The organism is Mucilaginibacter aquaedulcis, assembly GCF_030409325.1.
In the GTDB taxonomy this organism is placed as follows: Bacteria; Bacteroidota; Bacteroidia; order Sphingobacteriales; family Sphingobacteriaceae; genus Mucilaginibacter; species Mucilaginibacter aquaedulcis.
The window spans coordinates 115344-576716 of the sequence record NZ_JAUFPR010000002.1 but is presented as its reverse complement, the minus strand read 5'-3'; the positions used below and the strand labels follow the sequence as shown (position 1 = coordinate 576716).

Below are 461373 nucleotides of genomic sequence, written 5' to 3'. Positions count from 1 at the left end.
ATTTTCAGTTAATGAAACTCGGTGGTGCACAAAACTTCAGGGGCTTTCACACTAACAGGTTCACGGGTAAAACTATTGCTTACAATAATCTCGAGTTGCGCCTAAAGGTGCTTGATTTTAGTTCATACCTTTTGCCTGGATCTCTCGGGATTATTGGTTTCAATGATATTGGAAGAGTATGGGTACCCGGTGAATCATCCAACCAATGGCACGATGGCTATGGCGGAGGTATTTACCTGATACCCGCACAATTAGTGCTTATTGAAGGAGTGGTGGGGTTCTCAAAAGAAGGTGCTTTGCCTTATATATCAGTAGGTTTCAGATTTTAATTAGAGCAATAAAATATCTATCTGATGTGCATGAACCATATTTACTACCGGCGACCATGCAAAAACTGTAAAACGGCCATCCTGTGAAGCTACCAATGCAATGGCATCCTTTTGATCAAATACAAATTGAGCGGCCGATAAATGTCGCGTGCCACCGTTTTGAGCTGGATGGATTATTTTAGTTGAGCAGCCAACCACAGGTTCGGTAACAATGATCTCTTCAACCCTTACGCTTTTTGATGAACGGCCAATTTTTGCTCCAAAGGCCAATAATTCGTGTTTATCATTAATAACTGTTGCACCATCAATAGAGGTTAATCCTCCAATGGTATCCACGGCCCGGCGTAATTTTTCCTGCCACGAGGTATGATATTTTTCAATACCCTCATGTATCATCAGATCTGTAAGGCCAGAAAAAGCTGGAGATACAGGGTATGATATTGGTGTGATGATAGACTCCATCCAATCGTCGTTACCAGATGGTACAACCAGCAAAATACCACCACGCCTGTGAGCCTGCATAGATGCAGCAAGCTGAACAAGTACATTTACCGGGTCATTCCACGATGAAGGTAGCGTAAAGTCAAGCATGGATGTCAATATAGTAGGGCAATCTGATAGTGTTGATCCTTGCTCATCCACTACTTTTATATCATCACCTTTTAAAATGGCGATATTTACAAACTTGCCAAAGCCATCCACCCGGCGGTGTTTAATCACCAATAATCCAGGCTCAATAACTTCCAAAACAAAACAATAGGCGGGGATGGCCAGTGTGGTTCCCCAAACATAAAGTTCCCCATCTTCAACCCAAACACCAAGGTGAATACCCGGCTGTTGAACAGCCGATGCAAATTTTGTAAGTATGTTAGGTGCTAACGCTATCTTATGTCCAAATAACAGAGGCTGTCCGGCACTTTCAGGGGGTAAAAAAGCCAAAGTAAATTTGGGCGAATATCCTTCCTCACGGCGAAGGCTGGCCCAAAAAGCAATATCAATTATATTTTCAATGGTTGCAATATCAGGAGTAGGGGCAGCAAGATCGTCTTTGGAGGCTACAACTACCTTTGAATGGAAGTGTTTAAAATGCCTTTCAATTGACGGTGCCACAACCCGGGCAGCTTTATAAGTAGGTTCAGAAATAGTGCTGCTGGTTTTCATTTTATAATCAGATATTGATATGTAACCAAAAATAATGCTAATTACCTGTTAGCACAAGCAAATAGCTCAAAATTGCAATTGACGGATAATTAGGCTTAGATTAGACTACAGGACAAGCATACAATTGAATTATCCATACTTTTGCACTTTTTAAATATTATTATGGATATGCTTACAGCCCCGGGTAAATTAAGATTACGAATTGCCTGCGGGGTATTCTTTTTTATTTCAGGATTCGGTTATTCATCTTGGGCTTCGCGCATTCCATCTATACAGCAACAACTACATTTAAATGAAGGTCAATTAGGAGCAGTATTGTTTGCTTTACCCATTGGTTTGATATTGACAATACCTATCACATCTAAAATGTTAAAACATTTCAGCAGCAGGAGTATTATGCTGGTTGGCGCAATTGCCTTTAATGTTTTACTATGCGTGCCCGGTTTTACTGCTTATGTTTGGCAATTGGTGGTATTGCTATTCTTTTTTGGTTCGGCACGTAACATATTTAATTTATCCGTTAATGCGCAGGCGGTGAGTATTCAGTCGTTTTATGATAAATCAATTATGGTTACTTTTCACGGTATCTGGAGTTTAGCTGGTTTTGCAGGGGCAGCCGTAGGTAATCTGATGGTATCGTTTAATGTGGCCCCATCATATCACTTATTATTTGTTGGCGTTTGTATGATCATCATGACTTTGATCTTTTATCCGCACGCTTACTATGAAAAGCCGGTCGCAAAATCAGGAAAATCGGTCTTTTCATTGCCGGATAAACATCTTGTTAAATTTTCACTTATCTGCTTTGCATCAATGGCTTGTGAAAACACCATGTATGATTGGAGTGGTATCTATTTTCAAAAAGTATTACATGCCTCAAAACCGGCAGCTACGGCAGCATTTGTAATTTACATGGTGGCCATGACCATAGGGCGCTTCACCGGCGACAGGCTTGTTGCTTCGGCCGGAATAAAAAAAGTACTAAACTTTAGTGGCATACTGATCCTGGTCGGGCTATTGTTTTCTGTATTGTTACCTAATAACTATGTGGTTTATTTGGGGTATGCTTTGGTGGGTATGGGAGTATCATGCGTTGTGCCATTGGTTTTCAGTATGGCGGGTAAATCACAAAACATGAATACAGGTCAGGCGTTAGCGGCCATATCTACTGTGGGGTATCTCGGTTTTTTAATAATTCCGCCAGCGGTAGGGTTTATTGCGCAAGCAGCAGGTTTGCGTTGGGCTTTTGGTATTGTAGCTGCATTTGGCGCTCTAATTATTACCATGGTTTCAAAGATAAAAGATTCGGAAACCAAGGCATCTTTGCAAAATGCATAATTATTTATTGGTCGCTTTCTAAGTGAACAATAACCAATCATGAATTTGTAAAATTGATAACCTGTGTTTCTGGCAAGCAACAAAAGCTATCGATTTAATTTATAATTGCATCTGATTAATGGCTTTACTTTATACAAGCCTCAATTTTAATTCAAATATAAAAAGATGAACACCACCATAAACGAAACCGATGCACTATCCTTTTTAGACACTGCTATCAAAGTAGCTACCTCTAACTGGGAATTACAAAATACCAGATTAAACGCATTACTGGATAAATTAATAGATGAGCAGTTATCAGCAGCTACGGCTCCTGGCCGTAATAGCGGTGTTTATCTGTTAGGTCACCTTACAGCGGTGAGTGATGGTATGTTTACCTATCTTGAACTTGGCGATCGCCTTTACCCGGAACTGGATAATATATTTCTTCGTAACCCAGAAACTGCCAATCTGGATAAACCTTCTATTGTTGAACTGAAAACTGCCTGGAACAAAGTAAACACGACGCTTAAACAACAGATGGACAAATTAGTGCCTGCCGATTGGTTTACTAAACACAGTGCAATTTCTGTTGAGGATTTTGAAAAAGAACCTTATAGAAATAAGCTTAACATTCTAATAAGCAGAACTATACATCAAGGTTATCATTTAGGTCAATTAGTTTATTTACTCGAGAAAGCATCAGTTTAAACACATTTTACCTGACATTCAGATGAAATGAATTTGACAAACCGATGGTAAATAAAATCTGTAACGTTTATACTTTTGCTTAACGCTGTTAAATAATTTAATCACGTAAAAAAAGTGGCAAGTAAAGAGAGAATTCAACGCTTAAAGGATGAAACCAGAATGAATATTCTGGATGCATCGCTCCACATTGTAAAAGAGGAGGGATGGCAATCTTTAAGCATGCGGAAAATTGCCGATGTAATTGAATATACTGCTCCTATCATATACGAATACTTTTCAAATAAGGAAGCTATACTGCTTGAACTTACCAGAAGAGGTTACCTGATCCTATCAAGAGATCTGCAAATAGCAAAAAGTCAGCATGACCTACCCGCTGCACAGTTAGAGGCTATGTGGCTGGCTTATTGGAATTTCGCCTTTGATAATAAAGAGCTGTATCAATTAATGTTCGGTGTGGAGATGAACTGTTGCTGCGATCTGGTAGAAACATTGCCTGAATCTCAGAGTCCATTTGCACAGTTTAGCGAGGTTATAGTTGACTTAATGAATATAGAGAACCCATCAAAAGATATGATATGCTTAAAGTATTATACTTTTTGGTCTGTGGTTCATGGTTTGATCTCTATTAACATTCTTAGAAGAGGGTATTCTGATGAGATGAATCGCCAGGTATTAAGAGAAGCTATTGGTAACATTATCAAATCGATTGAAAAAGCCTGATTTTTTAGAGGCTTGTAATAACAGTGTTAAATTATTTAACACTGTTAAATAAAAAAGTTTAAACATCTACTTATATAATTCAACAAACAATGGACATTAACTTTTACCTATTACTTATTGGCAGTGTGAAGCAAATTAACACTGCTCAATCAAAACGATCGCAGCGATGTACTTAGCTGCGTTGAATTAAAATTATGAACTATAAGAACATAACTCAATCAACATATATCTACCCGGCTCAGGCCTATTAAAATCCCTATCATTTATCATCATCAAAAAAGTAATCATCATGAAAAGTATCATTTTAGCGCTCGTCGCACTTACATTATACAGTTGTTCTTCAGCGCCACAGGCGCCTCAGGCACCACCGCCTCCATCGTTGCCGGTAGCTGCTATTACCTCTGCTACACAAACTACTTACCAGGAATATCCTGCATCAATTGAGGGTACTGTTAACGTAGAAATACGCCCACAGGTAAGCGGAACTTTAGATAAAGTATTTGTTGACGAAGGCGCTTTTGTAAACGCCGGTCAGCCAATATTCAAAATTAACGAACAACCTTTCCGCGCATCATTAAATAACGCACTGGCTGCTTTGCACGCTGCCGAAGCTTCACAAGTTAATGCACAGCTTGAGGTTGAAAAACTGACACCGCTTGTACAAAATAAAGTAGTATCTGAGTATCAGTTAAAAACAGCTAAAGCAGCTTTCCAGGTAGCAACAGCAAATATCGAATCAGCTAAAGCTAACGTATCTACCGCGCAGATTAATTTAGGCTATACCCTGATTAAGGCGCCTGTAAGCGGCTACATTGGTCGTTTAGAAAGAAAACAAGGTAGCTTAGTTGGCCCGCAGGATGCTGCTGCACTTACCCAATTATCAGATGTACATGACGTACACGTTTATTTCTCTTTGGGTGAAAAGGACTTTGTAAATTTTAAAGAACAATATCCTGGTCAAACCTTAACTGAAAAATTAAAACAACTGCCATCGGTATCATTATTACTGGCTGATGGAACTGAATATACTAAACAAGGCAAAATAGATGTAATAGACGGCCAGTTTGATAAAAACACAGGTGCCATAACCGTAAGAGCAACTTTTGTTAACCCACAAGGTTTGTTACGTTCTGGTAACACAGGTAAGGTTCGTTTGAGCCTTGAGCATAAAGATGCTTTGATCGTACCTGAATCTGCTACTGTTGAAATGCAGGATAAGGTATTCGTATTCACTGTAGGCGACAGCAGCAAGGTTAAAAAACAAGCCATCAGCATTGTTGGTAAAAACGGCGACAATTACCTGGTTAAAGACGGCGTGAAAGTTGGCGACCAGATTGTATTAAGCGGCATTGATAAGTTACAGGAAGGTATGGTTATCCATCCTGAAAAGGCAGCAGATAAAGTAGCCGCCGTAGCAAAAAACTAATACATCAACTTAAACTTTAAAGTCATGTTTCAAAAATTTATAGAAAGACCGGTATTATCAACTGTTATCTCCATATTATTGGTGATAGTTGGTATACTTGGTTTAACAAAACTGCCCTTAGAGCGGTTCCCAAATATCGCCCCTCCGTCGGTATTGGTTTCTGCTGTATATCCGGGCGCTAATGCCGAGACTATTTTACGTTCAGTGACTCCGTCATTGGAAGAGGCTATCAATGGTGTGGAGAATATGACCTACATGACCTCCACAGCCAGTAATGATGGTACTTTGGGTATCACTGTTTACTTTAAACAAGGTACAAACCCCGATCAGGCAGCGGTGAATGTTCAAAATCGTGTTTCACAGGCTTCAAGCCAGTTACCCGCCGAAGTTTTACAATATGGTATCACAACTACCAAACAGCAAAACAGTTTTATTGGCGCTATGGGTATCTATTCTGAAGATCCTAAAAAATACGATGCCATCTTTGTAAATAACTATGCCCAGATCAATATTATTCCAGAAATCAAACGTATTTCGGGTGTAGGTTCTGCCAGTGTATTTGGTGGTATTAAGGATTACTCGATGCGTGTTTGGTTAAATCCAAGTCAATTAGCAGCTTATAAAATTACCCCAGCCGAAGTAACAGCAGCCATACAGGATAAAAACCTTGAAGCAGCACCAGGCAGATTTGGTGAAAGAAGCAATGAGGCATTTGAATATGTAATTAAATACAAAGGTAAACTTACAACACCTGAAGAGTACCAGAATATTGCTATCCGTGCAAATGCAGATGGCTCTGTACTTCGTTTAAAAGATGTAGCACGTGTTGAATTAGGTGCTTATAGCTATAGTAGCGTAAACCGTTTAAATGGTCATGAGGGTATTACCATAGGTATTATACAATTGGCTGGTTCAAACGCTAACGAAATCCAGATCAACATTGATAAACTGATGGAAAAACTATCAAAAGATTTTCCTGCAGGTATCAAATACAATCAGTTTTATCGTACCAAAACCGACTTAGACGAGTCAATTGAACAAGTTGAGCACACCCTGGTAGAAGCATTTATCCTGGTATTTATTGTAGTATTTATATTCCTGCAAGATTTCAGGTCAACTCTTATTCCGGCCATAGCGGTTCCGGTAGCTATTATAGGTACTTTCTTCTTCATGAGCCTGTTTGGGTTCTCGGTTAACCTTTTGACATTGTTTGCCCTCGTATTAGCCATCGGTATTGTGGTGGATGATGCGATTGTGGTTGTGGAGGCTGTGCATGCTAAAATGGAGCATAATCCAGGCCTTACCCCAAAAGCTGCAACTACAGAAGCTATGCATGAAATTACCGGTGCAATTATATCTATTACACTGGTTATGGCGGCGGTATTTTTACCTGTTAGTTTCATGACGGGTTCAACAGGTATATTCTACAGGCAGTTTGCATTAACTATGTCTATAGCAATCATTATATCAGCTGTTAACGCGTTAACCTTAAGTCCCGCCCTTGCTGCATTATTCCTTAAGAATAAACACGCCGATGGTGATCATGATAAACCAAAGCAAGGTTTCGTAGAAAAATTCTATGCAGGTTTTAACGGTGGTTTTAACTACATGACCAACAGGTATGTTGGTGGCTTAAAATTCCTGATCCGTAATAAATGGGTTAGTATGGGTGGCCTTGCATTAATAATTGCTGCCACTATATTCATGGTTAATAGAACAAAGACTGGTTTCATCCCTACAGAGGATCAGGGCTTTGTGGCAATCGCGGTTTCAACACCATCCGGAACTTCATTAGCCAATACCAATAAAATATTAAAACAAGCTGAGAAAGAGCTGAATGCCATGCCATCAGCAAGGTTTGTTATGTCGTTGGCTGGCTTTAACTTCTTAACACTATCTAACAGTCCATCAGCAGGTCAAATTTTTCTGTTGTTAAAACCTAATAAAGATAGAGGAGCAGTTAAGAATATTGATGAAATTCAAAATATCATAAGAGGTAAATTAGGCGCAATATCAAGCGGTACTTTCTTCGTATTTAGTTTTCCAACAGTTCCGGGCTTTAGTAACGTGGAAGCATTGGATGTACAGTTACAAGATAAAACCAACGGCAGGTTGGATAAATTCAGCGGTATTGCCAACAACTTCATCGGTAAGCTAATGCAGAAACCGGCTATTGCTTTTGCATTCACATCCTATAAAGCAGATTATCCTCAATTACAATTAGAAGTTGATGATGAAAAAGCCAACCAATTAGGTGTAAGTGTGAAGGACATTCTGTCAACCATGCAGGCTTACTTTGGTACTGCACAGGCATCTGACTTTAACCGTTTTGGTAAATACTATCGTGTGGTAGTTCAGGCTGATATTGCTGACAGAACGGATGTGTCAACAATTGACCGTGTGTTTGTAAAAAACAAAGCCGGTGAAACTGTACCTATCAATACGCTGGTTAAACTAACTCGTGTTTATGGTTCAGAAACAGCTTCACGTTATAACCTGTTTAATTCTATTGAAGTAAACGCTATCCCTAAACCAGGTTACAGTTCAGGTGATGCTATTAAGGCTATTGAAGAAACAGCAAAAGAGCAATTGCCTACTGGTTTTGGTTATGAGTTTTCTGGCCAAACTCGCGAGGAAATTTCCTCAGGCGGACAATCGGCAGTTATATTTATGCTTTGTTTGATCTTTGTATACTTCTTATTATCAGCTCAGTATGAAAGTTATATTCTGCCATTGGCTGTAATACTTTCAATACCTACAGGTATATTTGGTGTGTTTATAGTACTGGGCTTAACTGGTATAGAAAACAACATCTATGTACAGGTTGCGTTGATCATGCTTATTGGTCTGTTGGCTAAAAATGCCATTCTGATCGTGGAATTTGCGGTACAAAAACGCAAAGCTGGCTTAAGCTTATTCGATTCAGCTATAGAAGCTGCCCGATTAAGGATAAGGCCGATTGTGATGACCTCACTGGCGTTCGTATTCGGTTTATTCCCGATGAGTATTGCTACAGGGCCGTCTGCACAAGGTAACCACTCTATAAGTGTTGGTGCAGCAGGTGGTATGGTGTCAGGTGTAATACTTGGTTTGTTCATCATTCCGGTTCTGTTTGTGATATTTCAATATCTACAGGAAAAAGTTACAGGTGCACCTAAAGTTCCTGCCTCAACTGGTGATCATAACTCAGATGTACACAACGCTGACTTAGAACTGGCAAAAAATTAATCAGGCATAGCATTAATAATCATAAGAAATAAAATGAAACGATATATAAATCCATATTCTGTTTTGATACTGCTGGCAGTTTTTATAAGTGCCTGTAAAGTATCAAAGGATGTGGCTACACCTAAACCCGAGTTACCTGTAGCATTCAGGAACTCGGCTACTACTGCCGATAGCAGCAGCATTGCTGATGTACAGTGGAAAAACTTTTTTACCGATGCTACTTTGCAAAAGCTAATAGATAGTGCCATTGCACGTAACTATGATATGCAAATAGCTATTAAAAACATTGAAGCGTCACAGCTACTGTTTAAACAGGTAAAATGGAACTATGTACCGGAACTGAATCTGAACGTAACGGCTAATACCAATCGTCCGTCAGATAATAGCGTTACCGGATTAAGCTTAACCCAATATAATATTGGTACTAAGCATATTGAAGATTACAACGCAAACCTTGGTTTAACCTGGGAGGCTGATATCTGGGGCAAGATCCGTAACCAGAGCCGTTCGGCATTGGCACAGTATCTGCAAACTAATGAAGCTAAAAAGGCTATTCAAACCAACTTAGTTGCAGGCGTATCTCAAGGTTATTATAACCTGCTGATGCTTGACGCTCAGTTAGAAATTGCTCAGAAAAATGTAAAACTGAATGATAGCACGTTGCGTATTATTCGTTTACAGTTTGATGCTGGTCAGGTTACTCAGCTGGCTGTACAACAAGCCGAAGCTCAGCAACTATCTGCTGCCCAATTGGTGCCAGGCTTTGAACGTGATATTGCCATTCAGGAAAACGCTATCAAGATTTTAACCGGTGCATTACCTGATAAAGTTGAGCGTACTGCCCGTTTAGATGAAGTTACCATTCCTGAAAATCTTTCAGCAGGTGTACCATCAGCAATTGTAAGCCGCAGACCGGATGTAAAAACCGCTGAGCTTGCTTTAAATGTGGCAAATGCCAATGTTGGTATAGCACAGGCTAATATGTATCCCTCATTAACCATTACAGCTAATGGTGGTTTAAATACATTCAGAGCAAGTAATTGGTTTACCGTTCCTGCATCATTATTTGGTACAGTAGCAGGGGCTATAACACAGCCATTATTGCAACACAGGCAATTAAAAACACAGTACAAGGTAGCTTTGGTTGACCGTGAAAAAACAGTATTGCAATTCAGGCAATCAGTTTTAAATGCTGTGGGCGAAGTATCTGATGCTCTTGTACGTATAGAAAAGCTAAAAACACAACAGACTATTATTGCTAACCGTGTAAGCACCCTGGAAAAAGCAACCAATAATGCTAACTTATTATTTAGCAATGGTCAGGCTACTTACCTGGAAGTAATTACTGCGCAAAGCAACGTACTGCAAAGCGAACTTGATTTGGCAACCGTTAAAAATGCTCGTTTAAACGCCATGTCAGATCTGTACCGTTCATTGGGCGGTGGCTGGAAATAAGCAACAACTCCATCATATATAATCAAAGCGGTCTCGTGAAAATTGGGCCGCTTTTTTCTTTTATAGTAATTTTATTAATCTATTGATTGTCTGTTTTTACTTATTGCAAATTTGCTACATTTTTATTGTCAAAATTTATTATTATAGCATGCCCCTTAATATTGAATTTGTGTATTGATGAAATTTAAACTATTAACAGCATTTCTTTTGATTTCTGGCTTTGTAATGGCACAGAGTTTTAACATAATTCCGCAACCTAAGTTAGTTAATGGAAAGGAGGGCCAGTTCAGCTTTAATAATCATGCTACTATTGGGGTAAATGATACTTCTTTAACTGAACTTGCCCTATACTTTCAAAAAGAAATAGGTAAAGCAAAAGGGCTTTCACTCGCTGTAACAGATAATAAATCTAAAGCGGCTATTGATCTGGTGCTCACCAATACAGCACAATCAACAGGTTCATATAATTTAATAATCAGTCCTGAGCATATTACGGTATCATCATCAAATAAAGAAGGTGTTTTTTATGGACTAATATCCCTTTTACAGCTAATTAAACTTGATTCAATTGGCGATAATGGTAATATTTATTTGCAGGCTTGTGAGGTAACGGATTCCCCACGCTATCAATGGCGCGGTTTGATGCTTGATGAATCAAGGCACTTTTTTGGAAAAGAGAAAGTAAAGCAACTGCTTGACTGGATGGCTTATTACAAGCTTAATAAATTTCACTGGCACCTAACAGATGTACAGGGATGGCGTATCGAGATCAAGAAATACCCCAAATTAGCTACAATAGGTGGCATGGGTAATTACAGTGATACATCAGCCAAAGCAAAGTATTATACCCAGGATGATATTCGTGAGATAGTGGCGTATGCTGCCAATCGGTTTATAACCGTGATACCTGAAATTGATATGCCGGGCCATGCCACAGCAGCTAACAGAGCATACCCTGAATTTACCGGTGGCAGCGTTGCAAACTATCAGAACTTTACCTTTAACCCGGCCAATGAAAATACGTATCAATATCTGGCGGATATTATTAAGGAAACAAATGCATTGTTTCCTGCGCACATGATCCATTTGGGTGGTGATGAGGTAGCATTTGGTATTAAAGCCTGGTCGCTTGATACTGCCATAGCTCATGTTATGGTGAAAAGGAATTTTGAAGGCGTGAACGAATTGGAACGTTATTTCTTTAAACGGATGGCGGATACTGTAAGCAGCCTGGGAAGTAAGGTTTTGGCCTGGGACGAAGCCACCGGTACTGATTTGCCAGCCGACAAGACTATCATTTTTTGGTGGCGGCAAAATTTACCGGGTCAGTTACACCTGGCTTTACAAAAAAAATATCAGGTAGTGTTGTGTCCGCGCTTACCGTTATATTTTGATTTTGTACAGGACACCGGACATGTATCTGGGCCTAAATGGAATGGAGTATTTAATGGAATAAGCAGTGTTTACAATTTCCCGGATACACAAACGCCACCTGAGGAATTGAACAACAAACTTATTATTGGTTTACAAGCCAATGTCTGGACAGAATCAATAGAATCTGAGAAGCGATTGGACTTTATGCTTTTTCCACGAATAGCAGGGTTAGCCGAAGCCGGGTGGACGGCACCAGAACTAAAAAATGAACAAGCATTTAATGAAAGATTAAAAGCCAGTTTTAAGAATTACGATAACGCAGGTATTTATTATTATAATCCTTTCGATCCATCTTTTCATCCTGAAGTAGTAGATTTTGCACCACGGATCAAAATACCTAAGGTTCAACGGTATGCCAGTAACCGTATTTCCAAAAGATCACATGCAAAAGGCAGAGGCAGAAGCAAAAAACAACAAAAAGTTAGTTATGCTTCGGTAGAAAGAATACATAAAAAAAGGAAATAGCCTTTCGGTTATTTCCTTTCAAAAGTGTAAGATTGTAGCTTATTTGTAGGCTGAGATATGTGTTGTTTTTATGCTGAGCACAAATGATTTCCCAACACTTATTTTAACATTTTTATCCTGCAAAAGCGCTATCACAGCCTCGTCTGCCCTAATAGCTTCGTAAAGATCACGTGCTACCGCAGATCCGCTAATATTATTTGTTACCTTGCCATTTTCCATGGTTATATTAAAGGTATAACCTGATTTTCCACGGTCGCCCGCAGACTCAAAATCGGTTATATTTAGCTTAAACTGTTGATCTTCGTTCAAACTCTTTTTTAAATGTAAGCGAATAACGGGCATGTACCTTTTCCAGGTAGTTAAATACTTTCTTTCTTCCATAACTGTATTTTATAAAACAGAGTCTTTGTGAAAATTATTTCTTATGACTCTAAACTGCCTTAAGTAAACCCAGAGATTTAATCCGGATGTTACTATTAAATATTTTGTTTATTTGATAATGTAGGTGAAGGGACCTGCATATCCATAATGGATATTTTTACCACAGGATTCTTCAAAGCTACTTAAAATAAAAGTGTAAAGAGCCATAAATGGTATCATAAAGTTCAGAGCCATGCGTAATTCAACTAAGTTTTATAAAAAATGATCCGTTTATATTCAAAATATAGAAGATCAAGCCTATGTGGTGAATATGTAAAAGCTATTATTCAAATATTAGTAATTTGCATAATCCGAGAATGAGTTAGTAATCTTTAGTTCTATCTCTTTTACTCTTTAAATGTTTTATCATGATAAGAAAGCTAAAACCGAATTATTTTCAAACAGTTAAAATATCCCTATCCTGTTTTTTTGTTTTATTTGTAATTGTTGGCAAAGCAGCACCTTCAATTTATGTTAACCAGGTTGCGTTTGATGCAAAGGGAACAAAAATGGCAGTAATAGGTAATAATGAAAAATTAACTCAAGGCTCTGTCTTTAGTTTAATTAATTCATCTGGTAAAACGGTGTATTCAGGAAGACTTAAAGGGCCACAGCAAATAAATGAATGGGCCAAGGGTACTTACTTCTATCAGGCCGATTTTTCATCATTCACAAAGGCTGGAAAGTATAAAGTGGGCGTTAAAATAAATAGTAAACCATATCTGTCAGATGAATTTGAGATAGGTGAAGATGCTTTGGCTCTCAATACGATTCCATCCATCATCAGTTATTACAACAAGCAAAGAGCCAATACTCCTACAGAATTAGAGGTTGATAAAGCTGTTAAACTATATGGCAGCGATAAAACAGCCGATGTAAGAGGAGGCTGGTGCGATGCATCAGGCGATGTAAGCAAGTACTTTTCACATCTGGCCTATGCCAATTATATGTCGCCCCAGCAAATACCATTGGTTACCTGGTCAATGGTTAATGCGGTACAAACTGTGCCTAAGCTTCTTAATAAGCTTGGCGCTTATGACAATATGGTTAATGAGGCTCTTTGGGGTGGGGATTATATTATGCGTTCCTTATCAAAGGAAGGATACTTTTACATGACTGTTTTTAGTTATTTCAGTAAAGATCCTAATGCACGCCGAATTGTAGGCTTGCGCGCTAACAGCGTTACTACAGATGAATATCAGTGCGCATTTCGCGAAGGCGGGGGCATGGGTATCGCGGCTTTGGCTCGTATTTCACAACTTAAAAAAGATGGAGAGTTTAAATCAGCCGAGTATTTAAGGGCAGCTAAACGAGCTTATAACCATTTGAAGGTAAATAACATCAAATATGATGATGATGGCAAAGAAAACATTATAGACGATTATTGTGCTTTGATGGCTGCTACAGAATTATGGATAGCAACCGATAGTTCATTTTATCACGAAGAAGCCCGCATGCGTGCCCAAAACATTGAAAAACGGATGAGTCCTGCAGGTTATTTTACAGCCAATGATGCTGGCAGACCATTCTGGCATGCATCTGATGCGGGTTTACCTATAATTGCGCTTTGCAGATACCTAAGTAAAGAAAATAATGCAGATGATAGAAATTTAGCATTATTGGTTGTTAAAAAGGCACTTGACTATAACCTGCGTGTAACTGCCGAGGTAACTAATCCATTTGGATATGCAAGGCAAACGTTTAAACTTGGCGATAAAATTCGCGATGGATTTTTTATACCTCATGAAAACGAAACTGGCTGGTGGTGGCAGGGAGAAAATGCACGCCTTGGTTCGTTAGCTACTGCTGCATTGGTTGGCGGTCGTTTGGTTTACCCCGAAAAAGGAAGGTGGGGAGTGAAAAAAGATCTGGCTGTTTATGCATCGGATCAAATATCATGGATACTGGGATGTAACCCGTACAATATGTGTTTTATGTACCAGTTTGGTGAAAACAACGTGCCCTACATGAGCTCAAGTTTTGGGCATGGATCTGGCAAGGGCGGTATATCAAACGGTATTACCGGCAAGGAAGGAAATCCTGATGGTAGCGGCATTGATTTCAAAACGGAAGATAAAGGAAACGAATGGCGCTGGACCGAACAATGGCTGCCACATGCAGCTTGGTTTCTGCAGGCCATTACAGCCATGGTTCAGTCAGAATAAATTTAACAGCCGGCTTTTAAGTTTTAGAACATTTTATTACCTTGAGCATATTAGCACGGTCTAATCAACCGGATGCTAAGATGTTTACAAAGCCCAACCAATCAAGTGCTTTACAGTTATGTAATGCAGCTTACCTATGGCTGCTTAAATTGTATACTATGCTGTTAGCTTTAATGAAAGTTTTTATTTTTCTATGTGTATTAATTATTCCGCTGCGTGGCCCGATTAGGAGGAGAGAATCGAAATATGATGAGCCACCGCGTAGCAATGCTTTTTCAAATTATGGAGTCAATAAACAAGGCTACCTGGAAAAGATGGAGAAAAATGAAAACGACTGATATTAGTAACAACCTGCGTTTTTAGAGCGGGTTGTTACTTTTTATTTTTCTTTGATTGGGCCAAAAGCTCGTTTTGACTTACTCTTGCCAATATGATCTTTTGGATTAGATCAACGGGTAGAGTTTCATTTGGTTTAAAATGAAGTGTGGATCCGGATAGCTTAACCTCTTTTAGCTCATCTTTCATCGTTTTTATCAAACCAGGGCTCATCACATAAAAGCTGCAATACTTTTTGTTAACGCCGATACCTACCAGCATGTAAAGGTATTTATAACATGGAATCTGGTAGCTGATTGATTCTGTTACCTGAGGTGCGGTGTTCAATATAATTGATCGCAGTTCTTCCAACGTGGCCCTAAATTCAAAAGGCTGTTGCGCTATATATTCGTCAGAGTTTTGTGGTGTTGGATAATCAGAACCCCTCATGATATAAATGTAATAAAACTACATGGGAAATTATTGATTGTAAGCCTGCTCTAACTTAGCAATATCGAGCTTTTGCATTTGCATTAATGCTGCCATAACATTGTTTGCCTTTTTACGATCTGTTGCTTGTAATAATTTACTTAATGCAGTTGGAACAATTTGCCACGAAAGGCCGAATTTATCTTTTAGCCATCCGCACTGACTTTCTTGCCCTCCATTGGAGGATAGTTTTTCCCAGTAAAAATCAATTTCTTCCTGTGTTTCGCAGCTTACTGATAAGGATATAGCTTCAGTTAACTTAAACATTGGACCACCATTTAAAATCATAAACTCTTGTCCTCCGAGCTCAAATGTAGCAACAAGTATTGTTCCTGCAGGTTGAGGCGCACCTTCGCCATAGCGGCTAACATTTTTAATTTTTGAGTTTTTAAATAAAGAAGTATAAAAATTGATAGCCTCTTCAACTTTACCGTCGAACCATAGGCAAGGGATAATCTTTTGCATGATAAATTCTCCTTTTAAATTTTTTGCTGTGGTTTATTTATTGATTTTGATATATCAAAGTTACCCGAAGTTGTATGATTAAAAGGGTGTGAATATGACAATATAGAGGGGGGATTGCGTAATCTGTGACTTACATCAAAAACATAAAACTATAAAGCCCGATCTGTTGAACAGGTCGGGCTTTACATCCTTTAATGGATAAGTATTAAAACTTAATCGTCACGATGATTATTTAAGTTAGGCATTTTTTGATTTTGCTCCAGCGTATGGTAAAGTTGATATAAAAATAACCATGCCTATACCAAAAGTAATAAATCCGCCGTAAACAATTCCTGCAGACGCATCAATTCCGCTAATAGAGTCAGCAGGGTTAAACGCGTGATTTGGAGTGAAAATGAAGTAACCGGCTATAATTAATATGCCTACTGCTGTGATCAAAAGCCCTAATGTTTTTTTCATGTTATTTATGTGTAGCTACAATACAGCAAATGTATAAACTTTAATTTAATCAACAAACATGAATCTGCTTAAAGATAGGCAAGATCAAGTTTTTTCAAGATCGATCCCCACGTTTAGGGATTGATGAAGCAAACAATTATTTACACTTTTGCCTAAAAATTAACTTTATTTTTAAGTTGCGTTAGCCACGCATAACTTAAACAGATTTATCATGCACATAAAACAAATTAAAATCATTGCGCTATTACTTGTTGCTTGTTTAGGTGCCTGCAAAACTCCGGGCGGGCAATCAAGAAATGAACCTGATCTGAAGGCATTCTTAAAAGATAGTTCTACAAAAGTACAAGATGGTGGTGTTCAGGTTGTATCCATCAATACACCCCAGGGTAAGTTTAATGTCTGGACAAAAAAAATAGGTAACAATCCTAAAGTTAAAGTATTACTGCTCAATGGTGGCCCAGGAGCTACACATGAATATTTTGAATGCATGGAAAGCTTTTTACCGGCTGAAGGTATTGAGTTTATTTATTACGATCAATTGGGTACTGGCAATTCTGATAATCCGAAAGATACTGCCATGTGGAGTTTGCCGCGCTACGTAGAAGAAGTAGAACAGGTAAGGCAGGCATTAAAGCTTGATAAAAATAACTTTTACTTGTTAGGGCACTCTTGGGGCGGCATTCTGGCGTTGGAATATGCATTAAAATATCAGCAAAATTTAAAAGCACTGATTATATCAGATATGATGGCGAGCTGTCCAGATTATGGTAAATACGCCAATGAAGTGTTAGCTAAGCAATTTGATCCGAAAGTTTTGGCGCGTATAAGGGAAATTGAAGCTAAAGGTGATTTTCAAAATCCTGAGTATATGAAATTACTTATTCCAAACTTTTATGAAAAGCATATATGCCGCATTCCGGCAGCTGAATGGCCTGAACCTTTAAATCGTTCTTTAGGTAAAATCAATGAGTCATTATATGTAACCATGCAAGGCCCCAGCGAGTTCGGTATTTCTGGTAAATTGCTTAAATGGGATCGCAAAGCCGACTTGCCGAAAATTACGGTTCCAGCGTTAAGTATTGGCGCCAAATATGATACTATGGACCCTGAACATATGAAATGGATGGCCACTCAGTTTCAAAACGGCAGCTATTTGTATTGCCCAAATGGCAGCCACATGAGTATGTATGATGATCAGCAAACTTATATGACCGGTTTGATCAAATTCATAAAAGGTGTGGATGCAGGTGAAAAGAAAATAGCACTGTAATCAGTTGTTAAATAAAAAATCAAAAGCTCCGAATGTGTTCACATTCGGAGCTTTTGATTTTTTACAGAATTTTAAATTATTTTGGCAGCTCTTTCATAAATTCCAATATATCTTCCCCAATTTCCTGGGCGTGAGTTTCCAGGGCAAAATGGCCGGTGTCATAAAATTTCACCTTTGCATTGGGATTATCTTTTTTATACCCTTCAGCTCCGGCAGGTAAAAAGAACGGATCTTTATTACCCCATACAGCTAACAACTTTGGCTTTTTATCTCTAAAGTAAGCCTGAAATTTCGGATATAAGGCAACATTTGTCCGGTAGTCAAGCATCAGGTCAAGCTGAATATCCAAATGGCCGGGCTGATCAAGAAAATGCTGATCCAGTGTGTAAGTTTCAGGTTCAATTAATGAAGTATCTGCCACACCGGTTAGGTACTGAAATTTAGTCATCTTAAGAGATACAAAATCCTTTAATGTATCACGGTTAGCCTGTGATGGATCATTCCAGTATTTTTGAATGCTACTCCATGCGGTGCTCAATCCTTCTTCATAAGCATTGCCGTTTTGCGATATGATACCGGTTATTTTTTCGGGGTTTGCCAGGGCCAAACGCAGGCCGGTAGGGGCACCGTAATCAAAGATATAAATGGCAAATCGTTTAAGTTTTAAATTATCGATAAAACCTTGCATGGAATTGGCGAGGTTGTCAAATGTATATTTAAACTTAGTATGATCAGGCGAATCTGTGAAACCAAAGCCAGGCAGGTCAGGTGCTATTACGTGGTATTTCGTGGCAAGTATAGGTATCAGGTTACGGAACATAAATGACGATGTAGGGTAGCCATGAAGTAATAATATAACAGGAGCATCTTTAGGGCCTGCTTCGCGGTAAAAAATATTCAAATCGTTTACCTGAACATTGTTGTAATAAATGGTTGGCGTTTTCATATGATTGTTTTTGAGGTTGTTTAATTGCTGCCCATATATAGGTAAGATACCTATCAGTATAAGTAGCAGTGTTAAAGGATGTTTCATTTGTTTCTGATTATTTTATACAACAAATTTAATCTGTACATTTGATTATTAAAAACGATTAATAATAATTTAATAAATCATAAAAAGAGATAAATGAACACTCATGATCTTAAAATATTTGAGGCAGTAACTACTCATGGAAGTTTCACTAAAGCTGCCGAAGCCATGTTTACGGTACAATCAAATGTTACAGCCCGGATAAAAAGCCTTGAGGAAGAATTTAATGTCAATTTATTCAAGAGAACATCCCGGTCGGTTGAATTAACACAGGCCGGTGAAATATTTATCCAATTTTGTAAAAAGCACAACCATTTAACTGAAATACTCAAACAGGAACTTTCAAATAGCAATAAGCTATCCGGCTCACTTAAAATTGGATGTATCGAAACAACTATGGCACTCAAAGTACCCGGGGTAATTAATGAATTTACCGATAAATACCCTGAGGTTGAATTAAGCTTTAAAGCTGATAATTCTATTAACCTTATTAATGACATAATTAATTACAAGCTTGATGCTGCTTTTGTGGCCGCACCTGTTACCTCGCCAGAGTTAAATGTTCATTTGGTAAAAGAGGAGCAACTGGTCATAGCAATGGCCGAGGGGCATCCTAATTTACCTGAATATCTGGCTAATGGTAAGGTTAAAATTGTGGTTTTTGATATAGGGTGCAGTTACCGGCCTAAACTTGAATCATGGCTTAATATCAAGGGAGTATTTAATTATCAGTGTACAGTGCTTAATACTTTAGAAGGTATTATCAATTTTGTTGAGGCAGGCATTGGAATAACCATATTACCACAGGATTTGGTTAACCAGATATACTATAATCGAAAATTAAAGACTCAGTCTATTGATGGCGAACAGGGGAGGTTAACTACAGTTATTGCATACAGAAATGATGTTCCGCAATCAAATGCTATGAAAGTGTTTATGGATTTATTTTAATCATAAAGCATGCCCACGTTTTTATAAGTTTGGGAACCCGGTTGATGGGATAAACATGACCTTATTGAAAAAGTACCTGTAAGGCTTACATGGCTTTTATTATTTTGTGGTATAACAACCTTGGCTCAGAATGCTAAGCCTTCGGTTGAGCCGGGTGTATCGCTGGAGCTTGCCAGTTACCGGCGTAGCCTGATCTGTGATTTACGGTGCAAGCTCAGGCGGTACTGGCTTTTTTAATAGTGCTGTTACGAATGAACAGGAACGACATTAACGCGCCTAAAAAAGCAAGTATTGCAGACAGTCGCATTACTTTTGCATAAACATCTATAAAGCTATTATGATAAAGTTTCTTAATTGCTTTTTGGTAATAGTTGTTAAACCCTGGCGGTACTTTGGCATCGCCTAAATTAGCAGCCTGAGCCATTACTATTTGTTTTTGCTGGGTATTTAAGGGTATTTGCTGTACTTGATTTTCCAAAGCAGTTGTAAAAAACAAAACCGCTAAGGCTCCTAATATGGCATTGGCAAACACGTTAGATATACGTGTAAGTGCATTATTTACCCCTGAGGCCGTTCCTGAAAAGTTATCGCTCACTGAACCCATAACTGCCGTAGTAAGCGGGGCCACGGTGAACGACATTCCTAAACCGAAAACAATAATACCCGGAAAAAAGGTTGTCCAGTAATCAGCAGCGCCGTTGGTTTGTGTTACAAATGATAATATCAATAAACCAAGGCCGGTTGTAGCAGGGCCTACTATAAGTAATAAGCGGGGGCCATGCCTGTCGGCAAGGACACCTGAAAAACGGGCCATGATAATCATGAGAATAGTAAAAGGTAAAAAAGTAAGGCCCGATTGTAGCTGACTATAACCCTGTACCTGCACCATATTCAATGACAAAAATAACATACCCGCACCTAATCCAGCATAAAGAAAAAATGTAAGCAGGTTTACACCGCTAAACGTCATATTGGTAAATAAGTGCAGCGGCATCATCGGATGCAAACTTTTGTTTTCGATATATATAAATGCAAGTAACAAAATTATGCCGCCTGTTAGTGTGGTATAAACTTGCCAATTGCCCAAACCTACAGCCGGTGCACGCAAAAAGCCAAAAGTAAGTGCTGCCAAACCCAGCGCTATGGTTATGGCACCTGGTAAATCAAGATTGGGACCTCGCTCGTCAGATCGGCTTTCTTTTACCTTTTGCCAAAGAATTAAAAGGGCCGCGATACCTATAGGGATATTAATAAAAAATATATACCGCCATAAACCGGCATCACCAAAAGCTCCGCCAAGTACAGGGCCACCCAAGGTTACTACTGTAGTAAACGCCGACCATGTACCAATAGCCTTACCCTTTTCGCTGTCATGAATAGAGGAGGAGATGAGCGATAAACTCCCGGGTATCATCAGGGCGCCACCAATTCCCTGTAACATACGGCATACGATAAGCAGTGTTACACTTGGGGCAAAGCCGCAGGTAGCAGAACCCAAAATGAAAATAAAAATGCCGATCATGAATATTTTTTTTCGGCCTAATTTATCTCCTAATGTTCCGCCAATCAAAATAAGGGAAGCCAGCATCAAAAGGTAAGCGTTCAATATCCAAAAAAGATCTGTACCGGTTGCGTTTAAACTTTGCTGTAATGAGGGTAATACCACATTAAGCGCAGTTCCATCTATAAAAGCCATGGCCGAAGCCATGATGGAAGATACCATGATCCACTTACCCTCTGGGCTATTAAGAGCAACTGTTGCCATAAAATAGGTTATATGTAAATATAGTAAACAAGAAGGATGAAAGCGCTTATCTCGTCTGTAATTTACCGTGGCTGAATATGCGGATAAATAGGCTTAAACCTTACGTATGTTCGTATAGAGGGAGTAAAAGAAAATGTCCGGATTTTAATGACCCGGACATTTTCTTTTTATTCAATTACCAAGAGCTTATTGCTGGTTATGCTCAAAATTGATCATCCACAGTATGCCGTACTTATCTTTAAAACTACCAAAATAAGCTCCCCAAAACATATCAGCCATGGCCATCTCAACTACACCACCTGCAGATAAGCTATTGAATAAATGGTCGGCCTCTTCGCGGCTTTGCGGGTGCAGTGAAATATATACATTATTACCCACATCCAATTTATGACCTGCCGAAGGCATAATGTCAGATGCCATTAAAACGGTGTGCTCATCAATAGGCAGAGCAATGTGCATAATCCTGTTTTTTTCATTTTCAGGAAGTTGTTCAGCATGCGGCATATCAGCCATTTTGTGAACAGCCCGAAACTCTCCGCCAAAAACAGATTTGTAAAAATTGAATGCTTCTTCGGCTGTGCCATCGAAGTTCAAATAAGGGTTCATTTTTGCCATAATAAAGGTTATTTAGTATCGTAATTAAAAGAATTAATGTGAAATATTTGTTGCTTTTAAAATAAATTTAAATCAATAGTTTGGTGTAGATAGAGGTAGTTATGTTAAATAATGCCCCCCTTAATATATCAAACACTAATTAATATATTCATTTTCAATAGCATTATTTTCAGGAATGCGTTTGATATTAGGATTTGAAAAAACTTGACTAATTTTAACTATTATATAATAAGCCTTATCGACAAGAAATGTATAGTTAAAACCGGTAAGTCAAATTATTTTAGGTGTTTAATATCGGTTGATATAATACTTATAAATTTAACTAAATCCATTAGATTTAGTCTGCATTAAACCATGGAAAACTTAAACGATTTGAATGAAAAACCTAACCTGCAAAAACAGCATGTAACGGAGCTGGAAATAAGCGAGGCAAGGTTACATATGGCGATGGCCTCAACAAATCTGGGTACATGGGATTACTATCCGCAAACGGGCAAACTGGATTTGAATACCGAAAGCAAAAAAATACATGGATTATACACCGATGAATCTGTTGATCTTAATAAATTTTTAAGTCATGTTCACCCTGCCGATAAGGCAACCATACAACAAAATATAGACCATGCGTTAAACAACATAACTAACAATACTTTTGATATTACACATCGTATTGTACGTTTTAATGATAAGAGTACAGGATGGGTCAGAACACAGGGAACCGTTTATTTTGATGAGTATCAAAAAGCCAAACGACTTGTGGGTATTATCCTTGACCTTACAGAAGCTAAATTGGCCGAAGAAAAGAGCGCGAAACTCGCCGCTATAGTAGAGTCATCAGATGATGCAATTATCAGTAAAACACTTGATGGTATTATAACAAGCTGGAATTATGCTGCTGAACAATTATTTGGTTACACTGAAAATGAGGTTATTGGAAAACCAATTACCATATTAATACCTGAAGACAGACTTGAAGAAGAAAAGCTGATACTGGATAGGATTCGTCAAAGTAAAAAGGTTGACAATTATGTTACTTTTCGTGTAACCAAGTCGGGTTTGGAAATACCTGTTTCGTTAACCATTTCACCCATTAAAAACAGTAGCGGCAAAGTTATCGGTGCTTCCAAAATAGCCCGTAATAATGCCCGGCAAAAGATGGCAGAAGCACAGTTGTTACGTTACGCCGAAAATTTGGAATTATTGAATGCAGTTGGTAAGGTTATTTCTGAAAGGCTTGATGTTGAGGATATTTTGCAGAAGGTAACAGACGCTACTACACAATTAACGGGTGCTGCTTTTGGAGCTTTCTTTTATAATAAATTAGATGATAGAGGCGAATCATATATGCTATTCGCTCTTTCCGGAGCTCCGAGAGAAGCTTTTGAAAAATTTGGTATGCCGCGCAACACCGCTGTTTTTCATCCTACTTTTATGGGCGAAAGTATTGTACGCTCAGACGATATTACTAAAGATCCAAGATATGGCAAGAGTGCTCCTCATTTTGGTATGCCCAAAGGGCATTTACCGGTTGTAAGCTATTTAGCTGTACCGGTAATATCAAAATCGGGTAGTGTAATAGGCGGGTTGTTTTATGGACATCCGGATGCCGGCAAATTTACGCGCGAACATGAACAATTGGTTTCAGGGGTGGCTACCCAGGCAACGGTTGCACTGGATAATGCCAAACTTTATGAAGAAATACAAAAACTCAACGACAAAAAGGATGAGTTTATAGGCTTGGCCAGTCATGAACTCAAAACACCGGTAACCAGCCTTAGCGGATATTTACAGATATTGAACCGTACACTTTCAGAAACAGATCGTAACAAACCCTTTGTTCAGAAAGCATTACGGCAGGTTAATAAACTTTCAGAATTAATTTCCGATCTTCTTGATGTTTCAAAAATAGAAACCGGTCATTTGCCTTTATCTTTCACAAAATTTGATTTAGTACAATTAGTACTGGAAGTAATTGAGTTAACACAATATACCACCAAAACTCACCGAATTGTGATGTGTCCGGAGGTAGAAAGTATAATGGTTTTTGCTGACAAGCAACGCATTGAACAGGTTATCATTAACTTGCTTTCCAATGCCATTAAATATTCACCCAATAAAATGCTGGTTAATGTAATTGTTGGGATTAATAATGATAGAGCTCGTGTGGCTGTTCAGGATTTTGGAATGGGAATTCATCAGGATCAGCAAGAGCGTGTGTTTTCCAGGTTTTACCGGGTTGAAGAATTAGCGGCACATATATCAGGCCTTGGCATTGGGCTTTATATTAGTAAGGAGATCATCAATCGTCATAACGGGAAACTATGGCTTGAGAGTGAAGTTGATAAAGGTTCAATTTTCTCATTTGAGATCCCTGTAAAACAATAAGGTATTTAGCTTATTACCGCAGCTCCTTTTTTCTTGAAATCTGTTGGATTAACACCTTTATACTTTTTAAATATCTTATTCAGATGACTTTTGTCTGCAAATCCAAACTCATCGGCAATTTCGCTTACGCGCATGTTACTATGTAGTAATCGGTTTTCAATCAGTTTAAGCTTATAATTTAAAATGTATTGCTGCAGAGTTTCATTGGCGTGCTTTTTAAAATAGCTGCCCAGGTAGCTTTCCGCTATGCCAAAGTGTTTGCTTATATGATCTAATCTTAACTTTTCGGGATAGTAAATATTAGTTTGGATATAGTTTAAGATACTGATCGCTTTTTCTTCGCTTGCCTCGCTAATTTTCTCGGGAAATACCTGACTGATGTTTCTGGCAATAATTACCAATACGGTATTAACCAGCTGTGAAATCAATTCTTTGTGGTATAAAGAATGATTTAAATGCTCGTTAATGATCATTTCCATCAAATGGATGATCGATCTCTTGTCGGTTTCGGTTTTTAAAATGCAGCCAGGTTCGTGTTTTGCATTCTGCAATATCATTTCCAGCCTATCGGTAAGCTCCTTCTCCTTTTTTGATGATTGAACGAAAATGTTATTGAACCTGATAAAGAAAAACTGGGTGGGTTCTTCAATTTTAAAGATATGTGAATCGTTAGGAGCTACCAGGAATAGGTTGCCAGCTTTATAATCAAACTCAATGCCGTTAATGCTTTGCCTGCCTGTGCCCGAAACTATATAAATAAGTTCAAAAAACGTATGGGTATGTAAGCCGCGTGGGCATTCGCCCAGCAGTTCTTTTAATACCAATTCAAAGGGTTCGCACAAATGATCCTTAACCATGAAAAGTACACCTAATACATGTAAAAATACAATTTTATTGATTCACTTATGTTGAACTTTGATCATCAAAAAGAAACGATAAAAAATATAACAAAATGAAAGCACTTGTTTTAGAAAGCTTTAATACTCCATATCAGTTAAAACAAATTGATAAACCTGCAGCTGGTAAAGGGCAGGTATTGGTTAAAATATTGGCCAGCAGTGTAAATCCGCTTGATATTAAGATCAAGGCTGGGCAGGCCGGGCATGCAAAAGCAGTTTTGCCCGCTGTACTTGGAATAGATATGGCGGGGGTAGTAGAGGCAGTAGGCGAAGGGGTAACCTCTTTTGCACCTGGCGATGAGGTATACGGATTAACAGGAGGTATCGCGGGTATACCTGGAACTTTGGCTGAATACGCTGCGGTTGATGCGGAGTTACTTGCTTTAAAACCCAAAAACCTCAGCATGCGCGAAGCCGCAGCTTTGCCATTGGTATTCATAACAGCCTGGGAAGGCTTGGTTGACCGGGCCAATGTAAATGAAGGAAAAACTGTACTGGTTCATGGTGGTGCTGGTGGTGTTGGCCATATCGCGGTTCAAATAGCAAAAGCATTGGGAGCACAGGTTTTTTCAACTGTTGACGCGGCTAAAAACGAGGTTATTAATGCTTACGGCGCTACTCCAATCAACTATAAAAGTTTAACGGTTGATGAATATATACAACAATATACAGGCGGAGAAGGCTTTGATATTATTTTTGATACCATTGGCGGCGAAACGCTGGATGCTTCTTTTAAGGCTGCTAAACAATATGTGGGACACGTATTAAGTATATTAGGATGGGGTACTCATAGTTTGGCGCCCTTATCTTTTCATGGTGCTACTTATTCAGGTGTGTTTACACTTTATCCTTTAATAACAGGCAAAGGCCGTAAACACCATGGCGATATTTTAAGGGAAGCCACTAAATTAATAGAGGGTGGTAAATTAAAACCACTGGTTGACCCTGAAAATTATACACTTGAAACAATTGCCGAGGCTTATGACGCTCTGGAGCAAAGTAAAGCGAAAGGCAAAGTTGTTGTCAATATAAATAATTGATCCCGTTTACAACTTCACAAATTCGGTCGGTAATTGTTTAACTGGCTGAATTTGTATATGTCTGAAATAAACCTCGGCACCTTCAGATTGTATCTGAATTTTTCCTTTGGTCAATGGAATTACTTTACCATTTTCAAGTTGCCTGTTATGGTACAATATCATGACCACCTTTCCATTAACAACATGTACGCTGGTATCGCCATGTGTGTACAAGTCTAAGGTATTCCATTCACCTGATGGGTTTTCTCCTTCACCCAGTTTAATACAATGACGTCCTTGCTTGCTTTGCTGACTAAATTCGGTAAGCGTTCCTTTTGGACTATATACATAAGCTGTATCTGACTTTTTAACAGCCGGTATATCGGCCATACCCCCGGCACACCCCCAATAATCGCCGCAATTGCCCTCTTCAATCTGAAATTCTTGTCCACGCATCCAGGCGGCATAATCAGCACCATATTTACCTACCGAGTTGTACAAAAGTCCGCTATCTTTATGTTTACCTTTTTTTTGACCCCATGAAAGCGCTCCCCATTTAAACTGTAGCTGAAGGTGATAGTTTTCATACTCGTTCTTAGTAATCATGGCCCCCCAGTTTTGACCTGAGATACGGATTATATTTTCTTCATCTTCTTTAACCACCGTAAAAACATGTCTGGGATCATTATTCAGACCAACAGGATTATCGGTGATCGGCTTTCCACTGTCATCAAGATCCGGACCTATGTAAGTATCCCAGCCGATTAAGTCACTTCCATTAAATAATTGTTTCCACGAGTCGCTTCCATTGTTAATGGTAAAGCCAAAAATTAACGTACCAAGGATCAATGATAAAATTAATTTAACTGATTTCATGTGAATAAAAGATTTAACTATTGGGTTGAATAAAACCGGTTATTACAGCGAAAGTTTTTTTTAATTATAAAACCATATCTAATATAGATAATTATTATTTGTCTTCTAATATTATCGTTCAACCAGGGTTGTTAATAAATATCTAATTTAAAACCTTAACAAAAATGATTAGTCGTAACCACTGTAAGTAAGATAGGTTAAGTAGTTTGTTTATTGCCGGGCTTGATTATCTTTGAGCCTATACCTATCAAAATCCTATGAAAATCCTATGAAAAAGATCAGTTTATCTTTAGTGATGCTTCTCTTAGCGTCGCTGTTTATCTTCTTTAAAAAGCCTGATACAAAGCCAAAGGATAACAGGCCTAATATTGTGCTGATCATGGCCGATGATCTTGGATTTTCAGATGTAGGATGTTACGGATCAGAGATACACACACCAAATATCGATTACCTCGCCGCTCATGGTATTAAGTTTACCCGCTTTTATAATACATCCCGCTGTTGCCCAACACGGGCATCGCTTTTAACAGGTTTATATAATCAAAGGGCAGGCATTGGCAACATGACCGATAAGGAAGATGAACTTGGCTATCTTGGTCATTTATCGGAGAACTCTATTACTCTTGCCGAGGTATTAAAAAGTGCAGGTTATCATACAGCCATGTCAGGTAAATGGCATGTTTCCAATACTATTGGCCAAAAAGATGCCAAAGAACAAATGAAATGGCTAAATCATCAAAGTGAGCATCCCGAATTTTCACCTCTGGCACAATACCCTACTAATAGAGGATTTGAAAAGTTCTTTGGAACAATCTGGGGCGTAATTGATTATTTTGATCCATTTAGTTTGGTTAGCGGTACCACGCCAATAAAAGATGTACCCAAAAACTATTATCATACAGACGCCATTAATGATACTGCCGCCGCTTATATAAAGCAATTTAGTAAGGATGGTAAGCCTTTCTTTTTATATGTTGCCGAAAATGCACCTCACTGGCCTTTAATGGCATTGCCCGAAGATATTGCCAAGTATAAAGATACTTATAAGATAGGGTGGGATAGTATTCGCGTTCGTCGTTACAGGCGGTTAGTAAAAGCAGGTATTATTGATCCTTCAAAAGCTCCGCTTTCTACCCGTTTTCAAAACGATTTGAAATGGGAAAATAACCCTGATAAAGAATGGGATGCCGCGGCTATGGCGGTACATGCTGCCATGATTGATAGGATGGATCAAGGTATCGGCCGTATTATTAAAGCATTAAAAGAAAGTGGTAAATTGGATAACACGCTGATTATATTTTTAAGCGACAATGGCGCCAGTAATGAGAACTGCACTGCTTATGGCCCTGGTTTTGATCGACCCGACCAAACCCGATCCGGAGAAAAAATTGTTTATGACCTTAAAAAGCAGATTATTCCCGGTTTAGAAACGTCTTACGCATCCATTGGACAAAGGTGGGCCAATGTGGCCAACACACCATACCGGTATTGGAAAGCAGAATCATACGAAGGAGGAGTACATACACCCATGATCGCTTATTGGCCAAAAGGTATCACCGCAAAACCTGGAAGTGTATCCGAACAATTAGGCCATGTAAAGGATTTTATGGCCACTTTTATAGAAATTGCTAAAGCAAAATACCCTGCGCAATACAAAGGGCATTCCATATTACCTACTCAAAGCATGAGTTTAGCTGCTTCATTTAAAGGGAAAACAACAGCTGATGAACCTTTGTTTAATGAACATTACGGGGCGCGCTACGTACGCTATCAAGGCTGGAAGATGGTATCCTTAGCTAAAGATAGCACCTGGAGCCTATATCGTATTAAAGATGATGAAACCGAAAACAATGATGTGTCTGTAGCGAACCCTGATAAAGTGAAACAACTGGCTGCTATGTGGCATAAATGGGCCGCTGAAAACAATGTATACCCTAAGCCGCATCATTAGCAAGCATTATTACTAATAATTTATTTTTATTTAATTAATATTTTATTATTTAATACAATGTGTAATTTAAAGGTTTTATAGTTAAATATATTCTTTAATATGATTCTAATTTTTAATATTGCTCTTTGTTAATTTATTAGATGAACCAGACCTTTTAAATGAAAGCTATATATACCGGAATCATTGCCAGGAAAATACTTCTGGTCTTTCTATCGTTCACCATATTGCTTTCTATAGCCGCCTTCTTTGTAAGGAATAACATTACTCATAAATTAGAAAACATTTCTGCACTGGCTAATCAGGCTGGGGAGGATCAATCAAAACCAGGTGAGGTATTACTCATACTACGCCAGGCCGAGGATGATTTTCAGGAGGCTTTATTAAATAATAACAGCAGTAAAAGCAGTGATTATAAAAAAAGACTTTCACTAGCATTTGCTAAGATTGATTCGCTGCTGAAGGCTAAGGATAATACTACATCATTAACGTCAGATCAGCGCAAAAAGATAAAGGTATGGTATAATAATAAGCTTCAATTATCAAACAGGTTATATCCGCTTAAACATAATTTTGATTCACTTTTAAATGCCTATGCAGATTTTAATGAAGAAACAGGCAGAAATCTTCCGCAGGTTAATGCTAATTTTCATGTTATCAGCAAAAGCATCAACAGCACAGCCGATACAGTACGCAAGAGGACAACAGTGCCCAAAAAGGGCTTTTTTGGTCGGATAAAGGATGCCATTGCCAACAAAACCAGTAAAAATACAGCCAGCGAAATAATTGAGATCAGACATAATAACGATGCTCGTATTCTTGACTCCACATTGCGAAAAAATGCTGCGCTGGAAAAGAAAACATATACCAACAGAATCAAGCAGTTGCAAAACCGAAATTTAAAGTTGCTGCAAATGCAAAGACAGCTGATCTCCTTGAATAATCATATTAATAATGAGCTAGAACTTATTGTTAATGAGGTAAAAGAGATCAATTATAATCTTGCCAATGAGTTTAAAGCGATATCCTTTAAAAACTATGAGGATACAACAGCGTTGCTGAATAAACTATACCTCACGGCTTTGTTCCTGTTGTTTATATTTGCTGTGCTATTGATCGTATTCATTCTTCAGCTTAACCAATCAGAGCTATTCCTGAGGGCGGAGAATGATCGTTCGGTGATGATAGCGCAGCAAAAAATGGATCTTTTACTGCATATGAGTCATGAGGTGCGTAACCCGCTCACCTCCATTAATGGTCTGCTTTACATATTTGGCAAATCTAATTTATCGCAAAAGCAGGTTGATATGCTGGCCTCTATAAAAATATCATCCGAAATGTTATTGCGCACCCTGAATGATACACTGGATGCCGCAAAAATGGAAAACAGCGACTTTAAAATCAATAGTGAACCTTTTAACCCTGACGTAACATTAAAGTCGGTTATGGAAAGCATGGAATTTAGCGCCATAAAAAAAGGCCTCACCATGAAATACAATTTTAAAGGAGATAATGAGGTTGTTTTAAGGGGTGATAGCTTCAGGCTTGAACAGATCATGGTTAACCTTTTAAGTAATGCCATAAAATATACAGATAAAGGCGAGGTTATCGTAAATGCCGAGCTAATAGGTGACGGAAATAAATTGCTTATAGATATTATTGACTCTGGGGCGGGTATAACTGTTGACCAGCAATCCAGGCTTTTTTCTAAATATTACCAAACTAATTCATCTAAAGGTAAGGTAGGTACCGGGCTTGGCTTATACATTTGTAAGCAGTTGATTGATAAACAAGGTGGTAGTATACAGGTTAAAAGTAATTCAGGCCAGGGTACCACATTTAGTTTTTCTATTCCATATCAGCCCGGAAACCATGTTGGCTCCACCCAGCAAACCTTAAACGCACCTCAAACCTCACTCCACGGTATAAGTGTTCTGGCAGTTGATGATAATGAAGTAAACTTAATGTTTTTAAGAAAGATGACCCAAAAGTGGGGGATGATCTTTTTTCAGGCCGAAAATGGCAAGGAGGCCTTTGATATTATAACCAAAAACGAGATTCGGATCGTTTTAACCGACATTGCCATGCCCGAAGTTGATGGGCATGAATTGCTGAATTTAATTAAAAAATTACCTGTTCCTTTAAATCAAATACCTGTGATTATGATGAGCGGAAACCCAGATGGAATGAATAGCGAAAAAATTTCAACAAACGGATTTGCCGGTATCATACATAAACCTTTTACTGAACTGGAAGTGATCAATCAGTTAAATGAGATTTTTCAGTAATTTCAGGCGTTTATCCTAGTCTGCTATAAATTGTTTAATTAATTTGCTTTACCGCCCCTGAACCCCTGTTTACCGACAAGCCAGGGCTGTTCGCCTGTTTTGCTTTGCCATAGTTTAGTCATCCGTTTACATTTGTTAAAATGTTTTTAATGGCTAATCGTCTTTACAACTATGGAAAACAATTACTTTTTACAGAATCAAACGCTTCCTGCACCAGATAAGGAACAGGAACTCGCTATATTATTCTTGGATATTCGGAATTTTACCGGTTTAATGGAATCACAATCAGGCCAAACCGTGATACAGGTTGTTCGCCGTTTATTTACTGCTTTTGGGCAGATAGTTAAAAAATTCGAGGGTAGGGTAGTAGAAATCGCAGGTGATAGCTTATATATAGTTTTTGGCCTGCAAACCGAAATAAAGGCATCTGTTAACAATGCCTATCAGGCCACTAAGGTAATGTTTCAAACAGTTAACCTCTTTAACGAGGCTTATGCCGAACCCTTTTATGGCGGCCCATTGGAAATAGGCGTGGGCCTGCATGCCGGGAAGGTTTTTGTTGGAGAGTTTGGTTTAGATAGTACACCTCAATTATCAGTCATGGGGCTTCCGGTTAATATTGCATCAAGGCTACAGGCAAAAACAAGGGAATTGGACAACGACCTGATCATTTCTGAAGATGCTTACCAGTTATTGGCCGATACCCCTGCTACTGCCGGGTACCAAACTGTACAATTACAAGGTATAAAACAAGAACAGCAGATTCGTTTAGCCGGAAAATCTTATGGCGCAACTCAAAATCTGGATTATTTACTGGCTATTTCAGGATAATATCAGCCACCTTATTTTCTGGGATAGCCTTTTTTGCCGACCCCGTCAAAAACTTAGCAAACAGTAAAGCTATTATCACCGCTAAAATACCCTGTATCAGTACAGTTGTGGGAGCGCCTATGTGTTCCGTCGCGGCACCAATAATCACACTACCAAGCGGCATCATTCCAAATATAGCCATTAGTAATACCCCAATAGTCCGACCTCGCATTTCAGGCGCAGCATCTGATTGCACTATAATATTACTGATAGTAAACTGTGCTACCGAACCGTAACCAGCCACCGCCGCAAAAAACATGGCAGCAGGAAAGTTCTTGAACTGAGAAAAACAGATCAACCCAATACCCATAAGTACAGTACTGAAAAACAATATCTGTTTTAAATGCGATCCTGGCTTACGCGAAGCAAGGAAAATAGTACCGATCACTGCGCCAACACCTACAAAACTATTGATATATCCAAAGGTAGATGCGTCGCCCTTAAAAACAACTTTGGCAAATACAGGTAATACCGTGTTAAAAGGCAACACAAGTAAACTGACTATAGCAAGCATAATTACTATGAGCCCAATACGCGGGGTGTTTTTAATATAAGCGAAACCTTCGGCAAAATCTGTTATTACTTTTTTATTGGTTTTTTTGGGCAGATAAGCGGGCAGCTTCATGAGCAGCAACGATATAATTACTGCGCCAAAACTTGCAGCGTTCAGCAAAAAACATACGCCTGCACCAAATGCACTTAGTACAATACCAGACAATGCCGGACCTAATAACTGGGCAAGACTGGCTGTTGCAGTTGAAAGGGAGAGTGCATTGGGTAAATCAGCAGGGCTGGCAACTACGTCATTGATCAAGGCCTGACGTGCAGGTACATCAAACGCATTAATGATGCCCAGGATAACGCTAAGTAAGAGAATTGCCCATACTGCCATATGCCCGGTTATAACCAGTATAGCCAGCAACACAGCCTGAATCATGGAAGTTATCTGGGTGATTTTAATCACAGTATATCGGTTGTACCGGTCGGCAGCGACACCTCCCGGAATGGAGAATATAAACGACGGAAATTGCTCGGCAAAAATAGTTATGCCAAGTAATAATGCCGAGTGCGTCATAGAATAAACCACCCATACCACTGCGGTTCGCTGCATCCAGGTACCAAATTGCGATACAGCCCTGCCAATAAAGTACAATGTGTAGTTGCGGCTTGCCAATGCCCTGAATAAATTTAGTTGACTTATATTTTTCATTTAAAAACTGACAAAATTTTAATTACTGTCGAAAATTGTGCAAAAAAATTAACCTTGGAGCCATTTAGTAACTATATCGCTTAACAAAGTTGCGGCAGCTTTAGCATCATGAGGATCGTTATGATCAAAAACCTCACGCCTGATACCGCGTACAGTGCTTGAAATGATAAAGGCCAGCATATCCAGTTCAGCAGGAGTATGGCTTCGGCCATCAGCCGAAAGCGCTTCTGTTAATATACCTCTTTCCAGGTACATAAGTTTCTGATGAAGCGCATCCAGGAATTTAATATGTTTTGATTTTTCGTCGGCATTCATAAGTTGATCAATTGCACTAAATACCGGTTTCCATTCTTGGGAAGTCTTGATTTTGGATACACAAAAGGCATATATCTTGTTGTTCAGGTCTACAGCCATACTTACAGCGGTGCGAATCTCGTTGGCTACGTCTTCGGCTATACGGTCAAGTACGGCCTGAAAAATTTCGTCTCGGTTTTTAAAATAATAATAGAGCGAACTCCTGCTTCGGCCAGTAGCCTTCGCCACATTATCCATAGTAACCTTTGTAGGCCCCCATTTACGGTAGAGGCGTAAAGCAGATTGTAAAATCTCCTGATGAATAATATCGTCCTGAATTGCCATAATGTATTTACCTTAAACAAAAGTAAAGTTAATTTTTCGACAAAATATTATTTTTTGTCGAATTTTATAAAATAGCTCAAGAGATAGCCCAGATAACAGGATAAATAAATCTCCTATATTTCAAGATTATAATGACAGTTTTTAGCCAACTATTCGGGTTAACAGTTGTTAAGTATTTCATGCTGAAATAAATAAGTAGTTTCATTAATTTTATGTCACTGTACGTTCAGGTGCAAGCCACTATTCAATTTTTAAACTTAGAAACACAACTATGGAAAAAGAATCAAATGACATCAGTAAATGTCCGTTTCATAACGGCAGTATGAAGCATAATGTTGGCGGTGGCGGCACCCGTAACCATGATTGGTGGCCCAATCACCTAAAATTGAATATTTTGCGCCAGCACTCTTCTTTATCAAACCCGATGGCTGAAGATTTTAACTATGCCGAAGCCTTTAACAGCCTTGACCTTGCTGCTGTGAAGAAAGATCTCAACGCGCTAATGACTGATTCGCAGGATTGGTGGCCGGCAGATTTTGGGCACTACGGTGGTTTGTTTATCCGTATGGCCTGGCACAGTGCAGGTACCTATCGCGTTGGTGATGGGCGGGGAGGCGCAGGCGCAGGTTTGCAGCGCTTTGCACCACTCAACAGCTGGCCCGATAATGTTAGCCTTGATAAAGCCCGCAGGCTGCTTTGGCCCATTAAACAAAAATATGGCAACAAAATCTCCTGGGCAGATCTGATCATACTTACCGGCAATGTTGCGCTGGAGTCCATGGGGTTTAAAACCTTCGGGTTTGCCGGCGGCCGTGAAGATGCCTGGGAAGCTGATGAATCTGTTTATTGGGGAGCAGAAACTACCTGGCTTGGCGGTGATTTGCGTTATGCCCATGGTTCACATGGGGTAGTAGAGAATCATGGTGTATTGGTTTCAGACGATGACGCCGATGGTGATATTCACTCCCGCAATCTCGAAAAACCACTTGCCGCGGTGCAAATGGGGCTTATTTACGTAAACCCCGAAGGACCGGATGGGAACCCTGATCCTTTAGCTTCTGCAAAGGACATCCGCGATACCTTTGGGCGTATGGCTATGAACGACGAAGAAACCGTTGCATTAATAGCCGGTGGACATACCTTTGGCAAAACTCATGGCGCTGCACCCGCTGATAATGTAGGTAAAGAGCCAGAAGCTGCGGGTATTGAATTACAGGGCTTTGGCTGGAACAACCAATATGGCTCAGGCAAAGGCGCAGATACCATCACCAGCGGCCTGGAGGTAACATGGACTACTACACCAACACAATGGAGCAATAACTTTTTTGAAAACCTTTTCGCCTATGAATGGGAACTTACCAAAAGTCCTGCGGGCGCGCACCAATGGGTGGCTAAAAATGCGGAAGCTATTATTCCGGATGCATATGATAGCTCAAAAAAGCACCTGCCGACTATGCTTACCACCGATTTGGCTTTGAGAGTTGATCCGGCCTATGAAAAAATATCAAGACGTTTTTTAGAAAATCCAGATGTGTTTGCAGATGTATTTGCGCGTGCATGGTTTAAATTAACGCACCGCGATATGGGGCCTCGCGAACGTTATCTGGGCCCCGAGATACCACAGGAAGAACTGCTTTGGCAAGACCCTATACCTCCGGTTTTCCATCCTTTAATAACTGATACCGATGCTGCAGATTTAAAATCAAAAATTTTAGCATCCGGGTTAGGTGTATCTGAGTTGGTTTCAACCGCCTGGGCTTCGGCTTCCACTTTCCGCGGCTCTGATAAAAGAGGAGGGGCCAATGGTGCACGTATCCGTCTTGCTCCGCAAAAAGACTGGGAGGTGAACAACCCGGCGCAATTGCAAAAAGTGCTTGACGTACTTAGTGGTATTCAAAAAGGTTTCGACTCATCACGTGGTGATGGTACCAAGGTTTCACTGGCCGATCTGATCGTCCTTGCTGGAAACGCTGCGGTTGAACAAGCAGCTAAAGATGGGGGCCAAAGCATTGCAATTCCTTTTACGCCAGGCCGCATGGATGCTTCGCAAAACCAAACCGATGTAGAATCATTTGGCTATCTGAAGCCGCTTGCCGATGGTTTCCGTAATTATCGTAATTCAAAAACTCCGGTGTCAACCGAGGCTTTACTGGTAGATAAAGCGCATTTGCTTACACTTGCAGCACCTGAATTAACAGTATTATTGGGCGGACTGCGTGTGTTAAATACCAATTATGATGGGTCTAAATATGGTGTTTTCACCACACGCCCAGGAGTACTTACCAATGATTTCTTTGTAAATCTGCTGGATATGGGTACCGCCTGGAAGGCTGTATCCGGTGACCAGGAACTTTATGAAGGGAGCAACCGCGCTACCGGCGAAGTAAAATGGACAGCCACCCGTGCAGACCTGGTATTAGGCTCAAACGCCGAACTAAGGGCAATAGCAGAAGTGTACGGAAGTGTTGACGGACAACAAAAGTTTGTTACAGACTTTGCAAAAGCCTGGAATAAAGTAATGAATCTGGATAGGTTTTAGTAACCAGGCAGGTAAAACAAAAAAAGGATACCCAATACGGTATCCTTTTTTTATATCGCATCAATTAATTTTCAAACAAGTAGCCACTGTAGGCTAAACCATTGGCCACACTTTTAAAGTTATCGCCCGAATTAAGCTTAACATGCGGAAACCTGTTTTTAAATAGTTTTTGAATACTGCCAACCATTGAGGTACCGCCTGTTAAAAACAGGCTGTCTATACCTGCGGGATCGATATTGTTTTGCGACATAAACTGATCAAGGTAGTTAGCGATACGATCAACATCTTTTGCAATAACCTGTTCGTAATTTGACAGGGATATTTCCTCATCAATTTTTATATCCATTTGATCATAGCTAAACTTTGCTATGTTGGCACTTGTAAGCGTAATTTTTGTTTTCTCGATAGATTGAAATACCGAATAACCCAAATTGTTCTCAATAAGTGTGATCAGGTTTTTAAACTGCGGATCATTTCCCGAAAAATAATAGTAATCTTCAATGTCCTTTTTAATGCGCAAGCCATTAAAGAAATTCATTTGCTCCCATGAACAAATGTTTGCAAATAGTGATTTAGGCACAGTTAGTACTTTACCGGGGGTAGCCTCATACTGGGTATTCTTACCAAAGTAGGGAGTTCCTTTATCCCACATAAAAGCCGAATCAAAACTATCTCCACCTATATAGATGCCCCCATTGGCTATCATATCGTTCTTCCGGTCTTTGCTTCCAACTTTTGATGGATCAAGTACCAAATAAGTAAAATCTGTGGTACCTCCGCCGAGGTCGGCTACTAACACATTTTCTTTTTTCAAAAGGTTTTTTTCATAGGCAAACGCTGCACCAATAGGTTCAAATTGGAAACGGATATTTGTAAAGCCGGCTATTTCTGCTGCTTTATGCAACCGGGTTTGTGCCAGGGTGTCTTTTTTGGTATCGTCATCATCAAAAAAAACGGGCCTTCCAAGTATTGCTTTTTTACAATCCTGCCCAATTAATTCATCTGCACGAGTTTTTAACTCTTTTAAGATAAGAGCCACAAGATCAGAAGCGGTGTATCTTCTATTTTGGATACGAGTTTCCGAGAAACTGCTTCTGGATAATATTTGTTTAACAGATTTGATAAAGCGACCTTTCATATCATCACCAAGGTAAGCGGTGATCGCTTCTTCGCCCACCACGTAATTAGGGGTGCTGCCCGGCCCCAGCTGGCTATAGAAATAAATTAGTGAAGGGAGAATAATAGTGCTATGTATCTCTTTGGTATCCTCATTATAAATAGCGAGGGCCGAGTTGGTTGTTCCAAAATCAATTCCGTATAAAAAATTACTCATAAGGGAAGTAAAACAGTGAAAATTTGAAGAGCGGCGAAATTATTAAAAAAATGGCTTTTATAAGAAGCTATTTTCGCAGATGTGAATGATTGTTTTGGTACATAAAAAAACCTTACTAAAACTCAACATTAACTGAGTTTTAGTAAGGTGAATGGACGATATCATCCGTCTTATTTATTATTTTGTATCATTTATTTGCTTAACAGCATCATCGGCAACCCTGGCTGATTCATCATCGTTCATGCTTTTACGTTGTTTGCTGATTTGCTCAAGTGAGGCAATCAGTTTTGGAGCAACACCATATTTTTTATAGCTGACAGCCAGATCACGAATGCTATTGATCCCTTCCGATACGTTAGCGCGGTTATTCATCCGGCCAATAATTTTAGGCATTGATTTAATAGCGTTATCTATTTTGGCCTGCACGGATGCTTTTTTAAATGCTGCTATAACATAAGGCCATTCGGCATCGGCACCATTGGTTGCGTATACACTAACAATGGCTAAGGAAACCGGCCCTTCAGCCTGTGGCTGTAGTTCTTTAGCGGTTTTAAAAGCTTGTTCTGGCGCTATGCTATTGAGAGCTGTTAAGGCCGCGGCACGCACGCCGAATGACGGGCTTTGTAGAGAAGAGCTATAAAGATCTTTATACGCAGGTAAACTTGTTTTAGCAAGCAGGCTTATTGCAGCCGCCCGAACCGGATAGTTAGGGTCATTTTTAGCAAGATCGGCTACAACAGACAGTATCGATGCCATGAAAGCTTGATCATCTGTTTTGATTGCCTTTAAAGCTTTAACACGTAATCCGTAGTATTTGTCTTTTAATACTGCGGTTAATATTTGTTTACCTTCTGTTGTGTTTTGTTGCTCGGCAGCTGCTAAGAAAGCTTCAAACCTATCCATATAGAGCGATGCATGTTGGTATTGAAATGCCAGTTCGGTCAGGGTTTTATGATCTGTTTTTTGGGTTAACAGGATTTTTTCTGCATCTACATTTACCAGATCCGGCTTGGTGGCTACATTAAAGCTCAGGGTGTCTTTAACGTGGCTTAACCAAACCTGGTGTCTTTCTTTCTTTTCGCCAGTATATACATCAACAGCAATCGGTAATAAAAACACCTGGCCTTGTTGATTTTGACTGATAAATACTTTTTCGGTTTTTGTGGCTTCATCCCAGTTGTAGGTGATATCCAGAATTGGGTGACCAGCCCCATAATACCATTGATTAAAGAACCAGTTAAGGTCTTTGCCTGATACTTCTTCCATAGCTAAACGCAGGTCCTGGACCTCTGCACTTTTGAATGAACGGGCTTTAAGATAAACACCTAATCCCTTAAAAAATGCTTCATCGCCAAGATAATTACGCAACATAGTTAGCACCAGGCCTCCTTTGTCATAGATATTTGAGCCATTGATACCTTCGCTATCGGAATAATAGAAAGGAACCAGGTTTTGGTTAGCGGCTGTTTTATTGTTGAGATAAGCTTGTAACTCATCATAACGCTTGGCATCGCCATCATCCTTGCCATATTTCTTCTCGTTCCAGTATTTTTCACCAAATACCGCGAATGATTCGTTCAGGGTTTCGTTACTCCAGCTTTCGCAGGTTGCAAGATCACCAAACCACTGATGGAAAAGTTCATGTGCAATGGTAGTGCCACCTGTACCGTTTGGATCATCAACCAGTTCCCAAGGGCTTTTTTGAACGTAATCGCCCAGTAAAGTAGCTGAAGAGTTTTCCATTGCGCCAAGCGGATAATCGCGTACAACTACTTGCGAGTATTTTTCCCATGGAAAATCTACACCTAATGCTTTAGAGAAAAACTCCATCATCTCGGGAGTTTGACCGAACACCGCTTTGGCGTAAGGGAAGTATTTGGGTTCCAGATAGTAGTTAACCTCTTTATCACGCCATTTATCTTTGAATATTTTAAAATCGCCGATAGCCATCATGAACAGATAAGGGGAGTGAGGTAACTTTTGCTTCCAGGTATCGGTGCGGGTACCATCGGCATTGGTTTTCTGGCTTATCAACAGACCGTTTGATAAGGTGGTGTATTTTGCCGGCACTGTCATACTCAATTGCTGAGTAGTCTTTTGCCCGGGATTGTCAATGGTAGGGAACCAGCAAGATGAGCTTTCAGCCTCACCCTGGGTCCAGATCTGGGTTGGCTTATCAGCCTCGGCGCCTTTAGGGTTTACAAAATATAAGCCTTTACCATCTAACTTAAAGCCTGGTTTATCATGCAGCAGGTTGGGTTTGGAGGTGTAATCAATAAAAACTATGTACTGCTCACCGCCTGCATATTTTTTATCAAGCTTAATGTTAATTGATAGGCTATCCTGATAGGTATATTTAAGTGGCTGAAGCTTGCCTGCTTTTACAATAGCTATCTGATGAATATCCATCCCTTTGGCATCCAGCCTGAGCGAGTCTGTGGTATAGAAATGTGGTTTTAGGGTAACCCATTCTTTGCCATACATATAAGATTTTTGATAATCAAATCTTACATCGAGTTTGGTATCAATAAGGTCATTTATTTTTACCTGTGTTTCGCGGTAACCTTTGCCATCTTTAGGGCTTGTAGGTAACTGAGCGTAAGCTGTAGATAAAGTAGCGGGGATAATTAGAGGAATAAGAAAGCGTAAGTAGTGTTGTTTCATTATTAAGTTGGTAATTATTAATAGCGAATATGTAAATGTTTATTGGTATTTTAATTATAAATTGATTTTTATCGTAAAAAAGTTACTATATCGATTTATCAAATAGAGTTAGAGGGAAGAAGGGTTTGAGGAACCTTAACTGATTAAGCGATTTTGATGAATTGATTTTGCGGAAGAAGGGACCGGAGATTTAAAACAACAAAGCCCTCCTAATTTCTCAGGAAGGCTTTGTACCCAGCGCCGGAGTCGAACCGGCACGGTTTCCCACAGGTGTTTGAGACCAGCGCGTCTACCAATTCCGCCAGCTGGGCTTGCTATGCTGTGATTGATGATTAATCTCTCACAAGCGGGCTGCAAATGTATCTAAACTCTCTTTAATTCGCAACAGATATTTTTGTCTAAAGTAAATTTCTGCAATTTTATTTAACCTGCTTTCCTGCGCGGTATGGTCTAATCGGTCATAATCTTTGGTTAGCTCTGCAAACTTATCAACAATATCCCCCTCAATAGCAAGTACTTCTGCAGTTACCCCCGCCAATTGCTCTGCATCTTCTACTTCCATCAGCCTTTCATTAATATCCATCATTTCCATTAAAAAATCTGACGGAAGTTGTGGTTTTGCCCCCTCAGATACCAGATTATGGAGTCTTAAAATGTACTCCATACGGCGTGTTGGGTCAGAAAGTATCTGGTAAGCCTTATTATTAAGCGTTGATAGTTCCAGTATCTCCTGTTGTTTTGCCTCATCTTCGCCGGCATAAAAATCGGGGTGATATAGTTTGCTCAGTTCATAAAACTTCTTTTTCAGTGCAACCTGGTCTGCATTAAAAGATTCATGAATGCCATAAAATTCAAAATAGTTCATAATACAAAGGTAAGCAGATGGAGTACCAATTTAAGTGCGACCGTGAAATTTGATGGTACAATAACATTAATTGGTACCATCAAATTTCCAATTCGTGTAATTCGTGGTTATCATTATCTTTGCCAATATACCACAATACACTATGTTGTTTGAACAAATACGGCAAAAGCCATTCTTTATACTGGGCCCCTGTGTTATGGAGAACCAGGAGCTTTTATACCAGGTAGCCGAAAAGGTTGCCGAAGCCGGGCAGAAATACAATGTGCCGGTTATCTTTAAATCGTCATTTGATAAAGCCAACCGCACTTCCATTCACTCTTACCGCGGCCCGGGCATTGAAAAAGGCATGGAAATGCTGCAAAACGTTAAGGAACGTTTTGGCTTGCCTGTATTAACTGATATTCACGAGCCTGCACAAGCGGCCATTGCAGCCGAAGTAGTTGACGTGTTGCAGATTCCGGCATTTTTATGCCGCCAAACAGACTTGTTGGTCGCTGCGGCCCAAACCGGCAAAATAGTAAATATAAAAAAGGCTCAGTTTCTTTCGGGGCATGATATGTTTTACCCTGCTCAAAAAGTAATTGAAGCGGGCAATACGCAAATCATACTAACAGAGCGAGGCAATATGTATGGTTACAATAACCTGGTTGTTGATTTCAGGAATATTTACGATATGAAAGCTTTTGGCCATCCCGTTTGTATGGATTGTACACATTCGGTACAACGGCCAGGCGGTGCTGGAGGTAAAACCGGGGGTGATCGTACCTTTGTACCAATGATGGCGCTGGCGGCAAAAGGCTTTGGTGCCGATGGTTATTTTATGGAAACACATCCTGATCCGGATAATGCTTTAAGTGATGGCCCTAACATGATCAAGTTACAGGACTTGGATAAAATATTATCCTCACTCATTATGCAGTAAATGCATTGCTGTATAATAACTTATGAAAGATATAGCTAAAAAGGTTTTTGATATTGAAATTGAGTCGCTGCAGCACGTGGCGGCTTTAATTGACGACGAATTTACCAGGGTAGTTAACGCGATATTGAGCTCCAGTGGCAAACTGGTGGTAACGGGGATAGGTAAATCGGGTCTTATCGGAAAAAAAATAGCTGCTACGTTGGCCAGTACAGGTACTCCAAGCTTTTTTTTGCATCCGGGTGAAGCATTTCATGGCGACCTGGGGATGCTGAGTGCTAATGATATTGTAATGCTGATATCTTATTCAGGCGAAACTGATGAGTTGCTCCGCATTATACCTTTCCTAACATGGAATAAGAACCTGGTTATTGGTGTTACCGGTAATCCGAATTCTACGGTTGCTAAAAACAGCCACCATCACCTTAATATCAAAATTTCGAGGGAGGCTTGTCCACTTGAACTTGCGCCTACATCATCAACAACCGCGGCTTTAGTTATGGGCGATGCACTGGCGATCGCACTAATGGAGTCGCGTGGGTTTCAGCAGCATGATTTCGCACGGTTTCATCCGGGTGGAAGTTTGGGCCGTAAATTATTAGTGAAGGTAAAGGACGTTATGCGTATGGATAAACTCCCCTTTATTAATGAAAATGCGTCATTCATGGAGTTGCTGCTCAATATGTCGGCAGGCCGGCTGGGCATGGTAATGGTAGGGGATAGTACTTACATTAAGGGAATAGTTACCGATGGTGATTTGCGCCGGGCTTTATTACAACATCCGGATACATCAACCCTTACAGTTGCCGAAATAATGACTACCAACCCTATTATTATTGATGAGGAAGAGTTTGTAAGCCGTGCCGAGCAATTAATGATCGAAAAAAAGATTACTACATTGCTTGTTGGTTCAGCCAGTGACAAAACCATTACGGGCGTTTACCAGATTTATAATCAGTAAACCAGGTTAAACCGTATTACTAAATATTTACATCTATCCACCATTACCATAAAATGTTTGATCAATCAGATAAGCCTGTTACAAAATTTACACCTCCTGCCAGCAATCATATTGCCATAATTGGTTTAGGTTATGTGGGCTTGCCATTAGCGGTTGAGTTTGCTAAAAAGTTTCTGGTAAAAGGCTTTGATATTAAACAATCACGTGTTGATGAGCTGAACAAGGCTAATGATCGTACGCTTGAAACAGAATCAGAAGCGCTTTTATCAGTGCTTACAACCGATCAATCGGCTAACAAAGGCTTAATATTTACATCCGAAATTAAGGATATTGCTTCTTGTAACGTATATATCGTGGCCGTTCCTACCCCTACAGATCAATATAACCGTCCCGACCTCAGCTTACTTATTAAAGCCAGTAAAAGTGTAGGGTCTGTGCTTAAGGCTGGTGATGTGGTGATCTATGAATCAACCGTATACCCCGGTGCAACAGAAGATGTTTGTATACCCATATTGGAGCAGACATCCGGCCTAAATTACAACATTGAATTTTTTGCAGGGTATTCGCCCGAACGCATCAACCCGGGTGATAAGGTACATACACTTACTAATATATTGAAAGTAACATCCGGCTCAACACCCGAAGCCGCTGATTTTATTGACGGTCTTTATCAATCTATCGTTACTGCTGGTACCCACAAAGCACCAAGTATAAAAGTAGCCGAAGCTTGTAAAGTGATCGAAAACTCGCAGCGCGACATTAATATTGCCTTTGTGAATGAGCTTGCCAAAATATTTAACATCATGGATATTGATACCCATGCTGTTTTGGAGGCCGCCGGTACTAAATGGAATTTCCTGAATTTTAAACCCGGATTGGTAGGAGGACATTGCACAGGGGTTGATCCTTATTATCTGGCACAAAAAGCCCAGGAGGTTGGCTATCACCCGGAAATTATACTGGCCGGCCGCAGGCTTAATGATGGAATGGGCACCTATGTAGCCCTTGAGGTTATAAAGCTCATGATCAAAAATGATATCGCCATCAAAAACTCCAATATATTGGTACTGGGGTTTACTTTTAAAGAAAACTGTCCGGATGTTCGTAACACCCGGGTTGTTGATATTGTTAATGTTTTAAAAGGCTATGAAACTCATTGTGAAATATTTGATCCTTGGGCAGACCCGAACGAGGTTAAACAGGAATATAACGTAGATACTATAAAAGATATAAACAACCTGCGCGGAAGTTATGATGCAATAATTGTAGCTGTGGCACACCGTGAATTTTTTGAATTGAATTACCAAAAACTCAAAAAAGAGCCTGCTTCGGTTATCTATGATATTAAGGGAATATTAAGTAAAGATTTAGTAAACGGACGCTTGTAGCGATATATCAGATAAGTGTCGATAAAATGGTTTATCTGACCTTGAAAAGTTGCTTAATTGGAAAATTATTTGGCTATTTTATAGTTGATTTAATATGATTTTTTTAATTTAGCCGACAATAACGTGATATATTTGCAATTGAATGTACATTCAATTAACAGATTGTTATATTAAATAATATTGCTATTTTTAGCCTGGAGATACGACATCAATAACCTTATAATACATGATTCACAGATACGCTACTTTTATTAAAGCAGTGAACCTTACCATCGATTATATTATACTTAATATAAGTATGGTAATTTCTTACTTCATCGAAGACAGATCGTATATTTTCTGGATTAACAACAGGCGGTATTTGCCAATTGTGTTAGTTTTCAATTTAATTTGGCTGCTGTCTGCTAACATTACCGGATTGTATGAACATGTACTCAATAAAGACTCCATAAAAACCTACAGGGGGGTAATTAAAACCTACCTTTTATTTGTAAGCTTTATTTGCTTCACCATCATTATATTAATAGGTACTAAAGCTTATTTTATTACCCGTGAATACCTTTTTTACTCACTGGCACTCTTTGGTTTTTTATTAGGTTTATGGAAACTGATATTCCTGACCATACGCAAAAGCGACCGTGCATCGTTAATTGACACCAGGGCCGTTATTATCATAGGCGGAGGCCGTATTGGATCTGACCTGTATAGCTTTTTTAAACAAAACCCTGAGCGTGGTTACAATCTTGTTGGCTTTTTTGATGATAACCCCGATAAGGTGAAAGACAAGCGCATGTACTTAGGCGGCACCGACGATTGTATAAGCTACGTGCTCAACAACAAGGTTGATGAGATATTTTGTACCCTGCCAAACACAGAGGCACAAACTATTGAACGACTGATGCTTGACGCAGATAAAAACCTGATCAGGTTTAAGTTTATCCCCGAGTATTATGATTATGCTAAGAAGCCAACTTTTATTCAAAGTTTCGGACACATCCCAGTTATATCAGTAAGGCCTGAACCATTAGAAAACATGCTGAACCGTTCAATAAAACGTTTGTTCGATGTGGTTTTCTCTATATTCATTATCCTGTTTGTATTTAGCTGGTTATTTCCTATACTGGCTATCATTATAAAATTAGAATCAAAGGGGCCTATATTTTTCGTACAGGAACGTTCTGGTCGGGATAATAAGCCTTTCAAATGCTACAAATTTCGTAGTATGAGGGTGAATAAAGACTCAGATAAAAAACAAGCGAGCCGCGGCGATAAGCGTATAACCAAAACAGGTGCCTTTATCCGCAAAACCAGCCTTGATGAATTACCTCAGTTTTTCAACGTAATACTCGGAAACATGTCTATAGTAGGCCCAAGACCGCATATGATCAGCCATACACAACAGTACTCGCAGCTGATAGATACTTTTATGGTAAGGCATTTTCTGAAACCTGGTATTACTGGCTGGGCCCAGGTACAAGGCCTCAGGGGCGAAACACAAACAACGCAAGCCATGCTTGAGCGTGTTGAAGCTGATGTTTGGTACCTGGAAAACTGGTCGTTCCTGCTGGATATGAAGATCATATTCTTAACTGTATGGAACGCTGCCAGGGGCGAAAAGAACGCGTTTTAACATGCCTGTATTTCACGATCAGTTAAATCGTGAGGTACATTTACCGGCAGTACCTAAAAGGATCGTTTCTATTGTACCCTCGCAAACAGAGTTGCTATTTTATTTAGGGCTTGACTCTGAAATTGTAGGCATTACCAAATTTTGCATCCATCCTGCTGATAAATTTAAATCGGTAACTAAAGTAGGGGGAACCAAGCAATTAAATATTGACCAGATCAGGGCACTACAACCTGATCTGGTTATTGCTAATAAAGAGGAGAACGATCAATGTCAGGTGGAAGAGTTAATGGATATCTGTCCCGTTTGGATAAGTGACATTCATAACCTTGGTGATGCCCTTGAAATGATCCGATCCGTAGGGAGTATTACGGGCCTCGATACTATGGCTCATACTTTGATTAGTGATATTACCGCTGCGTTCAATAACCTTGTATCGTCACATTTAAATCTTCGGGTAGCTTACTTTATATGGCGCAAACCATACATGGTTGCGGGTGCAGATACATTTATTTGCAATATGCTTCAAAAAATCGGACTTGTAAATGTGTTTAAAGCTAACCGTTACCTGCAGATAACACCAACTGAACTGGTTGAAGCCAATCCGGATGTGATCTTTTTATCATCCGAGCCATATCCCTTCAAACAAATACATGCTGAGGAATTAAAAGCTTTATTACCTCAAGCAAGGATAGTATTGGTAGATGGCGAACTGTTTTCATGGTATGGCAGCAGGTTGTTACAAGCACCCGCGTACTTTAGCGAGCTGATAAATAACCTAACAATAAATTAATAGCAAAGAAATGAGGTAGATAGCTAAAAAACTAAAAATTTGTTTTAATATTTAGCTTTAAACACTATCTTTGCGACCTGTTAAAAACAGAACGCGGAAGTGGCGTAATTGGTAGCCGCACCAGACTTAGGATCTGGCGCTTCACGGCGTGGGGGTTCGAGTCCCTTCTTCCGCACATAACGGGAATGGTTTAATTACCATTCCCGTTTTTGTTTTACGTAAACTTAATTTATTTAGAGTAGCCATCGGCTTCTACTACTGCATCTGCAAATGCCTGCGGAGCCTCCTGTGGCAGGTTATGTCCAATACCTCCATCAATTATCCTGTTAGTATATTTTCCTGAGAATTTACCTGCATAAGCGGCTGGCAATGGGTGAGGGGCTCCATTGGCATCTCCTTCAAGCGTAATAGCAGGAACCGCTATGATAGGGCCCTTGGCAAGCCGTTCCTCTATATCATCATATTTTGATTCACCCACGGCAAGTCCCTGCCGCCAACGGTAGTTATGAATAACAATGGCAACATGATCAGGGTTGTTAAATGAGGCAGCCGAACGATCAAAAGTGGCATCATCAAAGTTCCATTTTGGTGATGCAAGTTTCCATATCAGTTTGTTGAAGTCGTAACGATATTTTTCATACCCGGCCCGGCCACGTTCGGTAGCGAAGTAATATTGATACCACCATTGTAATTCAGCTGCAGGCGGAAGCGGGATTTTGCCTGCTGCCTGGCTGCCTATGAGATAACCACTAACGGAAACCAAAGCCTTACATCTTTCGGGCCAAAGTGCGGCAATAATATCTGCAGTGCGTGCACCCCAATCAAACCCGGCTATAACAGCCTTTTGGATCTTGAGCGCGTCCATCAGCGCAATAATGTCAAGCGCTATTGCGGCGGGCTGCCCATTACGTAACGTTTGATCTGAAAGAAAACGGGTGGTGCCGAAACCGCGCAGATAAGGGATAATTACCCGGTAACCTCTTTTTGCCAACAGAGGTGCAACATCACCAAAACTGTAAATATCGTACGGCCAGCCATGTAAAAGAATTACCGCGGTACCGTTTGGCGGGCCAACTTCGGCGTAGCTCACATTCAGTACACCGGCATCAATCTGTTTAATTTGGTCAAATGATGAACTTATATTTTTTTTTAAAGGGCTTTGCTTGGCTGTTTTCGCAGTTGCCGATCCGAACATAAAAACAGGGCCGGCAGCAATGGTTACGGCCGCTGCACTTATAAAATGGCGGCGGCCATAGTTAAGTTTTGCTAACATAAAAATGATGCTTTAAAATCCAATTAAATTATTTACGTCTTGCTTATCAAGAACGCACTGCCTGGTAAGTGAGGTGTTCAGCATAATTAAATAGGAGCAGTTTAAACTAAAATAGTCTCGACTTTAATATTACCATGTGTTGCCTTTGAATACGGACATAAAAGATGGCCACCATCGGCAATGGCACGGGCAGCTTCCGGATCAACTCCTGGCAAACTAACGTATAAACGCGCCTTCAATGAGTATCCGTCTTTATCTGATAAATAGAGGTCTACTTCGGCATTAACGGATGCATCTGCCGGAAACCTTACCTTCCTGGTGGCTGCCTCCAACTGTAATGCACTGAAGTAACAGGATGACCATCCAACAGCAAACAGTTGTTCAGGATTTGTACCATTGCCCGGCGTTCCCGGAACTGTAAGTTTAACGTCCAGTCGCCCGTCTGATGTGCGTGATGAACCGCCGTCGCGACCGCCAACTGTATGTGCCTGTGCTGTGTACAATAGTTTTCCTTGCGGATCGTCATTTAGTTCAGATGTTTTGCTGTTAGTTTCCATTATTTTAGTTTTAAATTGTTTATGATCAATGCCTTAACTTATTAAATCAGATTTAATTAGCCGAAAGTAAAGTCATATATCTCCACTTTCGGATCAAAAAATTCTATTTCAAATTCCCGGTCAATAATTGTGTCTTGTTGGCGGATGAGCTGGTACATTCGGGGCTCTGTTATGGTACCATTACCATCGGCATCAATGTCTAATCCATGAGCGCTGCCGGGAGCTTTGCCATCTATGAGTATATGAAATTTTAATGCAGTGCCCTTTCCTGCCAGCCCCATGATCAAATTAACATCCCGGGCATGAAACCGATATACCAGTTTACCCTCCTTACCGCTCAAAACAACCTTTTCTTTTTCAATTATCCACTCGCCTGAAAGTGCCCATTGGTTAAGTTCAAGTTTAGCAGGCACAGCATATAGCATTCGTTTATCTGCAATTATTCCACTGGCTGAGGCAAAGCCCTGAGTATTGCCATAACCCAGATAATTTTCGGGCGATTTTACTGTTCGCCAATCAGCAGCAGCCTCAAATCCTTCTGGTTTAACATTAACCGTTGTAGTAGGTACATTTTGCGCTGAGTTTTCTTTTAGTAGCTTTTGGATCATCAATTCAGATTCATAATAATCTCCCTCACCAAATTTTTGGTAGCGTATTACTCCATTTGCATTTATCAGGTATAAAGCCGGCCAATACCGGTTTTGAAATGATTCCCATATATCATAATCGGTATCAATAGCCACCGGATAATCAATACCCATTTGTTTCATTGCTTTTTTTATATTTTCTGTTCTTTCCTCAAACGAGAATTCCGGCGTATGAACACCAATTACAACCAAACCCTGATCTTTGTATTTTGATGCCCACTCACGGATATAAGGAAGTGTACGTCGCCAGTTAATGCACGTGTATGTCCAAAAATCAATCAGTACCACTTTACCACGCAGTGCTGTAAGATCCAACGGTCGTGCGTTAAGCCAGTCTGTAGCTCCTTTAAGTGATGGGCCTTCATCTTTAGGTGATAAACCTACCGGGCCAATAGCTGCGAAACTTGCCGCTAATGATATGGCAAATACAGTAATGATCATGGTTCGTATGTAACGGAGTGAACGGAACATTTTTTAAGAATTACGGAGCAAATAATGCCTGCTTTCATGTACTATTTTTCAATCATTTGCTACAACTAATTCATTTTTTGTGCCATTTTTATAACTAATTAGTTGTCAGTTAATTATAAAATAAATATCAATACCTAACGCTTGTAACGATGATAAATCACGAAAACCCATCTTGAGATATCGTGATTGGAACACATTCAACAAATTACTAATGGTGGAAAGATTTCGGTTTCTGAAAAAAAAATGTGATATTTATTAGAATATATAGTACTGTAAATCAGTTACTTATATACTAAGTAAATCTATTTAAATACTGGTTTGATAATATCATGTAATACGCTGATTTACAATACCAACGGCTTAATATATTTTATTAGAACCGAATAATATCTTATGAAGAGGTATGGTTTTAACACACATATAAAGCACATGATTGATATAGCCTGCTTAAATCTCTTATCACTAAAGAAGGCAAGGGCAAAAACTGCGTTAAATGATGGCCTTATATCAACAAGCATCTTACTCGTTTTTACCCTTTCAATGCTTGCTGCTCATGCGTCTGTGGCTCAGGGTTCTCAACAACAGGCTTCAGCTGAGGAAGTTGTGCGAAAATACTCTACTGCTCAAAAAAGATTATTGGCCATTAACACGGCCATATTCATTAATGAAATTACACAATCCCATCTTGATGCGGATAGCGTGCAAATGGTGGCCTCACGAATTACTGGTCAACCATTTCTGCTACCATATACCGATCGTATTGAAGGGGATGATTTTTTGGCAACTGCGCTCCTGATCAATAATAATAAGATAGATGATGCCAAAAAACTTACCAAACAATTAAAGGGGGAGGCCCAGATCAGGTCAATAGTAGATCTGGCTATCTGGTACCTGCACCAACCTAAAACATTTCAGAGTGATTTGGACAGCGCCGAGAATTACATTCAACAAGCTACAAATTTAAGCTCATCCTTGAATTTAAAAAGCTGGCAGGAAGAAACCAGATTGATCATGGGCGAGATCGAATTTCAAAGAGGTAATATCGATAAAAGCAGATATCTTTTTTCAGGCATTATTACCCCGGCCACAAAGGGCTCTGAAACTGCTGTAGTTGCGGCCGCTTTACGGGATTACAGTGAAACGTTCAATTTACGGGATACTGCACGGTTGCAGTATCTCAACCGGTCTGTTGATATTTACCATCGCTTGCACCAGGTAGACAATGAAATTGTTTTGCGATGGCTCATTGCAGATTATTACATGACCAATAACCGTAACTTTGCTAAAAATCAATTTCAGCAGATACTTGACTTACAACGTTCCTCCGGTTTTAGGCATGAACTCTTTACCCTTTATCTACTATCTATAGTCTATAATAACAATTCAAATTTTTCCGACGCTCTAAAATCTGCCTATGCGGGCCTTGAAAATATGAAATGGTCAGGCTTTAATCAATTTATCGGTAGCTTTTATATGCGTATCGGAGTTGTTTATGCTTTTGTTGATAGACTTGAGTTGGCTATTCCGTGGTACAGAAAGGGGATGGAAACAAAGAGTGAAGAAACCCATTTCTTCTGGTACAAGAGCTTTTTATACCTGGCTGAAGCCTACACAGATATCGGAAAGCCGAAGGAATGCCTGCAGCTTATTGACTCGACGGTGAGCAAATATCCGCCAAAAACTACGTGGGAAAACGTTCAGGTTGTCAGTACTCTCGGTTATTGTTACGAACGAATGAATAAAATTAAGCTTGCCGATCTTTCTTACAGGAAAATCCTTCGGATTACTAAGAATTATAATGATACTTATGGCGAACTTTCAGACACCTATGTGGATTGCGCAATGTTTTTCATCAAACTAAAAAACAATATTTTAGCCAGATATTTTTTGATTAAAGTGAATCCCAAATCAAAAAGGACAATTAATTACCGCCAAACAAAGTATCATTTATTATATAAAATAGATTCATTGGAAGGTAATTTTAAAGCGGCACTTCAGGATCATATCTTATATAAACAGGCATATGATTCTGTAGGTAACTTTAACGAACAGCAAAAATTAAACGAGTTGACTGTAAAATATGCTGCCGCTAAAAAAGATCAGGACATCAAGTTGCTTCAGGAGCAGCAACGTGTTAGCAAGCTAATGATGATAGCCGGCGTTGGCCTATGTGTGCTTCTGCTGGCTGTGGTTATTTACCGTTATCATTTAAAACAACGAGCCAATGATCAGATTGCCCGTAAAAACGAAATTCTGCAACATCTACTTACCGAAAAAGAATGGCTGCTGAAAGAAGTACATCACCGGGTAAAAAACAATCTGCATACGGTGATCTGCCTACTGGAATCCCAGGCCCGTTATCTGGAAAATGATGCGCTGGCAGCGGTTGAAAGTAGCCAGCACCGCATTTTTGCCATGTCATTGATCCACCAGAAACTATACTTGTCTGAAGATATCAAAACAATTGATATGGCCACTTATATTCCGGAGCTTGTACAGTCATTGGAGGATAGTTTTGATGCCTCAGGACAAATCAGGTTCAAATTAAATATTGAGCCCATTAACCTTAGCCTTTCGCACGCTATTCCTTTAGGCCTCATCATTAATGAAGCGGTCACCAATTCTATCAAATATGCGTTCCCGGATAACCGGAAAGGGCTGATAACCATTTCCATGATACACAACGCTAAGAAAATTAAACTTGAACTTAGCGATGATGGCATAGGCATGCCGCAAATAGCAGCTGATGTTGAGCCCGAATCACTGGGGTTAAGGTTGATCAAAGGACTTAGCGAAGATATTGACGCCGATATAACCTTTACAACCGACAATGGAACAAAGATTATCATTATATTTAAAACAGACCTATTGAATAACCCGGATAGTCTTTTAAAACCAACTGAAATAACGGAGGTATACACATGAACACTAAAATACTTGTAGTAGAAGACCAATTTATTGAAGCCGATAACCTGCGTTCCATCCTCAGAAAAGGGGGGTATTTAGTTTGTAAAATAGCCCGCTCGGTACCCGAAGCATTACAAATTATTGAAAGTGAAAAGCCCAATCTGGTATTACTTGATATATATTTAAAAGGCGAGTTAACAGGTATCGATCTTGCCAAAATATTAAGAGATCAACAGATCGCTTTTGTATACCTTTCGGCAAATTCAAATAAACAGATCCTTGACGCGGCCAAGGCCACTAAACCTTACGGTTTTTTAGTAAAGCCATTTCGCGAAAAAGACGTTTTGGTAATGCTTGATGTGGCCTGGTATTTACACCGGCAAAACCTGGGCCTAAGTGGAAGCGGTAAGTCTGGGCCCGGAAGTCAGCCTGCACATGATATAAAGGAAATAATCGGCTCAAGTAAATCTATGAACGAGGTTTTAAATGAGGTTAAAATAGTAGGCACTTCAGACATATCAGTATTGATTCTTGGAGAAAGCGGAACCGGAAAGGAGCTGATAGCTCAAAACATCCATTATATTTCTGCCCGTAAAAACAAGCCATTTGTGGCAGTAAATTGCGCGGCCCTACCGGCAAATTTGATCGAATCTGAATTGTTCGGGCATGAGAAAGGCGCTTTTACAGGAGCTATTGATAAAAGGATTGGAAAATTTGAACAAGCCAATGAAGGCACAGTTTTTTTAGACGAGATAGGAGAGCTGCCCCTTGAACTTCAGGTTAAATTGTTACGTGTATTACAGGAAAAGGAAATTGAACCTATTGGCGGACGCAAAAAAAAGGTTGATGTAAGGATCATAGCCGCCACCAATCGCGATCTGGAAGAAGAAATAGCCGCCGGCCGATTCAGGTTAGATCTTTATTATCGCATCAATATTTTCCCGATTACTTTACCTCCGCTGCGAGAGCGTAAGGAAGATATCGCCTTACTTGCAGATCATTTTGTAAGGATCTACGCGCGTAAAGAAAATAAAATAATCACTGAAATTGCTGATCATGTGATACAAACCCTGCAAAATTATGATTGGCCGGGTAATATAAGACAGTTAGAAAATATAATAGCCCGAAGTGTTTTACTCAATAATGGGCCTATACTTGAATTTTTGAAACTGCCGGGCCAAAATAAAAGTAATGTAACTTTGCCCGAAACCCGCATCAAAAGTATGACGGAAAATGAACGTGATCATATTCTGCTGGTGCTTGGCCAATGCAACTGGCGAATTTACGGACAAGGCGGTGCTGCCGAATTGCTTGAACTTAATCCATCTACACTAAACTCCCGTATGAAAAAACTGGGCATCGAAAAAAAATATTTCAAACACGATAGCAATTGACAATTAAGAATACAACAGGATATAATAAATATAGCATAAGCCCATTCCTGTTTAAATTATTTATTTTTGCTTATAACCAAAACATATTTACCATGAAAAAATTGCTAACAGTTTTAATTTTAACCATTACAAGCAGCGTGGCTTTTTCGCAAGGCATTTTAAAAAAGATACAAAGTGCGGCCTCATCCAACGTAAGCACTTCATCACTGCCATCATTAAGCAACATAGGCAGCGTTAAGGATGCTATTATGGCTAAACTTACACCATCATTAGGTTTAACAGCTGCACAAAAACCTACGGTATCTACCGATATTACTGATTATTTAAAGAGTAAAGCAGGTATTATGCCTTTGGCCAATACCAATAAAACGGAATACGCCAGCAAATCAACCAGCTTAATAAGCGGTTTATCAGGAAAATTAAAAACAGCACTTACAGTGGCTCAATACACCAAATTTTTAGGACTCAAGCCGTCGGCACCAAGTGCTGGTAATGTGCTTTCAAGCTTGTTCTTTTAAGTTTGTAGTTCGCTAAATAATAGTAAAAAAAAGCTTATACAAAAGCCGGTCGCTCCAGACCGGCTTTTGTGTTTAGGGCTTGAGTAAAATCTATATATTTACGGTTAACGTTTTATTGTTTGAAATGAGAAAAATAGCCTTTCTTATCATTATCCTTTTTCCTTTAGCAGCCACTGCTCAAAATGTTGATTCCGTTTGGTTTGTAAATAACTACATTAAAAAAGAAATAAGCATACCCATGCGCGATGGCGCTAAGTTGTTTACATCGGTTTACATGCCTAAAGACCAGTCAGAAAAACATCCCATACTCATCACACGTACTCCTTATTCGTGTTCGCCTTATGGAAAAGACTATCATGCGTATTGGCGGAACTACATGATCAACTATTGTCGTGAGGGGTATATCATGGTTACCCAGGATATACGCGGCCGCTGGATGAGCGAAGGCAAATTTGAGGTGGTGCGGCCCTTTAACTCCAACAAAAAAACAAACAAAGATATAGACGAGGCCAGCGATACTTACGACACCATTGATTGGCTGGTGAAAAACCTCGATAATAATAATGGTAAGGTGGGAGCCATCGGAATTTCTTTCCCGGGCTTTTATGCTACCATGGCGGCTTTAAGCGATCACCCGGCATTAAAGGCCGTAAGTCCACAGGCGCCGGTAACCGACCGGTTTTTTGGCGATGACGACCATCATAACGGTGTATTGTTCCTGATGGATGCATTTGATTTTCACGTGGGCTTTGGTTTTAGCCAGCCACGGCCACATCCAACAAAATCACCTGCTAAAACCTACGATTTTCCTGACCACGACAATTATTCGTACTATTTAAATATGGGCGCATTGCCCAACTTTACCAAAATTACAGGAGATAGCCTGGCATTTTGGAGCGATATGATGAATCACCCTAACCTTGATAACTGGTGGCGTGCTCGTGATGCCCGCTCGGGTATTAAAAATGTAAAACCAGCTATGCTCATAGTTGGCGGCTTATTTGATGCCGAAGATGGCTACGGCACCTGGAATACTTATCAGGCCCTTATTAAACAAAGCCCGGCAACGAATAGTAAATTAGTAATTGGGCCCTGGTACCATGGCCAATGGGCCAGTAAAGACGGCACCCATTTAGGCAATGTGCTGTTTTATAGTAAAACCAACGAATGGTATACCCAAAATATTGAGATACCGTTTTTTAACTATTACCTGAAAGGTAAGGGTGTTGTTGATACCATCGGCAAAGCAACCGTGTTTTTTTCGGGCGAAAATAAATGGAAAAAGTTAAAGCAATGGCCGCCGGCTGATGTTACGCCAACACCTATTTATCTGCAGAAAAATGGTAAGTTATCCTTCACCGAAGCCAAAACATCAGACCAAACGTTTGATAGCTATGTCAGCGACCCCGCTAAACCCGTGCCATATGCCGAAAAAGTGCACTACAACCGTACACGGGAGTACATGACCGATGATCAGCGTTTTGCGGCGCGGCGTACGGATGTGCTGGTATTTAACACGGATACCTTAAGCAAAGATATTACGCTGGCTGGGCCTGTAATCGCCGACTTAATGGTTAGCCTGTCGGGTACCGACGCGGATTTTGTGGTAAAACTGATTGATGTATTCCCGGATACTCCGGTAAGCAATCCCATTACAAAATATCCCATGGGTGGCTATCAGATGCTGGTTCGTGCCGAAATCATGCGGGGTAGGTATCGCAACAGTTTCTCAGCTCCTGAAGCTTTTGTGCCAGGCAAAATGACACAGGTTAAATTTACACTGCCCGATGTTGCCCATACGTTTAAAAAAGGTCACAAGATCATGATCCAGGTACAAAGCAGCTGGTTTCCATTGGCCGACAGGAACCCACAGCAATTCATAGATATTTATCATGCAAAGGATAGCGATTTTGTAAAAGAAACCATCAATATTTATCACAACACCTCTAAGATACTTTTACCTGTAACAGAATAATAACGAAAAAAGGTATAAGATTTTTTTTCGAAATCCGTGTACCAATAGTTGTGCAATACTGTGCAACAGCGAACAATATGCTATATGTAGTTCGCTGTTGCTGTTTTTTTGGGTATATTGATCGTGGTATTTTTTTAATTATCAGTTATTTAATACCCCTTAAATGATGAAACCTTATACCTGCTATTTGCGGCGATTGTTTGCCCTTTTATGTCTTTGTTTTTTCATGGCAAATGCCGTCCACGCCCAGTGGACACGAAAGGCAGACGAGATCCATAAACGTGCCGAATGCAATAACGTTGTATACAACAATAAAATGTATGTATTTACCGGTTTTGGCGACAATCCGATCATTGAAAAAACCAACGAAGTCTATGACATAGCAGCCAATAAATGGAGTACGATAGCTCCGTTACCTGCCGGCCGGGAGGTTACCCATCAGGGAATAATACTGGTTGATGATAATGTATGGATAATAGGGGGCAGGGCTGTTGATGCTCATGGCCCGGCCAGCAGTAAGGTGAGCATATATAATATTACCACCAACACATGGTCAATTGGGCCTGAAATTATTGATCCGGCAACAGGTTCGCCATTCCCTTTAGGTGCAGGCGGGTATGCCTTGCTCGGACGAACCATTCATGTTTTTGGTGGTTTTGGCCCAACCTTGTGCGAAGATCAATCAAAACTGCACTTAACTATTGATGTAGATAAATATATGGCTGATAGGAACCACGTAACCTGGGAAAATAAGCTGGCACCGATGCCTACCCCCAGGAACCATATCAGCTACGTGGTGCTGGGTGGTAAAATTTACGCATTTGGAGGGCAGTTTCAGCACGATTGCGGTGCGGTAGATCAAGTGTATTGTCATATGTACAACCCGGTAAACAACACCTGGACACGATTGGCCGATCTGCCCAAACCACGTTCACATGCCGAGGCAGCAACCTTTGCTATTGACGGTAAGATCTTTTTGACTGCAGGGCAGGGATTTAATAACTTAACTCAAAACACAACTTATCAGTACACGCCACAAGCTAACGGGCCCGGCACATGGACAAATAATACAGCCTACCAGTTACCGGGAAGTTTTTTAGGTCTTTCTGCAAAATTGGCTGGCAAATATTTCATTATAACCAACGGAGCTTTAAATAGTTATAGTAACGAGCGTAAGGAAACCTACATTGCCAATGTAAACCGGAGTACGGCTCGAACGCTTGGTTTTTCAAACTCCTGTTTTTCGCCCGTTCTGGATAGTGACCGGGAGGCTACCGTGCATAATTTGCTCTACGTTATTGAAGATGTAGCCAATTACAGCATTCATACTGATGCATCATGGCTTACTGTTACAAAAAATGCAAGCGGTACAGTAAATTTAAACGGCAACGATATTGAAGTAGCCATTGATGCCAGCGGCTTATCTGCCGGAACGCATACCGGAACCGTTACGGCAACCAGTAGCACAACCGGTTCAAAAGCATCTTTTTGCGTTAATATAAATGTAAGCGGTAAGCCATCAGGTTACACTTTAACTTTGCAATCAAGCGGCTCTGGTACCATCAGTAAAACGCCCAATCAATCCAATTATGATGATAGTACCCAGGTAAAACTCAACGCCGACGCAGCTACGGGATGGCATTTTACCACGTGGAGCGGTGATACGGTTTCAACTACCAATCCCATTAATATTATCCTTGAAAAAAACACCTCGTTGACGGCAACCTTTGAAAAAGACAGCTCAACAACTCAGCCGCCATCGCCCTTAATTTCAAACATTAAATCAACCGCGGCAGGTAGTTACCAGCTGAGTGCTTTGCATACAGGGGCTATTTACTACACCGACAGGGATTACGTGATCACAACAGTACCATCAGCGTTGTCAGATGCTCCTTTCATCAAAACAGCTTGCGATGATAAAGTAAGCAAGGCTTCAACCCAGATCAGCTTTAACCTTGCCTATGATGCCACCGTTTACGTAGCTTATGATCCGCGTGCTACAGCCTTGCCCGCCTGGCTATCGGGCTGGAAAAAACCCAGTGATAAATTAGGTATCAATGATGCCAAGATTAGCAACTTTAACCTCTACAGTAAAGACTACAGTGCAGGTGCGGTAAACCTTGGTGGTAATATGGCCAGCCCTGCAGCAGGTGCTCTAAGTCAGTACTTAGTGATATGCGTAGCCAAAACAGATAACAATAATGTAGCTAAAGCAAGCAGCCTCAATACCCCCGCAATTATAACGAACGCTGCCTTAAAAACCCAGGATAATAGTGCTCCATCTCTTGCTGTTGGTAAACCCATTTTATACCCAAACCCGGCGCATGGCAATTTGCAGGTTGTTTTCCCGGAAGCTTATAAATATAAAAAGGTTGCCATTTTGCGAGTGGTGAGTTTAAATGGCGATGTACGTAATGTATCAACCAGCCTTTTTAATTCGGCAGGCAGTATTGTTGATGTAAACCTGGCGCCGCTTTCTTTAAAAAGAGGAACATATTTATTACACGTGACATCAGTAGAAGGTAAGGTTGATATCCTGAAATTTATGGTACAATAAGCAAATAATCCTGAACAATTTTAGCGCTGACTTGTACTTAGTTTATTGAGTTAACTATAAATTGATTACAGATATGATACGCATAGTAAGCCATAGCATAAAAAAGGAAAACGGGGCCAACATCAATGTTATTATTGAACCTGTATTATCTCAGGCTGTGAATAATGAGTTGAACTTTACAGGAGTATATACGCTGTATAAAGACTCCGAAAAGAAAGGAACCGACCTGTTGGATATTCAGGAAATAGCTCCTGAAATAGGCGAGAGCAAGCCCCTGATTGATGATAAATACAATCCCGGCTTTTTGGGCAGGATAACCTTTGAAAACGACGATTCAGAATGGCATTACTCGGGCGGTAAACTGCCGCCATTTGAGCAGGAGCAAATCGTGGCTTTTATTAAAAACTCCAAATGAAAATTATTTTCAAGTTTCTTTTTCACTGCTGACATAGGGTTGTCATGGGCCATAGGTTACTTTGTTTTATAAAAAAACAAACAACACCATGGAAACAAATTCAGCAAATCAGCAAGTGAATGCCCAAGCAGAAGTGACCCTATCACCAAAAGATTTATTAGCTCATTGGCAAGGACATCGCCGTTTAACCCGGAAAGTAATAGAAGCCTTTCCTGAAGATAAATTATTTGGTTATTCAGTAGCCGGTATGCGCTCATTTGGTGATATGACCATCGAAATAATGGATATGAGCAGCGACGGTATGAACGGAATAATTACCGGCCAATGGAAACCTATCTATGAACTTGATCACGCTACAGGAAAATCGCCGGCAAAAACAAAGGAAACCGTTTTACAGCAATGGGATCAGATAACAGAGCAGCTTAATAAAAGCTGGCAACAGCTTTCACCAGAGCGTTTTCAGGAAGTTGAACTGGCTTTTGGGGCTTACGAAGGTAAAATAATCGATACTCTATTTTACTTTATTGATAACGAGATCCATCACCGTGCGCAAAGCTATGTTTACCTGCGCTCGTTAGGTATTGAGCCACCAGCATTCTGGGACAGATCTTAATAACAGTCATTTTACCTATGAAAAACAAGTAAGCGGCTCCTTTTTGAGGGCCGCTTTTCTGTTTATGGGGTTCCCGATGCCAATATTTTCTATAATTTTGAAACTTTTTAAAGGAACTACTTATAAGTAAAGGATAAACAATTGTATTCAAAAGACGAGGCATCACAAATAAGGCAGGCTTTCTGGACGGCATTTGGGCAGTATATCGCCCCACAATTATCGGCCGATGGTTTAAGAACAAACTGGATAAATTATAAAACGGGTATCAAACACTTAAACTTTAAAATGCAGGTTGATAACCGTTCGGCGTATATTGCAATTGAAATGGCCCACCCGGATGCTGGTATGCAGGAACTGCAGTTTGAACAGTTTATAGAGCTTAAAACCATGCTGCACACCTATTTGAATGAGGAGTGGGAGTGGCAGCTGCACACTCTTGACGAAAATCATAAAATCATTAGCCGCATTATCCGTGTCCTGCCATCTACCAGTATCTTTAACCGGAATGATTGGCCAGTCCTTATCTCATTTTTTAAACCCCGCATTATAGCACTTGACGAATTTTGGAGCGTTGCTCTATACAGCTTTGAAATGTTTAAATAAAGTGAAGATTTGTAGATATGCAAATGTGTAGATGTGAAAATAGTGGAGATCATTTCACTTTTACATCCAAATAATTAATCTGCACATCCGCACATTTACAAGTCTGAAAATCTAAAATTTCTACATATCGTATCAATTAATCGTCATATTGACGCTTTTTGTAAAAGTGTATAGGTTTTAAGCAGGAAAATACAATATTTACAGCTCTATATTGTATTAACCACTTATAACACATGAAAAGGTTTCCATTAATTGTTTGCATGGCGTTTAGCGGCCTTATGGCCCGTGCGCAAGCAACTAAAGCGCCTGCCTACCCGCTTATTACACACAACCCTTATTTCAGCATCTGGTCGTTTTCTGATGACCTGAATCAATCAACCACCCATCACTGGACAGGTAAAGATCAATCTCTGTTAGGTTTAATAAAGGTTGATGGTACCGTTTATCGTTTTATGGGGAAAGAAGCAGTTGAGTACAAAACCGTACTTGCGGCAGCAAACGAAACCCCATACAATGTTAAATTCACAGAAATCGACCCTGGCAAAAACTGGTCCGATGAAAAGTTTGATGATAGCAGCTGGAAAACCGGCGCCGCTCCATTCAGCGATGATAAAGCCGCCGGTAAAACGGTGTGGACAAGCAGGGATATCTGGGTGCGCAGAACCTTCACCATTAATGATCTTAACATTAATAAGCTTGCCTTAAGGCTGCATCATGATGATGAGGCAGAAGTTTACCTAAACGGCGAAAAAATAAGTGAACAAGGTGGCGCCAATGGCGATCTGCAATATTTCAGTCTTCCTGAAGCAGCTATGGGCAAACTCAAAAAAGGGGAAAACGTACTGGCCCTGCATTGTACCAATACGGGCGGTGGCGCATGGCTTGATGCTGGCCTTGCCGATGAACTGAAACCTACCGACCATGCAGCCGTAGAGTTGGCTAAACAAACCAGCGTTACGCTTAATGCCACCCAAACCGTTTACAACTTTAAATGTGGCAAGGCAGACCTGCAGCTTACCTTTACCTCGCCATTATTGATGAGCGACCTGAGCATTTTATCAAGGCCGGTATCATATATTAGCTATAAAGTAAAATCAAATGATGGTAAATCACATGATGTAAAGGTTTTCTTCAGTGCCTCAACCGATGTGGCACGTAACACGCCCGATCAGGCTATCACCACCAAACAATATAATACCTCAACCTTATCTATATTAAAAGCCGGTACTGTAGCGCAACCTATTCTTCAAAAAAAGGGCGATGATGTGCGCATAGACTGGGGGTACATGTACGTAGCTGTGCCTAAAACCACCAAAGCTTCTCAATTTGTAAGTACCGCTAAGGAATCTGTAGAGTTATTTTTCAACGGCAGTAGTAAGTCAACCGGTACAGAAGGCAATAATTTGGTTTTGAATACCGTAATTCCATTTGGCAATGTAGGCCAAACCGCGGTTGAAAAATTTGTTGAGTTGGGTTACGATGATATTAACCCGGTACAATATTTTCACACCAACTTAAAACCATGGTGGCAAACCGCGCAGCTGCAAACAATGGATCAACTGCTGGCAAAAGCTGTTGTTGATTATCCATCGATATTGAAAAAATGCACGGTATTCAATACATCCATGTACAAAGATGCCTTAAATGCAGGCGGAACGGATTATGCTAAGTTATGTGTATTGGCTTATCGCCAAAGCATCGCGGCTCATGCACTGGTAAAAAGCCCTAAAGGCGAAACTTTATTCCTGTCGAAAGAGAATTTCAGTAACGGTTCTATCAATACTGTAGACGTTACTTATCCTTCGGCTCCTTTGTTCCTGCTTTACAATCCTGAACTGATGGAAGGTATGCTGAACGGTATCTTCTACTTTAGCGAAAGCGGAAAATTCGCTCACGACTTCGCCGCGCATGATTTGGGCACTTATCCTTTAGCAAACGGCCAAACTTACGGCGAAGGTATGCCTGTTGAAGAATCGGGCAATATGCTGGCACTTACCGCTGCAATTGTCAGGGCAAACGGTAACAATCCGGCCTATGCTAAAAAACACTGGGAAATTTTAACTAAGTGGACGAACTATCTGGCCAAAGAAGGTTTAGACCCTGCTAACCAGCTTTGTACCGACGACTTTGCCGGTCACCTGGCACGTAATGCCAACTTATCTGCAAAAGCTATTGTAGGTGTAGGTTGCTACGCGCATTTAGCCGAACTGATGGGCCAAAAAGATGTTGCTGCTAAATACAAAGCAATGGCCAAAGAAATGGTAACCAAGTGGATGCAGATGGCAGATGCCGGTGATCATTATTCATTGGTGTTTGATAAAAAAGATACTTGGAGCCAGAAGTATAACATTATTTGGGATAAGATTTTAGGCCTTAACCTGTTCCCTCAGTCGGTTTACGACAGGGAGGTGAAGTTTTACCTGACCAAACAAAAAGAATACGGATTACCTTTGGATAGCCGTAAAACCTATACCAAAAGCGATTGGATCATGTGGACAGCTACATTAGCAAATAATAAAGCTGATTTTGAGGCGCTGGCCAACCCGGTTTATAAATACGCCATGGAAACTCCGACACGTGTACCATTAAGCGACTGGCACGAAACAACCAACGGTAAGCAGGTGGGTTTTCAGGCCCGCAGTGTGGTAGGTGGTTATTTCATTAAACTTCTGCAACAGAAATGGAGCGCTAAATAAAATTAATATACCGTTAAACAAAAAGCCCGGCAATTGAAATGGTTGCCGGGCTTTTTGTTTCCTAAATAGCATTAGGCACAAGCCACGCATCTGCGCCAATCATGGGGTTTATCTCAAAATTATCATACTGGATCACCATTTTCTGTGCGCCGGAGCTTAACACTTCATGAAAGGGGATCATGACACCTTGCACGGGTCGCAGATCGGTTAGTGCCGAAACAGAAGCTTGTGAACTTGTACCTGCCTTTGAGCCTTCCAGAACAAGCTGCCCCTGGTTGTTGAATGCAAAAATGTATTCGTTGCCGTTACACTTGCACATTACCGATGTAATGCTGTTATTCATTTTTTTAACATTAACTATCTGCATACCATCAATGACAGATTTGCGTAAACCCATAACGCCCGAATAAAATGAATTTTTCATTTCGGCCACACGGTTGGCCGGTAAAGCGTTTTTATGGCCATTTTGCCATTGCCATCCGCCATCACCTTCCAATTGCTCAATAGACGCTAATTTGCCGTTCTTCCAAAGCTCTATACGTACTTTTCCGGCATCGGCATCAATAAACGAAACAGCTTTAAGCCCCATAATGGTAGCCGAAAATTTCACTGTTTTAACCCCATCAAGCTTGGTACCGCCGTGCAGTTCATTGGCTTTTAACAACAAGCTTTTGCCGTCTGCGGCAGCATTGTTGCTGCTATTGTCAGTTGTTGTGGTGGCATTATTACCCGTATTGCTTTTAGTTTTTGCAGTACTTTTAACAGGTTTATCATCTTCACCATCATCCTGAAAGTATAAGTCGCCATCTATGGCTGCCATTGGCTTTTTATCCTGTATTCGGCAAAAAAAGGTATGTTCTTCCACATGGCCATCGCTAAAGGTTAGGGTAAGCTGACCGTTATTTATTTTATAAGTACCATAGCCGCCGCCTTTTTTACTGCCACCACCGCCAACATTATCACCTATAATAGCTGTAGCAGATGATTTACTGCTGCTGAAGTGACCCTTGCCATCAAAGTTTAATCCGGCGTCATGCGCTACGCCTACATATACCATTCCGGTACCCATACCACCCGCGCTGCTGGCGCTGGAAAACTTGTAATAACCGGTTGGCACAGTGCTTCCGTCCAGTTTACTGAGCGTATAGCCGCCACCGTCAAGCAAGCCATCGCTGGTGATGGTATATTTGTCTTTGTTTCCTTTTGGATAAGTGATGGTAAGCTGCTGACCCACTAACTGGTAGTGTGCGGTTACAGCTGTTCGCCAGTCGGGTTTATCCATTTTATCGTTCAGTGTACCATCTGGCCTAAAAAGAATCACATAATCCTGGCGATTCATGCCGCCGCCCATCATAGCGCTTAGCGTAAGTTGTATACCGGCATAAACGCCATTAAGGTTCTTTGTTTGAGCAGCTGAAGGATGATGGATACCAATTGAACAGATAATTAAAGCGATGATAAGCCATTTCATAGGTCAATATTTTTTTCTTAAACCTATATTCAGCCTATGTTGTTTGATTAAATGTTCTAATTAACGCACACTTAATATTATGCGCCTGCAGGAATAGCCCATTGATTGTTATCAATTTTGGGGTTTATCTCAAAATCAGTATACTCGATAAGCAATTTTTTAAACCCGGTGGTTACTGTTTCCTTAAACGGGATCATGATGCCCTGTATCAAACGCAAATCAGCCAGGGCCGATACCGATGTTCGGCCCGATGTTTTGTTGGCTTCGGCCACAAGCAGATTTTGGCTGTTAATGGCAAAAATATAATCGTTATTGTTTAGCCTGCCCAATACTGAATAAGTGTTATTTTTCAGCTTTTGCATGTTGAGTACCTGCATTTGGTTTAAGGCTGCCTTACGTAAGCCCAACAAGCCCGAGTAAAATGTACTCCTCATTTCTGCTATACGAGTAGCCGGTAAAGGAGCCTTTTTGCCTTGCATCCATCGCCAGCTATTATTTCCGTCCATTTGCTCAACAGAAACCATATTGTCATTATCCCAAAGCTCTATCCGGAGTTTTTGGTTATTCACATCAATATATGATTCCGCTTTTATGCCCATGATGATGGCCGAATAATGCATCGTTTTAATAACATCAAGTGCATGGCCGCCATGGGCAAGATTGGCTTTTAAAAGCAGTGTTTTCGCTTCTTTATGATCTGTCAGCTTTCTTTTTATTGTTTTGCCGGTTTCATTCATAGTATATCCATTGGGCAGGTTACCAGACAGGCCCTGTTTTCGACCCTTTTAGTGAAAAACGTTTTTAAACGCACTATCTGTATATTTAAAAAGGTTATTTGCCTCAAAAATTAAACCAATGTTAAAACTTCGGCAAATCCTTTCTTCAACGGAAAGGACTCAATCACTTAGAAGTTTTTTTATGAGTCTTGCTATTTCAATAACGTTATTTATAAAATACACACAGGTCTTGATTCCTGATTCTTATCTCCTTATTCCAATTCCTTTGTTTCCAAAGCTCCAAAATTTGTATACATTTATTGCTTCATGGAATCTAAAAACAATAAGAAAACCATCAGGGCCTGGGCAATGTTTGACTGGGCCAATTCGGCATATAATCTTGTTATAACCTCAACCATTTTTCCGGCCTATTATGTGGCCATTACCACCACCAGCACCAATGGAGGCAGGGTAATGTTCTTCGGCAAAAGCTTTGTTAATACCGCGCTTTCTGATTATGCATTATCAGCTGCCTACCTGATCATTGTTTTACTGCTCCCGATACTATCGTCCATTGCCGATTACAGGGGTAACAAAAAGATATTCATGCAGTTTTTTACCGCCATTGGTGCCATATCATGCTGTGCTCTTTACTTTTTCAAAGCCGATAGTATAGAACTGGGTATCATTGCATTTGCATTGGCAGCTATTGGCTATAGCGGTGGTTTTGTATTTTACAATTCATACCTGCCCGAAATTGCAACTACCGATATGCAGGATAGCGTGAGCGCCAAAGGTTTTACCTATGGTTATATAGGCAGCGTACTGCTGCAACTCATCTGTTTTGTATTTGTACTGAAACCAGAACTTTTCGGTATAGTTGACAAAACCTTCCCGGCCCGTTTGTCATTTTTGCTGGTAGGCTTGTGGTGGATGGGTTTTGCGCTAATCCCTTTCATTGTGTTACCTAAAGGGAGCCCTAATGCTCAAAAACACGATCATAATATTATTAAAGGCGGATTTATTGAACTAGGAAAAGTTTGGCAGCAGGTTAAAAATATGCCACTGTTAAAAAGATTTTTACCGGCGTTTTTCTTTTACTCCATGGGGGTACAAACCATAATGCTGGTGGCTACCGGTTTTGCAGCAAAGGAATTGCATATGCCCACAGCAGCGCTTATTACCACTATTTTAATCATCCAATTGGTTGCCATTGCGGGTGCCAATATCATGTCGCGCTTATCTGGCAAGTATGGAAATGTGAAGGTGTTGATCATGGTGGTGATTATATGGATACTGGTTTGCGCTGCGGCCTACCTAACTACTACCAGCGCACAGTTTTATGTTGTTGCAGCTGTGGTAGGTTTAGTGATGGGCGGGATACAATCCATGTCGAGGTCAACGTACTCGAAATATTTACCCGAAAACATTCCGGATACAGCATCGTTCTTTAGTTTTTATGATGTAACCGAAAAACTGGCCATAGTGGGCGGGGTATTTAGTTTTGGTTTTTTTGAAGAGTTAACCGGCAGTCCGCGCAATTCGGTACTGGTATTAGCCACTTTTTTCATCGTAGGATTAATATTATTGTTTTCTTTGCTATCAGCCGAAAAAAAGTTTAAGAAAAATATGGATTTTAGCACCGTATAATTTTGTGTAAGAGATGAAGATCGAGTTGTTTGTACCCTGTTTTATCGACCAGTTGTTTCCCGATACTGCTTTTAACACCATAAAGGTACTTGAAAAAGCGGGCTGTAACGTTAGTTTTAACCCTAACCAAACCTGCTGCGGCCAGCCTGCGTTTAACGCCGGTTTTTGGGACGAAGCCAAGGCCGTGGGCAATAAATTTCTGAGTGATTTTTCGGACGATAGCGTGATCGTAACACCATCGGCCTCCTGCACCGGGATGGTTAAAAACTATTATAACGATCTGTTTACCAATACCGCTGTACATAACAAATGCCGCAGCATACAGGGCAATATCTATGAACTGTCTGACTTTCTGATCAATATACTGCAATTTGATTACTTTGGCGCTGAACTGGATGGCAAGGCGGTTTATCACGATAGCTGCGCCGGCCTGCGTGAGTGCAAAATAAAAGATGAGCCGCGCCAGCTGCTTTCCAAAGTATTAGGTTTAGAGTTGCTTGAATTAAAGGATAACGAAACCTGCTGCGGTTTCGGCGGTACGTTTGCTGTTAAGTTTGATGGCATATCGAGCGCCATGGCACAGCAAAAGGTAGATAACGCGCTGGCAGCAGGAGCAGAGTACATCATCTCTACAGATGCCTCCTGTTTGCTGCACCTGCAAGGCTATATCGATAAAAACAGCCTTCCCATCCAAACTATGCACCTGGCCGATGTACTGGCCCTGGGCTGGGGAAATGTGTGATTATGATTTCGGGAATTGGGAGGTGAGATCATTGATTAATTCCTGTCAATATCAAGAATTTCTATTTTATCATTATTGATAAGCTGGGATACCGGAAATTCCTGAATGGTTGAGGTATCGTATCCCTTACTTTTCAATTCATCCATATTGGTTTCCGAGTTACTTTGGTATTTATTCATCGCCACATAAACCAGATTGCCCGAAACGTGGTCGACCTTTAATAGGGTATATATATCACCCTTTAACTTTACTTCAAGGATATCGTCTTTTTTTAATGAATAGATCATTTTATTTACCCTGGTTTTCTTTTGTTTATCGGCAAAAGTAAACCCTGCTATAGCCAAACCAATGATCAGCAAACCTGAGTAAGTCCACAAAGGTATTTTAGTATAGGTTTTAAGATTTTCATAGCCAAGTTTTATAGGATCTGGCATTTGCTTCAGTTTTAGAATTTGCTTGCAGTTCGCACACTGAGAAACGCCTATTTTTCCTGTTGGAACTGTTGGTATCCAAAATATGTGCCCATACTGTTGAAATACATTCATTTGAATACTTCCCGATGTATTACAATTCGGACAATTATCGGTCAAATATTCTGTTTTCTGCAGAGAGGCACGTGTTCCAAAAATAATCATATGCTGTGATTTAAGGTTAGGTTTTTTTTATATAAATATGGGCTTGAAATTAATAAAAACAGGATATAATTATATGCTATAGTGATAAATATTTTCTGTTAACAAGCTTTATTAGGGCTCTCACTGAAAATCCGTATATTTATATTAATTAACAGCCCAGCTCTCCGCATAAGGAAAGCCGGGCTGTTTGGCTAAATGGGGGTCGATCAGAAGAAGTTAAAGTTTAAATATGTATTTGATATACAATTAATTACGACTTTTTAAAGTAATAAAAACTACCTCAAAATGTATTAAAACTGAATATTTCGAGCATATTCTTAAGTATTTTAATGTTTTTCGATGCTTTTTTGCTCTGTTTTTGATTCAAAATTGGATTTTAAAAAGTTCCTGCTTATTGCCGAATGTTAAGTCAGAAACATAAAATCAAAATAAAATTGTAATTTCGCACGAAAGATAAAAGATCACTTTGTAGGTGATTGAAAAAAGTAATTTTATAAAAATTTAAATCATAGTTGTAGATGATTAGTATTACACTCCCTGATGGTTCCGTTCGTCAGTATGACAAAGGGATCACTTCCATGCAGATCGCACAATCGATCTCCGAAGGATTAGCACGAAACGTATTAGCAGCCGAAGTTGATGGTGAGGTTTGGGATGCCAACCGCCCCATTGAAAAGGATTCGCACGTTAAATTATTAACCTGGAACGATGCTTCAGGCAAATCAACATTCTGGCATTCATCGGCTCACTTAATGGCCGAAGCACTGGAAGCGTTGTACCCGGGCACAAAATTCGGCATAGGTCCGGCTATTGAAACCGGCTTTTATTATGATGTTGATTTTGGCGACAAAGTTTTGTCATCTGACGAGTTTAAACAGATAGAAGACAAGATCATTGAACTGGCTAAAACCAAAGAAGAGTTTATCCGCAAACCGGTAACCAAAGCCGACGCGATTGAATATTTTACTGAAAAAGGCGACGAGTACAAACTTGATCTGATCAAGGATTTGCCCGATGGCTCTATCACTTTTTATACACAAGGTAACTTTACCGATCTGTGCCGCGGGCCTCATATCCCCAACACTGGCTTTATAAAGGCCGTTAAGCTGATGAGCCTGGCCGGTGCCTACTGGCGCGGTGATGAAACCCGTAAACAACTCACCCGTATTTACGGTGTTACCTTCCCTAAAGCAAGTGAACTTACTGATTACCTGCACATAATCGAAGAAGCTAAAAAGCGCGATCACCGCAAGTTAGGTAAGGAACTGGAGTTGTTTGCTTTTTCTGAAAAAGTGGGTATGGGTTTGCCGCTGTGGTTACCAAAAGGTACCGCGCTACGTGAGCGATTGACCAGCTTTTTACAAAAAGCGCAGGTTAGGGCAGGTTATGAGCAGGTGATTACTCCGCACATCGGGCATAAAAACCTGTATGTAACATCTGGTCACTATGAAAAATATGGCGCTGATTCGTTTCAACCTATAAAAACCCCGCAGGAGGGAGAGGAGTTTTTCTTAAAACCGATGAACTGCCCGCACCACTGCGAGATATATAAAACTAAACCACGCTCATACAAAGACCTTCCGGTTCGTTTAGCTGAGTTTGGTACCGTTTACCGTTATGAGCAAAGCGGCGAGCTGCATGGCTTAACCCGTGTACGTGGCTTTACTCAGGATGATGCTCACTTATTTTGCCGCCCTGATCAGGTGAAAGAAGAATTCATGAAGGTGATTGACCTGGTATTGTATGTGTTTAAAGCCCTTGGTTTTGAAGATTATACTGCACAAATATCCCTGCGTGACCCTGAGAATAAGGCTAAATACATTGGTACCGACGAAAATTGGGCTTTGGCAGAATCGGCGATCATTGAAGCTGCAGAGGAAAAAGGTTTACGCACTGTAACAGAATTAGGTGAGGCAGCGTTTTATGGCCCTAAGCTTGATTTTATGGTGAAGGATGCTCTTGGTCGTAAATGGCAATTGGGTACCATCCAGGTAGATTATAACTTACCTGAACGTTTTGAACTGGAATACACCGGCAGCGACAATCAAAAGCATCGTCCGGTAATGATTCACAGAGCTCCTTTTGGCTCTATGGAACGGTTTATTGCGGTATTGATAGAGCATTGCGCAGGTAATTTCCCGCTGTGGTTATCGCCAGAACAGTTTGTTATTTTGCCCATATCAGAAAAATATGAGGAATATGCAAAAAAACTTTCTGATATGTTAAAAGATTCCGATATTTGCGGGCTGATTGATTTTAGAGACGAGAAGATAGGGCGGAAGATACGCGATGCTGAAGTCAAAAAAATCCCTTATATGTTGATCGTAGGTGAAAAAGAAGCTGCCGAAGGTATGGTATCGGTAAGGAAACACGGTCAGGGCGATTTAGGGAGCATGAGTATAGAAGATTTTAAAGAACAAATAACTAAAGAAATAAAAGTATAACTTGGCATTAAACAAACCTTTCAATAGAGGACCAAGGCTTCCTTTTAAGAAAAAAGAAGCTGAACACAACATTAACCAATTCATTAGAGCTCAGGAAGTTCGTTTAGTAGGCGATAACGTTGAACAAGGAGTTTACTCTTTAAGAGATGCACTGGCTATTGCCCAGGAGCAGGAATTGGATCTGGTTGAAATATCTCCGAACGCGGTGCCGCCGGTTTGTAAAGTAACGGACTATAACAAGTTTATTTACGAACAGAAGAAAAAGCTAAAAGAGATCAAGAGCAATGCCAAGCAAACGGTTATTAAAGAGATCCGTTTTGGACCCAATACTGATGATCATGACTTTGAGTTTAAATTAAAGCATGCTATTAAGTTTTTGGAAGCCGGCGAAAAGGTGAGGGCCTACGTGCACTTTAAAGGCCGTGCCATTGTGTACAAAGAGCAAGGTGAAATATTACTGCTACGCTTTGCACAAGCACTTGAAGAAGTTGGTAAGGTAGAACAATTACCAAAGCTTGAAGGAAAAAGGATGTTTTTAACCCTGGCTCCAAAAGCAGTTAAAAAGTAATGGGTTTTACGTATAACGTTTTATGTTGTACGTAGTTAAACTGAATAAAGAAAAAACGTTCACGTAAAAGGTATTACGTACAACGTCTAACACAAATAAATATAGTTATGCCAAAAATGAAAACCAATTCCAGTGCTAAAAAGCGCTTTAAGCTTACTGGAACCGGTAAAATCGCAAGAAAAAACGCATACAAAAGCCACATCTTAACCAAGATGTCGACTAAACGTAAACGTGCACTTGGTCACACCAGCTTAGTATCTGATGCCGACATGGGTAACGTTAAACGTATGCTTTGTATCGGAAAGTAATTCACAATTTTTTTAACCAGGTATTAGAGTTTTAAGTTCTGTTGTAAAGGCAGGCACTCACTACCAAAATCAAACAAGATGCCACGTTCAGTTAACGCAGTAGCGTCGAGAAGACGCAGAAAAAGGATCATGAACCTCGCCAAAGGTTATTGGGGTTCAAGAAGCAAGGTTTATACCGTTGCAAAAAACACAGTTGAAAAAGGTTTACAGTACGCATACCGTGACCGTAAAACCAAAAAAAGAGAGTTCAGAGCTTTATGGATACAGCGTATTAACGCAGGTGCCCGTCAGCACGGAATTTCTTACTCACAGTTAATAGGTAAATTAGCTGCAAAAAATATCGGTTTAAACCGTAAAGTATTAGCTGATTTAGCAATGAATCATCCGGATGCTTTCAAAGCCGTGATCGACGCAGTAAAATAATATAAAAGCGCTTTAGCGCTTATTAACGGAAAAGGCCGCAAATTGCGGCCTTTTTTGTTTTATAGATTTTTGTTTATTCGATAATGATAATTCTTTGTTCGTCATACTCTTCGGCATCATTGTCAATATCCATGTATTGTTTAAAGTTTTGTACATCTTTATCTACCATGTTTTTAAATACAGGATTTAATACTTTAGCAATACCCGCGCCAACACCTCCGGCAGGCGGCTGATAACTGATCACCACATCAACAATGGTACCCTTGCCATCTAAAGTATCTTGAAAACGCACTTTTCCTGCATTATTAATCGCAGAATCGGGTAACGAGCTCCACCCAATCATTTCATCGGGTTCGTCCTTAACTATTTCGGCATGCCAACTAACAGTAGCAACATTTGTAGGCAGTTTTAATACCCAGTGCGAATATTTATCGTCAATCACCTCAACGCTTTCCAGGTGCTTCATAAATAGCGGCAAATTGTCAAGCTTTCGCCAAAAGCTATAAACCCTATGCCTGGGCTTATTAACTGTAAATGATGACCGGATATTTACGTTAATAGGATTGGTTGACATTTTTCCGATCTGTTTGTACAGTTCGCAATGGCCGGTAATGCCCCGGTTTAACAGATAACCACCCGCCCCAATTTTAATTACACTGGTTAAGGGGTTTGAAAAAATGTTCTTAAATCCCGAGAAGCTTAATTTTACGCCGCCGATGATAGATGTATAACGCTCAGGCCACTTTAAATTGATACGATCGTCACCGTAAAGCACGGGGTAGTTGTCAGAATATTTTACTATTGTTGTAGTTGCCATAGTATTGTTTAAATAGGTTTAAAATTTAAACAGTACAGATCATGCTAAGTTTTGATTTTATTTATTTTGCTGATAATCAAATTTATATTTAGCTAAATCGGGTAGGTGAGCTTTAGGTCTTTGTACTTCATAATGATATAGAATACGGCCCAAATTTTTCAAAAAGGGCAGGCAAACTGTGGCATATTCATATTTATTATCGTTGTAAATACCATCCTCATTTGATTGCACAACGGCTGTGATCATAAACTCCACCTTGTTCTTGAAATCAACAATATAGGCGTTGTCAATATTGTATCCATAGCTGTCGCCAACTTTATTGAAAATCCTGATATTAGGATCAATAGTTGCCGTGCTATCCCCTCCGTAAAACAAAAACTTGCAATAAGCCGGATAATATTCGGGCTTGCTGTATGTAGGTTTTATATTTTCAGTAGGGAACGTACTCATATAACGATAAATAAAACGATAATTGGCAGGGGTGAGGTTATAACGCTGTTCTTTAGGAAATACCTCTGGAAAAAGCAATCGCTTTAATACTGCTTGCTGATCGACAATGGTATAAACATTCTTCTGAGTAAAATCAAAAGGCTGCATGATCAATTTATCGTTCTTATCCAGGTAACCTTTTCCCTGAGTCATATTATCGAGATGCATTGGGTATTCCATGCTATCGTATTGGGAAGTTTTGTGATAAATTAGTTTATCACCGTTAAAAAAATCAATTGGGTTGGTGTGTTGGGTGCTTTCACCGGCATCATTAACAGCCAGCCGGCCTATAATACGGGTATTATTCAGCTGGTACTTTTTTAATTTCAAATTGATCTCGGCGCGACCAACAAATTCATATAAGCGGTTAAATGCATCATTATCGCTTACCAGCAATATCTTTTTGATGTAATTTTCAATACTCGGTAATCCATTAGCAGATGATGTATCCGTTTTTACTTTAGTTTGGCCGGCAAATGCACTATCTGTTATCATTATGGATCTTGCATTAAGTCCTTTAATGCCTAACTCATTCAGTTTTTCGAGCGCAAATATGGCGGTTGGCAATTTAACTGTGCTCGCCGGATAAAAATAATGGTTAGTATTAAGATGATAACTGTAAGATTTAAAGTGTGGTATATTGTTTTTATCCCTGTTTATCTGCGTATATAATATTTGTATTTCATTTTGGGTAGGATGCTTTAATATGCCTGAAAACAACTCAGGATTACTTTGTAAAAGATCTTTTAGAAATAGGGTATCAGGTTGCTGGGCAGAACAAAACATGCAGGTAAACAGTAGCAATAGTGTAAAGTATAGTTTCATTCCGATAAATATAATGATTTGTTACTTTGTGGATGCGAATACTTATTCTACTTTTGCTATGCTTTAGGTTTCTCAGATAGTTATTATCGGGAATTAAAAGGGAATACGGTGTGAATCCGTAACTGTCCCGCAGCTGTAAGCTCTTTAACCATTATCCATTCTTATTGTCACTGTTTGCCATCGGTTTACGGGAAGACAGGATAACATGGGGAGCGAGTCAGAATACCTGCCAGAGCATTATACATTATTCATAGCTTTCGGGGATTGAAGCTTGAGTATGGAACCTTTCTGGGGCGGTTTCTATTCAAACTTTGTATTCTGTATTTCGGAGGGGATACTTACTACAAATGCAAAAAGGTACTCATTATTTAAAATGCAGTTATCAGCTTTTATTGGCTGTATGGTTTTGCCTTGCAATATACTTTCCGCTTACCATATCGGCTCAAACAGATACCACTAAAAAAATAAGGGAAGTTACAGTGACCGGGGCCAGTATGCCTCAGATACAAACTATTATTCCCTCGCAACAAATATCAGCCAGTGATTTTAGCCGTTACAATGCATTTAACGTGGCCGATGCTATTCGTGATTTTGCAGGCGTGATCTTGAAAGATTACGGTGGAATAGGAGGATTAAAAACTGTTTCGGTACGCGGCCTCAGCGCTAATCATACCGCTGTTTTATATGACGGTTTGCAAATTAACGATGCCGAAAACGGTCAGGTTGACCTGAGTAAACTTAACCTGAACAACGTGCAACAGATCACATTATACAACGGCCAGCCGCCTGTTATATGTATGCCTGCAAGGTCATTTGCATCTGCAAGTATACTTTCTGTAAAAACCGTACAACCCTCTTTATCCACAAGTAAGCCATTTCAGATAACTGCGGGTATTAAAACAGGTTCTTTTGGCTTGGTTAACCCATATTTGCAGTGGCAGCAGCGTATCAACAATAACTGGGCATTTGTTATAAACAGTTATTTGGAAAATGCCGATGGTAGGTACAAGTTTAAAACTGGTGGAGGAGATTCTTCAAGCACCCGAAACAACAGCGACATTAATGCGAAACAGGCAGATGGTGCTTTGTACTGGACAAAAATTGACAGTAATAAATTTAACCTGCATGTTAATTATTATAATTCAGACAGAGGGCTTCCTGGTGCAGTGATTCTTTACAATCCTTCTGTTTCAAGGAGCAGACTTTGGAATCGTGATTTTTTTTCACAGGCTGGTTATGAGCATATCTGGGCTAATAGCTTGCATTTATTATTGAATACTAAAGTATCTGAAACTAATCTGCGTTATCTTGATCCTGATTATTTAAACCAGGAAGGAAAGCTCGATCAGCGCTTTACCCAGCACGAATTTTACGAGTCTGCCGCCTTGGCTTATCATATAATATTAAACTGGGATGTTTCCTATGCTATTGATTTCGCCATCAATAACCTCGATGCCAATTTATCTAACTTTTCGCATCCCAAAAGGTTAACCTTTTTAAATGTGCTGGCTTCAAACTTAAGCATAGGAAAGCTTCGCTTGCAGGGTAGTTTATTGAATACTCACATCACCGAAACTGTTAAAGCAGGCACACCTGCACCTCAAAGAAATATTTATTCACCTACCTTAATGGCTACTGTTCAGCCGTTTGAAAACCCCAATTTTCAGTTGAGGGCTTTTTATAAATCCATATTCCGTAACCCAACGTTTGATGATCTGTATTACGGTGGCATTGGTAACCCCAATTTAACACCGGAATTTACCAAACAGTTTGATTTGGGTACAACCTACAGTAAAGCGTTAAATGGCTTTATAAATTATATAGCATTTACTGCCGATGCCTACTATAACCATGTAGATAATAAAATAGTATTTATTCCGAAAGATGCCTACAACGGCTCTATACAAAACTTTGGCAAGGCAGATATAAAAGGTGTTGACGCCAGTTTAAAAACTCGGGCAAAGCTTACTACAGATTGGAAAGCATCCGTATCGGTTAATTATTCATATCAACAAGCACTCAATGTTACCGACCCGGCATCCTCTATTTATCTTAATCAGTTACCTTATACTCCTAAAAACACGGTTTCACTAAATGCGGGCATTGATCATGATCATTTGGGGGTATATTATAACCAGGTAATTTCATCATCAAGATATTACACTAATGACAATCTTCCATATGATTATATCTCAGGCTATTCAACCAGCGACGCTTCTGTTGTTTATCGTTTTTTGGTAAAAGGAAAGCCGCTTATTGCATCTTTTGAGGCTAATAACCTTTTTGACAAAAGCTATTTTGTAGTACAAAGCTACCCAATGCCGGGTCGTTCATTCCGGTTCTCATTTCAAATAACTATTTAATTATTGATAATTATGAAACAAATCAAACTCAAATCTCTATTAAGCGCCATGGCAGTAATGCTTATACTGGCCTCTTGCCATAAGGACAAGATCAATCCACATACAGATACACCAACTGCCGAGCGGGCTGGTTTATATGTTTTAAATCAAGGTGGGTTTATGTCAAACAACAGCACACTTACCTATTATGATTACGCCACCAAGCAACTTACGCCCGATATTTACAGCAAAGTAAATGGTAGCCCTTTAGGCGATACAGGCAACGATATCCAGATTTACGGTTCAAAAATGTATATCGTGGTTAACTACTCGAGTGTAGTTGATATTGTTAATGCCAAAACGGGAAAACTGATTAAGCAAGACAGCCTGGTGAACCCTTCATTAAAAGGATTTGCCCATGCTCGTCAGCCAAGAAGCGTGGCTTTTTACAAAAACAACGTGTTTATTACTAATTACGATGGTACAGTGGCGGTAATGGATACTACAACATTAGCTATCAGCAAATACATAACCGTAGGTCGGAACCCTGAACAACTTGTTGTGAGTAATGATAAACTTTATGTGGCAAACAGCGGAGGGTTAGATGTAGGTACCGGAAACCCCGACAACACGGTATCTGTAATAGATTTAAACTCTTTAACCGAGATCAAAAAGATAAAAGTATTATCAAATCCGGTGAGCATTGCTGCTGATTCTTACGGCCATGTTTATGTACTTTCATTGGGTATCACTACCTATAGCGGAAATACAGCTACAGTTGTTGTGCCTCCCGGTATGTCAATCATTGATAACAAAACCGATGTTTCTATATCTCAAACAAACCTGAACTTGGGCTATAATATCCCTATTGTTGTACAGGGCGATTTTGTTTATTATGTTACCGGTGATAATAAAATTGCTGTATACAATGCCAAAACACAAACACCAGCCCAGGCTAATTTCATTACAGATGGTACGCAGATCACAAGTCCGTACACTATTGCAGCCGATCCTGCAACCGGCGAAATATTTGTTACCGATGCTAAAGATTATGCTTCAAACGGTATGTTGTATGCCTTTGATAAAACAGGTAAAAAAGAATATTCAATAACTACTGGTATAAGTCCGGGTAAAATAGCTTTTGTTAACAAGTAATCGTTGTATATTTATATAGAATATAGGTATTTTTACCCTACAAAAATTTGGTCATGACAGCAAAGGATAACCCAACAAGAAACATAGTGCTTATTTTAATGATCGTACTTGCTGCCGCGTTCAGGTTGCTGGCTTTCAAGTATAAAGATTTAAGTAATTTTAACCCGGTAGGAGCTATCGCGTTATTTGGTGGAGCATACTTCATTAATAAATGGAAAGGCTACCTAACCGTATTGCTAACCTTATTCACAACAGATATCATTATCAATTATCTGTATACTTCAAAACTGAGCCTATGGTACAGCGGTGCCGAAATTACTTACTTAAGCTTTGCTTTAATGGTACTTACAGGTAGTTTAATCCTGAAGAAAGTAAATGTACTTAACGTGATTTTAGCCTCATTGGCGGCAGTATTGATTCATTGGTTATTAACAGACCTGCCTTGGCTATACGGCACGCTTTACCCGCATACATTGGCCGGATATGGAACTTCATTAGTTAAGGCCATTCCGTTTGAGTACAATATGATATACGGTAACCTGGTGTTTGGTTTATTACTATTTGGATGTTTTGAATTAGCCAAAACCCGGTACAATTTTTTACGAACCAAAAAACAACTGGCACTTTAAGTTCACTTAATTAAATTGAAAAGCGATTTGCCAGTGGGCAGGTCGCTTTTTTTATGGATATACTTTTATTCAATAACATGGAAAAATTGGTAATACTAACCGGAGCAGGAATTAGTGCTGAAAGTGGTTTAAAGACCTTTAGAGACAGCGACGGGCTATGGGAGGGGTACAATATAGAAGATGTAGCCACACCTGAAGCATGGCAGCGTAATCCATCCCTGGTTCAGGACTTTTATAACCAACGCCGTAAATCAGTGTTGGAAGCAAAACCCAATGCTGCTCATTATGCGCTGGCTCAGTTAGAGGAAAAATACGAAGTAACTATTATTACCCAGAATATCGATGACCTGCATGAAAGGGCGGGATCAAGCAACGTTATTCATTTGCATGGTATAATTACGCGCTCGCAATCAAGTATTAATCCAGAGTTTACTTATCCAATTAACGGCTGGTATTTGGGCATGGACGAAGTTTGTGAATTGGGCTCCCCTTTGAGAGCTCATGTGGTTTGGTTTGGCGAAGCCGTACCCATGATTGAAACAGCAGCCCGAATTTGCTCGCACGCCGAAATGTTTATGCTGGTAGGTAGCTCATTGGCCGTATACCCTGCCGCCGGGTTGATAAATTATGTTGGCCCCCAGGTACCTAAATATATTATAGACCCTAAAATACCGGAGGTTCACGTGAGAGGTCCGGTAGTTAAAATACAGGAAAAGGCCACTACCGGGGTAGTTGCGTTGGTAAATGAGTTATTGAAAAAATAAGCAGATTAATTAGTTTTTTGAGTAAATATCTCATTTATTTGGCGATTTATTTGGCAGAATATAATTCTGTTAAATAAATTAAGTTTTTAATTTGCAGCTATTTAATATTTTAATTTAAAGTTTTACTTCTCATTGAAATAGTTATTAATGAATATCGAAGGAGAAGTTAATGTATTTTGCCAAATAAAATTTTGTTTAACAAGGTTTAATTCCATAACTATCTGTAAGTTAATTATTTAAAAGCGTAATTCATTAGTAATTGTACCTGAAATATGCATCTTTATAATCAGCACGCATTTCCGTAAATCTGGCACCAACCTTTTTCAAAAATTCATCGTCAAGTAATTCAAAAACACTGTTTACTCCATCGGTTAAATCCATTTCGGGTATCTTATAACTCTGCTCCAAAGAACCCTGTTCTATTTTTACAATGAACTTTTGGTTCATATTCAGTATGGATATTTTAAAATCAGGGTGTGGTAGTTCGGCAATAATTCTCATATTTTATTTTTTTAACAGATCATTTAAAGGGTCTTTTCCATGAAGTGATCCAAAGCTTTCCAATGGAATAAATCGGGCAAAAAGTTCTTCACTATACCAGCCTTCGCTGCGGGTTAGTTTTATAACTTCGGCATGCTGGCGGCTCTTGTATGCAAATGCTTTTACATCGTCTAAGCTTTGCCAGATTGAAAACGTGGCCTGGCGGTAAACAGGAGCCTCGCCTATACCAAATGAAGTAATATATCCAGTAGCAGTGGTCATTAAATTGGCAACCTCATCAACATGCGACCAGAAGCTTTTCAATTTACTCATCTTGATCGTAGCGCGTGTAAGTACAGCTATCGGTCCGGTATAATCCTGGGGTGTTGGGTTTTCAAACGGTTCTTTGCCATCCCATTTGCCATGGCTTTGTAGTGGCTTGCATAATACCGTCCAGCCTTCCTGGCCCAATATTTTCCACCAGCCAGAAATGAAAGAATGGTGATAAAACCGGTCAAAATCCTCTCTGCTATCCCAACAGGCCAACAGTCCCCATTGTCGCCAATCGGGTTGCAGATCAAATGTGCCGTTATGCCCGGAGCCCAGTAACTTATAAAAGCTGCAGCCCTTTTGCATTAACATAGGCAACCGATGTATGGCCATAGCCAATAAGGCAAAGGGTACAAATAACTTGCGGTAACGTATTATGGTTAGACTAACGATCATCTGCCTGCTAAGTAAAAGATTAATTATAAAACACTGGCCAAAAAACTTCTTAAACTTTTATTTTAACAAACAACAGACAGAAAAAGGCAAATAATAATGTCAAAATCACTCGAAAAAACTCGTAAATCTTCGCTTTTTATCAGTTTTAATACGTTTCAGAGCGGTATTTCAAGCTTTAAAAAGTTTTAATTAATTGATTTTCAGTTAACTGATAAAGAACTTAGTGTATTTAGCTTTCCCGGCTCTTTAGCAAAACAGCCCGGCTTTCTCTATATTAAGAAATCCGGGCTGCTATACTTGCAAATATACGAAATATGATACTAACCTTATTAATCTTCGGCTGCACATGATTATTTTTGTGCTATGGCAGAGGATTTAAACATAACCACATCAACCGATAAAACAGAGAAGTATACTGTATTGATCCCACAAATAGAGGCTTTGCTGTACGGCGAACCAGATTTAATTGCTAACATGGCTAATGTTGCTGCTGCGCTCAAAGAGCAGTTTAAATGGTTTTGGGTTGGCTTTTATTTAGTGAAGAACAATGAATTGGTTTTGGGGCCTTTCCAAGGGCCTGTGGCCTGTACGCGCATAGCTTTGGGTAAAGGTGTTTGCGGTACTGCCTGGCAGCAGGCTAAAACGTTAGTAGTGCCCGATGTTGACGCATTCCCCGGTCACATTGCGTGTAGTTCGCTTTCCCGTTCGGAGATCGTGGTTCCTGTATTTCATAATAATGAGGTAGTGGCCGTTCTGGACGTAGATAGTGAATTGCTTGATCAGTTTGATGAAACAGATGCTCAATACCTGGAGCAGATTGTTAAGCTGTTGAATTTTTAATGGGTAACGTATATCTGATAGCTGGCCTTGGTGCCGATACTCGTGTATACAACAATATCGAACTATATGATCATGACGTAACACCCGTTGATTGGATTGAACCAGATAAATCTGATACTTTAGTTACATATGCTCAAAAGCTTATAAATCAATATAATATACGACCTAATTCTATTATTATAGGCAACTCATTAGGCGGTATCCTGACGGTAGAAATAGCAAAGCTTATCCCTGTAAAAAAAGCCATTATTATATCAAGTATCAAGGTAAATGCTGAAACTCCGGGGTATTTTAACCTGTTCAGGACACTGCCTGTTTATAAGATCATCCCAGGAAAATTATTTACCTCACTTGGTTTTATGATTAAGCCCCTGTTTGGTCATATGAGCGCCGAAGATGCATGGCTGTTTAACGATATGCTTAAAAATAGTTCACCCAATTTTGTTAAGTGGGCGATGGGAGCCATACTTCAATGGCGAAATAATATTATACCTCCAAGCCTTTATCACATAACGGGCGATAAGGATTTGATATTCCCTGTCAGCAAGATCAGCAATGCCACTATTGTTGAAGGAGGTACTCATATCATGATATTTGATCAGGCCAAAAAAATCAATAAACTATTAAAACCGCTCCTGAAAAAATGAAATTATCAGAACAATATTACCTCGGTAATGATGTATTAGCCATCAGTAAAAACCTGCTTGGTAAATATCTTTTTACTTATATAGATGGTGTAATAACGGGAGGATATATTGTTGAAACAGAAGCATATAATGGCATTGTAGACCGAGCCTCACATGCCTATGGTAACCGGCAAACCCCACGCACAAAAACCATGTTTATGCAGGGAGGTATTGCTTATGTTTACCTATGTTATGGCATACATGAAATGTTCAACATTGTAACTTCTGTAGAAGGGAACCCGCAAGCTATCCTAATCAGGGCTGTTCACCCTACTGATGGGATAGAAGCCATGCAGGTTAGGCGCAATATGCCTTTGATTAAACCTACAATCACTGCAGGCCCTGGGTCTGTTGCCAAAGCATTGGGTATTTCCAGAAATATCAATGCCACCAGCTTACAAAGTGATACTATTTGGATAGAAGAACGCGGACTAAATTTTAGCGATGAACAAATAACCGCAGGCCCCCGAATAGGAGTAGCTTATGCAAAAGAGGATGCGCTTTTGCCATATCGTTTTTACGTGAAAGGCGATATTTATGTGAGCAAACCCAATAAGTAAGCCTCGCCTAAATTTATTAATATTGTGGCAATGAATTATCAAAGCAGTTTATCATTTGCCATTGAACAGGATAGGAATGACCCTTTAAAGGATTTCCGGAAACGTTTTTTAATACCTCAACACAAAGGCGAGGAAGTTATATATTTATGCGGAAACTCTTTAGGCCTGCAGCCCGTATCGGCACAACAGCATATTGCCGACCAACTCAATAACTGGGAAAGCCTGGCGGTTGAGGGCTGGTTTCAGGGCAACGATCCATGGTTAAACTATCATAAACAGCTTTCGGCATCTGTTTCAAAAATAGTTGGTGCCCTTGAAAATGAAGTTACCGTAATGAACTCACTTACGGTAAATCTTCATTTATTAATGGTAAGTTTCTATAAACCAAACAGTAAACGATTTAAGATAATCATGGAAGGTGGAGCCTTTCCATCAGATCAGTACGCCATGGAAAGCCAGGTACGCTTTCATGGCTTTGATCCCAAAGAGGCTATTGTAGAGATATTTCCGAGAGAAGGAGAACTTACTTTACGCACGGAAGATATTATCCTAAAAATAAATGAACATGCTAATGAGCTGGCTTTAGTGATGTTTGCCGGCATCAATTACTATACAGGCCAGTTCTTTGATCTGGAACCCATTACCCTGGCAGGCCACGAAGCAGGTGCTTACGTAGGTTTTGATCTGGCGCATACCGCAGGGAACGTTCCTCTGAAATTACATGACTGGGGTGCTGATTTTGCTTGCTGGTGTTCCTACAAGTATATGAACTCGGGGCCAGGCGGTATTAGCGGCATTTTTGTACATGAAAAACATTTTGAAAATAAAGAGTTAGATCGTTTTGCCGGCTGGTGGGGCTATCGTGAGGATAAGCGCTTTTTAATGGCTCCTGGCTTTGATGCCGCTCAAGGCGCAGATGGCTGGCAGGTGAGCACCAGCCCTATATTGCTTATGGCTTTATTTAAAGCCTCTATGGCTATTTTTGATAAAGCGGGTGGTATTGATGCCCTGAGAGCAAAAAGCATTGCATTAACGGGATATATGGAGTTTTTAATTAATGACATCAACCAGCAGCAAGGGGAAGAGTTATTTAAAATTATAACACCGGCCAATCCGCAGGAGCGGGGCTGCCAGTTATCTGTAGTTTGTAAAAAGAACGCGAAGGCTATTTTTAAATACCTCGCTGATAATGGAGTTATCGGCGACTGGCGCGAACCTGACGTGATCAGGCTGAGCCCGGTTCCGCTGTACAATACTTTTACTGATGTTTACAAGGCAGTGCAATATTTGGCAACAGCGGTATAGCTTTGAGATGCCTGTCATTGCGAGCGATAGCGTGACAATCGCATACTATACAGAGTGGGCTTGCATGTTCACGATTGCTTCGTCGTTCCTCTCCTCGCAATAACAAAAATGAGATTTTTTGACTTTTGAATTTTAACTTTTGACTTTATCATATGGTTTATTACAATCCCAAGGAGTGGTTTTCGTTTATTTTCAGGCTTAATAAGGCCGATACCCTGCGCGAACTTTTCCCGCTGATCATAGCGGTCGGCGCGTATGCGGGCATTGTTACTTATCTGCTGATCGATTATTGGCAACTGCCCGACACCAGTATCCTGAAAAAAGTAAGCTATATCCACCAAACTATTGGCTTCGTGTTTTCCTTGTTACTGGCGTTTCGCATCAATTCAGCATATGACCGCTGGTGGGAAGGGCGCAAGATCTGGGGCAGCCTTACCAACAACAGCCGTAACCTGGCCATGAAACTCAAACACCTGGTTAATGAAACTGACGCCGCGTTTTTTAACTATACTATACCACTTTACGCCCGTTCGCTCAAAAATCATTTACGTGATGTTTATGTACCAGAACAGTCGGCTTTTATTACTATTGACCCGGATAAACATGTTCCTAATCAGGTAGCATCAGCTATTATAAAAAACGTTTATAAGCTTAATAAAGATGGCGTGATAAACCCGGAGCAGCTATTTAGTATAACTGCTGAAATAACTTCATTTACAGATATTTGTGGTGGCTGTGAACGTATTAAGAAAACTCCGATTCCTTTCTCCTATAATGTATTTATCAAGAAGTTTATCTTCACTTATATCATGACCTTGCCGTTCACCTGGTCGTTTGATCTGAAGTATTTTATCATTCCAATTATAGGTTTTGTGCTGTTTGTATTTGCCAGTATAGAGTTATTGGCCGAGGAAATTGAAGACCCATTTGGTTACGATGCCAATGACCTTCCGCTTGATAACATTTGCGAAAATATTCAGAAACATGTAGGGGAGATATTTGCTTAATTGGTATGCTCAAAATAGCTTTCGATCCCATATATGCGCACCCGCTGCCCGAAGGTCACCGTTTTCCGATGCTGAAATATGAGCTGATTGCCGCGCAATTGCTGCACGAAGGTGTGATCACTCCGGACAATTTATTTTCACCTGATGTACTTGATGAAAACATTATACTTCAAACACATGACGAAGGGTATTGGCACCAGCTGCGTGATCTGACATTGCCTCCCAAGGATCAGCGGCGTATAGGTTTCCCCTTATCGGCTCGATTGGTAGAGCGCGAGATCAGGATAGCCAAAGGGACTATAGATGGCTGTAAGTTTGCTTTTGATAATGGTGTGGCTTTTAACGTGGCCGGCGGAACACACCATGCAGGCAGTAATTGGGGTGAAGGTTTTTGTTTGCTGAATGATCAGGCAATTGCGGCTAACTACCTATTAAATAATAATTTAGCTAAATCTATCTTAATTATTGATTTAGACGTACACCAGGGTAATGGTACAGCCCAAATATTTGAAAATGAACCCCGTGTGTTTACTTTCTCCATGCACGGAGCCAACAATTTCCCATCACGCAAGGAAAGATCCGATCTGGATATTCCGCTGGCTGATGGCGTTACGGATGATGAATACCTGAATATTCTGTATGATACTTTACCCCGGTTGATCAAACAGCAGCAACCTGATTTTATATTTTACCTGGCTGGTGTGGATATACTGGCTACCGATAAGTTGGGTAAATTAGCTATGACCAAAGAAGCCTGTAAACTGCGCGACAAGTTTGTATTTGAACAATGCATCAATAATAACATCCCGGTACAGGTAAGTATGGGAGGTGGCTATTCCCCGCAAATAAAAGATATTGCCGAGGCGCATTGCAATACTTTTAAGATTGCTACTGATCTGTATTTTTAGTTAAGCATGCTATAGGAAGAGAAACAATAAATTTCCAAACTTACGAAGTTTTTAAAACTTCGTAAGTTTTCTTGACTCACAAGGCACAAGCAGCCACTACTATTCAAAAAAATTAATCCTTAGCCAGAATAGGGATTGTTTTATCACGATGGGTTTTACTGATGAAATTGAATCGGATAAATAACAGCACAGAAGCGGTAGCAAGGCCTAATACCAGTCCGTACCAAACCCCGTAAACACCAATATTGAGCTTAACGCCAAGCAAATAACCTACGGGTAATCCAACTATCCAATAAGCCAAAAAGGTAATGAATGTGGGTACATTTACATCGCCCATTCCACGCAATATACCTAAGCCAACAACCTGTGTACCATCAAATAGTTGAAAGAAGGCTGCAATGATAAGTAGCTGTGCTGCAATAGCAATTACTTTTTCATCAGAAGTAATTATCCATGGTAACAGATGCCTGCCAAAAGTAAATATCAAAGCCGTGATGGCCATAAATGCAAGCACGATATGATAATTGGAAATGGCCGACAAGCGGAGATTCCGGTGATCGCCTGCACCAAAATAATTACCCGATTTGATGGCCGCACCTGAAGATAGGCCGCTGGCCATCATATAGGTCATGGCGGCTAAACTCATGGCTACCTGGTGAGCAGCCTGTTGCACCAAACCAATAGTGCCTATCAGAATAGCTGCCCCGCCAAACGCGCTGATCTCAAAGGTATATTGCATAGCCACCGGAGCGCCTATTTTCATGATCTGTAATCCACGAACTCGGTCGATATTTTTAATGGCGAAACTCTTTAAGTATTCCTTAAAAATTGGCGATCGTAAAACGTAAACCGCCATCACTATAGCCATGATACACCTATCAATAAGTGTACTGTAACCCACACCACGAATACCCATTGGATGTATACCAAACAGGCCCTTTACAAAGGTAATACCCAGGCAAATATTGATCACGTTACCCCAGATGGATATCATCATAGCCTGCTTGGTAAAGCCCAGGCCTTCGGCAAATTGCTTGAATGTATTAAATATAAGTAGGGGAATAAGCGACAAACTCAACAGTAGTAAAAACGGCTTAGCTTCCTGCACAACCGCCGGCGACTGATCAAGATGACTGATCAGCATCATGGTGCCAAAATAAATTCCCGCGAATAAAATGATACCGGTGAGCATATTTAAAAACAAGCTGTTTGATAACAGCATGCCACATTCTTTAAAGTTACGCCTGCCGTTGTTTTGAGCTACGAGCGGGGTTAAGCCATAGGAAATACCCATACCGATAACCAGCGGCACCATGAAAAGACTGTTGACCAATGAAACCGCTGCTAAGGATACCGTACCTGCAAAATGCCCTACAATAATAGAATCAGACATCTGAACCAGCGTATGCCCCAACTGTGATATTACCACCGGAATGGCCAGTTTAAGGCTGTCGGTATAATAGGGTTTATATTTCAGGAAAAAGTTTTTCATTACTCAGGCTCCAAACGGGGTTGCAAAAGTAATGATAATGATGCTAATAACGGGTATTAACAGGCTGTATAATACTCTTCTTTTTCCGTGGTATTGATGCGGATAAGACCTGAAAGTATCAGATCAACCAGCACACGCTGAGCCCTGCGGCGACCGACGTTTAACAGCTCGCTGCACTCTTTGATGGTTATACGGGTATTTTTCTCCAGGTACTCTAAAAGCGATTTTTCGTTTTCAGAATATTCAATTAAAACACCTTGATCATTGGCCGAGCGTTTGAGTACCTCAAGTACAATTTTACTGGCTAACACGCTTTTATCCTTTACACGTACATACGCCCACCATTTACCATCTTCGGCAAGGGCGTAATGAGGTTTTAGATCGCTGGGAGGGGTGTCAACCACCAGTACCAGTTTGTCATCTATATAAATTTCTTCAAAAACAGGATCCAAAGCGGGCCGGGCAAAAAAGTGAGCAGCTTTGGTGATCATATAACGCTCTTCGTCTTCAGATTTTACACCTTTGATGGTGCCATCATCGGCAACACCTATCAATAACTTGCCACCTTTGTTATTGGCAAAGGACACCATGGTGCGGGCTATTTTTTCGCAGCTGGTAATAGTTTTCTTAAAGTCGAGCGTTACGCCTTCACCCTCAAAAATGAGTTTTTTGATATTCATGATAACTCCATTATCCCTTAAACCATTATTGAGGCTCAATATAGGGGTTAAATATTTCCATCCATCTATCTGGCCTGGTTATTTGTGAAAAACCGAACTGGCTGTAAAGTCCATGAGCATCGGCTGTAGCTAATGACCATCTTCTTAATCCCTGTAGGTCCGGGTGATTAACAATAGTTTGCACCAGCCATTTTGATAGCCCCTTTTTCCTGAAAGTGGGTAAAACAAATACATCGCAAAGGTAGGCGAAGGTAGCGTTGTCAGTCACCACCCTGGCAAAACCGACCAGTTCCCCTTCATGATAAACTCCAAAACACATGGAATTAGCTATAGCATTTTCAAGTTTTTGGCGGGGGATACCCCTTGCCCAATAGGAGTCATTATTTAAATAATCATATATAACGTTGATATTTAACAGTTTTTTATCGGTTGATATTTGGTAGCCCCGCTTTATAAAAGCTTCATCGTTCATTAGTACGGTACTCATTATATTAATTACAAGCTTGTATCAGTAAAGTTTAAGTTGCGCAGGTATACTTCGTTCATTACAGATACGCATATTTCTCCGCTCTTATTATAAATATCAATAGGGTGATGAGCCATGTACTTACCCTGTGTATTCAGGATCTGCTCGGCCAGCGCAATTTCGGTATCGGTTAAATTGATCTTAAAAAACAGGTCTGACGAGCCGGGCTTCAAGTATTCAATGGTTGATGATTTTGACCAAACCTTTAATTTATATCCTTTTTGCAATAACAGCTGGTGAAACAAAACCGGGTAAAACGGATCGGCGGCAGAAAATATGGTTCCGCCAAAAATAGCGTCATTATAGTTTTTATTTAAAATACTTTTCTTGATTTTAACATGTACACCTTTAAATCCTTTATCAAATTTAATCACCCAAATGCGCTGAAAAAAAAGGGGAGGATATAAGCGCATGGCCCACTTTAGCATTCTTTCAGATACCACCATAGTTCTTAAATATCTGAAATTTATAATAAAATATTTGCATGTATTATGTAAAATTAAAACCATACCCATGCAAATGGCTGTTTTAAAATACGATATGCTAAAAGCAAAATTTACTGTAATACTCGCTTAAGCTTAAACAATATACGCGGTGTGTGGTTAATAGTATGTTCAAACAGTAAATTGATAACTCTAAAACAAATAAAATTTATGAAAAAGCAAATTTTAAGTCTTGCACTTGTCGCGGCAATCGTAGGTGCAATAGCAAGTGGTTGTGGTTCTGCTGAAAAAGCAGCCGGCGGATCTGACAGCACCAAAGTAGATTCAGCTACAACTACTACTACACCTGCGGCTACCGATACAGCTAAAAAAGATACAACCAAAACTGATACTACTAAAAAGCCATAAGCTTAAAATCAGTATGATATAAAAAATCCCGGAGCAGGTAATCTGCTCCGGGATTTTTTTATTAGGTATAGTCGTTTTAAAAAGCTGTTTTAATAACACCGCCGTCGGCACGTAAACTTGCGCCGTTGGTTGCAGATGAAAGTGGACTGGCCACAAAGGTTACCAAATTGGCAATTTCATCGGGGGTAATAAATCTTTTAATGATGGAAGTAGGGCGTACAGAAGCGAAAAATTCTTTTTCCATTTCGGCATCACTTAGTCCTTTGCTTTCAGCTAAAGCCGTCATAAAATCACCAACTCCTTCTGATAATGTAGGCCCGGGCAATATTGAATTTACCGTTACTCCGGTGCCAACAGTAAGTTCTGCAAGTCCTCTTGAAACCGCAATTTGCGCTGTTTTGGTCATGCCGTAGTGTATCATTTCGGTAGGGATCTGTAAGCCTGATTCGCTGGAGATGAAGATTATGCGGCCCCAGTTTTTGGCGATCATTTTATCAAGGTAGGCTTGCGATAGCTTTACACCGCTCATCACATTCACCTCATAAAACCGGCTCCAATCTTCATTACTTATATCCCTGAATTCTTTAGGTTCAAAAATACCGATGTTGTTTACCAGTATATCAACCTCCGGAAGCTGTTGTATCAGGCTTTCAACCTGCTGCGCGTTTGAAAAATCCGCAGCTATGCCTTTAACATTAGAGTTACCGGTTTCAGCTTTGAGTTTCTCGATCACTGCATCAACTTTGCTTTTAGTACGGCCGTTAATGTATACTTGTACACCTTCATTTGCCAATGATTTGGCAATGGCATAACCAATACCGGCAGTTGAGCCGGTTACTAATGCGGTTTTACCGTTAAGTTTAAGATCCATATTATTTTAATTAAAATATGTTGAGTTTATGGACAAATGCACAACTGTAGTGCCGGATCATACTTTTAGCAGTGATGTAATTAAAAGATGGAATTACAATGACTGTAATCTATAATTATAACTGACGGATCTTGATGTTTCTCCATTGACTTGAACCCGGATGTTGCTGTAAAGCAATTTTACCCTTTGCAACTTTAGCAAAGTTTGTAAATGCCGGGTTAGCGAATTTACTGCCAGCTACCATTTTATTCCACTCGTCGCTGCCCATTTGGCCTTCAAAGGTTTTAATACCATTAAGGTAAAAAGTAAGGTGGCCTTTATTTTGGATAAGCCTTACCTGGTTCCATTCGCCAACAGGTACAGGTTTTGACACTGTCGAATCGCCTGACATGTCATATAAGCAACCTGCCAGGTGATTTTGCTTTTTATTATCATCAGCATCTATATTATCCAATACCTGCATTTCCGGGCCGGTAAGATAGGTGGCATTAAATTTAGGATCTTCCTGAATATCAAAAATTATCCCGCTGTTGCCACCTTTTGAAATTTTCCATTGAAGGTTAAGCTCATAGTTTTCGTACACATCGTTGGTAACAATATCGCCTCCGCCTTCTTTTGGTTTGCTCGGGTCAAATACAATGGCACCGTCTTTAACCTGCCATTTTGAGCCTACGGTATCCCTTAGGTAGGTATGCCAGCCTTTAGTTGTTTTGCCATCAAATAATAATTTCCAGCCTTCTTTCTTTTCTTTTTTGGTAAGTGTGTTTGGAGCCTGAGCCATACTAACACTGCCCATCATTGCAAGTGCTGTAAAAATAATTAGCGTTTTTTTCATTGGTTCTTAGAATTTGGATGTTCTAAGGTAATAAAATAGAACAAAGTTAGGTTAGGGCCCGATAAAAAACGTTAAAAGTGTTACAAAGTGTGCCAGGTTAAATAAACACAACATCAATGCTCCCTGAAACTCAAAGGCTTATTTTTTAAATAAATAGCTCATATTATTCGATATGCATTTTATAAATAGTTATCTTTTGAGTACCAAATCTTATTATCATGTTTGTTATAAAATATCTTTTATTTCTGTGTTTTATTATTGCCTTTTTACCTGCTTGTAAGCACCGTGATATTGTTAAGCATAACGGCGAAAAAGATCTTATATCCTTTAAAGCTGTAAAAGGTATTGGCTATACAGAAATAGCCCGACGTAAAGCCGATGGTCTTTCTTTTAACGCTCAAGGCTATTATTTGGAGCCTCAATGGCGCATCAATTTTATTTCAGATGATTCTACCAGTATTTATAGCCCAAGCCGGGAGAAGTTCATTAATTTCCCTTTAACACGTGGATATGATTCTATCTTTAATACTGCCCGTACCTGGTTAAAGGTAAAGCAGATGAATAAGGATAGTATTAAGTTGGAAGTATTAGAATCTTATGGCGATTCAGTTGATACGAGGGGATCAAAAATTTACATGATACTTTATGCCGACAATTACATTAAAAATGTACTCCACAGCGACACTGGTATATTAAAAAGGGCAAGCAGGAATGATACTTTATATATCAAACAGTTAACCAATATAGCTAATGAAGATTATAGAAAGGCCTTTGCCGGTCTTCAACCAGCGGAGCTGAAAAGCAAAAGCCATTTTGTAAGAATAAAAAAATGGAAAACTGAGGGCGACCTGCTGAATCATTTTAATACTTCTGATGATTATATGAGCCCTACCTTTGATATTGCCATAAACAAGGCCGACTCAAATTTTTATTATTCGTTTAGTATTTTTGTAGATATTAATGGCGGAATACATTATGGTAAGCCATTAATAGCTTTTTTCGATGAATCTTTCAGGGAAAATTATATACAGTTTTCAAAAGCCATCATGGAAAACTACCTTAAATATTATCTTGATGTAAAACCCGGTTCAACTTTGGGAATTGTACATGCAAGCGAGATTAATGTGCATGTGGATGGTAAAACCGGAAGATAGTTACGGTGAAAAAAATGGATACTTATTAAGAATTAACCTCAGATGCTTCCAGGACCTTTGAAACTACAGAGGCACCCATTTTATTTTTCAAATACCTGCGTATGGGTTCGTCAATAAAAATCATCACTAAATAAGCCACCACCAATAATAAAGTAACGCCTAAAATCATAACAATTGACATTTCGTTTATAGATGGTTTTTTCAATTCAACCCAACTCATAAACAACCATATAAACGGATAATGAATCATATAAAGAGGGTAGGAGACATCCCCAGAAAACCTGCAGATTGATGTATATGAAGATTTTAATTTTGCTCCGGCACCTAATGCAACTAAAGGCGGGAAAAAGAATATCACGATCAACGGATCAACAAATGGATTGGTTTTTCCTGCAAAAGGGATAAGAAAAACAAAAACTAACAATGCGCTGGATGAAATGAAGCCAAGCCGTGAATTGATGATCCAACCTGAACGGTAAATTAAAATACCTGCCAAAAACGAGTAAAATACCCTTATGCCTCCGCCGGAAATATTATCACCACCCCAGCCTACACCTAAATTACCCGATATATGGGCCTCATAACAAAGGGCTACAGCACCTATTAATGTGAGTAGCCACAACGCTTTGTTACGTACTTTAACTAAGACAAGCACGTACACTATATTGGCTATGTATTCCCAAAATAAAGACCAGGTAGGAGGGTTAAGGTGAAATAGATTAAAATATCGCTCATGCACAAGGGGGTAAGGAACCATAAAACATGATGCCAGAAACATCAATAAAGTTTTATTGGAATAAGCCTCATGCAAATTACTGAAAGGATCAAAAACAAATGCTATTAACCCGATTATGGAACCAATAATTACCAGCGGATGTAAACGAATAAGTCTTAGTTTAAAGAATTTTAAAAGACCAATTTTGTTTAATCTTTGATCATACGCATAAGCTATCACAAATCCCGACAGGCAGAAAAAGAAATCAACCGCCAGATATGCGTGCGCGATGAAACTTTTGGTATAATCAGGAACAGCAATTTCCATAAAGTGAAAAATCACAACGGCAACAGCTGCGACACCTCTAAGGCCATCTAATATCTCAAAATGCTGTTTTGATTTCAGAGAGCTTGATGAAACAGGTACTTGATACATATAATTATGTTAATGAGGCTTTAAAGATGAAAGTTTTAAGCTACATTAACTGGTAGTAAAGTATCAATCTTTCGAGGTTTTATCTCAAATTCTTACTCCGGCAAATAAAATAGTTTTTTATTCCAACGCATCAGGACATTTGCTGAACCCATTGACTTCGCCAGGCCGGTGCTTCAAATGCATCTGCAAAATACTGTGTTTCATGAACCACTTTGCCATCATGAAATTCCATAATACTCACCGTGTATGCTGATTGACCCTGGTAAAGTATCGTGTACTCGGTAATCCAAAGATTACCCTTTCCAATTATACGCTTAACCTGGAAACCTGAAGGTTTGCCGGGATGATGGCTTCGTAATGCCTGCAAATTGTTTCGGCCGAGTATCCGTTCGCCCGATTGCGGATAATCACAAATAGCATCGTCGGCATAAATATCATGTTCTGTATTCACATCGCCGGATGCCGAAGCGCTCCAATGAATGTTCAGCGCCTCGCGTATTAATTCTTCTTCAGTTTTCATGAGTTTATTGGATTGATTTAAAATTTACAAATAGCATCATTAATTTAAATTTAACTCTTTGGTTATTAATTCAGATATAGTCAATTGAAATGTATCCGTTTTTGTGTAGTTGACAATTTTCAATGCATTTGATATATCCAAGCAGAACAGTTTGATAAATACTAAAATGCATTACGAATACTTCTCATAATTAACATTATGTTAAGTAAATAATTTAAAAAGATAGGCTTTTCTAAGAAAGCCTATCCTATGTTGTTATTGTGCGCCGTTTAACGCATCTAATTTTTTCTTGGTTGCTTCAGCGTTTGCTGTATCTTTTTTACCTAAGTAATATGTTCTTAAATTTGTTAATGCATCAATTGATTTAGGATTTAATTCAACTGCTTTTAACAAATATGGTTTTGCCAAGTCAAACTGGGCATTTGCTTTAGCTATAGCCGCATCGTACTCTTTCTGTTTGTTTGCCGGTAATTTATTTGCAGCATTGTACGCGTCAATTGCTGGGTTAAGTGTTACATACCCTAAATTCAAATTAGCTTCAAAATAGTTAGGATCTATCTCTAATGCTTTTTTGTACATTTCTGCAGCTTTATTGTAGCTGTCTACTTTTTGTTGTTGTAGTGTATTCTTAGTTGCCGCATCTTTTGCTTTTGCCTGCTCCCTGATAATTGACTCAGCAGTTTGTGAGTAAGTTAATCCAGCGTAATAATATAGTGTTTTGTTTTTAGGATCAGCAGCTATAGCGGCTTGAATTTTTTGGGCAACTTCTTTTTCTTTACCTGTTTGCAAGCTAATTTCTATTTCCCTTTTACGCAGATCTGAATTTGCAGGGTATTTTGCAATACCATCGGTAACTGATTTAAGTGCATTGGTTGTATCCTTACCTGCTAAGTATAATGAAGAAAGGTCCATGTAAATAGTTGCACCTTTGGAGTACTTAGTAGTAACCAACTTGTTATAGTTAGTAATAGCTGCCGGATAGTTCTTGGCATTTGCCGCTGCTAACCCTGTATAATAAATAGCATTGGTATCTTCAGGTAATACTGTGCGGTAATAATCAAATGATTGATAAGCCACGTCATATTTACCCGCCGAATATTCGGCAACACCTTTGGTTAACTGGTATTGTGCCAGGTTTAAATAGGCGTTATCAATGATCTGTTTGTTTTCGCCTTTTGTATCAAGCTCTTTAGCTTTTTTTAACGATTCATCAGCAGTGGTAAATAAAGGCATTGAAGTTGCCGATACTGTATCCTGAACTGCAAGTGCTGCATAAATTGCTCCTTTTAATGCAAAAGTTTGAGGCAAAGCAGCTGTTTTTTCGTTGGTTGAAGCTTTATCAATGGAGGTTTTTGCTGTACCAAGGCTTTTAACAGCAACCGAGATGGTAGCTTTTGAGCCTCTTAATCCCTCATAGTTGTCATACTCACTTTTAGCGGTACTCAATTCGCCTTTTTGTGCAAACGTAGTTGCTGAAACTAAGCCTAAAAGGCCAGTCATCAAAAATTTGATTTTCATAGTTTAATTTGTTATCTGTTTTAGTTTGTTATTTACTTTATCCAATTGGTCTTTGTTGCCAGTTTTATCATAAACCAACTGCAGCGCCTTTAGCCCCAATACATTATTGGGCGATATTTCATAAGCCTTTTCAAGCCATTGGGCGGCGCGGTCAATATTTTCATTAACAGCACTCCCCTGCGCAGCCGCGCTTTGTTTTAAATAAAGCAAACCTAAATTAAAAACCGGATCATAAGCAGATCCATTTAATTCAATAGTACGCAAATAAAGAGATTCTGCCTTATCGTATTTGTTTAAATGATCATAGCAATTTGCGGCTACAAATGCAATATCGGCGTTATTTGCATTAATATCAAGTAAAGGTCCAATTAATGGCTCTAAAGCTTTATAGTTTTTTTGATTATTATAGATGCTGGCCTCATCAAGAAGCAAAAACCTGTCGGTTGGTAAAAGTTTTCTTCCCTTTTGAAGAATCTGTAAAGCTTTTGAGGTATCTCCCAATGATTTGTAAATACTTGAAGCTGTTTCAATATACTCCGCCTTGGTGCTATCTACCGCTAATAAATTACTATAGTATTTAGCAGCATCAACCAAATTGCCTGATTTGTTGTTTGAATAAGCTATATAGTCATCTATTTGCTTAAAGTTCGGAGCATATTTGCGTGCATTCTTAAACGACTGGGTAGCATTGGTAAAGTCAGAATTATTAACAAATTCAAAACCTTTACGGATATAAACATTTGCCAAACAGCGCTTTGAATAATCAATCTCGGACTGAAAATTATATGCCTTTTTATTAACCGATACCTTATCAACCAAAGTTGATGTTTCGGCCAGTAGAGTTGCCGGCTGAGCCAGTTTATTTAACGAATCGATATATAAAATACTGGAATTAACCAGGGCACGATATGCATTTTTCTCTATATCAGCCGTGTCAGACTTGGTGATGATCAAGCTATCAGCCGATTTTTTAGCGGCGGCTAAGTACTTCAGGTCATTTTTCTGCTTATAATAAGCCAGATTATTAACTACAACCTTTAAAGCCTCGCTTTGCGCAAAGGCAAAGGTTGTAGTCATAAATGTTACTAAAACCGATAAGAAAATTTTACGGCATTGCATATTATTTATTCAGTTGGTTCGTCGGTGGTTGATTCTTCGCTGTTGGTAGTTGCTGCATTTTCGTCTGCTTCACCGCCTTCAGCATTTTCTTCAGATTCCTTTTCCTCATCTTCGTCATGCTCAATTTTAGCAACTGAGGCAATCTCGTCATTATTTTTAAGTGTTATTAACCTTACACCTTGTGTAGCACGGCCCATAGTTCTGAGCTCGCTAATGGCTATACGTATAATAATGCCCGATTTGTTGATGATCATCAAATCTTCCTTATCAGTAACACCTTTTATGGCCACAAGGTTTCCGGTTTTTTCAGTAATATTTAAAGTTTTTACACCTTTACCGCCACGATTGGTAACCCTGTAGTCATCAATATCGGTACGTTTACCGTATCCTTTTTCTGATACCACCAAAACAGTTGTTTCCGCGTCGTCGATACTGATCATACCTACCACTTCATCGTTCTCACCATCAAGGGTTATACCACGAACACCAGTTGCTGTGCGTCCCATCGGCCTAACGTTTGATTCGTTGAAGCGGATAGCCCGGCCTGATTTAAGTGCCATTACAATTTCGCTGCTGCCTGTAGTTAAGGTTGCTTCCAATAATGAATCGCCTTCGTTAATGTTGATAGCGTTGATACCATTAGCACGCGGACGTGAGTAAGCCTCAAGCGATGTTTTTTTGATGGTACCCTTTTTGGTACACATGATTATGAAGTTGTTCTCCAGGTAGTTCTGATCCTTAAGGCTGATCAGTTTGATGTAAGCCTTAATGTTTTCCTCTTTCGGGATATTGATGATATTCTGGATGGCCCGGCCTTTTGAGGTACGTGTGCCTTCCGGAATTTCAAATACCCTGAGCCAGTAACACTGACCGGATTCGGTAAAGAACAACATGTAGTTGTGGTTTGAAGCTACAAGCAGATGCTCAATAAAGTCGGCATCGCGACTATTGCTGCCGATAGCACCTTTACCACCCCTGCCCTGACGACGATACTCTGTTAACGGTGTACGTTTGATGTAACCCTCACGTGATATGGTGATCACTACATCTTCGTCTTCAATAAAATCTTCAGTTTGCATTTCGGCAGATGAGTGAACCATTTCGGTACGGCGCTCATCACCATATTTTTCTTTGATCTCTAATAGTTCATCTTTAATGATCTGCATCCTCAGGCCTTCGTCATTCAAAATTGATTTTAAATGCTCTATCAGTTTCATTAATTCAGCATACTCATCTTTGATCTTATCACGCTCAAGTCCTGTTAACCGGCGCAGTGTCATGTCCAATATGGCACGGGCCTGAATATCGGTTAAGCCAAACGAGGTCATTAATCCCTCTCTCGCCTCATCAGGTGTTTGTGAAGCACGTATCAGGCGAATCACTTCATCCAGATGATCTAATGCTATCAGTAAACCTTCTAAAATGTGGGCGCGTTTCTCGGCCTCGTTCAGTTCATATTTGGTACGGCGTATAACAACCTCATGCCTGTGCTCAACAAAATGATGTATCAGATCTTTCAGGTTAAGCATCATTGGGCGGCCATTCACCAGCGCAATGTTGTTTACACTGAACGACGTTTGTAAGGCAGTGTATTTAAACAAATTGTTCAATACAATGGCTGCATTAGCTTCCCGTTTAATTTCATAAACAATACGGATACCTTCGCGGCTTGATTCATCTCTGATAGAAGATATGCCTTCCAGTTTTTTATCATTAACCAGTTCGGCAGTACGCTCAATCATGAGCGCTTTGTTTACCTGGTAAGGCACTTCAGTTACAACAATGCGTTCCCTGTCGCTGCCATGGGTTTCAATCTCTGCACGTGCACGGATCACTACCCTGCCACGCCCTGTTTCCAGTGCTTCACGTGGGCCCTCAAAGCCGTAGATGATACCCCCGGTAGGGAAATCAGGGCCTTTTACATATTTCATTAATTCGGCAACCTCTATCTGACGGTTATCGATCAATGCTATGGTAGCATCAATAACTTCCGACAGGTTATGGGGCGCCATATTGGTAGCCATACCCACCGCAATACCCGATGCTCCGTTAACCAGCAGGTTAGGGAATTTAGAAGGTAAAACGGTTGGCTCCTGTAATGAGTCGTCAAAATTTAATTGGAAATCAATGGTATCTTTATTGATATCAGCAAGCATCTCCTCGGCCAGTTTCTGCAAACGGGCTTCTGTATAACGCATTGCAGCAGGTTCATCACCATCAATTGAACCGTAGTTACCCTGTCCCTCAACCAACAGGTAGCGTAAGCTCCATTCCTGGGCCATACGTACCATGGTATCGTAAACAGATTTATCACCGTGCGGGTGATACTTACCCATAACCTCACCCACTATACGGGCAGATTTTTTGTAAGGTTTGTTATTATTTAAACCCAGGTCGAGCATGCCGTATAAAACACGCCTGTGTACGGGTTTTAAACCGTCGCGGACATCGGGTAATGCCCTGGAAACAATCACCGACATTGAATAATCAATGTAGGCTGATCTCATTTCCTCATCAATATTTATTGGAATTATTCTGTCCTCGCTTAATGAATTATCGTTTTCTGTTCCTTCGGCCATTTTTATTAATTTGTGGAATCTTCTCTATAATTGCGCGTTAAAAAAGTGTTTTTTAAACGACCTGCGAAGTTAAGAAAATAGTTGATTATTGCGCCATTTTTTTGGTTCATTAACAGATAATAGGATGAGGCTAATGAACTATTGTACCAACCAACTATTGAACTTTTACCCAATGATCTTCTATCTTATTGCCATTGGGTAATGTGGCCAGTAATTTAAGTGTATCGTTACTAACCGTGTACGCATATTTTACTGTTTTGCCTAATAATTTTGAAGGTTGGCTGCAATAAGTTTGCTTTTCAAAACAGGTATTGGCATTGAGTGTATAATCACCTTTTTCATAAATAAAAGGCTTGGCACCTTTTTCAATTACCAGGGCTTGGTAATGTGCTTTATCATATGTCCGTTGCAGCTTGTACGCGGTTGACATACTGTCCGTTTTACCATTAATCAGCCCTCCCCTATATTCCCAAACGCCCTGAAGCGTTGAGCTTTGATTTTTTATGAATGAACATAAAATAACAACTGATAATACAGGGAAGATTACTTTCTTCATAACAGTTATTCGGCCCAGTTAACACCCTTTTTTAATAACTGCAATGTTTTTTCTTCTTCACTGCCTGCTGTCGCCTGGAAATTGTAGAACCATTTGGCAGTTGGCGGTAAGCTCATTAATATCGATTCAATACGACCATTGGTTTCGAGCCCGAATTTGGTACCGGCATCATATACCAGGTTAAATTCAGCATAACGGCTACGGCGTTGGTATTGCCATTCCTGTTGTTGTTGGGTGAATGTTTTATTGCGGTTGCGCTCAACCAGTTCGGTATATGTAGGGATGAATGAGCGCCCCAGGGCTTTAGAAAACTCAAAAATAGCATCCCATGAAAGCTCATCATTGGCAGTTAAACGATCATAAAATATACCACCTATACCACGTGTTTCGTTACGGTGTTTAATAAAGAAATAGTCATCGGCCCATAACTTAAACCGATGGTAAAAATCATGGTAGTAAGCGTCGCACACCACTTTCAGGCTGCTGTGAAAATATTGGGCATCGCTGTCAATAATATAATGCGGTGTAAGATCAATGCCGCCACCAAACCATCTTACCGGTTTATTTTCATTACCGAATGATGATGGCATTTCAAAATACCTGATATTCATATGAATGATAGGCACCATGGGATGATTGGGGTGGATCACGATGGATACGCCGGTTGCAAAAAAATCATCTGACTCTACCTGCAAGGCCTTTTTCATATTTTCAGAAAGCTGACCATGAACCGCTGAGAAGTTTACACCACCTTTTTCAAATATATTGCCATTTTGAATAATGCGTGTACGCCCGCCGCCGCCGCCTTCCCGTTCCCACTGTTCCTCTTCAAATTTCGCTTTACCATCAACCCGTTCAAGAGCGGCACATATCTCATCTTGTATTTGCTGATAATCGGCGGCTATTTGTTCTTTGCTTATCATTAATTACTTAATTATCAATTTACTGGATTATAACGGTAAAATTAGTAATCTATTGATCTGCTTCATCAAAATTCGGCAAATCAATAATTCATTTTAAAATTAGCTGACCTCAGCGTAATCCAGATCTTTACCAAATGTTTCTTTTAACTGGCTTAATGAAAGCAACGCGATGAGGGTAAGTATGCCCATCATGATATAACCGCTGGTAATCATTCCATAATGACCTTTAAAGGCATTAAACGCCAATGTAATGGGAATAAGTGAACCTCTTACAAAGTTTGGAACTGTTGTAGTTACTGTAGCGCGTATGTTGGTGCCAAATTGTTCGGCGGCAATAGTAACAAAGGTTGCCCAGTAGCCTACCGTGCAGCCCATGAAAAAGCATAACCAAACAAAATGCTGACTTGTAAGGCCTTCGGCACGTAAATAGCAAATCACGCTTATTACAGAGATCAATAAAAACACCACCATGGTAAGTTTTCTTGACCTGGTGATCTGGGAAAGTAAACCCGCGAATATATCACCTACAGCTATACCGATGTAGCAGTATAATACGCCATCACCCGCGCTCAAGGCGTCTTTAGCCTTTAAGGCTACCCCAAATTCAGGACTGAATGTAACCAGAACTCCAACTACATACCATAAGGGCGCGCCAATTAAAATGCAGTATATGTACTTTTTAAATCTGCCCCAGTTACTGAACAGCATAAAAAAGTTTCCTTTTGACACATCAGACTTCTCTACATTTTTAAACATGCCTGATTCAAAGGTTCCTATCCTCAGTAAAAGCAGCAGGATGCCAAGTCCACCTCCTACTTTGTAAGCATTTTGCCAACCGTGTTTGGCCACCATTACTGCCGCAGCGGCACCAAATAAGCCTATTACAGCCACGATCATGGTTCCGTAACCACGTTTCTCTTTGCTCAACGTTTCAGTTACCAGGGTAATACCGGCACCTAATTCACCCGCCAAGCCAATGCCTGCAATAAAGCGGATGGTAGCATACATGTTTACATCAGTAACATAAGCATTTGCAAAATTGGCTATAGAATATAACAATATGGAACCAAAGAGTACTTTTATACGGCCCAGCTTATCGCCAATAACACCCCATAAAATGCCTCCTAAAAGCAAACCGAACATTTGTACGTTGATGATAAACTGTCCCTTGGCCAGCATGTCGGCATCAGAAATACCTATATCATGCAAACTGCTTTTACGTACTATTGAAAATACCAATAAGTCATATATATCAACAAAGTAGCCAAGTGAGGCAACCAAAACAAGGAAAATTGCATTTCTTGTAAGTTTTGCAGAAACGGCGGTATCCATATTAATCATAGGTGTTTAAACGGCGAAAGTAGCAGATTTATACATACTGAAAAAATTTTCAAACAAAAAAAACCTCTGTGTATGCAGAGGTTTTTTGCTAATAACTTAGGTTAACTATACTTTTTTTACGTTTACTGCCTGCAATCCTTTTCTTCCTTCTTCCACTTCATAAGTAACTTCATCATTATCTTTAATGGCATTTACGCCGCCTTGTACGTCTTTGAAGTGTACAAAAAGATCTTTACCATCATCGGTAACAATAAAACCATAACCTTTTTGTGTGTTAAACCATTTTACTTTTCCAGTTTTCATAATTATATTATCATATTAAAAATTCATGTTAGATTAAACTAAAGCCAAACTGAAAATAAAATGGTTTTAATAATCAGAAGGAATAGATAAGCCTGCCTTTTTCAAATATATAAAATAATTAATAAACCAAATAAAATTATTTATTTGGTTGTGGAGTAATCCTTAAATAAGGCTTTATAGCTGTATAACCCTTTGGAAATTTGGCAGAAATGTCTTCAGTTTTAATAGCCGGTACTACAACAACGTCTTCACCGTCCTTCCAATCGGCAGGTGTTCCTACGCTGTAATTGGCGGTTAATTGTAACGAGTCGATAACCCTTAAGATCTCCTGAAAATTGCGGCCTGTTGAAGCCGGATAAGTGATGATTAGTTTAACAGCTTTATCCGGACCGATGATAAATAACGACCTTACTGTTGCGTTTACCGATGCATTAGGATGGATCATATCATATGCCTCAGATATTTTACGATCTTCATCGGCTATTATCGGGAAATTTACCTCTACGCCCTGTGTTTCGTTAATATCATTTATCCAACCGTGGTGTGATTCTACCGAGTCAACGCTTAAAGCCAAAACTTTAACATTGCGTTTGGCAAACTCATCTTTCAGGGCTGCGGTTTTTCCAAGTTCTGTTGTACAAATGGGAGTATAATCACCTGGATGCGAAAAAAGTACGCCCCAGCTATCGCCAAGATATTCATAAAAATCAATTTCGCCTGCTGATGTTTTTGCCTTGAAATTTGGGGCTTTATCGCCTAATCTTAAACTCATGATGGTATGGTTTTATATGTAATATAATGTCGACTAAGTTAGTATGCAATATTCAAAAAGTCAATATCTGAAAAAAAATATAGTGTATATGACGCCAACATTACACAGCATTTATTGTTGAACTGTTTGATTGAATACAAACGTAACAGAATTAATGGACAGACATACCTACGACACCGGAATAATTGGCAATTGCGCTTTTTTAGCGCACATCAATAAAAACACAAATGTTGATTGGCTTTGCTGGCCACGTTTTGACAGCACCTTTATTTTTGGCGGCCTGCTGGATAAAAAGAAGGGTGGCGAATTTTCTATCTTGCCTGAAGGTGAATATACTTCCGTGCAACATTACCTGGAAAATACCAATGTTTTGATAACAGAGGTGAGCCCTAAAAGCGGTGGTAAATACCGCATCACCGATTTTGCTCCCCGTTTTTATCAGCATCAGCGTTATTATAAACCCCTGATGCTGTTCAGGAAAATTGAAGCAATTGAAGGCTCACCAAGGGTTATTGTTAAGTGTGAACCTGTATCCGAATACGGAGCTGTAAAACTTAATGTAAACCGTGGCAGTAACCACATCCAATACCTGGGTGGTGAAGAAAGCATGAGGCTGACCACCAACATACCAATCAGTTATGTATTTGATGAGCAGGCTTTTGTATTAAATGAAGTTAAATATCTGGCCCTAACGTATGGAGAGCCTTTAGAGGCTGCATTGATATCAACTGCCGAAAGATTTTTGGCCGAGACTGTTCAATACTGGCGCACCTGGATCAAACACTCCTCGATAGCTACATACTATCAACCTTTTGTGATTAGGTCAGGATTGGCTTTAAAAATACACCAGTTTGAAGATACCGGAGCTATTATAGCGGCAAGTACCACAAGTTTGCCCGAATCGCCGGGAAGCGGGCGCAATTGGGATTACCGTTATTGCTGGCTGCGCGATACTTATTACGTAATAACTGCCTTAAATCACATAGGTCATTTTGAGGAAATGGAAAAGTATTTTAGTTACGTTACTGATATATCCTTTTCTGAAGATGACCGTTACCAGCCGCTTTATGGCATAACCGGTAAAAAGAATCTGGTTGAGCAGATACTTACCGACCTTGACGGATACATGAACAACCAACCTGTACGTATTGGTAACCAGGCTTATGAACATATTCAGAATGACATTTACGGCCAGGTAATGATATCTCTGCTCCCATTATATACAGATCATCGATTTGTTTTTTCGGAACGAAAAGATTCAGTAAAATGGATTGAGTTTCTACTGAAAAAGATGGAGCATACTATTGATGAAAAAGATGCCGGGATATGGGAGTTCAGAAACATGGCTAACATACACTGTTACAGTAATTTATTCCAATGGGCAGGTGCTTCTGCAGCTGAAAAAATGGCACGTACCATTGAAAACCAGGAACTTATTGATCGGGCCATTGCCCTTAAGGAACGTGCAGCAGCACATATAGAAAGTTGTTATGATCCTGTAAGAAAGGTTTACACCAATTCGGCAGGTAGCCCTAACCTTGATGCCAGTACCCTGCAGCTGATCATGATGAATTATCTCGACCCTACATCACAAAGGGCCAAAGATCATTTGCTTGCACTGGAAAAAGAGCTAAGAACTCCTAATGGGTTATTTTACAGATATTTATACACTGATGATTTCGGAAAACCAAAAACAACTTTCCTCATTTGCGCCTTTTGGTATGTAGAGGCCCTTGCCAGTGTAGGCCGCCTGGATGATGCCCAGCGCGAGTTTGCCAATTTATTACAATACTCAAATCACTTGTTACTATTTAGTGAAGATGTTGATGAGGAAACTGGAAGTCAATGGGGTAATTTTCCTCAGGCTTACAGCCATGTTGGTTTGATGAATGCTGCCTACCGTATAGCGATGAAGTTAGACAGACCTGTGTTTTTATAGAAAACATGGTAAACTTTTAGATATGATCTACTTAAACAAAAGGCCGGTATTAATAATTAATACCGGCCTTTTTTGATACTTGCATTTATTGTTATGCAACGGGCTCCCCTTTAGAGTTTTTAGCAAAGCTGGTTAATAGCTTACGCACCTCAACAGGGTTGCGCAGGTAAAACTTAGCCGCCGATAAATTGCTGCCCACTTTAATGGTTATAGCACTTTCGGGTAAAGCTTTAAAAATATCCTCATCAGTATAATCGTCGCCAAAGGCTATAATAAAATCGTAGTCTTTTCCTTCTGTTAAAGTTAAGGCTGCCTTACCTTTATTAATATCCATATTCTTAACTTCCAGTACTTTATCTCCTGCCAACAATTGTAAACCTTTATCGCTGGCTAAGTACTTCAAGTTATTCATGAGTTCGCTGGCCCTAAGCTCACCTAAACCACTTGGAGCCTTGCGGTAATGCCAGGCCAGTGAATAAGTTTTCTCTTCAATGAACGAACCGGGAGTACGGTCTACATAGGTTTCCAATATTGGGTAAATATCATTCTTCCATTGATCAGAGAGTCCTGGTATTTTATGCCATGATGTATTTTGTTTTTTAAACCATGAGCCATGCTCCGCAATAAGGTACATGTCGGTATCACTAAACCACTCATCCAGGTTTTCATGTTTTCGACCACTGATCATCACTACTTCGTTGGCAGGATCTTCTACCAGTTTATTGATGATCTCATAGAGTTCTTTATCGGGACTGGCTTGTTCTATATTTGATTTAAAATTTACAAGTGTGCCATCATAATCTAAAAAGATGATGCGTTTTTTGGTCTTAATATACCGGTTCACAATGGATTGCTCCGTGGCCATACTAACGTGACGGGCTTGCATAGAACGCTGCATCAATTTTACTTCTTTTAAGCGATCCATAAAAATTTTGACCCAGTGCGATATGTTGAATTTTGCAACCAGCTGACGCATGGGCGTCATTCTCCTTTTCTGTTCCTCAAGAGGCATTTTAATGGCTTGTAAAATAGCCCTGCAAACCTCACCTGTATTATTAGGGTTAACAATTATGGCATCAATTAATTCTTTAGATGAACCAGCCATTTCACTCATAATCAATACACCGTCATTATTAATTCTGCTGGCTACATACTCCTTGCTTACCAGGTTCATACCATCACGCATTGGTGTTACCAAACAAACATCAGCAGTGTAGTACAAGGCCGAAAGCATCTCGATCGGGAAGGAACGATAATAATAATGTATCGGAGTCCAATCCATGGTACGGTATATCGAATTGATATTTCCAACCTTTTTATCGATCTCATCGCGCAGGTGAGCATACTGCGGAACTGTATCACGTGAGGGCACTACGATCATGTAAAGCGCTATTTTTTCAATGCATTCCGGGCAGAGTTGCAGCATCAGTTCAAAAGCCTGTAATCGTTGCAATATTCCTTTGCTATAATCAAGCCTGTCAATAGAAAGTATCAGTTTGTTACCTTTAAAGTTATTCCTGATTAGTTCAACCTGCTCCTGAACATCTGCTTGCAAAGGCAGGCTGGCATACTTCTTTTCATCAATACCCATTGGGAACGATTCGATCACGATAGATCGCTCATCCATAGTGATGATATTTGATGAACTGGTTATGGGTAAAATACGGGTTGCGGCACCCAAAAAATGACGAACATCATCAAAGGTGTGCAGACCGATCAGATCCGCCCCTAACATACCCTCCAATAATTCTGAACGCCACGGAATAAGTCGAAACATTTCGTGCGATGGAAACGGTATATGCAAAAAGAAACCAATAGACACATCGGGAAGTTCCTGACGTACCAAACCCGGCAACAGTAACAGCTGATAGTCATGTATCCAGATAATATCACCCGGCTCGGCTACGCTTAAAATAATATCTTTAAACTTTTGATTTACGGCCTTATAATAATCCCAGTTTGATTGCTTGTAATTGGCATATGTAGATGCATAGTAATGAAATACCGGCCATAGTACTTCATTTGAAAAACCTTCGTAATATTGATTGATCTCTTCCTGATCAAGAAATACGGGAATAAGGCTAAGCTCCTTTAATTGACCTTTAACGTGGTCTTTATCATCCTGATCGTCAACCTCAATTCCAGGCCAACCGATCCACACATTATCACCTTGTTTATATATTGAACCTAAACCGGTAGCTAAACCTCCTTCGCTTGGTGATAAAATATATTCGTTATCTGCTTTTGAAATTTTAACTGGTAACCGGTTAGAAACAATGATTGTTTTAGACATGCTATTCCTTTATATTAATAATAATTTACTTATTTATAAAGGTAAAATCAGCTATTTTGTTTGTCAGTTAATTATAATAAGTAGAAAAAAGTCACAATTTTCGAGCATAAAAAAAGCCTTTCTGGATATCAGAAAGGCTTTTTTATAAATTTTTTGAGAATTATCTTACTTGTTGGAAATACTCAAGGTTACCTTGTTGAGTGATTCTTACCAATACTTCATGAGCATCGTTTTTAAGATCAACAAAGTATGAAGTTGCATCAATGCTATCGTTAAGATCAGTGTTTGCTTGGTAAACAATAACTTCACCTACATTGTAACCTTTGTAATCTTTTTCAATTTGTTTCAAGGTTTTAGCAGGTATAGCTTTTTCATCAACTCTTTGAGTTACGCCCAAGTATTCGCCGTTAAGGTTATAGAAAGCAGTTTTTTTAACGCCATCAACAGTGAAGGTAGCTTTTTGAGTGCTTTTAGTTACAGTCCAGTTAACGTCTTTTGCATCAGCAAAATCAACAGTAAAGCCGTGTAAAGCTACATAAGAAACATTAGTACCACCATCTACTTTTTTTGCGCCATCGGCAGCAAATACATTAACACTTAATAAAGCGGCAATTGCAGTTGTTAAAAATATCTTTTTCATGTTTGTTTTAAATTTTAAATCCATAACAAAAATACAGCACAATTAACAATCTGACAAATAAAAATAAACTTTTATGAATATTTAATAATTATATGAGTTTTATAATAGAAAATTTAAATTTTGTTAAACCACTTAGTGTATAATTTACAATATCTGAAATTTTTAAGCCATAAAAAAATCGGTTTATGTCTTGCTAAACCGATTTTTCACATGATTTTAACCCTAATTTAACCATTATCTGCGAAGCCGGGATACAAAGTCATGCCACCATCCATAAAAACGGTAATACCGGTAATATAATCAGCCTCATCAGATGCCAGCCAGGCCGCCAGTTTTCCAATATCACCGGGTACCCCTATCCTGTTATAAGGTATAAGTGTAAGTAATTTATCCAGGGCTTCCGGAGTTTCCCAGGCAGCCTTATTAATAGGAGTTTGTATAGCACCCGGCCCAATACCCATTACTCTTATTTTATGTGGGGCCAATTCCTGTGCTATACTTTTCATAAACATATTAATACCGCCTTTACTGGCCGCGTAATTAACGTGACCGGCCCAAGGAATAACCTCATGCACACTACTCATACATATGATTTTACCTGCGGCACGACTTAACCCATCAACCACTCCCCTGCGTATAAACTCCCGGGCAGCCTCACGAGCGCACAAGAACTGGCCGGTAAGGTTAATACTAATCACTGTATTCCAGTCTTCAAGCGTCATATCCACAAATTTGGAATCCTTTTGTAAGCCGGCGTTATTGATTAAAATATCAACGGTGCCGTATTTCGCATACATTTGAGCAAACATGGCTTTTACCTCGCTTTCTTTGCTTACGTCTGCCTGAACTGCAAAAGCTTCGCCACCTGCGGTTTTAATTTCATTTACTGTTGCTTCTGCAGCATCATGATTATGAGCAAAATTGACTACAACTTTTGCACCTGCAGCAGCCAATGCAAGTGCTACACCTTTGCCTATGCCGCTATCTCCGCCGGTTACCAGGGCGGCCTGTCCTTTTAATGATGATGAGTTCATTTATTGCGAGATTTAAATGTTTTAATATAACCAATGTATTTTATACAATAAGGTTTTAAAAATTAAATCTGTATAAACAAAAAGAGACGCTTTATAGCGTCTCTTTTATAATTTGAGTATTAATACGATTATAACTCCTTGATAAAATCTAAAAACATATAAAGCGCTTTCTTTTTATCTGCTGTTAAATCAAAGTCTATTTTATGCATCAGGTAATCCTGAAGATCAAAATCATCCCGCATAGGTAGTTCTTCAAATAACTCGGCACGGTGATCAAGTCCATATTTAAGGGCGGCGTTAAACTCATCCATAAATTCCTGAGGAATGGGTTTATTAGCTATCCAACCGGCAAACATAAAAGGCAAGCCGGTGAACTTTTGCCATTCTTCTGCCAGATCATATACGTATTTGTATTGTTCTTTTTTACCGAAGGTACGATCGCCAATTTGCACAAATGCAGTGTTAGCTTCGGTAGAGTGTGAATAGTCGGCAGCATTCCTGATCAGTTCAGGACTTACCTTCCAATAGTTTTTCAGCAAAACGAGGCCTAAATTATTTGATGAACGCGATTCAGGATCAAGCTGCAGGTATTTTACATCTTTAATATCGCAATTGCTGAAAATAAAAACGGAGTTAACAGCACCAACAGCGCCAATGCAATATTCCGATACAATTTCCCAATGAGGGAGATTCAGGGTTGCAGCTACGGGAATCAGTCCGATATCAACCACATCATCAATCAGTTTTTGAGCACAGTCTGACGGCATATCAAGGCTCAATTCAATTTTATTTAATATTCCACTATGCTGGATGCCGTATATAAAGGGTTTGGTATTAGTGTAGCTTACAGCTGATATTCGTATTTTATTCACAGAAACGCTCTCTTTCAGGATTGTTGTTTTAAATGTTCGGCATTATTAAATTCAGTGATCTGGAATTTATCACCATCATATTCAACTTTGTATAAAACCAGGTTTTGGTGCGGAAAAGTGTCCATGGCGGTGAGGGGTAAGCCGCTAAGTATACAAAGTAATAAACGCATGGCGCGGCCATGCATACATATTAATACATTTTTTTCTTCGGGATGGCTCATGATCACTCCTAATGCTTCCCGCTCACGTATCTCTACTTCATTAGGACTTTCACCGCCTTCAAATTTGCTATCTAAACGGCCATCAAGCCAATCGCGCATGATCTGTAAAAAAGCAGCTTTATTTTGCGTAGTGCTTGGCTGTCCTTCATGTATTCCCCAGGCCAGCTCATCTAAACCTGATAGCTTTTGATACGGAATACCCATATCAATAAAGGGCTGAACACTTTGCTGAGTACGCTTTAAGGCCGATACATAAATCTTATCAAAAGGCACGTTCTTATAAGCTTCGTAAAACAGGGAAGCTTGTCTGCGACCTTCATCATTTAAATCGGTATCCATTCCACGGCCCTGAACAATACCCTGGCGGTTAAGTTCTGTTTGGCCGTGCCGTACTATATATAAGGTTTTTTCTATCATTATTTTTTAAGCCTAAAGCTAAAAGCCAAAGGCATAAAGCATTGTCTGCTTTATTGATTATATTCTTAAGCTTTTAGCCTTCTGCTTTAAACTTAATTTATTACCGGCAATTTATAATATTGCGGTTTGCTTTCCTCCGGAAACTCAAAATTTGTAAAGTCGGTTACTACATTATATAATGTATCGCGTTCAATGGGTTGCCGGCCTACATTTTTTATCAGTTCAACCAACTGTTTGGTGCTCATGCCTGGATGTTGTTCCTCAGCGCCTGCCATTGAATATATTTTGGTAGTATCATCAAGTGTACCATCAATATCATCAACACCAAAATTTAATGAAAGCTGAGCCGTGGTTCTGCTGATCATGGCCCAGTAAGCCTTGATATGATCAAAGTTATCCAGGTAAATACGGGCAATGGCATAGTTACGCAGATCTTCAACTACAGTTGATTCCGGTACATGCGACATCTGGTTATCCTGATTACGGAATTTAAGCGGAATGAACGTTTGGAAGCCTCCTGTTTTATCTTGTAACTGACGCAGGCGTTCCATATGATCAACCCGGTGCCAGAATTTTTCAATATGACCATATAACATGGTAGCGTTTGATCGGCCACCCAGCTTATGCCATTCTTCGTGAATAGCTAACCACTGGTCGCCAGTACATTTGTCTTTGGAAATAAGATCACGTACTTCAGGATGAAATATTTCAGCGCCGCCACCAGGTATAGATCCTAAACCAGCTTCCTGCATCAGGCGCATACCTGTTGTATAGTCAATTTTGGCTTTTTTGAAAATGTAATGATATTCAACAGGGGTTAAAGCTTTAATATGCAATTCCGGGCGATGGGCGCGGATACGGCTAAAAAGCTCCTGATAAAATGGCACATCATATTGCGGTAAAACACCGCCTACTATATGTACCTCAGTAACCGGTTCGCCATCATATTTGGTAACCATACCAAACATCTCATCCATGGTGTATTCCCAGCCTTCTGATTTTTGTTTCAGCAAACGCGAATAAGAGCAAAATTTGCAATCATAAACGCAAAGGTTGGTTGGCTCGATATGGAAGTTACGATTGAAGTAGGTTTTATCACCATGCCTTTTTTCGCGAATGTAGTTGGCTAAAACGCCAAGGTAACCGAGATCGCCCTGCTCATACAACACAACACCTTCATCAAAACTAATACGTTCATTGTTGAGTACTTTTTCGGCAATGTGCTTTAAATCAGCAGATAGGTCCTGATTTTGCAATAATAACTGTAAATTACCTTCAGCTTCCATGGAAAAAAACTTTGCGCAAATGTAATAAAAAGCATAAAACTACACCTTATAACATGTTGTTTACAATAAGCGGGCATAAGTAATGACATTCAATTTACAGAGGAGAAATGGAGGTGATTTTAAAACCGTTAAAGCAATCGTCCTGGCAGCCATTAGGGATATAGCCGCAACTTGACAATATTCCGTTATTATTAGCTTCAAAAATAACCATGTTCTTTTTGACATCGACCTTTAAATAAACCTTGCGGGATTGCTCATAAATATCATCAATAGTCACCAGATCACCCGCTGCTATGCCATGCGTATTGAAATTGGAAACATCTTCATGCCATTGCTTTAAAGTGTCCTTTTTACCGCTGCCATCCTGGTAATATCTTGTTAAAATCAGATCCCTTGAAATAAACTCCCCATTTTTTATCCCTGTTTTTATTTCTGTGTTATAGCCAAAAACAGAACCGTATGATTGCGTATAACTGTACGAATTATGGATGCTGCTTTTATAACTCAGCCAAATTTTATAGCTATTATTCAGATCATCCTGTTTCCCGGATATTTCATCTTTTTTGCAGCTGCATGTGAGCATCAAAATAACAATAAGCGGGATATGTAAAGTTTTCATGGTCAAGGTTTTTAAAATATTACGTAAAAAATATCTGCCCCGCTACACCTCATCTAAGATAATCTTGTTTAATTTGCCCGAATATGAAAACAGAAACTATAGCTATCCACGCCGGTAACCATACAGATGAATCATCAAGAGCGGTAATACAACCCATTATACTATCAACCACGTTTGAGCGTGGCCTTGATGGCGATTTTCCTGGTGGACATATCTATAGCCGGTCATCAAACCCCAACCGTGCATCGTTAGAGAGTGTGCTGGCCCGCCTGGAGGGTGGTGTTGATGCTGCTTCTTTTTCATCAGGTAATGCTGCCGGTATGGCAGTGTTTCAATCATTGCCGCCGGGTACGCACATTATTGCTCCCGACGATATGTACCATGGGCTGCGTAACCAGCTTAAAAATCTGTTTGCCGGCATTTTAACTTTTGATTTTATTGACGTTAATGATGTTGATACATTACAACAGCATATTAAACCCGAAACCGGTTTAATTTGGATTGAAACCCCATCAAACCCATTACTTAAAATAACCGATATTAAAACTGTTGTAACTATAGCTAAGACTAATGGTATTAAAGTGGTTTGCGATAATACTTTTGCTACACCAATATGCCAGCAGCCACTTAGCCTGGGGGCCGATGTGGTAATGCACTCTGCTACCAAATATTTTGGCGGCCACAGCGATTTGATGGGTGGTGCATTAATTACTGCTGAAAAAACGGACTGGTGGCTAAAAATACGGCAGGTGCAGGAAATGGGTGGTGCCATCCCCTCGCCTATGGATTGTTATATGCTGGTACGCAGTATTAAAACATTGCCGTATCGGGTTAAAGGGCATGTTCATAATGCGCAGCTTTTGGCCGAGTATTTGGATCAGCACCCTGCTGTTGAACGTGTGATGTACCCGGGTTTAACATCGCATCCGCAACATGGTATAGCCAAACAACAAATGCTGGCCTTTGGTGGCATGCTATCATTTATTGTTAAAGGAAATGAAGAAGACACCCACAACGTGATCAATAAGTTACAGCTGTTTACCCGTGCAACCAGTTTGGGTGGACTTGAAAGTCTGATTGAACACCGGGCAACAGTTGAGGGCCCGGATACCAGAACACCACGAAACCTTCTCCGGGTATCAGTTGGGTTGGAGCATATCGAAGATCTAATAGCCGACCTTAAACAAGCGCTGAGTTAAAATTTGCTGTTTCCTTTATATAAATTTGATGGAACATCAGAGTTAATGATTACACCATATGTTTTATCGGTGATTCCAAATTTATTCGATAATTCTTGTTTGTTGATAATAGTCAATCCTTTAAATATTTTGTCATTGATTGCTGCAAGATCACCTTCATAATTGCTGTTAAGAACTCTTTTGTTTAAAATATATTGAATTTGAGAACTTTTTATTGTGGTTATCAGTTTTGCATATTCAGGTGATTTTGAACTAAAGTACTTTTGATAGCGATTTATATCAAATATTTTAGTTTCAATATATATTAATCCGAATTTAGCATCAATTCCTAATTTTTTAATTTCACTTGTGTCTTTATATACCGTAACTGTTGCAATATCATTCGGATCATAACGAAGCAGGTCTGCCCTACTAACTTTTACACTGTCAATAAAAAATACCGGGTCACTACTTACTTCCGTTACTTCTGCAATGTGAGAATCTGCTTTCTGTGTATCATAGCAAGATAGTGTTATATCCACAGCCTCTACAGGCTTATTCATATAATAAGCTTCATCAATTGGAAATTGCTGCTTCTTTGTAGAGTCTATCTTTACATAAAACGATATAGCGTTACTCGAAAAGTTCCAGTAATTGGAACATCCTCTTGAACCCCATGCATCTTTTAAATTAGGGTATAATTTAAATACATCTTTTAATATCATGTTACTTAAATTTATAAATGTGCCATCAGGTAGTTTTCCGACAAATTGCTTTGTTAGCCTTATCTTACTAATAAAATCAGATGTTTGATCTTTTTGAAATCATTCCGGGTTGCTTTGATAAAGCATAACCTCTTCCGGCTATAAACCGCGAGTCTTTTCCATAACAGTTTAAAGGTAAATCCATTTCTTCAACGGAAATCTCTTTCAAATTTTTATCAATTTCTTTCAAGTCGGATAAAGTGGATTTACATAAGCAAAACCCATTTATTACTAACTTTTTAGAAATTGAATCAGGAGTCTGTGCATAAACCTGTGACTTAAAAAATAGTAAGCACAGTATAAATAAGAATGTTTTAGACATAAGGTTACAAGCGATTTACTTTAATGCAAGCAAATATATTAAAGTATTTTGCTCTTCTCAGAAAATGAAAAACATATACTGAAGTCCCGAATTTATACTCTTTTAAAATAAAATTTGGTATTTTAAGTAATATCACCTTATATTTGAAACAATATTTGGTAGCAATACCATGATCAAATCTCCGCAATAGTTCGGGTTTTGATTTATAAAGAAGCGGCGAGAGATCAGGCTCAAAGACCCGCTGGCAACCCTCCTAATTTGGAGAAGGTGCCAATTCCTGTCCCGGAAAATAACCCCGGGGAATATAAATTTATAACCATGAAAAGTTTAGTTAAAATTTCTACAAGCAGCATTTCTCAACCTTTAAACGGTACAGCATCATATATTAGCCTGAATATTAGCTATATGTGCATGTGTTGCTGCAGTTGATTGACCTAACACGTTTATATTTTTCTTTCCCGAAAAAATGCGTGTTGTAATTACCGGTAATATCCTTACCAGTTTGCTAAAATCCATCAAATCAATAAAAATTAATTAAACACATTTCAAACTTCACAACTATGTCTACCAGCAATTTAAAATTCGAAACCCTTCAATTACATGCAGGTCAGGAGGTTGACCAAACCACAGGTGCTCGCGCGGTTCCACTTTATCAAACTACCTCATACGTTTTCAAAAACTCAGAACACGGCGCTAATCTATTTGCCCTGAAGGAGTTTGGTAATATTTATACCCGCATCATGAACCCCACTACTGATGTTTTTGAGAAACGAATAGCAGCTTTGGAGGGAGGTGTTGCTGCTTTGGCAACAGGTTCGGGCCAGGCAGCACAGTTTCTGGCTTTAAATAATATACTTCAGGTTGGTGATAATTTTGTTACCTCCCCATTTTTATACGGAGGTACTTATAATCAGTTTAAGGTAGCCTTCAAACGCATTGGTATAGAGGCTCGCTTTGCTAAAGACGATACAGCTGAAAGCCTTGAGGTGCAGATTGATGATAAAACAAAGGCTATTTTCCTGGAAACTGTAGGCAACCCAGGCTTTACCATTGCCGATTTTGATAAGGTTGGTGCTTTAGCTAAAAAATACGACTTGCCGCTAATTGTTGATAATACTTTTGGTGCAGCAGGGTACCTTTTCCGTCCGCTTGATCATGGCGCGAATGTGGTAGTACAATCAACTACTAAATGGATCGGTGGGCACGGTACTACTATAGGCGGTGTAATTGTTGATGGTGGTAATTACAACTGGGCTAATGGGAAGTTCCCACAATTTACAGAACCATCTGAAGGTTATCATGGTTTAGTATTCGGTGATGTATTTGGCATCGGCGGCCCATTTGGTAACATCCAATATATAATCAGGGCTCGTGTGGAGGGCTTGCGCGACTTTGGGCCGGCACAGGCGCCTTTTAATTCATGGCTTAATATTCAGGGATTAGAAACACTTTCATTGCGTGTACAGCGCCATGTAGATAACGCGCTTGAACTTGCGAAATGGCTTGAACAGCACCCCCAGGTAGCATCTGTTAATTATCCGGGATTGCAATCATCCCCATACCATGCATTGGCTAAAAAGTATTTAAAAAATGGTTTTGGCGGTGTTTTATCCTTTGAAATTAAAGGTGATAAGCAACAGGCAAGTGATTTTGTAGATAGTTTACAACTGGTAAGCCACCTGGCTAATTTGGGTGACGCCAAAACGCTGATCATTCAGCCATCGGCAACCACGCACCAGCAGCTTTCTGACGAAGAACAATTATCTGCCGGAGTTACACCGGCATCATTACGCGTGTCTGTAGGTATAGAGCATATAGATGATATTAAAGCTGATTTTGAACAGGCATTTGCCAAAATAAAACAGCTAAATAAAGAATTAGTATAGTTTTTTTAAGTGATATAGTAAAGTTATAACGGGATGCAATTGGTAGAAAGTAATAAGTGGTAAGTTTTGAGGTAAAAAATAAACTCAAAACTCGTCACTCAAAATCAAAACTACTCCAATTGCTCCCGGAATAACAAAACAAAGGAATGAACACAGAAATATTTAAGTACACACAAACATTTGAACTGGAATTAGGCCAGCAGATAAATGAGCTGGAAATTGGTTTTCATACATACGGCAGGCTGAATAAACAAAAAGATAATGTAGTATGGATATGCCATGCCCTTACTGCCAACGCCGATGTGTTTGACTGGTGGAAGGGTTTTGTGGGCACTGGAAGTATTTTTAACCCGGAAGAGCATTTTATAGTATGCGCTAACATATTAGGATCGCCATATGGCACTACCAACCCACTCAGCATTAATCCGGTAACTGGTCAACCTTATTATCAGGCATTCCCTCAATTTACTATCAGAGATATGGTAAAGGCACATCAGTTATTGGCAGATCATCTGCAAATAGATGATATCCATATTCTTATAGGAGGATCTCTTGGAGGGCAGCAGGCTATTGAGTGGAGTATTTTTGAGCCGGAGCGCATAAAAAATCTTATCTTGATAGCTACAAACGCTCGTCACTCACCATGGGGTATCGCCTTTAATGAATCACAGCGACTGGCTATTAGTACCGACCGTACATTTTACTCCAATGCGCCAAACGGCGGTGACAAGGGGCTTAAAGCAGCCAGGAGCATTGCCCTGCTCTCCTACCGTGGTTATAAGCCATATTCTATAACCCAGCAGGAAGATGGTGACGATACAACTGATAACTATCGGGCAACATCATACCAAAACTATCAGGGCGAAAAATTGGTGAACAGGTTTAATGCCTACAGCTATTGGTACCTTACTAAAGCCATGGACTCACACAACGTGGGCCGCAATCGCAACGGTGTTGAAAAGGCATTAAGTCTCATCAAGGCACGTACCTTGGTTATTGGTATTAAAAGCGATATTTTGTTTCCTATTGAGGAGCAGGACTACCTGTTTAGGCACATACCAAAATCGGCCTTTGCAGAGTTGGATTCGTTTTATGGACATGACGGATTTTTGATTGACACAGAAGCTTTAACAAATATTATCACATCGTTTTTTAAAACAGATGTAAAAGGAAAAATTATAGAATTGCAACGTACAGCGTAATGAGTAAAAAGTTAAATATTGGATTATTTGGGTTCGGAGTAGTTGGGCAGGGATTGTATGACATCGTCAAAACAAAAAATTTAAACATCGAAATAGTAAAATTCGCCATAAAAGATCCGCATAAAAAGCGCTCCTTACCGGCTCACTTATTTACTACAGACAAGGATGAACTGCTTAACAACCCGGAGATCAATACCATTGTTGAGCTGATCAATGATACTGAAGCAGCCTTTGAAATTGTATCACGTGCACTAAGCTCTGGTAAAAATGTAGTTTCGGCCAGTAAAAAGATGATAGCTCTTCACTTAGAGGAGTTAATTGAACTACAGCATAAATATGGTACCTCATTATTATACGAGGGCGCGGTTTGCGGTAGTATCCCCATTATCCGTAACTTGGAAGAATATTATGACAATGAGTTACTACACTCGATAAGCGGCATTTTTAACGGATCATCAAATTATATACTTTCTAAAGGATTTATTGAAGGTCTTGATTATGACAGCGCCTTAAAACAAGCTCAGGATTTGGGTTTTGCAGAAACAGATCCAACAAGTGATGTTGGTGGCTTTGATGCTAAATACAAATTGGTAATTGCTGCTGCTCACGCTTATGGCGTAATCGTACAGCCGGAAGATGTTTTTAACCTCGGGATACAAAATCTGGGTGCACAAGATCTGCAATATGCCCGTGAAAAAAATCTTAAGATAAAACTGGTTCCGGTAGCCAAAGAGCTTGACGAACGTAACGTGGCCTTGTTCGTGTTACCAAAGTTTGTAAACGAAACAGAATTTTTATACAATGTAGAATATGAATATAATGGCGTAACTGTGCAAGCTGCTTTTGCCGATCAGCAATTCTTTTTTGGCAAGGGAGCGGGTGGCCATCCAACAGGTTCAGCTGTGCTGTCTGATATAGCTGCATTGCGTTATAATTATCAGTACGAGTATAAAAAGGCCAAGGAAAAAACAGATCTTAACTTTACCAATGATATTGAGTTAAACATTTACCTGCGTTATGATGACGAAAACCTGGTTGATGCATTAGGCTTTGAATATATTCATGAGCGCTATTATTCAGGCAATTATAAATTTGTTATCGGAAAAGTAAATCTGCAAAATCTGATCAATAACCAACGCCGTATATCTGAAAGTGGGGCATTTATAGCCTTTGCCGATCAGTTAACGGGGGTAAGCTTAGCATCGGCATCAAAGCAAGCAGCCGAAGTTTTATAGTTGACTCTTTTGTTGTTTGTAATAAATGAGGCTCCCGAAAGGAGCCTTATTTATTGCAGCTAATCTAAATAATAATGCCTGATACGGTTAAGCCCTTGATCAAGCTCATACACCCAGGGCGTTGCCGTCGGGATTTCCAATTCTGTTACTTCCTCATCACTCAAGTGATCGATATATTTTATCAGGGAACGCAGGCTGTTACCGTGTGCTACCACAATTACTTTTTGGTTACGGCGCATAGCATTTACTATTCTTTCATTCCAGAAAGGCAGTACTCTATCCATTGTTTCGCTCAGATTTTCGGTAAGCGGTAGTTCACGTTCTGTCAGATGCTGATACCGTAGGTCGTGCCCGGGGTATCTTGGGTCTTCCTTGGTTATTGCGGGCGGATGCTCATTTGGGTCACGGCGCCATTTCTGCACCTGGCTTAAGCCATATTTTGCTATAGCATCATCTTTGTTCATCCCTTGCAAATCGCCGTAGAAGCGTTCGTTCAAACGCCATGATTTTTCAACAGGTATCCATAAATGATCAAGTTCTTCCAATACAAAATGCATGGTTTTTATCGATCTTTTTAAATAGGATGTAAATCCGGCATCAAAATTATAACCGTTTTTATTTAATATCTGGCCAGCTTTTTTAGCCTGTAGGTATCCGTTCTCTGACAAATCCACATCTTCCCAACCAGTAAAGCGATTTTCAAGATTCCAGATACTTTCGCCGTGGCGTATCAATACTATTTTTTGCATAGGTATTTACTTAACGCAAAAGTAGTTGTTGGGTTCTAAAATTTGTTTAATATTCATAAATCAATTAGATTGCCCTCATAAACCAATTACAAACTTATATCTATCATGATCCCAACTACACCTGTAACCGTAAAGGATGGTACCGCCAACCCTGCTCCTCTTGGTCTTTGCGCCTTTGGCATGACCACCATTTTATTAAATATTCATAATGCTGGCTTTTTTGAGTTAAACACCATGATATTAGCCATGGGCATATTTTATGGAGGCCTTGCCCAGGTTATTGCCGGTATTATTGAAGCCAAAAAGAACAATACCTTTGGCCTAACTGCCTTTACTTCCTATGGCTTTTTCTGGCTTTCATTGGTAGGCCTGCTCGTGATGCCTAAGTTAGGCTGGGGCACTGCACCTTCTGAAGGAGCCATGTGTGCTTATTTGAGTGTTTGGGGCGTTTTTACTTTTCTGTTGTTTTTTGGAACTTTAAAACTAAACCGGGCGCTGCAATTTGTTTTCGCTTCCTTAACTATCCTATTCTTTTTATTGGTAGCAGGCGACGCTACAGGCAATAGCAGCATAAAACATTTGGCCGGTTATGAGGGCATAATTTGCGGTGCATCAGCTATATATGCAGGCATTGCCAATGTGTTAAACGAGGTTTATGGCAGGGTTGTGCTGCCATTAGGTCCGGTGAATGTTTAATTTAAAAGCTAAAATTAATTCTGCTAAATTGCGAGGGTGAAAGATTTAAAAAAATATTACTATATACCGGCCACGCCAGAAGAAATTTACATGGCGATCACGAACCCTATTACGATAGAGTTATGGACAGGCGAAGTTGCAGAAATGTCAACCGAACCCGGGTCTGAATTTTCTATGTGGGAAGGCAGCATTACCGGTAAAAACCTTGAATTTGAGCCCAATAAAAAAATAGTACAGCAATGGTACTTTGATGGCCAGTCGGATAATTCTATCGTAACTATTAAAATTCATCCTGATAAAAAAGGATCGTCGGTTGAATTGAGGCATACCAACATTCCCGATGGCGATTTTGATGATATGGTTGATGGATGGAATAGCACCTACATGGGTGGCCTGATAGACTTTTTTGAAGGCGAATAAAAAATTATTAATAAGAAATGGACAAATAACAAAAGCCGCTCAATTAGAGCGGCTTTTGACTTATAGAGATTTTCTGTAAAGAAACGTTTCTATTAATATAAGGTGAACTCAACCCTACGGTTAGCCTGACGGCCAGCAGCAGTTTTGTTTGAAGCAATAGGTTGGTTTTGACCATAACCGGTAGCTTCAATACGTGATGCGTTGGCTCCTTTACTTACCAGGTATGATTTGATTGATTCTGCACGATCTTTTGATAATCTCATGTTCAAATCTTTAGAACCGGTATTATCGGTATGTCCTGCTAATTTCAGACTAAAGTTTTTGTCGATAAGCAATTGTGCTACTCTATCTAAACTTGGTAAAGAGTGAGCTCGGATTGTTGATTTACCCAGATCAAACTCCAGATTCTTGATGGCGTCTTTCACAACTTTCTTGTCTTCTTCAGTTACATAAATAACCGGTTTTGCAAGTGGGCAACCAGAACCATCTACTTTGGTACCTGATGGCGTATTAGGGCATTTGTCGTTCACGTCAACAACACCGTCTCCGTCGCTATCAGTAGTTAATTTGGCAAGGCTTGCATTAGTAGTGTTCAGATCATTTCGTAATTGTTCGTTTCTGGCTTTTTCTGCGTCAATTTGTTGCTGTAATAAAGTTTTAGTTTGTTGATTTTCCCACATGTACTCCTTACGCATAGATGATACCGGGTTGTGTGTTGCCATTTGTGGCTTTTTGCGGCTACCTAAAGCAAACTCTAAACCGATGTGAGCATAAGAAAATCTGTCGTTGGTGGTTCCGTAGTTATATCCGTCAAAATTGTCAGACTGAACAAAGTTAACTGAATAACCCAAGTCAAGATTTACACCGGGTGCAATATCAAACTTCAAACCTACACCAACTGGAATAAAGATCTCATTGATAGAAGCTTTATCGCCTGTTTTGAAATTAACCTCTTGTCCGTCAGCATAAGTAACCTTAGGCGTATAATTCATTGTACCCGCACCCACTGTTAAATAAGGCTGAATAAATGGTTTATCGTGGCGCCAGTTAATATTAGCTAATGTAATATTAGCGCTTAACGCTGCCGACCAATTAATGTTTGTAGTATACTGCGTAAAAACCGGGTTGCCATTTACATCGGGCTGGCTGTTATTTGATTTTACTTTACCTCTAAGGAAATCAGCCTGGATACCTAATGATGGTAATATTTGATCCTTAATGTAGGCACCATAACCAAGTTGCTCGGTTGGGTTTTTAAAATCCTGCTTCCCATTTGTTCCAAAAATAGTATAAGGAGTTAACATGCCGCCATGAACACCTACAGACCATGTACGCAACTGGTTGCCTCCTGAAAAAGGTTTTACATAATCAGTACCGGTAGCTGTAGAGTCGGGGGTTTGAGCGAATAGTTTACCACCTACCATAAGTCCTGATAGTAGTAGTGTGGCTCTTTTAAAATTTGATTTCATATTGTTCTGTTTAATTAAAGGTTTACTGTTCGGTAAACCGTACCACCTAACAGACAACATCAATGCCATCAAAATTATTCAAATGCTAACTTGACTGTAAATCATCATTAATTGAAATGCGGCTTAAGCTAAAAATTTACCATAACCAACTGATAACCCACCATTTAAAGCCCTATGTTTAGTAAATCGATAACGCATTGTAAAGCCTACGATAATTTAACAATACTAACTTTTTGTACCAAATGGTTAATGAGTTAAAAATAGTACAGTTTGTATTAAAATATATATTTTTATGATTATTAAGTTTTTGTTTTCTATTAACTATAAGTAAACTGAATGAATTTTATTTAGATAATAAAGATGAAATTTAGATGAAATTTCGATAAAAATGACATTATGAGGATTTTTGAATCCGAGGCGATTATATATAATATATATTATAATAAATAATATTATATATTAAATACAATTAAACCATAACAGAAACCATATTAAATATTGGAGTTGCAAGTTTAACATCTCCGCCTGTTATGGAATTTTTGAAAGCAAAATCAGATGTGATACCTTTAGTGAAGAGTTTCCAGGCGATATCGGGGCTCATTTTTACCTGTGCATCTGCTGGTTTATTTTTATCGGTTTTTAATACCCAACCATCGTTTTCTCTTTGAAGATACCAATTGCCGCCGGCATTCCCTGAAATGGTTATCGCGATTACAGTATTATTTTCAGCCTCAACATTGCGGTATGTATAAGGTAAGGCATACATAAAAGTTTCAATACATGGATAAAACAATTCTCTATGCATTATCCCTTGTTTGCCTACTGCCTCACGTATTTGCTGTTGATGGTGCCACTTTTCGGTATACTCACGGGCTATATGGAACCAGTTTAAGGAATGCTCCTCTCCTGCCCAGGCTACAGAAAACCTGGCAGTTTCAAACATATTTAATGAGGCAATGTATTCGCAGTATTGTTTACCTGTTACCTGTAATAATTGGGTGAGCATTGGAGGGCTCACCCTTTTCATAGCTTTTACCCATGTTGCATTTAGCTGGTTGAGGTAATCAACTAAATCATGGTAAGAATTGATTATGGGTTGCTCCTCATTAACAAACTGATGCCTGGAAGATAACGCACGTACATTACCATCTAAAAGATGAGCAGCAATATCTTTTACGTTCCACAATTTGGCTAATGTGGACTTACTCCAGTCATCCGAAGATAATGAATTGAGCAGATCAATAAGTAACTGATCCAGTACAGGAAAAAGGTGTACTGTTTTTACGGGTATTTCTCTGCTCACTAAAAATTGTATTCAATTAGCGTAATTATTCGGCGGGGTGTACAAACACTTTCGATTTGATGTCGGCACCAGCCTTACCTAAAGTAGCTGCTACAGAACAGTACTTGTTTAATGAAAGTTCAACCGCACGAGCTGCTTTATCCTCGTCAATATCACCGTATAAATGAAATTCAATTTCAACGTTCTGCCATAAGGATGGTTCTTTACCTGCTTCACGTTCGCCATTAACAACCATTTTGTAATCAACAACTTCCTGGCGTTGTTTTTTCAATATACTGATCACATCAATGGCCGAACATCCTGCTAAGCCCATCAAAAGCATTTGCATTGGGCGCACGCCAAAATTATCACCACCGCTTTCAGGGCTGCTATCCATTTTTACAGTATGGCCATAAGCGTCTTCTGCTTCAAATCCGAAATCACCGTGTACACGTTTTAATTCTATTTTATTTGGCATATTAAATATATTATAATGCTAAGTTATGGATTTGGATGCGCTTACTAAAATACGCACATAAAAATGATCCTAAATTGATGGTTACCTGTTCTTTAAAGGTATAACCAGTTTCAATCCTGACCATATTTCATCAACAGCGCATACCTTAATATCAACCAATCCTATTTTTAGAGCTAAATCCCTTATAACATCTTCAGTTACATCAGTACTAATTTTAGAGGCTTTTTTGGGCCATGAAACCCATATCATACCTGCGGGTTTAATCTGCCCCTTGAGTAATGGCAATAGGGTTGTTAACTCTTCACTTTTTAAAGTAAAGAAGTGTATAAAATCATTTAAAGATTCATTATCGTTCTCAAAGTATAATTCTGTTGGTAAATCGGTAAATAACTGAAAATAATAATCAGGTTCATTAATAAGCCTGATCTTAAAACCAGGTTTAATACTCAGCTTTTTAGCAAGCGGAGTACCTGAATATCCGGCCATCATTATTTGATTTGATTTAAATGGTGCCTTAAATGCTCTACGTAATCATTTGCCAGCCACGCTACCGATTGCTGATTGGGTTCATGTTTGCTATTATCACAACGAGCACTTAACCGATTTGACGGATAGTTCTCCAAAACTCTGATGATCTGTTTATTAATTAGCGTCCAAAGATCAATAATGTCATTGATATGAGTATCCTGGTAATGTTGTACAACTACCCAATTATCCTGCTCGTAGGTTAGTCTGAAATCTTCTTCATAGGTGCATCTGATAAAACGCTGTAGATTAATCATGGCACTATCTATCAAATGGCCCAAAATCTCCTTGTTTGACCACTTTCCGGATGATGGTTTGGTAACCCAATCGATAGGTTGCTGCTTTTTGATTTGAAGCTCATTGATAATTTCAGTAAGTTGTAGTGCAACATTGTTCATAATAATCAGCTTAATTGGAATTTAAAGATTGTTATTTCATATTAAATTCCAAAACCATTAACTTCAACGCCTTAAACATAACTGATGGCCCTAAATTATATATGGATAGCGTTTTTTGTGATTGCTTTTATAGTATCTCTTATAAAACTTGTTTTTTTTGGAGATGTAGAAGCATTTAAGCTATTGGTTGAGGGAATTTTCAGTTCGTCGAAATCATCTGTAATGGATATCGCTCTGCCGTTGGTGGGTTCTATGGCATTTTGGCTCGGAATCTTAAACATCGGCGAAAAAGCCGGTGCTATCAGCTTTTTATCGCGTATTGTTGGCCCGTTTTTTAGCCGCTTATTTCCTGAAGTGCCCAAAGATCATCCGGCAACCGGACAAATGATGATGAATTTTTCGGCCAATTTACTTGGTCTTGATAACGCCGCCACCCCTCTTGGTTTAAAAGCCATGGGCAGCCTGCAGGAATTAAACAAGGATAAAGACAGTGCATCAAACGCGCAGATCATGTTCTTGGTGCTACACACTTCAGGCTTACAGTTATTACCTGTTACCATTATAGCGCAAAGAGCCATACTTGGCGCTGCCGATCCTGCCGATGTTTTTATACCTTGTATCATAGCCACCTATGTAGCTACGGTTGTAGGCCTTATAGCGGTAGCAATCAAACAAAAAATAAACCTGTTTGATAAAGTAGTTATTACCTGGCTTGGCGGAGTTACATCTTTTATTGCATTGGTAGTGTGGTATTTTACCACCCACCTAACCAAACAGCAAATTGGTACGGTTTCGTCGGTGGTAAGCAACCTTATGCTCTTTAGTATTCCGGTGATCTTTATTTTGGGCGGATTAATAAAAAAGGTTAACGTGTTTGAAGTATTTGTTGAGGGTGCTAAAAGCGGTTTTGAAACTTCTGTAAAAATAATCCCCTACCTTGTGGCTATGCTTGTAGGCATCAGTGTATTCAGAAGCTGCGGCGCGCTTGATTACATGAACGATGGCTTACGCTGGGTTTGTACCCGCCTTAGTTTAGATACCCGCTTTGTTGATGCCATGCCAGTTGCATATTTAAAACCCCTGAGCGGTTCCGGATCAAAAGCAATGATGATAACCACCATGCAAACTTTTGGAGTTGATAAATTTGCGGGTCGCCTGGCTTGTGTATTTAATGGTTCAGCTGACACTACCTTTTACATAGTGGCGTTATATTTTGGTTCTGTAGGTATTAAAAGATCACGCTATGCTATACCCGCAGGCCTAATAGCCGATCTGGCTGGCGTAGTAGCTGCCATATTAGTTGCTTATTTATTCTTCGGATAAATTCCTATCATTCTTTTTATTAAGTTATTCTCAAAAGACTAACAGGCTCCTCAGAAGGAAGTATTGGTTATGAAACCACCTTGCCCTCACGATCTAACGCTTACCGTGAGTTTGAAGGATCAGGGTGTTGTTATAATTTTTATTGATGATCTTTCTTATAACCTTTCAATATCTATTATCTTTAGATTTACTTGCTTCCTTTATAGTATTTTAGCTATAATTATATTGGTCAATTATTACATTTGCCTTGATGATCTGAGGCTTTTAAAATATTTTAAAAAAGCCAGAAACGCAGGCAACCTTTTATTATTGTGTAACGTGATAGCTATAAATAAAAGTAACATTTAACCCATTATTACCCCTTACATGGGAGAAGCGGAACTACAAAAACTTATTGCAGGCTGTTTGCAACAAAACAGAAAAGACCAAAAGATGCTGTACAAGGCATTCTATGGCTTTGCTATGAGTATATGTTTACGCTATGCTGGTAATCGTTACGAGGCTGCTGAGATCATGAACCAGGGTTTTTTAAAGGTGTTCACCAATTTACATAAATACGATACAGATCGCCCGTTTATAGCATGGGTTGGGCGTATTATGATGAATACATCGGTAGACTATTACAGAAGTAATCTGAAGTTATCTTTAAATGATGATCTGGATGCGGCAGAAGACATTGGTCATGACGAATTGCCTGATCAGAAATTAAATTATGATGATCTGTTGGTCATGGTACAGCAATTGCCAAACGCCTATCGCACTGTGTTTAATTTATTTGCTATTGAAGGCTTCTCGCATGAAGAGATCGCTACCCAATTGGGTATCAGTACGGGTACATCAAAATCAAACCTTTTTAAAGCGAGGGAGAAATTAAAAATAATGATACTCAATTCCGGAAGATTACCGGATAATTCATCTGAAGATGCGCGGCATAAAATTGTAACTATTAGCGCTATCAGTATTGGAATGTCATATTTGATTGAATTAATAATGAGATGAAGGAAAAAAACGAAAATAAATTAGATCAGTTATTCAAAGACGGTTTGGCCGGCTCTGAAGATCATATTGCTTTTCGTGAGGAGGATTGGACTGCTATGGAACGCTTGCTGGATAACAAACGCAGCAAAAAAGCGGTCATCATGAGGAGAATTTATTATGCGTCAGGTATAGCTGCTATTTTACTGCTTGCAATAGGGATATTTTTCCTAATGAAAAACAAAACTGAAAACAAAGTACAAGATAATCAATACAGTAAAAATAAAACTGAAACCAAGATACCTACTCAGGGAGATAATGACCATTCCGGTCGGCCGTTTAAAGATTCTGTTGCAGCGCTTAAAGCTGGCACTGAAAGTTTAGGGGGAAGTAGCGTGCAGGATCAGCAAGGCAAAAAGGTAACTCCATCTTTACCTGCCGACCGGAATGGTCATTATTTACAAGGTAACGCAAAGCCTGATAATACACCGCCCTTAATAACTAAAACAACAAAGGATAGTGCAGTTAACAATAATGCTGTAGCTACAGGCAGAGATAATAAAGTATCTCAACCAACAAACGTATCACCGTCTACAGACCAAACACAGAACAATCTGGCTGTAACCCAACAACCTGATACCAATTCTACAAGCAACCCGGCAGAACCATTGCAGCAAGTTAAGAAAGATAAACCGGCTATAAAGCCGATATTGAAACGAGGTGGACCTCGTTTTACATTAAGTATACTGGCAGCTCCTGATATTAATGCTGTAAGCTCATTCAGTAATAATCAGGTGGGTACCAATCTTGGTTTCCAATTGGGCATACACTTGTCTAAAAAGTTCAGTATATCAACCGGAGCTTCTTATGCTATCAAGCCTTACCAGGCTAATGCAAGTCAATATAACTCCGTAAGCTGGCAAAACAGACCTGCTTCAAGTTTACCAAGTTATGTATCTGCCAATTGTAAGGTGTTGGATATACCGCTTAACATTAATTACCAGTTTTATTCAAAAGGCAGGGATGCCTTTGCGCTGGGTACCGGTCTATCCTCGTATATTATGCTGCGCGAAAACTATCATTTTGATTTTGCTGATGGCAGCGGTACACCATCTTATGATATACAGATCAATAATCGCAACCAACATATACTTGGTGTGCTTAATGTAAATGCTACCTATGAGCGAAGAATTAATTCTAAATTTAGCACTGTGGTACAACCATATATGAAATTACCGCTTACAGGTATCGGAAATGGACGTGTAGACCTTAAATCAACCGGTGTGGCTCTTGGTATAACCTGGAATATCAGTCCCGGACAAAAGCCGAGATAATCTTAAAAAGAAAAAGCCCTGTATTTAATAAATACAGGGCTTTTTCTTTAATGCGAAAATTATGATACTCAATCAATAAATTCAGCAATCAGTCTTTTATTAATACAAACTCCTTCCAAAATATCTCTCCTGATTATCAATGCTATCCTTTAAAACAGCAAAATAAAATTTAAAACTTTTCATCCGCTGGCAACCCTTTCCAATTCGGTAACGATATAATATAATAGATACGCATATATAAAAGGCTCTCCAAACTTTGGCTTTAGCCTAAAAATTACAAAATTAACGCATATGGTACCCGTTTCTGTTGTTATCATCACTAAAAACGAAGCTGAAATGATTAGCCGCAGTATCACAATGCTAAAGCAGATCACAGATGATATTATTGTAGTGGATAACGACAGTACCGATCGAACTCTTGATATTACCATAGAGAATGGCTGCCGTGTGTATCAAAAAAATTGGGATGGTTATGGTGCTAATAAAAACAAAGGCATAGCACTTGCCCGCTACAATTGGATACTCAGTATTGATGCCGATGAGATACCCGACTCAACACTACTCACGTCTATTACAAATCTGAAACTTGATGACAATAACACGGTTTATGATATCCCGTTTAAAGCATACTACGGTGATAAACCTATAAATTTTGGCAATTGGGGGCGCGATCATCACATCAGATTATTTAACCGCACCCATGTTAGGTGGTCAGAACCTCCGGTGCATGAAACATTGATACTTCCGCAAAATATCAGCGTAAAAAAGCTAAAAGGGCACTTGCATCACTACTCCGTTAAAAATATTCAGGAGCATGAAGCTAAAATAACGCACTACGCACAGCTTAGCGCGTTAAAGTATTTGCAAAGCGGCAAAAAAGCCAATTTTATAAAACTGTACATAGCCCCTGTGTTTCATTTTGTAAAAACCTATGTGTTTTTGCTGGGCTTTTTAGATGGAAAAGAAGGTTTAAATATTGCGAAAATGGCGTTAAAAAATACATGGTTAAAGTATTACTACCTTAGCAAAGCACAGCAAGTTTCTCAAATAAAAAGCTATCCGCATGAAATACCGGTTATGCAATATGAACTTAAAGCAAATACGCACGCCAAATAAAGTCGGCCTCAGTTCATAATAGCATACATCATGTTTCGTCTAATACCCCTTCCAATAATGACAAAAGATTATAAAAATCTGCCCAGGATTTTCAGTTCATGAAATAATACTCATTGCTGGTTTACTCAGGCAACCTATCCCATTTTCAGGTCGTAATGATAGTAAAGAAAACCGGATAATGTTAGCTAGGATCAACGCTTTTTATACGAGTCACATGAAGGATAAGATAGATTGGAGACTGCTTACCTTTCTGTTGCTATTCTTAAATGTAAAACTTGCCATAAAAATTCCGGTTCTTATTTTTTTTACCATTTGGCAAGCCAATTTCAGATTCGGGTTTCATTTCAAAAACTCACGATTACCATTATTTTACCCCCTGGCAATAGCTATAGCTGTAGTGAATTGGGTTATCAGTAAACATTATACAGATACCAACTATAACATACTGGTAGTTACAGGTATTATATTTTGGCTGCTGTGTATATTGGCCATTCATTATATTAAGCAGACAATTGATAATAATCCATCGGAGGTTGTACATCAAACTATCGTTGTTTTTTTTGTTGTCAACACCCTATTATCGTTAGGTGTGCTCGCCATGATTGTTTTAAGAACACATGCATTTAATCCATACACTTACCAGGGGCAGTATCAAAAATATTTTATCAGTACAGGTGATTATGTTAAAGGTATCACGTTTGATACCTCTATCACCAATGCGGTACTTAATGCATTGGGGGTTATTTATTTTCTGACCAGGAAAAACGCGGTGATGTTATTGGTGTGCATGGCCACTCTTCTGTTTACCGGCAGCAATTTTATTAACCTAATATTACTGCCTATCCTTTTGTTGTTGTTTCTTTTTAAAACAAACCGGTATCAGAAAAGCCTTGTTGTAATGTGTATGATGTTCCTGGTTGTTTTTATGGCCAAAATATCACCTCAGAATAACAATTACGCCAAAGAGATACTTACAGAGATCATACATCATAACAGGGACACTTACAAAGATTCAGGAGCTGATTCTATCTCTTTTCCATTGGTTGTTGCACCACAAAATCTGCCAATTACGATAAGGCCAGATAGCGTTCTGAATCCTGAAGAACGTAAACAAAAAATAGCAACACTTTATCTCGACAGTATTGGCCGCATATTAGATTTAATTCGCCATAAAAAAGCCCTTAAGCTGAGTAAAGATGTTCATTTTGCCGATGGTGGTCGAGTAGCTATACAGGAACCTGATATTAATGGGTACTACTATCAGAGCAAGAAAGAAACTCCACCGGAACAAATACAGCTTGTTAAATTTATTAATACGCACAAGAGCGAATTGCCAATATCTGGTAATGACAATTACATATCAGCAGTGCCGGGTAAAGCCACGGGTATATTACAAACGTTGAATGTTTTTAAAGAAAATCCAGCTAAGATCATTATTGGGGAAGGAATAGGCAACTTTTCTTCAAAATTAGCTTTCAGAGCCGCGGGGCTTGGTTTTGCCGGAACTTATCCTGAAAAATATATCTACATCAATCATAACTTCCTTGTTAACCATCTTGATCTGTATCTCAATTACTTTAGCAAAGCATCTGGTTCTCATTCTTTAACCAACAGCCCGTTTTCCGTTTATGATCAGGTATTGGCCGAATATGGACTTATTGGGTTAATTACGTTTCTTATATACTACTTGGGCTTTTTTGCAAAACACTATAAAAAACTAACCTACGGCATACCCATTTTATTTTTAATGCTGGCTGTGTTATTTACCGATTACTGGTTTGAGCAGCTATCAGTAATTGTATTTTTTGAACTGCTTTTATTACTCAATATAAAAGACCCCCAAACCCTTAACCACCTTACTAATGAACTTTGATGTACCTAAAATAACGGTTTTAATGCCGGCATATAATGCCGGTAAGTATATAAGGGAAGCCATTGATTCTGTCCTGCAGCAAACTTTTACTGACTTTGAATTACTGATTGTAAATGACGGCTCAACCGATAATACCGTCGAAGTTATACAATCATTTAACGACCCAAGGATTGTGATGATATACCAGGATAACAAAGGTGTATCATTAGCATTAAACAAAGGTTTGCAGTATGCAAGAGCGCCCTATGTAGCCCGCTTTGATGCCGATGATGTATGCGTTGCGGAAAGGCTTGATTTACAGTATAAATTCATGACAGATAATCCGGAGTACACCATTATTGGTTCGGCGGCAAATTATATGGATATGGATGGCAATTTTCTTTTTACCTCTATCCCACCCGCTATCCAAAATGATGATATTCAGCAGCTGGATCCCTCGGTTTGTCCTTTTATTCATTCAACCGTATTTTATAAAAAAGAAGTGATCTTAAATGCCGGTGGTTACAACGAGCACGCTTACACTTTTGAAGATCATTTTTTATGGGCAAATATCCTTAAAAGCCAAAAGGCATGTAATTTCTCGCAGCCGCTTATCAAACTGCGGCTCAATCCTGAATCAATTACCATTGACGAAAAATGGCGCCCCAGTAAATTTTTAGAGATCAAATACGCATCGCTTAAAAACCGAAGTATTACTCCACAGGAAGGCATCTTACTTGCGGAAATGGGCGAAAAACAGTATTCACCTAAAATAAAAGAAGGCTCCTATTACGCATTATGCGCCAAAAAATTATTAGTTAATAGCTTTCAGCCACAAAAAGCGCGTGTGCATGCTACTAAGGCAATTAGCGTATCGCCACTTAGGTTAAATAATTACCTATTGTATACAGTAAGTTACCTACCCGAAAAATTGATCATTTGGTTATATAATAAAATGAGTTCAGGGAGGGTTTCACAATGATCAAAGTAGCATTTATAACCCGGTCGACCATATACACCGTGCCAGGCGGAGACACTGTTCAGGCTGTACAAACAGCGCGTCATCTTACAGAAATGGGTATCAGCGCCGAAATAAAACTGGCAAATGAACATATCCATTACAACAATTACGATCTGCTGCATTTTTTTAATCTGACACGCCCGGCCGATATACTTTATCATAGTCAGAAAGCAGGTATACCTTATGTAATATCAACCATACTCTGTAACTATGGCGAATATGACAAGTATCATCGTAAGGGCTTGGGCAGACTCTTACGCTACCTGTCAAGCGATACTATTGAATACCTTAAATCAATAGCCCGGTATGCGCTTGGCCGAGATAGTTTGTCAAGTGCATCTTATACCTGGCTTGGCCAGCGCAAAAGCATCAAAAATATCCTGAGCAGGGCCGCTATGATATTACCCAACTCTGAATCGGAATACAACCGGGTGATACAGTCGTACCAGCCTCATGTAAACCATCTAATTGTACCCAACGGTGCCGACCCAAACATGTTTCACTATGATTCTTCAATTAAAAAAGATGAAAAATTGGTGGTGTGCGCGGCAAGGATAGAAGGTATAAAAAATCAACTAAATCTAATTCGGGCGCTTAACGATACACAATATCGCCTGTTATTGATAGGCACCCATGCGCCAAACCAGCTGGCCTATTACCAGGAATGTAAGAGTATAGCGGCCAGTAATGTGACTTTTATTGATCATATCCCTCAGCACGAACTGGTGAAATATTACCGGCAAGCCAAAGTACATATATTACCCAGCTGGTTTGAAACCACCGGCTTAAGCTCAATTGAAGCTGCATTAATGGGCTGCAACATTGTAACAAGCGATAAAGGAGACGTACGGGAATATTTTGCAACCGATGCTTATTACTGCGACCCCTCATCTCCGGAAAGCATTTTGGAGGCTGTGGATCGGGCAAGTTCAGCCCCATACGATGAGCATTTACGGCATCGGATACTTAAAAAGTATACCTGGAAACAGGCCGCATCGCAAACCTTGAAAGCATACCAATCAGTATTATAACCATGAAATTACGGATAGCTATATTAGGAACACGGGGAGTACCAAACTATTACGGTGGCTTTGAGCATATATCTGAATATGTATCTGAAGGCCTGGTAAATCGCGGGCATGAAGTAACAGTATATAATTCGCATAATCATCCTTATACATATGATAGCTGGAATGGTGTACAAATTAAGCATTGCTATGATCCTGAATACATGATAGGTACGCCGGGTCAATTTATTTATGATATGAATTGCCTGCTTGATGCACGCAAAAGCAAGTTTGATGTGGTTTTGATCATGGGTTATACCAGCAGTTCTGTTTGGGGCAGGCTTTATCCTAAAAACAGTATTATTATTACCAATATGGATGGCCTGGAATGGAAAAGGTCTAAATACTCGAAACCTGTACAAAAGTTTTTAAAATATGCCGAAAAGCTGGCCGTAAAATACAGCCAATACTATGTTTCAGATTCAAAGGTTATCAAGGCATACCTGGCTGATAAATATCAAATAGAAAGTGAATATATCCCGTATGGAGCCGAGGTTTACTCAGATCTTGAACGTGAGCAATATGAACATAATGAGGCTTTAAAAGAAGACTATTTCTTGTTGATGGCACGCATGGAGCCTGAAAACAATATTGAAACCATTTTAGATGGATTTAATAAAAGCAATTCAGACAAAAAGTTTAAAGTTTTAGGTGATACCGATAACAGGTTTGGGAAATACATCACTAACAAATTCAACAATGACGAGCGCATTGAATTTAAGGGTGCTATTTTTGATACTCCTAAAGTACGCTCATTACAAAATAACTCATACCTGTATTTTCATGGCCATAGTGTCGGCGGAACCAACCCATCATTACTTGAAGCTATGGCCAGCGAGGCCCTTATCGCAGCACATAACAACCCATTTAACAGATCGGTATTGAATACCGATGCCTTTTATTTTTCAAACGCTACAGAAGTAAAAGATCTTGTTGAAAATGTACAGTGGAAAGATACTGAGAAGAACATGGTAATGAATAATCTTCAAAAAATACAATCACAGTTTAACTGGGAAAGCGTGATTGATCAATACGAAGAACTTATGGTCAAAAGCTACAAGCATAAACATCATTTACATTATGAAACAGTTGCTGTTCATTAACGATAACAAGGTTAATAAGATAAGTTATTACCACATGGTATTGCTAATGGCCAGTTTGCCATTTGATTTTTTTTATAGCCATGTTATTTTGATCAGCTTCGCCCTGCATACATTCATCCATGTAAAAAAGACTGATTTAAAGGCATTGCGCTCTTTGAAAATATTGGTGTTATCTTCTGTTTTACTGGTTACCATTATAGCAACAACCTACACCATTAATTTACCCGGAGCATTTAACGAATGGACTCTGAGAATACCTATATTACTATTTCCGATAATGTTTACCCTCAATCCGCTTGACGTAAAGAAATACAGATCCAACCTGCTATTGGTGTTATCATTAACTTGCAGCTTAACTGTTTTTTACCTGTTTGCCGTAGCTTTGGTTACCATAAAGCATTATCATTTACCTGTGAGCGCATTATTTGCAGAGGGGTTTACAAACCATAATTTTGCCGGCCCTATTAATATACATGCTACTTTTTTTTCGTTTCAACTATTAATAGCTGTAGTTAACTTTTTATACCTTTTAATGGCGGGTAAAGTAACGTCTAAAGGCTTAAAAATATTTTATTCAATCTGCTGTCTCATCCTAATCGGCGGTATTATTCAGCTTAGTTCAAAATCAATAGTCATTATACTATTCATTGTTGTAAACATCGTACTTCCCTACTATGTACTTCAAGGGGTAACACGAACAAGGTTTATAATTACCGGACTTTTTATTTCTATAACAGGAATTGTAGGTATTTTAAGCATATCCACCTTTCGGGAACGTTATGTTACGCTATTAAAAGAAGATATTTCCACAAATAAAAAAGTACTCCGCAACTCCGATTCAAGGATAGAAAGATGGCAGGTAGCTGCCAGGCGTATAAAAGATAAACCATTGGCAGGCTATGGTTCAGGATCAGAAATGGGATTGTTAAAAGATGATTTCTATGATGCCAAGCTTTACAGCTCGTACCTGCACGGATTAAACGCTCATAATGAATACATCAGTTTTTTATTGAAATCAGGAGTGTGGGGATTACTGATCTATTTGTCTACCATCATTTATGGTATTAAAGTCAGCCTTAAAAAACGGGATGCCTTGTTTATAAGCTTTATGCTGATCATCACCATTGTTTCCTTTACTGAAAACATACTTGATGTAGATAAGGGTGTGATGTTTTATAGCCTGTTTTTTTCCTTCTTTATTTTCTCTAATAATGAAGATACAGCAGTTTTTAAAAGCAAGTTAAAATCAGATGATTATTTGACCACATTGGCAACCAATACCTTACCCGTTACGTCATATTGATAAATACTATTAAATATCCGACACCTTGGCAGAAGAAATAAAAAAGAACATATTAGCAACACTCGCTTACTTCGATGTGTTCAACTATCCGCTTACAAAGGATGAAATATGCTTGTTTTTACCTATTAAGTGCGACCCAATAGTTTTTGATGTGGCCATATCCTGCCTTGCAAGTGGTCGGTTAATTTATCGTTTCGATAAGTTTTATACTTTAAAGAACGATCCATATTTGATAGAACGACGAAATAATGGCAATCAGAAAGCCTTTGAAATGGGTAAAACGGCCAGAAAAATAGGCAACCTTCTGATCAAATTTCCTTATGTACGGGGCATTGCCATTTCAGGCTCACTTTCAAAAAATTTTGCTGATGAGGATTCGGATATTGACTTTTTCCTGATCACTGCTCCTAACAGGCTCTGGATAGCCCGTACATTAATGCACCTGTTAAAAAAGCTTACCTATTTAGTAAACCGGGAGCATTTTTTTTGCATGAATTACTATATAGATGAGCAGCAACTCGAGATTCCGGAAAAGAACATTTATACAGCTACAGAGGTTGTTACACTGATCCCCATACAAGGTGACACCACATTCGCTGATTTTTTTACTGCAAATTCCTGGACACGTAACTACCTGCCTAACCATATCATGAGGGTTTCAACTGCAAAACCCCTACACAAGATCGCATTAAAAAGCTTTACGGAGTGGCTATTGAATAACCGTTTTGGCGATAGGCTGGATAATCGTTTAATGAAAATAACTGCCGACCGCTGGAGGCAAAAAACCGAAGAAAAGCAATTGAACGATCATGGAATGTTACTGGCCATGGCAACCGGTAAGCACTTTTCCAAACCAGATCCCGGGAATTTTCAAGTTAAATTGATAAATCGCTATGAATCAAAAGTAGCTCAGTTACTTGTAAATAACCATCACAGCGTTGCTAATTAATAGTTTATGATCTGTTATATTACTTTAACATAGATAGACCAATTACTTCTTTTCCAGTGAGATAATAAAATAATCCCCTATATATACCCAAGGCCATTTATCTTTCAACTTATCTTCTTTGGCTTTCAGAAACTTATAGGTTCGCGGATATTTCTCGGCAAAACCCTCAAGGTATGATGGAGGAACTATTGTACAAAGTCCCTCAACTCCCAGCACCTTGTAAGATTGCTGCATTGTTTTAATAACGAATGATGGATGGTAATACCAGCATTTAAAATAAGTTCCCTCAATGTGAGCTGTTCTGCCTTTGTTGCTAAAAAACCTTCTGAATGCGGTTTTGAATTTACCTTTAAATACCAATAAGGTTTCCCACAAACAAAACTTAGGAATAATGACCATAGTAACCTTACCTTCTGGCTTAAGTAACAAGTCAAATGATTGAAGTACTTTTTCTAATTCGCCGGTGCAATTAAGGCCACCAAAATTTGAAAATATGTGATCAAATGGCCCTTTATTCTTTAATCGGTCAAGCTGTGTAAATGAGCAAATTTCCTGGCTTATCCTATTGCGATATGAAGCTGTTTTTTGCTTTAATACCTGTTGCATTCCGGTTGATATATCCGTTGCATGAACCTGATGGCCTTCCTGCGCAAAAAATATAGCATCCTCGCCAGTACCACTATTTAATTCCAATATGTGGCTGCCTGGTGCTAAATGACCTAAAACATGCTGCCTTACCCTGGCCCTTTTATAATTAATAATTGTATTGGCCGAGTAAATCTGATCGAATATTTTCGACTGCCTGCTAAAAGCAGTTGAGGCATCGTTTTCATTAGTTAATATGCTTGTTTCGGTCATGACACTTTCTCCAGTTGATTTAACTTATATCCCTCTATAACCATGGCCGGTGCGTGATACAAAACAGAGGCTGCTTTTTTGATGCGCTTCAAATTGAGTTTAAAGGGATTAGTGAGTAGTTTGACAAGATTATACTGAGCCAAATGGGCATGATAATTCTGGTGAACGTATTTATGCAATTGTTTATAATATGCAGGACTAAACGTATTGCTGAACATCAAGGCCATCTCGTCAGAGTCTGTCCAGTTGGTTTTCTGCTGCAGATCTGCCTTTACCTTTTCATAAAATAATGTTCCTGGTAATGGATAAGAAACGGATATACCTATTTCAAACGGTAAAAGGGTATTGATCATCCGGATAGTTTTGGCGATGTCGTCCTTGGTTTCGCCGGGATAGCCAAATTGTATAAAGAAGGATGGTTTAATACCATGCTTTTTCATAAGGATTGTAGCCGTACTGATCTGTTCAATACTGGTGCCTTTGTCCATGGCATCCAATATTTTTTGTGAACCACTCTCGGCTCCTATCCATACATTATCACAGCCCGAAGCTGCGAGAGCCTGTACAGTTTCATCATCCAAAAGCAAATCGGCCCTTGATTGCAGTTTATATTTAAACCGGATGTTTTCCTTTTCAATAAGCTTTGCAAATTCAACTATCCAACCTGGTTTTAAGCCAAAAATGTCATCACAAAACCAAACGTGATCCATATTAAACAGCTGTTTAATCATTTTCAGCTCACTGATCACATTTTCGGGGCTACGCGAATTGTACCGGTTACCATAAATGGGTTTGGCACACCAGTTACATTTAAAAGGGCAACCACGGGTAGTACCTACGTTTATTGAAAAATATCCTTTATGTTGTAACCAGCATGCCCGATAAGGGGTAATATCAACCAAATCCCATGCTGGTAAAGGTAAGCTGTCAAGGTCTTTTAGAACAGGGCGGGCCAATGTTTTAAATGGAACGTTTTCTTTTATATAAGCTAACCCTTGAATACCTGCATGATCAGTCTCACCATTTTTGATGGAATTAACTAATTGTAACAAAGTTTGTTCGGCTTCGCCAATGATCACAAAATCTGCACCTTCCTGCAAATATTCTTTATAACGATCGGTTGAATCGGAACTGGATACTATTACTTTACATCCGCGTTGCTTTGCCAGTTTACACATTTTAAATGCGGCCTCGCGCATATTGGTAAGGCACATTTTGGTGAGGTAGTTAAACCCATCATCATATATAACAAAAAAATCAGGCTGAATTTCATCAAGAGCATCAATAACCTCAAAGGGAGAATGTCTGAACATGGTATCAAATAAGGATACCTGGTAATTATTCTGCCGCATTAAAGCCGCAGCGTATATTGTACCCAGTGGCGCGTATGGTTGCCCCTGAGCCCATTGCTTAGGATCAAAACGCAAAAAATAGGAATGCGTAAAAAGTATATTGTTTAACTGTTCCATAAGTTAACTAAGACTGGTTAATGGCGACAGGTTAAGCGAACAAACACACTTAACACAGGTTAAATTGGCTGATGTATCCAATGATCTTCGGAATGCGATAGCCTCGTCGCTATTCAAAATATCGTTAAGCGGTTTATCCCTGATATTACCAATAGTATCCATAAAAAAGCATGGCCTCACCGCACCGTCAGCCTCAACTACGGTTGATACCCATGGCGCGTTGCATTTTTTAAAAGGAAAAGCATTCAGACCATAAAATGCCGCATAATAGTGATATATATCAGTGATCTTTGCACGACTTTCGGCAATAAAACCATTATCAAAGTCTGTATGGTATTCTTTTAATATATAGTCAATTACCTCATTTAATTCTGGAAGTTCGCGTTCTGCAATCAGTATTTCATCCTGCTTGGGCTCTGTCCAGGCTTGTTGGCGGTTAAAGGCATGGCTGCTAACATCGGCAGGTAGAAAACTTACCTGGTTAAGCCCCATTTTTTTTGATTCAGCAATAATTGCATGCCAGTTTCTGTAGTTAAGGCGGTGTATCACTGTACGGCCTGTAATACGGTAATCCGGATTTAATTTCTTAATATATTCAACACCTTCCTTAAGCTTCCGAAACGCGTTGGGTATGTTTCTGATAGCATCATGTAAAGGCTCATCACCATCTAACGAAACAATAAGATCGTCAACCAAGGTCAGTATTTGCTCGGCATTATTTTTTATAGAAAGGCCTGTAGTAAGCAGGGTAACCTTTACATCAATACCTTTGAGAATGCGGCATAGCGTAAAGAAGTTAGCATTCAATAAAGCTTCCCCCCCAGACATTAACACTTGCCTTGTACCCATTTTTTTGAGGGAAGAAAGCAAACCGGTGATATCCTTTTCTGTCAGTTGTTTCAGGTTTTTATTATCCTTCCATATATCACACATAACGCAACGGCAGTTACAGGCGCTATGTGGCATAAGTATCACAATAGGCAATGCCGATATACGGTGCGTTTGCAATGTGCGGTAACGCTTAAAAGTATGATATAAAGATTGACCTGGCATAATTAAGGTTTTAACATAATCCAATAAAAAACATCTTTCTTAACTATGCGATTCCACAAACCGCGTGGATTAAATAATACTCTGGGGTTAAATTTGGTAATTTCATTAAGCGTATGATGATAGTAATGATCGGCCATGCTTGGGAAGCCCATATCTTGATAATATTGCCTGCATCGTTGAGCCGCAATACCAGCCCGTTGCTCATCATAAAAAGGCGTATCTATTATATGAACTTCGCCAACCTTTGTTAATAAGGCAAAGGCATTGTCTATAACCGTATCTAACGATTGAAAGTATTGCACTGAAGCAGCAAATATGATAACATCAAATTTTACCTTTCTATCAAAAGTTTCCTGATCAAACCCACGCTGTATAAACCACAGATTGGGTTTTTTAAATACCCGACGGGCTTGTTCTATTTCCACCAGATTGGGGTCGAGTCCTGTTACCTTTGCATTAAGTATATCGGCAAGTTGTGCAGATAACCAACCATTGCCACAACCAATTTCAAGAATGTTAAGCGGTTTCTCTAAAGCCATGAGATAAGTTATCAAGCGTTTGCTTGAACGCTGCCTTATGATCCATTCCTTATAAAACCGATGCCCCTCATCAATAACCGGAAGTTGAGCTACCTGTTTGTCGGTATATGTTCTGCCCTCTTTTTCACGTATAGCAATATACATCTCCTCCAATACTTCATCAGAAGTATCGGTAACAGCGGGGATCATATCTAATTTACTTTCTTTCAAAGTTTTATACTGATTAAAAACCTTGTATTTCAGGTTGTCGATATTGCCAAAACCTTTGCAGTAGCTTTATTTCGTAAGGATACTTGTATATATTGGTTTTGTAGCGCAGGGTGGATAAAAGCTTGATCGATCTTCTTTTCAAGTCGTTCAGTTTTATATCTGTAACTGTTGGATAAACACCGTTCAATACGGTTTCGAAATTCCTGATCTTATCTATCATTTCCGGTTTTATCCATGGTGTTAGCGGATTTTTACGCAGGTCAAAACTCTCCCACGCCGGGCTTATCCAGTCTTCCAGAGTTTGCGGGTATTTAAATCCCTGCTCTAAAACTTGTTTGTAAAGCTCTGATCCTTCGGTCGGTACAGGCGTATAAGTGTATATAACTATTTCGGTTTTAGGGTTAACTTCTTTTACTCTTTTTATAAAGTTGATCTCAAAATCTATTTGCTGTTGTACCTTTTCCTGGGTGGCTGCTGGTGTACCTAATACAAAGGAATATTCCGGAATAATATCAAACTTTTTCAAACGCTCAGCAAACCGGATAATCTGTTCGCCGGTTTGTGTACCACCTTTGTCCATCTGTTCAAGTATGCTGTCGTTGCCACTTTCAGCACCAAAAAAAATGCATTTACAGCCTGACGCGCGTATTATCTCTAAAGATGAATCCTTAAACTTGTCCATAGTATCTATACGAGCCATGCCCCACCATGTCATGTTTTCAGGTTGAATAAGTTTAGCAAACTCTACCGCTCGTTTTTCTGATACAAAAAAGTTATTATCGTGAAACTCAACAGCATCGGCGCCCCAGTTATCTTTAATGTATTTAACATCTTTATAAACCTTTTGAGCCGACTTTGCCTTCCAACGCGCTTCGTAAATAGGCACTACCGCACAAAATGAACAAGTAAAAGGGCAACCAATACTTGAATGATAAGCCATGGTATGCTCTCCTAAATAAGTCTTTCCTAAAAATTTACCGAGGGGATAAAAGTTATTTAACTTATCATAAGGCAGCGGTGGCAGTGAGTCCTGATCAAGAAGATCCTCTTTAATTGTTTTGGTTATTTTACCATCGGCTTTGTATATCAGGTTTTTTATAAATTCGTAGGGTTTATGATTTTCAAGTGCATCTATCAGTAATGGAAAAGCATTATCGCCAGGCCCATTAATAATAAAATCAACGTAACGTGAATCAAGAACTACTTTAGGTTGATTTGATGGAAAATAACCGCCCCATATCATTGTGGTATAAGGATATCTTTCCTTTATGGCTTTTGATATCTCGATAGCCTGCTTTAATTGAGGGCCGGGCATAACAGTAAAACCGAGGTAACCATATTCTCCTGTTCTTAAATAGCTTTCTATTTTCTCCATCGGATCGGCTTCACAATTGCCGTCAACAATGGTCCAGTCATATTTTCCCTCAATAGAGGCAGCAATATTTAATATGGAATTAGGTATCCGGTATTTGGCAATAGCACTTTTAGGATTAAATAGTATTACTTTATTGATCTTAGTTGCCATATTAATAATTCATAACGAGCAGATATCCGACACTGAAGCAGTCATCAATTTTACCAATGATACAATGACCGTTTACTGTATACTACGCTGCGTTTTTACATGTGGTTGCCTGTATTAATAATAAAATGCAGGGGCAACCTTAAGCTTTATAAAACCGTTATTGTTATATAAGAAGCAGTATATGTTAGGCACCATAAAAAATTATATACAAAATAGAGTATCGGGCAAGGCAGTAACAGAAAAAAGCGCAGTAGAAGCCTACGATCTATGGTCTGACGATTATGATAAACAACCCGATAACCTCATGCTTCATCTTGATGGTAAATTATTCTACTATCTTATTAGCCAGATCAATATTCAGGGTAAACAGGTAGCAGATATTGGTTGTGGTACCGGCAGGCACTGGTCAGTTATATTTGATAAACAACCCGGAGCTTTAACTGGTTTTGATGTATCTGGCGGTATGCTGCAAAAGCTAAAAGAAAAATACCCACAGGCTCAAATCCGACAAATCACCGACAACCTCTTTTCAGATGTTCCGGATGAAACTTATGATGTGATCATATCCACACTTACGGTTGCTCATATTGAAAATATTGAAGAAGCCCTGCAATCATGGACGCGTTTATTAAAAAGTGGCGGAGATATGATTATAACAGATTTTCATCCGCATACGCTGGCATTCGGGGGTAAACGTACCTTTAAACATAATAACGCTGTAATGACCGTACGAAACTATGTTCATCCCATTTATACCATTAAAGATGTTTTACTTCGTAATAACTTTCAGTTAATGAGCCAGGAAGAAATAAAAATTGATGAAAGCATGAAACCATTTTATACAAAACAAAACGCTATGCATGTGTTTGAAAAATACAATGGCTTCCCAGTAATATACGGTATACATTTAAAAAAGGGATAATGATACTCCATGGATTGAAACAGGCAACCGGCGGGGCTTCAGTTAGTATTGATATTTTTCAGAATAAGATCAATAATGTATCTCCAACTAATACTATTGATGATACTGACACGCTGCAGCTTTATTTCAATGACGCTCTGGTTTTTCCAGGCCTTATCAATTCCCATGATCATCTTGATTTTAATTTATTTCCAAAGTTAGGTAAACGCATTTATACAAATTATACTCAATGGGGTGCTTACATACATCAACAATTTAAGTATGAAATAAATAATGTATTACAGGTACCATCTGAACTCCGCATTAAATGGGGGATTTACAAGAACCTGCTTTGCGGCGTTACAACAGTAGTTAACCACGGTGAGCGTTTATCCCTTGATGATGCTCTTATTACAGTTTATGAGGATACTCACGATCTGCACTCTCCAGCCTTTGAAAAAGCATGGAAACTAAAAATAAACAATCCGCTCAAAAGAAAACTTTCTGTAGTAATCCATACAGGTGAAGGTACTGATGAAGAAGCGGGAGATGAAATTCACCGTTTAATATCCTGGAATATCCTTCACAGAAATTTGATTGGTATTCACGGCGTGGCCATGAACACGCAGCAAGCAAACCATTTTAAAGCTATTGTGTGGTGCCCGCAATCAAACTATTTTTTGTTAAATAAAACGGCACCAATACACCAACTCAAACATAATACGTCTGTTATATTCGGCACAGACTCTACCCTGACAAGTGACTGGAATATTTGGGAGCATATTGCCCTTGCACGCAAAACGAGTTTGCTAACCGATGAGGAATTATATAATTCACTTACTATTGAGCCTTCAAAAACGTGGGGATTGAATACCGGACAGCTTACCCCTGGTAAAGATGCCGATATAGTTATTACCAGAAGAAAAGATAAAAAAAAAGATCTTGATGCTTTTTATGAAGTATCTCCGGCAGATATTTTGTTGATTATGCATCAGGGAAAAATTCGTCTGTTTGAACAGGAACTCTTGCCCCAGTTGGCTCCTGATTTACGGGGAATGCATTTTAGTCTTGTTAAAATAAATGGAAGCTTTAAATATGTGGAGGGTAATTTAGAAGCGCTAATTTCTGAGATCAGAGAATACCTGCCAGAATTTGTTTTCCCGATAGAGATTATAGGTCGCCAAATTATATGATCAGTAGTTATATAAAGCCATTACTTTTGCAACTACCATTTGTATTGGATGAACCAACACGGGTTCGTATATAGGGTTAGGATTATCAAGTAATTCTTCAATTATACTCGGCAAATGCTCTGCATTATCCGGAACATGATGATTTGAGTGGCGTTCATTCATCGGGTTCACCAGACTTACCACTTGTGCACCGGCATACAGCGCTTCGTTCAGTACCATGCCATAACCCTCATAAGCAGAGGTATGTAAAAACACCTTAGAACGTTGCATCAAAGCCAATACTTCAGCGTGCTGTAACTCGCCTTTTAGCTCTACGTTATCAGTCAGGTTTAGTTTAACGATCTGTTTTTTCAGGGATTCGATTTCTGGCCCTTTCCCACATATAACCGCTTTTATATGAGGAAATTTTTGTGTCAGATTTTTGATCACATTAATAAACAGATCATACTGTTTAAGCGGAATAAGTGATCCTGCACCTATGACATCAATATCTCTAACATCGTTATTTAAAGGCTTAAATAGCGAGGTATCAACACCGGGCGGAATAACATAAGCCGGTTTTATACCATAATTAATACTAAATTCCCTAACCAAAAAATCAGACAGCGCTATCAGCATATCTCCATCCGGATTAATCTGCTTCACGTAATTATTGCCGGCTTTTGCATCCTGGCCGAGCATCCAGCAATAATGTTTCAGATTGTTTTTGCGTGCAAAGCGCTTGCCTATAAGCGCACACTCGCCAAGCCAGAAACTTAGCAAACCAGATATCTCGTATTTTTTATTCAGATCTTTTAGTACACGTAAGGCGCTTTTCCAGGTAAAAAGCCGGTAAGGTCCTCCCCTGGCCTTTCCCCCTAACGCTATTACTTCTACTCCATGCCACTTATATGTTATGGCTTCAAAAGGATACTGAAAGCTAACCACTATGATATTAAGCTGCGGATAACATTGCTTTAATGCCTTTACAAATACTTGCTGTGGTGGTATACAGGTTGTATCATTCTCATTAACCGGGAAACCCGGACTTATTATCACCAACGCTTTTTGCTTGTTCATGCCAATGTTATCAGTTTGTTGCAATAAGTGAGGCTTGTGGTATTATGTGTTACAAACAGAATAATTTTGCCACTTTGAGCCAGCTCCCTTAACTGAAGCAGGATAATATTTTCTGCCTGCTGATCCATTTCGCCAAAAGGCTCATCAAGTATCAATAAATCAAAATCATGATATAGCGCCCTTGCCAGCATAATCCTTTGCCGCTGGCCTCCACTCAGGTTTTTCCCACTTTCTCTGATCATTTGGTATAATCCCTCGGTATCTTTGTTTAATAATGAATCAAGACCGCAAAAATTAACTGCAAAGTTTAACCTATCCCGATCATATTCATCATCGCTGAGGGTAATGTTTTTCAGAATGGTATCATGTATAAGATAATTTTGCTGCTTTACATAGGCTATCTTTTTCCAATACTGCTTTCTTGTATTTACATTGGCAATTTGATCATTGATTAAAACATGGCCTTCATCAGGTTGCAAAAAGCCTAAAAGTAAATTGATCATGGTGGTTTTTCCTCGTCCGGAGATAGCTGATATGCCCGCAAAATCAGCCTGCCTAATATTAAAACTGAAGTTTTTCAATATCGGATGATCTTTATATCTGAAGCTGACGTTATTAAATCCAATTTCGCACAAGGGCAGAATAAAGTCAGGAGATGTATTGTTTTTTGGGAATCGTTCCTCCTTTACCATTAGCAAATCATTCAGCGTAAACTCATAAGTTTTAATTTGCCCGGTGCTGTTTAATATTTTAATGATACCCGGAATAATTTTATAAGCTGCAGCCATAAAAATACCAATGGTCAATAAATCTATAACCGGCCTATGAGCCGACCATTTGTTGATCAGTAGGAGGATAAAGAAACCTAATACAGCAAAAACCTCTACTAATCTTGAAGGGAGTCCTTGTAGTGTTTGCTGTGAAGCTATATTGTTATTTAATTGCTGCTGATAGTTGTAATAACGATTGGTTAAAAAATCACTTTTATGATAAATATTGCTTTCTATATAGCCTGATAATGACTCCTGTAAATGCTGAAGGGTTTTCTCGCTTGTAAGTTTGGTATTTACCCTGATCTGTTTTGATCGTTTTCTGATAAAGTAACCCAACACCAGTATGGGTGGTAACAATAACAGCAGCAACATTAAAAACAATATTGGTTGATAAATAAGGATCGCACTTATAGTAAACAGGATCAGAATAGCCTGTGATATGATCTGCTGAACATTAGTTAAAATATAATGACTAAATTCAATGGGCTGCTGACTTATTTGCCGGATATGAATAGATGAATCAACATTCACAAATCGTAGATAGTCTCCTTTAAGATAATAAATGATATTCCTTTTTGATAAGCGTGAGGCTACATTATAAAAAAAATGATGTTGAAATTGAAGTATCCCATACCCTAACCAATTTTTGAGACAAAACAGGACTAAAAAAACACTGATCAACAGCAATGAATCTTTATTAAACCAGCTAATCGGAAATAAAAAATTAGAGAAGTTTATAGTTTTGGAAGAAGTATAAAATCCAATAACCAGCAACAGTGTCCCTAAAAAAGCAATATCAAGCACACTGATAACCAGATCAAACAGGATCAGCCTGTAAAATCGTGCCTTTTCCTTAGTATTTAAAAGGATTGATATTCCTTTAATGATGTGCTTCAAAATGCCGGATAAAGTATTGTTGTTACTTTATCATTACGAAGGGTAAGCTGCATTGGTTGCCACCGGATTTAAAGTAAAAGGGCCTGATAATGCAATTATCAGGCCCTTTTACTTTATAAAGGAATAGTTATTATTTGTTAACCTTGATCTCTACTCTGCGGTTTAATACTCTACCCTCTTCGGTATTGTTATCACCAATAGGGTTGGTTTCGCCTAAGCCTTTTACAGAAAGGTTATCTCCATTAATGCCGCTGTTTACCAGGTATAATTTTACAGAGTTTGCTCTTTCTACAGATAGTTCCATATTATGTTCTGGAGTACCTTCGGCTGATGCATTACCGTTTAATACAAATTTAACGGTATTATCTTTTTTCATTTCAGCAGCAGCTTTATCTAATGTTTGATAAGAAGATGTTCTTAAAACAGCTGAGTTAAATTCAAACTGAATATTGCTGAAATTATAATTTGGTTTTGGTGCCGGCGGCGGTGGGGTTTCCTTTTTTTCAGGTGCCGGAGCAGGTGCCGGTTGTGGCTTAGGTGCGTAAGTTTGTTCTGTTTCAACAGGTACTGGTTTTTGAGCCAGCTTTTTTGATTTGCAGGATAATACCGTAACGGCTAATAATGCGAAAATTAAAGTAAATAAGGGTGTTTTAAAAGCGTTCATAGCTAAAGTTTGTTTTTTTGTAAACATAAAAAATATTAGTGATTTCAAGCAAAATTGAATTTATCACTTCGGTAAATAAATGGTTTAACGCGGCTTTTGTTTTATAACGGGCACTTATCCATTTGGTAATTAAACGGTAATTGAGTACTGTAAGTATGCAAAATGAATAACCTGAATACCCGCATCGATACAACTTCAACACAAAAGCAGTTGTCATTATCAAATCCACTTTACAAACAAATTGTTATATTGGTAATCAATTGTAAATTAAATCTATCTGTATGAAACTGTCTTCGTTTATAACCTTTCTTCTCGTAATTGTAGCAATTCCTTGTGTTGCGCAAAGTATATCAGGCACTTACGCAATAAAAAATGTACAGACCGGAATGCTTTTAAGAGTAAAGGATGCAGAATCAAAAAATGGCACACCGCTGGTAGCCTACCACCCGGAAAACTGGAAGTGTATGACATGGAACTTTAAAAACACAGGATCAAACACTTACCAGTTACAAAACCTGTTCACCAATAAAACATTTCAGCCAGTAACTAAAGCAGCTGCCAACGTAGCTTTTGAAGAACAGCCCCTGGTAGCCAATGCCCCTAATCAGCAATATGAGTTTATAGCTGTAAAAAAAGACACTTATCTTATTAAGCTTAAAGATACCGATCTGTATGTTACCCCTGCCGATCCTAAAGGAGGTGTCAACTCCGCTATCATATTAGCGCAAAAACGGAATACACCAGATCAGTACTGGAGCATTTATGAACAAAATCCTACTATGTAAACCAATAAAGTTATTAGTTATTTTTTCATTCTGATGTGGCTTGATTTAAATTAGAATGATATTTATTAAATTATAATTTGAATGCGTTTTGTAACAGATGATTGACCAATGTGTCTGATTACAGAACTATAAATACCATTATAACCTATTTACGTATTATGAAGCATATATCGATACTTGTGCCTAAAAGGGCCATATTGGGAAGTTTAGAGGGTTCGCGCCAGCTTTTAACACAGGTAAACCAGTTTTTCATGGCTGCCGGTAAAGATCCTATCTTTAAAGTTGAACTGGTTGGCCTTAGCAAAGAAACCCCTGTTAGCGGTGGCCTATTTACTGTTAATGCCAATAAAACAATTGCCGAGGTGTCAAAAACAGACCTCATCATTATCCCTGCAATTGATGGTGATATTAGTGTTGAAGTTGAAAACAATAAAGATTTTTTACCTTGGATAACCGAACAATATAATAATGGCGCCGAGGTGGCTAGTTTATGCATGGGTGCGTTTTTATTGGCCTCAACAGGTTTATTAAATGGCAAAAAGTGCGCTACTCACTGGATGGCGGCAAATGATTTCAGAAGAATGTTCCCTGAGGTAACGCTGGTTACTGAAAAGATCATTACCGACGAACAAGGTCTCTATTCAAGCGGTGGGGCCTTCTCTTATCTTAACCTTATTCTGTACTTGATTGAAAAATTTGCCGGCCGCGATATTGCTATTTTAAGCGCAAAAGTATTTGCTATTGAAATGGAACGTAATAACCAGTCATCGTTCATTATTTTCCAAGGGCAAAAAGATCATGCCGATGATCCAATAAAAAAAGCGCAGGAATTTATTGAGAAAAACTACCAGGAAAGGATTACGGTTGAACAGCTGGCCTCCATGTTTGCCTTAGGTCGCCGCAATCTGGAACGCAGATTTAAAAAAGCAACAGCCAATACAGTGGCCGAATATATACAACGTGTAAAAATAGAAGCGGCTAAAGTAAGTCTTGAAACTTCACGCGAAAATGTAAATGAGGTGATGTACAATGTTGGATACACTGATACCAAGGCTTTTCGTACCACATTTAAACGTATCACTGGCTTATCTCCAATTGATTATCGTAACAAATATCAGCGCGAATACGCAACATAATATTATTCGCAAAAGATCAGAGACACAATTATTCATAACAAAAAAGGAGGGCAGTTATGCCCTCCTTTTTTGTTGGATATGTACCAGATGATTAATAACCTGGATTTTGGTACATTTTAACAGGGTTTAACTTGGTTTCGTTAAACGGAATTGGGAAAAACCTGTCTTTAGTGGTAAAGTTTGACAATAGAGCCGTGCCGAAGTCGGCCTGGTTTTTACTGTGGAAATATGCTACCAATTCATCAGTAGTAAATGTTCTCAACAGATCGAATAAACGGTGATGTTCAAATGCAAGCTCTACACGTCTTTCGTGTAATATAGCCAGCTTAAGCGTTGGATACTTTGAAGCATAAGTAGGATCTTGTGAAGATACTTCATAAGTAGGCATACCAGCTCTTGCGCGTACCATATCAAGGTTTTGGATAGCTGCCGCAGTGTTACCTAAATACATGTTTACTTCAGCAAGCATCAGGATCACATCTGCGTAACGCATCAATATCCAATCATTACCGCCATAACCATTTTTACTCGCACCGGCGCTTGCATCTCTGAACTTGGTTACAAACCAATCTTTAACAGTAGCATCATTGGCAAATTTAATTGAGAATGCACCGCGTGGATCATTAGCCTCATAATCATTCACCAGATCATGTGTTACATTATTACCGACACTACTTGATGATTTTAATGAGTTAATGGTTTCACCTTTAGCCTGGTTATTTGCAGCAATGCTTGAACTGTAAACAGGGTCGCCCTGTATGTTCACTATCTGCCAAATCAACTCTGGGCAACTGCCTTTTTTTGTTACGTCAAATACATCGGTATAAGGAATATCCTTCAGGTTACCAAAAGTTTTAGCGTTATAAGCTGCTGTAAGGCTTGTTAACGCGTTATTCAGATTTTCCGTTTTATTAGCATCCAAAGTAGTAGCCATAGTTAAATAAACCTGACCCAGCAAAGTGTTTACAGCAGCCAATGATATACGGCCAATTGTACCTGCGGCCTGGGTAGCAGGCAAAGGGCTTCCTTGAGCATCTTTCAAATCGGCAACTATTTGTGCATATACAGTAGCTTGTGGCGTACGTGCGGTACTTGCTGCAATCTCATCCAGATCTGTAAACTGCTTGGTAACCAATGGCACATCACCCCATTCCCTAACCATATGAAAATATATCAAAGCACGTATAAATTCAGCTTCAGCTTTATATTGCTGTTTGGTTTCGGGCTTTGCGAAATTTACCTTATCAATGTTTGATAATACAATATTACAGTTAGATATAACCGAATACATAGCACTCCAATGCGAAAATAAATAGCTATTGGTAGGTATTAATGAGAAGTTGTTAAATCCGAAAGGCTCGCCAGCGTTTGATTGATTATCATTTGTCCCGGTGTCATCAGAACGTTGGTCGGTCCACAGATCGCTTCCTTCACCTATGGTGTTACCACTTCTTAATTGAGCATAACAACCATTCACTGCTAATAACACGTCATTTTCAGTTTTAAAAGCTTTGCTTATTAAAGAAGCATCGGGGTTACTCTGCTCCAAAAAGTCTTTTTTGCATGAACCCAGTGTCAATAATACAACCAGGCTAAACAACTTTATATTTATATTCTTCATTTGCTTCAGAATTATTTTTTAATTAAAAGGTGGCTTTTACACCCAAATTATACGAACGTACCAACGGATAAACACCATAATCAATACCAGGGGTAAGATTTGTATTTGATGAACCGCTGTACGAATAGTTGTAATTAACCTCAGGGTTATATCCTTTATATTTGGTAATGGTAAATCCATTGTTAACCGCACCATATATTCTTAATGAACCTAAACCCAGGTTACGGCTTATGTAATCAGATTTAAGCGTGTAACCCAATGTCATATTGGTATTTCTTAAGAAAGATCCGCTCTGTAAATAAAAGGTTGATAACCTGGTGCTGTTACTTTGTGTACTACCACGTGATGCCCGGTAAACGCTTCCCGCACCCGGGGAGGCTGCATTACGGTAACGATCAGCCACATCAGCGTATTGGTTACCTGAACCCTCCATATTGTACAAGTAGTAATCTTGTCCGTCAACTATTTGATTGCCGTAAGAACCGGCAAATGATGAGCTGAAATAGAAGTTTTTGAAGGTTGCATTGATAGCAAAACCATAGGTAAATTTAGCATACGGAGTACCAATAATACCTGCATCTTTGGCATTAACTACACCATCGCCGTTAACATCCTTGAAATAAAGATCACCTGCTTGTATCGGAGTAGTTGAAAATGTTGAAATAGGCGGACCTTTGATTTTATAACCAGCCGGATAAGACTGCGTAGCTGGATTATAGTTAGCACGGTCTGTAGCTATGTTAGCAAGATCTGCCTGAGTTACCATACCGGCCACTTTATAACCGTAAAACATCCCCACCGGTTGCCCTGCCTGAGTAATGTTGGTTAAATATGAACGCTCGGCACCTGCGCTGATAATGGTATTGCTACCGCCAAGGTTCAATACCTTGTTACGGTTTATAGATATGTTACCACTTAGATTTAAGCTAAAATCTTTTTGTGCAATTACCTTACCGTCAACTTGAAAATCTAATCCTTTATTGCTTATTCTTGATTCAGGGCCTAAATTGGTTGTAACAGTTGTACTTCCTGAAATAGCAGATATAGGTTCTTTAAATAATAAATTGTATGAATGGCTTAGGTAATAATTTACAATAATAAAAAGGCGTCCTTTAAGTAAGCCTAAGTCAGCACCAAAGTTATATTGTGATGTTGTTTCCCAAGTTAAATCCGGATCAGCAATATTGCCTGCGGTAAGCGAAGGTGCTGTAGCACCAGGGTTACCAAATACCACGTTTGCCGGCGAGTTAAAATACTGCTGTGCAGTATAATTACCAATATTATTATTGCCGCTTAATCCCCAGCTGGCACGTAACTTAACGGTTGACTGATCGCCAAGCCAGCCATGATAAAATGACTCATCAGACAAGTTCCATCCTGCTGATACCGATGGGAAATTTGCATATCTTGTTTTAGAACCAAAACGAGAAGCTCCATCTGTACGGAACGAAGCAGATAGGAAATATTTACTGTCGTAGTTATAATTGATCCTTCCCAGGTATGACAATAATGTATAAGTATCATCTCCGGTTGGCTGGATGCCTTCAAAATAAGAACTTTGAGGTGTTATAAGTGTTATTTGTGCCGGGTTAGCACCGCTAATATTAGGTATATTATCATTTTGGAAACCAGTACCTTGTAAAGAAAGGACATTATTAGTGGTTTTTTGAGCAGTATAACCCGCTAATGCATCAAAATGGTTTTTACCTAACTGTTTGGTATAGTTTAAAGTGAACTCACCTAATTGATCACGATAATCAATGGTTTGGCGTATAGCCTTTGCTGCCTGTATTGATTGAGATGAACCTGGAGGGTTTGCGCCATTACTAATATTAGTAGGTAAATAATAGTTATAGTTTTCGGCATAAGTTTGCATACCCAGGTTGGCATTGAAAGAAAGACCATCCCAGATATTGTAGTTAGCATGAACGTTATAAGTACCCCTGTCGCCTATACGGTTTATCTTAATTAACGTTGCTGTAGCTAACGGGTTTTCAATTGATTGATATGCATAAGCTGTTGACTGTGCTGCCGCAACATTTGTAGCAATGCTGCCATCAGGGTTGTAAGCTGGGAAAAATGGCATATATATTAATGCGCCAAATGCCGGGCTATGATCCCAACGACCATCTTGCGACTCCTGATTGGTAGTTTGTGTAAATGCGATGTTGGCACCTACTTTTAATCTCTTACCGATTTGGCCATCAATGTTGGCACGCAGGTTAATTTTTTTCTGTCCTGTACCCAGCATAATACCAGGCTGATCCTGGTAACCAGTACTGAAATAGTACCTTGTACCATTCGAATTACCTGAGAATGAGAGGTTGTGACTTTGTGTTACCGGGTGACGGTATAGCTCATCTTGCCAATCGGTATTAACCGTTTGATGAATAAGTGATTGTGTTGCGAAGTTATATAAATAAGGCGGAACGCTTACTGAACCCGCGTTTCCAACATTGGCAATACGTGTTGCATTCGGATCAGAATACATGGCATCGTTCCAGGTATGACCGGTAGTTACCCAAAGATCATGGTATGAGTTATTACGGCCATCTATTACCAGCTGAGCAAACTGATCTGAATTTAAAAGATCAACTTTTTTTGCCAGGCCGTTAACGCCAACCTGTGCATCATATTCAAATTTACCTTTGCTGTTTTCTTTAGTACCGTGTTTGGTTGTGATCAGAACTACACCACCTGCAGCCCTTGAACCGTAAATAGCCGCTGATGCAGCATCCTTCAATACATCAATTGATTCTATATCATCAGGATTGATAAATAAATCGTTACCGGCCGCATAACCATCAATTACATACAGTGGGTCTGAACTCGCAAGGAATGATCCTACACCACGTACGTTGATTTTAGTGGTTGAGTAAGGCGATCCGCTAACTTGTGCCACCTGAACACCTGCTACCTTACCAACAAGTGCCTGACCTGCAGTTGGTGCAGTTAAGTTCAACTCCTCTGATTTAACGCTGGCAATAGCACCTGTAAAGTCACTTTTACGTACAGTTTGATAACCTATAGCAACTACTTCGTTAAGAATATTAGTTGAAGGCATCAGTTTGATGTTTAATTGTGTTTGATTACCAGTTACAATTTCCTGATTGGCATAACCCACAAAGGCAAAAACAAGGGTTGAGCCCTGCTCAACGGTAATGGTATATTTACCGTTAATGTCTGATGCCGTTCCTTTATGTGACTTTTTTTCATAAATACTTACACCGGGCAAGGGTAAGCCTTTTTCGTCGGTTATAGTACCTGATATTTTTACAGGTGCTTCTTCTGCAGCCTTGTTAATGATACTCGTTTTGATATAGTTTGCATGTACAGGTTGTAATGATGCAAACAGTAAAATCAAAAGAAGAGCTTTAATCTTTATAAGATCTCTTTTTAAAAGATTGGGTGTAATCTTTTTATACATATATTTAAATGTTGATTGTTAATGGTAACTACTGAAAGCATTGCAACCGCTTTTCCAGTTATTTGACAATTGATTCCGGACCTGGAGAATATGGGCGTATTCTCCGGTTCATTTTTTTCGCCGGTTTCGATCTTAGAATAGAGAGGTATCTACATAGGCAAAAATTTAATGATTAAATAAATATCGTTTTATCAATATAATATATATATTTATAATATTTACGAACTTATATTATAAATATCTTAATGAAAAGACAAAATTAATTCAATAGTCTTAAGAGAATAAAGCCTCAATGTTAAGTTTATATTAACCACATAAAAGTTACTCACATATCGTTTCGGCATTGTTCACTACAAAACACACTAATTTTACCAGGCAGTATTAGTAAATGTTACGTTATTTTTTCGTGAAGACGATACTGCTATACCTTTGTCTGGGCTACCTAGAAATGAAAACCCTTCAAGCTCATCCTGCTTTCCTTCGATGTTTACTTCTTTGATTACTTGTTGGGTACCCGTTTCAATTGACTTCTTCAGATCCACATAGGTGAAACGCCACATTCTTCCCTCCTTTTGGTTTTGAATAAGTACCAATGCATTTTTCGATGGTATCCAATGAAGATTTTGCACCCAGGCTGTACAGGTGAACTTTTTAAACAGGACTCCTTTATCACTCGTTTTGCCTGCTTTTTTCAAAGCAGCAGGATCGTACAACCTAACTTCGTTGCCGTTATTTCCATAATCGGCAGTAGCTACGTACCACTTATTATTATATTTAATATATTCAGGTCTCGTACCTTGAATACAAGCATCATCATCAATGGTATTTATAAGGTTACCATCAAGGGTTCCTGTTTTTAAAAGACCTTTCCAGTCAATACAATAAATTACGGCTTTCCATTTAGTGCCTTCCTTGTTAAGACGAATAGAATTACCCATAAAAGTTGGCTCTGTACCGTTGTAAGCTATGCCTGTTGGATGATTAATTACATCCTGTCCGTTTCGGGTAAGCTTATATTCCTTATTTATATAGGTTAAACTATCGCCTACCATTTTAAACTCACGGATCATACCTACTTCCCGGTCGCCATATAAAAATATTCTTCCGTTTTGATAGGATATTCCCTGGCACGCTCCTAATGAATCAATAGTAAAGGAACGCACTGTATTCATTTCAACCGTGTAAGTTAAAAATGACATTAACCCTAAGGATAAAACCGCTATTAATGCAAAGTATATTTTCTTCATAATATGATGTTTTTTAATAATATATAGTACTTAAAATAAAGATTACGACCTATGGATCAAGGGGTTCATCGGCATCAATCTGTAATGATGTGATAACCGGATAAAACTCCTGTTCAGTATCTGATAAGCGTTTACCTAATATATATGGCACATAACCAAGTTCTTTTTGGCACCGGCCAGCCATATTCTCTATAAAATAACTCTGGTATTTATCTGTAGAGGTAATGCATGGTTTGCTGAATGGCATCCCATAACGGAATATGATGCGCACACAATTGCGCATATTTGTGGTGGTATGGCGCGCGTGAGGATCAACAAATATGGCATTTTCTGGAACGTGCAATTTTTCGACCATATATTTTTTCATTTCATCAGCCTCGCAAAACTTTGTTTTATAGGGATGTACCTTCCCTCCTGACGTCATGATAAATGGTGCTAATCCTTCAAAATATCTCAGGGCGGCTACTCTGCAACGTAACATACCTTCAGCGCTTAAAGCTACTCCATCAACATCGGGTCCTGCACCCGGAATCAAGATCATTGTGTATTTATAATCACCCCATTTTATGGTTTTTATCCTGTTAAAAGCATTTTTATTTACTTTCAGCACCATTGGCTCATCATTGGCTGCATCTTCCCGCTCGTTTATTTCAAGGCATTGCAAGGCATAGTTCATTGATGGGGTAAAAAACAATTTTTCCTTTTTGTCTTCATCATATATAGTTGCGGAGGCATCATAAACAAGGTTAAGGTAAGAACGGCTCTTTACATTAAAAGCGATAGAATCAATCAGCGGATAATTTGGTTTTCTTCCTTCTGCGTACACTTCAATAGTATAATTAACTGCCTTTGCATCCTGCTCCCATGCTTTAACTAATAATTGAACCGGCGACAGATCCTTATATAATATATAAGTACCTGATGGTATCAAATCCAGTTTTACCAGGTTACCTAAAGCGTTATCTGGCTTGTATAAATTGGTCAATCGTTCACTAACAGCTTTTATTTCATCGTCGGTAAATTTGATGGTTTGCGTAAAGCATGATACATCTTTACACGTAGTAAGCGAAGCTTTGATATTTTCAAGCCGTGTTCGGGTTAATTTTACCAGTTCCGGATCATTACTAAGCATTTGCTTTGCAGCGACGTTACTTTGAAACAAAGTGAGCAGATAATAATTTTTAGTTTGAATAAAATTACTACCTACCAGCTTGTATTGAGGATCGGGGGCTTGGCCGTAACTATACAAAGTTGTTAAACAGAATAATACAATCAGATACTTTTTAAAATTCATGAGGTAAAGAATTTTTACTAATAAAAAACTTTTACTGATCAAATAATTAATAAAATCAACGAACACTTGATCATTTGCCGCTGTTCTTCTTTTTTATATTCAGATAAAACAAAGTATCCCTATTGGGTACTTTTATTACAAAATATTCTTATGGGTTTAGGATAGTGCTCAAAGCGTTTTTATCATAACAACACCAATGATTTAAACTTCTATAAAGTTTACCATCAGTTATTATAGGAGCAGAAAATAAGAAGAGCTTAGAGAAGTTGGTCACAAACTTATGTTGCAGGTTTGTTTGTGAGCCATATTTAGCTTTGTTTATGCAGCTAAACAATGATAAAGGTGATATAACACAAAGCCCTTTTTTCATGCGCTGCGAAATAACTCCCTTTATATTAACATATCATTAAGTGAAGGTAAACATAGCTACCATGAGCTATTACTACAACTTTGTTACAAAAGCTTGTAACAAGAATAATCATTTATTCGTTGGCTTTTCTGGCTGTGATCATAGCACCTATCACTACTCCTATAATTACACCTGCTTTTAAACTGTGCAAAATAAGGCCAATAACCAAGCCCACTATAAATCCACCTGCAAAATATCCTGGTTTTATTCTATTTATCATGAGGTGTAAAATTAGTTATCTCCTAAATAAAGCAAATAACTTTTTAAGCTGATGACAACCTGCTGTCATATAGGCTGATTAATTTTAACTTTATAATATAGCAACTTACATATGCAACATAATTATTTTGCCGCAACACGCATGCTTAATCAGCAAATTACAACGCCCGGCTTTAATAAGCCAGAGGAAGTTGTTAATTATATGGTAGCAATGCAGGCACAAGATTACGCAGGTGCCAAATGGGCTATTGGTTTGCGAATGCCGAACGCCAAAGACGATAAAATTGAGCAAGCCATAATTGACGGTAAAATATTACGTACCCATTTACTGCGACCAACCTGGCACTTTGTTTCGCCTACGAACATAAGGTGGCTGCTTACACTCACAGCTCCGAGGATTCATTCCGCTAATGCCGCCATGAACAAAAAATTTGAATTAAATGATAAACTATTCGCAAAAAGTAATGATATACTTGCCAAAGCCTTACAAGGCAACAAACAACTTGCACGGCCAGCTGTAGAAAGCCTTCTTACACAATCGGGCATTGCAACCAATGACTTACGCCTTACTTTATTATTGATGCGGGCCGAATTGGATCAGGTAATTTGTAATGGAGCCCGTGAAGGAAAACAGTTTACCTATGCCCTGCTTGATGATCATGCACCGCTTGTACCGCAGTTGAGTCACGAAGAAGCACTTACAAAACTTGCAACCGGCTACTTTAACAGCCGCGGGCCGGCCACTCTTCATGACTTTGCTTACTGGAGCGGTTTAACTATCTCTGACGCCCGAGTTGGACTTGAAAATTTAAAATCTCAACTGATTAATGAGATAGTTGATGATAAAACTTACTGGATGCCACATAGTAAAGATTTTCTATTACCACAAAAACCAACAGCTTATTTACTGCCAATGTATGATGAGTTTGCTATCGCCTATAAAGACAGGACTGCTATGGTTAACCCATTATATTTAAAGCAGGCTATGTATGTTATTTTTGACGCAGCAATTGTGGTTGATAGCCAGGTTGTGGGTACCTGGCAAAGAACCCTAAAAAAGACAAAAGCTGATATAACGCTTAACCTGTTTGGTAAGTTGAATAAATCGCAAACTATGGCTGTTGAATCTGCTTCAAAAAGATATCAAAAGTTTATGTTTTGAATGCTTGGTAAAATTGTCCATGTACTAACGAAATTCATCCATGTTACAGGAAGCCTGCAGTGTGCAACTTTGTATTGTCAATAACGACAATCAAAAAAATAAGACAATGGCACGTTTAAAAGCAATAAGCCCAGATGAGGCTACAGGTAAAACAAAAGAATTATTCAATGCAATACAAGGTAAATTAGGTGTTGTTCCAAATATGATGCGTACAATGGGAAACTCTCCCGCTTTGTTAGAAGGTTACTTAAATCTGAGCGGAGCTTTATCTCATGGATCACTTGGCTCAAAAACCGGTGAATTATTGGCGCTATATGTTTCAGAAAAAAACAATTGTGATTACTGTCTGTCTGCGCACTCCTATATTAGCGAAAAGCTGGTTCATATTGATAATGAGAGCATAGTAAATGCCCGTCATGGTAATGCAGCTGATGCTAAAACAGATGCCGCACTTAAATTTGCTAATATATTAGTAGCTAAAAATGGTTTAGTGAACAGCGATGATGTGGCAGCAGTAAAAGCTGCAGGCTTTACCGATGGTGAAATTGGCGAAATTGTTGGCCATGTAGCATTAAATGTATTAACCAATTATTTTAACAATACAGCCGATACAGAAATTGACTTCCCAGTGGCTAAACCATTAGCTGCTATTGAAGCCTAATTATTTTTGAGGTACAAACATATTAACAAAAAAAGTCAATAGTGCAAGCTGTTGGCTTTTTCTGATTTTTATCAATTAATTTAATCAAACCACATCATGAACTATCCAAAAATGGCTTTTACCGATGCCGTAAAAGATTTTCAGGAACGTTACGGAAGCCGGGCAACTTATGGCCGAATGGAACAACACCGGTATGTAGAAGGTTTTACTGAAAGTGAAGTTGAGTTTATAGAAAATCAGGATAATTTTTACATGTCGACCATAAGTGAAAACGGCTATCCATATATACAGTTTCGCGGTGGCCCCAAAGGTTTTTTAAAGGTAATTGACCAAGAAACACTTGGTTTTCTTGATTTTAGTGGCAATAAACAATACATTTCTACCGGCAACTTAGCCACTAACAATAAAACTGCATTGTTTTTACTTGATCAGGCAGCAAAAGCACGATTAAAAATATTTGCTGAGGCAAGCGTGCTCCCTATTGAGAGCAACACAGAATTATTTAATAAACTCAATCTGGATGACTATAAATTTAAGCCTGAAAGAATAATTTTGTTTAAAGTTAAAGCATACGATTGGAATTGTCCTCAACACATCACTCCAAGGTATACCCTTGAAGAGATCAGGGATGAGTTTGAGGCACAGCATGAGTACATTAACAAACTACGGGCCGAGAATGCGGCTTTAAAGGCTCAATTAGGTAAATAAATGTCAGAAGAAAAAAATACGTATACGATGGTTGATCCTATAACGGGTAACCTTGCCTTCAAACTCTTTTGGTTTGAAGACAACAGCTATTTTGATCATTTACAGCGTAATAATTTTTTTTCGATAATATGGATAAAAGAAGGAGAAGGTAAATTAAAGTCTGATTTTTCAACATATGATTATGAAGTTGATACTATGCTGGCATTTACTCCTTATCAGCCGTTCATGCTAACATCGGATATAAACATAAGCGGAGTAGCCATACAGTTTCACCCTGATTTCTTTTGTATCCATAAACATCACAAAGAAGTGTCATGCAGCGGCATTTTATTTGATAATATATACCATCCTCCATACATTAAAATTGATGAGGCAAGCGCTTCTACTTTTAATATTATGCTTAGCCAAATTAAAACCGAAATGCAAAATAATGCATTGGCTCAGTATGAAATACTGGTATCTTATCTTAAGATATTCCTGATAACAGCATCACGATTGAAATCGCAGCAACAAGCGCTTGAACAAGGCACAGACAAAAAGGATAAAGAACCATATATATTGAATAACCTGAAAGAAGCTATTGACGCTCATTATAAAACAAAACATACCGCAAGCGATTATGCTGATATGCTTAATATATCGGCTAAGGCATTAGCCCGTATTACTAAAACACATTTTAACAAAACAATCAGTAATCTCATTGCCGAACGGATTATTATTGAAGCCAAACGCGAACTGTATTTAACAAACAAGCCTATAAAAGAAATAGCTTACGAGTTAGGTTACGATGATGAATACTACTTTAGCCGCTTTTTTAAAACCAATGCCGATGTATCACCTCAATTATATCGTGATACCGTTGGTTTTGGCAGGGCGAGTGCCTAAATCAGCATAAAATAAACTTATACAAGTATATTTGGTTTTGTAATAAAATATTAAACCATGCCCGAATTACCAGATCTGCAAGCATTCAGTTATAACCTTGATAAAAAGCTGGCCGGAAAAACGCTTAAGGAGGTTAATATTGTAAATGCCAAAAAGCTAAATGTAACTCATAAAGAGTTAAAGGACACGCTTGAAGGTCAAAAGCTTGATAAAGTTTACCGGGAAGGTAAGGAGCTATATATTAAGTTTTCAAAGGGCGATGTATTGGCACTACACTTAATGCTGAATGGTAAACTGTTTTTATTTAATGGCCAAAATGACAACAGATACTCTATTATAGAATTACTTTTCACAGATGGTACAGGTTTAGCCCTCGCCGATTTTCAGGGCATAGCTAATCCTACTTTAAATCCTGAAGATAAAGAATCGCCCGATGCGTTATCAAAAAATGCCGGAGTTGATTATCTGTCGGCCCGGCTGCAAAAAACCAAGACCAATATCAAAACTGTATTGCTCGATCAAAAAATTATTCGTGGTATTGGTAACGCTTATGCTGATGAAATTTTGTGGCATGCGGGTATATCTCCGTTTTCAGCAAGCAACAAGATACCTGCTGGTAAAGTAAAAGAATTGGTTCAATCCATACACACTGTTTTAATGGACGCAGAGAAACAAATACTTAGATCTAATCCTGAAATTATTAGCGGTGAGATCAGGGATTTTATGCATATCCACAATTCAAAGAAAACACATAGCCCAAAGGGTGCAGAGATCAAAATAAAAGATGGAACGCGCAAAACTTATTATACCGATGAACAGGAATTGTATTCCTGAACCGTTAGGTATAGTAAGTTGTTATTTTCTGATCATTTTATAATGCCTTATGCCAGCCTCTTCAAACTCAGGACCTGTTTTCTCAAAGTTAAATTTTTCGTAAAGTGATACAGCCTGAACCTGGGCATGTAAATAAACGTAACCCGCATCGGCAGGCAAATCATTCAAAACGGCTTGTACCAGTGCTTGGCCAACTCCGTGACCACGAAATTTCTGCAACACAGCAAATCGTTCTAGCTTATATCCTTTATCGGTTTTGCGCCAACGGCATGCACCGGCAGGCTCTTCATTAATTGTAGCTAAAAAATGGTTCGATTCATCTTCAAATTCCCATTCGAGTTCCGGAGGACAATTTTGCTCAACAACAAACACCTCTCTCCTAACGGCAAATACTTGATCAAGATCTGTTTGTTCAGTTACTTTTTCTACTTTTAAGTTTGTGGGCATTGGTATAATGTGGTTTAGTCTTAAGTAAATTTAATTTTTCGGTGTGGTTTTCTTCGGCCGCATCAATAGAATGCGTACAGGTTAAATCATCCTCTTTCTCGGCCAATTCAGCTAATTGCACATAAAATTTATGCAACTGATCAAGCTCTTTTTCGGTAATATCTTCAATATCAACCATCCGGTTACTGGCCCCCTGATGGGAGGCCAACAATTCGTTCAATTTTAGATGTATAGCCTTTGAATCCTTGTTTTGTGATTTCTGGATCAAAAAAACCATCAGGAATGTAACAATGGTTGTTCCTGTATTGATAATAAGCTGCCAGGTATCAGAATAATGGAATATGGGGCCTGTTATTCCCCATATAATAATGACACTTATTGCAATTAAAAAGGCTGCAGAGCTACCGGTTGCTATGGTTGCCCAATTGGCAAACCTTTCAAATAAATTCTTTTTTTGAGGTGTCATTATTTTAATTTTTTGTTACAATATATAAACAACAAAGCGCCATTACAACAAATGTAATGGCGCTTTGTTAAATTTTGATGAATATTATAACTTGCTGTTTACATCAACACAGTTCAGGTCTTCAAAAGCTACGGCTAACCTTTTAACAAAGGTTTCTTCGGCTTTGCGCAACCATACACGTGGATCATAATATTTTTTATTGGGAGAATCCTCACCTTCAGGGTTACCGATCTGGTGCTGTAAATAACCTTCTTTTGATTTATAATAATCTTTTATACCTTCCCAGAAAGCCCATTGCATATCGGTATCAATGTTCATTTTGATAGCGCCATATGAAATAGCCTCGCGGATTTCTTCCTGAGTTGAACCTGAACCACCGTGGAATACAAAGTTGATCGGTTTTTCGGCAGTTAAACCAAAGTGTTGTTTCACATACTCTTGTGAGTTATGTAAAATTACTGGCTGTAATTTAACGTTACCTGGTTTATATACACCGTGCACGTTACCAAAAGCAGCAGCAACTGTAAAGCGAGCGCTTACTTTTGATAGATGCTCATATGAGTAAGCAACATCTTCTGGTTGAGTATATAAACGCGAGCTGTCAACATCAGAGTTGTCGACACCATCTTCTTCACCGCCAGTTACACCTAACTCAATTTCAAGCGTCATACCTAATTTAGCCATGCGTGCCAGGTATTTAGCAGAAATTTCAATATTTTCTTCAATTGGCTCCTCAGATAAGTCGAGCATGTGTGATGAGAAAAGAGGCTTACCGGTTTCGGCAAAGAATTTTTCTCCATGATCAAGCAAACCATCTATCCATGGTAAAAATTTCATGGCGGCATGGTCTGTGTGCAAAATCACAGCAACGCCATAATGCTCTGCCAATAAATGAACGTGTTTAGCTGCAGATACTGCACCTAAAATGCAAGCCTGTAGTTTTGAATTATCCAGTGATTTACCGGCATAAAATTGTGCACCACCATTTGACAGCTGAATAATAACCGGAGAGTTTACCTGCTTTGCAGTTTCCATAACCGCGTTAATGGTATTGGTACCAGTAACATTTACCGCTGGTAAAGCAAACTGGTGCTTTTTAGCTACTTCAAATAGTTCCTGCACCTGATCGCCGTGCAGAACACCTTTATAATTTTTTAAATCCATGAGCTTTTATTTGGGCCTCGAAGTTATAATTTTGATATGAATTATAACACAATAGATACAAGATTTTTAAATATTTTCAGCAGCTTATGTCTTTTTCTTTTTGTTGAATAGCAGAAATCTTATTTCTTATGACAAAACTCCCACTTCAAATCTAATTTTTTTCGTTTCTTTGTGGTCAATTGAAAGAGCTCGACATAGATATGGCATGGTTTAAACGAGAGTTGAAAGGGATTATTACGACTACTGAGGAAAAGAAGGAAGCCCCCGATGGGATCTGGAATAAATGCCCAAATTGTAAGAAACCCCTGCATTATTCAGAGCAGGTTGAAAATCAATATGTTTGTCACTATTGTGGCTATCACCTGCGCATAGGTTCAAAAGAATACTTTGCGGTACTTTTTGATAATAACGAATTTACAGAGTTGTATCCTGATCTTACTTCGGGCGATCCGCTACACTTTGAAGACACTAAAAAATATACAGACAGACTAACCGAAACACAGTTTAAAACTGGGTTGAAGGATGCTATACGCGCCGGAGTCGGTAAAATTGATGGGCAGGACATCGTAATTGCCTGCATGGATTTTAACTTTATTGGTGGTTCAATGGGATCTGTAGTAGGCGAAAAAATTGCCCGTTCTATTGATTATTCCATAGCTAATAAAGTTCCGTTCCTGATGATATCAAAATCCGGTGGTGCAAGAATGATGGAAGCGGCTTTCTCTTTAATGCAGATGGCTAAAACATCGGCTAAGCTGGCTTTATTATCACAGGCTAAAATCCCATATATTTCTTTACTTACTGATCCTACTACAGGTGGTGTTACTGCATCATACGCCATGCTGGGCGATATCAATATTGCCGAACCCGGCGCATTGATTGGTTTTGCCGGCCCAAGAGTAATTAAGGAAACTATAAAGAAAGATTTGCCAAAAGGTTTCCAAACTGCAGAGTTTGTTCAGGAACACGGTTTCCTTGATTTTATAGTAGATAGAAGAGAAATGAAAGAGAAATTAGCTTCTTTTATCAAAATGATGGCTAATTAAAATAACAAGAACCATAATAAGAAAGGCTATCCACTTGGATAGCCTTTCTTATTATGGTAAATATCCCAATCTAATTTTTATTATATACCTTCAGTACCTGGCTCATGTCCTATCATCCTGCCAGTAGTACGGCCATGTGGACGACTTACAAAATCTGTTTGAGCAGGACCTTCCGAAGGGAATTCTCTTTTATTGGGTGGTGTTACATCATTTTTTTCACTGTATGAAGTATCGGCTCCAGTTTGGGGCTGATCAACTTCCGGCTGGTTGTGATAACCTGTATCCTCATTGTCTGATTCTCCTTCTTCTGGTATTTCATTATCATTACCCTCATCCGGAATTTCCAAAGGCTGATCATACTCCTCATCTCCATCGTTTAAATTATCCTGGTTAAAGGTTGGTTTCAGATCATCGCTATCATCATCACCTTCATCTTCCTTTAATTCATCATCGTCAAGTTCATTGCTATTGAAAGCATCTTCATTTTGCCCGGCAAATGAATTGGTGGTATTATCGAAATCATTGCGATTATTATCCTGGTCGTCCCAGGCTTCTTCACTATTAGTTATCATAGGTTTCTCATTTAGTTGTTAATGAGTAAACCTGTTATCTTAGTATATTGTTTTAATGATTATCGAAATAAGAAAATAAATTTCTTAAATAAATCATCAAAATAAAAATCCACTATTTAACTTAACCTAAATAGTGGATTCAAAATATTATTATCAGATGATTTAAACGTTCACAGGGCAGAGATCACGTATTTTAGAAACCACGTAGTCAACTTCGTCCTTAGTATTGTATTTTGAGAATGAAAACCTGACAGATGGCCTTGTTGAACTTGCATTAATAGCTGTAAGTACATGCGACCCAATATCGGTTCCTGAGCTACAAGCACTACCGCCAGATGCAGATATGCCTGCGATATCAAGATTAAACAACAACATATCGCCCATTTCCATTTCCGGGAAAGCTATGTTTAACACAGTATACAGACTTTTATCGGCATCTGTTTCCCCATTGAAGGTAATACCAGGTATCTGATCGGTTAATTTACCCATCATATATGATTTTAAGCCTTGTATATGTTTTTGGTGCTGATCCATTTCAGTGTAAGCCAGCTCAAGTGCCTTAGCAAGACCAACTATACCATAAATATTTTCGGTACCGCCACGCATATTGCGTTCCTGTGCCCCTCCATAAATAAAAGGTTTTATTTTTATACGATGATTAACGTGTAAAAAACCTACTCCTTTAGGGCCATGTAATTTATGTCCGGCGCATACTAAAAAATGAGCTTTTAGTTTACTCAAGTCATGCTGATAATGCCCCATGGTTTGTACAGTATCACAATGATAAATGGCGTTATAAGCTTCGCACAGATCACCGATACGCTCCATGTCAGACAAGGTACCGATCTCATTGTTGGCATGCATGATTGACACGAAACTGCGTTCGTTGTTTTTAAGTAACGTTTCCAGGTGATTGTAATCAATATTACCCTTGTTATCTGTGTCAACAAAACTCAGTTTTATGATACCTGTTTTTTCCATAGCCTCAAACGTATGGATCACTGCATGGTGCTCAATACGGCTGGTAATGGCATGAGTTATCTGGTTATCAATAATTCCGCAGCGAATTGCCGTATTATCAGCTTCGGTACCACTTGAAGTAAAAAATATCTCAGCAGGTGAAGTATGTAATAAATTAGCTATGGTTTTACGTGATTTTTCAATCAGCGTTCTTGCCTCCCTGCCGTGCGAATGAATAGATGAAGGGTTACCATAGTGGTTCTCCATCACTTTATACATTTCTTTTAAAACTTCAGGGTCAAGTGGTGTAGTAGCTGCATTATCAAAATAAACACGCATTTTTAATATCGAATTTTTGGGGTATATCTATTTATTAAATTAATTGTTTCAATAAGTGATCATCGATCACTTATTGAAACATATGTTATTGTACTTTTAAAATCTCTTTTATATCGGCAATAATTTTATTTGCCAGTCCGTTTGCTACAGTTTCTGAGTTTCCTTCAGAATATATCCTGATAATGGGTTCTGTATTTGACTTACGCAAATGTACCCATTCTTTATCAAATTCAATTTTAAGTCCGTCGATAGTACTATGAGGCTGTTTGCTATATTTCTCCTCTACTTTGCTTAAAAGGCCATCTATATCCATTTCAGGTGTCAATGTTATTTTATTTTTTGATATAAAATAACCAGGATATGACATACGCAAGCTCGAAACTGACTTACCATACTTAGCCAGATGAGTTAAAAATAATGCAATGCCAACTAATGCATCGCGACCATAATGCAATTCGGGATATATAACTCCACCATTACCTTCGCCACCTATAACTGCATTAACCTCCTTCATTTTGTTAACCACATTAACCTCTCCTACTGCCGCAGCATGATATTCGCCACCTTCTTTTTCAGTAACATCACGTAAGGCGCGGGTTGATGAAAGATTTGAAACTGTATTACCTTTAACATTTTGCAAAACATAATCAGCTACAGCTACAAGGGTATACTCTTCGCCAAACATATTTCCATCCTCACACACGAAGCACAAACGATCTACATCCGGATCAACGGCTACTCCTAAATGAGCTCTTTTTGCAAGAACTTCTTTTGATAACGCTATCAAGTTTTCAGGCAATGGTTCCGGGTTATGCGGAAAGTTTCCGTCTGGTTCACAATAAAGTTCATGAACGGTTTCAACCCCCAATGCGCTTAGTAAAGCAGGTACATAAATTCCACCGGTGGAGTTAACACAATCAATTACAACATTGAATTTAGCTTTCCTAATAGCAGCCACATCAACAAGTGGCAATGCCAGTATCAGATCAATATGCTTTTGCAGCCAACTATTATCTAAAGTAACTTTACCTAAATCATTTACATCTGCGTACTTAAAATCGCTGTTCTCTGCCATTTCAAGTACCTCTTTGCCATCGGCATCGCTTATGAACTCACCCGCAGCATTTAATAATTTCAGCGCATTCCATTGCTTTGGATTATGACTTGCGGTAAGAATAATACCTCCGGCAGCATTTTCACCAGTAACAGCAACTTCCACAGTGGGCGTTGTAGATAAACCAAGGTCAATAACATCAATGCCTAAGCCTTGTAAAGTACCTGTAACCAGGTTATTCACCATGGCACCTGATATGCGGGCATCTCGACCAACAACAATTTTCCTGATACCTGATTTTTGTACTGCCCAGGCGCCGTAAGCCGACGTGAACTTTACAATATCCAATGGCGTTAAGCCATCACCAGCCGCACCACCTATAGTGCCGCGTATCCCTGAAATAGATTTTATGAGTGTCAAAGTTATTTTGTTTTGTGAGGCAAAAGTAAAAATATTTAATCGATAGCTATATACAAATTATATTGTTTAAGTGCTCAATTCATTAGCTAAATGCACAATAATTATATAATCAATCACTTAATCGTTACATTTTCAATGATTAAGCAATACAATCACTCCATGTGCAATTTTAACGTAAAAAAGTACATTTTGCGTACTTTTTTAGTAATATCTCTCTGATTTAAATTCCATTCATGTAATTGCATCAATGTTGTATTAAAGTATTTGATAACTTTGGCAATTATTGCTTAACAAAGCTGTTATACGTATTGAATATTTATATAAAACACTCCAATGCCTGATTATCTTTTACAACTTGACCGGCATTTATTTTACTTTATAAACCATGATCTTTCAAATGCTTTTTTTGATTGGATCATGCCGCTATTACGGAATCCTAAATTCTGGATACCACTTTATATATTCATCATAGGCTTTTGCATTTACCGTTATAAAAAGCAGGGAGCAGTAATCATTATTCTATTGGCCATAACAGCAGGCTTTGCCGATTTTACAAGCGCAAGTATCATCAAATACAATGTTAAAAGGCTAAGGCCCTGCCGCGACCCAATTGTTTCGCAAACAGATATTAGCAGGGTTCCATGTGGTACGGGTTATAGTTTCCCTTCAACCCATGCTACCGATCATTTCGCTGTGGCTATATTCCTCAGTTTTGTTTTTTTTAGAAAATGGCGATGGATATGGTTTTGGGCTATTTTGTGGGCTGGCCTCATAAGCTTTGCGCAGGTATATGTAGGAGTTCATTTTCCTGTAGATATTATTTGTGGTGCCTTATATGGTACACTTACTGGCGCACTGTTTGCTTTATTCTTCAAAAAACTACAACCTGAATTTTAATGACTGCCTGGAAAGTTATTTTGTTATTCTTTAGTGCATTTTGTGGCGGCATATCTGTATTTTTATTCAAGGGCGATAATCATAAAACCCTCAAGCTAATATTATCTTTCAGTGGTGCTTTTTTATTTGGGATAACCGTACTGCATTTAATTCCGGATGCTTATCATGGCAACGATAATTGGGTTGGTGTATTCATACTCGCCGGCTTTTTATTCCAGATAGTGCTTGAGCAGTTTTCTGACGGCATTGAACACGGACATATGCATAAACCCAAGCATGATCAGGTGGTATTCCCGCTGGTTATTATGGTAAGTTTATGTTTACATGCCTTTTTAGAGGCCATGCCGCTTGCACAAGGCAACCAGGATCAGTTGGTTTATGGTATAGCTTTGCATCATATACCGGCTGCTTTTGCTCTGGCTACTGTATTGTTAACCAATAAACAAAGCAAACGCAATACCGTAATTTTTGTAATATTATTCGCCATCATGGCGCCTGCGGGGTATTTTTTCAGCACGGCACTGAGTAATGGCAATATTGGCAATTTACAGCATTATTTCAACCGTATTATGGGGGTTGTTATCGGTATATTTCTGCATATATCAACCACCATCTTATTTGAATCAAATGCAGATCATCGTTTTAACAGGCGCAAAATGATAGCCGTACTATTGGGAGTTGCAATAGCACTGGCTGGTTTCGTAAGCGAGCTATAATGTTCCTGATCTTAATTTATACTTTCCAGCATTTTAATATATAAGTCTATTCCTTCCCTGATCTCATCAACATATATAAATTCATCAGCGGTATGTGAACGTGCCGAATCACCCGGGCCAACTTTTACTGAAGGGATATCCAGTAACGACTGGTCAGACGTAGTTGGTGAACCATAGGTAGTTCTGTCCAAAGTAATACCGGCCTGAACTATAGGGTGTTCCTTAGGTATTGACGAAGGCTTAAGTCGAATAGAACGAGGATTTACATCACAACTTACTTGCTGGCGGATGATCTCCAGTACTTCTTCGTTACGATAAGCATCTGTAACCCGCACATCAACTGTAAAAGTACAACTTGCCGGTACAACATTATGCTGTGAGCCTGCATTGATGATAGTAACCGACATCTTGATAGGCCCAAACACTTCAGACTCCTTAGGGAATTTAAAATTGCGGAACCATTCTATGTCCTTTAAAGCCTTATATATGGCGTTCTCCCCTTCTTCACGGGCCGCATGGCCTGCCCTGCCGTGTGCAACACAATCAAGAACCATTAAGCCGCGTTCGGCTATGGCCAGATGCATCAGGGTTGGCTCGCCTACTATGCCAAATTCCAGGTTACCTAATTCTGGTATTATAAGTTCTAATCCATTAACGCCGGATATTTCTTCTTCAGCCGTAGTGGCCAAGCAAAAATTATATTTTAAGTTTTCACGGTCATGAAAATAAAGAAATACAGCTATAAGCGATACCAGGCAACCTCCGGCATCATTACTTCCTAAACCATATAATTTACCATCTTCAATTTTGGCATCATAAGGATCACGTGTATACCCAGAGTTTGGTTTCACGGTATCATGATGAGAGTTAAGCAAAATGGTAGGTTTAGAGGCATCAAAATGCTTGTTCCAGGCCCATATGTTATTCATTTTGCGATGGGTTTGAACGCCATGCTGCTGCAAAAGTTCATTGATCAGATCGGCAGTACGATCCTCTTCTTTACTAAAGGATGGTATAGATATAAGTTGTTGCAGTAAAGTTACTGCCAGTTGAAATAAATTATTGTTATCGGCCATATATGTAGGCATATCCCATGATGGTAAGTGGGCAAAATTAATATTTTTTTCTTCAAAGCCGGTTAATTTGCGCTTAATGACAAATGAAATACGCAATTGGACTCTATCTTTCAGCAACAAATAATCTTTAGGTTACGATCAGTCATCTTCCATTTTGGAGTGTTTACGGGTATCATTCATCGTAATGTACAACACGAGCGACAATGCAATACAGATAGTTACATACCAATAAAACCATTGCTGGTGATGTTCATTTTTAAACAATAAAGCGATATATTCTGCCGTGCCGCCAAATAAAGAAACCGCTATAGCGTAAGGGAAACCAACTCCTAAAGCCCGTACGTTAGCCGGAAAAAGCTCCGCCTTTACTACGGCATTTATAGATGTGTATCCGCTTACAATTATCAGTGCACATAATATCAGGATAAAGGCCATCCAAAAATCTTTAGTCTCACTCAAAAGGGTCATGATGGGGATAGTTGTGAGTGTACCTAATATACCAAAGCCAATAAGCAAAGGTTTACGGCCTATTTTATCTGACAGTAAACCAAACGCCGGTTGCAATAACATAAACACCGCCAGCGTAAGTGTTGACACTGAAGTTGCATCGTTCTTGCTAAAACCCGAGGTATTCACCAAAAATTTTTGCATGTAAGTGGTAAACGTATAAAAAGCCAGCGTACCTCCTGCAGTTAAACCTATAACCGTAAATACAGCTTTAGGGTGTTTAGCCAACGCGCTGAGCGTTCCTTGCATGGAGCGCGATTTGGTATTTTCTTTTTGAAAAGATACTGATTCCTGAAGACTGCGCCTTAAGTACATAGTTATGACAGCTAAAAAAGCGCCAATACCAAACGGAATGCGCCAGCCCCAGTCATGCAGTTGCTGTTCGGTTAAAAAAATGCGTTGCAATAAAACTAAAACCCCTAATGCCATCAACTGCCCCATGATGAGGGTTACATACTGAAAGCTGGAGTAAAATCCACGATGCTTACGGCCTGCCATCTCGCTTAAATAGGTGGCACTTGTACCATACTCGCCTCCTACACTAATCCCTTGAATAATACGGGCAAGTACCAGTAGCAAAGGAGCCGCCACTCCTATTGACCGGTAGCCCGGTGTTACGGTAATGATCAGCGAACCAACGCTCATTAAAAGCACAGATGAGGTTAGGGCTGATTTACGCCCATATCTATCGGCAAATGTTCCCATTAACCAGCCACCTATCGGGCGCATCAAAAAACCAATGGCAAAAATCCCTGCTGTATTTAAAAGTTGCATGGTTTGATTATCTGATGGAAAAAAAGCATCGGAAAAGTAAAGAGCAAATGCAGTGTATACGTACCAATCATACCATTCAACCAAATTCCCTAATGAGCCACCAATTATTGATTTAATTCTTGCACCTGTGGTTTTGGGGATTGCTGTGGTTTGTTCGGTCGTCATATATTGGTATAGGCTATTTAGTGCTAAAAGTAAGAGATAATTTCAGTTTAATGTTATCTGATGAAACATAACCCTTAATTGAAAAAAGTTGAGAGTTATAAAATTTATTCAATCAAAAAATCATATTAAACCAACGGGCAAAATGCTTACTTTGTTTTCATGTTTTTTACCGAAGACTTTTTACACTACGTTTGGAAATTTAGGCTATTTGATCGAAAAGATTTACTGACCGATGATGGTGAAACGCTGGAGATACTATCTGTTGGTATGCACAACACAGACTCCGGCCCGGATTTTCATAACGCAAGAATAAGGATTGGTGGAACCGAATGGGCTGGCAATGTAGAGGTTCATCTCTCGGCTTCCGACTGGCAAAAGCATGGCCATACTACAGACAATGCTTATGAAAACGTAATACTGCACGTGGTATACCGTAATGATGAACCTTTGATTTTATCCAGCGGTCGTAAAGTACCTACCCTACAGCTAAAAGATCGCGTGCCTGATGAACTTTTTGATCGTTACAGACAAATGGTTTTCGGCAATCAGAGAATCATACCCTGTGAAGGTAGCATAGCCGGTATTGATGGCCTGATCATGCACAACTGGCTTACCCGGGTTTTGGTGGAGCGTTTGGAAAAGCGGTCAATAGCAGTAACTGATGCCTTGGCTCTTAACCGTGGCGATTGGGAAGAAACTTTTTATCAATTTCTGGCTGCCAACTTTGGTTTTAAAATTAACGCGTTACCCTTTGAGCTTTTAGCAAAATCATTACCGCAAATTATACTTGCTAAACATAAAAATAATGCCATGCAAGTTGAGGCCCTGATATTTGGCCAGGCAGGTTTTTTGAATGGCGAGCTCAAAGATGATTATCCTGTTAAATTGCAAAAGGAATATGATTTTTTGAGCAAAAAGTATAACCTGAAACCAATTGAAACACATTTGTGGAAATTTATGCGCCTGCGGCCACCTAACTTTCCTACCATAAGGTTGGCCCAATTTGCCGCGTTGATAGTCCAATCAAACCATTTATTATCAAAAATATTGGAGATTAAAGAGGTCAGTTCCTTAAGAGCTTTGTTTGCCGATATTAAAGTAAATGAATACTGGAATAATCATTATAAGTTTGATATAGAATCGAAACCATTAGCTAAAAACCTCGGATCTTCATCTATTGATATCTTACTTATTAATACACTGGCCTTATTTTTGTTCAGTTATGGAAAACAACATCAACAGCAGTATTTTATAAGCCGTAGTTTGAAGTTATTGGAAAATTTACCAGCAGAACAAAACAATATTACCGAAGATTTTATTATCTTAGGGCTGAAAATTAACAATGCTTTTGAGTCGCAGGCCCTGCTGGAGTTGAAAAATAATTATTGTAATTATAAGAAATGCCTGCAATGTGGCGTTGGTAATAAGATATTAAAACTTGCCTGAAATGATACAGAGAATATTAACTTTTTTTGAACGGTACTCCTTTGGTGTATGCACTTATCTTGGGGAAAGGTTTAATGTTTCTATATCAAAAATCCGCTTATTTTTTATTTATTCCTCTTTTCTGGCTGTAGGTTTCCCCCTGATATTTTACTTTTTTGCGGGTATAGTGTTAGATATCCGTAACTATATAAAGCGTCGCCATACGGGGGTTACAGATCTTTAATTGTTCAGATCTTTTATTTATTCAAACAAGCTTTCCGGTTTTAACTGCATTCTGTAAATGCCGTACCTTAAACTTTGGCTTATAACAGTATTTAGCCAATTGTTTTACCCATGTACTATTGTAGCCGAACATTATCTTGATCATCCTTACCCTTGTTGAGCCTTTAGGATAACCATATTTGTACCAGGTAAATTTTGATTGGTCTATTTTAAATTCGTCAGCAAAATCGGCTAAAAAAAGATCTATCTCGATGTCAAATATATCCAGATCAAGATCGATGCTGGTATCCAGGCTTAAGCTCCCCGGGTCAACATGATTTATCTTGTAGCGATTGCAATAATCAACAATAAATTCTTTTAATGGCGGCAATATCTCTTCCATCTTAAACGAATAAAGTTTTGATCATTTTTATGTATAAGACGCACTTTTTAAAATTAGGTTGCATCTTTGAGTGCTTTATTTCAGAAAAGGTTCAGCAAATCGTTTTGAAATAAAACCCGATGTTTATAATTGTATTCTCTTAATAAAAGCACATGGAACTAAAAGTTATAGCTTTTGATGCGGATGATACCCTATGGGTTAATGAACCTTATTTTCAAAATACGGAAAAGAAATTTTGCAGCCTTCTTGAAGATTTTTTGCCTCAACATTCCATATCCAGCGAACTTTTTAAGATAGAGGTAGATAACTTAGCACTTTACGGTTATGGCATCAAAGGATATATTCTAAGCATGATTGAGGCTGCGCTTAAAATATCGGATAAAAAGATAGGACTTGCAGCGGTTGACCTGATACTTGAATATGGTAAAGAAATGCTTAACCAGCCTATTGAACTACTGGATAACGTAGAAGATGTGCTGGCAACATTAAAGCCACATTACAGGCTGGTGGTGGCCACCAAGGGTGATTTACTTGACCAGGAGCGAAAATTAAAAAAATCAGGGCTGGCACATTATTTCCATCATATTGAGATCATGTCTGACAAGCGTGAGGATGATTACATCAAATTGATAAAGCATTTGGATATTGACCCGGATGAATTTTTGATGGTAGGCAATTCTTTAAAATCAGATGTGATGCCGGTTATCAATATTGGCGGACACGCTATTCATGTTCCATTCCACACTACCTGGGCCCATGAACATGTAGAAACCAATCTAATACACCAAAATTTTAAACAGGCAAATTCTTTAAGCGAAATTCTGCCTTATATACCTATATGAAACAAAAACTAAACATCGATACCTGGGCACGCAAAGAACATTTTAATTTCTTTAAAAATTTTGAAGAGCCTTTTTATGGTGTTGTTGTAAATATTGATTGTACTGAAGCATACAGATCAGCCAAAGCAAACGGCCTATCTTTTTTTTGGTACTACATGCACAAATCACTAACAGCGGTTAATACTCTTGAACCATTTAAATACCGTATTTATGGTGAAGAAGTTTTTCTATATGACCAGATTAACGCTGGCCCCACTATCGGTCGGGCCAATGGCACATTCGGTTTTTCATATGTATACTACCATCCTTCTTTTGATGAATTTATAATTGGAGCCAATAAAGAAGTTGAACGCGTGCAAAGTACAACTACCCTGTTTGCAGAAAACCTTAATGATGACATTGTTCATTATTCGGCACTACCATGGATAGATTTTACCAGCCTGTCGCACGCGCGAAGTTTTTCTTTTCAGGATAGCTGTCCCAAAATATCGTTTGGTAAAATGACAGAAAATGGAGGCAAGTTAACCATGCCGGTATCTATTCATGTTCATCATGCACTAATTGATGGCTTTCATGTAGGCCAATATGTTGATCTTTTTCAGCAGTTGATGAATGAGAGGCTTTAGATAGTCTTTTCCATAACTATCAACTCGATTGGCTGCTTAGGGCTACCGAACCGGCCGTGATCATGAAAAGGCTGTATTTCACCAGTAAAGCTATAACCTCGACGCTCGTACCAGTTTATGAGTTCGGCACGTGTACTTATAACCGTCATCGTTATAGTATGGCAATTGAGTTGAATTGCCAAGTTTTCTGCTGCTTCAAGCAAAGCACGCCCTACTCCTTTGCCCTGAAGCAATGGCGATACACTAAACATGCCCAAATACAATTTACTACCTTTAACCTCCAAATAAACACAGCCGGTAATAACATTTTCTTCATTAGTGTACTTTAAAATACTGATGGCTTCATTACTCAAATATTCAATAAGCATAGCCTCGTCTATTCTTATTCCATCTATGAGGTCAGTTTCAGTAGTCCAGCCTTTTTTTGATTCTTCACCCCGGTAGGCACTGTTAACAAGTAAATTTAACTCCGGGACATCAATAATTGATGCTTTAGTAATTAGCATATATTCAGAAACGTAATTTATAAAAGTTTAAAATCCTCACGAACAGGATTAAATATATCTATCAATTTACAATCAGTAATTGCCCGGCCTCCATGTATCACATTGGGTGGTATAATAGCAAATGTGCCGGTATCCAGTATCCTGGATACGCCATCAACAGTAAGTTCAAACTGCCCTTCAATAACAAAAGCGCACTGATGATTAATGTGCTGATGTAACGGAGATACACAACCGGCTTTCACTTCTATGAAATTGATGGTATTGGTGGGCGTATGTATTATTTTAGAGAAAAATCCCGGGGCTATTTCTTTAATTGAGATATCGGCGAATTGATTAAAAACTTGACTATCTGCCATAACTTTTAGGCACTGTGTAAAGCAGGCTTGATGTAAAAGTATAAAATTTATATATAGTCAAATAATTCTTATGGATGAACAATCATTAAAAATCTTTACAGCCAAAAACTAAGCCGTATATTTAGGGTTAACAATAAGTACTGAGATATTTTACACTTGATATGGCTTTCATTGATTATTACAAAACATTGGGCGTAAGTAAAACAGCTTCAGATAAAGACATCAAAAATGCTTACCGAAAGCTGGCGCGCAAATACCATCCCGATCTTAACCCTGATAATGCAGATGCTCATAAAAAATTCCAGGAACTAAATGAAGCCAACGAAGTATTGAGTGACCCGGAAAAACGTGCCAAATATGATAAGTACGGCGAAAATTGGCAGCATGGTGAAGCTTATGAACAACAGGCAAGGCAACAACAAAGCAGGCAAGGTAGTTACGGCGGTGCTGGTGGTTTTGGAAACTTTACTGACAGCGAAAGTTTTGGCGGCGGCGATTTTTCTGATTTCTTTAAATCTATGTTCGGTGGTGGAGGAAGCCGGCAAACTAAATATCGCGGACAAGATTTTAATTCTGAATTGCATTTAACTCTACAAGATATTGCGGAAACCCACAAACGTACATTAACTGTAAATGGGAAAAGTATCAGAATAAATATACCTGCTGGAATAGAAAACGGACAAACTATTAAAATAACGGGACATGGCGGCGCAGGAGTAAATAATGGCCCGGCCGGTGACCTCTATATTAAATTTGCTATTAGCGATGATGCACGCTTTAAACGTGATGGCATCAATTTATATGCTACCATCAAACTTGACCTTTATATTGCTATACTTGGCGGCGAAATAATGGCCGACACTTTAACAGGCAAAGTAAAGGTTAAAGTAAAACCTGAAACACAAAACGGCACCAAAGTAAAACTCAAAGGAAAAGGTATGCCTGTTTACAAAAAAGCTAATGAATTTGGCGACCTGTACCTTACTTATGACATTCAAATTCCTGTAAACCTTACCGACAAACAAAAACAACTCTTTGAAGAACTTTCAAAATCGTGAAGCAAATTAGCAAGAAGATGAAAACAACAGGTTTAATTTCAACAAGTGAGTTTTGTATGTTTCACAACGTGGAGATCCATTTTGTAGAAATGTTACAGGAGGCCGATCTGATAAAAGTTACTATTGTTAATAAAGATACATTTATACCTAAAGCAGAACTTCAGAAACTTGAAAAACTCATTAGTCTTTATCAATTAGGTATTAATATAGAAGGCCTCGAAGCCATTATTCATCTATTAGACCGCTTTGAAAAAACACAGGAAGATTTACGTCACTTAAAAAACAAATTGAGACTATATGAAAATGAGTAAGCTATTATCTATACTTCAAAATCATAGTTTCACTTACAATAATGGCACCCACAATTAACGATTTAGGTTATTCCGTACATTTCAATATAGCAATATCATAACGACTTGGGGGTTCTCAAAGAAACCCACTAAACCTAAAGGGAGATTTATAGTCTATAAATTAAAATAACTAAGGTATTAACTTTAATTTTTTGATTTATGAAACTGCTTAAATTTTCAATTGTAACTTTAGCAATACTTTTTTCAGTACAATTTGCTAAAGCACAAACCATATCTATTGGAGCCACATTTGGAGGCCATTATCCGCATACCAGAGTATTAATTGCAAGCGGGTATCCTGCATATGCATATTATAACAGTCCGGTATATTATGGTTATAGCGGTTATTATCGTCGTCCGTATTATCCGTTTCGTTATTACCATCGACCGGTTTACTATCGCTCACCACGCCATTATAGGCACTGGTAATAACGCTAAAAAGCGCTTAAAGATAATAGGCGCTTTTTTATGTTATTACATATTGTATTTCCAATATTACTTTTTTCCGTCTAAAAAGTGTTGTAATGCTTCCTGCGTAAATGCTGATAAAACCAGCTCTCCACTTATGGCAGCCCGTTCATTCAATAATTCATCCCAGTTTTCTGTCCCCTCCCATAATATTTCTTTTAAAGCCTTGAGCGCATCTGGATTATATGATACAAGTTTTTCCGTAAGCTCATCAACACCGACATCAAGCGAAATAATATCCGGATAAATATTGTTATATAAGCCTTTATCGCAAGCCCATTGAGCTGTTTGAAATTCAGAAGCCTGGATACTAAGCTGACTAAAAGCAGGTAAACCAACTTTTCGGGTTACAGCCGGTGAAATTACAAAAGGCCCAATGCCGATGGTTAACTCACTTAGCTTTATGGACGCAAATTGACTGGCCAGGCAATAATCGGCTACAGCAGCCAGCCCTACTCCACCACCAACAGCTTTGCCCTGCACACGGACTATAATAATTTTTGATGATTTGCGGCAGGCATTTATCACATTTGCAAAGCCTGAGAAAAATAACGCTCCTGTTGCCTTGTCCTTTATTTGTATCAATTCATCAAAACTTGCACCTGCGCAAAAAGTTCTATCTCCCTCGCTTTTTAATATAATAACCTTTACGGTGGCATCACGATCAGCCTTTGTTATAGCTGATGTAAGTTCAGTTAAAAGATTAGATGGTAATGAGTTTTGTGAAGGGTGGTAAAAACTGATTGTAGCTACACCATTTGTGCTTGTTAAAAGTGATATTTTTCCGTTATCAAAAGACGACATAATTTACAGGTTTATTTAACGATATGATCCGAAAATTTCGGTTACCATCAATATCTGAAGTATTTATCTTACCTGCAATTTTTGCTTAAAATAGTTTATAAATATTGATTGCTTAATCAATCAACTGCAATTCAAAGTAAAAAGTAGCCCCTTTACCTAATTCACTTTCTACACCTATTTTACCATGATGATTATTAATGATTTCGGTACTGATATAAAGACCCATACCCAAGCCACTCGTCATAAATTTTTTATCTTCTACACGGTAAAAACGCTCAAATATTTTATCCAATTGCTCTTCTGATAAACCTATGCCAAAATCAGTTACTGAAACACGCACTGTATTATCATTCACTGATGTTTTTAGAATAATCTCTTTATTTGATTGTGAGTATTTTACAGCATTATTTATAAAATTCATTAAAACCTGCTCTAACCTTTCTGCATTACCCTCTGTATATAATTCGGATGTCGATTGGTTTTCAAACTCGTATGAAGGATAAATATGCCTTGCGTTTTCAATCACTGAGGCCATGAGTTCAGAGAGGTTAACCTTGCTTAAGGCGTATTCAAGTTTTCCGGCTTGTATTTTACTAACATCAAGCAGATCATTCACCAGGCGCTGCAGTTTATTAATCGCCACGCTCGCTTTTTCAATATACTGCTTCACAACAGGAGGCACCTCTTCCTTTTTATAGGAAGTGATAAGCTGCAAATACCCTTTTAAACTGGTTAGTGGCGTTTTGAGTTCATGGCTTGCTATACCAATAAACTCATCTTTACGATCCATCTCCTTTTTCTGATCCTCAATATCGGTAGCGGTTCCAACCCAAAAAATTATCTCCCCTTTATCGTCATGCAGTGGTATAGCCCGGTTTAAATGCCATCGATAAGTATCGTCCCATTTTTTATAACGATTTTCAACTTCAAATACCTCACCAGTTTTTAAAGCATTGATGTACTTATCCATGGTGTTTGACAAATCATCCGGGTGCACAATTTGCTGCCAACCCCAACCTGCCGTTTCACCATACCGCCTACCGGTATAGTTATACCATTGCTGGTTATAAAAGTCAACCTCACCACCGGGCAAATTTGTCCAGGTCATTTGGGGGATATTATTGGCCAATAATTTAAAATGCTCCCGGCTTATCAATAAATCATTTGTACGTTCCCTTACGGTATCCTCCAATTCGTTATTCAATTTTTCGGCGGCATTTTGAGCTATTAATAGTTGCTCATTTTTTACTTTAAGCTCCCATTCAGCCTCTTTCTGGCTGGTAAGATCTGTTAAAATAAGACTCAGCGCGGTACCTTCGTCCAAATCAAGAGTTGTACATGATACCAGACAAGGTGTTAATTGAAATTCCTTATTAGCCAGCAGTATTTCGCCTTTACAATCCTCATACCATCCCTTCTTGATCAATTCATTAAATTTATCTTCAGATATTTCCGGAATGAATGTTTCAAAACTGAGTCCTATCACTTTTTCAAGCGACAAATTCATCATAGTTGCAAAACGAGAATTACAATATAAGATAACTCCGAACCGGTTAAGTGTTACCGCACCCTCATTCATTTTTTCTATGAAAACGCGGTAGGTTTGGTCGGCAGTTTTAAGGGTATATAATTGATGCCCATCATCACCTTTAACTATAAGTGCATCAACCTGCCCACTTCGAATAGCTTCAATAGTATCAGTAGCCTCTTCTAATTGAATCTGAAGCTCCTTATTACGATTCACCAGCTCATCATATGTATGTTTAGCCTGCTCCATTAATTTTCTGTGTGTAAACCAAGCCCTCTTAATACCTTACTGGTATCAGACATATCTCCTATCAATCTTCGTTCCACACCTGGCGCCTTTTTAATCAGTAAAGGCAAAGCAATGATCTGCTCTTTCTCCGCAATCAAAGGTTGCTGATAAACATCAATAATTTCCAGATCATAATTATCCCTTAAATGGGTTTCACAAATATCTTTGAGATTTGATATTGCGCGTGAAGAGTTGGGTGATGCTCCTGTTATGAATAAACGTAACTTGAAAACATGCTGCTCACTCTCATTAATTAAGTGATTGTTATATAAAGGAGATTGATCTTGTTCAGACATTAGTTTTAATTTAACGTGGGCGAATATTTAATCCCACTAATACTTTCTCTTCGTTTGAAAGATCTCCGATTATTTTACGGATAGGCTCAGGTACTTTCCTTACCAATGTAGGTATGGCAAATATCTGGTCTCCCTCGGCCAATTGAGGCTTAACTAAAAGGTCAATGACTTCAATGGTATATTGTCCTTTTAAATGTTCTTCACAATATTTTTTAAGATTAGCCAAAGCAGTTACAGATTTTGCTGTTTTGCCTGCAATATATAACCTTAATTCATAATTTATTACTTCCTCTTCCATTACTTTTTCCTCCTGATTTTGGTTTCGGGTTCAAATCCTCTTCTCATTTTGGTTATCTCATCCCGATTTTTTTCAATAATCTGCTGCTTCAGATCTTCTTCAATATAAATTTTATTCAATTCTTCCTCTGTCGATTCAAACTCTGCTTGTAAATTAGATATTTTGGCTTCCAGCATTTTGCGCTTGCGCATGATCTCTTTATCCTTACGTGATAAAGCAAAATCGCGCAGAGCTACGCCGGTTTTTTCTTTTAGTTTTTGAGCTTCCCTTGCAGATCCGGTTAATACGCCTTCAGGACCCAGATAAACATCCACGAGGTCAAGTCCCTTATCTGTTATAATAAATTCGCGTACCTGGTTAGAATGTTTCATACCGCGCGATTTCATGATATACATTCCCCTGTTACGCTCTCCATTTGCTTCAATATCCCTAACCAATAACCAGGCATCTACTAAGGATGATACGCCCTCGTCTGTTTGTTCGCTTACAATAGTATTTAAGGATAATGCTGTAAACATCACGGTGATTTGCTCTTCCTGTAAAAAATCAATCAAGCGTACCAACATTGATTTTACTTCACTTACAGATCCAACAGTAATTAAATTGGTAATCGGATCAAGTATCACCGCATCTGGCCTAAACTGTTTGATGAGTTTATAAATAGATACCAAATGCATTTCTAAACCATAAAGCGTTGGTCTGGAGGCGTGAAACTTCAATAATCCATTATCAACATACTGTTTAAGGTTAACATTAATGGATTGCATGTTACGAATGATCTGATTGGGCGATTCTTCAAATGCAAAATACATGCACTTTTTTTTCTGACTACACGTTTCATTAGCAAAATAAGCTGCTATACTGGTTTTACCTGTGCCAGCTGTGCCTGATACCAACACACTGCTTCCCTTGAAAAACCCGTGCCCGCCGAGCATTTCATCCAAAGCCGGAATACCTGATGGTATTCTTTCTGATGATACATCTTTTTCCAGCCTTAACGAAGTCACCGGCAATACCGAAATACCATCTTCATCGATTAAAAACGGATACTCATTGGTACCATGTTGAGAACCACGGTATTTTACAACGCGAAGTCTTCTGGTTGATATCTGATTAATAACACGATGGTCAAGTAATATTACACAATCGGAAACGTATTCCTCCAGTCCCTGGCGTGTTAATGACGTTCCTTCACCTCTTTCGCCGGTTATAATAGCGGTAACACCTTTGTCTTTTAAAAACCCAAAAAGACGGCGCAATTCGGCCCTTAATATTGTTTGATTACTCAGGCCCGAAAATAAATTTTCAAGCGTATCCAACACTACCCTTTTGGCTCCTATGCTATCTATAGCGTAACCTAATCTAATGAACAAGCCTTCCAGATCATACTCACCGGTTTCTTCAATTTCGCTTCGGTCAATATGCACATGGTCAAGCCTCACTTTATTTTGTTCCTGCAGTTTTTGAAGGTCGAAACCAAGCGAAGCTACATTCATGGCCAGTTCTTCTGCTTTTTCTTCAAAAGCCATAAAGACACCTGGCTCATTGTAGGTTGTTGCACCACGTACAATAAATTCAAGTGACATGAGCGTTTTACCACAACCTGCTTCGCCGCAAATAAGCGTAGGCCGACCCATAGGTAAGCCACCATCAGTTATCTCATCTAACCCCGAAATCCCGGTTGGTGTTTTGGGTAACATTTTAATATTGAGTTGTTGTTTCTTTTGAGATTTAGTCATTGTAAACAAATATTTGATTGATTTAGATAACTTGACTTTAATTGGTCAGTTATTTTTTGCACCAAATGGTTTATAAATAACAAAGAGGCACAAATTGTTTTTAATATGTAAATTATATCTTTTAATTATCGCGAACGGATATTATTGACATTGCTCATAATTATTAATTCTTATAAGTCGCGATTATGAATACCTGCATTGCATTTTACAGCTACAAGTAATGAAAAAATATTTTAATTACTTATTTAATTTCATAAAATTTAATAAATAGAACCCGTTATTATCTATAGATTAATTTACTTAATCTATAGGTTTTTGAAGCAGTTTTAAATAATACGAAATACCTTTTGAAATGGATTTGCAGGAAATAAGATTCTATAAAATGTCACTTTATTTTCAGTTTACTTATTACTGTAAATAGAAAACATTAACTCATTTGATATGTTTATTATTTAAAACAATAGTCATGGGAGTTTTACAGCATATACAGCATCAAATATCAGCACTTAATGATTTGATCAGGATCAATAACGACCGCGTTGCCGGTTATGAAAAAGCGATTGAAAACACAGAAGAAACCGGCTTGAATTTGCTTTTCAATGAATATATTGATCAAAGTAAAAACAACGTTTCTGAGTTAAGGGAATACATTCATGTTTTGGGTGGTGACCCAACAGATGGCACTACATTATCTGGCAAGTTTTATCACGCCTGGATGGATGTAAAAGCAGCATTTATAAATAAGGACAGGCACAGTATTTTATCTGATTGCGAACGCGGCGAGGATATTGCAAAAAAAGCTTATCGTACTGCTTTAGATGATAAAGAACTTATCTGGCAAGATGAAAAGGTGGTATCTATACTAAATAACCATCTGGAGAGTTTAAGAATTGCACACGATACTATTAAATCATTGCGTGATACCGCGAATGTATAACTGTTTTAAATAAAATTAATTATCATGAAAACCCCTGATCAGGATTTCCTGAGTGAATACAAGCCGCTGCATGTACCTCATGAGTATGATACCAATACTTGTACTCAAAACAATGTAGTATATGCGCTGGCCCAATTAAAAGAAGCCACAGCAGATGAAGTTGGTATTAAATTAAGCTTACTTGCTCCCGAGATATCATTAGTAACACATCAAAAAAATGCGGAGGACGTGCTTAACTATTTATTCAATAAAGGTTTAATAAAAGCCATTAATAAAAATGGGCAGTTAAATTATAATCTGAGTAAAATTGAAACAGCTAATTCAGGCAAAGCCGATGAGCTTTTGTAATTATTGATTTACTGGTTTTGCTGAGATAATGCTATCCACAACAAATACACTTACGCCGCGCCATGGCAGTGTGTGTAAATATTCTTTATAATGTAATTCAAGATAAGATCCTGCATTGTCGCTTAGCTTTTGAGCAACCTTTTCGTCGGTAACCGAAAACATAAATTCATTTGAACCTATATTACCACCCTGGGCAGGCGTTTTTATTCCACTTTGTATTAAACGGCCTTCATAGGTTTTAAACATGTAACCCTTTTTTACAAAATAGTTCATGGTACCAGCTTTCGCGCCTTCGCCAAAAACAAAATAATAACGCTGGTAAACAAAACCTGTTATCAATAAAAGTATTACGAGAATGATAATTGTTTTGGTTCGGGTTTTCATTAGTTGATATTTTTTATCTAAACTACAAAAACTTAATAAGTAAACAATACATAACCAAAACTTATGGATAAGCTAACCGTATTACCGCAGGTTTACTTCTTAACCGGAGTAAGGTTTACTTTTTTATAAGATGTAACCATGAAATTAACCAGATCAATAATGTTAAGCGGTGACTCATTAGTAGTAATACTCAGTTTTTTTTTCGTATTACTAAAATCAATAGCGAAGTAATAATTTGGCGCATCAACCACTTGGTTGCCCTGTTCCCAATTTATCATTTTTTTTAGCTCACTATGTTTTAACCAATAATTCAGGGTGTCCATTTGAGCCGTTGATAATTTACCGGTATAATCGCCTTTATATGGATTGGCATGTTCACCGGCTTTTAAATGATAATCGCCATTAGGCCAAATTTCAATGCCGAGTTGAGGGCAATCTCCAAAGCAGGTTGAGGATAAAAAATAGATCTTTGAAAATTTAATATCCTTATCGTAACTATTCTTAAAATTCAGAAATTCATAGGTTGTGTTACCAGCTAATTTAATAGCATTGGGTTCAATGGCTTTTAAATAAAGTCGGTTATAATCTATATGTCTAATTAAGAATTTAAAATTTTCACGACGCTCTTTTTTAAAGTTATCATTACTGCTATGATAAATATCCGACATGATGAGGGTATCGTTTACAACACTATAATTAGCCTTACTCCCGGCAAAGCCAACAAAATTATAGTATACCTTTTTGTCCGAAAAATATAAACTACCTAATGATTTTGTTATCCAACGCTCCGCATCAATTTGAACTTTTTGAGCAAATAATATATTGCTCATTAGCATCAATAAAAATAAAAAAAAAGCGCGTTTTAACATTAGTACCATATTTTAGAAGAGGCTGATAGAGCCAGGCAACAAGTTATAAACTCATAAGCCGATATAATATTCTGTAAGCTCATCAAAACTATCAAACCTTAATTCATAGTTATCGGTTTTACCAAAGCCATAGGTAACAAATATAAATGGAATGCCGGCCATGTGTGTCTGTTCAGCGTCACCATTGGTATCACCAATGTAAACTGGGTTTTTAAGATTATGTTTATCTATTAAAACACCCATGTTGTGATGTTTGGGCATGCCGTTTTCACCATAGGCAATAAAGTCTGTAATATAATCTGCTACCCCTGCCCATTTTATAAATAGAGGAATAATACCAACAGCACAATTACTTAGTATAAACAATTTGTATTTGGATGCCAGCTGTTTCATACCTGCGGTAACTCCCGGATACATTAACCCCCCGCTGGTAGGTAATATCTGCCTGCGGGTTTCATTAACATCCATATATATACCCTGAGCCTTATCCTCATCAAAATCCGGCATCAAAACTTTGGTTAGCTTTTTACCTTCCATACCCATTAGCCCCATTAAATCGTTACGGCCAATAACACGCTTTATGTCCATTTTTTCAAAAACAAGATTCCATGAGTTGGCGTAAGTATCAACAGCATCCCAAAGAGTGCCATCCATGTCAAATATTAAGCTATCGGGCTTTTGCATATAGTCAGTTAAGCGTTTTTGTTAAAGATGTAAAATTTACTTTATCCCCAAAACAGAAGTTCATATTTTCTTCATTATTAATCCTCACCTTAGCAGTGTGATAAGGTTAATGTGGGCCAGCTTAGCAGGAGGTTGGTTCCATAGGGCCTCCACCGTAAAAGGTGGGGGCTTTTTTTTTATTTTACTCATTTACAACTAAATAGCTTTTCGGTAACAAAAAAATGCATTGTTGCTCTCCTGTTTCACAAATCCTGTAGCTTCATATAAATTTTGTGCTGCATAATTATCCGTAGCGGTTTCTAATTGTAAAAATGTAGCACCATGAGTTTTTGCAAATATTGCTGCTGCCTTTAATAAAGCCTCGCCTATACCACGTTTACGATAGTTGGAATCAACAAATAAATCATTCAGTAACCAATTTTTTACAGCCTTAACAGATGATATAAGCGGGTAAAGCTGGGTAAATCCAAGCACCTTATTATCTTCAAATGCAGCAAATATCACTGACTCGTTATTTTCGAGTCTATTTTTTATAAATGATTCCGCTAATTCTATATCAGATTCCTGTTTATAAAACATACGGTATTCATTAAACAGCCGGGTCACCAGCAGATAATCTGCAGCGTAGATTTGTTTTATTTCCATAATTATTGAAATAAGTTTATATGGTAATACTATCCCCTACCTTGTATATCTCATGAAATTTTATTCCCTGCTTTTCAAAGTGTTTAACATAGGCGGCATAACGCTGTTTTATAAAAAACTCTTTTGCATAGCCATCATGAACAGGGAAAATCTGTTTGGGCTGAAGCTTATCTGCAAACGCCGATATTCGCGGCTCATTAGCAAATGGCGCCATGGTAACCATGAGCAGCAGTTCAATATCTTTGTAATCCAGTAGTTTATCTTCCATCGAATCAACCGGATGCAGTACTTTATCATTGATCAGAAAGCCTGTCATTTGCGGCAGGGGATTATCCATGATAAGTTCATGAGCTACCGGGAAAGCCTGTAATTTGAAAGGGCCCAGCCGTAAAATTTCATTTTCTAAGAGTGTATAAGATATACAGGCCTTATCCAATTGCTGCCCTATCTGGGTATTTGTAAGTATCTGAGCATTGTTTAAAGCAAGGATGCTTTTTAATATTTCAATATCATAATGATCTGGATGAATGTGTGTTAACACAATAGCTTGCACATCTGCAAACATTTGAGGAGTTACCAATCCTTCGGCAAAGGAAAAAGTGCCGGGATCAAATAATAATTTGTAACCATTAAGCTCAAATACAAGGCACGAATGGAGATACTTAGATATTTTCATTGGGGTAGTTTTCAAAATAAACTTATAAAGTATAGATTGGTTTGTTCAAACCATAAGTCCTCTCTAAGTTATTAAGTATTGCTATAACAACTCATTAGCCAGATTTGCCAATTCGCTGCGTTCACCTTTTTGTAGTGTAATGTGCGCATACAATGGGTGTCCTTTAGCCTTATCTATCAAATAAGATAGCCCGTTGCTTTCAGCGTCAAGGTATGGTGTATCTATCTGGTAAATGTCGCCGGTAAAAACAAACTTGCTGTTTTCTCCTGCACGCGATATAATGGTTTTCACCTCATGCGGGGTAAGATTTTGAGCTTCATCAACAATAAAAAATATTTTACTCAGTGTACGGCCACGGATAAAGGCCAATGGAGCAATTGATATTTTATCGTTAGATACCAATTCATCAATCTTAGCCTGCATTTTTTCATCATCCATAAACTGATCTTTTATGAATTTCAAATTATCCCATATGGGCGCCATGTAAGGATCTATCTTTGATTTAATATCTCCGGGTAAAAAGCCGATATCTTTATTACTTAATGGTACAATGGGCCGGGTAACAAATATCTGACGATAATACTTCCGCTGCTCGAGGGCACTGGCCAGTGCCAGCAGGGTTTTACCGGTTCCGGCGTTACCCTGAATGGTTACCAGCTTAATATCCGGGTGTAATAACGCGTGAATCGCGAAAGCTTGTTCTATATTACGTGGAGAGATATTGAATACCGGCTGCTCGGTAACTTTTTCAAGCTGGCGGGTTTGTGTATTATAAAATCCTGGAACATCATTCTTTTTACCTTTCAAAATATAAAAATGATTGTTTGTATACGATGTGATATGCAAACTTTCGGCAGGTAGGTTTTCCTGTTTATTTAACTGGGTTATAAGTTTTTCGGTAACTTTATCAATATCTGTTTTACCGGTATAAAGTTCTTCCAGGTTTTTGATTTTACCGGTTTCATAATCCTCAGCGTGCAGATTTAATGCTTTGGCTTTTAAACGCAGGCAAATATCTTTTGATACCAATACTACCTTTTTACCAGGATTTTCTTCCTGCAAACCCAGGGCTGCATTTAATATGCGGTGGTCTGTTTTATCTGACCCAAAAACCTCCTCGGCGTTAATAGCTGAGGTTTTGCTATCCATGGCAACCTTAAAACTACCTTTACCTTTGCCATTAAGTGGTATCCACTCATTTACAAGGTTATTGCGCGACAGATCATCCATGAGGCGAATAAAGCTGCGGGCTTCAAAGTTACGGGTATCGTTTCCGTTCTTTTTATTGTCAAGCTCTTCTAATACCTGTATCGGAATGGCTACATCATGTTCCTGAAAATTCTGGAATGCATCATGGTCGTAAAGGATCACCGAGGTATCTAAAACAAATATCTTGTTACTTTTAATGCTCCCGTTCTTACCATCTTTATTCATATCCGACTAATTTAAGCAATCTGTTCTTAGTTTCAAGCACAAAAGATGATGTTACCGTTAGTGGTAATTAGCTGTTTGTCGGTTTTATTCTATTTTTCTATTCAGAGTCATCGCAATTTTGATAAAAATAAAATACGATGAAATCATTAGTTAAAAGAAGTCATATAAAGCGGAGGGAAATTTATTTATTAATTGTCCTTATTGTGCTTTGTACCATCAGCATTACTAAAGCTCAAAACAATACTTTAACAGGTAAAGCTTTATTTGAAAATAAGTGCGTCAAATGTCATGGCAACGATGGTACAAAAGGCCGTTGGGGCGCTAAAAACTTACAGATAAGCAAACTAAGTGATGATGAACTAACAAAAACAATCATCGCTGGTAAAGGATTTATGCCTAACTGGGGTAAAAAACTTGCACCTGCACAAATAGCTTCGGTAGTCAATTATATAAAAACATTAAGAAAACAATCATGAGTAAATTAACCATGGCAAATACGATTTTAATTATCACCGCAACTTTAACTGCTTTAATTGCAGGCCTGCTTTATGCTTATTCTTGTTCGGTAAATTTAGGATTGGGACGCCTGGCCGACAAGGAATATCTCTCCGCTATGCAATCTATTAACAGAGCAATCTTAAACCTATTGTTTTTTACCAGTTTCATGGGAACATTAGTACTGTTACCGTTATGTACATATATACATTATCGTCAGGCTCATGATTCCCGTTTCATGCTTTTACTTTTTGCTACTATAATTTATACCGCAGGAACTTTTGGAGTTACCCTCTTCGGAAATGTGCCGCTAAATAATACGCTGGATAAATTTAATATAACAACTGCATCGGTCAGTGAGTTAGCAGCCCAAAGAAAAGTTTTTGAAAAACCCTGGTTATTGCTGCATAATATCAGAACTGTTGCGGCAGTGATAAGCCTGGTACTAGTAATAATAGGATGTTGTTACAGACAAGAATAATTGCTAAGGCTGAAGAAAAACTTGTAAAAGCGAAAACGGGAGTCGTTTTCTTTCGAAATGAGCTCCCGTTTCCAAACTATTGTTCCACCGTAGTTTTCCAATAGCATCAAGTTTTGTGTATCATTGCCGATATAATCTCGTCAGTTACTCTCGCGAGCGGTCGATTCCTTTAATATCATTGGTTCTGTTGAGGTTCTCCGTGAAGTTCCTGCATTTTCCCAATACCTCTTTTAATCACAATCTTTTTTCAAAAGACTTTCGTAATTTTCATTTTTCATGTGACTCAAGTACTTCTTTTGTTCTTTGGTATCACCCGAAGGTTCACCCGATTCAATTTCTGTAATCCTGAAAGGCTGTCAATGTACGTCGTTCCTGATGATTTCAATATCGTAACACCTGCGCTATTACACAAGCTTTTTTTTTATTTTTTATTAACATTTTACTAACATTAAAAAGCACTTTATTAACAACTAAATTTGTGTGTAATTTAGCTTATTTCAGGCGATCAGAGCAGGTTTATTAACATTTAAGTTTATTCACAAAAAACTTAAATGCAATTAAATCAGTACTTGCTAAAAATGCGCAAAACAAGAAAAATTTTAAATTTTTTCGGTTAAATGCCTCCAATAACGTTTGGGAATATGCCTTAAATGAAGCCTTGTATTTTTACGCGATGTGATATTTACGCTGTTAAAATAATTCTTCCACAGATGCTGATAAATACCCTCATCTTCACTAAAAGCAGCTATTACGTTGCCAGGTTTATTTGTTTCTGAAAAATCAAGTGAGATATACTGCGTATCGTGAAGATCATAATAAATGCCATAACTGCGCTTTATATCATATATGATCCATTTTTGATCGGCGTAACGATTTTTAAAATGTTTAATAAGCAAAGGAAGCACATTAAAATCCGGCTCTATTGCCGAGTAAAATATTTCATCCTTTAGTTTTTGAAAGCGAACAAAGGCTTCCATTCTGTGTCTTTCCCGTCTTATCATCTTAATGATTTCAGAGAGGCGCATTACATATTTATTACCGTAGTCCTCCTCAATATTCTGATCCGAATCAAATACATAACGGATAAAACCAATTAAAGTACTTTCTTCGTGCTCCATTTCGGCCATGTGTGCAATATATAAACGCTGAATACCAGCCGCCGATAATTTTTTTCGTAAACCCTCCAATACCCTGGCTGCCCTATTTTCATCAGTAACTATCTGCAACACTTCCTCGAAAAGTGCGCCGCTACGCCACTCCCCTTTTATTAACTTTACGTGGAAAAGTTTAAGCTCGTATATCTCAAATATAGCCGTAAGCAAACCTTCGAAGGTTCCATCGTAAATCAATGTATACATGATCAAAACAGGTTAAGTTGGGTATGATTATTTTTCAAGTATTTACTCTTCGATTCGGCAAGGATAAATTGCTTGATGTTATTGCCAGTTAAATCACGACGTTCAAATTCACTGCTTTTACATGTAATAAAATATCGGGCCCGGTTAACGGCCACTCCTATTTTTTTGAGTTGCTCCCAACCTAATCTGGCAAACTTGCGGGCACTCACAATTTTTTGTGCTGATAATAAACCTATGCCTGGTACACGCAGTATGGTTTGCAAATCGGCCTTATTAATATCTATTGGAAAAACATGCATATTACGAATAGCCCAACCCAATTTAGGATCAATATCCAAATCAAGTAAAGGTTGTTCGTCATTTACAATCTCATTTACACGGAAACCGTAAAAACGCATCAACCAATCAGCCTGGTAAAGCCTGTTCTCACGTACCATTGGAACTGAAGTATTCAATGCAGGCAATCTTTTATCGGCCAAAACGGGTACATAACCAGAATAATAAACCCGTTTTAAATTGAAATTCTGATAAAAATAATTAGCTGATTGCAATACCTGTTGATCATTCTCTGGCGTTGCTCCGATAATCATTTGTGTGCTTTGGCCAGCCGGGGCAAACATAGGCGCCTTTTTAAAAAGCTTTTTCTCTTCTGTTCGCAGAATGATCTCCTTTTTCAGGAAATCCATTGGATTGATCATGTCCTGCCGGTTTTTATCCGGTGCCAATAATTTTAATCCCGCTTCGGTGGGCATCTCCAGGTTTACACTCAATCTATCAGCATATAAGCCGGCTTCACGCATTAACTCATCGCTGGCACCCGGAATTGATTTTAAATGAATATAACCATTAAAATTATGCTCGGTGCGCAGTTTCTTGGCCACCCTAACCAACCGCTCCATCGTATAATCGGCATCTTTAAAAATACCGGAGCTTAAAAACAATCCCTCAATATAATTACGGCGATAAAAGTTAATAGTCAGATCAACTACTTCCTGTACCGTAAAAGCCGCTCGTTTAATATCATTATTCTTGCGAGATACACAATATGCACAATCAAAAATGCAATGATTGGTTAGCAAAATTTTCAATAATGAAACACAGCGCCCATCTTCTGTATAGCTATGACAAATGCCATTACTGGCATTTCCCAAACCCTTGTTTTCGTTTTTGCGTTTACTGCCGCTTGATGCGCATGATACATCATATTTAGCTGCATCAGCTAATATATTCAACTTTTCTGTTATCCTTTCTGCATTCATATCAAATCAAAAATACTAATATTTTTAGCAATTAAATAATTAAATAAAATTTAGTTTAGCACTTTTAGTTGTATTCAGTTAGATTATTTACCCTCAAAAGATTTGACTAAACCAGATTACTTAAAACATATCCTGCATTTTCCAGTTCATTTTAAAAAATTTATCATGGAAAAAATATATACCGCCGTAGTAACGGCAAAAGGAGGCCGCAATGGCCATATAAAATCAGAGGATGGTGTTATTGATATGGAACTGAAAGCACCTAAAGCAATGGGTGGCGAAGATGGTTATGCCAATCCCGAATTGTTATTTGCAGGTGCCTGGGGCGCATGTTATTTAGGCGCTCTTGGTTCAGTGGGTATAAGAGATGGGGTAAATGTAACCCAGGCAACCGTAGATGTTCATGTGAATTTTAATAAAGAAGGAGAGTCATCTTATGCATTATCAGCCGAATTACATGTGCATATTCCGGGAGTAGATTGGGATGTGGCTCAAAAGCTTGCTGATGCTGCACATAAGGGCTGTCCCTATTCAAAAGCAACGAGAGGTAATATTGAAGTAAAGGTTATAGCAGATTAAATTATGTTGACATGATATCCAAAGTATCATAAAAAGAAAGCCGCCCTTTTTACGGAGCGGCTTCTTCTTAAAACCAAACTAACTACTCTATGAAAACAGTCTTTAATTATTTTACAGCTATTTCTCTTGATTGAAATTTAGCTTCTTCTTTTTTAGCCACAATAAGATTTAACACACCATCAGTATAATCAGCCTCAATTTTTGACTGATCGGTACTTTCAGGTAAAGTAAATGACCTGCTGAAAGAGTTATAGCTATATTCACGTTTGCTGATCTTTTTACCTTCTTCTACGTTTTCGCTTTTCCTATCGGCAGAAATTGTCAAAATATTTTTATCCAGGTTAATCTTAAAATCTTCTTTCTTTAAACCAGGTGCAGCTAATTCAATCTGAAATTCGTTTTCAGTTTCAGCAATATTAACCGCAGGCACACGAGCAACCAATTTATTACCAAAGTATGAATCATTTAAAATTGAGTCAAATACATCATTAAAGAATGGACCTACCGCGTTGTTTTTTAATCCGTTATTAAATTTTACAAGTGTCATTTTTTATATCTCCTTTAAGTTTTTGTTTTTATTAACTTCGTAACCTATTTATCAACTGTTATACCAAGCCTTAAAATCAATTATTTGGAGACATATTGTCACTGCAATTTGATTTTATACAGACAAACTGACATATATGGCTGAAAAACTCTCAGATTACAAGTACAAAACGGGCATCCCAATCCGCTTTTCAGATATCGATGCATTCGGACACGTTAACAATGCCGTTTATTTAACCTATTTCGAAATAGCAAGAACCAACTATTGGAAAGAAATAATTAACTGGGATTGGAGCAATGCAGGCATTATTTTAGGAAGGTCAGAAATCAACTACCTTAAGCCTATTACAATAAACGATCAGATAGCCTGTTATGTACGCACGGTGCGTATAGGTAACAGTAGTTTTGATGTTATGCACGTGTTGGTGAAAATAACAGAACAGGGAGAAGAAATTGTAACTACGGGAAAAACAGTTTGTATCAGTTATGATTACTCTGCAAATAAATCAGTATCAATTCCTGCCGGCGAACGCCATAATATGATTGAATATGATCAACCAAGGTTGATATTGAATACCAACTAATTTTAAATATTCAGATTTCAGGCATGAGATATATCTGAAATCTGAACATGTATTCTTTTAAAATATCTTTCCGGGATTTAAAATTCCTTTGGGATCAAATACGTTTTTAATACCACGCCAAAGGGCGAAATGCACTTCAGAGTATTTTATAGGCATAAAATCTTTTTGAACCAGGCCTATACCATGTTCACCAGAAAGCGTACCGCCTAAAGACACGGTAAGCTCAAATATTTCGCGAATACCAAATTTTAGCTTGTTATTCCAATCCTCATCACTCATATTGGCTTTTATAATATTCACATGCAGATTTCCATCACCGGCATGACCATAACATACAGATTCAAAACCATATTTAGCCCCTATATCTTTTATACCTTTGATTAGTTGCGGTAAGGCAGCACGCGGTACAACCGTATCTTCTTCTTTATATACCGAATTTGATTTTACCGACACAGCCATCGTCCGCCTTAATCGCCACAATTCCTCTTTTTGCGCTGATGAATCGGCAAATAATACGTCGCTGCAATCATAAGCTTCCAAAACTTCATTTATTTTCTCGCAATCGGCAAATATTACATCCTGGTTGTTGCCATACACTTCAATCAGCAAAAAAGCTTCAATACCGTCCTGAAGATCAAAGGCGATATCATCATGTTCTTTTACCCACTCCACTCCCTTGCGCTCCATAAATTCAAGCGCAGATGGTACTATTCCGGCTCTGAAAATAGCGGATACCGCTGCACAAGCGGCTTCATTACTCGGGAATGATGCCAGCATTAAGGCATCAATTGTTGGCAACGGAATTAATTTTACAACTATTTTGGTAACAATACCTAACGTACCTTCCGACCCGATCATCAACTGGGTTAAGTTATAGCCTGAAGCGTATTTGAGCGTATTTGCACCTGTCCATATAATTTCACCTGAGGCTAAAACCACTTGCAGATTAAGCACATATTCACGTATAGTGCCATACTTTACCACTCTTGGGCCACCTGAACCATGCGAAACATTTCCCCCAATAAAACAACTCCCCTTACTGGCCGGATCAACCGGATAAAGCAAACCTTTGGCTGCGGCCTGATTCATAAACTCTTCGGTGATAACACCTGGTTCAACTGTAGCCTGTAAATTTTGTTCATCAATTTCAAGCACTTTATTAAAGCGCTCCATAGCAATTAGCAAACCGCCCTTAACAGGTAAAGCACCACCGCTTAAACCTGTTCCTGCACCACGGGGTGTAACAGGTATCAGATACTTATTGCAAAGCTTTAATAAAGCCGATATCTCTTCCGGAGACTGCGGCTTTACAACAACATCGGGATAATAAACCAAGTCTTCGGTTTCGTCATGGCTGTATTTTTCAAGTTCATCATGCTGTACAATTACAGCATCGGCACCAACAATAGCGGTTATAGCCTCAAGTAAAGGAGTTGTTATAATATTGTAGTTCATTTTATTAATGGATAGTTGATAGTTACGCCCGAATAAGCCACTTTTCCTAATAATGGTGGGTTCAACTTTTTAATAGTCACCTGAATAGTTTTCACGAAAGGGAATTGGGCTTTAATTCTGTCGACAACAGCATGCCCTACTGTTTCAATCAGTTTGCGGGGTTGTTTCATCTCTTCACATGCAATGGTATAAACTTTCTCATAATCAACAGTATGAGAAAGTTTATCATCATATAGATCAGTTTGCGGAATAAAACCTACCTCAATATCAATCAAAAAACGGCAGCCTAATTTTTGTTCTTCAGGATAAAATCCATGATATGCAAAAAACTCCGCACCATGCAAAGCAATATTAATCATTCACCAAAAGTAATTGATTTAGTTGATTGGATGATAGGTAATCATTAAAGAAAATTTAACTTAATAAGTATTTTAAAAAAAAATCAAATAAATAAAAACTCAAAAAGTGGGTTTAAATAAACTAAACATAGTTTTTGCAATAAAGTGGTTTTGAGTATTCAGAAACACTATTTATGCCTTATTAACTCCTCATTAAATCATCTATATTTGCCAACCAACTATACCATTATGGCCAAAACAGATCTATATGAATCACCTGATTATTATCAGTTAGATGAACTGCTTTCTGAAGAATATAAGTTAATACGCTCGTCTGTACGCAACTGGGTAAAAAAAGAATTAAGTCCCATAATTGAAACATACGCACAAAAGGCCGAGTTCCCCAAACAATTAATAAAAGGCCTTGCCGATATTGGTGCCTTTGGCCCTACTATACCTGTTGAGTATGGCGGTGCCGGACTTGACTATATGGCTTATGGAATTATCATGCAGGAAATTGAACGAGGAGATTCAGGCATTCGATCCACTTCATCTGTTCAGGGTTCATTGGTTATGTATCCTATATATACCTATGGATCTGAAGAACAACGTAAAAAGTATCTGCCCAAATTAGCTTCGGGCGAAATTATTGGTTGCTTTGGCCTTACCGAACCTGACCATGGCTCAAATCCCGGAGGAATGACCACCAATATAAAAGATTCCGGCGACCACTATATATTAAATGGTGCAAAGATGTGGATCTCCAATGCCCCATTTGCCGACATCGCCGTTGTTTGGGCAAAAGACGAAAGCGGAAAGATTCGAGGATTAATAGTAGAACGTGGCATGGAGGGTTTTACAACACCCGAAACTCATAACAAATGGTCGCTAAGGGCATCATCCACAGGCGAGTTAGTATTTGATCAGGTTAAAATACCTAAAGAAAACCTGTTACCCAATGTTGCTGGTCTAAAGGGCCCATTAGGTTGCTTGAACCAGGCAAGATATGGTATAGCCTGGGGTGCGCTTGGTGCAGCTATGGATTGTTATGACACTGCCTTACGTTATTCAAAAGAGCGTGTACAGTTTGGTAAACCTATAGCCGGTTTCCAGCTTCAACAAAAAAAACTGGCCGAAATGATAACCGAGATAACCAAAGCTCAGTTATTGGTTTGGCGTTTGGGAGTACTTAAAAATGAGAACAGGGCAACAGCCGCGCAGATATCTATGGCTAAACGAAACAGTGTAGAAACAGCTATAAATATTGCCCGCGAGGCAAGGCAAATACTTGGTGGTATGGGTATAACCGGCGAATATTCAATAATGCGTCACATGATGAACCTTGAATCAGTAATAACTTATGAAGGCACCCACGATATACATTTGCTGATAACCGGCATGGATATAACCGGCGAAGACGCATTTAAATAACCAGTTTGCATTATGGTATAGTGAATTTTACTTTAAAAATTCACTATACCATAGTCCTGAATCCTTAACAATACGTTTTTGTGTGCTATGATCAACGTGTATTAAACCAAACCGGGGATGATAACCTTCGGCCCATTCAAAGTTATCAGTGAGCGTCCAAACAAAGTAACCATTTATTTTACAACCTTCGTTTTTGGCTTTTAAAACCTGGGCTATATAGTTTTTTAAATACTGGAGACGCTTGCTATCATGAACCTCATCATCGGTAACGGTATCTGGGAAAGCCGCGCCATTTTCAGTAATAATGATGCTTTTGATTTGAGGATATGCATCAAATTTTTTGATCATATTGTAAATAGATGGCGGATAAACCTCCCAGCGCATAGCCGTAAGTTCTACATTTCGGTTCTCGGCCTTCACCATCCGAGCACCTATATATGGAGTAAAAAACGAATATTTTACAATTTCGCGGGTGTAGTTTTGTATTCCTATAAAATCAAAATCAAACCGCATGTTATCCTCATCTCCTGGTTTGATGTATTTCTGTAAGCTTTTCAGCACCGGTAACTCTTTTACAGGATACCCTAAACCCAAAAGCGGCTCAATAAACAATCGGTTTATTAACGCGTCTGCTCTTACAGCAGCGGCTACATCCCGTGGCTTATCCGTAAGGGGTTCAATTTGGGAGCATGAAAATGTGGTACCTATTTGTGCTTCAGGCAAAAGCTCTCGTAATATTTTACCGCCTGCGTTTATGCTTAAAACAACGTGGTGTATGGCAGGAATAAAATTCTTTATACCATTGCGCCCAGGTGCATGGATACCGAAAAAGTAGCCAGCACCGGTAAATACCACAGGTTCATTCATAACCATCCAATGTTTTACACGGTCGCCAAAGCTTTTTGCGCAAAGTGTCACAAATTCGCTAAACCAATCAATAACTTCACGATTTGTCCATCCACCTTTCTGTTCAAGAGTCTGAGGCAGGTCCCAATGATAAATAGTGACCCAAGGCTCAACCTTCTTTGAAATGCAATAATCAATAACCCGATTATAATAATCTATACCAGCTTGATTTATCTGTCCGGTTCCTGAAGGTAGTAAACGTGCCCATGAAATAGAAAATCTGAAGTTAGGAATATTGAGTTGACTGATCAGGTCTATATCTTCCTGGTAACGATTATAAAAATCACAGGAAACCCGGGCATGGTCGGCATTAAGAATTTTACCTTTTTTGGCTGTAAAGGCATCCCATACAGATTCGCCCTTTCCATCAGCGTCATGAGCCCCCTCTATTTGAAAAGCAGCAGTAGATACGCCCCAAATAAAATCTGAGCCAAAAAGTTGTTTGTGAAGTTGTGTATCCTGATCAGTTAGTTCCATTAAATTGAGCTACGCAAAGCCCAAAAATGCGATTATATTTATGAAAGAAAAATTTAACGGATAACTTAATGTATGAAAGATGATTTCATACTCTTCAGGATCATCCACTCCCGGATGCCATTGATAAGCCTTGAAAAAACAGATATTAATTTCATAACTATGCTTTTTGTTGTATAAAGGTAACATAGTGATATATCCTTATTGTAACAGTTATATTATCATAATATTAAACTCAAGATTTTGAAAACAAGTATCTTAGCTTAGCGATTTTCTGATCATTAAAAACAAATTATTATGGCGCTCATATCGTTGGCTGGAATTAAAAATTGCAGATAAATAAACTTTACCAATCATTGACTATAGTTATTCATTTAAGCGTATTAAAAGCTGTGATTTAACCCACATTATTTACAATATTTGCCATTGTTAATACATCAAAAGAAGGACATGAAAAAATACATTTTAACCCTGATAGCCGCCAGTGTGTTATTTAGCTGTGCTGATACAAAAAAGCAGGAAAAATTACTTTTAGACAGCGTAATAGCCATTCATGATAAGGTAATGAGTAGTGATGAGCAATTAATGAAAAATAAGATGGTTCTTGATAGTTTAATTAAGAGCAATCCGAGTGATTCCACTAAGATGTATTTAAAACAAGTTGATGATGCGGATAACGCGATGAGTGATTGGATGCATAAGTTTGATGCCGAAAACAAAGGTAAATCACATCAACAAATTATTGATTACTTAACAGATCAAAAGAAAAGAATCACCGCTATCGACTCGCTGATAAATATAGCTGTTAACAGCTCAAACAAATACTTGAACACAACTATTGCAAAAAAATGAAAAATTTAATAGGCGCTCTTATTATAATCGTACTTTATAGTTCCTGTAAATCAAAAGATCAGGCTAAACTTCCAATTTTAGGAGAGCGCGAACCTGTTACTAAAACTATTGATGGTAAAACTGTTACAGATACTGTGTACTCTACCATACCCGATTTTAAATTCGTAAATCAATATGCCGATACCATTACCGGCAAAAGCCTGAACGGTAAAATATATGTAGCCGATTTTTTCTTTACTACATGCCCATCAATTTGCCCCATAATGCACCGCAATATGCTTAACGTGTATAAGGAATTTAAAAACGATGATAATTTCAGGATCATATCACATTCAATTGATCCGAAGTATGACACCGTTCCTGTATTAAAAAAATATGCTGATAAATTAGGCATCAGTGGAAATACCTGGTGGCTTTTAAATGGCACAAAAGATCAAACTTATCAGATAGCTAAAAATTATTTAGTTTCGGTTCAGGAAAAAAATCCGCAGGGCGAATACATCCATGATGGTTACTTTATCCTGGTAGATAAACAAAAACACCTTCGGGGAACTTATGACGGTACCGACCCTGAACAGGTAACTAAATTGATTGCTGATATAAAAATATTAAAAGCCGAACCTGTTATGACCGTCGCAAAATGAGGTCGTTAATTACCATAATTATTGGTTTAATACTCATCGCTTTGACATTTTCTTGCCAAAGCGATGAGCAAATTGAGTTTAATCGCTACTACTCGGCGGGGACTGCCATATACCAGGCTCATTGTGAAAACTGTCATGGTGAAAAAGGTGAAGGCTTGCAGTCGCTGATACCTCCGTTAACTGATTCAACTTATCTTAAAAACAACAGAACATTATTAACCTGTTATCTTAAAAACGGAATTAAAGGCTCGTTAACCGTGCATGGCCGTGGCTTTGAAGGCGAAATGCCTGCCAGTGATCTCTCCCCTATCGAAATCGCTAAGGTGCTTACCTATGTAACCAATTCATTCGGCAATAAAATGGGGTTAATAAACTTGCAGGAAGTTCAAAACAGCATTGAAAAATGCAAATAGCGTTTTTGAATAGGCAATTCCGGAACCTGTTAATAGCTAATAAAACAAATTCCATATCTTTACACCTGCAAAGCGTTCTATCGCTGCTATCATGAATAGCGGAGGAAAGTCCGGGCAACACAGAGCATCCTGCTTCCTAACGGGAAGGCGCCGGCAGCCGGCGACAGCAAGTGCAACAGAAAATAAACCGCCGCTTCCCGATTTCGATCGCGATGCGGTAAGGGTGAAACCGTGAGGTAAGAGCTCACGACGTTTCCGGGCGACCGGAAATGATGGTAAACCTCAGGAGTTGAAAAACCAAATAGGTCCCGGAAGTGAAGCTGCTCGCTTCCGCATATGTCTTTTAAGACATCACTCCGGGATGGGTAGGTTGTTTAAACCTGTCAGCAATGGCAGGGCCAGATTAATGATAGAAGTTGCCTCAAGGCAATACAGAACCCGGCTTACAGATTTGCTGCTGATTAAATAACCTCTTTCTGCAAACAGGAAGGGGTTATTTTTGTTACAACCCCAAGTGTTTATTTTTCTATACAAAATCTTATATATTAGCGGTTCAACAGACCACCTATTTACTTAATAAAAATATGGCTAAAATTTTAATAATTGATGATGAGCGGTCAATACGTAATACCTTGCGTGAAATACTTGAGTATGAGGACTATGAAGTTGAGGATGTAGACAATGGCGTTGATGGCTTACAACTGATAGAGAAAAAGGATTACGATCTGGTACTGTGCGATATAAAAATGAATCGCATGGATGGCATGGAAGTACTTACTGAAGGACTTGCAATAAAACCCGATCTGCCATTTATTATGATATCTGGCCATGGTACAGTTGAAACAGCCATTGAAGCAAGTAAAAAAGGTGCGTTTGACTTTATATCGAAACCACCTGATTTAAACCGCCTGCTCATTACTGTACGCAACGCGCTTGACCGTGGCAGCCTTGTTGTTGAAGCCAAGGTATTGAAACGTAAAGTTTCAAAGGTTAGGCCTATTTTAGGAAATTCGCAAGCCATTGTAAAAATAAAGGAAACCATTGATCGTGTGGCACCTACTGATGCCCGCGTATTGGTTACCGGTGCAAACGGTAGCGGTAAGGAGTTGGTTGCGCGCTGGTTGCACGAAAAATCAAACCGTTCAAATGCACCTATTATTGAAGTTAACTGCGCCGCTATTCCTTCTGAATTAATTGAGAGTGAATTGTTCGGGCACGAAAAGGGCTCCTTTACATCGGCAATAAAACAACGTATAGGTAAATTTGAATCAGCTAATGGAGGCACCCTTTTTCTTGACGAAATTGGTGACATGAGCCAATCGGCCCAGGCTAAAGTTCTACGGGCTTTGCAGGAAAACAAAATTACCCGTGTAGGTGGCGAAAAAGAGATAGATGTTGATGTTCGGGTTGTAGCGGCAACAAACAAGGATCTGCTTAAAGAAATAGAAGCAGGTAATTTCCGTATGGACCTTTACCATCGCCTCAGCGTTATCCTGATACACGTGCCGCCATTGATTGAACGCAAGGATGATATACCGCTGCTTACCCAAAGTTTTTTGGATGAAATTTGCAATGAATATGGCATGCCGGTTAAAAAAATATCTGATTCTGCTCTTGAAGCGCTTAAATCATTACCGTGGACTGGTAACATCCGTGAGTTGAGAAACATGGTTGAGCGCTTGATCATACTGAGTGATAAAACCATAACAGACAATGATGTAAGGGCATTTGCTAACCCTTCGGCTCCAGTAGCTGCCGGCGGTGAAGGCAATGGTGCAGCACAAACAGATTTTGATCAATTTAATAACTTCCAGGAGTACAAAGACTTTGCAGAGCGTGAATATATTAAATTTAAGCTTGAGAAAAACAACTGGAACGTTTCAAAAACAGCTGATGATATAGATATTCAACGGAGCCATTTGTATAGCAAGATTGAGAAATTTGGTCTGAAGCGAGGAGAGTAACGTTAACTTATTTATTAAAAGCGGATTACTGCAATGTGATCCGCTTTTTTTATTAGCTTAATTTGTTTAAAATTGTTCAAATCAATCACTCATGAAATTAAACCTTTTCTGCATTATTTGCGTTCTTGTCGCAATTACATCCTGTAAACAAAAAGAAACTTCAACCGAACAAAAAGCCGTTCAACCGCTTACAGGTACCTGGCATTTAATATCAAGTAAAAGTATTGCCAAAGGCGATACTACAGTAACTACACCTCCTAAAGACCAGGAAATGGTTAAGATATTCAACGGAAGCGACTTCGCGTTTTTTACACACGACTTAAAAAAGGGCAAAGTAGCTAAACCTGTCTTTGATTCTGGAAGTGGTACTTATAAATTAGAAGGGAATAATTATTCTGAGCATCTCGCTTATTGTAACTACCGCGATTGGGAAAACCGTGATTTTAAATTCACCGTTCAGTTTAAAAATGACACTTTAATTCAAAGTGGTATTGAGAAAATAGATAGCTTAAACATTGATCATGAGATCATTGAAACATATGTAAAGTTACGTTAAGAGCAATCAATAAATTACCAAAATTCGTTAACAAAAAGCGATCGGCCAAAATCTGATCGCTTTTTTGTCTTATAAAGCCAAATAAAACTCTCATTACCAAATCTCATCTTAAAAAGCTATTTTTGCGGTTCAATGGAGCACATTCGTAATTTTTGTATCATAGCACATATTGACCACGGCAAGAGTACTCTTGCTGATAGGTTACTGGAATATACTAACACCATAACACAACGCGAATCGCAAGCGCAACTGCTTGACGATATGGATTTGGAGCGCGAACGCGGTATCACCATAAAAAGTCACGCCATTCAGATGGATTATGAGCTTGATGGCCAAAAATATGTCCTGAACCTTATTGACACACCCGGGCACGTAGATTTTTCGTACGAAGTTTCGCGCTCTATTGCAGCCTGCGAAGGCGCATTACTTATTGTTGATGCTGCACAAGGTATACAGGCCCAGACTATATCAAATCTTTACCTTGCTTTAGAAAACGATCTGGAGATTATTCCGGTATTAAATAAAATGGATCTCCCGGGCGCTATGCCAGAGGAGGTAAAAGACCAAATAGTAGAACTAATTGGTTGTAAACGTGAAGATATTCTTGCAGCATCCGGTAAAACCGGCATGGGCGTACATGATATATTACGTGCCATTGTTGAGCGTGTACCTGCCCCCGTTGGCGATCCTGAAGCTCCGCTTCAAGCATTAATATTTGACTCTGTTTATAATTCTTTCCGCGGTATTGTTGCCTACTTTAAAGTTGTTAACGGAGAGATCCGTAAAGGCGATAAAGTAAAATTCTTTGCTACAGAAAAGCAATATATTGCTGAAGAAGTTGGTACACTAAAGTTAAAACAACAACCTAAAGATGTAATTAAAACCGGAGATGTAGGTTATATCATATCGGGTATAAAAGAATCTCGCGAGGTAAAAGTAGGCGATACTATCACCACTATCACACGCCCGTGCGAAACTGGTATTCAAGGCTTTGAAGAAGTTAAACCAATGGTGTTTGCCGGTATTTATCCGGTTGATACTGAAGATTACGAAGAGTTACGTGAATCTATGGCAAAGCTGCAATTAAATGATGCATCATTGGTATTTGAACCTGAATCATCAGCAGCTTTAGGATTTGGTTTCCGATGCGGCTTCCTCGGAATGTTGCACATGGAGATCATCCAGGAACGCCTGGAACGTGAGTTTGATATGACGGTTATAACTACCGTACCTAACGTATCTTACATGGCCTATTCTACCAGGGGAGAAGAAATTGTGGTAAATAATCCATCAGATCTTCCTGATCCAAGTAAAATTGACCACGTTGAAGAACCATATATCAAAGCAACCATCATTACCAAATCTGAATTTGTGGGTCCGGTAATGTCGCTTTGTATTCAGAAAAGGGGATTTATAAAAAATCAATCTTACCTAACGTCAGACAGGGTTGAGCTTGTATTTGAAATGCCAATGGGTGAAATTGTATTTGATTTCTATGATAAATTAAAAACAATTTCAAAAGGTTACGCTTCATTTGATTATCATCAGATTGGTTACCGTACCAGCGATTTAGTTCGTTTGGACATAAAATTAAACTCAGAACCTGTTGATGCTCTGTCTTCACTGATATTCAGAGGTAACTCTTATGATTTTGGTAAAAAGATCTGTGAGAAATTAAAAGAGCTTTTACCACGTCAGCAATTCGAAATTATTATACAGGCATCCATAGGTGCAAAGATCATTGCCCGCGAAACGGTTAAAGCCTTACGTAAAGATGTTACTGCTAAATGTTACGGTGGTGATATTTCCCGTAAGCGTAAACTATTGGAAAAACAGAAAAAAGGTAAAAAACGCATGCGCCAGGTTGGTAACGTAGAAATACCACAATCGGCATTCATGGCAGTTCTGAAATTAGACTAAGCCCTCAACCCCTGAGGGGGTACGTGATAAGCAGGCTGGGCAAATTATTATAAATTATACACTATCGTTCTCCCTTTAGGGGATTGGGGGTCAATATGCAACTACTCGACGGAAAATACGTATCGGAAAAACTTAAAGTTGAAATAGCTGAAGAAGCGGCTAAGATATTAGAAAGAACAGGCAGGCAGCCGCATTTGGTAGCAGTATTGGTTGGTCATGATGGTGGCAGCGAAACTTACGTAGCCAGCAAAATGAAGAACTGCGAAAAGGTGGGCTTCAAATCAACGCTTGTTCGCTACGAAGATGATGTAACTGAAGAAGAATTGCTAAAAAAAGTAGAGGAATTGAACGCTGACGCTGATATTGATGGGATCATTGTTCAATTGCCGCTTCCGAAGCATATCGATCCTGAAAAAGTAACCGAGCGCATTGATCACCGTAAAGATGTTGATGGTTTTCACCCGGTAAACCTTGGCCGTATGCAGCGCAATTTACCATCTTTTATACCTGCTACTCCATACGGCATTACGCTCATGCTTAAAGAATATGGCATTGATACAGTAGGAAAACATTGTGTAGTGGTAGGCCGCAGTAACATTGTAGGTTCACCAATGAGTATATTAATGGCGCGTAATACCACTCCGGGTAACTGTACAGTTACCATTTGCCATAGCCGTACACCAGATATTAAAAGCATAACGCTACAGGCAGATATTCTGATTGTTGCAATAGGTAAAAAGAATTTCATTACTGCCGATATGGTGAAAGATGGTGTGGTGGTAGTTGATGTGGGTATGAACCGCGAAACCTCTGCCCTAACCAAATCGGGCTATAAGCTGTATGGCGATGTTGATTTTGAAAACGTAGCTCCAAAATCATCATGGATAACCCCAGTACCGGGGGGCGTTGGTTTAATGACCATTATCGGTCTGCTGAAAAATACTCTGGCTTCGGCCAATAAAGAAGTTTATCAATAAATGAACTGATTATTTCTCCGGGTTGAATATATTGAACAAAGTTACCAAGTCATATATTCAACCCAGTAAATTGCTTTTTGTCTACCCTCCTCTGAGTTTCTCCCAAAGAGATTTTACACCTATATAAATATCATCACCTTCTACGTTGACGGAATAGGTTGTTATAAAATCATTTTGGCCTTTTCCCCGTTTCCAAATCATAAGTATAGCGATGAAACGGACAAACAATTTTACCTTGTACACATATCCCCTCGCTTAAATCTGCACCGGCATGTGGGCAAATAGATGAAAGTGCGTAAATATTTCCCTTAAAACCTACCAAACAAATACTTTTACCACCAGCCTTTACTTTGGTAATAAAGGGCTGATCTGTAAATTGTATATCCAGAATTTTATACCACTTCATTATAACTTGGAAATATAGATCTGGAAGACTAATCTCAAAAATCGATTTTCAAATTCATTACCGATGGGTTTTTGATCACCTCGTCCATACTGGTAACCAATGTTACACTCTTTCTGTCGGCAGATAAGATTGCCTTTGAATTATTTAATTTCTTCACAGGCTTCGCGAATTTCAGGATCACTTTGTATGGCATATCAATGAGCATTGCTTTGGCCATCATAAAGGTTGATTGAGTTTTCTTTAAAAAGGCATTGAATTTCGCCTTGTCAATTATTCGGTAAAACTTATGTGGGGTAATATCGTACGAGTAATAATCCTGCCCTGCTACCATCTGCCTGGCATCAAATGTTTTGGATGCTTTGTCAGGGCTTGTAAAGGCATTGATGCGGCTGTTAAGCGCTATTTTAGAAAGATTTTGAAGATAGTATTGAAGGTCGGCAGCATTTTTTGCTACATGAGTGATATTAACCTTCATGATACTCTTTTTAAGATTCATATTAACAGAAAGATCGCTGCTTTTAGCCATATTGATCTCTTCAATACTCATTTTCTGTTGAGTGCTATCGGGCATAGCACTATAAAAATTGAGTGTTGTATCTTTTACGAGGCTAAATTGAGGGGTTTCTTTCAGGGAGTCTGACATCAGGTTTACCAAAACCGAAACCGCTTTACTCATATCAAAACCATAAACAACATTACAACTGCCATCGGTTTTAAAATCATATTGTTCTTCTATATCTACACAAGAACTCAAGCAAAGCATCACTAAAAACGTAAGAAGAACATAGAGTTTTTTCATGGCTTAAGGTTTTCTTACTACTCAGACTTTCATGATATGGTTTACAACGACAAATTTAATTGCCGCAATATAAGGTTTGATAATTAAAGTAATAATAAAAATTATTAACGACAATAAAAAACACAAAAGCAAAAACGTTTACCTTACGCTTACCATTCGTGTTCATGCTTTCGGCTTAAATAGGTACCTTTGCGAAATATTATGGCACACCAGATTCCAGACGACGGCACGCTGCTTCCACTAATGGAAGAATTTTATACTATACAAGGCGAGGGTTACAATACGGGTAAAGCAGCTTATTTTATACGACTTGGCGGCTGCGATGTTGGCTGCCATTGGTGTGATGTTAAGGAAAGCTGGGATGCAGAGTTACATCCGCTAACTTCTGCTGATCAGATTGTTACTAATGCTTCAGTACACCCCTCAAAAGCGGTTGTGGTAACCGGTGGTGAACCCCTGATTTATAATCTAAATTATCTTACTGATCAATTGCATGATAAAGGAATCAAGACCTTTATTGAAACATCTGGTGCCTACCCACTTTCGGGCGATTGGGACTGGATCTGTTTATCACCTAAAAAATTTAAAGCTCCTATACCTCACGTGGCAGAACATGCTCATGAATTAAAGGTCATAGTTTTCAATAAATCTGATTTTGAGTGGGCAGAATATCATGCTAAAATGGTTTCTCCCGATTGTAAACTATATTTACAACCCGAGTGGTCGAAGTCAAAAGAAATGACCCCATTAATAGTTGATTACGTGATGAATAACCCGCAATGGGAAATATCTTTGCAAACACATAAATATTTGAATATCCCCTAATATTTGTAACTTACGATATAAATTATCCTAAGTTATTGATGAAAATTGTAATCTTCCTGATTGTATCAATTTTTTTCTCTGTTACCGCATGGTCACAGCAAAGCTCATATACTACTTCAAACAAGGATGCAATAAAGTATTTTGCCGAAGCTAATCAAAACATTGACGATCACTTATACGACGATGCCATTAATAATCTTCAGAAAGCCATTCATGAAGATCAAAAATTTGTAGAGGCACGCGTACAACTGGCAGACGTATATCGCTTAAAGCATCAGTATAAGCCGGCCATTGAACAGTATCTTAAAGTAATAGCTCTTAGCCCCGATTTTAATAGATCTGTATATCTTAAAATTGGTGAAATTGAAATATATGAAGCACAGTATGTGCAGGCTCAGCAACACCTTGAAAAATACCTGACCTATCCTGGCATCACTCCTCAAAATACTTCATTTGCTCAAAAACTTATTACTGATGCAAAATTCAGTATTCAGGCTGTGCAACATCCTGTGGCTTTCAAACCGGTAAACATGGGCCCCGAAATCAATACTGCTAATGATGAATATTTGCCTGTAGCTACTGCTGATGAAAGCATGTTGATATTTACCCGTAAGATCAATAACAACGAGGATTTTTATAAAAGCAGTTATAACAATGGTAAATGGCAAACCGCCAGTTATCTTAGCGACCAGATAAATACAGATAAATACAACGAAGGAGCTCAATCTGTATCACAGGATGGTAAATACCTTTTTTTTACAGGTTGTAATCGTCCTGATGGAATGGGTAGGTGTGATATTTATATTGCTCAGAAAAATGATGATGATTGGGGTAAACCGGTAGATTTGAATGCACCAGTAAATACACCCGGATGGGAATCACAGCCATCTATTAGTGCCGACGGACGTACACTTTATTTTGTGAGCAACCGCGCAGGTGGTTATGGCGGTTATGACATTTGGAAATCAACACTTACAGACAAAGGATGGGGTAAGCCCGAGAATCTTGGCCCTAATATAAATACCCCTTACAACGAACAATCGCCTTTTATTCATCCCGATGATAGCACACTTTATTTTAGTTCAAATGGCTGGCCGGGACTTGGAAATAAAGATATTTTCGTAAGCAGACTTAGCAAGGATGGCACGTGGCAGAAACCGGAAAATTTGGGGTATCCTATTAACTCCAATGGCGATGAGAACGGCCTTTCATTAACAGCAAATGGAAATTATGCTTTTTTCGCGTCAGATAACCTGAATGGCTTTGGTGGATATGACATCTACACTTTTGAACTTCCGGTGAATGTACGGCCTCACCTGGTAACTTACATTAAAGGTACTGTGCGTGATGCTACGAGCAACACACCCATTGAAGCGATCATTGAGATCATTGACCTCCAAACTAACCAGCCAGTTTACCAGGATTATAGCAATGAAAATGATGGTGGTTTTTTGGCTACGCTTACTTCAGGCAAAAATTACGGGATTAACATTTCAAAAAGTGGTTACATGTTTTATTCTGAAAACTTTTCATTAGTAGGTTATAAAACCAAAAATCCATTTAATATATCAGTTTCCTTATCACCTATTGACGTTGGGGGCAAGGTAATACTTAAAAACATCTTTTTTGATACCAATAAATCTGATCTCGAATCAGAATCAAAAGCCGAACTCCAGAAACTAATTGAATTTTTGACCGTGAATCCTGCAGTACATATTGAAATCTCTGGCCATACAGATAATGTGGGTACTGTACAAATCAATCAAACGTTATCAGAAAATCGTGCCAAATCTGTTTACCAGTATCTGGTGAATAAAGGTATAGCCAATTCCCGCCTGGTTTATAAAGGTTACGGAGAAACACAACCAATTGCTCCTAATGATTCCGATGATAATCGTGCTAAGAATCGTCGTACGGAATTTAAGATTATATCTAAATGATAATAATAGAGGTCATAAAAAAAGCTTTTAGATTAAACCTAAAAGCTTTTAGTCCTATTTTAAAAATAAAGATTTAGTTCCCCATTTCTGACATAAACTTGATACGCATCAGTTGTACTTCTTCACGGGTATAATCATCATTACCTAACTCGGCCAAAGCATCATCGATAGAATCAGCTTCAGCAGTGCGGAAATAATCAAATACCTCTTCCTGTTTATCTTCATCAATCACCTCGTCTATATAATAATTCAGGTTAAGCTTTGTACCTGAGTTAACTATTGTTTCCACCTCTTTTAATATCTCTTCGTAGGTAAGCCCTTTTGATGCTGCTATATCATCCAAGTTTAAATGACGATCAATATTTTGGATAATGAAAACTTTAAGTGCCGATTTATTAGCCGCGCTTTTGATCACCATATCAACCGGACGATCAATATCGTTATCCTCTACATATTTTTGTATCAGATCGGTAAATGGTTTACCAAATTTTGAAGCTTTACCAGCACCGACTCCCGAAATCTGTTTCAGCTCCTCAGTAGTAACAGGATAATGCGTACACATTTCCTCCAACGATGGATCCTGGAAAATCACAAAAGGTGGTAAGCCTTTTTGTTTAGCCAGTTTCTTACGCAGATCTTTAAGCATTTGCAACAGCTGGGTATCAAGCGCTCCTCCACCCTGTTTAGGGCCATCTGCGTCATCATCGTCGTCTATAATTTCTATTACCTTGTTCAGTATAAAACGGATGCTGTGTGGATTATCAATAAAGGAATTACCGGTTTTAGTTAATCTTAATAAGCCATACTGATCAATATCTTTTGAAAGATAGTTATTCAGTAACGCCTGCCTCAAAAGAGAATTCCAAAGGTTTTTACCTTGCTCCTTACCCGATCCATAATAATCAAGCAGATCATGCTGATAGTTCTTGATTTGGGCTGTCTCCTCACCCATTAGTATGCTGATGATATGGTGATCGTCAAATTTTTCACCAATATGTCTGATAAGGCTTAAAGCTTTGTGCAGATGCTCTTCGCCGTCAAAATGATCCTTATGGCCACAGCAATTATCACACATATTGTTACAGCCAGCCTCGTTAAAGTTTTCGCCGAAATAATGTAATAACTGTTTACGGCGGCACACTGAAGATTCGCAATAATCAATAACCTCTTTTAATATCTGAGTACCTATTTCGCGTTCAGCAACAGGCTTATCTTTCATAAACTTCTGCAGCTTATCAATATCCTTTTCAGAATAAAACGCCACACATACGCCTTCACCACCATCACGGCCGGCTCTGCCTGTTTCCTGGTAATAACCTTCCATGCTCTTAGGTACATCGTGGTGTATCACGTAGCGCACATCGGGTTTATCTATACCCATACCAAAGGCAATCGTTGCCACAATTACCTCTACATCTTCCATCAGGAATTTGTCCTGGGTTTCAGCACGTACCTTAGGGTCTAATCCGGCATGATATGGAAGAGCCCTAACACCATTAAGATTAAGTGCCTCAGCTACTTCTTCAACTTTTTTACGGCTTAAGCAATATATAATTCCCGACTTTCCCTGGTTTTGTTTTACAAATTTCACGATCTCCTTAATTACGTTACGTTTTGCGCGTACTTCGTAAAAAAGGTTGGAGCGGTTAAATGATGATTTATAAACAGTAGCATTGTTCATTTGCAGGTTTTTCTGTATATCCTGCTGAACTTTTGGAGTGGCCGTAGCTGTTAATGCAATGATTGGAATATTTTCGCCGATATTACTGATCACCTGACGTATTTTGCGATACTCGGGCCTGAAGTCGTGTCCCCATTCTGAAATACAATGCGCTTCATCAACCGCCACAAAGGATACTTGGTTAAGGCGTAAAAAATCAATATTTTCCTGTTTGGTTAATGACTCTGGAGCTACGTATAATAATTTTGTTTTTCCGCCCAGCACGTCTTCCTTAACGCGGGCTATATCTGATTTTGTAAGTGATGAATTTAAAAAATGGGCTATACTATCTGACCCTCCAAAGGCCCTTAACTGATCAACCTGATTTTTCATCAAAGCTATCAGTGGTGAAATTACTATTGCAGTACCCTCGCTCATTAACGCGGGTAGTTGGTAACACATTGATTTTCCGCCGCCGGTTGGCATAATTACAAACGTATCATTACCGGCCAGGATGTTAGTTATAATCGCTTCTTGCTCCCCTTTAAAGTTGTCGAATCCGAAAAAATTCTGGAGATTATCAAATAACGACTTCTTAGTTTCTATCATTATATTAACTTGATCTTGAATTGTATTAAAAGTTTAAAGTAACAAAAATTTATGATTAAACGATGGATTTACTTTTAAATTTTATACAAATATGATTATTAAATGAAAAACAATTTCGCGCATTTGGGTATTTAAATTGCGAACAAATCATGTATTAAATTATTTAGTTTTATTTAATGTATTATTAACAGATTATTGTACAATTTTAACATGGCTAAAACCAAATAAAAACTCTTTTTTACCTCCATGAATAAAAACAATTATGCGATCATCATGGCCGGTGGTATCGGCAGCAGATTTTGGCCCATCAGCCGTTCATCGCATCCTAAACAATTTATAGACATCTTAGGAACAGGAAAAACTTTGATTCAAAACACCTATGAACGTTTCCTGAAAGTATGCCCTCCTGAAAACATATACATTGTAACCAATGAGAATTACACCAAACTGGTAAAAAGCCAGCTCCCTGATATAGGCGAACAGCAGATCCTCACCGAACCGGTGATGCGCAATACGGCCCCCTGCGTGGCCTACGGCTGTTTTAAAATAGAAACACTGAACCCTGATGCCGTGATCGTGGTGGCCCCGTCTGATCAGCAGATCCTGGATGAGGAAGCCTTTGTACACGCCATTGAAAAATCACTGGAAACGGCGGCAAGTTCCGAAAGCCTGATCACCCTGGGCATCAAACCATCGCGTCCGGATACGGGCTATGGTTATATACAGTACACCGATCATGTGATCAATGATGATTTTCATAAGGTAAAAACCTTTACCGAGAAACCCACGCTGGAGATAGCCCGCACGTTTATACAAAGCGGCGACTTTTTATGGAACGCGGGGATCTTTGTATGGTCGGCCAAAGCCATTGTCAAAGCTTTTGGCCAGCACCTGCCCGAGATGCATGAAATATTTGCCGAAGCCCGTCCGGTATACAATACCGAGAACGAGAAGGCTCATATCCACAAAGCTTACCAGCACTGCATCAACATATCGATAGATTATGGCATCATGGAAAAGGCGGACAATGTGTACGTACTGCCATCGGCCTTTGGCTGGAGCGACCTGGGTACCTGGGCCTCTATCTATGACCTGGCCGAGAAGGATTATGTAGGCAACGCGGTGATCCCTTCAGAAAAAGTGATCATGTATGATTCATCGAACTGCATGGTGAATGTACCCGGCGAAAAGCTGGTGATATTGCAGGGTCTGCATGATTTTATCGTGGTAGAATCAAACAATACCCTGCTCATCTGCCCGCGCGATCAGGAACAGAATGTGAAACAGGTGGTAGCCGATGTGAAGAACAAGTTCGGGGCCAAGTATATTTAGCCAAGCCCCCCAGCCCCCTGAAGGGGGAGTTTTGAAAACCTTATTCATTAAAAAGGCCAGCTTCTAAAAGCTGGCCTTTTTATATTTTTGTGCCCTGCAAATCAAAAAGCTCCCCCTTCAGGGGGCTGGGGCTAACTCAAGCCTCTTTGTCTTATAGCTTCATACAATATCACACCGGTTGATACAGATACGTTAAGTGATTCAATTTCACCAAACATTGGAATCTTGGCCAAATGGTCAGATATACGGATAATTTCGTTTCGGATACCATCCTCCTCCGAGCCCATAATGATGGCGGTTGGAGCAGTATAATCAGGTACATAAATATCATCCTGGGTTTTTTCGGTACAGGAAACTAATTGCAACCCTGACTCCTGCAAAAACTTAACTGTTTGCATAAAATTATCGTGACGGCAAACAGGGATTTTATATAGCGCACCTGCTGACGTTTTAATAGCATCAGGGTTTATCTGAGCCGAACCTTTAGCCGGAATAACAATAGCATGCACACCAGCACATTCAGCGGTACGGGCAATAGCGCCCATGTTGCGTACATCTGTAATTGAATCTAAAACAAGTACAAGCGGCACTTCTCCTTTTTCAAATACCTCTGGAATAATGTTCTCTATCTTTTGATAAATGATCGGCGAAATAAATGCCACAGCACCCTGATGATTTTTAGGTGTTAAGCGATTGAGTTTTTCAACCGGTACCTGCTGAGCGGTAATATTGTATTCTGTCAACAGCGCTTTTAGCTCATGAGATAAGCCGCCGCCAATGCCCCTTTGAATATATAAAGCCTCAATTTCTTTTCCCGAGGTTATGGCCTCCATAATAGCCCTGATACCAAAAACCATTTGGTTGCTTTCGCGCTGAGGTCTGGAATTAAATGTCATTTGTTACGATCTGATATTTTGCAAAAGTAGCTATATTAATTGATTAAGCACTTATTGAACTGAAGCAGCGTTTGGGTTCTATCTAAATAATTAACATTTGCTGAGTTTATTAACATTGTTATAAATTATTGATTTACAATAGTTAAATTAGGATATTAACACTTTATCAACACAGTGTGTTAATTACGGAGTTATAGTTAACACAAACTGTTAATTATAAATACTCAAAATTATATGGTTGTTAATGTTTGAGTTAAACCACAAAAACAGGTGTTAGCGCTTTACTAAACAATTCAAAAGTTATTTTGTATATTTTTGTTGCCTTATGAATTTCGAGAACGACAGCCTACAAAACAAACCCAATACCAACGACCGCCGAAGCCGATTCACAGCACCAAATCCCTATTCCGGACTTGGGAAACTTCCGCCCCAAGCAACGGATTTGGAAGAAGCTGTTTTAGGTGCTCTCATGCTCGAAAAAGACGCGCTATCATCTGTTATAGATGTTTTAAAGCCCGAAGTTTTTTATCGCGACAACCATCAGAAAATATTTGCCGCAATAAAGCAACTATTTGAAAAATCTTCTCCGGTTGATATCCTGACAGTTACTGCCGAATTACGCAAACAAGGTGAACTGGAAATGATTGGCGGTGCATATTATATTACTGAGCTTACCAGCCGCGTGGCATCTGCTGCCAATATTGAGTTTCACGCACGTATCATTATTCAAAAATTCATTCAACGTGAATTGATCCGCATATCAACTGAGGTTATTCAAAGTGCTTATGAAGATACTTCTGATGTGCTTGACCTGCTTGACAAGGCCGAAAAAAATCTTTTTGAGATTGCTCAGAGTAACCTGCGTCGCGATGCGCGTAAAATGGACGATCTGGTACATGAGGCATTAAAAGATATTGAAGCGCTTAAAGATAAAAAGGACGGTCTTACCGGGGTACCTTCAGGTTTCACCAACCTTGACCGTATGACATCCGGTTGGCAAAAATCAGACTTAGTGATCATTGCCGCACGTCCGGCGATGGGTAAAACGGCCTTCGTATTAAGCTGTGCGCGTAACGCGGCGGTTGATTTTGATAAGCCGGTTGTGGTGTTCTCGCTCGAGATGTCGTCTGTTCAGTTAGTAAATCGTCTGATATCTGGTGAAACCGAAATTGAACAGGAAAAGATTCGTAAAGGAACTCTGGAAGAGTGGGAATGGCAGCAAATACACTCCAAGATAGGCAGACTTGAACAAGCTACACTAATTATCGACGATACTCCTGCCCTGAATATTTTTGAGTTCAGAGCCAAATGCCGTCGTTTAAAATCTCAGCATGATATTCAACTCATCATCATTGACTACTTACAATTGATGCATGGGAAGGGTGAAGGAAAAGCAGGCGGTGGTAACCGTGAGCAGGAAATTGGTAGTATATCAAGGGCATTAAAATCAGTAGCAAAAGAGCTTAACGTACCTGTGATTGCCCTGTCGCAATTGAGCCGTGCTGTAGAAACCAGGCCAGGTAACTCTAAAAGGCCAATGCTTTCAGATTTACGTGAGTCTGGTTCTATTGAGCAGGATGCAGATATGGTACTATTCCTTTACCGTCCTGAATATTATGGCTTAACAGAAGATGAAGATGGTAATCCAACAAATAACGTTGGTGAAGTAATTATAGCTAAACACCGTAACGGTGAAACAGGTACCGTACGATTGAAATTCGTAGGTAAATATGTAAAGTTTGCCAATCTCGAAGAGGATATGCAGGGCTTCCCTCCTGCTGCAGGCAACGCTTTTTCGGGCCTTGCGCCATCCCAAGATTTTGAAAAACAAAGCAATTTCATTATTCGCCCATCAAGAATGGATGATATTGATGACGAACCACCTTTTTAGCCCCCCGACCCCCTAAAGAGGGAGCTTTAAAAATCTTATTCATTAAAAGAGTCGGCTTTTTGAAGCTGACTTTTTTAATTTTAGAACCATGCAAATCAAAAATACTCCCCCTTTAGGGGGTCGGGGGGCTAAAAAAATATCCCCAACAAAACCCCGATGATGATGATGATCGGGGTTTTTATTTTGGTAAAATGCAGTAGCCCGAAAGTACCTACCATTAAAGCGTAGGCTATCCAGTTACCACCAAATGGTTTTACAAGCAAAATAAAAGCCGTGGCCATAAAACCTACTGCCACAGCGTTAATGCCGCTCAATGAGTTTTTGATACGGGTGATTTTTTTAAGATCTTCCCAAAATGGCACAATAAATAAGATCAATATCAAGCCGGGGGTGTTAACACCTATCACCGCTACAAGACTGCCAATTATCTGGCCACCAATACCAAAACCTTTATTACCTAAAGTGATCCCACCTAAAAAGGAGGTAAAAGAGAACGTAGGCCCAGGCAAAGCCTGCTGCAAAGCATATCCCGACAAAAACTCTGAATTACTGAGATAATGCTTAACCTCAACAAATTCTGTGTACATTAAGGGTACCATTACCTGTCCGCCACCAAATATCAATATGCCGTTACGGTAAAAATTCTCAAACAAACGTATGGGCAAACTAAAGGGTGATGTTTGATTTATGATAGCACCTAAGGCGGCAAAAAACAGTAAGATTCCAATAAAGTAAGCAACTTTATTAGGATTTACGTTGGAGTATAATTTAACACGCAGCTCATTTTCCTGTGGCTGGGTTTCCATCGCCGATGAAATAATGCCACCTAATAAAACCAACAATGGAAAAGCATATGCATTCTGTAAAATAAGCGTGGAAATAAGCGATCCGATAGCCAACATCATACTAACCCTGGTTTTTAAAAAACGACTGGCGAAAGTATAAGTAGCGTAAGCCACAATGCCCACAGCCATGGGTTGTATATAAGTGATCACATGGGCAAACTTGGCCTGATTTGCAAACATTTTATAACTTATGGCAGCCAGCCCCATGATGGCAGCCGAAGGCAGTATCCAAATTAAAAAGGTGATCAATGCTAATCGTAAGCCTCCAACTTTCCAGGCTATGCCAACCAAAGTTTGAGTTGATGAGGGACCTGGCAATACCTGTGAAAGCGCGTTAAGCTCCATCAGCTCTTCTTCGCTTATATAATTTCTTTTTTCAACAAACTCGCGCAGTAATACAGCTATATGTGCCTGCGGGCCGCCAAATGCTGTGAACGTATAAATAAAAACATCACGAAGAAATAGAAGATGGCGTTTTTTCATTAATTAGTTCATAGTTAATAATTCATTGTTCATAGTGATAAATAAATAGTTTAATGATGAATAAACTATGAACGGTTGACCATGAACTATATCAATAGTCATCATCGTCTTCTTCAATACCAACAGCTTGCCTGTAAACTGCTTGTAATTCTGAAAAAGCATGATTATCCCGCTTCTCCTTAGTCACTTTCATGCCGTTTTCATAGGTGGTAATGGCGTCCTGTTTGCGGTTCAGGGCTTCATATAACTTACCTAAATGATAATAAGTGCCTACATAACCGGGGTGGTTCGCAATTAAATCTTCATAATAATACAATGCCTTATCTACCTGATTTAGACGCAGATATTCGGTGGCGAGAGCGTATTTTAAAAACTCGTCATTCGGTTCATTCTTTATAAATTCTAATAGCTTATCCAATCTGCTCAACTCCATTTTAAACTCTACCTTTTTTAATTAAATTTGCAAAAACCTATTGATATGAAGATCCTGGTATGTGTAAGTAATGTTCCTGATACCACCACAAAAATAACCTTTACTGACAATAACACCCAATTTAATACAAACGGTGTTCAATTTATCCTAAACCCTTATGACGAAATCGCGCTTTCACGCGCTATCGAGCTTACTGACAATGGGAAAGGATCTGTAACTGTTATAAACGTTGGTGAAGTAACTACAGAGGCCACTATTCGTAAGGCCCTGGCTATTGGCGCAACTGATGCAGTGCGAATAAATGCTAAACCACATGATGCCTGGTATGTAGCTTACCAGATAGCCCAATATGCAAAAGCTAATCCGTTTGATTTGATTTTAACAGGTCGTGAATCGATAGATTACAATGGTTCGAAAGTAGCAGGTATGCTTGGCGAATTGTTGGATATACCTTCTGTATCTATTATTAAAAAATTGGATGCGGCAGACAGCGATGCAACAGTTGAACGCGAAATTGAAGGCGGTAAAGAGATCCTGACTATTCCCTACCCTTTTGTAGCAGGCACTGCCGAAGGTGTTGCCGAACCCAAAATACCAAATATGCGCGGCATCATGTCAGCTCGTACTAAACCGTTGGCAGTAGTTGAGCCTGTTGAGGTAAAAACATTTTCAGAAATAATAAGTTATGAAACACCTGCCCCGCGAGGACAAGTAAAACTGGTTGCAGCTGATGACACAGCGAAATTGGTTGAGCTGTTACACACCGAAGCTCGTGTTATATAATTAAACATAAATCCGATTCACGAAACAAACAAATATGTCAGTTTTAATATATACGGAAAATGCTGGCGGTAAATTCAAAAAGTCAATTTTTGAAGCTGTTACCTATGCCCGGGCCATTGCCGATCAAAACAACACTAACCTTGTAGCCATTTCCATTGGCGACGTTGACGCTGCCGAATTAGCCGCTTTAGGTAAATATGGGGCCGAAAAAGTACTTAACGTTTCGGGCGAAAAGCTTAAAAACTTTATTAATCAGGCCTATGCTTCCATCATTGCCGAAGCAGCTAAAAAGCAAGATGCCAACATAGTAGTGTTATCTAACACATTTTCCGGCCGCGGACTTGCCCCAAGATTAGGGGTAAAACTTGATGCTGGTGTTGCAGATGGCGCTGTGGCGTTGCCCGAACAAAACAATGGTAAGTTTACTGTTAAAAAAACTGCATTCTCTGGTAAAGCCTTTGCCATGGTTGAATTAACATCAACAAATAAAGTTATTGCCCTGGTACCTAACTCATATAAGGTTACCGAAACTGGTGGCACTGCACAAGTTGAAGATTTTACAGCCGAAACAAAAGAGTCAGACTTTAAGGCTATGATCAAAGAGATAGTGAGATCAACTGATAAAGTATCATTACCCGATGCCGAGATCGTTGTTTCGGGAGGAAGGGGGCTGAAAGGTCCGGAGAATTGGGGCATGATACAAGAACTGGCCGAATTGCTCGGGGCAGCTACAGCATGCTCCAAACCCGTTTCTGATGCCGGTTGGCGCCCGCATAGTGAACATGTTGGACAAACAGGTATTGCTGTTAGTCCAAATTTGTATATTGCAATAGGTATATCAGGCGCAATACAGCACCTGGCAGGTATAAGTTCATCAAAAGTTATTGTGGTGATCAATAAAGACCCAGAAGCTCCATTTTTTAAAGTTGCCGACTATGGTATTGTTGGTGATGCATTTGAAGTTGTGCCTAAATTAATAGCAGCCGTTAAAGAATATAAAGCTTCAGCATAAAATAATTAGGTGAGATGGGTAACAACATGAAAAAAATTAAGCTTGATATTGTAGGGCTATCTTACAGTCAGACACAATCAGGTGCTTATGCTTTAGTTTTGGGCGAGGTAAGCGGACGCCGCAGGCTCCCCATTATTATAGGTAGCTTTGAGGCGCAGGCAATTGCTATCGAAATAGAAAAAATGACTCCAAGTCGCCCGTTAACGCATGACTTATTCAAGAGTTTTGCTCAGGCATACCAGATAGAAGTACAGGAGATCATTATCTATAACCTGGTCGACGGCATATTTTACTCCAAGCTAATATGCAGTGATGGCAAAAGATCGGTAGAGATAGATGCCCGTACATCTGATGCCATTGCAGTGGCTGTAAGGTTTGACTGCCCTATTTTCACTTACGAGTTTATACTTTCAACTGCGGGTATTGTTATTGAAGGAAACGATTTTGTTTATCTTGAAAACATAAATGAAACAACCGAAGAAAAAACAGTTGGTACAGCTGTAGGAAGCGGTTTTTCATCATTAAGTATTGATGAACTTAAAACAAAACTTCAGGAAGCATTAGCCGAAGAATCATATGAAAAAGCGGCTAAGATTAGGGATGAATTGAATAAACGAAAAGCATCCTGACTATTATAATTTGAGGATTAAAAACTTCTCTCCACCTTATCCGAAGAGAAATCTGATATTATTTGTAAAGACGGCATTCTTAACAAGGCAAGATTTCTCTTTAATATTTTGAGGATATTGATTTTTAACAGATTTCATAACGTATTCAATTTTACCAAATTCTGTTTTTTAGAGCTTTAGGGTTTACATTTATTTCACTACTTTCCACCTTTAATTTAATACTGATCAAATTTATTTAAACAAGCCACTCATATGAATATTAAGTTCCGCTTAATACTGATGAATTTCATGCAATTTTTTATATGGGGAAGCTGGTTGCTCACTATCGCCGTATACTGGTTTCAGAATAAACATTGGTCGGGGGAGCACTTTGGAGCTATTTTTTCAACCATGGGCATCTCAGCAATCTTTATGCCTGCCCTTACAGGAATTATTGCCGACCGCTTTGTTAATGCCGAAAAGCTGTACGGTGTGATGCATATTTTAGGAGCAATGACCTTATTTTCGCTCCCAATGGTAACCAATCCATTTACCTTTTTCTGGGTGATGCTATTGAATATGGTTTTTTATATGCCAACTCTTTCATTATCCATAACCGTAGCTTATTCAGCTTTAAAAAACAGCAATAAGGACATTGTAAAAGACTATCCACCTATTCGTATATGGGGAACGATTGGTTTTATTGCGGCATTGTGGACCGTAAGTCTTACCCATAACGAAACCTCAGCCAATCAATTTTATATTGCATCTGCTATGGCCCTTGCATTGGGAGTTTATTCGTTCACATTACCCAAGGCGCCTCCCCTTTTGGGCAAAGTGGCTCATAAATCATTTGTTGAGCAGTTGGGTTTAAAGGCCTTTACTTTATTTAAAGTACCTAAGTTTGCTATATTTTTTGCCTTTTCACTATTGTTGGGAGCAGCCCTTCAGCTTACTAATGCTTATGGCGATACTTATATACATGATTTTGCCAATGTGCCGGCTTATAAAGATACAATAGCTGTAAAATATCCTGCTATCATCATGTCTATATCCCAAGTGTCTGAAACCTTGTTTATCCTGGCTATCCCATTCTTCCTGCGCAGGTTTGGTATCAAATATGTAATGCTATTTAGTATGCTGGCCTGGGTGTTACGATTTGGCTTATTTGCCTTTGGCGATCCTGCCAGTGGCCTTTGGATGATCATTTGCTCCTGCATTGTATATGGTATGGCCTTTGATTTCTTTAATATTTCGGGCTCCTTATTTGTGGAGACTCAGACTACTCCGGAGATAAGAGCCAGTGCACAGGGGCTTTTCATGATGATGGTAAACGGATTTGGCGCCTTTTTTGGAAGTATTGGTAGCGGATATATTATTGATAAGTTTTTCACCATGCCCGATCAAAGTAAAAACTGGCATGGCATCTGGCTTACGTTTGCAGCTTATGCATTGGTAATTGCGGTAATTTTCCCTTTTGTATTTAGATACAAACATAACGCCGCCCTTAAACATGCGATACAACACGCATAATTAATTAAAGATCTTAAAACAGAAAAGCCGGTTTTTACTGGCTTTTCTGTTTTAAGATTATAGAAGTCTTTTATTTCTTTTTACCAATAGCATATTGTATACCACCCAGCAGATGCTTTAAATACAGGGGATCGGTATATGATTCATCTGTGTGGCCAAGTTCGGTATAAAATGAACGACCGCCATCAAACTCGTGGTACCAGCTCATTGGATGATTATCTCCATTTTCTCCTCCAGTATAGCTTTTTTCATCTATCTTGATCAGTACATGCAGATCATCGGCTATCCATTTATAATTATACCATTCATCCCACCTTTTCCATGTTTCGGGTAAATGCTTTGTGGCAATAAAGCTACGATCAACCACATTGAGGGTAGCTTCCTGTTGCTTAGGATGGCTTTTGAAATAAGCGCCAACCAATTTACCGTACCATGGCCAGTCGTATTCTGTATCGGTAGCAGCGTGCACACCTACAAAACCACCGCCCGCTTTTACATATTGTTCAAATGCTGTTTGCTGAGCGTCGTTTAATACATCGCCGGTTGTACTTAAAAATACGACTGCAGCGTATTGTTTTAAATTATCGGCTGTAAACTTTTCGGAGTTGGTTGTAGTATCAACATCAAAACTATTTTCCTGTCCTAATTTTATGATAGCAGGCACTCCCACTGCTATGGATTTGTGATGAAATGCTGCCGTTTTACTAAAAACAAGTACTTTGGGCTTGGCCTTGGCCCAGGCTTGAACACCATATATGGCTGTCAAAAAACAAATTATTAATACAAGGCTTATTTTTTTCATAGTTAGATAGTTTTTATATGTTTCCTTTTTTCAATTCCTCTACAGCAAAATTCGCGGCACGAGCCGTTAGGGCCATATAAGTTAAAGATGGGTTTTGGCATGCCGATGAGGTCATGGCTGCGCCATCTGTACAAAATACATTCTTGGCATCCCATACCTGGTTATGGGCATTTAAAACAGACGTTTTAGGATCGCGGCCCATTCTTGCTGTACCCATTTCATGTATGCCATCACCTACGTTATGCCCTCTATCGTGTGTTTTTACATTTTTAACGCCTGCGCTTTCCAGCATTTCTTTAGCTTCTTTAATAATGTCTATCCGCATTTTCTTTTCGTTCTCCTTTATCTCGGCATCCATTGCTAAAATAGGTAATCCCCACTTATCCTTACGGTCTTTATCAAGGGTTATTTTATTTTCATGATAAGGTAATAGCTCACCAAAGCCACCTATACCCATCTGCCATCCACCAGGTTCAGTTATGGCGTCTTTATATTGTGCGCCTATATTTAACTCCGCGATCTCACGGCTCCAGCCAGTACGGCTTGCCGATCCCTGATAACCAAAACCACGCAGGTAATCGCGTTTATCACCAAACAAATTCGCAAACCTTACCACATAAATACCATTTGCCCTGCGACCATAGTAGTATTTATCCTCAAAGCCCTCAACGGTGCCTGATGCACCCAGGTTATAATGATGATCCATAATATTATGCCCCAGCTCGCCACTACTGCTGCCCAAGCCTCCGGGCCATATGTCGGTAGCTGAGTTCATGAGCACCCAGGCGCTATTTAACGCGGATGCATTTACAAAAACAATCTTAGCGTAATATTCATAGGTTTGATTAGTTTCGGCATCAAGTATTTCAACACCCTTTGCTTTTTGGGTATCCTTGTCGTAAAGTATTTTGGTTACTATAGAGTAAGGTCTGACTGTTAAATTACCCGTGGCCAAAGCAGCTGGTAAGGTTGATGATTGTGTACTAAAATAACCGCCAAAGGGGCATCCCTCCCAACACCTGTTCCTGAACTGACACTTTGTTCGACCTGGAATAGCAGCAGTTAAATTAGCCGAACGGCCAATGATCATATGCCTTGTATTGTTGTAATTCTTCTTTAGCCTTTCAGCAACGTCCTTTTCAACACAATTCATATCCATTGGGGGCAAATAATGGCCATCGGGCAATTGCTCTAAGCCTTCAAGAGATCCGCTTATGCCAGCAAATTTCTCTACATGATCATACCATGGTGCCAGATCTTTATAACGTATAGGCCAGTCAATAGCCCAGCCATCTTTTGCATTTGCTTCAAAATCATGATCGCTCCAACGGTAACTTTGCCTTCCCCATAAAATAGAGCGACCGCCTAATTGATATGATCGCCACCAATTAAATGGTTTAATTTCTGTATAAGGTGCATCCTGTTCATTTGTCCAGTAATCCATTATGGGCTCATAAGCTCCCCAACCACGAGATATTACTGGCCTAACTTTACGTTGTGCCTGCGAGGCGCTGCCGCGGTGCTCCATATCCCAGGGATTATTATTGGCTGTTTTGTAGTCTTTAATATGCTCAAAATTTCGACCCCGTTCAAGCATGATAGTTTTCAGACCTTTTTCGGTAAGTTCTTTGGCAGCCCATCCGCCGCTTATACCCGAACCAATAACTATCGCATCATAAGTATTATTAGCCTTAGCTTTGCCGTTTACATTGTTTAATGGCATAATTTAATAATATTAAAGGTTAATTTAAGGTTGGTTTCTTAATTGGATAAACAATAATATCAATTAAAATTAACTAAAGCAATGAAGACAGAGATAAAATTCAATCGATTGTGGAAACTTGTTATAAATTGATTTTTTATCCAGTTTCAGATATATAACATCATTTTTCTATTTTTATCCCTACGCATATATCATACCCATGCTTACAGTTAGTTCCCTGTATATTTATCCCATTAAGTCATTAGGTGGCATAGCGCTTAATAACGCCGTTGTTACAGACCGTGGTTTGAAACACGACCGACGTTGGATGCTGGTTGATGAACAAAATAACTTCTTAACGCAGAGAGAACATCCACAAATGGCTTTATTTAAAGTACAGGTTGAAATTGACGGTTTATTGGTTAGCCATCCTACAAATGGTTCTGTTATTGTACCTTTTAAACACAACAATCAAATTAAGCAGGAAATAGCTATTTGGGAAGATACTTGCACCGGAGTATTTGTAAGCTCAGAACTCGATACATGGTTTAGCAAAGCAATGAGTTTAAAGTGCCGACTTATTCATATGCCCGAGGAAACCCACCGGGAGGTTGATCAGCGATATGCGCAGCCAGGGATGATTACCTCTTTTTCGGATGCCTATCCGTTCCTGCTTATTGGGCAGGGTTCTCTTAATGATCTTAATAGCAGGCTTCCGGAATCATTACCCATGGACAGGTTCAGACCCAACATTGTTTTTACAGGAGGGCATCCTTTTGAAGAAGACCTGATGAACCATATTAAAATTGCCGGTATTGACTTTTATGGAGCTAAGCTATGTGCCCGCTGTGTGCTTACAACCATCAATCAACAAACTGCCGTAAAAGCAAAAGAGCCATTAAAAACTTTGGCTTCTTATCGGTTAAAGGATAAAAAAATCATGTTTGGGCAAAATCTGGTACATAAAGGTTCAGGTGTTATCTCTATTGGCGATACCTTAAATGTATTAAGTACTCATCAAGAAGAAAGATTTTTAGTATAAAATAAATGAAACCGACCATAACCATTGAATATTGCCCCAAATGTAATTGGATGCTGCGGGCAGCCTACATGGCACAAGAACTCCTCAACACTTTTACTGATGATATTCATGGTGTAATGTTACACCCCAGCGAAACAAGCGGCAAATATGCCATTAGCGTTGATGGTATGGTACTATTTGACCGTAAAGAGCAGAGCCGCTTCCCCGAAATAAAAGAATTAAAGCAATTAATACGTGACCAAGTGAACCCAGATAAAAGCCTTGGACACTCCGATAAGCGATAAATATGATAGTGTATTTGTAATCTATAGTATTACTCGATATTTTTAGTTATAATTAACAAAAATTCTTGTTTACCTTTGTTAGTTTTATTTTAGAAAATGCTATCCAAAAAAACTAAGTACGCTATTAAAGCATTGGTGATCCTGGGCAAGAACATTGATCAACCACCTATGCAAATTTCAAAAATTGCCGAGGCTGAACGCATTCCCAAAAAATTCCTTGAACAGATATTACTGGATTTACGTAATGCCGGTTTCCTATATAGCAAAAAGGGAGCAGGTGGCGGCTACAGTCTTAACCGCGATCCGAAAGAGATCTTCCTGGTAAGTATCATGCGTATAACTGATGGCCCTATTGCTATGGTACCTTGTGCCAGTCTTAACTTTTACCACAAGTGTGATGAATGCCACCAGGAAACAACCTGCGGCATAAGAGATGTGTTTGTTGATGTACGTGATGCTACTTTAAAAATACTAAGCGAAACCAGTATAGCTGATATCATTTCCAGGGAACAGTCGCTCATCCATCCCTAATTTTGCTGAAAAAAATCTCATCAAACTGTAAAAACCAGTTTTTTTTCACTTAAATTCTACCATTTCCCTATACTATATATATATTTGGTAAATGAATGTTTTTTACAGCGAAAATATTGAATACAAGATTGCCTTGTGTTACCGCGTGAAAGAGAATAAAACAAGGCTATAATTTTTGTATTAACCACATACGCCTCTTTAGCCTAAGCCGAAGAGGCTTTTTTATAACAAATAAAACTACACCATATGCAAAGCTTCAGAACGGAACTGGAGAACCCGATAATTGAAAAAGACATCATTGATCTTGAAAAAAAGATCAGAGCTTTTCGTGAAGGTAAAATACACGATGAAAAATTCAGAAGCTTACGCCTTGCCCGTGGAATTTACGGACAACGTCAGCCAGGTGTACAAATGGTGCGTATTAAATTACCATTTGGTAAAGTAACCTTCAAACAGCTTTTGCGCATTGCCGATATATCTGACGAGTATGGAAGTGGTAATTTACACTTAACTACCCGGCAAGATATTCAGATACACTATGTTAGCCTTGATCGTACTCCTGAACTTTGGGCCAAACTTGAGCAGGATGATATCACCCTACGCGAAGCTTGTGGTAACACAGTGAGGAATGTAACAGCCTCTCCTACCTCTGGCATAGATCCTCTGGAACCATTTGATGTATCTCCTTATGCTCATGCTACATTTGAGTATTTTTTACGTAATCCTATTTGCCAGGAAATGGGTCGTAAATTCAAGATCTCATTTTCATCAAGTGATGCAGATACTGCATTTTCTTACGTGCATGATATTGGTGTAATTCCTAAAATAAATAATAACAACGAACGTGGTTTTAAAGTGCTGTTAGGTGGAGGTCTTGGTGCCCAACCCATATTGGCCAGTATTGTAGAAGAGTTTTTACCAGAAGATAAACTAATACCATATATAGAAGCTATTATCAGGGTATTTGACCGTTATGGCGAGCGCACTAACCGTAATAAAGCCCGTTTAAAATATCTGATCCAAAAAATTGGACTTGAAGAGGTTTTACGTCTTGCTAAAATTGAACAAAAAGCAATTAAGGTTAAAAGCTACCCTATTAACCGCGATACCGTTCCCCTTCCGGCTATTCCTGAACAAACCACTTACGCTGAAGTTAATATAAGCAATCCTTTCAGGTACGAGCAATGGTTAGCCACCAATGTGTTTGAGCAAAAGCAAAAAGGGTATTTCGGTGTATATATTAAAGTGCCTGTAGGTGATATTTCAACAGGCACAGCCCGTGAGCTGGTTAAAGTTTTACAACCTTTGGTTGCTGACGAAATTCGTATTACGCAAAACCAAGGGCTATTATTAAAATTTGTCCGTAAAGAAGCATTGCCGGCTTTATATGAGGGTTTAGCTAAATTGGAACTTGCAGCTCCGGGTTTTGACAGTGTTGCCGATGTAACAACCTGCCCTGGAACTGATACCTGTAATTTGGGCATTTCTAACAGTATGACAATGGCCCGTGTATTGGAAGATTTGATATACAACGAGTATGAAGATTTTATTTATAACCGTGATATCAAGATAAAAATAAGCGGTTGTATGAACTCATGCGGTCAGCATGGTTTAGCTCATATCGGTTTTCATGGCAGTTCACTGAAAGCCGGTACAAAAGTGCTTCCGTCAGTACAGGTGATGTTGGGCGGCGGTACTGTTGGCCACGGTATTGGCCGCGCTGCCGACAGAGTCATTAAAGTGCCTTCAAAAAGAGCTACCGATGTTTTAAGAGCCTTGTTAGATGATTATAAAGAGTTTTCGATAGAAGAAGAAACATACCATGCCTATTATGACAGACAAGGAAAAGACTATTTTTATCGGTTACTAAAACCTCTTGCCGATTTGACCACCCTAACCGACGATGAATTTGTTGACTGGGGCCATCAGGAAACTTATGTAAGCGCTATTGGCGTTGGTGAGTGTGCTGGCGTAATAATTGACCTTGTTGCTACATTATTATATGAAGCGGAAGAAAAGTTAGGCTGGGCAAATCAATCGTTCGAGGCAGGTGCCTGGGCCGATGCAATTTATCATTCTTATAATACCCTGTTAAGCTCAGCAAAAGCATTACTGTTAGATAAGAGTATTAACACCAGCACACAAGCTGCGGTTATTCGTGAGTTTGATGCCAATTATGTAGAAAAGGGCGAATTTGATATTCAGGGCAGCTTTAATGACCTGGTTTTACAAATCAATCAGCATGAACCATCTGAAGAATTTGCTACTGCTTACTTGGCAGAGGCTACAGAGTTTTTAAACAAGAGTAAAACAAAGAGAGAGGCGCTGGTACAATAACTTGCCAATCAAATAATAAATTGTTCAGAGAAATAATATTGCTGCACAATTTGAGCTTATCAAGATTTTTTTATGACATTATTGCCCAAGGATAGCAGTTTAACTAACATTCAGCATAAAGAAAACGGAGGCAATCAGTTGTTTCCTGTATTTTTGAAACTGAACAACTTGCATACTGTGCTTATTGGCGGTGGTAATGTAGGTTTAGAAAAACTTTCAGCAATTTTAAATAACAGTAACGAAGCAAAGGTAACTGCTATATCCCGCGATTTTTTGCCGGAGATACATGAATTGGCAGCTCTTCATGATGGCTTAACCATTGTTCAGAAATCATTTACAGACGACGATCTGAACAATGCCGAAGTAGTTATAGCTGCAACTAACGATAGTGACCTGAATATTTATATACGCCAGGCAGCGCATGATCGCAAACTGCTCATTAACGTTGCTGACAAACCCGAGCTATGCGATTTTTACCTCGCATCTATAGTTCAAAAGGGTGATCTAAAACTGGCTATATCTACCAACGGAAAATCACCAACCATAGCTAAGCGTTTAAAAGAAGTTTTGAGCGATGGGCTTCCTGATGAACTTGATATTACGTTGCAACAAATGAGTGAATTAAGAAACACATTAAACGGCGACTTTACCGATAAAGTAAAAAAGCTTAACAGTGTAACTTCGGTATTGGTTGAACCCAAATTAACGATAAACAAAAACTTTATCTGGCTAATATGGTCAACAATTATTATTTCAATTGTCGTAGTTGTTACTGCTCTTTATTTAAAAGAGCCGGGATTTAAAAGTTTTGTAACCGGTATAGATCCTATCTTTTATTACTTTTTAGGTGCCGGCTTTGTATTTGCCATGATTGATGGTGCCATCGGCATGTCATACGGGGTTACTTCTACAACTTTTTCGCTGTCAATGGGTATCCCGCCTGCATCAGCCAGTATGGGTGTGCACCTTTCAGAAATAATGAGTTGTGGTATAGCTGGTTGGATGCATTACCGGATGGGTAACATCAACTGGAAGTTATTTAAGCTATTGGTAGTCCCAGGAATTGTTGGCGCTGTAACCGGCGCTTACCTGTTATCTTCATTAGAACATTACAGTCAATATACCAAACCAGTAGTATCGTTATATACGTTAATATTAGGTATAGTTATATTAAGAAAAGCATTTAAGATCAAGCGTAAAAAATCGGCCGATAAGGTAAAACGAATTTCACTGCTTGGCTTAGGCGGTGGTTTTATTGACGCTGTAGGCGGAGGCGGTTGGGGTTCAATCGTACTATCAACATTAATAGCCGGTGGGCGTAGTCCACGATTTTCATTAGGTACTGTAAAGTTGTCGCGTTTTTTTGTTGCCATTATGGGTTCTATAACCTTTATCACTATGGTAAGCAGTGACCATTGGCAGGCAGTAGCGGGTTTAATATTGGGTAGCGCGTTGGCCGCACCTATAGCGGCCCGCATTTCCAATAAAATATCAACAAAAACAATTATGGTTTCAGTTGCGATAATCGTTATACTGGTAAGCCTAAAATCTATAATTGCCTTTATTACAAAGGTTTTTTAAAATGAGCGAAGTAGTTAAACATATAAAAGACATAACAGCGGGTGTTGGGCCTGTAGAAGCATTAACAGAACTGGCAGAGTTGTTTCCTGGCGAGATTGTATTTTCAACAAGTTTTGGCTGGGAAGATCAAGTTATCAGCCATATGATATTTGCAAATAAACTGCCTATAAAAGTTTTCACGCTGGAAACAGGCAGGCTTTTCCGCGAGACCTACTCTGTATGGAGCAGCACCATGGACAGGTATAAGCAGCCTATACATGCCTACTTCCCGAATCAGGATCTGGTGGCTGATATGGTGAATAAAAAAGGTCCTAATAGCTTTTATGAATCAGTTGAGAATCGTAAGGAGTGTTGTGGAATCCGCAAGATAGAGCCTTTAAAAAGAGCTTTAAAAGGCAATAAGGTATGGATAACCGGTATCCGTGCAGATCAGTCTATTAACAGGCATGATATGGAAAACGTGGAATGGGACGAACAAAACCAACTGGTAAAGTTCCATCCTATTTTTAACTGGACATTAGATGAGGTTAAGGCTTACGTTAAGCAGTATAACATCCCCTACAATTCACTGCATGACCAAGGCTTTCCAAGTATTGGCTGTGCTCCCTGCACCCGTGCTGTTGCGGAAGGCGAAGATTTCAGGGCCGGTCGTTGGTGGTGGGAAGACCAATCTAAAAAAGAGTGTGGATTACATGAAATAAAACAGCACTAAAAAACTTAAATCATACAAACAAAGCCGGTTAATTAACTTTAACCGGCTTTGTCATTTTAATAAACATTACTCCAACAAAAAAGCGAATGAGCATCGTGCTCATTCGCTTAAAAAACTATATAAAACGTATTAAAAAGTGCTATTGAGGTTTTTGGTTACTCAATAAACCATCCAGAGTAACTGAAACATAATATAAGCCGCCAAGAGTTGGGCCACCTGCATATTGAATGTAGCGTTTATTGAATATGTTACTTGCACCTAATTTGAAGGTAGCATAGTATTGTGGCACCCGGTAAGTTACCTGTGCATCAACAGTGCCTATAGCCGGTACAGTACCTGTAACTAAAGGACTTTCCCATAAAAATGACTCCTGCCATTTATACACAACGTTAAAGCCAAGGTTTTTAGCTACTTCGCGGTTACCGAATGATACGTTACCTGACCACTCCGGAGTATTAAAGCCTGTTACAAATATATCAGAAGCCGATTGAGCTTTTAACTTGTTAAAGCTTACGTTGCCCGATACGGTATATCTTTTATAAAAATTGTAACTGATACCTGCTGAGGAACCATAGTTATTATAAATGTTTTTGGCATTGGTGTAAACACGGTATCTGCTTTGTCCCTGGCTTGCGGCATTGGTAGCGGTACCTGTTGTTGGGTCGCGGTTAATATCAAGCATTGATAATACAGCAGCATCGGTACCAACTGTTGCACCATTTGGCACAAACACCTGCACTTGACCTAAAAAGCCATTATAGCGGTTGGCATAAGCATCTATATCAATAAATACTTTGTTATCGGCAACTATGCCTTTATAACCAACTTCGTATGAGGTTATTTGTTCAGGCCTTGCTGGTGGCAAATCGGCTACTTTAAGTAGGTTTCTGTTAGCAAGGGCGGTAGCATCGGTACCACTTGCCGCGCCAGGAGCAGCGTTTACGGCAGCATTAAAATTAGCTACAGATGTTTGGGTATAGCTGTTTCCAAGGTATCCCAACCCATCGTTGATGAAGGGCAGACTTCCTACGCGTTTAACACGGCCGTTATTTACATATGATAAAGCTTCAAACAATGAAGGGAAGCGGTAACCATTCTGGAAAGTAAATCTGAAATTATGATTTTCATTAATAGAATACACCGCAGCTAAACGTGGTGTAAATTTAGGATCAAAATAAGGATTGTAATCCCATCTAACAGAACCAAACAACTTTAACTTGTTATCAAAAAAGGTTTTGGTAACCTGGGTGAATGCTCCGTACTTTTTATAGATCACATTATTACCGAAACTGCCGTTCTCTAATGGTGTATTCCTGTCGGCAATTGGGCGGCTAAAATCAACAAAGTTATTACCATCAGGAATTATAGAGTAAACCCTTACATCACCACCAACTAACAGATCAACAACTTTAACCCTGTCAGACAGGTCCCATTGAGCTTCAGCGTTATACATATGGCTCTTTTGTACCAAAGCGGCACCACCTGTAACAGGCGCATTAGGTATAAGGCTTGATTTAATATCCCAGTTGTTAATACCTATTATAGTTTTACGCAGATCGTTAAAAGCAGGGGTTCCGGGCTCTACCCTTCCTTTATCAGCGGCAGCCCGAGCATATTGCTCTGCTGCTGCCAGGTTGGCTGATGTTAACGCCCCGCCTGGGTATGATTTAAGAGCATTTCCAAACAAAGTACCCCATGCTGAGTTACTTGCATGGTTCAGATCAAGGTTATCGGCTAATGGTTTAACATTAAATGAATTACCTGTATTTTCGATAGATTCATAGGCTCTGACTAAAAACTCCTTACCTTTTAATTCTACTTTATGGTTTTGAACTGTAGCACCATCTAAAGAAATTTTGTTACCACGTTGAAAAACACCATCCATCCTACCGTAACGATAGGTATAAGATAATATAGTGTTTGGTGTTATTTTATATGATAAAGTACCATCCAGTTTCAGGTTAGTTACGTGCGGATCAACCAGGTCAACCTCATTATAACCTGTACGGGCCACGGTAAGGTTTGGCCTGGCCACACCATCTACAACTATTCCCTTCACAACCACTGTATTGCTACCGGCAAGAGCATCGTCACCATATTTGTTCCAGCCGTCATAAGCCGCGTTGCTTATTCCTGTTAATTCAGGGTAAGCCGGATTAGCAGTTTTTAAATTACCGGGGTTTTGATCTTTTTGAGTATTTGATTGCCAGTCGGTTCCCTGCAGATAACTGAAGTTAACTTTAAAGGCAAATTTATCATTGAAAGCTTTGGCATATCTTAGGGCATCTTCTGTAAGAGAGCTTGCACCCAGGGCATCATTACCAACATGGTTAACCGCTTGCCGGTGGTAAAAACTCAAGCCTTGGTATTTAAAAGGATCTTTTGTAAAAAGATTTGATAAACCATTAATAGCATTTGTACCATATAATGCTGCTGCAGCACCCGGGGTAATTTCAATGCTGGCAATATCAAGCTCTGTTGGGCCAATGGCATTACCAAGCGGCACCCCCAAAGTGGCCGATTGCATATCCACACCATCAACCAACTGCATAAACCTAAAGTTGTTTGGGCTGTTGAAACCACGGGTATTAGGTACTTTAAGCGTTATACTGGTTGTAGTCATTTGTACGCCTTTAACATTTTCAAGCGCATCATAGAAACTTGGGCCAGGCGATTGTTTTAACGCGTTGATGCTTAGTTTTTCAATAGCTACGGGCGAACGTAAAAGCTTTTCTTCCTTACGGGATGCGGTAACTACTACTTCATTTATGAGTAATGATTGAGATGTAAGCTGGATGTTTAAAGCGCTATTGGCATTTTTAATAAAAAACTCTTGCGGCTGAAATCCGACTGCCGTAAAAACCAGTGTATAAGGCAATTTAGCACTTGTAGTTAACGAGAATTTACCGGTGCTATCAGTGGCTGCCTTGTTTGTAGTTCCTTTTATGGTAACTGTGGTGCCAACTAAAGGCTGGCCATGATCGTCATTTACTTTTCCGCTTAAAATGTATGAGCCATTAAGTTGGGCATAGCTGATTGCCGGAATAAGCGTAAGAAAAAGTACAATGAATTTTAATGAATTTGTAAAAATCTTCATGAAGTAAGGTTGGTGGTGGTAATATTAAATGAGTTGATTAAATGTTTTTGATAGATGTAGGATCAAAACATCAACAACAGGCAGTGGACAGCCGCATAACAAAGGTGTAAAGTATAGCCATTTTAAAATAATGATATAAATTCTATAGAATTAGTAGACAAAAATATAAAAAAAAATATTCCCTGCAATCATTTTTCATTTTTTTAAACTTAAATGTAACTAAGTGAGAAATTAATAATGAAAGCTTTACATTGATAAGACTTTTGTAGAAACAAAAGAACAAAAGCCAAACAACTGAATACCAAATAGATAAGTTATATGATCTATAAAAAAATCAACTTTTGAACAAAAAACACTACGAAAATTATATTTAAAGACAAAAAAAGTTAAAAACACTGCTCTTTTAGTAAAAAAAATCTTATATCGGTAGTTATAAAATATATTTTGATCTGTTTTTATCCAAAATGATTTAAAAATAACAAAAAATGAAATTTTTACTTTAAAATCAATTTAAATCTATGCTTAATAGACGGTTTTTTTTGTAATATTGAGTTTTTAATTTCATACTTAAATGTCCTTCAATTATCAACGCGTTATTATAAAAATTGGATCGAACGTTTTCACTCAAGAAAATGGCCTGCCCAATCTTCAACGTATTGAGCATTTGGTTGGGCAAATCGCAGCTATAAAAAAACAAGGTAAAGAAGTCATCTTAGTTTCTTCAGGAGCGGTGGCATCTGGCCGAAGCCTCATCACCATCTCCGAAAAATATGATGCCATTGCTGCCCGTCAGCTTCTGGCCTCTATTGGTCAGGTTAAATTGATCAATACCTACTCAAACCTTTTTGAGCGTTTTGACATGTTGTGCTCGCAGGTATTAGTTACCAAAGAAGATTTCAGGGATAGAATGCACTACCTGAATATGAAGAACTGCCTTGAGCTTTTGCTGCAACACCAGGTAATACCCGTTGTTAATGAAAATGATGTGGTATCGGTAACTGAACTAATGTTTACAGATAACGATGAGCTGGCCGGGCTTATAGCTTCCATGCTGAATGCTCAGGCGCTTATAGTTTTAACCAATGTAGATGGTATTTATAACGGAGATCCGAAAGCTCCGGGTTCAACTGTAATTGAAGAAGTAAGCGGATCAGTTGTTGATTTTGCTGAGTTTGTTTCATCAGGCCGTTCACAGTTTGGCCGTGGTGGCATGATCACCAAATCTACCATGTCGCAAAAAACCGCTCAACTTGGCATTGCTGTACATATAGCCAACGGAACACGTGATAATATCCTGACCGATGTATTGGAAAATAAGGTTGTCCACACCCGTTTTGTACCTAATAAAATAGCATCCGGTAAAAAGAAGTGGATAGCACACTCAGAAAAATCAGCTACAGGTGTTGTGCAGGTTAACAATGGTGCTAAAGCAGCTCTTATATCAAACAAAGCCACGAGTTTGCTTCCGGTAGGCATTATGCAAATAATAGCCGACTTTAAAAAAGGTGATATTATAAAGCTAATTGACGAAAATAATAAACCGGTTGGTTTAGGTATTGCAGAATACGGGGCTGATAAAGCCAAAGAAAGAGTTGGGCAAAAAAAGCAGAAGCCCCTGGTACATTATGATTATCTTTATTTACAGGGTTAACATCATATGAATTACGATATTTATTTCCAAAATGCAATTGATGCAGGCAGAAAACCAACCCTCGCCCCTGCTTTAATAAATCAGGTGTTACTGGATGTAACTGAAGCAGCAATTGACCAGATAGATTATTTGCTGACCGAAAACCAGAAAGATCTTGATCGCATGGATCCTGCTGATCCTAAATATGACAGGTTGAAGCTTACCCCAACCAGAATTGAATCAATCGCGGCCGATATGGTCAATGTTGCAGGCCTTGATAGTCCGTTGGGAAAACAGCTATCAGAAACTAATATGCCTAACGGCTTATCCATAACTAAGATTAGTGTGCCATTGGGTGTTGTAGGTGTTATTTACGAGGCCCGGCCCAATGTAACTTTTGATGTATTTGCTCTGTGTTTTAAAACAGGGAATATCAGCATTTTAAAAGGTGGCAGTGATGCCGATTTTTCAAATCAGGCCATTATTTCGGTTATACATAAAGTATTGCTCAAACATAACCTGGATACCCGAATTGTAACACTTTTGCCAGCTGAAAGAGAAGCTACATCTGCCTTGCTAAATGCTGTAGGCTATGTGGATGTATTAATTCCACGTGGAAGCCAGTCATTAATAAACTTTGTGCGCGAAAACAGTAAAGTACCTGTGATAGAAACGGGTGCAGGTATTGTCCATACTTATTTTGATGAATCAGGTGATTTAGAAAAAGGTGCTCAGATCATCGAGAATGCCAAAACACGACGGGTTAGTGTTTGTAATGCGCTCGATTGCTTAATTATACACTCCGCCCGTATCAATGATTTGCCACAACTTACACATATCTTAAAAGAAAAGCAGGTAGAATTATTTGCCGACGAAACCTCTTATGCGGCTTTAAAAAGTACCTACCCGAATCAGTTATTGCATAAAGCAGAACCTCAACATTTTGGTACCGAGTTTTTATCCATGAAAATGGCTATTAAAACCGTTGATAATTTTAAACAGGCTCTTGAACACATAGCCATAAACAGTTCTAAACACAGTGAGGCTATTATATCAGAAAATGCTGACCATATAGCTACATTTTTAAATGATGTAGATGCTGCAGCGGTTTATGCAAATGTTTCAACAGCTTTTACTGATGGTGCACAATTTGGCTTAGGTGCTGAGATTGGTATAAGCACTCAAAAACTTCATGCCCGCGGCCCAATGGGCCTTAACGAACTTACCAGCTATAAATGGATAGTGAAAGGTAACGGACAAACACGCACTCCATAACAACAAACCTATATTATGCCACAAAAAAAGGTGCTTGAAAAAGCACCTTAAATTTCCTCTCATTGGCTTGGGTTAGACTTCTTATTTGATCACGTAATTTGCTATTGCAACAAAACAAATAATCACTAAAATCACTCCTTGAAGTTTTTGCTCTAATGTTAACTGGTTGATCATTTTAAATTAATTAGGGTATAGCAAATTTAAATTGTAATCTCAATGTTACAATAGCGTCACACACTTTTGCATTTATTTTAACAAAAAACACACGTAGTTTTTACAATGGCAATTGCACAATTATTATTTAAAAGATTGGCAAAAAAAACCTTTTTATATTGAAATTAGTGTTGTTTCTACACGTCTTGAAAAATGGAATTTATTAACCTTTATTAAAGATTTGGATGCATTTTTCTTCAAAAATCATATTTCGGTTATAAAACATTAACAAACATTTTAATCAAATAATAAATAGGAATCGTTCCAATTTTGATTGTTTAATTGATCTTATCGAAACTAATTGATAAGCACTCAAACTTTATATAAATTATGTAAGTAACTGAAAATAAAATCAAATTAACCATTGGTTAATACCTAAATCACCACAGTATAACTTCATTTTACCCTCTGCTGACCCAATAACGTGTTAACATAAAAATCAAAAAAGTATCTTTGCAGCATTATGAGTAAGCATGGCAGGATTTTAGTAGCAATGAGTGGTGGCGTTGATAGTTCGGTAGCAGCAGTTATGCTGCATGAGCAGGGCTATGAAGTTATTGGCCTTACTATGAAAACCTGGGACTATGCCTCATCTGGCGGCAGTTCAAAAGAAACTGGTTGTTGCAGCTTGGATAGTATTAATGATGCCCGTGCTTTAGCTGTAGGTTATGGCTTCCCTCATTATATATTAGATATCCGGAATGAGTTTGGCGATTTTGTGATCGATAACTTTGTTGACGAATATCTGGCAGGCCGCACCCCTAACCCATGCGTTTTGTGTAACACCCATATTAAATGGGATGCGCTTTTAAAACGTGCCGATAAGCTTGATTGTGAATTTATAGCTACAGGGCATTATGCCAACATCCGTTTGCAGGATAATGGTCGCTATGTAATATCAAAAGGTAAAGACGAAAATAAGGATCAGTCATATGTACTTTGGGGTGTATCGCAGCAAAACCTGGCACGCACTAAGTTTCCTTTAGGTAGTTTCTCAAAACCCGAAATCAGGCAGATGGCTTTAGATATGGGCCAGGTTGAACTTGCGGGTAAAAGCGAAAGCTATGAAATATGCTTCGTACCAGATAACGATTACAGAGCCTTTTTAAGACACAAAGTTGGCGATCTGGAAGAACGTGTTGCCGGTGGCAATTTTGTACTCGCTGATGGCACTGTAGTGGGCAAACATCAAGGATACCCCTTCTATACAATAGGCCAGCGTAAAGGTTTAGGTATAGCATTAGGGCAGCCAATGTTTGTTACCAATATTAATCCCGATACCAATACCGTTGTTTTAGGCACAGCTGATGAATTAGAACGTAAGCAGGCCTGGGTTAAAAACCTCAACCTGGTTAAATACGCTAATATAAATGAACCCATCGAAGCTATAACCAAAATACGCTACAAAGATGCGGGTACACAAAGCACCATTCTACAAATGGGTGAACACATGAAAGTTGACTTTCATCATTCTGTATCCGGTATCGCACCAGGCCAATCGGCCGTTTTTTATGAAGGCAATGATCTGCTGGGTGGTGGTTTCTTGATGTAATTAGAATCAATGCGTAGATAGTTTTGTCTTTAATACTTGTATTAAGGACAATTAAGCTTTGCGATCCTATTTTTGCGGCAAAGACTTGTCGGGCTTTTTAGCCTGTATACTTGAGAACATTGCAAGCTTTTCCGAAAACAAATTTGTGTTTCCCTTTCTTTATGTTTTATTTGCAAAAAATAACTGCTTAAATGGCCAAAAATTTACTGATTGTTGAATCTCCGGCGAAAGCCAAGACCATAGAAGGATACCTTGGTAAAGAATTTACTGTTAAGTCGAGCTACGGCCATATCCGTGATCTGGTAAAATCAGAAGATGCAATTGACACTGCAAATAACTTCTCTCAAAAATATGAAGTTCCGGCAGATAAAAAGCAGGTAGTAAGCGAATTAAAGAAGTTAGCTAAAGAAGCAGAAATGGTTTGGCTGGCATCGGACGAGGACCGTGAGGGTGAGGCCATATCCTGGCATTTGTATGAAACGCTTGGATTAAAAGATGCCACAACAAAACGTATTGTTTTTCACGAAATCACCAAGCCTGCTATATTGCGGGCCATTGATACTCCACGTAAAATAGATTATAACCTTGTTAATGCACAACAGGCTCGCCGCGTGCTTGACAGATTGGTGGGTTTTGAACTTTCCCCTGTTTTATGGAAAAAAGTAAAGCCATCCCTTTCTGCTGGGCGTGTACAATCTGTAGCCGTAAGGTTAATTGTTGACCGCGAACGTGAAGTAAATAAATTTAAGTCGGAAGCTGCGTTTAAAATAGTAGCCATATTCGGTAAAGGTAAAGACGCGTTTAAGGCGGAGCTGGCCGAGCGTTTCAGCCAGCAGGAAGATGCTGAAAAGTTTTTAAATGATTGCCTTGGTGCCGATTTTGATATAAGATCCTTAGAAACAAAACCTGCCAAGCGTTCACCTGCCGCTCCATTTACCACATCTACTTTACAGCAGGAAGCCAGCAGAAAATTAGGATATTCAGTAGCACGTACCATGCAGGTAGCGCAAAGACTGTATGAATCCGGTTATATAACCTACATGCGTACCGATTCGGTAAACTTATCGGAAACAGCATTGGATGCAGCTCAAAAGGAGATTGTATCTGCGTATGGCGACAAATATCATCAACTCAGAAAATACAAAACCAAAAATGCAAGTGCACAAGAAGCGCACGAAGCTATAAGGCCAACCTATTTTAACAACCATACTATTGATGGAGAATCGGCAGAAAAACGTTTGTATGAACTGATATGGAAACGTGCCATAGCTTCACAAATGAGCGAAGCTCAGTTTGAGAAAACCACTGCAAAGATCAGTATATCAACCCGTAAAGAGGAATTGACTGCTAACGGCGAGGTGATGAAGTTCGACGGTTTCCTGAAAGTATACCTTGAATCTGAAGATGAAGAAGATGATACGCCACAGGATGGTGAAAATGCTATGCTGCCGCCTTTAACGAGAGGTCAGCGTTTGGCGTTACAAGAAATGTCGGCAACTGAACGCTTCTCTCGCCCACCTGCAAGATATACGGAGGCAAGCCTGGTTAAAAAACTTGAAGAATTGGGTATAGGTCGTCCGTCAACTTACGCTCCTACCATATCAACCATTCAAAACCGTGGTTACGTGGTTAAAGAAGAGCGTGAAGGAAAGGTTCGTGCTTTTAGAGTATTAACCTTAAAAGGCGACTCTATCGTAAAAGAAAATAAAACGGAAAATACTGGTGCCGAACGTGGTAAATTATTCCCTACAGATATTGGTGCCGTTGTAAACGATTTCCTGGTTCAGTATTTTAAAGATATTGTTGATTTTAATTTTACTGCCAGCGTTGAAAAACAATTTGACGAAATAGCCCAGGGCTTAAAAGAATGGACAGACATGCTCCATGATTTTTATAACCCCTTTCATAAAGAGGTACAAGACACCATTGAAACTGCCGATAAGGCTACCGGTGAGCGTGAATTGGGCACTCATCCGGAAAGTGGTAAAAAAATATCGGTACGTATAGGTCGTTATGGCCCGTTTGTGCAGGTTGGTGAGAGTACAACTGAAGAAAACAAAGACGAAAAACCACTTTATGCGAGTTTGCGTAATGGTCAAAGTATTGAAACCATCAGTCTGGAAGAAGCTCTTGAATTATTCAAACTTCCTAAAGTTGTTGGCGAATATGAGGGTAAGGTTATGAAGGTGGCTATTGGTCGTTTTGGCCCTTATATTAGCCATAATAGTGCATTTGTTTCCTTGCCAAAAGAAATTGACCCTTTGGATGTTACTGAAGAACAGGCCATCGAATTAATTGAAGCTAAACGTAAAAAGGATGCCGAAAAACTGATCAAAGCTTTTGACGAAGACCCCGATGTAAAAGTATTGAACGGCCGCTGGGGGCCTTATATTGAATTTGGCAAACTAAACGTAAAAATACCAAAAGACAAAGATCCTCTAACCTTAACATATGAGGAATGTAAAGCCTTGGCCGATGCTATGCCTAAAGATGCTAAAAAAGGCAGATTTGGTAAGGCTGCAGCTGCAAAGCCTGCTGCTAAAAAAGCTCCTGCCAAAAAGGCTACGGCAAAGAAAAAATAATTTTGTGGTGAGTTTTGAGTAACAAGTTTTTGAACTCAAAGCTTACCGCTCAAAACCATTTTAAAAATGATAAAGGATCTGCCAGAAAATAACGTAAAGGATATTGCAATTGCAGTAGCGTTGGAGAGCGAAAGTATTGAAAGTAAAATCTGGTATGTATATCTCATAAATCTTAAGAATGAGCCTATTGAAAACGTGCTTGTAACTTCAAAAGGATATGGCGAAAAAGATGGTGTACAAGTAAAAACATCTACCCTGAGGCATATGTTCCCGGAAGTTGCTGGGCAGTCATATAAACTTATTGAACCTATTGATGAACAAACATTTGGGCTCAATAACGAATATTGGCTCAGTTATTATATAGGTAAAAATATCTACGATAAAAAATTCATTTTCCTACCTGAAAGTATTGTTGAAATGAATTTCATTAAACTTCCTGTTTTAAACAAACCGGGAGTTATGATTCTGTGATATAATAAAATAAGTTTTCCGTTTAATTATTTATTATCATAAATTTTTTAATTTAACATGATCTTAAATAAACCTATTTCATGGAGAACGGATATACCAGATTCCGCAGACGCAAGAGTATAATCACTATTTGTGCATCCCTATTATTGATCTTACTGATCATTTATATTATTGCTAACGGCAATAAAAAAACTACAGTCGACCCTGCCTTTAGTAAATATATTGAATCATACACTACCGGGGTTATATCAAAAGAAAGCGTAATCCGTATTCGTTTAGCCAGCCAGGTACAGATTACCCATCAGCAAAACGAGCAATTAAGCGATGATCTTTTTGATCTCTCGCCCAATGTTAAGGGGAAAGCTTATTGGGTTGACACCCGTACTATCGAATTTCGGCCTTCTGCAAAACTCGATCCCGGGAAAAACTACACTGCCGATTTCAATTTGGGGCAGCTGATCAATGTTCCTGATAAATTTGAACATTTTAAATTTGATTTTCAGGTTGTAAAGCCTAACCTTAACGTAAATTTCAGTGGTTTAACTGCAGCAACCAACACCTCCCTCACCGAAATGAAACTGGAAGGTGATATTCAAACTGCCGACACCGAAGACCCTGCTTTTATTGAAAAACTACTCATGGTAACCTATGAGTATCCTGTCAAAATAAATTGGGAGCATAATAGCAGTGCCAAAACGCACCGATTTAAAATAACCGGCTTAAAAAGGCAACAGGGTAAATCTACACCCCTTTCAGTTAGCTGGGATGGCAGCGGATTAAATGTAGATAGAAAAGGTAACCAGCATTATGATATACCAGCAATTGGTGATTTTAAAGTATTGGATATTCGTGCAATACAGGAAAATGACCAATATGTGTTGGTACAGTTTTCAGATCCTATCATGATAGGTCAGGAACTTAATGGTTTGATAGGCATAAACAATATAGCCGATGCAGCATATACCATTGACGGAAGTACCGTAAAGGTTTACGCTCCTGAACGATTACAAGGAGATTACAGCGTGTCTGTAAACGAAGGTGTAGAAAATATATCGCATAAAAAAATCACAAAAACATACACGGCCAACGTGTTTTTTGAGAATCGGCTTCCTAATGTTACCATACCGGGCAAAGGTGTGATCCTTCCCGACTCGGGTAAGTTGATGATGCCGTTTGAGGCTGTGAACTTAAATGCCGTTGACGTAAGCATTATTAAAATATATGAGAACAATGTACCTCAATATTTTCAGAATAACGGTTTTGACGGCGGGCAGGAACTGCGTCAGGTTGGTAAACCTGTAGTTCAAAAAACAATCAGGCTTGATAATGATAAAGGATTAAACCTGAAAAAGAAAAACCGTTTCATGCTTGATCTTGACCAAATGATACGCACAGAACCCGGCGCTATATACAGGGTAGTAATCGGTTTCCGAAAAGAATATTCGCTATATAATTGCAGCGTACCCGGATCAGGAACAAAAAGTGGTAGTGATGATGAAGAAGAATACGGAAGTGGGGATTATAGCGATAATAGTAAGGTAAGTGACGAGGATGATGATTTTTGGTCGAGATATGATAATTTCTACCCAGAGGGTTATAGCTGGCAGGATAGGAATAACGCTTGCACTCCATCATACTATACAAAACAACGCTGGGCCACACGTAACATTATAGCCTCTAACATTGGGCTGATTGCTAAACGAGGTAATGATAACAGCATGTTTGTAGCTGTAACTGATATTTTAACCGCGCAACCAATGCAGGGTGTGGAGCTTGAGCTTTTAGATTATCAGAAACAGGTGATCTATAAAACAACGTCCGGCAGTGATGGAATAGTGAAGTTTGACCTTAAACGAAAGCCTTACTTGCTGGTAGCTAAAAAAGATGCGCAAAGAGGTTATTTAAAGCTTGATGACGGAAGCTCGCTCCCACTCACTCGTTTTAATGTTGGCGGCGAGCAGATACAGAGCGGCCTTAAAGGTTTTATATATGGTGAACGTGGCGTTTGGCGCCCCGGCGACTCCATCTTTGTTTCATTTATATTGGAAGATAAATTAAAAACGCTTCCGCAAGATCATCCAGTTGAGTTTGAACTAACTGATCCTAATGGTAAGCTCTATAGGCGAATAACCAAAACAAAGGCGCTTGATGGTTTTTATAGTTTTCATACAGCTACAGAAATCTCGTCGCCTACAGGTAACTGGGGAGCTAAAGTAAAAGTTGGTGGCGCTGTGTTTGAAAAGAAAATCAAAGTTGAAACCATTATGCCTAACCGGATGAAATTAAACCTTTCATTCGGCGGCGCGGCTGAACTTACCAAAGGCAATAACGCGGATGGCAAGTTAAGTGCACAATGGCTTTTCGGCGGAGCGGCTCAAAACCTGAAAGCTAAGGTTGATGCGTTTCTATCCCCGCAAACCACCAGCTTTAAACAATATCCGGATTATGTTTTTGACAATCCTACACTCGCCTTTAATACTCAAACACAAACCGTTTTTGATGGTAAACTAAGTGCCGAAGGTACAGCAGCTATTAATGCAGATATCAACGTAGAGAAACAAGCCCCCGGACAGCTGCGCGCTAATTTTCTTGTTAAGGTTTTTGAACCAGGAGGTAACTTCAGTATTCAGCAAACTACCTTGCCTTACAACGTTTATACCGGGTATGTAGGCATTAAAACACCGGCCGGAAGTGATCTTTCTGGGATGTTGGTAACGGATAAAGACCATCAGATAGATATTGCTGATGTTGATGTTAATGGTAACGCCTTAGCTGGAACACGAAATGTACAGCTGGAACTTTACAAAGTACAATGGCGTTGGTGGTGGGATCAAACCGGTGATGAAACCAGCAATTTCACACAAGACAAGTATAACAAACTCATCAAAACCGAAAACATTCAGCTCAATAACGGTAAGAGTAAATGGACTCTGCGCATCCCCAAGGTTGACTGGGGCCGTTACCTGATCAAAGTTAAGGACGAACAAACTGGTCATTCAACCGGAAAGTTCATTTATGTTGACTGGCCTAATTGGTCGGAAAGATTACAGCAAAGCAACCCGACCGAAGCTGCTATGCTATCTTTTACATCAGACAAAACCAACTATAAAGTTGGGGAACAGGCTACACTTACAATCCCTACCGCAGCGGATGGCCGGGCGTTAATTAGTTTTGAAAACGGCAGTAAGGTTTTAAAAAACACCTGGATTGATACTAAAAAAGGGCAGACTCAATACCGTTTTACTGTTGATGAAACCATGGCACCAAATGTGTTTGTAAATGTAACCCTGCTGCAAAGGCACTCACAAACGGTTAATGACCTACCAATTCGCATGTATGGAGCTATACCATTACAGATAGATAATCCTGAAACAATCCTAAAACCGGTGATCAGCATGCCCGATAAGATCAGGCCAGAATCACAATCGGCCATTACTGTATCGGAAGCAACGGGCAAGGAAATGACCTATACTATAGCTATTGTTGACGAAGGCTTATTGGATATTACCAATTACAAAACACCAGATCCGCATGATGCGTTTTATGCACGTGAGGCCCTTGGCGTTAAAACCTGGGATCTGTTTGATTACGTAATAGGTGCCTTTGGCGGCGGACTGGAACGCATATTAAGCATTGGTGGTGACGGTAACCTTGGCACCAACAAAAATGTGTCTGTAAACCGTTTCAAGCCTGTTGTAAAATTCATGGGGCCATTCCATCTTAACAAAGGAGAAAAGCAAACCACAGCCTTTAAATTACCCCAGTACGTAGGATCGGTTAAGGCAATGGTAATTGCAGGGCACGATGGTAGCTATGGCTTTGCCGAAAAGGCTGTGGCCGTTAAAAAGCCATTGATGATACTGGCTACCCTGCCGCGTGTTCTTGGCCCATCTGAAAAAGTACAGTTACCTGTTACCGTATTTGCAATGGAGAACAACGTTAAAACAGTTACTGTATCTGTTCAATCAAACGCGTTTGACAATTTGAATGGTAATAATTCAAAGACACTCACTTTTGCGCAAACCGGCGATCAGTTAGTAACCTTTGATCTTAATGTAAAGGATTTTGTAGGCGTAGGAAAAGTAAAGATCATAGCAAAAAGTGGGTCGGAAACAGCAGCCTATGATGTAGAATTGAATGTCCGCAATCCTAATCCGCCGGTTACCCATGTTATGGAAAAGGAACTTAAACCTGGTGAGGTCTGGAGCACAGCATATCAACCTGTCGGCATTACTGGCACCAACAAAAACACTCTTGAAATAGCCAGTATTCCTCCCTTAAATTTGAGTAAGCGTCTTGATTATCTTATTGCTTACCCTCATGGTTGTGTTGAACAAACAACGTCTTCGGCATTCCCGCAATTATATTTAAATCAATTGCTTGATCTTTCACCATTGCAGAAGGCCGAAGCAGAACGAAATATTAAAGCCACTATCAGCAGATTAAATGGTTTTCAGGTGCAAGGCGGTGGCCTGAGTTACTGGCCAGATGGTGGCAATGCCGATGAATGGGGAACTAATTATGCCGGCCATTTTATGCTGGCAGCACAAGCCAAAGGTTACAGCATGCCTTTAGGTTTTATTGAACAATGGAAAAAGTTCCAAAAACAAAAGGCCCTGGTATGGGCACCAAATCCGCATACTTTTTATGGCGACGATTTGAACCAGGCATATCGCCTATACCTGTTGGCACTGGCACGTTCGCCCGAATTAGGTGCGATGAACCGGTTAAGGGAATTTAAATATTTAAGTATTGAAGCAAAATGGCGACTGGCAGCAGCATACAAGCTTGCCGGGCAGCCAGAAATGGGCTTGCAAATGATAGCTGGCCTCCCAACAACTATTAAACCTTATTATACCATGTACGGTACTTATGGTTCTGATCTGCGTGATGAGGCCATGATCTTAGAAACCCTTACATTGCTTGGTCAGCAGCAAAAAGCCGCAGGCCTATTGCGTACCGTAGCTGCAAGGTTATCGCAGGATAATTGGTATAGTACTCAAACCACGGCTTATTCGCTTATTGCTATAGCTCAATATTGCGGACAGAATAAAACCACGGATAAACTTACTTTTAACTACCAATCAGGAGCCACAAAAACAGATGTCAATTCAACATCATATATGTGGCAATCATCATTACCCGTTAATGGTGGTAAAGTGTTGATTAAAAATAATGGCAACAACAAACTGTATTTAAGATTAATACAACAAGGCCAGCCATCATCTGGCTTGGATGTTAAAACCTTTATTGATCCTCAGGTTATGGAAATGAGGGTTGGTTACTTTACCATGAATGGCAAGCCAATAGATCCAAGTTCATTAAAACAAGGAACTGATTTTGTAGCCCAGGTCAATATTAAAAATCCCGGAAGGCGCGGCAGATACGATAATTTGGCCCTTACTCAAATATTCCCGTCGGGCTGGGAAATATTAAACAGCAGGATGCTGAATAACGATGAAGTATTTAAATCATCTCCTTCAGATTATCGCGATATCCGTGACGATAGAGTAAATACTTATTTCAGTTTATACGAAGGTCATGAAGTTACTTATTATGTAATGCTGAATGCGGCTTATGCCGGACACTACTATTTACCTGCTGTTTACTGTGAGGCCATGTATAACAATTCAATCACCAGTACAATCAAAGGTCAATGGGTTGATGTGGTGAAGTAAGAATCCAGACAACGAACACAAAAAAAGACCTGCCATTTTTGACAGGTCTTTTTTATGGATAGGCTTTTAAAGCTTACAGAGAAAACAATTTGTAAGCCAAAGCAAGACTAAATACGCTTACACGGGTGTGTGAATTTCCGTCGCCATAAGGAATCTTGTTCAGGCCACCTTCATAACGCAGATCAATTGATAAGCTGCTGATGTCAATACCAGCACCTACCTGTACACCATAGTTGGCATCTTTATAGTTTAGCTGTGTCGCTTGGGCACCAGCCTGCGCTAAACTTTGATCTTTATTAACGGTAAATGAAAGTACCGGGCCACCATAAAAACGACCACCTAAACCTAAAGCGCCAATTTTACCGCCTAATAATAAAGGTACATCAATACTGGTAAACTTAGCTGTGTTTTCTGGTTCGCTTGGTGCGTTTATCTTCACGTTTTTACCGGTAACATAAAGCTCAGGCTGAAAATTAAAGCCCAAACCACCTACCCTTGCCCAAACACCTGCCAGATAACCTGCGCGATTGCTGTTGTTAAATACTCCGTTTGAAGGGAAAGATGTGTAGTTTAAGCCTCCCTTTACACCAAATGCAAAGCTTGGTATAACTTGTGCCGAAGCGATTCCGATAGTAAAGAGGAAAATACTTAGTGTTAAAATAATTGTTTTTTTCATATTCAGATTGTTGTTTTTAAGGTAAAAGCTGTGTTGATGTAGTCCATGAAAATACAAAGACCTACTAATTAGCAATATCCGGCTAATAATGTTTTATATATTTTTAATAAAACCTTATCAGCCGGATATCAAAGCCTAAATTGGGAATAAATGTATAAATTTTTTACACAACCTGTGTAATTATGAGTTCTAAAACGACAATCTGCCCATATAATAATCTAATACTTTATTGTAGATGTAGCAATCGTAACGAGCATTAATAAGATTAATGTTGGCCTTATCCAGGTTATTTTTTGCAACCACAAAATCAACAGAGGTTAATACACCTGCATTAAAACGTATTTCGGCAGTTCTGAATGATTCTGCATAAGCTTTAACCTGGTCAATTAAAACATTGTATCTGTTATATGCCGAGGTCATGTTTAAATAAGCTTGTTCCACACTTTGGCGTAAAACTATTTTGGTATTTTCTTCTATATATTTTGATTCCTGGTAATCGATTTTAGCCAGCTTTACCTTGTTATGATTTTGGAAATAGTTTAAAATTGGCACCCTTAAACTAACCCCAAATTGGGTACTATAGTTATTTTTAAACTGGTCATAATAACCAATGTTTTTGTTCACATAATTTGCCTGGGTGGCATAAACCGGTTGTTTACCAGCCGGAGTGTTTACATAATTGCCGGTGTTTACCGTAGATGAATCTGTAAACACAGAACTTTGAGCAGCACTTGAATAATTGGTAAATACTCCACCAAATAATGAAATTGATGGTGATAAAGCGCCTTTAGCAACCTTCACCCCTTTTTCGGCACTTTGGCGCCTTAACTCAGCTGCTTTAACATAAGCCAATTGTTCAAGGGCGGTGCTATATATCTGGTCGGCATTTTCGTTAGTTTGTTTGGCAACATCACGTACACTAACTGGTTCAAGTTTAAGATTGGGATTGTATGGGATGTTTAGAATCTGCATCAAACTTAATTTTGATGCTTCCAATGTATTCCTTGTATTTACCAAGTTAAGCTGATTATCACCATAGGTACCTTTTAAATCGTAAAGATCTGAAGGCAACTTGTTGGCACCGTCTTTTTCGAGTATCTCCAGACGTTCTACCTGTTTTTTAGATACATCAAGCTGGTTGTTAGCTTGAGTCAATAGCTCCGCATTATCTAAAACTAACAGATAGGCTGTGATCACATTAATTGTCACCTGATCTTTTGCCTGTTGAAAATCCATTTTACCGGCCTGGTAGGCTAATGAGGTTTGTTTTATGGCGTTCAGATTCTGTAAACCGCTAAACAAAGTTAAGTTGGCATTCAGGCTGTAATTACCAGAGGTGTAAGATTGAGTAACATAACTATTGGTGAAGGGGTTAACGCTACGCCCGCTATTGATACTATGATCAACCTGACCGTTTAATGACGGCAACATGTTTTCTTTGGCCTGAATATAACTAACACGAAGGCGTTGCATATCCAGATCACTTTGCCTTACTACCAGATTGTTTTTTATGGCAACATCAATGCATTGCCTTATAGTGGTTAAAGTATCTGTTTGCGTTGTGGTTTGAGCCTGCGTTTTTATTGCGGATAGCCCGATCAAACTAAAAAATATAAAATTAAAGTATCGCATTATGATATGATCAGAGTTGTTTTGAAGATTCGATTTTACCATCTAACAGATTTATGATGCGCGAACCATATTCCGCATTTTTTTCAGAATGGGTTACCTGTATAATAGTTACTCCATCTTCCTTATTAAGCTTCCGAAACAGTTCCATGATCTCCTCCCCCTGTTTTGAATTCAAGTTACCAGTTGGCTCATCGGCCAGTAAAAGTTTAGGTTTAGCTATCAGTGCACGTGCTATACCCACCAGCTGCTGTTGCCCACCCGATAATTGGGCCGGGAAAAGATCCTTCTTCCCAACAATACTGAAGCGATCAAGCATATCAGCTACCATGGCTTTGCGTTCGGTGCCTTTAAAATCCTGATAAATTAACGGGGTTTCAATATTTTCATAAACAGTAAGCTCATCTATGAGATGATAAGCCTGAAAAACGAAACCGATATACTGTTTATATAAGGCCGAGCGCTGCTTTTCTTTTAATTGATGTACAGCTTGACCGGCAAAATAATGATAACCTTCTGATGGCTCATCAAGCATTCCGATGATATTAAGTAACGATGATTTACCTGAACCAGAGGGCCCCATGATAGAAACAAATTCGCCTTCGTCTATTTCAAGGCTCAGATCATTCAATACAAAGTTTTTAAGTCCGCTTACCTGATAAAATTTAGAAATATGCTGGAGTGATAACATCTTTTAAATATTAGTTTATAAATAGTTTGATTAGTTGTTTAAAAATATTAATTCATTTCGGCCAATCAAGTATCAATAACATACCAAACTTTTAATTAACTAAAAATCAACACATTACATCATTAATATAATATAAATACTGTTCGCTTATGTAACAGAAAGCGTACGGTTATGATACAATCAAAAAACAGCGTGTTGGATATTAAATACCCTCAAAAAAAAGATCGGAACATTGTTGTTCCGATCTTTAACTGTACCATTAAGTTTTCTTTTGAATTCTCTCTTCCATCTCTTGTTTTTACTCGCTTCTCAGGCTCTTGACCGGATTAGCGGTTGCGGCCTTAACCGATTGAAAACTTACAGTTACAAAAGCAATGATTATAGAAATTATACCCGCAGTTGCAAACACCCACCAATCAATATTAATACGGTATGCAAAACCTTGCAGCCACTTATTCATAGCATAAAACGCGACCGGCCATGCTATAACATTAGCAATAACTACCAGCTTAATAAAATGACTGGATAATAATACCACTATGTTTTGTACCGACGCCCCAAGCACCTTACGTACCCCTATTTCTTTTATCCTCTTTTCGGCAGAGTATGAGGCCAGGCCAAACAAGCCCAAACATGAAATAATGATAATGAGTACTGCCAAAATACTGACCACTGCACTTACCTGACTATCCACACGATAAACCTCGGCAAAATGATCATCAAGAAACTGGTATTCAAAAGGTATTTCCGGCAGTTGTTTAGCCCATACAGATTGGATAAATGAGATTGCTTCTTTTGCCCTCGCACCGTTTATCTTAACTGATATATTATTGAATCCCCATGCTTCCTGATTAAATAAAAACAGTGTTTCTATCTTATAATGAAGAGAGTTAAAATTAAAATCTTTAGCTATCCCTATAATAACGCCGGTAGAATCAAAACCAAAACGTTGACCCAGCAATGACGACATCGGTTTCCCTTTGTGATCTTTAAGCAACTCTTTAGCCAAGGCTTCATTAATAATAAATTCTCTGCTAAGTGCTGATTTTTCTGAGGAGAAATTTCTCCCCATAGCCAGTTTTATTTTATAAAGATTCAGGTAATCATGATCCACTACCAGTAACGTAGATGTTAACTGACGCAAAGGAGAATCGCCCAATTTAAATTCAATACCAGTTTGATCAAGATGGCTTCCCAACACATCCTGCGAAGCGGTAACCCCCTGTACTAAGGAGCTATTGAGCAACTCCTGCTTCAGCACTTTATACTGCGCCGTAGTAACCATATTTAATGGCACTGTAACTACCTGTTCACGGGTAAAACCAGGATCTCTCATTTGCATAAACCGCAACTGTTTAATTACAAAAATGGTTGCTATCATTAATATAATGGCGCTTGCAAACTGTCCAACAACCAAAACGTTACGTAATGACCCTTTATTCCGGCCAGTTTCAACAGATCCTTTAAGTACTTTAACCGGTTGAAAAGATGAGAGAAATACAGCGGGATAAATACCTGAGAGTATTCCAATAAATACAGCTGCTAAAAATACAAGTCCAAGTAAACCAACATTATTCATGATGGGCAAACTCAAATCACGCTGACTTAGATTATTGATGTATGGCAACGCGATTGAAACCAATACTATTGCAAAAATTAAGGCTATTAATGAAAGCAATACAGTTTCGCCCAGAAATTGTATGGCCAGCTGAAAGCGCTGGGCTCCTATGGACTTTCGAACCCCTACTTCCTTCGCCCGCTCGGCAGACCGGGCTGTCGATAGATTGATAAAGTTAATGCAGGCAATAACTAACACTATTAGTGCAATTAAAGCAAACAAGTTTGTTAGCTTTTGATCAAACTTTTGAAAGTTGATATAATCAAGACCAATATCGGCGGAGTTTGCATGTACATCTTTGAGGGATAAAAGGAATAACTCATAAGCTTTAACGCCACCGGGTCCCATGTATTTCTTTTGATAGGCAGGAAATTTCTTTTCAAGTGCCTTTATATCGGTACCAGGAGCTAACTCCAAATAGGTGTTTAGCCAGTTACCACCCCAGTTAGTGAACATACGAGGATTGAAAACTGTATTGAAAGAAAACAGACCATCAAACTGTAACTGCGAGTTTTTAGGTACATCAGCCAAAATACCGGTAACCGCATAACTCGTGGTATCATTACCATAATGAGTGATAGTTTTACCCATAGGGTCTTCATTACCGAATATTCTTTTGGCAGTTTCCTGGGTAAGTAAAACGCTATGAGGTTTTAATAATGCAGTTGCCCTATCGCCACGGATTAATTTAAAATCAAACATTCTTAAAAAGGTAGAGTCCACAAAAAACACTTGTGGCGAGAATATCTTTTTCAGCTGGTAGGTGATCTGAAACTTTTGTTGCCAGCGTATCCGGGTAAAATTTTTGATCTCCGGAAATTCAGCCTGCAATGTTGGCCCCATCGGAAACATGGACAAAGCCACTTTTTGCGAGGCATTCATCCCCTCAAACTTTTGCACTTCATTTAGCCTGTAAATATTTTTGGAGTGCATGCTGTCAAAGCTTTTTTCATAAAAAACAAACAGCATGATAACGATACAGGCAGCCATACCAACAGACAGGCCAACTATATTGATAGCCGAAAAAATTTTATTTTTCCAGATATTCCTCCAGGCAATTTTGATGTAATTCTTTATCATGTTTTTGAAATTCTAAAAACTAAACCTTAAACTCTAATTCAACAGGAATTTTACTTACTACTCACTTCTTAAACTCTTAACCGGATTTGCTATAGCTGCTTTAATAGCCTGAAAACTGATGGTAAGCAAGGTTATTATTATGGCTGCCATAGCCGAAAGTAGAAACACGCCTGGGCCAATACTTACACGGTATTCATATTTTTGAAGCCAATTTTTCAAAAAATACAGCGCTATCGGAGAGGCTATTATACAGCTGACAATCACCAACATTACAAAATCTCTGGATAATAAGAACCATAACTGGCTCACAGTGGCACCCAACACTTTGCGCACCCCTATTTCTTTTGTCCGTTGCTCCGCTATATAGGCCGCGAGTCCAAAAAGACCCAAACAGGATATAAAAATGGCCAGTGTAGCAAAAATTCCCGACAGTTTGCCTATTAAAACTTCCTGTCCGAATTTGCGATTATAGTCATCGTCAACAAAGCGAAAGGTAAACGGATAAGATGGATTGTACTTAGCGAATGCCTGACTAATTTTTTCGATTGCATTATGTGGATTTATCCCGGGCGCCAGTCTATAAATTATATTGTCATGCGGATCGGCACCATACATGAACATAGTTGGATCAGCCTGAGCAAATGGTGACAACATCAGCGCATCTTTCACCACCCCTACTATTCTCATTTGTTTACCATTCCAGGTAATGATCTGATTTATTGGGTTCTTTAATCGTAATCTTTTAATAGCAGCCTCATTAAATATAATGTTTGAGGTGTCAGCGGGTACATTATAAAAGTCCCGGCCTGCAAGAATCTTCATTCTTAAGGTTTTAAAATAAGCATCCGATACAATTATAGAACCCATTTCAACCGTTTCCCCAGCCAATTTACCCGGAAACTTGTCAACATCGCTATGCCACCCCACATCAGTGGCCGAGCTTGTTGAATTGGTCATATTTTCAACTACTCCACTTTGCAGGAGATCATTTTTTAGCGCGGCATAACTTTTAATAAGATCGTTGTTCATATTGGATGCCAGCAAACTATTAATATTATAACCAGTTGGCCTGTTTTTGGCATATTGTATCTGACGATATATAACAACTGTACTTATAATGAGGGCTATAGAGCAGCTAAACTGCATAACAACCAAAATTTTTCTTGATAGAGATGCCGACCGGCCTACCTGTATAGTTCCTTTTAAAACTTTGACAGGATTAAATGATGACAGATAAAATGCCGGCCTGCTACCGGCCAATAGTGCAGTAATTAATACACAGCTTATTATTATAAGCCAAAAAATGAAACTGCTAAACGGGATATGAATGGTAGTGCCCGTAAGTGCATTAAAAGGTGACAAAGCCAACAGCACAAAAAGTATTGAACAGAAAAAGGCCATAAAGGTGATCAATACTGATTCAGTTAAAAACTGAAAGATCAAATGCTTGCGCTGTGAACCTATGGCTTTACGAATACCGACCTCGCGGGCTCGTTTTTCAGATCTTGCGGTAGTTAGGTTTATAAAGTTAACGCAGGCTATAAGTAATACTAAAATGCCAATTACACTAAACATTCGCACATAATCTATAAATCCACCGCTGGCTACTCCATTTTTGTACTCAGAATACAGATGCCAGTCTTTTAATGGCTGCATGATCACATCCGAGTTTTTGGCGTTAGTATTATCCTCTCCTTTTTCTACGTTTTTAATTTTAGGAGCTACCTGTGCATAGGAAATACCTTGTTTCAGTTTCACATAAATTGAAAACGCGTTATAACCGAAACTGCCATGGGCATTCTTGACCCAATTTTGGGTCTGTTCCATAAAGCTGAAGGGTATAATATATTTAATAAATTGCATGCTTGAGTTTGAAGGGATATCCTTTAAAACTCCTGTAACCTTTAAATTATGGTTATTATCTAACTTTACTGCTTTATTAATAACATCATCAGTGCCAAATAAGGCAATAGCCGTTGCCTGCGTCAGCACTATGGAGTACGGATCAACCAGTGCTCTGGCTGCACTCCCCCGAAGCATCGGAAATTTAAATATGTTCAGAAATTCGCTTCCTGATATGATACCACCAAGGTAGAGCTTTTTATCACCCACCATTAACCCGTGGGAACTGCCACCATCAGATTCGGCAACCGATTCAATTTCAGGAATGGTAGTACGGAGCGTATTGGCAAGCTTTAATGATGTAGTGCTAAACGTAAGAGTTTCGCCATTACTATTAAAGTTACGCCTCACCTGATACGCGCGTTCATAATCAGGCAGGAACTTATCGTATGAATACTCATTATTAACCCATAAGCCAATCAAAAGGGCTACGGCCATACCGGTTGCAAGACCTAATATGTTAATAGCACTGTATACCTTGTTATTAATAATATTCCGCCAGCCTATTTTTAAGTAATTCCTGATCATCGCTGTTCAAACTTTAAATCTTAAAAGCTAAATTCTAAACCCATAATTCTTGGGCCATTACTATTCACTTCTCAAACTCTTAACCGGATTAGCCAATGAAGCTGTAATAGACCGGTAGCCCACGGTTATGGCTGCAATTATAAAGGTTGAAAGTATGGAAACAAGGAAAATACCTGGGCCAATAGTAATTCGATATTTAAAGTCCTGCAGGTAATTATGCATAGCCCACCACGCTAACGGAGCGGCAATTAAAAATGCGATAAGTAATAACTTGGTAAACTCTTTACCAAACAACCATAAAACGTGCTGGATATTGGCACCTAATACCTTGCGTACCCCTATTTCTTTTGTTTTACGTACAGCCATGAATGATACCAATCCGTATAATCCTAAGCAACCGATCACGATGGCGATGGCCGCGAATGATTCGGCAAGCTTTAGCTGAATGTTATCCATCTCATAAAACTTTTTAATACTATCATCCAAAAACTCATATGAGTAAAGCTCCTCAGGGAAGCTTTCATTCCAGATCTTTTCAAACGATGCCAAAGAGCTTTGAGCATTACGCATATTCATTTTAATAGCCAGGGTTGAATAACTCCTATAATCAGGCATGATACAAATCGGAGATATCTCGGTATGGAACGAATAGTTATAAAAATCTTTTACAACACCTACAATCGGAGCTGTAGTTGATTTTCCATTTATACTGAGAGTTTTGCCTATTACATCCTGAGGTTTCAGGTTAAGTTTTTTTACAAAAGTTTCGTTCACTAAAAACTCCCGTGTAGTATCGGCTGGGAAAAAGTTTCTGCCAGCTATCAACTTCATACCAAAAGTTGCCAAAAAGTTTTCATCCCCAGGCTTGGTATTTATTCCCCAATGTTCATCTTCAGCACGATGATTAAAGTTTACCCCAGTGCTGTTATTTGATTGCGATGCAGGCGGCCTGTAACAATAAGAAACTTTTTCTACACCCTGTATCTGATTTATTCGGTTACGCAGTGTAGTTAACTTAGCAAGATCATTTTGTGGTATTGGTAATAATACGACCGCGTCTTTATTGAAGCCCAAGTCAGCGGTTTGCGAATAGTGTAACTGTGATACAATAATAATAGTACCAATAATTAGTACCTGTGAAATAGAAAACTGCGTTACTACCAATATACGGCGTAATGAAAAACCACCGATATGTTTTTGCGACAGCTTGCTCTTAAGCGCCAGTATAGGCTGAAAACGTGCCAACACCAAGCCAGGATATGAGCCCGACAGAAACACGACAACAATACTAACCATAAATATAAATACAGCCAGTTGTCCTTTATTAAACTGCATCTCCGATTGAAACAAGTGGTTTATTGCAGGTAGTGCCAGGTAAGATAATCCGATAGCTAAAATAACAGCAACAACCGTAATTAAAGCTGTTTCTGCAATAAACTGCCAAAATAATTGATGCGGCAGGCTGCCCAATACCTTACGTATACCTACCTCTTTTGAACGGTTAAGCGCTTGAGCTGTAGCCAGGTTAACAAAATTCACACATGCGGTTATAATCAGGAAAACACCAATAAAAAACAGCGCCCATAAATATTTTTTGTCGGCATATCCATCCAGATCGGCGTTGAAGTGAATATCATTAAGAGGCTGTAATTTAAACTTCCATACTTTCAGATCTCGACCGGTGTAATGTTTCTTTACAATTTCGGCCATAGCATTATTTGCCTGTACTGTAGTGGTTGTTGGTTTCAATAAAGTAAAGGCCTCGCTGCCACTATAAACCCCGCCCCAGTTGTCTTCACGGCGTTTGTCAGTATATTCATCCATATTGCCGTATGAAACATATATCTCTTGCCTGCGGTCGGTATTGGGAGGTAAATCTTTAAGTATACCGGTTACCGTAAAGTTAACTTTGTTATCCAGGCGTATAACCTTACCTATGGCATCGTCGCCGCCAAAATATTTGTGTGCTATTTTTTCGGTAAGCAAAGCCTCACCCGGGCGCACCAGGATGTTCTTTTTATCCCCCTTTATTAGAGGAAAATTTAAAATGTCGAAATAATCAGGTTCGGTAAAAGCCACACCATTTTCTTCTCTGAACTTTTTAACCTCATTACCCTTTGTTATGGTAATTAAATTATTCCTAAAGTTGATAACCCTTCCTGTTTTCTCGGCCAGCGTAAAATCATTTCGAAAAGTTTTTCCCAAAGGTTGTGGAACGCCGTTAGATCTCCCTATGCCGTCATCGTGCCACTCAGTGTAAAGGCGATATACCCTATCGGAGTTTTTATGAAAAGTATCAAAACTAAGGTGATACGTTACCAGCGTAAAGATCAGTATGCCACAGGCAATACCTAAGGCCAAACCAGCAACGCTGATTGCCGCGTATGCCTTATTGCGTTTTAGGTTACGCCAGGCTATTTTAAAATAGTTTTTCAGCATTTTTTTAAGGGCTTAATTAACTTCATGGTTTAAAACCCATACCAAAAACACAAATAGCTATAAATCAACTAATTAAACTAAATTTAAAAATCAAACCTGTTCGCAAGCGTAACAGCACCTGTACGGTAATGATACAGTGCATATTAAAAGCTAATCATCGAAAACGAGGTGCCTGATACTGAACAGCACCATTTGGAATAAAGAATTGAATGTAGCTACTAAAGCAGGCTGTTAAAATCACAACAGCTTTTCCATCACCAAATATTTATCTTTTTTTGTTATCAGAGCAAAGCCGCTTTTTTTACAAATGTTGATGGCCATAATATTATTTTCCTTTACCTCGGTACGGCATATTTTATATCCTTTGTGCAGCAGATCGGTAAGGCAAAACTCAACCATCCTCCTGCCGTAACCCATTCTTTGTTCTGATGGTAAAACTACAAGCATTGATAAAAAGCCTACCCTTTTTTCAGGATCATTAGCATAGTAGGCCAAAAAACCTTGTAAAATATCCTGGTCAGTTACCGAAATTATACATGCTTTTTTTAGCAATTTATCAATGTAGCCCTCCAAATCATCAAGTTCATATATACCGCTGCCATTATTAATTAACGGGTACATCAAATCATAAATTTGTGATCTCATGGTAATGCATTTTGAGTTTAGGCATACAACAAAGCCATATTTTGATAACTATCAAACAGACTGACAGTTCAACAAATTATACTTATGTTTTTGCATTAGCAACAAGGCTCAAAATATTGTACCCTCTTGTAAAATTATACGTAGACCTTTTACATGTTTTTTCACAGCTTACTCATCCCTCAAGCTCCTGACCGGATTAGCCATAGCCGCTTTTATAGATTGAAAACTTACTGTTATAAAAGCTAATAATACCGCCATAACCGCCGCCAACACAAATACCCATAGTGGCATATCAATACGATAGGCAAAACCCTGAAGATATTTGTTCATCAAAATCCAGGCTATTGGCGATGCTGCAAATACAGCAATGAGCACTAATTTTAAAAAATCAGCGGATAGCAGGGTGGTAATTTGAGTTACCGACGCGCCCAGTACTTTGCGGATACCAATCTCTTTTGTGCGCTGAAGAGTTAATAAAGATATCAGTCCCAATAAACCCAGGCAGCTTATTAATATAGCGATGGCAGCGCTTGATTTAATGAGTTTATTCAATAGATCTTCTTTTTGATAGAAATCACCTATTTGTTCATCCAGAAAACGATATTCAAAAACATTATCGGGAAATACAGACTGCCATATCTTTTGAATTTGTGCTATTGCTGCTGATCGATTTTTCATATCGATCCTCACACCCGCATATTGATAAGAACTACGAAAAGTGCTGATGTACGTTGGTTCTATTGCCTTATATAACGATTTGGCATGAAAATCCTTTATTACACCGACAATTGTACCAGGCTTGTCTGTGAGATCTCCGGCGGTAAAACTATGTCCAATTATTTCCTGCGGATTTTTAACCCCTAACTTATGTACCAATTGCTCATTCACCAAATATTCTTTGGCCGAGTCTGCCTCGGTAATGTTTCTACCAGCGATGATCTTTAATCCAAATGTTTTTACATATTCAGCATCACCCATAACAGTACGGCCAACAAACTTTTCCCATTCATGACCATCATATTTTATCGACCCGCCTTTATCGGCCGTTGATGATGGTGCCCGGTAACAATAGGAAACAGCGCTTATTCCTGGTTGAGCTATTAGCTGATTACGTAAAAAATCAGTTTTGCCTTTATCAAAATCAGGCAAAGGCAGCATGATCACCCCTGTTTTATTAAAACCCAGATCTGTAGTTTTTAAATATCGAACCTGTATGCTAATAATTATTGTTCCTACAATAAGTACCTGGGCAATTATATTTTGAATAACAATGAGGCTTTTACGGCCAAGGCGAGCTGATTGTGATTGTCCATTTACTTGATTTTTGAGGGCATTTACCGGTTTAAATCTGCTTAAAACCATAGCGGGGTAAAACCCAGCGGCAAGGGTAATGATCATCATTAACAAAGCCAAGAATATAAACAAACTGGTATTATCGACAGTGAGCGATGTTTGCAGCCACGAATTTAATACTGGCAGAAACAGCCAAACGCCCAATCCCGCTACTAAACCAGCGGCTAACACGATAAGGGAAGTTTCGGCGATGAATTGAATAAATATGGCCTTTGGCGTACTTCCTAAAACTTTACGGGTACCTATTTCCTTTGCTCGTTTAAAGCTTTGAGCTGTTGCCATATTGATAAAGTTAACACAGGCGATAACTATGAGTAATAATCCGATAATACCCAATGTTGTTAACAATGACTTTTGAATTACCCCACTATATCTGCCATCAAAATGAACTTCGTTTAGAGGTTGCAAGATATAATGAAAGGTTTTGGAAAGCTCCTTCCCTGCAATTCTTGTGATAGCGGACTCAACAGTTTTTGCTGGCAGGTTTTCCGGCAATGACAGCAATACTACATTACGTGAATCCTCCCAATACCAATCACTTTGAAATTGTTGCTGAACATCAGGATACAGGGTTTTAAGGGCCGTGAGCGATAGGAACATATCGCACTTAAAATCAGTATTTTCTACATTATCGGCCAGTACACCGGTTACTTTAAAATTATGCTTGTTGTCCATACGGATCACCCTTCCTACAGCATCATCAGTACCAAAATATTTTTGAGCCAGTTTATGGGTGATCACCACATTGTCGGGATCATTGAATGCGTGTACAGCACTGCCTGAAAGCCAGGAATAATCAAGCAAATTAAACCAGTGATTATCTGCAAGGCCTACGTTTTCCTGTTCGTAAAAGAGCTTTCTTCCTGATAAATCATTTATAGAAATGGTGAATGATCTTTTCTGAACTAATACCGCGGCGTCTTTTATCTGTGGTAATTCGTTTTTTATAGCTTTAGCTAAAACCATTGGCGCACCGCGTTCATACAAGGTAGAGCCATCTTCCAGATGTAATTGGGAAACCACTTTGTAAAGCGATTTTGCATCACGGTGATAAGTGTCAAAACTGAGATGATAACTTATAAATTGAAATAATGTGATACCGCAAGCTATACTTAATGAAAGGCCAAAAACATTAATGAACGTGTAGAACTTATGTTTCCACAGGTTGCGCCAGGCTATTTTAAAGTAATTACGTATCATATCGGTTTGTTTATACGATAATAGGTAAAGTACTTTAAATGAGTAGTTAAAATTTGTTAAACATCAATAATTAATGCAACAATTATTCATTTCTCAAGCTGTTAACCGGGTTTGCCGTTGCAGCCTTGATTGATTGAAAACTTTGAGTAAAAAATGCGGTCAGTAACATACCGGCGCCGCTTAACACAAATATCCACCAGCTAATGCTGGTGCGATCTGCAAAGCTTTGCATCCATTTATTCATGGCATACCATGCTATAGGGGTAACTAATACAAATGCCAGTAAAATAAGTAATACCAACTCAGTTGATAACATTTGTACAATTTGAGCTACAGATGCCCCTAAAACTTTACGAACCCCGATTTCTTTTGTGCGTAAATTAGTAGTGTACATAGCTAAACCCAACAAACCTAAACAACTTATAAATACCGATAAGCCTGTGGCCCATGCCAGTAAGGTTGATGTATTTTGCTCTGTTTTATAAAGCTTTGCTATATTGTCATCAAAAAAATGATACTCAAAATCATCGTCAGGGTAAATTTCTTTCCATGATTTTTCCATGCTTGCAATGGCTTTCTTCCAGTCATTGCCACCGGCAGATTGTGGCTTTAATGCGATATGAAATGTCCCGTTGTTATAATATCCATTACTTGTTAAAATAGCCAAAGGCCTAACAGAGGAATGCAACGACTCATGATGAAAATCGGCTATTACACCTACGATCTCCATTTTTGTTTCCCCATTAAAATTGTCTACTTGTTTACCAACGGCTTCCTGCGGAGTTTTAAAGCCAAATATCTTTGCACAGGTATTATTGATCAAAAATCTTTTTGTGCTATCGCCAGGCTGCAAATTGCGACCAGCAAGTAACTTAATATGATATACATTTATATAATTATTATCCCCGTACTTTTCTTCCAAATTTATTTTAATTTCTTTCTTCCCATCTTTATAAGTTGCCTCTGTGGAATTGCTTGAGGTTGAGGATGGTGCGTCTTTTCCCGCGCTTACCATTGATACCTGTGGAATAGCTCTCAACTTATTTATAAATACCTGATTACGACTTATTGTGCGGTTTTTCCATGGAGAGTTTATAATTATAATGGCATCCTTTTTAAAACCCAGATCCTTATGCAGCACATAATAAATTTGCTTGCTGACCAATACTGTTGCCATTATAAAGAACTGGGCTATAATAAATTGTGTAACTGTTAATGATTTACGCAGCCAAGCATTACGACTTTTGCCCATACTTGAAGCCGATTGATTTTTAAGTACCGCTACCGGCTTATATCCTGACAATAGAATTGCCGGATAAAACCCGGATAAAAGACTCACCAAAATAACTAACAACACAAGAAACAAAACGAGATCAGGTTGATTTAAAATATCGACTTTAACACCTTCAGGAATAAAATCGGCAAAGAGTTTTAATATCACCGGAGTCAAGGCAACCGAAACTAAAACAGCAAATAATGTTATTAAAGATGTTTCGCTTAAAAACTGAATGATGAGCTGGATGCGGCTACTACCCATGGTTTTCCGAATACCGATCTCTTTTGCCCGTTGCGAAGCTTGTGCTGTTGTTAAGTTAACAAAGTTAATACATCCTAATAGTAACAGAAATGACCCAATGCCCAATAAACCATATAAAGTTGATTTATTGGCAGTATTACCAGAGTTAAATGTGCCATATACATTATTAAAGTGCACATCATTTAAGGGTTGTAAACTAAAGTTTCGGGTGTTGCCTTTATTTGAGGGCTTTGGCGGATCGTTCTTTTTTAACAATTCATTTAATTGTTTTTCGATATGGGCAGCTTCAGTATTTGGAGTCAACTTAATAAAAAGCTGGAAGGCTGAAGTGGTGCCGCCCCAGTTATCAAGGCGTAATTCGTTCGAAAGAGCCTTATTGTTTTTTGCCGTTGTGTATGAAATAAAATCATGAAAGGCAAAGTCTGTATTGCCCTTTAAGGATGCTACAATCCCGGTAACAACAGTGTTTATAGTATCATAAGTTACTATGCGGCCCAGCATTTGCTTATAAGGCATTTTCGGAAAATATTTATTAGCCTGATCTGTCGTAAGCACTACCTGGTTTGGTTCATTTAATGCGGTTTTTACATTACCAGCAAGCCATGTGTAGTTCAATAAGTTAAAATAACGACTATCTGTTAATATTACATTATCCTGTATTTTAAATTTAACCGGTGCGCCTGATTTTGTTGCAATCAGCACATTAGGCTGTGACAACTCAAAAAATGGTGCTGTTATCTCAACACCGCTAACCTCTGTCTTTACCGTTTCAGGTACCGGGCCAGAAACACCACGATTATGGGCCTCTTCGCCAGAAAAAGTAAAGTTAGAAACTACCCTGTAAATACGATCCCCGTCTGGGAAGGACTGATTAAAGGTTAAATCAAAATGTACAATTAGGTATATAACAAGTGCAGCACTTATACCAATAGATAAACCTACTACATTAATGAATGTAAATACCTTATGACGCCCAAAATTGCGGAAAGCTATTTTGAAATAATTTTTTATCATATGTTTTGATATTTTAAATACTAAACTCTAAAACTAAGTTCTAAACCCTAACTTGTTAAGAATCTACACTCATCACTCTATTCACTTCTTAAACTCTTAACAGGATTAGCTGTTGCTGCTTTGATAGATTGAAAGCTTATGGTTACGAACGCTATAACTAATGCAATAAAACCAGCCATTACAAATACCCACCATTGAATACTTATCCTGAAAGCAAAATCAAGCAACCACTTGCTCATTGAATACCATGCTATTGGCAAAGCTATTACTGATGCAATAATTACAAGTTTCAGGAAGTCTTTAGATAGTTCGGTCACAATTTGAGGGATACTTGCACCCAACACTTTGCGCACACCTATCTCTTTAACCCTTTGTGTTATTGTAAATGCCGACAAACCAAATAATCCAAGGCATGCTATAAATATGGCAATAAATGAAAACATGGTAAATAAACTTCCCTGTTGCTGTTCGCTATTGTATAATCTTTGAAAACGTTCATCCAAAAAGGTGTATTCAAATGGTACTTCGGGTTGAGCTTTGCGCCAGGCTTCCTGTATTGTATTAATAGCTGAGTTTATATTGTGGCCACCAATTTTAATTGACAATCTTCTGTAATTGTTGTTTGCAAATGACGGCATACGCATTAACATCGGAATAATGTTTTGATGCAACGACTCAAAATGAAAGTCGTTAACCACACCAATAATTTTCCCCTTTACCCCTCCGTAAACAATTTCTTTATCTATAGCATTTTGAGGTGTGCCGAAGCCCAACACTTTAGTAGCCGTGGTATTGATCACATAATTGTTGCTATCGGTACTAAATGCTCTGGAAAAATTACGACCTGCAGCCATTTTCATACCATAAGCAGGTATAAATCCATAGTCGGTATTAATGCATTTGAGGTCGGCATTTACTTGTTTTGATGTACCGTTTTCAAAAAGAGATACGCCATTATTGTCGAGCAAGCGTCCGGATGGAATGCGTGATGAACGCCCTAACTCCTTAATATCAGCGTTGTTTTTAATAACCTCATTTCTAAATGCCTCAAACTGACTTTCCGAGAATGGATTACCCGTAGTAAGGATATGCTCCTTATCAAAACCCAATGATTTTTGCTGGATATATCGCAATTGCTGAAAGACTATCGTAGTAGCCACTATCAGAATAATAGATATGGAAAATTGAACAACCACCAATATCTTTCTGAATGAAACATTGCCTGCTCCTACCTTTATGATGCCTTTTAAAACTTTAACTGGTTTAAATGATGACATAAAAATGGCCGGATAAATACCGCTGATCAATCCCACAACAAAGGGAAGCAATAATATAGGAATAAGTACTTTTGGCTCAAGCAAGGTGTTGAATGATAAATTCAGATCTGAGAATTTATTTACCAATGGTATCAGCAGCCAGGTAATGATCAGTGCTAACAACAGCGAAAAACAAGCAATTAATACTGATTCGCTTAAAAACTGAGTGATGATCTCTTTTTGTTGCGCACCAATTACTTTTCTGATACCTATTTCCTTTGCCCTTAGGGTTGATCGTGCAGTAGATAGGTTCATATAATTAATACAGGCTATCAGCAAAATGAATAAGGCTATTGCCGAAAATATATACACCCGTTTAATATCTCCGTTTTGGTTAAGCTCATCATCAAGGTGCGAATGGAGATGGATATCCAAGAATTTTTGAATATGTAATTTGCTGTTTTTGGACTCCCGAAAATTCCCCGGCTGCCCAGGAAAATGCACATATTTATCTAAAAACGCGGGAAATAAAGAGGCTATACGCTCAATATTATAGCCTTTAGGCATCAGCAAATAGGTAAAGAAGGAGTTATTACCCCAATTGGTTTGCAGCTGTTTCGCGCCGTAAATGCTACTATCTTTTAACGTATTAAAGGATAGTAGCATTTGCGGATGCATTTGTGCATTGGTTGGGAAAGGTTCATATATTCCGGTTATTTTAAAGTTAACCTCGTTATTTAATCTGATCTCTTTGTTTATAGGATCTTCATTACCAAAGTATTTGTGTGCCATTTCCTCGGTCATCATTACACAAAACGGATCAACTAATGCTTTAGCGGCATCACCCTTTATTGTTTTGATGCTAAAAAATCAAAGAAATTTTCATCAGCAAAATAAGTATTCTGCTCTGTTAGCAGTTTTTCTTTATAGCGCATCACTATATTGCCGGTTGGGTAAATGCGCGTTACCTTTTTTATATCCGGAAACTCATTTTTTAGGAGAGGGCCAAATGGTGGTGCAACCGCTCCCAAATGCAGGGTTTGAACACCATCGGCGGTATTAAAACTTCGGGTTACCCTGTAAATATCTTTGGCATTGGTATTAAACCTATCATAACTTAGTTCATTTACAATATAAAGCAGGATAAGCATACAACAGGTTAAACCTATTGTTAAACCAAATATGTTGATGAACGAAATAAATTTATGCCTGGTAATATTTCGTATGGCGCTGCGTAAATAATTCTTTATCATGATCAATAATCTAAATTATACGTATTAAACTTTCAATCGTATTAACCGATTTCAATTCTGGTAAACATTCGGTTTAAAACAGTACCAATTACATAAATTACTAATAATCAATAATATAAATCAAAATCAACAACAAGTACTGTTCGCAGACGTAACACTGGGTGTTCGGTAACGATACAATTTTGAAACATAAATGGCCCGTCAAAATTAATTGACGGGCCATCTTATTATAATTATTAATCTTTGGTTTAGTTCAAATTCAAGGAAATCCTGCCATTAACCCTTACCTCAACCAACGGGCCTCCACCGTTTAGTTTTCCTTGTACTTTCTCTTTCTCTTTGGTTCCGTTAAAGTTTTCTGCAATATTGGTATTTACCCTATCTCCCCTAATATCAAGGTCAATACCTTGTTTTGCCGGCAGATCCAGATCAGCTCCACCTCCATTAGCATTGATTTTAACATATTTACCTACGTTATCAAATTGAACATGAAAACTACCGCCACTGGTTGAAGCCTCAAGCGCGCAAGATAGTTTAGATAAGTTAATACTTCCGCCCGAGGTACCGGTTATTAATTCGCCTCCAATGCCATTACCATGAATACTACCACCACTTGTTGTTGCATTGATATTACCCTTTAATCCTTCTAACCGCAATGATCCGCCACTTGTACCAAGCTTTATAGTACCCTGGCAATTAGTTGCCGAAATACTACCACCACTTGTTTGCATATCAATGTCCTGCCCGGAATTACTTACATTTATACTTCCGCCAGAGGTTCTACCACGTATTACGCCGGTTACCTGATCAACATGTAAACTTCCGCCGCTGGTGTTAAATTCCTGTTTGCCGTTTAGGTTATCTAAATGTATACTTCCACCGCTGGTATTAAGGCTGGTGGCAACTTGTTTAGAAACAAAAACTTTGAACGAGATACTCAGTGAATTCTTCCAATTAAAAAAACCGCTGGTTTTGTTTTTGGCTGTGGCATGCAGTTCGCCGCCAGTAACTGATACATCCAGATCATAATTTTCCAAACGCTTTTTTATCTCCTCTTTCGATAACTGCCCATTGCCGTTATTGCCACTTATATAAACCTCAACTCTTGAGGTTTGTCCGCTGGCTCCACTAACGGAGATACTACCGCCCGAAGTTTTTACAAAAACCTCCTTTATGCCAGATATTGGCTTTGTCATATAAGGCTCTTGCCCGTTATCTTGCGCTAATGCCGTATAACTTTGGCAGGCTACAAATAATAGTAATAAGTAATTTTTCATGATATGTACGTTTAGTGTATTTACAAGACCGATGCTGATGCCGTTAAGTTGCACGGAGATAAAAATAAATTGATGATATTCCCTCATCTGGGTTCTTTTAAAGTTTATACAAGTCAGCCTCCATTAACCCCTATTCGGTTTTCAAACTTTTAACCGGGTTAGCAAGCGCCGACTTTATGGATTGAAAGCTAATTGTTACAAAGGCAATTAAAATTGCCCCAACTGCGGCCAATGCTATTATCCACCATTGAAAGTTTACGCGGTATGCGAAGCCCTGTAGCCATTTATGCATAAAGAACCACGCAAGCGGCGATGAAATTAGTATGGCTATTAAAACAAGCTTAATAAAATCCTTTGATAGCATGGTAACAATCCCGGCAACATTAGCTCCTAACACTTTACGTATGCCTATTTCTTTAGTGCGTTGTTCGGCCGCATAAGCTGCCAGGCCAAACAATCCTAAGCAGGCAATAGCTATGGCCAGTGAAGTGAATATCATGAATATTTTACCGATGCGTTGCTCAGAACGATACGTAGCCTCAAAATCCTGATCCATAAACGAATATGCAAAATGCTGATTAGGCACCAGAGCATTCCATTTATTCTTTATCTGCTGCAATAAAACAGGTATATTTTTGGTGTTGATCTTTATACTCAGCGCATCATAATTATCCTCTAAGTATAGAGTAACCGGCGATATATTATCACGTAAAGAACTGAAATGAAAATCTTTAATTACACCTACAATATTATATCGTTTAATAACTTTACCTGCATTATCCATAATACGGTAAAGCGGTTTATTTAATGGAGATTTTTGCCCTAATAACCTTGCAGCTGTTTCATTAATAATGACGGCTGATGAATCTGTTTGAAATTGGGTTGAGAAATTTCGTCCATTTACAACCTTGATATCCAGGGTGTTTAAATAGTCTTCATCTATAGCCCATACCTGGGGTAAAATTGCCCGTTTTTGATCAAGTGTTGGGTCTTGAAATGTGGCGCTTGAGCTTCTGTAATCGGCTGTTGGCAGAAAACCGGTCAAGGTAGCATCCTGCACACCTAAAATTTGCTTAACTTCTTGTTTAAATATCTTGGCCTGGTTACCAAGTGCATTGGTATTTTTTACAATAAGTACCTGATTACGGTTATAACCCAAATTTTTGCTTTGAATATAATTTAGCTGGTTGTAAATAACCAATGTACCAATAATAAGGACTATGGATATGGAAAACTGAAAAACTACCAGGAAGCTGCGAAGCCGGCCTCCTTTAAATCCGGTTGAAAGCTTACCTTTTAATACATCAACAGGTTGAAAGGCCGACAAGAAAAACGCCGGATAAAACCCTGCTAAACAACCTATAACAACCGCAACTGAAATCATTGCAGGTAATAACCACATGAAAGACTGTGCTGTTATAGCCAGCTCTTTACTGGCTATCTGATTAAATAATGGCAGCATAAGCCATGCTAAGGCAACAGCAATAAGCGTAGAAGCAAATGTTATCAGTACAGATTCTGTTAAGAATTGCGCTATTAATGATTTACGGGGCGAACCCAAAACCTTACGTACACCAACCTCACGTGCCCGGTTTGATGAACGGGCTGTTGATAGATTCATGAAATTGACACAGGCTATCAACAGAATAAATATGGCTATGGCCAAAAATATATAAACATAAAGGATGCTGCCATTGCGTCCTAATTCGCCAACATTATTCGAGTATAGGTGAATTTCTTTTAGCAGTGTTAAACTCATTTTGAAATAGTTCCCTGCCTTTTCAAATTCATCCATACTTAGGTGAATCACGCTCTGCATTTCCGCATCAATGTGTTTGCGCATCATTGCGGGAAACTGGGCATTCAACTTTCGGTAATCGGCTCCCGGCCTGAGTAAAATATAGGTATTAAAATTATTGCTTAGCCAGGTAGTTTCTTTGCTTTCCTGCAGGCTTGACATGGAGAGAAAAAAATCATACTTAAAGTGCGATTGTTTAGGAATATCCTTTATTACACCCGTTACTTTATAGTTTTCATGATCATTCAATATCAGGGTTTGCCCTACTACATTAACCTTGTTAAAATATTTTTTAGCGGTAGTTTCTGTGATCACCACGCTATTGGGTTCTGTCAGCGCGCTTGCGGAGTTGCCATCAATCATGGGTAATGTGAAAACATCAAACAAAGCAGGGTCGCTATAAACTACCATATCCTCCTGAATGTTCTCATTATCCTTTTTTACATGCACCCCTCCACGTCCTTTTAGCCTGATGGCTTTTTCAACATCAGGAAATTCGGTATTTAAAACCTGGGCCAATGGAGCCATTGTTTGGGCATAAACAGTATTATTACCACCAAACTTTATGGCCAGGTTCACCCTCATTATTCTATCAGCCTTTTCATTGAAGCGGTCATAGCTCAACTCGTCTGCCACATAAAAGACGATCAACAAGCAGGTGGCCAAACCAACAGATAAGCCTAAAATATTAATGGCGGTAAAACCGGTATTTTTCCGGAGACCGCGAATAGCGATTTTCAGGTAGTTTTTAAACATGATTTTTAGGTTTTAAATAATGAAACCTAACCACTTATTACTTTAGCAACTTATCCGCTTATTCACTCTTTAAGCTCTTAGCGGGATTTGCCGTCGCCGCTTTTACCGATTGTGTGCTTACTGTAATAAAGGCTATCAATATGGCCACTACACCTGCAACAGCAAATACCCACCATTGTATATCTATACGATAAGCGAAGCTTTGCAGCCACTTACTCATACCGTACCAGGCCAGTGGCGATGCAATGATAGTGGCTATCAATACCAGTTTCATTAAATCCTTTGACAACAGCGTAACAATATTGGTTACACTTGCACCTAAAACTTTTCTGATCCCTATTTCTTTGATCCGCTGCTCGGCAGTAAATGTTACCAAACCAAATAAACCCAGGCAGGCAATGCAAATAGCCATTAGGGTAAATATGAACAGTATGCTCCCCTGTTTTTGTTCTGATTGATATTGGTTGGCAAAATTTTGATCAAGGAAATGAAATTCGGCTTTGTTTTCAATATCAAAACGGTTATATATATTGCTGATATAGTTAAGCGTTGCCTGAATCTTATTTTTACCTATCCTAACATATAAATTATCCTCATCATTTGCAGATGCAGGCATTTCCAGTACCATGGGCGCAACTTTATGTTGTAATGAATAGGTATTAAAATCCTTCACCACACCAATTATTTTCTTGGTAATGACGTTCCCCTGTGCATCGACACCCGTACGTACCATTTTGCCAACAGGATCTTTCCATCCTAACTCATTCACCAGAGTTTCGTTCACGATGATCGATTCTTTCTTATCGGTGGGCATTGTTTGCGAAAAATTACGCCCACGTGCCATCCGAATCTGCATTGTAGGAATAAAATCCTCGTCAATCACCAGGTTCTCCACTATTTTTGATTCCGGATTGATCTTTCCATCCGGGCCAAGGTTAAAATCTCCCGACCCTATATTGTTATTACCTATTGGGTTACCCGCTATACCTACGCTTTCAACCTTTGGATTTTGCAATAACTGGCTTTTTATTGCTGCTATCTTGGTTCTTGTCGTTTTGTCACTTATGTGAAAGGTAAGTACTTGCGCTTTATTGAAACCCAGGTCTTTGTTCATTACATAATGTAATTGCTGATATATGATACACGAACCAGCTATCATTACAATGGTAATGATAAATTGAAAAACAACAAGCGATTTCCGGAACATTACAGTAGAAGTCAGACTCCCGGTTTGTCCTTTCATGGCAGCAATGGTTCTGAAGCCTGATAGTAACATTGCTGGGTATAAACCGCTTAAAATACCGGTAGCAATAGAAAAAATAAAGAATGCTAAAACTGTTTTTGTAAACCCAAACTGAAGCAGTATTAAGCTTTTGCCCGACAACTGGTTGAAATATGGTAAAGCAAATTCAATTAATACGCTTGCCAGCAATGTAGCTATCATAGTAAGCAAAACAGATTCGGCAAAAAACATCAGCATCAGTTGTTTTTTACTGGAACCGATAACCTTACGCACACCAACCTCCTTAATCCGCACAGATGAGCGTGCGGTAGTTAAATTCACGTAATTGATAACCGCAATAGCAAGTATCAACAAGGCAACCGCGGTAAATACATACACGTATGTAATATTACCGTTTGAGCCTATCTCATAATCTAAATTTGATTTAAGATGGATAGAGGTAAGCGGCTGCAGCTCCATCTTGTAACGCATCGGGCCCTGATCGCCTTTTAAATATTTATTAAAAAACACGTCAGAACTTGCCTCTATCTTTTTATAATCATCATGGTTTTTCAGGAGAACATAGGTGTATATGCCCGAATTGCCCCACTTGTCTGTATAGTTGGCAGGCAATGAGCGCAGAGCTGTAAAGTTAAAATGCGAATTTGCAGGCATATCATCAATTACACCTGTAATAGTTGTTGGACTGGTTTCTATCTGTATAGTTTTACCTAAAGCATTAGCAGCATCTCCGAACAATCTTTCGGCGAGCGTTTTGGTTAATACTACAGATTGCGGTTTTAATAAAGCGATATGTGGATCACCGTATAAAAAGTGATAACTAAATACATTAAATATGGCATTATCTGTAAAAGCCATACCCCCCTCATTAATTTGTTTATCACCGTATGTTATTTTACCCCCACCTTCGGCATCGATACGAATAGCTTCCTCAACTTCAGAGTAATCATTTTTCAGGGCCGGAGCAAACGGTGCCGATGTTACAGCTATGTTGAATTTACCTCCATTCCAGTTACCATGCTGTACTACACGAAATATGCAATCGGCTTTTTCATTATAGCGGTCATAGCTCCATTCACTTGCAACATACAGGATAATTAACCAGAAAGTAGCTACACCAATGGCAAGCCCGCAAATATTTATAAATGAAAAAACTTTGTGTTTGATCAGGTTTCTCCAGGCTATTTTTAAATAATTCTTTAGCATAATTATAAAAATTCTATTCCCTAAAAACTAAACTCTAAAAAGAAATACTAAAAACTAAATTCTAAAGTGCAAGGTGTTTTTTCACTCACCACTCACCACTCACCACTCACCACTCACCACTTATTCACTTCTTAAACTTTTAACCGGATTTGCTAAAGCTGCCTTGAGCGATTGTACGCTGATTGTGGCAAGTGCCAAGAATGTTGCACTACCACCGGCAAGCAGGAAGATCCAAATGGAAATACTGGTCTTGTACGCATAATCCTGCAGCCATTTATCCATGGCATACCAGGCAACAGGTGTTGCTATAAAAATAGCTATCACAATAAGGAGCACAAATTCTGTAGCCAACAGTCTGATAATGCCTGTAACGCTTGAACCAAGTACCTTTCTGATACCTATTTCCCTGGTTTTTACTTGTGCCGAATAGGTGGCTAAACCAAACAGTCCCAAGCATGAAATAACAATAGCTATAACAGAAAACACATTAAATAATGCTCCGGTTCTTTGTTCTGTTTTGTAAAGTTGATTAAAACTGTCATCCAAAAACGTGTAGGAAAATGGAGTATCATTATTATATTGTTTCCAGCTCTTTTGTACAGCTGCAATGGCTTTTGGAGCATCGGTACCGGTTGTTTTAATGTATACTTTATAACAATCCTCAGGGCGATAATATATAACAGCGGGCTCTATCTTTTTCCGCATAGATGCGTAATGAAAGTTTTTTACAACACCGGTTATCGTACCCCTCATTTTTTGTATCCTGATGTTTTTACCTATTGGATTTTTTAATCCCATGGCATCAACGGCCGCTTCATTTAAAATAAAGTGAGTAGTATCGGCTACTGCTCCAGTAAAAACGGAGCCTTCTTTCATTTTTAGCTTGAAGAAAGCCATGAAATCCTTATCAGCGGCAATAGGGTGAAACAACAGGTTTGATTTAGCTGGTTTTCCATCCCAGTCATTATCGCCTGTCCAGCCATTATTGTTTACAATATCACCGCCTGCCCTGGTTATGGATATTATACCGGGTTGTTTTAGCAGATCATTTTTGAATGCGTCATAATGTTGTTTAATATCCCTCATATTAAGGGAAAACACGTTTTCTTTATCATACCCTAAATCCTTTTTCTGGATATAGTTAAGCTGCCTGCCTATGATTATGGTACCAATAATTAAAACGATGGATACCGTGAATTGCACAACAACTAATACTTTTCTGAATGCAACGTTGCCAATACCAGCGGCCACTTTTCCTTTTAACGCTTTTAATGGTTCAAACGATGATAATAACACCGCCGGGTATATACTTGAAGCAGCCAATGTACCCACCAATGTTATCACAATATAAGTCCATACCTGGTAATTGCCTGCCGAAACCTGTAATTGCTTACCCGAAAAATTATTATAGATCGGCATCAAAGCATACATTAAAGCAATTGCCAATACAGTGGCAATAGTAAACAGCAGCGTGGTTTCGATCATAAACTGCATAAAGAGCTGTAATTTACCCGCGCCTATAATTTTACGCATGCTTACCTCTTTTGCCCTAAGCATAGACCTCGCGGTAGATAGGTTTACATAGTTTATACATGCTATTACCAATATAAGTATGGCAACAATAGCAAAAGTGCGAACGGTTTCTATACCACCATTGCTACCGTCTGCCTTATACAAATGCATTTGATACAGCGGTTGTGCCAGGTATGGTACCGGTGCATCTTCGGGCCGATTACGCTCATGTATGCTGCGTAATTTTTTGGTAAGCTGTTCTACATCGGTGTTAGGCTTAACCCTTAAATAGGTTTCAAAGCTAAAGTTAACCCAATCGGCATCCATTGATAAAACACGGGTTTTACCATCATAGTTTACATTTCTATTTAAATAAGCCAGCTGGTTATACCTGCTGATGGGCAGCAGAAAATCAAATTTTATACTGGAGTTAGCAGGATAATCTTTCATTACACCGGTAACTTTCAAGCTTTCGTTTAAACCCAGTATCACCATTTTACCTATGGGGTCTTCATTCCCAAAATATTTTTTGGACATAGTTTGGGTAATTACCACCGAGTTATTATCCTGAAAAGGCTTCATTTTATCGCCATTCACCAATGGAAAATCAAAAACCGTAAAATATGACGGATCAGCAAATGCGGCGTGCTCTTCAATAAAATTTTTCTCTTTGTATTTAAAAGGCGCACTGCCAACATTCAAAATGCGTACCCCATCTATAACCTCAGGCAGTTCATTTTTGGCAGCAGGTACCACCGGCGCAATAATGCTGGTGAAAATTTGCTTACTTACATCGGTACCGCCAATAATACCAATGCGATATATTTCCGGACCTTTTTTATTGAAGGTATCAAAACTCAACTCGTCCTGTACCCACAGCAGCATAAACAAACCTATAACCAGGCCAAAAGTTAAGCCCGCAACATTTATGGCAGCGTAAAACTTGTTACCAACTATATTACGCCATGCGGTTTTTAAATAATTCCTGATCATATTTTTTTAAATTTTAAATTCTAAAAGCTAAATCCTAAAACTTAACTTATTGGGCATTTTTTAACTACTCCCTACTCCCTACTCCATACTCAAACTCACTACTCATTCTTCAAGCTTTTAACTGGATTGTTTAACGCCGCTCTTATAGCTTGCCAGCTTACGGTTATTAAACATACTACAATGCTTATACCCATAGTTGCCACAAATACCCATATACTTACATCCGTTCTATAAGTATATTGTGCCAGCCAGCGATTCATGTAATACCAGCTGATGGCCGCTCCTATCACGAACGATATGATCACCAATTGTAAAAACTCTTTTGATAAATTAAACCATAGGCTGCTGATGCTTGCACCCAATACCTTCCTGATGCTTATTTCTTTTTTACGCTGCTCGGCCGAGAAAGACGCCAGCCCGAATAAACCCAAGCATGATATAACAATGGCCAATAAGGTGAATGCACTTGACAAGGTTCCGAGCAATCGTTCTGTTTGAAATTTACCATTGAAGTTTTCATCAACAAACTTGTACTGGAAGGGATATTCAGGATTGTATTTTTTATAGATGGCCTCTATGCTGGCCAAGCTTTTTGAAACCGCAGCCTTTGGATTGAGCCGCAAACCTATCTGCCCTGCCCAACCTTTGTCAAACCCTATAATTACAGGCTTTACAGGTTCGTAAGGCGACGCCCAAACAAAATTTTTAACAACACCTATTACTGTACAACTCTTTCCCTGCCATTTTACTATTTGGCCCAGGGGCGCTTTCAATCGCATCATTTTAACGGCGGCCTCGTTCAGCATCAGGGAAAGCGTATCAGATGGCCTTTCTTGCGAAAAATCGCGCCCTTGCAAAAGAGTTAAACCATAAGTTGGTATAAAGTGATAAGATACAACTATCTGATCAATTGGAATTTTATCTTCGCCGGGTAATTGCCCGGGCCATTTTATACCCCAGCTGCTGCTACCCGCATTAGCAATACTTAATGAGGTAGCGGCAGCATCAACAACAGCACCTGAGTTAATAACATCCCGCCTGAAGTTTTCGAATTCCTTATACATACTCCCTTCTATATTAAACTCCAGCAAACCGTTTTGGGCATAACCAACAGGCCGGTTTTTAATGTAGCTGATCTGTTTATAAATAAGTATGCTCGACAGTATTAAACAGGTTGCAAATACAAACTGTACAATCACAAGTATCTGTCTGGAATGCAATGTTTTTTTGCCTCCGCTGTTATTTCCTTTCAAAACCTTTACCGGTTTAAATGATGATAAAAACAGCGCAGGGTAGCTGCCTGCCAGCAATCCTGTGATCAGTGTTACACCAATGGCTGCCATCCAGGCCCAATAAGTATGAAAAGGTATAACTAATTGCTTTTTAATAACCTCATTAAAATAAGGTAGCAAAAGCGTCATTGTAACTACAGCAACCAGAAAGGCCAGAATCGCCGTAAGTACTGACTCCCCTAAAAACTGCTGGATGATGGCTATACGTCTTGCTCCTACAACCTTACGGATACCTACCTCACGAGAACGGCGCTCTGATCGGGCGGTAGATAGGTTCATAAAATTGATACAGGCAATAAATAAAATACCAATAGCGAGAAAAAGAAACAGCCTTACATATTCAATACTACCACCGGTATTAACACCATTTTTAAATTCGCTATGCAGATGATAATCTTTAAATAGATATAAAAACAACTCATTTTCTTTATTAAAAGGATCATTATGAGCAATAAGGCCCTTTATTTTATGGTTAAATGTCGTAACATTTACTCCTGGTTTTAGCATGGCATAGGTCAGAAAACTGTAGTTTCCCCAGCTTGATTCTTTTACCCAGGGCTGCATTGTTTCGTACAAGCTCCATGGGATTAGCGCCTTGAATTTAAAGGTTGAGTTTTGAGGCAGATCTTTAATAACAGCAGTTACCTTCACTAACTGCGACCCATTTAATTTTACGGTTTGACCTATTGGATTTTTATCGCCGAATAGTGCCTTGACAGTCGACTCGGTCATGATAACAGACGAGGGATCTTTAAAGGCTTCCGCTTTATCGCCCTTTACAAAATCAAGCGTAAAAATATTCAGGAAAGATGGATCAGCCGACATCAAATTAAACTTGAGCGGCTTGTTATTATAGTTTAGCAATTGATCATACCCCTCGTTGGTACGCGCGGCAGCTTCAACCTCAGGATAATCTTTAAGCAAAGCCCCTGCTGCCTGTACAGGCGTGGCATCACCTGTGTTTATATCGCCATTTGCAGGCTGGTTACGCATAACCTTGTATATCCTATCCTTATTTTGATGAAAGGCATCAAAAGTAAACTCATTATAAACATATATCAGTAGCATAAAACTCACCGCCATACCTATGCCCAATCCGCCTATATTAATAGCCGAGTATAGCTTATTATTAATCAGGCTTCGCCATGCTATTTTGAAATAATTCCTTATCATATGTTTTGGAAACTCTAAACCCTAAACTCTAAACCCTAAACCCACCGCACAATCCGTGAATAATCAGCTATTCATTTTTCAAGCTATCAACCGGATTGGCTATTGCCGCCTTAATTGATTGAAAACTTACAGTAATAACCGCTATAAATAATGCAGCAACTCCAGCTAATACCAAAATCCACCACTGAATACTGATACGGTAGGCAAAGCCCTGCAGCCATTTATTCATTAAATACCAGGCTGCTGGTGCAGATATTAAAATGGCTATGAATACCAGTTTGATAAAATCTTTAGATAGCATGCCTGCAATAGCAGATACACTTGCGCCCAACACTTTACGTATACCTATCTCTTTGGTGCGCTGCTCGGCAGCATAGGCGGCTAAACCAAACAAACCTAAGCAAGCAATTAAGATAGCGAGTGAGGTAAGTACTACTGCAACTTTACCAGTGAGTTGTTCGCTACGATAGGAGGCATCAAACTCCTGATCCATGAACGAGTAGTTGATCTGCACATTGGGTGCTATGTTTCTCCATTTATCTTTTATTTGTGATAACAGGGCCGGCAGGTTTGTAGTATTAACCCTGATGCTTAATGCTCCATTGTTTTCAGCCAGGGTCATCACCACAGGTTCTACTGCTTGTCTTAACGAATTGAAATTAAAGTCTTTTACTACACCTACAATATGGTATTTTCTTACATTATCAATTGTATTTTTACCGCCGAGGCTTCTGTATATTGTTTTATTCAACGGTTCTTTAAAACCCAGGAATTTCGCGGCAGCTTCATTGATTACAATACCTGTAGAATCCGTTTGCATATCTCTGGAAAAACTGCGACCTGCAGTCATTTGCATACTCAGTGTATTTACATAGTCTTCATCAATTTCCCAGCTTTGCGGAAACATCGACCTTTTCTGGTCAAGCGAGGCATCCCTGTAGTAAATAGCGGTATTGCTCCAGTGCGATGTAGGCAGGAAACCCGTCATGGTAGCATTGATAACTCCCGGAATTTCCTTCATTTCCTGCTTAAATATTTTAGCTTGTTTATTAAGCTCAAATACGTTTTGCACAATAAGCACCTGGTTACGGTTATAACCTAAATTTTTTGTTTGGATATAGTTAAGCTGGTTATAAACAACCAGTGTACCTACAATAAGGATAATTGAGATTGAGAATTGAAAGACTACTAAGAAACTCCTAAGTCTTCCGCCTTTAAAACCGGCGACTAATTTCCCTTTTAATACATCAACCGGCTGAAACGATGATAAGTAAAAAGCTGGATATGAGCCTGAAAGTGCGCCAATAAATAATACAATAAATAATAACACCGGTAATATCCAAGCTAAAGACCGAGCGGTAATCAATATTTCTTTACCCGATAGTTGATTAAATAAAGGCAATAAAAGTATGGCTGCTACAAACGCTATAAGGGTGGCAAAAAAAGTTAACAAAGTTGATTCTGTTAAAAATTGTGCTATAAGGTATTTACGAGGTGAACCCAAAACCTTGCGCACACCAACCTCACGTGCCCGGTTTGATGAACGCGCGGTAGAAAGGTTCATGAAATTTACACAGGCAATTAAAAGTATAAAAATACCTATGGCCGAAAATATATAAATGTATTGTGTTGTAGTATTTGGCCCCAATTCGCCGCTTAGGCTTCCATGCAGGTGAATGTCTGTTAACGGAATTAAATTCATTCTGAAGTAGCTGCCGCTTTTTTCAAAAGCCTCGATACTCATATTAAGCTCAGCTTGCATTTGCGCGCCGCTATATTTTTTCAGAAGATCAGGAAAACCAGCTTCCAGCTTTTTGGCATCCGAAGCATCTTTTAATAAAACATAAGTATTATAATCGCTCCGCAGCCATTCATTTGAGCGACTGTCAGCGAATGAAGACATCGAAATAAAAAAATCAAAATTAAAATGGGACTGCTTAGGTATATCTTTTATTACACCGGTTACTTTACACAGTGTATTATCATTAAATAATAAGGTTTTGCCAACAGCATTAGTACTGTTAAAATATTTTTGAGCTGTAGTTTCGGTTATTACAACGCTATTGGGCTCAGCCAAAGCAGAGGATGGGTTGCCATTGATCATTGGCAGTGTAAATACATCAAATAAAGCAGGATCGGCAAAGGCTATCCTGTTTTCGGATATATTAAAGTTTCCTTTTTTAATGTGAGATGTGCCTGCATTTTTTAGTCTTACGGCATTTTCCACAAAGGGATATTCGGTCTTAAGTGTTTTTGCTAAAGGGGGCATACACACTGCGTATTTCACGCTATTGTCGCCAAGTTTAAGATCTTCGTTAACGCGGTATATCCTGGCGGCTTTGGTATTATATCTATCGTAACTTAATTCATCAACAACATATAACACAATTAATAAACAGGTAGCAAGCCCCAAAGCAAGGCCAAGTATATTTATAACTGTGAACCCCTTGTTTTTAAGCAGGCTCCTGAAGGCTGTCTTTATATAATTCTTTATCATTTTATTAAAGCTTAATATGTAACTGCCAGTTATAATATCGTTTACGTGTTTTCAAAACATGTTGGCATAAGCATATTTTTTAGTGAAGGGTTTAGGTAAAAAAGGTTGTTCAGGTTACCAAAAAGAAAAAACTCAAGCCTTCCCTTCCTTTTGAAGGGAGGGGAAAGCGAGGCACTCACTAACTTATATAAACTATCTTTTTTGAGGAGATGATTCCTCTTTTAAACCATAATATTCTCCATCACACTCTGGCCGTCAAGCAAGCGTATAATGCGGTGGCTGTAACGGGCATCATGTTCAGAGTGAGTAACCATGATAATGGTGGTACCTTGTTCGTTCAAATCGGTAAGTAGTTCCATTACATCGTTACCGTTGCTGCTGTCAAGGTTACCAGTTGGCTCATCCGCCAGTATCAGTTTGGGTTTGTTAACAACGGCCCTGGCAATAGCCACACGCTGTTGCTGACCACCTGATAACTGCTGTGGGTAGTGATTACGGCGGTGCATGATCTGCATTTTGTCAAGCACCTCTTCTACTCTTTTTACTCTTTCTGATGCTGCTACACCAGTGTATATTAATGGCAGTTCCACATTTTCAAACACGGTTAGCTCATCAATAAGGTTAAAGCTTTGAAACACGAAACCAATGTTGTGTTTACGAAGATCGGCACGCTTACGCTCTGTGAAATGCGCCACTTCAATATCGTTAAATACATAGCTCCCGGCATCAGGGTCATCAAGCATACCCAAAATATTAAGCAGGGTTGATTTACCGCAGCCAGATGGGCCCATGATGGCCACAAACTCGCCTGTCGCGATTTCAATTGATAGCTTATTTAAAGCTATGGTCTCTACCTCTTCCGTACGGTAGAATTTTTCGAGATTAGTAATTTTTATCATTGGTGCCTCCTGAATCGTCATTGCCGTGTGGCTTAGTGACTTGATTTATACAGTTTGTTAATTAGTTTTATATAAGATGTTTTAGGGCCGCTTTCCGTTGCAGAGCATAGCCATTTTATTTTTTCAATACCAGTTCCTGAATATCGCCATAAGTTTCATAGCTCGATGTAATAACTTTATCACCCGGTTTAAGGCCATCATTTACTACATAATAATCAGGGCTTTGCATTCCGAGTTGAATGTTAACTTTATAAGCCTTAGAACCATCCTCACTTACTTTAAATATCCAGTTACCGCCTGTTTGCTGGTAAAAACCACCTTTAGGTACCAATACTGCGGTCCTTTCTTCGCTCAGTGCCAACCTAACCTGCAGAGTTTGTCCTTTTCTGATACCCTTTGGTACTGCACCTACAAATTGCATATCAACCTGGAACCTGCCTGCAGTTACCTGTGTAAATACCTTTTTTATCACCAGATTATAAGTTTTATCAGCAAACTGAAAATCACCTTTTAAACCAGTATATATGCGCGACAGGTAATGTTCGTCAATATCAACCCTTGCCTTAAAGCCCGATTGAACATCTATCTGTCCCAAATGTTCGCCTTGTTTTTTATTCTGACCCACCTCAGCATCCATTGATGTTAATTGTCCGTCAATTGGTGCTCTTAAAGTTAAGCTTGCTACCTTTTTACGCATCAACTCCAATGTGGTTTTCATATGCGCATATTGCTCTTGCGACTGTGAGGCCTGTTGCTTAACCAGCGCAGTATCTTGTGTTAATATTTGTTTGGCCAGCCTGTAACGGTTAACCTGGTAATCATACATGTTTTTGGCCGACTGATATTCCTGTAAGCCAATAGCTTTCTGATCAAAAAGATGTTTATCTAATTTATATACCCGTTCTGCTTCTTTATAGGTATTTTCAACATCGGCCATAGTGTTTAGCTTGGTAATGGTATTTTGCTGAGCGTTGTTATGCGAAATCTGCATTTGAGTTTGCTCGGCATATACAGCAGTTTCCTGGTTGGCCAGGCTCAGTTCCAGATCAGTATTGGAAAGCTTTAAAATTGGATCACCCTTTTTCAAATTAGCGCCATCTTCAACATACTTTTCCTCAACAACACCACCTTCGGTAGCATCCAGATAAATTGTAGTAAGCGGCATAACTACGCCATTTACCGGAATAAACTCCTGAAAAGGGCCTTTGGTAATAGTACTTATGGTTATGCGTTCGGTATCTACATCAAGCTTGCTTTTACCTGATGTTAAATAAATACTGCCGCCAACTAATAAAATAATGCCTGTTATGCCCGCAATTGTTAATATCCGCTTACTGTTCCAGGTCTTTTTTTCAATTTTTCTGTCCACTGTAGTTTATTATAATTTGAATAGTAGTTACAAAAAGATATGCCACAAATTAAATAACTGTATTTCAGTATATTAAACATAAAATAAGCGATTAAAGCGTTCGCTTCTGTTACAGCAAGTGTTCGGTAATGATACAGTGAATTAAATCAGGTCTATCCGTTCATAATTGATTTACAGTTTAATACTTCTATTATATATAACTGGTATGAAATTTAAGCATTCAATTATTAATTTGCACAAACAAATAATTCATAGTTCGTAGTATATTGCGGATGTCCAAAACAGCAAGCCATGGCTCATGTACCGGCGAAAACCAACTACGAATCTGTTAAAAACCATAAAACTAATTGCATCAAATGATACTTAAAAAAGCTACCATTTTAATTGTTGACGATGATCCGGATGTGCTAACCGCGGTTAAGCTGTTATTAAAAACAGAAGCGCAGGAAGTGATAACCGAAAAGAATCCGGAGAATTTAAACTGGCTGCTACAGCGTAATGAGGTTGATCTTGTTTTGCTTGATATGAACTTTAACAGCGCCATCAATACAGGCAACGAAGGGTTATACTGGCTAAGCAAGGTAAAGGCCTGGAAACCCAATGTATGCGTGATCATGATAACCGCTTACGGTGATATTGACCTTGCTGTACGCTCATTAAAAGAAGGCGCTAATGACTTTATAGTAAAACCATGGCATAATGAAAAGCTAATTGCTACCATAAAAGAGCTTTTAGATAAAAAGGAAGGTATAAAAATCACCAAAACCGCAGTAAAAAGCACAGCCGGTGATACCTCTATATTGGGCGAATCGGAAGTGATGCAGGACATTTTTTATAAGGTGAATAAAATTGCCCCTACCGATGCCAATATTTTGCTTATGGGTGAAAACGGAACCGGTAAAGATCTTATGGCCAAGGCCATTCACGAGCGTTCATTACGGGCCGATAAACCATTTATTAAGGTAGATGTTGGTGCCCTTACCGATACTTTATTTGAAAGTGAATTGTTTGGTCATAAAAAAGGAGCATTTACCGATGCCCGTGAAGACCGTACGGGCCGCTTTGAAGATGCCCATGGCGGCACCCTCTTTTTAGATGAGATAGGTAACATTACCTTACAGCAACAAGCCAAACTGCTCACTGTGCTCCAAAACCGGCAAGTAACCCGTTTGGGCACCAACAAAGCTGTTGACATAGATATCAGGCTTATTTGTGCAACAAATGTACCTATGCACGAGCTGGCGAATGAAAATCGCTTTCGTAAGGATTTGATATACCGTATCAACACTGTAGAGATCAATATGCCTCCATTGCGAAGGCGTAATGAAGATATTACCATATTGGCTAGGCATTTTGCCCGTTTATATGCTACCAAATACCTTAAACCTTCAATGGATTTTGATGCAGCAGCTTTGCAAAAGTTAAAATCATATAATTATCCGGGTAATGTTCGCGAGCTACAGTATACTATTGAGCGGGCGGTTATCATGGCCGATGATAATACTCTAAGACCGGATGATCTTATATTTTCCATTTTAGAAACTGCTACAGAAACTACTGTAAACGAAGATAATATACAACTAAGTACGCTTGAAAAAAATGCAATCTTGAGAGTTATTGAAAAACATAATGGTAATATAACCCGGGCTGCCAAAGAGTTAGGATTAACCCGTACTGCCCTATACCGCAGATTAAGCAAATATGATATTTAACCGATATGAATGGCGGCTTTTGCTGCGCGTATTTTTAATGTTTCTGGCCCTGTCTGCAGCATCGTATGTTGTTGTAAAAGGCCAGCCGCTTTATTTGGTAATATTTGTACCATTGGTAATTTACGCGGTTATTGAAATGATCCGTTTTCAGAAAAAGGCGCAGGATGAGGTTAACCAGTTTGTTGAGTCTATTCATTACCGTGATTTTTCGAGGCATTTTGATGTGCGCCGCGCTCCAAATGAGCTTAAACCGCTGCGCAAAGGATTTAATGATATCAACACTACGTTTAAACTTATCAGCCGTGAACGTGAAACCCAATATCACTACCTGCAAAAGATATTGGAACTGGTTGATACCGGCATCCTCTCTTTTGAAGAAGAAAGCGGCAACATCAGCTGGATCAATGAGGCGTTCAAAAATCTCATTGGCATCCCTTACCTTAAAACCGTACACTCACTCGAAAAACGTGAACCCAGTTTATACCTCGAGCTGATAAAGGTAAAACCAGGCGACAGCAAGATCATCACGGTAACCCGCAATCAACAGTTGGTAAAAATTTTAATAACTGCCAGCGTGATGCGCAGTGATGATATACTCTACAAATTAATTGCTTTTCAGAATGTGAGCGAAGCGCTGGATGAAACCGAATCAAAGGCATGGCAAAAGCTGCTTAATGTAATGACGCATGAGATCATGAATTCGGTAGCCCCAATCTCTTCCCTTGCTGATACGCTCAAGAACCGCCTTCAAAGCCCGGAAATAGCGAATAGCATACAAAATAGCGAACTGGAAGACCTTGAACTGGGTATCGATACCATTAAAAGACGCAGTGAGGGTTTACTAAAATTCACCGAGAGCTACCGCAGCCTTAATAAGATAACTAAGCTTGATTTGAACAAGATTCTGGTGCGTGATCTGTTCGAGAACCTGAATAGCCTGATGCGCCCAACACTTGAGAAAAAGAATATTGAACTCGAGATCATTCTGCGCGACCCAACACTGGCTATACAGGCCGATATAAACCTGATTGAACAGGTAATGATAAACCTGTTGGTAAATGCCATTGAGGCAGTAAAAGACCGTGAAGAGCCAAGGCTTATCTTATCAGCTGAAATACAAAACAATAGTAAAACACTGGTAAAAGTAACCGATAATGGTTTGGGTATGCCGCCCGAACTGCTCGATAAAATATTTATCCCATTTTTTAGTACCCGTAAAACGGGCAGTGGAATTGGATTAAGCTTGTGTAAACAGATCATGTTACTGCATAAAGGAAATATCCAGGTACAATCAACCGAGGGTAAAGGGTCTTCATTTATTTTACAGTTCATATAATTAACTTAATATTGAACTGATGATAGATCGAAAGTCAAAAAATATTCTCGCTATTTCAGGCAGCCTGCGTTCTGGTTCTTCAAACCATCATATTTTAAAATATCTGGCGGGTTTAATTCCTGAAAATATTGATTATAGTATTTATAATGATCTTGCCCTTATTCCGCCTTTTGACCCGGGATCGGATACGGACACCCCACCCAACTCTGTAAGTAAATTAAGGCAACTTTTAGCCAATGTTGATGCCATAGTCATCTGTACACCTGAATACGCCTTTGGTGTACCGGGACAATTGAAAAACATGCTCGACTGGTTGGTTTCAAGTAGCTCATTGGCTGATAAACCTGTGGCGCTTATTACTGCTTCCTCAAGTGGTCAATACGCTCATCCTTCACTCTTGCTTACGCTTGGGGCTTTATCTGCTAAGATCCTTGATGATGCAAACCTGTTGATTCCATTTATCCGTTCAAAAATGGCAGCGGATGGTAGCATTACAGATGCAGAAACAAAGGATAGTTTAACACGGGCATTTAATACCCTACTATCTTCAATCGCCATCATCTGAATTGTTTTAAATATTTACTACTGCCAATTTGACAACATCACACCTTTTGGAACAGGCATTGATGATTACAGCTTGAAAATCATATTAAATCAATCATACAAATAATATTATGCAAGAAAAAGGCAGCATTTCGATCCACACCGAAAACATTTTTCCGATAATTAAGAAGTTTCTTTACTCAGATAATGAGATATTTTTGCGTGAGCTGGTATCAAACGCGGTAGATGCTACCCAAAAAATTAAACGTCTGGCTTCTTTGGGTCAGTACAACGGCGAACTTGGTGATCTGCGTGTTGAAGTAGCATTTGACGAGGCTAAGAAAACCATCACCATATCTGACAATGGCTTGGGTATGACCGCCGAAGAGATCAAAAAATACATCAACCAGATAGCATTTTCGGGTGCTACCGAGTTCATGGAAAAGTTCAAAGAAGCTAAAGATGCTAATGAGATTATCGGTCGCTTTGGTTTAGGTTTTTACTCAGCCTTTATGGTTGCCGATAAGGTAGAGATCCAAACCTTATCATACCAGGAAGGTGCCGAACCTGCATACTGGGTTTGCGATGGCAGCACCGAGTTTGAAATTGGCGAAGGTGTATTGGCTGAACGCGGTACAGAGATCACCCTATATATCAACAGCGAATCTGAAGAGTTTTTGAGCCAGTACAAACTTCAGGAAATATTAGACAAATACTGTAAATTTTTACCGGTTCCAATTAAATTCGGCACAAAAACCGAGCAGGAAGAAGATGGTGTTGATGAAGAAGGCAAACCAAAATACATTGAGGTTCAGCATGATAATATCATCAACGAAACCAACCCAATCTGGACAAAATCTCCGTCTGAATTAAAAGACGAGGATTACCTGAACTTCTATAAAACACTTTACCCTTTCAGCGAAGACCCATTGTTCTGGATACACCTGAATGTTGACTATCCTTTCAACTTAACCGGTGTTTTATATTTCCCTAAGCTGAAAAACGATTTTGAGATCCAAAAGAACAAGATCAAATTATTCAGCCGCCAGGTATTTATTACCGACGAGGTAAAAGACATTGTTCCTGAATTTTTAATGTTGTTACACGGCGTTATCGATTCACCGGATATTCCGCTTAACGTATCGCGCAGCTTTTTGCAGGCAGATAGCAATGTTAAAAAAATCAACAGCTACATCACAAAAAAAGTGGCTGATAAATTGGCAGAATTATTTAAAGCCGACCGTAAAGCATACGAAGAAAAATGGACAGACATTGGCCTGTTTGTTAAATACGGCATGGTGAGCGAAGATAAGTTTTATGATAAAGCGAAAGATTTTGTTTTGGTATCAAATACTAAAAATGAAAACTTCACTTTACCAGAATACAAAGAGAAGGTTGAAGCTGTACAAACCGATAAAGATGGTCAACTGGTTTATATCTATACCAACGATCCATCAAAACAGGATGCCTTCATCCAATCAGCCAACAAAAAAGGTTATGATGTATTGGTGATGAACTCACCTATCGATAATCACTTCATCAGCCAGTTAGAGCAAAAGCTTGACAAAACATCATTAAAGCGTGTTGATGCTGATGTTGCTGATAAGCTGATCAAAAAAGATGATGCTCCTGAAACTGTTTTAACAGAAGAGCAATCAACCAAGGTAAAAGATATCTTTAACAAAGCCATTAACAAATCTGCCTATAACGTTCAATTGGAGAGCCTTAATCCTGATGAATTACCGGTAACTGTTACCATGGATGAGTTTATGCGCCGTATGAAAGATATGGCTGCCATGGGCGGCGGTATGGGTTTCTACGGTAATATGCCTGATAACTACAAGGTAATTGTAAATGGCAATCATAAGCTGATCACCCGAATATTGCAGGAAGAAGATGAGCAGGTACAAGCCCAGTTATCAAAACAAGCATTTGACTTGGCCTTGCTTTCACAAGGATTATTAACCGGTGCTGAACTTACCGAGTTTGTAAACCGCAGTGTTAATCTGATATAATTTTAAAGCAATTTAATGTAAAGCCATCCGCAAAAACGGATGGCTTTTTTGTTTAATTATAATTAAATTTGATATAACTAAACCTGAATAAGATTCCCGAGTCAAGCCGATATAATTACTTAATTATGAAACCATTAAAAACAATATTGGCATTAATCCTGCTTACCTGTATGAGCATAGGTATAGTTAATGCCCAAAACACCCGCAAAGATAAAAAAGCGGCGCATGCTGCTGAAATAAAGAGTATGGTGGAGGCTCAAAATTACTTGTTTAACGCCTCGTACGTAACCCCAATGAGAGGAATAAGTAGGTCATTAAACTCACAGTATGACATGACAGTAACTAAAGATACAGTTTCTGCCTATCTGCCTTATTTCGGCCAGGCATATCAGGCACCTTACAACCCCACAGATGGTGGTATAAAGTTTACGACTACCAAGTTTACCTATAGTTCTAAAGTGGGTAAAAAAGGCGGCTGGACTGTTACTATCAAACCAACCGACAGAAGCATTAGTGACGGGCGCGATGTACAGACCATGACCCTTAATATTTCTCAGGATGGTTTTGCATCCTTACAGGTGATCAGCACCAATCGCGATCCCATTTCGTTTAACGGCACCATTGAAAAAAGGGACATCAAAAAGTAATCAAACAGCTAAGGCAAAGGCATTTGCCTTAGCTGTCCAGTAAACCTGTATTATCTTTAAGAGCCACTCCTGATAGTTTTCTTTTAAAAGCCTCGCTCACAAGATAAAATATCTTTTTTGCAGCGTTATTATAGCTAAGACCACCAGGCCGTATATTAGATATACAGTTACGCGTTTCATCGGTGAGCCCGGGTTTAGGGTTGTATGTCAGGTATGCACCCAAACTATCCGCCGAACTTAACCCCGGCCGCTCACCTATAAGAACAAGGCATAATTTCGATTTTAAGCCATAACCAATATCATCCCCAATAGCTACCCGCCCCTGTTCAACCAGGCTCAGAGGGGTTAAACTGAAATTAGCAGCTGTAAATAATGGAATTAAGACCTGCAATAACCTGTAGGCGTTTTCATTCACTGCGGTAGCCGAAAGGCCATCGGCTATCACAATAGCAATATCTGTATCGACTCCATAATCGTTGATCAAATCAATTGAAGCCTTATTGAGTTTGCGTCCAAGATCTGGTCTTTGAAGATATTGCCTTCGATGGCTAACCATACTCTGCAGATGCAGAACAGCTAAGTTAAATTGCTTAAGTAAATCCGATAAATTATTGATATCCAATTCGGAGTACACTGCATCCCGGGCGTGAGCGTGAGCCAGTTTAAATTCCAGTGATTGCTTCAAAGGAATACTGTTACCCACCCTCCCTATAGCAATGCGTGCCGAAGTAAACTCCTGCAAGGCCTTTAATGGTTCTATTTCCTGTGGGATATTCCTTTTCATATCATTTAACCATGGCATCCAGTAATCCATGAGATGGGCTTATCGGCAGCATGTTTCCTTTATCGTCTGTTATTCCCTGTTTAATTAGCCACTGTTCAAATTCAGGAGCCGGCTTTAAACCCAATACCTTACGCAGGTATAAAGCGTCATGAAACGAGGTTGATTGATAATTAAGCATAATATCATCGGCCCCTGGTATACCCATTATAAAATTACAACCGGCAACCCCAAGCAGTGTCAGCAAATTGTCCATATCATCCTGATCAGCTTCAGCATGGTTGGTATAACAAACATCAACGCCCATGGGTAAACCGAGCAGCTTTCCGCAAAAATGATCTTCAAGCGCGGCCCTGATAATTTGCTTGCCGTCATACAAATATTCAGGTCCGATAAAACCAACCACGGTATTAACCAGCAAGGGTTTATATTTTCTTGCGATGGCATACGCTCTAACCTCGCAGGTTTGCTGATCTACACCAAAATTGGCATTGGCAGATAACGCGCTGCCCTGCCCTGTTTCAAAGTACATTACGTTATTGCCAATAGTTCCCCGGTTTAATGATAAGGTGGCCTGGTAAGCTTCATCAATTAAATTGAGGTTGATACCAAAACTGGCATTAGCCTGTTGTGTACCTGCTATAGATTGAAAACAAAGGTCAACCGGAGCTCCTTCGTTAATAAGTTGCAAAGTAGTAGTGATATGGCTCAAAACGCAGGTTTGAGTAGGTATTTCAAACTGATAACGCAACGTATCCATCAGTCGGAGCAAATTGCTTACTACCGCTGGGTTGTCTGTAGCGGGATTTATACCGATAACGGCGTCTCCGCTGCAATGAAGTAAACCATCTATAATACTTGCGGCTACCCCCTTTGGATCATCTGTAGGGTGGTTTGGCTGTAAACGCGTACTGAAGTGTCCCCATAACCCGATAGTATTCCTGAAACGGGTAATCACCTTACATTTTTGGGCAACTGCTATAAGATCCTGATTGCGCATCAGTTTAGATACTGCAGCAATCATTTCCGGTGTTAGCCCCCAGGCAATTCGATTTAAAGTTTCGGTATCTGTTTCATCGCTTAGTAACCAATCACGCAGTTCTCCCACAGTTAAATGATTTATTAAACTAAAGTCATCAACCTCATGACCATCAATTATTAACCGGGTTACTTCATCCTGCTCATAGGGAATCACAGCTTCATTTAAAAATACCTTTAAAGGAACATCTGCCAGTGTGATCTGTGCTGCAACACGTTCTTCATAACTCGCGGCACATACGCCAGCCAGTTCATCACCCGACCGGTATGGCGAAGCTTTGCCCATTAAAGTTTTCAGATCAGGAAACTTATAAACTTTGCTGCGTATGGTATGCTTGTAGGCCATATCAATTGGGTGTTGCCATCATTTCATCTGTCAATAATATCTTATGTTTTCCCATTAACATAAATATCAATGCTACGCCAACCAATCCTCCAAAAAATATCAGGCTTACCCAAACATTAAACCATATAATGGCAAACAAGCATATAGCTGATATAATTAATGCCGTTGCCGGAAACACCGGGTAAAATGGCGACGAAAAAGGTCGCTCCAGCAAAGGTTCTTTTTTACGAAGTATAAAGAGGCTCACCATACTCATCAAATACATAACAATAGCCCCAAGTACCGAAAGAATAATTATCTGTGCTGTAGTGCCACTATAAATAGCTAAAAAGCTAACTATCCCACCCGCAATAAGCGCCCAATGAGGAGTTTTAAAACGATGATTGATAACTGCCAGTCCACGGGGTAAATAACCGCTGCGGGCCATGGCAAACACTTGTCTTGACGACGCCAGAATTGTGCCATGCAATGAAGCGATCAGGCCAAACAGGCCGATGCTGGCAAATATTTTGGTAAGCCCGTTTGCCTTGCCTAAAACTATGCCTATAGCCTCGGGCAGAGGGTAATCAAGGTTACTCAGTTTACGCCAGTCGGTTATACCTCCGGTTAATATCATTACCCCTAAAGCCAAGGCTACAAGCGTAACCAATGCAGATATATACCCTCTCGGAATGTTCTTTTTAGGCTCCTTTACCTCTTCGGCTACCATGGCTACCCCTTCAATAGCCAGATAAAACCAAACGGCAAATGGTAATGCGGCAAATACCCCGGCCCAGCCAAAAGGCATCGGGTTGCTCAGGTAGTTATCCATTTTAAAGTGAGGCGATACTATCCCCATGTACAACATTAGCTCGGCAACTGCCAGTATGGTAATAAACACGGAAAATGAAGCCGACTCCTTTACCCCGGATATATTGAGTATGATAAAAGCCACATTAAATAACATAGCCGATTGCATAACCGGAATTGCCGGATACAAAAAATGAAGATAACTCCCCAATGAAATAGCTATGGCCGGTGATGCCAGAAGAAAATCAATCAAAGTTGCATAGCCGGCTATTAAACCGCCTAACGGCCCCATAGCTCTATAAGCATAAGCAAAAGCACCACCTGCATGCGGAATAGAAGTAGTGAGCTCCGTATAGCTGAAAATGAACGTAATATACATTACTGTAATTACAAGTGTAGCTATCAAAAAGCCGATGGTGCCTGATACGGCCCAGCCCAAGTTCCAGCCAAAATACTCACCTGATATTACCAGCCCTACGGCTATTGCCCACAAGTGAACAGGTTTTAATACTCTTTTTAACTGTTCTGCCGGGGGTGCTGCCATGTGTTTAATTTAATGCGCCTTTAAGATAGCTAAAGCGGCTGTTAAATCAAAATTGAGCGATGTTATGGAATTATTAAGAGGTTCACTTGTTCATTGATTCCTTTAAAAACCAATAAACAAGTGAAATCATGAACCCTTACACGTTCAGTGTATTTTTCAAATATCCTATACTGCTGGTAATACTTGCCAGGGCATCTTTAGGCATATCATGCTCCACAAAAAAGTGTTGCATACCGGCAGAAGCTGCAGCAGCGAAAATGGGTTTAAAGTCAAGAGTGCCGCTACCTACAGGCAATATATTCTCCCGGCTGGCGTCCAGATCTTTCACGTGCCATAATGGGAAACGGCCAGGGTGTTTTTTAAACATTTCAACCGGATTTTGGCCTCCCTTGATAGCCCAGGCCAGGTCAAGCTCCATTTTTACATTTTTAGGATCAGTTTCGCTCAATAACAGATCGTAGGGTACTTTGCCATCCACCGGGTGAAACTCCATATCATGATTATGGTAAGCGAACTGGATACCCACTTTTTTAGCGGCCTCCCCTGTTTTATTCAGTACTTCTATGGTTGATTTTATTTCATCAAGCGTAGCAGTGGGCGAATTGGCACATACCAGATATTTTACACCGCCTTCTGCCACAGAATCAACCAATTCCTGCATATTATCCCGCAAGTTTTTTAGAGGTGGTATTACCATAGGTTTGCCATCGGCATCAAGTGGCATTTTTGATCCCGGAGGAAGTTTGAATGGAGCCCCCAGCACGTGATGTGAGGTCCAGGACATGCCCAGATCATTTACAGTGGCTTTAAAATCCTTAGGGCTCATTCCGTAAAAGCCTCCTTTTTTACTAAATGCCGATTCAAGCTCTTTATAGCCAAGGCCTGCAATTTTGGTTAGGGTGCCTTTTACATCTTCATCGATAACGCCAAAGAAGGTGAATAGTTGCAGCCCTACCGCGTGACCGGGCTTTAGATTATTAAGTAAGGTACCTGCTTTTCCAGATAAGGCTAATCCTCCAAGTGCCAGCGCACCAGCGCTTTGAATAAACTTTCTCCTGTTGTAATTCATGCTGATATTTTTTGTTTAATAAGTGGTACAGTAAATCTAAATAATTTTTTTTCAGGAAATCAATTTAATTGTGTCTTTTTTACACATTAATTTTTTTGGAAGATTTTAACCAATTAGAATCTGTAAAAATCTGAAGTTGAAAAATTATTAGAAATGCAGATCGAATTTGTTTAGAGAATAGATCAGGAAAACTTTTTAAAATTTTATTTTAACACAAATCAGCATCAAAATCGGTTGAAAATTCAGCGAAAATCACGAAAACATGCCGTTTTAATTCAAAAAACTCTCTTTTTAGCCATTTTTGATAGGTAATTTAAACTTTAATAAGTTATAACAAATTAACAATCAATATATTATTTCAAAACAACATACTCTGGGTTGTTTGTCCTTTTACCAAAACAGCAGGACTTCCCTATTTGAGAAGCCCGGCTGTTGCGTATTATAAATATACAAAAAATTTACGGCTAAGCCGCTAAGACTATGAAATGTACAGGCAGTTGGCAATTAAGCCCGTCCACCCGGTTTGGTGCGAGGCGCCTGCCCCCCGACCGTTATCGCCATCGAAAAACTCGTAAAAGAGTATGTAATCTTTAAAGTTCGGATCTGTTTGCAGTTTTTCGTAGTCGCCAAATACCGGGCGCTTACCATTTTCATCCCTTAAAAACAGCTTGGACACACGGCGGTAAAGCTCATTGGATACATCCTTCAAATTCATATAATTACCTGATCCTGTTGGGCACTCTACCTTAAAGCCATCGCCATAGTACTCGTAAAATTTGTGCAGGCTATCAATAATGAGGTAATTAATAGGCATCCAGATTGGCCCCCGCCAGTTACTGTTACCCCCAAATAAACCGCTATCACTTTCGGCAGGTGTGTATTTAATGCCAAAGCTCATGCCATTAACATCTACATGATAAGGATTTTCGAGGTGATATTTTGATAGCGAACGGATACCATAATCGCTCAAAAATTCCTTTTCATCAAGCATGTATTTCAGTATCGATTTCATCCTGAATCCACGTAATAAGCTGATCAGGTGCTTTCCATCAGCACTGCGTTCGTTCCAGCGCGAAACCAGGCTGGCGAGATCGGGCCGGTTATCAGAGAACCATTTCATCCGGTCCCGGAATATCGGGCTATCGGTTATATCACTTTCATTTAATACCTCGGTAGCAAACAACGGGATAAGCCCCACTATGCTGCGCACCTTCATTTTTACCGAGCCATTGTCCGGAAAACGAAGCTGATCGTAAAAAAAGCCATCTTCATCATCCCAAAGCCCCTCATTATTTTCACCCAGGTTTGATATAGCTCCAACAATGTAAATAAAGTGCTCAAAAAACTTTGATGCTATATCGGCATATGCCTTATCCTTTTCGGCCAGTTCGGTAGCAATACGCAGCAGGTTTAACGAATACATGGCCATCCAGCTGGTGCCGTCGGCTTGTTCCAGGTGCTGGCCCATAGGCAATTGCGTATTCCTGTCAAACACTCCTATATTATCCAAACCAAGAAATCCCCCTTCAAAAACATTATTACCCTGTGCATCCTTGCGGTTTACCCACCAGGTAAAGTTGAGCATGAGTTTATGGAATATGCGCTCTAAAAAGTAAAGGTCACCCTTACCATCGTTGGCTTCTTTGTCTGTTTTGTAAACGCTCCATACTACCATGGCATGTACAGGCGGGTTGCCATCGCTAAAATCCCATTCATAGGCCGGCAGTTGCCCGTTCGGGTGCATATACCAGTCGCGGGTAAGTAATATAAGCTGATTTTTGGCAAAGGCCATATCAACACGTGCCAGCGGTAAACAATGGAAAGCAAGGTCCCAGGCCGCAAACCATGGATATTCCCATTTATCGGGCATGGATATAATATCGCGGGTATTCAGATGCATCCATTTACTGTTGCGGGCATTCTTTCGCTGTTCGGGTGGTTTGGGCTGCCCCGGATCACCGCTGAGCCAGTGGCGGATGTCTGAATAATAAAATTGTTTGTTCCATAGCATCCCCGCAAAAGCCTGCCGCTGAATTAAACTACGATCAGGGTTTTGAGTTGGGCTCACCACATCGGCATAAAACTCATCGGCTTCTATAATGCGGGTTTTAAATATCGAATCAAAATCCTCAAAGCTGTAATTGGCATCGGGCGATAAACGCAAACGAAGTGTGACGCTTTGTTTGGCCCCTATTGTTATATCATAGTTAACGGCTGCCTTGGTACCTGTTTTTCGTGGATTAACAGATTCGGCTCCATGAACTACATGATCATTTATGCCATCCTTATAAAACTTGTTACCTGAATCGTAATGATAAAAACGATTGGTATTGGTTTCATTTTCGCAAAACAGCAGGCTGCAGTCTCCCTCCGTATGCAGCCACATTGGCTCAAGATCTTTATGGGATATTTGTATACGGTTTTGGGCATTTGCGGCCATTGAGGGTTTATCATCCTTATAACCCCAACTCCAGGTATTACGAAACCAAAGCGTTGGCATTACATTTAAGGCAGCATCCGTATCGGCTCGGTTATGTATAGTTATTTTGATCAGGATATCGTCCTGATCATTTTTAGCGTATTCGGTAAAAACATCAAAATATTCATCTTTATTGAATATGCCGGTATCAATCAGCTCAAATTCCGGGTCCTGACGGGTACGGTGTTTATTTTCATTAACCAGCCACTCATACGGAAATGCATGTTGCGGATATTTGTACAGCATTTTCATGTACGAATGTGTAGGTGTGCTATCCAGGTAATAATAAAGCTCTTTTACATCTTCCCCATGATTACCTTCGGGGTTACTAAGTCCAAAATACCGCTCCTTGATAATCGGGTCCTTTTTATTCCACAGCGCCAGGCCAAAACAAAGCAATTGCTGTCTGTCACAAATACCGGCTATAGCTTCCTCGCCCCAGCGGTAGGTTCTGCTGCGGGCCATATCATGGGTGGTAAAACTCCAGGCATCGCCATTGGCGCTATAATCTTCGCGCACCGTACCCCATTGGCGGTCGCTCACGTAGGGCCCCCACTTTTTCCAACTCGAATCTTTTAACCTTGATTGTTCTGCATTCATTGTATAAATCCTTGCATCAACATGCCGCTTTTAGTAAGTACACGCAAAGTATGTTTTATTAAGGAAAGTTAAACAAATGCATGGTTTGTTTTACATGAGTATGAAGAATAGTTTGTGGAGTTGGGGTATTGATGCGGGTTTGAGGTGCGGGAGCGTTAAATTTGTCATTGCGAGGAGGAACGACGAAGCAATCACGAGCGGGCGAAGCAAAAGCTCCCTTAAAATCTCCCCCAAGGGGGGAGATTTTAAGAAATGCACTTTAAAGCCCTCTACTTTGGAGAGGCTTGGGTAACGCTTTTATGCCCAGGCTTTTCTTAAAAACCTTAGCCAGTTACCGTGCATCATGTTTTCAATATCCTGATCGGTGTAACCTCGTTTTTTGAGCAGATCGGGTACTTTTTGCAGATTGGCAATGGTTTCCAGATCATACGGGCATTGCTCACGGCCGAAAGCACCATCAAGGTCGGAGCCCATGCCTATGTGGAGCGCATTACCTGCTATCTGGCAGATGTGGTCGATATGATCAACCATCACTTCCAGATTACAGTTCATTCCCCTTGGTGTTGATTGCCCCCTAACCCAGTTAGGTACCATCATCCAGGCATCAAGCGCGGCACCAATTACAGCACCATGATCAATCAAGGCTTTAATCATTTCATCACTGTATTGACGGTTGTGGTTCACCAGCGCGCGACAGTTGTTGTGGCTTGCCCATACATGGCCGTTAAAATGATCTAAAGCCTCCCAAAAACTATCATCGCATAAATGGGTGGCATCTAAAATAATATTCAGGCGCTCCATTTCCTTCAGCAACTCATGACCTTTTGGACCCATATATCCTGTGGCATCCGTTCCCTGGGCATATCTGCCGGGGCCGTAATGGGCAGGGCCAACAGCGCGCAGCCCATAATTATAGGCACGCTCCAAATGTTGAACCGTTACAATAGAATCCGCCCCTTCCAAACTCAGTATATAACCTATGGGCTTTTTATCTGCAGGCTGCCCATCGTTCCAAAGTTGCAGATGTTTCTCCAGCGATGACAGGTCATTTACCTGTACCATTTCGCCGGTATCCTCCATAGCTTTGTACCATGCTACCTGGCCCTGGGTTTGTGCCCAGGCCTGCTCAGGCGAATGCCAGCCCGGCAACGGATTATCAGGCGCTACGTAACGCCCAATCTGTGTGGCAACTACCAAACCAATATTACCTTTGCGCAGCTCTGGTAAACTAACTACGGCCATGGCACGGTCAGGCTTATCGGTAAGTCCTTCTTCGCGTTGGTTAATTTCAGAAAGTGGACGGGTAAGATCACGGTTCCACTCCAAAGCGTTCATGCTCAGGTCAAGATGGGCATCTATTATCAACATATCAGATAGTTATTTTACGATCGCGTGCGGCATTCAACCACTCGCCATTAAGTTCTTTATTTTCAATTATATAAGCACGCTCATATAAAGCAACAGTTGGGCATACATGATGAGGTATACCATATAGCACATCACCTATCTGGTAGCCATGATCTTTACCTGCCTCTACCACCAAATGTTCTTCGCTTTGCCCTACGGGTACAAGCTCTGGTGCATTTAGAAAGTAAATGCGTTTGCTTAGCTCATTCTCGGCCGATACGGATTTATGCCCTACATCCAAACAAAGTTTAGTATCGCCGGGCAGCGATATTACACGGCTTATAACCAACGCGGCGGGTAAAAACTCCTGCTCGGGTATACCCAGCTCATAGCCTTTATCCCAATAAACAAAAGTCCCGGGGCTACATTCAACCACTTTTCTTTTCGCGTGAATTGGAAAGGTTGGCGATCCGCCTGCAACAATAATTGGTTCAGGGTATCCTTTTTGAGTTATATCCTGCTGTAACTTTAGCACGGGCTCAAAGCTGGCATCACAACGCTCTTCGCGTGTTTTCAGGTCAACATCATGAATGTGGCCATCATACGCGTGCAAGCCAACAGGATTTACTCCGGCCAGTACAGCGCAATCCATGTACAACTGCAAAGCCTCAAAGCCCGGTTTGATGCCTGTTCGGTTCATACCTACATTGAGATCTATATAAACGTTGATCCTGATCTTATAAGTTATAGCGGCATCCGATATTTCCTTGGCAGCAATAGCATTATCAACCAGGCACGAAAACTTTGTGCCGGGAAAGGCATGGATCAATTTAATAAACCTGTACAGCTTAGGGCCAACCGGCTGGTAGGCCAACAACACATCAGGCGCTTTACAGGTGGCCAGCAATTCGGCTTCGGCAATAGTGGCACATTTAAACTTGTTGATGCCAGCAGCCATCAATAACAGGGTAACTTCCCTATTCTTATAGGTTTTTACATGGGGACGCAAGCGAGCAACATCATCAATCATAGTTTTAAGCAGATCGATATTTGCCTTTACCCTATCCGGATAAACAACCAAAGCCGGGGTATCCAGCTTATCCATGTTATCAATTGTAAACCAGTTCATTTGGGGACAAGTAATGAGTAATAAGTTTTGGGTTATGAGTTTATCAAATAGTTTATCTAAATTACAAATAGCTCAAAACTCATAACTCAAAACTTCTGCAACTATAATTAGGCTAATTCAAATAAAGCCTCAATCTCAACCGGGATATTATCAGGTAACGAACCCATACCAACCGCGCTGCGTACGCCGATACCGTTCTCTTCACCCCATATTTTGGCAAAAAGTTCGCTGGCTCCGTTAATGATAAAAGGATGTTTTTCAAAATCAGGTGTACAGTTAACCATACCTAAAACTTTTATTACCCTTTTAATTTTATCAAAGCTGCCGATATTGGCTTTTATAGTAGCCAGCATGGTTAAAGCAACCTGTTGCGCGGCCAGCTTGCCGTCTTCCTGCGAAACGGTATCGCCGATACGGCCAATAATTAATGAGGCATCATCCTGTACCGGTCCGTGACCCGAGAGGTATAGATATTTGCCATCAACTAAACATGGTTTATAAACGCCAAGCGGTTTTGGTGCAGGTGGCAGGTTTAAACCCAGCGCTGCAAAGTTTTCTTCTGGAGTGTTCATGAAGGTAAAATTATAAAGATTAAACCATAAATAATAAACAAAACGCCGGGACTTTATGCTCCCGGCGTTTACTTATTGATAATGAATATTTAAACTGATAAAACTCACGCTGATTAATTTACAGCGAATGTTGTTACAGCCGATGGCGACCGTTTTAACGCGAACCATAAAGCCAGCAGCACGCCATAACTACCACCCCGCTCTATCCACTCAAACACTTCATAATGAGGATAAAACAACTCACTGGCAACTTTCCAGATTACTAATACCAATAACAGGTTTTTATATGGCCTGATAAGTATAGATATAGCAGCCATGATTTCCAATACCCCAATCATTTGCGCGGTTTTGGCTGGGTTGGCAAAACCTAAGGCATGATATTGATTTACCAAACCTGCCTTTTCAATAAAATTGAGCCAGCCATGTCCGGCCAATAGCAAAAACGCGAATATTTTCAGGCAGCTGATTATAGTTCTTAATGAAGCCGGCGAGATAGTAACCTGATCATCCATGCGTTTAAACCATTGCTTAAAGGGTATTTTTGCTCCTCCCTGAACCAGCAAAAGCACCAGTGGAGCACCAAAATTGCCAGCGCGTTCAATAAACTCGGCAAAAGGTTCGCCTGATAATGGCCGCATGGAGGCTGTAGCTATACCCCAAACAACCAACCATGCAGCAATAGCGCGGGTTGGATAAACCAGCATTGAGATACCCATCATTATATCAATGGTTCCTACAATGGGCATCAGGGTGTAGGCATCATTTTTACCAATACCAAACACTGCAAAGTAATTGCACCAAATGGGTTTGGTGATAATACCAAACGCGCCATGCCCTATAAAACACATGGCTACCGCGAGCCTTAGCGTAAAATATATTTTTTGATCAGTAGTTAAACGCGACATTCTATTAAAACAATACTTCTGTTATTTATTATCTGCCCCATCTGTTTTAGCCCTTTGAATGGCATACTGGCCAACTTTGTTGCCTGTAACCAAACCTACCTCGCAATCGCTCCGGTAATGTATTGCACCGTATAGCCTTGACATGGCAGCCGCATTTGCCAGATCGGTAAATTTTGTACCCCTGCCTGGCAATAAATACGTTAACACTGTTGCCGCAGCCCCGCTGAAATTAGAGTGCCCCGATGTATAAGCCGGAAAATTAGGTACTCCTGTTAACGTTTTTATTGTAGGGTTGGCTTGCGACGGACGCTGATTAAAATAAAAGTATTTGGTATCCCAGCATACGATTGCAGCATCCATTTCGGCCATATTTAATAACGCAAAGTTGCGGGCCCATCGTACTTCGCTGTATTTTTCCTTTACAAATTCATCGGCTGCAATGGCGTTCCAATGTCCTGTCGGGGTGTAAGTGCCGATGCCATCTGCCCAAAAGGCAACTTGTTCCTCATGTTCACGAGTGCGGTTCTTGCTAAATGAAAGTACTTCTTCGGTCTCTTTTTTAAACTCAGGCGAATTGGTTAAATACGGTGCCGGCGGCCTGATGGCTACAACGGTAAGTGTATCAAACAAAAACGGTAAAACCTTTGAAAACAATGGCAGCATGGGCGGGCGTTTAGGCGTTTCCAAACTGATCCAGAATTGCTCGCCTTTACTAAGCGCCGTGGTTTCAAAACCTTTCCATATATCAGGTGTACCAATGGCTTTACCAGCGCGGTCATTACGGGCACGATTGGCAAATACCGCCGCTACCTGCTTGCCTAAAGCCTCACCTGCGTTCATTTCGCCGCGGGTATTTGCTCCCGCCATGATCCGGTATAGTTTTACCTCGTCGGCTTTTTGCTGAATAAAGGCAATTTCAGTTGGGAATAAGAGCTTCATAATCTCAACCGTAGCACCTTCCACTACCGCATCTTCACTTGGGTATGATGGTAGTTCAGAAGCCGGAACCAGCTCCTGTACGCCTGAGTCATTCTTATAGGGGGCGGTACGTTTGTATTGATTTTTAAAATACCATGCCGCAACCAGCGCATCATACTGCGTAGCACTTACATAAGCATACGCCCTTGCCGCATAAGGCGGATTGGAAAACGGAAATTCCGGATAATTAAACGGATTGGCCGAGTTAGGCGCGGGATATGTACCATCCGGGTTTTGATAAGGCGCTACGTTGTGTTTGGCTACCAATTGGCGCAGTATCTCGTTCCATCTCAATACCGAACCTGCGCTCCAGTATTTTATGGATGCCTTCTGGTCATCGGTCAGATTTTTTTGCAAAGCCTTGATCTCGTTAATATCAGCAATGTAAGCCGGCGAGGTTACGGCATCAGGCACAGCCACTGTTAACGTGTTAAGATTGGTTAACAATATAGGCTTCCAGGTATCGGCATTCAAATCGATATTGGTTGGTGCAAGAGATGGGTATAAGGTGGTACGGTCAACAATATCTTTTTTGCAGGACGTACCCAAGATGGCAACCCCAAAAAATAAGGTGACAGGAATTATATGTAGTAAGTTTCTTTTCATATTGAAGGTCATTAAATAATTCAATCGGCATTTATTTTTCTTTTTTGGTACTGAAAACATAATAAACACCAGCAAAAAAGCTGCGGGTTTGCCCAACATTACGGCCATCAAGCACATAATTCCTGCCGCCGGTTAACTCCAGACCGCTGATTGATTGAAAGCTGTATTTTAAAATTACACCGGCTGTAGTAGCGTTCATTTTGTTGCTCGGAAACGGCATATCATTTTTACGGATATCAAAACCGCCAATAGTAGTTGTTTTTGTCAATACAGCCTCGGCATTAAATTTTAAACTGCGGTAGCCCGAGCTTACCAGGAAGTTGGTTACATTAGGCATTTGCACCTCGTTAGTGTAATGCATTTCTGTGGTGTAATAAGAGTTTCTGTCGATAGTAATATTGCTCCGGCGAAGGTATTGCCCGGCTCCTGCTACAAAAAATCTGCCCGTTTGGTAGTTAAGCAGGCCGCGTAAGGCCACGTTCTTGCTATGCAAACCGATCGACAAAGGCAAAAAATCGGCCTGGTAATTACTTAACGGGATTGATCCGGATAAGATGGCATGAAAGCTGAATAAGCCCGTGCCTATCTCCTCTTTTATAGCCATCCATTTAATAGCGGCACTAAGATCCTGAAAATTTTGTTGCCCCCTTAATGTTCCGGCAGAAGCATTGGTTGTTACATATGGCACCATAAATAACAGATTAATACGGTTTGATAAACCATAGTTGCCTCCAAGGCTGTAAACATTTGAGCTCACGGTACCCAGGTTAAGATTATCCCGTTTAAATGTGCCTTCCCAATAATGATCCCAGCTGTTGTGCGTATACAGAGCAGCAGCACAAAAGTAATTTTTGGGGATCATGAGCGCATCGGTTTCTGTTTGGGCATGTGCGCGTAGCGAAAAAGCTAAAAAGCCGGTTAAAAAGAATAAATATCTGTACAAATTCAGTAGTAAAGGTTTATGCATATAAGGCATTAGGGTTATTGTAAATAAAGGTCTGCATTTAATAAAATTATCATTGTATATAATTGACTTACTATCATTTAACTTCAAAAGCCTCAGCACCAATAATTCGGCAGCCTATTGAAAGTATAACATGAATTAAAAATATCGCATTTACTAAATCAGCAAGAATTAAATAATTGAAGATTTAATGATAATACGCCATTTTAGTTTAGCAAAACATATTAATAAACAGGATTATAATCTACGTAAATATATGCGCCAGATTCAAAAAAACAAACAGCATATCCATTTATATAACATTTCTCTTGCTTTTATTAAAGTGATAATTTAGCATTCTTGATTTTTACTAATCTGCTGTAAACAGGTTGTTAATCGTATATAAATGATCAATAAGAAATTTACCACCGGAAATATTTTATACGGATTATTCATGGTTGTTATTCTAATTATGTTAATTAACCCAACAGCCAAGGGTTTATTGATCAGGGGGCTCATGAATATCGGCTTATTCCAACCTGATATACCTGTAGCGGAATCTAAACCAAAAGCTAATCCTGTTAACATTACCTTTCGGGATTCAAAAGGACAAACAATTAATACAGCCGATTTAAGAAACAAGGTAATATTTGTGAACTTTTGGGCCACCTGGTGCCCTCCATGCATTGCCGAAATGCCTTCGGTTAATCAGCTTTATGACCGGTTTAAGAATAATCCGGAAGTAGTTTTTATAATTGTGGATGTGGATAACGACCATAATAAAGCCCTAACCTTCATGCAAAAACACAACCTTAACCTGCCCATGTATACACTTGCCGGCAATGTTTCCACTGAAATAATGGATGGCACCATCCCTACCACACTGGTTTTCAATAAACGCGGACAGATTGTATATCGACATACGGGTGCGGCCGATTATGGCAATGAAAAATTTGCTTCTTTCATATCTTCCCTCTGTAAATAAAGCTTTTTTACTAATTAATATTTGTTGTTTGTACACTTATTAATTTTTTTTCCTTTATTTACATAACTAATTACTAACCAAAATTTTCATGAAAAGGAACCTGCTTTTTTATCCGGGTGTTTTGGCGCTTTGCCTTATTCAGGCAATTTGCCTGGGCCAAACAGCAACCCTCACCGTTAGCAACGATTCAAAAACTACCATCAGCAAACACATTTACGGTCAGTTTGCCGAGCATTTGGGCCATGGTATTTATGATGGCTTTTGGGTAGATAAAAATTTACCGGTAAAAAAACAGGATCGCATCAGGCTTGATATTGTTGACGCACTTAAAAAAATAAAGATCCCTAATCTGCGCTGGCCCGGCGGCTGTTTTGCCGACGAATATCACTGGCGCGACGGCATTGGCCCAACAGCACAGCGCCCCCGCATGGTTAATACCAACTGGGGTGGCGTTACCGAAGATAACAGCTTTGGCACACATGAATTTCTGGAGCTTTGCAGCCTGCTTAATTGCGAACCTTATATAGCGGGCAATGTGGGCAGCGGCACAGTTGATGAAATGTCAAAATGGATAGAATACCTTAACTCAAACAGTACCAGCACCGTGGTACAAACACGCATAAAAAACGGACATAAAGAACCTTATAAAGTTACTTTTTGGGGTGTGGGGAATGAGAGTTGGGGCTGCGGCGGTAATATGACACCTCAGTTTTATGCCGATCAGTTTAGGCGTTATGCTTCCTTTGCTAAGGACTATCCCGGAGCAAAACTCAAAAAAATAGCCAGCGGACCCAACTCTGATGATTATAACTGGACTGAGGTTTGTATGAAAAACATTCCGCTGCACATGATGTACGGCCTATCGCTGCATTACTATACCATACCAACCGGCCATTGGGGCAAAAAGGGTTCGGCTACGGAATTTACCGAACAGGAATATTTCAATACCATGGTTAATTGCCTTAAAATGGAAGAGTTGGTTACCAAGCATTCGGCCATAATGGATAAGTATGATCCTGAGAAACATGTGGCATTGGTGGTTGATGAATGGGGCGTGTGGACAGACCCGGAACCGGGAACTAATCCGGGCTTTTTGTATCAGCAAAACAGTTTGCGCGATGCCCTGATAGCTGCCACAACCCTCAATATTTTTAATAATCATAGTGATCGAGTTAAAATGGCTGCCCTTGCGCAAACTATTAACGTGCTACAGGCATTAATATTAACTGATAAGGAAAAAATGATCCTTACCCCTACCTATCACATATTTGATATGTACAAAGTGCACCAGGATGCTAAATATTTGCCTGTAAAGCTGGATGCACCTGATTATGAAGTTGATGGAAAAAAGATACCAGCGGTAAACGCTTCTGCCTCACAGGATGCTGCGGGTAAAGTGCACATTTCATTAGTTAATTTAGATATCCACAAGCCGGTAACTATAACAACAAGCTTTAAAGATATTAAGTGGACAACTGCCAGCGGCCAGGTTTTAACGTCGGCCAATGTTACTAACGTAAATACGTTCAATGATCCTAACAAAATACACCTCAGCAATTTCACCGGGGCCAAAAAGGATGGTGAAAAGCTCGTAGTTACCTTACCTGCAAAATCTGTAGTGACGTTAGAGTTGAACTAAAGTATATCTGCATTTAAAAAAAGCCCAAAGCCTGTAAAAAGCTTTGGGCTTTTTCGCTTTAAGCATTAGGCATATAATTATCTTTGTAATGCATGTTAACCTCCTTTTTCCAATTATATAAAAAAGCCTATAGCGGACTCTCAAAAGGCAGCTGGTATCTAAGCCTGGTTATGTTTATTAACCGGAGCGGTACTATGGTTGTGCCTTTTATGAGTATTTACACCATTCAGCAGTTGCACTTTACAATTGTACAATCGGGCTGGGTGATGGCATTTTTTGGTATTGGTGCAATAACAGGTGCATTCATCGGCGGGAAATTAACTGACAGAATCGGTTTTTATGATATTCAGGTCGGCGCACTGTTAACCGGTGGTATATTATTCCTCATATTAGGTTATCAGCATACCTTTTTAAGCGTAAGTATAGGGACATTCATTTTAAGCATCTGTAATGAATCATTTCGTCCGGCCAATTCAACGGCTATAGCTCATTATAGTAATGATGAAAACAAAACACGTTCCTATTCATTAAACAGACTGGCAACAAACCTGGGCTGGGCCTTTGGCGGCGGTTTGGGAGGCTTTCTGGCCTCATTCAATTACCACTTACTTTTTTGGGTTGACGGCTGCACCAATATTTTTGCCGCCCTTTTATTGCTGAAGTTAATGCCTCGTTCAAAAATCATTAAAGCAGTTAAAAGCACCGGAGATATTATCAAATCCGCATCGGCATATAAAGATGGTGCATATTTGATATTCATTGTATTGAGCACTCTTTTTGGAACCTGTTTCTTTCAGTTTTTTATTATGCAACCTGTTTTTTATAAGGTACAGTGGCATTTTAACGAGCGCTTTATTGGCTTTTTATTAGCGCTCAACGGCATTTTAATCGTTCTTATAGAAATGATCCTGATCCATAATTTAGAAGGGAGAAGAAATCCGCTCACCTATATAAGCGCTGGCATTATTGTGGCAGCAAGCAGTTTCGCGTTGTTAAACGTGTTACCTCATAGTGCCTGGGCAGCCATAGTTATAGTGAGCCTTATTACATTAGGTGAAATATTGAGTATGCCGTTCATGAACTCTTATTGGATAAGCCGTACAACCAATTACAATCGGGGCGAATATGCCGCGTTATACAGCATGTCGTGGTCGGCCGCTCAAATAATCGCGCCTGCCGTGGGTAGCCAGATCATAGCGCACGGAGGTTTCAATTTGCTTTGGTGGGTACTTACCGGGGTGTGTATATTTTCATCAGCAGGTTACCTGATTCTTAAAGCCGTTACACGTACAAGCAAGCCAGCTGCTATAATTTCTGAAAAAATTATTTAACCTAAGTAAGCTCCTTTAAAACTTTTACAGTAACTAAAAGCTGCCCTAAATGGCGCATAGTATGTTCGGCCGAATGAACATATAAACCTAAAGCCGTTGATGGCAACTTTGATCTGCCAACTTCACGGGCTTGCGTTAAAATATTTTCATCAGCCTCTGATAACTGCTGCATAGCGCTCTCAACCTGCAGATTAAAATGATGTACAAGATCGGCACTCTTTATGTTTTCCTGGGGCTGCCCTTCTTGTTTCAAATAACCTAATTGATAATCCGTAAGTCCTTCCCCATTTGCATAGGTAAAAAGCCTGTTAAGCACCCCTGCCATATGCTGCAAATGAAACGCCGGCGATGCCATATCTGCAACTTTTTGCCACAATAAAGCATCTGGAAAATCATTCATTAGTTCATTTAATTCTTCCCGTGCCTGTAAAAGCGCGTGAGCCACAGGCTGTAACAAAGCAGGTATATTTTTTAAAGGTCCGCGCAGCCAAACCTCAGGCTTATTATTCATTGTCATTTCTACCGTTATCCGTAATAGTTATCAATTCTTTGTAAATACCCAATTTAAGCAGATATATTTGCCCGTTCTAAAAAATGAGGGCAATCAACGTTTATAATCAAGCTAAGGTTTATATCAAACTTAACATCTTCAATTGCTTGCAGTGCGATAAATTGTCTGTTTTCAAAATTAAATAAAATCAATTTGCTTTATGGTATGGCGATTGCTAAGCAAAAGCTATATTTAACTATACAAATAACATGATCTTTACCTCTACAAAAAAAGCCTCAATTTTTCCTCTATTATGTGGCTTTTTTGTTATCCTGTTTGTTTTTCAAAGCTGTAAAAAAAAGCACTCTGAAATAGCTGATCAGCTTTTCAAAAGCACTCAAAACAAAATTTTCCAGGATATTGATCCGGATACTCTTGCCCTTGCACTAAAAAATGAAATATTAGCTCAAAAGACAAAAATTGCAAATGAACCAGTGATTGAAGCTTATTTTCAATCAAATGATTATCAGCCGACGTTAGTGCTTAACCATTTATTTAATGGTGACCTTGATGTTTTACCTGAATATTATGATAAAATTGGTGAGCATGGGCTTGATAAAAAGCCTTACCATGCAGAAGCTATAAGGGCTCTGGTTGCTAAGCTTCGCGACAAAAACGGAATAAAGACAGTTGAAGAAGCCTATCATGATCTTGCCGAATTAGAGTTATTGACCGCAAGCTCAATAATAAAATATTCAAACGCCTTGCAATACGGGGTTGTGAATCCGCGTAAGATATATTCCCGTTATTTTTCAGCTACAAAAAGGCCTGATAGTATAAGCATGAGAGATGCCTTAAAGGCAACAAGTTTCAAAGGCTTTCTGGACAGTATTCAACCCACCGACCCTCAATATAAAGCCCTGCAAAAGGCTTTTTTTAATAATACCGTTTTAGAAGGTTTATCGAAAGAAGAAAGCAGACGTTATTTTTTAGTTAACCTCGAACGCCTGCGCTGGAAGAATAAACCCAAAGAAACCAAATACGTTGTAGTAAACATTCCTGATTTTAAATTAGATGTAATTGATAGTGGTAAATCTGTTTTAAACATGAAGGTTTGCGTTGGCGAAGGTCGTAACAAAGATTACCATAGTAGTTTGATATCCTATGCCGATAGTGACCGGTATGATAAACCATTCCCACGGGAAACTCCACAGCTCAGCAGCGTTATACATAGTGTCGAAGTAAATCCAATGTGGAACATTCCCCGAAGTATTGCCACTAAAGAGATCATTATTGAGGCTGCAGATGACCCATACTATTTATCGAATAAGAATATTGATGTTTATAAGGATGGCTTAAAAATTGAAGATCCGGAATCAATTGATTGGTCGAAGGTAACAAAGGACAACCTGGATTATGATTTTAAGCAGCGTCCGGGAGAAGATAATTCTTTAGGGAAGATAAAGTTCCTGTTTAAAAACAAAAGCAGTGTTTATTTACATGATACTCCTGCAAAAGAAGCTTTTAGGCATACTATGCGCGCCGTAAGTCATGGTTGTGTGCGTCTGGGAGATCCTGAAGGACTTGCAAAAAATCTTTTTGGTGAAGGTGAAGACTTTGATACCATATCTAAAGATATGCACGAAGATAACCCTGAACCTACCAATATAGCACTACCTAAAAAAACACCGATATATATAACCTATGTAACCTGCTGGGCTGATGATGCCGGGACACTTCAGTACCGGAAGGACGTATATGGTTTAGATATTGTGCTATATGCTCATTTAAAAATGCTGAATAGTAATCTATAAAACAAAAAAGCCCGATTTTCATCGGGCTTTTTTGTTTTAACGCTATATCTTAAAGTCTGGCCAGATCAAAAGCAGTTGTATCGGCAGCAATAAAGTTTAAAGGACCTGTTTCATCAAGGTAACTTGAACTATAGCTTTGGTCATTACCATTTATAAAGAAAACTGTTTTTCCCTTTATAGTATTGATCACCTGGTTTACAACCTTTGGCGATACGGCGGGACAACCAAAACTACGCCCAACATAGCCTTTATGATCAATGGCTGCCTGGCTAACATAACTTGCAGCATGAATCACAATATCGCGCATGCGTGCGTTGCCGTTAAAGCCTGGATCCATGCCATCTAAACGTAACGAGCGACCATGTTTACCCATATAAATATTATCAGTTAAATAAAAGCCTAAACTGCTTTGATGCGAATCATTCCTGTCCGAAAAGTGATCGGCCATTTCTTCACCACTGCCTTGTCCGTGGGCTACCCATGTATTTAACAATAGCTGTTTGGTTATCAGATCAACTATCCACATGCGTTTTTCCCTGCTTGATTTGGTAAAATCAACAACAGTTAATACTTCGCTATTTACCGGTAATTTATGTGCAAGTCTTAAATTGGTATAGCCTGTAACGGCTTTTTCAAATACATCAAAAGCTAAACCCGACTGTTGTAGACCAGCCGTTTGGTATAAATTATTCACATACTGGTTAAATAATTCTTTTGCATTTAGGGTTGAATTAACGTTCCCATCTGATTTGTTTGCACCTGCGGATCTCCAACTAACAACCGTTCCCGATAACAATACTACCGCCAATGTAACGCACCAAAAATGTTTCCTCATACTTGTGTTTGAGTTAAGTTTAATCAATAAGTTAAATTAGTAACAGGCTTAAAAGCAACTGACCGGATTAGGAACCGATCAATTACTAATATATAATATTTTATTTAATCAAAAATATCTTCAATATATAATTCAATTAAAATGAAAATATTTTTAAATAAAAACAATTAAAGTGCTGTTTTACGATAAAAAACGGAAAAAAGTTACGTTTATTATTTAACCCACACAATCTTCTCTTCAAGCGGAGTGTTTCTTTTGCCTTCCGGATGCTGATCTGCATATCCTAAATAGAGTACGCCAAGCACATTGTCTTCCTCTCTTAGTTGTAAAAAATCCTTCATACCCGGTTTTAAAATAGCACCGCCGGTACTCCAGAACGAAGCCATATTTAAAGCGGTAGCGCCAAGTAAAATATTTTGAATAGCGCTTGAAACAGCAGCAATTTCCTCAAACGGTGGTATTTTAGGCAAATCACCACGCTTCATGGTTGCTACAATTACGTGAGATACCTTATCGCCCTGGTGTTGCAGATTGTTGTAAGTAGTTTCATTAAAGCTTTCAGCATCAACTCCCTGCTTATATATCTCGGCATGCTGCCTGCAAAATTCAGAAGGGGTTTCATAAACTGTGAAACGCCATGGCTCGGTATACCCATGAGTTGGTGCCCAATCGGCCAACTCAAGCAATGCCGCTATGTGTCCGTTTGGTATTTTGTGGCCATTCATCACAGCCGGTTTAACCGAACGACGGGTTTTGATAATGTTTGATATGGTGGTAAATGCAATAGAATCCATGTTGTTATATATTCAGAAAAGTGAAACCTTATCAGGCAAAAAAACAAGTATCGGGATATATTATGCTTATAGAAAAGCAGATAAGTTAAATATCCCGCAATTAAAAAATTGCAGGATATTTTGAAGGATTAGCTTCGTTCATAATAGCATACACAGCTTCGATAATATCATCTACTGATGGTTTGCTAAAATAATCGCCATCAGAGCCATAAGGCGGGCGGTGTTCTTTGGCGGTTAATGTCCGTGGTTGCGCGTCAAGTGAATAGTAACCATTTTCGGCCTCAATGATTTTTTGAGTGATATAAGCTGAGGCTGCTCCGGGTACATCCTCATCAATAACGAGCAATTTGTTTGTTTTCTTTAATGAGCTACCGCAAACATTCTCTAAGTCAAATGGATATAATGTTTGCGGATCAACTACTTCGATATGGATCCCCATTGTTTCCAACTCTTCGGCAGCCTCCAATACCAGGCGCAAGGTTGAACCATATGAAACAACGGTAACGTCTGCACCTTCTTTCAATACTTCGGCCTTACCAAGTGGAACGGTAAATTCGCCAACATTGGCAGGCAATTTTTCTTTCAGGCGATATCCATTCAGGCTTTCGATAACTATGGCCGGCTCATCTCCTCTTAATAAAGTATTATACATACCGGCAGCCTGTGTCATATTACGTGGTACGCATATATGGAAACCACGCATAGAATTTACAATGAGCCCCATTGGTGACCCTGAATGCCATATACCCTCAAGCCTGTGCCCCCTGGTACGAATGATCAATGGAGCCTTTTGACCGCCACGGGTACGATAGCTTAAACTTGCTATATCATCGCACAAAACGGTCATGGCATATATCAAATAGTCAAGATATTGGATCTCGGCAATTGGCCTTAAGCCACGCATGGCCAAGCCCATGCCTTGTCCTATTATAGTAGTTTCACGTATACCGGTATCGGTGATACGCAAATCACCATATTTACTTTGAAGCCCGGCAAAGCCTTGATTAACATCACCAATAGCACCAACGTCTTCACCAAAAGCTACAATGCTTTTATCGCGGTCAAAGTTCGCATCGAAGCAGGCGTTCAGCACCTCGCGGCCATCTAAAATACGTGCATCCTCATCGTATATAACAGGCACAACAGGCACATTTAATGGCGATTGAGGAGTTTCTGAAAATAATTTTGAGTTAAACCTTTCGTTATTTTTAACCAATTCGGCATTCAGCCAATTTAGTAAAGTTTGCCTTTCAGGCACGTTATCTCGAACAGTGAGCCTTAAGGTTTTACGAATAGCAGAAATTACATCTTTCCTGCCGGCATCATAGCTTGAACGGAGTGCAGATGATATACTCAGGATCTCGTCTTTCACCGTAACCTGGTGGGCCACGTTATCAATTAATTGAGCAGCTTCTAATAGTTCGGCTTTAACTATATCCAACAATTCGGCCGCGGCCTCACGCTGACACTCACGAACATATTTTTTAGCGTCATTCTCCAGTTCATGAAGTTCCTCTTCTGTTGAAATTGCCGATGCTATCATCCACTCACGCATTTTAAGCAAACAATCATGCTCATCTTCCCAGGCCAGGCGCTCTTTGGTTTTATAACGCTCATGTGAGCCTGAGGTAGAGTGCCCCTGAGGCTGTGTCATCTCCACAACGTGAATCAATACCGGCACATGCTGTTCACGGCAAATAGCAATAGCACGTTCATAGGTTTCGCAAAGTGCTATATAATCCCAGCCCTTTACCTTAAATATTTCATACCCATTTGTATCCTTTTCACGCTGAAAACCTTTTAATATCTCTGAAATATCTTCCTTGGTAGTTTGTAACTTGGCAGGTACCGAAATAGCATAGGCATCATCCCAAACAGAGATGGCCATAGGTACCTGCAGTACACCTGCAGCATTGAATGTTTCGAAAAACAACCCTTCAGAAGTTGACCCATTACCGATAGAACCAAAGGCAACTTCATTACCGCTTACAGAAAACTGGTTAAGGTACTCCAATTCTTTATTTTGACGGTATAATTTTGATGCATAGGCCAGGCCAAGTAAACGAGGCATATGGCCGCCCGTGGTTGAAATATCAGAAGAACAGTTCATGGTTTCGGCCTGGTTAACCCAGCTGCCGTCTGCATTAATAAATCTGGTAGCATAATGGCAATTCATTTGCCTTCCTGCTGATGCAGGATCTTTCTCAATATCCGGATTAGCATATAACTGAGCAAAAAACTCTTTCAAATTACTCATGCCCGTAGCAAACATAAAAGTTTGATCACGGTAATATCCCGCGCGCCAATCCCCGGCACGAAATGCCTTAGCCATAGCTAACTGAGCAACTTCCTTACCATCGCCAAATATGCCAAACTTAGCCTTGCCTGTTAAAACCTCTCTCCTGCCTATAATACTGGCCTGTCGGCTTTCATAACCAATACGATAATCATTAATTACAATTTTTTTGAAATCATCAAAACTTAGCTCAGCGGTATTAAATTTACTGGTTGCACGTATTGTAGTTTCGGGCATATATAATTTCGTTTAGACGGTAAAATTATAAAATTCTATTCTGTAAATAGCAAACTAACAATAAAACATAGAGTTTTCCGAATAGTTTTTAAATTACATTAAACCTTATATATTTGTATTAATCAAATAAACATATGAAAAAAATATTAATGATTTGCGCAGTAATATTGGGTTTTGCCTTTACTGCATCAGCACAGGATAGCCAAAAGGCAGAGTTTAAATTTAACGAAGAAAAACACGACTTCGGTAAAATACCTCAGGGCACACCTGTAACCACTGTTTTTGAATTTACTAACGTTGGCAAAGAGCCTCTTATTTTAACCGAGGTAAGACCAACCTGTGGCTGTACCATTGCTGATTATACTAAAACCCCTGTAAAAGGCGGTGAAAAAGGCACTATCAAAATCACTTACAATGCAGCTGCTGCAGCGCCATTTAACAAAACAATTGTTGTTAAATCAAACGCCGTAACCCCGGAAAAGTATTTAAACATTATTGGCGAAGTTGTAGCTAAACCTGCATCAAGCAAATAATTTAGGTGAATTTGATTTAAACCCGATGCCTTGCCAGGCAAGGAAACTGAAAGTATTTAAAAGACCCATTTAATGGGTCTTTTTTAGTTTACAGCATTATTTAAAATGGCAATACTTTCTTTTTTTACTAATTTTGCACATGCCAAAAATATCTCAAAAAGGGCAGCGTATGCCCGCATCCCCTATCCGTAAATTAACTCCATATGCTGATAAAGCAAAACTGGAAGGCAAAAAGGTTTACCATTTAAATATAGGTCAGCCCGATATTGAAACACCGGAGGGCATGTTAAATGCCATAAAAAATATTGATTTTAAGGTTTGGGCCTATACGCCATCAGAGGGTACACTTGTATATCGTAAAAAACTTACTGAATATTATAATAAATTAGGTTATAATATAACTCCGGATAATATTATCGTGACTACAGGTGGCTCTGAAGCTATAACAATTGCCATGATGGCCTGCCTTGACCAGGGCGATGAGGTGATCATCCCTGAACCCTTTTATGCAAACTACAACGGCTTTGCCAGCCAAAGCGATATTGTGGTTAAACCGATACTATCCTATATTGATAATGGTTTTGCACTGCCCCCAATCAGTGAATTTGAAAAATTAATAACTGATAAAACAAAGGCAATTATTATTTGCAACCCTAATAACCCAACAGGATATTTATACTCAAAAGAGGAGCTTGATGAATTAAAAACATTAGCCTTAAAGTATGACCTGTATTTATTTTCAGATGAGGCATATCGCGAATTTTGTTATGATGGACGAGAGTTTATATCGCCAATGCACCTGGAAGGCTTAGATGAAAATGTAATTGTAATGGATACCGTAAGCAAGCGTTATAGTGCCTGCGGAGCAAGATTAGGCTGCCTCATTACCAAGAATAAAGAAGTTTTATCTGCCGGATTAAAATTTGCCCAGGCCCGCCTTAGTGCCGGTATGGTTGAACAAATTGCCGGCGCCGCAGCTGTTGATACCCCAGATAGCTATTTTGAAGCAGTTAATAAAGAGTATACCAGCCGTCGTGATACATTGGTGAGCGCTTTAAATCGAATTGATGGTGTGTATTGCCCTAACCCTGGCGGTGCTTTTTATGTGGTTGCAAAACTACCTATTGATAATGCAGATAATTTTTGCCAGTGGATGTTAGAAACCTTTAGTTATCAAAATCAAACAGTTATGATGGCTCCTGCAACGGGCTTTTACAGTACACCAGGCGCTGGTTATAATGAAGTACGTATGGCCTATGTATTGAATAAAGAGGATCTGCAAAATGCCATGATCTGTTTGGAAGAGGCATTAAAAGTATACCCGGGAAGAACAGTTAACGAGGGAGAACTTTCAGCGACCAAATAATTATTAAATATTACAAACAGTTAATCTGTGAGTTTAAGTTTTACTTATCCAGATCAGGTTAACTGTAGTTTTTTACCTATATTTGTAAGCTTATCAAACATCAATGTTTGTTGGGATACCACAAATTAAATGGGGTCGACCGGAATTGACAGGATGGAGATAAGTAAGTAAGCATGCAGCGCGTTGGGTGAATTAGCGCTTAAATCTGAACGCTCAAACTTACAAATGGCGAAAATAACTACGCCTTAGCTGCTTAATTTAGAATTAACTAGCTTTTGTCCCGCCGGTTTTCCGTTCTGTTGAATCGGCAATCGGGGCATCGAAAAACGGAACTGGTTTGCTTAAGGTGTGCATAGCGAACGAGATAAAGCACCTAAGGAAGACGGTACAGGTAAGCGACTGACCTTCCCCTTCCCTACAATTAAACAGAAGCTAAGCATGTAGAAAGCTTACCTTATACCATGTTTGGACGAGGGTTCGAATCCCTCCGGCTCCACTGAATTCAATGTCAAAACAGACTAAAAGCCTGCAAATCAAATGATTGCAGGCTTTTGCTTTTTAGTCAAATGGCTACACTATTCACCAATTCGCAATAAAAAGGAGCGTAATTCGGTGAGTAAGTTTTAAATGCTCCTTACTCACCAAAACGACATATCGCTTTGATAATCAAGGTATTCAAATTTTGAACATCTTGTACAGATGTGATTGCAAGCTTAATTTTGTTTCACTTTTTAATGCTTAAAACATTATGAAAACTAATTTCAGCTTGCTTTTTTATTTAAAAAAGCCAAAAAACTATCAAAACGGCTTGGTGCCTATTTATCTACGTATTACCGTAAATGGCAAACGTTCGGAAACTACCACCGGGCGCGAGTGTGATCCCTGCCTATGGAATAGTATTGCTGGCCGGTTAAAAGGAACTAAAGAAGACACTAAATCATTTAACGCCTATTTAGACACTTTGCAAAAACAAGTGTTTGAAGCGCACAGTCAATTGACCGAAGCAAAAAGCAGTATTACCGCTGAAACACTTAGGGATAAATTATTGGGTAAAAGCGAAAAAACAAGAATGCTTATAGACATATTTAAAGACCACAATAAGAAAGTTGCCACATTAGTTGGTAAAGAATATGCCGCAGGTACTTCAATTCGCTATCAAACCTCACTAAAGCACACCCAAGAATATTTACAGTGGCAATACAAAGTGTCGGATATAGATATTAAAAAAATCGATCATGATTTCATTACCAACTATGAGTTTTATCTCCGATCAGAACGCAATTGTGCTAATAACTCTGCTTTTAAATACATAAAGAATTTTAAAAAAATCGTTGGCATTTGCTTATCAAGCGGGTGGTTAGACAAAGACCCATTTATCAACTACAAAATAAGGATTAAGCAGGTTGACAGGGTTTTCCTTAATGGAGATGATTTGCAAGCTATGGCGAACAAAGTATTTTCAACAGAGCGCTTAAGCCAGGTAAGGGATATTTTTTTATTTTGCTGTTTTACGGGTTTAGCTTATGCTGATGTAAACAAGCTTAAACGCAACGAGATTGTTAAAGGTCTGGACGGAGAAATGTGGATATTCACAAAACGTAAAAAAACAGACATCCCAAGCCGTATTCCATTACTACCATCTGCCTTAACTCTACTTGACAAATACACAGATCATCCTGTTTGCAGTAATTTGGGTAAAGCTCTTCCGGTAAGTACCAATCAAAAAATGAATGCTTATTTAAAAGAAATAGCGGGTATTTGCGGTATAGATAAACCTTTGACTTTTCACATTGCCCGACATACTTTTGCCACTACCGTGACACTATCCAACGGTGTACCTATAGAGAGCGTAAGCAAAATGTTAGGTCATACCAATATTAAAACTACACAGCACTACGCTAAAATATTGGATTTAAAAGTTAGCCAGGACATGGCCGCCATTAGACAGAAATACGCCGCAATTTAATTTTATGATCTCTAAGGTCACATTTTGTGACCTTAGAGAATTTCATAATTATCTAACACATTAAAAAATGGAAAATCAAATTATACCTGATGAAGTCATCATGGCTAAGATATTTTACATCAGAGGACAAAAAGTAATGCTTGATAAGGATTTGGCGGAATTGTACGGTACAGAAACCAAAAAGCTTAAACAACAGGTTAACAGAAACCTTAATAGATTTCCGAACCATTATATGTTTGAGTTGACAAAAGAAGAAAATGAACTTTTAAGGTCGCAAAATGCGACTTTAAAGAAAGGTGAACATTCCAAATACCTGCCATTTGTTTTTACAGAACATGGCATTTTAATGTTGTCCAATGTGCTTAAAAGTGAAAGCGCGGTACAGGTAAGTATTCGGATTATAGATGTTTTTGTTAGGCTAAGAGAGGTTTACGCTGAACAAACGGAAGTTTGGTTAGCTATTGAAAAGATAAAATCCAAGCTTGATAATCAGGATAAGAATATGGAAATAGTATTTCGCTATCTTGATGAACTAATTGATAAAAAAGACAACCCGCCTCCCCGTAAAACAATTGGCTTTAAACCGGATGGATTTTAGAATCATTTTAAAACAAAGCTTTATAATAAATTTGTTATCTACCTTAGAAACAACTTTATGAGAGCACAGTATTTCAAACACCGTCATTGGACTGATTTTTCCACAGATAGCAATGATATAGGCCGCCCCTTGTTTTGGCCAAAAGATAACGAAGACAATCATTTCTTATACAGGTTATATGATAAGCAGGAAGTAGAGTTTCCTGCTTTTTATCAATATCATCTCGATTATTTTCTAAAGCTTTATTCTGATGCGAACGAAAAAGAGTTCTTTACACACGTTTGGGAAATAATTGATGATGCCACTGCCGAACTGAAAGTAAAAAACCGCTACACTTCCAGGCATGCTATGGAGTTTAAAAATAAACAGCATTTAAAAAGTTTCTTAGCCTATCTTAAAACTATCGACCAATGGGACACAGGTAGAACTAAAGATGAAATCATTGCGGATAAAGAGGGCGAAATCAGAAGCTTGAAAGAACAAAATGCAGAGTTGAAAGAAGAACTTAAAGCCGCGAGGAAATTAGAAACCGAAGACTTTATAAATATTCAGGAGGGTTATCTTCTGACCGTTGTTGATCTCGCAAAGAAAATCCAGGGCTTAGAATTGAATGGTAAGGAACTTGTATTTTCACAAACGCAAACCGTTTGGACTAAGATGATCTGTAAAAATTTCAGACATGGCAATAAGGAAATTAAGTTTGAAACTATTAGGCGGTATTTCCCCGGCAATCCTGATGAACCCAGCGGCAGGTCAGCCGCCGTTCCCGCTAAATCACAGCTTTTTCAAATAGTTGAAGCTAAAAAGCGAAGTTGATATAACACGTTTTTTGCTTTACCCCTCCGTTTAATACTATCTATCATTTTATTGGTAATGAGTTAATTGTACACTATTTCAACTTAACTCAAACCACTCCAATTTAACCACGCGAATCTGCGTGGTAACGAAAAAGCGCGTTTTCACTATTCCTTTGATTCAAAATCAAAGGCTATGGAAATATTCAGCACAAATGCCCTAAGCCAATGCATACGCGAGGCAGTGAGGGCAGAACTACAACAACACTTTAAAACAGGCGGCAGCCAGCCGCAAGATTCAGAAAAACTTTTATCCAAGCAGGAGCTTGCCGCCGAACTCGGCGTGTCACTGGTAACGCTTACCGACTGGATGAAAAAAGGCTTACCCTATATGCGCCTGCATAAACGGGTGTACTTCAAAAAAAGTGAGGTACTCAATGCCATGCAACAAACTATTAAAGATTAAAAGGAGGATGACAGATGAATGTGGAATTGGTCACAAGAGAGGATTTAAGGCGGTTGGAAGATTTATTAAAAGAGATCAAACAGATTGTTCAGCCGGGACAAAGCCAACCTAAAAAATGGCTAAAGAGTAGCGAGGTTAGGAAGATGCTAAATATATCACCAGGCACATTACAAAATCTGCGCATTAACGGGACGTTGCGCTTCACCAAAATGGGCAGCATCATGTACTACAAGTTAGAAGATATTAACAAGATTTTGGAGGAGAACGGACAATGATTATCTCAAAAGAATTAAATGGTTACAGCGACCTCGTTAGGCGCATGGGAACGGACAAGCGGGTGCTGGCCACCCATGTAAGCTTGTTCACGGCTTTATTTATTTTTTGGCAGCGAAATGGCTTTGTTAGCCCCTTTTCCGTCACCCGAAAAACAGTAATGACATTTTCAAAGATCGCTTCAATTGCGACTTATCACAAGTGCATCAGGGAACTGGACGAGTATGGTTACATCCGTTACCAGCCGTCTTTTCACCCTGCAAAAGGCAGCTTGATTTATTGGCCGGATGGCTTAAAAGCCAGCGGCTTTAAAGCAGTTTGAGATATGCAGATATACCGCCTATTCCCACTTGCGGGGATAGCGGTTTTTTATCCGCTTGTAAGGAGCAAGTTTGTGTTTTTGTTGCCACAAAAACATCCCGGATGCCTGACGGCACCGGGCAAACTTGCCTTTTGCGCCCGATGGTTGCAAAAGGGAAAATGGAAGAAAGAGTAATGAGTTAACCGATGGAAGCAACAGCAAAGACAACCAATAAACAGCAGGTAACCCAGCCAAAAAACAAAGGGGGTGCACCAAAGAAAAGGGTTAAACGGGAGTTGATTATCCGCATTAGGATGACTGCGACCGAGCGCTTTTATATCGACAGTAAAGCCAAAGCCGCCGGGATGCGATCAAGCAGTTGGATAAGGGCGGCAGCTAAAAGCGCAAAGGTAGTCCCAAGATTGACAGACGATGAGCGGCGCATCCTTTGGATGCTTGCCGAGTTAGCCAATAACCTGAATCAATTAACAAAGCTTGCGCATCAACTTGGACTTTTAACGGTGGCAAGGGATTGCAGTAAAATTTTAAACGAAATAGATATTACTTTAAAACGCCTCAATAACAATGATAGGGAAAGTGATAACGGGTAGAAGCTTTGGCGGATGCATTCGCTACGTGATTCAAAAAAATGACGCGGTGATACTGGATGCAGCTGGCGTAAGAATGCAGCAAGTTAACCAGATCATCAATGATTTTAATTTGCAACGGAAGTACAATCCCAATTTGGGAAAGGCAGTTGGCCATATCGCTTTAAGCTGGAGCGTAAATGATGCCGCTAAGTTAACCGATGACCTAATGGTAAATCTGGCCAAAGAATACCTGCAAAAAATGAAGATACAGGACACGCAGTACCTAATTGTTAAGCACCGGGATAAAGATCATCCGCATATCCACATCGTTTACAACCGGGTTAGCAACAATGGCAAAACCATATCCGATAATTTTCAAAAACAAAGGAATGTACAGGTAGCTAAAGAATTGACACTTAAACACGCTCTTTACCTGTCACCGGGTAAAGAGCGCGTTAATCGCCAACAGCTAAAAGGCGAGGATAAGATCAAGTACGAATTATTTGATGCGATAAAAGCAGCCAGCAAAAAAGTAAAAAATATCAATGAGCTGAAGCAGGTGTTGGCCAAGCAGGGTATTGCTACCCATTTGAAATTCAAAAGCGGCACTACGGAAGTACAGGGCATCAGTTTCAGTAAAGGCCAATACAAATTCAAAGGATCAGAGATTGACCGCAGTTTAAGTTATGCAAAGCTTAGCCAGGCCATAGAACAACAGCAAATAAAACCGGAAAAGAGCTTGGCAGATCAGCTAAGGGAAGTAATGGAAAATGCAAAGCAGGAAATAGAAAGTCAGGAAAAGACCGAACAAACTATCTATATAAAGCCGGAGTCGGAAACCAATTATTTGAGGCAATCGCTATCAGCAGGAGCAGATTTATTAAGTGGCTTGCTTGGCAATATTGCCGACGATGATGATAGCCCGGAAAGAAAGCGTCGAAAGAAAAATGAACAACAACAAAGCAGAGGAATATCAAGATGAAAGAAATAGATGAACTAAACCAAAGAATGGATAGCAACGACGAGATTGTTGATAGCCTCGTAAAAAAGAATACAGAGATTGAAAAGCAGGTAGCAAAAATCACCGACAATCCGGTCCCTGACTATTCAATTGCGATAAATACTATACTTACTGAAGTAAGGGAAATCAAGCAGAACATCAAACAGAATGACGAATTGACCTTGCTTAAACAGATATATGAAAAATTGAGTAAGGTGCCAACATCTGCCACTAAACAATTACGCATTTTATTGTTCCCCGAAATCAATCAAGCCCAGTACTATAAAATCGTATTTGGCAGGCTTATTCCTTGGGTGATATTTTTGGTGGTTATAACTTATTTATATTCTTTAGGCGGCAAGGCCATTGATGCCTACGGCCAGCATAAGCAAAGCGAACAATCAGCCCATTATAAACGGGCATGGGTTTATTTAAAGCAGATCGCGAAAAAGAGAACTTTATCCGCTATGGATACCGCTTATACTAAAACAGAAAACAAATAGCATATCTTTCGAACCATGCAGCTACGGCAGGCGGCTTCATTACACCTCGCGCTATCGCGCCGGGTTTCATTGCGCCGTCAGCCTCGCTGCCGCTGGCAGGAGTGAATTCGTTCCTCATAACACACCTGCCTTTCCTCCCACTCAAAATTATAATCCCATTTCACCGCATACGGCAAAGTTACCGACCGGCGTGTGAAAAGTAAAGGCTACACAAGCGAAGCATTTTGATTTGTTTTTCAGCGGTGCTTCGGCCTTGACATTTCACCCGCCTTGCGCTTTTGGTGCCTAAGCGTTGAAAATGGGATGGTGTGTGCATTAGAAAAAATCAATAGAGCGGCAGGGTAAAGTAAAATGTTGAGCCTCCGCCTTCTTCACTGGTGAACCCTGTCGTTCCCCCCGAGAGCCTGATGATCTCGGCCGATAAATGCAGTCCCAGGCCAGTTCCCGGAATCTTCGATTTTTTGATCGAATCGGTTCTGCCGAAACGCTGGAAGATCTTATGCTGTTCGTCAGCGGGGATACCCAGCCCAAAATCGCGGACACTTACTTTGACCTGGTGTTCCGGTTCATTGCCAATATAAATATCAACTTCACTGGCTTGGGGGGAATACTTGACCGCGTTGGACAGCAGGTTATTGATCACTGAAGCGACACGGATCTTGTCGGCAAACACGATACAATCCGTTTCGTGGTTAACGGTGATCCGGTGCGAGACTTGGGTGACCGCAAAGCTTTCGACCTGCTCTTTCACCAGCCCGCAAAGTTCGAACACTTCCGGGTCGAGCAGGAGTTTGCCGGTCTTGATCTTAGAAGTATCCAGCAGCGAAGTGATGAGCGCGCTTAAATAGGTGACCTGCTCGTTGATCTTCTGGATCGCCTTCCTTACAATGGGCTTGGCATCCTTCAGTTCCCTTTCCAGGATCTGCGCATAAGCTTTGATCACCGATATCGGGGTACGTATCTCGTGGCTGGCGACCGAGATGAAAACATCTTTTTCTTCCATCAGCGCATTATCATCTGTTCGATCCTCGAACTCCAGACTGAAAAGTTCATTGGGACGCTGGTAGACCCTGCGCGGTTTGACCAGCACGCTGCGTATGCCTTTTTGCGGATGCTCATAGGTAAGCTCGAAGCTGCTATGAAAATTATTGCTCTTGATGACATTCTCCAGCAAAGCGCGCAGCATGGTCATATTCAGACCGCCGTCGGCGATATCATAAAAGTTTTTGCCAATGATGTTTTGCTTATCCATGCTGAAATATTGGATAAACGAAGCAGTAGTGTTAACCACGGTCATTGCGGCATTAAGCACTACGATGGGTTCGGGATAGGCAGCCACCAGCGCCTCAGCCATGGCACTTTCCTCACGCAGGTTGGCTTCCGCCTGGTCGGCGTCTGAACTGTTTTGCATTACCTTAGTAAAGCCGATGTGCTCGGCGGACTTGTTGTATAAAGGGAAGACTAACCCGCTGCCCCAAAAGCGGCTGCGGTCTTTCTTAACGTGAAATCGTTCGTTAACCGCTTTGCCGTCTGCCAGTGCATTTTGGAATTCATGAGCAGGCACTTCGGCTGCAATGTCTTCCGCCGTGTACAGGATCTCACCACCCCGGCCGATAATGTCCTGCGGTTCATACAGAAGAATGCGCACCGCGCCTGCACTCCAGGTGGTGATCAGGCCGTTTTTATCCGTGGTAAATACCGCGTAATCTTTCAAGCTCTGGATGATCGCCTCATAATCTTCAGGCGTTCCCTGCATTATTCCTTCATTCATATTGTTTTTGTTAGTGGTGAAACGCAAACGCTGGATGAATAGAGGATTCAGACTGGCGGTAACGGTATGCTTTATTTATCCGGCCTGTTCTTCCAGGAAGCCGGTCAGGTGTTCTTCCAATAGTGCGGTGTTATAATCAGCGCCTGTCGCAAGTAACGTTACTGACAACTCATTTTCGCTTACGGTAATGTTCAGTGCCGGACCTTCGATCACCTCCGGGAAAAGAATATTGATCTCATCATATACATGCGCATATTCGATGGACAGGTTGGAACCCAGCTTACCGTTGATATAGTCCCCGAACTCCGTTTTTAATAGGTTAAACAGCTGCTCTGCACTGAGTGGTTTTACGTTATTGATAGTTGCCATAGGCTTGTATAAGCGATAGAACTGCTTTAAGTTTCATCCCGGAGCAACTATATAATTGAAACGCTGTTGTTAGTGCGTGAAGATCGCGACATACAACATTAACGGCATCAATGGCCGGCTGACCAATTTGCTGCGCTGGCTGGAAGAAGCTGGACCGGATGTGGTGTGTCTGCAGGAATTGAAATGTACCGATAACCAGTTTCCTGAAAAAATCTTGATGGATTTCGGCTACCATGCGATCTGGCAGGGGCAGCAAAGCTGGAATGGGGTGGCGATCTTATCCCGCTATGGCGAGATACAGGAAACCAAGCGGGGCCTCGATGGTGACCCGGATGATACGCACAGCCGCTACATTGAGGCTTTTATCAACGGTGTGGTCATTGGTTGTCTCTATCTGCCAAACGGCAACCCTTATCCGGGGCCGAAATTTGATTACAAGATTAAATGGCTCATGCGGCTGATCGCGCATAGCCAGAAACTATTAACCTTCGGTTTGCCCGTCGCCCTCATCGGCGACTACAACATCATGCCCACAGCCCTCGATACCTATAAGCCGGAAAAATACATCAACAATGCGCTATTCCGTCCCGAGGCCAGGCAATTGTGGGAAGAATTATTAAAGGATGGCTGGACAGATGCCATACGCCAGCTTTATCCTGACCAGCGCATTTATACCTTTTGGGATTATTTGCGGGAGGCTTATGGCCGCAATGCCGGTCTGCGGCTGGATCATTTCCTGTTGAATCAGCCATTGCATGAACGTTTAGTGAGGGCAGTCGTCGATGCTGATGTCCGCGGCTGGCCGCATAGCAGTGACCATGCGCCGGTTTGGATAGAGCTGGCGGAAAGCCGTTAAACATTCCGGACTTTTTATATTGCCTAATGTTGATTTGATACTCAAAATGACCGTCCCGCGATTGCTTTAAATCAAATCCGCCCGGTGCCGTCTTTCGTTTATATATTAGCGGTATGAATATTGCTCCCACACTCCATTAATATATCTCCATGAGTTTAGATCTTTTAATTCAACAGGCTGCTGTCATTTCCAGAGAGGTAGCCGCTAAAGAAGCTTTGTCTGCCGACCGTGATGGTGTATGGGTAACTGACACCATGAAGGCTTTGCAGGACACTCAGCTCATGGGTTTGGTTGTACCCAAAGCAAACGGCGGTTTGGGTCATGGTTTATTAGCGCTGGCCCGTATTAGTGAAGAATTGGGCAAGGGCTATTCGTCGGCCGGTTTATGTTTCGGCATGCATTGCGTCGGTACAGCCGTGATCGCGGCAAAAGCCACAGGTTGGCAACAGGAACAATACCTGGTGCCGATTGCCGAGGGTAAACATATCACCACGCTTGCATTAAGTGAGACAGGTACCGGCGCACACTTCTATTTCCCGCAAACACCGCTGATCGCCGTGACCGAAGATGAATTTTTGGTCAACGGTACCAAGTCCTTCGTGACCAACGGCACACATGCGGACTCTTATGTTGTGTCTACTTTAGGTGCCAGTTCGGAAGCAGAAGCCGATCAGTTCTCTTGCATCCTGGTGGACGCGGAGATGGAAGGCCTGGAATGGGGTCAGCTATGGGACGGTATCGGGATGCGCGGCAATTCTTCCCGCACTTTAAATTTAAATGATATTCATATTCCCGGACGTAATATTTTAGGAGAAAAAGGCGACCAGCTCTGGTATATCTTCAATGTAGTAGCACCCTATTTCCTGATGTCGATGGCGGGTACCTATCTGGGTATCGCGGAAGCGGCTTTAATAGAGGCAAAGGCTACTTTAGCCAAACGCAGTTATGCGCATAACGGCAGCGGGCTGGCCAGCGTTGGTTTCCTACAGCATAAATTAGGCACGTTATGGGCAAAGGTGGAACGCACCCGCCGCCTGGTTTACCATGCTGCAGAAGCCGGTGACCATAATGAAGCCGATGCGATGTTACATTTATTAAGCGCTAAAGCGGAAGTAGCACATTGTGTGACCGATGTGGTCAATGAAGTAATGACCATAGCCGGCGGTCAGGGTTATCAGCATAATTCACATTTGGGTATGTTATTGCGCGACGCCAGGGCGGCGCATGTAATGTCACCTACTACAGACCTTTTATACACCTGGATGGGCAGGATACTGCTCGACCAACCCATCTTTTCTGATTAATTATGCCGGGAGCCAAAATTTTATATATCGGGTTCGGCGAACTGATGAACAGCATAAAGGACAAGTTATCTGTCCGCGAGGGTGTGGAGTTCCGGGAAATTTTACAGCTGAGTTCGGACGTACACGAAAACCTGTTAGCTGATGGCGACATCTTTTTGATCGGGCCCTATACCTTAGAACCGGTGCGCCAGGTACAGCGTGCTACCCTTCAAAATTCGATGATCTCGGTGATTCTGCTGATCTTTCCTGACCACTTTCAGAAAGTAAAGCAGTCGGTACAGTTTGCTTATAATATCAGCAAGCATGTAACCTTTGTTTCATATGAATTAGGGAAAGATATAACAGTTGTTTTGGATAATGCCATTTTGCGGAGCCGGCAGCGTAAAAGCTTTTCCCGCATTGCGGAAACCGAAATTTACCCAAAACCTGCCAGCCCGAACGTTACTTATAAAAATCTGACTGCTTTTTTAGAAAATACACCCATCGGCGCCATTATATTCGATCAGCAACGTAACATTGTCACCGCCAACCTGAAAGCTAAAGAATTTTTCGCTCCAAAATTAGCCTTGGCAATCGGTATGAACTGGTCGGATCTTTTTCCTGACGAACAGCCAGCGGTTGTTACGTTGCCGCCTGAAGCCGGGCGTGAGCCGGTGCATGAGGTCATAAAGGTCAACAACCAATTTCTGGAGATCAATATCTCGCCTCTGGGTGTACAAGATAGTAAAACCTATTACCTGCTGCTGTTAAACGATATTACCCAAAAAATCAACGCGGAAAATAAGCTGCAAAGCAAGGTTGATGAGTTGGAGTTTTTGAACCAGGAGCTCGATCAGTTCGTCAATGTCATCTCCCATGATTTTAAGACACCTTTAACTTCTATCGGCTTACTGGCGGAAATGGGCATCAAGGAACGCAACCCTGATAAACAGGTAAACTTTTTAAAGCAGATCAAAGCGTCATCTAATAAGTTGCGGGATCTTTTAAAAGGGTTGAACGTGCTGGTGGATGCGACAAAAACAAAAGCGGAGAAGATTGAGCCGGTGAATTTTAACGCGCGCTTTACTTTGGTCATGGCCGATTATAACCAATTGCTGGAAAAAGACGGCGGTATCGTTAATGCCGATTTCAGCCAGGCACCGGGCATGGATTACTTTACCGCGCATATTGACAGTTTGCTGAGTAACCTGATCACCAATGCCATTAAATACCGTAACCCGGATATTCCGCTGGTCATTGAAATCAAAAGCCGCAAAGAAAAGGAATACACGATACTTAGTGTAAAAGATAACGGCAGCGGGATCGACCTGGCTAAAAACATGAATAAGTTGTTTCAGCCTTTTAAACGGCTGACCGATCAGGGTACAGGTTCAGGACTGGGGCTCAGTATTGTCAAACGCGTGATAGAAAAATCACAGGGCTACCTGGAAGTTTTCTCTCAGCCAGGTTCGGGAACGGAATTTAAAGCTTATTTGAAATCACAATCCTAAATGGAAACGGACAATAAACGAATTATCATTTTTGATGATGATGAAGATATCTTATCTATTTGTACCTATATCCTGCAAGAGCAAGGCTGGGAGGTATTGACCTACACCGATGCCAATGAGGTAGTAGAACGGGTAAGCGCGTTTTTACCGGCCCTAATATTTATGGATAACTAGGATACCCGATGAAGGCGGCATTTTAGCCACGCGTGCGTTAAAACACGCGGAGGCCTTAAAACATATCCCTGTTATTTATTTTTCAGCCAACAGCGAGATCGAAAGCCTGATGGAGGAAGCCGGGGCAGACAGTTATTTGGCTAAGCCATTCGATCTGGCGGATCTTGACCATATTATCAAAGTTGTATTGAGTAAGATTTAATACTAATTTTGAACACTGCCGTTTGCAGCGCATCGTAAATGTCTTCGCGGGGTAAAGAAGCGGTGACACGATCTCCCGGCGGAAAAATTTAATTATCTTGTATTAGTAACCATTTGAATGCCAGAAAAATTAGAAATTCATTTCCAATCCGATGTCGACGCGGTTCAGCGCATTCCTATCATTGATGAATTGCTGGATATCATCTGTGCGACTACCGGTATGGGTTATGCGGCTGTTGCACGCGTAACCGAAGACCGTTGGATCGCTTGCGCAGTTGCCGACAAGATCAATTTTGGATTAGGTGCGGGTGGTGAATTAAAAGTGGAAACCACGCTTTGCCATGAAGTAAGGCAAATGCAGGAAGCAGTAGTGTTTGACGATGCTCTGAATGATGAAACTTATGTCAACCACCATACTCCTGAGATTTATGGTTTAAGAAGTTATATCTCCGTACCGATCATGCTGAGGAACGGGCAGTTTTTCGGAACCTTATGTGCCATTGACCCTAATCCGCACGCATTGAAGAATCGGGAAACGATGGGTATGTTTAAGTTCTACGCCGAGTTGCTTGCTTTTCACCTGAGTGCTGCCGAACAATTGGCCCAGGCGGAAGCGCGGCTGGAGGAAGAAAAAAAAATTGCGGAACTCCGGGAACAATTTATCGCTATCCTGGGCCATGACCTGCGAAACCCGGTCGGCGCGGTAAAAAATGTCGGACAATTGCTCAAGCGCGGCAATCTGGAAGAAGACAAACTGCATCATTTTGCCGGCATACTGCAAAACTCTTCACACCGGATGATCGGCCTGATCGAAAACATCATGGATTTTGCGCGCGGAAGACTGGGCAGCGGCATTCATTTGAATAAGGAACTTTTAATGCCTGAACCCGTATTGCAGCACGTCATTAACGAATTACAACTGATCTGGCCGGACAAAACAGTAAAATCACAATTTGAACTAAACGAGCCTGTCGAACTGGACAGTAAAAGATTAGCGCAGTTATTCAGCAATTTATTGGGCAATGCCTTATCTCATGGCGGAGCCGATGAGCCTGTTTTGGTGGAAGCAACTATAACAGAGGGAAAGTTCGTATTGAAGATCAGCAATAGTGGTGAGCCGATTCCGGCTGTGGCCTTGAAAAACTTGTTCCATCCCTTTTCCCGCGGTGACGCAAAAGCCGGTCAGGAAGGTCTGGGCCTTGGTCTGTATATTTCTTCTGAAATCGTGAAAGCTCATGGCGGCACTATAACAGTTCTTTCCGATGAAGAAAGAACTTTGTTTACCGTGACTATCTGACAACCCGCCCACCTTATTTGGAGGACTGGAAGCCGGCGGTCGCTAAACGACTGATCATACCCCAACTGGAAGATTACATTGGCCTGTTAACCTTTCATTTTTAAACAGTTACCTTTATCAAAATTTAGATGGCTTGAAGAAGAAAGTGTTGATTATCGAGAACGACCAGGATATCCGTCATATTGTGGAGTTTATATTACAGGATCAAGGTTTCGAAACGCTGAGTATTCCCGAACCACAGGACCTGTCCGAGATCATTCCATTTGAACCCGATGTGATCTTACTGGATGAATTTATCAATAACCGGCCGGGCCACCGTTTATGCCGCAAGATCAAGCAGGTTCCTGCTTTAGCGGTGGTTCCGGTAATTATTTTGTCAACCGCCAATGACATCGAACTGATCGCAAAGGAATGCGATGCGAATGATTATATCACCAAACCATTTAATGTGGAAGACATGGTGAATAAGGTTGTTCGCATGGTCAGTCACCAGCCGCTGGCTTATTAGTTTTAATTTAGCGGCAGGCTGAAATAAAAAGTGGAGCCTACGCCGCTTTCACTTTCCACCCATATTTTGCCGTTATGCCGGTGGATGATCTCCGCGCTTAAATATAAGCCGATCCCGAAACTGGAGATATGCTGGGTATGATGCGTTTCCACGCGGTAATACCGCTCAAATACTTTCTCTATATCCTGCGGTTTTAAACCCATTCCTTCATCCCTTACACTCACTTGGGCACAGTTACCAATAATCTCGCATTTGATATCGATCATTTTTCCTTTTGGCGAATATTTTACGGCATTACTGATCAGGTTGGTAATGACTGAACCGATCTTATCGTAGTCCGCGCGAACCATCACCGGATTGCATGGCTCAAATTTGAAGATGTGACTGGCGATGGTCAGTTCGGTTTCTTTGATGGTTTCTTCGATCAGGTTCTCCAGGTTAAATTCGTGCTTATCAATGATCAGCTTGGAGAATTCCAGGCGGGAGACATTAAGAAAACCATTGATCATATTACTCATCCGCTTCACCTGCACGCCGGCTTTCTCCATAGCCCCGGCTAAAAACGAATCTTCACTTTTTTCCAGTTTTTTATTGGCGACCTGCACAATGGCGGTAAGGAAAGTCAGCGGTGTTTTCAATTCATGGCTGACCATGCCGATAAAGTCGCTTTTACGCTGGTCCTCTTCTTTGATACGCTGGATATCGGTCGTTGAACCTACCCACATGATGATCTCGCCGTCATCATTCAGGATCGGTGAAGCAATGTTCAGGTGCCAACGGTATTTCCCGTTAATGTCTTTGAAGCGCATTTCGCTTTCCAGAGCGACACCCTTAGCTGCGGCTTCCGCTAATTTTTCCTGAAAAACCGGGATTTCGTCCGGGTGCATCATCTGGTGATAACCGAAATCGCGCAGGTCTTCAAAGTTCATTCCGGCATAGTCCAGCCAGCGCTGATTGAAAAAGGTGACCTCACCACTGGGCAGTGCGTTACTGATCTTAGCCGGTACGATGTCGGCCAGATGCCGGAAATACTTTTCGCTAACCTCCAGTTTCTGGTGGGCAATGATCTGTTTGGCGAAGGCTTCCTCGGCCAGCACGCGCTCCGTTACATTAGTTGCCAGCTGGATAATGTAGTGAATATCGCCATCGGGTGTCAACACCGGGTGATGCATCGGGTCCCAGTAGCGCTGGATAAACTTGCCGGGATGCTCCATATCTGGTACATCATAACGCTGAATGCGCATATAATGTGGCTTTTTAGTCCGCAGCACCTCCTGCAAAGATGCGTTGATATTTTGTACACCATCTGCATCCGGCAGTTCGGGATTGTCCGGAAAGGCCTCGAAAATATGTTTGCCCGCTATCACTTCCCGGCGGCTTTGCGTAGCTTCAAGGTACAGGTCGCTGGCGGTTAGGATATAAAGCCCGGGGGATAGCACCAAATACATATTGGGCGCCGTTTCCAGCGTCTTAAGGATGTCTGCATTTGGCGGCTGATAAGGCATTTTCTTTTTAACTTACTTTCTATCGTATGGGTAAAGATAGAAAAGTTAAACAATCAAAAATAAAATCGCGGGAACTGTTTGAATTATTATCAGAGCAGGGCTGGACAGATGCGATCAGGATTTTGTATCCGGGTCAACGCATTTATACTTTTTTGGGATTATTTGCGGGACGCTTATAGCCGGAACGCCGGATTACATCTGGATCATTTTTTTTTATTAAATAATTAATTGGCTGAAAAGCTGGTTGGTGGAGCTGTTGATGCAGATGTCCATGGCTGGCCGCACGGCAACGACCATGCGCCGGTCTGGATTGAAGCGGCCAATTAATTAAAACATTAGCCGCTTTTAATGCTTGTTTAGGTATGAAAAAGACCGAACGTGTCAAAAGAACCCGGCTGGCGGTAAAGCCTGCCGCTAAGGTTTCGAATGACGGCACCAATACACCTGTACCGGACACCGCCGCTCCTGCTCCGTTATTAAAAGGCGAAGCAGAGCTTTATCAACAAGCGCGCAATCCTTTGGGTGACCCACATAAAATCTGATCAGGCAGCCAGCTGAAAAGCAACCTTTTTTAACAACTCGTCCAGGTCGAATGGCTTGGCCAGGAAATCATCCGGCGCACCGGTTTGCGTCAGGGTCAGGGAAAGATCATGCGTGCCTGATATCAGGATCACTGGCATTAAGGTCTGCGGATTCGCCTTTATGCCTTTGCAAATCTCCCGGCCATCCATTCCGGCCAGCATCACATCCATCAGAATAAGGTCAGGCTGGAAGGCAGCAATATGTTCGAATATGGCATCTCCTTTTGACAGGGTCTGAACTTCGTACCCGCTTGAAGTCAGTAAATAAGATAAGATCTCCAGCAAATCCGGATCATCGTCAACAATTAATATTCGGCTCATAAGTAAACCGAACACCGCAATTACAACACTAATAAGCTATTAATTTTCAATTAATTATATATTTTGAAAGTATAGTACTTTGTTGGATTATTAAGTACACCTTTACCCGTCCCTCCTTTACTCTTCGAAAAATGAAAAACATTCCGGTTGACCTTACAAATTGTGACCGTGAACCTATTCATATACCGGGGCAGATACAAGCACATGGATTTTTAGTGGTGATCGATGAAGCCCATATCATCCGGTACGCCAGCACAAACACCTCCCAATTAGCAAGGGCACCAGACAGCAATCTTTTAGGACTTTCTGTGGCCGATTTAGAACAAAGGCTGAATGTAGAAGAAAATACCATCAGCAACTTTATCAACGCCGGGAAATCTTCCGGCGCGTTCGATCCGGCCAATCCTTTGGAGCTTAAAATCAACGAAACCGATTATTACCTGATCGTTGCGGCCAGCTCGGAATTCTATTTACTGGAATTCGAGCCGGCTTTTTCCAGCTTTAATATCCAGGTTCAAAACAGGATGGGACGGTCTATCGCCGAACTGTTAAAACATAAGGACCTTAACGACCTGCTGAACGCTGCGGCCCGGCAGGTCAAAAAGATCATCGGCTACGACCGGGTGATGATCTACCGCTTCGGCGATGACGGCCATGGCGAGGTAGCGGCAGAGGAACGCGAAGCCGGTCTGCCGTCCTGGCTGGGGCTGCATTACCCTGCTTCAGATATCCCCAAACAGGCGAGAGAACTGTATAAACTAAACCTCACGCGGCTGATCGCTAACGTTCATACCGAAACCACTCAAATACTGACCGGCCCTCAAAATTCAATCCCGCTCGATCTCACCCGTTCCCAGTTGCGGGCCGTTTCGCCCATCCATATCCAGTACCTCAAAAATATGGGTGTGGCCTCCAGCTTCAGTATTTCAATTATTTGTAACGACGAGCTCTGGGGCCTGATCGCCTGCCATCACTATACCCCGAAATTCATTGATTACCGGTCGCGGGAATATGCCAAACTGGTCGGCCAGATCCTGTCCTCAGCCTTGCAATACCGGGGCGAGATCGCTGACCAGCATCGGTTGGAAGCTTCAAAAAACAGCTTGTCAAAAATTGCCAAGTCCCTGCAGGAAAGAACGAATATCAGGCAGGCCCTTTTGCATGATCCCGCCGAACTCCTGGCGCTCGTACGCGCTACCGGCGCTTTGGTCGTCATCGGCGGTGCGATACATGCGCTTGGCAACACACCGCCGGTTCAGGAAATGGAGCACCTTGTGGACTGGTTAAAAGAAAACATCGAGGTGTCTGTTTGTAATACGAAAATGTTAAGTGCGATGTACCCGGAAAGTCGCGCTTATCAGGGGCTTGCCAGCGGGATGATGGTTCTCACCATTTCCCGCGAACTGGGCGAATATATCGTTTGGTTTAAACCCGAGGTATCGCAAACGATCAACTGGGCTGGTCAACCGGCTGATAAACAAGAACTACAGGCAAACGGTATGCTAAATATTTCACCCCGGCAATCTTTCGAGGTCTGGTCAGAACAGGTTTCGGGCTCGTCTGAGACCTGGAGCAAGCAGGATACGCTTGCGGTCAACTTACTGCGGCAGGAGATCGAACATGCCGTGACTTTGAAAGCCGATGCCGTTAAATTGCTGAATGAGAGCCTTCGCCTGGCTTATGAAGAATTAGAAACGTTCAGTTATACGATCTCCCATGATCTCAAAAGCCCGATCGCGTCGATCAAGGGTTACGCGCAGCTATTGGCCCGGGATCAGTCTATTATTGAGCGGGGCAAGGAGATGGCGCAGCGGATCGCCGACCGGGCGGACCAGATGAATTTAATGATCGGGGCTATCCTCGACTATTCGCGCATCGGCAAATCAGCCATGCAGCTCCTGCTGGTACCCACCCGGCCCATTATCGACGAAACGATCAATGACCTGCTGCTGCAATACGCCGATTCTGCACTGGAAGTAACGGTGGGTGAAACCCCCGACCTGAAAGGTGACCGCACGATGTTGTCACAGGTGTTTGCTAATCTGCTGGGTAATGCTGTTAAATATTCCCAGTACGCCACCCCGGCCAAAGTGCATGTCGCCGGCTGGCGGGATGACGGGCATATTTGTTACGCGGTTAAGGACAATGGTTTAGGGATAGCAGAAAAGGATTTGCCTAAAGTGTTTGAATTGTTTCACCGGATGGATAACGTCAAGGATATGGAGGGTTCAGGCGTAGGCCTTGCGATTGTGAAGCGGATCGTCGAAAAACACGATGGGCGCATTTGGGCAGAAAGCGAGATCGGCCAGGGTTCCACCTTTTATTTCCGGATCAAACACTGATGCTCAGCACTTTACTGTCGCTCTTTTACAGCTATTTCGGCGGGCTGGAGCAGCTGATTAATAATCACTTATCTATGGATAGCGTACCCGATTATACGCGGCGCCGGAAAACCCGGGCTATTGCCGATGATATCTCCGCCTTGGGCGGGAAGTTACCGGCCCTGGCGCCTGCCGACTATTTACCGCAGATCATAAGCCATGGGCAGGCCTTGGGCGCACTGTATGTGATCGAAGGCTCAACGCTGGGTGGCAAGATCATTAGCCGAATGGTCGGTCAACAACTCGGATTATCCGAAGGTTTAACCTTTTTTCAAGGTTACGGGGAAGATACGATGGCCATGTGGCAGCGTTTCCAGGCGGTTTTAGATCAGCGGGAAAACCTGCCCGGCACGGAGCTGATAGATGCGGCTAACCAAACCTTCCTCAAGTTCAGCGAATGGTTCGATCTGCTACAGTAGGCTAAATTATGTCCTTTAAATTCTTATTCCCTGTAAAATGAAATCATAACCGAAAGCGGCCGGCTTATTGCAGACGAATAGGAAAATCAATTATGGAAAGCATCAAAGCATCATCATTAAAAACAAAGGAAGAGGTCATCAATGACTTGAAGGAATTATTGGCTTTAGTTAACGACGGCAGGGAAGGCTATCTGTCTGCTTCAGAAGCGACGGGTAACCCGGAACTGAAAGCGCTGTTTGCTAAGTTTTCAGGCGAACGCATCGTTTATGCCGCGGAACTGAAAGAACATATAGCCGTTCATGGCGGTGAAGCGGATAACGAGGACGGTGGCATATTAGGTGGCTTACACCGTACCTGGCTTACTATCAAGCAGGCATTGAGCAGCAAGGAGGACAAAGCCATTCTAACGGCTATCACCGATGGTGAGCGGGCTGCTATTGCGAAGTATGATGAATATATCGCCGATTATGCCGACCATGCAGATCATCTGAAATTATTACAAGAGCAGCGAGAAGGCATCAGCGCGGCACTGAGCGAGGTCGAAAGACAAATTGTTCAAGCGGCAAATTAATATTTAACCGGGTCGCTCACAGCGATCCGGTTTTTTAAATACCGATTACGAAACATATCGGGTTGAACGCGGTTATCCCTGCACTAACCATCACAGGGGGCATCGGCTTTGGGCAGCCATAAATCCATAGCTGTTTATGATACCTTTATTTTTTCAGCCGCATAGCGCGCTTTCTTTGATGATCTTTCCGGACACACTGGCGCATTTAGATGGTCATACCATCATTACGCATACCTACAGCATTTTCAGCGACTTGGGAACCACTAACCGCCAGCTCATCCGCAGCCGGGAAAGTATGCTTCACTTGGAGAAGATAGACGATCCGAACTATTACGGGTTTATCACTTTTGAGATGCCGGATAAGCTATTCACTTATACTGCTGACGGACATTTGCTGCTGGAAACCGGTGAGGTAGAGCAGGTGATCGAGTTCCTCAGCGATATCCGCACCAATCCGGGGTTGTGGACTAACCTGGATCGATAAGCGCTTAATTCAGCGGTACTGATATAACCAAATTATTCCAGCCTTTTAAGCGTTTGACCGACCAGGGTACTGGTTCTGGATTGGGCTTAGTATTGTTAAAAGGGTAATTGAAAAATCGCAAGGAAAATCTTATATTTGTTTATAAGATTTGCAATTAATCTGTTGTCAAAAGTGGTGCGTAATTCGGTGAGTAAGAATTTACATCCACGTAAAACATTGAATACAAGAGCAGTAAATGGGCAATACAAATCCCTCCGGCTCCACCTAAAGGGATTTCCTATCGGAAATCCCTTTTTTTATAACAACTAAGTTTTTATTGTTCATTTTCAGGTAGTTACGAGACAAAAAAACTCAGCATTGTGAAACTCCTAATGTCCGTTGCTAATGACAAATTGCTTTCCATTTCAGAATATCAAACTTTAAAGTGGTTATATTTCTATTGTAATTGCGTGACCACCGATTGTATGTATCTTTTAAAATTTGATCACTAATCCATTTTTCCTCAACAGCAAGCAACTTTTCGTGAATACTATCTAACTGGTTTTTCTTTTCAATTATTAATTTTTGGTTTTCTGCAAAAGCCTTATTAACAAACTCAAATTTAAACGGAATGTTGGTTGCAATGTTATCAAATAAATTTCATTTGATCGATTGCAAAAGAGGGAGTATGTTTGTAACATAAAACTTAAGCCGATGAAACAAATAATTTTACTCCTCTGTATTTGTGCCACCCTGTTGTTTTCGTGTAAGAAGGATAAAAAAGTTGCTCCGGATGAAAAATTATATCCGGTTAATTTTAACCTTTCTGGTTTTACTGAAACACAAGATTCATTAAATAAAATAAAAACAGCTGCGTTAGCTACCCAAGCTACAAATGATCCCGTCCCAGTGCAATCATTAGTTTACCTTTTATTTAAAAATACAGGAGTACTGGTCTCTCAAAAACGGGCCGAAGTAGGTTCGGCGGGTTTTGGTACCTTTTCAGACAATCTGCCGGCGGGTGATTATACTGTTGCTTTTATAGGGGGTAGTTCTGATTTAAATGTATACCCAGGCCCGTATTTTGGTTATGGAACACCCACCGGCATTTGGGCTGATTTGTTTTATAAAAAAGTACCGATAAAAGTAACTACTGGTGGAGTAAACCTTGCCGCAGAATTAAATCGTCTTAACGCCAAATTAAATATTGTATTGAAAGATCCTATACCGACAGGAGTAACAAAAATAACGGTAGGGTTTAATGACACCACTTTTATTAGTGCCCACACTATAAAGGGAGATGGTACATCAAGAGCCCGGTTAATTACTACAAACATCGGCGCGACAGATATCGGCAAAACTAACTATACTATTACTATATATACGCTTAATAACATAAAACCTTTTGATGTAACTATTAACTATTATGGCAGCAATAATACAGCTCCTTTAGGTACAAGACTTGTAAAAGATGTGATCTGTAAACGAAACACACTGACAACACTATCCGGAAATTTGTTTATGCCGGGGAATAGTGCGTTTAATATAACGGTTAACCAAGACTGGAATACAGTAAACTTAGGTTTTTAAAACTCAAAACTATTCACATGAAAAAAGGATACATTTTTTGCTTCATAGTTATAAGCGCGTTATGGTTATCATGTAAAAAAGATAAACATTCCGAAACTTCTCCAGACGGAAGTTTACATACCGTTTCATTTAACATAATAAACCTTACCCAGGAAAATACTGCTGTTAATCAAGATAATAAAGTTAAGTTAAACGCCGCAGTTTCGCTGCCGTCAAGCAATATTACTAAATTGGTTTATAAATTATATACCACAGATGGTACTCTTTTAAAAACGTTGGTTATCAATAAGGGAGATCCTACTTTTGCCACATTTAGCGACAATTTGATTGCAGGCAATTATGTGGCCGTTTTTGTAGGAATTGTAAATTCAAAGTTTTTTTCCAATTATCAAAGCGAGAAACTTATTTACTACTCAGACGAGGAATTTTCAGAGTATTTTGACGAAACCTTCTATAAAAAGGTAAGTTTTTCTGTTGGAACAACAGATCAACAAGTTGGTGTTGATCTGCAACGCTTGAATTCAGGATTGCAAATAGTTATAAATAGTGCTTTGCCTGCTTCGGTTACAAAATTTAGAATAGATATAACTTCAATAGGTAATGCTGATAGCTATTGGGATGACAAGCCTGCTGCCATTGCTTTTGGAATTAGGGGACCTGGTGATTTTAGTTACTATAAAAGTGTAACGGTTCCAGCCAACAAAATAGGAAGCACTAATTTCACGGTAGGTCCGTTTAACGATATAATGACATTAGATTTAACCAGTAATATAACTATAACAGCCTATACCAATGCGTACGACGGGAGTACTGGCAGTTATGCAATTTATTCAACCAGGCAAATACAGGGAATAAAATTTCAACGCAATACATTAACTACTTTAACAGGAAACCCATTTACAAATCCTGCAACTGCCGGTAGTAACGTTGTGATCACTTATCAGCCGTATAACCAAACTGGTTTAACGCAAGGATTTTAATATTTTTAACGAAGCCCATGAAATCTGTGGTTTTTGGGTTTATTGAATAACCACTGAGTTTTTAGAATCTTAGTTTCTATATCATGACGAAATTTTTCGCCATTGCTAAGTAGGTTAAAAAGATAAAAGACTTGCCATTTTTGTTGGGCTTATTGAGATTAAAATTAACTGTTGCCATGTTTTTTTAGTTTTTTTAAGTGTCAAAATGTGATTTACTCAACTTGTTCAAAGTTGAACAAGGTTGGCCATAAAACAAATAAATAATTTAAAATCAGTGCTTTACAAGTATATTTCAGGCGATTTGGATACTGTTTAGTACAATATTCCCCGCTTCCTCCGGCTCCACTGAATGAGATACCCCACCACGAGTATCTCATTTTTTTGCTTCTCTATTAAACAGGTGAATTATTTATCATTAAAATCATTACAGCTATCAACCATGTAATATTAAAACACCCTTTAGGGTACTTACCTTTGGCTACGTTGCAGCGTTGGGTAAACTATAATAGATTTTTTTAATATCTTATTTATTCAATATGAGTATTACTCTTACACAGGCTCAAAAAATTGCTGAAGCCGCAAGGATTAAAGCCGAAGAAATTGGCGTTCCCGTGAACATAGCAGTTGTTGATGATGGCGCCAATATTAAACTGTTTATGCGAATGGACAATGCCTTATTAGCCTCTGTTGATATTTCAATAAAGAAAGCCCGAACTTCATGCCTTTGCGGTATGGACTCTGGCGAGGTTGGCAAATTGTCGCAACCGGGGGGGCCACTTTTCAATATTGAATTAACTAATGGTGGCCTGGTTTCTTTCCCTGGTGGTATTCTTTTAAAAAACAGTACCGGAAAAATCTCCGGAGCCATTGGTGTATCAGGTGGCGAGGTTGATCAGGATTATGCTGTAGCCCTTGCCGGAGCGTCGGCCTTTAAAAATTTATTGGAGTAGATGTTTTGATTCGCACATCTGTAAATAATTAAACCCGAAATTATCAGATGATAATCTCGGGTTTAGAACCCTAACCAAAAAACCAACCATTAAAAAAGCAGAAAACAAAAAATTGTCTTTAGATTTTTCATTGCGGCAGAATAACTCTTTAACATTAAATGGTATTTTCCCACGCTTTTGCCTGGCCATCCTTAAGCATATCCTCAACAAATTGCGGAAATACATTTCGGAATTTTCCTGTGTCGGCTGGCACCACTTTAACCATAACATCAATCATATCCTGAGGGACTAATTTCCAATCAGGTGAATCAAGCTGTGCATCAATTTCAGCTTTTAGATCAGCTTTTTTAGTGAAATTTTTATCATCATCCAACCATCTGAATGAAGTTTCTAACATGGTTTCGTTAAAACCTGTAGTAAATGCTCCAGGATTTATTGTTTGTACCTGAATGTTATACTTTTTCAATTCCTGCTGTAATGATTCGGCTATGGCTTCTAACGCATGCTTCGTAGAACAATACACACCAAAATGAGCAGGCAAGAATAGCCCTCCCATAGAAGAGACGAATATGACCTTACCTTTCTTTTTTTCTCTGATAAATTTTGCAATAAATTTTTGTGATAAGGCTATCGGAGCAAAAAAATTGGTCTCAAAGTTTTTATGTATCAGTTCTATCGGGGTTTCAAATACCGGACCTGTTTCGCCTATACCAGCGTTATTAAGTAAGATATCAATGTCCCACCTTAGTGCATTACTCACATCATAAGGATCTAAAATATCCAGCCTCTCAACGTGTAGGTTATTTTCGAGGCCTAGCTCCTTTGCTTTTTGACGTAGTACTGTTACTTGCGGATATATATGTACCCCTGCAATAACTTTGTAGCCTGCCTGAGCAAGCCCTATGGCTGTACCTTCTCCTAATCCGGTACCTGCACCAGTGATCAAAATTGTTTTACTGTTTGGCATGATATAAAATTTATTTGTTTAGAAATTAATGAATACATGACACACATATCTACTTGCATGAAAACCACGAGTGCTTTTTTATATAAATATTTGATTTTTAAAGCATTAAATAGAACCATATCAAAGTTCAGCTTTATTGAACCGGGGTCAAAATAACCCTGCTAATTGTAGTTATGATTATTCTGATAGGTTGTTTTGAACAACAACAGGCATCCGTATGGAATAATCAATTCAGCTAATAGAAATTTGAATGATGATTTGAGCCTGAGCAATGCGGGCTAATTGGCTAATACAGACCATGTAAGCCAACACTCTTTGCAGGATATAAAAAAGGTAGCGTAACTATTTTGTGATCAATCCCAGATGGCTATTCCACCTTCTCCCCATTTAATCTGACTTTTCTTGCGTCCGATTGATGAGTTCACATTAATCAACTCACTATTAATGAAATTAATCTCATCAGTATTTAAGCTAATTGCCATAGCATTGGCGTTGCTTATAGCTTGTTCTGCATTTCTGGCACCGGCCAATACTATACATATACCTGGCTGTAAAGTAGTCCAGCGTAATACCAACTGCGCTAAGGTTGCATTTTTTTCATTAGCCATTGGTTCTATTCTGTCAAGAAAAGTCTTTATTTTTTCGAGGTGAAAATGATTAAAATAATCATTTCGATGATCATTAGGTTTTAAACGGGCCCCCATGAAGTATTTTCCGGTCAGTAAGCCTCTTTCTAAAGGGGTATAAACAATAATTCCTATTTTTTCTTTAACCGCACAAGGAATTATTTCATGTTCAACGCCTCTGGTTAGCATGCTATAGGGCACCTGATTTGAGGCAATCATGATGTTTTCTTGAGCTGTTTTCATTTGAGCCGCATTATAATTGCAAACACCTGCCGCAAGAATTTTCCCCTGGTCAATAAGTTTTTGCATGGCTTCCATCGTTTCATCTATCGGTGTGGTAGGGTCGTTCCAATGAATTTGCAGCAGGTCAATATAATCCGTATCCAGGCGTTTTAAACTTTCTTCGGTTTCTTTTACTACGCTTTCTTTTGATGCATAATTATATAAACTATAGTTTTGTCCATAATTATCTATGTTGAACATAAAATCACCTTTTCCATTATTACTTCCGTCCCATACCATACCAAATTTGGTCAGAAGCTGAAGCTTGGTGCGATCCTTTCCTTTAATCGCTTCGCCAATTAATTCTTCACTCAAACCCAAGCCATAAAATGGTGCTGAATCAATTGTTGTTACTCCCTGATCTATAGCGGCGTGAATAGCACTTATGGCTTTATCAGTATCTGTACCGCCCCACATAGTTCCACCAATTGCAAAAGTGCCTAAGCCAATTGCCGACAAGCGAAGGTCAGTTTTTCCTAATTTTTTGTATTCCATACCTGTATATCATGAACAGTTTTTCAACCAATAATACAAGTTCAATTTCCGTGAAGTTTATTGTTAAATGAAATAAGTTAAGTTATAAGTTGTATTAGTTATATAATAACTTTTCTGATTCCAAATAGATTTCGATATATAAAAATACAGATCATTTATTGAAAACAATCTTAAACGAATTACAAAGGGAAGGCTATTTTAATATAAAAATTTAGGTCTTTGGGTTAGCATTGGCCCTTACCTGTTCAAAAGAAATAGTATTAATCAAATCGCCATTTTCAAATACAGTGTGTAGTTCATCAGCTAATTCAGCGTGCTCATGCTGACTTACAGTTTTGAAGATGCCATTTATTTTTACCAGTTTTAAACGGCCAGCTTTGCTCTTTTTAAAACTCGAAGTAATATTGCCGTGCGCATCCATTTCTGTAGGACTTTTTTCTACATCTATCTCCCGGCCATTAATAACTGCGCTGCTACATTTTAAGGCAAACCTTTCCGTATCACGATCAATTTTTTGCAACAGTGCTCCCCCCATGCCAAACGCCAAATTTTCGGCACTTATATTATTATTTTTTAAGGCATTGTAAATATTAATGATTTCAGCATAGTTTACGCCATCGCCCTGTATTACTCTTACCTGTGGTGGTAATACTTTATAACCTTTATCATTGACGGTAAAACCAAAACAATCAAACAATATTTCGAACATTTTTAAAAGCGTCATTACCGGGTCTCCGCTATCCGGGCGAATGACCAGGGTACCTTTCCGATTCAGAATTTCATCGCGTAACTCGCCACCCCAATATTCTTTACAGGCTTTAAAAATGTTAAAGCTATCAGATACACAAGCAATAGTACCTGTAGGAAAGCTTCGCAGCACATGTTTAAAAATTTCCAATTCGCCTTCCCTACCCAGTAAAGTACAAATGCTATGTTCAGTAGCCGGGATGCTTAGTCCGTAAACTTTGGCTGCATTGTAGTATTTGATAGCCATGCCGCTACCGGCCAGGTTATCACTGCCGCTAAAGCTAATTAAATGTGCAGCACCTCCAATTTTGGCGCTCTCCGCACTGCTTACTCCCCTGAAGCCAAAATCATTCAGCACAAAATCAATTCCTGCCTCTGTACCCTGGCTTGCTGTTTCGCTGTAAAATTGAGTCACTACCTTTCTGATCTCATTACTTAATGTTGCCACAGTACTTGGATACCAAACCTGCATCAGCAGTGTTTCTAAAAAATTGGTAAGCCAGTAACATTCAGGGTCGGTATTTTCAATGGTCATCAATACATTGCCTACAGGAACCGCGGTTCCTTCGGCAACAGCTTTTATTTTCACCGGTAAATAACCGTTGTACTTATCCAGAATATATTGAAATTTGGTTTTATCAAAAACGTCGTCACGGCCAAATACTTGTTTCAGGAAACCTTCGGCTTCATCTAAATCATGTTGTTTAAATGCCGCACCTTCAAGGTATTCCTTTAAAAAATATTGTAGTCCGAAGAAAATAGTTTCATTAAAGGCACCTCCCCGGCTTTCCAGATAACTATAAATTTGAGTAGTACCGGGATAGTAAAATTTATGATGAGCGTATTTGTATGCATCCGCCAATAAGATCAGGTTTTCGCGTTTCATGTATTAACCTTAAAGGTTTTGAGTAATTATTAGTTTGAATATATCGTTGTTCGTTTTTGGTGGATTGATCTGCCGTATTAGCAACTTTAATAATGCTGCTTTTAAATTATATACCTGACACACTGCAAAGTTATTAATCTATATAAAGCAGTCAACATAGGATGCAAACATTGCACAAACAAACCAACATCATGGTTTATAGATACTTAGCAAGGTATTTTACTATTTATCGAAACACAATTATATAAATCCCTTGTTACATAATTCGTACAGTTCTTTTTATCCAAATAAAGAACAAAAACTCAGCCTTTTTGGTTAACTTGAAATACAAGCAAAATTCCAATTAAATAAGTCAGTTATGAAAAAACATAAAACTTTTCCGGGAGAGCAGCCCGAAATGCCTGCACGTGAAAAAAATCCTGAAATAAACCAGCCCCACGATCCAAAGGAACCTAATACCCCACAAGAGAACCCGGACTTTATACCAGATGAGCTGCCATCTCACGCTAACCCGCCGGAAGAACCACCGCTTAATCCCGGTAGTATAAGTTGATTATTATTCTGCTTCATTCACGATACTAAAATCAGCGAATTGAGCGCTCAAATGCTCATCTCCTTTAAAATGTAATCCTGCTCTTGGGCTTCTGTCCCATTGCGGCAAAGCGCTTGCTGTGATAGCATGATCTGAGGTTAATGGCTTCCAGTTGTCGTTATTCTGCCTGTAGTAAAATTCGCATATGCCGCCGTCTTTCATGGTCAGTTTAAGTTGAACAGGCTTTTCTGTGACGGATGTCTGAGCTAAAATGGAATATTGTTTATCCTTCACCTGCCATAATACCACATGATCATTTTCTGAGCCTATTCCAATAGCCACATTAGCATCCCCATAAAATGCTAATCCTTTAAGGGCTGCATTACTATTTAAAACCGTAGTTTCCATTATAAAGCTACCCGAAACTGGTCTGGAAGTAAGCACAATACCGGCTTGATTGTCTGCTTTAACCTCTCCTGATAAATAGAGAACGCCCTTCTTTTGTATTGCAATGGGGGTTGAATTTCGGAAATCCCATTGCCAATATTTACCAATAGTTTGAGCAGTAAAATCGTCATGAATATCCAGAACAGTACCACCTGTGATCTGCTGTGCCTTAAACCTGGGCCATTTATTAGTTTTAGGCCAAACTAACTCTGAGATCAATGCCTGCCTTCCGGTGATTACTGTGCTTTGTTTATTGTAAGCATGATGCAGGTACAGATCGCTGCCATTGGGCCCTTTTACAAAAGTACCGTGCCCCATACACTTCCATTTGTCATTTTCAGACAATATTGGATTACCTTCAAAAACCTGGTAAGGCCCTGAGAAGTTTTTTGCCCGGGCTACCCTCACATTATAGCCACATCGCACTCCGCAGCAATTGCCTGCTGAATAAAACAGATAATAATAGCCATCTCTTTTTAGTATGCTTTGCCCTTCCATACCAATACGTTGCTCATCTTTTAATAAAGAAAATGGTTCACCTTCCAATTTAAGGCCATTTGCCGAAAGCTTGCTTGCCAGTATTTCTATCGGTCGTTTATCAAGGCCATAAGCCTTAAATGTGATATACAATTGCCCATGATCATTAAATATAAATGCATCAATGGCCTCTTTGCCAAAGGTAACCAGCGGCCCATGATCAGTAAACCCTTTATCTGGATATTTAGAAGTGGCTACTCCAATGAAGGATGTATTATCTACCTTGCGGCGTGCGGTGTAATAAATATAATAGGTATCCTTAATTTTGTAATATTCCGGTGCCCAGAATGATCCTGAAGTCCACTCGGGAGCTTTGTCAAAAACATAGCCTACCTGGCTCCAGTTTTTCAGGTTAGTAGATTTGTATATAGGAAAATGCGGAGCCCATTCAGAGGATGTACCAACGGCGAAATACGTATTACTCACCTTAATGATCGATGGGTCGGCAAAATCACCTGCAATCACGGCTCCATCGTTGCGTTGAGCCAGCAGTATTAATGGGTATATTAAAAATACGAGGAGAGGAAGAATTTTTCTTTTCATAGGTTAATACTGGTTAACAGCTAATCTAATAATTTTCCCTGCAATGCAAACTTCCTGATTCGGATTTATCTTCCTTTATGATTACCTGATGTAGCTGCATTAAACACCCGGCAGAAGTTACCTCCACCTATTTTGGAGATTTCATCTTCCTGAAAACCCGTTTTTAGAAGCGCATCAACAACGGCATAATAAAATCCGGCGTTCTGGTTTTCCCATGCTTCATTTGTACGTTCACCTACCCTATGGTTATTTTGCGGTCTGTCACCGGGCGCACCATCAGGTTTTTTTCCGGATTCTCCGAAATTGCCAGGCGACCTGTAAGCAGGTGTCAATTTGGTATCGGTACCGATACAGGCATGATCCACACCAATCACATCTACCAAAGCCCGAATATTTTGGGCATAAGCTAAGGGGGTATCTGCCAAATGCGTCCATACACCGATCACGCCACCAGCGTCGGCCACAATTTTAGCTTGCTCTTTGCTGATCAACCGTGGTCGCATCATTCTCGCCATGTTAGCATTTTGCCCCAGTTGCGTATCAAGCCCTGTATGAGAGATGATGACAGGATGTGTAGCAAGCTTAAGCGCAGCCGCAATAGCATCTGCATTACAATGAGCCAGATCAATGAGTATTCCTTGTTTATTGCATTCCTTAACTACATCTATTCCAAACGTAGTTAATCCACCAAAACGAGCGGGATTAGTATAAACATCGCCCAATGGAACGGAGGCGTCACTGTCATGAAGCAATGTAAAGTGCCTTAAGCCCCGTTCATATGCAATGCTTAACCTGTCCAGTTTTCCTTCCAGAAAATGGCCTCCTTCAACAGACTGAATAACTATAGGTTGATGTTTATCATGAGCGGCTTTGAGATCTGCAAAATTCATGGCTCGCTTCATTCTATTGTTTTTTAGTTGATGATCCATCGCGTTAAGTCCATTCTGAAAGCGATCCCAAGCCTCCCCCATAGTTTGCAAAGGCTGGTAATCGAGTGCGAAGGTCATGCATACTGCTGATAACCCAGATCTTTTCATTTCACCCGCCAGGTCAATATCCGGACCAGGCAATTCTCCTTTTATAAGCGGAACGTCGATATGGTTATGCGTATCTACCCCGATTGTATCTGCTACAATTTTTGCTACTCTTGGATCAATATTGTCAATCGCCCAGGTTGCTAAAGGGCTTAACATTGCTGCGGCACCAGTACCGGCCATGGTAGTCAAAAACGCCCGCCTTGACCATATCAGTTCATTTTGTGATTTCATAAGAAAGTATTAACTAATGACAATGGCGGAAGATACACGAATTAGCTTAGTTATACTTAAGCAATCGGTATTCAGGTACTTTGTATCGACGAAAAGGAGGTTATAAACTATGATTCAACCATTTTTTTTTGAATTGGAATTTTCCGCGAATGAATACCCATTAGCCAAATAGCTTAAACAGCAGGCATAGATACGTAAAAAACAGTTCCCTGTCCCGGCTCACTCTGCAGCCAGATGCGCCCGTGATTGACCTTGATAAAATCTTTGGTGAGTAATAATCCCAGACCACTACCCTGTTCTTTTTTGGTACCGAAACTAACCTTCAGGTTGCTTGTCAGGAAAACGGCCTGCTGTTCCGGACTTATACCAATACCCTGATCTTTTACAGATAATATAATCTCTTTCTGTGTTGGCAGGCGAACCTCAACATTGATCACCCCGCCTTCATAACTAAATTTGATAGCATTAGATAAGAGATTACGGATAATAAATTCAAAATGATTTACATCTGCGTGAATCTTAAGATCGTTGGGCAAATCGGCTGATAACATGATGTTTTTTTGCGCGGCCTGCTGACTAAGCAGATGTATGCAACGTTCCACTACGGGCTGAATATAAAAATCTGAAGGATTAACCCGGATGCCCTGTAATTGCGCCTTTCCCCATTCAAATAAAGCCTGAAGCAGCTCGAGCGAAGCACTGGTTTGCTTGCGCAACTCGGTGATCATTGATTTCATCTCGTCCTGGGTAAAATCTTCCGTTTCCATCAGTTCAAACAGTTGAGCAGCACTGCCGGCTGGCCCTTTCAGATCATGACCGATAACGGAGAACAAGGTATCTTTTACGCGGTTAGAGTTTGATAATTCAACGTTCAAATGTTGAAGCTCGGCATTAAGGCGTTTTACTTTACGCAGGTACAACCAAAGCAGTACAAAAACAAGAATTACAGCTCCGCCAGCCACAAGTGCCAGGCGTAATTTGGTTTGCTCCGCCCTGTTAAGCTGCTCCAATGTCGTAGTTTTTTCCCGGGAGCGCTCCAACACATAGCTACTATCTAAAGCGGCTATTTCTTTAACCGTATCTGCATTAAGTAAGCTATCAACCAAATGATGTTCTTCCGCAAGGGCAATCATTGCTTCTTTATAATTCTTTTGCTGGCGATAAACTCCGGCCATTGCCTCATAGATCCGGGCTTCCAGTTTAGGAGCATTAAGCCCCTCTGCAATATTCAGCGCCTGCTGCAGATCTTGGATACTGGTACCTGCATCTTGCTTTTGAAGCACGCCTGCAATACCGATTAAAGCCTCTGCCTGTTCGTCAGGCTGATGATATTTTTTGGCTTCTGTAAGTGCTTGTTTAAAGCGCATTAAAGCCTTTACAGATTCATGATCTTGAATTAATAACTGACCTTCTGTATTCAACAGATGTATCTCGCTTGTGTCGTTTCCCTGCTGATTACTTTTACGTACGCCTTCTTCCAGGTAACGCAAACCCTTGGCACCGTCGCCTTTTTGTTGATAAAGCTTACCAATGTTTTGCAGCAGCACAAAATAAGTTTCGGGCTGTTGTTTGCGGTGTTCATATTGGGTAACGGCACGCAGATACCAGCTTAACGCTTTTTCATGTTCACCCTTTTCTTCTGCGGCCTTGCCCAGATCCTCGTAAGTGCCGATAAGGCCGCTACTGTCACGGCTATCCTGATAATATTTTAGTGCCTGACTAAAATTATGGGTATTACCATCTAATAATCCGAGCTGATCATAGGTATGGGCAACACCGGCCGCGTCTTGCAGACGACGGTATAAGCCAAGCGCTTCGTTATAAAAACTACGGGCCAGTTCTGTATGATGATGTAACGCATTCACATTACCTAAAGCCAGAAGCAGCGAAGCCTGACCTTGCCTTTCACCAAGTTTTTCGGCCAGCTTCATACCCTCATTGGCATAGTGAACAGCCGAATCTGGCTGATTTTCAGCATAAGACTGACTCAAAGCAATATAAATCCTTATTTTTTCGGTTTCCGGAGCTGCTTTCAATCGGGCTACCTGTGCAGCTGGTTGTTGAGCAAAAAGCGTTGTAGCGATGATAAGGTAAGAAATGGTTAGTAAGTAACGCATAGGCTTAATACGGATTTTCCGCCATTCATGTTATAAATTCAACTACACTACCCCTACTAACTAATTGCTCTTATTTACATCAATTTCTCATTCCGGCTACAAATGTCCCCGGTTAGGCTACATGAGGCAGCCGATAACAACTGACATTTGCCTTATCATTAATTAAAAAAGGAAATCATGGAACATCAAAAAAATAGTAAAGTTTGGTTCATCACAGGCGCCTCCCGTGGGTTTGGAAGTATTTGGGCTGATGCTGCCTTAAAACGTGGTGACAAGGTTGCAGCCACTGCACGCTCAGTGGCAAGTTTAAATAGTTTACAGGAAAAATACGGAGCAAATGTGTTGACCTTAGAACTTGACGTTACCAAACCTGACCAGGTAAAAACTGCCGTAACGCAAGCCTATGAACATTTCGGAAAGCTTGATGTTGTAATTAATAATGCCGGTTATTCATTGGTTGGCACCATCGAAGAAGCCAGCGCAAACGAGGTGCACGCGCTTTATGAAACCAATATTTTCGGAACGCTGGCTGTTATTAAAGCGGCGTTGCCTTTATTAAGACAACAAGGTGGCGGCCACATTCTGGGGGTATCAAGTGGTCTTGGTCATGTAACTATGCCGGTGATTGGCTATTACTGTTCGTCTAAATGGGCTTTTGAAGCTATACATGAAAGTCTGGCCGCTGAAGTTAAAGCTTTTGGCATACACGTAACCATTATTGAGCCGGGAGCTTATGCTACCGAGTTTGGAAGTCAGGATTCTTTGAAGTTTGCCAGCGGACTTGATATTTACGCCGACTTTAAAAAACAATTTACTGACAGCTTAAAAGACATGGAAAGAGGCGATCCGAATGCTACACCTCAGGCACTTTTTCAGATTGTTGATACGGAAAACCCTCCCCTGCGTTTTAACCTTGGCAGTCATAATTTGGCCTGGCTGCGCGCAGCCTATGCTGAACGGATAAGTACCTGGGAAAGCTGGCAGGTCGTTTCTGAATCGGCTCAGGGAAACTTAAAATAAGCTGTGAATAAAGACCTTATAATGACCGGTAAGTAAAACATTATCGGTTATCATTGCATTAATTTCATTATGAAAAAAGAAGATAATATCCCTCATCAATTTGATTCTTTGTCAGAAGCACACCGGGCTTTAGGTTTACCTCAGCCGAAACACCCGCTGATAAGTTTACTCAATAACACAACCCCACCCTCCCATTTAAATGGATCTCCGCAAGCTCACGTGCTGAAATTTTATAAAATATCTTACCGGCCAAAGCTCAGCGGAAGAATAAAATATGGACAAGGACATTATGACTTTGACGAAGGCGGTTTATTATTTGCCGCACCCAACCAGGTGATCGGCGCGAATGATGAGCAGGAGATCAGGGAATGCTCCCTCTATACATTGCTGATCCATCCCGATTTTTTATGGAATTATCCTTTAGCCAAAACAATCAAGAATTATGGCTTTTTTTCATACGCCGCCAACGAAGGTTTGCACCTTTCTGATCAGGAAAAAGAAACCATAATTGCAGTATTCAAGATGATTGAACACGAATTAAATAGCCGGATTGATGACCATAGCCAACAGGTGATCATTTCACAAATTGAATTGTTGCTTAGTTATGCTGATCGGTTTTACAAACGCCAGTTTATTACGCGCAAAGCTGTTAGCAGTAACCTGCTGCAACAGTTAGAGGGAATTCTGGATACATACTTCGCTGACGAAAAGTCTTTACGAGAGGGTATTCCGACCGTTCAATACCTTGCCGATCAAGTACATTTGTCGTCAAGTTATTTGAGTGATATGCTTCGTTCATTAACCGGCCAAAACGCCCAGCAGCATATACATAATAAACTCATAGAAAAGGCTAAGGAGAAACTATCAACTACCAATTTATCTGTAAGCGAGGTTGCTTACGCATTGGGTTTTGAACATTCGCAATCGTTCAGTAAATTATTTAAAACAAAAACCAACCTTTCTCCTCTGGAGTTCAGACGATCTTTTAATTAACAAGCCTGGTTTGCGAATGAGAACCAGGCTTGTTAAACTATTTTACCGGTGTTATTACAATATTCCGGTAATCAATTGGGCCATGATCACCCTGAATAAGAATCGGACCTGGTTCACCCTCTTTGCTGTCGATAGCACCCCCTGTAAGCCCAGGAATTTCTTGTTTGCATATTACCATGGTTCCATTAGCAACAATAGTAACCAACCGGCCAACCAAAGTAATATCATAAGATTGCCATTGTCCGGCATCTTTAGCCATCATTTTATTTGGTGGTAAAAAGCCGTAAATGGCGCTAAACTGATTGTTGATAGGCTCCGGATCGCCTGTTTTAGTATCAATTATCTGTGTTTCATACCTTCCCCTAAGGTAAACACCACTATTGCTGCCCTTTTGATACCTAAATTCGATATGAAGCTTAAAGTCTGTAAACTTTTGGTCACTGATCAGATTGGCTCCTGAATGCAGGCTTCTAAGAATGCCATTTTCTACTGTCCATTGATTTTTACCATCGGTATGCCACCCCTTGGTATCTTTTCCGTTAAACAACTTAATCGGACTACCCCAAGCCGGTGCTGCATTCCGGGTAAGTAATGGAGCCCGTACACCCGTAAAATGATAAGTAACGCCATCTGTATAAACCATGGTGCCTTTTAACTGGTCGCCATCAACCTCAAATTCAAAATCCATATTCCTGTTTCCTTCTTCCCATTGCGGTGGGATAGAAAAACTATACTTACCACCCTCAGGTTTAACCTCCGTAATAGGCCGTGCACTGCCAAAAGCATAAGTGAATCTACCTATCAGCGTATGTGTACCTGATTTTTGCACCTCCAGCCATGATGGCAAACTTTTGCCACCTTTATCAATTGTTATATCCCAACGGCCAATAACCGGAATATCCTTTCCTTGATCAGCGGGTATAGCAATGCTTTGTGAGGATGAAAAAATGATTAAAAATAAAATGGCGGTAATACTCATGAGGCGCGGTACGCGCAATTGGTTTAAAACAGGTAATTTTGTCATAATGATAAATGTACAAACTAACATTTATTAATAATAATGGTTTTGGTTTTAAAAGCAAAAAAATATGATCAGTTAAGCTTCAGTGGTTATACAATTTTATAACCTATCGTAATATAAAATCCCACCAAACACAATCTTTCTGATTTATATTTTTAATTATTAAATAAAATTTAGCAAACTAATCAGATAAGACTATATTAGCCAATCCTCTTATCTGATTATGATGTCATTTACTGTAGACCTTACTAATTGCGACCGTGAACCGATACATATTCCTGGTCAAATTCAATCCCATGGCTTTATTGTTGTTATTGATCAAACTGAACACATAACTTTTTTCAGCGAAAATATAGGTTCATTTATACCAATAGAAACACATGAACTGCTTGGCAAGCCGGTTACGGCCATTGAACCATTTCTGCAAAATGTTCATCAAAACATATTAAAACAATTATTGCAATTGGGCAGACTTAGTGGCTATGAGCAGATCAATCCGTACCAGGTCACTATTTCTGGCCAAAAATTTAATTTGATCCTATCTAAAAGCAATGATTATGAAATTTTGGAGTTTGAACCGGATCGCTCCACAGTAGATACAGATGTTCAAAAAATGATCGGCAGATCGGTTTCAGAAATGCTTGCCGATAAAAACCTTCAAAACCTGCTTAATAACACCGCCAACCAGGTAAAGAATATCATCCATTACGATCGGGTTATGATATATCGGTTTGCAGAAGATGGCCATGGCGAAGTAATTGCAGAGGCAAAAAACGAATCGCTGGAGAGCTGGCTGGGTTTACACTATCCTGCATCTGATATCCCTAAACAGGCACGTGAGCTTTATAAATTAAATCTGACCAGACTCATCGCAGATGTTCATAGTTTGCCCTCAAGGATTCTTACGTCTGCAAATAACACTTCTCCCTTGGATCTTACATGGTCGCAATTGAGGGCGGTGTCGCCAATTCATATTCAGTATCTTAAGAATATGGGTGTTGCGTCCAGTTTCAGTATCTCCTTAATGTATAAAGGTGAACTATGGGGACTGGTGGCTTGTCATAGCTATACACCTCGTTTCATTGATTTTAAATCGCGGGAATCGGCAAAACTGATCGGACAAATCCTTTCATCAGCACTTGAATTTCGACAGGACGAAGAAAATCAACTACTTGCAGAGGCTTTCAAAGCCAACCTGGACCATATTGCTAAGTACTTGCAGCATAATGAATATATTGATCATGCACTTACAAATGAAAAAAACACCCTGCTTGATCTGACCAACGCTACAGGGACAGCACTCATCTACGAAAAGAAGATCACCCTATTGGGTATAACTCCCAATAAAGATCAGGTTAAAGAGTTAGTCGATGTAATTAAAAAACATATCAAAGAGCAATTTTATATAACTACTTGTTTATCGGATATTTTACCGGAAGGTGCTGCTTATGCAGAAATAGCCAGTGGAGTACTTGTAGTTGAGCTTTCTAAAGAACTGGAAGAGTATATTATATGGTTTAAGCCCGAACATATACAAACGATTAACTGGGCCGGGAACCCGAATAAACCAATTGAATTTGACGAAAGAGGCATGACACATATCTCACCCCGGCATTCTTTTGAGGTTTGGTCGCAAAATGTAAAAGGTGTTTCAGATAGCTGGCGCCAGGAAGAAATAGCTTCTGCAACGAGGTTAAAAGAAGAGATCAATTACGCCATCAATTTAAAAGCCGGAGCTTTGAGATTACTTAATGAAAGGCTCCGTATTGCGTACGAGGAATTGGACTCATTTAGTTACACAATTTCCCATGATCTGAAAAATCCGATCTCATCTATTAAAAGTTATGGCCAAATAATTCAGCGAGCCAAAGCCTTTGGCGAACGGGAAAGGGAAATGGTTGGTAAAATTGTTGATCGGGCAGATAAAATGAACTTCATGATCAATGAAGTGTTGGAGTATTCACGTATCGGACGCTTAGAAATCAACTTTCGTCCTATAAAGGCGAATAGCATGATTCGTGATATTGTTAAAGACCTTGAGCCTCTTTATCCCGAAAATATGCATGTAACATTTGGAGAAATGCCTGATTTATCGGGCGATCCGCTGATGCTCATGCAGGCTTTTGCAAACGTGATAGGTAATGCGGTTAAATATTCGCAAAAGGCTTCCAAATCTGAGGTTAGCATAGCTGGTAAAGTAGAAGAAAAGACCATTACGTATCAAATTTCAGATAACGGATTGGGAATACCGGAGGCTGAGATGCCAAATATCTTCAATTTATTTAACCGCTTATCAAATGTTGGCGATATTGAAGGTACAGGTGTTGGGCTGGCTATAGTTAAACGTATAGTTGAAAAACACCATGGAAAAGTTTGGGCAGAAAGTGAGCCAGGAAAAGGTGCTATCTTTTATCTTTCGTTTAAGCATTAAGATCAAACCATTCACTGAATTTACCAAATGTATCATTAGCCGAAGAGATGATTGCTAAGCCGGGAAAGTTTTCTGATTGATTAAGAACCAGCTGAAAACGTTCCCACATCATGATTGTATTTTCACCGTAGCTTTTAAAAAAAGATAAAGCTTCATCAAGACCCAATTGTTTGCTGATCATTTGACTAATGATCTTGCCGCCTAATGTTGAGCCTTCCATCACATACAGGGCCCCAAGTGCTTCTTCATGGTTGGTGATTTTGGGCAAGAATTGCGTGGCTGCCACGGCTGGCAATTGACCTCCAAGTGACGCGATATCATCCGTTAGCTGATCAGCTTTTCGACGGGTGGCATAATCAGGAACCTTACTGATGATCAAATGATTATTGATCAATTTTTCCAGGCCGCCAAAATAGCTGTAAAATATCGTCAAAAGATCTAAGTAATTTTGTTTGTTGCGCATAGCACGCATTTTTTGTATCAGCTTCTTTTCCAGAATTTGATGATTTTCTTTAGTTTGTTCTTTTAACTGTATACTAAGCATTTTTCAAAAATAATAAAATAAGAATATTATTGATTGGCATGGCTATCAATGATGATTAACTCGTCTTGCAAATTGCAGCTTGTGTATGTGCTATTTTATTCGGCAACTTTTTGGTTCATATTAAAAAGGCCTGAAATTCGGGCGGCTGATCAATGGCGAAAAAGACCAGGGTATCGAACTTAAAATGATCAGCAAAGCAAGGGTAAACCAGATTGCCATTGTTTTAAATTTTTCACTGTCAGTTGTTTTTCTCCTGGCTTTGGCCGAGCCAATAGTTATAATGGTTATCCCAATGAGCATCATGGTGATATGTTCCATTCCAAAAAACCTGATGGCCCGTTCATGAACCGCCTTATTGAAGTTATGTAAGAAATAAGACACTATTGGACTGATGAAGTAGAGCCAAATACCGAATATCAATTGAATATGTGCCACTGTAGCCGTGGTATGCCTTACCACATTATCAAACCTTGAATAGGGTTTGTTTAATAACCAACCACGATAACTGCGAAATATGGCAAAAAACAGGCTGATTAATACCAACCACCGGGTGAGAGAGTGTAGAGCTAATAAGATTCCGTACATATAATTGCTGACGATTATCCCGCAAATATATTTTAGATAATGATCTATTAGTTTACATTAAACATTTTTTGGAGGATAATATAAGCAGGAGGATAAAATTCAAATGCTAATTAGCCTTCAGGTTAAGCAGTTGTTCATAATCGGCAAGGGTATCAATATCGATAGCTCCGTTGTTAAATTGAATCTTAACAATATCATTCGGGTGATCTTTCAAGATTCTTTTTGCCCCATCACGTCCCTGGAGTTGCAACAATTTGGTAAAAAGCTTGCGATGAAATAATGCGGGGACACCTATGGTGTTATTGTATGTACAGGCTGCAATAAATTTACCAGTTTCAACTTGTTTATATATCATTGTATTTAACAATTCTGGGCTTACAAATGGTTGATCACATAGCATAATAATTGCTTTATCAACTAATGAACTCTTATTAATCTCAGTTATAGCCATTCTTATTGATGATGCCATGCCTTCTTTCCAGTCAGCATTGTGCAGAATGGTTGCTCCCGTTACCGGAGTTATTTTGTGTGAGTTTGCGCCAAGCACTACAATTACCTCTTCACATTCGGATTTCTGTCCTGCTTCAATTGCATTCTGCAGTAATGTTTTTCCATTATATAGGAGGTTTTGTTTTGGTTGTCCCAACCTGCTGGATTCACCTGCCGCAAGAATAATCAGGCCCGTCATTTATGTACTGTGGATGTAAGTTGTTTTATATTTCAAAGACCTGCCGTTCCTTTCAGAGAATACTGCTTTTATCTCAGCAATGATAGAAAGAGCTATCTCCTCAGCTGTTTCAGAACCAATATCCAAACCTATAGGGCCATGAATGGTTTCCAAATTCTTTTCGGTTATTGTGGTGCCGTTCATCTCTAATTCAGTCAACATGCGCTCCAATTTCTTTTTGGGGCCTAAAATGCCTATGTACTTTGGGTTTACGGGCAAAAGCTCTTTCAGAAAGGCCATCTCATAATTATAATTATGGGTCATTAGTACAAAAGCTGTCCACTCATTTATTTCCAGTTTATCTAAAATATCTTCGGGTTTAGCTATATGTACATTTTTGACTAACGGAAAACGTTCAATTGAAGCATAATTTGGCCGTCCATCTACAATGGTCGTATACCAACCTAATACAGCAGCCATGCTGGTTAATGGAACAGCGTCATTACCGGCACCAACTATAACCAGCGAGACCAGTGGTTTTACACACTCAACAAATGCGGTATAACCCTGGTAAGTTGTAATAGCTGAATGCTGATTGTATAATACATTCTTTGCGTCTTCCAGTAATTCATTTTTATAAGGTAACGTTTCGAGGCCATTCCAGAGAGTTCTGCCATCAGCAAGACACAAACATGATCCTGGCTGAGGTGCTTTACGATCTGTAAGAGAAAATACAGTAACTAAAACAGAATATCCCCTTGAAGCTATTACTGCCTTCAGTAATGTTATCGGGTTAATCTGATCGTCTTTTATAGGCTCAATTAATATGTGTATGATGCCGTTACAGCCCAAACCAACGCCAAGTTTGGCGTCGTCATCGTCCATCGTATCGTAAGTAATTAATAAAGGCTCCTGTTGTAAAATGGCCATTCTTGCCTTGCGCAAGGCATCACCTTCTAAGCATCCACCGCTAATGGCACCGGTCAATTGCCCATCCTCAGTGATCAGCATCCGTGCACCGGCTTTACGATAGGCAGATCCCTCTACCAATACAACGGTGGCTAACGCGGTTTTTTTTTGTTCACTTACAGCCTTTGTATAAGCCGATACGATGTCAATAATTTCCTTCATACTTTTTATAGAGCAGCTATTGAAACACACTTTTCAAACAGCCGCCAAGCCAATGAATTATACAGCGTTTAAATTAAATGGTAATTTCCTGATCCTTTTACCGGTTAAATCAAATATGGCGTCTGTAAGTGCAGGTGCAAAAGGCGGAAGGCCAGGTTCACCTACACCACCGGCATCTGCCGTGTTTTCCATAATATGCACTTCAACATCAGGAACATCGCTCATTCGCGGCATCAGGTAGTCATAAAAATTACTTTGTTCTACCAAACCATTTTTAAAAGTGATCTCATGAATGGTAGCTGCCCCTAAAGCCATAACAACCGATCCTTCAACCTGTGCCTTGATAATATCAGGATTAACATACCATCCACAATCCATAACGGCCCAAACTTTATCAATTTTCACTTTGCCATCGGCATGCCTTGATACTTTGACTATCTGCCCAACGGTGGTTTCAAAACATTCAGTTATTGCTACACCAAACCCTTCGTTTTTTTTCTTTGATTTCCAGCCTGATACCTCTTCCATCCTATCAATCAGGCGCTGGCAGCGTTCATCTTTTAAATATTTTCTTCTGAACTCAAGCTGATCCTGTCCTGCTAAAACGGCCATTTCATTAATAAAGCTTTCATAGGCAAAACCATTGGTTGAAGCATAAACAGAACGCCACCACATATTGGGTAACGGCATTTCATAAGGCACGTCTGCAAAACTTATATTTTTAACACTGTCAAAATATGGTTTTAAAAAGCCTTCGGTAGTACTATCGTTGGCTTTTCCTCTTTTGGTATTACTCCAATGATCAATATTTTGTCCTGCCATTTTAAACTTCAATGCACTTATCTCCCCGTTGTCAAGAGCACCTTGCCCTCTATAGGAGATCCCAGCACGATAAGGGCCTTGCTTTACGTCGTCTTCCCTTGTCCAAACCACCTGAACCGGGCCGCCTATTTCCCTTGAAATGGCAACCGCTTCATGCGTATAATCCAAAAAAGCTTTTCGGCCAAAACCACCACCTAAAAATGTCATATTAACTATCACATTTTCTTTAGGTATCTTGAATTTATCACTAATATCACCTTGAACCCAATCCGGTGCTTGTATAGGCCCCCATACCTCTATTTTATCTTTTTGATAATGTGCTACGCAGTTCAATGGCTCCATAGCGGTATGTGCTTGATAAGGAGTTTGGTATATCACATCAATTTTTTTGGCCGATTTGGTTAAAATTCCGTCGGGGTCGCCTTGTTTTTTAAAAGAAAGGCCTTCCTCATGCTTAAGTAATTGTTCGTGGGCTTTAAAGATCTCGCCGGTATTCACATGTTCAAAACCGCTGTCATCCCATTCAACACGTAAGGCTTTTCTGCCCTGCATGGCAGCCCATGTTGAATCTGCTACAACTACGATACCATCTCGTGTGGTATTGAAAACAAACATCTGCACCTTAAATACCTTTTTAACACCTGGAACTTTCAGAGCAGCGGTATCATCAAAACTTTTGAGTTTTCCCCGTAATCTCGGATTTCTTTCTACCGCCGCGTATAGCATCCCGGGTACCTTTTTATCCAAACCAAAAATAGCCTCGCCGTTGGTTTTCATTGGCGTATCAAGCCTTTGAAGTGGTTTGCGGATTAGTTTATACTGAGAAGTTTCTTTGAGTTTAACTTCCGTTGGAGGCGAGAGCTTTGATGCTGCCGATACCAGGTCTCCATAGTTCAGTTTTTTCCCGGATGACTTATGAATAACATGGCCTGATTCTGCATAACATTCACCTGCCGGAACGTTCCATTGATTTGCCGCAGCGGTGATCAGCATCTCCCTGGCGGTAGCGCTCAATTTTAACAAATTTTTATATGAACCTCTTATAGTAGAACTTCCACCGGTAATCTGGCTTCCGAATTTTGTAGGATTACCTTGTGCAAAGACTACAGTGATATCTTTCAGGTCTACTTCTAATTCTTCGGCAATGATTTGCGGTACCGACTGAAAAGAGCCCTGGCCCATTTCGGCCCGGTGGTCGGTTAAGGTTACCTTTCCATCTGTATCAATGCGCATCCAGGCGTTAAAGTCAAAGCCTGCTTGATCTGTAGTTGATATTAATTGCTCCTTTTGGGCATTTGCAGGAAAATAAAAGCCTAAGCAAAGTGCTGTTCCGGCAAGGCCAGATACGCGGAGAAAATTTCTTCTTGATATTGCGTTAGTTTCCATAGTGGCTACTGTATTTCAATTAAATGCATTTATTTTGCTTTTGCCGAAGGTGCAAATGCACCTTTTGCTATCCATAAACGTACTTGCGCTGCAAAAGCAGGCCTGCTCATAGGTGGCAACGTACGGCCATCGCCGGGATGCCATGCCCAGCCCACCAGATCATCCTTAGCCATATGATCAATCAGCTGTGCTTTCGTTCTTCCACCATTTTGTTTTGGGTCAAGCAGTTGTAATGCTAACTGTCGTGGTGTGCGACCTTGAAATACCATTCGCATATTTGATGGTGGCAAGCCCCATTTGGGGTTTCCGGGAGGCATATGAAGCCCCGTGGTATTTTCGGCCTGGTGACAGTTACTGCAACGTGCAGCGTAAAGCCCCTTCCCGTCTACTCCACGCTTTACATTCATAGTATGAATATGGTTATCGTCGCCTTGTAATGGAGATTCGCCAGCGGGGTGACAATTCATACATCGCGAGCTCATTAATACTTTATAAACAGACATAAACGCCTTAACAGAACCAATGCTATCTTTAGCCAGAATGGGATAACTTGCCGGCTTTGCTGGTTCAGTTCTAAATGCTACCGTGATAAGCCCACCAATGAAAAGGATGCCAGTGATCACAATCAGTTTTCTCATATTTTGGCTCCCTCCCGTTGCATATCCGCAGCTTTATGAATTGCAGCACGAATGCGTTGATAAGTGCCGCACCGACAAATATTTCCCGACATGGCATCATCAATATCCTGATCTGTAGGATTAGGGTTTTCACGAAGCAATACCGCGGCCGACATTAACTGACCTGACTGGCAATAACCGCATTGCGGAACATTTACCTCGTTCCAGGCCTGTTGTAAAGGGTGGTCATTATTAGCCGATAAGCCTTCTATGGTAACAACATGTTGTCCGTCGGCACGGCTAATTTTGGTTATACATGAACGTACCGCTTCACCATTCAAATGAACAGTACAAGCGCCGCATTGTGCAGCTCCGCATCCGTACTTTGTGCCGGTGAGACCAATAATGTCTCTTATTGCCCATAGAAGTGGCATATTCGGGTCGCCATTGATATCATGACGCTGCCCGTTAACGGTGATTGTGATCATATTCAATTGATTAGCTAAGTAAATTTAACTTAAAAAGTCGATAAACAATTTGGTGAATTTCACTTTTAAATAAAAGTATTTCATTAAAGTTGATGTCTTGCACACTTTAACACAAATTATAACCAATTAAATCTTTAATTGGTTTTTCATTTATTTTATACAATAATTTTACCCCTAACTGGTCGCAGAATACTGTAACAAATCCACTCCCCCCTTCCGAACTCTTTAGTGTATTAAAAAACTATCGCTCGGAGATTACTTTTAAAATTTATAACATATGAATCCAAATAAATTATTATGGGAAAAGGGCGACTTCACCAAGATAGCCTCTGCAATGCGCGAAAGCGGTGAAAAACTGATAAGTACATTAGGAATAAAAAATGATTATCACGTACTTGATTTAGGTTGTGGAGATGGCACAACGGCAATACCTGCTGCCCGGCTTGGGGCACAGGTTTTAGGTGTTGATATTGCGACCAACTTGGTTGAGGCTGGAAACATCAGAGCAAAAGCAGAAGGCTTGACCAACTGCGTTTTTCAAGAGGGCGATGCAAGTGACCTTTCAGGCATTAAGGACGAATCATTTGATCTTGTTGTTACCATATTTGGTGCAATGTTTGCACCAAGGCCATTTGATGTGGCTAAGGAAATGGTAAGGGTAACGCGGCATGGCGGAAGAATAGTGATGGGCAACTGGATTCCTGGCGACCCTACTTTAGTTGCTCAAATATTAAAAATCAGTTCGGCCTATACACCACCTCCGCCTGAGGGCTTTGTTAGCCCGATGCTTTGGGGTGTGCAGGAAAATGTTATTGAGCGTTTTGAAGGTGCCGGTATTGCAAAAGAAAATATCCAGTTTGAAAAGGCATCGTTTACTTTCGATGTAGCCCACTCGCCCAAAGAATTTGTGAATGAATTCAGACAATATTATGGGCCCACTATGAATGCATTTGAGGCCGCTGAAAAAAATGGCAAAGCTGATGAATTACAACAGGAATTAGAAGTTCTATTTAGCAATCAAAACCAAAGCACCGTTCCTGATTCAACAACTATATCTGCAACATTTTTGAAAGTTACCGTAACACGGTAAACGCTTAATTGAAAGTTAATAAACAATTACCTTTCAATTAAGCGTTGAAAGGTAATTGTTGTTTGTATTAGCCATAATTAAATTCAAAATTTAAAATTTAAACCAACAAACACCACAGCTTAAATTCTTGATTTTAGAAGTTACTGTCTTTTAATAAGTTTATTTTTTAAAACCTTACCCATCACACCTTCTGTATAACTTAAACCCATGGTGATCTTGGTGTTACCGAGATGTAACATATTTCCCTCTATGGTATTTATCTTTTCAATATTTACAATGTGACTTTTGTGCACCTGCACAAACTGGTCAGACGGAAGCTTTTCAAGTATACCCTTAATGGTTAGGTAAACCACCATTTTATCATTAACGGTATGAAGGATCACATAATTTGCCATCGCTTCTATGTAGATCAATTCGTCGTAAATTACCTTTTCAATTTTCCCCTCGCACTTAACAAAACAATGCCCATCGTCTGATTTTTGAATCACTGACTTGCTTTCCTTCAATGACTTAAGCTCATAAGCCTTTAAGCAAGCTTTTAAAAACCTATCCAATGAGAATGGTTTTACAAGATAATCGATCACGGCCAGCTCAAACCCGTCAAGAGCGTATTGGCCATAGGCCGTAGTCATAATTACCATGGGTAAATTAGGTGCCGATCTTAAAAATTCCAAACCACTCATTTTGGGCATGTTGATATCCAGAAAAATTAAATCAACATCTATACTGCTAATTAACCCCGCTGCCTTTAATGGATTTACGGCGATTCCCACTAATTCCAGGAAATCAGTTTCCTCAATATATTCCTGCAATAATTTGCGGGCAATAGGTTCATCATCTATGATCAGGCATTTTAATTTCATACATCATCTAATGTTAAAGTAACCTCATAAATATCTTCCTGATCATTCATCTGTAACAGATGCTTATTCGGATATAAAAGTTCCAATAGTCTTTTGGCATTGGCTATACCCAGACCTGAGGATTTTTCACCCATACTGATGCAGCCATCTTTAGTGTTTATCACTTTAAAAATAAGCTGGCTTTCCTGGTGAGTTAAGCAAATTTTAATATAGTTGTCCTTACCTTCATTAAAGCCCACATATTTAAAAGCATTTTCAATAAAGGTGATAAGAAGCAATGGCGCAATTTTTAAATTTCCTCCTATTTGAGCATCACAAAATGAAACCTGGATACGTTCATCTATCCGGCTTTTTTGAAGGTCTATATAATTCTTTATGTAATTAAGCTCCCTGTCTAATTCAATTTGTTCTACATTGCATTCGTACAACTGATAGCGAAGCAATTCAGAAAAACTAAGCAGCATTTCACGGGCTGGCTTATTTGATTTATCAATATGTCCGTAAATAGAATTTATGGAATTAAATAAGAAATGCGGGTTAAACTGCGCCCTTAAAAAATTAAGTTCGTTGGCTGCCTTTTCTTTTTCAATTTTTTCAATGTAAATTTCTGAACGGATCTTTTCGCCAACCATTTTACCCGCCAATATTAAACCCACCCAAAACAGAATATTGACGAATGAATTATAAAATATGTTCAGATAATCAAAGTGTGCACCTGCAACTTTAAAAACATAAAGGGTAACCAGCATTGAAACAGGTACCCTTATCAAAGCTGTTATTGCTATGGCCACAATAAACAGGCCTCCGAATTTTAAATATTGCTTTTGGTTAAGTACCTGAGGAATGTTGTATAATGTATTAAAGTAGTAGTTGGCTGCTATAAAAAGCAAATAGCAAAACTGAATAGTAATGGCATGGGTAAGTACCAGCGTGCCATTTCTGAAAATAAATACCCAGAATATATACGCAAACAGCCAAAACAAAAAATGATATATGATTGAACCTTTTTTCAAATTGATTGGAGTTTTTTTATATAAAAATACAATTATTTCTGTCCCTCTGCTCCATCAGGAAAAGCTTCTCCTTTATGGCAGGTGTTACAGGTAACCGTAAGAGCTTCACTGCCTATTAATGGATGTTTCAACTTAAAATACTTTTTATTGATGCCCATGGTCATACGCATCATGGCTCTTGAAATTTCCTTTTCGGGTTTAGCATCACTGGCAAAATCAAGACCATGGCCATCTTTAGCGTTGGCATGACAAAAACTACAGGTAACCCCCAATCCATCCTGAAAATCATCAACCATAATTTGTTGAAGATTCTTAGAAGAAATATCCTTGGGTAGTACTTTTAAATTTGTGTAATGCGTAACAGCTGACTTTGGAGATGTGGCCGCAACACCAAGGGTTACTGTAGTTAAAATACATACAACAACACCTAATTTTTTGTTGATCTTCAAAACAGTTAATATTAAATTAATCAAATAGTGTAATACAAAATCGCGTTTAGCTAACAGTCAGGCTTTAACCGCGTAAACATTTAATGATATCTCCAACTCGTTTGAAATGGTGCTTGTACCACCTATTCCAAAATCCTTCCTGTTTATTTTAAAAGAGCCTTTAAAAAGAAACTCATCATTATTTTGTACCGCGGTAAAAGGGATAGAAACATCTTTTGATTTGCCTTTGATAGTAAGTTTTCCGGTAACCACGTAAGTACCATTCTTACCTCCCTCGGCAGTAACCTTGTCCGACTGAAAATGAATGTTTGGATAGTTTTTAACATCAAAATACCCCTCGTCCTTTAAATGTTTATCTCTCAAAGCATTGTCGGTATTTACAGTGTTGGCATCAATGGTTATATCCATATTGCCATTTTCCGGAGTTTTTGAATCAAAGTTGATGAGTCCCTGTATGCCTGTAAAAGATCCTTTTACATCAAAACCAAAATTCCCTACCTTAAACTCTACTGTTGATTTTTTATCGGCGGGCTTATATTGTGCCATGGCCGCAACGCTTGTTAGCACAAGCAGTGTTATTATTGCTATTGTTTTCATATTAAATTTTTCAATCGGGTAAAATAAGGAGCCGCCGGTTAAGGCGGCCCCACCCCTCTTACTAAGGCGTTGAACTAACCAGGTTCAACAGCATCTTTATCTGTTTATTTATTCAGCTTTTATTAATGGTATATCGGTAACAGCAAGCGTGTGATCATGCTCCTGGTAGTTTACACTTGTTAGGCCAAGCATTGTACGAAGCTTCTCGGCAGGTACTTTCATTGGCCCCGGAGATGGTGCAGCGCCAGGTGCAGGTTGCGGAAAAGCTGTTGAATTTGCTGTATGGAAGGTGATATTTCCTTCTACCTTTTGGATAGTTTGGTGAATATGTCCGTTTAGTACCGATACAGATCCAAAACGTTTCAGCAGCATTAAAGCCTGTGCACTATCTTCGGTACCCCAACCCCATTGTGGATAAATGGCCCACATAGGGATGTGCGCGAACACAACGATAGGTGTACTTGATGAGAGTGGTTTTAAGTCATTTTCAAGCCATTTGATCTGTTCTGGACCTAAATACCCCAAGCCACCATCAACATGGTTCGTAACATTTACCAAGCCAATAAAATGCACGCCGTTTGAGTCAAAACTGTACCATCCGTCGCCTATGGTACCTTTACCAAAGCGTTCAAGGTAAAGCTTGCCGTTATCTGTTACATCATGTTCACCCGGAACATAAAATATCTTTTCGGTTTTTACGCTTTTTAATGATTGCTCAAGTGCGTCAAATTCATCTGCCTGTGCGAGGTGTGAGAGATCCCCGGTATGCAGTACAAATGAAGGCGCCGACGGCATATTATTGATCTTGTCTATAGTAGCTTGCAGTGTGCCTAACACATCCGGATTAGCAGCTTTATTAAAACCGATATGGCTATCACTGATCTGTACAAAGCTGAAATCAGATTTTGGAATAACAAGGCCTTGTTTGAGGCCGCCGGTAGCTCTGTCAATCATATGGCTTAAACCGTATGATTTTAAGACACCTCCGGTCATCATCCAAAACACGCCTGTGCCTGCCCAGGCCATACATTCTAAAAAACCTCTCCGGTCAATACCGTCATTATTAGCATCGTGTGCATGCTCATGTCCGTGGTGAAAGTGTTTATTCATAACTTTTTTTATCAACTAATTATTGGAATACACCACGAAGAAAAAGAAAGCAGCTGCCCTTATATACTATTTTACATAAAACGAGACAAATACTTGATGAACACTGATTTTAGCAGCTATCCTGCCATCCATCTCATTTAGAAAATATTACTGTTCAATAAAATGCATCCTGTTATTCGGCAGGCATTAAAAATAAATGCAAGTAGCTCATATAGAACCGATACGAATCAGCATCAATATTTGAGCAATAAATTTTCACGATTAGAAAAAATGATACTTTTTGACTAATAATCGAGACGATTTGATTAATAAACGACAAGAAAAATCCTTTTTCTTTACCGTGTGATTTAAATCTGTCAATCTTACATTTTTAAATCACGCTTAACCAATTAATAAATCATTTATGAGAAAAATTTTACTGCTAAGGCAGGGGGAGTGTTCCCCCCTGCAGTGGCCCCCCTGCATTTGGGGCCAAAAAGTAACAATCATTATCCTTTTCATTATGGCTTACCAGCTTACTTCGTTTTCGGCATTTGCCCAAAACAAGTTTCAGGTAAGCGGTACGGTAACGGATACTACTGGTGAGGCGCTTACGGGCGTGGCCATCAGGTTACAAGGCACACAAGCTGGTACCACTACCGATGTTAAAGGTAAATTTAACCTAAATGTTCCCGATGCCAACGGCACTTTATTAGTGAGCTATATTGGCTTTGCATCGCAGGAAGTACCCATTAATGGACGGTCGGTAATTGCGATAAGGCTAAAATCAAACAACTCTTCTCTACAGGAAATTGTGGTAACAGGTTACGGAACGCAAAGGCGTGAATCTATAACCGGCGCCATTTCCAGTGTTACAAGTAAAGACCTGGAGCGTGTACATGCCGGATCAACCGTGAGTACTGGTTTAGCGGGTAAGATTCCGGGTGTAACCTTCAGACAAGCAGAAGGTCGCCCTGGTGCAAGTGCCAGTATCCAGATCCGTAACATGGGTTCGCCACTGTATGTTATTGATGGTATACAACAGGATGAAGGCCAGTTCAATAACCTTTCGCCAAATGATGTGGAAAGCATTACCGTATTAAAGGATGGTTCAGCTGCTATTTATGGTGTACGTGCGGCCAATGGCGTAGTTGTGGTAACTACTAAGAAAGGTTCGGGCGAAAGTCGTATCAACATCGATGCTTATTCGGGTTATCAAAACTGGACTCGTTTCCCTAATGTACTTACTAACTCTTATGATTATATGCGCTACCGTGCAGAGGCTGAGGTAAACTCTAACGGATCAACCAGCATTACTCCTGCCGAACTTGATAAATACAAAGCAGGTACCGACCCTGGCTACAAAAGCTTTAACTGGCGTGACTATGTTTTGAAAAGCAATAACAATGCGCCTCAAAACTCTGTTAATGCCAACTTTACAGGTGGTACAGATAGGGTTAACTATTACGTTTCGGCAACTAACCTATTTCAGAGCTCTCAATTGGGTAAAGAGTATAAATTTAACCGCTCAAACATCCAGTCGAACGTTTCATTAAAGGTTGCAAATGGTTTGAAAGTTAGTTTGGACATTAATGGCCGTATCGAAACACGCGAAAATCCTGGCGTACCGGGCGGCGACGATTATTTCTTAGCGAAATTTGCGGTATTGAGGAATACCCCGCTTGAGCGCCCTTATGCTAATGATAATCCTGCCTATTTGAATGATATTGGCCACACCGAGTCAAACTATGCATTTTTAAATAAAGACCTGTCTGGTTTATACCATAGCGATTGGCGCGTTCTGCAAACTAATTTTAATGCCGAATACCAAATTCCAGGTGTAAAAGGCTTAGCCATAAAAGGTTTATATTCTTACTACATAGCCGATTATTTGCTGAACAACCAGGAGTATACCTATGAGGCTTACACTTACCGCCCAGCAACTAACACTTATGATGTAACCGGAGGCAGTACCAACCCATGGCGCGAACGTGAGCAAAAAAAGGAGTTTGCAAAAACCATGCAGGCTCAGATAAATTACAATAACTCATTTGGTAAAAGCGCCATCGGCGCAACATTCGTTGCTGAACGTATAGAGCTTAACCATTTACGTAACTGGATCCATGCTTCGCCGATTTCAAATAACCTGCCGCTTATTTATTTCCCTACTACTGATCAGTATCAGGATAGTGATGATAAAGAGGCTCGTATCGGTTACATTGGGCGTGTAAACTACAATTATGATAACAAATATTACTTAGAAGCTTCGGCGAGGCGCGATGCATCTTACCTGTTTGCGCCTGATAAACGCGTTGGTTATTTCCCTGGTATATCTGCCGGTTGGAGAATTACCCAGGAAGGTTTCATGAAAAGCATATTAGGTGAAAACAGCCCGCTTAATGATTTAAAGATCAGGGCATCATACGGTGTTCTGGGTGATGACCGTGATCCTTCTAATACAGCAAATCCTATCGTTCCGGCTTATGCTTATTTACCAGGTTACAACTACAACCAGGGTACTGCTATATTGGATGGTAACGCCATTACTGTATCAAGAGACAAAGGTATCCCTATCAACCGTATATCATGGTTAAAAAGCAAGATCACCGATGTTGGTATGGATTTCAGCCTCCTGAATAATAAACTGACCGGTACCGTTGATTATTTTTATCGTAAACGTACAGGACTATTAGGTACCAAAAACGATGTGATAGTACCTATAGAAATAGGATATTCTTTGCCACAGGAAAATGCCAACAGCGATGCCCAGTACGGTGAAGAAATTTCCCTGAGCTACAATAATAAAATAGGCAACGTGAGCTTTAATGTGGGCGGTAACTTTTCATATACCCGCTCAAAAGACTTAATGCAGTACAATCCTCTTTTTTATAACTCTTGGGATCAGTACCGCAACTCTACCCAAAACAGGTATTCTCATATAGATTGGGGTTACGAGGTAATTGGTCAGTTCACATCTCAGGATCAGATCAACAATTATAAAATTAATAATGACGGTAAAGGTAACCGCAGCCTTATTCCCGGCGACCTGATGTATAAAGATCAAAACGGAGATGGTAAAATTGATCAATACGATGAGCGTCCGGTTGGATTTGGTGGTGGTAAACAACCCAATATCAACTTTGGCTTTACCTTAGGCGCAGCTTACAAAGGTTTTGACTTCCATGCTGATTTCTCGGGTGGAGCAGGTTATACCTGGGTTCAAAACTTTGAATCAAGATGGGCCTTCCAGAATAACGGTAACTTGAACAGCATATTTGAGGACAGGTGGCACCGTGCAGATCCATTTGATGTGAACAGCGCCTGGATCCCGGGTAAATATCCTGCAAACAGGGTAAACCCTGGCTTTGGCCATAGCGATTACGAACTTAACGGTCAGCGTAACTCAACCTTTTGGTTGCATAGCGTAAAGTATTTAAGAGCCAGAACCATAGAATTTGGGTATTCGTTGCCATCTCAATGGCTTACGAGGGTAAAGATCAAAAGAGCAAGATTTTATGTTAACGCTTATAACTTGTTTTCATTTGATAATCTTAAATCATATTCAGTTGATCCGGAGGTTTCTGACGATAACGGGCTTCAATTCCCTCAGAGTAAAGTACTCAACTTCGGCGTTAACTTAACCTTTTAATTGATTCCAAAAGTTTAAAAATTCAAATGAAAAAAATATCATTCATAACCATATTTGCCATCCTGTTAGGTACGGGATCATGCAAAAAAGATAGCGCGTTTTTAGATGTACCACCCAAGCAGGTATTGCCTACCGAACTGGCATTTTCAGACCCTGCCCTGGTTTTATCTATACTGGGCGATTTATATAACAGACAACGTGACTTTTCAAGCCTTGACGGGCATCCGCTAAGAGAATATCCATTATCACCTTCGGGCGATATTGTACCCGGATGGATTACTTTTGCCGACTTCAGCGAATCTTTTCCTTCAGAAAACGGCAGCTCATATATTGTACAAAGAACCGGTTGGGGTTACGATGAGTGGCGCATATGGGATTATGGTTACATCCGTGACCTTAACCTGTTTATTCAACGTGCTACTGCTGCTACCAAATTAAGCGACGGCGATAAAACCCGTTTTATTGCCGAAGCAAGATTTATGCGTGCCAACTATTATTTTGAAATGGTAAAACGCATGGGCGGTGTACCACTTATTACCGATCCTCAAGCATATGATTATTCGGGCAATGTTACGCCCTTACAAAAGCCACGTGCTAAAGAATCTGAATTATATGATTTTGTGATCAGTGAAGCAGAGGCCATTAAGGATCAACTACCTAATGATGTTAACGAAAAATCAAGAGCTACAAAAGGTGCCGCTCTGGCCATGGAAGCAAGAGCAGCCCTATATGCCGGTTCTATAGCCAAATACGGTGCAAGCACTCCTCAGGTATCATTGCCGGGTGGTGAGGTAGGTATTTCTTCAAGCCTGGCTAATGGCTATTATACCAAAGCCCTGGCCGCGGCGCAAGCAATTATCAACGGAAGCGCAGGCAGTTACCAGTTGTATAAAGTATTACCAGACTTGGCAGATAATTTTGCTGCTGTTTTTCTTGACAAAAGCAGTGTTAACCAGGAAGCTATATTTGTAGAAGACTTCAAAGTTAACTCTGGTAAAGTACATCCTTTTACAACTAATAATCAGCCTTTTTCTATATCAGACGAAGGTTTAGATGCTGGTCGTTTAAACCCATCACTGAATTTAGTTGAAGCGTTTGAAAAATTAGATAATACATATGCTCCACTGGCTACTAAAGATGCTTCGGGCAACCCTATTTATTACACAGATCAGCTTGATATTTTTGCAGGTCGTGATGCGAGGCTTGCCGGAACAGTCCTTTTGCCAAACGGTTCATTCAAAGGAAAAAGGACAGATGTTTGGGCTGGTTACCAATTAGCTGACGGAAGCATATTAACCAGCGGTGATGCCGGCCAATTAAAACCCCTTCCAGGAACTTCTACACCAGTACAGGTTACCGGTAAAGACGGTGTTATTAACGGACAGGAATTCAGGACACAAACTGGTTTCTATATCCGCAAGTACCTTGACCCTGCTGTAGGTTCTGGTCGTCGTGGTCGTGGAAGTGATGTGGCTTTTATCCGTTACCGGTATGCTGAGGTATTATTAAATGCTGCTGAAGCTGCTTTTGAACTTGGCCAGGTACCTGTTGCTGCCGGTTATCTTAACCAGGTGAGATCACGTGCAGGTTTAACTACGGCGTTAACACCTGTGGATATTACCTTTGATAGAATTGTTCATGAACGCCGTGTAGAGCTTGCGTTTGAAGGCCATACTTTGTATGACATGAAACGCTGGAGAATTGCAACTGCTGTTTGGGATGGTGCACCAATGACCGTTAATGACCTCGTATCCAACATAGGTAAGGCCACCAAACGCAACACCCAACCTTATGGTTTATGGCCATATAAATATTATAACCCAGGTAATCCTAATAATGGTAAATGGCTGTTTAAAGAAATATTGCCATCCCCAGTAACAGGCTCAAACAGATTTCAGCTGGGTAATTATTATTCACAAATTGGTGATGATGTATTATCGGCCAATCCTAAAATTGTTAAACAACCAAATCAATAGGTTTTATTTATAAATTACGATCATGAAAATAAAATTTCATCATATGATACTGGCGCTCTTGATTGCAACCACGGGTTGTAAAAAAGACAATTACGATGCGCCTTCCTTAAAGCTCACCGGTAAGCTGGTTTATAAAGGCGAAGCCATTGGTGTAGAGTACAACCAGGTGCCTTATGAGCTTTATCAGCCTGGTTTTGGTAAAGTAGGGCCAATAAGCCAAACCTTTAGTCAGGATGGTGCTTACTCTTCTCTTCTTTTTAAGGGCAATTATAAATTCACTATTCCGCCGAACCAGGGGCCTTTTATGTGGAAGGAAATAGCCGCGGGCAAACGCGACTCTATAGCCGTAGCACTAACCGGTGACCAAACGATGGATATAGAGGTTACTCCATTCTATATGATCAGGAATGCCAACCTTACTGCAGCCAGTGGTAAAGTGAATGCAACCTTTAGTATAGAAAAAGTAATTACTGATGCCAATGCAAAGGATATTGAAAGAGTAAGCTTGTATATTAACAAAACTCAGTTCGTATCAGGCGGGGATAATATCGCGGTTACTGATCTTGCTGGCTCCGCAATTACAAGCCTTAGCAATATTACCATGAGTGCGAATATCCCGGGTATATCTCCTACTCAAAACTACGTTTTTGCACGGGTGGGTGTTAAAATAGCCGGTGTGGAGGATATGATATTTTCTCCATTGGTAAAATTAACTTACTAATAAAAGCTAACAGGGCCGTACTTTAGTATGGCCCTGTTTATTGAAATACAATTCTAATTATTTATGAAAAAAACTAACTTTTGCTTATCCCTTTTACTTTTAGCTTCTGTATCAGTTAATGCACAACAATCAGGCTGGCATTTGATCAAAGATAAGATCACTACTCCCTGGGCTGAAAAGGTTGACCCTAAAGCACCGCTTCCTGAATATCCACGACCGCAATTGGTTAGGCCTGATTGGCAAAACTTAAATGGTATTTGGAACTATGCTATAGTACCAAAATCTACAGCAGGGCCGGCAAAATATGAAGGCGAAATATTAGTTCCTTTTGCTGTTGAATCGGCACTGTCGGGCGTAGGCAAAACCGTTGGAAAAGACAGCATGTTATGGTACAAAACCAACTTTACCTTAAACAAGACCTTAAAAGGTAAGGATGTGTTATTGCATTTTGGTGCCGTTGACTGGCGAACAGAAGTTTTTATCAATGGTAAAAGCGTGGGTGTGCACGAAGGTGGTTTTGATCCTTTTACATTTAATATAACTCCCTATTTAAAAGGTGGTTCTAAACAGGAAATAAAAGTTAGCGTTTGGGACCCGACAGATGATGGCCCGCAGCCTCGTGGCAAGCAGGTTAAAAAGCCTGAAGGCATCTGGTATACTCCCGTTACCGGCATTTGGCAAACGGTTTGGTTAGAGGCTGTGGCTAAAACTCATATTGATGCAACTAAACAAACTCCCAACATAGATAACCATACACTTACTGTTTCGGCCGAGGTAAGCAATGTTCAAACCGGTGATAAACTAAAGATTACTGCATGGGATGGCAAAAAACAGGTTGATGAAAAAATTGTAGATGCAGGCGGCACGGCCACTTTAGATATTAAAGATCAAAAATTGTGGTCAACAACTACTCCATTCCTGTACGATCTGCAGGTGGCTGTGATCAGGAACAACAAGGCAGTTGATGAGGTGAAAAGTTACTTTGCCATGCGCAAAATATCATTAGGCGCCGATGCTAATGGTGTACAACGTATGTTACTGAACAATAAGTTTGTATTTGAATATGGCCCTCTTGATCAGGGTTGGTGGCCCGATGGCTTATACACCCCACCAACAGATGAGGCGATGAACTTTGATATTGATCAGTTAAAAGCGATGGGCTTTAACATGATCCGTAAGCATATTAAGGTGGAGCCTGCCCGTTACTATACTTATTGCGATAAAAACGGAATGTTGTTATGGCAGGATATGCCAAGCGGCGATCTGGGCAATCATTGGGAAAATCGTCCGGGCGTACTAGATAAAGCTACCGATCAGCAACGTACTCCTGAATCTGAAGGTTATTACAGAAAAGAATGGAATGCCATTATGAATTCACTTTATAATTACCCTTGTATTGTAGTTTGGACTCCGTTTAATGAAGCCTGGGGTCAATTTAAAACTGTTGAGATCACCGAGTGGACTATGAAAAAAGATCCTTCAAGGTTGGTAAACAGCGCAAGCGGTGGTAACTTTTACGCTACAGGAAATATTGTGGATCTGCATAATTACCCTCACCCGGCTATGCCGCGTCCTGAAATATTTGGTAAGACCCAAGCTGTGGTTTTAGGAGAATTTGGTGGTTTAGGTTGGCCGGTTGATGGCCATACCTGGCAAGCCAATAAAAACTGGGGATATCAAAATTTTAAGAATGCTGATGACCTGTTTAAAAGATACAGCACGTTTACCGACAGACTTCAGGAGTTAATTAAATTGGGATTATCTGCAGCGGTATACACTCAAACCACTGATGTTGAAGGCGAGGTTAACGGCTTTATGACCTATGATCGTAAGGTTACCAAAATGCCTGTTGAACAGTTGCAAAAAGTTAACACTAAACTGTATGATCCATCGTTAGTAAAATAAACGGTTAATCATCATAAATATGAAGCAATCTTTTTGTTGAGCTTTGCTTTTATTTCTTTTATTTATCCTATTTTTAAATTGTTCTACATTGAGTAACAAGTTAAAAATAGGATATTTTTTTTCGACTTATTGAGATTGACTCAGCGTAGCTGTAAACCAGGAACTAATATTAATCAAATAACTTTCAGATCATGATAAACCCGGAAGATCAAATTCCTCTCGATGACTCAGAGGATAATGACAAAGAAGACCAACTAAGCCAGGAAGATATACACTCCAATGGTTTGGACGAAGAGCGAATCCCGTCACCTAATAGTGATGAACCATCTATCGATTTATTGAAACAATCTTATGATGCATCAGAATCAGCCTTTACGCTTTATTTAGGCGATGATGATTCACCTCCTGATGAAGATTGATCTTTTTGTTAAAGTGATAACACCTATTCAAAAGCAGGTTATTTGATCAAAATTCAATTATGAAAACAGGCACTGTTTCCGCTTTACACTCGCCTCTCTCTGCAACAATAACGAATCCTCAAATACCTGCCGGTAGAATAGCTTCAGTAGATATCTATCGGGGATTTGTCATGCTCCTGATGATGGGCGAAGTATTGTCTTTTGAGAGCGTGTCAGCTGCGTTGCCTAATAGCAAGATCTGGCAAATTATAGCCTTCAACCAATCGCATGTTGCGTGGACATGGCTGAGTCTTCACGATATGATTCAGCCTTCTTTTACCTTTTTGGTTGGTGTGGTGCTCCCGTTTTCTGTTGCTTCCAGAATAAAAAAAGGAGCCACATTCAATTCACTGATCGGCCATGCTCTTTATCGGTCGGTGATCCTTATTCTGCTCGGAATCTTTTTAAGATCGTTAGGTGCAACGCAAACCGTTTACACATTTGAAGATACGCTTACTCAAATAGGCTTGGGCTACACATTCCTGGTGATGATCGGGTTTTGCTCTCGGAAAGTTCAGGCAGGCATACTCATTATGATTTTGGTAGGGTATTGGCTTGCTTTTGCGCTCTATCCCCTACCCGGTTCCAGCTTCGATTATTCATTGACCGGAGTTTCACCAAATTGGGAGCATAATTTGCATGGCTTTGCTGCTCATTGGAATAAAAATACCAATTTGGCCTGGGCTGCAGATCGCCGGTTTCTTAATTTATTCCCCCGAGCACAGCCTTTTGTGTTTAATGGTGGCGGTTATTCTACTCTGAGTTTTATCCCTACTTTAGGTACCATGATCTTGGGTCTGCTTGCCGGTGGGGTTTTAAAAAATGCTCAAACAGATAAAGAAAAATTAAAATATTTTATCATTTCAGCACTAAGCTTGCTTGCTATAGGATTAATACTGCACCTTACAAACATCAACCCTATAGTTAAAAGAATTTGGACACCGGCCTGGGTAATATTTAGCGGCGGGATATGTTTTGCTTTTTTAGCTTTTTTTTATTGGCTGATTGATGTAAAGGGCTTCAAAAAACCATTTTTCTTTCTTACGGTGATAGGTGCAAATTCAATTGCCGCCTATGTAATGTCTGATGGTGGTTTGAGGAAATACATCAGCGATAACCTTCATGTAAATCTTGGACAGCATTATGATCAGCTATTCGGGCTGGCTTATACAACCTTAGTAAGCGGTACCTTAACCTTGATGTTATTATGGTTGATACTCTACTGGATGTATAAGCAAAAAATATATATCAAAATCTGATCACGTATTTAGCTCAATTGTCAAAATGGGCCATTTTAAATTTCACTTGTTTGGAAGTCGTGTATCTAAATCTGTAAAGAAGATTAAAGGCATTGATTCTAAGTGTTAAAAATAAATCAAGCATTCGTATATTTGCACCGTTATGGCTAAGCTATTTATTGTTGGTTTTCCAAAAGATATGGAAGAAATTGAACTGGTAGAAATGTTCAGTGTTTATGGTGCGGTTAATACCGTAACTATTATTACTGACATAGATACAGGTGAAAGCAAATGTTATGGTTTTATCACTATGACTGATCAGCAAGGTGCAGAGCGTGCTATTGAGGCCATGAATGGTGCAACCATTGATGACAGGGAGATTAGCGTTCGATTTGCCGATGTTAAAAACAAAGACCAGCAAGCGCCTGTTAAAAAAACATTTCAAAAACACTTCATGCCGCAGGCCGAATCTGCCGGATCAGACAACTCATCCCCACGCAAAAAAAGACCCAGGCGCAATTTTTAACGTTAACTTTTTTAAATAACATACTCCGTTAATCTATAACTTAAACTGCAGCGTTCCGTAAATTGCCCTTCCCTCTGATGGAATTATACCCGGGCCCGGAAAACCTGTTGTACGCCTTGTAAAATATTTTTCGTCAGTAATGTTATTACCCGAAACAGAAATCTTCCATTTTTTTGATAGCGCATAACCCACAGTAACATCAACAGTATGATAGGCAGGTATGGTACCTATGCTGCCATTATTTGAGGCAAAGGCGTTGGTAGCATCAGAAAATTGCGAATCTGTATAAGAGTACTGTACACTACCGCTGAGATCTTTAAACAAAAAATCTACACCATATCTGCCAATCCAATGTGGTGCATATTCAACCCTTTTGTTGTAAAATTGCTTCCTATCGTCAGGTACGTTAATATATTTTGCATCGGTATAAGACAACGATGCAAACAACGATAATTTATTTTCGCTATGCTTGTGGGTTGGTAACAAGTGCCAAATATTCAATTCACCAAAAAGTTCGGCACCTGCGCTCCGGGAGTCGCTGATATTGGTTTCATAGAGATATACATCGCCCCCGCCATCAGTTTGAGCTAAAGAACCTATGCGGTTTTTATACAGCAGGTAATAACCGCTAACATCCAACGTAAGTGCATTCATAAACTGGCCGCGATAACCAAGGTCAAAGTTATAACCCTTTACATCTTTCAGATTTGGGTCTACCTTCATGCCTGGCTGTAAAATAACAATATCTCCAAAATTGATTGGACTATAATTCTGCGAAAAATTCATATAAACATCTGATTTCTCTGTCACCTTGTAGTCTAATCCCACACCCAGCAAAGCAAACTTGCGGGTATGTTTTTCATTACCCGGGGTACTGACATTAGTACTGCTGTCAGCAATAGTATATCCATTTGAATTTGTCTGGATATATTCAAACCGGGCTCCCGGCGTTATGGAAAACTTATCAGTTAGCTGAAAAATATTTTCGGCAAAGGCAGCCGCATTGTAGGCCGGAAAATGGTAGCTTAATTGCGTACGATCATCTTTTATGGAGAAATTGGCATCCGCACCGGTATAGTTATAGCCTTGTACACGATGGGTATTACCATGATAAAAACGAACTCCGGTTAAAAACGACGAACGCAGATTGCCAACCAGATTATAGTGGTGTATAAAACGCGCCTCTGTATAAAAGTTGCGATAATCATCATTCATAACAGTACGTGGCTTTGTAGGATCATCCACAATATTTATGGGATCAAGATCGCCCACATTTTTTCTGTCGGCCAGCAGGGCATATGCTTTTACCGTCAGCAAGTTGGCGCTGTCTATTGCATAATCTAAAGTAAGGGCAGGAATGTTCCAGTTGGCAGAAAACCAATTCCGGTTTCGGAATGATTGCCGTGGATTCTGTTTAAATTGCTGGTCGGTAAATCCTCCAGGCTGCTGCAATTGATAGTACATAAAAGTATAATCAAAGCCGAGGGTTAATTTAGGAGTTATAGCATACTTAAGTGATACAAAAGCATTATGTACATCAAAACCGGTATTATCGCGCCAGCCATCGCTGCGTTTATAGCTATAAAATGCACAATAATTCAGTTTTCCGCTTTGCCCCCCTACACTATTAAAGGAATTAAAAAAGCCATAGCTACCCACTGTTTGTTTACTAACCAGTTCAAAGGGTTTGTTAACAGGCCCTTGTTTAAATTTAAAGTTGAGCAAGCCACCAAATTGGGTACCATACTGCAATGATGCAGCCCCGCGAATAATTTCGATGTTATCCAAAGCGTCCGTTGGCGGGGTGTAATAAGTTTCTGGGTAACCAATTGGATCGGCAGCTATATCATATCCATTTTGCCTCGAATTAAATTCTGTTGTACGGTTTGGGTTTAACCCTCGTGTTGCAATACCAAGTTGAACACCAGCTTCGTCATTTTCAATGATGTTGATCCCCGGTACTTTTGAGTATACCTGCCTGGCACTGTTAATAGCTGTGTTAACCGGAAGGTTATTCAAATCAATCAATTCATTTTTTTTGCCTGCATAAATAGTGGTACCTACCGTTTGCGTTAAAAGCTGAACATCCGATAAATGTTGCTGCTTCCCTTTTACATTAACTGTTTGCAGCTGACGGGTAGATAATATCAGTTCAAACACCTGGTTACTGATATCACCGGTAACTTCAAGATCGAGTTTTTGAGGTTCGTATCCGGCTGCTTTAATAGTAATTTGATATTTCCCTGTAGCTGTTTTAAAACTAAAATGGCCGGTGATATCGCAAGTGTAAAGAGCGTTCTTTGAAAGCGAAATATTGGCATAAGCAATACCCTCATGTGTGGTTGCATCCTTAACATAACCTGAAACATTAACCAGTTGCGCTTTTACTGCAATAGCAAAAAGAAGTACAAAAAATAAGAGTGTAATTTTTTTAAACATATATCTTAATTATCGGATAATATCCATTTTTTAGGGGCGAAACTATCTGTTTCCTCAGCCAGATCAGTTTTAGGGTTGATGTACGTTTTACCAGACTTTTGATTAAGCGATACATAAGCGTCTGCATATACTGCCACCGGGTGACCGAGCTTTTGCCTGTAACCATCGGCCAAAAAATGGGCATATTGTAATATCATATCAGGCTGGGTACTCATCATCCGCTCTTGCAAAGCCGTAAGATGTTTTTTGGGGTATTCGATAAATCGTTCCCCGGTAATCTTATCTTTTACATAAAATTCTACGTAGCCATCTTTCTCTATCAACATCACATTCCAGGAATATCGGTACCCCTGTTCTGTCCAGAGTACATTGCCTTTGTAAAACAAGTAGCGCAGCGGCATAATACATTGCCAAAGCAAATAAACGCCGAACAGGTATTTGTATCCTCTTTTATTTTTAAAGAGAAACACTTCTGTATGATCATTATTTGAGCTACTCAACCTTCCGCAATATTTATCCAAGATACGGCGATGCCATTCCGGTGAAAAAAACACCAATGCTACCCCCATCATCACTAAAGGAAAAATACCAATGTAAAACAGCCATAAGGTCATTACGTGAAAAACTACAATAAGCACATATTCATAAGGTCGAGTTTTTTTGTTGAGCAACAGGAAAGGGGCTGTTAAATCAAACAACATCCCGATCCAACTAAATGCATATGCAGTGATTGGCATAGACAGCCATTTACCCATAACAGGTATATTTTGACAAGCTCCTAACCATATTTTTAAAGGTTCGGCACGAATTAACCAATCATACTTTATTTTAGATATGCCTGCAAAAAAGTAAACCAAGCCTACCTGGGCACGTAAAATTGTCAGTGTCCACCGGGGTATTATTACGGGCTGTTTCCAACGGTGTGCATCCAGACTAAAACTGGCATTCATCGGCAAAAAAATCATAATAAACGACAACAGTGTTATCAGATAATAATGATTCAGATAGTTTGTAAGATCAAGCAGCTCTGTATAAGAAAATAAAATAAAGAACGTAATAATAGCCGCCCGGTAATATTTACCTATTATGATGAGCACCAAACAGATGATCATCCCGATCCAGGGCAAATAGATCAGTTTTCCAGGTAAAATCTGCACCCAATAAAAACCCCAGTATTTGAAAAAGAACTTTGGTTTAATGTATAGCAGGTATACCCAACCTTTCCATAAAAAACGTAACTGGCTAAACAGCATAATGGCACCAAAAACAATTCTGAAGAAAGCTAATGAAGCCGCATCTACCGGTTCATTAAGCTTTGTGGTTAGTTTTTGGTACCATGATAAGTACAGGTTTAGCCAGTGCATTCTTTCGGAATATAAAATTTAATCTCCGTCGGTATCGCTGAAGGTAATCGTTACCCCCAGGTTATTGGCTACATCTACCTTAAAATAAGCTATCAGCGTTTTCAAAGAATTAAATACCGCTTGTAATTGTTGTGTTTGGCTGCTTACCGCTGTTGAATATGGAGCGTTGATGGCGTTGATCTTACTAATCACATCATCAAATTGTGCATCAACCACAACCGAAAGGTTTTGTCCGTTCTTTTGTGCCTTCACGTAGTTTAACAGATCATCTAAACCCTGGCCAGACCCACCATCAAATGCTGCTTTCATAGCTTGTACGTTAGCTTTCATGGCTGGTATAGATTGCTCAGCAATGGTATACTCTATCAGTTCGGGATGGGCCTTATTATCGTTTACCTTTACCCCCATACCAATCGGATTACCTACTTTCATATTCTTAACCTGATCAAGAAAAAGTGAAAGCCTATTGATCAACTGGCTTGCAGAACTGCTTACATCATTGCCCTTTGCATTTTCAAAAGTAGTAAGGTAGCCGCTTTTCCAGGCATTTTGCAGGTTAGTAGCCTGCGTTACCACATCTTTTGCCACGGAATTAAGAAAAGCTATACGTGCTGCGGCATTACCTCCGGTATATTTAGTTAGCACTACATTATCGCCACTTTTATCAAAAAGTAAATACTCCAACCCTTTAAGTCCTTTGGTATCGGCCCCAACGTTAACAGCATTGGAGTTAGCGGTAATAGCGCTTTCAATTTTTGTTGGATTAGCCGGCCATGTATTGGTGTTGGCCGAAATCAGGTTATCCTGCATGGGGCCAAATCCAAATGGCTCAACCACCGCCCAGTTTTGAGCAAGTATTGCCCATGCAGTTTGCGCTGCAGTTAAGGTACCATTGTTTGGTGCAGCGGCAAATGCAGCAATAGCAACCTGAGCTGTAGTAGCGCTGGTTACCGCATTGTTAATGCCAGATAATAATACATTGTTACCGATATTGGTTAGCATAGCTGTTTGGTCATAATTACCAAAAAGAGATGATTGGCCATTATTATTGTTATCCGGGCCTGGGGTTTTGGAGCAAGCCGCAATGCCCAAAATTGCTGTTACGGCGGCTGCGGCCATTGTTTGTTTTATAGTCATGGTATTATGCTTTATACTTATAAGTCGTTTACAAATTTGATAACTGCGGCACGGTCGGTACTGGAAAGTTTCATGAAAGCTTCTTTTGATTTTTCAGCTTCGCCACCATGCCATAAAATTGCTTCTTCAATTGTGCGGGCACGTCCGTCATGCATCAGAAACATGCCATTATTGTTATTTACAAGGCTGGTTAAACCAATGCCCCAAAGCGGCGGGGTGCGCCACTCATTGCCTGTTGCCAGATAATCGCTTCGTCCGTCAGCCAGATCTGTACCCATATCATGTAACAGTAAATCGGTGTAAGGGTGTATAGTTTGGTTTGATAATAAAGGCACATCCGTAAAGGTGCCCGTTTTTAACTGGGGGCTATGGCATTTAGCACATGCTAACTGTGTAAATAGTGCTTTGCCTTGTATTACTGTTGCATCTTTCCAGTTTCTACGTTTAGGAACTGCTAACGCTTGAGTATAAAATACGGTAAACGTAAAATTAGGATCTGGTAATTCCGGCTGACCGGGATTATCGCTACCATCCGTTAAACCTCCGAATAAAGTTTGTTCTATACCAAAAAGATTTGCATTAGGATATATTGGCGTGGTAATGCCTACATCGCTGCTAAATGCGCCGGCAACCTGCTGCCTTACAGTGGGTTCATTAGCCTTCCAACCAAAGCGCCCCAACACCATCTGCTGTTTTTCTTCGCTCCATACGGAGTTAGGCTTTCCTGAAATTCCGTCATTATCTTTATCATCCGGATCGGCTAACGCAAGAATGCTTGCTTCAGGAACTGCCTCAAGCAAACCCATACCTACCAACTGAGGCGCAATACGCGGCGACATCATGAAGTTAACCGGATGCCCGTTACGTAAATTTTTGAACAGATAAGCCGGAACACGTAAAGTAACTGTTGTACCATCCGGATAGGTTACAATTTTATTGGTATAACTTACAAAAACCTGCCCATCTGGAGTAGCTTTTAAAATAGCATTGTTACGGAACTGTAAACCTAAATCAGGATCAGGATTTGGCCCACCATGAGCATCCTGTCCGGGTATACTCAACCTCATTAATACCGAACTCAATTGTTCGGTTTCAGAAAATGGAGTACGCCCTCTCCCATCTTCAACGTGACAACTGTTACACGAACTGGTGTTAAAAATAGGGCCTAAACCATCAACAGCCTGGGTTGATGCAGGTGCAGTTACCCAGTTAGTATGAAAAAATGATCGCCCAACTTTAAAATTGATCACATCGGCGGTTAACATAGGTGGAATTGGTTGGGCAAAGGCCTGATCGCTTTGGAGGTCAATAGTGCCATTTACACCTCCCTGCAATTCCTCATCGGTAAGCTGGATACTCCCGTCTCCCGTATTTCCCAGATTGGGATCATGTTTTGAACAACCTGACAAGTATATAATAAATACAATAACCAGGTTAATTATGCCAATTATAACAGGCTTTCTATATGTTGATCTCACTACAATTTTGTTATAAAAATTGGGTTTAATAAAAAAAACTCTTTAAACGATAAAAGATTAAGCCACCTTATGTTATGGATAAGGTAACTTAATCTAACTGATTCAACAGGAGTAGCAGGCCTGTTTTAAGTATATTTTCTGTGTGTTATGATCACGGATTTTCTGCCGGGATGTTTACTTCTGTCAATTTAAGATCGTGCGCAATCTGTGATATCCAGTCGGCTACAGCACTTACATCGGTCACACCTTTTTGTACTATCTGGTTACCCGACGGATTACTGCCATCAATAAGCCAGTCAAATGGTTTATTCGTTTCAATATTCTGCAAACTGCTTTGTGCTGTTACCAATAAGGTTTTCATTTTGGTATCATCGGTAGCATTTAATGATTTTACATAATCACTTAAACCTGGCCCGCTGATCACGGTTCCGTTGGTGCGGGTGTATTTTCCGTTGTAAGCGTTAACAATACCTTGCAGATCCTGAATAAGATCACGGTGTGTATTATCGCTAAAACAAGAATGCTCTTGTTCCTGAGCGTGCAGTGCCAATGGTACCCCCATTCTTTCGCCGGCCATTTCGCCTTTAGCCAAACGACCTATGCCGTTAAACATATTACCGATAGCTACAGGTACGTTGGCTTCAAATTGTTTACGATAGTTATCGGCTCCCGGTGCCCAAGCATCTACCAAACCTTTCAGGTCATCAACTACCATTTGTGTAGCTACCTGCAAATATTGAATTCTGCGTGCTGCATTAGGTGCGGTTGCATCAGCCGTGGTTATGTAATCTTTATAAGAGCGTTGACCGGGAATTTTGTTTTGAGCCGGGGTATCATCCTGTCCCCATAATAAAAATTCAATAGCATGGTAACCTGATGATACAGAAACATTATCACCATTTGCATTGGTCGTACCACCATCAGGCTGATTGTTATTGATCAGTGTATTTTCATCTATAGTTGGGAAATTCGTTGGCATATTGATAATACCCATAGTAAAATCAGGCTTTGGGTAAGCAGAATAACCATGCGAATCGCCTGCGAGGTAATCAATATACCCCTCATCAAGAGGCCATGAATTCAGTAAACCATCACCGTTGTCACCATCAATAGGGCCATCATAAAACCGGCCCATTTCGGTTTGCATATATGGTTCACGAGCTGCTAACCAAGCTGTCCGGGCATCTGTGAGTCCTTGAGCCGATGGACTGGCTACGAAGGCGTTTACTTTGGTTTGTAAGGCAAGTGCTGCATTATATGCATCCTGGTATCCGGCCTCAAGCATATTGCTGTAATTGGATACAATTTGTGTTTGCTGATCGTTCGTCAGACCTTGCTGGCCTTGTTTATCTTTCTTACAAGCGCTTAGTAAAACAGCGATAGCAAAAGTTGAAAGGAAAAGTTTTTTCATATATCATTAAGTAAATGTCATTTCACCGCAATAATGACTTTACAAAGCAATATATTATTTAGATTAAATCCAAATAAATACAAGACCAATTTTGTAACAATTTAACTTAGCACATAATTTAACCCTTAATTTGATCTGGAAATTTCAAGTATAGGTTGAAAATATTTTCGTAAAAAACGTAAAATCCAACCTCTAAAAATCTGAGCTTATTATAATTTTAGCATTTCATTAGCTATGAACCGAAATTCGGGCCGGGCTTTTACATCTGAGCCTATACAAGCATCTCTTAATGATTTTAACTTCAATAAGGGCTGATCTTTAACAGTTTTTTCGCATAAAGTGAGCAAATCATCCAACAAATATCCATAAGCGCTTACTTCAATTCGCTCCAAAGCTTTGGATAATTCTTCATCTATCTTATCGTAAAAGCACGCCGCTCCAAAATCACCAAACAGTGTATTACCGTCTTCGTCTATTAATATGTTGTGAGCATAGAGATCGCCATGCATTACCCCCTTTTCATGTAACTGTGCGGCAAGCGATGCTATTGTTGTGGCAATTTTTATAACCTGTTGCACAGAAAGTCGCATGCTCTCGTCAAAAACATCGCGTGTGCAGCTCACAAAGTTGGGTGGGTTGCCCAAATTAAAAAAACGATGCGATATCAACTCCATCACCAAACCTTGCTTTCCTTCCGGATGTGCAGAAACCTGCCCGAGTAATTTTACCAATCCATGGTGGCTGCCCGCGGCTATATAGGTTAGCATTTCGTCTTCAGGAAGCCCGTCACTGGTAACTGCACCTTTAAATATCTTAATAGCAACTTCTTTCCTTTGATCATTAACCCTCCAATTAGCTTTTGATATAATGCCCGATGCACCCTCGCCAAGTTGGTGGCTCATCTCTAATTGCTCATGATGAATAAGCGGGATAGTATTAATTTTAGGTTTTATATTAAATGAGTTTCCTGAAAATGCAAGCCAGGAAAGTTTAGGCATATTTAACAACCACTTTGGCAATTGGCTTAGTTGATTGGCAGCGATGCGCAAAAGTGACAAATTATTACAATTACTGAGCTCTGCCGGTAATTCTTTTAATTTATTACCAGCAAGCATCAGCTTTTGCATACGTGAGCAATTGCCTATTTGGGTAGGTAATTCTATTATCTTATTATTAGTAAGTATCAGCCACCTGATGTTGGTATTAAGTGCTTTGGCTGGAACCTTTTCAATTATATTTGATTTAAAACCAACTATATCAAGTAACGGGCAGTCGGCCAGTACTTCCGGCAAAACGGTAAAAAGGTTTTCTGAGCAAAATAGTATTTTCAGCTTTTTTAGCCGGCCAAAATCTGCAGGTAACTCGCTTAATTTATTGCATGATAGATCAAGCTTTTCCAACGTATCTGCCAGGTCAAATATTTCATTCGGGAATTGTGATAGCCCTTCGGAAAGTTTTAATGAAACAGCGCCTTTAAGTTCTCCATTCCGTAATTGTTCAAGTGTTTGCATAGTTTGTTAAGAATGCCTGGCCGCAAAAATAGGCTTTTCACCTACTTTCTTACGATTTTACCGTGTTAAGGGTTTTAAACATTCCATTAATCTTTACCTTAACAGTACTGTGCTTGAGCGACACAATTCTACAATTGGTAACCTTTCCGTTTTTCCAGCTAAAATCAACAGTATAATTACCTCGGGCTCTCATCCCCTTTACTTCACCCGTTGCTTTCCAGCTATCTGGAATAGCGGGCAATAGTTCTATAAAACCGGCGTGGCTTTGTATCAGCATTTCTGCAATACCTGCCGCTGTACCCAAGTTTCCATCAATTTGAAATGGTGGCCCTGCCGATAATAAATTAGGATAAATGCCTCCGCCGGCACCATAATTTATGTTGGTTTTGAGCGTAGGCTTCATTATCTCTGTAAATAATTTATAAGCACGATTACCATCGTGCAAGCGGGCCCAAAACAATAGTTTATAGGCGATAGACCAGCTTGGGCCATCGTCGCCCCTAACATCTAATGTTTTCTTGCAGGCATCGGCTAATTCCGGGGTGGCTTCAGGCGTGATCAATGATGCAGGATATAAACCATATAAATGCGAAATATGCCTGTGGTGCAAATCTGTTTCTTTATAATCCTCTAACCATTCCATAATGCGGCCGCTTTTACTGATCTGCCCTACCGGTGGAATTTCTTTTAGCTTAGCGGTAAGATCTTTTTTCAGATCCTCATCTCTGCCCAAGAGCTTTGCAGCTGTTATTACATTATTAAAAAGTTCCCTGATAATTTGATTATCTATAGTTGGCCCAACGCATATACTGGCAGTTTTTCCATCAGGCAAATAAAAAGTATTCTCGGGTGATGAAGATGGAGAAGTTACCAGCCAACCTGTTTTATCATCATGGTGCAGCATACTGCTATAAAACAGGGCCGAACCTTTTAATATCGGGTAAATGCTGCGCAGGTATTCCTTATCTTCGGTAAAGGCATAATGCTCCCATAAATTGTTACACAGCCAACCCGAACCGGCTTTTGTTACACCCCAGGACGCGCTTTCGCCAGGTTCTGTAAAACCCCACACATTTGTTATAACATGCGCAACCCAGCCATTGGCATTGTAATAAGCCTTCGCTGTTCTTTCTCCTGGTTTTACCATTCCCTTTACCAGCTCTGCTAAAGGCAAATTGAGCTCTGATAAATTCGACACCTCTAAGGGCCAGTGATTCATTTGAACATTAACGTCGAGGTGATAATCTCCATTCCATGGTGTTTGGATCTGATTTGCCCATAAACCTTGCAAATTAGGTGGCAATAAGCCTGCACGAGTGCTGCATATACTTAAATACCGCCCGTACTGATAAAATAATACTGGCAGGAATTTATCATCATTAGGTTTTTCGTGAAAACTGATAAGCCTTTTATCCGTTGGCTCATCTGCCGTATTCTCAGCGCCTAAAGCTAAAGACACCCTTTTGAATAGTTTTTGGTATTTACTTACATGCTGAACCATTTCCTGATTATAAGGGGTTATTAAAGCAGCATTAAGTGCACCATCAACGTTTTTCCTGAAGTCTGCACGTTTAAAGTCTGTGCCGGATGAAATATAAATAATTACCTCTGTGGCATTTTGAATAGTAAGTTTATTGTCGGCCTCACTTAATTGACCTCCCTTTAGGCGTGTTTTTACCTTAGTTAAATATTGCATCCCCCCGGCTGCAGTTCCGCTGCTTAACTGGCCATACATTTGAAGTTCACCATTCTTTACTACAGTGGTAGATTTTTCGGGGCGGGATAGTGCAATACTCAAATTCAGCTTTCCTGGCTTATCTGCAGATAATTTGATGACACTTACATCGTGGTTAAAACTGGTAAAATATTCGCGCTTATAAGTAACCCCATCAAGCTGATAAGTACAATTAGCAACAGCCTTATCTAAAGATAATTCCCTTTTATAATTGGCGAAGCTTTCGGCTTTTTTTTCATCAGCATAATTAAACTGAATATTCAAATCGCCCAAAATCTGATAGCAACCAAATGGAACACTTGCGGAACCGGGCCCTTTACATATGAAGTTTTTATCAACCAGTTGTTGTGCCTCGTCATTTTTTCCTTCATTCAAGAGCCTTCTTATTTCTGGTAAGCTTTTGTAGGCATCGAAATTGTTAGCATCCTGCGGCGCGCCCGACCATAAAGTAATATCATTAAGAACAAGGTGTTCATCCTTGATGCCTCCATCCGGCATCATACCTAAGCGGCCATTTCCTAAAGGTAGTGTTTCTTCCCACTGTGTTGCGGGTTTATCATACCATAAGGTTAAAGGTTTATTTTGCGCGTAAGTAACTATACTTACAAGGCAGGTAAGTATAAACAGGTAACAACGTTTCTTCATAGTTTAGATTTTTGGCTTATAAAAAGCCCGACATCAGGGCTTACCTTAATAGTGTGATTTTTTTACTTCAACACACATTAAAAGAAAAATAATGCTGCAAAAACTATTCAGATGAACTTTTTCAAATCATAACCATACCCGCAATTATGTAGCATTTGTCTGCTTATTGTTACTTACCAGTTTCAATAACGTAGGTAAAATGATCAATAGCAAAGGCAATGCAAACAACAGACCACCGATAACGGCAATGGCCAGCGGCTGGTGCATCTGCGCGCCGGTGCCTATACCCGCGGCAAGCGGTAATAAGGCTATGATAGCTCCTGTTGCCGTCATTAGTTTGGGGCGTAAACGGGCGGCAATAGCATGTACCACTTTCTCTTCATCCGTCCACTCCGGGTTACCTGTTTCATACTGATGGTAGGTGAATATAGCGTTCTCCGCAATAATGCCTATGATCATGATGATGCCGGTATAGCTGCCAACATTCAGCGGTGTATTGGTGATCAGCAAGGCGGTTAAACAACCCGCGGCTCCTAATACCGCAAGCAAAATAATAATGGCCGCCACTGTAAAATGCCTGAACAATACCAACAGAACAATAAATACCAATACGCTTGAGGTGATCAGAATGGTCAGCAGCTCTTTGAACGCCTGCTGCTGCTGTGCATAATCACCGGCGTATTCTATATGGTAGCCGCCAGGCAGATTTAAAGTGGCAAGCTTGCTTTGTATATCCTTCAGCGTGCTGCCCAGGTCACGGTTGTTTAGCCGGGCTGTTATAACGCCCATCATCTTCTGATTTTCACGAGCTATCTCTGCCACCCCCGACTCTACACCAATAGTTGAAACGGACGCCAGGTTTTTCAGTTGACCGTTCGGTAAAAATATGCTGGCCTTTTGAAATTGCTGGAGAGAAGTTTGAGCAGCCTTTGGATAGATCATCCGGATATTTACCGACTGTTCTTTTTCAATGATCGAACTGATCACGTTGCCATCCAGTTGTGATTGCAGCTGGAATTGAAAATCGGTTGGGTTCATCCCTAACTGAGCCAGCTTGCCTTCATCCGGAACCACATTGATTTCAGGGCCTGCTATAGTGATCCCGTTAAACACGTCGGCGGTTCCGTTAACACTTTGAACCAGGTCGGCGGCCTTCCTGGAAACAGCCTGCAACGTTTTCTGGTCATCTCCATAAATCTTGATCTCGATGGGTTGCGCCGATTCCATTAGGTCGCCCAGCATATCGCCTATCACCTGGCCAAAGTCTACGGTGAGCTGTGGCAACACCGCCTCAATTTTGGTGCGGATGTCATCTGATACCTCGTCGGTGGTTTTACCGCGCTGCTTTTTAAGTTGTATCAAATAATCGCCATCATTCGGTTCGGTAATAAAGAATCCCATCTGTGTACCAAGCCTGCGTGAAAATGAGGAAACCTCTGGGGTGTTTTTGATGATATTATCTACTTGTTTCAGCATCCGGTCTGTTTCTTCCAGGGTAGTTCCGGCAGGGCTTTTAAAGTCAAGCACGATAGAGCCTTCATCCATGGATGGTAAAAAACCCGATTCCAGTTTGCCGGGTATCACTACGATCAGCGCAATGCAAATGATCATGAATATAAAGCTGATCACCGGGTTCCTTAAAAAGAATTTGATCCAGCCTTCTTTCACCACATGGGGTTTTACCTGTTTTTTACGGAGAGGGATATGAATAAATAATATGGGCAACAGCAGCCAGGTTACTAAAAACGATATGCTCAACGTAATGATCATGGAGAAGGCCAGCACCTTGAAATATGCCCCGGCTACTCCGCTCATCAACACAAAGGGTATAAAGATAACAATGGTGCTAAGTGAGGAGCCTAACATAGACGGGAACAGGTACGATATAGCTTTATTCACCACCACTTTCATGGTTTCTTCCGGGTGCTCCTCATGGCTGCGGTATATCTGTTCTACCACAATTACCGCGTCATCGATCATTAAACCTATTGCCGCGGCTATAGCTCCCAGCGTCATGATATTGAACGTATACCCTACCAGCAGCAAAACAGTGATGGATAATGCCAGTGTTGCCGGAATGGTGATCAGGATAACCAGGCTGGACTGCCATGACCTTAAAAAAACGATCACCACCAAAATGGCCAGTACAAGCCCTATCCACAGTACATCCTCTATACTTTTGATACTGTCATTCACAAAGTCGGCCTGTTTGTAATAGGGTTTGATATATACACCAGCTGGTAGTATCTTACTCAGAGCGTTTACCCTTGCCATCACCCCGTTATTTACTTCAATGAGGTTAGCATCGGGTTGTTTGATTACCGCGATGAGGGGGACATCCTTACCATTGGCATTAATGCGGATGTATTCTTTTTGTGCGGTGATCTCGATATTCGTCACGTCGGCCAAATGAATGATACGCCGCGGATTATTGACCACCACAATATTTTTGAGCTTATCTGCATTTTCAACGGCGTTGCGGGTCAGGTTCAGGTATAGCCTCCCATGATCATTGATATAACCATTGGAAGCCAGTATATTAGCCTGAGTGACCGCTGCGGATATCTGCTGAGGGGTTACGCCCAGCGCGGCCATTTTTGAAGGCTGCAGCACCACCTGGTATTCCTTGGTCTTACCGCCAATCACCGCGATATCGGCCACGCCGGGTACCGCCGCCAGAAAAGGCCTTACCTGAAACTGGGCAATCTTTTTCAGTTCAATACCCGAACGATTCCCTTCCAGCGAGAAACCCATGACCGGCAAGATAGACGGATTCATTTTCTGTACATTGATCCGGGTATTGGGTAGTAGGTCGCCGTTTATTTCTTGTGTTAAAGCCTGTACCTGCGCCATGGCCCGGTCAATATCAGTATTCCAATTCAAGAAGATATTGATTTCAACGCTGCCCCTTGATGTGGTGGTGCGAATATAATCCAAGCCTTCGGTGCGTTTGATGGCATTCTCCAGCGGGATGGTGACTGTGGTCATCATCTTATCTACCGGTTGCTGCCCTGCATCTGCAATTACTTTTATTTTAGGGAAGGTTATATCCGGAAAAAGCCCTGTCTTAAGCCTTGTAAAGCTGAAGATACCGCCCATAAATACCAGTATCAGGAAACCCAGCAACGGCTTTTTATAATAATGATGAAAATGCTCCATGATGCTGTGTTTACTGTTGCTGGACTTTAACCCTGGATGAATCTGCCAGACCGTACGAGCCTTCAACAATCACCCTGTCGTTCATACCAATCTTATCTGTTTGTATCTCCTGTAAGGAATCTGGCGATATTGCCCCGGCTTTTACGTTTACCTTATATGCTTTGCTGTCTTTTCCCAGCTTAAATACCCAGAAGTGCTCTTGCGTTTCGTCGGTCTGTACAGCGTTTACCGGGACGGCCATCCCCTGATCCGGACTGGATAGCGGAATATTTACCTTTAAATTGGCTCCTTCAGGCAGGTTGGTAGCAGCTATCGAAACAATGAATGACTGGGTTTGTACAGCGGGATCTGCAGCTGGCAAGCCTGATTGTAAGTGTGTATTCAACTTACGCCCGTCGGGGAGTAACACAGTACAGGGGGTGCCTGCCTTTACCTGGTCAAGGTACTCTACCGGAACATTTACCAGTACCACTAATGAGGATTGCTGCGTTAAGGTAGCCAATATATCGCCCTCGGCTACATAGTCGCCATTCTGGTAGTTTACAGCCGTAATGATACCACCCGTGCCTGCAACCACCGGTATGGGTGCTTTAAACTGATCAAGCACACCGGTTTGATCCAAATGTTTCAAGGCCTGCTGCTCTTTACTGGTAATGGTACAATAAATACCGCCTGCTTTAACGATATCCCCTGTTTTCCAACCGCGATGATGTATATAACCTGCTATCCCCGCCCGGATCACCGCCTTTTGCTGATATTGGGTAACCCCTGTAAAGGTAATACTGTTCACAAACGAATGCATTACCGGTGTACTGACCGATACAACCGGGATGCTGGTTACAGTTTCATCGGCCGCAGGGGGTGCGCTGGTGCAGGCTGTCTGGATTATCATTAAGAGCGCGAAACCTCCAATAAAGTGTTTTTTATAATACATATTTACCAGTTGTAATAGTTGTATTGATTGCTTAGCAGTAATAGCTGTACCCTTGCTCCGTTCAGATTTTGTTTGGCCGCGGCATAGTCCTGCAATGATTTGACATATTCAATGATGGATAACTGACCACCCTGTAGTTTTTCCCGGTCAAGCCGCAGCAGCAGATCCTGTTTGCTGATCAACTGTTCTATTTGCGTTATGCTTTGCCTGAGCAGGCCAATCTGCCTCATAATGCTTTGGAGATAGTTGCGCTGCTGTACCGTGAAATTATCACGGGCATACGTTATACTTTGTTGGCTGATCTTAACCTGGCTGTCATTGATCCGGCGCTGGTGTCCGTCAAATATCGGAATGGCCAGGTGCAGTGCTGCCTGCATGCCCACGTTATGCGGTATGCTGTTAAACTCCGAGGCCAGCATCCCTCCGCTACCCGAAAGGTCAAGTGTGGGGCGGTATTTAGCATTGAACACATTTTGCTGCGCTACAATACTCAGGCTATCAAGCCTGAATTTTTCCTTGTAAAAATAGCTTTGTGGTACCGCATTTATGGAAACCAGTGGGGCGTTGAGCTTTACCATTGTGGTATCGTTCACTATAGCCAGGTTTTTCAGGGCGCCATAGGCATCCACTTCAGTTATTTTGGCTTGGCTCAATTCATTTTCCCGAGTGTTCTGTTCAATTTCCAGCAGCAGGTAATCACTTTGCTGCAGCAGGCCTTTTTTCACCAGCGCCTGTACTGTTGCTTTACGACCTTTTACCTCGTCCACTATTCGGGTCAAATACTCTTCCTGCTGCTGTAACTGGTAAACCTGGATATACTGGTCGGTGATCGCTTTGCGCAGGTCATGTTCCAGTTGTACCCGGCTGTTACTGTTCAGCGCTGCATCGTTCTTATTTTGTTCCTGCAGGGTATTGACGGTACGTTTATTTAATAGCTGCAGTGTCACGTTCAGCTGCGTGGCATACATCCCCCCATTGGTTTGCCCCACATCGTAACCAAAAGCTTTAGGTGATGGGTTTGCAGTGATGGCTACAGCTTTTCCATTATTGCCAAAGTAAGGAGCAAACAGGTAATCGGAAGTAAAATTGACTTGCGGGGCTTTGTTTTGAGCATTGATCAATTGCGCTTGTAAACCGTAAAACTGCTGCTGGTTTATATTTTGCCTGATGGCCGCATCATTTTTTAGCGCATTATCTATAAAGTAATTCAGATCGAGCTGTTGCCCTATTACCGTCTGCACCATCATCAGCATCATGCCCGTTAATATTGCAGCAGAAGAAAAGCCTACAGTTCTCATGAAATATGTTTAATTTATATAATACTGCAAGAATAATACTTAAATCTGAAGAAATTTAGGATGATAATAGTTCAATAATCTCAGGTCTTCTTGTTTTATCTTAAGAGATAATTTATCTACAAACTCATCAGTAAACAGAGATACAGAAAAAACACAACCCTAAAAACTGACTGACTTTGCTGGGAAGATAACCAAACTTTTTTTTAAAAGCCACCGTGAAGTGATGTGCATTTTTGTAACCTACTTCGTAAGCTACGTCTCTGATCAATTTACCCTCTTTCAAAAGTGTCATGGCCTTATACATTCTTAAATCATACAAATATCCAAAAACGGTAGTGCCTAAAATTTCACGAAAACCTTTCTTTAATTTAAAATCATTTAAACCCACTTTATGGGCCAACTCTATCAAAGAGCATGGATTCAATAAATTTTCTTCTATAATAATTTTGGCCTGATGAATGCGTTCCTGATCCCGCTCCTTCCAGAGCGTATTTTTTTGCTGCAGGGCAAAGGTTTCCAGTTGTTCTAATTCAAGACTAAGCAATTCGAGGGCTTTTGCCTCTGCGTAAATATGGTGCCGGCCACCTTTACCCATATTATGCATGATACTTGCAATTACATGATTCATTTGCGTGGTAATTGGCCTAACCGACTGTATTCGGGTAAATTGATCCATATACAGATCATCTTTCATGATACGTTTTAAACTCTGTTCCCTAAAGCACACCATAAAGACCTTCAATTTGCCCTTTAGCGTTAACAGTAATTTCCCATGATGAGCCGTAGTTAAACTATGATGAGATGATTCTGTACAACATATCTGATTTTCAACCTGCAAATAATATTGACCGGATAGCGTAAAATTCAACATCAGGGAAGTCATATTTATCTCTATGGTAAGCGGTAAAACTTCATCACTATCAAAATCAATAACTAATAAACTTATATCGGCCACTGGTACGGTCGTAACACTTATACTCCCCCATTTTCCGCTAAAATTAATCTGGTTTTCTTCTTTTAAAACATTAGTTAAGTTAAGTGGGCTGCCATTAACTGAGGCAGAAGTGAGTTTGATCATTTTATCCGTATGGCGTTTATATAAATCCCGCTGGCGTTAGCATATATTCTAAAAACCGTCCAAATTTGCATCATTATTTTTAATTAGTCTAAATAAATGAGATTAAAATTTATACTCTACATATTAATTTCCCATATATCACTGCAAATTACATACGCACAACAACGCGATACCTTGAAAAAGGATACAGCTAATGCCCGTCAATTAAAAGAAGTAGTAGTAACCGGAACACGCACTCCTAAAAGCTTACAACAAGTACCAATACCCGTAACCCGCATAACAGCCGATGAAATAAAGAAAAAAGGGCTGGTGAGGTTAAATGAAGTTTTATCCGAACAAACAGGCATGACTATTTTAGACGATCCGCATGGACAAGGGATACAAATTCAGGGATTTGATCCGGCTTATACCATGATCCTGATAGATGGTTTACCGCTTATTGGCCGAAACACAGGCATACTGGAGCTTTCCAGGATCACTACTAATAATATAGACAGGATTGAAATTGTTAAGGGCCCTACCTCATCTCTATATGGCAGTGAAGCTATGGCAGGTGTTGTCAATATCATTACGTCTGATCCGGTAAAAGGAGTATCGGCGGGTTTGTCTACCCGGTATGGCACTAATAAAACTGCAGATATCAGCTTAAATTCAGCATACAAAAGTGATAAGTTTTATATTTCGGGCTTTGCCAACCGTTACAGTAGTGGTGGTTACACTTTACAGCCATCATCTGGCCTGCCTACCGTTTCGCCATTTGAAGGTTATACCCTCAATGCCAAATCATCTTATAAAATAGATGCTAAAACAACCATAAAACTTTCTGTAAGGTATTATACCAATGATCAGGATAGTAAATACCTGGTAGATAACCGATATGCAGGCGGAACAGGTACCGAGAAGGATTTTAACATTGCCCCGGTGATCACTCACCGTTTTAATGATAAGTTGCTTTCTACCTTACAACTTTACCGTTCAACCTATAAAACAAATTCTGATGTCAGATACACCGATGATCAGTCTGTATATGACCAAACTTACTTCAATCAAACTTTCAACCGGGCTGAATTACAGAATGATTATACTTTAAGGGATAACCTAAAACTAACAGCTGGCGCTGGCGGACAGTATGAATCGGTAGAAGCCACCCGTTATGAAAAATTACAGTCTTTCACTTCCGGCTATGGTTACTTTCAGGCCGACTGGCTTCCGGTAAAAAAGCTGGACATAATTGCAGGTGGCCGTTACGATGTGCATAGCGTTTATAAATCGCAATTCAGCCCAAAACTGGCTGCAAGTTATGCATTAAGCCCGAAATTCACTTTATTAAGCTCATTGGGTAAAGGTTACAAAGCTCCAGATTTCAGGCAGTTATACTTAAACTTTACCAATGCAGAGGTTGGGTACAGCGTTTTTGGTTATGAAGAAGCTGCAGCAGGTATAGCACGTTTACAGCAGCAAGGCCAGATAGAATCTATTTTAATTGATCCATCAACCTTACAACGACTGAATGCCGAAAGTTCAACTGCCTTTAATCTCGGATACCGATATAAGCCCAACAGCAAACTTTACTGGACAGCTAATCTTTTCCGTAACAATATCACCAATTTAATTGAAACTGCTCCAATTGCTATCAAAACAAACGGGCAATCGGTTTTCTCCTATTTTAACCTGAATAAGGTTTACACTCAAGGTGCAGAAACTGACCTGACATACCAACTATTAAAACCCTTACAGGTAGGCGGTGGTTTTCAATACCTTGAAGCCTATGATCAGGATGTTTTAGATCAGATTGCCGCGGGTAAAGTTTTCACTAAGGACCCGGTAACCAATCTGACAAAAGAAATTAAAAGAAGTGACTATGGCGGTTTGCTTGGCCGGTCAAAATACACTTATAACATCCGCGTAAATTATCTTGACGAAAAAACCGGCGTCAATGCCTCCATACGTGCCATATATCGCGGCAGATATGGCTATAAGGATGCTGACGGCAACGGCATTGTGAACCGCGATGACGAATACACCAAAGGCTATTTTTTAGTTAATGCATCACTTTCCAAACCATTTCTAAAAGACGCGTTAAGGATACAACTCACCAGTCAAAATTTACTGAATTACAAAGACTCACAGGTTATCCTTAATCTGCCCGGCAGGCTTATTTATGCCGGCATCATCTACAATTTCAATAAAACAAATTAAATAATCACACAAACAATAGCACACATGAACAAATTAACAACCCTATCATTAGCATTAGGCAGCGCATTTATCTTACTGGCATCATGCAGTAAAAATAACGATGTTGTTACTCCGGAAACAAGCAAGCTTACTACAAAAACAGTTGCCGATCTTGACGGATCAACTACCAATGTTTACTACAGCCTGTCAACAGGAACACAAATTACAGGTGCAGATACGGCCACAAACAAATGGGATATTAAATTTAAAGGCACAAGCATATTTGTAAACAGCGGCACATCCGGTATCGGCACAACACAAGCTCAAATAGTAAGCAGCACTTTTGAAGCTTTAACAGTGGCACCAACTGCCGATTATAAAACAGATGCCAGCGGAACTCCTGCTATATCTGGCTGGTATACTTATACAAACACTACCGAACCACAACACGCCATACTTACCGTTCCGGGCAAAATAATAGTAGTAAAAACCAGTGATGGTAAATACGCCAAGCTTGAAATAATAAGCTACTATAAAGGTAACCCAAACACTACCACAGCCGAATTTGCTAACCTGGCTACCCGCCCTGCATCACGTTTCTTTACGTTCCGTTTTGCTTACCAAGGAGATGGTACTACAAGTTTTAAATAGTTTTTTTAGTTGGTTAATAATAGGTAATGGCTCCCCTTACGGGGAGCTGTTTTTGATTTAAAATTTTTAAGATGAAAAAAATAATTTTAGCAATAATACTATCTGTATTTCTTGTCAATGCAAGAGCAGGCGAACAGTTGGCTGCCAATCAAAAAATCGTATCTCTAAATGGTACCGTTAGTGAGATATTAGTAGGTTTAGGTTTTGAGAATAACATAATTGGTACCGATGTAACCAGTAACTACCCAGAAAGTTTAAAAAGCAAGCCTAAGATTGGTCATTATCGCAATATATCAGCCGAAGGCATTATTGCTCTGCAGCCTGATGTGGTAACTGGCCTAAGCACCGAAATTAAGCCCGAACTGGCTGCCCAGTTAAAAAGTGCCGGCATTAAACTGGTTATGTTTACGCAGGATTTTTCGCCCGATGGCACCCGCAAACTAATTAAAGATATGGCAACTGCCTTTGGCGGTCAACAGCAGGCCAACGTGCTTATCAAAAAGTTGGACACCGACCTTGCAACAGCCGGTAAGCTGAATAAAACCTCAGCCAGACCTAAAGTTCTGTTTATTTATGCACGTGGTGCAGGCACCATGATGGTTTCTGGTGATAACACACCTTTAAATAAAATCATTCAACTTGCAGGTGGTCAAAATGCTGTAACAGGATTTAATGATTACAAACCATTAACTTCCGAAGCATTGGTAGCAGCAAACCCCGATGCTATCCTGCTATTTAGCAGTGGAATGGAAAGTTTAGGCGGTGCAGCTGGGTTGTTAAACGTTCAGGGTATAAGCCAAACCAATGCTGGCAAAAATAAAAAATTCATCACCATGGAAGGTGAATTATTAACCGGTTTTGGCCCGCGCCTGGGTCAGGCGATAGCTGAGCTATCACAAAAGCTAAAATAAACGTGTTTAAAAGTCATAAATTAATATTATCCGTACTAACACTGTTTTTAATAGCTGTTATCATAGCTTCTGTATGCATTGGTGCGGTACGTATCAGTCTGGCTCAATTTTGGTCTATATTAACATACTATACCGGCTTGAGTAAAGAAATGCTATTCACCTCGCAACAAACGGCTGTACTGTTTAGCTTGCGCTTACCGAGGGTATTGTTGGGTGTGATCATTGGTGCGGCTTTGGCAATATCAGGAGCATCATTACAAGGCTTGTTCCGCAACCCACTGGCCGAGCCCGGATTGATCGGAATATCATCAGGTGCTACCTTATTTGCAGCTTTAATGATCGTATTTGGTGGACATCTGTTAAATACCATAGGTAGTATATATGGTTATTATGCCATGGCTATAGCTGCATTTTCAGGTGCGTTCATAACTACACTTACCGTGTATCGTTTAGCCGTTTATCAGGGTAAAACCGTAATAACCGCTTTACTTTTAACAGGTATAGCCATCAATGCCTTGGCTTTTGCCTTTACCGGATTACTCACCTACCTTTCAACAGATGAGCAATTGCGCAATATCACTTTCTGGAGTTTGGGTAGTTTAGGCGGAGCCAGCTGGGTATCTTTTAGCAGTGTATTGCCCTTTATTCTGATTCCGCTTTTAGGGTTGCCTTTTATGGCTAAGGCTTTAAATGCTATTTCTTTAGGCGAGGTACAGGCAGGTCATATGGGTATTCATGTTAACCGTACCAAGAGAACGGTGATCATTTTATCAACAATGGCGGTTGGTGCGTCGGTAGCAGTTGCAGGGGTTATCAGCTTTATAGGCCTCGTAATTCCGCATATACTCCGCATGGCTTTCGGATCTGACCACCGTTTGGTTATACCCGGATCGGCCATATTAGGAGCGGCGGCTTTAACACTGGCCGATCTTATATCACGTACAATTGTTGCCCCCGCGGAGTTACCAATTGGCATAGTAACCGCTTTAGGTGGCTCGCCGGTATTTATTTACATGATTATATCACAGCTTAAAAAACAGCATTTATGATAAGTGTACAAAATGTATCCCATTCTGTCGGTAAAAAACAGATTTTGGATAATGTAAGTTTTGAATTGCGCTCGGGCGAAATGCTGGCGGTGATCGGGGCCAACGGAGCCGGTAAAAGCACCTTACTAAAACTACTTTGTCGTGAAGTCATAACCACTTCTGGCAATATCTATTTTGACAAAAAGCATATCGATCTGTATTCCATCAAAGAACTGGCTCAACTGCGCTCGGTACTTCCTCAGCACAATACTGTAAGTATATTGTTTACTGTGAAGGAACTGGTGCTGATGGGGCGATACCCCTACTTTGAAAATCATCCTTCAACAAATGATGTTGAGATAGTGCACAAAGTGATGAATGAAACAGGTATTACACACTTAGCCGGCAGGGATTACAACACCCTTTCAGGTGGCGAACAACAACGTGTGCAACTGGCCAGGGTTATTGCGCAGATCTATGACCGCCCCAATGCCGTTCTTTTTTTGGACGAACCTACCAATGGGCTCGACTTGTTATATCAGCAACAGATACTGCAATTAGCCAGAGACATGGCCAACAGGGGGTATACAGTGGTGAGTATTCTGCACGACATCAATTTTGCAGCTCGTTATGCAGATCAGATCCTTATCCTTAAAAATGGTAAAATGATAGCATTCGGCTCTCCACTGGAAGTAGTTAATTGCGAAAATATACATGATGCATTTAATATTAAAGTAAAGCTCATTGAATGCGAGGGTTTTAAATGCCCGTTAGTTATACCCAGCGGCATATTAGTTTAATTACATAAAACAATTTAAAAATGGAAAACACCATCACATCTATAAAACATCAATGGAATAACTTAAAAATTGAAAATCCCAAATTGCGCATCCGCGATGCGGCCAAAGAATTAGGTTTAAGCGAAGCCGAGCTTGTAAATGCAGGCGTAGGAGAACACAATACTTTGTTGAATATCGATTTCAAAGAGCTATTGAAGGAAACCAACACTTTAGGATACGTAATGGCCTTAACCCGTAACGACTTTTGTGTACATGAACGCAAGGGAGTATACACGAAAGTTGGTTTTAACGCACATGTTGGTTTAGTTGTAACACCAGATATTGATTTACGCCTGTTTATGACTCATTGGAACTTTGGGTTCGCGGTAAATGAAAACGACAGGCTGAGCTTCCAGTTTTTTGATGCGGATGGCAGCGCTGTACATAAAATTTATCTGACAGACAAAAGTGATGCAAAGGCGTATGAACGCATGGTAGCCAAATATCGTGCAGATGATCAAGATCAGCAGTTAAACATTCAGCCAACACCCGCAAAGGAAGTTGAAAAACCAGATCATGAAGTAGCCGTGAATGCATTTCAGGAGGCTTGGATTGCCTTACAGGATACACACGATTTTCATGGCCTGTTAAAAGACTATGGCTTAACCCGTACCCAGGCTTTGAGGCTTGCACCTGATGGTTATGCCCTGCAGATAAGTTTATCTTCTTTAAAGCAGGTTTTAACGAATGCTTCTGAAACCTCTACTCCTATTATGGTGTTTACCGGCAGCGCAGGCTGCATCCAAATACATACCGGCGAGATCAAAAAACTGGTGCAAACCGGCCCGTGGTTCAATGTATTAGACCCTGAGTTCAACATGCACCTGCGCGAAGATGGCATTGACTCCATTTGGTTGGTGAAAAAACCAACAGCCGATGGCCTGGTGCATAGCATTGAGGTTTATGATAAGGAAGGTAACACTATTGTGCAGTTTTTTGGAAAACGCAAACCCGGTATTCCTGAAAGCGAAGCTTGGAGAGCCCTACTTAATGACGTTAACAACAATTGATGAACTAACCGCGACTTTATCACAACCTGCGGTAGCACTATTAGTTATCGCAGGTTATAAAATAATTATAGGCCAAACTATATAGTTATTTGATTGGTAATAAATGCATCACAAACAGTAACGATGCGACAGCAAATTTCGGATAGGACATCCGCAGAAACCTAAGCGCAAAGGTGATTTGATTTTCTACCGTTCGTTTTGAAATATTAAGCTTATTGGCTATTTCCTCATTACTTAAATTCTCTACACGGCTAAGCCAAAAAATCTCCTGACACCGGCGAGGGAGTGTTCTCAATATTTGAGCTAATTCAAGCTCCAGATCCTCATAGTCCAATTTATTGTCGGCGGTATTGTATACAGCCACTGTATCAGTATCAGCAAGCTGATCTATATATTCTACGCAATTTATTTTAGCCGCCTTTAAATGTTTAAATACCTGATAACGGGCAGTAATGTGTATATAATTAGCAAAGTTTTGAATTTTCAGGTGTTTGCGCCTTGTCCATAATGCCACAAAAACATCATGGGTTATTTCTTCTGCAACTGTTTCGTTTTTTAGGTAAAAAAAAACTGTTTTAAAAAGCTTTTTCCAATGCCTATTATACAGAACTACAAAAGCCCTGGAATTATCTGAGACAACGGCGTCCCATAATTCACTATCAATAGTATTATTGGTCATAATTGGTTCGATAAAAATAGGAAATGTTTATCAATTACAATTGTTAACCACACATGTATTTACCTGCAAAAAAATATTTTCAAAATTATGTGTGTTAATGTGTGTTTTGTTGCACTCTATAACTGTAGCACCCGCACAACCAATTTTCCATGACCCCTGAACAATATATAATACTTTACGAAAAGCATCTTTCGGGTTCATGTACCGCCGAGGAAGAAGAATTGTTAATGCAATATCAAGACAATTTCAAGATGCAGGATCCAGACGGATCAAAACTTTCTGAGGCGGATAAAAAACTCCGCGGAAACATTTACGGCCGCATTTCAAAAACAATAGCTACAGATCGCCCACCAAAAGTGATCAGGATGCGCTGGTGGTGGGCAGCCGCGGCCGTGCTTTTATCAATTGGTTTAGGCAGTTTATTCATCAACAACCAACCTCCAAAACTATCTGTTCAAAATCAGTCAAAAAACATCCGGAGTTCAACTATAAAACCAGGCAAAAATACAGCGGTACTTACACTGGCCAACGGAGCCAGTATTGTTTTAGATAACGCGGCAAACGGTGTTTTAGCAAAATCAGGTAGTACAGCCATTAAAAAATTGAAGAATGGGCTGTTGGCTTATGACGCTAATAAGGCAGGCAATCATCCGGATAGTAATGTTTTGAATACGATAACCATACCAAGAGGTGGGCAATATACCGTAATGCTGCCTGATGGCACCAATGTATGGCTCAATTCAGAATCATCATTAACTTTCCCTGTGGTGTTCAAGGGTTTAACCCGCAAGGTGAGTTTAAATGGCGAGGCTTATTTTGAAGTTGCTAAAAACAAGCAAATGCCTTTTATTGTGCATACGGATAACACCGATGTTAAAGTACTGGGTACACATTTTAATGTGCATGCTTACAAAGATGATAACAATATAAAAACCACTTTACTTGAAGGTTCGGTGCGTTTATCAACACTCTCTTCTTCAACCCTATTAACCCCTGGCGAACAAGGCATAACCGATGCCGTAAGTGGCAGTATCACACAAAAGAAAGTAAACATAAACCAGGTAATGGCCTGGAAAGCCGGATATTTTGTTTTCAGGGATGATGACATACATGATATCATGAAACAAATAAGCCGCTGGTACGATGTAGAAGTGGTATATGAGGGCTATACAACCAATATGAAGTTTGGAGGTACTTACGCCAAAAATAAAGACATTAACGAACTGTTAAAAGGCCTTGAATACACCGGATTAGTTCACTTTAAAATTGAAGGAAGGAGGATAATTGTTATGGCTTAATAAAAGTTTAACGGTTATCTAAAACAGATCAGGAGCGGTTGGAACGCCCCTGATCATCAGTTCTCACTGAGTTAGTTAACCATATCAATTGCGCGAACAATCAATTATAAACTTAACCTAACATTCAAATGTATAAAATATTTACTGAATCAAAGTTCAGGTGGCACAACCATGCCCGATTTAAATTTATCCGTATTATGAAATTGACCTGCATTTTAATTATGATAACCATACTTCAGGTTAGTGCAAGTTCATATGCCCAAAAGATAAATTTAGAAGTTCAGAAAGCACCCTTAGAGGATGTTTTGTTTACCCTTCAGCAACAAAGCGGATACGATTTTCTATACAGCGCCCAGCTGATAAAGATGGCGGCACCGGTATCATTGTCATTAAAAAATGTAAGCATTTCACAGGCACTGGAAAAAATATTCAGCGATCAGCCGCTCATTTATCTCATCAACAAAAAAACGATCACCTTAAAATCCAAACCTGTTTCAGAAAGCATCCTGAATATCAAAGGAAAAGTTACTGATAACAAGGGCACTCCCCTTCCGGGTGTATCTATAATGCTTAAAGGTTCAAGAACAGGCACTGTAACAGATGCAAACGGAGCCTTTAGCTTAAATGTACCGGATGGTTCAGGCACGCTTGTATTCAGCTTTATAGGCTTTGCCAAACAGGAAGTACCTATAGATGGCAAATCTGTATTGAATGTGACCTTGCTTGAAGATAAGCAGAATATCAGCGAGGTGGTAGTTACCGGTTATAGTACCCAAAGTAAACATACCTTAACCAGCGCCATAGTTTCTGTTAAAGGCGATGAAATGACCAAGCGGGTGGCTACCGACGCTACATCCTTGTTACAAGGGCAACTACCCGGCTTATCTGTTGTTCAAAACTCTGGCGAACCTGGCAATGAGAATGTTCAGCTGCGTATCAGGGGGCTTGGAACTTTTAGTAACGCGGGTAATAACCCTTTGATAATTGTTGATGGTATACCAGGCAGCCTTGCTGTAATTAACCCGAACGATATAGAATCGGCAACGGTGTTAAAAGATGCTGCAGCTGCAGCTATATATGGTTCGCAGGGTGCAAACGGTGTTGTAGTAATTAAAACTAAGAAGGGAAAAGCTGGTGGTTTTACATTATCATACAACTACAATGTGGGTTTTGCAAAACCTACCCGCTTACCTAAACTGATAACCAATTCGGCCCAGTACATGGAGTTGCTAAACGAAGCTGAAGTTAATTCAGGTAATGCGCCCGTATATACTCAGGATCAGATAGATCTGTATAAAAATGCTACCGATCATGTAAAATATCCAAATCATAACTGGCTTGATGATATGTTTGGTACAGCTGTGGTACAAAATCATTATTTAAACCTGAGCGGAGGTAACGAAAACACTACCTATAGCCTTGGATTAGGTTACACTGATCAGCCGGGTACCATGAAAGGGTTTGATTATAAAAAGTATACAGTTGATCTGGGTCTTACATCAAAAGTGAACAAACGTGTTACCTTGGGTACCAACATACAAATACGCTATGGCGATAAAAACTACCCCTACAACAACGCTACCGATCTTTATATTTCAACCCTGGCACAATCACCGCTTTATCCGGCACAAACAGCCGATGGCTTATGGATCACCAAAGCTTATGATAAAGAGTTAGGCAATAAAAATCCAGTGTTGGCATCGCAGATATTAACCCATAACCCTAATTACTACGGACAAGGAAACATATCATTGGATGTTGATATTGTGGACGGGCTTAGGTGGGAAAACCGTGCCGGTTTAAGCTTTAACGTTGATAAACAAAAAACCTTCAGGCCAACCGTTCCTATGTACCTGTACAGCGATCTTTCCTTTAACCGTAATGCAGACGTGGGTCCCCCCGGCTTATCTGTTGGCGAAAGAGATGAAACCCATTCAACTGTATATAGCCAACTTAATTTTCATAAAATACTGGGCAAGCACGACCTGACAATCTTAGGTGGTGTGCAGCAGGAGGTTGACAATACAAGTTATTTTGACGCCTACCGTGTTGGGTATCCAACTAATGATCTGGCCGAATTAAACGCGGGTTCTGTAAATAACCAAACTAATGATGGTACATCTGCCCAATGGATAATACATTCATTATATGGTAATGTGAACTATAATTTTGACGATAAATATTTGTTAGGAGCAAACGTGCGCTATGACGGTACATCGCGTTTGCCAAGCAACAGCCGCTGGGGTTTGTACGAGTCTTTTTCGGCCGGCTGGCGCTTATCTAAAGAAAACTTCTTAAAAGATGTAAGCTGGATAAACGATTTGAAGATCAGAGGTTCATGGGGTCGTTTGGGTAATCAGAATATCAACGTCGTAAACAACAATACTAATATACCTTACCCATACCCTTATCAATCAACACTAACCCAAAACAATTATGCTTTTGCCAATGGAATAACCTCGGGCTTTATACCAAGTACACTTGTTGATCCTGCACTAACCTGGGAAACTACCCGGATGACCGATCTTGGTCTTGACCTGGTAATTTTCAGAAACAAGCTAACATTTACTTTTGATTGGTTTAACAAGTACACTTATAATATTTTAAGGCAATCACAGGTGCCATTGGCGTTAGGTGTAAACGCGCCTATTGTAAATAACGGTGCCGTGAGCAACAAAGGGTTTGAGTTTAGCTTGCATTACCAGGATCGTCCGTCCGAAAAATTCAGCTATTATGCTACCGCCAATCTGCAGTTATACCGTAATAAGCTGGTATCATTCGGCGCTGATGAAATTGGAGGCCCGGATGGTCAAACCATTATGCGTAACGGCTATCCTATCAACTCCTTTTACCTGCAAACTATGGATGGTATCTTCCAAAGTCAAACTGAGATCAATAACTCGCCAGATCAGTCTTCTTTAGGTGGTGCTCCAACTCCCGGAGATATTAAATATAAGGACGTTAATGGCGATGGTAAAGTTGATGCCAATGACCGCAGTATTATTCCTGGCCAGTATCCTAAATTCGAGTACTCATATACTATGGGTGCTACCTGGGGTAATTTTGATGCCAGTGTACAGCTATACGGTTCGTACGGTAATAAACTGTATTTGTATAAATGGGGTGTTGATCCCTTTGCCCAGGGTGCCATGCCAACTACCGATTGGCTGAACAGATGGACACCTCAAAACCCATCAACTACGATGCCTAAAGTTTACATGGGCTTTTATGGCTATCCAAAAATCACCAACGTACAATCAACCTACCATTTATATAATGCCAGCTTTATGCGCATTAAAAATGTTCAGTTAGGTTACACATTTCCAAAGGGCTTAATAAAGGGTGTTAAATCACTAAGGGTATTTGGCTCGGTTGATAATCTGGCGCTATTTACACCGCTAAAACAAGCTACAGACCCTGAAAGGCTGGATATTAATAATAAACCCGATGCATGGTATGGCTTTGCCAATTATCCGCAAAACCGTACTTACACGTTTGGTGCATCTGTTCAATTTTAATTTCAATTTAAAAACAAATGAAAAATATTATAATCATATTCATTGCGGCAGTGATCTGTTTAACATCCTGCAAAAAGCTTGATGTTACTCCTCCTGATAAACTATCTACTACTATTTTTTGGAAAACCCCTGCCGATGCTGATTTGGCCCTGGCAGGTATCTATGCCACCCTTTACGCGCAAAGCGGACAGATATCAGAATATGCCCCTATGTGGTGGGAAAACTTCAGCGATAACTCCTATAGTCAAAATAATCAGGGTGGTGCCCAACAATCATTAATTGCGGGGCTTACACCTACAATTGGTGGTTTCCCAACTGATAATGGGAACAGCTTATATATAAACGCATATATCAGTATTGCAGCAAGTAACAGTTTTTTAGCCAATGTAAGTAAAGTGCTAACCGGCGATAAACTAAACCAATACAAAGGTGAAGCTTATTTTTTACGGGCATTCAACTATTTTTTACTGGCCGAAACATATGGTAATGTGCCCTTAATAACTGCCGATCCACTTACTATTGATTTTAAAAACAAAGTAAGCAAGTCATCACGCGCTGATGTTTTGAAGCAAGTAGAAAGTGACCTTGATCAGGCTATTTCATCATTGCCCGATAACAAATACACTACCGGGCATGTTGTTAAAGCCTCTGCCCAGGGTATCAAAGTGAGGGTATTATTATTTGAGAAAAAGTATGCCGATGCAGCAACGCTTGCTAAGGCTATTATCGATGGCGGTCTGTTTTCGTTAAGCAACAATTACGCGGGTAATTTTTACAAGCCCGATCAGCGTTCAAGCCCCGAAGTTATGTTCTCAGTACAGTTCCAGGCTCCTGCGGTTCCGCATCCTTTTGCCATTACCACGGCTATTATTGGTACCGGATATAAAGACCTTCAGGGAACTCAGGATATGATCAATGAATATGAACCAAATGACCCGCGCAAAACCATGACCTTCTTTTTCCCGGGTGATACGCAGGCACAGGGTTGGCCATTCCCGAATACTGTTGGCACCCCTGGTGTTAACAACTGGACCCCTGGTTTTTATCCCGGCAAAAAATGGCTCGATCCTAAAAATATTGACCCTCAACCGGGTATTCTTGATGATCAGGATTATGTTTGGCTGCGGTATGCTGATGTGAAACTGATGTATGCAGAAGCACAAAATGAATCTTCGGGACCCGACGCAAGTGTATACCAGCAGGTAAATGAGGTACGGGCACGTCCGGGAGTAAATATGCCGTCATTGCCAGGCAATTTGAGCCAGGCAGATATGCGTACACGCATCATGCATGAAAGAAGGGTTGAGCTGGCTTTAGAAGGCTTACGTTATTTTGATTTACGCAGGTGGGGATTAGCCAAACAAAAACTTAATGGTTTTATCCAAAACCCGTTAACACCCGCCGTAAAAACCATTTATAAAGATAATTTTGAATTTTGGCCATTACCACAAAACGAAATTGACAGAAATACTCCGGCTTTAGTTCAAAATGATGGCTATTAAACCTTCATCTTTTTGACCATTAAAAGTAAAGCCATGTTTTCTCCCGAAAACATGGCTTTACTTTTAAATTATCTGATAAGTTTTATTTATCCCAAATGGCCGGCAATCCTGAAGTTTTACCTCTTAAAGGATCAGTAACCGGGACGGGCAATGCTGCTATGGTTTGGTCAGTTCCCGGCCGCTCTCCGGGCAAACCTTTATTGACATCCCAGCTTCTGCCATCTGGATATGCGCCTACAATACCCAGATTATCACTTCCCAGATTTTTGTGCCCCACTCCTGCCGGAATTACAATAATGTCACCGGCCTTAACCTTAACTTTTTGCCCTTGTTCGCCGCCAAGATGTAACAACACTGAACCGGAATACACCCCCAAAACCTCGTGCGAAGTACTGTGATAATGATGGAAAGAATAAACTCCGTTTCGCCATGAGTTTGTCCAGTTATTGGCTGCAAAATGTTTTTCCAGCCAATCTGCGCCTTCGTTATCACGAAGCTCAAAGGCATTATGATAAAGCAACAAAGGATATTTGCTGTTCGGGATCTTCCCGTCATCTTTAAAATAAAGTTTCTCTGGTTCAATCATATCAATTCCCCGAATTTTTGCAGCAACGGGCTCCATTGCTAATAAACCAAGCCATGATAAAAAGGTGTGCCGTTTCATATGCTAATTATTGATGACTCATTATATCAAATCTACTCTATAAGCAAGCTATTTCAAAAAACATCTCGGTTTTTACTGTATAAAAACTTAGCTTTAAAAACAATCAAAACCAATAATGTAAACCAATATGATAACATGGACTAACCGGTTATCGCTAATGATAATCTTATTAACCGGAGCAATTTCTGCAGCTTATGCTCAAGCTGTTAAACCACTGATCAGTGTAGAAAAAATTGATCCGCAGTTTAGCAATATCGTAAGTAAAACTATTAACGCCCGTACTATAGCCCAGGGATTTGCCTGGTGCGAAGGGCCTTTATGGATCGAAAGCCATAAAATGCTGCTTTTTTCTGACGTTAAAAAAAACATCATTTATAAATGGACCCAGGCAAAAGGCAAAGAGGCTTATCTTACTCCGGCTGGTTATACCGGTAAAACTCTACGAGGTGGGGAGTTGGGCTCTAACGGTTTAGGGCTAACTTTAAAAGGGGAGCTGGTGATATGTCAGGATGGCGACCGGGTTGTATCAATAATGAATGCACCTTTGCAAAAGCCACAGGCAAAGTTTACCAAAATTGCCACAGGTTTTAAAGGGAAAAAGTTCGACAGCCCAAATGATCTGGCATTTGCTGGCAATGGTGATATCTATTTTACAGACCCTCCTTATGGCCTCGAAAAAAATATTAATGATCCATTAAAAGAAGCACCTTATCAGGGAGTATATAAAATTGCAAAAGATGGTAAAATAACCTTGCTTACCGATACACTCACCCGGCCAAACGGTATAGCGATCTTTCCGGGTGGTAAAACCATACTGATCGCCAATTCTGACCCGGCAAAGCCATATTGGTACGCCTATGATCTGGACAAAAACGGACAATTAACGCACGGGAGAATATTTTACAATGCAAAAGCAGCTACCAAAACTGACGAAGGAATGCCCGACGGTTTAAAGATCGATAAAAACGGAAATGTGTTTGCATCCGGCCCGGGAGGCATATGGATATTTAATAAAACCGGCAAGCTTCTCGGAAAAATCAAAATCAATGATCTGGCATCAAATTGCAGCTTTTCCGGTGATGAAAAAACGCTTTATGTGACCTCCAATCACCGGGTTTTGATGATTAATTTACGATAATATAAAACTTACATCACAACATACTTACTATATAAAATACTACAAATTGAAAATAAAAAGCTTTGAACTATTCGAGGTTCCTCCCCGTTGGTTATTCTTGAAAATTGAAACAGATGAAGGCATAACCGGCTGGGGCGAACCCGTAATTGAAGGTAAGGCTGCTACCGTTAAAACCGCCGTTACCGAACTGATGAATTATATAATTGGGAAAGACCCGATGAATATTGAAGATCATTGGAATGTGATGTATCGTGGAGGTTTTTACCGGGGAGGCCCAATATTAATGAGCGCTATTGCAGGTATAGATCAGGCACTGTGGGATATTAAAGGTAAGTATTACGATGCTCCGATACATCAGCTAATTGGCGGAAAGGCCCGTGAAAAGATCAAAGTTTATTCCTGGATCGGCGGCGACAGACCGGCCGATGTTGGTCGTGCGGCAAAGGAAATGGTTGACGCAGGTTTTACGGCGGTTAAAATGAACGCAACTGAAGAATTACAATATGTTGATTCGTATGATAAAATCGATCAGTCTGTGGCACGTATCGCAGCTGTGCGTGAGGCAGTTGGCAGCAGCGTTGGTATAGGCATAGATTTTCATGGCCGGGTACATAAACCCATGGCAAAATTCCTGGCTAAAGAGCTGGAGCAATACCGGCCTATGTTTATTGAAGAACCGGCACTACCCGAAAACAATGAGGTATTGCGCGAAATTGCCCAACATACCTCCATCCCAATTGCCTGCGGTGAAAGGATGTTTTCAAAATGGCATTTCAAAAATCTGTTGAAAGATGGGTATGTGGATATTATCCAGCCCGATCTGTCGCACGCCGGCGGCATTACGGAGTGTAAGAAAATAATTTCCATGGCCGAGGCCTTTGATGTAGCAGCAGCACCGCACTGCCCATTAGGGCCTATTGCACTGGCTGCCTGCCTACAGGTTGATGCTACCTGTCACAATGCCTTTATACAGGAACAAAGCCTGGGGATACATTACAACCAGGGCAGCGATATATTAGATTACGTAGCCGACCGCAATGTATTTAAATATGAGGATGGCTTTGTCAAAATACCCAACGGGCCCGGCTTGGGCATTGAAATAAATGAAGATCATGTACGCAAAATGGCAGCAATAGGTCATAACTGGACAAACCCGGTTTGGCGCCATGAAGATGGCAGCGTGGCCGAATGGTAAACAGATTAAAATGACAAAATGGATAAGGCCGGCTTCCAAAGCAAACCAACACGGGTACGATTTCAAATCTTAGCTTTTCTGTTTATTAACGTGGTGATCAACTACATGGACAGGACTAACATCGCTGTGGCTGCATCATCTATAAGCGGAGAACTAAATCTGAACAATTTTCAGTTAGGGCTGGTGTTTTCCGCATTCGGGTGGACGTACGTTGCCTCTCAAATTCCGGGAGGTATACTAATCGATCGTTTTGGGCCCCGGTTGCTTTACGCTATAACCTTAATATCATGGTCTGTAGTTACGCTTTGCCAGGGTTTTATAAAAGGATTTGCTGCATTACTTGGCTTGCGTTTAGCTATAGGTATATTTGAGGCGCCTTCATACCCCATCAATAACCGTATTGTTACCCACTGGTTTCCAAACCATGAAAGAGCATCGGCCATCGCCTTTTACACAAGCGGCCAGTTTATAGGTCTTGCTTTTTTAACTCCTTTGCTGGCCATTGTGCAACAGTATTTTGGTTGGCGCGGCCTGTTTATCATCACTGGCGCGGTTGGTGTTTTATGGGGAATAATATGGTACTACCTCTATCGCGACCCTAAAGAACATTCCGGTGTTAACCAGGCTGAGCTTGATTACATAGCTGACAATAGAGCAGATATAACAATGCCGACAGATAAACCCAATTTAACCTGGTCATCATTTAAACAAGTATTTATGCATCGTAAATTATGGGGTATTTATATTGGTCAGTTTGCAGTTACCTCAACCTTGTGGTTCTTTTTAACATGGTTTCCTACTTATCTCATAAAATACAGGGGGCTAAACTTTTTAAAAACCGGATTTCTGACATCTATACCTTTTCTGGCGGCCTTTGCAGGCGTGCTGCTGGCAGGCTTTTTTTCTGATCATCTCATTAAAAAAGGATATTCATTTGGCGTAGCCCGAAAAACACCAATTATCGCCGGTTTGTTGCTATCCATGGTTATTGTTGGAGCTAATTATGTAGAAAGTACCCCGCTTATTATCCTTTGCATGTCGGTAGCATTTTTTGGTAATGGGCTTGCTTCTATAACCTGGGTGTTTGTATCGGCATTGGCACCTCCCAATTTAATTGGGGTTACGGGTGGTGTTTTTAATTTTATAGGCGGTTTATCATCAATTGTTGTACCACTGCTTATAGGCTTACTGGCTGGGGCCGGAAACTTTAAGCCAGCCTTAATATTCATAAGTTCGCTGGCTTTTATTGGTGCATTATCATATATTTTTTTGGTTGGCAGTGTTAAGCAAACAAATTCTTTAGTAGTTTCATCATCATGAACATTTTTTTAAGCTGCGACTGGGGAACAAGTACCTTAAGACTAAATCTTGTTAACAGTGAAAACGGAAATATACTTGCCAGCGAACATTCGGACCAGGGAATAGCCAAAACCTTTTCCATATGGAATACAGCAGATAATGCCAATAAAAACTCACGCATACCTTTTTACCTTGATATATTACAGCATCACATTAAAAATATAGAACTCAGATTAAATATATCCTTAGGCGGGACAAAACTATTCATCTCGGGCATGGCCTCGTCAACAATGGGTCTTATAGAACTACCCTACAGCGAACTGCCTTATATGTTATCAGGGCCTGAATATAATTTGAAACATCTGCCTGTACAGGACAATTTTAATCACCAGGTAATCATCATTTCGGGAGTTAAAAGCAATGATGATGTTATGCGGGGTGAAGAAACACAATTAATTGGTTGTATTGACACCATTACCGATACAAGTAAACCGCAGTTGTTTATATTTCCGGGCACCCACTCCAAGCATATCTACGTTAATAATAATACCATCATCGGTTTTAAAACATACATGACGGGCGATTTTTTTGAGCTTTTATCCCAAAAAAGTATCCTTCAAAATTCTGTTGATAAAGAAACTGATCTGGAGCATCCGGAATATTCAGCAAGCTTTAAGCAAGGTGTAATTGATGCAGTTGAGTCAAACCTGCTTAATGCAGCCTTTAAAGTACGTACCAATAATTTGTTCAATATTTACAATAAAAACCAAAACTTCACCTACTTGAGTGGGTTATTGATCGGCACAGAACTAAAAGATCTTTCAGCATCTGATGCAGCAGCAATTCATTTAGTATGCGGTACAAATCTTGAAAAACACTACCGGCTTGCTTTACAAGAGTTAAAACTTGCCAAGCAAATAAACACTTATTCGCCTCAATGGGTTGATGAAGCAGTAGTTCGGGCGCATCACAAAATATATAATCAAACAGGTAATTAATATGAAAAATAAATTTTCAAACGAGCTTTTTGAAGCCGCTCCGCTTATAGGTATCATGCGTAATTTACCGGCAGAACATACGGCCATAATTGCTGAAAACTATTTACAGTCGGGGCTAACCTGCATGGAAATTACCATGAACTCCGCAGGCGCTGCAGAAAATATTGATATGCTTACAAAAAAATATGCGGGCAGGTTAAATATTGGTGCAGGCACTGTTTGCAATATGCATGATCTGGAAAAAGCATTGAAAGCCAACGCACAGTTCATAGTTACACCAATTATTAATAAGCAGGTAATAAAAGAATGCGTTGCCGAAAAAATACCGATCTTTCCTGGAGCCTATACCCCATCAGAAATATACAAGGCATGGCACCTTGGGGCAACTATGGTGAAAGTGTTCCCGGCAACATCATTGGGCCCCAGCTATATTAAAGAGGTATTAGCGCCCTTGAATTACCTGAAGCTTTTGCCTACCGGGGGCATCGGACTAAACAACCTTAGCACTTATTTAACAGCAGGAGCTAAAGGAGTAGGTCTTGGAAGCCATCTTTTTCCGGCGGATATTATTGAAAAGCAGGATTGGGCGGCACTACAGAAAACATTTGTCCTTTTTAAGGAAGCCTATACCAATTATATGAGTAACAGCAATAAGGTTTAAAACAACAAAATGCCTTAAATTAATCATTTAAAGCGTTTTGTTGTTTTAAAATGCACTATTTTTTCTGGATAAGATTAAGCAATTTATCAAATATCGCTGTATTGGGATATGCGCCTTTAAAATCGCCAGAGTGAGGCCCATAAGCGAAAACCGGCACCGGGGTACCCGTGTGGTCATTAGTGCTAAAGTCGCCCCAAACGTATCCGTTAGCTATATTACCATCCAGTAAGGTTAAACCTCCTGTTTCGTGATCGGCAGTAATCACTACAAGTGTTTCACCATCTTCGTCGGCAAACCGTAAGGCATCTCCAACTACACGGTCAAAGTCGCTGTTTTCTGTTACCACCTGTTTAAGGTTGTTATTATGGCCACCATGATCAATTTGTGAGCCTTCAATCATCATAAAAAAACCTTCAGGGTTATTTTTAAAAGTAGTTGTAACCTTGTTAAAAGCCTGAGGCAGGTAATTCCCTCTACCTTCCATTTTAGGGCGGGTCACACTATCATCCATCAATGCTACAATTTTTTGGGATGGTGAGTTTAAAAACTCGTTAAAATTACGGATGATCGTATAGCCTCTTTCTTTAAGTTTATCTAATGGGGTTTTCCCGTTAACTTTCTGCGTAAAATCCTTATATCCGGAACCTAACAAAATATCAATCGGTGTAGACACCATATCATTTGCTATGGCCGTTCCATTGCTTCTTTCAGACTGGTGTGCGTAAAAAACTGCAGGCGTGGCATCAGTTAACTCGCAGGCTACAATATCCGCTGTTTTCTTTCCGGCTTCAGCGCTGTAAACCGCTAATGATTTTAAAGGTTTACCTGATGCATCTACCCCTACTGCCCTGTCATTGGTTTTTTGGCCTGTAGCAAATGCGGTACCTCCAGCTGCCGAATCAGTAATGTAAGCATCAGCAGCATTGGTTATTGAAAATCCAATAGTTGGGATCTGCAATATATTCAATTGGCCCCTATTAGCGGTGTAGGTTGAGTAAATTTGCGACAGTCCCATACCATCTCCAATGCATAAAATAATGTTCTTAACCTTTTTTAATGAACCGTCGGACTTATAAGTGGGATGGTATATTTCATAAGGTGCGGTTGCCACGTATTCGTTACGAGGCTTATTATTCAAAAAGTCGCCAAGTTCTTCTATCTTATCTGTACCTATTACATCAACACCGAGGCGCATAAGGGCCAGCCAGCTGCTTTTAGTATCAGGTGTTTCCCAAAAACGAATCTTTTTACCGGCATTGTGCACACTATCTATACCGCCTTTTATTTTGGTAATCTCTTCCTTGTTCAATACACCTTTTCCATTCCATTTGAGGTATTTGCCAAACGGAAAACTTACCAGCCCAATACGTTTCCATTGGTCAGTGGTAAATCCGTTTAGGTGATCAACATCAAATGAGATCCACTCCGGGTAATTTTTGAATTCGGCAGGAGGAGGCACGGCACCTGTCATCACTATAGATAAACGGCCAGGGTGTCCCGGATAGGAAAAATATTGCTCAAGTGGTTTAAGCTCCTTTATAACCAGGGGCAACACCGCTTTATGATCTTCCTTGATTTCTATGAGCAAGCGCAGCTGTCTTTGGTTATCTCTTTGAAACTTTTCTATCAGTGGATTAATATATAACAACTCCAATGATCGCTTAGGATTAATATCTTTTTTATCGTGGGCTACCATGAGTTTACCATTCACGGCAAACACATCAGCTTCTATGGAGCCGAAGCCTTTTTCATACGCTCGAAAAAACGGAATATTATTGTGGTAATCATTGTGCGAGTGTGCATCTGCTACAGTATATGCTTTTGTTTGTGCATTTGCAGTTAAGCCACTGTTAGCCAGCACTCCTACTATTGTTATTATTCTTGTAAGTTTATTCATCATACTTTTTATATCAAATGGCATTGGCCAAATACATTTGTTTTAATTTTTGCCAAAGAAACTGTTATGTTGTTAAGCCAAATTAAAATAAATATTAAAGCTACCTCTTTTGCTCAGTCGTAATTTTTTATATTTAATAACTAAATCCTGCAAACCCCTAAAAATCACCACTATGCCAAATCATCTGTCATTTCTCGGAATCATTCACACCATAATCAGTGTAATTGCAATTATTGTTGCCGTTGTTGCTCTGTTTCGTTACGGTAAAATTAGTTCCGAAAATGGGATAGGCAAGTTATATATTATTTTAACAATCATAACCTGTTTAACAGGTTTCCCAATCATGAGAACAGGACAACCTACCGCCGGGCATGCCCTTGGGGTAATTATTCTGGTTATATTACCTATAGCTATTTATGCCAGATCAATACGCTTTTTTGGAAGAGCCGCTGATTATATACAGATCATTTTAATGTCGTTAACACTTTTTTTTTCCATGATACCGGCAACTGTAGAAAGCTTAACAAGGCTACCTATTAGCCAACCATTAGCCAGCGGACCCGACTCGCCCCTGGTGAAAATGTGGCTTGGCATTTGGTTCGTACTTTATATAGTTGGTACTATATACCAGGTTGTAAAACTAAGGAACAGTAAAAAAGCGACCGGCGGGACTGTTAACTTTGGATAAATTATACAGCTTTTTTTTATACCAAAGACTTTTAATACCGTGTCATTTTAAACCGGATTATATTTGTTTCCCAATTATTCTCTACCGATGACGTTTTCCCGAAGAAGTTTTATAAAAACAACCGCCATAGGTACGGCCGGGCTTATCTGCGCCTCTCCTTTCGCCGATGGTTTTGCATTAACCCCGTTACCTGCATCAACAGACCTTTATGCTTTAAGCGAACAATTATTAAAACAATGGGCTAAGGGCTTACTTGATCTTCAGGTTTTGGATAAAGCAAATACCAATAACTATGGCGGCATATATTGCCCGGCGAATAAAACAGTTCATGGCAGAGTTGGCGATGCGATATATCCATTTTACTACCTGGCCGAAAAAACTAAAGACTCCAGGTATATTGATGCAGCCACATTGCAATACCGTTGGATGGAACGAAGGGTAAGTCAACCGGATGGGTCCTGGCTAAACGAACCAGTTAAGGATTCATGGAAGGGAACCACTGTATTTTCATCAATAGCCTTAGCCGAAACCCTGAAAAATCATGGTTCAATTATGGATAATGGGTTAAAGAAGGAAATTGCCGACCGTTTACTGAAAGCTGCCGATTACATTTATAATAACTTTTCTATAAAATACGGAAACATTAATTACCCAATAACGGCATCCTACGCCCTCTCATTAATTGGCACCATGCTCGATGTTCCAAAGTATAAAATCAAAGGCCGGGAGCTTGCACATAGCGCATTAAATTATTTTACGCCCAAAAATGGCTTCTTACAGGGTGAAGGCGGCCCGATTGACAAACCAAGTCCTAAAGGATGTTTCTCTATTGATCTTGGCTATAACGTAGAAGAATCGCTGCCATCATTAGTATTATATGGATTATTAAATAACGATGAAGAGGTGCTTACAATGGTAACCCGCAGTTTGCATACCCATATGGAATTTATGTTACCCGACGGGGGTTGGGATAATAGCTGGGGTACCCGCAATTATAAATGGACCTACTATGGCAGTCGCACCACTGATGGCAGCCAAACAGCTTATGCTCTAATGGCTCATCGCGATGCACGATTTTATAAGGCGGCATTAAAAAACACGCGGTTTTTACAAGAGTGCACTAAAGATAATCTATTACAGGGCGGGCCGCATTACGCATCACACAATGTGCCTGTATGTGTGCATCATACGTTCTGTCATATCAAGTCGCTGACAACTATTCTTGATCATCCGCACATCAATCCTAAAGTAAATATACGCACCATAAAACTTCCCCGTGAGGAGATTTACGGAGGGCATTTTTTCAGGGATATACAAACATGGCTTATCGCCAAAGGTAACTTCAAGGCAACTATTACGGGTTACGACAGGGAGTATAAAGAATATAAGAACGGGCATGCCTCGGGTGGTGCTATGACCATGTTATGGCATCAAAAAACCGGCCCTATATTTACAGCAAGCATGACCGAGTATCAAATGATCGAGGCCGATAATATGCAGGCTGATACCGACCCATTGGCTATGCCCCTAACGCCACGCATAGAATTACGAACGATTACTGATATATTCATGAATATCTGCGATCTGGACGCTCGGATTGAGCGCGAAATTACTCATGATTCAGTGATCATTAAAACCCGATCTAAACTCGTTAACAAGAACCAGCAAGATCCTAAATCGGGCGAGCTTAATTGCCGGGTAAACTATCACTTCACTGATAAAAGTGTCAGTATCAAGTTCAACTTTGATAAAGGTTTTAATGACGGAAAAGTAAAGATCATTTTACCGGTGATATCCAGTTCAACAGAAAAACACTCCCTTAACAACAACCAGATCCGTATTTATAAAGGTTCAGCTATCTTACAGATCACATCAACCGCCAAATTAACACTAATGCCTACTACTATAAAAAATAGAGTGTTTAATTTTGTACCCGGGCTCGAAGCAATTCCCCTGAGCATTGATCAGAATGAGGCGATCATCACCATTGAAGTGATCTGATGATTTTTAGTGAATAATAAGTTTGTTCGCAAAGAATGCCCAACATAGCTGATATTTCTACCAGCACTTAGGCTGATACTTAAAAGTTTTCTGCCTTTTTTTAAAGGATTAAACCCACCACTAAGTGTAAATATTACACCTTAATCATCCTATTGTAAACTGTTACTTATACAACTGTAATACAGATACAAAAAGTTAAATTTTAGGTATATTTGTGTATAAAGTACACTATCAAATCATCAAAATAATGAGCTCCATAAAAACTATACCGGCAACAATGGGCGATGCTCAAAACGCCGTTAAAAAAATTGTTATTATTGGGGGTGGTTTTGCAGGTATTAATCTTGCCGAACAAGTAGCCAAAAACAAAAACTATCAGGTAATCTTGCTTGATAAAAACAACTATAACTATTTCCCACCCCTGCTTTACCAGGTGGCAACCAGCTTTCTTGACCCTTCAGATATTAGCTATCCGTTTCGTAAAATGTTTCGTAATAAAAGGATAACCTACAGGATGGCCGAGGTATTAAAGATAGACGCGGCTTCACAAACCGTACATTTAACCAACGAAGAACTTAAATATGATTACCTGGTATTTGCATCAGGTGCACGAATAAACTTTTTTGGAATGGAAAATGTTCAAAAGAACGCCATACCAATGAAAACCATTGACGATGCCCTGCGCATGCGTAATGCCTTGCTGCAAACAATGGAACAGGCTGCCATGACAAAAGATATGGCCGAACGCAGAAAACTGTTAACCATTGTGGTAGCCGGCGGAGGCCCTACGGGCGTTGAAATAGCGGGTATGCTGGCCGAAATGAAGAAAAATATCTTCCTGAAAGATTATCCTGAACTTAAGGGTACTCTTGGAGGCATTTATATAGTTGACGGTGGTAAAAACCTTTTGGGCCCAATGAGCGAAAAAACTCACCAGGAGGCTTATGATGTATTATCTAACCTGGGTGTTAAAATAAAACTTAACACTTATGTTAAGGATTACGACAAAAACCAGGTAACCTTATCAACCGGTGAAACTATTGAGGCTAAAACATTGATATGGGCCGCTGGTATAACCGCTAACACTTTTGAAGGTATTCCTGAAAGCAGCTTGGGTATTGGCCGTAGGATGATCACCGACGAATTTAACAAAGTAACAGGCTTTGATAATATTTATGCCATTGGCGACGCAAGTATTCAAATAACCGACGAAAGGTACCCGAAAGGACACCCTCAATTGGCGCAAGTTGCTATACAACAAGGCCGTAATCTGGCTAAAAACTTCAATGCCATGCAACAAGGGAAGCCTTTAGCTACCTTTAATTATTACGATAAGGGAGATATGGCGATCATTGGCCGAAATAAAGCGGTAGTTGACCTGTTCAAAAACAAACTGCATATTGGCGGTGCTATAGCTTTATTCATGTGGTTATTTGTACACTTAATATCACTGGTAAACTATCGAAACAAGTTAAAAACCCTGTATAACTGGGCTACAGCTTATATGTCAAAAGATCAATCGCTCAGGATGATCTTCAGAGCATAACCAATATTTTATTCATCATGCAGGTATACAACAACCTGCATGATGATATAAACTACAATCACTCGCTCCAGGGTGAATGCAAAATGCAATCGCAAAAGTTTTTACGGTGAAAATTAGGGATCATATAGGCACACACATCTGCCTTTATGTTGCCAAATGTGGTTTCCGTTTTATGTTCAAACCCACCAAAAAACGTTGGGATAATATTTTTCTTAAAATCATTACGTGGAAATGCCGCTATGATCTCTTCACGGTTATCTGCACTAAGATTTTCATATCCTTCTCCCATAACATCAAGCCCTACTCCCGAATACATTAATGCTACTTCAGGTTCTTTATGTTCGGCAATACCAATGGTTGTATGTAAGGCTATAGTGTCCCATACTAATTGCAATGATTCTTTCGGTAAACCATGGCTCTTCAGAAAATCACGGGCCGCATTGGCTCCATCAACCTCAAAACGCAGATCGGAGCTGCTGTAATGTTTGGTTAACCCCAGATCATGAAACACCGAACTCACATATAATAACTCTGCATCATATTTTAAATTATTGCGATTTCCGTTAAGTGAGGAAAAAAGGAACACTCTTAATGAGTGATTGTAGATAAATTCTGTACCATGCGTTAACAAAAGCTCTGTAGCCTGATTGGCTATGGTACTATCAGGAATAACAATTCCCGCTACTGATTTTAATTTATTTACTGACATGTTTGTTGATTTTATATCAACAAAATTACTGACTGCACTCCCCCTCAGGAATGTCAAAAACAGTGAATCACATGCCAATATTTACAAACCGGTCACGATAGTTGTTAGGCGATATTTGTGTGTTCTTTTTGAAAAAATGACTGAACTGATCCGGCGTTGAAAAGTTAAGATGGAAAGCTATCTCCTTTACCGGTTTGGATGAAAATTGCAGCGATCTTTTAGCCTCAGCAATAAGCTGACCGTTAATAATATCCTTCGCTCCCTTTCCACCGCAACGCCTGCACAGGTCAGACAGCTTACGGGCCGATATTCCTAACTGTTTTGCAAAATCAGCCACTTCGCGCGTGGTTTGGTACTGGGTACTCACTAATTCAATAAACCTACGGTAAAGCTGGTTTTCATAGTTATCATATCCATCAATGAGTGACGCGTTTACATTGGCTATTTTGATCATGATGATCTTTAGGTACGCTGCCAGAGCATCCAATTTATTTGGATAATCTTCTTTTATAAATTCCCGGTAAAGTGTATTAAAAAGTATATCAAGCTCTGAATGATCAGCACTGTTCAATGGTAATTGCTGGTTAGCTGATGCATTGTTGAATAATACCGCTTTACAGTTGCTTGCGCTGCCAGGTGCTTTTTCCCAAAAGCAATCACCAAAAGAAAGTTCATATCCTATTATCTGAGTACCCGCATGAAAACCGTATAGTTGCCCTTTGGCTATCAGCAAAAGCTCATTACTTTTCAATTCAAAAACACTATCATCAATCTGAAGTGATCCTTCGCCATCATTAATAATAAATATCCGGTGATAATTGGCCCTGTAAATGCTTAACGTATCAAAGGCTTGATCTGGCAAATGATTTACGGAGAAAGAATCCTTCAAATCCTGATCTGCTTGTAATTGTAAAAAACTTTTCTCGCCCATGATATTTAATAACAAAATTATTAAACCTCAATGGTTAATGCGTCATTATCATTTAAGTTTTTGGCCTTATTATTTATAATAACGCGTTGGGCAAGAAAAACCAGCTGTGAGGGATTATTTTTGCACGGCTTGTTTTATAAATAGTAAAAATATAGCTTGCGCACTAAAACATCTGTCCATTAAATTGCTTAACTCATCTGTCAGCTATTATATATGAAAGGATTAAGAACAATTCTATTTTTAACCATATCCAACACATTCATGACCTTTGCCTGGTATGGGCATTTAAAATTTAAAGAATTTTCCTGGGGTAAAAACCTTGGTATCTTTTCAATAATTGTTATTAGCTGGGGGTTGGCCTTTTTTGAATATCTTTTTCAGGTACCGGCAAATGAAGGGGGATTTAAAGAAAATGGTGGACCATTTACCCTGGTTCAGCTTAAAACCATACAAGAGGCTATAACCTTGATTGTTTTTATGCTGTTCACACTAACATTCTTTAAAGATGAAAAATTGGGGTGGAATCACCTTGCAGGCTTTGCACTGATAGTGATGGCTGTATTTGTGATCTTTAAAAAATGGTAAATATGTTTAATTTATAATTTAACATAAGGCCTAATGTGCTTGTCGACTGTTTCAATAAGCTGGCTCATTTCAAATGGTTTATTAAGATAAGCATCGGCCCCGCATTCCTCAGCAATAGCGGCCAGATCTGTCCAGCCGGATATCAATATCACCGGAATATGACTTGTTAACGGATGATTTTTGAGGGCCACGCATAGCTCGCTGCCTAAACCGTCCATGAGGCGATTATCAATCAAAACTAAATTGGGCTCGTAAAGTATAATTCCCTTTATAGAACTTTTATGGAGGGTACCTCTGGTATCGTATCCCTCCTCTCTCAACATTAGTTGTATCGCTTCAGACAAATCGGCATCGTCTTCCACTACGAAAATTCTCTTACTCATTGGATTTAATTGGTTTAGATATATAAATCTACATATAATCAAATACAAATCAATTATTTATTAACAAACCTTAATTACAAATTTTCATTTTTCCAGGCTTGCACCTGATCATCCGTTAACACAAAAATTCATTAGGTACAAAACAATTCGTCTGTATTTCAATTTGAAGTGTAGAGAATTACAAGGACATATTTACCTGAACACTTATGAAAATAACAACATATCCCGGAAAACCATTTCCCCTGGGTGCTACCTGGGATGGCGAAGGCGTAAACTTTACGCTTTATTCTGAAAATGCTACTGGCGTAGAAATTTGCCTTTTTAATACTGCAGAAGATGAGGTTGAATCAGAGCGGATACCATTAACAGAATGTACCGACCTTACCTGGCATATTTATATACCGGGCTTAAAACCCGGGCAGTTATATGGATTTCGCGTTGATGGACCATATGAACCAGAAAACGGGCATCGTTTTAACCCCAATAAATTACTGGTTGATCCTTATGCAAAAGCAATTGCAGGAACTGTAAACTGGGACGATTCCTTATTTGGTTATGAACTTGGCAACCCCGATGAAGATTTGAGTTTTAGCAAAACAGACAATGCCGCCTTTGTACCCAAATCGGTCGTGATTGATCATAATTTTGATTGGGAAAATGATAAAAGCCCTAAAATTGAGTACTACAACACTGTAATATATGAGGCTCATGTAAAAGGCTTCACCAAGCTGCATCCGGAAATACCTGAAGAGATCAGGGGAACTTACGCGGGTATAGCTCACCCGGTAACTATAAATTATCTGAAAGATCTGGGCATTTCATCAATTGAGTTAATGCCGGTTCATCATTTCTTATCAGACAGGCATCTGGCTGATAAAGGGCTTACCAATTATTGGGGCTACAATACCATTGGCTTTTTTGCCCCTGATGCCCGTTATGCATCAGGTGGTGTACTTGGCGAACAGGTAAACGAGTTTAAAAACATGGTTAAAGAGCTGCATAAGGCAGGCATTGAGGTAATTCTTGACGTGGTGTATAACCATACAGGCGAAGGCAGCCAGCTTGGGCCAACCCTATCATTCAGAGGTATAGATAACGTTTCTTATTATCGCCTTACGGAGGATAAAAGATTTTATATGGATTACACTGGTACAGGCAATACGCTTAATGCCAATTTGCCCAACGTGCTGCGTTTAATGATGGATAGCCTGCGTTACTGGATAATTGATATGCATGTTGATGGTTTCCGTTTTGACCTTGCCGCTACCCTGGCACGTGAGCTGCACGAGGTAAATCGTCTGAGCGCGTTCTTTGATATTATTCATCAGGACCCTACCATATCGCAGGTGAAATTGATAGCCGAACCCTGGGACCTTGGCGAGGGCGGCTACCAGGTAGGTAAGTTTCCCTCGGGATGGGCAGAATGGAACGGCAAATACCGCGATAGTATCCGTGATTATTGGAGCGGGACTGAAAGTATGCTGGCAGAATTTGCCGACCGGATCACTGGAAGCTCCGATCTATATAAATCATACCGTCGGCCGTCGGCCAGTATCAACTTTATCACTGCGCATGATGGTTTTACCCTGAACGATCTGGTATCATACAACGAAAAGCATAACGAAGCCAATGGCGAGGATAATAATGACGGTGAAAGCCATAACCGTTCATGGAACTGTGGCGTTGAAGGCCCAACAGATGATGAGCTCATTAATAAACTAAGGGCCCGGCAAAAGAGGAATTTTTTAACAACGCTTTTCCTGTCGCAAGGTGTGCCCATGATGGTTGCGGGCGACGAAATGAGCCGCACACAGCAGGGTAATAATAACTCTTACTGCCAGGACAACGAAATTTCATGGATCAACTGGGAAAGCATGGATAAAGATCTTCATGAATTTACCCGGAAACTGATTCAATTGAGGAAAGAACACGCTGCCTTTTCACGCAAAAACTGGTTTAAAGGCGAATCTGTTAAGGGGGATGTTGCCGATATTGCCTGGTTTTTACCCGATGGTTCTGAAATGACTGAAGATAACTGGTCACATGATTTTGCAAAATCTATAGCTGTTTTTTTAAACGGATTAGGTTTACATACCGTTAACGCCGAAGGAAATAAGGTTGTGGACGACAGTTTCTACATTATTTTCAACGCGCACGATCAGCCATTGAAATACAAATTGCCCAAAAGCGAATATGCTCAGGATTGGGATCTGTTGATTGATACCTGTAAAAATACCGCTAATGAGGTTATTGGTCAGTATAAAGCTGAGGATACCATTCAGGTATCGGGCAGATCGGTTGTATTACTTCAACATCAATTGATACACAATGGAGGCACTAAGCATCAATAACAGGTCAATCGGTGTTAGTTTTAATAATTCTGGTATTGCTGAGGTAAGGGTATGGTCGCCAAAAGCAGAACTAATTTCTATTAAACTGGAAGTACAAATGCTACCTTTAGATAAGGACGAACACGGCTATTGGTCTTTAAATACAGATCAAATTAAACCTGGCGATCAGTATCGGTTTGAAATAAACGGTAAACCACTACCCGATCCGGCTTCACTTTCGCAACCAGAGGGCGTCCATGGCCCCTCTGAGGCTTTTGATGTAAACGCTTTTAACTGGACAGATAGCCAATGGCAAAACATTCCCCTTGCCGATTATATTTTTTATGAATTACACACCGGTACCTTTACTACTGGTGGCACCTTTAAAGATATTGAGAACCAGCTTGATTACCTGATTGAGCTGGGTATCACTGCTATTGAAATTATGCCGGTAGCTCAGTTTCCGGGAGAAAGAAACTGGGGCTATGATGGTGTGTTTCCGTTCGCGGTTCAAAACAGTTACGGAGGCCCTCAAGGTTTGCAGCAATTGGTCAATAGTTGCCATAATAAAGGACTTGCTGTGGTTTTAGATGTGGTTTATAACCATTTTGGCCCCGAAGGAAACTACGTAGGTCAGTTTGGGCCCTATTTTACCGACAAATATCAAACTCCCTGGGGTAGCGCCATCAATTTTGATGATGCCGGCAGCGATGAAGTAAGGCGGTATTTTATTGAGAATGTTTTGATGTGGTTCCGCGATTTTCATATAGATGCGTTACGCATGGACGCCGTACATGCCATTAAGGACCTCAGCCCAAAGCATATTTTACAGGAAATAAGCGAACGGGTTAATGAATTGATGACACAAAGCGAAAAAAATTATTACCTGGTGGTTGAATGCGACTTAAATAATTCGCGATTTATTACTCCTGTCGATAAAGGGGGCTATGGCATGAACGCCCAATGGACCGATGAGTTTCATCATGCACTGCGTGTAACTGCCGGCGGAGAAAGAAACGGGTATTATACAGATTTTAATGGTATTGAGGATCTTGCTAATGCTTACCAGAACGCTTATGTGTATCATGGTCAATATTCCGAACAACGACAAAAAACATTTGGTACCTCTACAAAAGGTATTGATGGGAAACGCTTTGTTGTATTCTCCCAAAATCACGATCAGGTAGGTAACCGTATGCTGGGTGAGCGCTCAAGCCAATTATTCAGTTTTGAAATGCAAAAACTAATGGCCGCGTCTGTAATGATCAGTCCGTTTTTACCATTGCTTTTTATGGGCGAAGAGAGAAGCGAATCCAACCCGTTTCAGTTTTTCGTAAGCCACTCAGATGAGGAATTAATCAAAGCGGTGAGAAAAGGTAGAAAAGCAGAGTTTGCAGATTTCCATATAAAAGGCGAAGCACCTGACCCGCAAGCTGTAGAAACCTTTCAGCGTTCTAAACTCAACTGGGCCAACATCAATCAGGAGCCTCACCAAACTATGCTGGAGTATTATAAAACCCTTATCCGGTTACGTAAGCATCAGCCTGCCTTGAAGACACTTAACCGTGAAAACATGAGCGTTGGAGTTGATATCCTAACCAACACCCTGCAAATTCAACGGTGGACAGAGGGCCAGCAACTCATTTGTTTTCTCAACTTCTCGGCTCAAAATCAAACGGTAATAGTACCTGATGATATCAATCAGTGGCAAAAGCTTTTTGATTCTGCAGAGCCAAAATGGAACGGGCCGCTTGCCTCCTCTCCGATCATAAGTACCGGTGAAGAATTAAAATTGTGCCCCGAATCTATATTATTATATACGCAATATCATGCATAGCCCAGTTGGTACTTACCGCATACAGTTTAATAAGGATTTTACCTTTAAACACTTTAAACGCATCATCCCATACTTAAAGCGTTTAGGAGTAAGTACCATATATGCCTCGCCTATTTTTGAAGCCACACCCGGAAGCACCCATGGTTACGATGTGGTAAATCCGCTAAACATCAACCCCGAAATTGGCACATTGGATGAACTTAAAAGCATCAGCCAAATTCTTAAAAAGTATAATATAGGCTGGCTTCAGGATATTGTGCCCAACCACATGGCCTTTCATCAAAATAATCTATGGTTGATGGATGTGTTGGAGAAAGGGCATCGTTCAGAATTTATTGATTTTTTTGATATTATTTGGTCGGCCCCCATATACAACAGCCGCCTAATGGTTCCATTTTTAGGCGTAACTTTTGAAGAGGCAATGAATAATGGTCAAATAAAAATTGACTTCAGGAACAATCAGTTCGTATTTACTTATGCAGATCAGCATTACCCTTTAAACCTTCAGGCATACATAACCATTTTGCAAGTGGTGTTAACCGACAGGCCCCGGGCGATCAATCAACTTATTGATGAGGCCAAAGAACTACACCAGGCCGATGCTATTAAAGCCTACAACATCAGATTTGAAGAATTAAAACAGCAACTCGAATCCTTACACAAACAGGCCTTAACTAAAAAATATTTAAAAAAGTGTATTGATCTGGTTAACAACCAACCTCTATTAATTCAAAAAATATCGGACGAGCAATACTATCAGCTATGTTACTGGCAGGAAACTGAAAAGCAGATCAATTACCGCCGCTTTTTCACAGTTAATGGGCTGATATGCCTTAATATGCAAATACCTGAGGTGTTTGATGAATGTCATAAGCTTATTAAAACTCTTTTAGATCAGGTCATTATTCAAGGGTTGCGTTTAGATCATATCGACGGTTTGTATGATCCAACCATGTACCTGCAGCGTTTACGCGAGCTCGCAGGGCCCGAAACCTATATCGTAGTTGAAAAAATATTGGAGGATGGTGAAACCTTTCCCGAAAACTGGCCTGTTCAGGGTAGCACCGGGTATGATTTCCTTGCCATAGCTAATAATCTATTCACGCAAACAGAAAGCAAAAAACTGTTTGCCGACTTTTACAAGGATCTTGTTACCGATCAAACATCCATATCACAGGCTATACTCAAAAAGAAATCGCTGATATTGCATGAGCACATGGCCGGCGAGCTTGAAAACCTGTATCAGTTGTTTTATGATCTGGAACTTATAGATAATAGCAAAGCTAAACCGGAAGAAATAAAAACCGTAATTGCCGAATTTTTGATCAGGTGCCCGGTTTACAGGTACTATGGTAACCAGGAGCCTTTGCCGGAGTATGAACAACAGGCGATCCAATCTATCTTTAAGAGCATCCGGGATGCCAAGCCTGATCTGGAAGAAACAGCTACACTCATTGAAAACGTTCTCATCCAGGAAGGCCGCCCTTCAGAATATGAGCAGCGATCACTACATTTTTATCTGCGCTGTATGCAGTTTACAGGGCCGCTGATGGCAAAAGGTGTAGAGGATACCCTTATGTATACCTATGATCGTTTTATTGGTCACAACGAGGTTGGTGATACTCCAAAAACCTTTGGTTTGCCAGTGAACGAATTTCATGAGCTTATGGGAAACAGGCAGAAACTATGGCCATTATCCATGAATGCCACTGCCACCCATGACACCAAGCGCGGAGAAGGAACCCGCGCCCGGCTCAATGTGCTTACAGATATAGCACAAAACTGGTTAGATACAGTTAAACACTGGCAAAACATCAATAGCGAACATAAAACTGATGGTGTACCTGATGCCAATGATGAGTATTTGATATACCAAACCATCATAAGCAGCTACCCCATGCCTGGCGAAAAAGATGACTTTCATCAGCGGATGGAAGATTACCTGATCAAAGGCCTGCGTGAAGCCAAGCTGCATACCCAATGGGCAGAACCTAATGAAGTTTATGAGGAAAGCTGCAAGAAATTTGTAAGCGGCTTGCTCAAATCTCAAAGTGAGTTTATGAAAAGTTTTCGCCAGCTTCATGCTACAGTGGCCGATTACGGTATCATCAACGACCTGTCGCAAACATTACTAAAGTTTACTTGCCCTGGCGTTCCTGACGTTTACCAGGGAACCGAATTTTGGGATCTGAGCATGGTTGACCCCGACAACCGTCGTTTGGTTGATTACGAAGCCCGTGCCCAAAGCTTAAATGAATTATTGTCGGCAAAAATAAACTCCATTAGTACCTTGTGGCCAGATCGTTATAATGCTAATATTAACCTTTGGCTCACGCAATTACTTTTTAATGAGCGCAAAAATGATACTGAAACGTTTGAAAAGCGAGCGTATATTCCGCTAAAGGTTAAGGGAAAATATAAGGAAAATATATTGGCTTATGCCCGTTATTATAAACATGACTGGTACGTGGTGGCCCTGCCCTTACATTTGGCACAAATTAATACCGATAGCAGTAAACCTAATGCTATTGATTGGGAAAATACCCGGATTATGCTCCCTGCAGAGGCACCCTTAAATTGGAGCAATTTACTAAGCGGTGCCAAATCTACCGATCTGGAAAGTATCGCTGTTAGTTATATTTTTAAAAATTTTCCACTCGCATTGCTTAAATCCTCATCATCGCCAAATATTCGAGGTGCCGGTATCTTGATGCATATAACCTCTCTTCCTTCCGCATTTGGTATAGGCGATGCAGGACCAGAAGCGCGTAAATTTGTCGACTTTTTATACAGAACCCGGCAAAAATATTGGCAAATGCTGCCGTTTAATCCTATAGAAGAAGCAAACGGCTATTCACCCTATAGCTCAAGATCAAGCATGGCTGCAAATACGTTGTTTATCAGCCCAGAAGATCTGGTTGGTGATGGGTTGTTAAGCACAGAAGATTTGGAAAAAAACAAGCTGATACATGACAGGCAGGCTGATTATAAAGAGGCAATAGCTATACGCAAAATCTTATTGGGTATGGCTTATCGTAATTTTAAGGAATTAGATAATGAGCATCTGAACACTTCATTTCTCAACTTTAAACAGCAGCAAGCTTATTGGCTGGATGATTTCGCGCTTTACGAGGTCATTAAGGCCGATCAAAAAGGAAAAGCATGGTATGAATGGCCAGTGGCTTATAAAAAGCGAGATACCAAAACACTAACTTTATTTGGCAAAGAAAAAGCATTGGAACTTGATAATATCAAATGGCAACAGTGGCTTTTTAGTAAACAGTGGTTAACATTAAAAACTTATGCCAATAACTTTGGTATAAAACTTTACGGCGACATTCCTTTTTATGTGAGCTATGATTCTGTGGATGTTTGGGCAAACCCTGAACTTTTTAAATTAAACAACAATGGAGAAATGACACATGTTGCTGGTGTGCCGCCTGATTATTTTAACTCCGACGGGCAACTATGGGGCATGCCTGTTTTTAATTGGGAAACGCTGAAACAAACCGGTTATCAATGGTGGTTTAACCGCATGCGCCGCAACATGGAATATTTTGATCTCTTGCGTTTAGACCATTTCAGGGCATTCAGCAAATATTGGGAAGTTACCGCCGGAGAATCTACAGCTATTAACGGAACCTGGCAGCCTGGACCTGGAGCTAACTTTTTTAAAACCGTTAAAAAAGAGCTTGGCGATCTTCCATTTGTTGCAGAAGATTTGGGCGAGATAACACCTGATGTATACCAGCTGCGTGATCTGTTTAATTTACCTGGGATGCGTGTAATGCAATTTGCATTTGGCGATGATATGCCTGTATCAGTACATACTCCCTACAATCATGCTCAAAATTCTGTTGCCTACACCGGTACCCATGATAATAATACTATACAAGGTTGGTACACGCATGACACCAACAAGGAAGATAGAAAACGGTTAAAAAATTATGTGGGTGGTAAAGTAAAGGCAGATAACATTCATAAAAAATTAGCCGAATTATGTTTTGGCTCAGTAGCGGATATTGTCATAATCCCGATACAGGATATTTTAGGATTGGATGAAACCAACAGGATGAACATTCCATCATCAACCAATGGTAACTGGACCTGGCGCCTTTCGGCCGATGCTATCACCCCAAAAATTGAAAAATGGTTAGTAAAACAAATGAAGTTCTTTAATCGCATTTGAGATAAGGTTAATGATCAAACATAAAAAAGCAGAATGGATGTAAATCCATTCTGCCAAATCACTCTAAAACAATCACCTCTATTTAATAGGAAGTTTTCTTTAAAAAATTCAGTGGGATTCATTTAAACCCCGTTAAATCATTTGCAGGCTCAAATGTAACTATAATATTACGGCTTGGTACTGAATACCAATATTTTGACCAATTATTGACTGTAATTAAGGCTTAGTACATTAAGCCCTTTATAAAAATATCAATCAACAAAAGTTTTTTGTCGTGTATCTCATCTAAATGCTCTTTACGCGGAAAGTTTGTTTTCTTCTGAGAAACTGCTCCTACCCTTATTCCATGCAGGGCATCAAGCAACAGGTCAACCAGTTCGTCCGGATTTTCAACTGGTTTAATAGAGCCGCGTTCAACTTCAGTTTTTACAGCTTTGCTTAATAAAGTTAATTCAGCTGAATGAACCTGCCCTACAATTTCCCATATGGTATCAGGAAGATTTTGTTCATTAAGCCTGAAAAAATCAAAGAAATTATAATTTCTTACAATAAAATCATGGTGAATATTAATCTGGAAAACGAAAGCTTCTTTGAGGTTTTTAAAAGTATCTAAATGGTCTTCTAAAACTTTCAGATAATCATTGGCTAACTTACGCATTACAGCAATGTAAAGCTGGCTTTTATCCGGGAAGTAATAATACAGGAGCGCCTTTGACATAGATAAATCGCCGGCAATTTCATTCATGGTTGTTTTTGAATAACCATAATGTAAAAACCGTTGATGAGAGGCTTCTAAAATCTTCTCTCTTTTTATATCCTGATGGTCATTGCCTGCAGCCATTACTAAAAATTATATAAACTTTAAAAGTCAAAACTAAATTCCTGACTTTTTTAACAAAACTATCAAAAATTCTATAAATATATGTATCAACATGCTTTACATTGATGATTAGCAAAACAATTTTACATTCCAACTATTTTTAGATATAGATTTATATAAAACATATACTATGAATATTGAAAATAAGTTGCCTGCCAATCTGCTTGAATTTGCCGACCACCTTCCTGCCTTTGTCTGGAACCTGATCATTGCCGTTGGAGCCATTCTGGCCGGACTGATTATCAAATTTATTGTTACTCAACTTTTTAAACTATATGCAAAAAAGGAAACTTCCTACTCTTTTTTCAGATCGGTAATAGTTAACCTGGGCCGGGCTATCACCTATTTTATACCGTTGTTTTTACTAAATCTGTTTATTCCGTTTATGCGGATGACTAAAGCATTTCAAACTCCTCTTGATAAAACCGTTGAAATTTTATTGACTATTTCATTTGCGGGTATTTTGGTACGCTCCATCAGGATATTGGAAGATTATATTTATCATACTTACGATCTAAGCAAAACCGATAATCTGAAGGAACGTAAAATACGCACCCAGATACAGTTTTTACGCAAGCTATTGGTAGTGATCATTGTTTTTGTAACCATAGCTATTATCCTGCTCAGTTTTGAAAGCATGCGTAAAATAGGCACCGGGCTATTAACCGGTGTGGGTATTGGTGGTATTATAGTTGGTTTTGCCGCACAAAATTCATTAGGGAACCTGCTTGCTGGTTTTCAGATCGCTTTTACTCAACCTATACGCATAGATGATGTACTGGTAGTTGAAGGCGAATGGGGACGCGTTGAGGAAATTACGCTTACTTATGTGGTTTTGAAAATATGGGATGAACGAAGGCTTATTTTGCCTATAAATTATTTTATCCAGAAACCATTTCAAAACTGGACACGCACATCGGCCGATATATTGGGCACTGTATTTTTATATATGGATCATACCATCCCGATTGATGAGATCAGGAACGAATTTGAACGGCTCATTGTAAAAACTCCGCTTTGGGATAAGCGTGTAAAAGTAGTACAGGTAACCGATGTAAAGGAGCATACCATTGAAATAAGGGTTCTCATGAGCGCAAGCACATCATCAAACGCTTTTGACCTGCGTTGCTATATCCGTGAAAACCTGATCACTTACATACAGCAAAATTATCCGGGCAGTTTACCAAGAACAAGAAACGAAGTGAGTAACCTTGAACAATATTTACAACCCAAACTGCAGGATTAAGAAAGACTTGCCAAGCCTACGCCACTGCCTATAACCAGCGCATCTTCAACTGCACCAATTATGGGATCAATGATATGGCTGGTTTTAACAGTGCTTCTGCGTAAAAAGAAACTACCATATGTGGAGGCAAAAGCCGCTGTGCCACCCAATAAGGCGCCAACAATAGCATTATTACCTACTGCCCTGTAAATACCTGCACCTGCAAGAGCTCCTGAAATTACGCGAAAACCAAGTGCTGCAGGTTTAATACGATTTGGTGCAGACGGTAACTTATCGCCTACAATTTCGCCCAAAGCTAAAACCTTGAGGGCAGCAGCGACATTTTTTGATTGCATAAACCCCAAAGGAGAGTGTTCCAGATTTTTCGATTGATGATGGCTCAATATATGACTGGTAATTGCAGGTGCCGATGTTGAGCGCATGCCCGCCAGTGTACCTAAACCAATAACCTGCCATAAGGGCTTTGATATTTTCAGTTGCATAAATATTTTGTAGCTATTTGTAAGTACAACCCATGCGCCCTGCATTATGTTCTGATTAAAAATCATAAATCAACCGGATAAAATTCTAAATTATTGAACATAAAAAAGCCGCACCCTGTTTAGGATACGGCTTTCTCGTAAAATGTAGATTATACTGTTTCTGTTTCCAATACTTGTTTATGCTCCACTTCTTTTTTACCAAAGAGTTTGGTTTTTAAGTTATAGCGGATGATATACATACAAGGAACCAATATCAGGGTGATAATAGTCGCGAAACCCAGGCCGAAGATCATCGTCCATGCCAATGGGCCCCAGAACGCCACGTTATCACCACCAAAGTGAATATGAGGTTCAAAATGAGTAAACAGCCCCACAAAGTCGATGTTAAAGCCAACAGCCAGCGGAATTAAACCTAATATAGCTGCGGTAGCGGTCAATAATACCGGTGTCATACGGGTATGCCCGGCTTCTACTACGGCATCGTGCAGGTTTGCACCTTGTTCTATCAGCATATCGGTAAACTCAACCAGTAATAGACCGTTTCGCACTACCACACCTGCAAGGGCAATAATACCTACCCCAGTCATTACGATAGACATGGTCATGCCGAAAATACTTACGCCCAGTAAAACACCAATGATACTGAAGAATATCTCGCTGATGATGATGAATGTTTTACCAACCGAGTTAAACTGGATCATCAATATGATCAATATTAACCCGAACGATGTAGCCAATGCACCTAACAGGAAGTTCATAGCCTCCATCTGATCTTCCTGACCACCACCTTGCCTGATGATCACATTATCAGGCTTTTTAAAGTTATTGATAGCCTGTAATATGTTGGCGTTAACTTCATTGGCATTAAACGGTTTTATTACGTTTGAGCCTAGGGTTAACACGCGCCTTTGCTGCTTACGCTTAATATTACTATAGGTGTTGGTATAACGAACATCTGTAAAGGCGGAAATAGGTACCTGGCGTATGGCGCCGCCTGTAGCAAGGTCACGATAGGTGATCTTGATATTTTTAAGTTCATCCAGATTACTGCGCTGGCTTTCCAGTGCACGTACCTTGATTTGATAATCATCTTCCTTGGTATTCCTGAAATCGGCAGCTTTTGCTCCAAATACTGCCGTAGCTAATGCCTGACTGATCTGTGAAGTAGATATACCTTCCCTATTGGCCCTTTCACGGTCAATGTCAAATACAACTTCAGGTTTATCGCTTTGTACGTCGGCAATAAGGCCTTCAATACCCGCTATATTTTGTTTAGCTATGTAGTTTTTCAGTCGGTTACCGGTTGCTACCAGTGTATCCAGATTATCACCGATGATCTCGATACTGATATCCTTTTGTACCGGTGGACCACTGTTTTCCTGGGCTACGGCTATCTTGGCACCAGGGATACCTTGTACTGCTTTTCTGATATTAGCTAATACAACTTTCGTGTCTTTACCATTACGCTTGCCAAATTCCACAAACGCTACGGTTACTTTGCCTTTGTTTTCATAGTCGCCCTGATCTTCATCTGTTGGGTCAGTAACACCTTTGGTAACGTTTGATATTACTGATGATACAATGTCTTTATCGGGCTCAACTACTTCGGCTACACGTTTCTCCACCTTTTTAGTGATCTCATTGGTATAAGCCTGATCGGTACCGATAGGCATCGTTAAATATACGTACACAAAGTTTGGATCGCCGGAAGGGAAAAACTCAACCTTAGGTGAACGGGCCATCATGAACACTATTGTAAGGAAAAACAATACAATGGTACCCATTAATATAATTACAGGCCTGCGCACAGCCTTTTCAAGCACCCGTGCATACCAGTTCTGGAATTTTGGCCAGGCATTCTTCTGAAACCTGTCTATCACCCGTAATAAAAAGAAGTGGTTAAGCAGGTAAAGCACAGTAATTAATACCATAAAATTACCCAAACCAATATTTATTAAATAAGCGATAACGGTGGCGATGCCTAAAAACAGAAGTCCTCTTTTAGTTGACCGGTCAAATTTCGGGTTATCATGTTCGCCATCATGGTGTGGTTTCATAAAATCAACCGCGAAAACCGGATTAATGATATAAGCTACTACCAATGAAGCAAGCAAGGTAATGATCAGCGTGATAGGCAGGAAGAACATAAAGTGTCCAATCAAACTATTCCAGAACGCCAATGGTACAAATGGGGCCAAAGTGGTCATTGTACCGGAAAATACCGGAAGAAACACCTCACCCGCCGCCATTTTGGCCGCTTGTTTGATAGGAACCTTACCATTGGCAAAAATACGGTGTGTATTCTCTATCACCACAATAGCATCATCCACCACAATACCCAGTGCCAGCAGGAACGAGAACAATACAATCATGTTCAGTGTAAACCCTATGGCCGGCATTACCAGGAATGCTATAAAGCAAGATAAAGGAACAGAAAGCGCCACGAATATGGCATTGGTTGTACCCATAAAAAACATCAGGATAACCGTTACCAGGATAAAACCAATGATAATGGTATTAATGAGGTCATTTAAAGTAGTACGTGTTTTGTCAGACTGATCACCGGTTACCACAATATCAAGCCCTTTTGGGAACACTGTTTTTTGTTTAACCTTAATCAGTTCGTTTATCTTGTCTGATGCCTCGATCAAGTTTTCACCCGCTCTTTTACTTACGTTAAGGGTAATAACATTTTTAAAGTTGGGGTTGTCGTTAGTTTTTAACCTCGCGTAACTCTCCTGCTCCAGAAATGAATCTTTAATTTCTGCAATATCCCTTAAATAAACCGCCTGCCCTTTAGGATTACGGATAGCCATCGCAGCTACTTCATCGGCATTTTTAAAATCCTTTTTAATATCAATGCTTCTGCGTACGCCATCAGTTTTTACGGTACCTGCCGATGTCAGAATGTTTTCGTTACCTACAGCCTGGATAATATCATTGAAGCTTACTTGTGCCGATGCCATTTTATTCAAATCAACATTGATCTGAATTTCAGGAGTTAAGGCTCCCACTTCGTCAACCTTTGATATTTCTTTATAACTCTCAATCTCATCTTTTAAGATATCAGCGTATTCTTTTAATTTTTTAAGATCGTAATTGCCTGATATATTGATGTATAAGATAGGAAGATCGGCAACGTTAATATCCGATATTACAGATTCTTTAAGGTTGTTATCATTTTGCGGAAGATCTTGTTTGGCCTTATCTACCGCGTCTTTTACATCAATCTTCGCATCCTTAATGTCAATATTGGCATTAAATTCGGCTGTTATGATGGATACGTTTTGAACCGAGTTAGAGGTTACTTTTTTAAGTCCTTTTAACGATTTCAATTGCTTCTCTATCTGCCTGGTAACCAAATTCTCAATATTTTGAGGCGACTGGCCGGCAAAGGTTGTTGTTACAAACACCTTTGACTGTGCTATATCCGGGAAGTTCTCTTTCGGCAAATTGTTATAACTGATAAGCCCCAGCACCGACACCAAAAATATGAGCACATATATGGCTGTCTTGTTATCAATGGCCCAACTTGAGGGCCCAAATTCTTTGTTCAGATCTTTCATATTAAACAGATCAAGCGTTAATAATTATTTAGCAGACTGTAAAACCTTGATTTTGTCGCCATCCTCAATTTCCGTAGCACCCTCGGTAACCAATTCATCACCGTTTTTCAATCCTGATAATATCTCGGTGTTGCCGCCATACGTAGTGCCTGATTTTACATTCACCTTTTTAGCAGTTCCGTTTTGATTAACGTATACATAATCACCATTTTCTGATTTTAAAATAGATTTAACCGGAACCACAATGGTATTTGCCTTGCTGTAATTTGCTATTTGGATAATAGCGGTCATGTTAGGGCGCAGGCTTTTACGATCTGGTAATCTTATTTCAACACCAAAACTGCGTGATGTTGGGTCGATAACCTTGGCAGCGAAAGTAACCTTGGTAACTAATGAATCTTTAGCATCAGGCACTAATATTTTAACCTCGTTACCTGTATTTACACTTCCCGAGTAAGATTCTGGTACATCGGCTTTTACTTTCAGAATATCGGCGTTTACAACACGTATCCCTGTTTGACCAGGGCTGGCAACCTGGCCTAATTTCAAATCCATTTGGTCAACCGTTCCGGTAATTGGTGAAACGATGCGGTACATGTTAGCCTGCTGCTTTAAAGACGACAATGCCTTTTTACTGCTTTGTAAATTTGTTTGAGCTTGCAGAAACTGTACTTCGGTACCTATTTTCTGATCCCAAAGATTTTTTTGGCGTTGAAATAACTGATCGTTCAAATCAACCTGCGCCTCGCTCTGCGCTATGTTTTGCAGCAACACCTTGTTATCAAGTTGTGCAAGTACTTGTCCCTTGCTTACATGCTGACCTACTTTCGCGTAAAGCGCTGTAATGGTAGCCTGCATCTGAGGGTAAGCAATAACGTTGTCCTGTGCATCAATTTTACCTTGTAACTGTACATAATTGGTAAACTGGGCAGGTTTTATGGCAAGTGTACTTACATCAGTTGTTTTAGCAGAATCGGCTGAACCTACCTCAGCCTGCAGCTTGGTGATCTTTGAATTTAATTCAGCCTGTTGCTTTTTTAATTCGGCAAGCTGGGCAGCTTTATCTTTGGGTTGTTTATTAGAGCAAGCAGCCAAAAAAATGAAAGCCGGTATGTATAATATTTTTTTCATGTGTGTTTTCTGTATTGAAGGTTTGGTGACTGTTTATTTAATGCGGCCGTATGCTTTATCCAGATCAACTTTACTTATTAAAGCATCATAAAGACCTTGTATATATTTATTATCAGCATCTTCCAGTGAAGTTTGAGCCTGAGTAACTTCAATGCTTGAGCCTACCCCCTGCTGATATTTCACTTTTGAAACATGCAATACTTCCTGTGCCAACGTCTGGTTTTGCTTTTGATTATTAAGTGTCTGCAAACCATTTATGTAGGTTATGGTGGCATTGTTCGCCTGTAACTTTAATCCGTTTTTGGCATCTTCCAAATCATTCTGCGATTTCAAAACTGCTATTTTTGATTGCCTAACCTGGTTAATACGTTGCCCGCCGCTAAATATGGGTACATTTAATGTAAGCCCCACATAGCTCTGCGGAAATGTCTTTTTATATAGATTACTAAAGTTATTATCCTGATATGATGACACATAGCTTGCATTGGCACTAAGTGTTGGTAAGAAATGCGACTTTTTCAGCTTCAGATCTAATTCATTAAGCCTTTTACTGGTTTCCAACAAATTATACTCAATACGGTTATGATAAAATGAGGTGTCAGTAGTTAGCTCTGCAACGTTGTCCAGTTGTATATCTTCAAGTTTGTTGCTTAGTGTTAAATTAAATTCAATGGGCATACCCATTTGAAACTTCAAAACCTGATAATTTAAACCAAGCAAGCGAACAGTATTTTCGCGGTTGGTTACCAGGTTATTGTATTGAACTGTGATACGATCAACATCTATCTTTTCAACAAAGCCTTGTTTATTTTGTTGTACAGTTTCATCCAATTGTTGTTTAAGCTGCTTAATATTGGCATCTAAAAGCCTTAACTGCTCATTACTAACTAAAACCTGATAGTAAGCCTTAGTTACCTTAACATTGGTTTCAATACGTGAACGGGTATAATTACGAGTTGAAAGCTCTTTATATGTTTTAGATGCCTTCAAACCTACAAGGTAACTCCCGTCAAAAAGTATTTGACTGGCGTTAACGCCTACGCTTGATTGATACTTAACACCAAACTGCAATGGTACAAATGTACCGGCAGGCTGGCCAAAAAACTCACCAGGTATTAATGTAGTAGGTATTTTTAAATAATCCTGAAAAGAGGCTGATCCATTTACCTGTGGTAAACCTATACCGGTTGTTTCCTTAACTTTATATTCCGCACTCTTGATATCCAGCTTAGCATTTACAACAGAATCCTGGTGCTCATAAGCATAGTTTATACAATCCTGAATACTAAAGTTAAAGGTTTGATTATTGGGCGAGGCATCCTGCGCATAACCTTTAAAGGTTATGGCACAAAGTACTGCAGCCGTAAAAAGTAGATATTTCATTTTATACTGTTGTTGTTTATGCTTTATAATGCTGATTTAAAGATCTTATATGTTGATGACAACCTTATGTCAGCAGTATTATTCATCGTGCTTATTTTGATACTGATTTAAAAGCTTATAACCCTTAAGGGTACAAATGCCATAGTTAAAATGCTCCAAAAACTGCATCTGTACTTTTACAGTGCTAAATTCAGATACCGGAAAAATCTCCGTATTAAACCCAAATTCTATTTGGCTAACACGCATCCTGGCAATTATTTTCACATCAATATCTGTACGGATATAGCCCTGTTTCATCCCCTTTGTTAAAAGTTGCTCCAGCATATTTATCAATACACCGCTCTTGAACTTCAAAAATTCTGTCCATGCTTCGTAATGATATTTTTGGAGATCATGCATCACCGCCGGGTTGATCCTTGATAGCACATCTTCCGAACATTTCATCATGTTAATCATCTCCTCTATCACGTTCTCCGACTTACTGATGATATCCACAATCTGTGCTTCATCCTCTTTCAGTTTTTTCCTTACCGAAGCGGTAACCAGATCATTTTTATCTTTAAAAAACTGGTATATGGTTTTTTTTGACATACCTATATGCTTAGCTATATCATCCATGGTTATACTTTTGATACCAGCCCTTAAAAACAGCTCTTCGCTCCCCTGTATAATTCTCTCTATTTGACTCATTGACTTTCCGAGTCAAAACTAAGGAAACATTTTTTGATTTCAAAGTTTCCAACAAAAAATACAATTACTTAAAAATCTGCCTATTCGTTATCTGCATATCCATGCATCTACAATCTGCACATCTAAATTCTTATCTTTGCCAAAATTTTATAAATCATGACGCTTACTCCTCTTTCTGCAATTTCGCCGGTTGATGGCCGCTACCGCAACACAACTGCCGAACTTGCAAACTATTTTTCTGAATACGCCCTGATCAAATACCGGGTGTTTGTAGAAATAGAATATTTTATAGCATTAGCTCAATATTCATTACCACAACTACAACATTTTGATACAGATCTGTCTGAAAAGTTACGCGACATCTACAGAAATTTCAGTGAGGCAGATGCGGAAAGCATAAAGGAGATAGAAAAAACAACCAATCATGATGTAAAAGCGGTTGAGTATTTTATTAAAAAAGAGTTTGATAAACTGGGTAATCTTGATGAGTTTAAAGAGTTTATTCACTTCGGTCTCACCTCGCAGGATATTAACAATACAGCTATCCCTTATACCTTTAAACTGGCGATCAATGACAGCTACTATCCAGCTATAAATGATCTGGTTAATACTTTAAAGAACTATGCGCAGGAATGGGATCAGGTGCCTATGCTGGCCCATACCCATGGCCAACCTGCATCCCCAACCCGCCTTGGTAAAGAGATACAGGTATTTGTTGAACGTTTAGAAGCTCAATTACAGCTGCTAAAAGCCGTTCCTTATTCTGCTAAGTTTGGTGGAGCTACAGGTAATTTTAATGCTCACAATATCGCTTATCCGGGTAAGGACTGGAAAGTCTTTGGTAACCATTTCGTTAATGAGGTTTTGGGTCTTAACCGCTCGCAATTTACAACCCAGATTGAGCATTATGACAACTTTGCCGCCCAATGTGATGCTTTGAAAAGGGTAAATAATATCCTGATCGATTTAGACAGGGATATGTGGACATATATCTCCATGAACTACTTTAAGCAGAAAATAAAAGCCGGCGAAGTTGGTTCATCTGCCATGCCGCACAAGGTAAACCCTATTGACTTTGAAAACTCAGAGGGTAACCTGGGTATTGCCAATGCCTTATTTGAGCACCTGGCTGCTAAATTGCCTGTTTCCAGGTTACAACGTGACCTTACCGACTCTACCGTGTTAAGAAACATTGGCGTACCGATGGCGCATACCTTGATAGCTATTAAATCAACCATAAAAGGTTTAAATAAGTTATTGTTGAACAAGGATGCTATCAATGCCGATCTGGAAGCTAACTGGCCGGTTGTTGCCGAGGCGATACAAACCATTTTAAGGCGTGAAGGCTATCCAAATCCTTACGAGGCATTAAAAGACTTAACCCGTACCAATCAACAAATTAACGGACATACAATAGCAGCCTTTGTTGATACGTTAAATATAAGCGACGAAATAAAACAGGAGTTAAAGCAAATAACTCCTTTGAATTATACAGGTATTTGATGGTAAATGTGCGGATTTCGGATGTGTGGATGTGAAGATAGTACTTATTTAATTTGACCAATCATCTGCACATCCACACATCCGAAATCCGCACATCCACATACATCTATCATTTACGTGTCATAACTAATTAATAGCTACCTTTAAATCAAAAAGCTGTCTAAATTTGTTAATTAGATCTATTAAAAATAGCAGAAATGAATATCAACGTATATACAGAATCAACTCCCAACCCGGCAACTATGAAGTTCATAGTGAACAAGTTGCTTTTAAATGGCAGTGCCGATTACCCTACAAAGGAAAGTGCCGAAAAATCGCCCTTTGCTAAAGAATTGTATAAATTCTCGTTTGTTAACGGTGTTTTTTTTGCCAGTAATTTTGTTACCATCACTAAAACTGAAGGTAGCGACTGGGCCGATGTTGAACCTATTATGAAGGAGTTTGTAAAAGGCGCTGTTGAATCTGAATTGAAGATACAATTAGAAGAAGAAGCTGCCGACGTAAACTTTGAAGGTTCAGAAACAGAAGTAAAAATACAGCAGATATTGCATGATTACGTTCGTCCGGCTGTTGAGCAGGATGGTGGCGCTATTTCATATCGTTCATTCAATGAAGGTGTTGTTACTGTTGAACTGCGTGGTTCATGCAGCGGTTGCCCTTCATCAACTGTTACCCTGAAAGCCGGTATAGAAAACCTGCTTAAACGCATGGTGCCTGAAGTTACCGAAGTGGTATCAGAAGCTTTATAAGATATATTGACACTAATGCCTCGAATTTACTCGAAAGGCACTAATGAATACATGAAAAAGGCGTTAATTTGATTAGCGCCTTTTTTAATTCGTGTAATTCGATATATATATATATATATATATATATATATATATATAGTGTAACTCGTGTCTATTTGAAATACTTCTGTACTGTGGATAAAAGCTCAGCAGTAATTAACCCGTTAGTGGCCAGTAGTTCCCTGGTTTCAATAACCTCGGCGCCTCCTTTAAAATTAACAATATCCCCTCCTGCCTGCTTTACAATGACTATTCCGCCTGCTATATCCCAGGCGTTCAGATTATATTCGTAAAATGCATCAAACCTACCGCAGGCGGTATAAGCCAAATCAACCGCTGCGGAGCCTATGCGGCGTAAGCCGTGACAGCTTCTCATCAGCTCGGTAAACAATTCTATATAAGTAGCTTGTTTGGTAAAATCGTAATACGGGAAACCTGTAGCGATCAGGCTATCGGCAATGGTTTTATTTTTACTTACCCTGATCTCTTTCCCATTCAGGTATGCAGGGGTATCTTTCGAAGCGTAGAAACATTCATCCTGGTTAATTTCATATACTACACCTAAAACCAGTTCGTCATACTCTTTTAGAGCAATACTAACAGAAAACGCGGGCAGGCCATGTATAAAATTGGTGGTACCATCCAATGGATCAATGATCCAGTTATATCTTTCACCTAAAATGATAGTGGTTTTTTCTTCGGTGATAAAGCCCGCTTCGGGTAATATTTTGCGAAGACCATCCACAATGACCTTCTCGGCATTTTTATCAACGTACGATACCAGGTCGTTCAGCCCTTTGTATTCTATTTTATCCGGATCAAAGGTTTTACGTTCCTGTCTGATGAAATCGCCTGCCTGTTTGGCTACTTCAGTTACCTGGTTGGTTATTTTTATGAGTTCCATGATGCCTTAATGATAAGCTGAATGAAAATGCCTTATGTATAAAAAAACTCGCGAAAAATAAGCTTAATGCAGCTCCTATCCTTGCTACCGGCGGGTATATACCAAAGTTTTGTATCAGTATTTTGATCACTGCTAAATTGGCAAAAAAACCAATACAGGCTACTGATGCAAAACGTATAAATTGCTTATATGCAGAAAGTTTTGACTCGGTAAAAACCAAATACCGGGTGATCAGGAAATTAACGATAACACCCATACAAAACGATATTGCGAGCGATAAAGTAGAATTACGAACCGTAAATGAAAATATCTGGTAGGTATGCTGTACCAGCAGGTTATGATAAAACAAATAAAAGGCCGATATATCTACCAAAAAACCTGCACCTGCCGAAATTACAAACCTGAATACCTGGTTCTTCAATAGTTTATGGGTTGGTTTGCTATTAGCCATGCTTTACGGTAGCTGTTTTTTTATCCTTGTTAAGCCCGTTTAAAATTAAAACAGTTCCGCCAACAACCATTAACAACGATATAAACTCAGCCTGGGTAAAGCTAATGCCAGCTACGTGATATTTTGTATTTACACGTATCAGTTCAATAAAAAAGCGTTCAACACCTGCCAGTATCATGTATATACCAAACATTACGCCTGCCGGTTTAATGCGGTCACGTATACTCCATAAAAACCAGAACAGTAATGAACAAACTATCAGTTCATAAAATGATGTAGGGAAAACCGGGTATTGCAGCTCATGACAAAATTTACCTATACAACCCGGAATAGCAACACCCTCATCATTTACATTATGCGGAAATTTAAATGACCAAACCCAATCCGGAGCCCAGCTTAACCAGCCTGGTTTTGGCTCAGTATTGGTTATGCCCCAATCACCGTCACCTGACATCTGGCAGCCAATACGGCCTACCGCGTAAGCCAGCATCATACCTGGGCCGCCGATATCCAGCATGTCCAACGGTTTAATATCGTGCTTATTGGCAATATAAAGTACCGCGGCGCCTCCGCATATCAAACCGCCGTAAAAGGTAAGTCCGCTAAAGCCGATGAGCATCCCTACCGGGTCTTTCATAAACTCGCCCCAGTTTTCCAAGGCATTAAACAACTTAGCACCTGCAAAGCCAAATATAGCGGCCCATAGCAAAATGCTGCCCATGAGCTCATACGGGTGTACGGTTACTTCTTTATTTACCGGTTTAGCTTGCTTTTGCTTTTCACCTTCATAATAGGCCCAATAAGCAAATGCTGCTGCACCTATGATACCGCCTAACCAGCTGCCGCGTAATGATAGCAGAAAATCCTGAGGATTATCCAGCAGTGCATGGTAGTTCAGCACACAGTCAACCAGTTTGTAACCTAAAACAAAACCGAACACACCATTACCCACCAGTTCATTAACCGATGCCGGGTTACCAACTGTTATTGTTTTTTTAAAAGAATGGATTATACCTAATTTTTCTTTCCGCTTAAATTCCTCTGTAAAAGCCCAGTAGGCCCCCATAAAAGCTATGGCTACAAAAAAGCCGAAAGTTTGTACGGGCAAGGGGATATTTATACCAAAAAGATACTGTAGAAGCGATGTAATGGTTGGAAACATAGGTTTTAGTTTAAAGCGAAGATAGTATTTTAATGCACCAATATTTCTTCGCTTTCTGTTATATCCACATCACCGTCAGGTGAAATGTTTGTTAAGTGAACAGTTTTAAGTTCGTTGATCAATACGGGATCATACTTGGTTCGTACCTTTACGTAGTTACGTGTAAAACCATGCATAAAGCCTTCTTTTATATCTCCCTCAAACAAAACCTCTTCGGTTTTACCAAGCTGACTTTCATAAAATGCCCTGCGTTTCTTGTCAGACAGGATATGCAGCATTTTGCTCCGCTCGCCCCGGGCCGATCCGGGTACCGCGCCGGTCATTTGACTGGCCAGTGTATTTTCCCTTTCTGAGTAGGTAAATACATGCAGGTATGAAACGTTCAGGTCGTTTAAAAAATTATAGGTCTCAATAAAATCTTCCCTTGTTTCGCCTGGGAAACCTACTATAACATCTACCCCGATACAGCAGTTGGGCATCAGTTCCTTTATTTTGGCCACCCGGTTCACATACAGATCGCGTTTATAGCGGCGGCGCATTAAACCCAGTATTTTATCAGAGCCTGATTGCAGCGGGATGTGAAAATGAGGCACAAAACGTTTTGAAGCTGCTACAAATGCAATGATCTCATCGGTAAGCAAGTTTGGTTCTATTGATGAAATACGGAAGCGATCTATCCCTTCTACCTCATCCAGTGCTTTTACCAGGTCAAAGAATTTATCTTCCCTGTTGCCATTTCGGATACCAAAATCGCCCAGGTTTACGCCTGTGAGTACAATTTCTTTTACGCCTGATGCAGCTATTTGCCTGGCCTGCTCCAATACATTTTCAATGGTATCGCTGCGACTGCTGCCACGTGCCAGCGGTATGGTACAAAATGTACACGAATAATCGCAGCCGTCCTGAACTTTTAGGAAGGTGCGGGTACGATCGCCAAATGAATAGGCAGGTATAAATTCGTTTGCTTCAGATACCGGTTGATTATAAACCACGGCCTTAGGTTTCTTGGTAAGGTCGGTGATATGATCAATGATCTGAAACTTTTCGGCGGCGCCTAAAACCATGTCTACACCAGGTATTTCGGCTATTTCCTGTGGCTTTAGCTGTGCGTAACAACCTACAATGGTTACGTAAGCGTTCGGCGAGATCTTGAGTGCTTCCTTAACTATCTTTTTACACTTTTTATCTGCGTTTTCGGTAACCGAACAGGTGTTGATCACAAAAACGTCAGGGGTATTCGTAAACTCAACCGTATCATAGCCAGCCTGGTTAAACAACCTGCCTATTGACGATGTTTCCGAATAGTTGAGCTTACAGCCCAATGTATAAAAAGCTACTTTCTTATTCATGTTTAAGGCGGCAAAGATAACAATTATTGAATTAAGGTACTAAGCCTTGCAATATTGTGACATTTACTCAATTAAACTACGGCTTGTTCGAGCTTAAAAGTGGTGTCCGAAATACTTTTTAAAATCAAATTTTAACATAAAACGCGTTATAAATTGATCAAAAATTGGCCAAAAAACTCAAAAATCTTGCTTAAAATTCAGTTTTAATACTTTTCAATACGTTTTGAGCTACATTTTTTAACTTTAAAAAGCCATAACTAACTCAATTACAATATACTACCAAAGAATAAGGCGATTTTCCATTTCTTTCCGGCTTGCCCGGTTAGCAAAACAGTCCGGCTTTTCTGGTGCTCAGAAAGGCCGGACTGTTTTGATATGTACAAATATACGGAATTTAAGGTTGCTCTTAAATTGGGCTTTTAAGATGTATATTAAAAACAAAGTAGAAACACCCCCCTACACCCCTCTCCAGAGGGGAATCGCACTTAGCCTTTGCTTGTTAATACTAATCTCTATTCCGAAATCAATTATCCTCTTCGCTCCAGCGGTAGCTTTGGTGTTCAAGACCTATGAGGTCGATAACGCGATTAACTACGGTCATGGCCAATTCTTCGATGGTTTTGGGTTTGCTGTAGTATGATGGGATGGCGGGGCAAATGATTCCTCCTGCCTGCGTCACGGTTTCCATATTGCGGATATGGATGAGGTTGAGCGGTGTATCGCGCGCTACCAGGATCAGTTTGCGGCGTTCTTTTAATATCACATCAGCCGAACGGGTTATCAGATCATCGGATATTCCGCCTGCTATGCGTCCCAGTGTACCCATAGAGCATGGCACAACCACCATGGTATCAAACCTGGCCGAGCCTGATGCAAACGGAGCCATGAAATCATTTTTGGTGTAAAATTGATAATCATAATCGTTAAAATGATCATTTTCGAGCTCAAAACGCCACACATCTTTGGCATTGTCTGACATTACAACGGCCACTTCGGCTATCTGATCTTTTAACTCATGCAACTTTTTCAGCAGCAGGTGGGCATAAATAGAGCCGCTGGCACCCGTAATCGCAACTACAATCTTCTTCTTCATGATTAATTAATCAACCCCATCACACAAAAGTACGGGCATAAAAAAGGGTCGAATAACTTGTACCCGACCCTACATCTACCTATGAAAAACATGCCCTTGAGAGGGCAATACAAATGTAATAACAGTTTTTTGATTATTAAACAAATTTGTAAAAATAATTTTACGTTAAATTTTTATAAATTCTTCTCTATGAGCAGCTGAATTATACCGTCAACCATACCTACACGGGGTACATAAATGCTTTTAATACCCGCGTTTTTCATCACGGTAAGGTATATTTCACATGCCGGGATAATCACATCGGCGCGGTCCTGGTTCAGACCCAATACGTTGATACGATCTTTCAGGGAGAAGGAAGTTAGGTAAGTATATAGCGATTTAAGCTTTACAAAGCTCATCGGCGCATCGTTCTCTTCCTCAGACAAGCGGTATAACTTATTGATATTGCCGCCGGTACCAATGCCCGACAGCTGTTTAAACCCGCGGGTATGCTCGCGTATAAAATCTTTCATCTCGTTCCAGGTTTCTTCAGAGTCCTGGTTATCCAGTATCCTGATGGTACCGATATTGAATGATTTTGAGGCCATTATCTGGCCGCTTGAAAACAAAGAAAGCTCAGTACTGCCGCCGCCCACATCTACATACAGATAATTCTTACTCTTATCAATATTTTGATCGGCATGGCTGGCGTAAATAACTTTGGCTTCTTTGGAACCATGAATAATCTCAAGGTCAATCCCGGCTTCTTCTTTGATCTGGGCAGCTACCTCTTCCCCATTCTTAGCTTCGCGCATGGCCGATGTAGCATAGGCCAGATAATCAGTTACCTTATATACATCCATCAGGTTCCTGAAGGCTTGCATGGATTTTAACAGGTCGCTTTTTTTCTTATCAGAAATATGCTGTTGAATAAATGCATCGTCGCCTAAACGTAACGGAACCCTGATCAATGTGTTTTTTTTAAAGGAAACCGAACCATTATTTTCAATAATGTCGGCTATCAGCAGCCTTACTGCATTTGAGCCAATATCTATAGCGGCGTATCTCAATTTGGGTTAGTTTTATTTTTAAGGTAGTTATATATTTCTATCTGCGCCCTGTGGCTGGTGGCAGAGCTGGTTTTGTGATATTTGTTATTATTGGCGCTGTTAATTTCCCTGGCCTTGGTATTATCATTCAGTTGTATATTGATCATCTCCCTCACTTCACTACGCAAACGCCCATCCAGTACCGGGAAGCCCACTTCAACCCTGTTATCAATATTTCGAGTCATAAAATCGGCCGAGGTCAGATAAATAAGCTCATTACCACCATTGCAATAAATGTGGACACGGGCATGCTCCAGATATTTATCTACAATGCTTATTACTTCAATATTTTCACTAAAGCCTTTTATTCCTGGCACCAGGCAGCACATACCACGAATGATCATTTTGATCTTTACGCCGGCATTACTGGCTTGGTAAAGTTTATTGATCAGCTCCTCATCGGCCAGGCTGTTCATTTTTAATATCATATACGCCTTTTTACCGGCTTTGGCGTTCTTTATTTCAGTATCAATGAGCCTATAAATGGCCGGCCGCGAATCAATAGGTGATACAATGAGCGTTTTTAAGCCTTTGGGCAACACATTTCTTTTCAATGCCCTGAATACCACGGCGAGGTCATCCGTTATTTTTTTATTAGCGGTGAATAAGGTATGATCGGCATAAATTTTAGCCGTTTTTTCATTAAAGTTCCCGGTTGATAAGCAGGCATAGTTCACTATCTTCTGTTTCTCTAACCTGCTAACCAAACATATTTTGGAATGCACCTTGTACCCGGCTATACCGTAAAGTACGTTAACGCCCTCCTCTTCAAGCCGATTGCTCCAAAAAATATTGTTTTGCTCATCAAAACGGGCACGCAGTTCGACCAGGCAGTTCACTCTTTTTCCGTTTTTGGCTGCATTTACCAGGGCGTGTACAATTCTTGAATTTTCGGCCAGGCGGTATACAGCTATGCTGATTTCCTTTACTTTAGGATCGATAGCCGCCTCACGCAAAAAGTGGATGATATAATCATATGATTGATAAGGCGTACTAACCAGATAATCCTTCTTAGCTATTAATCCAATTAAGCTTTTTCCAAAAGAAAGATCTTCGACGGGCAATGGCGGATATTTAACAAACTCCAGCTCGGGGCTGCCTACATTTGGAAATGAGATGAAATTTTTAAAGTTATGATACCTGTTACCCGGAATTAAACTTTCGCCATGTAACCCCATTTTACCTACCAGGTATTTGAGCATATCCATTGGCATTTCGGTATCATACAGTAAGCGCATGGGTGTACCTTTTTTACGCTTTTGCAGGCTTTTTGACAAGGCATCAATAAATTTGCCGCTCACTTCCTTATCCAGGTCAAGCTCGGCATCGCGGGTCAGCTGCAACGAGTAAGCCTCAATGTTGTCATGATCAAAAATGAAGAAGATATCCTCTAAACTATACCTGATAATATCATCCAGCAGGATAATGAATTTCAGGTTATTGGTTTCGGGAAGTACAATGAACCTTGAAAGGTTATCAGGAAATTCAATAAGCGCAAACCTTGATTTTTTATTTTTGGTGAGCTTTACAAAAAAGTAAATAGCCCTGTCGCGCAGCTCTGGCAGCGGCAAACTATCATTAAGCATGATAGGCACCAGTGTTGCCAGGAGTTTTTCCCTGAAGTAGTTTTTAACGAAGGCACCCCGAGTTACGTTAAGCTGTTTATCATTCAGGATAAATATTTTCTCTTCGGCAAGCTCCTTTACAATGATGTTTTCGTAAAGGTTATTGAACTTACGCTCCTGCTTTACAACAATATTTTTGATTTGATTGAGCAGTTTTTTAGGGTTAAAACCTAAAAGCTCCTTTGATTTTTCGTTAAGTGCGGCCAGCCTGCTCATAGTAGCCACCCTTACACGATAAAACTCATCAAGGTTGGATGAAAATATGGCTAAAAATCTTACACGCTCAATTAGCGGAACAGTTGGATCGGCAGCTTCCTGCAAAACTCTGTCGTTAAAATATAACCAACTTATTTCTCTGTTTATTAAGGGAACCTGTTTATCCATATACATTGCCCCACTGGGGTCCGCTTTTACAAAACTGCTTATTTATTTGTTAAGTTAATATTAACTCATCAGTAATTAACCAGTTTTTATTCATTATTATTTATTACACTAAGTAAACAAAAGAGTCATATTATGTAGCCTCACCCTGCATGCCCAAAATTAATAGCCCATGAAAAGGCAGAATTATAGAAATTGCCTGGCATACAAAAGACTCACCCGGTCTACGCTTCGCCGGACCGCCCTCTCTTCGCCTGCGGCGGAAAGAGGGGATTGCAAAATTGATAAAGGGGAAAAGAAAATTCCCCAACCCTCTTTACGGCGAAGCCATAGAGAGGGTCGACAAGCGTAGCGATGTCGGGGTGAGTCGATAAAAGACCTGATTTGATGCAACGGCCTCTTGATGGGCTATTACTCTCCAAAGAAGAGGGTTATAAGAGTAATATTCAAGAGCGAAGTTCAAGTCCTCTCCTTTGGAGAGGATTTAGGTGAGGCCTACCCTTACAACAAATTAATTGAACAGGTTTCATAAATCTTTTATAATACCTTAGTTTTGTAAACATTTATAAACCCATTTACTTATGCCAACATTTGATATTGTAAGCAAGATAGACGGACAAACTCTTGACAACGCCATAAACACCGCAAAAAAGGAAATATTGAACCGTTATGATTTTAACGATTCAAAAAGTACTATCGACCTGGATAAGAAAACCAACGAAATAACCATTGTTACTGAAAACGATATGCGTTTAAAGGCCATACAGGATTCTATCATCAGCCGTATGGTTAAACAACACCTTGATTCAAGCGCGCTTGATTTTGGTAAAGATCAATATGCATCAGGAAGTATGATACGCAAGGAGATCAAGGTTAAAGAAGGCATTGACAAGGAAGTTGCCAAAAAGATAGTTAAAAAGATAAAAGACAGCGGTCTTAAAGTGCAAGCCTCTATTATGGATGATCAAGTTCGTGTACAAGGCAAAAAGATAGACGATCTGCAAGCCGTGATCAGCCTGTGCCGTGCCGAAAACTTTGGCCAGCCCCTGCAGTATATTAATATGAGAGACTAAAAAAAGAGACGCATGTGATGCGTCTCTTTTTTCTTACAAGCTTATCCTGCTACTTCAGCTTCCTTAACCTCATTTGGGCGGCCGTTTTTGAAGGCTTTGCGCGGAGATAGTCCAAGCAATTCAAACATAGCCATATCGGTATCAAATGATGGGTTTGGTGTGGTCAGCAATTTTTCGCCAGCGAAAATAGAGTTGGCACCTGCCATAAAGCAGAACGCCTGCTCAACCACGCTCATTTCTGTACGGCCTGCTGATAAACGTACCACAGTTTTTGGCATAATGATGCGGGTGGTAGCTATCATACGTACCATATCCCAAACAGATACCCTTGGCTGATCGGCCAGCGGAGTTCCCTGTACAGGTACTAACGCGTTAATTGGTACAGACTCCGGGTGCTTAGGCAGGTTTGATAATGTTTTCAGCATCGAAATACGATCTTCAACCGTTTCGCCTAAACCAATGATACCGCCGCTGCATACCGAGATCTTGGCTTTACGCACATGTTTCAGGGTGTCCAGGCGCTCATCATAAGTACGGGTGGTAATGATACGCTTATAATCTTCCTCAGAGGTATCCAGATTGTGGTTGTAGGCATACAAACCAGCATCGGCCAAACGTTGAGCCTGGCTCTCGGTAAGCATACCCAGCGTGCAGCAAACTTCCATATCAAGCGCGTTTACGGCTTTTACCATGTCAATTACCTTGTCAAAATCGCGGTTATCACGAACTTCGCGCCATGCGGCACCCATGCATAAACGTGATGCGCCACCGGCTTTTGCCTTTTCGGCAGCGGCCACAACCTCATCTTTAGGCATTATGGCGTGCACATTTACACCAGTATTGTAACGCGCGGCCTGCGGACAGTAAGCACAATCTTCAGAGCAACCACCGGTTTTAATAGAGATCAGCGAGCTGATCTGCACTTCTGCATAGTCTTGATTTTCACGGTGTATGGTAGCGGCCTTGTAAACAAGGTCAAGCAATGGGGTATGGTATATCTCAGCAATTTCTTCTTTCGTCCAGTTGTATCTTACCTCAGTCATTCTGTTTCTAATTTTGATGGTTCAAATTTATAATAAAAGCTTGAATAGTGAATAGAGAGTTTAACTCCGAAAGAAATTCTAAAAAGTAAGGGAAAAATTTTAAAAACTAAATTCTAAACTCTAAAGAAAAAATCTAATGACTAAATTCTAAATCCTAACTTGTTTGGCCATTTTTTACTCACCACTCACCACTTTTAATGATGCAACAACAGCTTTGTAGCCAACCAAAGCGGCAATAAAAAGCCAATACAATCTGTAAATGTGGTTATGATGATGGATGATGCCACAGCAGGATCTATCCCTACCCTTTTCAATATGAGCGGAATGGAAGCCCCGGTTAGTCCCGCGATGATCAGATTACCTGTCATGGCTAAAAACAGCACCAGACCCAGCAGCGGGTTGGCATCATAAAAATAGGCCACCATAAATACAATAAGGCCGTTGGCGCCACCATTGATCATTCCTACTAAAAACTCTTTTAGTACGGTATTATAAGCTTGCTTGTCGGTAAGGTCACTCAGAGAGATGCGCCTTACGGTAACCGCCAGCGCTTGTGTGGCAGCATTACCACCCATACCGGCAATAATGGTCATGTAGGCTGAAATAATAGAAAGTTTGGCTACCGTTGAATCAAAATCACGGATGATTGATGCCGCCAGAAACGCGGTACCCAGGTTAATCACCAGCCATGGCAAACGGCTTTTTACCGCATCTTGCCAGTTACCACTCAGTTCCTCATCTTCAGATACACCTGATATTTTCAAGATGTCTTCCGTATTCTCCTCCTCCATTACGTCGATGATGTCATCAACCGTAACACGGCCAAGCAGCTTCATATCCTCATCCACTACGGGGATGCTGGTAAGGTTGTATTGCGAAATTAAGCGGGCTACCTCTTCCTGGTCAACATCGGCCTTTACATACACAAAGTTGGTTTGTACCAGGTTACTTACACGGGCATCGGCTTTAGCCTTGATCACTGTTTTTATTGAGAGGATGCCCTTCAGTATATCATTATCATCAACAACATATATGGTATACAGCTCCTCCATCTCTTCCGATTGATGGATGATCTCATCAAGGGCATCCTTTTTATCAAGGTTGATGTTCACCTTAATAATTTCGGAGTTCATCAAACCACCCGCCGTATCCTCGTCGTAACTTAACAGGGCGCGAATGCTGCTGGCATCTTCCTCGTCAAGATCTTTTAATATCTCGTGTTGCTGCTCTTCGTCAAGCTGCGAAATAATATCCGTTGCATCATCATAATCCAGCTCCTCCACAATCTCCGAGCGCTTTTCAGGATGCAGATTCACCAACAGTTCTTCAGGGTGATGCTCCTCGGCCATCTCGGAAATTACCTCCGACGCAATATCGGCAGGCAGGATATTAATGATCCTTTCTTTAGCCTCCTGTGGAAGTTTTTCAAACAATATGGCAATCTCAGAGGCGTGGTATCCCTGCAGAACCTTCTCTAACTCAACATCATCGCTTTCAAGAGCGGCTTTAATGCGGAGCAGGTCTGTTTTATCTATTTCAAAAGATTGCATATGCGACTAAAATAGTCATTTTATGCAGTAAGTAAGGAAATAAGATATTAGAATCAGGAGATAAGAATCAAGAAATAAGATATCGCAACCACGAGGTTGAATAAAAAAACGACTACTAACAGTTAAGACACTGGTTATCAATCGCCTTGATAAAGCCTAATCCTACACCCCGTTTTAATTCTTGTTTCTTGACTCTAATGTCTTGATTCTCTTCCCTTATAAACTACGATCATACCGTGCTTTGGCACCGCTTAGCTTGCTTATTTTAAATAAAGTTTGCTCAACCTGTGTTTTGCGGATAGAAACCTGTATGCTGCAATCGTTATCAAATTGCTGCTCCAATATGGCTAAATTATCATCTTTGATAATACGCATCACATCGTTCATTTGCAGGTAATCAAATTTGATAGTGTAAATATCATTAACGGTTTTATTGATAATAACAGCCTGGTTAATCGCCTCATCAGTAGCAACCTTATAAGCATTAATTAAACCGGGAACACCAAGCAGCGTACCGCCAAAATAGCGAACCACCACTACCAAAATATTGGTGAGATCGCGTGATAATAAAGTATTAAGTATTGGCCTGCCCGCAGTGCCCGATGGCTCCCCATCATCATTAACCCTGAACACCGATCTGTCTATACTTAAACGCATGGCCCAGCAGTGGTGATTGGCTTTGGGATGTTCGGTTTTCAGAGCGGCTACAATGCCTTTGATATCATTCTCAGAATTGATGGGATATGCATACCCCAGAAACTTGCTGCCTCGGTCGCGGAATATGCCTTCGGTGGGTTTCTCTATGGTTTTATAGGTATCGTCAAAAAGCATTAAAACACATTAAATATGAAGAAAACCCAACGTTTGCGGAAAGTAGATGACAATGATAGCTAATATGGCTACCGCAATACCTATTTTATTAAGCAGGCTCAGCTTCTCTTTAAAAATAAACATACCGATAAAGGCGCCCACCACAATTACGCCAATATTCATGGCCGAAAACACTGCCGATGGATTATTGGCCAAAGCCACATGCGCTTTAAGGTAAAACAGGATATTGCCAAAATTAGCTACTCCCAATATCCAGCCAATGAGTATATGCGGCCACGAAAAACGCGTTTTTTTAGTGGCTACCTGGTAAATAAGTCCCGTCATAGACAGGATGAACGCCAGTACAAACACCACAAATATGGTGGTGGTGAATGGCACGGTGCTAATCTTGGTAATTTGCTTTAAAAGCACATCAATAACGCCGAAGCCTACAAAAACCAGTACCAGTGAAAACCATGAAATTTTATTAACCCGGTTGCTCACCGTTTTTTGCCATGGAATTGAAAATATAATGGCCGTAAATGCCAGAACAATACCTATGATCTTCACCGCATCTTTACCCTCGCCAAATAAGAAGAAGGCCGCGAATATGGGAATAAACAATGACAGCCGCTGGGCAATATCTGTACGCACTATGCCCGCCAGCCTTACCGACGAAGCCATAATTACAAACAGCGAAGGAAACAATATACCAAGAGCCAGGTAATTATAAACCGGCAGCTCATTTATATGTGATAGCTGCGGCTTAAAAAATATCCAGGTAAGCAGTATTGCCATAGAGTAATTCCAGGTGATGGCCTGAAAAACATCAATCTGGTAGCGTTTGGCCTGTTTCAACAAAACCGAAACCACAACACTACAGCAAATACTTAAAAAAACGTATAACATTATATAATTGGCTCGTTATAAATAATTTGGAGGCGATCTTTTCCCGAAGGAAACTCCCCGGCAATTATACCGGTTATTTGTGGTGCTTTTATGCCGTTTTTTAAATTGATTTTTCCGGTAAATACCCGGGCCTCATCCCATAAACCGGCCTCTATAAAACTTTGTAACGTACGCGCCCCCCCTTCTATTATTACCGATTGTATATCCTGCAGGTATAACTGGTATAAGATATACTGAGGCACAAAGTTGTTAAAATCTTCCAGGGCTATATACTTGTTTTTGCCGTCAACATCAAACTTAACTTCGTTAAATACAAATGTATCAACCGATTGGTCAAATATATTTAAGCCTTTATCCAACTCCAGCTTCCTGTCAATCACTACACGTTTGGGCGAACGACCATCGCCGTAACGTACGTTTAAGCAGGGATTATCAATAGCGGCGGTGTTTTTACCCACCAGCACAGCATCTTCTTCACTGCGCCATTGGTGTACCAGCCTGCGCGATTCTTCGCCTGTGATCCAGAGTTGAGTATGATCTGCCGGGGCAAAAAAACCATCACTGGTTTGCGCCCATTTTAATATAATATATGGCCGGTGCTTTTGCACCTTGGTAAAAAAACGGCGATTTAACCATTTACATTCTTTTTCAAGCACACCGGTTATCACCTCAATGCCGGCAGCTTTCAATTTCTCGATGCCTTTTCCGTCAACCTGGTCAAAAGGATCGCGGCAACCTACTACTACCGTCGGTATCTGGTGTCTGATGATCAGATCGGCGCAAGGAGGCGTTTTTCCGTAATGTGCACAGGGCTCTAAAGAAACATATATAACAGATTGTTTCAGCAACTCGGCAGCATCATCAAATTTACCCATAACCTGGGCAATAGCGTTAACTTCGGCATGCGCCTGTCCGTATTTTTGATGATAGCCTTCGCCTATGATCTTACCGTCATGTACAACCACTGCGCCAACCATAGGGTTTGGACTTACCTGCCCGGCACCAAGCTGGGCAAGTTCAATGCAGCGTTGCATATATTTTTCATGATTAACCATGCTGCAAAAGTAGCTTTTATGTTACTTTGTTGCATGATTACTATTAAGGATGTTTTTGAAGATTACAAACAGCTGAAAAAGGTTTATGAACCTAACGAGATAGAAGCCATCACGCTGTTCACCATCAGCGAAATATCACAACTATCAAAAGCATCAATTAAAGCTTTTCCTGAGCGTGAACTGAGCAGCCAACAGGAAGAACAATTAAAAAACATCCTGACCCAATTGTTAACCGGCCAGCCAATACAATACATTTTGGGGGTTACCGAATTTTATGGCCTACCCTTTAAAGTGAATCCATCGGTACTTATACCCCGCCCCGAAACCGAGGAACTGGTAGAATGGATACTTTCTTCGGTAGCCGAAGGCCAAAAGCATAAAGCCGAAAGCGTTAAACAATTTACCGGAGGCATTCTGGACATAGGTACCGGCAGCGGCTGTATTGCCATCAGCCTTAAAAAGAACCTTGCTAATGCACAGGTTTCGGCTATTGATATATCTGAAACGGCTTTGCAAACCGCCAGAGAAAATGCGGTATTGAATGAGGTGGATGTGAACTTTATACATGCAGATATTTTAAACTATTATTCCACACCCCACACTTCGCCCCCCGCTCCCCAATACCATATCATAGTAAGCAATCCTCCCTATGTTACGGTGGCCGATAAAAAACAAATGCACACCAACGTTACCGACTTTGAACCGCACAGTGCCTTGTTTGTGCCTGAAGATGATCCGTTGATATTTTACCGCGCCATTGCCCATTTTGCCAAGGCAAACCTGCAGCCTGGTGGATTATTATTTTTTGAGATCAATGAAAGTTATGGCCAAGAAACAATTGAACTACTGCAAAGCATGGGCTTTACAAATACTGAGTTGAGAAAGGATATGAGTGGGCGCAATAGAATGACGAAAGCTGTAATAGGTTAGTATTACAGCTTCGCTTAGTTATTTAGTGATAAAGATTAGGGGTATAATGATAAGGTTATTTCGTGGGCCCTATTAGTTATATATGATCTGCTCTATTATTTTATAATGTTCGTATCGGCTTATATCGGTATTTACAGCCACTCTTAATTTCATCTTATTCTTTTCAAAAAGCATCTTCTTTTTAAACGAAGGCATTTGATCACTCAGCATTAAGGCCATATCTGCTTCCACCTCGGCTATGGTATCAACCGATGGTTTGAAAATTTTATCACTAATACAATACAATTGTTCAACCACGCCGTCATAACGCTCTAAAAGTATTTGAAGCATATAAGCATTAGTTACGGAATAATTTCCTAAATCGTTGAATAAAACGTTCAACTCATTTAACTCTGTGATATAACCTGACATAGTATATTAATCTTTAATTAATTATACCAATGCTAATGCCACAAGTTTTTTACAGTCATTATGATGTTTAAAACCCTGTTAACCATTAAATCGTGAGTAAAATGCACCACAAAAAGGGGAATTGTAGTTCACGAACTGGCGATGAATTACACGGTGCAACATGGTTTCCCCATTTTGTCGATATTGAATGCAGCGAAGGAGTTATCAGTGAGCTATACATCAAGATGTTAGGCATGATAAATTCTTACTCTGTCCTCTTTCCAGCGAAGTTGAAGAGAGAGCAGGCGAGCGAAGCAAGTAATTTACGCAATACAATGATCAGACTCACCCGACCATCGCTACGCTCGGTCACCCTCTCTTCGCCTACGGCGGAAAGAGGGAATATTTGTTCTGCAAAATCAACGATCCTTCCGAATCATCAATGCCGGGGATGGAACTGGCTTATAGTACTTTTCAGGTACTCCCTGTCAAGGTGGGTATAAATTTCGGTGGTGGTGATGCTTTCGTGGCCCAACATCTCCTGTATGGCGCGCAGGTCGGCGCCGCCCTCAACCAAATGTGTGGCAAAAGAGTGCCGAAAAGTATGCGGACTTATAGTTTTCTTAAGCCCCGTGAGCTCAACAAGATCTTTGATCATTAAAAAAATATAAACACGGCTCAGCCTTGCGCCCCTGCGATTCAAAAACACAATATCCTCCTCTCCTTTTTTTATGAGTAGGTGTACGCGTATGTTCTCTATCCATATCCTGAG

391 protein-coding genes, 2 tRNA genes, 2 other RNA genes and 2 riboswitches (2 of these 397 running past the window's edge) are annotated in these 461373 nt (G+C 39.8%); of the genes, 194 read left to right on the top strand and 201 right to left on the bottom strand.

The features are described 5' to 3' along the window. On the top strand, positions 1–329 hold the final stretch of the coding sequence (locus QWZ01_RS07080) for a BamA/TamA family outer membrane protein (RefSeq protein ID WP_290322598.1). 2260 nt of this gene lie to the left of the window's left edge; the window shows 329 of its 2589 coding nt (coding positions 2261–2589); its start codon lies beyond the left edge, outside the window; the stop codon is at positions 327–329. Here QWZ01_RS07080 and QWZ01_RS07075 read toward each other — a convergent pair whose 3' ends face one another. Continuing rightward, positions 330–1490, bottom strand: a complete 1161-nt coding sequence (locus QWZ01_RS07075; protein ID WP_290322597.1) for a putative sensor domain DACNV-containing protein — start codon at positions 1488–1490, stop codon at positions 330–332. 162 nt (positions 1491–1652) lie between these two features. Here QWZ01_RS07075 and QWZ01_RS07070 point away from each other — a divergent pair, with 162 nt between their 5' ends. The 7 genes from QWZ01_RS07070 to QWZ01_RS07040 all read left to right on the top strand — a co-directional run bounded on the left by QWZ01_RS07070 (position 1653) and on the right by QWZ01_RS07040 (position 12246). Then, on the top strand, positions 1653–2828 hold the full coding sequence (locus QWZ01_RS07070; protein WP_290322596.1) for an MFS transporter: 1176 nt from the start codon (positions 1653–1655) through the stop codon (positions 2826–2828). 165 nt (positions 2829–2993) lie between these two features. Continuing rightward, the gene (locus QWZ01_RS07065) at positions 2994–3518 is read left to right on the top strand and encodes a DinB family protein (protein ID WP_290322595.1); all 525 of its coding nucleotides are present in this window, start codon (positions 2994–2996) and stop codon (positions 3516–3518) included. Positions 3519–3677: 159 nt separating this feature from the next. After that, a complete protein-coding gene (locus QWZ01_RS07060) occupies positions 3678–4238 on the top strand; it encodes a TetR/AcrR family transcriptional regulator (RefSeq protein ID WP_353959389.1) in 561 nt (186 codons plus the stop codon). A gap of 289 nt (positions 4239–4527) precedes the next feature. Then, on the top strand, positions 4528–5664 hold the full coding sequence (locus QWZ01_RS07055; RefSeq protein ID WP_290322593.1) for an efflux RND transporter periplasmic adaptor subunit: 1137 nt from the start codon (positions 4528–4530) through the stop codon (positions 5662–5664). Positions 5665–5688: 24 nt separating this feature from the next. After that, positions 5689–8892, top strand: a complete 3204-nt coding sequence (locus tag QWZ01_RS07050; protein WP_290322592.1) for an efflux RND transporter permease subunit — start codon at positions 5689–5691, stop codon at positions 8890–8892. Between the two features lie 33 nt (positions 8893–8925). Beyond that, positions 8926–10347 (top strand): TolC family protein, encoded by a 1422-nt coding sequence (locus tag QWZ01_RS07045; protein WP_290322591.1) that lies wholly within the window; start codon positions 8926–8928, stop codon positions 10345–10347. A 177-nt stretch (positions 10348–10524) separates the two neighbouring features. After that, positions 10525–12246 carry a beta-N-acetylhexosaminidase gene (locus tag QWZ01_RS07040; RefSeq protein WP_290322590.1) on the top strand — a complete coding sequence of 574 codons (1722 nt, stop codon included), beginning with the start codon at positions 10525–10527 and terminating at the stop codon, positions 12244–12246. Between the two features lie 39 nt (positions 12247–12285). On the opposite strand, the gene QWZ01_RS07035 is transcribed toward QWZ01_RS07040, so the two are convergent. Further along, positions 12286–12627 carry a hypothetical protein gene (locus QWZ01_RS07035; protein WP_290322589.1) on the bottom strand — a complete coding sequence of 114 codons (342 nt, stop codon included), beginning with the start codon at positions 12625–12627 and terminating at the stop codon, positions 12286–12288. Between the two features lie 407 nt (positions 12628–13034). Here QWZ01_RS07035 and QWZ01_RS07030 point away from each other — a divergent pair, with 407 nt between their 5' ends. Beyond that, entirely contained in the window at positions 13035–14831 is a 1797-nt protein-coding gene (locus QWZ01_RS07030) for a glycoside hydrolase family 9 protein (RefSeq protein WP_290322588.1), read from the top strand. 372 nt (positions 14832–15203) lie between these two features. On the opposite strand, the gene QWZ01_RS07025 is transcribed toward QWZ01_RS07030, so the two are convergent. From QWZ01_RS07025 to QWZ01_RS07015, 3 genes are all read right to left on the bottom strand, one after another. Beyond that, complete coding sequence (locus QWZ01_RS07025; protein ID WP_290322587.1) at positions 15204–15596, bottom strand: iron chaperone; 393 nt, start codon at positions 15594–15596, stop codon at positions 15204–15206. Between the two features lie 30 nt (positions 15597–15626). Next, on the bottom strand, positions 15627–16100 hold the full coding sequence (locus tag QWZ01_RS07020; protein WP_290322586.1) for a VOC family protein: 474 nt from the start codon (positions 16098–16100) through the stop codon (positions 15627–15629). Positions 16101–16337: 237 nt separating this feature from the next. Then, positions 16338–16559 carry a hypothetical protein gene (locus QWZ01_RS07015; protein WP_290322585.1) on the bottom strand — a complete coding sequence of 74 codons (222 nt, stop codon included), beginning with the start codon at positions 16557–16559 and terminating at the stop codon, positions 16338–16340. Between the two features lie 211 nt (positions 16560–16770). On the opposite strand from QWZ01_RS07015, the gene QWZ01_RS07010 reads away from it, so the two are divergent. Then, positions 16771–17829: a proline iminopeptidase-family hydrolase gene (locus tag QWZ01_RS07010; RefSeq protein ID WP_290322584.1), complete on the top strand. Its 1059-nt coding sequence runs from the start codon at positions 16771–16773 to the stop codon at positions 17827–17829. A gap of 76 nt (positions 17830–17905) precedes the next feature. On the opposite strand, the gene QWZ01_RS07005 is transcribed toward QWZ01_RS07010, so the two are convergent. Beyond that, positions 17906–18862, bottom strand: coding sequence for an alpha/beta fold hydrolase (locus tag QWZ01_RS07005; protein WP_290322583.1), 957 nt, complete (start codon positions 18860–18862; stop codon positions 17906–17908). A 93-nt stretch (positions 18863–18955) separates the two neighbouring features. On the opposite strand from QWZ01_RS07005, the gene QWZ01_RS07000 reads away from it, so the two are divergent. Next, positions 18956–19810 carry a LysR family transcriptional regulator gene (locus QWZ01_RS07000; protein ID WP_290322582.1) on the top strand — a complete coding sequence of 285 codons (855 nt, stop codon included), beginning with the start codon at positions 18956–18958 and terminating at the stop codon, positions 19808–19810. 214 nt (positions 19811–20024) lie between these two features. Here the strand turns inward: QWZ01_RS07000 and QWZ01_RS06995 are convergent, their stop codons facing one another. Continuing rightward, entirely contained in the window at positions 20025–21575 is a 1551-nt protein-coding gene (locus QWZ01_RS06995; RefSeq protein WP_290322581.1) for an MFS transporter, read from the bottom strand. A 186-nt stretch (positions 21576–21761) separates the two neighbouring features. After that, positions 21762–22190: a VOC family protein gene (locus QWZ01_RS06990; RefSeq protein WP_290322580.1), complete on the bottom strand. Its 429-nt coding sequence runs from the start codon at positions 22188–22190 to the stop codon at positions 21762–21764. Between the two features lie 354 nt (positions 22191–22544). Between QWZ01_RS06990 and QWZ01_RS06985 the strand changes: the two genes are divergently transcribed. Next, on the top strand, positions 22545–24575 hold the full coding sequence (locus tag QWZ01_RS06985; protein ID WP_290322579.1) for a sensor histidine kinase: 2031 nt from the start codon (positions 22545–22547) through the stop codon (positions 24573–24575). 5 nt (positions 24576–24580) lie between these two features. On the opposite strand, the gene QWZ01_RS06980 is transcribed toward QWZ01_RS06985, so the two are convergent. Continuing rightward, positions 24581–25432 (bottom strand): AraC family transcriptional regulator, encoded by an 852-nt coding sequence (locus tag QWZ01_RS06980; RefSeq protein ID WP_290322578.1) that lies wholly within the window; start codon positions 25430–25432, stop codon positions 24581–24583. A 95-nt stretch (positions 25433–25527) separates the two neighbouring features. On the opposite strand from QWZ01_RS06980, the gene QWZ01_RS06975 reads away from it, so the two are divergent. Next, positions 25528–26514 carry a zinc-dependent alcohol dehydrogenase family protein gene (locus QWZ01_RS06975; RefSeq protein WP_290322577.1) on the top strand — a complete coding sequence of 329 codons (987 nt, stop codon included), beginning with the start codon at positions 25528–25530 and terminating at the stop codon, positions 26512–26514. Between the two features lie 6 nt (positions 26515–26520). Here QWZ01_RS06975 and QWZ01_RS06970 read toward each other — a convergent pair whose 3' ends face one another. Further along, positions 26521–27369 carry a 3-keto-disaccharide hydrolase gene (locus QWZ01_RS06970; RefSeq protein WP_290322576.1) on the bottom strand — a complete coding sequence of 283 codons (849 nt, stop codon included), beginning with the start codon at positions 27367–27369 and terminating at the stop codon, positions 26521–26523. A 268-nt stretch (positions 27370–27637) separates the two neighbouring features. Here QWZ01_RS06970 and QWZ01_RS06965 point away from each other — a divergent pair, with 268 nt between their 5' ends. From QWZ01_RS06965 to QWZ01_RS06955, 3 genes are all read left to right on the top strand, one after another. Continuing rightward, positions 27638–29320 carry an arylsulfatase gene (locus QWZ01_RS06965; RefSeq protein WP_290322575.1) on the top strand — a complete coding sequence of 561 codons (1683 nt, stop codon included), beginning with the start codon at positions 27638–27640 and terminating at the stop codon, positions 29318–29320. A gap of 158 nt (positions 29321–29478) precedes the next feature. Further along, a complete protein-coding gene (locus QWZ01_RS06960; protein WP_290322574.1) occupies positions 29479–31605 on the top strand; it encodes a hybrid sensor histidine kinase/response regulator in 2127 nt (708 codons plus the stop codon). A gap of 171 nt (positions 31606–31776) precedes the next feature. Continuing rightward, entirely contained in the window at positions 31777–32436 is a 660-nt protein-coding gene (locus tag QWZ01_RS06955) for an adenylate/guanylate cyclase domain-containing protein (RefSeq protein ID WP_290322573.1), read from the top strand. Here the strand turns inward: QWZ01_RS06955 and QWZ01_RS06950 are convergent. Beyond that, complete coding sequence (locus QWZ01_RS06950; protein ID WP_290322572.1) at positions 32423–33685, bottom strand: MFS transporter; 1263 nt, start codon at positions 33683–33685, stop codon at positions 32423–32425. The genes QWZ01_RS06955 and QWZ01_RS06950 overlap by 14 nt on opposite strands. 48 nt (positions 33686–33733) lie before the next feature. Beyond that, on the bottom strand, positions 33734–34324 hold the full coding sequence (locus tag QWZ01_RS06945) for a TetR/AcrR family transcriptional regulator (RefSeq protein ID WP_290322571.1): 591 nt from the start codon (positions 34322–34324) through the stop codon (positions 33734–33736). A gap of 271 nt (positions 34325–34595) precedes the next feature. On the opposite strand from QWZ01_RS06945, the gene katG reads away from it, so the two are divergent. Continuing rightward, positions 34596–36863 (top strand): catalase/peroxidase HPI, encoded by a 2268-nt coding sequence (gene katG, locus QWZ01_RS06940; RefSeq protein WP_290322570.1) that lies wholly within the window; start codon positions 34596–34598, stop codon positions 36861–36863. Between the two features lie 64 nt (positions 36864–36927). Here katG and QWZ01_RS06935 read toward each other — a convergent pair whose 3' ends face one another. From QWZ01_RS06935 to hscB, 4 genes are all read right to left on the bottom strand, one after another. Further along, entirely contained in the window at positions 36928–38196 is a 1269-nt protein-coding gene (locus QWZ01_RS06935; RefSeq protein WP_290322569.1) for an Hsp70 family protein, read from the bottom strand. A 177-nt stretch (positions 38197–38373) separates the two neighbouring features. Continuing rightward, positions 38374–40860, bottom strand: coding sequence for a M1 family metallopeptidase (locus QWZ01_RS06930; protein WP_290322568.1), 2487 nt, complete (start codon positions 40858–40860; stop codon positions 38374–38376). A gap of 231 nt (positions 40861–41091) precedes the next feature. Next, a tRNA-Leu gene (locus QWZ01_RS06925) sits at positions 41092–41171 on the bottom strand. Between the two features lie 29 nt (positions 41172–41200). Then, a complete protein-coding gene (gene hscB / locus QWZ01_RS06920; RefSeq protein ID WP_290322567.1) occupies positions 41201–41725 on the bottom strand; it encodes a Fe-S protein assembly co-chaperone HscB in 525 nt (174 codons plus the stop codon). Between the two features lie 142 nt (positions 41726–41867). On the opposite strand from hscB, the gene kdsA reads away from it, so the two are divergent. From kdsA to QWZ01_RS06890, 6 genes are all read left to right on the top strand, one after another. Then, complete coding sequence (gene kdsA / locus QWZ01_RS06915) at positions 41868–42647, top strand: 3-deoxy-8-phosphooctulonate synthase (protein ID WP_290322566.1); 780 nt, start codon at positions 41868–41870, stop codon at positions 42645–42647. Between the two features lie 22 nt (positions 42648–42669). Continuing rightward, complete coding sequence (locus tag QWZ01_RS06910) at positions 42670–43605, top strand: KpsF/GutQ family sugar-phosphate isomerase (protein WP_290322565.1); 936 nt, start codon at positions 42670–42672, stop codon at positions 43603–43605. A gap of 53 nt (positions 43606–43658) precedes the next feature. Continuing rightward, a complete protein-coding gene (locus QWZ01_RS06905; protein WP_290322564.1) occupies positions 43659–44993 on the top strand; it encodes a nucleotide sugar dehydrogenase in 1335 nt (444 codons plus the stop codon). Between the two features lie 226 nt (positions 44994–45219). Beyond that, positions 45220–46623 carry an undecaprenyl-phosphate glucose phosphotransferase gene (locus QWZ01_RS06900; protein ID WP_290322563.1) on the top strand — a complete coding sequence of 468 codons (1404 nt, stop codon included), beginning with the start codon at positions 45220–45222 and terminating at the stop codon, positions 46621–46623. A 1-nt stretch (position 46624) separates the two neighbouring features. Beyond that, positions 46625–47413: an ABC transporter substrate-binding protein gene (locus tag QWZ01_RS06895; protein WP_290322562.1), complete on the top strand. Its 789-nt coding sequence runs from the start codon at positions 46625–46627 to the stop codon at positions 47411–47413. Positions 47414–47506: 93 nt separating this feature from the next. Continuing rightward, positions 47507–47588, top strand: a tRNA-Leu gene (locus QWZ01_RS06890). A 54-nt stretch (positions 47589–47642) separates the two neighbouring features. Here QWZ01_RS06890 and QWZ01_RS06885 read toward each other — a convergent pair. The 3 genes from QWZ01_RS06885 to QWZ01_RS06875 form a co-directional block, all read right to left on the bottom strand. Further along, positions 47643–48686, bottom strand: coding sequence for an alpha/beta fold hydrolase (locus tag QWZ01_RS06885; RefSeq protein ID WP_290322561.1), 1044 nt, complete (start codon positions 48684–48686; stop codon positions 47643–47645). A gap of 101 nt (positions 48687–48787) precedes the next feature. Then, entirely contained in the window at positions 48788–49243 is a 456-nt protein-coding gene (locus QWZ01_RS06880) for an organic hydroperoxide resistance protein (RefSeq protein WP_290322560.1), read from the bottom strand. Positions 49244–49299: 56 nt separating this feature from the next. Further along, a complete protein-coding gene (locus tag QWZ01_RS06875) occupies positions 49300–50361 on the bottom strand; it encodes a redoxin domain-containing protein (RefSeq protein WP_290322559.1) in 1062 nt (353 codons plus the stop codon). A gap of 429 nt (positions 50362–50790) precedes the next feature. Here QWZ01_RS06875 and QWZ01_RS06870 point away from each other — a divergent pair, with 429 nt between their 5' ends. From QWZ01_RS06870 to QWZ01_RS06830, 9 genes are all read left to right on the top strand, one after another. Next, positions 50791–53286 carry a tetratricopeptide repeat-containing sensor histidine kinase gene (locus QWZ01_RS06870; RefSeq protein ID WP_290322558.1) on the top strand — a complete coding sequence of 832 codons (2496 nt, stop codon included), beginning with the start codon at positions 50791–50793 and terminating at the stop codon, positions 53284–53286. After that, a complete protein-coding gene (locus QWZ01_RS06865; RefSeq protein WP_290322557.1) occupies positions 53283–54662 on the top strand; it encodes a sigma-54-dependent transcriptional regulator in 1380 nt (459 codons plus the stop codon). The genes QWZ01_RS06870 and QWZ01_RS06865 overlap by 4 nt, the downstream gene beginning before the upstream one ends. Before the next feature lie 92 nt (positions 54663–54754). Then, positions 54755–55180 (top strand): hypothetical protein, encoded by a 426-nt coding sequence (locus QWZ01_RS06860; RefSeq protein WP_290322556.1) that lies wholly within the window; start codon positions 54755–54757, stop codon positions 55178–55180. Positions 55181–55304: 124 nt separating this feature from the next. Continuing rightward, complete coding sequence (locus tag QWZ01_RS06855) at positions 55305–57155, top strand: CocE/NonD family hydrolase (protein ID WP_290322555.1); 1851 nt, start codon at positions 55305–55307, stop codon at positions 57153–57155. A 226-nt stretch (positions 57156–57381) separates the two neighbouring features. Further along, entirely contained in the window at positions 57382–59712 is a 2331-nt protein-coding gene (locus QWZ01_RS06850; RefSeq protein ID WP_290322554.1) for a Kelch repeat-containing protein, read from the top strand. 73 nt (positions 59713–59785) lie between these two features. Further along, positions 59786–60127 carry a hypothetical protein gene (locus QWZ01_RS06845; protein WP_290322553.1) on the top strand — a complete coding sequence of 114 codons (342 nt, stop codon included), beginning with the start codon at positions 59786–59788 and terminating at the stop codon, positions 60125–60127. An 88-nt stretch (positions 60128–60215) separates the two neighbouring features. Continuing rightward, entirely contained in the window at positions 60216–60740 is a 525-nt protein-coding gene (locus tag QWZ01_RS06840) for a DinB family protein (protein WP_290322552.1), read from the top strand. Between the two features lie 141 nt (positions 60741–60881). After that, complete coding sequence (locus QWZ01_RS06835) at positions 60882–61343, top strand: DUF4268 domain-containing protein (RefSeq protein ID WP_290322551.1); 462 nt, start codon at positions 60882–60884, stop codon at positions 61341–61343. 233 nt (positions 61344–61576) lie between these two features. After that, positions 61577–64039, top strand: a complete 2463-nt coding sequence (locus QWZ01_RS06830) for a glutaminase family protein (RefSeq protein ID WP_290322550.1) — start codon at positions 61577–61579, stop codon at positions 64037–64039. A gap of 61 nt (positions 64040–64100) precedes the next feature. On the opposite strand, the gene QWZ01_RS06825 is transcribed toward QWZ01_RS06830, so the two are convergent. Both QWZ01_RS06825 and QWZ01_RS06820 read right to left on the bottom strand, forming a co-directional pair. Further along, positions 64101–65510, bottom strand: a complete 1410-nt coding sequence (locus QWZ01_RS06825) for a hypothetical protein (protein WP_290322549.1) — start codon at positions 65508–65510, stop codon at positions 64101–64103. Between the two features lie 77 nt (positions 65511–65587). Next, positions 65588–66247 carry a hypothetical protein gene (locus tag QWZ01_RS06820; RefSeq protein WP_290322548.1) on the bottom strand — a complete coding sequence of 220 codons (660 nt, stop codon included), beginning with the start codon at positions 66245–66247 and terminating at the stop codon, positions 65588–65590. A gap of 306 nt (positions 66248–66553) precedes the next feature. Here QWZ01_RS06820 and QWZ01_RS06815 point away from each other — a divergent pair, with 306 nt between their 5' ends. Together QWZ01_RS06815 and QWZ01_RS06810 are read left to right on the top strand one after the other, a co-directional pair. Then, complete coding sequence (locus QWZ01_RS06815) at positions 66554–67876, top strand: MFS transporter (RefSeq protein ID WP_290322547.1); 1323 nt, start codon at positions 66554–66556, stop codon at positions 67874–67876. 13 nt (positions 67877–67889) lie between these two features. Next, positions 67890–68618: a (Fe-S)-binding protein gene (locus QWZ01_RS06810; RefSeq protein WP_290322546.1), complete on the top strand. Its 729-nt coding sequence runs from the start codon at positions 67890–67892 to the stop codon at positions 68616–68618. A 35-nt stretch (positions 68619–68653) separates the two neighbouring features. Here the strand turns inward: QWZ01_RS06810 and QWZ01_RS06805 are convergent, their stop codons facing one another. Next, positions 68654–69052 (bottom strand): hypothetical protein, encoded by a 399-nt coding sequence (locus tag QWZ01_RS06805; protein WP_290322545.1) that lies wholly within the window; start codon positions 69050–69052, stop codon positions 68654–68656. A 719-nt stretch (positions 69053–69771) separates the two neighbouring features. Here QWZ01_RS06805 and thrS point away from each other — a divergent pair. The 4 genes from thrS to rplT all read left to right on the top strand — a co-directional run bounded on the left by thrS (position 69772) and on the right by rplT (position 72996). After that, on the top strand, positions 69772–71697 hold the full coding sequence (gene thrS / locus QWZ01_RS06800) for a threonine--tRNA ligase (protein WP_290322544.1): 1926 nt from the start codon (positions 69772–69774) through the stop codon (positions 71695–71697). 1 nt (position 71698) lies between these two features. Then, positions 71699–72265, top strand: coding sequence for a translation initiation factor IF-3 (infC, locus tag QWZ01_RS06795; protein ID WP_290322543.1), 567 nt, complete (start codon positions 71699–71701; stop codon positions 72263–72265). Positions 72266–72372: 107 nt separating this feature from the next. Further along, the gene (gene rpmI, locus QWZ01_RS06790; RefSeq protein WP_022829872.1) at positions 72373–72573 is read left to right on the top strand and encodes a 50S ribosomal protein L35; all 201 of its coding nucleotides are present in this window, start codon (positions 72373–72375) and stop codon (positions 72571–72573) included. 78 nt (positions 72574–72651) lie between these two features. Next, complete coding sequence (gene rplT, locus QWZ01_RS06785; protein WP_290322542.1) at positions 72652–72996, top strand: 50S ribosomal protein L20; 345 nt, start codon at positions 72652–72654, stop codon at positions 72994–72996. 73 nt (positions 72997–73069) lie between these two features. Here the strand turns inward: rplT and QWZ01_RS06780 are convergent, their stop codons facing one another. Together QWZ01_RS06780 and QWZ01_RS06775 are read right to left on the bottom strand one after the other, a co-directional pair. Beyond that, positions 73070–73813 (bottom strand): SRPBCC family protein, encoded by a 744-nt coding sequence (locus QWZ01_RS06780; protein WP_290322541.1) that lies wholly within the window; start codon positions 73811–73813, stop codon positions 73070–73072. 57 nt (positions 73814–73870) lie between these two features. Beyond that, entirely contained in the window at positions 73871–75127 is a 1257-nt protein-coding gene (locus tag QWZ01_RS06775) for a serine hydrolase (protein ID WP_290322540.1), read from the bottom strand. A gap of 48 nt (positions 75128–75175) precedes the next feature. After that, positions 75176–75375: riboswitch (cobalamin riboswitch) on the top strand. A gap of 99 nt (positions 75376–75474) precedes the next feature. Between QWZ01_RS06775 and QWZ01_RS06770 the strand changes: the two genes are divergently transcribed. The 4 genes from QWZ01_RS06770 (at position 75475) to QWZ01_RS06755 (ending at position 80017) form a co-directional block, all read left to right on the top strand. Beyond that, the gene (locus tag QWZ01_RS06770) at positions 75475–77490 is read left to right on the top strand and encodes a TonB-dependent receptor plug domain-containing protein (RefSeq protein ID WP_290322539.1); all 2016 of its coding nucleotides are present in this window, start codon (positions 75475–75477) and stop codon (positions 77488–77490) included. Between the two features lie 12 nt (positions 77491–77502). Then, the gene (locus QWZ01_RS06765) at positions 77503–78624 is read left to right on the top strand and encodes a DUF5074 domain-containing protein (RefSeq protein ID WP_290322538.1); all 1122 of its coding nucleotides are present in this window, start codon (positions 77503–77505) and stop codon (positions 78622–78624) included. Between the two features lie 53 nt (positions 78625–78677). After that, on the top strand, positions 78678–79253 hold the full coding sequence (locus QWZ01_RS06760) for a DUF6580 family putative transport protein (RefSeq protein WP_290322537.1): 576 nt from the start codon (positions 78678–78680) through the stop codon (positions 79251–79253). Between the two features lie 77 nt (positions 79254–79330). Next, a complete protein-coding gene (locus QWZ01_RS06755; RefSeq protein ID WP_290322536.1) occupies positions 79331–80017 on the top strand; it encodes an SIR2 family NAD-dependent protein deacylase in 687 nt (228 codons plus the stop codon). A gap of 252 nt (positions 80018–80269) precedes the next feature. Here the strand turns inward: QWZ01_RS06755 and QWZ01_RS06750 are convergent, their stop codons facing one another. Beyond that, entirely contained in the window at positions 80270–80518 is a 249-nt protein-coding gene (locus tag QWZ01_RS06750) for a hypothetical protein (RefSeq protein ID WP_290322535.1), read from the bottom strand. Between the two features lie 3 nt (positions 80519–80521). Beyond that, positions 80522–81223, bottom strand: coding sequence for a DUF3291 domain-containing protein (locus tag QWZ01_RS06745; RefSeq protein WP_290322534.1), 702 nt, complete (start codon positions 81221–81223; stop codon positions 80522–80524). 363 nt (positions 81224–81586) lie between these two features. Between QWZ01_RS06745 and QWZ01_RS06740 the strand changes: the two genes are divergently transcribed. The 6 genes from QWZ01_RS06740 to QWZ01_RS06715 all read left to right on the top strand — a co-directional run bounded on the left by QWZ01_RS06740 (position 81587) and on the right by QWZ01_RS06715 (position 86529). Further along, positions 81587–82063 (top strand): GAF domain-containing protein, encoded by a 477-nt coding sequence (locus QWZ01_RS06740; RefSeq protein ID WP_290322533.1) that lies wholly within the window; start codon positions 81587–81589, stop codon positions 82061–82063. Beyond that, complete coding sequence (locus QWZ01_RS06735) at positions 82063–82710, top strand: alpha/beta hydrolase (protein WP_290322532.1); 648 nt, start codon at positions 82063–82065, stop codon at positions 82708–82710. Before QWZ01_RS06740 ends, QWZ01_RS06735 begins: the two co-directional genes overlap by 1 nt. Then, complete coding sequence (locus QWZ01_RS06730; protein ID WP_290322531.1) at positions 82707–83309, top strand: DNA-3-methyladenine glycosylase; 603 nt, start codon at positions 82707–82709, stop codon at positions 83307–83309. The genes QWZ01_RS06735 and QWZ01_RS06730 overlap by 4 nt, the downstream gene beginning before the upstream one ends. Positions 83310–83339: 30 nt before the next feature. Then, the gene (gene kynU / locus QWZ01_RS06725) at positions 83340–84614 is read left to right on the top strand and encodes a kynureninase (RefSeq protein ID WP_290322530.1); all 1275 of its coding nucleotides are present in this window, start codon (positions 83340–83342) and stop codon (positions 84612–84614) included. 152 nt (positions 84615–84766) lie between these two features. Further along, positions 84767–85621, top strand: coding sequence for a bestrophin family protein (locus tag QWZ01_RS06720; RefSeq protein WP_290322529.1), 855 nt, complete (start codon positions 84767–84769; stop codon positions 85619–85621). Between the two features lie 5 nt (positions 85622–85626). Further along, positions 85627–86529, top strand: coding sequence for a histone deacetylase family protein (locus tag QWZ01_RS06715; protein WP_290322528.1), 903 nt, complete (start codon positions 85627–85629; stop codon positions 86527–86529). Between the two features lie 112 nt (positions 86530–86641). Here QWZ01_RS06715 and QWZ01_RS06710 read toward each other — a convergent pair whose 3' ends face one another. The 4 genes from QWZ01_RS06710 to QWZ01_RS06695 are packed head-to-tail and all read right to left on the bottom strand — an operon-like array spanning position 86642 to position 89673. Beyond that, entirely contained in the window at positions 86642–88021 is a 1380-nt protein-coding gene (locus tag QWZ01_RS06710) for an MATE family efflux transporter (RefSeq protein WP_290322527.1), read from the bottom strand. A 56-nt stretch (positions 88022–88077) separates the two neighbouring features. Continuing rightward, entirely contained in the window at positions 88078–88701 is a 624-nt protein-coding gene (locus QWZ01_RS06705) for an AlbA family DNA-binding domain-containing protein (protein WP_290322526.1), read from the bottom strand. Positions 88702–88726: 25 nt separating this feature from the next. Then, complete coding sequence (locus QWZ01_RS06700; protein ID WP_290322525.1) at positions 88727–89188, bottom strand: GNAT family N-acetyltransferase; 462 nt, start codon at positions 89186–89188, stop codon at positions 88727–88729. 8 nt (positions 89189–89196) lie between these two features. Beyond that, a complete protein-coding gene (locus tag QWZ01_RS06695) occupies positions 89197–89673 on the bottom strand; it encodes a DUF4442 domain-containing protein (RefSeq protein WP_290322524.1) in 477 nt (158 codons plus the stop codon). Positions 89674–89880: 207 nt separating this feature from the next. On the opposite strand from QWZ01_RS06695, the gene QWZ01_RS06690 reads away from it, so the two are divergent. Then, positions 89881–90078, top strand: coding sequence for a hypothetical protein (locus tag QWZ01_RS06690; RefSeq protein ID WP_290322523.1), 198 nt, complete (start codon positions 89881–89883; stop codon positions 90076–90078). 76 nt (positions 90079–90154) lie between these two features. Here QWZ01_RS06690 and QWZ01_RS06685 read toward each other — a convergent pair whose 3' ends face one another. Both QWZ01_RS06685 and QWZ01_RS06680 read right to left on the bottom strand, forming a co-directional pair. Then, positions 90155–90949: an SDR family NAD(P)-dependent oxidoreductase gene (locus tag QWZ01_RS06685; RefSeq protein ID WP_290322522.1), complete on the bottom strand. Its 795-nt coding sequence runs from the start codon at positions 90947–90949 to the stop codon at positions 90155–90157. 115 nt (positions 90950–91064) lie between these two features. After that, on the bottom strand, positions 91065–91784 hold the full coding sequence (locus QWZ01_RS06680; protein ID WP_290322521.1) for a 3-keto-disaccharide hydrolase: 720 nt from the start codon (positions 91782–91784) through the stop codon (positions 91065–91067). A gap of 218 nt (positions 91785–92002) precedes the next feature. Between QWZ01_RS06680 and QWZ01_RS06675 the strand changes: the two genes are divergently transcribed. After that, positions 92003–92938: a hypothetical protein gene (locus QWZ01_RS06675; RefSeq protein ID WP_290322520.1), complete on the top strand. Its 936-nt coding sequence runs from the start codon at positions 92003–92005 to the stop codon at positions 92936–92938. A 25-nt stretch (positions 92939–92963) separates the two neighbouring features. On the opposite strand, the gene QWZ01_RS06670 is transcribed toward QWZ01_RS06675, so the two are convergent. From QWZ01_RS06670 to QWZ01_RS06625, 10 genes are all read right to left on the bottom strand, one after another. Further along, the gene (locus tag QWZ01_RS06670) at positions 92964–94088 is read right to left on the bottom strand and encodes an acyltransferase family protein (protein ID WP_290322519.1); all 1125 of its coding nucleotides are present in this window, start codon (positions 94086–94088) and stop codon (positions 92964–92966) included. 130 nt (positions 94089–94218) lie between these two features. Then, on the bottom strand, positions 94219–94608 hold the full coding sequence (locus QWZ01_RS06665) for a nuclear transport factor 2 family protein (protein ID WP_290322518.1): 390 nt from the start codon (positions 94606–94608) through the stop codon (positions 94219–94221). 255 nt (positions 94609–94863) lie between these two features. Next, entirely contained in the window at positions 94864–96126 is a 1263-nt protein-coding gene (locus QWZ01_RS06660; RefSeq protein ID WP_290322517.1) for a tetratricopeptide repeat protein, read from the bottom strand. A gap of 3 nt (positions 96127–96129) precedes the next feature. After that, positions 96130–97203 carry a tetratricopeptide repeat protein gene (locus QWZ01_RS06655; RefSeq protein WP_290322516.1) on the bottom strand — a complete coding sequence of 358 codons (1074 nt, stop codon included), beginning with the start codon at positions 97201–97203 and terminating at the stop codon, positions 96130–96132. A 47-nt stretch (positions 97204–97250) separates the two neighbouring features. Next, positions 97251–99824 (bottom strand): DNA gyrase subunit A, encoded by a 2574-nt coding sequence (gene gyrA, locus QWZ01_RS06650; protein ID WP_290322515.1) that lies wholly within the window; start codon positions 99822–99824, stop codon positions 97251–97253. Positions 99825–99978: 154 nt separating this feature from the next. After that, positions 99979–100380: a hypothetical protein gene (locus tag QWZ01_RS06645; protein WP_290322514.1), complete on the bottom strand. Its 402-nt coding sequence runs from the start codon at positions 100378–100380 to the stop codon at positions 99979–99981. A gap of 5 nt (positions 100381–100385) precedes the next feature. Then, positions 100386–101303 (bottom strand): oxygen-dependent coproporphyrinogen oxidase, encoded by a 918-nt coding sequence (gene hemF, locus QWZ01_RS06640; RefSeq protein WP_290322513.1) that lies wholly within the window; start codon positions 101301–101303, stop codon positions 100386–100388. Positions 101304–101402: 99 nt separating this feature from the next. Then, on the bottom strand, positions 101403–102635 hold the full coding sequence (locus QWZ01_RS06635) for an MFS transporter (protein WP_290322512.1): 1233 nt from the start codon (positions 102633–102635) through the stop codon (positions 101403–101405). A 114-nt stretch (positions 102636–102749) separates the two neighbouring features. After that, positions 102750–102947 carry a cold-shock protein gene (locus QWZ01_RS06630; protein ID WP_290322511.1) on the bottom strand — a complete coding sequence of 66 codons (198 nt, stop codon included), beginning with the start codon at positions 102945–102947 and terminating at the stop codon, positions 102750–102752. Positions 102948–103083: 136 nt separating this feature from the next. Next, on the bottom strand, positions 103084–103719 hold the full coding sequence (locus QWZ01_RS06625) for a peroxiredoxin (protein ID WP_290322510.1): 636 nt from the start codon (positions 103717–103719) through the stop codon (positions 103084–103086). Positions 103720–103873: 154 nt separating this feature from the next. Here QWZ01_RS06625 and QWZ01_RS06620 point away from each other — a divergent pair, with 154 nt between their 5' ends. Beyond that, positions 103874–105658 (top strand): glycoside hydrolase family 15 protein, encoded by a 1785-nt coding sequence (locus QWZ01_RS06620; protein WP_290322509.1) that lies wholly within the window; start codon positions 103874–103876, stop codon positions 105656–105658. A 91-nt stretch (positions 105659–105749) separates the two neighbouring features. Here the strand turns inward: QWZ01_RS06620 and QWZ01_RS06615 are convergent, their stop codons facing one another. The 7 genes from QWZ01_RS06615 to QWZ01_RS06585 form a co-directional block, all read right to left on the bottom strand. After that, positions 105750–107951, bottom strand: a complete 2202-nt coding sequence (locus QWZ01_RS06615; protein WP_290322508.1) for a bifunctional alpha,alpha-trehalose-phosphate synthase (UDP-forming)/trehalose-phosphatase — start codon at positions 107949–107951, stop codon at positions 105750–105752. Between the two features lie 160 nt (positions 107952–108111). Beyond that, positions 108112–108591: a hypothetical protein gene (locus tag QWZ01_RS06610; RefSeq protein ID WP_290322507.1), complete on the bottom strand. Its 480-nt coding sequence runs from the start codon at positions 108589–108591 to the stop codon at positions 108112–108114. Between the two features lie 227 nt (positions 108592–108818). Further along, positions 108819–109625: a glucose 1-dehydrogenase gene (locus tag QWZ01_RS06605; protein ID WP_290322506.1), complete on the bottom strand. Its 807-nt coding sequence runs from the start codon at positions 109623–109625 to the stop codon at positions 108819–108821. A 128-nt stretch (positions 109626–109753) separates the two neighbouring features. Beyond that, positions 109754–110497, bottom strand: coding sequence for a menaquinone biosynthetic enzyme MqnA/MqnD family protein (locus QWZ01_RS06600; protein ID WP_290322505.1), 744 nt, complete (start codon positions 110495–110497; stop codon positions 109754–109756). A gap of 14 nt (positions 110498–110511) precedes the next feature. Next, positions 110512–111135 carry a histidine phosphatase family protein gene (locus tag QWZ01_RS06595; protein WP_290322504.1) on the bottom strand — a complete coding sequence of 208 codons (624 nt, stop codon included), beginning with the start codon at positions 111133–111135 and terminating at the stop codon, positions 110512–110514. 92 nt (positions 111136–111227) lie between these two features. Beyond that, a complete protein-coding gene (gene mqnE, locus QWZ01_RS06590; protein ID WP_290322503.1) occupies positions 111228–112421 on the bottom strand; it encodes an aminofutalosine synthase MqnE in 1194 nt (397 codons plus the stop codon). Between the two features lie 94 nt (positions 112422–112515). After that, positions 112516–113040: a hypothetical protein gene (locus QWZ01_RS06585; RefSeq protein ID WP_290322502.1), complete on the bottom strand. Its 525-nt coding sequence runs from the start codon at positions 113038–113040 to the stop codon at positions 112516–112518. A gap of 83 nt (positions 113041–113123) precedes the next feature. On the opposite strand from QWZ01_RS06585, the gene QWZ01_RS06580 reads away from it, so the two are divergent. Continuing rightward, positions 113124–114239: a trans-sulfuration enzyme family protein gene (locus QWZ01_RS06580; RefSeq protein ID WP_290322501.1), complete on the top strand. Its 1116-nt coding sequence runs from the start codon at positions 113124–113126 to the stop codon at positions 114237–114239. Here the strand turns inward: QWZ01_RS06580 and QWZ01_RS06575 are convergent. Both QWZ01_RS06575 and QWZ01_RS06570 read right to left on the bottom strand, forming a co-directional pair. Next, a complete protein-coding gene (locus QWZ01_RS06575; RefSeq protein ID WP_290322500.1) occupies positions 114236–114943 on the bottom strand; it encodes a hypothetical protein in 708 nt (235 codons plus the stop codon). The two genes, QWZ01_RS06580 and QWZ01_RS06575, sit on opposite strands and share 4 nt — an antisense overlap. A 76-nt stretch (positions 114944–115019) precedes the next feature. Continuing rightward, a complete protein-coding gene (locus tag QWZ01_RS06570; protein ID WP_290322499.1) occupies positions 115020–115304 on the bottom strand; it encodes a hypothetical protein in 285 nt (94 codons plus the stop codon). A 200-nt stretch (positions 115305–115504) separates the two neighbouring features. After that, positions 115505–115615: riboswitch (SAM riboswitch) on the top strand. A 249-nt stretch (positions 115616–115864) separates the two neighbouring features. On the opposite strand from QWZ01_RS06570, the gene QWZ01_RS06565 reads away from it, so the two are divergent. The 3 genes from QWZ01_RS06565 to QWZ01_RS06555 all read left to right on the top strand — a co-directional run bounded on the left by QWZ01_RS06565 (position 115865) and on the right by QWZ01_RS06555 (position 119627). Next, a complete protein-coding gene (locus tag QWZ01_RS06565) occupies positions 115865–117190 on the top strand; it encodes an O-acetylhomoserine aminocarboxypropyltransferase/cysteine synthase family protein (RefSeq protein WP_290322498.1) in 1326 nt (441 codons plus the stop codon). A 146-nt stretch (positions 117191–117336) separates the two neighbouring features. Further along, positions 117337–118392, top strand: coding sequence for a homoserine O-acetyltransferase family protein (locus QWZ01_RS06560; protein ID WP_290322497.1), 1056 nt, complete (start codon positions 117337–117339; stop codon positions 118390–118392). Then, entirely contained in the window at positions 118392–119627 is a 1236-nt protein-coding gene (locus QWZ01_RS06555) for a homoserine dehydrogenase (RefSeq protein ID WP_290322496.1), read from the top strand. Before QWZ01_RS06560 ends, QWZ01_RS06555 begins: the two co-directional genes overlap by 1 nt. A 59-nt stretch (positions 119628–119686) precedes the next feature. On the opposite strand, the gene gpmA is transcribed toward QWZ01_RS06555, so the two are convergent. Continuing rightward, a complete protein-coding gene (gene gpmA / locus QWZ01_RS06550; protein WP_290322495.1) occupies positions 119687–120376 on the bottom strand; it encodes a 2,3-diphosphoglycerate-dependent phosphoglycerate mutase in 690 nt (229 codons plus the stop codon). A gap of 105 nt (positions 120377–120481) precedes the next feature. Between gpmA and QWZ01_RS06545 the strand changes: the two genes are divergently transcribed. Both QWZ01_RS06545 and QWZ01_RS06540 read left to right on the top strand, forming a co-directional pair. Next, positions 120482–121072 (top strand): acetate uptake transporter, encoded by a 591-nt coding sequence (locus QWZ01_RS06545; protein WP_290322494.1) that lies wholly within the window; start codon positions 120482–120484, stop codon positions 121070–121072. Between the two features lie 36 nt (positions 121073–121108). Next, complete coding sequence (locus tag QWZ01_RS06540; RefSeq protein ID WP_290322493.1) at positions 121109–121492, top strand: SRPBCC domain-containing protein; 384 nt, start codon at positions 121109–121111, stop codon at positions 121490–121492. A 92-nt stretch (positions 121493–121584) separates the two neighbouring features. Here the strand turns inward: QWZ01_RS06540 and QWZ01_RS06535 are convergent, their stop codons facing one another. From QWZ01_RS06535 to QWZ01_RS06515, 5 genes are all read right to left on the bottom strand, one after another. Further along, positions 121585–122961, bottom strand: coding sequence for an OmpA family protein (locus QWZ01_RS06535; protein ID WP_290322492.1), 1377 nt, complete (start codon positions 122959–122961; stop codon positions 121585–121587). A gap of 469 nt (positions 122962–123430) precedes the next feature. Further along, positions 123431–124264: a maleylpyruvate isomerase N-terminal domain-containing protein gene (locus tag QWZ01_RS06530; RefSeq protein ID WP_290322491.1), complete on the bottom strand. Its 834-nt coding sequence runs from the start codon at positions 124262–124264 to the stop codon at positions 123431–123433. Positions 124265–124289: 25 nt separating this feature from the next. After that, positions 124290–124721 carry an OsmC family protein gene (locus tag QWZ01_RS06525; RefSeq protein WP_290322490.1) on the bottom strand — a complete coding sequence of 144 codons (432 nt, stop codon included), beginning with the start codon at positions 124719–124721 and terminating at the stop codon, positions 124290–124292. An 81-nt stretch (positions 124722–124802) separates the two neighbouring features. After that, positions 124803–125210: a DUF3052 domain-containing protein gene (locus QWZ01_RS06520; protein WP_290322489.1), complete on the bottom strand. Its 408-nt coding sequence runs from the start codon at positions 125208–125210 to the stop codon at positions 124803–124805. Further along, the gene (locus QWZ01_RS06515) at positions 125210–125644 is read right to left on the bottom strand and encodes a DinB family protein (protein ID WP_290322488.1); all 435 of its coding nucleotides are present in this window, start codon (positions 125642–125644) and stop codon (positions 125210–125212) included. The genes QWZ01_RS06520 and QWZ01_RS06515 overlap by 1 nt, the downstream gene beginning before the upstream one ends. An 84-nt stretch (positions 125645–125728) precedes the next feature. Here QWZ01_RS06515 and QWZ01_RS06510 point away from each other — a divergent pair, with 84 nt between their 5' ends. The 10 genes from QWZ01_RS06510 to QWZ01_RS06465 all read left to right on the top strand — a co-directional run bounded on the left by QWZ01_RS06510 (position 125729) and on the right by QWZ01_RS06465 (position 137687). Beyond that, a complete protein-coding gene (locus tag QWZ01_RS06510; protein ID WP_290322487.1) occupies positions 125729–126967 on the top strand; it encodes a nucleoside recognition domain-containing protein in 1239 nt (412 codons plus the stop codon). Positions 126968–127333: 366 nt separating this feature from the next. Further along, complete coding sequence (locus QWZ01_RS06505) at positions 127334–127966, top strand: RNA polymerase sigma factor (protein WP_290322486.1); 633 nt, start codon at positions 127334–127336, stop codon at positions 127964–127966. Then, positions 127963–129276, top strand: coding sequence for a hypothetical protein (locus QWZ01_RS06500; RefSeq protein WP_290322485.1), 1314 nt, complete (start codon positions 127963–127965; stop codon positions 129274–129276). The genes QWZ01_RS06505 and QWZ01_RS06500 overlap by 4 nt, the downstream gene beginning before the upstream one ends. Before the next feature lie 291 nt (positions 129277–129567). Beyond that, complete coding sequence (locus tag QWZ01_RS06495) at positions 129568–130392, top strand: glycosyltransferase family 2 protein (protein ID WP_290322484.1); 825 nt, start codon at positions 129568–129570, stop codon at positions 130390–130392. Positions 130393–130606: 214 nt separating this feature from the next. Beyond that, positions 130607–132265, top strand: coding sequence for an O-antigen ligase family protein (locus tag QWZ01_RS06490; protein WP_290322483.1), 1659 nt, complete (start codon positions 130607–130609; stop codon positions 132263–132265). After that, a complete protein-coding gene (locus QWZ01_RS06485; protein WP_290322482.1) occupies positions 132255–133226 on the top strand; it encodes a glycosyltransferase family 2 protein in 972 nt (323 codons plus the stop codon). Before QWZ01_RS06490 ends, QWZ01_RS06485 begins: the two co-directional genes overlap by 11 nt. Then, complete coding sequence (locus QWZ01_RS06480; protein WP_290322481.1) at positions 133223–134296, top strand: glycosyltransferase family 4 protein; 1074 nt, start codon at positions 133223–133225, stop codon at positions 134294–134296. Before QWZ01_RS06485 ends, QWZ01_RS06480 begins: the two co-directional genes overlap by 4 nt. 2 nt (positions 134297–134298) lie before the next feature. Further along, positions 134299–135435: a DUF1972 domain-containing protein gene (locus tag QWZ01_RS06475; protein ID WP_290322480.1), complete on the top strand. Its 1137-nt coding sequence runs from the start codon at positions 134299–134301 to the stop codon at positions 135433–135435. After that, positions 135413–136738: an O-antigen ligase family protein gene (locus QWZ01_RS06470; protein ID WP_290322479.1), complete on the top strand. Its 1326-nt coding sequence runs from the start codon at positions 135413–135415 to the stop codon at positions 136736–136738. Before QWZ01_RS06475 ends, QWZ01_RS06470 begins: the two co-directional genes overlap by 23 nt. A gap of 25 nt (positions 136739–136763) precedes the next feature. Then, positions 136764–137687: a nucleotidyltransferase domain-containing protein gene (locus tag QWZ01_RS06465; RefSeq protein ID WP_290322478.1), complete on the top strand. Its 924-nt coding sequence runs from the start codon at positions 136764–136766 to the stop codon at positions 137685–137687. A gap of 42 nt (positions 137688–137729) precedes the next feature. Here QWZ01_RS06465 and QWZ01_RS06460 read toward each other — a convergent pair whose 3' ends face one another. From QWZ01_RS06460 to QWZ01_RS06440, 5 genes are read right to left on the bottom strand one after another with little or no spacing between them, the layout of a single operon-like run. Next, complete coding sequence (locus tag QWZ01_RS06460; RefSeq protein WP_290322477.1) at positions 137730–138545, bottom strand: class I SAM-dependent methyltransferase; 816 nt, start codon at positions 138543–138545, stop codon at positions 137730–137732. Then, complete coding sequence (locus QWZ01_RS06455; RefSeq protein ID WP_290322476.1) at positions 138542–140014, bottom strand: B12-binding domain-containing radical SAM protein; 1473 nt, start codon at positions 140012–140014, stop codon at positions 138542–138544. Before QWZ01_RS06455 ends, QWZ01_RS06460 begins: the two co-directional genes overlap by 4 nt. Positions 140015–140017: 3 nt before the next feature. After that, on the bottom strand, positions 140018–141067 hold the full coding sequence (locus QWZ01_RS06450; RefSeq protein WP_290322475.1) for a radical SAM protein: 1050 nt from the start codon (positions 141065–141067) through the stop codon (positions 140018–140020). A gap of 2 nt (positions 141068–141069) precedes the next feature. Beyond that, positions 141070–141816 carry a class I SAM-dependent methyltransferase gene (locus QWZ01_RS06445; RefSeq protein WP_290322474.1) on the bottom strand — a complete coding sequence of 249 codons (747 nt, stop codon included), beginning with the start codon at positions 141814–141816 and terminating at the stop codon, positions 141070–141072. A gap of 13 nt (positions 141817–141829) precedes the next feature. Beyond that, entirely contained in the window at positions 141830–143341 is a 1512-nt protein-coding gene (locus QWZ01_RS06440; protein WP_290322473.1) for a B12-binding domain-containing radical SAM protein, read from the bottom strand. Between the two features lie 181 nt (positions 143342–143522). Here QWZ01_RS06440 and QWZ01_RS06435 point away from each other — a divergent pair, with 181 nt between their 5' ends. Continuing rightward, positions 143523–144263: a class I SAM-dependent methyltransferase gene (locus QWZ01_RS06435; RefSeq protein ID WP_290322472.1), complete on the top strand. Its 741-nt coding sequence runs from the start codon at positions 143523–143525 to the stop codon at positions 144261–144263. Further along, positions 144263–145435: an amidohydrolase family protein gene (locus QWZ01_RS06430; protein ID WP_290322471.1), complete on the top strand. Its 1173-nt coding sequence runs from the start codon at positions 144263–144265 to the stop codon at positions 145433–145435. Before QWZ01_RS06435 ends, QWZ01_RS06430 begins: the two co-directional genes overlap by 1 nt. Here the strand turns inward: QWZ01_RS06430 and QWZ01_RS06425 are convergent, their stop codons facing one another. From QWZ01_RS06425 to QWZ01_RS06415, 3 genes are all read right to left on the bottom strand, one after another. After that, positions 145436–146494, bottom strand: a complete 1059-nt coding sequence (locus QWZ01_RS06425; RefSeq protein ID WP_290322470.1) for a glycosyltransferase family 4 protein — start codon at positions 146492–146494, stop codon at positions 145436–145438. Then, positions 146491–148164, bottom strand: coding sequence for an ATP-binding cassette domain-containing protein (locus QWZ01_RS06420; RefSeq protein WP_290322469.1), 1674 nt, complete (start codon positions 148162–148164; stop codon positions 146491–146493). Before QWZ01_RS06420 ends, QWZ01_RS06425 begins: the two co-directional genes overlap by 4 nt. 130 nt (positions 148165–148294) lie before the next feature. Next, positions 148295–148828, bottom strand: a complete 534-nt coding sequence (locus QWZ01_RS06415; protein ID WP_290322468.1) for an OmpA family protein — start codon at positions 148826–148828, stop codon at positions 148295–148297. Between the two features lie 281 nt (positions 148829–149109). Between QWZ01_RS06415 and QWZ01_RS06410 the strand changes: the two genes are divergently transcribed. Together QWZ01_RS06410 and QWZ01_RS06405 are read left to right on the top strand one after the other, a co-directional pair. Further along, a complete protein-coding gene (locus QWZ01_RS06410; protein ID WP_290322467.1) occupies positions 149110–149613 on the top strand; it encodes an RICIN domain-containing protein in 504 nt (167 codons plus the stop codon). Between the two features lie 158 nt (positions 149614–149771). Continuing rightward, complete coding sequence (locus tag QWZ01_RS06405; protein WP_290322466.1) at positions 149772–150749, top strand: GlxA family transcriptional regulator; 978 nt, start codon at positions 149772–149774, stop codon at positions 150747–150749. A gap of 91 nt (positions 150750–150840) precedes the next feature. On the opposite strand, the gene QWZ01_RS06400 is transcribed toward QWZ01_RS06405, so the two are convergent. From QWZ01_RS06400 to QWZ01_RS06380, 5 genes are all read right to left on the bottom strand, one after another. Next, entirely contained in the window at positions 150841–152370 is a 1530-nt protein-coding gene (locus tag QWZ01_RS06400; protein ID WP_290322465.1) for a RagB/SusD family nutrient uptake outer membrane protein, read from the bottom strand. Between the two features lie 22 nt (positions 152371–152392). Continuing rightward, positions 152393–155734 (bottom strand): SusC/RagA family TonB-linked outer membrane protein, encoded by a 3342-nt coding sequence (locus QWZ01_RS06395; protein ID WP_290322464.1) that lies wholly within the window; start codon positions 155732–155734, stop codon positions 152393–152395. 431 nt (positions 155735–156165) lie between these two features. Continuing rightward, the gene (locus QWZ01_RS06390; protein ID WP_290322463.1) at positions 156166–157044 is read right to left on the bottom strand and encodes a hypothetical protein; all 879 of its coding nucleotides are present in this window, start codon (positions 157042–157044) and stop codon (positions 156166–156168) included. 49 nt (positions 157045–157093) lie between these two features. Beyond that, positions 157094–158338: a YdcF family protein gene (locus QWZ01_RS06385; RefSeq protein WP_290322462.1), complete on the bottom strand. Its 1245-nt coding sequence runs from the start codon at positions 158336–158338 to the stop codon at positions 157094–157096. Between the two features lie 482 nt (positions 158339–158820). Continuing rightward, on the bottom strand, positions 158821–158967 hold the full coding sequence (locus QWZ01_RS06380) for a hypothetical protein (RefSeq protein ID WP_290322461.1): 147 nt from the start codon (positions 158965–158967) through the stop codon (positions 158821–158823). 111 nt (positions 158968–159078) lie between these two features. On the opposite strand from QWZ01_RS06380, the gene QWZ01_RS06375 reads away from it, so the two are divergent. The 5 genes from QWZ01_RS06375 to QWZ01_RS06355 all read left to right on the top strand — a co-directional run bounded on the left by QWZ01_RS06375 (position 159079) and on the right by QWZ01_RS06355 (position 163216). After that, a complete protein-coding gene (locus QWZ01_RS06375) occupies positions 159079–160128 on the top strand; it encodes a winged helix DNA-binding domain-containing protein (protein WP_290322460.1) in 1050 nt (349 codons plus the stop codon). Between the two features lie 40 nt (positions 160129–160168). Then, on the top strand, positions 160169–160789 hold the full coding sequence (locus QWZ01_RS06370) for a carboxymuconolactone decarboxylase family protein (RefSeq protein WP_290322459.1): 621 nt from the start codon (positions 160169–160171) through the stop codon (positions 160787–160789). A 96-nt stretch (positions 160790–160885) separates the two neighbouring features. Then, a complete protein-coding gene (locus QWZ01_RS06365) occupies positions 160886–161497 on the top strand; it encodes a pyridoxamine 5'-phosphate oxidase family protein (RefSeq protein WP_290322458.1) in 612 nt (203 codons plus the stop codon). Then, a complete protein-coding gene (locus QWZ01_RS06360; protein ID WP_290322457.1) occupies positions 161498–162382 on the top strand; it encodes a helix-turn-helix domain-containing protein in 885 nt (294 codons plus the stop codon). A 57-nt stretch (positions 162383–162439) separates the two neighbouring features. Beyond that, the gene (locus QWZ01_RS06355; RefSeq protein WP_290322456.1) at positions 162440–163216 is read left to right on the top strand and encodes a DNA-formamidopyrimidine glycosylase family protein; all 777 of its coding nucleotides are present in this window, start codon (positions 162440–162442) and stop codon (positions 163214–163216) included. Positions 163217–163237: 21 nt separating this feature from the next. On the opposite strand, the gene QWZ01_RS06350 is transcribed toward QWZ01_RS06355, so the two are convergent. The 3 genes from QWZ01_RS06350 to fbaA form a co-directional block, all read right to left on the bottom strand. After that, positions 163238–163663 (bottom strand): GNAT family N-acetyltransferase, encoded by a 426-nt coding sequence (locus QWZ01_RS06350; protein WP_290322455.1) that lies wholly within the window; start codon positions 163661–163663, stop codon positions 163238–163240. Beyond that, complete coding sequence (locus QWZ01_RS06345) at positions 163629–164129, bottom strand: low affinity iron permease family protein (protein ID WP_290322454.1); 501 nt, start codon at positions 164127–164129, stop codon at positions 163629–163631. The genes QWZ01_RS06350 and QWZ01_RS06345 overlap by 35 nt, the downstream gene beginning before the upstream one ends. A gap of 84 nt (positions 164130–164213) precedes the next feature. Further along, complete coding sequence (gene fbaA / locus QWZ01_RS06340) at positions 164214–165293, bottom strand: class II fructose-bisphosphate aldolase (protein WP_290322453.1); 1080 nt, start codon at positions 165291–165293, stop codon at positions 164214–164216. Between the two features lie 200 nt (positions 165294–165493). Between fbaA and accD the strand changes: the two genes are divergently transcribed. After that, the gene (gene accD, locus QWZ01_RS06335; protein ID WP_290322452.1) at positions 165494–166339 is read left to right on the top strand and encodes an acetyl-CoA carboxylase, carboxyltransferase subunit beta; all 846 of its coding nucleotides are present in this window, start codon (positions 165494–165496) and stop codon (positions 166337–166339) included. Between the two features lie 80 nt (positions 166340–166419). Here the strand turns inward: accD and QWZ01_RS06330 are convergent, their stop codons facing one another. The 3 genes from QWZ01_RS06330 to glmM form a co-directional block, all read right to left on the bottom strand. Then, positions 166420–166911, bottom strand: a complete 492-nt coding sequence (locus tag QWZ01_RS06330; protein ID WP_290322451.1) for a hypothetical protein — start codon at positions 166909–166911, stop codon at positions 166420–166422. Positions 166912–167073: 162 nt separating this feature from the next. After that, complete coding sequence (locus QWZ01_RS06325; protein ID WP_290322450.1) at positions 167074–168210, bottom strand: cysteine desulfurase family protein; 1137 nt, start codon at positions 168208–168210, stop codon at positions 167074–167076. 85 nt (positions 168211–168295) lie between these two features. After that, the gene (gene glmM / locus QWZ01_RS06320) at positions 168296–169684 is read right to left on the bottom strand and encodes a phosphoglucosamine mutase (protein WP_290322449.1); all 1389 of its coding nucleotides are present in this window, start codon (positions 169682–169684) and stop codon (positions 168296–168298) included. Between the two features lie 333 nt (positions 169685–170017). Between glmM and QWZ01_RS06315 the strand changes: the two genes are divergently transcribed. Together QWZ01_RS06315 and QWZ01_RS06310 are read left to right on the top strand one after the other, a co-directional pair. Further along, complete coding sequence (locus QWZ01_RS06315) at positions 170018–170581, top strand: phosphatase PAP2 family protein (protein WP_290322448.1); 564 nt, start codon at positions 170018–170020, stop codon at positions 170579–170581. Beyond that, positions 170581–171297: a ZIP family metal transporter gene (locus QWZ01_RS06310; protein WP_290322447.1), complete on the top strand. Its 717-nt coding sequence runs from the start codon at positions 170581–170583 to the stop codon at positions 171295–171297. Before QWZ01_RS06315 ends, QWZ01_RS06310 begins: the two co-directional genes overlap by 1 nt. A gap of 11 nt (positions 171298–171308) precedes the next feature. On the opposite strand, the gene QWZ01_RS06305 is transcribed toward QWZ01_RS06310, so the two are convergent. Beyond that, complete coding sequence (locus tag QWZ01_RS06305) at positions 171309–172385, bottom strand: M20 family metallo-hydrolase (protein ID WP_435404563.1); 1077 nt, start codon at positions 172383–172385, stop codon at positions 171309–171311. Between the two features lie 126 nt (positions 172386–172511). Then, positions 172512–173819, bottom strand: coding sequence for an MFS transporter (locus QWZ01_RS06300; protein ID WP_290322445.1), 1308 nt, complete (start codon positions 173817–173819; stop codon positions 172512–172514). A 159-nt stretch (positions 173820–173978) separates the two neighbouring features. On the opposite strand from QWZ01_RS06300, the gene QWZ01_RS06295 reads away from it, so the two are divergent. Further along, complete coding sequence (locus QWZ01_RS06295; RefSeq protein WP_290322443.1) at positions 173979–175265, top strand: DUF2851 family protein; 1287 nt, start codon at positions 173979–173981, stop codon at positions 175263–175265. A 1-nt stretch (position 175266) separates the two neighbouring features. After that, complete coding sequence (locus QWZ01_RS06290; protein WP_290322441.1) at positions 175267–175488, top strand: PspC domain-containing protein; 222 nt, start codon at positions 175267–175269, stop codon at positions 175486–175488. 21 nt (positions 175489–175509) lie between these two features. On the opposite strand, the gene QWZ01_RS06285 is transcribed toward QWZ01_RS06290, so the two are convergent. Then, the gene (locus QWZ01_RS06285) at positions 175510–175869 is read right to left on the bottom strand and encodes a DUF1493 family protein (protein ID WP_290322440.1); all 360 of its coding nucleotides are present in this window, start codon (positions 175867–175869) and stop codon (positions 175510–175512) included. Positions 175870–176021: 152 nt separating this feature from the next. Between QWZ01_RS06285 and QWZ01_RS06280 the strand changes: the two genes are divergently transcribed. Together QWZ01_RS06280 and QWZ01_RS06275 are read left to right on the top strand one after the other, a co-directional pair. After that, the gene (locus QWZ01_RS06280; RefSeq protein ID WP_290322439.1) at positions 176022–176711 is read left to right on the top strand and encodes an HAD family hydrolase; all 690 of its coding nucleotides are present in this window, start codon (positions 176022–176024) and stop codon (positions 176709–176711) included. After that, positions 176708–177337 (top strand): chloramphenicol acetyltransferase, encoded by a 630-nt coding sequence (locus QWZ01_RS06275; RefSeq protein ID WP_290322438.1) that lies wholly within the window; start codon positions 176708–176710, stop codon positions 177335–177337. The genes QWZ01_RS06280 and QWZ01_RS06275 overlap by 4 nt, the downstream gene beginning before the upstream one ends. Here the strand turns inward: QWZ01_RS06275 and QWZ01_RS06270 are convergent. Together QWZ01_RS06270 and QWZ01_RS06265 are read right to left on the bottom strand one after the other, a co-directional pair. Next, on the bottom strand, positions 177334–177843 hold the full coding sequence (locus QWZ01_RS06270) for a GNAT family N-acetyltransferase (protein ID WP_290322436.1): 510 nt from the start codon (positions 177841–177843) through the stop codon (positions 177334–177336). The two genes, QWZ01_RS06275 and QWZ01_RS06270, sit on opposite strands and share 4 nt — an antisense overlap. Before the next feature lie 17 nt (positions 177844–177860). Then, positions 177861–178199, bottom strand: coding sequence for a cupin domain-containing protein (locus QWZ01_RS06265; protein WP_290322434.1), 339 nt, complete (start codon positions 178197–178199; stop codon positions 177861–177863). 161 nt (positions 178200–178360) lie between these two features. Between QWZ01_RS06265 and QWZ01_RS06260 the strand changes: the two genes are divergently transcribed. Both QWZ01_RS06260 and QWZ01_RS06255 read left to right on the top strand, forming a co-directional pair. Beyond that, positions 178361–179257, top strand: a complete 897-nt coding sequence (locus tag QWZ01_RS06260) for a J domain-containing protein (RefSeq protein WP_290322433.1) — start codon at positions 178361–178363, stop codon at positions 179255–179257. After that, on the top strand, positions 179254–179568 hold the full coding sequence (locus QWZ01_RS06255) for a chaperone modulator CbpM (RefSeq protein ID WP_290322432.1): 315 nt from the start codon (positions 179254–179256) through the stop codon (positions 179566–179568). The genes QWZ01_RS06260 and QWZ01_RS06255 overlap by 4 nt, the downstream gene beginning before the upstream one ends. 534 nt (positions 179569–180102) lie before the next feature. On the opposite strand, the gene QWZ01_RS06250 is transcribed toward QWZ01_RS06255, so the two are convergent. From QWZ01_RS06250 to kaiC, 5 genes are all read right to left on the bottom strand, one after another. Continuing rightward, positions 180103–180879, bottom strand: a complete 777-nt coding sequence (locus QWZ01_RS06250; protein ID WP_290322430.1) for an enoyl-CoA hydratase/isomerase family protein — start codon at positions 180877–180879, stop codon at positions 180103–180105. Between the two features lie 112 nt (positions 180880–180991). Further along, positions 180992–182656: a PAS domain-containing sensor histidine kinase gene (locus tag QWZ01_RS06245; protein WP_290322429.1), complete on the bottom strand. Its 1665-nt coding sequence runs from the start codon at positions 182654–182656 to the stop codon at positions 180992–180994. Continuing rightward, the gene (locus QWZ01_RS06240; RefSeq protein ID WP_290322427.1) at positions 182656–182991 is read right to left on the bottom strand and encodes a circadian clock KaiB family protein; all 336 of its coding nucleotides are present in this window, start codon (positions 182989–182991) and stop codon (positions 182656–182658) included. Before QWZ01_RS06240 ends, QWZ01_RS06245 begins: the two co-directional genes overlap by 1 nt. 10 nt (positions 182992–183001) lie before the next feature. Beyond that, entirely contained in the window at positions 183002–183289 is a 288-nt protein-coding gene (locus QWZ01_RS06235) for a circadian clock KaiB family protein (protein WP_290322426.1), read from the bottom strand. After that, on the bottom strand, positions 183289–185028 hold the full coding sequence (kaiC, locus tag QWZ01_RS06230) for a circadian clock protein KaiC (RefSeq protein ID WP_290322425.1): 1740 nt from the start codon (positions 185026–185028) through the stop codon (positions 183289–183291). The genes QWZ01_RS06235 and kaiC overlap by 1 nt, the downstream gene beginning before the upstream one ends. 466 nt (positions 185029–185494) lie before the next feature. On the opposite strand from kaiC, the gene QWZ01_RS06225 reads away from it, so the two are divergent. Continuing rightward, entirely contained in the window at positions 185495–185965 is a 471-nt protein-coding gene (locus QWZ01_RS06225; RefSeq protein WP_290322424.1) for a ferritin-like domain-containing protein, read from the top strand. Between the two features lie 24 nt (positions 185966–185989). Further along, a complete protein-coding gene (locus tag QWZ01_RS06220) occupies positions 185990–186313 on the top strand; it encodes a hypothetical protein (RefSeq protein WP_290322423.1) in 324 nt (107 codons plus the stop codon). On the opposite strand, the gene QWZ01_RS06215 is transcribed toward QWZ01_RS06220, so the two are convergent. The 6 genes from QWZ01_RS06215 to QWZ01_RS06190 form a co-directional block, all read right to left on the bottom strand. Continuing rightward, positions 186314–186697, bottom strand: a complete 384-nt coding sequence (locus QWZ01_RS06215; RefSeq protein ID WP_290322422.1) for a hypothetical protein — start codon at positions 186695–186697, stop codon at positions 186314–186316. A 92-nt stretch (positions 186698–186789) separates the two neighbouring features. Then, complete coding sequence (locus QWZ01_RS06210; protein ID WP_290322421.1) at positions 186790–187527, bottom strand: DUF6438 domain-containing protein; 738 nt, start codon at positions 187525–187527, stop codon at positions 186790–186792. A 90-nt stretch (positions 187528–187617) separates the two neighbouring features. Then, positions 187618–188250 carry an HAD family hydrolase gene (locus QWZ01_RS06205; RefSeq protein ID WP_290322420.1) on the bottom strand — a complete coding sequence of 211 codons (633 nt, stop codon included), beginning with the start codon at positions 188248–188250 and terminating at the stop codon, positions 187618–187620. Between the two features lie 195 nt (positions 188251–188445). Further along, entirely contained in the window at positions 188446–188895 is a 450-nt protein-coding gene (locus QWZ01_RS06200; protein ID WP_290322419.1) for a GNAT family N-acetyltransferase, read from the bottom strand. 16 nt (positions 188896–188911) lie between these two features. Further along, the gene (locus tag QWZ01_RS06195; protein ID WP_290322418.1) at positions 188912–189571 is read right to left on the bottom strand and encodes an MBL fold metallo-hydrolase; all 660 of its coding nucleotides are present in this window, start codon (positions 189569–189571) and stop codon (positions 188912–188914) included. A gap of 81 nt (positions 189572–189652) precedes the next feature. Beyond that, entirely contained in the window at positions 189653–191005 is a 1353-nt protein-coding gene (locus QWZ01_RS06190; protein WP_290322417.1) for a PhoH family protein, read from the bottom strand. A gap of 137 nt (positions 191006–191142) precedes the next feature. Here QWZ01_RS06190 and QWZ01_RS06185 point away from each other — a divergent pair, with 137 nt between their 5' ends. Together QWZ01_RS06185 and QWZ01_RS06180 are read left to right on the top strand one after the other, a co-directional pair. Further along, positions 191143–191481: a c-type cytochrome gene (locus QWZ01_RS06185; protein ID WP_290322416.1), complete on the top strand. Its 339-nt coding sequence runs from the start codon at positions 191143–191145 to the stop codon at positions 191479–191481. Next, the gene (locus QWZ01_RS06180) at positions 191478–191981 is read left to right on the top strand and encodes an anthrone oxygenase family protein (protein WP_290322415.1); all 504 of its coding nucleotides are present in this window, start codon (positions 191478–191480) and stop codon (positions 191979–191981) included. Before QWZ01_RS06185 ends, QWZ01_RS06180 begins: the two co-directional genes overlap by 4 nt. A gap of 599 nt (positions 191982–192580) precedes the next feature. Here QWZ01_RS06180 and QWZ01_RS06175 read toward each other — a convergent pair. After that, entirely contained in the window at positions 192581–193339 is a 759-nt protein-coding gene (locus QWZ01_RS06175) for a TIGR03915 family putative DNA repair protein (protein ID WP_290322414.1), read from the bottom strand. Between the two features lie 2 nt (positions 193340–193341). Beyond that, entirely contained in the window at positions 193342–194598 is a 1257-nt protein-coding gene (locus tag QWZ01_RS06170) for a putative DNA modification/repair radical SAM protein (RefSeq protein WP_290322413.1), read from the bottom strand. A gap of 165 nt (positions 194599–194763) precedes the next feature. Between QWZ01_RS06170 and QWZ01_RS06165 the strand changes: the two genes are divergently transcribed. Further along, the gene (locus tag QWZ01_RS06165; RefSeq protein WP_290322412.1) at positions 194764–195177 is read left to right on the top strand and encodes an organic hydroperoxide resistance protein; all 414 of its coding nucleotides are present in this window, start codon (positions 194764–194766) and stop codon (positions 195175–195177) included. Between the two features lie 106 nt (positions 195178–195283). Here the strand turns inward: QWZ01_RS06165 and QWZ01_RS06160 are convergent, their stop codons facing one another. After that, complete coding sequence (locus tag QWZ01_RS06160) at positions 195284–195724, bottom strand: Hsp20/alpha crystallin family protein (RefSeq protein WP_290322411.1); 441 nt, start codon at positions 195722–195724, stop codon at positions 195284–195286. Between the two features lie 136 nt (positions 195725–195860). On the opposite strand from QWZ01_RS06160, the gene QWZ01_RS06155 reads away from it, so the two are divergent. Beyond that, positions 195861–196307 (top strand): acyl-CoA thioesterase, encoded by a 447-nt coding sequence (locus tag QWZ01_RS06155; protein WP_290322410.1) that lies wholly within the window; start codon positions 195861–195863, stop codon positions 196305–196307. A 57-nt stretch (positions 196308–196364) separates the two neighbouring features. Here the strand turns inward: QWZ01_RS06155 and QWZ01_RS06150 are convergent, their stop codons facing one another. After that, on the bottom strand, positions 196365–197762 hold the full coding sequence (locus tag QWZ01_RS06150) for an FAD-binding oxidoreductase (RefSeq protein ID WP_290322409.1): 1398 nt from the start codon (positions 197760–197762) through the stop codon (positions 196365–196367). Next, the gene (gene folB / locus QWZ01_RS06145) at positions 197759–198121 is read right to left on the bottom strand and encodes a dihydroneopterin aldolase (protein WP_290322408.1); all 363 of its coding nucleotides are present in this window, start codon (positions 198119–198121) and stop codon (positions 197759–197761) included. The genes QWZ01_RS06150 and folB overlap by 4 nt, the downstream gene beginning before the upstream one ends. 228 nt (positions 198122–198349) lie before the next feature. Between folB and QWZ01_RS06140 the strand changes: the two genes are divergently transcribed. Further along, positions 198350–199531, top strand: a complete 1182-nt coding sequence (locus tag QWZ01_RS06140; protein WP_290324583.1) for an acyl-CoA dehydrogenase family protein — start codon at positions 198350–198352, stop codon at positions 199529–199531. A gap of 27 nt (positions 199532–199558) precedes the next feature. Here the strand turns inward: QWZ01_RS06140 and QWZ01_RS06135 are convergent, their stop codons facing one another. Then, positions 199559–200914, bottom strand: coding sequence for a GH1 family beta-glucosidase (locus QWZ01_RS06135; protein ID WP_290322407.1), 1356 nt, complete (start codon positions 200912–200914; stop codon positions 199559–199561). 447 nt (positions 200915–201361) lie between these two features. Between QWZ01_RS06135 and QWZ01_RS06130 the strand changes: the two genes are divergently transcribed. From QWZ01_RS06130 to QWZ01_RS06095, 8 genes are all read left to right on the top strand, one after another. Beyond that, positions 201362–201763 (top strand): hypothetical protein, encoded by a 402-nt coding sequence (locus QWZ01_RS06130; RefSeq protein WP_290322406.1) that lies wholly within the window; start codon positions 201362–201364, stop codon positions 201761–201763. Next, complete coding sequence (locus tag QWZ01_RS06125; RefSeq protein ID WP_290322405.1) at positions 201760–202407, top strand: SCO family protein; 648 nt, start codon at positions 201760–201762, stop codon at positions 202405–202407. Before QWZ01_RS06130 ends, QWZ01_RS06125 begins: the two co-directional genes overlap by 4 nt. Next, positions 202404–202820 (top strand): c-type cytochrome, encoded by a 417-nt coding sequence (locus tag QWZ01_RS06120; protein ID WP_290322404.1) that lies wholly within the window; start codon positions 202404–202406, stop codon positions 202818–202820. Before QWZ01_RS06125 ends, QWZ01_RS06120 begins: the two co-directional genes overlap by 4 nt. Before the next feature lie 64 nt (positions 202821–202884). Further along, an RNA gene (gene rnpB / locus QWZ01_RS06115) (RNase P RNA component class A) lies at positions 202885–203282 on the top strand. Between the two features lie 122 nt (positions 203283–203404). Next, complete coding sequence (locus tag QWZ01_RS06110; protein WP_290322403.1) at positions 203405–204784, top strand: sigma-54-dependent transcriptional regulator; 1380 nt, start codon at positions 203405–203407, stop codon at positions 204782–204784. A 91-nt stretch (positions 204785–204875) separates the two neighbouring features. Further along, positions 204876–205340 carry a hypothetical protein gene (locus tag QWZ01_RS06105; RefSeq protein ID WP_290322402.1) on the top strand — a complete coding sequence of 155 codons (465 nt, stop codon included), beginning with the start codon at positions 204876–204878 and terminating at the stop codon, positions 205338–205340. A 132-nt stretch (positions 205341–205472) separates the two neighbouring features. Next, a complete protein-coding gene (lepA, locus tag QWZ01_RS06100) occupies positions 205473–207260 on the top strand; it encodes a translation elongation factor 4 (RefSeq protein WP_290322400.1) in 1788 nt (595 codons plus the stop codon). A gap of 95 nt (positions 207261–207355) precedes the next feature. Continuing rightward, positions 207356–208237, top strand: a complete 882-nt coding sequence (locus tag QWZ01_RS06095; RefSeq protein ID WP_290322399.1) for a bifunctional 5,10-methylenetetrahydrofolate dehydrogenase/5,10-methenyltetrahydrofolate cyclohydrolase — start codon at positions 207356–207358, stop codon at positions 208235–208237. 169 nt (positions 208238–208406) lie between these two features. Here QWZ01_RS06095 and QWZ01_RS06090 read toward each other — a convergent pair whose 3' ends face one another. Both QWZ01_RS06090 and QWZ01_RS06085 read right to left on the bottom strand, forming a co-directional pair. Further along, the gene (locus QWZ01_RS06090; RefSeq protein WP_290322398.1) at positions 208407–208643 is read right to left on the bottom strand and encodes a Rieske (2Fe-2S) protein; all 237 of its coding nucleotides are present in this window, start codon (positions 208641–208643) and stop codon (positions 208407–208409) included. Between the two features lie 34 nt (positions 208644–208677). Next, positions 208678–209442 (bottom strand): hypothetical protein, encoded by a 765-nt coding sequence (locus QWZ01_RS06085; RefSeq protein ID WP_290322397.1) that lies wholly within the window; start codon positions 209440–209442, stop codon positions 208678–208680. A gap of 201 nt (positions 209443–209643) precedes the next feature. Here QWZ01_RS06085 and QWZ01_RS06080 point away from each other — a divergent pair, with 201 nt between their 5' ends. Together QWZ01_RS06080 and QWZ01_RS06075 are read left to right on the top strand one after the other, a co-directional pair. Further along, positions 209644–210267: a 7-carboxy-7-deazaguanine synthase QueE gene (locus tag QWZ01_RS06080; protein ID WP_290322396.1), complete on the top strand. Its 624-nt coding sequence runs from the start codon at positions 209644–209646 to the stop codon at positions 210265–210267. Between the two features lie 38 nt (positions 210268–210305). Further along, a complete protein-coding gene (locus tag QWZ01_RS06075) occupies positions 210306–212207 on the top strand; it encodes an OmpA family protein (RefSeq protein WP_290322395.1) in 1902 nt (633 codons plus the stop codon). A 73-nt stretch (positions 212208–212280) separates the two neighbouring features. Here QWZ01_RS06075 and recQ read toward each other — a convergent pair whose 3' ends face one another. Then, a complete protein-coding gene (gene recQ / locus QWZ01_RS06070) occupies positions 212281–214473 on the bottom strand; it encodes a DNA helicase RecQ (RefSeq protein ID WP_290324581.1) in 2193 nt (730 codons plus the stop codon). 249 nt (positions 214474–214722) lie between these two features. On the opposite strand from recQ, the gene QWZ01_RS06065 reads away from it, so the two are divergent. After that, positions 214723–215808 (top strand): mannose-1-phosphate guanylyltransferase, encoded by a 1086-nt coding sequence (locus QWZ01_RS06065; RefSeq protein ID WP_290322393.1) that lies wholly within the window; start codon positions 214723–214725, stop codon positions 215806–215808. 131 nt (positions 215809–215939) lie between these two features. Here the strand turns inward: QWZ01_RS06065 and rlmB are convergent, their stop codons facing one another. Next, a complete protein-coding gene (gene rlmB, locus QWZ01_RS06060; protein WP_290322392.1) occupies positions 215940–216704 on the bottom strand; it encodes a 23S rRNA (guanosine(2251)-2'-O)-methyltransferase RlmB in 765 nt (254 codons plus the stop codon). A gap of 325 nt (positions 216705–217029) precedes the next feature. Here rlmB and dnaB point away from each other — a divergent pair, with 325 nt between their 5' ends. Further along, complete coding sequence (gene dnaB, locus QWZ01_RS06055; RefSeq protein WP_290322391.1) at positions 217030–218595, top strand: replicative DNA helicase; 1566 nt, start codon at positions 217030–217032, stop codon at positions 218593–218595. A 128-nt stretch (positions 218596–218723) separates the two neighbouring features. On the opposite strand, the gene chrA is transcribed toward dnaB, so the two are convergent. Continuing rightward, positions 218724–219923: a chromate efflux transporter gene (chrA, locus tag QWZ01_RS06050; protein WP_290322389.1), complete on the bottom strand. Its 1200-nt coding sequence runs from the start codon at positions 219921–219923 to the stop codon at positions 218724–218726. Positions 219924–220014: 91 nt separating this feature from the next. Further along, positions 220015–220356 (bottom strand): tetratricopeptide repeat protein, encoded by a 342-nt coding sequence (locus QWZ01_RS06045; RefSeq protein WP_290322388.1) that lies wholly within the window; start codon positions 220354–220356, stop codon positions 220015–220017. A gap of 45 nt (positions 220357–220401) precedes the next feature. On the opposite strand from QWZ01_RS06045, the gene QWZ01_RS06040 reads away from it, so the two are divergent. From QWZ01_RS06040 to QWZ01_RS06025, 4 genes are all read left to right on the top strand, one after another. Then, positions 220402–221139: an electron transfer flavoprotein subunit beta/FixA family protein gene (locus QWZ01_RS06040; protein WP_290322387.1), complete on the top strand. Its 738-nt coding sequence runs from the start codon at positions 220402–220404 to the stop codon at positions 221137–221139. A 34-nt stretch (positions 221140–221173) separates the two neighbouring features. Then, on the top strand, positions 221174–222151 hold the full coding sequence (locus tag QWZ01_RS06035; RefSeq protein ID WP_290322386.1) for an electron transfer flavoprotein subunit alpha/FixB family protein: 978 nt from the start codon (positions 221174–221176) through the stop codon (positions 222149–222151). A gap of 26 nt (positions 222152–222177) precedes the next feature. Then, positions 222178–222780, top strand: a complete 603-nt coding sequence (locus QWZ01_RS06030) for a bifunctional nuclease family protein (protein ID WP_290322385.1) — start codon at positions 222178–222180, stop codon at positions 222778–222780. 252 nt (positions 222781–223032) lie between these two features. Next, positions 223033–224292 (top strand): nucleoside permease, encoded by a 1260-nt coding sequence (locus QWZ01_RS06025; RefSeq protein WP_290322384.1) that lies wholly within the window; start codon positions 223033–223035, stop codon positions 224290–224292. A gap of 70 nt (positions 224293–224362) precedes the next feature. Here QWZ01_RS06025 and QWZ01_RS06020 read toward each other — a convergent pair whose 3' ends face one another. Both QWZ01_RS06020 and QWZ01_RS06015 read right to left on the bottom strand, forming a co-directional pair. Further along, positions 224363–225094, bottom strand: coding sequence for a ThuA domain-containing protein (locus QWZ01_RS06020; RefSeq protein ID WP_290322383.1), 732 nt, complete (start codon positions 225092–225094; stop codon positions 224363–224365). Positions 225095–225107: 13 nt separating this feature from the next. After that, positions 225108–226817 carry a GMC oxidoreductase gene (locus tag QWZ01_RS06015; RefSeq protein WP_290322382.1) on the bottom strand — a complete coding sequence of 570 codons (1710 nt, stop codon included), beginning with the start codon at positions 226815–226817 and terminating at the stop codon, positions 225108–225110. Between the two features lie 199 nt (positions 226818–227016). Between QWZ01_RS06015 and QWZ01_RS06010 the strand changes: the two genes are divergently transcribed. From QWZ01_RS06010 to QWZ01_RS05985, 6 genes are all read left to right on the top strand, one after another. Then, on the top strand, positions 227017–227838 hold the full coding sequence (locus QWZ01_RS06010; RefSeq protein WP_290322381.1) for an MOSC domain-containing protein: 822 nt from the start codon (positions 227017–227019) through the stop codon (positions 227836–227838). Between the two features lie 5 nt (positions 227839–227843). Continuing rightward, positions 227844–228122 carry an Rdx family protein gene (locus QWZ01_RS06005; protein WP_290322380.1) on the top strand — a complete coding sequence of 93 codons (279 nt, stop codon included), beginning with the start codon at positions 227844–227846 and terminating at the stop codon, positions 228120–228122. A 96-nt stretch (positions 228123–228218) separates the two neighbouring features. Beyond that, a complete protein-coding gene (locus QWZ01_RS06000) occupies positions 228219–228653 on the top strand; it encodes an RrF2 family transcriptional regulator (protein ID WP_290322379.1) in 435 nt (144 codons plus the stop codon). 246 nt (positions 228654–228899) lie between these two features. Further along, positions 228900–230990 carry a nitrite/sulfite reductase gene (locus QWZ01_RS05995; protein WP_290322378.1) on the top strand — a complete coding sequence of 697 codons (2091 nt, stop codon included), beginning with the start codon at positions 228900–228902 and terminating at the stop codon, positions 230988–230990. 72 nt (positions 230991–231062) lie between these two features. Continuing rightward, positions 231063–232571, top strand: a complete 1509-nt coding sequence (locus tag QWZ01_RS05990) for a TSUP family transporter (RefSeq protein ID WP_290322377.1) — start codon at positions 231063–231065, stop codon at positions 232569–232571. A 1-nt stretch (position 232572) separates the two neighbouring features. Further along, a complete protein-coding gene (locus QWZ01_RS05985) occupies positions 232573–233283 on the top strand; it encodes a phosphoadenylyl-sulfate reductase (protein ID WP_290322376.1) in 711 nt (236 codons plus the stop codon). A gap of 139 nt (positions 233284–233422) precedes the next feature. Here the strand turns inward: QWZ01_RS05985 and QWZ01_RS05980 are convergent, their stop codons facing one another. After that, a complete protein-coding gene (locus tag QWZ01_RS05980; protein WP_290322375.1) occupies positions 233423–236380 on the bottom strand; it encodes a TonB-dependent receptor in 2958 nt (985 codons plus the stop codon). A 571-nt stretch (positions 236381–236951) separates the two neighbouring features. Here QWZ01_RS05980 and proB point away from each other — a divergent pair. The 6 genes from proB to QWZ01_RS05950 all read left to right on the top strand — a co-directional run bounded on the left by proB (position 236952) and on the right by QWZ01_RS05950 (position 249781). Next, complete coding sequence (gene proB / locus QWZ01_RS05975; protein ID WP_290322374.1) at positions 236952–238031, top strand: glutamate 5-kinase; 1080 nt, start codon at positions 236952–236954, stop codon at positions 238029–238031. Between the two features lie 6 nt (positions 238032–238037). Continuing rightward, entirely contained in the window at positions 238038–239285 is a 1248-nt protein-coding gene (locus QWZ01_RS05970; RefSeq protein ID WP_290322373.1) for a glutamate-5-semialdehyde dehydrogenase, read from the top strand. A 676-nt stretch (positions 239286–239961) separates the two neighbouring features. Next, a complete protein-coding gene (gene mnmA / locus QWZ01_RS05965) occupies positions 239962–241050 on the top strand; it encodes a tRNA 2-thiouridine(34) synthase MnmA (protein ID WP_290322372.1) in 1089 nt (362 codons plus the stop codon). 191 nt (positions 241051–241241) lie between these two features. Next, positions 241242–243632 (top strand): type I DNA topoisomerase, encoded by a 2391-nt coding sequence (gene topA / locus QWZ01_RS05960; protein WP_290322371.1) that lies wholly within the window; start codon positions 241242–241244, stop codon positions 243630–243632. Between the two features lie 66 nt (positions 243633–243698). Continuing rightward, entirely contained in the window at positions 243699–244103 is a 405-nt protein-coding gene (locus QWZ01_RS05955) for a hypothetical protein (protein ID WP_290322370.1), read from the top strand. A gap of 80 nt (positions 244104–244183) precedes the next feature. Further along, positions 244184–249781, top strand: a complete 5598-nt coding sequence (locus QWZ01_RS05950) for an alpha-2-macroglobulin family protein (protein WP_290322368.1) — start codon at positions 244184–244186, stop codon at positions 249779–249781. Positions 249782–249854: 73 nt separating this feature from the next. On the opposite strand, the gene QWZ01_RS05945 is transcribed toward QWZ01_RS05950, so the two are convergent. From QWZ01_RS05945 to QWZ01_RS05855, 19 genes are all read right to left on the bottom strand, one after another. Next, positions 249855–250457: a porin family protein gene (locus QWZ01_RS05945; RefSeq protein WP_290322366.1), complete on the bottom strand. Its 603-nt coding sequence runs from the start codon at positions 250455–250457 to the stop codon at positions 249855–249857. Positions 250458–250646: 189 nt separating this feature from the next. Continuing rightward, a complete protein-coding gene (locus QWZ01_RS05940) occupies positions 250647–252059 on the bottom strand; it encodes a TolC family protein (protein ID WP_290322365.1) in 1413 nt (470 codons plus the stop codon). A gap of 40 nt (positions 252060–252099) precedes the next feature. Continuing rightward, complete coding sequence (locus QWZ01_RS05935; protein ID WP_290322364.1) at positions 252100–252777, bottom strand: ABC transporter ATP-binding protein; 678 nt, start codon at positions 252775–252777, stop codon at positions 252100–252102. 298 nt (positions 252778–253075) lie between these two features. Further along, on the bottom strand, positions 253076–255475 hold the full coding sequence (locus tag QWZ01_RS05930) for an ABC transporter permease (RefSeq protein ID WP_290322363.1): 2400 nt from the start codon (positions 255473–255475) through the stop codon (positions 253076–253078). Positions 255476–255532: 57 nt separating this feature from the next. Then, the gene (locus QWZ01_RS05925; RefSeq protein ID WP_290322362.1) at positions 255533–257905 is read right to left on the bottom strand and encodes an ABC transporter permease; all 2373 of its coding nucleotides are present in this window, start codon (positions 257903–257905) and stop codon (positions 255533–255535) included. A gap of 60 nt (positions 257906–257965) precedes the next feature. Beyond that, a complete protein-coding gene (locus QWZ01_RS05920; RefSeq protein WP_290322361.1) occupies positions 257966–260344 on the bottom strand; it encodes an ABC transporter permease in 2379 nt (792 codons plus the stop codon). 237 nt (positions 260345–260581) lie between these two features. Then, complete coding sequence (locus tag QWZ01_RS05915; protein WP_290322359.1) at positions 260582–260989, bottom strand: GNAT family N-acetyltransferase; 408 nt, start codon at positions 260987–260989, stop codon at positions 260582–260584. 168 nt (positions 260990–261157) lie between these two features. Further along, entirely contained in the window at positions 261158–263542 is a 2385-nt protein-coding gene (locus QWZ01_RS05910) for an ABC transporter permease (protein ID WP_290322357.1), read from the bottom strand. Positions 263543–263624: 82 nt separating this feature from the next. After that, the gene (locus QWZ01_RS05905; protein ID WP_290322356.1) at positions 263625–266093 is read right to left on the bottom strand and encodes an ABC transporter permease; all 2469 of its coding nucleotides are present in this window, start codon (positions 266091–266093) and stop codon (positions 263625–263627) included. 77 nt (positions 266094–266170) lie between these two features. After that, positions 266171–268141 carry an ABC transporter permease gene (locus QWZ01_RS05900; protein WP_290322355.1) on the bottom strand — a complete coding sequence of 657 codons (1971 nt, stop codon included), beginning with the start codon at positions 268139–268141 and terminating at the stop codon, positions 266171–266173. Between the two features lie 56 nt (positions 268142–268197). Then, positions 268198–268602, bottom strand: coding sequence for an ABC transporter permease (locus QWZ01_RS05895; RefSeq protein WP_290322354.1), 405 nt, complete (start codon positions 268600–268602; stop codon positions 268198–268200). 248 nt (positions 268603–268850) lie between these two features. Next, positions 268851–269879 (bottom strand): DUF4097 family beta strand repeat-containing protein, encoded by a 1029-nt coding sequence (locus QWZ01_RS05890; protein ID WP_290322353.1) that lies wholly within the window; start codon positions 269877–269879, stop codon positions 268851–268853. A gap of 130 nt (positions 269880–270009) precedes the next feature. Continuing rightward, complete coding sequence (locus QWZ01_RS05885; protein WP_290322352.1) at positions 270010–272433, bottom strand: ABC transporter permease; 2424 nt, start codon at positions 272431–272433, stop codon at positions 270010–270012. Positions 272434–272491: 58 nt separating this feature from the next. Beyond that, positions 272492–274882 carry an ABC transporter permease gene (locus QWZ01_RS05880; RefSeq protein WP_290322351.1) on the bottom strand — a complete coding sequence of 797 codons (2391 nt, stop codon included), beginning with the start codon at positions 274880–274882 and terminating at the stop codon, positions 272492–272494. Between the two features lie 120 nt (positions 274883–275002). Then, positions 275003–277387 (bottom strand): ABC transporter permease, encoded by a 2385-nt coding sequence (locus QWZ01_RS05875; protein WP_290322350.1) that lies wholly within the window; start codon positions 277385–277387, stop codon positions 275003–275005. Between the two features lie 98 nt (positions 277388–277485). Beyond that, complete coding sequence (locus QWZ01_RS05870) at positions 277486–279852, bottom strand: ABC transporter permease (RefSeq protein ID WP_290322348.1); 2367 nt, start codon at positions 279850–279852, stop codon at positions 277486–277488. A gap of 67 nt (positions 279853–279919) precedes the next feature. Further along, a complete protein-coding gene (locus QWZ01_RS05865; RefSeq protein WP_290322347.1) occupies positions 279920–282349 on the bottom strand; it encodes an ABC transporter permease in 2430 nt (809 codons plus the stop codon). A gap of 221 nt (positions 282350–282570) precedes the next feature. Further along, positions 282571–283248 carry an ABC transporter ATP-binding protein gene (locus QWZ01_RS05860; RefSeq protein ID WP_183559290.1) on the bottom strand — a complete coding sequence of 226 codons (678 nt, stop codon included), beginning with the start codon at positions 283246–283248 and terminating at the stop codon, positions 282571–282573. Positions 283249–283363: 115 nt separating this feature from the next. Then, a complete protein-coding gene (locus QWZ01_RS05855; RefSeq protein WP_290322346.1) occupies positions 283364–284617 on the bottom strand; it encodes an efflux RND transporter periplasmic adaptor subunit in 1254 nt (417 codons plus the stop codon). Positions 284618–284973: 356 nt separating this feature from the next. Between QWZ01_RS05855 and QWZ01_RS05850 the strand changes: the two genes are divergently transcribed. The 5 genes from QWZ01_RS05850 (at position 284974) to QWZ01_RS05830 (ending at position 290870) form a co-directional block, all read left to right on the top strand. After that, entirely contained in the window at positions 284974–286329 is a 1356-nt protein-coding gene (locus QWZ01_RS05850) for a sigma-54-dependent transcriptional regulator (protein ID WP_290322345.1), read from the top strand. After that, positions 286319–287665 (top strand): sensor histidine kinase, encoded by a 1347-nt coding sequence (locus QWZ01_RS05845; protein WP_290322344.1) that lies wholly within the window; start codon positions 286319–286321, stop codon positions 287663–287665. Before QWZ01_RS05850 ends, QWZ01_RS05845 begins: the two co-directional genes overlap by 11 nt. Positions 287666–287684: 19 nt before the next feature. After that, the gene (locus QWZ01_RS05840; RefSeq protein ID WP_290322343.1) at positions 287685–288230 is read left to right on the top strand and encodes an NADPH-dependent FMN reductase; all 546 of its coding nucleotides are present in this window, start codon (positions 287685–287687) and stop codon (positions 288228–288230) included. Between the two features lie 109 nt (positions 288231–288339). Continuing rightward, entirely contained in the window at positions 288340–290223 is a 1884-nt protein-coding gene (gene htpG, locus QWZ01_RS05835; protein WP_290322342.1) for a molecular chaperone HtpG, read from the top strand. A 125-nt stretch (positions 290224–290348) separates the two neighbouring features. After that, entirely contained in the window at positions 290349–290870 is a 522-nt protein-coding gene (locus QWZ01_RS05830; protein ID WP_290322340.1) for a DUF4251 domain-containing protein, read from the top strand. A 28-nt stretch (positions 290871–290898) separates the two neighbouring features. Here QWZ01_RS05830 and eutC read toward each other — a convergent pair whose 3' ends face one another. From eutC to QWZ01_RS05775, 11 genes are all read right to left on the bottom strand, one after another. Next, positions 290899–291654, bottom strand: coding sequence for an ethanolamine ammonia-lyase subunit EutC (gene eutC / locus QWZ01_RS05825; RefSeq protein ID WP_290322339.1), 756 nt, complete (start codon positions 291652–291654; stop codon positions 290899–290901). Position 291655: 1 nt separating this feature from the next. Continuing rightward, complete coding sequence (locus tag QWZ01_RS05820) at positions 291656–293035, bottom strand: ethanolamine ammonia-lyase subunit EutB (RefSeq protein WP_290322338.1); 1380 nt, start codon at positions 293033–293035, stop codon at positions 291656–291658. A 1-nt stretch (position 293036) separates the two neighbouring features. Continuing rightward, positions 293037–294368, bottom strand: coding sequence for an ethanolamine permease (gene eat, locus QWZ01_RS05815; RefSeq protein WP_290322337.1), 1332 nt, complete (start codon positions 294366–294368; stop codon positions 293037–293039). Positions 294369–294504: 136 nt separating this feature from the next. Further along, a complete protein-coding gene (locus QWZ01_RS05810; RefSeq protein ID WP_290322336.1) occupies positions 294505–295437 on the bottom strand; it encodes a sugar phosphate isomerase/epimerase family protein in 933 nt (310 codons plus the stop codon). A gap of 478 nt (positions 295438–295915) precedes the next feature. Next, entirely contained in the window at positions 295916–298516 is a 2601-nt protein-coding gene (locus tag QWZ01_RS05805) for an MGH1-like glycoside hydrolase domain-containing protein (protein WP_290322335.1), read from the bottom strand. A gap of 297 nt (positions 298517–298813) precedes the next feature. Further along, positions 298814–299884: a dipeptidase gene (locus QWZ01_RS05800; protein ID WP_290322334.1), complete on the bottom strand. Its 1071-nt coding sequence runs from the start codon at positions 299882–299884 to the stop codon at positions 298814–298816. A gap of 1 nt (position 299885) precedes the next feature. Next, positions 299886–300992 (bottom strand): D-TA family PLP-dependent enzyme, encoded by a 1107-nt coding sequence (locus tag QWZ01_RS05795; RefSeq protein ID WP_290322333.1) that lies wholly within the window; start codon positions 300990–300992, stop codon positions 299886–299888. 107 nt (positions 300993–301099) lie between these two features. Continuing rightward, a complete protein-coding gene (locus QWZ01_RS05790) occupies positions 301100–301564 on the bottom strand; it encodes a RidA family protein (protein WP_290322332.1) in 465 nt (154 codons plus the stop codon). Positions 301565–301677: 113 nt separating this feature from the next. Beyond that, positions 301678–302469 carry a hypothetical protein gene (locus QWZ01_RS05785; protein ID WP_290322331.1) on the bottom strand — a complete coding sequence of 264 codons (792 nt, stop codon included), beginning with the start codon at positions 302467–302469 and terminating at the stop codon, positions 301678–301680. A 21-nt stretch (positions 302470–302490) separates the two neighbouring features. Next, positions 302491–304053: a vanadium-dependent haloperoxidase gene (locus QWZ01_RS05780; protein WP_290322329.1), complete on the bottom strand. Its 1563-nt coding sequence runs from the start codon at positions 304051–304053 to the stop codon at positions 302491–302493. Between the two features lie 31 nt (positions 304054–304084). Beyond that, positions 304085–305020 carry a hypothetical protein gene (locus QWZ01_RS05775; RefSeq protein ID WP_290322328.1) on the bottom strand — a complete coding sequence of 312 codons (936 nt, stop codon included), beginning with the start codon at positions 305018–305020 and terminating at the stop codon, positions 304085–304087. A gap of 382 nt (positions 305021–305402) precedes the next feature. Here QWZ01_RS05775 and QWZ01_RS05770 point away from each other — a divergent pair, with 382 nt between their 5' ends. The 3 genes from QWZ01_RS05770 (at position 305403) to QWZ01_RS05760 (ending at position 308951) form a co-directional block, all read left to right on the top strand. Then, positions 305403–305981 (top strand): TlpA family protein disulfide reductase, encoded by a 579-nt coding sequence (locus QWZ01_RS05770; RefSeq protein WP_290322327.1) that lies wholly within the window; start codon positions 305403–305405, stop codon positions 305979–305981. Between the two features lie 88 nt (positions 305982–306069). Next, the gene (locus QWZ01_RS05765) at positions 306070–307620 is read left to right on the top strand and encodes an alpha-N-arabinofuranosidase (RefSeq protein WP_290322326.1); all 1551 of its coding nucleotides are present in this window, start codon (positions 306070–306072) and stop codon (positions 307618–307620) included. Positions 307621–307712: 92 nt separating this feature from the next. After that, entirely contained in the window at positions 307713–308951 is a 1239-nt protein-coding gene (locus QWZ01_RS05760; RefSeq protein ID WP_290322325.1) for an MFS transporter, read from the top strand. Position 308952: 1 nt separating this feature from the next. Here the strand turns inward: QWZ01_RS05760 and QWZ01_RS05755 are convergent, their stop codons facing one another. Beyond that, positions 308953–309462 (bottom strand): DinB family protein, encoded by a 510-nt coding sequence (locus tag QWZ01_RS05755; RefSeq protein ID WP_290322324.1) that lies wholly within the window; start codon positions 309460–309462, stop codon positions 308953–308955. 248 nt (positions 309463–309710) lie between these two features. Between QWZ01_RS05755 and QWZ01_RS05750 the strand changes: the two genes are divergently transcribed. After that, positions 309711–311255 (top strand): L,D-transpeptidase family protein, encoded by a 1545-nt coding sequence (locus QWZ01_RS05750; protein ID WP_290322323.1) that lies wholly within the window; start codon positions 309711–309713, stop codon positions 311253–311255. Between the two features lie 49 nt (positions 311256–311304). Here QWZ01_RS05750 and QWZ01_RS05745 read toward each other — a convergent pair whose 3' ends face one another. The 3 genes from QWZ01_RS05745 to QWZ01_RS05735 form a co-directional block, all read right to left on the bottom strand. After that, complete coding sequence (locus tag QWZ01_RS05745; RefSeq protein WP_290322322.1) at positions 311305–312090, bottom strand: murein L,D-transpeptidase catalytic domain family protein; 786 nt, start codon at positions 312088–312090, stop codon at positions 311305–311307. Between the two features lie 212 nt (positions 312091–312302). Then, positions 312303–312884, bottom strand: a complete 582-nt coding sequence (locus tag QWZ01_RS05740) for a nitroreductase family protein (RefSeq protein WP_290322321.1) — start codon at positions 312882–312884, stop codon at positions 312303–312305. 100 nt (positions 312885–312984) lie between these two features. Continuing rightward, on the bottom strand, positions 312985–315417 hold the full coding sequence (locus QWZ01_RS05735) for an alpha-ketoacid dehydrogenase subunit alpha/beta (RefSeq protein ID WP_290322320.1): 2433 nt from the start codon (positions 315415–315417) through the stop codon (positions 312985–312987). A gap of 134 nt (positions 315418–315551) precedes the next feature. On the opposite strand from QWZ01_RS05735, the gene QWZ01_RS05730 reads away from it, so the two are divergent. The 12 genes from QWZ01_RS05730 (at position 315552) to QWZ01_RS05675 (ending at position 323807) form a co-directional block, all read left to right on the top strand. Next, on the top strand, positions 315552–315950 hold the full coding sequence (locus QWZ01_RS05730; RefSeq protein WP_290322319.1) for a DUF1573 domain-containing protein: 399 nt from the start codon (positions 315552–315554) through the stop codon (positions 315948–315950). Between the two features lie 139 nt (positions 315951–316089). Next, positions 316090–317316 carry a pyridoxal phosphate-dependent aminotransferase gene (locus QWZ01_RS05725; protein WP_290322318.1) on the top strand — a complete coding sequence of 409 codons (1227 nt, stop codon included), beginning with the start codon at positions 316090–316092 and terminating at the stop codon, positions 317314–317316. 131 nt (positions 317317–317447) lie between these two features. After that, positions 317448–317815: a transfer-messenger RNA gene (ssrA, locus tag QWZ01_RS05720) on the top strand. Positions 317816–318064: 249 nt separating this feature from the next. Continuing rightward, positions 318065–319282 carry a site-specific integrase gene (locus QWZ01_RS05715; RefSeq protein WP_290322317.1) on the top strand — a complete coding sequence of 406 codons (1218 nt, stop codon included), beginning with the start codon at positions 318065–318067 and terminating at the stop codon, positions 319280–319282. Positions 319283–319349: 67 nt separating this feature from the next. After that, on the top strand, positions 319350–319880 hold the full coding sequence (locus tag QWZ01_RS05710; protein ID WP_290322316.1) for an ORF6N domain-containing protein: 531 nt from the start codon (positions 319350–319352) through the stop codon (positions 319878–319880). A gap of 57 nt (positions 319881–319937) precedes the next feature. Next, positions 319938–320696 (top strand): hypothetical protein, encoded by a 759-nt coding sequence (locus QWZ01_RS05705; protein ID WP_290322315.1) that lies wholly within the window; start codon positions 319938–319940, stop codon positions 320694–320696. 174 nt (positions 320697–320870) lie between these two features. Further along, positions 320871–321140 carry a helix-turn-helix domain-containing protein gene (locus tag QWZ01_RS05700; RefSeq protein WP_290322314.1) on the top strand — a complete coding sequence of 90 codons (270 nt, stop codon included), beginning with the start codon at positions 320871–320873 and terminating at the stop codon, positions 321138–321140. Positions 321141–321154: 14 nt separating this feature from the next. Then, positions 321155–321415, top strand: coding sequence for a helix-turn-helix domain-containing protein (locus QWZ01_RS05695; protein ID WP_290322313.1), 261 nt, complete (start codon positions 321155–321157; stop codon positions 321413–321415). Positions 321416–321459: 44 nt separating this feature from the next. Continuing rightward, positions 321460–321735, top strand: a complete 276-nt coding sequence (locus QWZ01_RS05690) for a hypothetical protein (protein WP_290322312.1) — start codon at positions 321460–321462, stop codon at positions 321733–321735. 185 nt (positions 321736–321920) lie between these two features. Continuing rightward, positions 321921–322325 carry a plasmid mobilization protein gene (locus tag QWZ01_RS05685; RefSeq protein ID WP_290322310.1) on the top strand — a complete coding sequence of 135 codons (405 nt, stop codon included), beginning with the start codon at positions 321921–321923 and terminating at the stop codon, positions 322323–322325. Further along, the gene (locus QWZ01_RS05680; RefSeq protein WP_290322308.1) at positions 322300–323286 is read left to right on the top strand and encodes a relaxase/mobilization nuclease domain-containing protein; all 987 of its coding nucleotides are present in this window, start codon (positions 322300–322302) and stop codon (positions 323284–323286) included. The genes QWZ01_RS05685 and QWZ01_RS05680 overlap by 26 nt, the downstream gene beginning before the upstream one ends. Then, the gene (locus QWZ01_RS05675; protein ID WP_290322307.1) at positions 323283–323807 is read left to right on the top strand and encodes a hypothetical protein; all 525 of its coding nucleotides are present in this window, start codon (positions 323283–323285) and stop codon (positions 323805–323807) included. Before QWZ01_RS05680 ends, QWZ01_RS05675 begins: the two co-directional genes overlap by 4 nt. Before the next feature lie 325 nt (positions 323808–324132). On the opposite strand, the gene QWZ01_RS05670 is transcribed toward QWZ01_RS05675, so the two are convergent. Next, on the bottom strand, positions 324133–325578 hold the full coding sequence (locus tag QWZ01_RS05670) for a sensor histidine kinase (RefSeq protein WP_290322306.1): 1446 nt from the start codon (positions 325576–325578) through the stop codon (positions 324133–324135). A 75-nt stretch (positions 325579–325653) separates the two neighbouring features. After that, positions 325654–325947 carry a hypothetical protein gene (locus QWZ01_RS05665; RefSeq protein ID WP_290322305.1) on the bottom strand — a complete coding sequence of 98 codons (294 nt, stop codon included), beginning with the start codon at positions 325945–325947 and terminating at the stop codon, positions 325654–325656. A gap of 76 nt (positions 325948–326023) precedes the next feature. Between QWZ01_RS05665 and xth the strand changes: the two genes are divergently transcribed. From xth to QWZ01_RS05630, 7 genes are all read left to right on the top strand, one after another. Next, positions 326024–326803 (top strand): exodeoxyribonuclease III, encoded by a 780-nt coding sequence (gene xth / locus QWZ01_RS05660; protein ID WP_290322304.1) that lies wholly within the window; start codon positions 326024–326026, stop codon positions 326801–326803. A 149-nt stretch (positions 326804–326952) separates the two neighbouring features. Beyond that, positions 326953–328107 (top strand): acyl-CoA dehydrogenase family protein, encoded by a 1155-nt coding sequence (locus QWZ01_RS05655; RefSeq protein WP_290322303.1) that lies wholly within the window; start codon positions 326953–326955, stop codon positions 328105–328107. 2 nt (positions 328108–328109) lie between these two features. Next, entirely contained in the window at positions 328110–329597 is a 1488-nt protein-coding gene (locus QWZ01_RS05650) for a sensor histidine kinase (RefSeq protein WP_290322302.1), read from the top strand. Next, a complete protein-coding gene (locus tag QWZ01_RS05645) occupies positions 329598–329771 on the top strand; it encodes a response regulator (protein ID WP_290322301.1) in 174 nt (57 codons plus the stop codon). Further along, complete coding sequence (locus tag QWZ01_RS05640) at positions 329764–329973, top strand: response regulator (protein WP_353959403.1); 210 nt, start codon at positions 329764–329766, stop codon at positions 329971–329973. The genes QWZ01_RS05645 and QWZ01_RS05640 overlap by 8 nt, the downstream gene beginning before the upstream one ends. Before the next feature lie 117 nt (positions 329974–330090). Next, positions 330091–331269, top strand: coding sequence for a GAF domain-containing sensor histidine kinase (locus QWZ01_RS05635; RefSeq protein WP_290322300.1), 1179 nt, complete (start codon positions 330091–330093; stop codon positions 331267–331269). Positions 331270–331402: 133 nt separating this feature from the next. Then, positions 331403–331777: a response regulator gene (locus QWZ01_RS05630; protein WP_290322299.1), complete on the top strand. Its 375-nt coding sequence runs from the start codon at positions 331403–331405 to the stop codon at positions 331775–331777. Positions 331778–331779: 2 nt separating this feature from the next. Here the strand turns inward: QWZ01_RS05630 and QWZ01_RS05625 are convergent, their stop codons facing one another. Further along, complete coding sequence (locus QWZ01_RS05625; RefSeq protein ID WP_290322298.1) at positions 331780–333282, bottom strand: PAS domain-containing sensor histidine kinase; 1503 nt, start codon at positions 333280–333282, stop codon at positions 331780–331782. 362 nt (positions 333283–333644) lie between these two features. On the opposite strand from QWZ01_RS05625, the gene QWZ01_RS05620 reads away from it, so the two are divergent. Next, positions 333645–333824 (top strand): hypothetical protein, encoded by a 180-nt coding sequence (locus QWZ01_RS05620; protein ID WP_290322297.1) that lies wholly within the window; start codon positions 333645–333647, stop codon positions 333822–333824. Here the strand turns inward: QWZ01_RS05620 and QWZ01_RS05615 are convergent, their stop codons facing one another. Continuing rightward, positions 333825–334184, bottom strand: coding sequence for a response regulator transcription factor (locus QWZ01_RS05615; protein WP_290322296.1), 360 nt, complete (start codon positions 334182–334184; stop codon positions 333825–333827). Positions 334185–334315: 131 nt separating this feature from the next. Here QWZ01_RS05615 and QWZ01_RS05610 point away from each other — a divergent pair, with 131 nt between their 5' ends. From QWZ01_RS05610 to QWZ01_RS05580, 7 genes are all read left to right on the top strand, one after another. Continuing rightward, positions 334316–336526, top strand: coding sequence for an ATP-binding protein (locus QWZ01_RS05610; RefSeq protein WP_290322294.1), 2211 nt, complete (start codon positions 334316–334318; stop codon positions 336524–336526). Next, on the top strand, positions 336526–336984 hold the full coding sequence (locus QWZ01_RS05605; protein WP_290322293.1) for a biliverdin-producing heme oxygenase: 459 nt from the start codon (positions 336526–336528) through the stop codon (positions 336982–336984). Before QWZ01_RS05610 ends, QWZ01_RS05605 begins: the two co-directional genes overlap by 1 nt. Before the next feature lie 92 nt (positions 336985–337076). Further along, positions 337077–337556 carry a PA2169 family four-helix-bundle protein gene (locus tag QWZ01_RS05600; protein WP_290322292.1) on the top strand — a complete coding sequence of 160 codons (480 nt, stop codon included), beginning with the start codon at positions 337077–337079 and terminating at the stop codon, positions 337554–337556. A 136-nt stretch (positions 337557–337692) separates the two neighbouring features. Further along, the gene (locus tag QWZ01_RS05595) at positions 337693–338040 is read left to right on the top strand and encodes a hypothetical protein (RefSeq protein ID WP_290322291.1); all 348 of its coding nucleotides are present in this window, start codon (positions 337693–337695) and stop codon (positions 338038–338040) included. Between the two features lie 693 nt (positions 338041–338733). Beyond that, complete coding sequence (locus tag QWZ01_RS05590; protein WP_290322290.1) at positions 338734–339609, top strand: hypothetical protein; 876 nt, start codon at positions 338734–338736, stop codon at positions 339607–339609. 17 nt (positions 339610–339626) lie between these two features. Beyond that, the gene (locus QWZ01_RS05585; RefSeq protein ID WP_290322289.1) at positions 339627–340589 is read left to right on the top strand and encodes a hypothetical protein; all 963 of its coding nucleotides are present in this window, start codon (positions 339627–339629) and stop codon (positions 340587–340589) included. A 536-nt stretch (positions 340590–341125) separates the two neighbouring features. Next, entirely contained in the window at positions 341126–341539 is a 414-nt protein-coding gene (locus QWZ01_RS05580) for a GlcG/HbpS family heme-binding protein (RefSeq protein WP_290322288.1), read from the top strand. Positions 341540–341693: 154 nt separating this feature from the next. Here QWZ01_RS05580 and QWZ01_RS05575 read toward each other — a convergent pair whose 3' ends face one another. The 3 genes from QWZ01_RS05575 to QWZ01_RS05565 form a co-directional block, all read right to left on the bottom strand. After that, positions 341694–342506 (bottom strand): SDR family oxidoreductase, encoded by an 813-nt coding sequence (locus QWZ01_RS05575; RefSeq protein WP_290322287.1) that lies wholly within the window; start codon positions 342504–342506, stop codon positions 341694–341696. 353 nt (positions 342507–342859) lie between these two features. Next, entirely contained in the window at positions 342860–343909 is a 1050-nt protein-coding gene (locus QWZ01_RS05570; protein WP_290322286.1) for an aldo/keto reductase, read from the bottom strand. A 211-nt stretch (positions 343910–344120) separates the two neighbouring features. After that, positions 344121–345542, bottom strand: coding sequence for a nicotinate phosphoribosyltransferase (locus QWZ01_RS05565; protein WP_290322285.1), 1422 nt, complete (start codon positions 345540–345542; stop codon positions 344121–344123). 358 nt (positions 345543–345900) lie between these two features. Here QWZ01_RS05565 and QWZ01_RS05560 point away from each other — a divergent pair, with 358 nt between their 5' ends. Then, entirely contained in the window at positions 345901–346095 is a 195-nt protein-coding gene (locus QWZ01_RS05560) for a hypothetical protein (RefSeq protein ID WP_290322284.1), read from the top strand. Between the two features lie 3 nt (positions 346096–346098). Here the strand turns inward: QWZ01_RS05560 and QWZ01_RS05555 are convergent, their stop codons facing one another. The 3 genes from QWZ01_RS05555 to QWZ01_RS05545 all read right to left on the bottom strand — a co-directional run bounded on the left by QWZ01_RS05555 (position 346099) and on the right by QWZ01_RS05545 (position 350986). Continuing rightward, on the bottom strand, positions 346099–347601 hold the full coding sequence (locus QWZ01_RS05555) for a glycoside hydrolase family 43 protein (RefSeq protein ID WP_290322283.1): 1503 nt from the start codon (positions 347599–347601) through the stop codon (positions 346099–346101). A 65-nt stretch (positions 347602–347666) separates the two neighbouring features. Next, positions 347667–348794: a dipeptidase gene (locus QWZ01_RS05550; RefSeq protein WP_290322282.1), complete on the bottom strand. Its 1128-nt coding sequence runs from the start codon at positions 348792–348794 to the stop codon at positions 347667–347669. 248 nt (positions 348795–349042) lie between these two features. Beyond that, on the bottom strand, positions 349043–350986 hold the full coding sequence (locus tag QWZ01_RS05545) for a tetratricopeptide repeat-containing sensor histidine kinase (RefSeq protein ID WP_290322281.1): 1944 nt from the start codon (positions 350984–350986) through the stop codon (positions 349043–349045). 177 nt (positions 350987–351163) lie between these two features. Here QWZ01_RS05545 and QWZ01_RS05540 point away from each other — a divergent pair, with 177 nt between their 5' ends. Continuing rightward, positions 351164–352006 (top strand): SDR family NAD(P)-dependent oxidoreductase, encoded by an 843-nt coding sequence (locus QWZ01_RS05540; RefSeq protein WP_290322280.1) that lies wholly within the window; start codon positions 351164–351166, stop codon positions 352004–352006. 69 nt (positions 352007–352075) lie between these two features. After that, complete coding sequence (locus tag QWZ01_RS05535) at positions 352076–352999, top strand: helix-turn-helix domain-containing protein (RefSeq protein ID WP_290322279.1); 924 nt, start codon at positions 352076–352078, stop codon at positions 352997–352999. Positions 353000–353036: 37 nt separating this feature from the next. Here QWZ01_RS05535 and QWZ01_RS05530 read toward each other — a convergent pair whose 3' ends face one another. Then, on the bottom strand, positions 353037–354023 hold the full coding sequence (locus QWZ01_RS05530) for a 3-keto-disaccharide hydrolase (RefSeq protein ID WP_290322278.1): 987 nt from the start codon (positions 354021–354023) through the stop codon (positions 353037–353039). Between the two features lie 220 nt (positions 354024–354243). On the opposite strand from QWZ01_RS05530, the gene QWZ01_RS05525 reads away from it, so the two are divergent. Next, on the top strand, positions 354244–356451 hold the full coding sequence (locus tag QWZ01_RS05525; protein WP_290322277.1) for an ATP-binding protein: 2208 nt from the start codon (positions 354244–354246) through the stop codon (positions 356449–356451). Here QWZ01_RS05525 and QWZ01_RS05520 read toward each other — a convergent pair. The 7 genes from QWZ01_RS05520 to QWZ01_RS05490 all read right to left on the bottom strand — a co-directional run bounded on the left by QWZ01_RS05520 (position 356441) and on the right by QWZ01_RS05490 (position 362691). Further along, positions 356441–356995 (bottom strand): biliverdin-producing heme oxygenase, encoded by a 555-nt coding sequence (locus QWZ01_RS05520; protein ID WP_290322275.1) that lies wholly within the window; start codon positions 356993–356995, stop codon positions 356441–356443. The genes QWZ01_RS05525 and QWZ01_RS05520 overlap by 11 nt on opposite strands. 120 nt (positions 356996–357115) lie before the next feature. Further along, positions 357116–357580, bottom strand: coding sequence for a hypothetical protein (locus QWZ01_RS05515; RefSeq protein WP_290322273.1), 465 nt, complete (start codon positions 357578–357580; stop codon positions 357116–357118). A 106-nt stretch (positions 357581–357686) separates the two neighbouring features. Beyond that, a complete protein-coding gene (locus QWZ01_RS05510) occupies positions 357687–358268 on the bottom strand; it encodes a nucleotidyltransferase family protein (RefSeq protein ID WP_290322272.1) in 582 nt (193 codons plus the stop codon). Continuing rightward, positions 358269–359378 carry an XdhC family protein gene (locus QWZ01_RS05505; RefSeq protein ID WP_290322271.1) on the bottom strand — a complete coding sequence of 370 codons (1110 nt, stop codon included), beginning with the start codon at positions 359376–359378 and terminating at the stop codon, positions 358269–358271. 57 nt (positions 359379–359435) lie between these two features. Next, positions 359436–361586: a xanthine dehydrogenase family protein molybdopterin-binding subunit gene (locus QWZ01_RS05500; protein WP_290322270.1), complete on the bottom strand. Its 2151-nt coding sequence runs from the start codon at positions 361584–361586 to the stop codon at positions 359436–359438. A 29-nt stretch (positions 361587–361615) separates the two neighbouring features. Next, positions 361616–362224, bottom strand: coding sequence for a c-type cytochrome (locus QWZ01_RS05495; RefSeq protein WP_290322269.1), 609 nt, complete (start codon positions 362222–362224; stop codon positions 361616–361618). Further along, complete coding sequence (locus QWZ01_RS05490) at positions 362221–362691, bottom strand: (2Fe-2S)-binding protein (protein ID WP_290322268.1); 471 nt, start codon at positions 362689–362691, stop codon at positions 362221–362223. The genes QWZ01_RS05495 and QWZ01_RS05490 overlap by 4 nt, the downstream gene beginning before the upstream one ends. 277 nt (positions 362692–362968) lie before the next feature. Here QWZ01_RS05490 and QWZ01_RS05485 point away from each other — a divergent pair, with 277 nt between their 5' ends. Then, positions 362969–363781 carry a class I SAM-dependent methyltransferase gene (locus tag QWZ01_RS05485; RefSeq protein ID WP_290322267.1) on the top strand — a complete coding sequence of 271 codons (813 nt, stop codon included), beginning with the start codon at positions 362969–362971 and terminating at the stop codon, positions 363779–363781. A 140-nt stretch (positions 363782–363921) separates the two neighbouring features. Here the strand turns inward: QWZ01_RS05485 and QWZ01_RS05480 are convergent, their stop codons facing one another. The 5 genes from QWZ01_RS05480 to QWZ01_RS05460 form a co-directional block, all read right to left on the bottom strand. Beyond that, positions 363922–364644: a LytR/AlgR family response regulator transcription factor gene (locus QWZ01_RS05480; RefSeq protein ID WP_290322265.1), complete on the bottom strand. Its 723-nt coding sequence runs from the start codon at positions 364642–364644 to the stop codon at positions 363922–363924. Then, on the bottom strand, positions 364641–365657 hold the full coding sequence (locus tag QWZ01_RS05475) for a sensor histidine kinase (protein ID WP_290322264.1): 1017 nt from the start codon (positions 365655–365657) through the stop codon (positions 364641–364643). Before QWZ01_RS05475 ends, QWZ01_RS05480 begins: the two co-directional genes overlap by 4 nt. A gap of 32 nt (positions 365658–365689) precedes the next feature. Continuing rightward, positions 365690–366106: a c-type cytochrome gene (locus tag QWZ01_RS05470; protein WP_290322262.1), complete on the bottom strand. Its 417-nt coding sequence runs from the start codon at positions 366104–366106 to the stop codon at positions 365690–365692. 57 nt (positions 366107–366163) lie between these two features. After that, entirely contained in the window at positions 366164–366703 is a 540-nt protein-coding gene (locus QWZ01_RS05465) for a YceI family protein (RefSeq protein ID WP_290322261.1), read from the bottom strand. Between the two features lie 108 nt (positions 366704–366811). Then, positions 366812–367813, bottom strand: coding sequence for a metallophosphoesterase family protein (locus QWZ01_RS05460; protein ID WP_290322260.1), 1002 nt, complete (start codon positions 367811–367813; stop codon positions 366812–366814). A 502-nt stretch (positions 367814–368315) separates the two neighbouring features. Here QWZ01_RS05460 and QWZ01_RS05455 point away from each other — a divergent pair. The 7 genes from QWZ01_RS05455 (at position 368316) to QWZ01_RS05425 (ending at position 378265) form a co-directional block, all read left to right on the top strand. Further along, positions 368316–371441: a SusC/RagA family TonB-linked outer membrane protein gene (locus QWZ01_RS05455; RefSeq protein WP_290322259.1), complete on the top strand. Its 3126-nt coding sequence runs from the start codon at positions 368316–368318 to the stop codon at positions 371439–371441. Positions 371442–371467: 26 nt separating this feature from the next. Further along, entirely contained in the window at positions 371468–373417 is a 1950-nt protein-coding gene (locus tag QWZ01_RS05450) for a RagB/SusD family nutrient uptake outer membrane protein (RefSeq protein ID WP_290322258.1), read from the top strand. Between the two features lie 22 nt (positions 373418–373439). Beyond that, a complete protein-coding gene (locus QWZ01_RS05445; protein ID WP_290322257.1) occupies positions 373440–374138 on the top strand; it encodes a DUF3823 domain-containing protein in 699 nt (232 codons plus the stop codon). A gap of 63 nt (positions 374139–374201) precedes the next feature. Further along, a complete protein-coding gene (locus QWZ01_RS05440; RefSeq protein ID WP_290322256.1) occupies positions 374202–376043 on the top strand; it encodes a glycoside hydrolase family 2 protein in 1842 nt (613 codons plus the stop codon). 191 nt (positions 376044–376234) lie between these two features. Continuing rightward, positions 376235–376462 (top strand): hypothetical protein, encoded by a 228-nt coding sequence (locus tag QWZ01_RS05435; protein ID WP_290322255.1) that lies wholly within the window; start codon positions 376235–376237, stop codon positions 376460–376462. Positions 376463–376521: 59 nt separating this feature from the next. After that, positions 376522–377760: an acyltransferase family protein gene (locus QWZ01_RS05430; protein ID WP_290322254.1), complete on the top strand. Its 1239-nt coding sequence runs from the start codon at positions 376522–376524 to the stop codon at positions 377758–377760. A 142-nt stretch (positions 377761–377902) separates the two neighbouring features. Next, positions 377903–378265: an RNA recognition motif domain-containing protein gene (locus QWZ01_RS05425; RefSeq protein WP_290322253.1), complete on the top strand. Its 363-nt coding sequence runs from the start codon at positions 377903–377905 to the stop codon at positions 378263–378265. A 33-nt stretch (positions 378266–378298) separates the two neighbouring features. Here the strand turns inward: QWZ01_RS05425 and QWZ01_RS05420 are convergent, their stop codons facing one another. The 11 genes from QWZ01_RS05420 to QWZ01_RS05370 form a co-directional block, all read right to left on the bottom strand. Next, entirely contained in the window at positions 378299–380704 is a 2406-nt protein-coding gene (locus tag QWZ01_RS05420) for a TonB-dependent receptor domain-containing protein (protein WP_290322252.1), read from the bottom strand. A gap of 5 nt (positions 380705–380709) precedes the next feature. Next, positions 380710–382068, bottom strand: a complete 1359-nt coding sequence (locus QWZ01_RS05415) for an HTTM domain-containing protein (protein ID WP_290322251.1) — start codon at positions 382066–382068, stop codon at positions 380710–380712. An 18-nt stretch (positions 382069–382086) separates the two neighbouring features. Then, a complete protein-coding gene (locus QWZ01_RS05410; protein WP_290322250.1) occupies positions 382087–383205 on the bottom strand; it encodes an imelysin family protein in 1119 nt (372 codons plus the stop codon). A gap of 17 nt (positions 383206–383222) precedes the next feature. Continuing rightward, a complete protein-coding gene (locus QWZ01_RS05405; protein ID WP_290322248.1) occupies positions 383223–384683 on the bottom strand; it encodes a di-heme oxidoreductase family protein in 1461 nt (486 codons plus the stop codon). Between the two features lie 151 nt (positions 384684–384834). After that, the gene (locus QWZ01_RS05400) at positions 384835–386094 is read right to left on the bottom strand and encodes an imelysin family protein (protein ID WP_290322247.1); all 1260 of its coding nucleotides are present in this window, start codon (positions 386092–386094) and stop codon (positions 384835–384837) included. Positions 386095–386303: 209 nt separating this feature from the next. Continuing rightward, positions 386304–387605 carry a leucine-rich repeat-containing protein kinase family protein gene (locus QWZ01_RS05395; RefSeq protein WP_290322246.1) on the bottom strand — a complete coding sequence of 434 codons (1302 nt, stop codon included), beginning with the start codon at positions 387603–387605 and terminating at the stop codon, positions 386304–386306. A gap of 49 nt (positions 387606–387654) precedes the next feature. Then, a complete protein-coding gene (locus tag QWZ01_RS05390; RefSeq protein WP_290322245.1) occupies positions 387655–389985 on the bottom strand; it encodes a glycosyl hydrolase family 95 catalytic domain-containing protein in 2331 nt (776 codons plus the stop codon). A 144-nt stretch (positions 389986–390129) separates the two neighbouring features. Beyond that, positions 390130–393144 (bottom strand): efflux RND transporter permease subunit, encoded by a 3015-nt coding sequence (locus tag QWZ01_RS05385; RefSeq protein ID WP_290322244.1) that lies wholly within the window; start codon positions 393142–393144, stop codon positions 390130–390132. Positions 393145–393154: 10 nt separating this feature from the next. Beyond that, a complete protein-coding gene (locus QWZ01_RS05380; protein ID WP_290322243.1) occupies positions 393155–394078 on the bottom strand; it encodes an efflux RND transporter periplasmic adaptor subunit in 924 nt (307 codons plus the stop codon). Positions 394079–394080: 2 nt separating this feature from the next. After that, positions 394081–395376, bottom strand: a complete 1296-nt coding sequence (locus tag QWZ01_RS05375; RefSeq protein WP_290322242.1) for a TolC family protein — start codon at positions 395374–395376, stop codon at positions 394081–394083. Between the two features lie 127 nt (positions 395377–395503). Next, entirely contained in the window at positions 395504–396454 is a 951-nt protein-coding gene (locus QWZ01_RS05370; protein WP_290322241.1) for a helix-turn-helix transcriptional regulator, read from the bottom strand. Between the two features lie 174 nt (positions 396455–396628). Between QWZ01_RS05370 and QWZ01_RS05365 the strand changes: the two genes are divergently transcribed. From QWZ01_RS05365 to QWZ01_RS05340, 6 genes are all read left to right on the top strand, one after another. Then, positions 396629–398653: a TonB-dependent receptor plug domain-containing protein gene (locus tag QWZ01_RS05365; protein WP_290322240.1), complete on the top strand. Its 2025-nt coding sequence runs from the start codon at positions 396629–396631 to the stop codon at positions 398651–398653. Between the two features lie 24 nt (positions 398654–398677). Next, entirely contained in the window at positions 398678–399283 is a 606-nt protein-coding gene (locus tag QWZ01_RS05360) for an HmuY family protein (protein ID WP_290322239.1), read from the top strand. Between the two features lie 71 nt (positions 399284–399354). Next, positions 399355–400194, top strand: a complete 840-nt coding sequence (locus QWZ01_RS05355; protein WP_290322238.1) for a heme/hemin ABC transporter substrate-binding protein — start codon at positions 399355–399357, stop codon at positions 400192–400194. Positions 400195–400196: 2 nt separating this feature from the next. After that, the gene (locus QWZ01_RS05350) at positions 400197–401243 is read left to right on the top strand and encodes a FecCD family ABC transporter permease (RefSeq protein ID WP_290322237.1); all 1047 of its coding nucleotides are present in this window, start codon (positions 400197–400199) and stop codon (positions 401241–401243) included. Then, the gene (locus QWZ01_RS05345; protein WP_290322235.1) at positions 401240–402022 is read left to right on the top strand and encodes a heme ABC transporter ATP-binding protein; all 783 of its coding nucleotides are present in this window, start codon (positions 401240–401242) and stop codon (positions 402020–402022) included. Before QWZ01_RS05350 ends, QWZ01_RS05345 begins: the two co-directional genes overlap by 4 nt. A 20-nt stretch (positions 402023–402042) precedes the next feature. Further along, the gene (locus QWZ01_RS05340; protein ID WP_290322233.1) at positions 402043–403071 is read left to right on the top strand and encodes a hemin-degrading factor; all 1029 of its coding nucleotides are present in this window, start codon (positions 402043–402045) and stop codon (positions 403069–403071) included. A gap of 85 nt (positions 403072–403156) precedes the next feature. On the opposite strand, the gene QWZ01_RS05335 is transcribed toward QWZ01_RS05340, so the two are convergent. Then, a complete protein-coding gene (locus QWZ01_RS05335; protein WP_290322232.1) occupies positions 403157–403750 on the bottom strand; it encodes an RNA polymerase sigma factor in 594 nt (197 codons plus the stop codon). A 149-nt stretch (positions 403751–403899) separates the two neighbouring features. On the opposite strand from QWZ01_RS05335, the gene QWZ01_RS05330 reads away from it, so the two are divergent. The 3 genes from QWZ01_RS05330 (at position 403900) to QWZ01_RS05320 (ending at position 410068) form a co-directional block, all read left to right on the top strand. Next, positions 403900–405048: a FecR family protein gene (locus tag QWZ01_RS05330; RefSeq protein WP_290322231.1), complete on the top strand. Its 1149-nt coding sequence runs from the start codon at positions 403900–403902 to the stop codon at positions 405046–405048. A gap of 221 nt (positions 405049–405269) precedes the next feature. After that, a complete protein-coding gene (locus tag QWZ01_RS05325) occupies positions 405270–408566 on the top strand; it encodes a TonB-dependent receptor (protein ID WP_290322230.1) in 3297 nt (1098 codons plus the stop codon). 17 nt (positions 408567–408583) lie between these two features. After that, positions 408584–410068, top strand: coding sequence for a RagB/SusD family nutrient uptake outer membrane protein (locus QWZ01_RS05320; protein ID WP_290322229.1), 1485 nt, complete (start codon positions 408584–408586; stop codon positions 410066–410068). An 82-nt stretch (positions 410069–410150) separates the two neighbouring features. Here the strand turns inward: QWZ01_RS05320 and QWZ01_RS05315 are convergent, their stop codons facing one another. Next, positions 410151–410732 (bottom strand): cupin domain-containing protein, encoded by a 582-nt coding sequence (locus QWZ01_RS05315; protein ID WP_290322228.1) that lies wholly within the window; start codon positions 410730–410732, stop codon positions 410151–410153. Between the two features lie 157 nt (positions 410733–410889). Here QWZ01_RS05315 and QWZ01_RS05310 point away from each other — a divergent pair, with 157 nt between their 5' ends. Genes QWZ01_RS05310 through QWZ01_RS05290 form a run of 5 tightly spaced genes read left to right on the top strand, consistent with a single transcriptional unit; the run spans position 410890 to position 416023 of the window. Continuing rightward, entirely contained in the window at positions 410890–411870 is a 981-nt protein-coding gene (locus QWZ01_RS05310) for an SMP-30/gluconolactonase/LRE family protein (protein WP_290322227.1), read from the top strand. Between the two features lie 46 nt (positions 411871–411916). Next, positions 411917–413065, top strand: coding sequence for a galactonate dehydratase (gene dgoD / locus QWZ01_RS05305; RefSeq protein WP_290322226.1), 1149 nt, complete (start codon positions 411917–411919; stop codon positions 413063–413065). 18 nt (positions 413066–413083) lie between these two features. Beyond that, positions 413084–414385: an MFS transporter gene (locus QWZ01_RS05300; protein WP_290322225.1), complete on the top strand. Its 1302-nt coding sequence runs from the start codon at positions 413084–413086 to the stop codon at positions 414383–414385. Beyond that, positions 414382–415362 carry a 2-dehydro-3-deoxygalactonokinase gene (locus QWZ01_RS05295; protein WP_290322224.1) on the top strand — a complete coding sequence of 327 codons (981 nt, stop codon included), beginning with the start codon at positions 414382–414384 and terminating at the stop codon, positions 415360–415362. Before QWZ01_RS05300 ends, QWZ01_RS05295 begins: the two co-directional genes overlap by 4 nt. Position 415363: 1 nt before the next feature. Continuing rightward, positions 415364–416023 (top strand): bifunctional 4-hydroxy-2-oxoglutarate aldolase/2-dehydro-3-deoxy-phosphogluconate aldolase, encoded by a 660-nt coding sequence (locus QWZ01_RS05290; protein ID WP_290322223.1) that lies wholly within the window; start codon positions 415364–415366, stop codon positions 416021–416023. Between the two features lie 55 nt (positions 416024–416078). Here the strand turns inward: QWZ01_RS05290 and QWZ01_RS05285 are convergent, their stop codons facing one another. Then, the gene (locus tag QWZ01_RS05285) at positions 416079–417923 is read right to left on the bottom strand and encodes an alkaline phosphatase (RefSeq protein ID WP_290322222.1); all 1845 of its coding nucleotides are present in this window, start codon (positions 417921–417923) and stop codon (positions 416079–416081) included. 340 nt (positions 417924–418263) lie between these two features. Between QWZ01_RS05285 and QWZ01_RS05280 the strand changes: the two genes are divergently transcribed. The 3 genes from QWZ01_RS05280 (at position 418264) to QWZ01_RS05270 (ending at position 422155) form a co-directional block, all read left to right on the top strand. Then, complete coding sequence (locus QWZ01_RS05280; RefSeq protein ID WP_290322221.1) at positions 418264–418608, top strand: hypothetical protein; 345 nt, start codon at positions 418264–418266, stop codon at positions 418606–418608. An 87-nt stretch (positions 418609–418695) separates the two neighbouring features. Continuing rightward, entirely contained in the window at positions 418696–420609 is a 1914-nt protein-coding gene (locus QWZ01_RS05275) for an ulvan lysase-like protein (RefSeq protein WP_290322220.1), read from the top strand. A 247-nt stretch (positions 420610–420856) separates the two neighbouring features. Next, complete coding sequence (locus tag QWZ01_RS05270) at positions 420857–422155, top strand: NAD(P)/FAD-dependent oxidoreductase (protein WP_290322219.1); 1299 nt, start codon at positions 420857–420859, stop codon at positions 422153–422155. Positions 422156–422213: 58 nt separating this feature from the next. On the opposite strand, the gene QWZ01_RS05265 is transcribed toward QWZ01_RS05270, so the two are convergent. Both QWZ01_RS05265 and QWZ01_RS05260 read right to left on the bottom strand, forming a co-directional pair. Continuing rightward, positions 422214–422864 carry an HD domain-containing protein gene (locus QWZ01_RS05265; RefSeq protein WP_290322218.1) on the bottom strand — a complete coding sequence of 217 codons (651 nt, stop codon included), beginning with the start codon at positions 422862–422864 and terminating at the stop codon, positions 422214–422216. A gap of 67 nt (positions 422865–422931) precedes the next feature. Continuing rightward, positions 422932–423795, bottom strand: a complete 864-nt coding sequence (locus tag QWZ01_RS05260; RefSeq protein WP_290322217.1) for an AraC family transcriptional regulator — start codon at positions 423793–423795, stop codon at positions 422932–422934. Positions 423796–424008: 213 nt separating this feature from the next. Between QWZ01_RS05260 and QWZ01_RS05255 the strand changes: the two genes are divergently transcribed. After that, the gene (locus tag QWZ01_RS05255; protein ID WP_290322216.1) at positions 424009–424380 is read left to right on the top strand and encodes a DMT family protein; all 372 of its coding nucleotides are present in this window, start codon (positions 424009–424011) and stop codon (positions 424378–424380) included. Positions 424381–424391: 11 nt separating this feature from the next. On the opposite strand, the gene QWZ01_RS05250 is transcribed toward QWZ01_RS05255, so the two are convergent. After that, on the bottom strand, positions 424392–424763 hold the full coding sequence (locus QWZ01_RS05250) for a response regulator (protein WP_290322215.1): 372 nt from the start codon (positions 424761–424763) through the stop codon (positions 424392–424394). A gap of 206 nt (positions 424764–424969) precedes the next feature. On the opposite strand from QWZ01_RS05250, the gene glgX reads away from it, so the two are divergent. The 3 genes from glgX to treY are packed head-to-tail and all read left to right on the top strand — an operon-like array spanning position 424970 to position 433119. Further along, entirely contained in the window at positions 424970–427114 is a 2145-nt protein-coding gene (gene glgX, locus QWZ01_RS05245) for a glycogen debranching protein GlgX (RefSeq protein ID WP_290322214.1), read from the top strand. After that, positions 427092–428930 (top strand): malto-oligosyltrehalose trehalohydrolase, encoded by a 1839-nt coding sequence (gene treZ, locus QWZ01_RS05240; RefSeq protein WP_290322213.1) that lies wholly within the window; start codon positions 427092–427094, stop codon positions 428928–428930. The genes glgX and treZ overlap by 23 nt, the downstream gene beginning before the upstream one ends. Next, entirely contained in the window at positions 428923–433119 is a 4197-nt protein-coding gene (gene treY / locus QWZ01_RS05235) for a malto-oligosyltrehalose synthase (RefSeq protein WP_290322212.1), read from the top strand. Before treZ ends, treY begins: the two co-directional genes overlap by 8 nt. Before the next feature lie 223 nt (positions 433120–433342). Here the strand turns inward: treY and QWZ01_RS05230 are convergent, their stop codons facing one another. Beyond that, the gene (locus tag QWZ01_RS05230) at positions 433343–433960 is read right to left on the bottom strand and encodes a TetR/AcrR family transcriptional regulator (RefSeq protein ID WP_290322211.1); all 618 of its coding nucleotides are present in this window, start codon (positions 433958–433960) and stop codon (positions 433343–433345) included. A 169-nt stretch (positions 433961–434129) separates the two neighbouring features. Here QWZ01_RS05230 and QWZ01_RS05225 point away from each other — a divergent pair, with 169 nt between their 5' ends. Beyond that, on the top strand, positions 434130–435245 hold the full coding sequence (locus tag QWZ01_RS05225) for a mechanosensitive ion channel family protein (protein WP_290322210.1): 1116 nt from the start codon (positions 434130–434132) through the stop codon (positions 435243–435245). On the opposite strand, the gene QWZ01_RS05220 is transcribed toward QWZ01_RS05225, so the two are convergent. The 5 genes from QWZ01_RS05220 to QWZ01_RS05200 form a co-directional block, all read right to left on the bottom strand. After that, on the bottom strand, positions 435242–435727 hold the full coding sequence (locus QWZ01_RS05220) for a DUF4126 family protein (RefSeq protein WP_290322208.1): 486 nt from the start codon (positions 435725–435727) through the stop codon (positions 435242–435244). The genes QWZ01_RS05225 and QWZ01_RS05220 overlap by 4 nt on opposite strands. A gap of 149 nt (positions 435728–435876) precedes the next feature. After that, positions 435877–439293, bottom strand: a complete 3417-nt coding sequence (locus QWZ01_RS05215; protein ID WP_290322207.1) for an efflux RND transporter permease subunit — start codon at positions 439291–439293, stop codon at positions 435877–435879. Between the two features lie 24 nt (positions 439294–439317). Then, positions 439318–440424, bottom strand: coding sequence for an efflux RND transporter periplasmic adaptor subunit (locus QWZ01_RS05210; protein WP_290322206.1), 1107 nt, complete (start codon positions 440422–440424; stop codon positions 439318–439320). A 33-nt stretch (positions 440425–440457) separates the two neighbouring features. Then, entirely contained in the window at positions 440458–441807 is a 1350-nt protein-coding gene (locus QWZ01_RS05205; protein WP_290322205.1) for a TolC family protein, read from the bottom strand. 78 nt (positions 441808–441885) lie between these two features. Beyond that, positions 441886–442497 (bottom strand): TetR/AcrR family transcriptional regulator, encoded by a 612-nt coding sequence (locus QWZ01_RS05200; RefSeq protein ID WP_290322204.1) that lies wholly within the window; start codon positions 442495–442497, stop codon positions 441886–441888. Between the two features lie 156 nt (positions 442498–442653). Here QWZ01_RS05200 and purB point away from each other — a divergent pair, with 156 nt between their 5' ends. Together purB and QWZ01_RS05190 are read left to right on the top strand one after the other, a co-directional pair. Continuing rightward, complete coding sequence (purB, locus tag QWZ01_RS05195) at positions 442654–444000, top strand: adenylosuccinate lyase (RefSeq protein WP_290322203.1); 1347 nt, start codon at positions 442654–442656, stop codon at positions 443998–444000. Between the two features lie 197 nt (positions 444001–444197). Continuing rightward, complete coding sequence (locus tag QWZ01_RS05190; RefSeq protein WP_290322202.1) at positions 444198–444749, top strand: NifU family protein; 552 nt, start codon at positions 444198–444200, stop codon at positions 444747–444749. Positions 444750–444900: 151 nt separating this feature from the next. On the opposite strand, the gene QWZ01_RS05185 is transcribed toward QWZ01_RS05190, so the two are convergent. The 7 genes from QWZ01_RS05185 to ppk1 form a co-directional block, all read right to left on the bottom strand. Beyond that, positions 444901–445692: an inositol monophosphatase family protein gene (locus QWZ01_RS05185; protein WP_290322201.1), complete on the bottom strand. Its 792-nt coding sequence runs from the start codon at positions 445690–445692 to the stop codon at positions 444901–444903. Next, positions 445658–446143: a GtrA family protein gene (locus QWZ01_RS05180; RefSeq protein WP_290322200.1), complete on the bottom strand. Its 486-nt coding sequence runs from the start codon at positions 446141–446143 to the stop codon at positions 445658–445660. Before QWZ01_RS05180 ends, QWZ01_RS05185 begins: the two co-directional genes overlap by 35 nt. Beyond that, entirely contained in the window at positions 446136–447305 is a 1170-nt protein-coding gene (locus QWZ01_RS05175) for a prolipoprotein diacylglyceryl transferase (protein WP_290322199.1), read from the bottom strand. The genes QWZ01_RS05180 and QWZ01_RS05175 overlap by 8 nt, the downstream gene beginning before the upstream one ends. Positions 447306–447334: 29 nt before the next feature. Further along, complete coding sequence (mtaB, locus tag QWZ01_RS05170; protein ID WP_290322198.1) at positions 447335–448654, bottom strand: tRNA (N(6)-L-threonylcarbamoyladenosine(37)-C(2))-methylthiotransferase MtaB; 1320 nt, start codon at positions 448652–448654, stop codon at positions 447335–447337. A 523-nt stretch (positions 448655–449177) separates the two neighbouring features. Further along, positions 449178–449747 (bottom strand): UbiX family flavin prenyltransferase, encoded by a 570-nt coding sequence (locus QWZ01_RS05165; protein WP_290322197.1) that lies wholly within the window; start codon positions 449745–449747, stop codon positions 449178–449180. A 173-nt stretch (positions 449748–449920) separates the two neighbouring features. Beyond that, positions 449921–450796: a Ppx/GppA phosphatase family protein gene (locus QWZ01_RS05160; protein ID WP_290322196.1), complete on the bottom strand. Its 876-nt coding sequence runs from the start codon at positions 450794–450796 to the stop codon at positions 449921–449923. Next, entirely contained in the window at positions 450793–452844 is a 2052-nt protein-coding gene (ppk1, locus tag QWZ01_RS05155; protein ID WP_290322195.1) for a polyphosphate kinase 1, read from the bottom strand. The genes QWZ01_RS05160 and ppk1 overlap by 4 nt, the downstream gene beginning before the upstream one ends. Before the next feature lie 578 nt (positions 452845–453422). On the opposite strand from ppk1, the gene QWZ01_RS05150 reads away from it, so the two are divergent. Further along, positions 453423–453914 (top strand): YajQ family cyclic di-GMP-binding protein, encoded by a 492-nt coding sequence (locus QWZ01_RS05150; protein WP_290322194.1) that lies wholly within the window; start codon positions 453423–453425, stop codon positions 453912–453914. Positions 453915–453955: 41 nt separating this feature from the next. On the opposite strand, the gene bioB is transcribed toward QWZ01_RS05150, so the two are convergent. From bioB to ribD, 5 genes are all read right to left on the bottom strand, one after another. Next, positions 453956–454957: a biotin synthase BioB gene (gene bioB / locus QWZ01_RS05145; protein WP_290322192.1), complete on the bottom strand. Its 1002-nt coding sequence runs from the start codon at positions 454955–454957 to the stop codon at positions 453956–453958. Between the two features lie 194 nt (positions 454958–455151). Beyond that, entirely contained in the window at positions 455152–456507 is a 1356-nt protein-coding gene (gene mgtE / locus QWZ01_RS05140) for a magnesium transporter (RefSeq protein ID WP_290322190.1), read from the bottom strand. 216 nt (positions 456508–456723) lie between these two features. After that, positions 456724–457338 carry an IMPACT family protein gene (locus QWZ01_RS05135; RefSeq protein WP_290322188.1) on the bottom strand — a complete coding sequence of 205 codons (615 nt, stop codon included), beginning with the start codon at positions 457336–457338 and terminating at the stop codon, positions 456724–456726. A gap of 9 nt (positions 457339–457347) precedes the next feature. Then, the gene (locus tag QWZ01_RS05130; protein ID WP_290322187.1) at positions 457348–458226 is read right to left on the bottom strand and encodes a DMT family transporter; all 879 of its coding nucleotides are present in this window, start codon (positions 458224–458226) and stop codon (positions 457348–457350) included. Continuing rightward, positions 458226–459281 (bottom strand): bifunctional diaminohydroxyphosphoribosylaminopyrimidine deaminase/5-amino-6-(5-phosphoribosylamino)uracil reductase RibD, encoded by a 1056-nt coding sequence (gene ribD, locus QWZ01_RS05125; RefSeq protein WP_290322186.1) that lies wholly within the window; start codon positions 459279–459281, stop codon positions 458226–458228. The genes QWZ01_RS05130 and ribD overlap by 1 nt, the downstream gene beginning before the upstream one ends. Positions 459282–459314: 33 nt before the next feature. Here ribD and prmC point away from each other — a divergent pair, with 33 nt between their 5' ends. Then, positions 459315–460211, top strand: coding sequence for a peptide chain release factor N(5)-glutamine methyltransferase (gene prmC / locus QWZ01_RS05120; protein WP_290322184.1), 897 nt, complete (start codon positions 459315–459317; stop codon positions 460209–460211). A gap of 72 nt (positions 460212–460283) precedes the next feature. Here prmC and QWZ01_RS05115 read toward each other — a convergent pair whose 3' ends face one another. Together QWZ01_RS05115 and xerD are read right to left on the bottom strand one after the other, a co-directional pair. Further along, a complete protein-coding gene (locus tag QWZ01_RS05115; RefSeq protein WP_290322182.1) occupies positions 460284–460622 on the bottom strand; it encodes a hypothetical protein in 339 nt (112 codons plus the stop codon). A gap of 418 nt (positions 460623–461040) precedes the next feature. Then, on the bottom strand, positions 461041–461373 hold the end of the coding sequence (xerD, locus tag QWZ01_RS05110; protein ID WP_435404562.1) for a site-specific tyrosine recombinase XerD. It continues 567 nt past the right edge of the window; the window shows 333 of its 900 coding nt (coding positions 568–900); the start codon falls outside the window, past its right edge — the gene reads right to left on this strand; its stop codon occupies positions 461041–461043.

Excerpts from the sequence above, each read along its gene's own strand:
- QWZ01_RS05220 (WP_290322208.1), bottom strand. The coding sequence starts at position 435,727 with ATGCAACTGAAAATATCAAAGCCCTTATGGCAGGTTATTGGTTTAGGT.
- proB (WP_290322374.1), top strand. The coding sequence starts at position 236,952 with ATGTCCTTCAATTATCAACGCGTTATTATAAAAATTGGATCGAACGTT.
- QWZ01_RS05300 (WP_290322225.1), top strand. The coding sequence starts at position 413,084 with ATGGATAAGGCCGGCTTCCAAAGCAAACCAACACGGGTACGATTTCAA.
- prmC (WP_290322184.1), top strand. The coding sequence starts at position 459,315 with ATGATTACTATTAAGGATGTTTTTGAAGATTACAAACAGCTGAAAAAG.
- QWZ01_RS06515 (WP_290322488.1), bottom strand. The coding sequence starts at position 125,644 with ATGAACAATGTTGCACTACAACTTACTGAAATTATCAATGAGCTTCAA.
- chrA (WP_290322389.1), bottom strand. The coding sequence starts at position 219,923 with ATGAAAAAACGCCATCTTCTATTTCTTCGTGATGTTTTTATTTATACG.
- QWZ01_RS05575 (WP_290322287.1), bottom strand. The coding sequence starts at position 342,506 with ATGCCAAACAGTAAAACAATTTTGATCACTGGTGCAGGTACCGGATTA.
- QWZ01_RS07035 (WP_290322589.1), bottom strand. The coding sequence starts at position 12,627 with ATGGAAGAAAGAAAGTATTTAACTACCTGGAAAAGGTACATGCCCGTT.
- QWZ01_RS06065 (WP_290322393.1), top strand. The coding sequence starts at position 214,723 with ATGAATAAAAACAATTATGCGATCATCATGGCCGGTGGTATCGGCAGC.
- QWZ01_RS06280 (WP_290322439.1), top strand. The coding sequence starts at position 176,022 with ATGGAACTAAAAGTTATAGCTTTTGATGCGGATGATACCCTATGGGTT.
- QWZ01_RS05345 (WP_290322235.1), top strand. The coding sequence starts at position 401,240 with ATGATAAGTGTACAAAATGTATCCCATTCTGTCGGTAAAAAACAGATT.
- QWZ01_RS05230 (WP_290322211.1), bottom strand. The coding sequence starts at position 433,960 with ATGGCTGCAGGCAATGACCATCAGGATATAAAAAGAGAGAAGATTTTA.
- QWZ01_RS06950 (WP_290322572.1), bottom strand. The coding sequence starts at position 33,685 with ATGAAAAATATAAGTCAACTAAATTTATTCAGGGCATTGGCAAGCCGC.
- eutC (WP_290322339.1), bottom strand. The coding sequence starts at position 291,654 with ATGAAAAGGAATATCCCACAGGAAATAGAACCATTAAAGGCCTTGCAG.
- QWZ01_RS05225 (WP_290322210.1), top strand. The coding sequence starts at position 434,130 with ATGAATATTGAAAATAAGTTGCCTGCCAATCTGCTTGAATTTGCCGAC.
- QWZ01_RS06750 (WP_290322535.1), bottom strand. The coding sequence starts at position 80,518 with ATGAGAATTATTGCCGAACTACCACACCCTGATTTTAAAATATCCATA.
- QWZ01_RS05410 (WP_290322250.1), bottom strand. The coding sequence starts at position 383,205 with ATGACTATAAAACAAACAATGGCCGCAGCCGCCGTAACAGCAATTTTG.
- QWZ01_RS05115 (WP_290322182.1), bottom strand. The coding sequence starts at position 460,622 with ATGTCAGGTTATATCACAGAGTTAAATGAGTTGAACGTTTTATTCAAC.
- QWZ01_RS05910 (WP_290322357.1), bottom strand. The coding sequence starts at position 263,542 with ATGATACGTAATTACTTTAAAATAGCCTGGCGCAACCTGTGGAAACAT.
- QWZ01_RS06165 (WP_290322412.1), top strand. The coding sequence starts at position 194,764 with ATGGAAAAAATATATACCGCCGTAGTAACGGCAAAAGGAGGCCGCAAT.
- QWZ01_RS05730 (WP_290322319.1), top strand. The coding sequence starts at position 315,552 with ATGAAAAAAATATTAATGATTTGCGCAGTAATATTGGGTTTTGCCTTT.
- purB (WP_290322203.1), top strand. The coding sequence starts at position 442,654 with ATGACGCTTACTCCTCTTTCTGCAATTTCGCCGGTTGATGGCCGCTAC.
- QWZ01_RS06805 (WP_290322545.1), bottom strand. The coding sequence starts at position 69,052 with ATGCCAGATCCTATAAAACTTGGCTATGAAAATCTTAAAACCTATACT.
- QWZ01_RS05935 (WP_290322364.1), bottom strand. The coding sequence starts at position 252,777 with ATGTTATCACTCCAGCATATTTCTAAATTTTATCAGGTAAGCGGACTT.
- QWZ01_RS05875 (WP_290322350.1), bottom strand. The coding sequence starts at position 277,387 with ATGATCAGGAATTATTTAAAAACCGCATGGCGTAATATAGTTGGTAAC.
- QWZ01_RS06435 (WP_290322472.1), top strand. The coding sequence starts at position 143,523 with ATGTTAGGCACCATAAAAAATTATATACAAAATAGAGTATCGGGCAAG.
- QWZ01_RS05810 (WP_290322336.1), bottom strand. The coding sequence starts at position 295,437 with ATGAATTACAACAGGAGAAAGTTTATTCAAAGCGCTGGTGCGCTGGCA.
- QWZ01_RS06370 (WP_290322459.1), top strand. The coding sequence starts at position 160,169 with ATGTTACAGGAAGCCTGCAGTGTGCAACTTTGTATTGTCAATAACGAC.
- QWZ01_RS05795 (WP_290322333.1), bottom strand. The coding sequence starts at position 300,992 with ATGAACTGGTTTACAATTGATAACATGGATAAGCTGGATACCCCGGCT.
- QWZ01_RS05325 (WP_290322230.1), top strand. The coding sequence starts at position 405,270 with ATGATAACCATACTTCAGGTTAGTGCAAGTTCATATGCCCAAAAGATA.
- QWZ01_RS05360 (WP_290322239.1), top strand. The coding sequence starts at position 398,678 with ATGAACAAATTAACAACCCTATCATTAGCATTAGGCAGCGCATTTATC.
- QWZ01_RS06505 (WP_290322486.1), top strand. The coding sequence starts at position 127,334 with ATGGGAGAAGCGGAACTACAAAAACTTATTGCAGGCTGTTTGCAACAA.
- accD (WP_290322452.1), top strand. The coding sequence starts at position 165,494 with ATGGCATGGTTTAAACGAGAGTTGAAAGGGATTATTACGACTACTGAG.
- QWZ01_RS06345 (WP_290322454.1), bottom strand. The coding sequence starts at position 164,129 with ATGACACCTCAAAAAAAGAATTTATTTGAAAGGTTTGCCAATTGGGCA.
- QWZ01_RS05370 (WP_290322241.1), bottom strand. The coding sequence starts at position 396,454 with ATGATCAAACTCACTTCTGCCTCAGTTAATGGCAGCCCACTTAACTTA.
- QWZ01_RS06490 (WP_290322483.1), top strand. The coding sequence starts at position 130,607 with ATGAAGGATAAGATAGATTGGAGACTGCTTACCTTTCTGTTGCTATTC.
- QWZ01_RS05880 (WP_290322351.1), bottom strand. The coding sequence starts at position 274,882 with ATGCTAAAGAATTATTTAAAAATAGCCTGGAGAAACCTGATCAAACAC.
- QWZ01_RS06215 (WP_290322422.1), bottom strand. The coding sequence starts at position 186,697 with ATGAAAACCCGAACCAAAACAATTATCATTCTCGTAATACTTTTATTG.
- QWZ01_RS05635 (WP_290322300.1), top strand. The coding sequence starts at position 330,091 with ATGCCAGAAAAATTAGAAATTCATTTCCAATCCGATGTCGACGCGGTT.
- QWZ01_RS05555 (WP_290322283.1), bottom strand. The coding sequence starts at position 347,601 with ATGAAAAGAAAAATTCTTCCTCTCCTCGTATTTTTAATATACCCATTA.
- QWZ01_RS06905 (WP_290322564.1), top strand. The coding sequence starts at position 43,659 with ATGTTTGATCAATCAGATAAGCCTGTTACAAAATTTACACCTCCTGCC.
- QWZ01_RS05980 (WP_290322375.1), bottom strand. The coding sequence starts at position 236,380 with ATGAAGATTTTTACAAATTCATTAAAATTCATTGTACTTTTTCTTACG.
- QWZ01_RS06355 (WP_290322456.1), top strand. The coding sequence starts at position 162,440 with ATGCCCGAATTACCAGATCTGCAAGCATTCAGTTATAACCTTGATAAA.
- QWZ01_RS06720 (WP_290322529.1), top strand. The coding sequence starts at position 84,767 with ATGGTTTATTACAATCCCAAGGAGTGGTTTTCGTTTATTTTCAGGCTT.
- QWZ01_RS05790 (WP_290322332.1), bottom strand. The coding sequence starts at position 301,564 with ATGAACACTCCAGAAGAAAACTTTGCAGCGCTGGGTTTAAACCTGCCA.
- QWZ01_RS05355 (WP_290322238.1), top strand. The coding sequence starts at position 399,355 with ATGAAAAAAATAATTTTAGCAATAATACTATCTGTATTTCTTGTCAAT.
- QWZ01_RS06735 (WP_290322532.1), top strand. The coding sequence starts at position 82,063 with ATGGGTAACGTATATCTGATAGCTGGCCTTGGTGCCGATACTCGTGTA.
- QWZ01_RS06660 (WP_290322517.1), bottom strand. The coding sequence starts at position 96,126 with ATGAAAATCAAATTTTTGATGACTGGCCTTTTAGGCTTAGTTTCAGCA.
- QWZ01_RS05685 (WP_290322310.1), top strand. The coding sequence starts at position 321,921 with ATGGAAGCAACAGCAAAGACAACCAATAAACAGCAGGTAACCCAGCCA.
- QWZ01_RS05915 (WP_290322359.1), bottom strand. The coding sequence starts at position 260,989 with ATGAGATCACAAATTTATGATTTGATGTACCCGTTAATTAATAATGGC.
- QWZ01_RS06475 (WP_290322480.1), top strand. The coding sequence starts at position 134,299 with ATGAAATTACGGATAGCTATATTAGGAACACGGGGAGTACCAAACTAT.
- thrS (WP_290322544.1), top strand. The coding sequence starts at position 69,772 with ATGATTAGTATTACACTCCCTGATGGTTCCGTTCGTCAGTATGACAAA.
- QWZ01_RS05375 (WP_290322242.1), bottom strand. The coding sequence starts at position 395,376 with ATGAGAACTGTAGGCTTTTCTTCTGCTGCAATATTAACGGGCATGATG.
- QWZ01_RS05890 (WP_290322353.1), bottom strand. The coding sequence starts at position 269,879 with ATGAAAAATTACTTATTACTATTATTTGTAGCCTGCCAAAGTTATACG.
- QWZ01_RS06480 (WP_290322481.1), top strand. The coding sequence starts at position 133,223 with ATGATCAAAGTAGCATTTATAACCCGGTCGACCATATACACCGTGCCA.
- hemF (WP_290322513.1), bottom strand. The coding sequence starts at position 101,303 with ATGATAAGCAAAGAACAAATAGCCGCCGATTATCAGCAAATACAAGAT.
- QWZ01_RS06900 (WP_290322563.1), top strand. The coding sequence starts at position 45,220 with ATGATTCACAGATACGCTACTTTTATTAAAGCAGTGAACCTTACCATC.
- QWZ01_RS07040 (WP_290322590.1), top strand. The coding sequence starts at position 10,525 with ATGAAATTTAAACTATTAACAGCATTTCTTTTGATTTCTGGCTTTGTA.
- QWZ01_RS05415 (WP_290322251.1), bottom strand. The coding sequence starts at position 382,068 with ATGCACTGGCTAAACCTGTACTTATCATGGTACCAAAAACTAACCACA.
- QWZ01_RS06495 (WP_290322484.1), top strand. The coding sequence starts at position 129,568 with ATGGTACCCGTTTCTGTTGTTATCATCACTAAAAACGAAGCTGAAATG.
- QWZ01_RS06040 (WP_290322387.1), top strand. The coding sequence starts at position 220,402 with ATGAAGATCCTGGTATGTGTAAGTAATGTTCCTGATACCACCACAAAA.
- rplT (WP_290322542.1), top strand. The coding sequence starts at position 72,652 with ATGCCACGTTCAGTTAACGCAGTAGCGTCGAGAAGACGCAGAAAAAGG.
- QWZ01_RS05210 (WP_290322206.1), bottom strand. The coding sequence starts at position 440,424 with ATGAAAAAAATATTATACATACCGGCTTTCATTTTTTTGGCTGCTTGC.
- QWZ01_RS06260 (WP_290322433.1), top strand. The coding sequence starts at position 178,361 with ATGGCTTTCATTGATTATTACAAAACATTGGGCGTAAGTAAAACAGCT.
- QWZ01_RS05250 (WP_290322215.1), bottom strand. The coding sequence starts at position 424,763 with ATGAGTAAGAGAATTTTCGTAGTGGAAGACGATGCCGATTTGTCTGAA.
- QWZ01_RS06565 (WP_290322498.1), top strand. The coding sequence starts at position 115,865 with ATGTCTACCAGCAATTTAAAATTCGAAACCCTTCAATTACATGCAGGT.
- QWZ01_RS05205 (WP_290322205.1), bottom strand. The coding sequence starts at position 441,807 with ATGAAATATCTACTTTTTACGGCTGCAGTACTTTGTGCCATAACCTTT.
- QWZ01_RS06205 (WP_290322420.1), bottom strand. The coding sequence starts at position 188,250 with ATGCAAAAGCCCGATAGCTTAATATTTGACATGGATGGCACTCTTTGG.
- QWZ01_RS06945 (WP_290322571.1), bottom strand. The coding sequence starts at position 34,324 with ATGGCAATTCAGGACGATATTATTCATCAGGAGATTTTACAATCTGCT.
- QWZ01_RS06685 (WP_290322522.1), bottom strand. The coding sequence starts at position 90,949 with ATGGATCTTAAACTTAACGGTAAAACCGCATTAGTAACCGGCTCAACT.
- QWZ01_RS05570 (WP_290322286.1), bottom strand. The coding sequence starts at position 343,909 with ATGGAATACAAAAAATTAGGAAAAACTGACCTTCGCTTGTCGGCAATT.
- QWZ01_RS05985 (WP_290322376.1), top strand. The coding sequence starts at position 232,573 with ATGAGCGAAGTAGTTAAACATATAAAAGACATAACAGCGGGTGTTGGG.
- QWZ01_RS05850 (WP_290322345.1), top strand. The coding sequence starts at position 284,974 with ATGATACTTAAAAAAGCTACCATTTTAATTGTTGACGATGATCCGGAT.
- QWZ01_RS06775 (WP_290322540.1), bottom strand. The coding sequence starts at position 75,127 with ATGAAACTATACTTTACACTATTGCTACTGTTTACCTGCATGTTTTGT.
- QWZ01_RS06645 (WP_290322514.1), bottom strand. The coding sequence starts at position 100,380 with ATGAAGAAAGTAATCTTCCCTGTATTATCAGTTGTTATTTTATGTTCA.
- QWZ01_RS05840 (WP_290322343.1), top strand. The coding sequence starts at position 287,685 with ATGATAGATCGAAAGTCAAAAAATATTCTCGCTATTTCAGGCAGCCTG.
- QWZ01_RS05430 (WP_290322254.1), top strand. The coding sequence starts at position 376,522 with ATGAAAACAGGCACTGTTTCCGCTTTACACTCGCCTCTCTCTGCAACA.
- QWZ01_RS06105 (WP_290322402.1), top strand. The coding sequence starts at position 204,876 with ATGAAATTAAACCTTTTCTGCATTATTTGCGTTCTTGTCGCAATTACA.
- QWZ01_RS05820 (WP_290322338.1), bottom strand. The coding sequence starts at position 293,035 with ATGGCCTACAAGCATACCATACGCAGCAAAGTTTATAAGTTTCCTGAT.
- QWZ01_RS06180 (WP_290322415.1), top strand. The coding sequence starts at position 191,478 with ATGAGTAAATTAACCATGGCAAATACGATTTTAATTATCACCGCAACT.
- QWZ01_RS05860 (WP_183559290.1), bottom strand. The coding sequence starts at position 283,248 with ATGATAAAAATTACTAATCTCGAAAAATTCTACCGTACGGAAGAGGTA.
- QWZ01_RS05530 (WP_290322278.1), bottom strand. The coding sequence starts at position 354,023 with ATGACAAAATTACCTGTTTTAAACCAATTGCGCGTACCGCGCCTCATG.
- QWZ01_RS06730 (WP_290322531.1), top strand. The coding sequence starts at position 82,707 with ATGAAATTATCAGAACAATATTACCTCGGTAATGATGTATTAGCCATC.
- QWZ01_RS05435 (WP_290322255.1), top strand. The coding sequence starts at position 376,235 with ATGATAAACCCGGAAGATCAAATTCCTCTCGATGACTCAGAGGATAAT.
- QWZ01_RS06975 (WP_290322577.1), top strand. The coding sequence starts at position 25,528 with ATGAAAGCACTTGTTTTAGAAAGCTTTAATACTCCATATCAGTTAAAA.
- QWZ01_RS05805 (WP_290322335.1), bottom strand. The coding sequence starts at position 298,516 with ATGAATGCAGAACAATCAAGGTTAAAAGATTCGAGTTGGAAAAAGTGG.
- QWZ01_RS05545 (WP_290322281.1), bottom strand. The coding sequence starts at position 350,986 with ATGCGTTACTTACTAACCATTTCTTACCTTATCATCGCTACAACGCTT.
- QWZ01_RS06580 (WP_290322501.1), top strand. The coding sequence starts at position 113,124 with ATGAAAACAGAAACTATAGCTATCCACGCCGGTAACCATACAGATGAA.
- kynU (WP_290322530.1), top strand. The coding sequence starts at position 83,340 with ATGAATTATCAAAGCAGTTTATCATTTGCCATTGAACAGGATAGGAAT.
- QWZ01_RS06610 (WP_290322507.1), bottom strand. The coding sequence starts at position 108,591 with ATGAAAAAGATATTTTTAACAACTGCAATTGCCGCTTTATTAAGTGTT.
- QWZ01_RS07045 (WP_290322591.1), top strand. The coding sequence starts at position 8,926 with ATGAAACGATATATAAATCCATATTCTGTTTTGATACTGCTGGCAGTT.
- QWZ01_RS06470 (WP_290322479.1), top strand. The coding sequence starts at position 135,413 with ATGAAACAGTTGCTGTTCATTAACGATAACAAGGTTAATAAGATAAGT.
- QWZ01_RS06960 (WP_290322574.1), top strand. The coding sequence starts at position 29,479 with ATGAAAGCTATATATACCGGAATCATTGCCAGGAAAATACTTCTGGTC.
- QWZ01_RS06555 (WP_290322496.1), top strand. The coding sequence starts at position 118,392 with ATGAGTAAAAAGTTAAATATTGGATTATTTGGGTTCGGAGTAGTTGGG.
- QWZ01_RS05990 (WP_290322377.1), top strand. The coding sequence starts at position 231,063 with ATGACATTATTGCCCAAGGATAGCAGTTTAACTAACATTCAGCATAAA.
- QWZ01_RS06815 (WP_290322547.1), top strand. The coding sequence starts at position 66,554 with ATGGAATCTAAAAACAATAAGAAAACCATCAGGGCCTGGGCAATGTTT.
- QWZ01_RS05905 (WP_290322356.1), bottom strand. The coding sequence starts at position 266,093 with ATGATAAAAAATTATTTCAAAATAGCTTTCCGCAATTTTGGGCGTCAT.
- kaiC (WP_290322425.1), bottom strand. The coding sequence starts at position 185,028 with ATGACTAAATCTCAAAAGAAACAACAACTCAATATTAAAATGTTACCC.
- katG (WP_290322570.1), top strand. The coding sequence starts at position 34,596 with ATGGAAAAAGAATCAAATGACATCAGTAAATGTCCGTTTCATAACGGC.
- QWZ01_RS05780 (WP_290322329.1), bottom strand. The coding sequence starts at position 304,053 with ATGAAAAGAAACTTACTACATATAATTCCTGTCACCTTATTTTTTGGG.
- QWZ01_RS06315 (WP_290322448.1), top strand. The coding sequence starts at position 170,018 with ATGCCTGATTATCTTTTACAACTTGACCGGCATTTATTTTACTTTATA.
- QWZ01_RS06350 (WP_290322455.1), bottom strand. The coding sequence starts at position 163,663 with ATGCCCACAAACTTAAAAGTAGAAAAAGTAACTGAACAAACAGATCTT.
- QWZ01_RS05385 (WP_290322244.1), bottom strand. The coding sequence starts at position 393,144 with ATGGAGCATTTTCATCATTATTATAAAAAGCCGTTGCTGGGTTTCCTG.
- QWZ01_RS05760 (WP_290322325.1), top strand. The coding sequence starts at position 307,713 with ATGTTAACCTCCTTTTTCCAATTATATAAAAAAGCCTATAGCGGACTC.
- QWZ01_RS05765 (WP_290322326.1), top strand. The coding sequence starts at position 306,070 with ATGAAAAGGAACCTGCTTTTTTATCCGGGTGTTTTGGCGCTTTGCCTT.
- QWZ01_RS07010 (WP_290322584.1), top strand. The coding sequence starts at position 16,771 with ATGCACATAAAACAAATTAAAATCATTGCGCTATTACTTGTTGCTTGT.
- eat (WP_290322337.1), bottom strand. The coding sequence starts at position 294,368 with ATGGCAGCACCCCCGGCAGAACAGTTAAAAAGAGTATTAAAACCTGTT.
- QWZ01_RS07005 (WP_290322583.1), bottom strand. The coding sequence starts at position 18,862 with ATGAAACATCCTTTAACACTGCTACTTATACTGATAGGTATCTTACCT.
- QWZ01_RS07015 (WP_290322585.1), bottom strand. The coding sequence starts at position 16,559 with ATGAAAAAAACATTAGGGCTTTTGATCACAGCAGTAGGCATATTAATT.
- hscB (WP_290322567.1), bottom strand. The coding sequence starts at position 41,725 with ATGAACTATTTTGAATTTTATGGCATTCATGAATCTTTTAATGCAGAC.
- QWZ01_RS06095 (WP_290322399.1), top strand. The coding sequence starts at position 207,356 with ATGCAACTACTCGACGGAAAATACGTATCGGAAAAACTTAAAGTTGAA.
- QWZ01_RS05520 (WP_290322275.1), bottom strand. The coding sequence starts at position 356,995 with ATGCTTAGTATACAGTTAAAAGAACAAACTAAAGAAAATCATCAAATT.
- QWZ01_RS06125 (WP_290322405.1), top strand. The coding sequence starts at position 201,760 with ATGAAAAATTTAATAGGCGCTCTTATTATAATCGTACTTTATAGTTCC.
- QWZ01_RS07020 (WP_290322586.1), bottom strand. The coding sequence starts at position 16,100 with ATGCAAAAGATTATCCCTTGCCTATGGTTCGACGGTAAAGTTGAAGAG.
- QWZ01_RS05285 (WP_290322222.1), bottom strand. The coding sequence starts at position 417,923 with ATGATGAATAAACTTACAAGAATAATAACAATAGTAGGAGTGCTGGCT.
- QWZ01_RS05395 (WP_290322246.1), bottom strand. The coding sequence starts at position 387,605 with ATGCAAACACTTGAACAATTACGGAATGGAGAACTTAAAGGCGCTGTT.
- QWZ01_RS06980 (WP_290322578.1), bottom strand. The coding sequence starts at position 25,432 with ATGGTTAAGGATCATTTGTGCGAACCCTTTGAATTGGTATTAAAAGAA.
- QWZ01_RS05580 (WP_290322288.1), top strand. The coding sequence starts at position 341,126 with ATGAGTATTACTCTTACACAGGCTCAAAAAATTGCTGAAGCCGCAAGG.
- QWZ01_RS05955 (WP_290322370.1), top strand. The coding sequence starts at position 243,699 with ATGATAAAGGATCTGCCAGAAAATAACGTAAAGGATATTGCAATTGCA.
- QWZ01_RS05590 (WP_290322290.1), top strand. The coding sequence starts at position 338,734 with ATGAAACAAATAATTTTACTCCTCTGTATTTGTGCCACCCTGTTGTTT.
- dnaB (WP_290322391.1), top strand. The coding sequence starts at position 217,030 with ATGAATTTCGAGAACGACAGCCTACAAAACAAACCCAATACCAACGAC.
- QWZ01_RS06400 (WP_290322465.1), bottom strand. The coding sequence starts at position 152,370 with ATGAAGAATATAAATATAAAGTTGTTTAGCCTGGTTGTATTATTGACA.
- QWZ01_RS05310 (WP_290322227.1), top strand. The coding sequence starts at position 410,890 with ATGATAATCTTATTAACCGGAGCAATTTCTGCAGCTTATGCTCAAGCT.
- QWZ01_RS06130 (WP_290322406.1), top strand. The coding sequence starts at position 201,362 with ATGAAAAAATACATTTTAACCCTGATAGCCGCCAGTGTGTTATTTAGC.
- QWZ01_RS06895 (WP_290322562.1), top strand. The coding sequence starts at position 46,625 with ATGCCTGTATTTCACGATCAGTTAAATCGTGAGGTACATTTACCGGCA.
- QWZ01_RS05150 (WP_290322194.1), top strand. The coding sequence starts at position 453,423 with ATGCCAACATTTGATATTGTAAGCAAGATAGACGGACAAACTCTTGAC.
- QWZ01_RS06415 (WP_290322468.1), bottom strand. The coding sequence starts at position 148,828 with ATGAACGCTTTTAAAACACCCTTATTTACTTTAATTTTCGCATTATTA.
- QWZ01_RS06525 (WP_290322490.1), bottom strand. The coding sequence starts at position 124,721 with ATGCCAAATAAAATAGAATTAAAACGTGTACACGGTGATTTCGGATTT.
- QWZ01_RS05895 (WP_290322354.1), bottom strand. The coding sequence starts at position 268,602 with ATGATAAAGAATTATTTACGCAGCGCCATACGAAATATTACCAGGCAT.
- QWZ01_RS06120 (WP_290322404.1), top strand. The coding sequence starts at position 202,404 with ATGAGGTCGTTAATTACCATAATTATTGGTTTAATACTCATCGCTTTG.
- QWZ01_RS05290 (WP_290322223.1), top strand. The coding sequence starts at position 415,364 with ATGAAAAATAAATTTTCAAACGAGCTTTTTGAAGCCGCTCCGCTTATA.
- QWZ01_RS05610 (WP_290322294.1), top strand. The coding sequence starts at position 334,316 with ATGAAAAACATTCCGGTTGACCTTACAAATTGTGACCGTGAACCTATT.
- QWZ01_RS05740 (WP_290322321.1), bottom strand. The coding sequence starts at position 312,884 with ATGGATTCTATTGCATTTACCACCATATCAAACATTATCAAAACCCGT.
- QWZ01_RS06460 (WP_290322477.1), bottom strand. The coding sequence starts at position 138,545 with ATGACCGAAACAAGCATATTAACTAATGAAAACGATGCCTCAACTGCT.
- mtaB (WP_290322198.1), bottom strand. The coding sequence starts at position 448,654 with ATGAATAAGAAAGTAGCTTTTTATACATTGGGCTGTAAGCTCAACTAT.
- QWZ01_RS05800 (WP_290322334.1), bottom strand. The coding sequence starts at position 299,884 with ATGTTGATAATAGATGCCCATCTTGACCTGAGCATGAACGCTTTGGAG.
- QWZ01_RS05165 (WP_290322197.1), bottom strand. The coding sequence starts at position 449,747 with ATGAAGAAGAAGATTGTAGTTGCGATTACGGGTGCCAGCGGCTCTATT.
- QWZ01_RS05830 (WP_290322340.1), top strand. The coding sequence starts at position 290,349 with ATGAAACCATTAAAAACAATATTGGCATTAATCCTGCTTACCTGTATG.
- QWZ01_RS05320 (WP_290322229.1), top strand. The coding sequence starts at position 408,584 with ATGAAAAATATTATAATCATATTCATTGCGGCAGTGATCTGTTTAACA.
- QWZ01_RS06830 (WP_290322550.1), top strand. The coding sequence starts at position 61,577 with ATGAAAAGGTTTCCATTAATTGTTTGCATGGCGTTTAGCGGCCTTATG.
- QWZ01_RS06290 (WP_290322441.1), top strand. The coding sequence starts at position 175,267 with ATGATACAGAGAATATTAACTTTTTTTGAACGGTACTCCTTTGGTGTA.
- QWZ01_RS06140 (WP_290324583.1), top strand. The coding sequence starts at position 198,350 with ATGGCCAAAACAGATCTATATGAATCACCTGATTATTATCAGTTAGAT.
- folB (WP_290322408.1), bottom strand. The coding sequence starts at position 198,121 with ATGATTAATATTGCTTTGCATGGTGCGGAGTTTTTTGCATATCATGGA.
- QWZ01_RS05335 (WP_290322232.1), bottom strand. The coding sequence starts at position 403,750 with ATGACCAATAATACTATTGATAGTGAATTATGGGACGCCGTTGTCTCA.
- QWZ01_RS06245 (WP_290322429.1), bottom strand. The coding sequence starts at position 182,656 with ATGGAGCAGGCTAAACATACATATGATGAGCTGGTGAATCGTAATAAG.
- QWZ01_RS05595 (WP_290322291.1), top strand. The coding sequence starts at position 337,693 with ATGATACCTTTATTTTTTCAGCCGCATAGCGCGCTTTCTTTGATGATC.
- QWZ01_RS06880 (WP_290322560.1), bottom strand. The coding sequence starts at position 49,243 with ATGGAAACTAACAGCAAAACATCTGAACTAAATGACGATCCGCAAGGA.
- QWZ01_RS06430 (WP_290322471.1), top strand. The coding sequence starts at position 144,263 with ATGATACTCCATGGATTGAAACAGGCAACCGGCGGGGCTTCAGTTAGT.
- QWZ01_RS05295 (WP_290322224.1), top strand. The coding sequence starts at position 414,382 with ATGAACATTTTTTTAAGCTGCGACTGGGGAACAAGTACCTTAAGACTA.
- QWZ01_RS06825 (WP_290322549.1), bottom strand. The coding sequence starts at position 65,510 with ATGAAATGGCTTATCATCGCTTTAATTATCTGTTCAATTGGTATCCAT.
- rlmB (WP_290322392.1), bottom strand. The coding sequence starts at position 216,704 with ATGACATTTAATTCCAGACCTCAGCGCGAAAGCAACCAAATGGTTTTT.
- QWZ01_RS05970 (WP_290322373.1), top strand. The coding sequence starts at position 238,038 with ATGAATTACGATATTTATTTCCAAAATGCAATTGATGCAGGCAGAAAA.
- QWZ01_RS06080 (WP_290322396.1), top strand. The coding sequence starts at position 209,644 with ATGGCACACCAGATTCCAGACGACGGCACGCTGCTTCCACTAATGGAA.
- QWZ01_RS06200 (WP_290322419.1), bottom strand. The coding sequence starts at position 188,895 with ATGGAAATAAAACAAATCTACGCTGCAGATTATCTGCTGGTGACCCGG.
- QWZ01_RS06910 (WP_290322565.1), top strand. The coding sequence starts at position 42,670 with ATGAAAGATATAGCTAAAAAGGTTTTTGATATTGAAATTGAGTCGCTG.
- QWZ01_RS06325 (WP_290322450.1), bottom strand. The coding sequence starts at position 168,210 with ATGCGTGTTTATTTTGATAATGCAGCTACTACACCACTTGACCCTGAA.
- QWZ01_RS06450 (WP_290322475.1), bottom strand. The coding sequence starts at position 141,067 with ATGCCAGGTCAATCTTTATATCATACTTTTAAGCGTTACCGCACATTG.
- QWZ01_RS06010 (WP_290322381.1), top strand. The coding sequence starts at position 227,017 with ATGCTTACAGTTAGTTCCCTGTATATTTATCCCATTAAGTCATTAGGT.
- QWZ01_RS06035 (WP_290322386.1), top strand. The coding sequence starts at position 221,174 with ATGTCAGTTTTAATATATACGGAAAATGCTGGCGGTAAATTCAAAAAG.
- QWZ01_RS05460 (WP_290322260.1), bottom strand. The coding sequence starts at position 367,813 with ATGAATAAACACTTTCACCACGGACATGAGCATGCACACGATGCTAAT.
- QWZ01_RS05995 (WP_290322378.1), top strand. The coding sequence starts at position 228,900 with ATGCAAAGCTTCAGAACGGAACTGGAGAACCCGATAATTGAAAAAGAC.
- QWZ01_RS06410 (WP_290322467.1), top strand. The coding sequence starts at position 149,110 with ATGAAACTGTCTTCGTTTATAACCTTTCTTCTCGTAATTGTAGCAATT.
- QWZ01_RS05770 (WP_290322327.1), top strand. The coding sequence starts at position 305,403 with ATGATCAATAAGAAATTTACCACCGGAAATATTTTATACGGATTATTC.
- QWZ01_RS05540 (WP_290322280.1), top strand. The coding sequence starts at position 351,164 with ATGGAACATCAAAAAAATAGTAAAGTTTGGTTCATCACAGGCGCCTCC.
- QWZ01_RS06630 (WP_290322511.1), bottom strand. The coding sequence starts at position 102,947 with ATGAAAACTGGAAAAGTAAAATGGTTTAACACACAAAAAGGTTATGGT.
- QWZ01_RS05425 (WP_290322253.1), top strand. The coding sequence starts at position 377,903 with ATGGCTAAGCTATTTATTGTTGGTTTTCCAAAAGATATGGAAGAAATT.
- QWZ01_RS07060 (WP_353959389.1), top strand. The coding sequence starts at position 3,678 with ATGAATATTCTGGATGCATCGCTCCACATTGTAAAAGAGGAGGGATGG.
- QWZ01_RS05275 (WP_290322220.1), top strand. The coding sequence starts at position 418,696 with ATGACGTTTTCCCGAAGAAGTTTTATAAAAACAACCGCCATAGGTACG.
- QWZ01_RS06225 (WP_290322424.1), top strand. The coding sequence starts at position 185,495 with ATGGGAGTTTTACAGCATATACAGCATCAAATATCAGCACTTAATGAT.
- QWZ01_RS05700 (WP_290322314.1), top strand. The coding sequence starts at position 320,871 with ATGGAAATATTCAGCACAAATGCCCTAAGCCAATGCATACGCGAGGCA.
- QWZ01_RS05495 (WP_290322269.1), bottom strand. The coding sequence starts at position 362,224 with ATGAGAAAACTGATTGTGATCACTGGCATCCTTTTCATTGGTGGGCTT.
- QWZ01_RS05130 (WP_290322187.1), bottom strand. The coding sequence starts at position 458,226 with ATGTTATACGTTTTTTTAAGTATTTGCTGTAGTGTTGTGGTTTCGGTT.
- QWZ01_RS06755 (WP_290322536.1), top strand. The coding sequence starts at position 79,331 with ATGGAAAAATTGGTAATACTAACCGGAGCAGGAATTAGTGCTGAAAGT.
- QWZ01_RS05175 (WP_290322199.1), bottom strand. The coding sequence starts at position 447,305 with ATGTTTCCAACCATTACATCGCTTCTACAGTATCTTTTTGGTATAAAT.
- QWZ01_RS05845 (WP_290322344.1), top strand. The coding sequence starts at position 286,319 with ATGATATTTAACCGATATGAATGGCGGCTTTTGCTGCGCGTATTTTTA.
- QWZ01_RS06820 (WP_290322548.1), bottom strand. The coding sequence starts at position 66,247 with ATGAATGAAACCGGCAAAACAATAAAAAGAAAGCTGACAGATCATAAA.
- mqnE (WP_290322503.1), bottom strand. The coding sequence starts at position 112,421 with ATGGAAGCTGAAGGTAATTTACAGTTATTATTGCAAAATCAGGACCTA.
- QWZ01_RS05785 (WP_290322331.1), bottom strand. The coding sequence starts at position 302,469 with ATGTCGCGTTTAACTACTGATCAAAAAATATATTTTACGCTAAGGCTC.
- QWZ01_RS05600 (WP_290322292.1), top strand. The coding sequence starts at position 337,077 with ATGGAAAGCATCAAAGCATCATCATTAAAAACAAAGGAAGAGGTCATC.
- QWZ01_RS05560 (WP_290322284.1), top strand. The coding sequence starts at position 345,901 with ATGAAAAAACATAAAACTTTTCCGGGAGAGCAGCCCGAAATGCCTGCA.
- QWZ01_RS06710 (WP_290322527.1), bottom strand. The coding sequence starts at position 88,021 with ATGAAAAACTTTTTCCTGAAATATAAACCCTATTATACCGACAGCCTT.
- QWZ01_RS06850 (WP_290322554.1), top strand. The coding sequence starts at position 57,382 with ATGGCAAATGCCGTCCACGCCCAGTGGACACGAAAGGCAGACGAGATC.
- QWZ01_RS07065 (WP_290322595.1), top strand. The coding sequence starts at position 2,994 with ATGAACACCACCATAAACGAAACCGATGCACTATCCTTTTTAGACACT.
- QWZ01_RS05200 (WP_290322204.1), bottom strand. The coding sequence starts at position 442,497 with ATGAGTCAAATAGAGAGAATTATACAGGGGAGCGAAGAGCTGTTTTTA.
- QWZ01_RS06190 (WP_290322417.1), bottom strand. The coding sequence starts at position 191,005 with ATGAATAAAGATGGTAAGAACGGGAGCATTAAAAGTAACAAGATATTT.
- QWZ01_RS05450 (WP_290322258.1), top strand. The coding sequence starts at position 371,468 with ATGAAAAAAATATCATTCATAACCATATTTGCCATCCTGTTAGGTACG.
- QWZ01_RS06235 (WP_290322426.1), bottom strand. The coding sequence starts at position 183,289 with ATGGAAGAGGAAGTAATAAATTATGAATTAAGGTTATATATTGCAGGC.
- QWZ01_RS07030 (WP_290322588.1), top strand. The coding sequence starts at position 13,035 with ATGATAAGAAAGCTAAAACCGAATTATTTTCAAACAGTTAAAATATCC.
- QWZ01_RS06405 (WP_290322466.1), top strand. The coding sequence starts at position 149,772 with ATGAAGCATATATCGATACTTGTGCCTAAAAGGGCCATATTGGGAAGT.
- QWZ01_RS05665 (WP_290322305.1), bottom strand. The coding sequence starts at position 325,947 with ATGGCAACTATCAATAACGTAAAACCACTCAGTGCAGAGCAGCTGTTT.
- QWZ01_RS07055 (WP_290322593.1), top strand. The coding sequence starts at position 4,528 with ATGAAAAGTATCATTTTAGCGCTCGTCGCACTTACATTATACAGTTGT.
- QWZ01_RS05135 (WP_290322188.1), bottom strand. The coding sequence starts at position 457,338 with ATGCTTTTTGACGATACCTATAAAACCATAGAGAAACCCACCGAAGGC.
- QWZ01_RS05330 (WP_290322231.1), top strand. The coding sequence starts at position 403,900 with ATGACCCCTGAACAATATATAATACTTTACGAAAAGCATCTTTCGGGT.
- QWZ01_RS06935 (WP_290322569.1), bottom strand. The coding sequence starts at position 38,196 with ATGAGTAATTTTTTATACGGAATTGATTTTGGAACAACCAACTCGGCC.
- QWZ01_RS05695 (WP_290322313.1), top strand. The coding sequence starts at position 321,155 with ATGAATGTGGAATTGGTCACAAGAGAGGATTTAAGGCGGTTGGAAGAT.
- QWZ01_RS06300 (WP_290322445.1), bottom strand. The coding sequence starts at position 173,819 with ATGACGACCGAACAAACCACAGCAATCCCCAAAACCACAGGTGCAAGA.
- QWZ01_RS06765 (WP_290322538.1), top strand. The coding sequence starts at position 77,503 with ATGAAACAAATCAAACTCAAATCTCTATTAAGCGCCATGGCAGTAATG.
- QWZ01_RS05715 (WP_290322317.1), top strand. The coding sequence starts at position 318,065 with ATGAAAACTAATTTCAGCTTGCTTTTTTATTTAAAAAAGCCAAAAAAC.
- QWZ01_RS06270 (WP_290322436.1), bottom strand. The coding sequence starts at position 177,843 with ATGCTAATTACTAAAGCATCAATTATTGATGTCCCGGAGTTAAATTTA.
- QWZ01_RS05280 (WP_290322221.1), top strand. The coding sequence starts at position 418,264 with ATGAGAACAGGACAACCTACCGCCGGGCATGCCCTTGGGGTAATTATT.
- QWZ01_RS05710 (WP_290322316.1), top strand. The coding sequence starts at position 319,350 with ATGGAAAATCAAATTATACCTGATGAAGTCATCATGGCTAAGATATTT.
- QWZ01_RS06670 (WP_290322519.1), bottom strand. The coding sequence starts at position 94,088 with ATGTATCAAGTACCTGTTTCATCAAGCTCTCTGAAATCAAAACAGCAT.
- QWZ01_RS05455 (WP_290322259.1), top strand. The coding sequence starts at position 368,316 with ATGGCTTACCAGCTTACTTCGTTTTCGGCATTTGCCCAAAACAAGTTT.
- QWZ01_RS05440 (WP_290322256.1), top strand. The coding sequence starts at position 374,202 with ATGAAAAAAACTAACTTTTGCTTATCCCTTTTACTTTTAGCTTCTGTA.
- QWZ01_RS06985 (WP_290322579.1), top strand. The coding sequence starts at position 22,545 with ATGGAAAACTTAAACGATTTGAATGAAAAACCTAACCTGCAAAAACAG.
- QWZ01_RS05190 (WP_290322202.1), top strand. The coding sequence starts at position 444,198 with ATGAATATCAACGTATATACAGAATCAACTCCCAACCCGGCAACTATG.
- QWZ01_RS06875 (WP_290322559.1), bottom strand. The coding sequence starts at position 50,361 with ATGTTCCGTTCACTCCGTTACATACGAACCATGATCATTACTGTATTT.
- QWZ01_RS06440 (WP_290322473.1), bottom strand. The coding sequence starts at position 143,341 with ATGGCAACTAAGATCAATAAAGTAATACTATTTAATCCTAAAAGTGCT.
- QWZ01_RS06780 (WP_290322541.1), bottom strand. The coding sequence starts at position 73,813 with ATGGCAACTACAACAATAGTAAAATATTCTGACAACTACCCCGTGCTT.
- QWZ01_RS06380 (WP_290322461.1), bottom strand. The coding sequence starts at position 158,967 with ATGATAAATAGAATAAAACCAGGATATTTTGCAGGTGGATTTATAGTG.
- QWZ01_RS06170 (WP_290322413.1), bottom strand. The coding sequence starts at position 194,598 with ATGAATGCAGAAAGGATAACAGAAAAGTTGAATATATTAGCTGATGCA.
- QWZ01_RS05185 (WP_290322201.1), bottom strand. The coding sequence starts at position 445,692 with ATGGAACTCATAAAAATAACCAACCAGGTAACTGAAGTAGCCAAACAG.
- fbaA (WP_290322453.1), bottom strand. The coding sequence starts at position 165,293 with ATGGATTTAAAAAATTATAAAGGTGTTCTGCACGGCGATCAGGTGCAG.
- QWZ01_RS05670 (WP_290322306.1), bottom strand. The coding sequence starts at position 325,578 with ATGAATGAAGGAATAATGCAGGGAACGCCTGAAGATTATGAGGCGATC.
- htpG (WP_290322342.1), top strand. The coding sequence starts at position 288,340 with ATGCAAGAAAAAGGCAGCATTTCGATCCACACCGAAAACATTTTTCCG.
- QWZ01_RS06075 (WP_290322395.1), top strand. The coding sequence starts at position 210,306 with ATGAAAATTGTAATCTTCCTGATTGTATCAATTTTTTTCTCTGTTACC.
- QWZ01_RS06955 (WP_290322573.1), top strand. The coding sequence starts at position 31,777 with ATGGAAAACAATTACTTTTTACAGAATCAAACGCTTCCTGCACCAGAT.
- QWZ01_RS05260 (WP_290322217.1), bottom strand. The coding sequence starts at position 423,795 with ATGGGCGAGAAAAGTTTTTTACAATTACAAGCAGATCAGGATTTGAAG.
- QWZ01_RS06275 (WP_290322438.1), top strand. The coding sequence starts at position 176,708 with ATGAAACAAAAACTAAACATCGATACCTGGGCACGCAAAGAACATTTT.
- QWZ01_RS06500 (WP_290322485.1), top strand. The coding sequence starts at position 127,963 with ATGAAGGAAAAAAACGAAAATAAATTAGATCAGTTATTCAAAGACGGT.
- QWZ01_RS06220 (WP_290322423.1), top strand. The coding sequence starts at position 185,990 with ATGAAAACCCCTGATCAGGATTTCCTGAGTGAATACAAGCCGCTGCAT.
- QWZ01_RS06840 (WP_290322552.1), top strand. The coding sequence starts at position 60,216 with ATGGAAACAAATTCAGCAAATCAGCAAGTGAATGCCCAAGCAGAAGTG.
- QWZ01_RS06665 (WP_290322518.1), bottom strand. The coding sequence starts at position 94,608 with ATGAAAACTGAAGAAGAATTAATACGCGAGGCGCTGAACATTCATTGG.
- QWZ01_RS05445 (WP_290322257.1), top strand. The coding sequence starts at position 373,440 with ATGAAAATAAAATTTCATCATATGATACTGGCGCTCTTGATTGCAACC.
- QWZ01_RS06535 (WP_290322492.1), bottom strand. The coding sequence starts at position 122,961 with ATGAAATCAAATTTTAAAAGAGCCACACTACTACTATCAGGACTTATG.
- QWZ01_RS06655 (WP_290322516.1), bottom strand. The coding sequence starts at position 97,203 with ATGACTACAACCTTTGCCTTTGCGCAAAGCGAGGCTTTAAAGGTTGTA.
- QWZ01_RS06635 (WP_290322512.1), bottom strand. The coding sequence starts at position 102,635 with ATGGATACCGCCGTTTCTGCAAAACTTACAAGAAATGCAATTTTCCTT.
- QWZ01_RS05735 (WP_290322320.1), bottom strand. The coding sequence starts at position 315,417 with ATGCCCGAAACTACAATACGTGCAACCAGTAAATTTAATACCGCTGAG.
- mgtE (WP_290322190.1), bottom strand. The coding sequence starts at position 456,507 with ATGCAATCTTTTGAAATAGATAAAACAGACCTGCTCCGCATTAAAGCC.
- QWZ01_RS06930 (WP_290322568.1), bottom strand. The coding sequence starts at position 40,860 with ATGAAACAACACTACTTACGCTTTCTTATTCCTCTAATTATCCCCGCT.
- QWZ01_RS05650 (WP_290322302.1), top strand. The coding sequence starts at position 328,110 with ATGCCGGGAGCCAAAATTTTATATATCGGGTTCGGCGAACTGATGAAC.
- QWZ01_RS05745 (WP_290322322.1), bottom strand. The coding sequence starts at position 312,090 with ATGAGGAAACATTTTTGGTGCGTTACATTGGCGGTAGTATTGTTATCG.
- QWZ01_RS06675 (WP_290322520.1), top strand. The coding sequence starts at position 92,003 with ATGTTTGTTATAAAATATCTTTTATTTCTGTGTTTTATTATTGCCTTT.
- QWZ01_RS06160 (WP_290322411.1), bottom strand. The coding sequence starts at position 195,724 with ATGACACTTGTAAAATTTAATAACGGATTAAAAAACAACGCGGTAGGT.
- QWZ01_RS06020 (WP_290322383.1), bottom strand. The coding sequence starts at position 225,094 with ATGAAAAAAATAAGCCTTGTATTAATAATTTGTTTTTTGACAGCCATA.
- QWZ01_RS06740 (WP_290322533.1), top strand. The coding sequence starts at position 81,587 with ATGGCAGAGGATTTAAACATAACCACATCAACCGATAAAACAGAGAAG.
- ppk1 (WP_290322195.1), bottom strand. The coding sequence starts at position 452,844 with ATGGATAAACAGGTTCCCTTAATAAACAGAGAAATAAGTTGGTTATAT.
- gpmA (WP_290322495.1), bottom strand. The coding sequence starts at position 120,376 with ATGCAAAAAATAGTATTGATACGCCACGGCGAAAGTATCTGGAATCTT.
- treZ (WP_290322213.1), top strand. The coding sequence starts at position 427,092 with ATGGAGGCACTAAGCATCAATAACAGGTCAATCGGTGTTAGTTTTAAT.
- QWZ01_RS06575 (WP_290322500.1), bottom strand. The coding sequence starts at position 114,943 with ATGATATTAAAAGATGTATTTAAATTATACCCTAATTTAAAAGATGCA.
- QWZ01_RS05920 (WP_290322361.1), bottom strand. The coding sequence starts at position 260,344 with ATGCTGAAAAACTATTTTAAAATAGCCTGGCGTAACCTAAAACGCAAT.
- QWZ01_RS06695 (WP_290322524.1), bottom strand. The coding sequence starts at position 89,673 with ATGGTGGTATCTGAAAGAATGCTAAAGTGGGCCATGCGCTTATATCCT.
- QWZ01_RS06375 (WP_290322460.1), top strand. The coding sequence starts at position 159,079 with ATGCAACATAATTATTTTGCCGCAACACGCATGCTTAATCAGCAAATT.
- QWZ01_RS05945 (WP_290322366.1), bottom strand. The coding sequence starts at position 250,457 with ATGAAAAAAACAATTATTTTAACACTAAGTATTTTCCTCTTTACTATC.
- QWZ01_RS05340 (WP_290322233.1), top strand. The coding sequence starts at position 402,043 with ATGGAAAACACCATCACATCTATAAAACATCAATGGAATAACTTAAAA.
- QWZ01_RS06620 (WP_290322509.1), top strand. The coding sequence starts at position 103,874 with ATGGACAGACATACCTACGACACCGGAATAATTGGCAATTGCGCTTTT.
- QWZ01_RS06155 (WP_290322410.1), top strand. The coding sequence starts at position 195,861 with ATGGCTGAAAAACTCTCAGATTACAAGTACAAAACGGGCATCCCAATC.
- QWZ01_RS06870 (WP_290322558.1), top strand. The coding sequence starts at position 50,791 with ATGATTGATATAGCCTGCTTAAATCTCTTATCACTAAAGAAGGCAAGG.
- QWZ01_RS06700 (WP_290322525.1), bottom strand. The coding sequence starts at position 89,188 with ATGAGTACCGTACTAATGAACGATGAAGCTTTTATAAAGCGGGGCTAC.
- bioB (WP_290322192.1), bottom strand. The coding sequence starts at position 454,957 with ATGACTGAGGTAAGATACAACTGGACGAAAGAAGAAATTGCTGAGATA.
- QWZ01_RS06485 (WP_290322482.1), top strand. The coding sequence starts at position 132,255 with ATGAACTTTGATGTACCTAAAATAACGGTTTTAATGCCGGCATATAAT.
- QWZ01_RS06595 (WP_290322504.1), bottom strand. The coding sequence starts at position 111,135 with ATGATAGAAAAAACCTTATATATAGTACGGCACGGCCAAACAGAACTT.
- QWZ01_RS05655 (WP_290322303.1), top strand. The coding sequence starts at position 326,953 with ATGAGTTTAGATCTTTTAATTCAACAGGCTGCTGTCATTTCCAGAGAG.
- QWZ01_RS05675 (WP_290322307.1), top strand. The coding sequence starts at position 323,283 with ATGAAAGAAATAGATGAACTAAACCAAAGAATGGATAGCAACGACGAG.
- QWZ01_RS05535 (WP_290322279.1), top strand. The coding sequence starts at position 352,076 with ATGAAAAAAGAAGATAATATCCCTCATCAATTTGATTCTTTGTCAGAA.
- QWZ01_RS05525 (WP_290322277.1), top strand. The coding sequence starts at position 354,244 with ATGATGTCATTTACTGTAGACCTTACTAATTGCGACCGTGAACCGATA.
- QWZ01_RS05605 (WP_290322293.1), top strand. The coding sequence starts at position 336,526 with ATGCTCAGCACTTTACTGTCGCTCTTTTACAGCTATTTCGGCGGGCTG.
- QWZ01_RS06210 (WP_290322421.1), bottom strand. The coding sequence starts at position 187,527 with ATGAGCAATATATTATTTGCTCAAAAAGTTCAAATTGATGCGGAGCGT.
- QWZ01_RS06625 (WP_290322510.1), bottom strand. The coding sequence starts at position 103,719 with ATGAGTTTAAGATTAGGCGATAAAGCCCCAAATTTCAAGGCAAAAACA.
- QWZ01_RS05265 (WP_290322218.1), bottom strand. The coding sequence starts at position 422,864 with ATGTCAGTAAATAAATTAAAATCAGTAGCGGGAATTGTTATTCCTGAT.
- QWZ01_RS06520 (WP_290322489.1), bottom strand. The coding sequence starts at position 125,210 with ATGATGGCCGGATATTCAGGTACTCCGCTTGCTAAAAAGCTGAGTATT.
- QWZ01_RS05400 (WP_290322247.1), bottom strand. The coding sequence starts at position 386,094 with ATGAAAAAACTTTTCCTTTCAACTTTTGCTATCGCTGTTTTACTAAGC.
- QWZ01_RS06760 (WP_290322537.1), top strand. The coding sequence starts at position 78,678 with ATGACAGCAAAGGATAACCCAACAAGAAACATAGTGCTTATTTTAATG.
- QWZ01_RS06455 (WP_290322476.1), bottom strand. The coding sequence starts at position 140,014 with ATGGAACAGTTAAACAATATACTTTTTACGCATTCCTATTTTTTGCGT.
- QWZ01_RS06030 (WP_290322385.1), top strand. The coding sequence starts at position 222,178 with ATGAAAAAAATTAAGCTTGATATTGTAGGGCTATCTTACAGTCAGACA.
- QWZ01_RS06715 (WP_290322528.1), top strand. The coding sequence starts at position 85,627 with ATGCTCAAAATAGCTTTCGATCCCATATATGCGCACCCGCTGCCCGAA.
- QWZ01_RS06285 (WP_290322440.1), bottom strand. The coding sequence starts at position 175,869 with ATGGAAGAGATATTGCCGCCATTAAAAGAATTTATTGTTGATTATTGC.
- rpmI (WP_022829872.1), top strand. The coding sequence starts at position 72,373 with ATGCCAAAAATGAAAACCAATTCCAGTGCTAAAAAGCGCTTTAAGCTT.
- QWZ01_RS06845 (WP_290322553.1), top strand. The coding sequence starts at position 59,786 with ATGATACGCATAGTAAGCCATAGCATAAAAAAGGAAAACGGGGCCAAC.
- QWZ01_RS05930 (WP_290322363.1), bottom strand. The coding sequence starts at position 255,475 with ATGATAAAGAATTACATCAAAATTGCCTGGAGGAATATCTGGAAAAAT.
- QWZ01_RS06390 (WP_290322463.1), bottom strand. The coding sequence starts at position 157,044 with ATGAAGAAAATATACTTTGCATTAATAGCGGTTTTATCCTTAGGGTTA.
- lepA (WP_290322400.1), top strand. The coding sequence starts at position 205,473 with ATGGAGCACATTCGTAATTTTTGTATCATAGCACATATTGACCACGGC.
- QWZ01_RS05480 (WP_290322265.1), bottom strand. The coding sequence starts at position 364,644 with ATGAAATTAAAATGCCTGATCATAGATGATGAACCTATTGCCCGCAAA.
- QWZ01_RS05215 (WP_290322207.1), bottom strand. The coding sequence starts at position 439,293 with ATGAAAGATCTGAACAAAGAATTTGGGCCCTCAAGTTGGGCCATTGAT.
- QWZ01_RS06265 (WP_290322434.1), bottom strand. The coding sequence starts at position 178,199 with ATGGCAGATAGTCAAGTTTTTAATCAATTCGCCGATATCTCAATTAAA.
- QWZ01_RS06885 (WP_290322561.1), bottom strand. The coding sequence starts at position 48,686 with ATGTTAGCAAAACTTAACTATGGCCGCCGCCATTTTATAAGTGCAGCG.
- QWZ01_RS06705 (WP_290322526.1), bottom strand. The coding sequence starts at position 88,701 with ATGAATATCAAAAAACTCATTTTTGAGGGTGAAGGCGTAACGCTCGAC.
- QWZ01_RS05255 (WP_290322216.1), top strand. The coding sequence starts at position 424,009 with ATGAAAGGATTAAGAACAATTCTATTTTTAACCATATCCAACACATTC.
- QWZ01_RS06585 (WP_290322502.1), bottom strand. The coding sequence starts at position 113,040 with ATGAAAACTTTACATATCCCGCTTATTGTTATTTTGATGCTCACATGC.
- QWZ01_RS06195 (WP_290322418.1), bottom strand. The coding sequence starts at position 189,571 with ATGAAAATATCTAAGTATCTCCATTCGTGCCTTGTATTTGAGCTTAAT.
- QWZ01_RS07070 (WP_290322596.1), top strand. The coding sequence starts at position 1,653 with ATGGATATGCTTACAGCCCCGGGTAAATTAAGATTACGAATTGCCTGC.
- QWZ01_RS06015 (WP_290322382.1), bottom strand. The coding sequence starts at position 226,817 with ATGCCATTAAACAATGTAAACGGCAAAGCTAAGGCTAATAATACTTAT.
- QWZ01_RS05465 (WP_290322261.1), bottom strand. The coding sequence starts at position 366,703 with ATGAAAACAATAGCAATAATAACACTGCTTGTGCTAACAAGCGTTGCG.
- QWZ01_RS06995 (WP_290322581.1), bottom strand. The coding sequence starts at position 21,575 with ATGGCAACAGTTGCTCTTAATAGCCCAGAGGGTAAGTGGATCATGGTA.
- QWZ01_RS06605 (WP_290322506.1), bottom strand. The coding sequence starts at position 109,625 with ATGAACTCATCATCATTAAAAGGACAGGCCGCCCTGGTAACCGGCGGA.
- QWZ01_RS06425 (WP_290322470.1), bottom strand. The coding sequence starts at position 146,494 with ATGAACAAGCAAAAAGCGTTGGTGATAATAAGTCCGGGTTTCCCGGTT.
- QWZ01_RS05680 (WP_290322308.1), top strand. The coding sequence starts at position 322,300 with ATGATAGGGAAAGTGATAACGGGTAGAAGCTTTGGCGGATGCATTCGC.
- QWZ01_RS06045 (WP_290322388.1), bottom strand. The coding sequence starts at position 220,356 with ATGGAGTTGAGCAGATTGGATAAGCTATTAGAATTTATAAAGAATGAA.
- gyrA (WP_290322515.1), bottom strand. The coding sequence starts at position 99,824 with ATGGCCGAAGGAACAGAAAACGATAATTCATTAAGCGAGGACAGAATA.
- QWZ01_RS06690 (WP_290322523.1), top strand. The coding sequence starts at position 89,881 with ATGAAAAAGCAAATTTTAAGTCTTGCACTTGTCGCGGCAATCGTAGGT.
- QWZ01_RS05270 (WP_290322219.1), top strand. The coding sequence starts at position 420,857 with ATGAGCTCCATAAAAACTATACCGGCAACAATGGGCGATGCTCAAAAC.
- QWZ01_RS06860 (WP_290322556.1), top strand. The coding sequence starts at position 54,755 with ATGAAAAAATTGCTAACAGTTTTAATTTTAACCATTACAAGCAGCGTG.
- topA (WP_290322371.1), top strand. The coding sequence starts at position 241,242 with ATGGCCAAAAATTTACTGATTGTTGAATCTCCGGCGAAAGCCAAGACC.
- QWZ01_RS06680 (WP_290322521.1), bottom strand. The coding sequence starts at position 91,784 with ATGAAAAAAACGCTAATTATTTTTACAGCACTTGCAATGATGGGCAGT.
- QWZ01_RS05625 (WP_290322298.1), bottom strand. The coding sequence starts at position 333,282 with ATGCCTTATCAGCCGCCAAATGCAGACATCCTTAAGACGCTGGAAACG.
- QWZ01_RS05755 (WP_290322324.1), bottom strand. The coding sequence starts at position 309,462 with ATGAATAATAAGCCTGAGGTTTGGCTGCGCGGACCTTTAAAAAATATA.
- QWZ01_RS05900 (WP_290322355.1), bottom strand. The coding sequence starts at position 268,141 with ATGGCACACAAATACTTTGGTAATGAAGATCCTATAAACAAAGAGATC.
- QWZ01_RS06090 (WP_290322398.1), bottom strand. The coding sequence starts at position 208,643 with ATGAAGTGGTATAAAATTCTGGATATACAATTTACAGATCAGCCCTTT.
- QWZ01_RS06770 (WP_290322539.1), top strand. The coding sequence starts at position 75,475 with ATGCAAAAAGGTACTCATTATTTAAAATGCAGTTATCAGCTTTTATTG.
- QWZ01_RS05510 (WP_290322272.1), bottom strand. The coding sequence starts at position 358,268 with ATGACGGGCCTGATTATTCTTGCGGCAGGTGAATCCAGCAGGTTGGGA.
- QWZ01_RS05485 (WP_290322267.1), top strand. The coding sequence starts at position 362,969 with ATGAATCCAAATAAATTATTATGGGAAAAGGGCGACTTCACCAAGATA.
- QWZ01_RS07075 (WP_290322597.1), bottom strand. The coding sequence starts at position 1,490 with ATGAAAACCAGCAGCACTATTTCTGAACCTACTTATAAAGCTGCCCGG.
- QWZ01_RS05585 (WP_290322289.1), top strand. The coding sequence starts at position 339,627 with ATGAAAAAAGGATACATTTTTTGCTTCATAGTTATAAGCGCGTTATGG.
- QWZ01_RS05500 (WP_290322270.1), bottom strand. The coding sequence starts at position 361,586 with ATGGAAACTAACGCAATATCAAGAAGAAATTTTCTCCGCGTATCTGGC.
- treY (WP_290322212.1), top strand. The coding sequence starts at position 428,923 with ATGCATAGCCCAGTTGGTACTTACCGCATACAGTTTAATAAGGATTTT.
- QWZ01_RS07025 (WP_290322587.1), bottom strand. The coding sequence starts at position 15,596 with ATGAGGGGTTCTGATTATCCAACACCACAAAACTCTGACGAATATATA.
- QWZ01_RS06560 (WP_290322497.1), top strand. The coding sequence starts at position 117,337 with ATGAACACAGAAATATTTAAGTACACACAAACATTTGAACTGGAATTA.
- kdsA (WP_290322566.1), top strand. The coding sequence starts at position 41,868 with ATGTTGTTTGAACAAATACGGCAAAAGCCATTCTTTATACTGGGCCCC.
- QWZ01_RS06185 (WP_290322416.1), top strand. The coding sequence starts at position 191,143 with ATGAAATCATTAGTTAAAAGAAGTCATATAAAGCGGAGGGAAATTTAT.
- QWZ01_RS06745 (WP_290322534.1), bottom strand. The coding sequence starts at position 81,223 with ATGATCGTTAGTCTAACCATAATACGTTACCGCAAGTTATTTGTACCC.
- QWZ01_RS05315 (WP_290322228.1), bottom strand. The coding sequence starts at position 410,732 with ATGAAACGGCACACCTTTTTATCATGGCTTGGTTTATTAGCAATGGAG.
- QWZ01_RS05515 (WP_290322273.1), bottom strand. The coding sequence starts at position 357,580 with ATGTACGGAATCTTATTAGCTCTACACTCTCTCACCCGGTGGTTGGTA.
- QWZ01_RS05870 (WP_290322348.1), bottom strand. The coding sequence starts at position 279,852 with ATGATAAGGAATTATTTCAAAATAGCATGGCGAAGCCTGATTAATAAT.
- glgX (WP_290322214.1), top strand. The coding sequence starts at position 424,970 with ATGAAAATAACAACATATCCCGGAAAACCATTTCCCCTGGGTGCTACC.
- QWZ01_RS06135 (WP_290322407.1), bottom strand. The coding sequence starts at position 200,914 with ATGGAACTAACTGATCAGGATACACAACTTCACAAACAACTTTTTGGC.
- QWZ01_RS05705 (WP_290322315.1), top strand. The coding sequence starts at position 319,938 with ATGAGAGCACAGTATTTCAAACACCGTCATTGGACTGATTTTTCCACA.
- QWZ01_RS06510 (WP_290322487.1), top strand. The coding sequence starts at position 125,729 with ATGGCCCTAAATTATATATGGATAGCGTTTTTTGTGATTGCTTTTATA.
- QWZ01_RS07050 (WP_290322592.1), top strand. The coding sequence starts at position 5,689 with ATGTTTCAAAAATTTATAGAAAGACCGGTATTATCAACTGTTATCTCC.
- QWZ01_RS05775 (WP_290322328.1), bottom strand. The coding sequence starts at position 305,020 with ATGCATAAACCTTTACTACTGAATTTGTACAGATATTTATTCTTTTTA.
- QWZ01_RS06000 (WP_290322379.1), top strand. The coding sequence starts at position 228,219 with ATGCTATCCAAAAAAACTAAGTACGCTATTAAAGCATTGGTGATCCTG.
- QWZ01_RS06330 (WP_290322451.1), bottom strand. The coding sequence starts at position 166,911 with ATGATAACTAATAGTGAAGAAGCCTGGGACGACCAGGATAATAATCGC.
- QWZ01_RS06175 (WP_290322414.1), bottom strand. The coding sequence starts at position 193,339 with ATGTATACATTGATTTACGATGGAACCTTCGAAGGTTTGCTTACGGCT.
- QWZ01_RS06970 (WP_290322576.1), bottom strand. The coding sequence starts at position 27,369 with ATGAAATCAGTTAAATTAATTTTATCATTGATCCTTGGTACGTTAATT.
- QWZ01_RS05690 (WP_290322312.1), top strand. The coding sequence starts at position 321,460 with ATGGGAACGGACAAGCGGGTGCTGGCCACCCATGTAAGCTTGTTCACG.
- QWZ01_RS05885 (WP_290322352.1), bottom strand. The coding sequence starts at position 272,433 with ATGTTTAAAAACTACCTGAAAATCGCTATTCGCGGTCTCCGGAAAAAT.
- ribD (WP_290322186.1), bottom strand. The coding sequence starts at position 459,281 with ATGGTTAATCATGAAAAATATATGCAACGCTGCATTGAACTTGCCCAG.
- QWZ01_RS06570 (WP_290322499.1), bottom strand. The coding sequence starts at position 115,304 with ATGTCTAAAACATTCTTATTTATACTGTGCTTACTATTTTTTAAGTCA.
- QWZ01_RS05615 (WP_290322296.1), bottom strand. The coding sequence starts at position 334,184 with ATGAGCCGAATATTAATTGTTGACGATGATCCGGATTTGCTGGAGATC.
- QWZ01_RS05390 (WP_290322245.1), bottom strand. The coding sequence starts at position 389,985 with ATGAAGAAACGTTGTTACCTGTTTATACTTACCTGCCTTGTAAGTATA.
- QWZ01_RS05565 (WP_290322285.1), bottom strand. The coding sequence starts at position 345,542 with ATGAAACGCGAAAACCTGATCTTATTGGCGGATGCATACAAATACGCT.
- QWZ01_RS06360 (WP_290322457.1), top strand. The coding sequence starts at position 161,498 with ATGTCAGAAGAAAAAAATACGTATACGATGGTTGATCCTATAACGGGT.
- QWZ01_RS05950 (WP_290322368.1), top strand. The coding sequence starts at position 244,184 with ATGGAGAACGGATATACCAGATTCCGCAGACGCAAGAGTATAATCACT.
- QWZ01_RS05380 (WP_290322243.1), bottom strand. The coding sequence starts at position 394,078 with ATGTATTATAAAAAACACTTTATTGGAGGTTTCGCGCTCTTAATGATA.
- QWZ01_RS07000 (WP_290322582.1), top strand. The coding sequence starts at position 18,956 with ATGAACACTCATGATCTTAAAATATTTGAGGCAGTAACTACTCATGGA.
- QWZ01_RS05750 (WP_290322323.1), top strand. The coding sequence starts at position 309,711 with ATGATCTTTACCTCTACAAAAAAAGCCTCAATTTTTCCTCTATTATGT.
- QWZ01_RS05505 (WP_290322271.1), bottom strand. The coding sequence starts at position 359,378 with ATGAAGGAAATTATTGACATCGTATCGGCTTATACAAAGGCTGTAAGT.
- QWZ01_RS05550 (WP_290322282.1), bottom strand. The coding sequence starts at position 348,794 with ATGTTAAGCCCTTTAGCAACCTGGGCGATTGACAATATTGATCCAAGA.
- mnmA (WP_290322372.1), top strand. The coding sequence starts at position 239,962 with ATGAGTAAGCATGGCAGGATTTTAGTAGCAATGAGTGGTGGCGTTGAT.
- QWZ01_RS06965 (WP_290322575.1), top strand. The coding sequence starts at position 27,638 with ATGAAAAAGATCAGTTTATCTTTAGTGATGCTTCTCTTAGCGTCGCTG.
- QWZ01_RS06005 (WP_290322380.1), top strand. The coding sequence starts at position 227,844 with ATGAAACCGACCATAACCATTGAATATTGCCCCAAATGTAATTGGATG.
- QWZ01_RS05620 (WP_290322297.1), top strand. The coding sequence starts at position 333,645 with ATGAAAAAGACCGAACGTGTCAAAAGAACCCGGCTGGCGGTAAAGCCT.
- QWZ01_RS05420 (WP_290322252.1), bottom strand. The coding sequence starts at position 380,704 with ATGTTTAAAAAAATTACACTCTTATTTTTTGTACTTCTTTTTGCTATT.
- QWZ01_RS06295 (WP_290322443.1), top strand. The coding sequence starts at position 173,979 with ATGTTTTTTACCGAAGACTTTTTACACTACGTTTGGAAATTTAGGCTA.
- QWZ01_RS06810 (WP_290322546.1), top strand. The coding sequence starts at position 67,890 with ATGAAGATCGAGTTGTTTGTACCCTGTTTTATCGACCAGTTGTTTCCC.
- QWZ01_RS05925 (WP_290322362.1), bottom strand. The coding sequence starts at position 257,905 with ATGATCAGGAATTACTTAAAAATAGGCTGGCGGAATATTATTAATAAC.
- QWZ01_RS06150 (WP_290322409.1), bottom strand. The coding sequence starts at position 197,762 with ATGAACTACAATATTATAACAACTCCTTTACTTGAGGCTATAACCGCT.
- QWZ01_RS06250 (WP_290322430.1), bottom strand. The coding sequence starts at position 180,879 with ATGTCGTCTTTTGATAACGGAAAAATATCACTTTTAACAAGCACAAAT.
- QWZ01_RS06085 (WP_290322397.1), bottom strand. The coding sequence starts at position 209,442 with ATGAAAAAACTCTATGTTCTTCTTACGTTTTTAGTGATGCTTTGCTTG.
- QWZ01_RS06110 (WP_290322403.1), top strand. The coding sequence starts at position 203,405 with ATGGCTAAAATTTTAATAATTGATGATGAGCGGTCAATACGTAATACC.
- QWZ01_RS05645 (WP_290322301.1), top strand. The coding sequence starts at position 329,598 with ATGGAAACGGACAATAAACGAATTATCATTTTTGATGATGATGAAGAT.
- QWZ01_RS06855 (WP_290322555.1), top strand. The coding sequence starts at position 55,305 with ATGAGAAAAATAGCCTTTCTTATCATTATCCTTTTTCCTTTAGCAGCC.
- QWZ01_RS06545 (WP_290322494.1), top strand. The coding sequence starts at position 120,482 with ATGATCCCAACTACACCTGTAACCGTAAAGGATGGTACCGCCAACCCT.
- QWZ01_RS06990 (WP_290322580.1), bottom strand. The coding sequence starts at position 22,190 with ATGGCAAAAATGAACCCTTATTTGAACTTCGATGGCACAGCCGAAGAA.
- QWZ01_RS06365 (WP_290322458.1), top strand. The coding sequence starts at position 160,886 with ATGAACTATCCAAAAATGGCTTTTACCGATGCCGTAAAAGATTTTCAG.
- QWZ01_RS06240 (WP_290322427.1), bottom strand. The coding sequence starts at position 182,991 with ATGTCTGAACAAGATCAATCTCCTTTATATAACAATCACTTAATTAAT.
- QWZ01_RS06865 (WP_290322557.1), top strand. The coding sequence starts at position 53,283 with ATGAACACTAAAATACTTGTAGTAGAAGACCAATTTATTGAAGCCGAT.
- QWZ01_RS05865 (WP_290322347.1), bottom strand. The coding sequence starts at position 282,349 with ATGATAAAGAATTATATAAAGACAGCCTTCAGGAGCCTGCTTAAAAAC.
- QWZ01_RS05490 (WP_290322268.1), bottom strand. The coding sequence starts at position 362,691 with ATGATCACAATCACCGTTAACGGGCAGCGTCATGATATCAATGGCGAC.
- QWZ01_RS06615 (WP_290322508.1), bottom strand. The coding sequence starts at position 107,951 with ATGTCTAAAACAATCATTGTTTCTAACCGGTTACCAGTTAAAATTTCA.
- QWZ01_RS05725 (WP_290322318.1), top strand. The coding sequence starts at position 316,090 with ATGCCAAAAATATCTCAAAAAGGGCAGCGTATGCCCGCATCCCCTATC.
- QWZ01_RS06025 (WP_290322384.1), top strand. The coding sequence starts at position 223,033 with ATGAATATTAAGTTCCGCTTAATACTGATGAATTTCATGCAATTTTTT.
- QWZ01_RS06310 (WP_290322447.1), top strand. The coding sequence starts at position 170,581 with ATGACTGCCTGGAAAGTTATTTTGTTATTCTTTAGTGCATTTTGTGGC.
- QWZ01_RS05180 (WP_290322200.1), bottom strand. The coding sequence starts at position 446,143 with ATGGCTAATAGCAAACCAACCCATAAACTATTGAAGAACCAGGTATTC.
- QWZ01_RS06385 (WP_290322462.1), bottom strand. The coding sequence starts at position 158,338 with ATGAATTTTAAAAAGTATCTGATTGTATTATTCTGTTTAACAACTTTG.
- QWZ01_RS06305 (WP_435404563.1), bottom strand. The coding sequence starts at position 172,385 with ATGCCTACATATATGGCCGATAACAATAATTTATTTCAACTGGCAGTA.